Raw genomic sequence first — 461,373 nt, forward strand, 5'->3', positions numbered from 1 at the left:
GCAGTTGGTCCCTGAATTACAGCAAGATGAAGTACGTCCGGAAATGTTAGGGCCATTGTTGCTGGAGCGTTTAACGGATCATCAACAGCGTACACAGTTAATCGAAAAATTCAGCGACATTCATCAACAATTAAAATGTAATGCCAGCGAGCGTGCTGCTGAGGTATTGCTTACCATGATTAAAACAAGGCAGAGTGCTTGATGGAGCCATTTGTATCCCGCTATACAGGTAGTTTACTTGCCGGTGTCGATGAAGTGGGTCGTGGCCCCTTGGCCGGTGATGTGGTAGCGGCGGCCGTTATCCTTGACCCAGAGCGGCCGATTGAAGGTCTGGATGATTCCAAGAAATTAACCGAAAAAAAACGTGAATTACTGTTTCCGATTATTCAGGAACAGGCGCTCAGTTTTTGTGTGGCCAGAGCCAGCGTGGCAGAAATTGACGAACTCAATATTCTGCACGCCAGTATGCTGGCGATGAAGCGTGCGGTAGAAGGTTTAGCGCTACAGCCGGAACATGTGTTAGTTGATGGCAACCGTCTGCCCAAGTGGACTTACGCGGCAGAAGCTGTGGTGAAAGGTGATAGTCGCGTGGCCGCGATAGCTGCTGCTTCTATTCTTGCGAAAGTAGTTCGTGATCGCGAGATGGTGGCGTTTGATGCAGAGTATCCTGAATATGGTTTTGCTGGGCATAAGGGTTATCCCACCAAGGTGCATATGGCGGCGATAGAGCAGCACGGCATTACGCCTATTCATCGTTTATCGTTTGGACCAGTAAAGAAACAGCTTGAGCAACTGGCCCTGTTATGAATGTGTTTTGGTCTTGTTCAGCGTATTAAACATTATTAGTTAAAGTATTTATTCTATGACTGCTTCTTTTGTACATCTTCGTCTACACAGTGAATTTTCGCTGGTGGATGGTTTGGTGCGGATAAAACCCTTGGTTAAGCAAGTCGCAGCTCAGGGGATGCCGGCGGTAGCCTTAACGGATTTCACCAATTTTTATGCGCTGATTAAATTTTATAAAGCGGCCACTGGTGCGGGTATCAAACCTATTTTTGGTAGCGACATCAAGGTGATGGATGACCTGGACGAAACCCATATCAGTAAGCTGTGTTTGTTAGCGCAAAATGATCGCGGTTATCGTAATTTAACTGAGTTGATTTCCAAAGCCTATCAGGATGGGCAGTACTTGGGTGAGCCATATATTAAACGCTCATGGTTGGCTTCTTACGCAGACGGCGTGATTGCATTATCGGGTGGCCGCGACGGCGAAATAGGGCAGGCCCTGTTATCCTCCAAAGCGGATGTCGCCCAGCAGCGACTGAGTGAGATGATGGCCTGGTTCCCGGATCGTTTTTATTTGGAATTACAGCGCACGGGGCGAGCGCATGAAGAAGATTATCTGCACGCGGCTGTTGCTCTAGCGGCGGCAAATGATTGTCCTGTAGTGGCTACCAATGAAGTCTGTTTCTTAAATGCCGATGATTTTGAAGCCCATGAAACACGCGTGTGTGTGCATGATGGCCGCGCATTAGATGACCCGCGCCGCTCGCATCTATACAGCGAACAACAATACTTGCGTTCGCCGGAAGAAATGGCGGAGTTGTTTAGTGATATTCCCGAAGCCTTGGAGAATACGGTTGAAATTGCCAAGCGCTGTAATGTTGAAATCAAATTGGGAACTTATTATTTACCGGAATACCCTATACCTGATGATTTTGAAAACGATCCGTTCTTTCAGCATGAACCACTGGAAGGCTTAAAACAACAAACGGTTAAATCACTGAAAGTGAATTGGGAGGGTAAAGAAGAGACTCCCGAATATGCCAAGGAATTAAGAACGGGTATATTTTTCCGCAAAATTTCTATCGAGGGTTTGCAGGATCGTCTGGATTTCAGTTTTGGTGAAAAAGCTGCTGAGCATCAGCCCGAGTATCGAAAGCGTTTGGATTTTGAACTGGATATTATTCTGGAGATGGGCTTCCCCGGATATTTTCTAATCGTGATGGACTTTATTCAGTGGGCCAAAGATCACGGCATACCGGTAGGTCCCGGGCGGGGTTCGGGTGCCGGTTCACTGGTGGCCTATGCGCAAAAAATTACCGATCTGGATCCATTGGAATACGACCTGTTATTTGAACGCTTTCTGAATCCTGAGCGGGTTTCGATGCCGGATTTTGATGTTGATTTTTGTATGGATAATCGCGACAAAGTGATTGCCTATGTAGCCGATAATTACGGCCGGGAAGCGGTTAGCCAGATTATTACCTTCGGCACCATGGCGGCTAAAGCGGTAGTGCGCGATGTGGCCAGAGCGCAGGGCAAGTCCTACGGACTGGCCGATAAATTGTCAAAAATGATTCCCTTCGAAGTGGGTATGACACTAACCAAGGCCATTGAGGCCGAAGAGCCATTGCGTGATTTTTTGCGCGACGATGAGCAGGCGCAAGAAATTTGGGATATGGCTGTGCAGCTCGAAGGCATTACCCGTAATGTTGGTAAGCATGCGGGGGTGTAGTGATCGCGCCCTCCAAACTCACCGATTTTGCGCCGCTGTATTGCGATGAAAGCGGTAGTGGTTTGGTCACCCAGTTTGATAAAAACGATGTCGAAGAAGCGGGCTTGGTTAAGTTCGATTTTCTCGGCCTGCGCACGCTGACCATCATCGATTGGGCGGTAAAAATGATCAACCGCCCGCGCGCTGATGGCAGTTTGGTCAATCTAGAAATTGAACGCATTCCTTTAGACGATGCGGCGACGTATCAGTTATTAAAGCGCGCAGAAACCACCGCCGTATTCCAGTTGGAGTCGCGCGGCATGAAGGACTTGATCAAGCGATTACAGCCAGACAATCTCGAAGATATGATCGCACTGGTCGCATTATTCCGTCCCGGTCCTTTGGACTCAGGGATGGTGGACGACTTTGTAAATCGTAAGCATGGTCGTGCACAGGTAGCGTACCCTGATGCCCAGTATCAACACGAATGGTTAAAGCCGATATTGGAGCCAACTTACGGCGTTATTGTGTATCAAGAACAGGTTATGCAAATCGCTCAGGAATTGGCGGGCTATAGTCTTGGTGGCGCTGATATGTTGCGTCGGGCAATGGGTAAGAAAAAGCCCGAAGAGATGGCTAAGCAGCGTTCGACGTTTGAAGAAGGCGCGATTTCAAAAGGTGTGGATGGTGAACTGGCGATCAAAATTTTTGATCTGGTAGAAAAGTTCGCCGGTTATGGTTTTAATAAATCGCACTCTGCAGCCTATGCGCTGGTGTCGTATCAAACAGCATGGTTAAAAACGCATTTCCCTGCTGAGTTTATGGCAGCGACCATGAGCTCGGAACTTCAGAATACCGATAAAATTGTTATCTTCATCGAAGAATGTCGAGCGATGAAGTTAGACTATCGCTTGCCCGATGTTAATGAAGGTGAATATATGTTCACTGTTAACAAAGACGGCGCTATTGTTTATGGATTGGGCGCCATTAAAGGTCTGGGTGAAGGTCCGATTGAAAATATTATTGCTGCGCGCAACAGTGGCGGCCCGTTTAACAATCTGTTTGATTTTTGTGAACGCACAGATCCTCGCAAAGTAAATAAGCGTGCTACCGAAGCGCTGATTCGCTCAGGTTCTTTTGATACCCTGGGTGTGGATAGAGCAATTCTTTTAGCAGCGATGCCTGAAGCAGCCAAAGCAGCAGAGCAAAGTGCGGGCAATCGCGATGCCGGGATGATGGATTTATTTGGCGATGTAGTGCCGACCGCGGGTGAGGGCGATGTATATACCGAGTATCGAAACGTCAGGCCGCAAACAGCGAAGGAAAAACTGGGTGGAGAAAAAGAGACCTTAGGTCTTTATGTCACTGGTCACCCAATTGATGAATATGAAAAAGAGTTGCGACAGTTTGTGCGCAATCGCATCGTTGATTTAAAAGCGGATTACAATAGTCAGACCATGGCGGGTTTAGTGGTTGCTTTGCGCACCATGAAAAACAAGCGCGGCGATATGATGGCATTTGTTACCCTGGATGATCGCTCTGCGCGAATTGAAGTCAGTTTGTTTGCTGACGTATTTAACGAGGCCAGAGAAAAAATCAGCAAGGATTCTATTTTAGTAATAGAGGGGCAAGTCACCTTTGATGATTATTCCGGGCAGTTAAAAGTACGTGGCAAGTCAGTCAGAACTTTGCTCGATGCCAGACAGTCCAGCGTGAAGTCACTGGAGTTGAGTTTAAGAACAGCTGACTTTAATGGTAGCAGTGATGCCTTTAGTCAGCAGTTTCGGCAATTGTTGGAGCCCAGTTTGAATGGCAGTTGCCCCATCGTTGTCGATTATCAACGGCCCGGCGCAAAAGGTCGGATAAAGTTGGGGCGGGACTGGCTGGTACAACCCAGTGATGAGTTGATTCAGCGCTTGAAGGATCGTTTTGGTGAGGGTAATGTCCGGCTCAATTTTGGCGACTGAGCAGTGCTGTTGAGTGGCATTTTAATTATTAGCTCCACCGCAAAACAGGCAGTTGCCTGCAGGGCGTTTACAACATGGTAATAGACTCGCCGCACAGAATCGCGTATTGTTGCGCAAATTAAATTTATCCAAGCTGGCTACCAGCAAACTATCGACAGTGGATTATTTTGCCGATTATGAACCCCAATTATCTCGACTTTGAACAACCTATCGCGGAACTGGAAGTTAAAATTGAAGAGCTGCAATTAGTTGGCTCTGACAATGATCTCAATATTAGTGAAGAGATTAACAAGCTGCGTGAAAAAAGCACCAAACTCACCGAAAAAATCTATTCCAACTTAAGCCCGTGGGAAACGGTTAAAGTAGCCCGTCATCCTATGCGCCCCTATACCCTTGATTACATCAACCGGGTGTTTACTGATTTTGAAGAGCTGCATGGCGATCGCGCTTTTGCTGATGATCGCGCTATTGTCGGTGGATTAGCCCGGTTAGATGGCGAAGCGGTGATGGTGATCGGTCAAGAGAAAGGCCGTGGTGTGCAGGAAAAAGTAAAGCGCAATTTTGGTATGCCCAAACCTGAGGGTTACCGTAAAGCCAAGCGCTTGATGGAAATGGCAGAGCGCTTCCAGTTGCCTATTATTACCTTGATTGATACCCCTGGGGCTTATCCGGGCATCGATTCCGAAGAACGTGGTATCAGTGAGGCCATTGCTCAGAATTTAGCAGTAATGTCACGCTTAAAAACACCTATTGTGTGTGTGGTAATCGGTGAGGGGAGTTCAGGCGGTGCATTGGGTATCGGTGTCGGCGACCATTTGGCGATGTTACAGTACTCCACCTATTTTGTGATCTCGCCAGAAGGCTGTGCCAATATTATTTGGAAAACGTCGGAAAAAGCTCCGGATGCCGCTGAGGCGATGGGCTTAACGTCTACCGTTTTGGAAGGTCTGGGTATTGTTGATGCCACCATTCCTGAGCCGCTAGGTGGTGCGCACCGCAATATGGATTTGATGGCAAGCCGCATCAAGAGCCATTTGATTGAAAAACTGGGTGAGTTAAGCCAGCTTTCCGAGCAGGAACTATTGGATAAGCGCTATCAGCGTTTGATGTCCTACGGCAACCAATAAGCCGTGACCTATTAGCGGTGAACTATCATGGCGCTGACCACTGAGACTCTCACCGCTACACTCGTGCCCTATCTCGACGCGCCCCGCTGGCTGGTAGCTTATAGCGGCGGTGTCGATTCCCATGTATTACTCCAGCTTTTAACACATGTGCCCAATCACCCGGTGATTGAAGCGGTGCATATCAATCATCAGCTGCAAGCGGACGCCAATCACTGGGCTGGGCATTGTCAGCAGCAAGCCGACCAGCTCAACATTCCATTACATACTGTAGCTATTGATATCGATTCACAGCCAAAGGGCAGTCTGGAAGAGCAGGCCCGTGACGCTCGCTATCAAGTATTTGAATCATTGCTTCAACCGGGTGATGTATTAATGATGGGTCATCATCTCGATGATCAGGTAGAAACGTTGCTACTGCGGTTATTGCGTGGCAGTGGTGTGCGTGGCGGCTCGGCGATGCCTCAGGGTAGAGTGCTGGGGAATGGGCTTTTATTGCGACCACTATTAACCATCCCAAGGTCGGTTATTGAATCTTACGCTAATGCGCATCAACTGCAGTGGATTGAAGACCCGAGCAATCAGCTGAGTGACTTTGATCGTAACTTTTTACGTTTGCAGCTATTACCCATTATTGCTGAGCGCTGGCCGGAATATCGGCAAACCTTATCCCGTACCGCAGCATTGAATGAAGAGGCGGCATTACTCAATACTGAGTTGGCGCAACTGGATTTAGTAGGTTTGGGTTTAGGCGAGAAGGGTGGGCTCGACTCAGGGGCTGTCGGAGCCGATTCCGTACTGCCTTTAGCCGGGTTGCATGCGCTTAGTGATAGCCGCAAAAAAAACCTGCTGCGCTATTGGTTGCAGGTTGGCGGTTTTGCTTTACCCAGTGCGGCGCAACTGCAGGCGGTCATTACCGATGTGATCAATGCGCAGCCAGATGCCGAGCCAGTCGTAGCGTGGGGGAATGAGGTTCAGGTACGGCGCTTCAATCACTGTCTCTATGCAATGCCGCCGCTGGCTGCGATTGATAAAACACTGGTTGCAGACTGGGATTTAGTGGGGGGCTAGTGCTGAATGGTCAGCAATTGCAGGCTGAGCCGATAGTCGGCAGTGGCCTTGGGGTCGCGCGTTTGCAGCAGAGTGAGTCAGTCAACGTGCGTTTTCGGCAAGGCGGGGAGCGTTGCCAGCCGGTTGGTCGCAGCGGTTCCCAAAGCCTAAAGAAACTGTTTCAGGAGGTTGGTCTGGAACCGTGGTGGCGTGATCGCGTGCCGTTACTTTATAGCGGCGATGAGCTTATTGCTGTTGCAGATTTGTGGATATGTCAGGGCTGGCAGGCGTTGCCTGGCCAGCCCGGGATTAATATCCGTTGGGATAAGTGACGTTATTCACTGACGGTGAAGCTTACCGGCGTCGATATGCTGCTTTTCATGCCGTCACTATCAATGGTCGCGATAGCAAAGTTATAAGTCCCTGCCTCGGTCAAAGTGATGGCGTGGCTGTTGGTGCTGCCGTTATTAATGCTTACAACTTCACCGTCATCTGACGACGAGCCGTCAAGGAAGTAATAATTTCATAACCGCCCAGTTCAGCGATGGTGAGTGGATCACCATTTTCCCGCGTGGTTGGAATTGCCCATGATAATGTTACAGTGACACTAAATGGCTCAGGCGTTGGCTCAGGCGTTGGCTCAGGCGTTGGCTCAGGCGTTGGCTCAGGCGCTGGTTCTGGAGTCGGCTCAGGTGTTGGTTCAGGCGTTGGCTCGGGCGTTGGCTCGGGCGTTGGCTCGGGAGTCGGCTCAGGTGTTGGTTCAGGCGTTGGCACTGGAGTCGGCGTTGGTGTAGGTACCGGAGTCGGCTCAGGCGTAGGCTCTGGAGTCGGAGTCGGAGTCGGCTCAGGCGTTGGTTCTGGAGTCGGAGTCGGTTCTGGTGTTGGCACCGGCGTCGGTGTGGTCTCGACAATGGTAATAACGACTTCGGTTGGCGCCGGTTTTACCAGTGCTTGGGGCGTTACAGTTGGAGCAATTTGTTCAGCTTCTTCGGCAATAACAGTATCCAAATCAGAAATAGGTGTGTCGGTGCCTGGAATCTTCAGCGACGCTGGGCTGGAGCTGAGAATTTGTTGCATCTTCTGTTTATTGACGGATTTCAATTCAGTGATAGGTCGGCCATCGTTTTCCCCATCCAGCGATCCATCCAGCATATCCTCGGCAAAAATAGCCACTAGCATTTCCGGGTCGATCTCGGCGCCGTCAGCGACAGCTTCCTGTTTTACCTTATCGGCCAGTGCTGCGAAAACCTCGATGGTGGTGCGGTAGGCCAGTGATCTTGCTTGATCTGTGTCGGCGGATAAGACCGGTGAGCTGGTAAATAGATCGGTATTCTCATCTAGTAGCCCAAGGCCGAAAGAGCTCTTGGTGCGCTGTGTTGCAGCGGTAATGGCGGTGCTAAAATCATTAATTGAGATGCTGTTTGGCGAAGCGCTGGCACGTAGCGTTTTGATCGCATTATCCACTACCAAGGTGGTGAGTGGCGTAGCAAATACCGCCGTGCCCGCTAATAATTGCTGCGAGCTTATAACCGTGCGTAGGGTGGGTATCACTGGCTGGGAGCCGGTCAGCTCTTCACCCAGTGTGTATTCAAGAATAAACAGCGCATCGGTGATCAGGGCAGTATCAACGTCGAGCATCAGCTGTGCGTCGGTATCGGTGACCCCTTCGGCAACCAATTGGCCTTTAAAATTACTGGCGCTGGTATCAATCTTATAGATAGTAGCAATGGCGTTTGCGAGCGGGCCTTTAACTGCCATGCCTTTAACCGAGGTGTAAACAGTCGGTGATACATCATCGCTGACCTCAACCGGGTCGCTGGGGGTAACGGTTTGATTGGATTGCGAGCTACTGCTGGAAGTTACATTACTGGCCGAGCTTGAGGTCTCTGCCCCCGCTGAATCACTACCGCCTCCACCACCACCGCCGCATGCGGTGATAAGAGTGCTCAGTAGTATCGTTGGTATTAACTGTTTGGAATTCATATTGCCGCCCTGTGTAAACACGCTTTTCTTCCGCTCAGCGATGTCTATTAATGCTGAGTCCAATCTTTTATGAAATACCATCATATGAAGATCAATTCAGTATTCAAGTGCTAAGCATGAATACTACAACAGTTCTTATCAAGTTGTGACTACGGTCACTGAACCGTTGTTAGCTGGTTTTGGTTATAGCGTACGATGATGACGGTTTATAGATATAAAGTGGAATATTAAGTTCCGGTCTTAGGTGTTGTGCGTGCGAGAAAATATTTATTACCGCCGGGGTGAGAAATTCTCTATCTGTCCGTATAATCGTGCGCTTCACAATCGTGCTGGTAACTAGAATAGGAAAATCATGACCGTTCGCACCCGAATAGCTCCTTCACCCACCGGCGATCCTCATGTCGGCACCGCGTATATTGCCTTGTTTAACCTGTGTTTTGCCCGCAAGCACGGTGGCCAGTTTATCCTGCGTATTGAGGATACCGATCAGACGCGTTCCGCCACTGATTCAGAGCAGGCGATCTTTGATTCGCTGCGCTGGATGGGGCTGGAGTGGGATGAAGGCCCTGATGTTGGCGGTGATTTTGGTCCCTATCGGCAAAGTGAGCGCAAGCACATCTATGGTCAGTATGCCGAGCAGCTGATCGAAACGGGCCATGCTTTTCGTTGTTATCGCTCCGCAGAGGAGCTCGATGAACTGCGCGCCGGCTTGAAAGAGCAGGGCATAAACCGCGCGTTGAAGCCTTACGACCTGGAATTGCCAAAGGACGAAGTGGCCAAGCGTGAAGCCGCTAATGCGCCTTATGTAATCCGTATGAACGTGCCGATGGAAGGCAAGGTTGAAATCGATGACATGCTGCGCGGCGTAATGGAGCTGGACTGGAACCTGGTCGATGCGCAGATCCTGTTGAAATCCGATGGTATGCCCACTTATCATCTCGCCAATGTGGTTGATGACCACTTGATGGAAATAACACATGTACTAAGGGGTGAAGAGTGGATTAATTCTGCCCCCAAGCATAAGTTGTTATATGAGTACTTCGGCTGGGAGATGCCAGTACTCTGCCACCTGCCATTGCTGCGTAACCCGGATAAATCCAAATTAAGTAAGCGCAAAAACCCAACCTCGATTTTATATTACCAACGCATGGGGTATTTACCCGAAGCGTTGGTGAATTATCTCGGGCGAATGGGCTGGTCAATGCCCGATGAGCGAGAAAAATTCAGTCTGGCTGAAATGCTGGAGCAGTTTGATATCCAGCGCGTCAGTCTCGGTGGTCCTATCTTTGATGTAGAAAAATTAAGTTGGTTAAACGGTTTGTGGATTCGCGAAGACTTCAACACCGAGCAGCTGGCCGATCGCTTAATTGACTGGGCATTAAATAGACAAAATCTGTTGCAAGTACTCCCGCATGCACAGCAGCGAATGGAAACCTTAAGCGACTTCGCGCCGCTGGCGAGCTTTTTAGCCTCCGGTACTTTACCGCTCAACAGCGATAGCTTCGCCGGCTTAAAACTGGATGAAGAGCAGCTCAAACAAGTATTGCAGTTTACCTTGTGGCGAATGGAAGCATTGCGCCAGTGGGATCGTGATGCCATTTTCGAAGAGCTGAAAACATTGGCCACCAGCATGGATATCAAACTGAAAGATTTCCTCGTGCCACTGTTCATTGCCATCGCGGGTACCACCGCATCGTTCTCGGTAATGGACTCCATGGTGCTGCTAGGCCCGGACATGAGTCGCGCAAGAATTCGCCACGCACTCAATACTGCCTGCGGCGAAATAGGCAAAAAACAGCTTAAAAAGTTGGAAAAAGCCTATTCAGCACTTTAAAGCGTTGACAATAAGAGGGGGGTTATTAATATGCGCCCCTCTTTTGGGGCCTTAGCTCAGCTGGGAGAGCGCAACACTGGCAGTGTTGAGGTCAGCGGTTCGATCCCGCTAGGCTCCACCAAATTTAAAACCTCGTATGTTCTTGAACTGCGAGGTTTTTTTAGTTTTTAAGCCTACTTTTCTTCGCTTCTACCAAGTCCACAATACTACTGACTGTGGGAGAATTGTGGGAGCTCTTATACTGTAAGCGATGTATGGACTCCACCACCCTAGCTAAGTAGGCTGGCGTCGACGAAACCAAGGAGTCCATACAATGAATAAGTCTAATGTGATTGGTATTGATTTAGCAAAGACCGTTATCCAAGCATGCAAAATCGATAAGCATGGTGAGCTAATATCCAATAAAGCGATGAGCCCTAAGAAACTTAAAGAGCTTCTAGTCAAGTCAGTTCCGTGTCTATGGCGAATTACTAATTTAAACAGCTTGTCCGAAGTTGGGAGCTAAAAAAGCCCACGACAAAATGATTGTCGGGTGGTTACTATAAATCATCTAAACGCTATAAGACCCCGTTGGTTGGAGATTATCTAAATTTAGCAAGTGACTTCTCTGCCAGTTACAAGAAAGAGTAGAAGGGGGGCTCTGTATACGTTCCTAGTTGCAAGATCTATAATGATAATGGCCGAAAGTGGTGGTAGGTTTTCTTCTCCACATTATAGGGTCAGGGTAATGAGATAAAAGTCATTACGAAAACATATCAGCGGTTAATTAACCGTTACTGATATATGTGCGAGTAAAAAACACGGAGGTTTGAAAGATCCTCAGTAGATTTTTTATAAGCCAACCGAATAGCCTTGCGGTTAAATCGGAATTTTACACAGCCTGCCTATTAGCGGCTGTTTGAGAAATTCCTCACTGACCCTAAAGGGCCCTGATTATGTGAATATAAGGGGCCGGGCTATCATGCTTTTAAACCTACAGCCAGTTCAAGGAATGAGTAATGAAGAAACTATTTATATGGTTATACAAAGCGATTAAAGACTCTTTTTTTCTCGGTACAATTGGTATTTTAATTTTTGGTGGAGTTTCATATTACGAAGTACTAAGCGGTATCAGGTCGGATATTCAGCAAGCGACAGCGACAGCAAACGAGAATATGTCATTAACGTTGGATGCATTTAAGCTATCTCTTGATAGAATGAATAATGAAATTTCTAGCCTAAAAGATCTATCAGGTATTAAGAGATTAGAACAATCACAAAATAGACTGGAGTTTGCACACAAGATTCTTGATCTAATTCAAGAATCAGGTGCAACGATAGGCACAGATGGATTGTTCGGATCTGAGATTGATAAACCCGTTCATGCAAAAAAATGGGCTGCAAGTGCAAGAGATGAAGCGAGGTTGATGGCATATAAATCTAGAGATAACAATGAAGTTATATGGGCTCTAGCGACCACTATTACTAAGCAAGATTGGCTAATGCAATTTGGTCAGGCTGATCCAGTGCCAATGTATGAGTGGCTCAACAACCAGAGTATATTGGCAAGTAATGGCGTATCAAGTAAGGGAGCAGGAGATGATAATGCCGCGTCTGTGCTTTAACGTTAGCCCCAAAACGCAACCTGCTTAATTAGGGAGGCTAAAAATCATGGGTGGTATGTCTGATTTAATGATAGAGCAAGATAATGAAAGGATTGATAAATGGATTCGTGAGCGGCTTGGTGATGAAAATATAGATGAAGAGTCTGACGAATACAGAGAATTAGCAGACGAATATTATTTTCTTCAAGAACATTTAAGAGAACAATATGAATTTGAAGAAGATCTAAAGTGGTTAAAGGAAAACGATTCATCAGCAATTCACAGGTATTTCTTTGGTGAACTTGAAGAGCTAGAAAGGCTAGTTAAGAAAAACATCTCTATTGATAAGCCTTACCTCATTTACAGGATGACTTATGCTCATGCGGTTACATTATTAGAGGTCTTTCTAAGCGATACTGTAAAGTCTTTAGTAAATGAAAAGTTGACCTATTTTGAAAACGCTAGAAAAATTGATGAGTTGAAGAATGCAAAATATTCATTGGATTTTCTCGCAAAGAACGAATCTAATCCAAGAAATATTGCGATCAAAGAGTTATCCAAAATACTGTACCATAACATTCCAAAAGTTAAGCGCATGCTTGAGATTATTCTTGGCCAAAGAGTCGATATTGACATCTCGAAACTTTCAAAAATCACCAATATCCGCCATGACATAGTACACAGAAATGGAAAAACAACCGAGGGAAACCCAATTTATTTAGATCAATCTGACTTGCTAGAGATGATTGGTGAAATAAAGATCTTTGCCAAAGAGCTTCAGAAAAAAATTATTCAGCAAGATTAGCATGGCGTTAACGCGCTAAGCTTGCTCATTAAAACGGTTTTCAAGGAATTCTAGCAACTCTTTGATAGGCGCATGAAATCCGACAATGTCATCATAGTAATTATCAAGGAATGACTCGTCTAAATATTCATGGGAAGAAGAATTGCGGTTATCTAATAATTCTTGCCATGCTATTTCCCCGCTTAACCAGCCAGCAGAAAAACCTTGTTTCATCGTTTCTCTTGGAGTTTTAGGATGAATGCCTTCAAATTTTAAGGCTCTTTGCAAAGTCTTCCAGACAAGCTCAACAATGGTTTCAAAGCGCTGAATTGTGCCCTCTAATACTAACTCTCTGTCACGAGGTATATTTAGCGCGGCATCAAGTTTATCGAACGCTTTTCGGAAATTTTCTAAACTATCTAATAACTTTCTTTTGTCCGTCATAAATTATTAATCCATCTTCTAATATTCTATTTTGCAATCGGCTAGGGTTGCTTACAAAATTGACAATTGATATTTGGAGTACTGTTCTTACATCGTAGTAAGCTGTCATTCTTAGTCTTATCCAATCTTCTCTATTAAAGCTCTCGGCATCAATCGCGAGATCGATATCCGAGTACTTGTCATAGTCATTGCAGGCTCTTGAGCCAAAAATAATCAGCCTATCGACCTTGGCATGGCAAGATAATTCATGCAGAAACTCAACAACTGACTTAGATAGTGGGCTAATACCCTGTAAATTTAGAGCCATAACTTATTTTATACTGAAAAATTAGGTAGTTAAGTATTATCTTGAGAGGTCGAGTTAGCTTTACTAAAATACATGTTATTCATTGAAAATGAGAATAATATGTTGATTATAGTAGTACTATACAAGAAAACAATATATTCTTATTAAATGAGAATATATTGTTGTTTGGTGTAGTTATATGGAAGGTGGATTATCAATAAAGCAGCAGCGCCTAGCTGCCCTATTGCGGGCAACATCGGGAACAATCCGTGCTGGTGATGCTATGGCTGTGTTTGGCCTTGATAGGTCGCATGCATCCAAACTATTGGCAGGCTGGCATAAGCAGGGTTCCTTGAGGCGAGTAGCACAGGGTTTATACGTGCCGATACAGCCTACGGCTATTGGCCAGGAACAGGTGCTTGAAGATCCTTGGGTGCTTGTGCCAGAACTTTATGAGCCAGCTTATATTGGCGGGTGGAGTGCGCTTGAGCACTGGGAGCTGACTGAGCAGCTTTTCAGGTCTGTCTGTGTCTTTACACCCAAGCGGTGCCCCAAGGGAGAGACAACACATCAGGGTGTAAAGTTTTTTATCAAGCATGTTCCTGTCAAGCAGTTGTTTGGCACAAAAACATTGTGGCGAGAGAGCTGTAAAATTCAAATATCTGATCCGTATAAGACGATACTGGATATTATTGATGACCCTTATGTGGGGGCAGGTTTGCAGCATACGGAAGATTGTCTGCTTGAATTCAAAAAAATATTTTCGAAAGAAAGTGATCTTGATACGCTTCTTGAGTATGCCTCCATCATTAATAATGGGGCGTTGTTTAAAAAGCTTGGATACTTGGCAGAAAAGCATGGTTTAAACAGCGGTTTTGTAGAAAAGTGTCATAAGCGAATTACCAAGGGTTTTGCCCATCTTGATAAACAAGCCAATAAAAAGCGGTTAGTGACAAAATGGAGCCTGTGGGTGCCGGAGGAAAATAAATGATAACCAAGGATGAAATCGTCTCGGTTGCAGATGAAACCGGTCTGACGCCTCATGTTGTTGAAAAAGATTATGTCCTTGGCTGGCTGTTGGCCGCCGTTAATGCCAACGACGTGCTTTCTCAGGCATGGGTTTTTAAGGGCGGCACCTGTTTAAAAAAATGTTATTTTGAAACCTATCGCTTTTCGGAAGATTTGGATTTTACCCTTAAGGACGAAAACCAAATTAACCAAGAGTTTTTATTAGAACAATTTGGCCTCATATCAGAATGGTTGTATGAAGAATCAGGTATTGAAATACCCATTGATCGGTTGGTTTTTGATGTCTATGAAAACCCTCGGGGCGTTTGTCTTGCGAGGGGCGCGTTTACTACAAAAGCCATTTTTCCAAGGGTAAGCACAACCTCCCCAAAATTAAGTTTGATCTGACGGCTGATGAAGTGTTGGTGTTACCACCATCACGGCAACCGGTTATTCATTCTTATTCTGATAGTCCGGAAGAGGGTATTCATATCGAGAGCTATTCGTATCCAGAGGTGTTTGGTGAAAAGGTGAGGGCGCTTGGTGAGCGTGGCAGGCCGAGAGATCTCTATGATGTTATTAATCTTTATCGAAATGATCAACTGCCAGCTTCAGCAGTGATACAAGATGTGCTAGCACAAAAATGCGATTACAAAAACATTCAGCCTCCGGTGCTTGGAGACATGGACGCTTATAGAAATGTTTTAGAGCAAAACTGGGAACCCATGTTGGCGCATCAATTACCTTCACTGCCAGCCCTGGAGGTGTATTGGGATGCTTTGCCAGAATTTTTTGAATGGCTTGCAGGTGAGGCCTCTGTAGATAGACCGCAACTAGCAGCGGTAACTCAAAGCGACATTGTTTACCGTCCGTCCTATGGACAATTGGGATTAAGAGCACTTAACGGACAGTCTTTAGAAATTATCCGTTTTGCGGCGGGCAACCATTTATGTGTTGACCTTGATTACACAGATAATAATGGAAACCGTAGAAGCCGAATTATAGAGCCTTATTCCCTGCGACGAGCAGGGACAGGGAACATCCTTCTCTATGCTCTTCGAGCCGATGGTGGCGGTATAAGGGCTTACAAGATTACACAGATTAATAATGCTTCTGTGACTAACCAAGTTTTTGATCCCAAATACCAAATCGAATTGACCCCTTCCATGGGCGGCGATGCAGTTCCGTCGGCGGAAAGCACTGCTAATAGTCTTGGAATTCCGAGAATGACACGGGGACGTCGCAGACCTATTCACTGATAGAACGAGTAAGCCCAATTCAGGTCCGAAACTGGGAGTCATACGGATTGTCTCAACGAAGTTTTTTGCAGGGAGTTGATCACTGGCTTGTTGGGCTGCTGTATCCTAAATGTGCGGATAATGTGCGGGTTTCCTGGCAATAACTGGCATTTGCTGTCATTTACTGGCGATAAATTACACAGGGTGGCTGAGTAACTACCTGATTTATATGGGTTTAATATTCGGGTTTGATAATAATAGATACTCTGGCAGTGTTGAGGTCAGCGGTTCGATCCCGCTAGGCTCCACCAAATTTAAACCTCGTATGTTCTTGAACTGCGAGGTTTTTTTAGTTTTTAAGCCTACTTTTCTTCACTTCTACCAAGTCCACAATACTACTGACTGTGGGAGAATTGTGGGAGCTCTTATACTGCGTGCCCCTAACCTTCGCCAATGTCAGCAATGGCTTGACCATATCTGCACAAGCTTTGTTGGACGAAGCAATTAAATTGCTGACCTCAGCCTGAGAGTAATACGTGGTCATACTGCCACTTGAGTGTCCTAATAAATCCTTTCTGTCTTCATGCGACACACCGGCGGCGCGTAATCGAGTGGCATAAGTATGCCGTAAATTATGCACGCCTTGGCGTATCATTTTATCTTGGGGCAAGTGACTTGCTGCCCAAGCTTTTCTCCACGCTCTTGATCGCAAGTTTCGCAGTGGCTTGCCTCGGTAGCTGAAAACAAACTCGCCATGTTGGCCGCGAACGTCTTTTAATACCGTTTGTGCTGCATCGTTGGGGACTAAAATTCTATCCTGTTTGTTCTTGGTTAACTGTTTGGGTAAAACAAACAGAGACCTATCATCAAGCTGAATTTCCCATTCCCAGCGCAGCTGGCAAACCTCCTGCTCTCTTGCACCACAGTTCACATCGAACAAACAGGCTTGTCGTAAATAGAGGGGGAGTCGGCTAGCAGATTCAATCACCTTCGTAGAAGCTGATCAAGGTAAATTATTGATCAAGCTATTAACCAAGCAAACAGATGCTATCTTTACCTCTGCTTTGTCGATGAGCAGAATTCCCGAATATATTCGATCAAAGCTATCAATTGTCAGTTTGAATTATGAGGCAATACCCGCCGGTGTGCTCCTTGCTAAACAAGGGACGAACCCCAATTTGTTAATTGCCTTTCACGAAGCCTTAATTAGCGTACCTGACCCAGTGGGTTACGAGGTCAATTACGAGTTGCTTACGGAGAATGATGTTGACGCGATTGAGGCCGTACTTGGTTTGAAAGAGGTAGCTGAATGTACGGAGGATTGAACAAGAATTGATTGGCCGCAATTTTGAGAAAATTATTATTTCTCTCGATATTTGAAGCTCGATTTTATACGAAGCTTAGGTACTAAAATTAAGATTTTTTAAAATTTCGACTGCTTTAAACCTTTAAATTTACAGAATAATAGTCTGTTTTCAATGTGATATTAAGACAATACGATTTGGTTAAATATTTACTTAGAATTACGTATATTGAGCTTAAACAAATATCAACCTAGCAAGCAGAAATAATTTTCTGTTTCAGTTGAGATGATATCTATCAGTCCTGCCTTCCTTTTTTGAAAACGTTCCTCACGCTGTGAAACCTTTTTCGTAGCCGTTTCGACGCCAAATCTTTGATCATACTACCCATGGTTTAATCAAGCGGGGTTGTGGCGTTGAACTTTGTCATCAAATTAATTTTATTCGTCGGATACTGTATTGGTATTTCCCCGTTTTCCTGGACAGATGCTGCTCTATGGCCTGAATCTGTCATCGTCGTAACCTCAAATCAACGGCCAGTTTCCAACATAAACGCCACTTCTATTTATGCAAACGATGCACAACCGGATATACAAATTCTCAACCTGGATGCGGTGACCAAGGTAGAGCAGCGTCTTAGCGATGGTTTGCCCGTAGATCCGCTACAAGCACGAACAATGGTGGATCAACGAATTTCTCAGATTGGCCGCTCACAACTGGATAATGAATTACGTGCTGCGTACTTACCCCTTGGAACGATGATGGCATATGCCCTTGATCGTTAAAGGGCTGGAAGTTTTGACGTTACCGTCATCATTAGAGCCAGATGGACGTTCGTTTGGCGAAAAAATTGTGGGCTCAATAAAGTCTGGTGCAATTCAGGCAGCAGGCGGCGCTGCCAAATCTGCAATTACAAAAGGGCTAGGACTTGTTCTCGGTAGTGCATAACAAGCGCCGGCAGTTCGCCCTTTCGGAGCAGTTCGCATTGAAAATGCAGATGGGCTCCAAGTACTCGGTGGAATGTATGTGCATTCCGATTATATGCGACGGGGAATTGTCTGGATTGCTTTGACGAAATACAGCCAATCGTCATTCTATTCCTTCGGAGCACTTGAAACTGCTCCCTTCTCAATCGGGTCAGACTTTTTCAAAACCCAAAACACGTTACCACCTTTTCTATACGCACTGGCAGGACCAGCGTAACCGGAATTAAAAAAGAGCATGCCATTTGCAGCAACGACGCCGCCAGCATCCATCGCTCCTCCATGTGCCGTCATCCCATTTACGGTTTCCGTTTCTACAGTGGAATCAAATTTCCAAACTACCTCTCCTTTTTCCTTCGAAAAAGCATAGAGAATTCCGTTTAGTCCAGGAGCCAAAATTGCGCCGGGAATACCTGTTATTGCTGCTGAAAAATGGACTTTGCATGCCTCTTTGTCGCTGCAATTCTCGCTGGCAGAAGAACTCCAAATTAGCTCTCCAGTTCTAAGATCGAGTCGATTTAGCCCAGGCTTACTTGTGTGGGAGGATTCATCACCTGAAAGAGGGACGGACGCATCAGAAACTGGCACGTACAGATCTCGAGTGTCTGCCGCCATCCCCCAGTGAACGCCTCCTAACAACCCGCCTTTGCCAAGCTTGCGTTTCCACACTAGTTGACCTTGATTATCCGGATCCAGAGCGTACGCTATTCCGGACTTGGCGCCAGCTAATACCCAGTCTTTCCCGTCAACGTCAGTAACGATAATCGGAGGCGCGCCAAAATCGAAGTCGTGGTTTTCAGCTGAAGGGCAATTAATTCCAAAAATTCCCAGTGGGCACGCTACGTTCCAGGCGTCCTTCGGCCATAATTTCTGCTTCCAGACGAGTCGCCCGGTTTCGATATCAATGGCAAGAATTGCGTTAGATAGATCAGTCATCGGCAGAGAATAATCCTGGCCAGTGCCTACATAGATTAGCCGTCGTTTTGTATCGATAGTGGGAGCGCTCCATATTGCGGCGCCGGCAGGACCATATTGCTTCCCGCCTAATACATTTCTTTTAACGAAGGTCGCTGGTTCTGTGACTGTGTAGGTCCTCCAGTTCTCCTTTCCCGACACAGCATTCAGAGAAACAAGCGACCCTCTAAATGTACAACAACCTCCCCAGGGATTGACTGCAATCCCAACTTCCTTTGAGGAGACTGGTATAAAGACATTCCCGCGTAATAGACAGGTGACCCGGTGATAACGGCCTGTTTGTGCGCTTCAACACGTTTTTCCCACAGCTTACGTCCGTTTATTGCATCGATCGCATAGACTGTGGCGTCGTCGTTCGCGACAAATACCACCGGAATTTCGCCGCCATTTACTTGTGCGACCTTCGCTACAGTCACGGCGGCACGAATTGATGCGGTAGTCTGGAATTTCCAAAAGCCGCAACCGCTATTTGCATCGAGCGCAAATACCGCCCCCTCCTGACTTCCAATGAAGACTGCTTGATCGGTAACCGCCGGAAGGGAACGTGGCTGATCCGCATCTTCAAAACCAAAAGCCCAGGCAACTTTCAAGGTTCGCAGATCGTCTATGGATAATCCAGATTGACCAAAAGTGTAGGTACGCTGCTGAGATAGATCTCTACTCCACCCAGAACTCAGAATGGTCAAATCAGGCTGCAATGTATGACTGCAAGCTTGGTATTGAGTTTCTGCTAGCGCCTCTATTGACGAGAGGGCACTAATAATAAAAAAGATGATTGACGTTATCCGTTGACTGCAACACGTCATTATAGACCTCCGGTAGGATAGAGCTTTGTCGTTAGGATGTTGACCAAGACCCCGAGAATTCTGTAGCCGAGTTCGATACATTTTCCGTCGTCTGAATGCCATTCTCGGAACGATTGTTCGCGCGCTATCGGTTGCTGAACTAACACAAGACCCCGGCTCAATTCATTTACTGTTATCTAATGGCAGTGCAGCTTGGCTATAGTGTATGTCAATACGTCTATCGCAATAAGTCCATCATCGGAATTTCACTGTAGACAGTTGCGGATCAATGAAAGAGGAATCAATGAGTAGGGGGGGCACATCCCCACAATGGGTTCCATCCAGGCATCAGGCGGTGGTGTCTATGGCGAATTACTAATTTAAACCGTGAGGCGGCAGTCGGAAGCTGAAAAAAACCCACGACAAAATGATTGCCAGCCATGGTTTTTCAACTCAGCTGGTCTTATTTCGGAATCTTTCACCGGTGTTTGGCCATTTTGAGACGTATAAACTCGACATGGGTTGTAATAACGCTGGTATTCGCCAAGCTTTCTCTCAAGATCATTCGAGTTCCAGTAAAAAGTTTGGTCCAGAAGCTCTCGCCTAACGCTGCCAATCAGTCGCTCTACAAAAGGGTGTGATATTGGGGTGTAGGGTACGGACTTTACTTCTTCAATATCTAAAATTCGTAAATTGGCCTGCCATCGCTGATATTTGAATAGTGGGTCGTTATCTGAACTGAGGTAAGTGGGAAGGTTGTTTTTGGACATAACTTCGTTGAATAAACGGCATAAGGTCACACCAACTACCGGCCCTGCATGAACACCAAAGCCTATAGTGCGTCGTGTGCATTGATCCATTACAACCAGCACCCAATGCCTTTTCAGTAATATTGATTCGCAGCGAAATAGATCAATACTCCACAAACTGTCCTTGGTGTGGCCGAGCGTTGTCAGCCATGACGGTCCTTGATTCGTTGGATCGGGTTTATAGTGCTTTTCTAAAATTCGTCGAACGATATCTTTATTAATGTCTAATCCAAAAGCTAAATTAATTTGTTGAGCAATTCGAGGGCATCCGTAACGAGGGTTACGCCGTTTCATTTCAATAATAACTTTGATTAATTCTTGTGAAGGACCTTTGGGGTCAGTTTTGTTGTAGATTTTAGGTGAAAAAATAAAGTGGTATTTCTTTTTGATCAGTGCCCGGTGAAATCGTTGTAGGGTAGAAGGCTTGATGATAATTGCCGCTCTTGCTAGCTTTCTGGGATTCAGCCATAGACTTAGCAAGCTCATCAGAATTCGATCGAGGTTGGTGAGAGCGGGTGAGTGTTTGCCTCTGCTGTTTTGAACTTGCAGCTGATGTTTGTGTAACAAGTTTTCAGCGACTAATGCTTTTGATGCACCGGATTTGCTAAGGGTAGTCAGAGCAACAAGCAGATCTAAAAATAAATATAGGAACAACTTGTACTGTTCTTTCGATTTGCCGATGGTTATGAACAGTCGTTCGTCCGTTCAATGAAGCTTCTCGTCTGTGTAGAACGGACATGTATGCTGAAGAACAGACAGCAAATATGACCGGATCGTTAGACAGTTAACACTGTTTAGAAAAAATAAATTAAAATATTAAATTGCGCTACTGGAATGTGAGTTAAATATGGTATGTATAAGATTGGATTGCATGTTTTCGGTTTAGAAAGAATTATGTAAAATAAAGTGGGTGGTTTATAATCATTGGAATTAAATAAAAAAGGGCTGGGGTGATGCAAGGTTTTAGGTTTTTTTTCTATAGTCTCGTTATAAGTATTAGAGGCCTGTGATGAAAGTTTCAATATTTACGATATTTATATTGATTTTAGCTCCTTCAATTTATGCTCAAGATATGGGTGAAGGTATTTGGTTAACAGGAGAAGATGGCAGAAAGGTAAAAACCTATTATAGAAATGGAGAGTGGTTCGGAAAGCTTATTTCTTCAGATAATGCTGGAGCGCCAATAGGAACTGATGTTTTGCGTCATATTATACTTGAGAATGGCGTATGGAAAGGGCAAGTATATGCTGTAAAACGGGATATGTTAATAGACGCTATAATTGAGCCTGCGGATGAAAAAATAGTAATAAACATTTCAGTAGGAATGTTTTCTAAAACATTGGAGTGGTATAAAGAGACTGTTCCAAAATAGAAAGTCTAGTGATGAATCGGCAGTTTCTAGTGTTTAGTTCGATAAAGCCCACAAATAGGTAGGGTGTCGTACTTGGTATATGAAATCGACAAACAGTTGTTGGAACAATACTGCCCTATTTTATACAATGATGAATTGATAGAAATTCTGCACTCTCATTTATAATTGGCTGTATGATTTGCTCTGGGCCGATATCTCGCCAGAACATATCTACTGAAATTTCGTGTAAGCACCTTCAATGAACTTCAAAAAATTATATTCAGGTAAGTTTTGATTAAAAACTACAATTTTGTTTGAGTATATGCAGAGGCTTTATCAAGAAATTTTTCTGACTGCTTTAAGCCTGAGGCCAATTCGGACTGGTTGCTGGCATCGTTAATCGCCGCCCAGTTTTCAAGGACTTTCTCAGGCGTTTGTTTTTCTGCTGGCAGGAAAGTACCTTCAGTTTCAAATAAACGTGTACTAGCATAACCACCCGCACCGGCACATAAAATCATCCGGTTTGGTGCGTTATCATGGCATAGTGTTAACGCACCGGCAGTTACTGCCTCTGGTGTTAATCTCGCTAGCATTTCCGGCGACATCAAATCTTCAGTCATGCGTGTCCCTGCTACTGGTGCCAGTGCGTTGACCCGAATGTCGTATTTCATCCCTTCTAACACCAGGGTGTTCATCAAGCCTAAAACAGCCATTTTTGCTGCGCCGTAATTAGTTTGACCAAAATTACCGTACATGCCGCTAGAAGATGTGGTCATAACGATACGACCATAACCTTGCTCTTTCATGATTTCCCAAACAGCTTTACAGCAGTTAACAGAGCCCATCAAATGTACATCCATGACTAATTGAAAATCTGCGAGCTCCATTTTAGAAAATGATTTATCACGCAGGATGCCGGCATTATTAATTAATATATCAACCCGCCCCCACATTGCTATTGCCTGTTTGACCATGTCTTCAACTTCATCAAACTTGGCAACATTGGCGCCGTGCGCAATAGCCTCACCGCCATTTTCTTTGATTAATGCAACAACTTCTTTGGCTGCTTCCGAACTGCTACCGCTACCATCGCGCGCGCCGCCCAAATCATTAACAACGACTTTGGCGCCACGAGCTGCTAATTCCAGTGCGTGTGAACGACCCAAGCCGTTACCTGCGCCAGTAACAATTGCGACTTTACTTTCGAAATTAATACTCATCCATTCTCTCGGCTCTGTTAAACAGCTACAGTGTTCTCTTTGTATTTCCAATAACTGCTAGCGTATATATCTCGTTTTAATACATTCTTTTCATTCTTGAAATAATCTTTCAGTGTGCGTGTCGTTTCGAACTCTGCAGCAACCCATACATTTAAATTGCCGGGTAGCCATGGACATTTTTTTACAGCATCCAGCGCTAGATTCGCACTTTTATGGTGATCGCTATTAATAATCCAGTGTAATTCAACACCTTTAGGCTTATCGATTCTCTGCTTATCGTTCTCATTTTTTATTTCAACAATGGCATAACCCCTTGCCGTATCTTTCATATTTTCCAGATTTACGCTTAAAGCGGGTAGTGATGTCATGTCGCCGACAAGAAAATACCAATCAGCTATGGGATTAACCATCTTTCGAGTGGCGGGGCCCTTTATTTTAAGTTGGTCGCCTATGTTGGCGCTCAATGCCCACTTGGAAGCCGGACCCTCATCGCCGTGGCAAACAAAATCTACATCTATCTCGCATCGCTCTGGGTACGCTCTTCTCACCGTATAGCTTCTTTTTATCGGTTTATTATCACCGGTCTGCTCGAAAAATAACTTGATGTATGCGCCTTCATCGTTAGCACTAACACCTTTTAGGTCTTTGCCTCCAAATGTAATCCGATTCATGTTAGTGGTTAGTTTTTGGTTCCAAACAACAGTGACATTTTTTGATTTTATAAAAAACATAAGCTTTGCCAATATATTATGTGTCCTTATTTCGCAATGAAATAATTGAACATAGAGTATCGCGAGGATTAGAAAATGCTACCAAGGGAGATATTCATTTTTGGTAAAAGACTTGATGATTTGTACAAGATGATTCAAACCGAGCTCAGATGAAAACCTGCCGGGTATTTCATGTCCCCAAGTGCTCATATTCGGGTAAGTCAAACCTTCCTCCCATGAAGATTCATTGACGACTAAAGCATCCCATCCTAGTTCGAATTCAAACCCGGACGGTGTTGTGACGTAAAAGGACAATTCTTTGTCATTAGGGTGTTGGCCTATATTTCGTGTAAATTTACAATTTAACGCTTTACATCGCTCATAGGCTGATGACAGGTCATCTAGCTTTGCTACTTCAAAATTCAAGTGTTGTATACGTGTCCTGTACATGTCTAGCGGCAGGCCTTTTGTTGCTGCTATGGCGACAGAGTGATGACGTGGGTTCATACGTAAAAAGGTTACTCCTATAACCTCGCGATTGCCTACTGACATGTCGATGTTGTCACTGACCCTGGCGTCGAAGATTTCTTGCCAGAATTCTATATTACGCTCAGGCTCTCTCGACATTATCGACACATGTCCTAAGCCAGCTTCGCCAGTAATAAAACCTCCATTAAGCATGTCCAGAGGGCTTTCTGCTTCTTCTGGTTGGGTAAACAAATCTATCATCAGGCCTTTGGGGCCAATGAACTGGTGAAATGCGGTGACGCCGCGGAGTTCGGCGCGCTCATCGTCAATATACTCAACTGGCACATTCCTGTTTGACAGCCGCTTCAATACAATTTCCAGTATCATATCGTTATCTAGCTGCCAGCCCGTTGCAATTATATCTTCGGCATCATCTTCTTGAATAATTAACCGACGGGCATGATTGTCCAGACGGAATGCCAATTGATCTGTTGATTCAAACGCAAGCTGTAAGCCTATTCCATCTTTGGCGAACTGTTTCCATTCGGGTAACTTACGCGAACCTACGAGGATATAGCCAAGGCGCACTGCACCAAAAATATCCTCTTTGACAGACTCTTGCATCAGAACATCCTATATTAAAGTTTTACGGGGGTTTGATGAACCCGCCTAACAATTAGATAAATACTTTTACTAAGGGTTGATAGGTCCGTTTGATTTCTCAATTGGAAGCTGCCATCAAATCCTATTTAGCTCGATCTTCTCAACGGAATCCTATACGTCGTTATTGAAATTGAATACCTTTATTGCGGATTAAGACTGTTTCCAATTAGATGGAAGTGAGTTGGAGTAAGACGCAAGTGTATATGTATATTTTCGACCTGAACCTACAGAGAAAAGTATTAGGGTGTATAGATAATACACTCGCTTCAACGGTCTATATTCATATTTCAAACCAGTGACCCAGGCGCCTAATCCAATGAGTTGCTCCGTCTATATATCGGAATAATTAGCAGTGCGGAGAGAGTCATAATAACTGAGTATATTGCGGTGGGTGTACTCAGCATAATGTCGTCGAAAACGTTTACAGCAATAAAGAACGCTACTGCGCTATTTTGGATGCCTACCTCAATGACTAGAGTGGTTTCCTGTCGGGGCTTAAATCGAGCCGCTTTTGCTATTAAATATCCACTAAGGCAGGTCAAGATAAGTAATAAAGCGGTTGCTATGCCCGCTTGTTTAAAAGCGTTAACAATTTCGTTCCATTGGGTATACCACATAAAGGCAATTAAACTAAAAAACAATAGGCTCACGACCAGCAAGACCTTTTCTTCAATGCCCATGATAAATGCTGGGAAAAAATGTCGTAATGACATGCCTATGATCAACGGTAGAAAAGTGATGAAAACTAACTGTTGAATTAAAAACGATACTGGTATAGATACGACTTCGGTGTCATCTGCTGACAACAAATATTGTCCAAGAAAAAGTAATAAGGGTATCGTTAGCGCGGCACATAATGAGTGCATGGCTGTTAACGAGATGGAAAGTGCAGTGTCACCGCCTGCAAGCCGAGTAAATAGATTGGATGATGCTCCTCCCGGGGAAACCGCAATTAGCAATAGACCTAGTGAAAGCGGCGCAGAAAGTTGCATTATTTTCGAAATCAATACAGCACAGAAAGGTATTACTAAAAGTTGGCAAAAAAAGGCAATAAACAGGGTCTTTGGTGATCTGATAACACGTATAAAATCGGCTTTGGTCAAACTCATGCCTACACTAAACAGAATCAAGCATAGTGTGATTGCGAGTAATATTTTTGTTATGTCCATTTATCTGGGCCTTCTTTTGAAAAGGTGGTTCATAGCACTAAGGTCTGAGTGCGTTGTTGAGAAAAGAATTATTAGCAAATAAATAACTGACGCCAAATATTGTGGTATCGAGAGAGTCTATCGTCTAACAACTCGGTTTAATTTTTTAATATATGTACCGTGTGTTTCAGGAAGCTGCAGATACTATTTTATATTAGTTATTGTTGGGCAGGAAAGTTGCCGTTAATATTTACTTTGGAGGTTGGCGAAAGTGGTATGGTTTCTTTTAGTGGCGTATAGATGGTGGTGGTGTGAATATCTATTCTGGCCAGCCACTTATTTTTCCTAAATTTACTCTGCATTTTATTCATCAATAGGTCTTCATGTGAAGAGTCAGTTAGGTGACTCTGATTGGAGAGGGTTCTATTCTAATGGTTAAAGTCCGTCGATTTTAACCTGAATACATAATTGATCACCATCTGAAAACAATGTAACTACAAGTAGGTGCTTTTCACCTTTTTCCATATGCCATATATTCGTTTGGATGAGCAGCAATCCGGCGCAGTAATTAAACTAGATTATTTCGGTTGGTGAGTATGTTTGTCAACGGCGCTTTGTTGGTAGGTATGTGAAGTGTGGTGGCTGGCGTTCAGAGAGCGTGTTGTACGCTAAAGGGTAAGGCGTCCAGCTTGGCTACAAACCTCTCAGATTCTATATTTTAACCTTTTGTAATAATACAACTACATCTTTAGGGAGGTCGTAATGACTTTAGATGAGCTTCTGGATAGACTAAATAAATTTTTTAACACTAGTGGTGCTGCGGATATTGATGGTGTATTTCAATTTATTCTCAAAGATTCTGAGGACTTTTGGATAGCAGTTAAAAATGGCGACAAGGAAATCGGCAAGGGTAGCTACGATGCACCTTCTGTTACGGTTACTACAAGCTTGCCTGTTCTTGTTGGTGTTCTTGACGGTTCTGTTAATGGCATGCAGGCTTTTATGACTGGCAAGGTGAAAGCCAAGGGTAACGTTTTGCTAGCTCAGAAGATGAGTAGCATCTTTCTAATCGCTTAACTCTATCGGTGCGTTTAAATCTTTATCATTAGCTAGGTAGCGTGTCCTCTCTAGCTAATGATCTCGTCGCACTGGGCTGTGGAAGTACTTTGCAAGAAACATTGAATAAAAATTTTATAATAGCTTATGCCCATTGGCAGGTACTCCACAAGATACTCATATCAGGTCGTTGACTCGACCGATTATTCTTAAGCTTAATTATGGTGACATTCAAAGCAGTTGTGGTTTGCTCTGGATTTGTTGCGCTGTTTCAATCAGGCTCAGCCTTATATCCCGTGGGTACCAGTCGAGTATTCGTTTAGCTTTGTCGGCAGGCGTTATCCTTTTTTGACCAAGAATCTTTGCAGAGCTTTTTAGGTCACGATTAAAAACCATAAATATATAAGCAAGGGCATTTGGAAGTTCGAATCGTGGTGCCTTGCTGTAACCTTGATCACGCAATAACCGGGCTGCATCTTTAATCCATAGTTCTTGCTCGGATATGATGAAACGGTGTCCATCAGAGCGCTTATTTTTCATAGCCAGGATATGGGCTGCCGCCACATCACGAACATCAACATAGCCAAAGTGAAGGGCAATAGTCGCAGGGGCGGCGCCTGTGATCAATTGCTCAATTAATTGATTTGAGATGCCTATATCATTGCTGAGAGAAGGGCCAATGATCATGCTAGGGTGAATGCATGTTAATGCCATGTTTGAATCTTTTTCCTGCTTGGAAACAAAATCCCAGGCGGCGCGTTCAGCAAGTGTTTTGCTTTTAAAATAGGTCGATAGCCTTGATAGGTGGGGGTCTGTCCAATCATTCTCAGTAAAGATATCGCTACTTTTATTGTTTTCCGTAATAGCCCCACATGATGAAGTCAGTACCGTTTTCTTTACTCCCGCAGCGCTTGCAGTGCGAAGTACACGCAATGTTCCTTCGGTTGCAAGATTTATCCAGTATTCTGGATTGTCCGGCTCTCCGATAAAAAAAGGTGACGCAATATGCAGTACATAGTCACAGTCCGTCATCGCTGCTTGCCAACCCTTGGCGTTGCCAAGGTCGACTTCAACCAAGTTAAGGTTGTCGTGGTTGATTCCTTGTTTGGATAATGCCTGGCGAAGTTCGGGTTCACTTTCGAGTGAGCGTACAGTGCCTCTAACGATATAGCCTTGTTCCAATAGTTGGGCAATACAATGTAGTCCGATGAAGCCGGTGGCTCCAGTTACCAAGACGCGTTCCAATAATTTCTCCTCGTAAGTGGGGTTAGCGATCAATGCAAGTCGGTCGCGGTGTTGGGAGGTAGCTGCCTTCAGATGAATGGGCTCTAAATTACGCTTGATTCATTGTATTGATAAGAGAGCTGGAGCGGATGCTTTGTTTCCATACAAAAACAATGGTGTGCAAACGGAAGGATAGTGATGGCCCCTTGCTTGTTTTTAATCATAATTATTTTGTCTGGCTTGGAGTGTGGCACCACGGGCGGCTAGAAATCTGCTACAGCGCTATTATTGGAAGCTATAATGCGGGGCATAGAGTGTTTGCTGTGTGCGATACGATAGCACCACTAAGCCACCGTTTAGACAATATCTACGCCTGTATATTTACTATAATTGTTGGCAGTCAAGTCTTAGGGATTGGCTGTTATTTGGAGACAATGTAATTGCGAGTAGGTGCTTCTCTCCGTCTGCTATTTAATTTATATTTTTAGATTGGTTGTGGTGTGAGGGTCGTAGCTTATAGTGCCGGCATTTCACTAGACACTCAAACATATTCCCTAATAATCCGGAGTCCAACTATCATGCTACTGCCTGAAGACAATTATGGATGGGGCAGCTGCGTATCCGAATTTATACCGTGTTTCAGTTGTTGCTTTCTTTGCTGTTGTTCTCGTCAAATGTTTATGCCTCGTCGGCAGCCCCTAGTTTTTTAGTGATTGTTGCTGATGATATGGGGTGGTCGGATATTGGGGCATTCGGGAGTGAGATCCGCACTCCTGCTCTCGACGCTCTGGCTACCGGAGGCGTAACAATGACTAATTTTTATGTGGCTCCGACATGCTCGCCTACTCGCGCGATGCTAATGACGGGAGTGGATAGTCATCTTGCCGGTTTAGGCACTATGGACGGAGTGCAGGCCCCAAACCAACTCGGCTCCAGAAATTATGATGCCCAACTTCACCATGATGTGGTGACCATTGCTGAGGGATTAAAAACAGCGGGCTACGCTACACTAATGAGTGGTAAGTGGCATCTGGGAATTGACGAAAGCCAATACCCGAGCAATCGTGGTTTCGACCGTTCCTTCGCTTTATTAGAAGGTGGTGCCAGTCACTTCGGTGATGCTGATCCTCTGTACCGCGGAATAGAGGCCACTTATCTTGAGGACGGGTTAAGGGCTCCATTGCCAGAAGGGTTTTACTCCTCAATTGGCTATACCAATAAAATGTTGGACTATATTCGGGCAGTTGACGAAGATAAACCGATATTGGCTTATGTCGCATACACAGCGCCACACGATCCCTTGCAAGTACCGGATGATTGGTTGGATAAATATAAGGGCGTTTATGCTGAAGGTCCTGCGGTACTCCGGGCTCAAAGAGCTAAGCAGTTATCAGTGCTGGGCTTGGTAGACAGTGAGTTGGATCTCTGGACATCACCACAAATCCCCTCGTTCTTACCGGCCCATATCAAGCCATGGCCTGAACTTAGTAGCGAAGAGCAGGCGCAAGCGAGCAGGCCAATGGAGATTTATGCGGCCATGATCGAGCTGATGGATCAACAAATACAACGATTGATTGATGAGTTAGAGCGTAGCGGCCGTTTAGATAATACTTACGTAATTTTTTTATCGGACAACGGGCCAAATGGTGCTACGCCGTTGTCGTACCCTAATAATACCCGTGAGTGGTTTTTGAATAATTATAACCATGAGCTGGATCAACAAGGTAAGCAAGATACTCATACTTATCTCGGCCGTGAGTGGGCATCAGCAGCCGCAGCCCCGTTTAAGTTGTACAAAGGGGCTGTAGCTGAAGGCGGTATTCGCGCACCGCTGATAGTTATTGGCCCTTCTGTTGTGGCTAACAGCAAGTCAAGTCAGGTCGCACAAGTTACGGATCTACCAGCAACATTTTATGAGCTTGCCAGTATCAACCCCGAGACGGCACCTGCATTTGAGGGAAAGATATTGCCCGAAGGTCGATCCTTGGTTCGCAATTGGCAAGACACCGATCTTGTCGAGTCGCGCTCTTTTGCAACCGAGCTCTTTGGTCAGCGTGCAGTGGTATTTGATAACTGGAAAGCCACCAACTTTCAGCCGCCTTTGGGTCGTGGTAAGTGGGAGTTATATGATCTTTCGAAGGACCCGGTGAAATGAATGATTTGGCCGAGCAGTACCCTGAAAAACTTCAGGAGTTAATAGCGTTCTACCAAAGCTATCAAACGCGTGTAGGCGTGATCTCGCCAGAGCCACCAATTTCAATTTCAATGGGGGATTTGTTTACAACCGAATGTAATTGGTTTTGTCAGATCATAGTTACAATTGTTGACATGCTACTTGAGATTTTCATAGTAATAGGGAATTTTCTAAATTGAACGAGGTGCGTCGGATGAATTTATTTAGTGGATTGTTACCATCAATGATTACCAGAATAGCACTGTCAGGACTGTTAGCAGTGCTGGTTAGTTGTAGTCCGGTTGATGATCCCAGCTTGTACCCGGAGTTTGATCCAGAGACAGCAGTGCCTCCAACACCTAAGCCAATGGTGCCCGAAAATTCAAACCGTAACTTATTTTGGGGGATACCCATATCCATACAAGTTTTTCTACTGATGCCTTTATCATGGGCGTGCGTACGCTGCCTGATGATGCTTATACTTTCGCTAAAGGTGGAGAAATTCAGCATGCGGCTGGCTATGGTATTCGTATTAAAACACCGTTGGATTTTGCCGCTGTAACTGATCATTCGGAATTTCTCGGTGCAATGCGTCGCTTAAAGCCTGACGTCCCCTTGTCGGCTCGCAGTTTACGTACGCGGTTGCTGAATGATAGCCCGCTCCGTAACACTCTTGCACTAGTACGCACTTTCATTGGTTTCAAACCAGGCGATCTTGATGTTCCGAATGCTGATGGTATAGCACATGATGCTTGGCAGGAGATTATTGATGCTGCAGAGCGCCATAATGATCCAGGCCGCTTCACCAGTTTTATCGGTTACGAGTGGAGTGGCACTCCAGATAACCGTAATCTTCATCGTAATGTACTGTATCGCAGTTCGAAGGTCCCCGATATCCCATACAGTTCTGTAGAGTCCAAAGATCCGCGGGATTTATGGACAGCGTTGGAGCAACAGCGCGAGCAAGGAATGCAGAACTTCGCTATTCCGCATAATGGTAATCTCAGTGATGGACGAATGTATGACAGCGTTGCTTTTGATGGTACTCGTTTTGATGCAAGTTATGCTGAACGCCGCATGCGTAATGAGCCTCTTACAGAAATGTTTCAAATAAAAGGGTCCTCTGAAACTAATCCGTTACTGTCACCTGAAGATGAATTTGCTGGCTTTGAAATTTATGATAAGAAATTATTTACACTGGAGCCTGGCAAAGCGAAGGGCAGTTATATTCGTGATGCTTTGCGCTTAGGGATTGAGTTTTCTCACAACGAAGGTTTTAACCCTTACCGCTTTGGTGTGTTGGCTGGCACAGACAGCCATAATGCCAGTAGCCCGGTGGATGAAAATAATTATCACGGTAAGCTTCCGCTTCTTGATGGCAGTGCGGGTATCAGATTAAGTAAAAGCATATTAATACCAGAAGAACGGCGAATGGGGCAACAATGGAGCGCGCAAGGATTGTCTGCTGTATGGGCAGAAAATAATACACGGGCTTCGTTATTTGATGCAATGCTTCGTAAGGAAACCTATGCTACTTCCGGTCCTCGTATATCAGTACGCTTTTTCGGTGGTTGGCAATTTAGCGAGGCGGATATTCAGCAAGAAGACTTTATTGATATCGGCTATCGCAATGGTGTCCCTATGGGAGGTACTTTGCCTGCATCGACTGCAACAGCGCCAAGCTTTGCCGTTGTTGCATTGAAAGATCCAGAAAGTGGAAATCTCGATCGAGTTCAGATTATCAAAGGTTGGGTGGATGGCTCTGGTAAAAGTCATGAGCGGATCTATGATGTCGCACTCTCGGACAGCCGTAAAGTCGACCCGACTACTAACAAAGCGCCAGCCGTTGGTAATACTGTCAACGCTAAAGATGCAACTTACAGTAATTCGATTGGAGCTACACAACTTGCGGTTGTGTGGAAAGACCCGGACTTTGATCCAAAAAGTGAAGCATTCTACTACGCACGGGTAATTGAAATTCCTACGCCGCGATGGTCAACTTTTGATGCCATTAAACTCGGTGTTGATGCGCCAGAGCCTGTTTCGATTCAGGAGCGCGCGGTGACTTCAGCTATCTGGTACGACCCACAAAATGAAGGTGTAGCTACTAAATAAAAGAGTTATCTGATACAGCCGGATTGATAGATGAAAATTAGTACTCATGAAGAAAGAGCAGTTTTTTGCTAGGATAGATATAAATATAAATAGAATGAGATCCTTGCTGCGCAGGAAGGGGAGTTGTTCAGCTCTTGGGAGAGTTAGCCACTACGGTATTTCTCCCATTATGTTTAGCTTCGTAAAGTAATTTATCGGTGATTGATAGCATTTCTTCAAGTGTCATTAAGCCGTTTTCATTGGTGAAAACACCAAAACTTGCGGTAAAACTAAAGTCTATATTGCCGACATGACATACTGATTTTTCAATTTTTAGTCTGAGATTTTCGGCTAATTCTAGCGCGGCCAAGCCGGACATGTTTTGCAGCATCAACACAAATTCCTCACCGCCCAGACGCACGACTAGGTCCTCTTTTCGGCTGCTATTCAAAAGAATTTTGGCAACCATTATCAGCGCTTGATCGCCTGCATCATGTCCATAGAGATCATTTACTACTTTAAACTTATCAATGTCTAGCATAATGAGAGACACGGGATATGAGTGTCTATGTGCGTAGGAAAAAATTTCAGTGGCTCTTTCGGCTAAGTACCGACGATTAAATAGGTTGGTTAATGGGTCTCTGGTCGCTTGAGCGGTTAATGCTGCAACCATATCGCTCATGTAACTACCAAATGTAAATAAAGAAATAGCTGCCATTAAAGCGGGGGATAGTATGATCCAGTCATAGCGATTTGTTTCAGGGTTATCGATAATGATTTCAGTGAGGGCGTATTGTTTATAGGCAATGCCGAATAAAATTGCTATTGCAACTAGTGCAATCAGCTTGTCTGCGATGTTGGTTTTGGGTTTTCGCATGATGGTGCAATATGAAATGTAAGCCATCGTAAGGCACCCGGAAATTGTATAAAGCGTGGTTCTAAATTGTATATCGTGAAGCACATAAAAACTCAGTAGCATATGACAGGCAACTGCAAACACAGCAACCCCATAAATGTTATCGTGATGACTGCGCCAGCCAAAGCCAACGGATATACCCCCTAAAAAAATCCCAACAGACCAGCTGATAAGAATAAATGTCAGTTTCTGCGCTGATGGGGAATCAGCAAAAAATTGCAAGCGCACATAAGTGAGAAGCATGCAAAAAAAGTAAGCTACCAAGCCAACTCGAAAGGCATATCTTGCCGGCTTTTCACCAGGCAGGTCGATGATCATAAAAGATGCGATGGCGAGAATTAGCTGTAAGAGCGTATTAGTCATCACTGATGTTATAAACATCTCGCTCATAGATAATCAGTCGCTTGTGGGCATGATAGGAATGATTTTAGTATAGGTTTTAATTGGGTGAAATCAATACGCCTATTTTTGTACCAGCTAAAAATGACACATTTCTACCGTTAGTGCTATATGTTATATAAACACAATGGCAGGTGCATAAAGCGTCTCTGTTTGAAAAGTAGGGTGACTACCTAAGGGGGGCTAAGTCATTTTTTGATTGAGGTTTTAGCCCATCTATTAAAGCCATGAAACTTGTATCCACAGCCTGCTTAAAGGGATGCTAGAGAGTCTTGGGGTACCCTTGAGGGTTATGAGGCAAATTTTCGTAGTAGACATAACAAAGCAGAAAACTATTGGCTTCACAAATTGCACTAAAGTAGTAGAGTAAAAACGCTGATAAAATCAATTAGGAAAACATCAATGTGATTGCAGGAGCTCTATTCGGTAGCCATCTGGATCAATAATAAAAGCGACGGTCACTGGCCACTCTTCTAAGCGCTGAGGTTCCATTTCTGATTGACAGCCGTAATCTAGCGCTGCTTGGTATGTTGTTTCTATATCATCAATATATAGGTAGAACTTCCACAATGCATTGCCGTGATCTATCGGGCCAGTGATATCTTCACGCTGCGCCAGTTGAATTTTATTGTCAGAGCCCGCTGCCCCTAGCACGATTTCTCTTGCGCCTTCAATCTCGATGCGTTGCAGAACTTGCAAGCCAATAATGCGTGTATAGAAATCTTCTGAGCGTTTAAGGTCTGTGACTGCAACGCAATATTGTCCAAGTCTTGCCGCCATTATTTATTACTCCGTAAGTTTGTGTTTAGGTAGGGCTGAATATGTTGAAATACAAATTTTGTAGATCGATAAATTCTAGTTATTCATTAGTCATTACGAGTGACCTGCATAGTTCGCTGGTTACTTTGTTTTTAAAGTTTAGCCCCCTTTTTATTTAAGAAGGGGGCCGCTTTCATTAAAAGTCGAACGCTATTTCTAAACCGTAGCTGCGCGGGTCTGCCCACTGGTTGACGGTGTATACGCTCAAATTAATTGCCGCATTCCAATACTCTTCATCTGTTAGGTTTTTCCCCCAAGCGGCAACTCGTATGTGGCTATTCCCAACAGCTATTTCAGTGAGTTCTGCGCGAGCGCTGAGTAGTCCGAAGGCGTCAACATTGGTCGTAGGGTCATCAGTAATCGTGACGAAATAGTCATCTGTCCAGGAGTAATCTAGCCGAAGCGCCAGCGTTCCAATACTAAATGGGTCAAAGGTATACTTTGCGGATGCAAAAACTGTTTGCTCTGGTGAATAGGCAAAAAATCGATCATTCGAAATATCGACACCATTACTTTCCTTAAAGTTTTGATATTCGGTATCGAGCCATCCGTAGTTCAGGGATAATTCCAGATGGGTGCTTGGGCGCGCTGTTAGCTCTATTTCAACCCCCTGCATTGAGGCTTCGCCAGCATTAAGCACTACCGTACCTACAACCTCTTCAAGAAATAAGCCTGCCTGAAAATTTTCATAATCATTATAAAAATAAGACATATTTAGTTGCACTCGATTGTCAGCGAGGCGACTTTTTAAGCCTACTTCATAGGTGGTCATTTCTTCTGGATCAAAGCCTCTTCTGAATGAGGCGTTATTAGTGGCTACGCCATCAAAACCACCGCTTTTAAAGCCAGTTGAGATTTTTGCGTAGCCATTGATATTTTCATTAAAGCGCCAACTGGCCACAGCCATAGGCGTTACTTCCTCCCAGGTATCTTTGGCTTCCATAGGAATAAGTTCGCCATTGCTATCAAATACTGGATTACCCAAGCTGTCACGCAAGTAGACACCCGCGTTTGGGTCAGTCAGGTCCGTGTTATAGATGCTGATGTCTTGCCATAGTGCATATACATCCTTGGTCTCCCGGGTCCAACGTAAACCCCCGGTCAAGTCTAGCCGGTTATCAAAGCCACCAGGTGTCCATGTCAATTGCCCAAACGCTGCAATAGATTCGTCTTTTGCACCACGCTTACTGGTGTCAAAATCATTACCACCAAATTGAAAAGTCCAACGCGGATTATCAGTGTCCCATTGGTCTTCGTAGTAGAACAGGCCAACGGTATACTTTAGTTGTTCACTAGTGCCCAATAATTGAAATTCTTGAGTAGTTTGTTCAAACTCATTTTCTAAATTGAAACGGAACAGGTCGAGATGGGTGCCGTCAAAATCTGATTGGCTCAGTGTATAAAGATCGCGATAACCTGTAATCGATTTAAACGTCAGATCACCTATAGCGGTATCTGTAATGTCGTAGGTGAGTATCAATGTATGTCCTTCGATGTCCACATCGCTAGCATTGCTGCTGTTATTGGCAATGCTGTCTGGGCGATCGCTGCTAGTCGCTGCTTGTATAACGGGGTACAGACTGGGAATAATATTGGCAAAACTTTCCGATTCAGTGATGGCTAGCATGGTCGGGTTTTGGTCTGCTTCGAAACGGTCATAAGCATATTCGATACTTAAATTATCCAGAACTTGCAGGCGTAAATCGATTCGGCCGCCCCATTGGTCCTTATTATCAAAGTCGCTATTTGATGGGTCATCATTCTCAAAAAAACCATCACGCTCTCGGTAAAACCTGAGGCACGTAAACTTAATTCTCCAAGCCCCTCACCAACGGCACCTGCTTTAGGAAGGTCCATTGAACCACGAACTTCCAACAAATCTTTATTTCCAATTCCCACACTTAAATTGCCACCGAGTTCACCACTGGGCTTTTTAGGAATTAAGTTGATAGCGCCGCCAATTGTATTTTTGCCGTACAAAGTTCCTTGTGGCCCTCTCAAAATCTCGATGCGTTCAAGGTCAACGCTATCAAAAATAGCGCCAGATGTTTTCCCTATGGGAACACCGTTCAGATATAAACCTACCGCATTGTCTCTACTGAGATTGTTGTTGGCGTTGATAGCCCCGCGAATATTGATAGCTGCATTAACTGAGCCGCCAATCGTCGGTGTGATTTGCAGGTTCGGTGTGAAATCTGAAATACCTTTAATATCGGTCGCTCTTAAGTCATTTAGCGTTGTGTTATCCAAGGCTGTTACTGAAAGGGGCGATTGCTGTAAATTTTCCTCTCGACGTTGGGCGGTAATGATAACTTCTTCCAGAATTGCTGGTGCTGCCTGAGTCAATGGCGTAGCCACGCTGCCAGCGGCGAGTGTACCGATGCTCATAATCGAGGCACTGATGCGTTTTATAGTTATCGTCTGCATTGTAAGTTCCTTTTGTTGTTGAATAACTGAGAGAAATTAGTGTCGGTCGCTCCAGTCCCTGGCTTCTAAGGCACAGTGCCTGTAATACTTAAGTCCGCGCCATAAAATTAAAACGATACAAGGAGTGATAATTGCGGAGGCCAATGCGATTGAATAGCGCAGTGCATTGTCATCGGCGAATAAAAAATCAGTTAGTATTGCGATTAAAGTCGAGCCTAGGCCAAGGCCGAGAATGTTGACTAAAAACAGCATGATGGCAAGCAGCTGGGCACGCATTTCGTTAGGGGTGATTTCCATTAGTGCTGCTGTGCTAACACCTACAGAGACTTGTCCCATAAAAGTTGCGATAGCCATACAGGCTAAAGCAAGCTCTGCGGTTGGCATTAGCGGCCCTGCAATCAGCGGTAAAATCTTACAGCTCGCGGCAATCAACATGATGCGCATATTGGTATCGATATAGCCGCGTCGCATTAGCACGCCACTTAACCAACCCCGCAGAGTACGCCCGCTGTACCGCAAAAACCCATCACTAAGCCAAAGGAGTAACCTGCCTCACTGGCACTCATGTCATAGGTTCTGATTAAAAATGTTGGATACCAAATTGCTGTGCCGATGGCTAACATTCCAAGAAAGCTAACGGAGCTAAGGTGGGCGCCAAAGGCTTGCCAGCGCTGGCGGATAAAATGCCACAACACGCTTAGCTCGACGCTTTGACCTTCTTGACAATGAAGACGATCCTGGCGCGCAGGTTCTCGAAAGCTGAACATTAAGCCTGCTATTAATAACCCAGGTAGCCCAACAATAATAAAAGCCAGTTGCCAAGCTCGAAACTCACCTGCCCATCCTAAATTGACTTGCTCAACACCATCCAGTGCACTGAGAACCAGACCGCCAATAATCAGAGCAAGACCGCCACCAATTGGATACCCAAGATGATAAACGCTATAAGCCATGGCGCGTTTTTCTGGCGCAAAGCTGTCAGCAATCAGTGAAGATGCTGCAGGGCTTAAGGATGCTTCACCCACGCCGACCCCCATTCGTGCGAGGAATAATTGCCAATAAGTGTTTGAGAGGCCGCAAGCAGCGGTCATCATGCACCAAAAACTAATCCCACAGGCAATGATGCTACGGCGATTGCGAACGTCTGCTAAGCGCCCCAGTGGGAGGCCAACAACTGCAAATAACAATGAGAATGCAAAGCCTTGTAATAAACTAATTTCAAAATCGCTTAACTGAAGATCTGCTCGCACAGGCTCCACTAGCAACGTGAGTATTTGTCTATCGATCGCAGAAAATGTATAGGCTATAAAAAGCACTACCACCATATACCAAGCTTTAGATGGATGCGGGTAGCTTTTCACAGTCGGCATGATTTTCCTGAATAATTATTGTTATTGAACCGTAAAAATAACCGATATGCCTGTGGGCGATAAGCACTGTAATGAGCAAGCTATGTTTCCAATTGATTGTTAATTACTAGAAGTATTCAACATGATTTATAAATTAACGTCAGCAGCTGAGGGGCGAGCATCAAGGTGACGAGATTGACCAAGACTTAATACGCATAAGTTTTTCAGTGTCAGAATGGGTAACAATAGAGGGGAAACATAATAAAAATTTTAGAAGGGGTAGTGTGGTTGGAGCTAAACAGAGTCAGATTTGGTTACTGCTAATGCATTCGTAGTAAGTTTTTGGCAGGTATAAAAAAAGGCCATAGAAAAATCTACAGCCTTGCCCAATGAAACGATACCACTTAGATACCAGTTATAGGCCAACAGAGATTATGTAGTACATACCTCCGAGGAAACAGCATTTACAATGTCGATATGCCTATGTCTCAGAGCGACCTACATTTTATAGGTGGCTGAAAGGAAGTAGCGCCGTGGCGCGGTAAATGAGCCATCTACCGAGCCAAATGCATCTACAGCGAAGCCGCCATTGAGCCTTCTCTCGTCGGTTAGGTTGGTGCCACGTAGTGCAACTTGCCATTTTTCATCTTGTGTCGTGAAGATGATTGCTGCATCGACAGTTGTGTATGCATCTTCGTGTAGCAGATCAAAGCCTACCGACTCAGTGTCGTTGCTGTAAAAAACATCATCCTTATAGGCGAGGTCGGTGCGCAAGACAATGTCATGCCCACTTTCCAGGAAAAATTGGTATTGTAAACCTAGGTGGCCAGTAAACTCAGGCGTATTCGCGAAGGGGCGGTCAGTACTATCTTCGACAATAAATTCACCGGGTTTAATGGATCTGCTGCTAGCGTGTCGAACTCATCATATTCTGGATTGATGTAGCCCACTGACCCATTTACGGTAAAACCGTCAATTGGCAGGTATGAAAACTCCAGTTCAACCCCGGATAGGCTTGACTTACCCGCGTTGTCAACCACGAGTGATAGTGCGCTCGAAGCTGATGCAGACGCGCGATTAACGAGGAACTGTTGATCTTCGTAATCGTTATAGAAAATAGCGCCATTGATGCGCAATCGGCCATTGGCTAAGTCTGTTTTATATCCCAATTCATAGCTAGTAAGGTATTCAGGGTCGGCTACTGAAATTTGTGAGCTGGAAGTTGGTCTTCCGTTAAACACCCCGCTTCGAAAACCGCGTGAGGCTCGTACATAAGTCATCACATCTTGTGTGACCTGCCAGTCGAGGCCCACGAGTGGAGAGAAAGCTGTCCAGGATTCGTCACAACTAAACTGACTGCCCACACCCCAAGCTGTAACATCGGTACATACATCTGGATCTGTCGGTCCAAGCGCTAAAATTGGTGCCTGGCTTCCTTTTTTCAGCGATTCCACATCCAGCTCTTTTGCTTCATAGGTGAAGCGACCAGCCACTGTGAGTTTCAGGCTATCAGTCATCTCATATATCGTGTGGACGTAAGCCGCAGCACTTTCTGTTTCTTGCTGGCGGTCATAGAAGAGTTCAAAGTCCACTGACGAGGCTATAGGGGCGAGGGGGGTAACAGTCAGAGCATCGTAAAGTCCAGCTGCAACATTAACGTTGGAGATTTGGCTGCTTTTTTCCTGAAAGTAATACAATCCAGCTGCCCAGTCGAGTCGATCGTTCAGTGCGTAGCCCGAAAAGATGAGCTCCTGACTATACTGCTCTTGGTCAATATGGTTTTTTGTCGACTGGTAATCAACGGTACTTGTGTTGTCACTTTGTCGGTTTGTGTCATTGTTCAAGTGACGATATCCGGTAATGGATTTAATTGAATAGTTGTCATTTTCCCATTCATTAGTCCAGCCCAGTCCTTGGGTTTTCAGATTGTCAAAATCTTCACTGCCGTTGATGTTACTACGATCAATGTCGCTATTGGGTGTACAGCATGGGGCGACATAAGTGTTGAATAAATTAGGAATAGCTTTGGTATCGTCAAACGCTAAAAGAACACGAGGATAAACATTTTGTTCCTGCCAGACGCCATCAATAGCGAGGTGTGAAACAAACTCGTCAGTTGGTGTCCAATATAAGTGTGCTCGTCCTCCCCACATATCTTCATCGCCGGCGTCTCTACCAGGACGCTCTTGCCATCCGTCAGAACTGTTGCGCATAATTGTCAAGCTAGCAGATAATGTGTCTTCAATAATTGGCGTTTCGAAATAACCATTGAACCCCAGATAGTTATCACTACCAACTTTAGTCTCAAGTGAGTAGGAGGTATTACCAGTAGGGACTTTTGTTTTTATATCGATGGCACCACCGATTGTGTTTTTGCCGAATAGTGTGCCTTGGGGGCCGCGTAATACACTGATGTACTCAATATCAGCGAATTGTATATTGGCACCGGTAGTTCGCGCCTGATAAACCCCATCAATATAAATTGCCACGCCCGGATCAGTCGTAATTGAAAAATCAAATTGACCAACACCTCGAACAAAGGCTTGCGCAGTAGAGCTACCACCGTCAGAGCTGGTTGCGAATGACAGGTTCGGTGAAACGCGTTCAAGACTATTGACGTCATTAATGCCGGCGGACTTCATGTCCTCTCCGCTTAGTACTGTCATAGAAATTGGTACGTCCTGTACAGATTCTAGTCTTTTCTGTGCAGTAACGAGAATTTCTTCCAGTGTGTTGGCTTGTTCTTGTGCATAGGATGGTGCTGCAGCAGTTGCGCAAAGCAACCATGATGCATGTGAAATGGCTGAAGCTAGACTTAAACGTTTCATGTTTTCCCCTTATTCTATTATATTGGACAATTGCTTATAGCAGGCAATTTGGTTCGATTTTTTAGCAAAGCCCAAGAGATGAACACTTTAACCGTAATTCTTTCTCTTAGAGAAGAGCGTGAAAGGAATTTGATTGTTCTCAATAGGCTCGCAATCAAATTGTAAATATATGCTCCATTCTTAGTGAAAATACTAAGAGTGTTAACTCTATTGCTAAGGCGCAGGGCGATACACTGCAATAAGTATTGTGCTTGCAATCCTAATATTACAAAATCTGCTAAAAGCTAGGCAGATCGAGTGGATTTGTAATAAGTCTTTGAACAGGTCATGGAAAGGACTATAAGTCATTACGTTGTTGCCGAGTGTAGGTCGACTAACTTTTTCAATGAAAGATATTTTTTGGGTTGGTCGAGATAAAGTATCACACGGTGGCGGTGGCTTTTTTTAGAGTTCACCTCACCGTGCATTCTTAAAGATTGGTAGTCTTTTTAGCCATATCCAAAGCCAAATCCTCGATCATATCCTCCTGACCACCAACCGTGCGGCGACGACCCAACTCCATTAAAATTTCCCGTGAGGACAGACCGTATTTGGCAGCTGCACGCTTGGCAAATAATAGGAAAGAGGAATAGACCCCTGCGTAACCCAGCGTCAGTGCATCACGGTCAACTCGCACCAGTTGATCCATCATCGGCACAATAATATCTTCTGCGATATCCATCACTTTAAATAAGTCGACGCCGGTTTCTACACCCATACGGTCCAACACTGCTGCCAATACTTCCAGCGGTGTGTTACCAGCACCGGCGCCCAAGCCCGCAACCGACCCATCAACACGATTAGCGCCAGCCTCAATGGCCGCTACTGTATTCCATACACCAAGACTTAAATTGTGGTGGCCATGAAAACCCAGTTCGGTTTCCGGCTTTAGCTCTTTACGCGCCAGTGCCACATATTCGGTTACTTGTTGCGGCAACAAGTAGCCCGCAGAGTCGGTGATATACACACAGTTAGCACCATAAGATTCCATCAGCTTCAATTGCTCTAACAATGCTTCTGGGGAAGTCATATGCACCATCATTAAAAAGCCAACGGTATCCAACCCCATTGCCGCCGCCATACCGATATGCTGTTCGGTGACATCTGCCTCAGTACAGTGGCTGGCTATACGAATGGTATCGATGCCACAATCAGCAGCCATTTTTAAATGGTCAACGGTGCCGATGCCCGGCAATAACAAGGCGGAGACTTTGGTGTTTTTAACCACACCACAGACGGCGCGTAAATACTCTTCATCACTGGCTGCGGGAAAACCGTAGTTAACTGAACGCCCACCCAAACCATCACCATGAGTGACCTCAATCATCGGCATGCCAGCATCGTCCATCGCCTTGGCAACCGTGATCATTTCTTCAACGGTTATTTGATGCTGCTTGGGATGCATACCATCGCGCAAACACATATCGTGAAGAGTGACTTTTCTACCTTTTAAATTCATAACATTTTCCTATGTTGCTCTGCTGCCCCGATTAGAAGACAGCAACTCAATATGTGGTTTTAGCGGCTACCCAAACGGGGTGAACTAAGCTGCTGTTGGCACAAAGCGGCCGGCCAAAATTTCTTCTGCATACATTTCTGCCGTGCGTAAACCGGCGGCGGTCATGATGTCCAGGTTACCCGCATACTTCGGCAGGAAATCTCCCAGCCCTTCAACTTCCATATAGATAGACACCCTATTACCGTCAAACACCGGGCCGTTTTTCAAGGTATAGCCAGGCACGTATTTTTGAACTTCTTTAATCATGTCGTGAATCGATTGGGTGATCGCCGCCTGATCTGGCTCTGTCGCCGTTAAGCAATGCACCGTATCGCGCATGATCAACGGGGGCTCAGCAGGATTAATAATGATAATGGCCTTACCCTCACCGGCACCGCCAACTTTTTCAATACCGCTGGCAGTCGTACGGGTAAATTCATCGATATTTTTACGGGTACCTGGACCCGCTGATTTGGAGGAAACCGTCGCCACGATTTCACCATAAGTGACTTCCTGCACCCGACTCACCGCCGCGACTAAAGGAATCGTCGCCTGACCACCACAGGTCACCATATTTACATTCATCGCTTTGGCTGCGACTGCCTGCTCTAAATTCACTGGCGGAATACAAAACGGGCCTATCGCTGCGGGAGTCAGATCAATCATCACCGCCCCTTGCTCGTTTACTTTGCGTGAATTTTCCGCGTGCACATACGCCGATGTAGCATCAAAACAAATTTGTACACCGTCCGCTTTCATGGTCGGTATCATACCGTCAACACCATCGGCAGTAATTTTCAACCCCAGCTCTTTCGCTCTGGCCAAGCCTGGCGAATCAGGGATAACCCCCACCATCCACACCGGCTCAATCACATCTGATCGCATCGCCTTCATCAACAAGTCAGTACCGATATTGCCGGGACCAATGATGGCAGCTTTAATTTTTTTACTCATGGTAGTTCCTTTTCAATCAACGGCGACAAGCACACAATGCCGGTCACTAAAAGCTAAACAAATTTGACGCTGGCGGTGCCAATGCCATGCAACTCTAACTGCATGACGTCACCCGCCACCACTGGCTCTAACGGCACCAAAGAGCCGGATAAAATAACTTCACCGGCCTTAAAGGGAATATCGTATTCACCTAAGGTGTTAGCCAACCAAGCCACCGCAGTTAAGGGATTACCTTGTACCGCACTGCCCAGACCTTCACTTAAAGGCTGACCATTTTTAGTGACCGTGATTTTTAAATTCGGTAGATCATGATCGCGCGGATCAGCGGTTTGCTGACCCAGCACATAAACACCGCAGGAAGCGTTATCGGCGATTGTGTCTTCAATTTTTATTTTCCAGTCATCGATCCGGGAATCAACGATTTCAAAACAAGGGATAATACTTTCGGTAGCGTCGAGAACATCTTGCTCGGTAACGCCGGGACCCACTAAATCTTTTTTCAGGCGAAAACCAATTTCAGCTTCAGCCCGGGGTTGAATTAAATTACCCGCAATGGGGATTTCAGCGCCATCGGGATATTCCATCGCATCAGTCAAAAAACCAAAGTCAGGTTGAAAAACACCGAGCATTTCTTGCACCGCAGCACTGGTCACACCAATTTTTTTACCGACAATTTTTTCGCCATCATCGCTGACCCGGCGGCTGACCATGCGCAATGAGATATGATAAGAATCATCAATCTCGATATCAGGCTCGCGCTCAGTAAACGGCTTTAACGTAGTTTGCGAGCGCAGCGCTTGATAGAGCTCATCGCCCAGCTGATTAATTTTTGCTTTATTCATTTCTTTCCCATTACTGCCTTGTTCAGGCATTGCAAGATGAGGACTAGCGGGGCATCTGTTGTTTTTATGTTGCTAAGGGTAAGTAATGCCGGGCTAGGATTTGTGCAGTGTGTTTCCATAGTGTGTTGGTGCCCACGAGCTTATGATATGAATTTAATTGTTTATCAGGTGCTCAGTGAACCCCTGTGTCGGGTGTTGATAGTGGGGGAGTTGCAACGTTGGTTATTTAACATTTTGAAGTTCACTACCCGCTATAGCTACATAAGATAGGCTTATAGCGGACAGTGATTGCTGATTTTCTATGAATCGCCGGTTAGTCGAATTCAACTTCAGCATATGTTGGGTTAGAACCACTCAAAATTGCATCAGTTTGTTCTTTGTAGTATCCAGTGAAAGGGTGGCTGAATATCCAGAACTTGCGTGCTTTTATTGCCTCAAATACGCAAGCTGCACACTGTTCTGGAGTAATGAAACCAGGCTGATCGGCCATCATGTGATCGCTGGAGTCGATTTCTTCGTTGGTGCTTTCGATGCCCATAATATCATTGGCTATGGAGGTCATTACTGGTCCGGGACAAAGTAACGAAACATCTATAGTTGCTTCCTCACCGGCTAGTTCGTGAGCAAGACATTCGGTAATGCCCCGGACGGCCATTTTGCATGCAGTGTACTGCGCCATGCCTGGTGCAGCGACCAATGAGCCGACAGATCCTGTGTTTACTATGTGACAATGCCTTCCAGAGCTGATCATCTCAGGTACAAAAGCATTAATACCATTAACCACTCCCATCACATTGATTGACAGCATAGTTTCCCATTCAGCATGGGTATGTTCCCATAACTGCCCAATCCGGAGGATGCCGGCATTATTAAATAAAAGGTCCACAGGGCCTAGCTCTGCGCGGCACAATTTTGCAAAGTTCTGCATTGAGGTTGTACTTGAAACGTCAACTTCTTGTGCCAGTACCTTAACCCCTTTCGCGCGGAGTTGATTGGCGAGAGAGGATAGTTTGTCGATGGAGATGTCTGCAAGAGCGACGTTCATTCCTTCTTCAGCGCAGCGCAGAGCTATTGCTCTCCCGATGCCGCTTGCTGCGCCGGTAACAACTGCAAGCTTATCTTTGAAATCGTCCATTATTGTTCTACCTCATTGTTTTAAATCTTTCAGGGATTAAGTGGGTTAGCCAAGTGTGCGTAATAGTGTGACATCGTTTCTGATTGTCAATGCTGGATACTAACAGTACCTCGAACTCGTTTTTTGGTGTACTGCTTTTATGATGAGTCGGTTTGATTCATCTGAAATTGTTCGTTGACTAACAATAAGCTGAACTCTACCTCGTGAAATGTCTCCAGGTAAGACATTGTTCGGAATTTGATTGTTTCCAATGGTATATAAATAGCCGGACATTAAACTTCTTTAATGAACTTTAAGCTATGGCAGGGTGGCTGGATATTGTGTTCCTGCTGTAAACAGTCAAGTCGCGCTCCGCATCTTTTCTTTCGAAACGTCTAGGCATAAATTGTAATGGTTGAAGAAAATCACAATATAGGCTTTTTATGGAACGTTATCTCATAGTATCAACAGATGGTCATGCAGGGTTGCCGATGGAAGGTTACCGGGATTATCTGGACAAAAAATATCACCGGGCATTTGATGAGGCGCTACCTGTTCAGAAGGAAATGACCCGCAAGTTTGAAGAGTCGCTGTTGTTGACTGAGTTCAATGACAAGTGGCGCGAAGAAACTGCTAACGGTTTAGCAGGTGCATGGGATGGAGCTGTGCGAAACCGGGTGATTGATGGCGATGGTGTGGCTGCCGAAGTGCTGTTTCCGGATGGTATTACTGAAATGAATTCACCTCCATTTGGTGCTGGCCTTAGTTTAAAGCCGTGGGGAGTTGACCCGGATTTACAGTGGGCGGGTGCGCGTGCTCACAACCGATGGATGGCAGAATTTTGCAAAGAGGATCCTGTTCGAAGAATTGGGCTGGCTATTGTGCTTATGCTTTACGATGTAGATGTCGCTTTGGCAGAAATAAAGTGGGCGCATAAAAACGGATTTCGCGGCATTCTGATTCCTCCGTTGATGGGTGAGAGAGACGCCTATAATCATCCTAAATATTACCCTATATGGGAATATTGTCAGGAACACGGCATCGTTATTCACACGCATTCTGGTCCATCGCCTGACTATGACATGACCCTTCCCGGCGCGATTGGTGTATTTGTTACCGAGTTTGCTTGGTGGGCAGCCCGTCCCTTGTGGTTTTTGGTCTTTGGTGGTGTGTTCGAGTTATTCCCTAGATTAAAGTTTGTGATTACTGAGGTCAGTGAGTTCTGGATACCGCACGTTTTAGAATTGATGGATGTACGTGCATCAACAAAACATACGACAGGTAAGTTGGGAGACTTTCGCAGTAACCTGACGATGAAGCCGAGTGAATACTTTAATCGAAATTGCTGGGTTGGGGCGTCTGCTTTATTTGATGAGGGTTCAACTGCTGTTCGTAACGAAATCGGTATTAACAATGTTATGTGGGGTACAGATTATCCGCACCCTGAAGGCAGTTGGCCGCATACGCATGAGAAAATGCTGAAATATTTGAAAGGCGTTCCTGAGAGAGAATTAGAACTTATGTTGAGTGGTAACGCTGTTGATTGTTACGGACTTGATTTGAAGCCGCTTAATACAATTGCCGAACGTATTGGTCCCTTAAAATCAGATTTTGTTGCTGACTAAAGACAGTATTATGGAGAAAATAATGACAAAGAGATTTCCAATGCCGATGCCTTTCGGTTGGTTCGCAATTGGGTATAGTGATGAGTTAGCTATTTCTGAGATTAAAAACATTTATTACTTTGACCGCGAAATGGTGTTGTTTCGCACAGAAGCTGGGAAAGTGAGTTTAATTGATCCTGCTTGTCCGCATTTGGGTGCTCATCTGGGGCATGGTGGAACGGTGCAGGGTGAGTCGATTCGCTGCCCTTTTCATCATTGGCAATTCGACACCGAGGGGGTAATTAGTGATATCCCCTATGCGCAGCGTATACCCGCCAAGTGGGAGGGCAAGGCTTGCCTTAAAACGTACTCTGTCTGCGAGAAGAATAATGTCATCTGGGCTTGGTATCATCCTGAGGATGAGGCACCGGATCATGATGTTATTGAGCTAACTGAGGCCACTGACCCTGAGTGGTCTGAGCCGCGTCGTTATATGTGGACAATTAAATCCTGTCCACAGGAAATAGCGGAAAACGGTGTTGATAAGGCGCATTTTAAATTCGTTCATAATATGGAGGCGGTGCCAGAGGGAAAAACCACTTACGACGGACGGGTACGTAAATCATCAGTGAGTGGCGTTAGTCAAATGGTGATTAATGAAGCGGGTGATGAAATGACGGTAGAGCGAAACGTGCAAGTTGTGCAAAACGGTGCGGGGCAAAAATGGACTCGATTCTCTGGTTTGATTGATTATTTGTTGCAGGTGTTAGTTACGCCAGTGAATGACGAGCTTGTTGAAATTCGGTTTTCTTATACGCATCCTAATTGGCCGGAAGATTCAATTAACCACATGATATTTGATGCGGCGGTGGACGCTACAAACGGCCAGACAGGTGTGGAGGGAGATATTCCTATTTGGAATAAAAAATTCCATCATGTTAACCCAATTCTGTGTGATGGTGATGGTCCCGTGATGCAATTTCGAAAATACTTTGCACAATTCTATATTTAGAATAGACCCGAAAGTATTTAAGTTTATTGCATAGAATTAAGGTTTACATGAAAACTATGAAGTAATGACTGCTCAAGCGATGAATAGCTGGGACGTGTTGTCAGAGATTCGATTTTAGCTATGCAAACTCGTTAGTATATATCGTGAAAAAAACGAAGAGGAACACTATTGTGAATATGATTGAATTGGGTAGAAGCGGTGGTATCTACAGTATGGGTTCACCCCGTGCAGAAGAATTAATACAAAAAGCGAAGGAATTACAGCCTGTGTTACGTGAGCGGGCGGCGCAATGTAAGGCGGACAAAAGAGTTCCTGATGAAACTGTTAAAGATTTTCAGAAAGCTGGTTTTTTTAAGATACTGCAGTCTGAAGAGTATGGTGGTTATTCGATGGATCCTCAGGTTTTTTATTCTGTGGTACTCGAGTTAGCTAAGGCGTGTATGTCTTCAGCATGGATTTTTTCAGTCATAGGTGTGCATAACTGGCAACTAAACTTGTTTGATAAGCAGGCTTCTAAGGATGTTTGGGGTAGTGATCCTGCGACATTAATCTCTTCTTCTTACGCCCCTATGGGGGGGGTTACACCTGTTGAAGGAGGTTTCAAGCTGACTGGTCGTTGGAGTTTTTCCAGTGGTTGTGAGCATTGCGATTGGGTCTTCGTTGGCGCAGTAGTACCGACAGAAGAGGAGCCTTGGAATATGTTGAATTATCGCACCTTTCTACTGCCGAAGGAGGATTACGAAATCTTTCAAAACTGGGATGTAGTTGGTCTTGAAGGAACAGGAAGCCATGACATTGTTGTTATGGATAAGTTTGTTCCGGAGCACCGAACGCATAAAATGCTAGAAGATATGAGTGGCGAAAAACATGCATCTAAGCCCCTCTGTATCGATTGCCATTTATGCAGGTATTTTCCAGAGCAGTTTGCACTGCATCTTTAGGTGCGGTCGAAAGTGTGCTTGACGCTTATGTTGAAGTTGCTAAAACACGTGTCGCTGGTCCGGTACCTATGTGTGATGACCCGGGTGCGAAGAAAGTTGCTGCTAGAGCGAAATCTGAAATTGAGCATATGAAACTGATTATGTATAGCAATTTTGATCACATGTTAGATGCTGCTAGTAAAGGAGAAGCTGTGCCAATGGTTGACCGCGCTCGGTATAGATATGATGCGTCCATGGTTGCAGATCAGTGCTTGGAGCTCTCTTCACTTATGCTTAAAGCAGGTGGTTCTGGAGGTATACGACTTGGTAGTGAAATGCTGGATCGTCATCTTGATATTTTTGCTAGCCAGGCTCATATCGCAAATATTTCTGAACCTTTCGCCGTTAATTTAGGTGGTATATTGTTTGGACAGGAACCTTCAGACCCTAGCCTTTAAATAGTTATTGTTGAATACAGCTGCGTGCGAGCAAATCTCTTGCTCGCATTATTTAGAATAAGTCAGAGGATAGGTAGATGGGGTTAAATGGAGTATTACCTGAGGGTAATTATGCAGATTGTGCTAACGGTCACCGTATGCATTATCTTGATGTTGGTGAAGGTCCTGTAGTCGTTTTTCTTCATGGTTCGGGACCTGGTGCCAGTGGCCACAGTAATTTTAAAGGTAACTATCTTTGGCTGGTGGAGCAGGGTTATCGCTGCCTGGTACTTGATCTTGTCGGCTTTGGTTTTTCTGATAAACCAGATGATGTTGATCATCCGCTGTCCTTCTTTGTGGAATGCGTCAAGCAAACGCTGGACGTGATTGGTGTTAAAAACTGTGCGGTAGTGGGGAATTCTTTAGGTGGCGCTATTGCCATAGGTCTTGCTCTGGAATGCCCGAAATTAGTAGAGAAGTTAATTCTGTTAGCGCCTGGTGGCATGAGTCCAACAGAAGAATATATGGAAATGAGCGGCATGCTTAAAATGATCGAGGTATATGGTTCCGGTGAACCTATTACAGCGGAGGTCATGAAGGAGTTATTTTCTTTTGGTTTAATGCACGACCCAAAATATGCCACAGATGAGCTCGTGGCTGAGCGGTTACAGATAATGGAAATCATGAATTTCCACGTAATGATGACCATGCAAATACCTCATTTGGTAGAAAAACTTCCAGAATTAGCTTGCCCGGTTTTAGCATTCTGGGGTACCAATGAAAGAATGATGCCTGATAGTGGAATTTTGGGGCTGGCAAAAAATTGTGAAAATTTAAAAATGATTCTCGTATCGGAATGTGGTCATTGGGTACAGGTGGAGCATGAAGAAATGTTCAATCGTGAATCTCTTGAGTTTTTGTCTTAAATCTCTCAGTGCGACTTAAATTGAGCTCAGGCAAACCGAAGTGATTTGGCTTTGAAGATTAATGCTACTGGATTAACTCCGCCGATACTAAAATATGTTGCGGACTATTCGGGGCCAACAATCTCTTTTAAGTTAGGTAAGGTGTTTATTGCTTGGTTGTAACTGCTGACACTGACATATTATTGGAAACACAAAAAATGAATGACTTTAAAGGTAAAACTGCCGTTGTAACTGGCGGTGCCAGTGGCATTGGTCGCTGCCTCTGTGATGTTTTTGCTCGAGAGGGTATGAATATCGTTGTCGCAGACATAGAAGAGAAAGTTTTGGATGTGGCTGTCTCAGAGCTTATTGCAGCGGGTGTCAATGCTATTGGTGTTGTGACAGATGTAACTGAACCGAAATCGGTTTTGGCATTGGCTGACAAAGCCTTCGAGGTCTATGGCAATGTTCATATTCTTTGCAACAATGCAGGAGTAGGCATTAAAGAAGCTGCTCGCCGAATCTGGACATTGACCCCTAACGACTGGCAATGGGGTTACAGTGTTAATGTTATGGGTGCTGTGAATGGAATTAGTGCGTTCGTTCCCCGTATGTTGGAGAATGGGGAAGAGGGTCATGTTGTCAATACTACGTCAGGCAATGGCGGATGTTATCCTTTTCCAACGACACCTATTTATGCGTCTTCAAAAGCGGCTGTGACTAGTTTAACAGAAGTGTTGCATTACCAGTTTTTGATGGATGCAGCGTCGATACAGGCACACCTGTTATACCCTGGGCCACATCTAGTTAATACTCAGATACTTGCTTCACAGCGTAACCGTCAGGAGGCTTTCAAAGATGACGACGAGGTTGAAGATTATCTGTCCATGGAAGATTTGAAGAAAGCGAGTGTCGGTCAGGATGTCGAATTCAAATTGACTGAGCCAGCTGAGGTTGCAGAAAGCTGTATAGAAGGTATTCGCAATGGTCAATTCTGGATTCGCCCCTATATTGACGAACATCAAGAGAAGATTAAGGCCCGTTGTGAAAGCCTCTTGAACAATACCAATCCAATACTTGCCGGTTAGCGATATTATCCAACCTATCGTTTGATATTAACGTTATCAAACGATAGGTACCAGGTCAGTCCGGTTAAGGTGAATGGTTAAAATATTATTTTGCCAAGCTTGTTATTGGACGCAGTAATTCTGTGATTAACGCTACTTGGTTACTTTAGTTAAGAAAGAGCATTTGTAACTTGCGAGTTCGCTGTAATTAACGCAATTTTTTATTCTAAAAGCACGAGCCATTAATCCGCGTTATAAACGATTAATTCAAAATATTGGGGATAAAAAACAGCGCTGTCCCACTCTGCAATTTTCCTCATAATGGAGTTTATCCATGCTTGAACGCTTGTGTTGCAGCACTATCATTCCTCTACTTTTATCTTCAGTTCTACTCGCTAGCTGTAGTGATAAGCAGCCCGTTTCCGGAAAAAAAATTGTGGAAGACGCACTACAGGTGCAAACCTTGATGTTGCAACCACAACACTGGCGCAGTAGCTTCGACAGTTATGGATATTTAGAATCTACTGAAACTGTTGATATTAGTATTGATTTCTCCGGCACTGTTCGAGAAGTAAATTTCAAGGAAGGAGAAGTCATACGTGCTGGACAGGTACTGATCAGACTGGATCGAAAAAAGCAGGAATTAAAACTCAAGCAGGCTGAAGCCTATCTGGAAAGCGCCAAAGCCGAGCTGAGTAAATCCCAGAGCACTTACCAGCGCCATCGTAACTTGGTGACCACTGGCGCACTTTCACAGGAGCAGTTCAAACAAAGCGAAGCAAACTTTACCCGTGCAGCCGCTGCGCTGAGTGAAGCCGAAGCAGCGCTGGCGCTGGCGCAACAGGATTTACGCGAAACAACCATTATTAGCCCTGTGGATGGGATCGTTGACCAGCGCAATGCGGAGCCAGGGCAAACTGTACTACCAGGCAATTCATTAGCTGTAGTTGAAGTTACCGATACCCTGCGTGCGGTAACCTATGTGAGTCAGCGCGAAGTTAACTTGTTGCGACTGGGTGAAGTAGCTGCCATGACCTGCCCTGGTGTACCAGGTCGAGAATATATAGCTCGCGTGGAGTTGGTCGGTAATAGTGCCGACCCGCAAACAGGTAATTTTGAGGTGAAGCTGACAGTAGGTAACAATGACCGTCAGCTCCGTGCAGGTATGTCAGTGAGGTTACGCCTTAAGGGTATGTTGAGAGAGAACACTATTCTTATTCCAGAGGCGGCATTGGTGGATAGAAATCGGCGCCGGGTAGTTTTCCGAATTGCTAATGGTCGCGCACAGGAAGTAGAACCGATGATTGGTGTAGGTGGGGATGGCCAAATCCCCATTTTTTCTGGACTGAGAGCGGGTGATCAATTGATTCTGGGGCCATTGCCGCTATTGCAACATGGCAGCCTGGTTACATCCAAAAACAGTGAAGATACTAGTGCTGATACTCAGCCGTATAACAACACGGAAATTTCAAGAGAGCTTACTGAAAGTGTGCCTGTCACTGCTGAAGAAAGTGTTGAGAGTAGCGCCAAGTGAAATCTCTTATTGCATTTTTCGCTCGTCGTACGTTGCTGGTCAATATGATTCTAGCCATGATAATAATGGCGGGAATTATGGTGTTACGTTCTCAGGAGTACAGCAGTTACCCGTCAATGGATCTCGGTAACTTCACCATTACCACCATTCAACCCGGCGCTAGTGCCAACGATGTCGAGCTATCTGTCACAGTGCCATTGGAGGAACAAATACTTGAGTTGGACGGGTTAGATGAAATGGTCTCCAGTAGTATGGAGGGCGTCTCTAGTATTTTGGTTAAGGCAAACCCTGATAATAACGTCAGTCAAAATGCCAAATTTGCAGTTGACCTGCAAAAGGCTATTGATCGTGCTGATGCCCACCTACCTAAGAACCTGCCGTTAAAGCCTGATATACATCGTCACAATCCGGATGTTATTCCCGTCATGGAGTTATTGTTACATGGCAATGTATCCGAAGAAACGCTTCGGCATACCGCACGACAATTACACACAGAGCTGATGCAATTACCTGATGTGGCCGGTGTTGATAAAGAGGGTTATAGAAACAAGGAAGTAAAAATCTTACTCGACCCGCAGCGGGTACACCAGTTGGGCATCAGCTACGATGAAATAATTGCTGCGGTTACTGGCCGAAACGTACGAGATTCCGGAGGCTCTCTTAACTCATTCAAAAGTGAGAAAGATATTATTACGGTCGGCGAGTTTCGCGATCCCAAGGAGTTAGCCGAAGTTATCATTCGGGTCAATGGCCCCGCCAATTATTTACGTGTTCGTGATATTGCTGAAGTCGTTATTGATTACGAAGACTGGAGTATTCAATCATTCACAGATGGTACGCCGGGTATTAGTCTGTTGGTAAAAAAAGAAGCCGATGCCGATGGTCTTAAGGTCGCCAGGCAACTGCGTGTCTTTGTTGAAGAAGCCAATCTGCGATTGCCACATGGCGTTACATTATCTACGTTTAATGATACTACACGTTACACGCGCAACATGCTGACTTCGCTGGTGAATAATGCAATCGCAGGCATTATTCTTGTATTTCTTGTGCTCATGTCTTTTTTTCCCTTTCGCTTTACCATTTGGGTTGCGGCGGGAATTCCTACTGCAATTATGCTGGCGTTTATCTTTATGGTGTTTTTTGATATGAGCATCAATCAGACCAGTATTGGTGCTTTAATCCTGATGTTAGGGATATTGGTGGATGATGCTATCGTTGTCGCTGAAAATATTTTCCAACACAAAGAAGCGGGTGAAGACCCTATCAATGCAGCTATTAATGGTACCTATGGAATAGCTGCACCGGTGCTTACTAGCTCTGCAACAACGTTGTTTGCTTTTGCGCCTTTGTTATTTTTATCCGGTATTGAAGGCAAGTTTATGTGGGTTATTCCCGCAATGGTAATGATGGTGTTGGCGGCCTCGATACTGGAATGTAATTTGATGTTGCCCGCGCATATGGCTTCGGCACTAAAATCACAAGATAAAAAAGCCGCCAAGGGTTTTCGTAATTGGTTTAAGCCGGTTGAAAGGTTCTATCGTTGGTGGCTAAGCCATGTTCTCAGTCATCGTTATTTGGCATTTATCGCAACCACTATTGGCGCTGTTCTGATAGGGTGGGTCAGCATTCAATCGATAGACATAAACCTTTATCCCGATGGGGATATCGATAATATTCTAATCAAGACAGAGTTACCTGTAGGTACTTCGTTTGAGCAAACCCGTAACGCTTTGGCATCGATGGATGCAGAAATTAGAGCCCTGGTAGCGGCCGAAGATATCCTCAATATTAAATTTACTGTTGGCCATCATGACAACGGTGACGTAAATAGTGTGACGGAAGGGCGCCAGCCTTCATGGGGTTTAATTAGCATATTTTTAGTGCCTTTAGAGGAGCGCGAAAATGATGCCCTAAGCATTCTTTCCAAGTTGAGAAAGAATTTTTCCAACCGCGAAGATTACAATAGTATTGTGGTCGAACCCTATCGCAATACGCCGCCAACTGGGCGTTCGGTCGAGGTGGATATTATTGGCAATCATGAGCACCGCTATCTAGTGGCCGATGCGCTCACTAATCTGTTGCAAGCACAACCGGGTGTTAGTGAAGTCTGGACTACTTACAGTCCCGGTAAAGACCTGATTGAGCTTGAGCTTAATCACGAGGCAATTGCCGATTATGGTCTCACCGTTTCTAGTATCACCCGCGCAGTGCGCATTGCTTTTGATGGCCTGTTGATTGATGAGCTCCAAACCGTGGATGAACGTATTAAATTCCGCTTGCAATTTCAGCAGCCGGAACAGGGAAAACTGGAAACGCTATATGGCCTGACGATCATCAATAATCGTGGTGAGCCAGTGTTATTACGCAGTGTTGCCGAGCTAGTCAGTCATCCTGGTGAATCGTCTATTCGCCATTTTTTCGGTGATCGTAGTATTACCGTTTATGCGGAAATTGATAAATCTTTTATTTCCGTTGCTAAGATTAATCAAATTGTTACCAGCTATATAGAAGATAATCAATTACGCGCTCGCTACCCACAGCTTCGTATTCTGCAGGGCGGTGAGGTGAAGCGACAAAAAGATGCGCTTGGCAATGTGGGTAATGCGGCGGTGTTAGCAATGGCTGGAATTCTGTTTTTGCTGGTATTGCTGTTTAGCTCTGTTAGCCAGCCGTTGTTGGTGATGCTGGTTATTCCATTGGGTATGGTTGGTGTTTTTCTAGCTTTTGCGGTGCAGGGTTTTGATTTAAGTATGTCGGCTATGGTGGGAATGACCGGTTTGGCAGGGATATTAATAAATGACTCTCTGATTATGATTGATCGTCTAAACAAAAATAGAGGTGAGGGGCCGTTAAGTCAGCGACAAATTGTAGACGCCGCTGGTTCGCGTTTGCGCCCCGTTTTTATTACGACACTAACAACCGTCGCGGGTTTATTTCCTGCTGCCTATGGCATCATGGGCGACAATTCTTTTTTACGGCCGATGATTATGACGATGTTCTGGGGTGTTTTATTTGGTAGTCTAGTTACGTTGTTGTACTTACCTTGCTTGTACGCTATGGATCAGGACTTTCGACGCTGGCTGAAAAAAATACGAAAAACTGTCTGAGTTTTTGATTCAATAGTATATTAAATTTTTTCATTGATTTCTGGTGAGATACACATAATTATTTTGATAAATATATAGCAGAAGCCTTATAGACAGGGCTGGAGAATATGTTAATGGATTTAAAGAACAAAATTATTGTAGTCACGGGTGGTTTGGGTTCGCTAGGGCGAGCTGTATGCAACGCTGCAGTTCAGGCTGGTGCCATCGTTGTCGCCGTTGATGTTGTTGAGGGTGAGGCTGTAGCCGGGGTGGAGAGTTCGCCTGCCTTTGATTTGGGGGATGCTGAAGCTACTAAAACGGGTCTGAGTGCAATCGCGAAAAAATATGGTCGTATTGATGCTTTGGTGAATGTTGCTGGTGGTTTTCGCTGGGAAACAGTTGCTGACGGCTCTATTGAGACTTGGGACTTGCTGTATCAAATGAATGTACGTACCGCTGTTAATGCGAGTCGCGGTGCGTTAGCATTTTTTCCTGCCAGTGGGGGACGTATTGTCAGCATTAGCGCAGCCGGTGCAATGAAAGCAGATCTAGGTATGGGGGCATACGCTGCATCAAAATCTGGTGTGGCCCGGTTTACTGAGGCGCTTGCGGAAGAGTTAAAGCCGCGTAATATTACTGTGAATGCAGTGCTGCCGAGTATTATTGATACGCAGCCTAATCGAAATGATATGCCTGATGCTGATTTTTCAACTTGGGTCACGCCGGCAGCTTTAGCGGATGTAATTCTGTTTCTATTGAGTGATCGCGCAGACGTAATCACTGGTGCTTTGATTCCGGTAACTGGAAGAGTTTAAGAATACCTTAACCGTAAATTTTGAGCAGATATCGAAAAATTTAAGATGGCAATCGTTGGTTAGAAAAATAGCAAAGTAATAGGAATAATAAATTATTTTAACCAAGTCTTTATCTTATCAGCCATAGTGATTGATTTTCTATTTGGCTGAGTAAGTTAAACGTTACTTCTGCGGCGCTTATCCGGATAATTTTCCGTAAAGATATCCGGATAATTGTTTGCAGTAGAGTAGAGTTTTTTTCTAGCTATTGTTCTCACAGAGCGTTTTTCGAAGGTCAGCTTTTAATATTTTTCCCGCACCCGATATGGGTAGGGGTTCTTGCTGAAATGTTATGCTTCGTGGGCACTTAAAAGCGGATATTAATGTGCGGCAATGTTCAATAAGTTCAGCTTCCGCAAGTGTTTTTCCTTTTTCGAGCATCACTATTGCGTGTACCTGCTCACCCCATTTTTCACTAGGTATGCCGATCACGGCACACTGTTCGACAGCAGGATGTTGATAGATGGCATTTTCTACCTCTATCGAATAAATATTTTCTCCTCCAGAGATTATCATGTCTTTTACCCTGTCGAGAATAAATAGAAAACCTTCTGCATCCAAGTAACCGCTGTCGCCAGTATGGAGCCAGCCTGTTTGTATTGTTGCTGCCGTTTGTTCAGATAAATTATAGTAGCCCAACATCACATTTGGCCCGCGCACACATATCTCTCCGACTTCATCTGCTGTAAGTACCTGATTATTTCCATCCATTATGACAAGGTCTATTCCAGGCATGGCGCGCCCAGCGGATTTTAATTTTCCCGAGAGAGGACCATCTAACACATGATATCTGGATGCTAGACCGGTAATGAATGGAGCTGTTTCTGTTTGGCCGTAAGCTTGGAAAAACCGGGTGTGGGCAGCATTTCAAGAGCTTTGCTGATTACAGCTTCAGGCATGGGGGAGGCCCCATAGAGTATGTCGACAAGTGATGATAGATCGTATTTTTTAAAAGCTGGATTATGGACCAGCATATTAATCATTGTGGGTACTAACATTGATTGCTCAATCTTAGCGCTTTCGACCGTTTGCATGAATTTTTCGGGATCAAAGCTGGCAATGAAGTGGTTTGACGCTGCAACCAGGGTTGATGCTAGGCACTGAGAAGTACATGCAATATGAAAAATTGGGGCGGCATGAAGGATGCGCTTGTTTGCCTTCAGGTTTAGAAAAGACGATGACTGCAATGAGTTGGCTACTAAGTTTTGGTGGCTTAACATGACACCCTTTGATCGACCGGTAGTACCGCCGGTGTAGTAAATGGCAGCCAAGTCATCATTGCTGCGACCTGCGTCATCAACAACACCGTATTCGAGTAGCTGTGCATACTCGATATAGCCACTGGGTGCGTGTTCTTGTTCCATGTATATCAGCGTTTGCAAGTCTTTGAGCTGAGGTTGTAACAGTTTAACTCGATCGGCAAAGTTGTTGTCGACCAGTATTATTTTTGCTCCGGAGTCCTCAAGCCAATACGCTATTTCTGGGTCTGCCAGGCGACAGTTAATGGGTGTAATGACGCCGCCGGCCCAGGGAATGGCAAAGAGGTTTTCAAAGTAACGTTCACTATTATTGGCCAGAATAGCAACGCGATCTCCAGGTTTAAGTCCCTGTCTTTGGAGGCCTGCAGCGATACAAGCAATTCGTTTGCGTAGTTCGGTCCAGCTAGTCTCTCTGTCATCCATTGCGCAAGCAATGCCATTGGGATTAATCTGGGCTGCACGGTTTAAAATTTGAGTTAGCGAAAAAATGGTCGGCCTCCTGATAATATACAATTTAAGCGCTTTGCATTAATAATGAATAAGCAGTAGCTGGATTATTGTTAGAGTAATTTGTTTAATTTTTTGATCAGTCTTGCTGCTTCACTGCTTTCAACTTCCGTGGTATGTACTCGAATACCATTAAAGACCATGTCAGTGAAATCTTTAGCTGTTTTGGCAACATCCAGAGTTTCTCCATCGGATAATAAATTCCATAGTGCGTGCTCGATACTACCGTAGACAGTATTAGATACCATGGAGATGGATATCTCAGGATTAATTTCGCCATTGGCTACCCCTTCCTGAATGACTTGCCTCAGTGGGGCAGTATAGTTACGGTTAAGTTGATATATGTCTTTGCTAAAAGCTTTGTCCAGGCCGCGAGATTCCCGGAGGATAACGGCACAAAGCGGGGCGTTATCACTAATTACTTTCAGGTGATGCCAAATAACAAAATGGAGGCGGTTGCGAGTACCTTGGATGCCAGTGATTTCTTCATAAAGACTTTCAGTAATTCCGTTGTAAAAATCTTCCATCACTTTTAAAACTAACTTTCTTTTGCTACCGAAATAATGAAATATTGTACCTTCAACGATATCAACTTTTTCGGCAATCTCAGAGATCTTGGCTTGCTCGTATCCCTGCTGCTCGAAGGTTTCTCTTGCGGCTTTTAAAATAGATGCGATACGAACATTTTTATTCTTCCTTGGTGATTTTTTTCGTTCTAATGCGTCTGACATAATTGTTCCAGTATGTTTTTTTGGGGTGGGCACTCTTGTATTAGGAATAAAATAATCCTTTGTGCAATGTTGAGCACTACACCTCACAGATCTCACCCTGATGGTGAGGCTGAGGCTTTTTCTTTTGTTCTATTGATAGCACGGAAGCAATAACTGCGGCGTCTACGATATCATTTTGTTTGCAGCCTCGCGATAGATCTACCCACGTTTTTCTTAGTCCTTGTAGTACTGGTCCAATCGCGTTGGCGCCCCCCAGATGTTCGGTGATTTTATAACCAATATTGCCTGAGTTTAGGTCGGGAAAAATAAAGACATTGCCTTGTCCCGCTACAGGCGAGTCAGTAGCCTTAATAGCGCCGATATTAGCAACAAAAGCGGTGTCGAATTGTAGTTCGCCATCAATACAAAGTTCAGGTTTTTGGGATTTTACGATAGATAAAGCTTTGCGAACGGTATCAATGCTTTTGTGTTGTGCTGAGCCTGTGGTTGAAAATGAAAGCAGTGCCACTTTGGGGGTTTGCCCTGTTAGAGCAAAGTGGGTTGCCGCACTATCGATAGCTATTTGAGCCAGTTGTTCTGCTGTTGGACAGGGGTTAACTGCGCAATCCCCGTAGGTTAATACACAGTTCGGTAGCTCCATCAAAAATGCGCTGGATAATAACTGTGAGTCTGGAATCAGGCCGATGCCTTGAATGGCGGCTCTTAACACATTGGCGGTAGTAGCGATTGAACCTGCAATACCTGCATCTATATAGCCACAGCGGGTGAGTAGAGCAGAGAGTAGTAGTGGATCTCTCAGGTCTTGTTTAGCTTGCGCAAGGGTGATGTTTCTGCTTTCGCTAAAAGTGGTCGTGGCTAAATCAAACCATTCGGGGGCATCGGTTTGTTCCCAGAAAATTTCACAGTCGGGAATTTTCGGGTTTGAGGTGTTGAGTAGCACGGGTTTGCATAAGCCTTGCTCGACTAATATACCGATTGCCCCTATCACCCTTGGGTCAGATTGCTCGGGAAAAATAATTCTTTGAGGTTGGCCTCGAGCTTTCCTTCGGAGTAAGTCGAGTACACTAGTAGTTGTCATCGCGCTTTAAACCTAAGACTAACTTAACAATTCATCTGGGACTTCCAGGGTCATATGCAGCAGTCCTAAGCCATGTGCTTTACCTTGTGCGTCAGTTAGTAAGGTCTCTGTGCCGCCTCCGCCGAGTGAATTGCTGAGTAAAAAATTCAAGGATTGGAGGTTAGGTAGCTCATAGCGCACGACTTCGCCAAGGCATATCTCGTTAAAAAAATCTTTGACCACTGAGCTGGTTAATGTTTCTTGCAGAAAGTTATAGAGTGCAGGGGAGTTGGCCATGACCCCGATGTTACTGTCGTCGCCTTTGTCACCAGAGCGAGCAATCGCAATATCCATCAATCTTACTTGTGCCATGTTAAATCTCCTTCACCGTAACCTGTGTGCTAACTTTGGTTTTATCAATTAGTGCTGGCCAGTAACCGACAACCTCGGTAGCTCGTGCTCGCCCGCCTGCAAACCCTGTAATTCCTGGGGGGCCTGAAGTTAATAGTGGTGCGATTTCTGCGCCCAGAATATTTAGCTGATCCCGGTTGTCTCCTTTAGCACCCACTCGCATCATGATTTCATGTGGTTGTTCGGCGGCAGGAACCAAGCCTTTGTAAAGCACGTTGGTGCCGAATAATTCCAGGAAGCGGTCTTCTTCTGCGATCACCGCGCCATGCATTGCCATGCGTTCAAACACCATATCTGCCAGAACGTGCGCCTTCTCAATGGCATCGGGACCTGCGATGCAGAGGGTGCTCAAAATTTTATAGCCGCTTGAATAGGACATGGAAACTTTGTAAGTGGGCGTTGGGGCATAGCCTTTTATGCCGGAAATGGAAACTCTGTTGGTGTCTTCCTGGGCGATTTCAATGCTGGTGAAATCAGCAATACAGTCGGGACCGAGGTAGTTTTTTGGATCGCCCAGTTCGTAAAGTAATTGTGATGTGACGGTTTCGACTGAGACCAGTCCACCGGTATTTTCGTGTTTGGTCACTACAAAGCTGCCATCATCGCTAGCTTCGATGATGGGGTAGCCAATACGCGCCATATCGGGAACATCGCGCCAATGGGTGAAGTTGCCGCCGGTGCACTGGGGGCCGCATTCAATGATATGGCCCATGATGGTGCCAGCAGCCATTCTGTCATAGTCTTCCATGGACCAGCCGAACTCATGGATCAGTGGCGCGAGGACAAGCGATGGGTCGCTAGCGCGCCCAGTGATGACAATATCGGCTCCCTGATCTAAGGCGTCTGCGATGGGCTTGGCACCAATGTAAACATTAGCGCTGCTGATGCGGTCGCGAATTTGATCAAGATTATCGCCGGTTTCAAGGTTATTAAATAACTCTCCGGATTTTATGAGCTCGGGGAGTGTGTCGAGGATATCATCGCCTTCAACGATACCAACACGGATGCCCGTAAGCCCGAGATCGGTGATTACTTTTTCAATAGCCTGAAGGCAGGCCTTTGGGTTTACGCCTGCAGCGTTGGCGATTACTTTGATACCCTTTTGCTGGCAAGTGGGCAAAATCCTGGCGAGCATGGTAATAAAATCCAGTGCATATCCTGCTTCCGGGTTGCGCATTTTTTGTTTTTGCATGATGCTCATGGTGATCTCAGCTAGATAGTCAAAAGTCAGATAATCTACTGGACCTTCTTCTACCAAGCGGATTGGCCCAAGCAAGCTGTCTCCCCAAAAGCCTTGTGCATTGGCAACACGCACCATCTTTTTGTTGTTCACTCTTTTCTCCTGTTGTGATGTTTGGCTAGACGTTTTTATGTCCAGTTGGGTGGGCGTTTTTCAAGAAAGGCGCTGAGACCTTCCCGGCCTTCATCGGTATGGCGAATGTCAGCGATGAAGCTCACGGTGTCTTTAATCATTGACTCGGTGATATCGCCAGCAGCCACATCAAAGATAATTTGTTTGGCTTTTTGCATGCCTGTTGGGGCATTTTTAAGGAGTGATTCCACAATCGTGTCGACGGTAACATCGAGATCATCAGCAGAAACAACTTCACTCAGTAAGCCTATCGCCAACGCTTTTTCAGCGCTGATAACTTCTGCAGTAGTAAAAAATCTGCGGGCAGCTCTAGTACCGATAGCCCGGACAACATAAGGCGCAATAGTGGCAGGTGCCATGCCTACTTTGACTTCACTAAGTGCAAAGCGGGCGTTCGGTGTACCGATTGCGATGTCGCAGCAGCTGACAAGACCTACGGCGCCTCCAAAGGTAGCGCCTTGCACTCTGGCAACAGTTGGTTTGGTCAGGAAGTTGAGGGTCTTCATCAGTCGCGCTAACTGTGCGGCGTCAGCCAGGTTTTCTTCGTAGCTGTTGCTGCTCATTCGTTTCATGTAGTTAAGATCGCCGCCGGCAGAGAAGCTTTTCCCGCTACTGGCAAGCACGACGACGCGCACTGCCGGGTCGTCATTGGCCCGATCAAGAGCCTCAATCAGGCGTATTGCTTGATGGTCGTCGAAGGCGTTGTGTACTTCGGGTCGATTCATCGTGAGTCGTAGCACTCCATTGGGTGAGAGTTCGACCGCTAATTGAGTAGGCATGGCTGATCCTTTTGAAGAAATGTCAGTACATTTAAATGTTAAGTGTGAGTGGAGCCTAGCTCTGTCAAATTAGCCAATAGCTTATTATGTTGGACTCAGTTTATATGGGGTAGTTTTTCTGTCAAGCTTGGGAGTGTGGTTTTCGATTTAAGGGGTTGATAAGATTAAAATATAAGTTATTGATTTTATTAAATTAATATATTTTTTACAAAAATATGAGTTATTTTTTATGTAAAAATAATTCATATTTGTTGAGTTTGACTCAAAATAACAATATATTGCGCATTCAGATGCCGTATTTGGTAGCAGAGTGATCGTCGTTGAGGCGCTGTGGTTTGGTTTTGCGGTCTGTGTCCGCAAGGTTCTTGTCAGGTAGTTGGTTAGCATGATGAATGTATGAGTATGGATAAGCTGTTTTCGAAAGTATTGATTGCCAACAGGGGGGAGATTGCCCTCCGGGTGTTGAGCTGTTTGCAGAAAATGAATATCGCCTCTGTGGTGGTTTTCCATGATAGTGACAGGAATTCTCCAGTTGTCCGCCAGGCTGATGAAGCGGTAGAGATTACTGGGGAGTCGCCGTCGGCAGCCTATTTGGATATTGCTCAAATAGTTGATATTTGCCAGAGCTTTGGTGTTGATGCGGTGCATCCTTGTTACGGCTTTCTCGCGGAAAATGCCGAATTTGCTAGAGCGCTAGAGGCTGCGGGAGTCTGTTTTATTGGTCCGTCGCCCGAAGTCATTGAGCTAATGGGAGATAAGATTCGATCTCGTGAGTTTGTTGTCGAGCATGGTTTTCCTGTTGCTCCTTCTGTTGTGATGGATGCTGACGAGCCGGGCTTTCTGGATGCGGTTTCCCATATGGGTCTGCCGCTAGTGGTTAAAGCATCTGCTGGTGGTGGTGGCAAGGGCATGAGTATTGTCAGGTCCCTCGATGAGCTGTCCAGTACATTAAAAGTTGCAGCGTCTGAGGCCGAAAAATATTTTGGCGATAAGCGCGTGTACGTCGAGCGTTATTTTGATAGCGCCAGACATATTGAAGTGCAGATATTGGGCGATGGAAAGCGTGTTATTCACTTGGGGGAGCGCGAGTGTTCTGTGCAGCGCCGCTTTCAAAAAATCATAGAGGAGTCACCTTCACCTGCGTTGGATGAGGCCTACCGTGAAAGTCTTTGTGAAGTGGCTGTCGGCATTGCACAAGCTGCAAATTACAGTAGTGCAGGAACAGTAGAGTTTTTATATACCCCGGAAGGCGAATTTTTCTTTCTGGAAATGAATACTCGTATTCAAGTCGAGCATGCCGTCACTGAAATGGTGACAGGTATTGATTTAGTTGCTGAGCAAATTCGAATCGCTTCAGGTCAGGGGCTTGGTGTTAGTCAAGACAAAATAAGCCTCCATGGGCATTCTATTGAATGCCGTATTTGTGCTGAGGATACTTACGATAACTTTTTGCCTGAGACGGGTAAGGTTCTTTATTTACAAGAGCCAAGTGGCAAGGGTGTACGTTTCGATAGTGGTCTGTATCAAAATCAGTTAGTCACTACAGCCTATGACCCGATGTTAGCCAAGCTCGTTGTGCATGCTTCTTCACGTGAAAAAGCTATTGAGAAGGCCATTAAAGCGCTGCAAGAATTCGTATTGCTTGGTGTAAAAGTTAATACTGATTTTCTAGTGCAGGTACTGTCACATGACGCATTTGTGAGTGGAGAATTCGATACTAATTTTATTACTAAATACGCTGAATACTTAACCGCTAGGGAGGCAACGCCTGATGAGCGTGTTGCGTTGTTATCTGCTGTTGTGCTCGCGGATAGGGCTATAAAAACGATGATGGAGAAAACGCCGGCCCCCTATGGAGCTATTGGATGTTGGAGAAATTAGTATGCAGCCAAAATATATTTTGAATGGCGTCACGCATACAGCTGCACCTGTTCGAGTAGCAGATGAAATTACGCTGAATATTGATAGCCACTTAGTATCTGTCCGTATAGAGAAACTTGGTTTACACCACTATGAATTATTTTTAAATGGTGTTCATTATCCATGCTATGTGGCACAGGATGGCGAGAATATTTTTATTCATATGCATGGCAAGAGTTGGTCACTTGAGTTGGCTAGTGAGTTTTCTTCAGCGGGATCTGGTGAAAATGTTGGTGGAGGTGTAGTGCGTGCACCGATGCCTGGTGTTGTAGTTGATGTTTATGTCGCTAATGGTGATCAGGTTGTTGAAGGTCAAAGTCTCATGTTGATTGAAAGTATGAAGTTGCAGACAGAAGTCAAAGCAGCTATCTCTGGCATTGTTGATCAAGTAAATGTTGAGAGTGGTAATACATTTGAAAAATCCTCTGTTTTAGCATTAATTGCGGTTGCTGAGGGTGAATTAGCATGAGAAAAATTGCATCGAAACTGAATACTCACTCAGATGAGTTTAAGCAGTACAGCACGCACAATAAAAAAATACTGAGCGAGTTTTATGAGCGGCAGGATGCTGCTAGAAATAAGCGCCCTGATAAAGACATTCAGCGCTTGCTGCGGGATAAGAAAATGCTGCCCCGAGAGCGATTAGAGCTGTTGCTTGACCCTGGTACACCTTTTTTGGAATTTTCTTCATTGGCTGCGAACTGTGCTTATGATGGAGAGGCGCCTTCGGCGAGCTGTATTACTGGTTTAGGTATTGTCAGTGGTAGGGAAGTGGTTATCCATGCTGGTGACGCTAGTGTGAAGGGAGGAGCCTGGTATCCCTTAACAGTAAAAAAAATTGTACGGGCTTTAGATATTGCCATTGAAAATAAACTGCCGGTTATCCATTTGTGTGATAGTGCGGGCGGTTTTTTACCACTGCAATCCCAGTTATTTGGTGACAGTAATATGGCTGGGAGAATATTTCGTAATCAGGCCATTTTGTCAAAAATGGGATGCAAACAATTATCGCTAGTTTTTGGCCACTGCACTGCGGGCGGTGCTTATATCCCGGGGTTATCTGATTACTCGGTGATTGTTGAAGGAACAGGTGCAGTTTTTCTAGGTGGTCCGCCACTGGTAAAAGCGGCAACCGGAGAAGATGTCAGTGTTGCTGAACTTGGTGGCGCAGCTATGCATACATCTGTCAGCGGTACTTGTGATTATTATGCCAAGACTGAGCGCGAAGCTATAGCTATTGGTCGTGAAGTTGTATCCCAGTGGGATGCGCCAAAAAAGTGGGCCTGCCAGCGTGATACGCCTGAGGCGCCTTACTACGATCCAGCAGAGCTTTACGGGATTATCCCCGACAACATAAAAAAACAATTTGATATTAAAGAAGTTATTGCCCGGATGGTGGATGGCAGTCGCTTTCATGAATATCAGCCTGATTATGGTGAAACCCTGGTTTGTGGTTTTGCAAATATCTGGGGCTATAAAGTTGGCATCCTTGGTAATAACGGAGTTTTGTTGAACGAGAGCTCTCTTAAAGCCGCGCATTTTATGCAGCTGTGTAATCAAAACCATACGCCTTTAGTTTTTTTGCAAAACATTACGGGCTATATGATTGGCAAAGAATACGAGCAGCGGGCATCACTAAGGATGGTGCCAAGATGATCATGGTACAGGCCTGTTCTGACGTGCCTAAATTTACGGTTATGACTAATGGCTCATTCGGTGCGGGTAACTACGGTATGTGCGGTCGTGCATTTGATGCGCGCTTTACGTTTAGTTGGCCCAATAGTCAGATCTCGGTTATGGGGCCGACCAAGCGGCAAACACACTTGTTACGATCAAGCTCGCGCAGTTAGCTCGGGAGGGCGTGAGCCTTCTGCTGAAGAGATTGAGCACATTCGTAGCCAAATTACTGACGACTTTATTCATCAAAGTAGTGCCTATTATGCAACATCTGAAATTTGGGATGACGGCATCATTGACCCTGTGGCTACTCGTAATGCGTTGGGAATGTCGATAGCCGCATCATTGAATGCGCCGATAGCTGACGGTCGATATGGCGTCTTAAGGCTGTAGTTATAAATTCTAAGATTTAAGGATCATAAGTTATGTCATCAATTAACGCCTTCAGTTTGACCGATGAGCAGCAATCTCTGCTCGATCACGTGGACCGTTTTGCCCGTGAAAAAATTTATCCATTAGCACAAAAGATGGATGACGAAGAATGGTGGCCTGAAGATATTTTTAAAGAAATGGGTGAGCTTGGGTTATTGGGAGTCACTGTCGATCCGCAATACGGTGGTGCCGGTATGGATTTAGTGAGTGCAGGTCTAATAGAGCAGGCATTTTCTCGTTGGAATCATGCGCTTGCATTAAGCTGGGTTGCTCATGATAACTTATGTGCCAATAATATTTACCGTAATGGTTCAGAGTTTATACGTAAAAAATATTTACCCAAGCTATGTTCAGGTGAGCATATTGGTGCGCTTGGCTTAACTGAGCCCGGTGCTGGTTCTGATGCACTCGGATCGATGCGCACAACTGCAAAACGAGAGGGTGATTATTACGTTTTAAATGGCAGCAAAATATTTATTACCAATGGACCTATTGCTGATGTGTTGTTGGTTTACGCTAAAACTGACCTCAATGCTGGTAGTAAAGGAATTTCTGCTTTTGTAGTTGAAAAAGATTTTCCCGGTTTTAGTGTTGCCCAAAAGCTAATTAAGATGGGTTTTAGGGGGAGCCAGACTGCCGAACTTGTATTCGATAATTGTCGCGTGCCAGTAGAAAACATTGTGGGTAAAGAAAACGAAGGCCATAAAGTGGTTATGAGTGGCTTGGATCTTGAGCGTGCAATGATATCTCCCCTTTTGCTTGGGATTTGTGAGCGCGCACTGGATCTATCGGTTGAGTACGCGAATACACGTCAGCAATTTGGTCAGCCTATTGGCAACTTTCAGATGATACAGTCAAAGCTTGCAGAAATGTATGTAGGTCTTGAAACCATGCGAACCTTTACCTATCAGGTGTTAAGTGAGGCGGCGCAGGTGGAAGCCGGTGAGGGTGGGCGTGGCAAAATTCATATGCAAACGGCGGCATCGGTAATGTATGCCGGGAATACTTCAAATCGTATTTTGGATGAAATGGTACAGATTCACGGTGGTTATGGGTATATCTGGGAATCTGAGGTTAACCGATTATTTCGTGCGACGAAGTTACTGGAAATAGGGGCAGGAACTACTGAGGTTCGCAAACTAATTATTTCTCAGGCACTGCTGAAGTAATCGGGGTTTATCATGAATCGCCAGCCTGTTAAAAACCTTAAAGTTGATGGCGCAATATTCCCCGGTACTGATAATTTGCATTTGTATGAAGGCGATTTATCGATAGTGCCAGAGCGAGCTCGGCTGTTGGAGAAAATGGGGTTTGATGGTGTTTTTACGCTCGATACTAACATCGACCCATTTTTTAATTTGTTATTGGCGGCAGAGCATACCGAGCGACTTGAATTAATAACTGGTGTCGCCGTTGCTTTTGCACGTTCGCCGATGACGTTGGCGCAGCAAGCCTGGAATTTACATAAATATTCTCAAGGAAGAGTGATTTTAGGTTTGGGGACGCAAGTCAAAGCTCATATTGAAAAGCGTTTTAATATGCCCTGGCACGGGCCTGCTATGCAGATGCGGGAATATGTGTTGGCATTAAGAGCTATATGGCATTCATGGCAGACCGGAGAGCCTTTAAAGTTCAGGGGGGAATTCTATCAGCATACATTGATGACACCAGTTTTTAGTCCTGGTGCTATTAGCTATCCAGCGCCAAAAATTTATGTAGGGGCACTGGGTCCAAAAATGGTAGAAGTCGCTGCAGAGGTTGGTGACGGTATTTATGGCCACCCTTTTAATACTGTGAAATTCATCCGAGAAATGCAGTTGCCTAGTTTGCGTCGCGGACTGGAGAAAAGTGGTAAAGATTTTTCTGATTTTGATATGCCCGCGATGATCTTAACAGTCACTGGGCGTAATAAAAAAGAAATGTCCATCGCGGAAAATGCAGTCAAGAGACTGTTGGCGTTCTATGGCTCAACACCGGCATATTATCCGGTGCTTGAGGCGCACGGTTGGGGTGAGTTGGGGCCGCGTCTAAACCAGATGTCCAAGCTTGGTCAGTGGTATGAAATGGCTCAGCTATTTAGTGACGAAATGATGCAGGCGTTTTGCGTTATTGGTGCGCCTGAAGATATTCCTGATTTAGTCGCGCAACGCTGTGATGGAATGGTTGATCGTCTCACTCTTTATGCACCATACCCTTCTGCTGATGAGATATGGCCAGAGATAGTTCGAGGCATTCAATCCAGGCCTGGAAAAACGTTGATTTAAGTAGCAGTCAGATATTTTTAATTACTAAAAATAGATAACGAGTAAATTATGGCTGAACAACATAATACCTTTGGTATGAGCAATGATGAAATGGCAAGTCGTAAGACGGTCTATGCCAATGACACGTTTGCGGGCAAGCGGGTATTGATTTCAGGTGGTGGTAGCGGCATAGGTAAAGCGTCTGCCTGGCTTTATGGTCGACTGGGAGCCAATGTGGTTATCTGTGGTCGTACTTTGGAAAAGTTAGAGTCGGCAGCGGCTGCTATGTGTGACGCAGGATTAAATGTTACAAGCTATCCCGTCAATATTCGTGACCCGGAAAATGTTGAGCTGTTATTTGAAACCGTGTGGGAGAAAGAAGGTGCCATCGATATTGTAGTTAATAGCGCAGGCGGCCAGTTTCCGCAGCCGGCTCTCGACTTTTCTCCCAATGGCTGGAAATCAGTTGTAGATACTAATCTTAATGGTACCTGGTTCATGATGCAGGCGGCTGCCAAAAAATGGCGGGATCATAATAGGCCGGGCAATATCATCAATATGGTTGTCGTCATTGATCGGGGTATGTGGGGGATGGCTCATACCTGCGCGGCCAGAGCGGGAGTTATTTATGCGTCTAAATCGGTGGCCGTAGAGTGGGCGCCGCTGAATATTCGTATTAACTGTATAGCGCCTGGGATTATAAATACTGAGGGAATGAAAGTTTACCCAGATGAAGCACGCTCACACTTTACCAGATCTAATGCCATGCGACGGTTTGCTTCTCCGTGGGAAATTGCTGAAGCCTGTGCATTTTTAGGAAGTGATGCCTCTAACTTTATGACCGGCGAGGTAATCACGATGGATGGTGGTGGTCATCTATGGGGCGATTTATGGCCTTTAGGTAAGCCTGAGTATTTCAAAACCGGTGATTAACATTTTTATGGTCGCTGACTGCGGGTAATTACGCGATGTTTACAGAATATATTTTAGAAAATAGAACGGCATTTATCTCCGGTGGCACCAGTGGGATTAACTTGGGTATTGCGAAGGGGCTTGCAAAGCTTGGTGCAAGGGTCTGTGTCATTGGGCGCGATCTGACAAAAGCGCAAAAGGCTGCGACAGAAATTATGGCTGAGTCTGGCGTCGAGGCTATCGGCCTGTCTGCTGATGTTAGAGATTACGAGGCGGTCGAAGGTGCGATGAAAATTGCCTGTAATCGTTTCGGCGAGCTGGATATCGTGATTGCCGGTGCCGCCGGTAATTTTTTTGCACCTGCGGTTAGTATTAGCTCAAAAGGTTTTAAAACCGTTGTCGATATTGATTTGATAGGTACCTATAACGTATTTAAAGCCGCTTTTGATTGCTGTAAAAAACCCGGCTCCTCTTTTATTGCAATTACTGCAGGGCAGGCTGTTAATCCGATGCCTTATCAAGCCCATGTTTGTGCAGCTAAGGCTGGTGTTAATGCCCTGTTAAAAACGCTGGCAATGGAGTGGGGTGCTGCTGGTATTCGGGTGAACGGTATTTCTCCAGGGCCTATTGAGGGAACTGAAGGTGTTGAGCGGTTAGCACCAACCGATGAAGAAAAGAATGCGATTATAAAAAAAATTGCGCTGCGTCGTTTTGGGCAAGCTGAGGATGTTGCGAATGCGGCTATTTTCCTCAGTTCCTCATTGGGCCAATATGTAACAGGGGCTATTTTTGATATTGAGGGTGGATTTCAGCTAGGTGACTCTTCTATGGATTGTCTTTCCCCAACACGTTAACACAAAAAATTGATGGAGCTGTACAGTGGAAAATAAATTTATAGATATTGTTGAGTATGAAGGTGTTAAGGAAATCATACTTAATGATGAACACAGTTTAAATAGTCTGTCTGAAAATTTGTCCCGTGAACTATTGGCTGAAATTAACAGTGCCGAGGCTGATCCAGACGTAAGGGTTCTGGTGATTAGTGGGCGCGGTAAACTGTTTTGCTCAGGCGGTAATCTGAAAGAGTTTTTAGCTGCCGGTGATCAAATAGCGGTTTCTATCGATCGATTGATTGAAGAGGTATATAACCCGTTGGCGAGTTGTATTCGAAATTTATCCAAACCGGTGTTGTCGGCGATCAATGGTTCAGTAATCGGTGCAGGGGTTGGCTTGGCGTTATGTGCCGATGTGGTTTACGCCTCTGAAGAGGCTTCATTTACTTTGCCGTTTGTCCCTCGTATGGGATTAGTACCCGATTTCGGTAGTTCCTGGTTATTACCGCGTTTGTTGGGCGGGAGTAAAGCGGCGGCGATGATTTTGACCGGAGAGTCGATGACGGCGGCTGAAGCAGAAAAAGCCGGAATGATTTGGAAAGTAGTAGCAAAAAATGAACTGTCTTCGGTAGTGAGAGAAGCGGCTATCAAATTATCGAAGTTGCCACCAGAGGCGGTTGCACTTGCCAAACAGGCTCTGAATGCCGCCCAGACAAATAGTTTTGATGAGCAACTAGAGCTTGAGCAAGAGTTACAAGTGGCCTGTTTTCGTGGGCGCGAAGTGCAGGAAGGGATTAGTGCTTTTGCCGAGCGTCGTGAACCCAATTTTAGTGAGCTATAGTGATGGCAGTTTATAAAACACCTCTTCGTGATATGCAGTTTGTAATGAACGACGTCTTGGATTGCAATTTACACTATCAAAATATTGGCGCTGAAGACACGACGCCCGAGATTGTGGAAACGGTATTGGAAGCAGCAGCAAAATTTATTGAAAATGAAGTCGTTCCTTTATATCGCAGTGCGGATGAGCAAGGTTGCCGTTGGGATAATGGCCAAGTTGTTACACCAGATGGTTTTATAACGGCTTACCAGCAGTTTATTGCTAACGGGTGGATGGGACTGTCACAGCCGGTTGAGTATGGCGGGCAGGGTTTACCTTTTTCTTTAAATTATGCAGTGCAAGAAATATTATTGGCAGGGAATCCTGCCTTTAGTACTTACCCGATTGCTTTATGGGGGGCTATCAGTACGGTCTGTGCCCACGCGAGTGAGGAGTTGGTAGAGCGTTATGTTCCTTCAATGGTATCAGGTGCCTGGGGGGGAACCATGTGTTTGACTGAGTCCCATTGTGGTTCTGATCTCGGCTTATTAAAAACCAAAGCTGAACCCGATGGAGATGATAGTTATCGTATTACTGGTACTAAAATATTTATTACCACGGGCGAGCACGATATGGTCGAAAACATTGTGCATATTGTGTTGGCGCGCTTACCAGACGCACCATCTGGAGTGAAAGGAATCTCTCTATTTATGGTGCCTAAGATAAATGTTAATGATGACGGCAGCCTTGGGTCACCAAATAAGGTGGCTTGTGGCAGTATTGAACACAAGATGGGGCTAAATGGCAGCGCCACCTGTGTAATGAATTTTGATGGGGCTAAGGGTTACTTGATCGGTGTGCCTAATCAAGGTCTCAATGCGATGTTCACGTTCATTAATGAATCTCGTATGGCCGTTGCGCAACAGGGGCCAGCCACTATGGAGCGTGCTTATCAGGGTGCATTAGCTTATGCCAAGGAGCGACTACAAATGCGAGCTCCTGTGCGAAAACTCCCTGACCAACCGGCAGATCCTATCCTCGTTCACCCTGATGTTCGCCGTATGTTGCTAACTCAAAAAGCGCTGGCCGAAGGAGGGCGTTTGATGACGTTTCAATGTGCACAATTGTTGGACGTGGTTAAGGATAGTGTCAAACCTGATGACGTGGCATTGGCAGAAAAGCGCCTTGCACTATTAACGCCTATTGCCAAAGGTTTTCTCAGTGAGTTGGGGCAGGAAGCTGCGGCTTTGGGGGTGCAGGTTTTTGGTGGCCACGGTTATATCCGCGAGTGGGGTATGGAGCAAATTATCCGCGATGCTCGCATAGCGACTATCTACGAAGGTACGACTGGTATTCAGGGGTTGGATTTATTAGGTCGAAAAGTCCTAGCTGGCGAGGGCGCGTTACTTAATCTTCAGGTTGAAGAAATGCGAGAATGTTGTCTGCGTTGCGCAGATACTCCGAGACTTCAATATTTCACGAGTATTCTCAATAGTAAAATACAGGATTGGTTGCAATTAACGGCGAAAATTGCAGAAAAAAGCCATGATTCCAACGAAATAAATGCTGCTGGTGTCGATTACTTGATGTTTTCTGGTTATACCTTGATGGCCTATTGTTGGTTGCTTATGGCTGAGGCAGCCCAGCAGGCTATTGATCGAGGTGACGAAAGTGGCTTCTATCATTCGAAGCTAAAAACCGCGCGTTTTTATTATGAACGAATTCTGCCTCGCACTTTATCGCACGCCCAAGCGGCGCTCTCTGGAGCTGAAGGCCTGATGGCATTTGAAGATGAGGATTTTTGCGCTGAATGATGTAGAGCGTATGACATTGCTGATTAAGATGTTTTTATGCAACGTTAGTCTGTTTCTTCATGAGGTGGTGGGAAAATTAAAATTGCAGTTTCAAAAAATAAATTTTCCCTTATGCATATCGAAAATGTGATTGCCGTGAAGTTTTAATGATTTAATTGATAAGGTGGAATTCAGTATGCAAGAAAACAGTTCAGGTAGAGTGCGAATCATTAAACGTGATGAAATAGCGGATATTGTTGGTCACCAAAGTAAAGCATCAGAATGGTTTACGGTAACTCAGCATCAGATTAACCAGTTTGCTGATTGTACTCTTGACCGACAGTTTATTCACGTCGACCCTGAAGAGGCAAAAAATGGGCCTTTCGGCACTACCATTGCGCACGGATTTTTGACCTTGTCGATGTTGACGCATTTTATTTCCTTTTTTTCCATAGTCATTGACGGTGTGCATACCCAGGTTAATTATGGTTTTGATAAAATTCGATTTTTAACCCCGGTCAAAGTTGATAGCCGAGTTCGTGCTCATGCAACCTATACTGCTATTGAGGAAAAAACGCCTGGTCAATTTATTTTACATATGCATGTGACAGTGGAGATTGAAGGTGAAGTTAAGCCAGCCTTGATTGCTGAGTGGATCACTATGCAAATGCTATGATTGCTAATCAAATTTCCCTGGTGGTTAATTTGGATACGATCTTGCCTGTAATATTACTAAACATGGTTGTGTTGATGTTATTTTGTTAGGCCTCGGAGACTTAATAATCAACCCGAACTTAAGCTTGTTGGCGTTGTGTTGTAGTAGTTGCTATGCTTGATCGATCGGGGTTTTATTCTAGCCATAAATTGTTGAGTTAAAAGGAATTTTAAAAAAATGGAGGGATGACTCAGCTGCTATATTTTATAAATTATTAGTATAAAGAAGTAAGGTCGGGGGCGATAATAAGTGAATAAGCTAACAGGGTCATTGGTGGGTCGTTGGGCTGGTATTGATGAGTTTATTCAAACCGTCGAAACCGGTAGCTTTACCTCTGCTGCAGCGAAATTGGGTGTTTCTAAATCTTATGTCAGTAAGCAGGTGAGTCAACTGGAAGAGCGGTTGGATGCACGCTTGCTACAGCGTACAACCCGCCAGTTAACATTGACTGATATCGGAGACCTTTTCTATCGACAGTGCCTGGAGATGTCTGAACAATATGATAGATTGGAATCTGACATTTCTGAACTTCAGCAAAAGCCTAGAGGTACTCTCAAACTATCGCTCAATAGTCGGTTTGGTGTGCACTATATGGCTGGCGCGGTGGCTGCGTTTGCGCAATTACACCCTGAGCTTACTATTGAGGTTCACTCCAATTTCCAGGAGATTGATTTGGTTGCCGGAGGTTATGACCTGACGATACGTTACGGTGAACTTGAAGACTCCTCGTTGTATGCAAAGAAACTGGGCGCTTATGATTTGTCTCTGTATGCTTCCCCAAGTTATTGGAAGGCGAATCCGCCGCCGGAGTCACTCGAAGATCTTGCCGCTCATAACTGTATAGTGATGCCAGAACGTTATTGGTTGCTTGATGTTGATGGAAAGGCTACCAGGATTAAAGTCAGTGGTAATTGGGTTAGTGACAATGGCGCCACATTGTTTGCAGCGGCCTGTGAAGGGATAGGAATTGCTCAGATGCCTAATTTTTATGCCAAGGAAGCAGTGGAGGCGGGTAAGCTAGTTAAACTTCGTCAGCCTTGGAGTGGTTACAGCCAAGCGTCATGGGCCGTTTATCCTCATAATCGTCATCTATCTGCAAAGGTGGCATTTTTTATTGATTTTTTGAAAGAGTATGCGCTTAAAGAATGGATACCGAATTCAGACACTTTTTTGAATCAAAGTCCTTTAATATAAATCGAGTAAATGGGGGCGAGTTGATTACCCCTATCACAGCTCTATAGTAAATATCTCAGCACAAGTTCTACTACTCTCTATATTTAGGTCTAGCGTCAAGATGTTATCGAAAGTTTACATGGCAGCTACAAGCTAGAAAAAACGGCTAGAACACAACTCTCATCCCCATTTTTATACTATTACTGATATCAGTGGGACAAAAAGTATTGGTGAGCTCTTACCAGGCATGTAATAACAATTGGCGCATTCGTGGTGGTATCTAAAGATATACGGCGTGTAGTCTAGAGAGTGTGTCCAAGCAATAAAAACATTTCGAATAAGCAGTAATTATACTGTGATGCTAACCTACGCTGATTACTAACCACCCGTGGACAATCAAATTCCAATCAGCAACTTCTCTTTTGTCAGTGCTAAGTCTAGAGTGTTTTACACACCGGATTGAGACTGCTCTCTCGCTGGATACCGCGCCAGAGTGTAATGCTCATTTGATGGCTGCGGCTGGTCTGATGCCATTTGCAGCTCCAAGCTTAACTCATAGAATCCCAATCATAAACTTAAGGATATCATTCACATGACTGACACTTATAGAGGTCCCTTAACCAGCCCTGGTGAACTTGCACAGTGGCCAATGCTAAAAATTGTTTACCGTACTGATCCCGACAAAATTGCAAAGTTGTTACCTCCCGGGATAGAGGTCAGTGAAACGGCTAATGTTAACCTGACGATATACAACTTGCCGGTCAAAGAGGAGCCAGAGTATGGAATTTTGATAACGGTTGATGCCACTTACGATGGTATTGCTGGCGAATATGCAATGGGTTACGGGATTGATCAGGAAGCTGCTATTTTCATCAGTTTGTTAAAAGATGGTCAACCCAAGTTTCCCTGTGAAACAACGTATTACCGACTGGGTGATAAAGTCACTGCACGTTGCAGCCATCAAGGCTATACGTTTGTAGAGTTTGAAGGGTTGTCTGCAGAGGAGGATCTTTTAGACGACGGTGGATTAGAGCGTCACGAATGGTGGGTGAAAGTTTCTCGTCAGGTTGGTGGTGAGCAAGGCTATGATTTTCCCCCTCATGTCGTGCATGTTCATGGCAAATATGGACCAGGTTATCGATTGGCTGTGAATGGAAAGCTTACCCTGCGAGAGAGTCCATGGGACCCTATTGCTGAGCTACTGCCCATGCGAGAGCAAATTTCCGCTCACCTTTGGTGGCCAGAATATCGTAGCCGTGACGTTACTCTTTCTGGTGCACTGGATCCGGATAAATATTGGCCCTTTATTGATACGATTAGTGGCAGTAAGTGGCCTGGCTACTTGGGCGGCCCCATACCTAAAAAAGATTAGCAATAACGGAAGTGTTATCTCAAAGCTATTTTCCTTAGCTTTAGTCCAGGGCCTATTAATGTATTAATTGATGGGCCCTGCAGCTCGAAAAATTCTGTAAGAAATTGTCTTTGAAATACCGCTGAGCGTCTAAGGATAGAGGGGCTTGACAGGTTTGCGCTACGGATCCCCCTTTGCGTTCTCTTAATAGAGTTTTGAGTTAAAAGTCGATCACATTATTTTTAATTTTGTAGTGCTGCCACAATTTTAGTAGCTCTTTGCGTTTTTCAATATGGATGAGAGATAGGTCAGTCATTTCTGCTGGATCTTTTTCCAGATTAAACAGTTGCCAGGCTCCCGAGCCTAATGGTGGTGATAGAAGGACAATTTTCCACGGCCATGAAGTGTAGGCTTTATTACCAAATATTTCTGTCCCGAACTGATTGGCACCTTTATAGGCTTTAGATGTTTTGCCCGAAAGTAATGGAAGTAACGTTTTTCCCTGCAGTGGTAGAGTGGCTCGCCTGTTTATTTGGTGGATGGGAGAGATGCCAGCAAGATCAAGTAAGGTCGGCATGATATCGCGAATACTGGTAAATTCCGCACTTATATTCCCTGCATTTATCATCTTGCCAGGAAGTTTTACCACCAATGGGGAGAGTGTACCGCCTTCAGTGACAATGCTTTTAAATAGTCTATGTGGTGTCATGCTGGCCTGGGCCCAACCGGCACCCATATCAACATAAGAATTGGTTAGCCCGCTGTTTTCAAGGCTATTATCGAAGCTCGCTAAATAATCACCTGTTTGATTAGGGTATGTGGTATTGGGTGCGCCGTTCGCGCCATTATCAGACATAAAGATAATGATGGTATTGTCATACTGATTACTTTGGCGTAAATAACTAAGTACTCGACCAATTTGCTCATCCATATAGTCAATCATGGCGGCATATATTTCCATTCTTCTTGCATAGGTTTTTTGTTGTTCTGGAGGAAGCGAGTGCCATGCAGGTACAAAGTGCAATCTGGGAAAAGGCTTGATGCCAGGTTCGACCATACCTATTCGCTTTAGACTATTAAGGCGTTCTCGTCTAAGGGCGTCCCAGCCCTCGTTGTAAGTTCCTTTGTATTTGTCGATATACGCCTTAGGTGCGTGCAAAGGATTATGGGGGGCCATGTAAGACAGGTAGGCGAAAAACGGTTTGCCGTCACCTTCGGATTCTTTTAGTTTGCCCAGCATAAAGTCGGTGAAATTGCGAGTAGAATAAAAATCTTTGGGTAGTTTAGGCACTGTGCGCCCATTTTCGGTGTAGCGCATTTTCATCGAAGGTGAGAGCGGCTTTTGGTCGTACCAGTGACTACCTCCATTCGTCAATAGCGAGAAGCTCTGCTCAAAACCTCGAGAGAAGGGGTCAGTTTTTTGGGTTTCACCCAAATGCCATTTTCCTGCGATATAGGTGTGATATCCGTTCTTATGTAGTAACTCTGGAAGAGTGGCGACTTTAAAATTCAGTTGGCCTATATAGCCTGGATGTCCTTTCATGGCAGGAGTAATAAGCTCGCTAAGAGTCCCCATTCCCGCTAGGTGATTATCGACACCCGACATCAATACGGCGCGCGTTAGCGAGCAGGTTGGCTGAGTATGGAAGTTGCTAAGGCGCAGCCCTTCCGAGGCTAGCTGATCAATAGTTGGCGTTGAAATTTCGCCGCCAAAGGCACCCAGATCAGAGAATCCAAGATCGTCGGCGACAATAAGTAGTATGTTCGGCTGGGCTTGAGAAAACACATAAGTACATGCAAGCAGCTGAATTATGAGTGTTGTCAGATACGTATAGAGTCTATTTCTTAAATACATGTTGCCACCCCGTTGTTGCGCTTTTGCCCTTATCCGTAGTTAGCAAATTTTCGCAATTTAGTGCTTGGCAAGTGCGCCCGGATGCAAAGCTCTAGGTGGTTACATTTATTATATTTTTATTGATCATTGCCAATGTGAATTATAAAGGATAAATATACGCGTAGTTAGGTTTGTTTGGGTTAACTGTGTTTCTATGCAGGCCATATTAGTGCATGGTAAGTGCGCTCGGATGCGAATCTCTAGTTGGAAAAGTTCATCATATTTTTATAGGGCTTTACCAAAGCGAACTATGGGAGGGTAAGTGCATATTTAATCAAGCCTGCTTGGGATAACTGTGTTTCCATTTGGGTCATAAATAAGTGTTTTTATCATCTGTTTTTTTCAAAAGGTTAGTTTGTAATTATGCTATAGAAATTATCATTTCGTTAAATGATATATGCCTATCTGGTAACTAAATAATAGTAATAAATACACGAAACATTTTTAAACTAAAAATAGATTTTTTATGTCATTTTGTGTCGAGTATCTTGACAGGAAAAATTCTGTTTGCACTAAATTTAAAACGTTTTTAACCTCTTCTTGAAAATTTACTGAATTATTGAAAATCGTTTATTGACCTCTGGCCGGCTTAGGGAATAAGTTGCTCCCCGTCAGGTCGATATTTGGTCTGAAGTTTTAGGAAGTAGGAAAAAGCTGCACTCGACGTGAGTCGAGGTCGGAAAGCTAAGGGTCTTCGTAAAGTCGGTAACATTAGAAGATAGCCTGGCTGCCCTAAAAATAAATTATAAAATTATAGGTGACCTCTCATGAGAAAAATAAATTTAATTAGCGCGGCAATTATTTCTACATTTGTTGCAAGCGCTGCAAGCGCCGCTACTTACACAATCAGTTCAGATGTGACTAATAGCTCTGTTATGCTTGGCACAACTGACAACATCCCCGGTGTTAATCCAACCAATCTAACTATTTCCGGTGAGCTTGATATCGATGTTTCTGGCGGTACTTATATTATTAACAGTGGTAGTGTTACAGTCGATGGTACGATTGGTTTTTTTGCTGGTGCCCCGATAGAGTTATTATTTAACGGCGTGACGTCTGCCTATAATAACGGCGTTTTGTTCGATGGAAGTGGTGCTGGTGGTATTGCTTTTGAAGTTAATGGTAATGGTGTTAATAATATCGATCTTACCCAAAGTGCAGTTAGTGGCGTAATCGGCGACGCCAACCATCTTGGTTTGGCGCAGTATGGTTTAAACTTGGGTGGCGGTACGGTTAATGGTGATGGCACTATTTCACTTGGATTGTGTGGGGCCCCTGATGCCGTAGGATTTGCTTTGTCTCCTACTTGCCTTGGAGATAGTAATACTGCAGGTGTATTCGGCGACAATACATTAGGTGCTACCGTGCTGGGCTCGTCAGCCAGTATTTATTTAGCCGGTAATATCACCCTAACGGAAGTAGCTGCTGTTCCAGTTCCTGCAGCTGCTTGGCTTTTTGGTTCGGCTTTATTGGGTCTGTCAACTGTAGGTCGTCGTCGCGTTAAGAAGTGATTCATTAGTTGTTAAAAAATAAGCGGGCGTTAGCCCGCTTATTTTTTGTCTGTTTTAAGCTGCTATATGTTTGATAAAAAAAATAATTAGAGGTTTGGTAATGATGTTTTTTCGTAGTCTATTTATTTTGTGGTGTATTTTACAGCTAGCTGCTTGTGGTGGCAGTAGTGACGCGAATACAACGCCAAGCAGCGAAACCGAGTTGCAGGGAATGGCTGTCAAAGGGCCAAGAGTTAACGCAGAGGTACGTGTTTATCAAATTGATTTTGGCGGTGATGAGATAAAAGGACGGCTTATCGGCGAGGGAGTTACCGACAGTGCCGCTAACTTCTCAGGTGTATTTGTCAAGAGTGAAACACTTAATAAAGGCCCGATATTAATCGAGGTTTCGGGCGGGGCTGAGTTGAACGGAAGTGTTCCGGTGATTGATACCCTGTCGGCAATAATCAGCCCATCCGCATTACTTCGAGGTGATAGAGTCTACCCTACACCTTTGACCACAATGGTGGTACATAGGACTTTGCTCGACGCAGCAAAACTAGAGCAAATAGACAGCCAACAGTTTGGCGAACTTAAAAAAGCAGCAGTAAACGCCGTTATTACATCATTAGGCCTTGGTATTCTTGATGATATTGGATCAACAGCGTTGGAGAGAACTTCTCCAGTAAGTCTTGATGGCAGTGGGTCAGATGCAAGCCTGGCGTATCGAACTGTCATCGAAGTGTTTAGCGCGTTGGTAGTGCAACTTAAAGAGTTTGCTCCCAATACAAGTGGAGATAATCTTTTATTGGGTATTGTTAAAGATTTGTCTGATAATAATTTAGATGGTGTAAGTGATGGTGAAGGGGTGCCAGAGCTGCTTGAGTTGACAGTTGAACAGATCCTGAGTGTAGCAACACTCAATACTGAAGCTTTATTGGCGCTCAATATCCCCGGTACCGAAACACCAATTAGTATGCTCGGTGAGTTTTTGCAGACTGAGGTCGCTGAGTTGGGTGGGGTGCCTTCACAAACGGCACTGGCTGTCCCTGAATTTTCTGCTCCTGTATTGGTGCTGGACAGTGATGGTGATGGTTATCCAGATATTGTTGATGCGGACCCTGCCGACCCACAAGTTACGGGTGATGTAGATGGTGATGGGGTTGATAATTTAATAGACCTCTATCCAAATGATGGATCTGAATCTCAAGACTCGGACGGCGATACTGTAGGCGACAATGCGGATGATTGTCCGTTTGATAAGGATGTGCAGAGCCTTGAGAGTGGCGATCTTTGCCCATCAGATAGTCTCCCGGTGCAACTCGGTTGCGGAGATGAAGGTACTATAAGCACTATATTTCTCTGCTCATATGAATACAGTTCGAGCTTGCTAGTGAAAGTGAGTGCTTTTGCTGAGCCAAACTCTAATGCGGTGATTACCTCTTATCAATGGCGGGTGATAGATGTACCTGACGGCTCTTTGATAACAACGGATAGTTTGGTGATTGGGGACAGTGGTTCTAGTGTTTCATTTTTAGCGGGGCTGCCTTTAGATATAGGGGCATATATCCTCGAGTTAACAGTTACCACGGAAGAGGGAGTAGAGGTATTAGAGTATGGTGTCGATATAAATAAGTCCTTACCTACACCCGGAGAGATGATATTTTTTAGCTTGGGATTACTATCGCTTGTTGGTTTTAGAAAAAACAAAAATAAAGCGAACCGGTAGTTTCGGGTGCTGCGCTATTTTCTCTTTAGGTAGAGCCATGGAAGGCCTCCTTGATGGTTGAATTGTAATTGGCCTGTAAGGAATACAGGTAAATTAATCAGAATATGATAATAACAGGAATACTATGAAATATCGTTTCCCTCCTCTTTTTACATTGATGCTGCTTCCGGTAGTTACTCAAATACCGGTTTTATCGGCACAGGAATCGTCATTTGCATTGGAAGAAGTTGTTGTTACCGCGCGTAAACGAGAAGAAAGCCTGCAAGAAACTCCGATTGCGGTTTCAGCTTTCAATTCAGAGATGTTACGGGATGCTCAGATTAACTCTGTTGAAGACCTGACCAGAGAAGTTCCTGGGCTTACCAGACCTGGCGGTCGAAAGTCAGCGGACTTATCAATCAGGGGTGTGGGCACTCGTAAGAATGATGTTCGTGTCGAGCCGGGTGTCGGTGTCTATATTGATTCTATCTATATCCCTCGAAACGATACCCAATTAGTCGATGTTATTAGTATGGAGTCAATTCAAGTTCTGCGTGGCCCGCAAGGCACGTTATTTGGAAAAAACACGGTTGGCGGTGCGGTGTTACTGACCACTCAGAAACCCGATGGTGAGTTTAGTGGTTTTGCTCGCGGTGTGGTGGGTAATTTTGATCGGCAAGATGCACGCTTGGCGGTGGATGGACCATTAATAGAGGACACACTATATGGCGGTGTTATTTTAGATTCGGCTAATTCGGGAGGCTATCGTGAGGATGCTTTTACAGGCAGAGAGTATGGCGATATTGATCGACAATCAATTTTGGCGCAGCTGCGATATGAGTCAGGTGGAAGTATGGTGGCAGACTTACTGATGTTCTGGAATAAGCAGCGAGAGAATGCAGCACCGGTTAATTGCTTTTTGGTGTCAGCCGAGGGAGACCTTGCTTCAAGGACAACAAAAGCCCCCACACTGGGAGACTATGCTGATAACGGAATAACCCAGCAGGATTTTCTCGCCGCGGGGGCGGATGTTAGCGGCTTGGCTGCTGGCGATGCGCCAAGCTTCGCAGATGCTTGTAAGCTCAGCGAAAACTTAAGTGATGATAAAAAAGTACTTCAGGATATCGATGAAAATGTTTGGGAGGTTGATAACTTTCTTACCGGGCTGACAGTCAGTTGGGATTTAGGTGATATAACCGTTAAAAGTATCACCGGCTACCTTTACCAAGACAATATTATTCAGTCTAGTGACTCGGATGCTTCTAACATTTTCTCGATTAGAAATTTCTCTGTTGCTCAAGCAGCGTTTGAAGCAAGTGGTATTGATGCCGATAAGCAGGTGCGTGAGTTTGCTTCGCAAGAATTCCAGTTCCTGGGTTCTGCTTTTAATGGCTCAATGGACTACGTGGTAGGTATGTTCTACTCCAGCGAAGTCTTGGATAATCTGCCTGTTGGGATTGCTCTCGGGCCCAATGGCTGGCTCGGTCAGGAGAATTCTCAAGGGGTAGCGACGCTCGACTCAGCTTTTGCTGGTCTCAACGGGATGTCGATGATCAAGCTTGACAATGATACAGCTGCCGCCTTTGGTCAGGTGGTTTATAACTTTGATGAACAGTGGCAAGTCACCATAGGGATGCGCTATACAGCGGAAACTAAAAAGGCTACTCAAGTAAATTACAACTCAGTATCTGAGTCCAGAGGCACTATCGGTCGGGACGAGTTTAATGCCTTGCCTTTTCCAACGTTGGCATTTTCTGTAGCAGCGCCCTTTACCGAAGCTGAGGAGGACTGGGAGGTATTTTCTCCTGCGTTGACGCTGACGATGTTTACACCGGGTGAGTGGCAGAATGACTACTTCGATGGTGGTATGTTTTATGGCAGTGTGAGTGAGGGGTTTAAGGCAGGCGGCTTTTCGCCTTTTGATAACCAGTTAGTAGCCTTTGAACCAGAGAAGTTAATTACCTATGAGTTGGGGTATAAATTGGCATTCTTGAACAATAGGGTGCGCGTCAATGGTGCGGTTTATCAATCAGACTACGATGATATCCAGCTGTCGATTGTTCGCTCTGTTGGTCCCCTTAATGTTCAGCCATTAACTTCCAATGCCGGTAAAGCGTCTATCGAAGGCGCTGAATTAGAAGTTACCTACCTGCCATTTGAAAGTATGTTGACAGGGGTGTCAGCCGCTTATACTAATGCAAAATACGATGAGTTTATTGATGAGCCCAAAGATCCTGTTACTGGCGAAGGGATTCTCTATGATCGTTCTAATGAAGAGTTTCCGTTCTTACCGCAGAAAACGCTAACAGCGTACATGCAATATGAATGGGCCAGCGAATTTGGCTCTGTAACACCTAGGCTCAGTGGTAGCTATATGGATGGGGTATTTATAGGTGCCAGCGCATTCGATGCATTAGCCCCGTCTTCGTATATACCTGGGTACACACTTTGGACGTTCCGTTTAGCGGTTCGCCCTTTACAGGTAGATGGTTTTGAAATTGCTGCTTTTGTTAATAACTTGACTGATAAGGAATATATCGCATCTGGTACGCCGCAAGGCAATATTGGCTCGGTCACTTATAATTACGGTAAGGAACGTACCTTTGGCTTAGAGGTTTTTTACGAGTGGTAGAGTAATAATGCTTTGAAAAGCTCGCCGGCTACATATTATATGGATATGTGTATAGCTGGCTTTTTTAATTCGATTTGCGATCAAGTAGTAATAGGCGCTCTCTATATTGTTTGGGCGTCTCTTTTTTAATCTCAAAGAATTTTTTGTTGAAGTAAGATAAATTATTAAATCCGCATTGCTGCGCGATATTTGTTAGATCGCCATCAGTTGATAATATCTGTTGGCAGGCTTTTTCTATACGTGACCAATTGAGATATTGGACAAAAGTGTAGCTTGTCTCCCGTTTAAAGTAGCGACTAAAGTATTGAGGAGAAACGCCAATGAGTTCAGACATATCTGATTGTCTAATATCTGTTTGCAAATTTTCGTGAATATAGTTGATAACAGGTAGTAACTTCTTACTGAGTTCAGCTCTTTTTGAATGCAGGGGGTGGCGATAGGTGAGTCGTTTGGCGACTTTAAGCTCTCCCAGTGAACTTAACAGGGTGACTAATAAAGGAAATTGTTCTCTGCAATGACTGGTTTGGAATGCGAGTAGTGTCTGCTCGATAGCGGACCCCGCCTCTATCTCAAATAGGAGGCCTTGCTGAGCATTCTTCATCATTCCTGCCACCATATTGAAGCCGGGTATATTCATTAAGTTGAATCCCTGTCCTAGCGGATTAAAGTGCAAAACAATAGCTTCACTTTGATCTTGATGCTCGCTCCCATATAATTTCCAACCGTGACGTACGTTGGGAGCAATCAAGGTAAGGTCACCGGGTTTGAAGCTTTGTGAACAATCATCGATATAGCGATCACCTTCACCACGAAGAATATAACAAATCTCAAATTCTTTGTGATAATGCCAGCCGCCTGACTGTTTGCAAGAAGAAAGGCTCCCTCTGTCAAAATGAACAGTGGAATTACCTTCAAACTCTATCATTTTTAGTACTGGACTCATTAAATCATTGCCTATTTACACGCTCTGCAGTCTGTATGTCAGCCCGCTTTTATTATAGCTATGGCGCTAGTTGTGCTGGTTCTTACCATAGGACGGCAAACTCCTTCGAATATAGCGAAATCACTTCAAATGATAAGTGTATTTTTATGGAATCATTTGTTCTGAATACAGCACTGTTGTTTATTTGGGTTGCATATCTTTCAACTATCACTGGATATAAATAAACCATCTGGATCAAATAATACTTTTGAGCCTGAGCTAGTATTCATTGTGACAAAAAAATGCAGCTCTCATGAAAGGCTGTTAGTCTTGGTGATCTAACAGTCTTTGAAAGGTGAGATCTCTGCGTTTCAATATGAATGATGTTTAGGCTGTTAATAAAACAGGCTTGAATACCTTTGGTCACAAAATTTTGTCCTATTGTTTATTCAATATTTTGACGTTTTAGACTGTGGGAGAATTGTGGGAAGCTCACCGACTTTCATGGACTTCTGTGTACAAAATGGCTGTTGGGTGTCCAGATATAAACTTATATAAATCAATAAGTTATATATTGTATTGAATGCTGCCAGTGTTGAGGTCAGCGGTTCGATCCCGCTAGGCTCCACCAAATAACGTTGTTAAATCGACGACTTAGAAGCCCGCTTGATTGGGTTTTTTTGTGGGTGATGATTTAAGTCGATATGAAGTCCAAATAATTTCTAACAGCAGGGTTTATAGTGCTTGTGTAACTAATCTGGTCAGCAAATTGAAATGAGTTTTTGGTTTGTCAGGTAAATGGCTTTGTGAGGAGCGCGCGCGGTTTAGATGTGAGGCGCAAGCCTGGCCTGTCAGCTTGGTTCTTAAGTATTAGAATGTATTAGTTTGTTAAATGGAAAAGGGCTTTGACCCCTTTAATAGAAAAGGGCTTTGACCCCTTTAATATGAATGCATTGTAGATACCTTACCTTAATTTATTGGCCATTTCTTCCAGCTCTTCGTTCGTGGCCGCTTCAGGTGTGGAGTATTTATCTGGTTTTCCATCTTTGTTTTCTGGGAATATACAGGTGCCGAGGCCTTTTTCGGCACAGGCTGCTATATCTTTGCCATAATTTACTAGCCCTTTTGCGGTGGTGAGAATTGGGACGCCAGCATAGATAATGTCAGGTCCTTTTTCCAAAGGCCTATTCTCTTCTTCCGGCTCAGTTAATTTGAGTGTATTGAGCGATTTAGAATCTGTTATCTCAGGTGGTGGGCTTGGCAAGTTGACGCAGGCATTAAAACTTTTACCAATACATTGTGAGCGGTGTGACAGTTTGTCTGAATATTTCTCATAAATAGTGCCTTTTGAGATGATCATAATTGATTTCGAAGAAGCGTCATTCTGCAATTTTTCGCTATATGCTTTTGAGCAAAGAAGCAGTATGCAAAGAAAAATATAAATTATTCTCATCGTTAACGCTTAGATATTCTACGGAGTATTAGGCCGCCTAAACCTAATAGCAGTAATAGTGCAGAGCTTGATTCTGGTACTTCAGAGTAAGATATTTCTATGTCATACCATGCCGCCCCACCATACAAGTAATCATCGAACTCAATTTCCATGCGATGCCCATTTAAATCTGTTGGTGCCTCTATCAAGGAAGCCGGGCCTCGACCACTTATTAAGTTTAATGAAATATCCCTTAAACTACTGAGCGCAGGGAATAACCCCGATATGGATGATGATTCGCAGTTGCAGAAATCATTACGACCCTCTTGTGGCCAGATAGGCTGCCAGTTTATGCCATTTACTATGGTTGGGTAATCATTATCCGACCATCTTCCGGGAGCGGCAAATGCGGAGTGATGCCAAAACATTGTGTCATCTTCGATAATTAATTCAGATTTCCCGTCGATAAAAGCGCTGACTTGAATGATTCCAGCATTTGCTGTTGAGGCGCATATTGCGAGTGCTAGTGTTAAAAGAAAGTTTTTCATGTAAGACTCTATGTTCGATTATTAGTGTTAACACTGGGGATAAAAACCAGTCGCTATATGCCCCCAAAATAGTAGGAGCAACAGACTGTCGGTATGTTCAGAATTAGAAGAAATTGCTGGCTGGTATACGTATCCTTAGCAGAACCCATGAATCCCTTCCTGATATTATAATTTTTCTATTAAAACGGATAATACCTTTTAATCAGTCAATTTCAAACGGGATATCTACTTTAATTTTGACTATCTCAGCGACTCGCTGAATTTTCCAGGGCTGGAGCACATAATGTGACATTGATAATCGTCATAACCATCTTAGGCAGAAAATTAATAATCGTCCCTTCGGGTAAAATCCATAATCAAAATTTCACTGCGCATTAACCCTTTACGCATGGCGTGGGTAGCGATAAAGACTTCCATTATAAACATCCATAAGGCGATGATGAGCAGTGTCATGCAGAGTATAAATAGCAGGGCAATAGCGGTAGAAAGATTGGTGCCTGCCAGCTTGCTTAGAAATAATGTGATGATAACGAGGCAGACTAACAGTGCGCTGCAGGCAGCCATGTTAATAGCGATATTGATAAAGTGGCCGCGTTTGCTGAGTTGGTACATCTCTTTATCAATTTGCTCTTTGGATTTAACATCAATGACGCCTTTTAGGCCGCGCTGTAAAATTCGTGATCGGTCAATGATTCGTGCCAACCGGTTGGTCATTACCATTAATAGCCCGGAAATACCTGCCAATAGAAACACCGGTGCAACGGCGAGTTGAATCACCTGCCCTATGGTGGTGGCATCAGATAATATGGTTCCCATAATTGACTCAGTGTGTTGTTGGTATCAGTGCTCAAGCATAGTGAAAATTGGGGGCAGAGTAAAAACCTATCGTTTTGGTTTGACCTAAAAAAAATCAGGTGGAGAAGTTAAACAATAACCAATGGTGTTCATTTTTAGTGCTATAGCATGTCTTAAGCGCAGCTTAGCCGCGGTGTTATTTAAATATCCAGTCGTAAGTTTTTACTGATTTCCTGTTGTAACAACGGGAATGCGCCTGCCTTACCGGCATAGTCGTCCCAGCGTGAAACAACGTCGATGACCTCGTCAATAATACCGTTGGCGTCTTTGCCTATTCTTGCAATGTTATTACTTACGGCTAATAAATCCTCACGCACAAAGTCATTACGTTTGCCATTGATAGTGAGTTGGTGGTCGGCTACCCAAATACTGTCTTTTCTATAGCTGTAGGCGATGTCAAAGGCAGGTGCCAAGCGCCATTCACCGTCGGGGTTGATGATGAAACCGAAGTTTTTGCTGTGGTCATCCTGGTTTCTGGCGATAACGTTGAATACCATTCGGCGATACAGCTCGATAGCATCGGGGCGTGGTAATTTTAATTGGCGCATAAGCTGCAATAATTCTTCATAGCTGTATTGGCCGCCAGCTTTGTAATCGACATGGGCCATGGCGCACAGGGATTGGTAGTGCAGTTTGAGTTTTCCCTGGCGGTCAAAGCGTTTGGTCATGAAGTGGGCTAGGCCATCGCGCTCCAGTAATTCACTGGGCATGATGTTGATGCCTGCCGCTTTTGCCATTTGGTAGTAAGCATATTCCATCCGTCCATAGCCCTGGGGGTCATCAAAGGTCTCCTGGCCTTTGTTTTTGTCGCTCACGCCGTCAAATTTAATCAGGTAGTGTTCGTAGCCGGGCGGGGCTTCTATCTGTCCGGAGAGCACTGAGGTTCTTTCTTTGTTAATGCTGATTACCGCTTTGGCTCTGGCGCCGCCGGCGGAGGTGCCAATTTGGAACAGGGCTTCCAGGTTACTGTCTCTCTCGCTGTTGATATCCAGCGTAAACTGTTCGCGTTCCGACACAATTTTTTGCGCAAACTTCACCATATTATTGAGTTCAATTTCTGTGCTGGCCATTGCTTGCACAGGCATGGCGGGTGCATATTCCAGTGCGCCCATGCCGCGATTGCCGGTGTAGAGCAGCCGCTCGACGGGAGAGAAAGAAGCGGTATCGCGTCCGCGCGAGGCCAGCCAGGCATTAATCACGGCGTTGCCAAAATCGTCGGGCAAGGTGTCGGCCAGGCCTGGGGGTAGGCCCTTGAATGTCGCTCGGGGTAAATTATTGAAGCTGTAAATTTCAGTGCTTAATGGCATATGAATAGGGAATAGTTCAATGCCTTGCTGCAGCCATTTGCTATCGTATTCAAAACTGCCCAGGCCGCTGGCGCGATCGAAACTGAGGGCGCCTACGGTCACTCCCCACACTATGACTTCGGCTATGTCGTGGCTTGCGGTTACCATGCTTGATCATCCTGATCTTTTTCGGCGACAAAATTCTTCATCAATGTTTTGGCTGGGTTGTGTCGTGTGCCTTCCCTGCGTGCCCGCTTTTTTGATACGCGTTGTTTGGGGGGGCGGTGTTGGCTAGCAGTGCTATTGGGCTGAGCTTTGCGGCGGGCAATAGCAGGTTCAGTGCCTCAAGATCGTTAAAGCTTCGCAGGATGGCGATAAGCAGGCTGAATTTCATGTCGCCTTTTTCGGCGCGGCCATAGGTTGGGGTAGAGACGCCCAGGCGTTCAGCCAGCTCCTGCTGTGAGAGCTGTCTGGCGATGCGCTTTTGTTTAATACGCCAGCCCATCTCTTGCATAACGGCGGCATCGGTCATAGCATAGCTTATATCTGTCATGGCTCACCTAATACAAAGTTTTGTTAATATTAATACCTTTTTTTGGGTTATGTATAAAGCTTTTTTTATATTGTAGTATGATTTTATCTAATATTAAAATAATATTGTATTATTTCCTATAAATGCATTTAATACTAACTTTTTGTTATATTAATAGGTTCGGCGTGGTCGGGTTGGTGAGATGGTCTGGGGGGGAGGTTCCGGAGATTTGGGTCGCCGGGTACTAACAGTCGGCTCGCTTAAGTCGGCGATAATATCCCGCCATAATGCCAGATGCTGACCACGGGGCAGTGATTATAAGTGTGCGACATGTGGCTGCAATAAAGTCTTTTTAAATGAATAAATTAAGCCGAATGGAAAAATATTGCTGAACGTCAGCAATCATGCTATCTAACGAAAATTGTGTGCAGGTTACACTGCTCAAGTTTTGCCGGTGGAATTCAGGCGCAACGTCTCCCTCCTTTTTGGAAAATTTTATCAACATGAAGAATGTCATTTTAGAGCTGACTCATATTGTGCAGCAGGTTGCTTTGCTGGATTCGCATCAAGCACAAGTAGAGTTGATTGTGGATTCAATCAGCCAGGTAGTTGGCATTGATGTGTGCAGTTTATACCGCGCCGATGAACATAAAAATATGGTGTTACTGGCCAGCCATGGTTTAACCGTGGATAAAGAAATTGTTATTCCTGCCGGTAAGGGCCTGGTTGGATTAGTGGCGCAGTATCGGCATACGGTGAATGTGGCAGATAGTGCCAGTCACCCGAATTATTACGCCATCACCAATATCAATGAAGAGCAGTTCAAAAGTTTTTGTGGTGTACCGCTGGTGAGTTTTGGTGAAGTCATTGGCGTGCTAGTGGTGCAAGGTAAAAACCAACAGAAACTCAGTGCTGAAAATGAAGGGTTTTTATTTACGCTTGGTTCACAGCTGGCTTTTATAGTTGCCAATATTATTCCTAATAAAAAAGCCGCCACCACTAACGAACGACTTCAGGGGATTAAGGGCGCACCGGGTATTGGTATTGGAATAGTGAGGCTGTGTGGTAATAGCGACCTGTACAATGTCATTGATGCGCCCTGTTTGGATATTGAGCAAACCCTGCAACAGTGGGTGGCGTTGTTGGCAGCTGTTAAACAGGATATTCGCGAGGAGCAACAAGCATTAGGTGATGCCATCTCTAGCAGTGTCGCTGCTATTTTTGACTCCTACTATATGTTGTTATCGGATCAGGCGTTGAGCAGCAAGGTTGAAGCTGAAATAAGAGCGGGCACTGGTTACCGAGTGCGTTGCGCGTGAGCATCCATTATTTTTCTGAAGTATTTAGAGCCATGGATGATCCTTACTTAAAAGCACGGCATGAAGATATTCAACATTTAGGTAATAAAATTTTTAACGCCTGGCGTGGCAATAACGATGCTGCTAAGGCGCTTGCCGGGATAGATGGTCCGGTAGTGTTAGTGGGTGAAATGGTCAGTGTCTCTGATATAGCTGCAATTCCTGTTGAGTACTTAGCCGGTATCGTATGTTTTGCAGGTTCGGGCTTGTCGCATACAGGTGTGTTAGCCAATGCGATGGGGGTGCCGGCGGTAATGGGCGTGGGGGACTTCTGTTCCTTGCAAGGTGGCGAACAGATTATTGTTGATGGCGATGACGGTCGGATTATTATTCAGCCCAGTAAAGCGGTGGTCAGGGAATTTAATAAGCTGATTACCAAGCAGCAAGCATTAAGTGAAAAGCTGTCGGAGTTGCATGACCAGCCCGCCACTACGATGGATGGCCATCGGGTACGCTTATTTACCAATACTGGTTTGTTGGCTGATATAACGCCGGGATTAAAAAATGGCGCGGAGGGTGTCGGGCTTTATCGGACCGAAATTCCGTTTATGATCAGGGATAGTTTTCCCACCGAAGATGAGCAGGTCAATGTGTATCAACAGGTGTTCGCAGCCTATGCGGGCAAGCCTGTGTATATTAGAACGCTAGATATTGGTGGCGATAAACAGCTGCCATACTTTCCCATTACCAATGAGGAAAACCCTGCCTTGGGCTGGCGGGGGATACGTTTTAGTCTCGATAATGTGCAGCTGATAATGACTCAGGTAAGAGCGATGATCAGGTCTGCAGAGGATGCGGGCGACCTGCATATTCTATTGCCGATGATTAGCTCGACAAACGAGTTGGATACCTTTATCAAATTGTTGGATGATGCTTGTGCGCAATTATCAAGCGAGGGTTTTGCTATTCGCCGCCCGAAAGTAGGGGTAATGGTTGAAGTGCCGGCGGCAATTTCACAGTTACCTTTTTGGGCGAAGAAGCTGGATTTTATTTCTATCGGCTCTAACGATTTAAGTCAGTATTTATTAGCGCTGGATAGAAATAACTCGCGGGTGGCAGATCGCTATGATCATTTACACCCCGCAGTGCTACATGAAATTAATCGTATCGTGAAAGTGGCTAGGGCGCATGATTTGGCATTAAGTTTGTGCGGCGAAATGGCGTCTGATACAGCAGCGGTTATTTTGTTAGTAGGGATGGGGGTGCGCACCTTAAGTATGAGTGCGGCAAAATTACCCAGTATCAAGTGGGCGATACGATCATTGTCGGTGGCGAAGGCTGAGGCGGTTTTACAGCAAGCCCTCACGCTTGAAAATGTCAGCGAGATAAGAGCATTGTTGGCAAAAAATATCGCTGAACTGGAATTTTCAGAGCTTGTTCATTGATGGCGTTGAGTCATCAGACATAAGTAATTACTAAAATCAGGCTGTAATTTATATGCTAAGCTGCTCGAGTGTGTATTTCCTACCGATAGGCATTGTATGCTAGATATAAACGCTTTTAATAATACCCCGCTAAAGCTCGTCCCCTATCCATATATGGTAGTGAAACATTCCCTTAGGCAGGAGTCGGTTGCGCAACTATTACAGGATTTCCCTAAGCTGGATCATGCTGGCAGCATTCCGGTTGAAAGCGTGGACTATGGTGTCGGCTTTGAGGCACTGCTAAATGATCTCAACAGTGATGAATTTCGGCAGGCGGTGGCAAAAAAGTTCGATGTGAATTTGGATGAATATCCCATTATGACCACCGTGCGCGGCGTTATGCGGCAAAAAGATGGTCGTATTCATACGGATTCAAAAACCAAAGTCATCACTATACTGATCTACTTTAATGAAGAGTGGGAAGACGATAGTGGTCATTTGCGGATTTTGAAAGATGGTCAGGATATTGAAAACTTTGTTGAAGAAATCCCTCCCAGTCTCGGTACGATGGTGGCCTTTAGGGTTACCGATAATTGCTGGCATGGCCATAAGCCGGTTGTTGGCAAGCGCCTGTCGATACAAATGAATTATTTGGTGGGTGAGACGGCCAAGGGCAAACATCAGTTCTTTCATGGTTTGAGCGCCAGGCTTAAAAAAATGTTTTCTAAATAAAGCGTTAAGTTGTGCGTCATTAAACAATAGCTAAATCGTAAGGAGTTAAAAACAGTATGCCTTGGTCTGAAATATTTTCGGTTGAACCTTTCACTTGGAATGCAATTGGTGCGGCATTGTTTTGCAGCACTATTATCGGCCTTGAGCGTCAATTGCGTGGTAAGCCGGTGGGTATTCGTACCTCTGCATTAATTACATTGGGAACTTATTTGTTTTTGGCGACAACTTTTCAGATGGAAGGCACGATTGTTGACCCTTCACGTGTAGTCGGGCAGGTAATAACAGGGATCGGATTTTTAGGGGCTGGTGTTATGTTGGCTAAAGATGGCGCTGTTGTAGGGGTTACTTCAGCGGCCACGATATGGGTGTTGGCGGCCTTAGGTGTGATTATTTCCAGTGGCTATTTATTGGTTTCTATCAAGCTGTCTATTCTTGTGGTGGTTATTTTATACGGTGTGGATTTGTTGGAGGAGAATACACGGGTAATGAGTCGTGGGGTGCATGCGCATGTGAAGCGATTTACTGACCGAAGAAAAAACACGCCGTCTGAATAAATACGTCATGACAACGATTTGATCTGGGTCCTGGCTCCGGTCGGTACAAAGGTAAAAAGGTGCAAAGTAGGTTGAGCGCCTGCTTTATCAAGACGGCCGCAGGGTAAGCAGAGCATATAATCCAGTGCTTAAACATTCTCGTCATCGCGCAGGCGCATTGCTGTCCAGGATAAATTAGTCTTACCCGCGAAAAGCCTGCCCTCGAAAGATTGAATCGGGGGCGGGTATCCAGTTGCGATTAATGATCAAAATTTCGCGAACTCTTTTATACACGGCAAAAACAGAGTGTTTTACAAGTGACGACTGTGTGCACTCCGTAGCTCTGGATTCCACGCCCCCGCCTAAAGCATACGGGGGCAGGCTCCGCGCGTAGGATGACGACCTGGAAATCAAGTTTCAACTTTGCATTTCATAGAGTTAGCCTTGTATTTATAGGCTCAAGCACTACAAACGACATTTTATCCCGGACAGTAGTGCGATCAAGTCGAGGATGATTTCGGCTTATTTATGGTGTTTCAGATTTATCCAGAGTAGTGTGCGGCATGGCAGTCATTGCTGCGAAATACTATTTTCAGAATGAGTATTTAAAGTGAGAGCGTTATAAACATCTTATATACTTACAAAAACCACGCTAGCCAGCGCCAAAAATACAAAGAATCCAACCACATCCGTCACCGTTGTCAGAATCACTGAGGCAGACACAGCCGGATCAATTTTAACTTTCTTCAGCAAAAAAGGAATAATCGTTCCCGATGTGGCGGCTGCTAAGCTGTTGACTGCTATGGCAATGAGAATAATCAACCCCAGGAGTTTTGAATCAAACCACAGCGAGACAATGACCGCGACCACCGTGCCCAAAATAAGGCCGTTTAAAATAGCGATTTTGGATTCCTTCAGGAGTACCAATTTTATATTGGCATCATTCAAGTGATTTAAAGTCAGGCCGCGCAGGGCAACCGCAAGCGTTTGGCTGCCGGCAATGCCGCCCATGCTGGCGACAATAGGCATTAATATGGCCAGCGCGACGACTTCTTGTAGAGTGGCTTCAAACAGTCCAATAACCCAGGATGCTAAAAAAGCCGTCATTAAATTAATGGTTAACCAAATAGCTCTGGTCTTTGCAGCCTGTGGTACCGGGGTAAATAGATCTTCTTCGCCGCTGGACGCTTCATTGCTATTGGCATTCAGTGTTTCATCTTGTAATTCAGACAGCAGTGACCACACCGAAACAGATCCTAGCAGTTTGTCGTCGCGGAATACCGGGAACCAATCCTTGTTATCAGTAAATGGCAAGCCTAGTGCAGACTCTTTGATATTGTCCAGATGGTCGAAGGAAGAAATAGGGCTGGTAATTTCTTTTACCTTTTTGACATCTTGCTCCATGAAGAATTTTTTAATCGGTGCAGTACCTAAAAACTCCCCCTCTCTATTAATGACATAAACAGCGACGATATCCGGGTTTTGTTGGAGCTTGATTGCTACGCTGGCCACGGAAAAACCGGGGCGAACCGTCAGAAATGATTTATTGATATAGCGGCCTAACTGATCATAGCTATAACTTAAGGCTTGTTGCAGTTCTTCGGCTTCACCGCGATCCAGACTGAGTATAAAGGTGTCAACTAACTCATCGGGCAAGGCGTCGGCCAGTGCAATAACATCTTGCGCTGAGGCCGTTGCTTGCAGCAGTTTGATGGTGTCTTCATCAAAACTTTCAACAATGTGGGTAACGGTATCTTCTTGCAGTTCAATTAATATGGGCCAATAGCGCTCAGCGGGTAGTGCTGCCCAAATAAAGCTACGAACGGAGGCGGGAACGGATTCAATAACTTGCACGACCAGATCATCGGCATAGTCGAGCAAGAATGAATAATCCGGGGCCTGATCGACTTCCAGATCTTTAATCGCATTTAGAACGTTTTTTAAAACATCCCGTTTTTCAGATTCATCGGTAAGATTGATCAGGTCGATATCAGCTTGCATGCGTACATCCAGATGAAATGGCTGTTGTGGGGTGTTGCTTTATAAGGCCAAGCAACCGGTAAGGCGATAACAATGATAGTGGGTAAAAGCGAAGGTGTATGCCAAATTAGTCATCAAAGTTAACCAATTTTTTAATATATAAATCCCGCTGCGGGAAGGGGATTTCAATACCATTTTCTCTAAAGGCGTCATCAATTGCCCACAGGTATTCAGAGCGCAGAGCCGTCGGTTTGATGACGGCGTCATAATCTACCCATACACCAAGCATGAACTCCAGGCTGCTGTCGCCAAAGCCGGTAAACCAGACGCTGGGTTTGAATTTCTCATCGCGAAAGGTGTGGCTAACCGACATGGCCGCATCCAGTACCGATTGCCTGACCAGTTCCTTGTCGCTAGCATAGGCTACGCTAAATGGAATGCGAAAGCGGGCCCGTGATTCTTTCAGGGTCCAGTTGATAACACGATTGGTGACCAGTTCGGCATTGGGCACTAAAATATCGATGTTATTATTGGTGCTGATTAAGGTGGCGCGGAAGTTAATCTCTTTAACAATATCGAAAACGTTGGATTCCAGTTCAATAAAGTCACCGACCTTCAGGGATTTCTCCAGTAGTATCACGATTCCCGACACAAAGTTTTTGACCAATTCCTGTAATCCAAGACCAACACCAATACCCAGTGCGCCAGCAACAATCGCCAGTTTGCTCATATCGATACCGATGAAAGACAGGGCAATGAGAATGCCAAAAAATATCATCAGGTAATGAATAAAGCGGGTAAAGGTATAGATTTGCTGAATATCGATCCATATGGACGCTGTGGGGTCTTGTTTCCATTGGTCAATTAACTCAGCGCCGCCCTGTTGCATGGGGCCGTCTTGTGGCAAGAGATTTGCCCGAATCATATCAATGGCTCCGCTGTTCATTATTTATAAGCACCTATATATGGGGCAATACGTTAGTGCGGTTGTAGCGTTAATTAAAGGGTATGGCAGAAATTTATCAGCGTAATGGCTAAATTGGTTATTCGCCTTCGCTGAAATACAGTCTAAAAGGAAGCGTTTGTTGTTTATTAATATACAGAATCACTCCGGTAGCTTCCCCATCAATATTTTTTTGTACGCTGTAAGGTTTGGCTTGTTTAATGGTTTTCTCATTAGCGTCTTTTATTTTAATGGTATGTAATTGTTGTTCTGTTTGCGGTACGAGCACAATAATTTCAGTCAGCTGATTATCGTTGTCGTAACTGACCTGCTTTACTGTTGCGCCCACTTCGTTACCTACATAGCCCGCCTGGGGTATCAGTAGTCCGGTTTTCTCAATCCTGGTAGCCATACAACCAGACAGGAGTAACGTGGAGATAAGGATTGTCGTGAGGCTAAAGAGGTTATTTATAATGTGGTTATTTGGCACGTTTATAGCGCTCCCCTGATATAAAGCCGCTTGCAGCTAGTTGTCGATGCTAAAGCATACGTTACCACATTGCCCGTTCAAGCTAATAGTGAGCTGTGGGTCTGTTGTTAAGAATAGACCGTGAAAATAAAGGGGGCAGTGATGGTAAAGTTTGTTGACGGTGTTAGACAAGTAGTTCAAAAAGCACCGTCATTGGGGGCGAGGGTGTAGCGCCCGCTTGCAATAGCGAGTTTTAGAGCAGGGATTAGCTGCTATGCCGCTTGTTAAGCAAGATGTGGTCGCTATAATCACCGTGGTTTATCGGCTGGCGGCGCCGAGAGGTCTGGGGCCCCAGGTTATCTAAACGTATTGGGATCAGAAAATTATCCCTATTTCCAAGCGCTCGCCTGATAATAAGCTTGCATCATTGATGAGTTAACCGACATTGCCTGAATGTCAGGCTGATTGAAAAGTAGTAGAGAGTGAGTATAGAAAACGACATTATGGAAATTATGAGCGGCTTTTTAAATGAAAATAAACTGATTGCCTCGCTGACGTTGATCGTCGCGATGTTAGTCGTGCGGACGTTATTAGGGCGTTTACTGGAGAAAAAAGCGGGCGATGATGCTGAACTGGCCAAACATTGGGCCAATACCTTAAATAATACGACGCAGTTACTGATTGTTTTAGGTTTGATGATTGTATGGGTGACAGAGTTACGCTATGCCGCGTTGTCGGTAGCGGCTTTTATTGTGGCCATTGTTATCGCTACTCGCGAATTTATTCAGAACTTTTTGGGGGCATTGTATATTGCCAGTTCACGCCCATTTTCCATTGGTGACTGGGTTAGTATCGATAACCACGTCGGTGAGGTCGTTCGCAGCGATTGGTTGACCACAACCATGCTGGAAATCGATGTTGAAGATAAGTCCTATGCTTATTCGGGTCGCACACTGGTGGTGCCAAATAATCAGTTTGTTACCAAGACTACGCTAAACCTCAATTATATGCGTCGCTATATCTCCCATTCTTTTGCGTTAGTTCGGGACCCTGATGAGATCAATTTATTCGATGCAAAGGATATGATACTGGCAAAAGCTGAAGACTATTGCCGTTCATTTAGCGATGTGGCTGAGCGCTACAACTCCAGAATTGAAACTCGTATGGGTGTGGCCATCCCTGGGCCAAAGGCGAGTGTCCGGATATCCACATCTATCCTGGGTAAAAATGTATTTACGGTTTCGATATTCTGTCCAACCGAAGAAGTGGTGAATATTGAGCAAAAAGTTACCGAAGATTTTATGGCGTACTGGTATGCCGCTAGCAAGAAAGCAAAGTCAAAAAAGCCCGAAGCCCGTATATCGCGACGATTAAATCAGCAAGATGGGTTGTGACTACAGCTTGAGAATATTGACCCGCCTAAAGCGGATATAAAGATCACCACAGCAACTCCAGAGCATCGTATATTATGAGAAGTAAACCATTTGAAATAGGTGGCCATGTCATTCAGCCCGGGGAACAAAAAACCATTGATATTCCGCTGGCGGCGATGGCGACACATAATACGATAGACATGACTGTGCATGTTATCCATGGTAAGCAGGAAGGACCTCGATTATTTATTAGTGCAGCGATTCATGGTGACGAGTTGAACGGCGTAGATATCATTCGACGCATGCTTAAGCAAAAACAGCTCAAGCGAATCAAGGGCACCATTATTGCGATTCCAGTGGTTAACGTGCATGGGTTTATTACCCATTCGCGTTATTTACCTGATGGTCGTGATTTGAATCGTAGTTTTCCTGGTAGCAGTAAAGGTTCCTTGGCAGGTCGTATGGCGAATACTTTTCTCAAAGAAATTGTTCAAAAATGTACCCACGGTATCGATTTGCATACTGCCGCTAGACATCGGGATAACTTACCGCAGATTCGTGCCGATTTAAGCAGCGAAGTAGTGAAAGCCATGGCGTTAAAATTTGAATTGCCGGTTATTATTGATTCTAAAATTCGTGATGGTTCATTGCGGCAGGCAGCAGGTGATGCGGGTATACCAATTATTTTGTACGAGGCGGGGGAAGCGCTACGTTTTAATGAGGTGGCAATCAGGGCGGGTTTGCGCGGTATTATTGGTGTGATGCGCGAGCTCGGTATGTTGCCGAGCCTGAAAAAGAAAGAGGTGAGCAAGCCTTCCATTGTTTCGACAAATACCTCATGGGTGCGCGCGCCTTATAGTGGTATTTTGCGAGCGCTGGTGCCGCTCGGTGGTAAGGCAGAAAAAGGCAGTATATTGGGCGTGATTGCAGATCCGTTGGGCGAGAACGAGTATCAAGTGGTAGCACCGGAAGACGGTATCGTTATTGGGCGCACAAACTTACCACTGGTTTATGAAGGTGATGCGCTATTTCATTTGGCCTATTACCACCAAAAAGTGGATGCGGTTTTAGATCAGGTTGAAAGCTTTCAGGAGAAACTGGAACCAGATTACTCGATGAATGCGCCTCTCGATCCAGAAGGGTTTCCCATTCAGTAATAGAATACCGCCTTGAATGTATGGTTGTGTAGTGTCGGGTTGATAGCGGCTCGGCACGACCATGTCACACTTTTTGCCATAACCAAATACTATCGCTCCTATAGTAATATAATATTTTATCTATTAATCCTGTTTCCCTACAATGTGACTTCAAGCTGATTAATCAGGAGTTTTAGCAATGACAACAATTACTAAAGTACCAAATGTAGTGTTTAAAACACGGGTGAGAGATGAATCGGTAGCCGGTGAAAACCCTTACCGCTGGGAAGACAAAACAGCGCAGGATCTTTTTGCGGGTAAGAAGGTGATTGTGTTTTCACTACCCGGCGCTTTTACCCCGACCTGTTCCTCTAACCACTTGCCACGCTATGAGGAGTTATTTGAGGAGTTTAAAGCGCAGGGCATTGACCAGATTATATGTGTGTCGGTGAATGATGCTTTTGTAATGTTCAAATGGGGTAAAGAGCAGGGTGTTAAGAATATCTTCCTGCTTCCTGACGGCAATGGTGAGTTCACTCGTAAAATGGGTATGTTGGTCGATAAATCCAATATCGGTTTTGGTATGCGTTCATGGCGTTATTCGATGGTGGTGGATGATGGCAACATTGAAAAAATGTTTGTCGAGCAGGGTTTTGAAGACAACTGCGCGACTGATCCTTTCGAAGTGTCTGATGCCGATACGGTCATGGCTTATTTGAAGGGTGAAGAAGCGGCGGGTGTATCGAGCCCACGTAAAGCGTTTGTAGGTTAGCCATAGTCTGTAATACTTCGTTAGGATCAAACTTCAAATCACTAAATTGGTTTGGGTTTGATCCTGCGTTTGTATTATTTATGGCTCACTAAGTTTAAGTTTTTGTGTTGTTTTTTTAAGGTTTTTGGGACATTTCATTTCGCGTTCTGCAAACCATAACAGTAAATAATTTTTATCAAGAAAGTCCATGAGACCGGATTCGTGTGCTTTCTTGATTTCTCGATTAATTTCTGGCATTCGCTCAGCAAGTCTAGAGTTTTCGCTCACAGAAAAATAAAAGCTGGTTATCGGCTCTTCTATATCAAAACTCTTGAAATTTCCTTTGATTAGCAATAGCGGGCTATATTTCCGTGACATCAAATAATCAATTTTACCTAATTTCAAAGCCTCAACCCCTGCTGCTTCGGATGGCACGAGTATGAAAGGTATCTGATTAGCTTTAAGGTAGCGTTGCCCAATGCTGAATTTTGTTACTTTCATACTAGGGGTGATAACGCCAGCTTTAAGTCGCCTTAGGTCTTCAAGGTTGGAAATAGATACTGCATCACTTAAATAAAAGGCTGACATTATGACGCTGGAAATGGCTGATTCACTATAGAGGATGCCATCAAGCTTATTGACGTCGTTGGTTGATCTTGCGTCCAACTCTCCATTTAGCATCATTAAATTGTATTTAACTATGACTTCAGGGCGGTATGCTGATAGTGGGCTGTATTGATAGTCGATAGATAAGTTCTTAAATATTCGGTCAATTAAATGGGGGAGGGAGCCTGTTAGCTGACCGGTGCATCTATCGAACCAGCGATAGGGTGGGCTTTCAATATTCACTCCGCCACTAATGATCACAGTGTCAGTTTCACTAAGGCCTGGCTGAGCGCTGCATAGCGCTATAACAATCCAGATATAGAGGTACTGTTGGCGGAACATTGTCATTGGCGCCCATTATAATTATGGTATTGTGCCTTCACTATGTATTTTACTGACAATATCCAGAGTGACAATGTTTTTATTGTACGCTTAAATAGCGTGTTAGTTGGGCGATGAAATGTTGGTTGATCACAGAGGCAGATGTAAGGGACTGTACTCTTGTTGGTATAACTCCCAGCAGCTTATCCTTAAGTCAAGTCGGTGAGAGGTGGGTTTCTTGCTAGCCATATTATCTTTACCAGAAGCATTTAATTCATTGCTTTGGTTTTAAACTATTCCGGCAACCCCTATTAAATAAATTAAGCTCAGGAATTTCTCTGCACAATACCCATCATCTTATAAGTCAGCAGCGCCGCTGAAAATTCATAAGCATGAAAGCCTCTTATGGGCGCAAACTCCATGACATCAAAGCCAATAATAGTGCATTGCTTTGCTGCGGATTCAAATAGTGCAAGTGTTTGGTACCAGCCCAAACCGCCTGGGACGGGAGTGCCAGTAGCGGGGAAGACGGAAGGGTCCATGCCATCAATATCGAGCGTGAAAAAGACCTTGTCTGGAAAGTCGTCCGGTAAATCCAGCGTTTGTATATTGCGCGGGACTAAAATATCGGCATCAATATGTTTTACGCCGTGCAGCTTGCGCGTTTTCATTTCTTCTTCGCAATAGGCGCGAATACCCAATTGGAAAAGGGGTATGTCTTCATCGACGATGCGCTTCATTACCGAGGCGTGGCTATAGGGGTTGCCTTCGTAGGCTTCGCGTAAATCAGCGTGGGCGTCAATTTGGATTACGCCAAAATCCGTTTCGCCGGCTGCGATCAATCCTTTTATCACCCCGTAGGTCACGGTGTGTTCACCGCCGAGTACAACCGGGTAGGAGCCGGATCGAACAATGTTTTCAGTTGCATCAGAAATGCGTTGAATAACAGTTTCTGCATCACCTTGCGTATCTATAGGCGGTAGTGTGTGAATGCCCATTTGGCTGGGGTTGCTCTTGCCGTCCCAGGTTTCTAATTGCCAGGAAGCACCAAGAATTGCTGCCGGCCCCTCAGCAGTACCGCCACCATAAGAGACTGATTCTTCATAAGGTACCGGTAACACATGAAATTTAGCTGCATTGGCGGCTGGATGCTCAAATTCTGAGCCAAGAAAAACAGGGTAGCCCGGTGCGGCGAGTTGAGTAAAATCTTCCACGATTGTCTCTCTTTATTTCTCTATTTCAGTAGTGTCACCTTAATTACGACAGGCGACTCTTAAAAGCTTCGTAGCCGAATTCTTTCACCATTTTTAAACTATTGGTAGTGGAATTCCAACAGGCAATGCTAGGTAATTTAATGCCATTAAAAGTTGAGGTTTTTACCATGGTGTAATGAGTCATGTCATCAAACATCAACCGTTGGCCGATACTCAGTGGTTGATCGAAACTGTAGTCACCCATGACATCGCCAGATAAACAGGTTTGGCCGCCTAGTCGGTAAGTGTGGTTTTTTTCTTGCGGTGCGCCGCTGCCAAAAATCTCGGCCCGGTAGGGCATTTCTAATGTATCGGGCATATGACAAGTAGCTGAGGTGTCGAGGATGGCGATGTCGATACCGTTATGGGTAATGTCCAGCACTTCACTGACTAGCACGCCGCTATGGAGTGCTGTGGCTTCACCGGGTTCCAGATATACCTTAAGGTGTGGGTAGCGCTGACGGAAGTCTTTGATCAACGAAATCAGTCCATCGACATCGTAGTCGGGTTTGGTGATGTGGTGACCGCCACCAAAGTTGACCCAGGACAGTTGCGGAAAAAATTCGACAAACTGTTGCTCTACTGCTGCCAGTGTTCGTTGTAGCGCGTCAGCACCTTGCTCACAGAGAGTATGAAAATGCAGGCCGGAAATACCCGTTAGAGCCTGTCCGTCAAAGGCTTCACGAATGATGCCTAGGCGCGAGCCCGGTGCGCAAGGGTCATAGATCGCAGTCGTGCCTTCGGAGTGTTGAGGATTAATTCTTAAGCCCACTTTCAGCTGGGGCGAATGTGTTGCTCGGCTTCAACCTGAGGACGAAATTGCTGCCACTGATTAAAACTGTTAAACACCACATGATCAGATAATTGCAGAATTTCAGGCATATCCTGTGGCGTAAACGCGGCGCTAAACGTGTGTATTTCTCCACCGTACTCCTCACGCCCCAATTGAGCTTCATGTAAACCACTGGCACAGGCGCCGCCTAAATAGCGCGAAATTAATGGCGCCAAGCTGAACATGGAAAACGCTTTCAGGGCAATTAAAATAGTGGCGCCGGATTGCTGTTGCACGCGATCTAAAATTTTAAGATTGCGTTCAACGGCGACTTCATCCACGACAAAGCAGGGTGAAGGCACCCGGCTAGGGTCAAACTTGGAAAACGTATCGCTATTCACAGAAAGTTATTACCGCTTTATTGAGTCGTTAGATGGTTTGCTTAGATTAGGTCAAAGCCGGGTTCTTCAATCACCTGCCAAGGGAGGCCGTAGCGATTCATGTCTTCCATAAATGGGTCCGGGTCCAGCTGCTCCATATTCCACACGCCCGCTTGCATCCAGGTGCCTTCCACCATCATTTTGGCGCCAATCATGGCAGGTACGCCGGTGGTATAGGAGATGGCTTGCGATTTGACTTCGCCGTAGCAATCCTGGTGGTCTTTGATGTTGTATACATAAACGGTGCGCTGTTTCCCATCTTTAATGCCGGTGACCACACAGCCAATACAGGTTTTACCTTTGGTGCGCGGACCTAAAGTGGAGGGGTCAGGCAGCAATTGCTTGAGGAATTGGATGGGCACAATTTCAACACCGTTAAATTCCACCGGTTCAATACCGGTCATGCCGACGTTACCCAGTACTTCTAAATGTTTTAGATAACTTTCGCCGAAGCTCATCCAGAACTGCGCTTTTTTCAGGCTGGGATAATGTTTGGTTAAGGACTCCAATTCTTCATGGTACATGCGGTAAATGTTGTAGGTGCCAACGCCATCGGGGCAAGTAAAAGATTGCTTTAATGACATGGCCGGCGTAGTGACAAAGTTGCCATCCTGCCAGTGACGACATTCGGCAGTGACTTCGCGAATATTAATTTCCGGGTTGAAGTTGGTCGCAAAGGGATAGCCGTGGTCGCCACCGTTGACATCAATAATATCCAGTGTATGTATTTCATCAAAATAATGTTTAGCGATATAGGCCGTAAACATATTGGTGGCACCGGGATCAAAACCTGAACCAAGCAAGGCCATTAAACCGGCTTGCTTGAATTTTTCCTGATACGCCCACTGCCAGCTGTATTCAAATTTAGCCGTGTCCAATGGCTCGTAATTGGCTGTATCCAAATAATGTACGCCAGTTTCCAGACAGGCATCCATAATGGTTAAGTCCTGATAGGGTAGGGCGACATTGATAACCATAAACGGTTTTATCTGATTAATTAATGCCACCAGTTCTGGTACGTTATCGGCGTCTACTTGCGCGGTTTCAATGGGCGTTGCAGTTGCGCAGCGATATTTTTGCATTTTTCTTCGGTGCGGCTGGCTAACACGATGCGGGTAAATACTTCCGGTAGCTGCGCGCATTTATGGGTAACAACCTGGCCGACACCACCTGCACCAATGATTAAAATAGTAGACATAGTGTGTTCCTTATATTTCGTCTTTTTCGTAATAAGTGTAGCCTTGTAGACTGGCAGTAAACGCTTTAATAATTTGCTGGCGCTCACGCGCGTTGATCCGTCCTTCCTGTACGGCGCGTTCGGCGGTGTTACGGTAATTCAGCTGCACGTTTTTGGTATCGTATTCCACATAGCTCAGTACATCGGCAATAGTGTCGCCGTGAATTTCTTTAATAAAATCAAAACCACCATTGTTATTAAGCCGGACACTGACCACATTGGTATCGCCAAATAAATTGTGTAGATCGCCTAGCGTTTCCTGATAGGCGCCCACTAAGAATACACCCAGATAATATTCTTCATTATCGTTCAAGCGATGTAGTGGTAGTGTCTCGCGAAAGGGTTTATCCATATCGATAAAGCGGTCTATTTTGCCGTCACAGTCACAAGTGATATCGGCCAGGATGGCTTCGCGGGTGGGTTTCTCATCCAGTCGGTGCACCGGCATAATCGGAAATAATTGATCTATTGCCCAAATATCCGGTAACGATTGAAACAGGCTGAAGTTGCCGTAGTAAATATCGGCCAGTGACGTTTTTAAATTCTGCAATTCAGTGGGTACGTGTTCCATGGTCTCGGTCATTGCGGCCACTGCTTGAAGAATCTCCAGGAATAAGTTTTCAGCAACTGAGCGGGTGCGCAAAGTAATTTGTCCACGACGAAATAATTCGCGAACTTCCTGCCGATAAAAATGTGCATCGTTAAAACATTCCTGAACAGAGGCTTCGGTTAATTCCTTGAGCAGGTTGCGCATATAAATCAAATGCGGATGATCTTCTTCCTCGGTGATAGCGATATGCGAAGGCTCAAAATTATTGACGTCGAGTACGTTGAATAATAATACTGAAGAGTAAGCGACAGTAGCGCGACCTGATTCTGTGACGATAGTGGGATGAGGCACCTGATACTCGTCCAGAGTATTCTTGATGGTATCGACCACATCGCTGCAATATTCTTCTAATGAGTAGTTGCGGCTTTGTTCATCAAGACTGCGCGCGCCGGTGTAGTCCACAGCCAGGCCGCCCCCCAAATCAATATACGATAACGCTGCGCCCTCATTGTTGAGATCGACATAGTAGCGACAGGCTTCGACAATGCCGCGACGAATATCACGGATATTGGGGATTTGTGAACCCAGATGACAGTGCAGTAATTGTAAACAGTCCAACATCTGGTTTGCTTTTAAGCTGTCTACCACATTAATTAACTGTGTTGTGGTAAGCCCAAAAACGCTGCGATCACCACTGGTGGTGTTCCAATGACCAGAAACTTGAGTGGTCATTTTTACGCGTACGCCTATCATGGGTTTTATCCCCATGGCTTGGCTGCGTTCAATAATAATGGGTAATTCAGTGGGGGTTTCAATAACGAAAATACACAAGAAACCTAGTTTGATGGCGTGTAGCCCTAGTTCGATAAATTCGGCATCTTTGTAACCGTTACAAATAATCAAACTGTTGGGTTCTTTTAAGGTTGCCAGCGCGGCAATCATTTCCGGCTTACTGCCTACTTCAAAGCCGTGACCATAGCGCGAGCCAAAGTCGGCTATTTCTTCCACTACCTGTGCTTGTTGATTAACCTTAATAGGATAAACGCCGCGATAAATGTTTTGATAGTCGTGCTGTTTAACTGCCTCGCGAAAAGCGTTATTTAAACGGAATAGCTGGGCATCCAGAATATTCTCAATCCGCACCAGCACTGGCATCTGTAAATCCCGCTCCGCCATACCGTTGATGATGTCTTGTAGCGGTACTTCGGTATTAAGGGTCTTAGCAACCACCTGTCCCTGTTGGTTGAGGCTAAAATAATCGTTACCCCAGCGGTCGATGCCGTATAAATCGGCGCTGTCTTCAATAGTCCAGGTTGGTGATTCCAAGATGAGTTTATCTCCACAAATTTGTCAGTTAAAGGATCTGCTGCTGCCACTCACTGTTGCTAGTTAGTGGGCGGACAATTCTGCAACAGAATGAGCTGTGCTGCCAGAGGAAAATAGCATTGTTTGCAGCTTGTGTTGTATTTAACGGGTAATTTTTACAGTACTACTTCGCGACTGCTTCCGGTCTTTATTCCACGTTACCAACAGTGTTTAATTTCCGCTGCTATCACTATAGTTTGACGCTTTCCAATTTTGTGGAATCGCTGTTGATTGTCTGGTCTCGGTATCAAAACCTACATTAACTACTGAGCCTTTTGCTACTAATCTGCCATTGGCAAAAATTTCATTGCAAACGGTTAGGCTTTTATTACCAACGCGGGAACACCAACTCAGTACTTCGATGTTTTCACCATAGCGACATTCACTAATGATATCGACATTGATATTAGCCACTACGGACGCTTGGCTATGGCCAGTTTGCGCATGGATTTGCTGAAAGAAGTCCAATCGGCCTACTTCCATAAAAGTTACATAGGAACCAGAAGACATATGACCCATTGCATCCGTATCGGAGTAGCGTGCCTGCACTGGCGTGCGTGTGACGGGTAATTGCATGTGTTTACCTTTTTAAAAAAGTGAGAAGAGGTGCGGCGGTTAGTATTTGGATCTAGGTAAATAACCGCTATTACGCCACGACCAGCTAAAGACGGGGCATGTTAACAAACTGTGAGTACAGAATTTGTGAAATTAAAAAAATGTTTCAAGGGCAATGAATCAGGAGTTATAGAGGGCAGGCGATGACTATTTTTGACCTTTTCCAGTGTGTGATATGGCGGCGAACCTGAATGTTCGAGGTGATAGTTCCGGTCTACGAAGAGCGGTATGTTTATGTATATTTTTGTTATTCTAAATGATAATGGTTTGTATTCAGCTTATTATTTGCGTATAGTCCGGCCCAAGATCAACCAGGCGCTATACGTTTACTGCGCCTTGGATAAAATTTAATCACCAAGGGTTTCAAAATGAGCAATAAGTTTGCAGTAAATTTGCTAGCACTGGTTGTAGCTGGTGCCGAAGTAGCGGTTGCTGGTGAGGGCGACTATTCCGAGCGTTTGGAAGAAACAACGATTATTGGTACTAAATCAGATGCGAAAAAAGTGGCTGGTTCTGCGTACGTGATTGATCAATCTGATCTCGAGATATTTGCTTACAGCGATATCAATCGTATTTTGGCACAGGCCCCGGTGTTTATGTTCGTGAAGAGGAGGGGTATGGCCTGCGTCCTAATATTGGTATCAGAGGATCAGGCACCGATCGTAGCGGCAAAGTGACTGTTATGGAAGATGGCGTACTGGTTGCACCTAACCCCTACGCTAATCCGGAAGCGTATTATTTTCCTACTGCTGGCCGCATGGAGGGCGTTGAAATACTAAAGGGCACTAATACCTTGCGCTACGGCCCTGCAACTGTCGGTGGTGCAATCAATATGATTACTACTGCTATTCCTTCAGAACTGGGTGGAACTGTTGTTACCGAGGTGGGTGAAGATGGGGAGAGTCGTATCTTTGCTAATGTCGGTAGTGGTGCTGAGGAGGCATTTGGCTGGTTACTTGAAACGCATCAGCAACGCGGTGAAGGTTTTAAAAATATTGATCGCAGTAATATCGATGCCAGTATTAATAAAGAAGATTATATGGCGAAGTTCCGTATTCAAAATGATGAGAGTTCAGCAAGGCATCAGCGTTTGGATTTGAAGCTGAGTTATGCGACCGAAGAATCAAACATGAGTTATTTAGGTTTGAGTGATGTTGATTTTTCAGCTGATCCTAATCGCCGGTACGGACTGACAGAAGAAGATAAAATGCAAAACCGGCATGTATCTGCCGTGGCAAATTACTTTTTGGCGGTCAATGAAAATATCGATTTACACGGTATGGTTTACTATAACAAGTTCCATCGGGACTGGTTTAAAATCGATAAAATCAACGGCCAGGGGCAGAGTGATATTATTGCTGATGCCAATGCGAATAATATGAATGCTATTGGAATCTTGCATGGCGACATCGATAGTGAAGTTAACATTAAGCACAATAACCGTGATTACATTTCGCAGGGTGTACAGCTGGATCTCGATGTCGATTTTACAGCGATGGGTTGGCAGCATGATTTAAATATCGGTAGTCGGTTTCATCAGGAAGAGATGGACCGGGTGCAGCCTACTGAAACCTGGCAGCAAATCAATGGCAGCCTGGTTTTCGAAAGTGAAACACCTGTGGCATCACTAACGGGTAGTAATAACCGTTTTGAGGAGTCGGATGCGATTGCCTTGTGGGCTGTCGACCAAATCGCAATTTCTGAAAATTTACAGCTGACATTGGCGGTGCGTTTTGAAGAGTGGGAAAAGGATCGCGCGGATATCCAATCTGACGGCAGTAAAAGCAAGCGCAGTGATAAAGGCAGCGAATGGCTACCAGGGGTTGGGGTTACTTATCAGTTAAACGATAGTTGGCAATTGTTAGGCGGTGTCTATAAAGGTATCGCACTTGCTGGCTTTTCCGACAGTGAAGACCCTGATCCAGAGGAAAGTATCAACTATGAGGCGGGTTTTCGTTTTGCTCAGCAAAACGTTAATGCTGAATTGATCGCATTCTACAACGATTATAGTAACTCGGTACAGAACTGCTCGGCTCAGCGGCCTTGTGATAATGGCGCTGACACAGGCAGCTTACAATTAGGTGAAGCTGAAGTTCAAGGGATAGAAGCGGTGCTAGGTTATACGCTGAGTAGTGCTAATTTAACTTGGCCATTGAAAGCTACGTATACCTATACCGATACTGAAATCACCAAAGACGCCGATGGTGCTAGTGGAAAAAGTGGTGGTCAGTTGGCTTATATTCCTGAAAATCAATTGTACCTGGGTGCGGGCGTTGTAGGGGTAAAATGGGATGCGTTTATAAGTGCCCGCTTTACAGATGAAGCTTGTACCGCTGATGCCTGCGATAATCAGGCTGATGATAGTTTGTTAATGACGGACAGTTTATGGGTGCTTGATTTCGCTACCCATTACCAACTGAATGAGCAGGCGCAGGTGTATTTAAAAGTCGATAACCTAATGGATGAGCAGGAAATCATTTCACGAAGTCCTTCCGGTGCTCGTGCGAACAAGCCACGTACTGCGATGATCGGATTAAAAGTGAGTTTCTAAAGCAGAATTAGTGATTAAAAAACCGCGCTTTGATAGTAGCGGTTTTTTTTTGCGACATTATTTTTGTTTTACGCTTAGCCTGAAAGATTTTATGGCATTGGGTTAAGGGTATTACCCAGGGTCGCGTTGCGTCATGTTACTTATCATGGTGATAAGTGAAAGATACAAAAAGTTTCCAATAATTCATTGATTTTTCGCTGAGTTGCTAGTGTTACTGCCGCGGTCAAGTGTTACAGTGGTGCTATTGTTTAGTTTGTAGAATCATCCACGCTTATGGATCTCACCATTAATATTTCATTCGATAATAGTTATATTCAGGTAGCTGATACGCTATTTAGCCGACAACTTCCGACAGCTGTTAGCCAGCCCGATTTAATTCGCATTAATGATGCCTTGGCGAATTTTTTATCGATTGATCCCGCCCAGCTAAATACTCCGGCAGGCATTGAGGTGCTGGCCGGAAATCGTATAGCAGAGGGATCTGAACCCATAGCGACCGTCTATGCCGCTCATCAGTTCGGTCAATGGAATCCTCAGCTGGGTGATGGCAGGGCGATTTTATTGGGCGAGGTTATTGGTGCTAATGGCTTGCGTTACGATGTGCAATTAAAGGGTTCCGGGCCAACACCTTACTCCCGCGGTGGTGATGGTCGCTCGCCTTTAGGTCCAGTGTTGCGTGAATATATTGTGAGCGAAGCGATGTACGCTTTAGGTGTGCCGACTACGCGCAGTTTGGCGGCGGTGAGTAGCGGCGATACAGTCATTCGAGAGCAGGGCTTACCCGGTGCTATATTGACGCGAGTGGCACGCAGTCATATTCGTATTGGTACCTTTCAGTTTTTTGCTGCCCGGGAGGATTGGGATTCTGTAACGCGGTTGGCGGATCATGTGATTGCCAGGCATTACCCTGACGTACTAAGTGCAGAAAATCCTTACCTGGCATTGCTGTCTGCAGTAATTCAGGCACAAGCCGAGCTTATTGCGCGTTGGCAATCTCTAGGTTTTATTCACGGCGTCATGAATACCGATAATATGTTGGTCGGTGGTGAAACCGTCGACTATGGCCCATGTGCCTTTATGGATGAATACCATGCTGGTCGCGTGTATAGCTCGATTGATCACAACGGCCGCTATGCCTACGGTAATCAGCCCGCAATTGCGCATTGGAATCTATCCTGGTTAGCACAATCATTATTGCCACTAATTCATAGCGATGAAGAAACCGCCGTCGCATTGGTGCGCGCTGAACTGGATGCTTTTGCTGACATTTATCAGCAGTATTATGAGTGTATGATGTGCCAGAAAATTGGTTTGCCAGTGGTGAGCGAAAAAGGCAATGAGTTGGTATCGGAGTTATTGGCATTGATGCAAGCACATAAAATGGACTTCACATTAATGTTTGCCGGGCTGGCAGATTATCTCGATAAGAGTGGACCAGCACCTGATTCAGTTGCGAATTTATTTTCTTTACCCGCGGAATTACAAGCGTGGTTGCAAGAGTGGCAGTACTATTTACAACAGCAATCCGGTGTAGGGCTAATTGCAATTCAGCAGCAAATGCGAACAGTGAATCCGGTTTATATTCCCCGAAATCATTTAATTGAAGAAGTCATTCAAGCGGCTAATAGTGGTGATTTGGTACCATTTCACCGGCTAGTTGATCGCTTGGCACACCCATTTGACTATTCTATCGATGATCAAATATATGCCTTGCCGCCACGCCCTGAGCAGGAAGTGGCGCGTACTTTTTGTGGTACCTAATGGCAAGTGTCCAGGGAATGAATAAAGTTAGAGGCTTTTAATGTAACTGTCGCGATTAACGGTTTTTGCTACCTATTCGCGATATAGTTGGTTCAATAAAATAAATAGTCAGTGACCAAATTTACTATTTATTATCTTCACATATTCCGCATAGTGTACGTGTAATTGCGCTACCTGGTTACTACTAATGGGTAGCCATTTAGCCCACAGTAAATCTGTTCCAATATCAAAGGAGCTAAGACTATCTATCACCGCCGTTGCCGAGAGTGGATCGATATTCTCTCTGGCTATCAAGTAGCCCTGTGTGTTGGTTTTTACCCGCTGCAGAATACGTAGTTTACCTTTAATGACTCGCGAGTATCCGTTGTAAATAGGTGCCAGGATTACGCCGGAATCGACCTGGCCTTCAAGCAGTGCATGAAGTACCGCATCGTGATTGGAAAACTCCAAGTAACGGGGTATCGCTGATGGTTGAGAGGCATAGAATTGCTTTGCAAATAACGTCACCAGTGCTAGCGGGTCGGGGACTGCAATAATGGCTTTGGCTGAATCATCAATGGATTCAATGGTTGAGTCAAGGCGGGTTACAAAAAGTGTGTCGCCGTCCCATTCTCCTTGCGCTATCGCCGTGAAGCCATGGTGCAATATCAGATAGCTGGCAATATGAGCGGGGACATGGGCGATGTCAAAATCACCGACAATCGCTGCTTCAATAAATTGTTCAAAATTTCGGGCACTTTTGAAACTTAATTCGATACAGGAAGTGTCGTCCAGGTGCCGGCTAATTTTTTTTGACCATAGATGGGTAAGTGATGCTGAGGTCCAGGGTATCGCGCCAAGTGTAAGTCTAATGACTTGCATGCATTCTGGAGGCTCAGCTTGTTGCTGTGACTGTGCAGATGCTGCATGAAGAAGAATAAATAGTAGTAAGAGCTTGCACCTGACGGTAAGGGGCATGTAATGGCTCCGCGCTGTTGATACTGCTCAGTCTAGCTTAATATGGTATGAGGAGATACTGACAACTATTGTTAATAAGGGCGGGCGCCATGGCAGTAGGGCTTACTGTCTTAAGTAAATGACATTGCCAGCATCAGTCTAGTGCTGGCAGAAATAGCGAAGGCTGGTTGAGTATATTGGAGGTCTTGTGTTTGCAATGCCTGTTGTTTGCGCATTGGGCCAAGGTAATCTGGATTTTCCTCGAATTATAGACAGTTGTGTAGCTAGCGATGTTCAAATTATGGCAATAGAGCAGGCGACGAATACGCCCTTTGAATGTGTGTGACAAGTGTGGCGCATCTTCGAAGATTAGGTTATGACGGGCTTTTTTAGGCTTTTTCTGTTGTTATGTGTTTTCTCTGCCGCCTTCAGGAACCCAGATAAAGGCCAGTGCGCCTAAGGTCCCAGCTATTAAGGATCCTATCAGAATGCCTATCTTGGCTTGAGCTATCAGCTGTGCTTGCCCTGAAAATGCCAGTGCGGCGATAAAAAGAGACATGGTGAAACCAATGCCTGCCAGAAAACTTAAGCCAATAATATGTCTAAAAAGTAGTCCTTCTGGCAAGGTTGAAAAACCACTTTTAATCATAAGATAGGCAAAGCTGGATATGCCAATAGCTTTGCCGGCAACTAATCCCAGGCACACTCCTAAGGTTACTGGCGCGGTAACAAGTTCATTAAGACTATCTGGAATTAGCACTCCTGCGTTCAGAAAAGCAAAAAGTGGTAGGATAGTTAGGCTGACGGGTTTATCGAGTACACTGCCCCAATGTTGTAATGGTGTTGTCGTCCTGTTGGCGATATGGTGCGTCTGTTCGATTAATTCATGTTGGTTTTCTTGCTCGAGAATGGACCGGTTTGGTTCGTCTAATTCTTCAAATTTGCGCAATATCCGGCGCATTTGACGAATAAATAAACCGGTTTCTGCATAAGGTTTTGTTGGTACAGCCAGAGCGGCTAAAATACCAGCCGTGGTCGCATGGATGCCCGATTGAGAAATTAGCCACCACAGCACGAGGCCGCCAGTGATGTAAAAAAGAGGCTTTCTGATACCCAGCAAATTACCCAATAATAAAACTCCCATGACACCAGCAGCCCATAGCAGAGATTCAGTTTGAAGTTGTTCTGTATAAAATAAGCCGATCACCAGGACTGCGCCTATATCATCAATAATGGCTAGCGCCGACATAATGACAGCTGCAGATCGTGGTGCTCGACTCCCTAGCAGCGCCAATATTCCCAATGCGAAAGCGGTGTCGGTTGCTATTGGAATTCCCCAGCCTTGCATTGCCATATCACCATCAATGCTGGCAACTGCAGCATATATTAGCGCTGGAAAAATCATACCACCAGCAGCCATGCCTAATGCCAGCGACGCGTGACGAATATCCCTGAGGTCTCCTGCCAGGCATTCGCGTTTAATCTCTAAGCCGAGTACAAAGAAAAAAAGCACCATAAAACCGTCGTTAACCCAGTGTTGTAGTGAGTGACTGATGCTCCAGTCATCTAGTGATACGGTCAGTGTTAAATGACTGATGGCTTGATAATGTTCTTGATAAGACGAGTTAGAAAAAAATAGGGCGGCAATGGCAGCCAGCACCAACAGAATTCCTGAGGCTGACTGGCTTTGAAAGAAATTTTCGAAAGGCGTGAGGAGCGTTTGAAGTCCTTGCTCCAGTGGTGCGTGATCCCGCTCATGTTCTTTAACATCAACATTTGGCATAGAAGGTGTCCGTAGGTATTAAGGAAAAGGTTGCCATTCGATTGATTACCTATCTTTGGCGAAAAACCTCCAGTTGTCTACCGTAATTTTTGAAGCCTCAATCCGTAAGTTTTCTGCTGATTGTTGATTGCGGCGTATAATGGACTGCCATGCGAAGTCGTGGTCTTTTTTGCGTTCCCGATAGAGTTGGTCTATTTTTTCTTCGAGTGAACGAGCTCTGGACTCTGCGTGAATGAGGCGTGTTGTTGTGTTTGGGAGGTGATTGGTATAGCCGATATTGCTAGTGAGCTTCTCCCGGTTTAATTTTATTGGTATTTGAGTCGGTATTAATTTAAGTGTTCTACAGTGGTTTTTCCGCTGTGGTTGCATAGTGAATACATATTCCTCTTCGAGTTAAACGTTAAAGAAATAGGCGGTATACCAAGAAAGTGATTGATGACTAGCACCCGTTAGATATCGCCTTATATTGTCACTTTTCTAGGATTAGTGGGGTTGTTACTAAAAATTCTACACCCTATTATTTAGGTTGTTCATTTTTTCATAAGTTCCTTATTGCATTTAATTCTGATTGGGAGGGTTAATAATCAATTCAGTAGTAGAAAATATTCTTTAAGTTTATACAGGCTGTATTGGTGAATCCGGCGATAAAATAGAGTGTAAAGTTGATAGTTTTTCGATGGTGTATTTGATTTTTAGAGAGTAATCGGGGCGTGTTTTTGTGATCATGAATTTAAATTGGATGCCTATTGTATCGCTAGTGGTGGTCTTACACAACGGCATACTATAGGGGCAGGGTAAATACAGCACCTGTAAATTTTAATTGCCGGTGAGCGGCAGAGGTAGGTGGTGATGGCCTGACTATTCTATAGCTCCATCGACAGGCAAATAAATAAAAGGCTCTGCCGCCAGCAGAGCCTCATAAATATTTATTTATTGCGCTTTACTCCAATTAGTCCGACTAATGCTGAGCCAAATAACCAGGCCGCAGCAGGTATTGGTACAGCACTCGGCGCAATAGTAAAGCTATAAACATTATTTATTCCTGAGGAAAAATCTTCCCAAACTATTACTGTATTACCAAATTCATCAGTAGAAACGGTGATATCTTCAACCTTTGAACCATTTAAAAATGTAGAGCATGAATCGAGTGCGTTGGTAATTTGGCACTGAATATTTGAGGTGTACAATTTGCTTTCTTCTAAATCAATAGCCCAGTCAGCACTATATTCCATCGCCGCCGGAGAGTTGTCCTCTACCAGAGTAACTTCTCCGGAAATTATAGTTTCCCCGGTCAATACTCCTTCAGCCAGAGTGAATTCAATAGGTGTATCAGTGAAAATATTCGAAAATTTTGCACCAATCAGAGCAAAGCTGTTCCCATCCTGAACGGGGGGCATAACGACTGGAGGCTCGGGTTCAGGTTCGGGTTCAGGATCCGGTTGTGGTAGCTCTGTTCCTGAAAAGCCAAAAGTATGAACATTATTTATTGGATTTAGTTCATCATAGGTCGCTGAAAAACTATCACTGCTATTAAAATTTATATCAACACTTGTGGAAAAGCTGTTTATACCTGCGCCAAAAAGACCGGTGCATCCATTAAGTGCTGCACTGGCAAGTTGCGTGCAGGTACTATTCAATGTTTCTATTTGTCCTGTTGCCAGGTTGATAGTCCAGTCAGATGAATAATCAACACCTGCAGGAAAGCCGATACTGTCAGAGACTAGATTTACTTGACCGCTGTAGCTATTAAAACCATCAAAAACAAGTGCACCTGATGCATAAAAAGGCTCGCCACCACTACCCCCGAAGATATTTGTCAGGCTCCAGGTGTTTAGATAAATGGTGTCATTAGGAGGGGGTTCGCTGCTGGATTCATCGTGCCCGCTGGCTAATGCGTTAGAGGCTAGCGATGAAAAAATTACGAATGTTGTTAAAATTCTTATAAGAGGTAGCATTGCTAAATCCTTTTTAACTATTTTTATTGTTGTTTTGTATTGTCTACATAGTTTATTTATTAGTCAATACAGTTGAGGCGTTATCCTAAAAATTTTCACTGTTTTTTATTGTCTGCCCCACGGGAATTTTTTGTTTACATGTAAGGTAGTTTGGGCGTTTTTCGGCGGGCGTGACATAAGATAAAAGCGGCTGTCTATCATAATTGAAGTGTTGGGTATATCTTTTCGAGAGGCGAGTTAGAACACTTCAAGCTTGTGTTAAAAAATGCAGGATTATTTATAATAACATCGTTTCTGAGTGCGATTATTCTAGTAATAGAATATTTAGATAAATAAAATTTCCCGATAAAAATTAATACAGTAAAAATGGCATCCACTAGCTGATAAAAGCTGATCACTAGTGTATATAAATTTTTTATGCTTAACTTCATTGCAGTCGATTCAGATTGGGTGCCAGTTAGCCTATCCCGTTATAAATATTCTGCAGCCTGCGCTGCGGTAGTCGCTGTGGTAATAACGCCCCTTATATCTTATTTGAGCTTAGTTGATTGTACCCTTAGCTACAGTCGTGGTAGCAGCTAGTAGTGCTAAGTTGGTGCATATAGCTTTTTCTTGTCTAATTGATAATAAAAGGTGTGTATCCCCATATTTTTGACTAACCTTTTACTTAAGAAGCCTAATATAGGGGGATATCAATTGATGCATCATAGAATTCTTCTAAGCAATTACCTTTTACAGGTTTTTCGGCTGTTCATGCTGCTAGTTGGTTTTATTGGTGTTACTACCGCTGCGACCGATGAGTCCTTGGATATATACAGCTTGTCCCTGGAGGAGTTGAAAAAAATTAAAATTGCTGGCTCTGCAGTGCGCAAGCTCAGATTTGATCTCAGTCCCGCTACAGCTAACTCACTACAATTGGATGGGGCCAGTACCTCTGGGTCAATAGAAATACTCGATAGCAATACGATGGAAGCGCGCGGGTTAAAAACAGTCGTAGAAACGCTTGAGAATATGACTGGGGTGCTGTCCGGAGAGTCACCTTCTGAGCCGTATAGTTTCAGTATGCGTGGTTTCACTCGCTACTCGGTAAATGTGCTTTATGATGGTATTTCGATGGGCTTATCTATTCTGAATATGCGTCCCCAAAGTACATCTATGCTTGATCGGGTAGAAATTGTTAAAGGGCCTTCAGTGTTAGCTCATGGTCAAGGCGCAGCCGCTGGTACGGTAAATCTGATAGGTAAACAACCGAGTTTAAGCCAGCAGCACCATATTAATGAAGGGCTGATCTCTTATGGCACGCATGATACCTATTCTGTCAGTGCCGGTTTTACTGGCCCAATAAGTAACCTGGCGGCCTACCGTATTGATATAAATCAGAAAGCTTCCGATGGTTGGGTGGATGATACAGATTCTAAATCAACCAACGCCTACGTTAAGCTACTCTGGCGTCTGAAGCCTGAAGTTGATTTATCGTTTACGCTAAATTACCTTGACGATAATCTGCCAGCTTACTGGGGTACGCCGCTCATTCCAGCAGTAGATGTCAATAACCGTTTGGGCGGGGTGATTAAAACTGACGACAATAAAACATTAGAATCAGCTACTCGTTATAACAACTATAATGTTCATGATCATGTGATTGCCTCTAGTAGTTTATGGACCAGAGCCGACCTTACCTGGCGATTGTCAGATAGTGTTGAAGTAAATGGTACGTTGTATCACTTTAAAGCTGATCGCAACTGGAGGAATGCCGAGAGTTACATATACGATTCAGGTAGCGGGTTGATTGATCGGGATCGATTTCTGATTACACATGATCGTGATATCTGGGGTTTTCGCTCGGGATTGCTATTGCAAAATCAATTGCTGGGTTTGCCAAATCGGTTCTCCGTATTATTGGAGCATACCGATACTGATTTTGATCGAGAAGTTGGCTTTGATCTGGATACATTTTTTGTAGATCAAGTAGATTTTTTAAATCCTCTGCCCGGCACTTTCGGGAATGTCGATATTCGTAATGAATCTTTTGATACCCAAATTAGTGCGTTGGTTTTTGAAAACCGTACAGATCTCACTGAGCGTCTGCATTTGGATTTAGGTGCACGTTTGGAGCGTAATGCGATAGATAAAAAGCGTTATAATTTCTCCGGTACATTATCTGCGCGTCAATCGCTTGAAAAGGTCTTTCATCAACAAAGTTATAGGTTAGGGATGGTCTACGACTTTGCTGATCAGATATCCGGCTACGTACAATTTAGCGCTCAGCATGATCCTGTTGAGGCTGATTTAACCTTCGTATACGAAGCTTCAAACTTCAAACCATCGGATGTTACACAAAGCGAAATTGGTATTAAAGCTACGCTGGATAATGAGCGGGTGGAATTGTCATTAGCATTATTTGATATTGAGAAAGAAGCATTATCACAGCAGAATGGGCAGCAAATTCAAAAGAATATACAAAAATCAACAGGTTCCGAGTTTGCCATCCGGGCCAGTTTAACTGAGCGGATTAAAATTGGCGGCAGCATTGCTCATATCGATGCACGCTACGGATATTACTTTGATGCTGAAACTGGCGTTTTAGCCAGCAACAATACACCGGTTAATGTGCCTGAGACTATGGCCAATCTCTGGCTTAGCGTAGATAAAATTGCCGGTTTGTCATTGGAAGCGGGTGGAGGCATTCATTATGTATCTAGCCGCTATGCCAATTTAACGAATACTGCCACGCTTCAGGGTTACACACTGTTCAATCTTTTCACCGCTTATACTCTTGAAAATTATCGTTTTGCTTTACATGCTCGAAATCTTACTGATGAGATTTATGCTCAATGGAGTGATGTTAACTATTCTGATCAGGTGTTGTTAGGAGCGCCTCGAACTGTTGAATTCAGCGTACAGGCCAGATTTTAATAATGGTTAGAATATTTTTTTGGTTTGTTTCTACTGTTTTTCGATTAAAAATAGTAATCAAGTGTTACACCGTAAGTTCTGGGTGCACCTGGAATTGAGCTTCGAAAACCTTCCAGGCCTACTTGTGCAAGGTCATTTTCAAAAACAATATAGTCTTCATTAGTTATATTCTTGCCCCAGACACTAATCTGCCAGTGCTTGTCCGGGAGAGTCATGCTGGCTCTTAAATTGATTAAGGTGTGATTGTTGCCAGCTGCATTGGCATTGTTAGATGAACTGTAAAATATCTGGTCCTGATAGATTAAATCTGTGCGTAGTACTAGCGCTATGCCATTGCTCATATCGGCGTTATATTCTGCGCCAGCAGTGTAACTATGCTTCGGTGCGCGCTGTAATCGATTCCCGCTAAAGTCAGAGAGTTGGGTGATGTATTCATCATACGTCGCATCTAAGTACGCATAAGTAGCAAATAGTTCTAAACCGCTTACCGGTTGATAGTTAATATCCAGCTCTGCGCCTTTTGAGGTGGCGGTGGCGTTAACGATAAAGAAAGTTAAATCTGGCTGCGAGTCAAAAATTTGGATATCTTCATATTGAGTATGAAATATCACCAGATTCGTACGTAGACTGCGTTGTAACCAATGCAGTTTTACGCCTAGTTCCACTTGCTCTGATAGCTCAGGGTCTAAAGGTGTTTCAGCTTGCGCAGCAGTTGAGGCGAAAGCATTAAAAGCTCCCGATTTAAAACCTTCCGCGTACGATAGATAGACCATGCCCTGATCCCAGCCACTATAATCCAAGCTAAATTTTAATGAAGTGTTTGACCAGTCTTCCTCTGCATCCGCGCCTACTGTGAGTTGCTCGAAGCGTTTTTTTTCATCGGTATAACGCGCGCCTAAGGTGAGATTCCATTGATCTTCCGCCCCCAGAGCTTTGGTCAGCTGAGCAAAGACCGCTTTGCTAGTAGTTTCATTGCTAGCATCTGCCTGCCCGGCTAAGTATTCGCTGCGTTTAATATCATCGGCAAAATAATACAGCCCAATGGTCCAGTCCAGCCCCCACTCCTCCTGGTAGCGGTTCATGCGAAATTCTTGTGATCGCTGTTTAGAATGTTCTTCTGCGCTATTGGTGGCAAATTGTTCAAAAAATTCAGGAAAGCCCAGTGGTACAAACGGTGTGATATCAAAGGGGAGTAGGGGGTCAACAAATGTATAGTCATTATCGCGGTAGGCCGTGATAGATGTGAATTTTGTGTCATCTACTTCGTAATTGAGTTGTAAGCTGCTTCCTTTGGCGTCACGTTCCATTAAGCCATTGGTATAAGTGCTCGTTTTGGCATAATTGTTAAAATGCTCTGGCGTTGGAAAAAAGCTGGCTGGCCCCGGTTTGGCTGCTAAAGCGACACGCCCCGTACCGTTATTGTCATCCTTTGATTGATCCAGATTCCATTGCACGTCAATGTGTTCATTCGGTTTCCAGAGCAACGCGCCCCTGAATGTAGTGACATCAGCATTATTGACGTCGCCACCGATACGACTGTTTTCAATATAACCATCGCGCTGTGATTGTGAACCGGCGATCTTGCCCATGAGTTTGTCGTTTAGTGGGCCATTAAAATAAAAGCCTGCTTGTTGGAGGTTATAGTTACCTGTGGTTGCTGAAAGGCGGCCTTCGAATTCTGAACCGGGTTGGCGTGTCACCATAACGATAGCACCGCCGGCAACATTTTTACCCCATAGTGTCCCTTGTGGTCCTCGTAGCACTTCGATACGTTGCAGGTCGAATAATTGGGTGTCAAAACTACCTGGTCGTGAGATATACACATCGTCGATAAATATAGAAACTGATGGGTCATCTGCAACGTGCGAGTTATTAGTGCCAATGCCGCGAATATAGACGGCAGGGGTGGTTTTATTATATGAAGATAGTGCGAGCCCGGGGGTCATCTGCGCTATATTGGTAACACTGACAATGCTCGCATTCTCCAGCATTTTTTCACCAAACGCTGTTATTGCAATTGGTATATCGTTGATGCTTTCCATGCGTTTTTGTACCGTGACGACTATCTCTTCCAATGCCAGGCTTTCTGCCTGAATACGCGGTGAGTTTATACTTATCAAGGCGCTGATAAAAATAAGTGTTAATAAACTAGGTGTTGCTTGATTTAAAAACAATTGAAGCGTAGATCGCATGCACATTGCTTTCTCCAAAATGCTAATTTTTCATGTCAGAATTTGAGCTGATAAGTTTTAGAAAAACAGTATTTAATTCAGATTGGTTTACCGGTTTTGTTATGTAGTAGTTCATTCCTTTGGATAGTGCTCGTTCCTTAAACTCGTCAAGGGCATGTGCGCTTAAGCCTATAATAGGTATAGCTGGCTTAACTTGGTTTTTTATTTCGTGTTCTCGAATTTTTTCTGTGGCCGTATAGCCATCCATTACGGGCATTTCGCAATCCATTAGGATGGCGTCATACTTATCATCCTTTTTTTCAGCGGATTGTTGATACTTTTCTAATGCTAATTTTCCATTCTCGACTAGATCACAATCTATTCCCATATTACCTAGCAGGCTTTTAATAACCAGCTGGTTTATGGTGTTATCTTCCGCTATAAGAATCTTTATATTTTCAAATTGGGTGGGGCTATTGTCTTCGATGCTGGTATCTTCATCGTCTGAAAGCTCCAGATAAATGGCTTTTGCCATTGATGAAAATAAAATAGGTTTCATCAAGTGCTGTTGAATGCCTAGTTTTTTCATTTCTTTTGTATCAGGAATAATACTGCCGGCGCCAATAGAGATGATTTTTAAATTTTGGTTTTTAGACAGTTTTCGAAATTTCAGACAATATTCTAATCCATCGCCATCAGGTAATACGTTTTCCAGAAATATTAAGTCGTAATAGTGTGTGGATATCTTCTCTAGTGCTAGTGTGTTAGTAGCGGCAATATCTACATTGAAGCCCCAGGTTTGTAAGGTTTTTTGCATGGCTATACTAAATGATTGATGGTCATCAATGAGTAGTATCCCCATATTGTTAAACTGACTTAGTCGGTATTTTTTGTCAGCGGTAGGCGTGTTATTACCCACGGTCAGTGGTAATAGAAAACTGAAGGTAGAGCCTTTACCTAAGACGCTTTCCAGACGAATATTTCCTCCCATGGCTTCAACTAACTGTTTACTAATCGCCAGCCCTAGTCCGGTGCCGCCATATTTTCTTGAAATTGAATTGTCCGCTTGTCCGAAAGGCTGAAAGACCATTTTTTTGGTTTTATCGTCGATTCCCAGTCCGGTATCCTTGATCGAAAAACGAATGTAGTGAGCATCTCCCTGAAACTCTTCTTCTACCTCTAAAGAAATGTTACCTTGCTCGGTAAATTTAAACGCGTTGCTAAGTAGGTTTATCAGTACCTGCTTTATTTTTGATGGGTCGCCAATGAAATTGGCCGGCAGATTGGCAGAAATATTGGCCGAGAAGTCCACCGCTATATTTTTTTGTGATCCGGAAAAAATGGCTATACATTCGTCGATTAGACTTTCCAAATTGATCGATATTGACTCAATGCCGATGTTGCCTGACTCCAATTTTGAAAAGTCCAGGATGTCATTGATAATGGATAACAGCGATTTTCCTGATGTCTTAATGATATCTAGATATTGTTTTTGATTATAATCTAGCGGGGTTTCTTTCATTATTTCAACCATGCCGAGAACCCCATTCATTGGCGTTCTTATTTCGTGGCTCATGGCGGCTAAAAAACTGCTTTTAAACTCCGCTGTATGTTGTGCTAATTCAGCTTCTTTTTGTAATTTTTGGGCATCATTTTTCAGCCTATTCATACGCTGCCCTATGCTGATAAAAAATAAGCATACTGGCATAAGTAGAATGAAGCGGATAGACGATTCGCTTCGTGTTAAGTCGACGAAAAAAAATGCTAGCATTAAACTTTGCATAATCCCAAAATAGATTGCAAATTCCAGGGCGTATTTGTGGTTGTTGCGATATACGCGTAATCCAGAAGCTACGCATAAGATGGTAAGAGCAAGCGCTATCAGGGGGAAGATTGCGTAAATGCTGGATAGATCAAAAAACAGTGGCGAGAAACATATTATTACCCCTAATATAATAAAAGTAGAATGGATTTTTAGCCAGATGGGTTCATAGTTTTTTAAGTTCAAATAACTTACTGTGAAGACTGATAATGTCATTATGCTTAAGCCAGACAATGAGTAAAAGAGAGTGGTGGGGAATGCTCCAAGCCAATAATATGGCCAGATCAGATAGATATACCCGTCGCTGGCAGAAATTAGTAATGACCAGCTTGAGAGGAAAATCCCAAAAATAAGATATTGGATTTCCTTTACATAAAAAGAAAAAATCGCACTATAGAATATGAGGCCTAGTAAGACGCCATAAAATAGTAGTGCATTAATGTCTTGTTTTTTCTCGGCATGAAAATAGACAATAGGCTTAAATAAAACTGGATCTGATTTGATTATGTAGTGAGAGTTAATTCGCAGGTAGAGATCTATTGTGGATGCTGGCTTTATATCTAATGGAAAAGTAATAGAGATAGAGGCAAGCGGCCGTTGGCTGAAATCTTTACTGATACCGCCGATACCAGACTCCAGTACTGCTCCAGTGGTGTTTTCTACTAAAAAATACTCAACGTTTTCATTATGGATATACCCGGAGTCGAGAATCAATTTCACTCGCTCTGAGCTGTCATTATGTAACTGTGCTTTAATCCATATGCTGCCAGAACGGTGTCCAAATATGGGTGATGTCATGGGTTGAAATTGCTGGTTCTGAGCGTCCTGGATAGACCAGGCGGAATACTCGTCATACCCCACTTGGCTATAAGGTAGAAGAATTAATTCCTGAGTGTTTTGGTCAACAATTGCTGTTTGGTTTGCTAATAGCGCCGAAGGTAGGGCTAAAAGAAATAAAAAACAGCTTAGCACTAATCTGAGCTGGAATTTCATCGTTTTCCTTGAGTCGGTTGGCTGATAATCCAAGCGTTATAATATTGCCTAAAGGGGTCTGGTAATAATAGCAGCTATTGGGGTTTCTTCTTGATGCTTCAGTCTCGCAGTGGACAATTAATAATACTTCCTTGGAGCTGGCTTCAAGTCTGAGGGTTCCCGGGAAGTCGCTTATTCGATGCTGAATTGATTCAAATCTTGCATCCTTGAATTGCTCGTTTCCAAGACCGATAATTCCGGATTCCACTACATCGCCAAAAAACTTCCAGTAAACACCTGTACTCTCCCAGACTACAGTGCATGGTATTCTACTTCTCCCTTATGTTATTTTTCCTTTAATGGCTATATCGCAAAATAACGCTTTTGATTAGTGGTTTTAGCCTGTGGTTACAAGCTCAATCTTTTCTAAGCTAGGGGTCGCTAATTTAATCCCTGACATAACGGCTGATGTGTACACTGCTTCATTTACTTTTAAGCGGGTGCTGACGATGTGTTTGCGAATAGTCGAGGTGACCTTGGTGTTTGGTATGCGTTCAAGATAAATCCATAGCGTATATTCGAGTGCATAATCTCCGGCATTGGTTATCGCCCAGTCGAATACTTTGTTATTATTGATTTTGATAGCAGTGTTTTCCAGGCAATTCTCATAAGCTTTTTTGAACATGTTATCAATTTTTGTTTTAAACGCACTGAGGGCTTGCTCTCTTTCTTCTGCAGGTAAGTCTTCAATAGTTGGATAGCCAATATTAAAGGTGATAGATTGACGAACACCCTCAGTGCTGGCTATGCGGCTGAGGTTATCAATTTTACTTTGGATGAATCGGTTGTTTCTAATCAGTGTTCGATGGTTGTTTCTGACATCGTAAAGAATGATATAGATCAGTGAAACTTTGTTGATAATGTACTCATCTTTGTAGCCTTCAATAACGACTACGTCGCCGTCCTCCAGCATTTGGCTGTTTAAAATAATTAACCCGCTGATAATGTCGGGCGCCCAGATGCTGCTGGTAAAGGCGAGAAAAGCGGCGATGATACCGAATATCCCCGTCGTTTCCAGTAGACTGTTGGCGCCCCAGATAATAATAAGTGCGTAGATGGTAGAAAAAACGACAATGGCAAAAAACAGGATGTTGACGATGCGGGTACTGTAAGTATCAAGATAAAGTGTTTTATCGTCGATGGATTTTTCGTGACCGAAGCGCTTTCTTGAAAAGTAGGTAAATATTGAGTAGCTAAATAATGCTGAATATAAACTCAGAAGCGATAACCCAATATTGATAAAGTAGCTTTCGTAATCACTACTGACTCTGAGTACCAGGATGTCCAGAATTTGGGTGCCAAGAATCAGGATACTAATAAATTGAAAGGTTTTATTCTTTGAGTCTATATCCTGTCCGTGTTCGGTTATGTTAAGTACGGGTTTGGCTAAAAAGAATAATGCAAAATTGATAATAAATATGGTGAAGTGGGCGAGCCATTTTGAGGTGCTTAAAGAGGGAAGTAGCCATTCTAGCTCGGTCATGTTGTTTCCTGTTATTGTTAGTAGGTGGCAGGCTGGGCGGTGGCTTGATAGGTGATCAGTAAGGTACAGTGATGTTGAGTGTCTCTTTTACTTGTTCCATCACTACGTAACTAGTCGATTCTTGTACCCCTGGTAATGTTAACAAAGTTTCCCCTAATAATAAGCGGTAGGCGTTCATGTCCGCGACGCGAGCTTTGATCAGATAGTCAAAATTCCCCGACACCAAATAGCACTCCTGTACTTCATTCAGCGCGATAGCGGCTTGTTTAAACTCTTCGAAAATATCCTGTGCGGTTCTGGTTAGGCGGATTTGTACAAACACCACCAAGCCCGCTTCCAGAAACTCTGGATCCAGCAAAGCCGTGTAGCCCTGAATGATGCCTTCTTTTTCCATCTTCTTTACCCTTTCCATGCAAGGCGTGGTAGTAAGCCCAACCCTGCGCGCCAGCTCTGCATAGCTCATGCGGCCGTCTTTTTGTAGCTCACGGAGGATATTGCTGTCGATTTTGGAAAGCGGTTTATTTGGTTTCATTGACGATATACCAGAGTAATTAACCAGATTTTATATAGAAAATAGGCCATGAAGCTAGGCAAGTCTATTTTTAAGGTTATTTGATTGCAGGTATATCCATATTTTGCCGCGGATTAATCACACATTTTGCTGGCAGGTGTGGGCCTGCCAGCGAGAAGGGAGGCATTTATCTGGATGACGGTTGCATGTCCAGTGCGTCATTTAGAGCCAGGGTCAGCTTGCTGATAATCTCATCGATATTTTCGGTGGTGGTTATTAGAGGAGGGCAGAGTGCAATACTGGTGCCGGCGACTGGACGCACGATTAAGCCATGGTGCTGACAGCGTTGCGCAATATAGGCGGGTAGCGCAGTATCGGCCAGAGTGTTGTTGTTTTTATCAGAGACAAACTCCAATGCCGCAATTAAGCCCTTGCCGCGTACTTCACCCACTAGCGGGTGTTGAATAAGTGGCTGTAATTTTTTCTGCATGTAGTTGCCGACTGTTGCAGCGTGTTGAAAAAGATTTTCCCGTTGATATATCTCCAGAGTCTTCAGTGCTACTGCACATCCCACGGGGTGGCCGCTATAAGTATAGCCATGTCCAAAAATGCCCACCTTGGCGCTGGGTGCAATCATCGCTTCATACATATCGCCTTTAATCAGTGCTGCGCTGATCGGGTAATAGGCGGAAGATAATTGTTTGGCGAAGCTCATCATTGCTGGTTTTTTTATTCCCATAGTGGTGCAACCAAAATCATTACCGGTACGTCCGAAACCGGTTATGACTTCATCGGCCCAAAACAAAATATCGTATTTTTCCAGCACTGCTTGTACTTTTTGGTAGTAGCCTGCAGGCGGTACGATGACGCCACTGGCGCCAGTAATGGGCTCGGCAATAAAGGCGGCAATGGTTTCCGGGCCTTCCCGCAAAATAAGTTGTTCCAAATTATTTACAATGCGATCGACGAATGCAGCTTCACTTTCATTGTTTTGTTGGCCGCGGAAGTAGTGCGGGTGGTCGGTGCGTAAAATTCCCAGTGCTTCCAGTGGTGCATCAAAGTGGGTAAGGTTTGCAGCTAAACTGGTTAAGGAGCCGGCGGCTACAGTGACGCCGTGGTAGGCGCGTTCGCGGGTAATGATTTTTCGCTTCTCGGGCTTGCCGATCGCATTAAAATAATAGCGCAGCATTTTAATATGGGTGTCGTTAGCATCCGAGCCAGAATTGCCAAAAAAAACTTTGGCATTATCCATGGGTACCATGGCAGCAAGTTTGTCAGCCAAATCTATACCTGGCTGGTGTGATTTGCCGCCAAACATGTGGGTATAGGACATTTTTTCCAGTTGCCGGGTGGTGGTTTCGATGAGCTCCTTATTGCCATAGCCTAAGGAAGTACACCACAGGCCGGCCATACCTTCGATGTATTGTTTGCCGTTATTATCGTAGACATAAATGCCTTCGCCACGATCGATAATCATTTGTTCTGTTGCGGCTAAATTAGTAGTGGGGTAAATGACTGCGCTCATGTTGTGCTCCGAAATGACAAACTAAATACTGTTTAACAAATTATTGGTTGATGCCGCCCATGCAGAGATATTTTATCTCGACATAATCATCCAGTCCGTATTTGGAACCTTCGCGACCATTGCCCGATTCCTTGACGCCACCAAACGGCGCGACTTCAGTGGAGATAATACCTTCATTGATGCCGACAATACCGTACTCCAGTGCTTCCCCTACGCGCCACACGCGACCAATATCCCGCGAGTAAAAATAAGCGGCTAAACCTACTTCCGTATCATTGGCCATTGCAATGGCTTGTTGCTCGGTGCTGAATTTAAATAGCGGTGCCACCGGGCCAAAAATTTCTTCCCGAAACACCCGCATATCGGTAGATACATTAGTCAGTATAGTAGGCTCGACGTAACTGCCAGCTAAGTTTGAGCGACCACCTGTGACCAGCTTTGCGCCTTTGGCAATGGCGTCATCGATAAAATTACATACTGAGTCAGCGGCTTTCGAATCAATCAGCGGCCCCATAGTAGTTTGGTTATCAGTGCCATCGCCAAGTTTTAATTGGGCAACGGCGGCGGTCAGTTTTTCAGTGAAGGCATCGTAAACACCTTCTTGTATCAACATCCGATTGGCGCACACGCAGGTTTGACCGGCGTTGCGGTATTTGGACGCCATCGCACCGGCTACGGCCGCATCAAGGTCGGCGTCATCAAAAACAATGAAGGGCGCGTTGCCTCCTAGTTCCATTGATGTGCGTTTTACAGTTTGGGCGCATTGCGCCATTAAATGTTTTCCTACCGGGGTCGAGCCGGTGAAGGTAAGTTTTCTAATAACCGGGTTGCTGGTCAGCTCGTCACCAATTGCGCTGGTATTACCGGTGACAATATTGATAACCCCTGCCGGGAATCCTGCGCGCTCTGCCAATACCCCGAGGGCATAGGCGGATAATGGCGTGGCGTTGGCGGGTTTACACACCACGGTGCAACCTGCTGCTAAAGCGGGTCCGATTTTACGGCTGAGCATCGCGCTGGGGAAATTCCACGGGGTGATGCAGGCGACTACACCGATGCCTTGTTTGATCACCACGATGCGTTTGTCACCTTGGGGGGCGGGTATGGTGTCGCCGTATAGCCGTTTCCCTTCTTCCGCAAACCATTCGATAAAGCTGGCGCTATAGGCGATTTCAGCACGTGCTTCGGCTAACGGTTTACCTTGTTCAGCGGTGAGGATTTGGGCCAGGTCTTCCTGGTTTTCCAGCATTAAATTAAATAATTTACGTAACATTGCGGCGCGTTCTTTCGCCGTGAGTGCCAGCCAGGCCGGACGTGCGGCTTCAGCAGCAGCAATGGCGCGCCGGGTTTCCTCGCTACCGCAATAAGCTGCTGTATATACCAGCTCGCCAGTGGCCGGATTGTTAACCTCCAGTGTTTTACCGTCATCAGCGTTGACCCATTGGCCAGCGATATAGGCTTTATCTTGCAGCAAGCTCGGGTCATTCAGGCGTAGCGACATAATTATTTCTCGATTAATTGCAGTGTTGGTATGAATGGCGCTAAGCTTAGCGTCTGTTTTTCTCACTGCAATCGATAAAAATTTACTATTCTGGTGAGATTTTCTCCACAAAGATTGAGGCTTACCGTAGTTGCTATGAAGCTTACCCGTAGAAACCTGCCATTGAATGCCATGCGCGCCTTTGAAGCGGCGGCCCGTCATTGTCATTTACGTAAAGCTGCAGAGGAGCTGGGAGTAACCCATGGTGCGGTGAGTCGTCAGGTCAAACAGTTGGAGCAGCAACTGCGTGTTGAGCTTTTTGACCGCGGCCATAATAGGCTGGCACTGACCTCTGCGGGTCAGCGTTTACTGCTCGGGGTGCAGGAGGGGTTGGATAAAATTGCCGCCAGCGCATTATATTTGGATCCGGAGTCAATGGCCGGTCGATTGACTATTGCTTCAACCCCCTCTATTAGCGCCGGTTGGTTGGTGAGGTTGATGGGGGGCTTTAGTCGGCAGTTTCCAGAAATAGAATTGCATTTATTAAATATTGCCCCGCAACAACGTGAGTTGCCCTCGGAAGTTGATGTGGCGATTTGTTACGGTCGTCCAGAGGCCAAGCAGCGTGAAATCGTAGAATTGTTTAGGGAGCGCTACCTCCCTGTTTGTAGCCCGCAGTTATTGGATGCTGCCAAACCGTTAGATAATCCTGAACAATTAATGGGGTACCCCTTATTGCACGATCGGCACGGTCATTGGTTGCGCTGGTTTGCCGCAGTGGGCCTGGGGCAAGAGCGGGCGCTACAAAATATGTATTTACAGGATGCGTTTCAGGTTATTAGCGCTGTCCGTGAAGGCTATGGTATTGGCTTGATTGATGCTATTGAAATTGAGACGGATTTACAGAAAGGAACCTTGGTCACTTTATTTGAGCAATCGGTATTGGCAGAACAAGCCCATTTTCTAGTGACCGAGCAGGTGCAAAAAATGACCGTGCGGTCGCGCTTATTTGTCGAATACTTGCAAAGTGCATTACCCGAGAAATAGGCCCAGTAAAGTTTAGTGAATAATGAATAAGCAACAGTTATTTAATATCAGGCCGGGTGTGGAGACTGATCTGGATGCGCTTGCGGAAATTTTTCAGCAGTCTATTCAGCAGCTGTGTAGGCACGATTATGATGCTGGCGTGATTGAACTGTGGTCAAATTCGGTACCCGCCAGTGCGCGTTTAAAGGCTATTGTGGCCGGTAGTTTATGGGTGGCTGAAATAGAATCCGTTGAACTGGAGCCTAAGGTTTGCGCGTATATGGTTGCACAGCCAGGCGAATTAGTGGCATTGTTTGTTCATCCGTCAGTGGCAGGTACAGGTATAGGTCAGGCGTTAGGTGAGTTGGCTATCCGGTTGGCGGCGGTGGGTGCTGATAATGGAATAAGTGTAGAGGCGACATTAAACGCTGTGAATTTTTATGAAAAGTTAGGGTTTGTTCGAGTCAGTTGCGGATTTTTTACCGGTGGTAATAATAATGTTGAAATTCCCGTAGTTAATATGCATCTCAAAATAACGCGTGATCATAAAGAGTTAATCGTTTGAAAATAGAAAAAACCCTGATTTATTTAGACCCGGATAGCTCGCTTAACTTGCAGAGTCAGATTCGCCAGAAGCTGGTGGAGGCGATTATGTTGGGCTCCTTTCCTCCGGGCCGTAAATTACCTTCCTCTCGCAAGCTCGCAGATCAACTCGGGGTGGCACGCAATACGGTAGTATTGGTTTATCAACAATTAATAGATGAAGAATATTTAGTAAGCCGTGAGCGTAGCGGTATTTATGTTAACGAAAAAATCATGGAGGGGCGGGTAGGTTTTGAGGGTAAGACAGAAAAAAATAACACACGAAACTCGGAATGGGATAGACGATTTAAAGGCTCCTTAGTTACCGAGAAAGAGTTTGCTGCACCGCCAAACTGGCAGCAGTATCCGTTTCCGTTTATTGATGGTCAGTTCGACAATAGTTTATATCCGGTGAAGGAGTGGCGCGAAGCGAGTCGCTTAGCCTTGGGCGTGCGCGAAATAAACCAGTGGGCGGGCGAAACCGGTGATGCTGATGATCCGATGTTGGTGGAAGAAATTCGCACAAAAATCCTACCGCGCCGAGGTATACAAGCCGGACCGGACGAAATATTAGTTACGGTTGGTACTCAGCATGCATTGTATTTGGTCTGCCAGCTATTGGTTGATGCATCGGTTTCGGTTGCCGTCGAAGAGCCTGGTTATCCTCCCATGAGGCAATTGTTAGCCCAGCGTGGAGCGGCGTTAGTGCATCAGCCGGTAGACAAGGAAGGGATGATAGTGGATGACAATCTTAATCCATGTCAGTTGGTTTGTGTTACACCCAGCCACCAAACGCCCACAGCAGTGACCATGAGCATGGCGAGGCGTGAAGCCTTGATCAAAAAATCCATTGAATATGATCAATTAATTATTGAGGATGACTTTGAATTTGAAAGTAATTATTTAGGCCATCCGCACCCGGCGTTAAAAAGTATCGATACCGAGAATCGTGTGTTGTATATGTCTTGCTTATCCAAGGTGTTGTCACCGGGTTTGCGTTTGGGTTTTTTGGTGGCCGCTCCGGAAGTGATCGCCGAAGCAAGAAAACTTAGCCGTTTAATGGTGCGTCACCCGCCGCTGAATAATCAACGTACTGCCGCTTTTTTTCTTTCACTGGGATATTACGACACCTTCTTACTGCATTTGCACGAGACTTTTGAACAACGTTGGATTGCTCTGCGGCGCGCGGTTAATTATTACATGCTGCCCTATGTTGAAATTACCCCGGCACAAGGGGGGACGGCGTTATGGATAAAAATATCCAAAGACATCAATATGAAATTTTTGGTGCAGGAGGCAGCTAAGCGCGGTGTGCTGATTGAACCCATGGAGCACTATTACGCTGCTAGTAAGGTTTCAGAAAATTGTTTTCGTATGGGTGTCACCAGTATTCCCGCCGATAGAATCCGGGAAGGTGTCGACCAGTTACGCGACCTGATTCATGATTTAACGACCCATGAGATTGAAAGTTTTGATAACGCTGAAGGCAGTCAGTTACTGGGTGATGAGCTACTTGCGACCATGGCTAACTCCATAATGTTGACCCCTGTTGCTTATGGTGAACCCTGCAGTATAGAAATTTATGGGGATGGCAGTTTGGTTGGTAAAGCCGGCTATGCTAATGAAGATTGTGATATCGGAAAGTGGTGGGTAGAAGGTGATCAGTGGTATCGGCAATGGACGCGCTGGGCATGGGGTGATGTGGGTGTCTATCGGGTGATTATGGATGGCGAAATTTTCAAGCTGTTTGATGAAAAGGGGCGGCTGATTGATCAGGGTGTGCTGAAAAAAATGGAGGACGCCCTTTAAGTAATAATCGATTTGCTAATTTTTATATTGGGTTTCTTCCACAGGGTCACTATTTAGTAAAATAATAAACTGGCCTAATCTGTTGTTTCCAACTGGCTCTATGCCACCTGCCTGAATATTCATTACATTGACAACATAATAATGCTGCGCTGTAGATTTGTGCTGTTTAAGTACTTAACACCTGATCGCGGCAGTTAAAGGGGTAAATAATGAGTCATTTTTCAATTGCCGGTCTGCAATTAGAACTGTCAGCGCAGGATAATTTGGCACTGATAAAAAAAGAAATAGAGAAAACAGTTAGAATTTTTCCCTGGGTCGATATGCTGGTGTTAGGGGAACTGAGTAGTTTTGGTCCGGATCCCGCTAACGCCCAGACGATGCCGGGACAAGCAGAGCAGTTTTATTGTGAGTTAGCAAAAAAACATAATATCTGGTTAATTCCTGGTTCAATATTTGAGCAGGACGGTGGCAAAATTTATAACACTGCTCCGGTCATTAATCCTGCAGGCGAAGTCGTTTCTCGTTACCGCAAAATGTTTCCCTTTTATCCCTACGAGAAAGGCGTGGAAGCCGGAGATCAATTCGTTGTCTTCGATGTGCCAGCTGTCGGCCGTTTCGGTCTGTCAATCTGCTACGACCAATGGTTTCCTGAAATTACCAGAACCCTTGCCTGGATGGGGGCGGAAGTCATTATTTGCCCAACCATGACTAACACTATTGATCGCGATCTTGAGTTATCAATCTCCCGCACCAATGCCGCTATTGGCCAATGTTATTTTTTCAATATCAATGTAGCTGGTGGCGTGGGCAATGGTAAATCGATTGTCGTTGGGCCAGATGGCACGGTAATTCATCAGGCTGGCAATGCGACTGAAGTCATACCGATTGAAATTGATATGAGCCATGTTCGCAGAGTTAGGGAACGTGGTGTGATGGGGCTGGGCCAAACCTTAAAAAGTTTTAGAGATAGTCAGGTTAAGTTTCCGCCTTATATTGAAGGGCATAATAAATCGGCGGTACTGACCAAGCTGGGTAAGCTGGTTGTACCAAAATCTCAGGTAATGGACAGCAAAGGAAGTAAGTAGTAAACGTTGGAACCAGTTTGGTTGCTTTACGAAAAAATCAAAACTGGACTCATAGATAACCACAAACTGGTACTACTTGGATCTAATTAGCTTGGCTAGTGTACAGTCTAACAAAAACAAAATTTAATTCAGGGATGGATGATGAAAATCGATTCAATTTTTTAATAAGAAGATGTCAGGGGATATCAATGAATAGAAAAATTAATTTTAAGCAAAAAACTCTTGTAACAGCGGTGGCCACAGCGACACTTTTATCCGGCCAATCTTTGACTGTTTTCGGCCAGGAAAAATCGGCAGTGATGGAAGAGGTCATGGTAACGGCTACTCGACGTTCCCAGTCTGTGCAGGATATACCTTTTAATATTTCGGCGGTTAGTGGTAGTACCATTGAGGCTGCAGGCATTGTTGATTCAACTGAACTCCTTCGCTCAATTCCGGGTGTGACTGTCGCTGATGGTGGTGGCCGCGCTTCAGAAACCAATAACAATATTTCTATACGGGGTTTAAATGTTGACCCTAGTAGTACGGATAGAACTTTTCTTTCTGATCCAACAGTTTCTACCTACGTGGGTAATACGCCTACCTTTGCTAACTTTATCTTGAAAGATATTGAACGTGTTGAAGTACTTCGCGGGCCGCAGTCTACTTTGTATGGTTCAGGTTCATTGGGTGGAACAGTTCGTTATATCATGAATAAGCCAAGTACTGATGCTGTCAGTGGGCGAGTTGGTGGGTCTTACAGTCAGACTGAGGGTTCAGACGGTGATAACAAGAGCATGGACGGCGTTATAAATATCCCATTAAGTGATTCTTTTGCTTTGCGACTTAGTGCTGGTGAAATTGATAATGATGGGTTGGTTGATTATGCCAATGTTTATCAGCTTGATAGTACTGGTGTCCCAAGCTATCAAGGTGGCGATATAGTTAACGGTTTGCCCATCGTGGAAAATGTTAAAGATGCTGATACTGTAGATGTCTCTTATGCTCGAGCCTCATTATTATTTGAGCCTAATGAAAAGCTGAGTATTTTAATGACTTACCAGCAGCAAGAGGGTGAATACGGTGGCCGTAGGCAGGTTACTACGGGGCCTGATGGTTACGGTAATTATTATGATGATGATGAAATTGGTGCAGTGCTATTAGAGCCTGCCAGCAATGATACTAGCTTTGGTAGTTTAGAAATTGAATATGACCTTGGCTTTGCGACCTTGAGTTCAAGCACGTCATACTATGATAACCGACGGGAAAGTCGTAGTGATAACACCGGTTTTACCGCTGCGCAGGGATGGTTACCTTATTATGGTTATGGTGCTAATCCGCGAATAGTACTTGCAGCCGATCGTGAGAACAGTGACCGTGCTTTAATACAAGAACTGCGTTTGGCTTCGAATGGTGAAAAAACGATTGATTGGGTGGCCGGCGTCTATTACAAAGATCAAAACTCTGGAGCTATTCAAGATACGCATGTACTTGGTTATCCTGCATGGGCTAATGCTTCTTACGGATTTAATCCAGCAGATGATAGATCATTTGCATGGACCTATGAACGTGAATTTACTGATACTGCGTTTTTTGGGGAAGCAACCTATAACGTATCTGATACGTTGCATGTAACATTTGGTGGCCGCTACTTTGATAATGAAGACGACGTGACGTCTCAAACAGGGTTGCCCGTGTTCATAGACTTTTTCCCAATTAACCCTGAAGTAAGCGATAAGGTATCAGATGATGGTATTTTATTGAAGGCCAATATTTCCTGGGAAATGGATGATCATTCAATGCTTTACGGCACCATCTCTGAAGGCTATCGACGTGGTGGCACCAATGCTTCACCAACAGCATCGGATAATCTAGGTTACCCGAATGCTGATGAATGGAAGAGCTTTGATAGTGATACCAGCTTGAACTATGAGGTGGGTATAAAAGGGCAGTATGATTCCTTCTCTTACACTTTTGCAGCCTTTTATGTTCAATGGGACGACATACAGTTAAACGTAGCAACACCTTCAGGTGCGTATTATGCCGTAGCGAATGGGGATGAGGCCGTTACCCAAGGTATAGAGACTGAGTTCAATTGGGCGGTATCCGATAATTTTCGTTTATCAGGTGGTTATGCCTATGTTGATGCCGCTTTAACAGCAGACTTTATAACGCGTGGTTTAGAGGGCGGTGCTGATGTGTTGCAAGGTAGTGATGGTAATCAATTGCCGGGTACTGCTGAGCACAATGTAAACTTAACAGCAGCTTATACCGTGCAAATATCCGATGGTATGGATTTGGTGACACGGATTGATGGCTATTATCAGTCTGAAACTGAAAACTCAGTGCTAGATACCGAAGACTGGAATAAAACGTTGGATGGTTTTTCTCTTTGGGGTGGTTCGGTATCGTTGGTAACGGATACCTGGACAGCATCGTTATACGCTAAAAATATCTTCGATGAAGAGGGGACAACCGCTGTTTATAAAGAAGAGTATATGACGTCTAGCCCTGCGGACCAATTTTATGGAACAGGTCAAAAAGACTTCATTGCTAATCCTAGAACCATTGGTTTTTCTGTTGGATATAAGTTCTAAGTAGTTGAGTAAAAAAACCGGGCAATGCCCGGTTTTTTTTTACTTTTTAGTTGTACATCAAAGGGTTATTGAAAAGCTTGAGGTTAGTATAAACTAAGCTGTGGTAGCTGATGGCCCTTTTATTGAAGTATGTCTGGGGTGTACGCTAAATTTTAGACTGCATGATTAGCCAGCGCATTACCGTCAAATGCAAACAGGCTAAACCTATGTTGCTAGATGAGAGTGTCAGCCAGGTCTATGCGTAAGGGATTAAGCAGGGGTTTATGTGAAGTAAATATTTAATGGTAAAGCATGTGAGTTATACAAAAGAGCAATTATTTTCCTTGGCTGTTTCAGCAATTGATGCCGGTGATATGAGATCTGCGATAAATGCTTGCCGTGAAATGAACAGTCAATATCCCGATTTTCATCAGGGTTGGCGAATAGCCTGTGAATTACATCTTCGATTGAATAATCCAAAGTCTGGATTAGCAGCCATCAATCGTTCGTTAAGTTTTCAACCCAATGATGCGGAAGACCTGCTGAAAAAAGCAGAGTGCTTAATGGGGTTGGCTGAAGTTGAAGCTGCCTTGAATATAATCAACCAAGTAGTGAAATACGATTATAAGCAAAGTCATATTTTTAGTCTCGCCGGTTTATTATTTTCCAGACTGGATCAGCATGAGTTGTCTTTAGAACAGTATCGAAGAGCATTAGCCCTGGATCCAGAAAATCCGACTGTACATTACAATATTGGTTCAGAACTGCGGTTTTTAGGGCGTATAGCTGAGTCGGAGGTTAGCCTTAATCAATCGTTAAAAGGGCGGCCATTAGATGCTGAGACGCTAGCTATGCGTTCATCGCTACGTAAACAAACGCCAGATAATAATCACGTGGAAGCTCTTACCACTGTACTTGCCTCGCCAGAACTACATGATGGTGATCAGCCCTATATTTATTATGCTTTAGCGAAAGAAAAAGATGATTTAGGCGACCATGCAGCCTCATTTGACTACTTGAAGCGCGGCGCAGATAAGCGTCGTAGCCAAATGGCCTACCAGCCGGAAACAGATCTGGAAATAATTGCGGCAATACAAGAAACATTTAATAAGCAGCTTTTAATGGCAGATAGTGCCGGCTGCAGCAGTGATGAGCCTATATTTATTATCGGTATGCCTAGAACTGGCACAACTTTGGTAGAGCGAATTCTGGGTAGCCATAGCGAAGTATATGCAGCAGGTGAACTCGATAGTTTTGGTCGTGAGATGATGAGGCTCGCAGTTGATTCTAATGGCGGTGAAAAATTTCAAGTTAGACAGGATTTGATTCAAGCAACGACTCACTTAAATTTCAAACTGTTGGGTGAGCGTTACGTGCAAGCGACACGCCCTTTTACCGGCCATACCTCGCGTTTTATCGATAAGCTCCCTTTTAACTACCTTTATGCAGGGCTTATTCACTTAGCCTTGCCAAATGCCAAAATAATAAACCTAAAACGCAACCCTATGGATACGTGTTATGCGGTTTACAAACAACTGTTCAGAGATGTGTATCCTTTTTCGTATAATTTAGAGGAGTTAGGTAGGTATTACGTGGCTTATCATCAATTAATGGAACATTGGAATAAGGTTATTCCCGGGGTAATTTATACGGTGAATTATGAAGATGTTGTTGCCGACACTGAGGGTGAGGCGAGAAAATTACTGGATTATTGCGGGCTTGAATGGCAGCAGCAGTGCTTGCGTTTTTATGAAAATAAACAAGCTTCTACAACAGCCAGTGCCACTCAGGTACGCCAGCCGATCTATAAGTCGTCAGTGGCTAAATGGCGGCTGTATGAAGAACAACTTAAACCTTTGTCGGATATTATATTAGCTGCGGGCATTGAAATTGGTTGAAGATATTTAAACAATACTGACTCCTGTGCCCCGTTGTAGTGATTATCATGAATTGTGAATTAACTATTACGTTAGCACCGTGCTAAATAGCTGTGGTCATTGTTCCGTTCTGTTTGTTTTGTGATCACATGAGAAAATAAATCCCTTGGTGTTGCTATGATTGAACTCGTTTTGCCCGTGTGGCTTAACTCACCATCAGCTTCTGCTCAATAAAATCATCTGGTCTTATACAAGCAGGGCTACTGGTACTACTTTCGATTGTCCGAGCTGCTAGTCTTGTTCGATAAGAGTCGATTTTTAAGAAAAAGGCTATTGCACCAATGACGCTTGTCTCTCGTTTTTGTTTTTATCCGTTATTATTCTGCACTCTGTTCATTAGTGATGTAAGTGCGGATGAGCTGCGTCGCGAGCTATTAACGCCAGCCTTTTTATTAGAGGCTACTGTCATGGAACAGCCCGTGCAAATGACTGCTTTTTCCTCGTCAGTGACATCTACTGCTAGTGCTGTTACCAATCCGCAGCCAGTACATTGGCGGTTTTCCTTAGCCGATAAAACGCAGGCTAAAATGCGTGTGCTGCGAGATGATTATGGTTTTACCGAGAAAAGTTCACAAAAAGTTTCCCGGTTACCTATAATCGAAATGAACTTTATTCAATCGGGTGCTGATTTAATACCAGTAGAGCGCAAGGCTATCGCAAGTGATCACCCGCATTGGGAATACATCGTGGGTCCTGGTCGAATATGGAATGAACAAGCTGATGGTGAGTTTAGCCGCGCAGCCATCCCCTTTAGTTTGCGCGAGCGCAATGCCAACTGTACCCATAACGGGGTGATGAGTTTTCTTTTCAAGCCAGATGGCACCACGTCCAATATGGCATTTCAAGTCGTTAGTGAAACGTGTTTGTATTTGAAATTTGATTTTTGGGGCTTGGCTAACATTACCCTTGAGCCTACGGTAATTGCTGATGCTGACCAAGTAATTAGTCGTTACCGGCAGGAAGTGGCCAATCGGCTGCCGATTAAAACGATCGACCAATTAGTCCTGGATTATCCGGCATTGGGCGCGGGGGTGATCGCTGCTAGTGGTAAAATAAATCCAGCGGATATGACTTTGTTTGGCCTTGTCATTGATGACACTCACTATGTTGGCGGTTGCCAGACGCGTTACGGCGTTTACCCCTATTGCGACGTTTTGGATTTACCTTCTTACTCATTAGCCAAAAGTGTGTTTGCCGGTTTGGGGCTGATGTATTTAGAAAAGCACTACCCAGGATCGAGTGAGTTACTGATTGCCGATTTTGTGCCGGCGTGTAAAGCTAATGCCGCATGGAAAGGTGTCACGTTTAACAATGCACTGGATATGGCTACGGGTAATTATCAGTCGGCAAAAAGCAGTAAAGATGAAGGCTCTAAAACTATGAGAGCTAAATTTTTTGTCCCTGAAACCCATAGCGAAAAAATTGACTATATCTGCCAGCAAATGCCTCGCAAAGCAGCGCCGGGTACTCGATGGGTTTATCACACGGCGGACACTTATTTGCTCAGTACGGCGATTAGCCAATTTTTAAAAGAAAAAAATGGCGAGCAGGCTGATTTTTTTAATGATGTGTTTCTTGCGCTGTGGCGGCCGCTACAACTTAGCCCTGTTACCGAGATGACGTCGCGCAGTTATGATGCTACGGCTCAGCCTTTTGCGGGTTATGGCTTGACAATGCATCGTGATGATATTGCCAGAATGGCAAGCACGATGAATAACAGAGCGAGCTACCTGAATAAATTATTAGATCAAACAATGTGGGATAGCGCGATGCAGCGTTTGCCTGAGGATAGAGGGCTTGCTGCTCTCGATGGTGACTTTCGATACAGTAATGGATTTTGGGCTTATAACGTACAGTCTGTTACGGCGTGTAAAAAAACATTGTGGCTACCGTTGATGAGTGGGTATGGGGGTATCAGCGTGGTGATGATGCCCAACGATACGGTTTACTATTATTTCAGCGATGGTGGCGCGTTTAGTTGGCTGGATGCGGCTATCGCATCGAATAGCCAGCGATCCTATTGTCATTAACTTTAAACTTTTGTTTGTATTGGTGAGCCTAAATAATGAATAAAATATAACTGAAAATACCGCTAGCACTTTTATATTACCAGTGGCTGCACCCAACGGTGAAGTTGCCAGAGTGATATTATCTTTTCTCGCCACCGCTGGTTTATTTTACGTCAACATCATGCCAGCGTTGATTGATGGCTTAATTGAAGGCCTGGGTTTAAGTAATCAACAGGCCGGTTTTGTAGGTTCAGCGAATGTTTATGGTGCCGCAGTAGGCGCACTACTAGCCGTGTTTGTAGTAAAGAAAGTCCCCTGGAAATTTTGTTCGGTGGTACTGTTATGCGGCCTGATGGTAATGGATGGTTTATCAATCTTTTTAAGTGACGCCTGGGTATTAATTGCCACCCGTTTTTGCCACGGATTTATTGGCGGTATGTTGGTAGGTATTGGCTTTGCGGTGATTTCGCGGACCACCGAAGCGGATCGCACGTTTGGGTATTTGTTGACGGTGCAATTTGGTTTGGGTGGTGTGGGTTTAGTGTATCTGCCTCCGTTGGTGCCCGAGTACGGAACTACCGCGCTATTTCTCTCTTTGATTGCATTTAGTTTAGTGACTTTATTAATGCTGCCGTTTTTATCCAGCTACCCGATTATAGAGCGTACCGCGGCACAAAAAAGTTCTGACGCCGCGATCAATTATCGTTTATTGAGTTTGGCGTTACTGGGTACCTTTTTGTTTCAGGCTGCCAATATGGGGTTTACGCTTATATCATCGGCATGGGCAAAAATGCCGGTTTGGAGATGTCATTTATCAGTAATACCTTGGGTGCGGCAGCCTGGATTGCTATTGCGGGCTCGGTGTTAGTGATTTTAATGTCCACTCGCTATGGCCGGTTATGGCCGGTGAGTATTGCCATTGTGTTAACCATTGCTGGAACCTGGATACTGCACCACAGTGATGTTGCAGCCTATTTTTGGATCGCCAATGTAGGTGTTGGTATTACCTGGGCTTTTGTTATTTCCTATCTGCTAGGTATGTGTTCGGAATTTGATAGTGCCGGGCAGATGGCGGCGTTAGGTGGTTTTGCTTCCAAGATGGGGTTAGCGTCCGGGCCGTTAGTCGGTGCACTACTGGTGGGGGAGGATAACTACGCGGTTTTAATCAATATAGCCTGTGTTGCTTTGCTGATTGGGATGGCTGTCATTGTATTACCTGCGTTCAGCCTGGATAAGCAAAAGTCTGTTTAAAGCTCATGGGTAAGTTGCTATTGTTAGCGGCTACCTGGGTTTATTGTGGTTTTAAAGCGTGCCCACCCCTGGTTTTGCGGCGAAATTCCGCCACTCAATCTCCCTCAGAATAAATCACTTAAATTTTCAGGAAAAACAGATTTAAACGCCGTTTATTGTTTTTTTTAGAGAGAAAATCCTGAGAGTTTATTCTTATACTGCCGTCATGCAAACAACCCCTATGTTGAGGAATAAATCATGTTAGTTGGCGTGCCAAAAGAAATTAAAAACCATGAATACCGTATCGGCTTGACGCCCGCAGGCGTGCGTGAGTTGGTCCAGCATGGTCATCAAGTGATGATTGAGAGTGACGGAGGAACCGCTATCGGTTTGACTAATGAAATGTATCAGGCGGCAGGAGCGGAAATTATCGCTACCGCGCAGGAGATATTTTCCCGTGCCGATATGATTGTTAAGGTCAAAGAGCCACAGCCTCAGGAATGTAAAATGCTACGGGATGGCCAGACGCTGTTCACCTATTTACATCTGGCGCCAGACCCTCAGCAAACCCAGTTATTAGTCGAGTCCGGTGCAACCTGTATCGCCTATGAAACAGTTACCGATAAAAACGGTGGCTTGCCTTTATTAGCACCCATGAGTGAAGTGGCTGGCAGAATGTCGATTCAAGCCGGTGCTCATTGTTTGGAAAAGGCGCAGGGTGGGAGTGGCATTTTGATTGGTGGTGTGCCGGGTGTTGAACCAGCCAATATTACCGTTATCGGTGGCGGTGTGGTCGGTTTAAATGCCGCGCGGGTAGCGATGGGAATGGGCGGTAATGTCACCATTTTGGATCGTTCGCTGTCACGCCTGAAGCAAATTGATGAGTTGTTTGAAGGTCGTATCAAAACCTTATTCTCCACCACTGAAGTGTTAGAGCAGCAATTAAAAGATGCCGACATGGTAGTCGGGGCGGTATTAATTCCGGGAGCTGCTGCGCCGAAACTGGTGACCCGTGAAATGCTGGGTTTGATGAAGCAAGGTTCAGTGCTAGTCGATGTAGCTATAGATCAGGGCGGGTGTTTTGAAACCAGTCGCGCAACAACGCATCAGGATCCTACCTATGTGGTTGACGGTATCACTCACTATTGTGTGGCGAATATGCCTGGTGGTGTAGCCAGAACGTCAACCTTTGCGTTGACCAATGCGACTCTGCCTTATGTATTGGCGTTGGCGGATAAGGGACCAAAACAAGCGCTGTTTGATGATAAACATTTGCTGGAAGGGTTAAATGTTCACCACGGTTTGGTGACTTGTGAAGCGGTAGCATCGGCTTTAGGTTATCAATTTGTGGCAGCTGAAAGTGCCTTGGCAGGCAGTGATTTACAAGTTTCAGCTTGAGATTTATCTGATAACAGGAGCCGCTTTTTGCGGCTCTTTTTCGTTGTGGGTTATTATTTATGGCTGCGAGTTTGGGCGCTTTTTGGGTGCCGAATCAATAGGGGATCAAAAAATCTTACATTAAGAGAAGGGTCAATGACTCCGGCTCTATTGATTGCTCAGAACGGTGAGATCACCGCGAATGGCGGCCAGTGCTTTTACCGCGCTCTCAATTTCATGGGTACCCAGAGAAGCTGCTACATTTTTTGCCCATATGAGTTCACGCTGCTCTATTGTTGTCAGCGCAGCTTCACCGTCTTCGGTAATTGACAATAATCGCGCCCGCTTATGATCAGGGTTTACGCTATAGGCGATCATTCCGCTATCAACCAGAGCATCGGCAAAACGCTGGACGGTTTGCCTTTGAAGGTTCATGCGTCGCGCCACATCCGCTACAGTTAATTCACCATTGGCTTCAGCTACATGCACCAGGCACCACCACCGCGAACTAGTTAGGCCGAGATCCTTGGTCATTCTATCGCCCTTGAGTTGCAACTTAGGCGCAAGCTGTAACACTTCAAGCACTAAATCCAATACTAATTTGCTATGCGCGGAACTGGACACAAGAGTCACCATCTTTTACTAAATTTGTTCGCTATAAATATACTTGTGCGCATACTAGCACAGATGACAGCTTGCACACATATTGTAAGCATGCTGTCATTGATGTAATCTGCTCAACACTACCGGGCGTATTCAAGCCAACTCAAAGACGCTTGCGGTCTACGATCTTAATTGCAAGCAATGCAAGGTACCCAGCAACGAGGATAGAAACGATGAGTGAGTTAAAATTAGGCCTGGCACAGGGCTATTGGAGCAGAGGCCCCCATGAGAATTTTGTTGAGATGGCACAAGCAGCCGAGAACCTCGGTTATGACTCCGTTTGGTCGGCTGAATCCTGGGGCAATGACGCCTTTACGCCGCTGTGCTGGATAGGCGCGCAAACCACAAAAATTAAGCTAGGCACTGCTGTTGTTCAGCTTTCTGCACGTACCCCCACTGCTTGTGCTATGCATGCTTTAAGTCTGGACTTATTATCCGGCGGTCGTTTTATCTTGGGGTTGGGTGTTTCAGGCCCGCAAGTAGTTGAAGGCTGGTACGGCCAACCCTTTCCCAAGCCTTTAGCGCGCACCCGTGAATACATTGATATTGTACGCCAGGTATTGGCTCGCGAAGCTCCTGTTACCAATAACGGCCCGCATTATCCGCTACCCTACCTCGGTGACGACGGTATGGGGTTAGGAAAATCACTGAAACCCATTGTTCACCCTTTACGAAAAGACATTCCTATTTTTATGGGTGCAGAAGGTCCGAAAAATATTGCCCTCGCCACTGAGATTGCCGATGGTTGGTTACCACTGATTTATAATCCCTTTGACGAAAGTGTTTATGCTGATTCGCTAAAAGATGCCAAGCCGGATTTTGAAATTAACCAAATGGTGATGGTCGATGTTAACGATGATGTGAATGTTGGCCTGCTTAAAGTGAAGACCTTTTTAAGTTTTTATATTGGCGGCATGGGGGCTAAAAATACCAACTTTCATAAAGACTTGTTCTGTCGCATGGGCTATGAAGCTGAAGCGAATAAAATTCAACAATTATTTATGGAGGGCAAACGCGACGAAGCCGTGGCTACTATTCCCGATGAATTTGCTGATAACGTATCACTGGTAGGGCCTAAAGATCGCATTAAAGATCGCCTGCAAGCGTGGCGCGATTCTAAAGTCACTACTCTGCTGGTTGCGACCACCGATAAAAAACAACTGCGTGATATCGCTGAGCTAGTGCTATAAATGACTGCAGCATTTAACACGGCAGAGTTGCCGGCGAACACGCCTGTCTTGATTGGTGCGGGGCAAATGGTTGAGCGAGAGGCAAGCCAGCACTCGCACATGCAATTAGCCGCGCAAGCAGCTGTTATCGCCCTCGGTCATGCTACAACTAACTCGGCAATTGATAATGACGCCCTTGCGGCGAATATTGATACGATTGCGGTCACCCGATTATTTTCCGACATGGGCCAGCTATGGCCTGTCAATGGGGGCGTAGCAATAACCCTCCGCAATCGATTGCTCACGTCATTAAAGCCAACCCCAAGCATCGGATTTACTCTCGCGCTGGCGGTAATCAACCGCAATCACTCTTGATTGAGTTTGCTCGTGACATTGCTAACGGCGAACGTGACATGGTGTTAATCGCCGGCGCTGAAGCGTTGAAAAACCAGCGGCACGCCGATAGAAAACAAAAAGAGTTACCGGACTTTTCCCTCAACTGGCATGAGAATTTTAATCAGCCCTTGAAGATCGCGGCATCGGCGAGATGTTTGCCACACCGCAAGAATTAAACAACGGCCTGAATAACATCGCGCTGTATTATGCGTTAATTGAACAGGCCCAGCGCCAGCAAGCTGGCCGTTCTATTGAAGCGCATCAGCAAGCGATGGCAAAACTATTAGCGTCCTTTAGTACCATCGCTTCTAACAACCCTTATGCACAATTTGCTGGCCAGCAAACCGCTGAAGAGATTCAAAGCGCCAGTCCAATCAATCACATCTATACCAAGCGCATGATCGCACAGGATAGCGTCAATCAAGGTGCTGCGATTATTTTGTGTAGTCTGGGTAAAGCTAAAGCGTTAGGTATTCCTGAATCACACTATATTTATTTACATGGCATGGCCGAAGGTATTGAACATCCTCTTAGTCAGCGCCTCAACCCAGCACAATCTTCAATTGCCAATCAGGTCACCGACCGTGCGCTCAGTATGGCGAAGCTGACAATGGATGATATCGATCTGATTGATATTTATAGCTGCTTTCCCTGTGCGATTACTGCTATTGCCGAACATCTTGGCCTGCCCGTTGATGGCAGCCGCGCACTCACTCTCACCGGCGGCTTGCCTTATTTTGGTGGTCCCGGTAATAACTACAGCATGCATGCAGTGGCTGAAGCTGTTCAACAATTACGTCAAGCAGAACATAAAAACACTTACGCAATGGTAACTGCCAATGGCGGTATGTTATCCAAACATGCTGCGCTCATTTATTCGAATCTACCAAGTACTATTGACTGGTCAACGATTAATACTACCGTTTCGCACGCACTACCGCCGGTTGATATTAATGAAAACCCTGGCACCGGAACGATTGTGTCCTATGTCATTTACCCTGATCACAAAGGCCATGTGAAAGCGGTGATTATCGGGCGCACAGATCAACACGAGCACTTTGTTGCTGGCACCGAAGACGGCGCTACCATTACTGCCATGCAAAACGAAGATCCCTCTGGAAAAACAGTAAAGGTCAACCCTGTGCAAGGAAAACTTTTTTTTCATTTACAGATAGCTTCTGTAGACAACGTCCACGAGGAGAATCTTCAATGAGTTGGAATTACAGTGAAGCTGTTGATCGTATCGGCCAAGGGCCGATGGCTAATCGCACCGCATTGATCCATGAGCACGAACGAATCACCTTTGCCGAACTACGCAGCCGCGCGCGCGGCATTGGTGCCTGGTTGCAGGCCCAGGGTTTAAAAAAACATAGCCATGTGGGCCATTACCTCCGCAACTCCAACGCCTACCTTGAAGCGTTTTTGGGTAGCAGTTTAATCGGTTGCGCTCACGTCAATATTAATTACCGTTATCAGAATCAAGAGCTGGAAGATCTGTGTAACTCGCAAGATGTCGAAGTGTTGGTGTATGCCGCTGAGTTTGCACAGCGAGTTGCCGAAATAAAACCGCAACTGAAAAAAACGGTAGCTTTTGTTGAGGTACCCGACAGTCAGCTTACAGCTAGTATCACAACACCCATTAATGACTTTGCGGAGTTACTCAGCACACTCTATACGCACCCCACTGACACATTAATCACCGACACTGACAGCAACAATCACATTATCATCGCCACCGGCGGCACCACCGGTATGCCTAAGGGAACACAGTGGGAACACACCGGCCTGTGGCACAAAATGAAAGTATGGAGTATGGGCGTTATGGCAGCGGCAGGGCTAGCAGAAGCACCGGCATCGCTCGATCACTACCTGGACATTTTACAAACGCTGCCTGCGGCTAAACCGCTATTACCATTATGCCCGCTCATGCATGGCACCGGCTTAATGATGGCCATTACTGCGCTGGCTCAGGCTTCGCCTGTGGCGACTACCGACAACCAAAAATTTGATGCCGACCACTGCCTTAACTTAATTGCTGATCATCAAGTCGGCTCCTTAGTCATTGTAGGTGATGCCTTTGCGCTGCCCTTGCTCGATGCGATAGAAGCGCGCAATGATGGCTGCTTTCAATCGGTTAAAGCGATTGTCTCTTCCGGCGCGATACTTAGTGACAGAAGCCGAGCACGTTTTATCGAACAGAATAATGACTTGATCCTGCTCGATACCCTGGGTTCTAGCGAAACCAGCGGCTTTGCGTTAACCACCGAACAAGCGGGCGTATTTCTACCCATGCCCACCACAAAAATTTTTGACGACGACCTCAACGAAGTCATACCGGGAAGCGATACTATCGGCATCGCTTATGCCGGTGGTTTTATTCCCATTGGCTACTACAACGAGCCGGAAAAAACGGCTGATACTTTTGTCATTATTAATGGTGAGCGCTTCGTTAAAACGGGCGACCGCTGCAAGGTCAGAGCTGATGGTTTATTAGAGCTATTAGGCCGCGATAATAGTGTGATTAATACTGGCGGTGAAAAAGTCTACACTATAGAAGTAGAGCAACTGCTTATTCGTCACAACACCATTACAGACGCACTATTGGTCGGTCTGCCCCATCCCCGCTTCGGTAAAATGGTTGTCGCAGTGGTCGAAGGGCAGAACCTTACTGCCGAAACAATTGATGTACCCGCACTACAAGCCTACCTAAAACAACATCTGGCCGATTACAAAGTTCCCAAAAAAATCTACCCCATCAATTCCATGCAACGCTTTGCAAACGGAAAAGTAGATTACGCGATGATTACAGAATTTGCGGCAGATTGTTTGGCGAAGTCCAAATAATGAGTTTAATAAAGGGGTCAGAGCCCTTTATTCTATTCCACTTTTTTAGGTTTTTTTCAGCAATATGCAGTCAGGTGATTGGCGTATGATTTCCGGCAACCCTTAATACTTCAATTGTGAAAGTTATTGCAAAGGAGATAATAACGGTCTATGCCGCTTGTTTTATCGTTGGCTAGAGGTTGTCGCAAAAAATTCATAGGTATGCGCCATCCTTGTTCCTAAAGTAATTTTCTGCCCCAAAGATGGGCTCTTTTTTTGTTAAATACTTATCCTCAAGTGAGCAATGCTGTGTTAGTTTTTTTGGCACAGATTTTGTGTGTATTTATAGATATTAATGCCTAGATATAGCAGGAGCTTAGATTATGGCTGTTCAAGAAAATGTATTTGTAGTTGTCGATCCCAATAATGATGTGCATGTGGCATTTGATCGCGCAATGCTAACCGCGCCGTTACGTAGTGTGCCACCGAAATTATCGGTGATGGTGACAACTAACCGGGAGACTGTTGATACTAGCGCTAGCAATAGCAATCTGTATCGCAAGGCCAGTTGGTTTAATGACACGATTAGAAAGCCTTTGGACGATTGTGGTTTGGAATACGATATTGAAGTGTCATGGTGCCAGGATTGGCAGGAGTCGATTTTAGTAGCGGCTAAACGAGCGGGCGCAACTGAAATATATTTGCCGATGCATAGCAAGCCCTATTCAAGTCGGTTAACGTTTAGCGATTCAAAGTGGGAGTTATTTAAACGCGCGGAGTGCCCGGTAATTTTGGTGCGCCCTAATACGGCTTTGCAACGTAAAGTTATTTTGGCAGCCGTTAATTTTCAGGCAACAAAACCCAAGCAAATCGAGTTAAACAAAAAGATTTTAGAGCGGAGTCATTGGGTCGCGGAAGGTTATGGGGCAGAGCTTCATATCGTTAATGGTTATCTTGAATCACTGAATTACCCGGACCGGGGAAAGCTGGTGCACGAAACCGGATTACCTTCGGAGCGGATTCATGTGTTGCAGGGTTATACCGATAATGTTGTTGCTGATGTCGCCAGAACTATCAAAGCGGATGTAGTGATTTTAGGTACGTTGGGACAGAATGGTCGCGAGAAAAGTATTCGCGGTAACACCGCTGAAAGAGTTATTTCTGCAATAAAAGGTGATGCGGTTATTATTAATGCATAAAATTGAAGTGCAGTTTTATGGTGTTGACTCAATTTTTTGGTACTGAATTTTTCTCGCAGTTTCGACTATTGAGCTAGGCTTGCATGTTATTTTTGATGATCAATTTTTCATGGCCTTTTTTTCTGATGGCAGTTAAGTTTTTATCGAGAATGTCAGTGGTTTCATAATTGAATCGTTCGGCGCTTAAACCTAAATACAAGTCTTTTTAGATAATTTTTGGCAAGACTTTAGCGGTGATATCAGTATTCCTTTTGTTTCTGCGTAGTAGTGCATTAGTTGTATAGTGATCACTGATAATAAAATAAACTTTGCATGCATCCAATTTGGCGAAGGTTTCTTCAAAGGTTTTTGCTGATATTACGTTAAGATGATCGGTGGCGTATTGAGTAAAAGTTGATGCAAAACTGGATACACCATCGACATTGATGTAAATACCTCTGCGGCTTTTCATGTCTTTCCAGCTATTAATGTCGGTTTGCTTGAGCGGGTAGAATACACCGCTGGTGGGCAGTGAGTCTGTCCTTACCAATTTCAGATACCTTAAAAATAATATTAGAACGTCTACTGTACGGCTTGTCGCTAGTTTAACCCTTCAATTGCGCCTGATTACTTTACGAAATTTACCGGGGGTAGTGCCTTCCCAACGCTGAAATGCATGCTGAAATGCACTCTGGTCATTGAAACCCAGGTAATCGGCAACTTCACTCAGTGTTAACTCAGGTTTTACCACCAGCTCCCGGGCGAGCCCTCTGCGCACATCATCGAGTAGTATCTGGTATTTCAACTGGCGTTCATGCAGGCGACGTTGCAGCGTGCGCGATGTCATATCCAGCGCCTTGGCCGTATCGCCAATTTTTGGCAGGCCAAAGGGTAGTTGGTTGAGGATGACCCCACGGATAGTGTTAATCAGTTTGTCTTCACCACGTAACGCCATCAATCGTTGTCTAGCTAGATCTTCTGTATAAGGGAACAAGTCATCCTGATCGTAGCGCGATTTCAATTCAAGAAACTGTTTCGGTACAAAGATGCGATCGGCACTGCAATCGAAACTGACATCAGCATTCAATACCTTCTCTACATGCGCAGTGCTGCCCGCATACTCATGCTTGAATTCAATACGGATATGATGCGAGGGATAACCGATCTGGGAGCTCGCTAGTGCGAGGATATTTGCAAACATATGCTCAATCACATGGCGACTGGGACGTCGTGGTACGTTGCTCAGCCATGACAGCACCAAATTGTCCCCCTCGGGTTCATCTAGTTCAAACTGTGCAAAGTCCAATTGCAGGCGGGAATAGTTCAGCAACGCTGATAGCGCTATCAAAGGGGTAGGCGCCGACATGGCCAGATGTGATACCAGTCCCCAGGAACGTGGCATTGGGCTGGCACCCATGTTGAGGCCGAAATGTTCATCACCGGTCAGTGCTTGCCCCACGACAAAGAGCCGCTGGTAGTCCTTTAGCGATACCCGGCCATTAAGCACCAGTTGCTGTCTATTATTTCGTTTTAATTCATTGAGTACCGCGCTCTCGTCAATACCCTGGCTGGAAAGGTACTCGAACGCGGCATGCATAAAGCTTGGGGAGACAGTAGGGATAGCCATTGGCGCGTTATAGCATAGATTGGCGCGAATTCACAATATGGCGCGAATTCACAACGTTAGACTAAAGGCTGAAACTATACGATTAGCACGTTATTAACTGCCAAGGAAAACTGTTTATGAACCGTAATCTGGAATTACTGGACCCAGCCATTATGGGTAATGAAGAGACCATGTACAGCTTGTTAAATCATCTGCGTGAACACGACCCTGTTACTTATGTAGAGCATCCTAACTACGAGCCTTTCTGGGCGCTCACCCGTTACGATGACATAAAGTTCATCAGCCAGAACAACAGCCGCTTTCTTAACAACCCTCGTACGGTACTGGTACAAAAACAATTTGAGCAAACGCTTTTAGAGAAGTTTGGTTCTCGCAACGGTCTGGAAACGCTGATCCATATGGATGCCCCCAAGCATAAGAAGCTTCGGGGTGTCACGCGCGAGTGGTTTAAACCAGGCTCTATTGGAAAACTCTCTGGTAATCTAGAGGCCATCGCCAAGCAGTATGTTGACAAAATGGAAGCGATGGGCGGGGAGTGTGACTTTGTAAAAGACATTTCTTTGCTCTACCCGTTACAAACCATCATGTCCATTATCGGTGTACCACCAGAGGAAGAATCCATGATGCTGAGGTTAACCCAGGAGCTGTTTGGAGGTGCCGACCCTAGCCTGGCCCGTGGAGCTGATAGCACTGACGCGCTGGCAGTAATAATGGATTTCTTTACGTATTTTACTGCGCTAGTGGAAGACAGGAAGCAGAACCCGCAGGACGATCTGGCGACAGTGCTAGCGACGGCACTGGTGGACGGCGAGCCAATGGAGCAATTAGACCAGATCAGTTATTTCATTATTACCGCGACAGCAGGACACGATACTACCGCTGCCACGATAGCGGGTGGCATGAAGGCGTTGATAGAAAACCCGGAACAATTACAAAAATTACGTGATAACCCCAAGCTTTGTAATAGCGCGGCTCGTGAAATGATTCGTTATACCGTCCCAGTCCGACACATGATGCGCACCACGACTCAGGATGAACAGTTTCAGGGGCAAACCATTAAGGCTGGCGAGAATATCTGCATGTGGTATCCAGCGGCCAATCGGGATAGTGCCGGCATTAGCAACCCTGATGTATTTGATATTGAGCGAGACAATAAGAACCAGCTGGCCTTTGGTTTCGGCAGCCATATGTGTTTAGGACAGCATCTGGCGATTCTGGAGGTTGAGTTGTTCTTCCGCGAATTATTACCTCGGCTTAAAACCATCGAGATTAACGGCGAACTGGATTGGGTGAAGGCTGTTTTTGTTGGTGGTCTTAAATCGATGCCGGTGCGGTATCAGTTCTAGCCATTTGTTGAAACGCCACTTTTTTTAATACTTGGTTAGAGTGTTAGGAGCACAGCACTGATAAAAATGAATAGCGGTAGGGTGGACAGGGCCGCTAATTAATCAACAAGGTCATTATGATAAAAATAAACGATCCGCTAGCTAATTTAATTTCACCGCTAGATGCCTTTTACCAACGGGTACAGCAATCACCTGACAGTCTTTGCTTTGTGCAGCCTTTAGGCGAGGGGAGAGTCGAGCAATATACCTGGTCTCGTGCCAGTGACGAGGTGCGCAGCATGGCGGCTTACCTACTCTCTCTGGAGCTTCCACCGGGCAGTCATATCGCGTTGTTTTCAAAAAATTGTGCCCAATGGATAATGGCAGATTTGGCAATATGGCTTGCAGGCCATGTCACTATTCCCATTTACCCGACCCTAAGCGCCGAGTCTATTCGCCAAATAATGCAACACAGTGGTAGTCAGCTTGTGTTTATTGGCAAGCTGGATAACTGGGAAGAAATGCAAGATGGTATTGCTGAGAACATCCCACGTGTTTGCTTTTCCTCAAGCCCGGACGCCGTAAAAGCAGAATGCCTGTGCTGGGATAAAGTGCTAACAGAATTTACTCCCTTTGCACAAAGCCCATCACCAGATTTGGATGCACTAGCGACGATTGTCTATACCTCGGGCACTACCGGTATGCCCAAAGGTGTGATGCATTCATTTCGAACCATGGGTACCACCGGCTTGCTAGCGGGTGAGTTATACCAGAGCGGCGGCGCTGATAGATTCTTATCCTATTTACCTCTGGCCCATGCTGCTGAGCGGGCCAGTGTGGAGGTCTGCCAGTTTTATCGGGGATTCGCTATTTATTTTTGCCATTCCCTGGACACCTTTGCTGAAGACCTTCTTCGTGCATCCCCCACATTATTTTTCGCGGTACCGCGTATATGGACCAAGCTGCAGCAGGGCGTCTTCGCCAAATTGTCGCCAAGGGTATTAAATACATTGATGATGGTTCCGGGGGTGTCGGGGCTATTGGGCCGAAAAATATTAGGGAAAATGGGCTTGGGCAATGTGCGTATTGCAATTAGTGGGGCGGCACCATTATCAACCTCATTGCTGGCCTGGTATCGCAAGCTTGGGTTGGAAATCCTCGAAGGCTACGGGATGTCAGAAAACTTTGCCTATTCCCATACCTCTCAGTTGGGTGAGTCAAAAATGGGTTATGTAGGTACTGCCAATCCCTATGTCGATTGCCGTATCGCCGACAGTGGAGAAATCCTGATTCATTCACCTACCAACATGCTTGGCTATTACAAGGATCCAGAGCAAACCCGTGCAACCCTGGATGAAAAGGGTTATTTACACACCGGAGATATAGGAACTATTGATCAGCGCGGTCGGCTGAAAATTACCGGGCGTATCAAAGAGATATTTAAAACCAGTAAGGGAAAGTATGTTACGCCGGCACCGATTGAAAATCGATTATTAAGCAATACCAACGTCGAGCAGGTTTGCGTTACTGGCGCCTCATTGCCGCAACCGATTGCCTTGGTAAATTTATCCGCGGTGGCGATGAAGAAACTCGATAGCAGCGAGGATGGCAAGCAAGAAATCATTAATTCATTCAGCGACTTGCTAAATGAATTAAATGGCATTGTCGATAAACATGAAAATCTGCAGTGCTTGGTTATCGTGCGAGAAATTTGGGGTGTGGAAAATAACTTCACCACACCGACGCTAAAAATTCGTCGTAATACTATCGATGAATATTACGGAAAATTTTACCAATCCTGGGTTGATAGCGGCAACAAAGTCATTGTGGTCTGAGTTAAATGGCGCTTACTTTAGGATTTGGTCATTCCTGCGAAGGCAGGAATCCAGAGGGCTGCGGAGTATGCCTGTGTTATTTAAATGACGAGGGCGGTTTAGTTGTAGATTCATAATAAAACTTCTCAGCAGATTGTGTGCTGAAAAACTGGATTCCTGCCTTCGCAGGAATGACGAATAAGGAAGAAATGATTTAAGTAAGTGCCATTCTGTCCTGAGTTGATAATAAATTTGGGTTAAATAAAAACAGATCAACGAAGATCAACAAAAAATAACCGGCGGAGAGTAAAAGTTAGTGAAACAATTCTTAAAAATATTCTACCGATTAAGCCATTCCATCACGCTTGATCGAAGGTCATTGATCACAGTCTATTGATTACATTTTTGAACAACATGAGCTGCTATGAAAAACAATAATGAAAACGCCCCCGTTATTATTGCAGTAGGGCAAAAAACCTACCGCGATATGGATCTTACACGAAGCCCGGTTGACGCCATGGAGGATGTCGCCAGATTGGCTTTTGCTGAAGTGTCGGGCGATGCATTATTGAAGGATATAGATGCTCTGGCAACCATTCGATTTATTGCAGAGGCCAATGAACATGTCGCGGCTTTAATGCCGCCGAATGCTGGAGAAACCTTGCGTGAGCTTTTAGGTCTCGACAACGCAAACTGCTACCGCGCTAACATCGGTGGCAATACACCGCAGATGTTAGTCAACCATTTCGCAGATAAGTTGGTTGCGGGCGAAGTGCGTACGGTGATGCTCTGTGGCGGGGAATTAATCGCTTCCTTTTTCAAGGCACTATCAGCAGGCAGTGATTTGTCATTTTGGCAAAACGGTGCAGACAAAGATTGCACACAATTAGTTGCGGATAAAGCGGGTACTAGCGCTTTTGAGGATGCCCATGGATTGTTCGAACCGATCAATACCTACCCGCTATTCGAAAGTGCTATCCGCCACCATATGGGCCATTCGATAACACAGCACCAACAGCATTTAGGCGCGTTATGTAGTCGCATGAGTGCAGTAGCGGCAAGTAATGAACACGCTTGGAAAATGCAGAAAAAATCGTCAGCGGAAATCGCCAGTGTTAGTGAGCGTAATCGCTATATTGGGTTTCCGTATACCAAAGCCATGAATGCGGTGTTGGCAGTAGATATGGCGGCGGCAGTGATTATGACTACCGCAGGTAATGCCCGTAAGTTGGGTGTGGAGCCTGGCCAGATGATCTATTTAACGGGTACGGCGGATGCTGATGATCGTTGGCATGTTAGCGAGCGTTTAAACTTTCACAGCTCACCCGCGATAAAAGTTGCCGCTGAGTCAGCCCTGTCTATGGCTGGATTGGGTGTTGATGACATCGACTTGTTTGATCTATACAGCTGTTTTCCCTGCGCGGTTGAAGTGGCTTGTGACGCTATAGGTCTTGCCAGCGACGATCCCAGAGGCGTGACGGTAACGGGAGGCCTACCTTTCTTTGGCGGTCCAGGAAATAATTATTCCCTGCATGCTATTGCCGAGATGGTATCGCGGCTACGTAATGGTGGCGGTAAACACGGCTTAGTCACTGCCAATGGTTATTATCTAACAAAACATGCTGTGGGAATTTATTCGACAGCAGCGCCGCAGCAGAGTTGGTCACCCACTAGCAAACAAAACTTACAGCAACAGCTAGATACTTTGGACTATCCCGCTTTGGAGATGCAAGCCTCGGGGACTGGCACCATTGAGGCGTATACCGTTGCCCATAGTCGTACGGGACCCGAACGAGCAATAGTTATCGGGCGCCTTAATAACCAGCGGCGTTTTATTGCTAACACCACCACGGATGAAGCCACGCTCAATGCTTTGCTTGAACGGGATGCCGTTGGCCTGCAAGGTACGCTGAATAATAATAATGGTCTTGTCAGTTTTGAATTGAATTGAATATAAATAATCAGGCTGAAAAGCCTGTGTTGAATCAGGAGTTTTTCATGTCGAATACCGCGTATATCTACGAAGCTATTCGTACCCCCAGGGGTAAAGGTAAAAAAGATGGGTCACTGCATGAGGTTAAACCAGTGACTTTAGCTGCAGGCTTATTAACTGAATTACAGCAGCGCTTATCGCTGGACACCGCAAAAGTAGACGATGTGGTGATGGGGTGTGTGATGCCGGTGGGTGAGCAGGGCTCAGATGTTGCTAAAACTATTGTGCAGGCGGCGCAGTGGGATGAGAGTGTACCGGGTCTGCAAATTGATCGCTTTTGTGCTTCGGGTTTAGAGGCCGTTAACTTGGCAGCGATGAAAGTGATGTCGGGTCAGGAACACTTGGTAGTTGCCGGTGGTGTCGAAAGTATGTCGCGGGTACCGATGGGCTCCAATGGTGGTGCGGTATTTCTTGACCCTGAATATGCGCTGTCCATGCGATCTGTGCCGCAAGGCGTTGGTGCCGACTTAATTGCTGCCATTGATGGTTATAGTCGCGAAGATGTCGATGCCTTCGCCTTGGCCTCTCAGCAGCGTGCGGCTTATGCCAGAGATAATGGCTATTTTGATCGCTCGGTGGTGCCGGTTAAAGACAGCAATGGTCTTAGTATTTTAACCAAAGATGAGTTTATAAAACCGGCTTCTACGATGGAGATTTTGGGTGGACTTAAGCCATCCTTTGCGCTGCATGGTTCGCTAGGTTTTGATGATATGGCGCTATCGAAATACACCAGTATTGAAAAAATTGAGCATGTCCATACGCCGGGGAATTCTTCAGGCATTGTTGATGGCGCCTCGGCGGTATTAATTGGCAGTGAAAAGATTGGCGTGGATCTGGGCCTTAAACCAAGGGGGCGTGTTGTCGCGACCGCGGTGATTGCGACCGATCCAATTATCATGCTGGCAGGGCCAGGACCTGCCGCTAAACGGGTACTCGAAAAAGCGGGCATGACGGTTGACGATATTGACCTGTTTGAAATCAACGAAGCCTTTGCATCAGTAGCACTGCGTTTTATGAAAGACCTCAACATTTCACATGAGGTCACCAACGTCAATGGCGGCGCCATTGCCATGGGTCATCCATTGGGTGCCACCGGCGCCATGCTAATCGGCGTGGTGTTGGATGAATTGGAACGGCGCAAGTTGAAGCGTGGATTAATAGCGTTATGTGTTGGCGGTGGCCAGGGTATTGCAACCATTATTGAACGAATTTAAGTGGGTGATCAGACAATGAGTACATTTTTATATGAAAAGGACGAGGCGGGTATCGTCACGGTAACCATGGATATGGAAGGTCCGGTAAATACCATGAACGCTGCTTTCAGGACGTTAATGAAAGACACCGTTGATAAGCTGGAGCAAGAGCACGGTTTAACAGGGGTGGTTATAGCCTCCGCAAAAACCACCTTTTTTGCCGGCGGCGATTTGAAGGAAATGTTAGCCACTCAGCCAGATCAGGTGGAGCAATTGTTCGAACAGGTTGAGCTGACAAAATTGCAGCTGCGCCGTCTTGAAAAGCTACAGGTGCCGGTCGTCGCAGCCATTAATGGTGCCGCACTGGGTGGCGGCTATGAGATTTGTTTGGCATGTAACTATCGTATCTTGCTCAATAATCCCAGCGTGATTATTGGTTTGCCAGAAGTAAGCCTGGGCTTATTACCTGGCGGTGGTGGCACCGTTCGCTTGGTTCATCGCCTGGGGTTACAGGCGGCATTGCCTTATTTAACCGAAGGCAAGCGCTTGAGACCTGACAAAGCGCTCGCCAATAATCTGGTGGAACAGCTAGAGGGTGACAAAGAACAGTTGGTTCCTGCGGCAAAACAATGGATCAAAGCTAACCCTGATGCCTGGCAGCAGCCCTGGGATATGAAAGGACATGTGGTACCCGGCGGTGGTATTGCCGATAAAGATGTTCAGCAATTATTACAAGTAGCACCTGCGCTATTGAGAAAAACGACTCGAGGTTTATTGCCATCGCCGGCAGCGATTTTATCCGTCGCTGCCGAGACGATGACGGTAGATTTTGATACTGCTTTACGGGTAGAGACACGACACTTTTTACAGTTGGTGTTAGGGCCTGTCGCTAAAAATATTATCAGTACGTTGTTTTTCCAACTCAACGATATTAATGGCGGCGCCAGTCGGCCTAAAAGCGTAGCACAAAAGAAAGTAAAAAAGCTGGGGATACTCGGTGCTGGCATGATGGGCCAAGGTATAGCGTATTGCGCAGCTTCCGCTGGCATAGAAGTGGTGCTTAAAGATATTTCGATAGAGGCTGCTGAAAAAGGCAAAACTTATTCGCATAAATTGTTGGCAAAGCGAGTAGCAAGAGGTCACATGGATCAGGCTAAAATGGATGGTATTTTAGCCAGAATTAAACCTTCGGAAAATTATCAGGATTTACAGGGTTGCGATCTGATTATTGAAGCGGTGTTTGAAAATATTGAGCTTAAAGCCAAGGTCACTCAGGAGGCCGAACCACTGCTAGCCAATGGCGGCGTGTTTGGTTCTAACACTTCTACATTGCCAATTACAAAGCTGGCCGAGGCGAGTAATAAACCGGAAAATTTCATAGGTATCCATTTCTTCTCACCCGTGGATAAAATGCCGTTAATCGAAATTATCTGTGGCGATAAAACCAGCGATGAAGCGTTGGCGCTGGCTTTTGATTTTGCCCGTCAAATTAACAAGACTGCGATAGTTGTTAACGATGTGCTGGGTTTCTTTACCTCACGAGTGTTCGGTACTTTTATGGACGAAGGCGCGCGGTTATTGCAAGAAGGTGTTAACCCTATTTTGATTGAAAGAATGGGGCAGGCAGTTGGTATGCCGGTGGGACCTTTGGCCGTACACGATGAGGTCAGCCAAAAACTTACCCATAGTGCCGCACAAACCCAGCGTGATATGGGTATGGATTGTTCCATTAGTGATGTCACAGTGCTCGATGTACTGTCTGTGACCTTGATTGAACAGTATGGTCGCGGCGGCAGGGCTCATGGCGGTGGTTATTATGAATACCCTGAAGACGGCGAAAAACACCTCTGGCCTAAGCTGTTTGAGTTATTTCATAAGCCTGAAGTTGAGCTGGCAGAGGATGATATTAAAGATCGTCTGTTGTTCAGGCAGGTGATTGAATCATTAAAATGCTTGCAAGAAGGTGTATTACGTTCAGTCGCGGATGGTAACGTGGGTTCTATTATGGGTATCGGTGCGCCAGTTTGGACAGGTGGGTTTCTGCAGTTTATTAATACTTACGGTGCCCGGAATTTTGTCGATCGCAGTACTGAGCTTGCCGCTAAATATGGTGACCGTTTCATACCGCCTGCCAATGTTGTTGAAGCGGCGAAAAATGGCAGTACATTTAATTAGTCGATGATATAGGTAACTGCTGCACCATGCGGACGGTAGTGCAGAGGTTTTAAATTTGCTCCTTTTTTTGAGCAACCAAGACACATGAACATTATTGAATGTCAGCAATTTTTAAGGAATTCTATTTATGCTAAAACGAAATTTTACCGAAGAGCAGAATATGTTTCGGGATGCCTATCGAAAATTTCTAAGTGCCGAGATTGTTCCTAATATGGAGCGTTGGCGGGAGCAGGGTATCGTAGATCGCGAGGCTTTTTTAAAGGCTGGCGAACAGGGTTTCCTAATGATCTGGCCAGATGAGGCGTTGGGTGGTATGGGCGATAATGATTTTCGTTATGAGCAAATCATCATAGAAGAAAATTCCTACGCCCGCACCAGTGACTGGTTTTGTACTTTACACAGCCGTCTTGTCGGTCCTTATTTTACCCGTTGCGGCAGTCCGGAGTTACAGCAGCGTATTTTGCCAAAGTGTATCACCGGTGAAACTATTCTGGCGGTGGCCATGACCGAGCCAGATGCTGGAAGTGACTTGGCGGGCATGCGAGCTACAGCAAAGCTGGACGGAGATCACTGGGTACTGAATGGCGCTAAAACGTATATTTCAAATGGCATAAACGCCGATGTCATTATTGTTGCGGCAAAAACTGACCCCGACAACAATCCCCATGCGATGGGTTTATTTGTGGTGGAGCGGGGTATGGATGGATTTGAGCGTGGACGCAATCTCAAGAAAATGGGTCTAAAGGCCCAGGACACTGCCGAGTTATTTTTTCACGATGTCAAAATTCCAAAAGAAAATGTGCTTGGTGATCCGCAGCAGGGTTTTATTTACCTTATGCAAGGTTTAGCGGAAGAGCGCTTAATTGGTTCGGTAGGCTATCTCAGTGCGGCACAATTATCATTTGACCTCAGCCTTGAATTTGTTCAGGACCGTAAAGTATTTGGTAAGCCCTTATCAAAGTTTCAAAATACCCAGTTTGAATTAGCGGCGTTACGAACTGAAATTGATGTGGCGCAATGCTATGTTGATCAATGCGTGGCTGCTCATAATGCCGGCGAGTTGACTGATGTTGATGCAGCTAAAGCAAAACTGTTAACCAGTGAGTTGCAAATAAAAGCGGCGAATTTAGGTGTGCAGTTACATGGGGGAGCTGGTTATATGGATGAGTATGCCATTTCCCGTCAATATACCGATGCGCGAATTTCTACCATTTATGCCGGTAGTTCGGAAATAATGAAAATTATTATCAGCCGGGATTTTATGTCACCAAATTATATTCCCTTTAATAGCAAAAACTTTTAATTGAGGTGTGACTATGTCTGATTACAAAGCACCGTTACGGGATCTTCAATTCTCTCTTTATGAAGTTAACGCTTATCGAGATCATCTCAATTCGTTTGCTGCTGGCGAAGCATTTAGTGATGATTTGTATCATGCGATTACGGCCGAGGCCGCAAAGTTCGCAGAAAAAACCTTGGCGCCGCTAAATCAATCGGGCGACCGAGAAGGGGCCAGGCTGGTTTCTCCAGGTACAGTTGAGACCCCCGATGGTTTTAAACAGGCCTACACTGATTTTGTGAATGGCGGCTGGCCATCAATGGAGTTTGCGGAAGAGCGTGGCGGCCAAAACCTGCCAGCATCGCTGGCAACCGTGGTCTATGAAATGTTTCATGGCGCTAACAGCTCATGGTCACTCTATCCGGGTTTAACCGAGGGCGCGACCGTGACGCTACTTACGCATGGGTCGGATGCTCAGCGCGATTTATACCTGTCAAAAATGGTGGCCGGTCATTGGACAGGAACCATGAATTTAACCGAGCCGCACTGCGGGTCTGATCTGGGCTTATTGAAAACCAAAGCCACGCCACAGCCTGATGGCAGTTATCGGATCAGTGGCAGTAAGATTTTTATTACTTCAGGCGAGCACGATTTATCAGAAAATATTATCCACTTGGTGCTGGCTCGCCTTCCTGATGCGCCTGCGGGCGTAAAGGGGATATCCCTATTTATCGTTCCCAAGTTTTTAGTAAACGACGACGGCTCCTTGGGTGATCGCAATAAACTGGTTTGTGGTTCCGTTGAACATAAAATGGGATTGAAAGGCAGTGCCACTTGCGTGATGAATTACGATGATGCGCAAGGATTTTTAATTGGCAAGGAACATTGTGGTCTGGCTTGTATGTTCACCATGATTAATAAATCCCGTCTTGGCGTGTCGATACAGGCGGTCGGTATCGCTGATGGTGCTCTGCAAAGTTCATACAATTATAGTCATGAGCGACTGCAGGGACGGGCACCTGGCGGGACAGCAAACCCGGATAAAATTGCTGATCCAATCATCGTTCATGCGGACATTAGACATAAATTATTAACCCAAAAAGCGTTGCTCGAGGGCGGACGCTTCCTTTGTCATTATAGTGCCATGCTGGTCGATCATGAGTTTCAGGGGGATTCCCAGCAAGCGAAAACAGCCAGTGAGAAACTCGCGATTATGATTCCCATCGTCAAAGCCTGTGTCACCGAGTGGTCGGTGGAGTCGGTGGATCTTGCGCTGCAATCTTTGGGTGGGCACGGCTACATCGCGGAGTGGGATATTGAACAGCGTTATCGTGATGTGAGGCCAAGCCGGATCTATGAGGGTACAACCCATATTCAGGCATTAGATCTGCTCGGTCGAAAAATTTTAGGCGGCAAAGGTCAGGCGCTAGAACAGTGGTTACAAGAAATGGAAAATTATTGTGAGAGTGTTGATGCTGACGCTAGTACCGAGCCGTTACTGTATCAGTTCCGTGCGTTGCTCGCTGATTATCGCAGTCTTCTGAGTAACATTGTTGAGCGCTTAGCTAGCCATCCGGATTATATACCGGGTGTTGCCTCCGACTTTTTAATGATTTCTGGCTATTTGGCGCTCGCTTTTATGTGGGCTAAAGCCGCAGTTGTGTCGCAAAGTAAATTGCAAAAACCTGACGATGATGCAGATTTTTATACTGATAAGTTGAATACGGCTGACTTTTTTTATCAAAAGATTTTACCCCGAGTGAGCTTTCATACAGCGTCTATAAATGCCGGGGTTGAATCACTGCCGGTACCGATATTGGCGCGTTAATTCCCACAGCTAACCGGGTGTTGTGCAGGAAGTTTTTATATTAATAAGATTTTACTGAAGAGAGTTCTGAACCATGTCGCTAGATTTTGATAGTGCCAGACTAGAAGATCCACACTTGACCGAGAGTCATCAGCAGTGGCGTAGCCAGCTTCGGCGTTTTGTTGATAAAGAGATAGTGCCGCACGTGGATGAGTGGGATGAAGCCGGCGGCTTACCGGGTGAGCTATGGACTAAGGCCGCAGACATTGGCTTGCTGCAGCTGGGTTACCCGGAGCAATATGGTGGCACTTCTGAAGGCATTGATATTTACCATCGTAATATTGTTGCTGAAGAATTATCTCGCACCAGTCTTGGTGGTCTGTTAAGTACCTTACTCTCACACGGTATTGGCTTACCCCCTATTGAAGCCTTTGCCTCGGAAGACATTAAAGCGCAGGTGATACCACCGATCCTCGCGGGGAAAAAACGTATAGCGCTAGCGGTCACTGAGCCCTCGGGTGGTTCCGACGTCGCCAATTTACTGACCACTGCCAAGCGTGACGGCGATGATTATATTGTTAACGGCTCCAAGACTTTTATTTCTGGCGGCATGGGTGCTGATTGGTTTACTACCGCAGTGAGAACCGGTGACGAGGGCGTTAAGGGGCTATCAGTACTGTTGATACCGGCGAATTTAGCGGGAGTATCCCGCACGCCGCTGGAAAAAAAGCAGGGCTGGTGGTGTTCCGATACGGCGACTATCTATTTTGATAATGTGCGTGTACCTGCCAATAATTTGGTAGGGGAAGAGGGCCATGGTTTTTGGGTTATTGCCAACAACTTTAATGCGGAACGTATGTCGATGGCGGTCATTATGGAGGCGAGTTCGCGGGTCTGCCTGGAGGATGCGGTCAACTGGGCAAAGGAACGCAAAACGTTTGGTAAACGTCTGGCCGACCATCAAGTTATTCGCCACAAAATTGCCCAAATGAAACAGCGTATTAACGCGACGCAATCTTATATTCAATTTTGTTCGCGGATGATAGTAGAGGGCAAAGCCCTGCCTGGTGATCTTGCCCTATTAAAAGTTCAAGGTAGCGAAACAATGGAGTTTTGCGCGCGTGAGGCCATGCAGATTTTGGGTGGTATTGGTTATATGCGAGGTAATCGGGTAGAGCGGATTTATCGCGAAGTTCGGGTGATGGCGATAGGTGGCGGCTCGGAAGAGATCATGCGCGATTTGGCCGCGCGTCAATATGGCCTGTAATCGTTCCGGCACAATACATAAACATAAACATAAACATAAACATAAGCAGAAACCAGTGAGTATCACATGATATTTAACGAGCAGCACAACTGTAATGAGAACGTTAATTATGAGTAAAAAAGGTTGGCTGAAACTAACGGGTGTTATCGTTATTGCCGCCACACTGGTGACAGCTGTGTTACTGATACTGCCACTTGGTTTTCCAGGCGCTGACGCTTATTTCGAGCAAGTCGGGCAGCGCGAATTACAGACAGATGAAATTGGACAGATGCGCTCGCTACAAGAAACATATCTAACGCTGTCACTTAGTGGTGATGATTTTAAAGGCTGGAGTGTTGAACATCAGGATTTCTGGAAGTACTCGATAGCGTTTGCATTTTATGGCATGCCTTCAGCCATTATTATCAATCCAGAGAAAGCCGATGAATACAGGGCGCTCATGGATATGATGATTTGGGCAATGAAGTCGAAAAAAGTCTGGGGGATTTTACTGATCGTGGTTTTGGTGCTGACCCTATCAGCATGCAAAACATTATGTACAAGGGCCACTTAAACCTGATGTATGGCCTTTACCAAATGTCCACTGGGGATATGCGTTACGCCCGTGAATACACATGGTTGACGGGTCAAATCGCCGAGGAAATGCGCCTGCATCATGAAGGAATTTACGAGGGTGTCACTTGTGAGCCCAATGCCTGGTTTGTGGAGTGCAATACCATCGGTATGTTGAGCTTGCACGTCTATGACAAACTGTACGGCACCACCTATACCGAGAATGAAATTCAGTGGTCCCTCGACTTTATTATGGGTCGCATGCGCGACCAGGATACGGGTTTGTTTTACCGATATTATCAACCCAACCATGACTTTGTCAGAACCGATATTTCTGGTTATGCGAACGCGTGGATTGTTAGTTTTTTAAACCCATTTTTACCGGCAGAAATGACTGAGGTTTACCAAACATTCAAGGAAAAGCTGACCGTCGAATATGGACCTTACGCCTCGGTTTACAACCGCATTGGCGACATCCGAGAGACGGATACAACGGCCCATCTATTTGGATTGATCGCCGCAAAAGAATTTGGCGATGAGAAACTCTTCGGCAAACTGCGCAACGCGATAGACAAAGTAGGTGACCTGACTATCGATTATCAGCGCGGCGGCCTGGTCTACGATAATCCTGACAATACTATGATTAACGGGCTGGTGCTGGCGAGCAAACTGCATCTGGGATGGGATACGGTTTTGGGTTATGACTGGGGGTTTAAAGGTGTGCCTTATACCATTCCCGATACCACAGACATGTCTTGGGTCGACCTGTTGCCGCAACGTGTTTATACCCTTAATGGTGAAAGCAGTTTGCCGTTGCATAGCGACGCGAGACCGTGTCCCAACTGTTACTGGGGAGATTATGTCTCCCAGAGAATGAAATTTAATGCCGAAAAAGCCAGCGCCAATCAGGGGCCAGAGTGCCCCGCAAACGCTTCTTCGAGCTGTGGCCTAAAAAAATTATTAGCGGAGTAAATAGGTTGAATATTATAGTTATGATCTTCTTTGATAAGCTACTTTCTTACTTGTTGATACAGGCTGTCTGGAAGTACTGACTAGCGAACCTGTTCATTGAAAATCGCAAGCCGGGTATGGGTTTTCAAATATCACTTTATACCCGATAAAGATGTCCGAAATAATTAAAATAAATAGGAAACAGATATGCTAATAAAAGATACCGTTGGCAGCTTCGTCTGCTCATTGACTATCACAGGACTATTGATTTCTGCATCATCATCAGCACAAATGCTGGAGGAAATCACTGTCACCGCTCAGAAGCGGGTTGAGGGCCTCGGCGATGTGCCGCTGTCTATTCAAGTCGTTGCTGGAGATACGCTTGACCGGAGCAACATCTTCTCGTTTAAAGACCTGGTAGACCGCCTGCCCAATGTTACTTTCGGCGAATCACCCGGACAAAAGACAATCAGTATTCGAGGTGTGGGAACAGGTACCTTTAATGCCGCCGCCGAACAGTCTGTCGGTATGTATGTCGACGGCATCTACGCTAGCCGCGGCCTGCAGTTTAGCTCTCCCTTTCTTGATATTGAACGTGTCGAAGTGCTCAAAGGCCCGCAGGGGGTACTGCAAGGAAAAAACAGTATCGCCGGTGCGATTGTTGTCTCTACCCGTCGCCCGACGATGGAGAAGGAAGGCTATATTAGCGGCAGCTACGAAGTTGAAAACGACGGCTACAATATCGAGGGAGCCATTTCCGGCCCCCTTACTGACACACTGGCTTTACGGCTAACAGCACAACAAAACTTTGCCGGTGGCTGGATCGACACCAACAGCCGACTGGCAGCCGACGGTACCACCGTATTACGTGGTCAGAATGATCAAAACGAAAATACATTCTCATTACTGCGGTTGAGTAGTTTGTGGTCTCCTTCTGAGAACCTTGAACTTTTCCTAAAGCTGGAAACAGGAAAATCCAAAAATGAGGGCGTTGCTTATGGTGGCTATGCCATTCAACCCGGCGCAGTGGTAGGCGGCGTTACTAACGACCAAACACTGATTATCGACGACTACCTGAGCCGTGACCCCAACTATGGCACCATCACCGATGGCATCTCGAGTACCGGATTCAGAACTGAATATAACGAGGCTATCAATCTTTTTGAGGCTAACAACAAAGGCCTGTACCAGGAAATCGAAAACGACTCCGCCACTTTTCAGTTCGACTGGAACACGGGCGAACTGGGAACACTCACGGGGATAACGGGTTATTCTAGTTACGACGAAGAGAGCTATATTACCAATACAATGGCACCGTTGGACTGGTACCACACCTATGGTGAGAAAGGTAATGGTGGCGAAGAGTTCGAGCAGCTGACACAGGAAATCCGCCTGACATCTTCAGGCGGTGCCACGATTGACTATATCGTTGGCGTTTTTTACATGGACCGGACCATAAAACAAGATGGCGCTGGTACTAATGTTAATCTGAGCAATGGCGGATTCGGGCTTCCCCCTTTTTCTGATCTTAGTGGTATACGCCACTTTAATGAAGACACTGAAGCCTGGTCTGTATTTGGACAGATTACCTGGAATATCAGTGATGCCTTGCGCCTCAACCTTGGCGCAAGATACACCGATGAAACCAAAGAAGTGGATCACACGCTTGCAACACAGTTTCTGGTTGTAGTGCCACCACTCAACCAGCTTGTTCTAGACCAGTTTGCCATAGAGCCTTTCATCACTGAAGATTTGTCTACTGACGAGGTAAGTGATTCCAATACCGATCCTAGTGTCTCTGTGCAGTGGGATATGACAGATGATTTGATGTTATACACGTCCTACACTCAGGCGACCAAGGCGGGGGGCTTCAATTCATCAACATTCTCACCAGAAAACGCCAGCTTCGAGCCGGAACAGGCCACGGCTGTTGAAGTCGGGGTGAAGGGGCTTTTCATTGATGGCCGTCTAGGTGTCAATGCTTCTCTCTTCCATACTGAATATGACGATCTTCAGGTCGCCGCCCTGGACACCAATACCACCTCCTTCTTTTTCAAGAATGCTGCAAAAGCCACCTCGGAAGGTGTCGAAGCCGATTTCCGCTTCGCTGCGACGGAGGGGCTGGAGTTAGGAGGAGCAATGGCCTATCTGGATGTGAGTTACGATGATTTCCCCGGCGCCACTTGTTCAACAGGTACTTCACAAGAAGCGGATTGTGATCCCGTCAGTCTTACGCGCAACGCCAAAGGTGACACTCTGCGTGCTGCTCCGGAATGGACAGGCACCTTGTATGCGGATTATCGCTGGCTGCTTGATAGCGGCATGGAGGTAGCATTGAGAGGTGATGTCATCTACAGCGACGATTACTACATCGACACACCAAACGACCCATACCTGCAGCAGGACTCATTCACCAAGCTGGACCTGCTCGCTAGCATAACCAGTGCGTCCGGTGACTGGACGCTCTCAATCATTGGCAAGAACGTCACCGATAAAACCACTGTCAGTTTTGGTGGCGGTACCCCGCAGCGTGAAGGGGCATACTGGTCGAATGTAGATAGTCCTCGGCTTGTATACGTCAAGGCTGACTATCGTTTTTAAAGAAGTATTAAAAATGGCGGTCGCCAGTTCTTAGTAGGTTGGATGCAAATGCCGTTTTCATTCGACCTACGACTCTTAAGCAATAGCACTTTAAACGGTGTTCGCTTTTTTTCAGGCTCGAAATGGTCTATGGCGAATGACTAATTTAAATAGTTAGGTTTAAGGTCTTAAACCTAGTCAACATAATTGAAAATGTATTAATCACAGCAACATACGAATTTGAAGCCAATATATAGCTACCGAAAAAGCTAAGAAAAATCGTTAGGTTGAAGAATGTCTGTTGCTCAAGGTATAGCTGCAGGCCTTGAAGATTAGTTTACATATAAGCTAAATCGTCGGTATTGACCCAAAGCTGCCGTTTACATAGCTTGGGGTAAATGGCATATTAGCTGACAAAATAAACCACTATAAAAATAATAGCTGTAATGGAGTACTCTCTCATGCTGAATAAATCCCTGACTTTAGCGAGTCTATCTTTTTTATCACTAACTGCAAATGCCGCCTTATATGACCGTGGCAACGGCCTTATTTACGATGACTCGAGAAATGTTACATGGATGCAAGATGCCTCTTATGCTGTAACGCAGCATCAACAATCTGGTGGTCTATTGGGTGATGAAGATGGATACATGACATGGCATGAAGCATCTTCATGGGTAGATAACTTAAATTATGGCAATTATAGCGGCTGGCGTTTAGCGGCTGGCTCAGAATGGGGTGCTTACGAATTTAATAGCTTGCGTCAATCTCTAGGAAACTCTTCAGTTGGTGATTTTGGCAACTGTTCTGGGGGAGGTGATCCGTGCTTTCTAAATAATAGTTTTGTTGACCCTGTTTCAGGTGAAACTATAAGTTTAATAAATTTCCGAGACGGAGGAGAGGATGGTCATTCTGGAACGGGTATGTATTGGCATGGTACCTCATGGTCGCAAAATAGCAGTTATGACGTAGACCATGCATGGGCTTATAGAATGGGCTTCGGAAATGCATGGCATTTCGACAAAGGTATTAGTGCTTTAGCATGGGCGGTTGCAGATGGTGATATTGTTAATCAGAGCCTAGTTTCTTTTGTCCCGATCCCTTCAGCTGTATGGTTATTTGGTTCAGCTCTGTTAGGTTTGGCTGGCCTCAAGCGTAAGAAATAATCTCAAAAATAGATGCAATATCAAGGCACTTTCGGGGGCCTTTTTTGATTCTGCTAATGATTGTTATTGGCACATTTCGCCGCTTACCAGACGCGAAATTAGAGTCTGTTATTCGCCTAAAAGCGAATCAAATAATTATTGAAATTATTTTCGTTGCCTCGATTAGGCATGCTGGTATTATTAATTGTGCCACTGGCACTCTCAATCCTTAACTTGTAAGCAGCAAAGCGAATAAAATAATAATGCCATTCGATTCGTTAAAGTTTCGTTATAACTGGCGTCCGTATCAACAGCGTGTACTGGATGCAATAGACGACCATTTAGATGACAAGCGCTTACATGTAGTAGCTGCCCCTGGTGCGGGTAAGACAACGCTGGGATTAGAGGTATTTAGGCGCCTGAAGAAATCAGCGCTAGTGCTGTCACCAACACGAGTTATTCGCGATCAATGGATTGACCGATTATCGGATTATATCGATTCGGATAACGTTGGCTCCCTTGGCTGGGTCAGTAAAAATATCCATGAGCCAGCAATCCTTACCTCCATTACCTATCAGGCTTTACATTCTCAGTTTAGTGAAGAATTGGCTGCCGCTGAGTATGAGGCTGAAGCCTTGGCGTTGGACGAAGGTGTAACTGAGACAGAGCTAAATGTATTTATCGGTACACTAAAAACAAACAATATAGATGTCATTATATTGGATGAAGCTCACCACCTAAGGACTGAATGGTGGAGAGCGTTAGATAAAGTTTGTACCGCTCTGCCGCATATGATTCTTGTTTCTTTAACAGCTACGCCACCTTACGACGCACAGGGTAATGAGTGGAGTCGTTACGAGCAGTTATGTGGTCCCATCGATGAAGAGATATCAATTCCTGAGCTGGTAAAGGTGGGTACTTTGTGTGCCCATCAAGACTACATTTGGGCAGTTGATGTTAGCTCAACTGAAAAACAAAAAATCAAAGAGTATGACGACCGGGTCGCTACACTTTGCGATACCCTATACGCACACCAAGAATTCGACAATATTGTTATCTCTCATCCATGGGTTAGTACCAATTGTTCTGAAACAGAAGTTATAAAAAATCCGGAGCTGGCTATTGCGCTGCTAACATTTTTTAAACGGAAGCAGCACACTTTGCCAAAAGGGTTACTTGAAACTCTTGATTTGGGTGAGCAGGATATCCCTGAGTTGGGACGGTATTGGTGGCAAGTATTGGTAGAAGCTGTAATTTTTTCTAGCACCTTTCATCATAGTGATGTTCATAAAGGCTACGTTAGTCAGCTTAAAAAGCAATTAAGAGCTTCCGAATTACTGCATAAACGAGAACTGTCGTTAGAGTATTCAAGGCGGCTGAGCCGGTCTCTTTCTCAGAGCGCTTCGAAAATTGAGGGCTGTATTGATCTGCATAAACTTGAGTATCAGCAAAGAGGTGAATCTCTTTGCCAGGTAGTGCTGGTTGATTATATACGTGATGAAGAACTCGTTTCCGGTATTGATACCGGGGAATTAAGCCTAGGCGCCTAGCCTATATTTAAAGGTCTGGTTTTAGCGTCACCAGTTCCGGAAAAAATTGGTTTATTGACTGGCCGGTTGAGCATTATTCATAGCTCACGACTAGATCAGTTACTAGCGTTGGTCGACGGCGATCGTTTTAACATAGAACCCATGGGGAATTCTGAACACTACAAAAAAGTGTGCGGCCCGCTAAATCAACTGACAGTGGCTTTTACGGCTTTGCTAATGTCGGGAGAGATTAAAGCACTCGTCGGTACACGCGCACTTCTAGGTGAAGGTTGGGATGCTCCCGCCATTAACTCCCTGATACTTGCCAGTTCAGTAGGTTCTTTTATGCTCACCAATCAGATGCGCGGTCGAGCTATTCGTATCGATAAAAATAACCGTAATAAAACAAGTTCTATCTGGCATTTGGTGGCAATCGATGGCAAGGCAGGTTATTCGGGGTGGAGTGACTACTATGATTTGAAAAAGCGCTTTAATACTTTCGTGGGGCTTTCTGAGCGTGGCCTCACTATCGAAAGTGGTTTTGAAAGAATAAAGGCATCTGCGTTTAATGCACTTAATAGCCTCAATCCTCAATCACCTGTAGTTGCAAATAACTGGCAGATGAAAAAACGTTTTAAGCAAATTTGCGTGGTGAATGAGAGGTGGCAGCAGGCCTTAACCCTAGATGAATCCGCAAGGGTAATTCCTTCGGTCAAAACTCCATCAGTACCAAGTATACGGGCTTATCATTTAAAACATACCTTGATGTATTTATTGCTGGAGCTTGCAGGTGCAGTTTTTATTGCCATAAACTTGGCTTTGCATACGTATGCGAGTGGAGCGCCTGAGCTGGTGCTTCTACTGCTATTCGCTGTTGGCGGAGCTATGCTTTACAAACTGCCAAAAACGATAGCTGCAGTGCGTATCTTACTTAAACATTTGCCTGTTGATGGCTCCATTAAACAAATCGGTCTCGCCCTTAATGAGGCGCTTTGCCAAGCTGGTTTGATAGAAACTTCTATCAGGCGAATAAAAGTAAACGTCGTTAATAATTTCGATGGCACATTTTACTTAGCGTTGTCCGGTAGTACATTTTACGAATCATCCTTATTTGCCGACTGTTTGGCTGAAATTCTAGCGCCTATAGAAAGCCCTCGTTACTTAGTGGTGCGTGAAGGCACGCTCTATGGTATGAAGCGAGATGATTATCACGCAGTACCAATGAGGTTGGCGGTGAAAAAGGATTTTGCTCATATTTTTTATAAGGCTTGGTGTAAATACGTTGGGCCCACTGAATTAATTTATACCCGTACTGATGAAGGAAGGAGGAGATTAGTCAAGGCTAGAATGCAGGCGTTTTCCTCTACCTTTAGTCGTGAGATACGGCGGCAGGACAGATGGCAATCGAAGTAGTGAGTGGTGGTCGATCGGGATGCATATAAATTTTCTAGTACTTCAAAAATTATATATCCATCCCAATTTTAATCAATGTGGTACCAAATGGAGGTTTGGATAATTAGTGTCTTTCTCACGCTGGATTGTCATAGTTAGCTCTTGATTGGCAAAGTGGCGGGCTTCTCTATAGGCGGTAACACTGGGGCCGCCAATTTGTTGGAATTGGCGAATACCCCAGTTTGGGGCCCAAGCGCGTATACGGATGGCGCTATCAATAGCATCAAACCCATAGTGACCCACAACGGGCACTGTCTTATCAGTAATCATATTGGTGTTTTTTCACAATTCTAACCATTTTATAGGTTGGCTTTGTAAAGTGAATTTGATGATATTTATAGGTTCATAGATAATGCTAAGCATCAATAATAATTAGATTATCTTTTTGAGTTATGGGGACTTACGGTGATTAAAAAAGCTTTAGCCTTAATTGGCCTTATTCTTTCTATTTCCACCAATGCTGCAATTATCGATTTGGGTAGTGTAACTCGTGATACAGGTTCAGGTTTAGATTGGCTTGATCTAACTGAGACAGTAGGTATTTCATATAATTCTGTTACATCGGAATTTGGAGAAGGAGGCTTGTTTGAAGGTTATCGTTACGCAACAGCAGCAGAGTTTGATCAACTGGTAACGAACTTCGGATACGCGCCAGCTAATTCAGATTGCAATCTCGGATATAAATATTGTGATACTGCAATAACGGGTGACAGTTTTCTAGTTGAGCATATGATTAAGACTTTGGGCGATGTTGGAAAGTACTGGTACTCTCTTGGGATTGATCTTAACAATAGAGTTTCAAGTCAAGGCGCAGGTTGGGCTGCTGGTATGCTGGATCAGTACTATCAAGACCCAGCAACTGCAGGTTATATTTCTACAGCAAGAATAAGTGACAAAGAATTAGTATCTAGATATAACTTTCAACCAACCGTAGATTATGATGATTTTGTTGTGACACTTAACTCTCAAGCAACTTTAACCACTAGATATGCTGCTGTTGGCTCATTCTTGGTTAAGGATAATGAGTTTTATATTGCGCCCGTCCCAATTCCTAGTGCCATATGGCTATTCAGCTCAGCTTTGATTGGTTTAGCTGGCATCAAACGCAAAAAGTAATTTTCTATAAAGTGTATCCAAGACTCTATGATGGGGCCTTTTTTATATCTGTTTTAAGGTATTTTGTTGGCACGGAACTGAGGTGAGCAATAGTGAAAGCGTTAGGTGTGATGGCAGCTTTTGAATTAAGAGCTGTCGCTATTTTGAATTTAGTTTACATGTAAGTTAAAAAGAACATTTTCGGCAGTTGTTGACCCTTTACCTCATTGCTCATATCACTCGATCAAGTGATGCTTTAAATTAATTTTTGAATTCTTTCAGAATTGGTTTGACTGACAATAGAGTTAACTGGATACTGTTGCAGGAAAGTATAACCATAAAAATATATCCTCGAGAATAAGGCGCTTTTCCATGACGATTAAATCCATGCTCAGCTTGTTAATTGCTGGACTTTTCACTGTACCTGCTCAAGCAGCAGTGCTTAGTTTCCACAATTTTAATATTTCTGGAAGTTCAATTTATACTGAATATACGGGTTTTGGTACGGGTGTATTGGATGATGTCGGGACGCTTAGTCTTGACTACCATACGACGACCCCTGGTTTCGGTATTGCACATACACTAGCGGTGATTTCAGGTGCATGGGATGGTGATAAATTGGTAGCAACTTCTGGCTCATTAAGTTATGAGTCATGCACTTCGGTAGGCAATTGTATTGGTGATTGGAATTATCTGACCATGCTCAATGTGACGGACCCTATTATTATCAGTGGGGGTATAAATTTTCAATTTCAATTTGATGCTGTCTCAGTATACACATCAAACTTTACTGAGGTAAGTGAGGTGCCCCTACCCGCTGCTTGGTGGTTGTTTGGTTCTGCCTTGATCGGGCTGGCGGGCATTCAGCGTAAGAAATAAAACAATAAACTGAATAATAATTGGGCCTTTTTCATTTGTGTCAATGTCTCAAATTGGCACAACAGCGTCTATTGAAGTGTTTGTATCGTGATAGGCGCAATGTGACCCAAAACAGATATTAAAAGTTGTTAAGGTGTCGAAACTCTTTACGCAGACAGTCTTTATCTACTTTTTTATAGCTGGCATTATTGTTGTGGATAAAAACATAACAAAGTACGGAGTACTCTCTCATGCTAAAAAAATCTATTCTTCTAATTGGCCTGTTATCTTCAGCCTTTACTGTTGACGCTGCACTTATCGACATCGGTGCGCAAATAACCTCTGACGACAACTCTGTCACTGGTTCTGCAATCGGTACATATAACACTGATACAAGTCAGATACTGTTTGCAAGTGAGTCAATCTTCGTAACGCAGGATTACTATGGAGCGATAACAGCAGACGTCGATATTACTGGGACTGACGGTTTAATAAATGTCACAGACTGTGCTGATCTAGGAGGCGCCACCAATGTATGTCTTGAAATATGGATGAATTATTGGCTCGACTATGAAGTCCTTTCCAATTCGGTAAACACTGATGGGTTTGGGGGAATTACAGTATCCAATTATGGCGCTATATTAACCTACAATGTAGCTCCCGTTCCCGTTCCCGCAGCAGCATGGCTATTCAGTTCAGCATTGATTGGTTTGGCTGGTCTGAAACGCAAAAAATAATTTTCCAAATAGTTCATCTTAAGGCTCCTTCATCGGGGCCTTTTTTTATCTGCTCAATACTGTTCTTGGCACATTTGAGACCACAAGCCTCAGCTAAACTTTTTTTACGTCTGTTGTAGAGTCAGTTAGGGACCCTAAAAGAATGTCAAAATAATGAATGATACATTATGTGATAACCAGCTTTACTCCATTCGGTCATTGCCAGTGCAGCTGTGCAGGATCACGTTAAATTTCATCTAACCTAAACATTCTGAACAATTAGGCCGGTTTTTGTCAAAACGAAGTCAGTTCGATTTATAACTACCTTTGTATTTCAAAAATAGTCTTTGTTCTAATTCCTTCGCTACAATTAAACCGCCATCCCCGCCGCAAACGCAGAAGACCATGCCCACTGAAAATTAAATCCGCCTAAGTGTCCACTCACGTCAACCACCTCACCAATAAAAAATAATCCCGGCTGTTGTTTGGCTTCCATGGTTTTGGAACTCAGTGCATCAGTATCAACGCCGCCTAATGTGACTTCTGCCGTGCGGTAGCCTTCAGTGGCTGAAGGTTTTAGCGACCAGTGATTAATTTTTTCAGCAATAGTTTTGAGTTGCTTGTCACTAAATTCTGCCAGTGCAGTAGCGCTGTGTTCGGGCCACCATAGCGCTTGTAACTCAAGCACCAATGATTTGGCTAGATGCTGGTGTAATACATTTTTTAATAAACTTTTCCCTAGCGACTGTTTGGCATTGAGTAACCAATCCGTGGCATTAATACCAGGCAATAAATCAATGTGTATTTCATCGCCGGGATACCAGTAGTTAGAAATTTGTAATACCGAGGGGCCGCTGATGCCGCGGTGGGTAAATAATATATTTTCAGTAAAGGATTGCTGCCGGCATTGAATGGTGACTTCCAGTGCCAAACCGGATAAGCGTTCGCACATTGGCTTGAGTGTGTTATCACTGAACATAAAGGGCACCAAGCCTGCTCTGCGCTCTGTAAGCGGTAGCTCAAATTGCTTCGCAATCTCGTAACCCATGCCGCTGCCGCCGAGCGTGGGTATCGATAAGGCCCCGGTAGCGACCACCAGCGAATGGCAGTGGATGGCGAGTTGCTGATGATCTTGTTCAATTTTGATTTTATAGCGACTGCGTTTATCAGCCTGTTGGTGTTTTTCTGAGTGCCCGGCAATGGCTAGCGATTCAATGCTGGTTAAATGGATATGTGTTTTAATTTCGGCGCCTGCCAGTTGGCATTCATCCAGCAGCATGTTGAGAATATCTTTGGCCGAGTTTATACAGAATAATTGGCTGTGTTTGCGTTCTTCGTACTCAATTTGATAGCGTTCGACCAGTGCAATAAAATCCCACTGGCTATATTGGGTGAGTGCTGATTTACAGAAATGTCGGTTGGCTGAAATAAAATTATCGGCTTCCACAAAGTGGTTGGTAAAGTTGCAGCGACCGCCGCCAGACATCAGGATTTTCTTGCCCACCTTATTGGCTTTTTCCAAAACGATGACCGATAGCCCACGCTGTGCTGCCGTAAGTGCGCAGAATAAACCGGAGGCGCCGCCCCCCAGGATCACGACATCGTATGTTTTTGAGTTGTTAGTCATTACTGAAATTGAATTATATTATGGGGGCTGTTAGATGGTTATATCTACAGCGTTGTCAGGGGCGCCATTGTACGTTACTTTGCGTCTTTATGATCTGTGAATGGTAGAAATCATGATGATGGTTTTTACCCCGATGCTGGTAAACGATAAAGGAAGCTATCAATGAAAGATGAAACTCTCGCCATCCATCATGGTTACGAAACCGATCCAACAACCCATGCCGTTGCAACGCCTATCTATCAAACGGTTGCTTATGAATTTGATAATGCACAGCATGGTGCGGATTTGTTTAATTTAACGGTGCCGGGGAATATTTATAGCCGGATTATGAACCCCACCAATGATGTGTTGGAACAGCGCATGGCAGCGTTGGAGGGAGGGATTGCTGGTCTAGTGGTAAGCTCAGGAAGTGCTGCAATTAATTATGCCATTCTGACCTTGGCCGAAGCAGGGGATAATATTGTCTCCACTCCGCAGCTCTATGGCGGTACTTATACTTTGTTTGCGCATATGTTGCCGAAGCTGGGAATTGAGGTACGGTTTGCGAAGGATGATAGTGCTGCCAGTTTGGCGGCCTTGATTGATGACAAAACCAAAGCTGTCTTTTGTGAAAGCATTGGTAACCCTGCGGGCAATATTGTGGATCTGGCCGCCATTGCCGATGCTGCACATGCGCAGGGTGTGCCGTTGATTGTGGACAATACGGTAGCCACACCGGTGTTGTGTAAACCCATTGCCTATGGCGCGGATATCGTAGTGCACTCACTGACTAAATATATCGGCGGTCATGGTACGACTTTGGGGGGCGTTATTGTTGATTCGGGACAGTTCCCTTGGGCAGAGCACAAACAGCGCTTCGCGGTATTGAATCAGCCAGAGCCTGCTTATCATGGCGTCATTTATACCGAGGCCTTTGAAGCTGCTGCATTTATTGGTCGTGCCCGTACTGTGCCATTGCGCAATACTGGCGCAGCGCTATCACCGATGAATGCCTTTCAGTTAATGCAAGGGCTGGAAACCTTGTCGTTGCGGATGGAGCGGCATACTGAAAACGCGTTAAAAGTTGCGGAATATTTATCGGCGCACGCCAGTGTGGAGTGGGTGAGTTATGCGGGCTTGGAAAGCTCTCCCTACCATGCCCTGGCGAAAAAATATATGCAGGGCAAGCCCGCGTCGATTTTATCTTTTGGCTTAAAAGGTGGGTTTGATAACGGCGTTAAATTTTATGACGGGCTGCAATTATTCAAACGTCTGGTCAATATCGGTGATGCTAAATCGTTAGCCTGTCACCCGGCGTCTACCACTCATCGTCAATTAACCGAAGCGGAACAAAAGCAGGCCGGGGTGTCACCGGAGATGATTCGCTTATCGGTCGGTATTGAGCATATCGATGATATTTTGGCGGATCTTGAACAGGCTATTGCGGGTGCCGTTTAAAAAGATTGCGGGGTTTAGTGGCTCAATGCCAAAGTAGTTTGGGCACTCGCTAAAGGTTTGTTTAATCTCTCGGTAATATTTACCGAGAGTAAATGGCTTTATGCTCGTCATCAATAAAAACGACTTAGTGGAATTTGTTTATGTCGGACTGGGTTCATCATCACGCTACGATCAATCATATCCATATGCACTTTGTGCAAGCCGGGCCTGATGATGGCTTGCCAGTGGTGTTGTGTCATGGCTTTCCACATTTATGGTTTAGTTGGCATCGGCAAATGACTGCGCTGGCGGCAGCAGGGTATAGGGTCATTGCTCCGGACATGCGCGGTATGGGGCAGACTGATGCCCCTGCATCTTATGAAGCCTATGGTGTCGATGACATTACTGCGGATTTAGTCGGGCTGTTGGATCATTTAGCCATTAGCAAAGCGGTGTTTGCTGGTTTGGATTTTGGCGCTTTTGCGATTTACGATTTAGCGTTTCGTCATCCTGAACGGGTGTTGGCGGTGATCGGGCTGGAAAATCCTGCGGCGCCTCATAACCCGGAGGTGTCACCACTCACCGAATATCAGGCGATCGGTGAGCAGCATTTTTTGCATATTGAATACTTCCGCCCCGTTGGCCCAGCGGATAACGATTTAGCGGCTGCACCCAGGGAGTTCTTTCAAAAAGTCTTTTGGACGCTGGGGGCAGAAGGGGATTTCTTTGCCATGTTTCAACACCCTCCAGGCACCACCTATTTACAGGCAATGAAAACCCCGCCGCCGTTACCTTGGGCTTGGTTGAGTGAATGGGAGCTGGAGTATTTTGTTTCCGAGTATTCACGCAGCGGTTTTACCGGCGGTTTAAACTGGTATCGGTCGATGGATTTGAAATGGCAGCAGCGAAAACCCTATGAAGGCGTTGCCAGTGCTATTCCGGCGTATTTTATTGGCAGTGAGCAGGATGTGGATTTGGAGGGTTTTCATGGTGATGATCCGATCAGTTTAATGCGTGCGCAATTCCCAGACTTGCGAAGAGTAGAGATGATTGCCGAGGCGGGCCACATGGTGCAGCTGGAAAAGTCTGAAGAGGTTAATGCACTAATGATAGAGTATTTACGCGATATTGAACGGCGCTAGAAATTTACAGTTGTCAAAGCCGTTCACCATCCCATCGTTAGCAAATCCCTGTATACTCGCGCCTTGAACTTATTTGGTATCATCACTCGTTAGAGTCATTCGGTAAAGTCAGCATCATGTCATCAAAATTCTGGAGTCCTTTAGTTAGTCAGTTGGAACCTTATACGCCCGGTGAGCAACCGCAGGTTAAAGGTTTGATCAAACTAAATACTAACGAAAACCCTTACCCGCCTTCGCCCAAGTTGGCTGCACTGCTCGATCAAGCGGCGATCAATAATTTACGGCTTTATCCCGACCCTAATAATGGTGGCTTAAAAAAAGCGCTTAGCGATTACTTGGGTGTTGCTACGGATCATATTTGTGTGGGCAATGGCTCCGATGAAATTTTGGCGTTTGCGTTTCAGGGTTTATTTAAGCCAGACAGCCCGGTGCTTTTCCCCGATATCACTTATGGTTTTTATACGGTGTATTGCAGTTTATATGGTATTGAGTATCAGCAGCTACCATTAGCAGAAAACTTCGACATTGCGCTTGATGCTTATATCAATCACACGGCGAATGGCGGCGTGATTTTTCCTAATCCAAATGCGCCCACCGGCATTGCTAAAGCGCTGGATGATATTGAGGCCTTGCTTAAGGTCAACACTGAGTCGGTAGTGATTATCGATGAGGCTTATGTCGATTTTGGCGCTGAGTCTGCTGTTAGTCTGGTCGCTAAATATCCTAATTTGTTAGTGGTACAAACGCTGTCCAAATCCCGTTCGCTGGCGGGCAGTCGCATTGGTTTTGCCGTGGGGCAGCCTGATTTAATTGAGGCGCTGGAGCGGATAAAAAATTGTTTTAATCCCTATTCCTTAGACCGTCTGGCTGAGTTAGCGGCAACCGTGGCGATTGAGGATGTCGATTATTTTCAGGCCTGTTGCGCCAAGATCATTGCCACCCGGGAATGGACGGCGGCAGAGCTCACTGAGCTGGGCTTCGACATATTGCCATCAAAAACCAATTTCATTATGGCAAAGCCGAACACGCTGCCGGCCAGAGAGCTATTTACCGCGTTGCGTGAGCAGAATATTGTAGTGCGTTATTTCAGCAAGCCGCGCATTGAAGAGTACTTGCGCATTAGTATTGGTACCGATGCAGAAATGCAGGCACTGGTGGCAGCGGTAAAAAGTATTACAGCTGGCAGGTAATTGTTCATAATTTGCTGCCATAGCTTTACAGAAATTAATGCTATGGTAGAGTTGTCGCCCTTATACCACCACGTACCTGGTACGATTTTAAAATTTCACGCGCGCTTTGGTAGGGCCCGCCACTGATTAGGAAAGTAACATGCCGGTTATTACCCTCCCTGACGGTAGTCAGCGTTCATTTGATCAACCCGTCACTATCTTTGATGTTGCCAATGATATTGGTCCAGGCCTGGCGAAAGCGTCACTGGCCGGAAAAATCAATGGCGAGTTGTTAGATACTTCTTATGTAATCGAGTCTGATGTTGAGTTGGCCATTGTCACTGAGCGTGATGATGAAGGGCTGGAATTAATTCGCCACTCGACCGCGCACTTGATGGCAATGGCAGTACAGGATTTATTTCCCGGTACGCAGGTCACTATCGGGCCGGTGATTGAAGACGGTTACTACTACGATTTCGCGGCAGAAAAGCCTTTTAGTGATGACGATCTAAAAAAGATCGAGCAGCGCATGCTTGAAATTACTAAAGAAGATCATCCCATTGTTAGAGAAGTCGTCAGTCGCGAACAGGCAATCAAAACGTTTGCTGATATGGGTGAAGAGTACAAGGTTCAAATTATTGAAGCCTTGCCCGGCAGCGAAGATATTTCTATTTATAAGCAAGGCCCGTGGATGGATTTATGCCGCGGCCCCCACGTACCCAGCACTGGTAAGTTACAAGCCTTTAAATTAATGAAAGTAGCGGGTGCCTATTGGCGCGGCGATTCCAACAATCAAATGCTACAGCGTATTTACGGTACGGCTTGGGCGAATAAAAAAGCGCTGAAAGCCTATTTACACCGCTTGGAAGAAGCGGAAAAGCGCGACCACCGTAAACTGGGTAAAAAATACGATCTGTTTCATATGCAGGAAGAAGCACCGGGTATGGTGTTTTGGCACCCCAAAGGTTGGAACATATATAAGACTATTGAAGGCTATATGCGTCAGCAGCAAGACCTCAATGGTTATAGTGAAATCAAAACCCCACAGCTGGTTGATTTTAGTTTGTGGGAAAAGTCAGGCCATGCCGCCAAGTTCAGTGCGGGTATGTTTACTCTGCAAGCCGATGAGCGCGATTTTGCAATCAAGCCGATGAACTGTCCTTGTCACGTGCAGGTATTTAATCAGGGGTTGAAGAGCTACCGGGATTTACCGCTGCGGTTGGCTGAGTTTGGCTCTTGTCATCGCAATGAGCCTTCAGGTTCGCTACACGGCATTATGCGGGTGCGGGGCTTTGTGCAGGACGATGCGCATATCTTCGCCACTGAGCAGCAAATTCAACCCGAAGTTGCGCAATTCATTGATCTATTACATGAGGTGTATGCGGACTTTGGCTTTAGTGATGTGATTTATCGTTTATCGACGCGCCCTGATGAACGGGTGGGTAGCGATGAATCCTGGGATAAGGCAGAGAAGGCGCTGGCCGATGCGCTGGATAGCAAAGGTCTGCCCTGGGAAGAGTTACCCGGCGAAGGGGCGTTTTATGGTCCCAAGATCGAATTCTCACTAAAAGATTGTATTGGTCGGGTGTGGCAATTGGGCACCATTCAGGTGGATTTCTCGATGCCAGGTCGCTTGGATGCGCAATATGTTGCCGAGGATGGATCACGGCAGGTACCGGTCATGTTACACCGGGCAATTCTGGGGTCATTTGAGCGTTTTATCGGCATTTTGATTGAGCACTATGAGGGCGCTTTTCCAACTTGGTTGGCACCGACTCAGGCGGTGATTGCCAATATTACGGACAAACAGTCCGAATATGTGCAAAAAGTAGAAGATTCCTTGAAAAATAAAGGATTTAGAGCGATTGCGGACTTGAGAAATGAGAAGATCGGCTTTAAAATCCGCGAGCACACAATTCAGAAGGTTCCTTACCTCTTAGTCATAGGTGATAAGGAAGTAGAAAATCAGACCGTGGCCGTGCGCGCGCGTAGTGGTGAGGATCTGGGCTCCATGTCTTTGGCAGCCTTTGAACAGCTCCTCAGCAACGACGTAGCTCGACGCGGCCGTGTCGTTTCTGAAACTGAATAACAGCGTTAAATTAACTGCGGAGAAATAGCGATTAAAGGTAAAAGCAAACGAGCCACGATCAACGACGAGATCGAAGCGAAAGAAGTTCGTCTAATTGGTGCCGACGGAGAGCAAGTTGGTATCGTACCTATCGAAGAAGCCCGTGCGGCAGCTGTACAAGCTGCGCTGGATTTGGTGCAAATAGCAGATTCCGATCCGATAGTCTGTAAGATCATGGACTACGGTAAACATGTGTTTGAAGCGAAGAAGCAAGTAGCTGCGCAAAAGAAAAAGCAGGTACGGACACAGGTTAAGGAGATAAAGTTTCGTCCTGGGACGGAAGAGGGAGACTATCAGGTAAAACTACGCAACCTGACACGTTTCCTTGAACACGGGGACAAAGCCAAGGTGACCTTGCGTTACCGCGGTCGTGAAATGGCCCACCAGGAAATTGGTATGGAGTTACTCAAGCGCGTCGAAAAAGATCTCGAAGAGCTGGGTTCTGTAGAGCAATTTCCAAAGATGGAAGGTCGTCAATTGACGATGGTCATTGCCCCAAAGAGTAAAAAGAAGTAACAGCGAGCTCACCGTTTTTTAATTGATGTGCTTTTAAATAAGTGTCTGTTAGTTAAAGGGCAAGGGCCTGTTTCTCTTTTGTTTTATCAATATATTTTGAACCCACTGAAGGCTCATGAGAGTTTTGATGGTTCCTAAATGCGGAGTATCTAACGATGCCAAAAGCTAAAGTACACAGCGGGGCAGCAAAGCGTTTCAAAAAAACCGGAAGCGGTTACAAACGCAAAAGCGCCCATAAAAGTCACATCTTGACCAAGATGACCACTAAACGTAAGCGTCAGCTACGTGGAACATCTGCAGTTCACGCTTCAGATAAAGTGTTAATCGATCGTATGTTGCGCGCCAAAGGCTAAGCAGCTCACACTATTTATTAGGTTAAGAATCAGGAGACTATTATGCCTCGCGTAAAACGTGGTGTGACTGCACACCGTCGACACAAAAAGATTTTAAAGCAAGCCAAAGGTTACTACGGAGCTCGTTCAAGAGTATTTCGTGTTGCCAAGCAAGCGGTTATTAAAGCGGGTCAATACGCTTATCGTGACCGTCGCCAGCGCAAGCGTCAGTTCCGCGCCCTTTGGATCACTCGTATCAATGCCCAGTCACGCGCTAACGGTTTGGCTTATAGCCGTTTAATCGCTGGACTGAAGAAAGCAGAAATCGGCCTTGACCGCCGTGTTCTTGCTGACTTGGCAGTGCACGACAAAGCCGCTTTTGCTGCTGTAGTTGAAAAAGCAAAAGCAGCCTTGGCTTAATCGTCGTTGCGGCTAAAATTTTTGGCCACACGCGATAATTTGTAAACAGGGGACAGGATACTAATCCAAACCCGTTTACTCCGAGATAGGGAAAGGGCTGCCGCTCTTTCCCTATTTGCATTTTAGCAGGGCGGATTTTGTAGTTCTTTTTGTAGCCTTTGCTGTTATTACTAATAACCAAGAGAATGATTCGATGGAAAATCTGGACTCCCTGGCCGCTGCGGCTCGTGAAGCCATCGCCAACGCCGAAGATGCCGCCGCACTGGATCAGTTGCGCGTCGACTATCTAGGTAAAAAGGGCAGTATTACTGGCTTGTTGAAAGGTTTGGGCAAGTTGTCGGCGGAAGAGCGCCCTGCAGCCGGTGCTGAAATCAATAAAGTAAAGCAGGCCTTGCAAGAGCAAATAAGCGAGCGCAAAGAAATACTGGATGGCGCTGCGGTTGCTGCCAGATTAGCCGGCGAGACTATCGACATCACTTTGCCCGGTCGCGGTCAAGGTGTAGGTGGGTTGCATCCGGTTACCCGTACTATCGAGCGTATTTCCGAATTTTTTGAAACCATCGGCTTTGATGTCGTGGAAGGCCCCGAAATTGAAGACGACTATCACAATTTTGAAGCGCTAAATATTCCCGCACACCATCCGGCGCGCGCCATGCACGATACTTTTTATATTGATGAAACTACAGTGCTGCGTACGCATACGTCACCGGTACAAGTGCGGGTGATGGAAAATGCCACACCGCCGTTGAAGATAGTCTGTCCAGGTCGTGTTTATCGCTGTGATTCGGATTTAACCCACACGCCAATGTTTCATCAGGTTGAAGGTTTATTGATTAGTGAAAATAGTAGCTTTGCTGATCTTAAAGGCGTTGTTGAAGAATTTCTGCGCGTATTTTTTGAAAAAGATTTAGCGGTTCGTTTTCGTCCCTCTTACTTCCCGTTCACTGAACCTTCGGCTGAAGTCGATATTCAATGCGTGATGTGTTCCGGTGAAGGTTGTCGCGTCTGTAGCCAGACGGGTTGGCTGGAAGTTATGGGTTGTGGCATGGTCCATCCCAAAGTGTTCGAGTATTCAAATATCGATACGGAAAAATATACCGGCTTTGCCTTTGGTATGGGTGTAGAGCGGTTGGCGATGTTGCGTTATGGCGTCAATGATTTGCGTTTGTTTTTTGAAAATGATTTACGCTTTTTAGAGCAGTTTAGATAGCGCCACGATTGACTTGTTAGTTGCTGTCATCTTTGTGGCTGGCAAGTTTGGATAACAATAAGATTCCCCGTTGTCGGGAATATCAAAAGTTTAGTTAGGATTTTAAACAGATGAAAATCAGCGAACAATGGTTACGTGAATGGGTTAACCCCAATGTTTCTACCGAAGAATTAGTAGAAAAAATTACCATGGCGGGTTTGGAGGTCGATGGCACTGAGCCAGTAGCAGGCGCTTTTACCGGTGTCGTGGTGGGTGAAATCCTATCGATAGAACAACATCCTGATGCGGATAAATTGAGAGTTTGTCAGGTGGCCGGTGGTGATGAAGTGGTGCAAGTCGTGTGCGGAGCACCAATGCTCGTGCCGGTTTGAAAATACCCTTCGCGACCGTAGGTGCAGTGTTACCGGCAGAAGACAAAGGCGGCTTTAAAATTAAAAAAGCCAAACTGCGCGGGGTGGAATCCTTCGGCATGTTGTGTTCTGAAAGTGAGCTGCAATTATCTGATGCTAATGAGGGTTTGATGGAGTTGGCGGCAGACGCAACTACCGGTCAGGATATTCGCGATTACTTGAATTTGAATGACACTATTATTGAAGTTGATCTCACGCCCAATCGTGCCGATTGTTTAAGTGTCGCCGGTATTGCCCGTGATACCGGGGTGTTATATCAAGCGGCAGTAACACCCGTCGACATTAAACCGGTAGCTGCGCAAATCGACACTGTTTTCCCCATCGACATTCAAGCGGGTGCGGATTGCCCGCGCTATGTTGGTCGGGTCATCAAAGGTGTTGATGTCAGTCAGCCGACCCCGTTGTGGATGGTGGAAAAACTACGTCGCTCCGGTATTCGCTCTATTGATGCTGTCGTTGATGTCACCAATTTTGTCTTGCTGGAACAAGGCCAGCCCATGCACGCCTTCGATTTGAATCGTGTGCAAGGCGGTATTCGGGTTCGTCACGCCGAGCAGGGTGAAAAAATTACGTTACTGGATGGCCAGGAGCTGAGCTTGAATGCCGGTTCGCTGGTTATTGCTGATCACCAGCAAGCCATCGCCCTTGCGGGCATTATGGGTGGCGACGCCAGTGCGGTTAAAACTGATACGCAGGATATTTTATTAGAAGCGGCCTTTTTTACGCCGCTGAATATTGCCGGTCGTGCTCGCTCTTATGGTTTGCACACTGACTCTTCACATCGCTTTGAGCGCGGTGTGGATTACCAATTACAGGTGGCGGCTATTGAGCGCGCTACGCAGTTATTGCTGGATGTTGTGGGTGGCCAGCCCGGCCCTGTGCAGGAAGTGATCGCTGCGGAAAATGTGCCGGTGGCTACGGAAGTTGTTTTACGCCACGCCCGCATTCAAAAACTGTTGGGATTGACCATCGACAAACCGGCGGTGACCGATATGTTGACGCGCTTAGGTCTTGGGGTGACAGAAACCGACGAGGGCTGGAACGTGGTTGCACCTTCATGGCGTTTTGATATCGCCATTGAAGCCGACCTGCTGGAAGAAATTGCGCGCATCTACGGTTATAACAGACTACCAGTTACGCAAATTCATTCTGATCTTAGCCTGAAGGGCAAGCCCGAAACCAAGTTGGGCTTAAGATCTATCCGTCGTCAATTGATTGCCCTTGGTTATCAAGAGGCGATTACCTATAGTTTCGTAGAGCCCAAAGTGCAGCAATGGGTGTGTCCACAAGATGACACCGTAGCATTGGCTAATCCTATCTCGGCGGATATGTCGGTGATGCGTACCAGCTTGTGGCCGGGCTTGCTCACTGCGCTCAAACACAACCTAAACCGTCAGCAATCCCGGTTGCGGATGTTTGAATCAGGCTTGCGGTTTATCCCCAATGCTGAAGGCCTGCCCACGCAGGACGCGATGCTAGCGGGGGCGATTACCGGCCGGCGGGCACCTGAATCCTGGTCTGAAAAGGGCGAGACGGTCGATTTTTATGACCTGAAAGGGGATTTGGAATCGGTATTTAAGCTGGGTGGTAATAGTACCAATATCGAATTTACCAAGAGTGAACACCCCGCGCTACACCCCGGTCAGACCGCGGTGATTAGTCGCAATGGTGAGAACGTTGGCTATATAGGTGCCATCCACCCCGAACTCCAGAAAAAGCTTGGACTTTCGCAAACTATTTACCTTTTTGAGGTGAAATTGTCGGCCATTACCGATTCTGAGCTGCCAAAGTTCACAGAATTGTCAAAATTCCCTGAGGTGCGCCGTGACCTGGCAATCCTTATCAGCCGTGAAATTGAGGCTGAAACAGTACTGGAAGTGGTTAGAAATACAGCAGGCAATGAACTTAAAAACCTCAGGTTGTTTGACATATATGAGGGTAAAGGCATTGATACTAAAGCAAAAAGTCTAGCTCTAGGTTTGACGTATCAGCATTCTTCGCGCACACTTACTGAGGATGAGGTAAATGTCTCAGTAGATCGCGTAGTGGCCCAGTTGCAACAGCGCTTTAACGCGACCCTACGATGATCGAATAACAGCTGCTTAGCAGCGTATTAAGTGAAGGATGCAGTGAATGACCGCTCTGACCAAATCTGAAATGGCTGAAAAGCTGTATGAAGAACTAGGGCTTAATAAGCGTGAAGCCAAGGAAGTTGTCGAACACTTTTTTGAAGAAATTCGCCATTCATTAGAAGACAACGAGCAGGTGAAATTATCAGGTTTTGGTAATTTTGATCTGCGTGATAAAAGTCAGCGCCCAGGACGTAACCCGAAAACAGGGGAAGAGATCCCCATCTGCGCACGCCGCGTAGTGACCTTTCGTCCCGGCCAGAAGTTAAAAGCACGAGTAGAAGCCTATGTTGGAACCGAGCAATAACGCAGAATTACCGGTAATACCGGGCAAGCGTTATTTTACTATTGGAGAAGTCAGTGACCTATGTGCGGTAAAGCCGCACGTATTGCGTTATTGGGAGCAGGAATTTCCTAATCTGAAGCCGGTTAAGCGCCGGGGTAACCGCCGCTATTATCAGCGTGAAGATGTTATTTTAATTCGTCAAATCCGCAGCCTGCTTTACGATCAGGGCTATACCATTGGTGGTGCGCGTCAGCGTATGTCCGGTGAGGGCGAAGAAGGCGAAATAGATAGCAACGATTACAAGCAAATGATTCGTCAAATGATTACTGAACTGGAAGATGTCTTATTAGTGTTAAAAGCCTGATCGTTCATTGGTTTAGGTTATCGAAAAGGCCGCAATAATTAGCGGCCTTTTTATTGCGTTAAATTCCCCACCAGTGTGTCATCATCGCTTGAGTGACGCTTGCCCCTTTAAGTTAAGTCGAGACCTTAATGAGCCAAGTCAGTGATTTTATCGATAGCTATCTCATGCTGTGTAATCAGGGCAGCATCGATCAGCTGATGAATTTATTTACCGTGGACGCCACGATCGAAGACCCAATAGCCACGCGCTTTAGTGGCGACACGGTTCGATCCTTTTATCAATCGGCCGCAGCAATGGGGGTGAAATTTAGCCGTACCGGTGCAACCCGCATGGCCAGCCACTACATTGCCTTCCCGTTGCGTGTGCAATACCCCTCAGGTGCGTCAATCGACGCGATAGAAATTGTAGCGTTGGGTCAGGGCGGACGAATTCAATCCGTGCATGCGTATTGGGGGCCGACCGACGACAATAAAGTTATCACCATTGAGCGTTATATAGATTCGTTAAATAATCGCGACAGCAACAACTTAAGCGATTTTTTTGACCCGTCAATTGGTATCGAAGACCCCATCGGTTCACCGCCCCGATTTGGTTTTGAAGGAACGAAACAATTTTACGGCCTAGCCGCGACCATTAATTTGCAGGCTGAGCTGGGGGGCGTGATTTGTTGCGCAGGCAATTTTGCCGCCTTTCCGCTCACAGTGCTGATGGACAACCGTGGTCAGCGGATGCGCTTTGAGGGATTGGATTTGTTTGAATATAACGACGCAGGGCGAATTATTTCAGGCAAGGTATTTTGGAGCGGCGAAAATATGACGGTGGTAGGGTAGCCAACAACGCAGTTTGCGGTTAAGGCTTATCCAGGGGAGGGCGGCTGTCACTCATTAGCCGGTCAAGTGTTTGCTGCGCTTGCTTACGATCGTTTAAGTCCTTCACTTCTAGCATTTCACAGTCATCCTTGATCATATCGTCAATACTGACTGGGTAGTGGCGGCAATCTTCAGGGCGGTCTTCATAAATATCACACGTATATTTGAGGCTAGCTGAATCTTGTTGCAACCAGGGGCAGCGGTGTAATTGCTCGCCACTGGCCGGGTCAAACCAAATCTCATCGCCGCGCACATAGGCTGCGATATCAGGCCGAAATAACTCCCAGCTTTCAATATCACTCCGCGATGCCGACAGCGCAGCATTGCCATAGTGGATGCAGCATTTACCGCATTGGTTACAGTCTTTCATAAGTGATGGCTATTAAATAAATCGGTGGCAGCATAGCAACAATCGCAGCGATAAACTGCGTATAATCCCCCGTTCTTTTGCAATAGATCAGCGCAGCTAATGAATAACGTCAGCAAGCCCGCCAACAACTACGCCTGTATCGGCCTCTATAATCCCAAGTCACCGGAAAATGTCGGCTCAGTGATGCGCGCAGCAGGTTGCTACGGGGTCAGCTCGGTATTCTACACCGGCCGCCGCTACGACTTCGCCAAGCCCTTTTATACCGACACCCAAAGAGCCTACGAAAAACTACCCTTGGTCGGCGTCGAAGATTTGGAGGACATCATTCCCTTTGGCTGTGTACCCGTCGCCGTGGAACTAGTCAAAGGTGCCAAACCATTACCAGAATACAAACACCCACCCCGTGCCTTTTACATCTTCGGCCCCGAGGATGGCACCCTCAGTAAAAAAATCACCCGCTTTTGCAGCGACACCATCTATATCCCCACCACCGGTTGCATGAATCTAGCCGCCACCGTCAACGTAGTTCTCTACGATCGCCTGGCCAAAGGTGATGATTTTTCGTACCACCACAAAGAACTAATTCTAAAACCCTAAGTCTATGTTTTAGCACCAGTAAAAGCCGTTATTCGGCTTGTTCCAGCTAGGCTTTTCGGTATAATGGCCGTCCTCTCGAACTGCCCCTATGGACAGGCAAAAGCAGTAAAAACCGAGATTTTCGGGGCGTAGCGCAGTCTGGTAGCGCACTACACTGGGGGTGTAGTGGTCGCAGGTTCAAATCCTGCCGTTCCGACCAATCCATAAAAAAGGTCACCTATAAAAAGGTGGCCTTTTTTGTTCGTTAGCACGCAGCAAAGCTGCGTGCGTACACGGGTTCACAAAATGCGCGCGCATTTTGCTACGAGGCGTTTACGCCGAAGCCCCGAAGGGGTCGGAACAGCATTAAAGCTGTTCTGATTCAATCCTGTCGTCCCGGCCATATAATTGCTAAAGATTAATAGCTTAGAGGCCTGCTTGATCGCGGGCTTTTTTGTGTTTGTAGATTTAAGTCCATATTAAGTCCAAGTGATTTGCCTTTAGCCTGTGCAGCCAATGGCTATCAGGACGCTGATTAGGCGACCCCCCGCCAGCCTTTGACGACCCCATAAACCAGTTAAAAGCAGGGCTTCCTTTCAATAGGCCGTAGTGAACTGGGCAGACCTTGATCACGTTTTACAGGAGTTGAATGTTTTATTTTTTGCTGCGCGTAATTCAGAAAGGGCAAATTATAGGTGGAAAAACCTATTATATAGGTGTATAAACCTACTTTTAAGGTTTTTTGGATTTGCACATGCTAGAAGCCATTCTTGGATCAATCAATGCTGAACGAGTATTGCTCTTTTTAACGGCAAGAGAGCAAGGCTATGCAACGGAAATTGCTCGTACATTTAATACCGACCTTAGTCCCGTACAAAAACAGTTGGAGCGGATGGAGCGAGATGGCTTATTGATAAATCAGAAGGTGGGTAATACACGTGTTTATTCATTTAATCCGCGCTATGCCTTTGTTGAGGAGGTGAAGCAGCTTATGGAAAAGGCCTTAAGTATGTGCCCGGAGGCGACCAGGGAAGAATTGCTATATGACAGGCGTAGGCCGCGTAAAAAAGGTAAGGCTCTATGAGTGTGGTGAAAGGCATTTCAAGGCTAGATCTTGCCGGTTTAATTGCTCAAACCTTGAAAGCAGAAGGGGTTGACGTAGTGTTAACAGGAGGATCGTGCGTTTCGATATACTCCAACGAGCGTTATGTCTCAATGGATCTCGATTTTATTGATGTTAGCCTTAAAACCAACAAGCAAATCGGTTCGGCTTTAAAGGCGATAGGTTTTGAATCTACGCAACACAATAGCCGCTATTTTGCTCATCCTAATACTCACTTAACGGTTGAATTTCCTTCTGCGCCATTAACCATTGGGGATGAGTTTATACCATCCTCACAAGTGGCCAGTTTAGAAACAGCGCAGGGTGCTTTGAGGTTGTTGTCGCCTACTGATTGCGTGAAAGACCGGTTGGCTAACTATTATTATTTTGGTGACAGGCAGTGTCTCGATCAGGCTTTAATGGTAGCGGCTCAGCACCCAATGAATCTCGTGAATTTGAAAGAGTGGCATGAGAACGAAAAGCAGAATGAGCGGTATTTGGAATTTTTGGCCGCAATGAAAAATACCAAAAAATGCGGTGACAACTGATACTCATTCGTATTTTCCCATTAGTTTTTCCACCACTTTATTGTAAACTTCCCCCTACATTTTAACTCACCGGTAAAAAGGATTTTGCCATGCCTCGTAAGCCAAGGATGTATTTGGGTGGAATGCCCTGTCATGTCATACAGCGCGGAAACAACCGTGACGCCTGTTTTTATTCTGAAGTAGATTATCACTTCTAACTTGATCAGCTAGGTGATGCTTGCCGTCGGTTCCGGGTGACTTCAAATTATCTGGGGTGTTGCAGATTTATTCCGGACAGTGGTGCGTACCCGTTAAGTTCTTAAAATCCAGAAGTTATAGAATTGCTGTAATTTAAAACTATTAAATATTAAAAATCTTTTCTGGCAGGTCTTGAAAATAAATTAGATAAACTTATATAGCAGATAAGCACGAGGTGCTAACTGCCGTTAAAGCGGCTTAATAAGTTTATTTTATATCTTTATATTTTGGAGGATGCGTTATGAAAACTATCGATTTTAGCCCTTTATACAGAAGTAGTATTGGCTTTGACCGGGTCGCTTCTTTACTTGATGCGTCATTAAATTCTGATCCTAATACAGTTGCTTATCCACCTTATAATATTGAGGTGCTGGATGAAAATCGTTATGAAATCGCTTTGGCCGTAGCGGGTTTTGATCGTAGCGAATTGGATATTCAGATTGAAAAAGGTGTATTGACGGTGGCCGGTAAAAAAGCGGATGACAAAAAAGATCGTCAATATTTGTATCGGGGTATCGCCAATCGCAGTTTTGAGCGCCGGTTTAATTTGGCAGATCATATTGAAGTGGTGGATGCCAAAATATCTCACGGTCTGCTGACGATTGATTTGGTCAAGGAAATACCAGAGGCCATGAAACCCAAGTCAATTACCATTAATGAGTCAACAGCTATTGAGCACAATGAAGGTTCAGAAGCCGCTTAGTGCGGCTTCTGATAATGGAATGAGATAGGAGGTACGCGATGGACTTACATAAATTAAATCCCTGGAATTGGTTTAAGCATGAGGAAAATCAAAATACTGCTACCGGGCAGATTCCAGTAAAGCGTGAGGCGAACGAATTGGCGATGCCAGCAAGGTCCGATCACGGTTTGCATCCTATGCTGCGTTTGCATCAGGATATAGACCGGATGTTTGATGATGTGTTTCGGGGTTTTGGTTTTCCCTCCTTATCGACTGGGTTTGGTTCAGGTTTTCAGGGGGCGGGTGGTTGGTTGCAGGAGACTGGGTTCAGAGCAAACTTGAATGTCTCCAGCGACAATGACGCTTATCAAATTTCTGTAGAGGCGCCAGGTCTGACTGAAGCCGACTTTTCAGTAGAGGTTAGGGGTGATGTGTTGACTATTCAGGGACAGAAACAAGAGGAGCAGGAAAACAAAGAGCGACAGTTTTATCGAGTAGAAAGAAGTTATGGTAGTTTTCAGCGTACACTTGCTTTGCCAGAGGATGCTTTGGCGGATGATATCCAGGCGAATTTAAAACAGGGTGTGTTGACTATTACCATCCCCCGCAAGGCTCTGCCTGAGGGTAGCTCGAAAAAAATTACAATCAATACCTAAAGGCTATACGTTCAGGTAATAACTTCGCAATTTTATGGTTCCAATAGATGGCGGTGCTGCCGCCATCCCGCCCGGTTAAGGAATCTATTGCATTTTAGTGTATGTGACTTAAGCTCAGCACGTGACGGAGTGAATCCGCTTGTCATGCTCCATACCGTTTTTCGTTATACATTGTCTTTGTGCCAAGGCTAATCATATGGAATTTAAAGATTATTACAAAGTATTGGGAATAAAACCCGATGCGGACGTGAAAGAGATCAAGACGGCCTATCGCAAATTAGCTCGCAAGTATCATCCCGATATGAATCCTGACGAGGGGCAGAGGAACGCTTTAAGGAAGTTGCGGAAGCTTATGAGGTGCTCAAAGACGAAACCCGTCGCGCTGAGTTTGATGAGCTGCGTAAGTACGGTGGCCAGTCGAACAGTGGCTTTCAACCACCTCCGGGTTGGCAGTCGGCTAGTGGCGGCCAGCAAAGTAGTGAGGATTTCTCTGACTTTTTTAATTCAATGTTTGGCGGCCGCCAACACTCTGGGCAAACGCGCTCAAGGCGGGGTCAGGATATTGAAGTCGAGTTTCCGGTTTTTTTGGAAGATACCGTTACGGCCAGCCAGCGCGCGGTTGAATACACTATTCCTACTCATGACAATGGTCAGTTAAAACAGATCAAAAAACATCTCAACGTTAAAATACCGCAAGGGGTTGTGGATGGTGAGAGAATTCGCTTAAAAGGGCAGGGGGTTCCCGGCTTTGGCGGTGGCGAGGCGGGGATTTATATCTGCATATTCGGCTTGTGCCTCATCCCTTATTCGATGTGCAAGGCCGCAATTTGATCCTCACAGTACCTCTTGCCCCTTGGGAGGCGGCGCTTGGGACAACCGTTGTTGTGCCCACATTGACGGGCAAGATAAACCTGACGATTTCAGCCAATACACCCGCAGGTAAGAAGTTAAGGATAAAGGGGAAAGGATTACCGACAAAGTCCGTTGCGGGAGATCTTTATGCCGTTATCAAAATTGTGATGCCAAATATGGTCGATACCGAGGCGCAACAGCTTTGGCGTAAACTGGCCGACAGCAGTCAGTTTGACCCCAGAGCCGAGTGGAGTAATTAGCTATGAGCGCACCAATATTACATATCTCTTTTACTGAGCTTTGCGATTTGGAAAGCATTGAAAGCGACGTCATTATCAGCATGGTAGAACACGGCATTGTTAAACCAATTGAGGGAGAGCACGAGACTGAATGGGTATTTGAATCAACGACTGTACATTGGATAAAAAAAGCTGCGCGGTTGGCAGCGGATTTTGAAATCGACTGGGTCGCTGTGGCACTTATCATTGAACTGATCCAGCAAAGAGAAGCGCTTGAGCGTGAGAATGAACTTTATCGCTTGCAGCTGGAGCGATTCATCGAAGGTTAGAAATTCTTTCCCTTGCTAATGCAGCCGGCAGTTGAATTAAAGGGGTCATTAAAGGGCTCTGACCCCTTTAATGACCCCTTTAATACGTTTCGCATTCCGTTCCACCATTTTGGCCTATACTGCAATAATGCAAAATTCCTCGATTAATCAAGAAGCGGAGTTTACCGCCTTAGAGCATCAACAGCTGCTAAAACTGATGCTGAGAGATAATGCTGGGCGAGCGCGGGGCGGCACTTTTATTTATGCGGTACTCTGGTTAGTGATCGGTGTGGGGAGTGGCTGGTATCAGCAACAAGCCTCACTGTTTTGGGGTAATCTTGTTTTTTTGTTGGCGTTTGGCCTGGTGCGTTTGTGGGTGTTGAGCCGAGTAGAATTCTGGGCTGAATCAAATCGTTCTTGGGCGCGTTTTTGTTATCTGGGCGTTATTTTAGTTAACCCATTGCATATGGGTGTTTTAGCCGCGCTGAGTATTTATAGTGAGGCTTGGTCTTCCATTCAGGTCCCCTTGCTGTTGTTTATTTGCGGTATTGCAGCAGCAGGCACTTCGGTGTTGAGTATTGATCGCTATATACGCTATTTATTTCCCAGTTTTTGTATGCTGCCTGCTGTCGTGGTGCTGTGTCTGGATTTGAATACCGACAATGCCTTGATCGCATTCCTTTGTTTGGGTTTGACGGCGTATCTTATTATCACTTCGGCCATAGTTAACCGCGATTACTGGCGGGCATTAAGAACCAGTAAATTGTTGGAGGCAAAGGCGGCCGAGCTTCACCAGTTATCCGTGACCGATCCTCTAACCCAGCTGTACAATCGGTTGTACTTTGAAAAGCAGTTTGATCTTGAGTGGCGCAGGGCTCATCGCAGCCAGCACAGTCTGGCAATTTTGATCGTTGATCTCGATCATTTTAAGCGGATAAACGATAATTTTGGTCATGGCTTTGGCGATTATTGCCTGCAGCACAGTGCGCAGATGATTAGCCAGCAGATGGTGCGAGCAGGGGATTTTGTTGCCCGTTATGGTGGTGAGGAGTTTATCGTCTTGCTGCCTAATACTGATGTTGATGGCGGTCTGGTGGTGGCTAATAAAATACGCGAGGCGATAAAACTGAGCGAGTTAGTGCAGGGTCAGCACCGCACCATCGTTACCGCCAGCATTGGTATGGCAGTTGTCACGCCTGCTGACGATGTTGAGCGGCATAGTCTAGTTAAACTTGCCGATACTGCACTGTATCGCGCTAAGGAGCTTGGGCGCGATCGCGTGGAGTTGGCGGCGGAATCATGGCTTCAGAAATTAAAGGGGTCAGAGCCCTTTAATAAGAGTGTCACTCCTACTTAAAATTTTGCAGTAAATTGTTTCTTTAATCATCCACCTCCAGTCATTTTTTCCGGATCAAGCAGTCGCGCTAATTCTGCTCGGCTCAGTTCGGTATTTTCATCTGCAACATCAATAATCGGTCGTTTTTCGGCATAGGCTTGTGTGGCAATTTTTGCTGCTTGCGCGTAGCCGATCATCGGGTTGATAATTAAAGGGCTCTGACCCCTTTAATAGGGTTGATAATTAAAGGGCTCTGACCCCTTTAATAAGGCTACACTAGAAGCAAGCTTTTCAATTCAAAAGGTAGATGTATGCGAAATAGTGCGCTCATGCTTCCCCGGCCAGATGTCATACTTTTTGATTGGCACGGCACCTTGGTAGATACGCAGGATGCCATGTTCGAAGCAATGGAAGAAATGCTTCCTTTGTTAGAAGATTTGGATTTGGTAGATCGGTTAATACCTGAAAAGCAGTGTTCATCTAAAGACGACGTTAAGTTAGTTCGTTATATACGTATATTTAGAAATCTTCACCCGAAGATATTAGCTGAAAGAAGGGTTTCGAGAACCGATATTTTTAACGCAATATTTGGTGATGATACCGATGCAAAAAATATAGCACACGCAGCGTATAATGAATGCTATCGTAACCACTTTGGTCATGTTCGTCCATTCCAGCAAGGCGTCGGCGAATATCTCTCAATTATTAATCGATTAGGTATAAGTTTAGGGGTTGCTACCAACCGCAGTAGAGAATTTTTAGATCATGAGCTGCAAACAGTAGATGATGGTGATTGGTGTTCACTGATAGATACTACGGCTTGCGCAAATGATGTAACACATTACAAGCCTCATCCAGAAGTTATTAATGCTGCTCTGGCTAAAATTAACCAATCCGCGAGCACCAAGGTTTGGTATGTGGGCGATAGCTATTTGGACATGGTGACCGCTAAAAACGCAGGTGTAACTTCAGTTTTTTACAACGGTGCTTGCTGGGATAAAGGTTATATCAAACAACTTTTCCGGGAGTCCCCCGATAGCTATCCAGATGCCATTATTAATAGCTTCGATGAGCTCATTGATTTACTTGCAAGAATCCAAGCTGATGTCCCAGGCGCTTTTAATATAAATATCGCGGGAGTTCGGCCGGAAAGATTCGAATCTCCGCAACCTCCAGCTTACCGAATTGAGCCTGACTGGCACCCCTCTGTTGCCAAACTTACGCCACCAAAAACCATATTATTTGATTGGCATGCAACTTTGGTCGATACCTTGGATGCAATGTACCACGCTGTCGATGACATGTTGCCGGAGCTAAGGGAAAAAGGCTTACTTGATCGCATGGTAAATCCGGATCAGAGTAAATCACCCGAAGATGCCAAATTGGTAGAATATGTTCAAAGCTATGCGCAACTTCATCCAAGAGTAAAAGCTGATCGAAAAATTTCCAGAACGGATATCTTCGAAGTCCTGTTTGGCGGCGATCAAGAAGCGAAGCAAATAGCCCACAAAATATTTACTCATCATTATCGCAATCACTATGGCACTGTTCTGCCTTTTGAGCCGCAGGTAAAAAATATGCTCGTCGGTTTAAGAGCATTGGATCTAAAGGTCGGCGTTATAACTAACCGTGATAGAGAATTTTTTGATCATGAGCTATCCGCTGTAGATGGCACCGGCTGGACGGATTTATTCGATATCAGCATTTGCGGAGATGACACGCCACTACGAAAGCCACATCCTGATCAGTTACTTCTCGCCGCCAATATGATGCATGCCAATTCAATCAAAGATATATGGTATGTGGGTGACAGCACAACCGATACCATCGCTGCCAAACGCGCGGGGCAAACCAGTGTTTTTTTTAATGGTGCACAATGGGATCTTCCCTGGCTAGAAAAAATCTTTCCAGGGACAGAATCACACCCCTATAAACCCGACGTTGTAGTAAACGATTTTTCAGAGTTCTGGGCTTTAGTGCTTGCAGTATTGAACAATAATTAGGGATTAAAGGTTTAGAGCCCTTGTATAAATGTTTCCGGCATTCCGGGGACAGCCTGGCTAATCAGAATATTTAGAGCTTGGGTAAAACTTGCTACTATCAATGGGGGTTGTCAACTGCCATAAACACCAAGTTAGGGGGGCAATATCCCTGAGCCTTACGCTGAAAAATGCGCTAGCTATGAGCAACGAAGTACATAGCGCGTTACCCTACTAAGCGACCTGAGCTGCCTTAAGGCTCTGCAAGTCCAATCCTGTCGAACTGACCAGACGCCTTGTTGGGTGCTCCTTTATTCCTTGGTCTTGGTATCTGCTGCTGTTTATCTGCACTAAATCTTCTATAATCCACTGCCAAATTCCTTGAGCTAAACAGTAATCCCCACTCGGAGATTGGATACATTCACCTCATACCTTGAGAACCAGGCACTATGAAATTTCGTTTCCCCATTGTCATTATTGATGAAGACTTTCGCTCAGAAAATATCTCAGGTTCAGGAATCCGTGACTTGGCGGAGGCTATAGGCCAGGAAGGGGTGGAAGTTGTTGGGTTTACCAGTTATGGCGATCTAAGCTCATTTGCCCAGCAGTCCAGCCGTGCATCGTGCTTTATTGTGTCGATTGATGATGAAGAGTTGGATTCGGTTGAGGATGAGGCTGAGTCGCAAGCCTTACTGGCAGTACGAAAATTCATCAGTGAGGTGCGTCGGCGTAATATTGATATTCCGATTTTTCTGTATGGTGAAACCCGTACTTCACGACATATCCCCAACGATATTCTGCGTGAGTTACACGGCTTTATTCATATGTTTGAAGATACCCCTGAGTTTGTTGCTCGCCACATTATTCGCGAGGCGAAAAAGTATCTGGATTCTTTAGCCCCGCCATTCTTCAATGCGCTAATGGATTATGCCAGCGACAGTTCTTATTCCTGGCACTGCCCGGGCCACTCTGGTGGGGTGGCCTTTCTAAAAAGTCCGGTAGGGCAAATGTTCCACCAGTTTTTTGGGGAAAATATGTTACGGGCCGATGTGTGTAATTCGGTGGATGAGCTAGGCCAATTACTGGATCATACTGGACCAGTAGCCGATAGTGAAAATAACGCTGCCCGCATATTTGGTTGTGACCATTTGTTTTTTGTAACCAATGGCACATCTACTTCTAATAAAGTGGTATGGCATTCTACGGTTGCGCCGGGCGATGTGGTGGTGGTTGACCGTAACTGTCATAAATCAATTTTACACTCGATTATTATGACGGGGGCGATTCCGGTTTTCCTGATGCCAACCCGCAATCACTACGGCATTATTGGCCCTATTTCTAAAAGTGAATTTAGCCCTGAGACGATTCAGCGCAAGATTGAAGCGAATCCGTTCGCCAAGAATGCCGTTAATAAAAAACCGCGTATTCTTACCATTACCCAAAGTACCTATGATGGGATTGTCTACAACGTTGAAGAAATCAAAAGTATGCTGGGCTCGACTATAGATACCTTGCATTTTGATGAGGCGTGGTTACCTCATGCAGCTTTTCATCCGTTTTATAAAAATATGCATGCTATCGGTGAAGGGCGTCCTCGCTCAGAGGACCCTGTAGTGTTTGCCACTCAATCAACCCATAAAATGTTGGCGGGCTTGTCGCAGGCTTCGCAAATTTTAGTGCAGGACAGTGCTACGCGAAAACTGGATACGCATCGATTTAATGAGTCGTATTTAATGCATAGCTCTACCAGCCCTCAGTACTCGATTATTGCTTCCTGTGATGTGGCCGCGGCGATGATGGAGCATCCGGGCGGTAATGCCTTGGTTGAAGAGTCTATTCTGGAAGCGTTGGATTTTCGTCGCGCCATGCGCAAAGTCGATGAAGAGTTTGGTGATGATTGGTGGTTCCAGGTGTGGGGCCCGGACGATATTGTTGATGAAGGTATCGGTGATCGGGATGATTGGGTGATTAAAACCGAAGATACCTGGCATGGATTTGGCGAAATTGAAACCGGCTTTAATATGTTGGACCCAATAAAAGCCACTATCATCACGCCCGGATTAAATTTAGCCGGTGAGTTCGATGAAATGGGTATTCCGGCGACTATCGTCAGCAAGTATTTGGCGGAGCACGGAATCATTATTGAAAAAACCGGGCTGTATTCCTTTTTCATTATGTTCACTATTGGTATCACCAAAGGTCGCTGGAATTCTATGGTGACCGAGTTGCAGCAGTTCAAGGATGATTATGATCAAAACTTGCCGATGTGGCGGGTTATGCCTGAGTTTGCGAAAAAATTTCCACGCTATGAAAAAGTTGGGTTGAAGGACTTATGTACGGCTATACATCAGGTTTATCGCGAGTTTGATGTCGCCAGAATAACCACAGAAATGTATTTGTCGGATTTTATTCCCTCATTAACCCCTGCCGATGCCTGGGCAAAAATGGCCCACCGACAAGTAGAGCGTGTGTCCATTGATGATCTCGAAGGACGTATCACCGCCATGCTGGTGACGCCTTATCCGCCAGGTATTCCACTGCTGATTCCCGGAGAGCACTACAATAAAGTTATTGTTAGCTATCTGAAATTTGTGCGCGAATTTAATACCCGTTTCCCTGGTTTTGAAACCGATGTACATGGTTTGGTGCGTGAGAAAATCAACGGCGTCGATGAGTACTTTGTTGACGTGGTAGCTAATTAAGCTACTGATTTTCTATCTATGGTTTTACTATCTATGATTTTATTAGGGAGTGTTTTATGTCGCTAGTCTGGCAACAACTGCCTGAAGGTACAACCGATGGCCCCATTATTGTTGCAGCAAGCTATTTGCAACAGGATGAAGTGCTCGCTCAGCAGGCGGTAAACGACAGTATTGAGAAAGCTGTTGAAATTGTTCCGTTAAATATTAGCGACGAGTCGATGTATATGATATTCGAGTGGAATGCACAGCGTGGTTTGCTCAGTATTGCCTTGACGGATGAAGCCAAATCCAATGATTCCCAACGTACTGTGCGGTGTGAGCTACCTGCTATGGTAGCTATCGATCGGGAAACAATGCGGTTTTGGATTCGTGATTACCTTACTACTTGTGATGGCTTCATGCATTTTTCCTTAATTGCTGTGTTTCATACCGGTGACCGAACAGCAGTCGATTTACTCTAAACGGATCTGCCAGCTCCTATTGAATTGTCACAAAGCTTTCCTTATAAGTTCATATATCTGCAATAATTTACATTTACCTTGTGCTCATGGAAACGAGCAACGCCCCTGTCGGTAGTTCATCAAAAGTCTTTTTTAAGACTTTATGGTTATCAGACATTCATCTTGGTAGTCGTGACTGTCACGCGGCCTATCTTCTTCACTTCTTAAACCACATCGAATGCGAGCGGCTTTATCTGGTCGGCGATATATTCGATATGTTAGCAATGAAACGCAAAGTCTTTTGGCCGCAAGAGCATAGCGATGTGGTTAAGCAACTTTACTGTATGGCGCAACAGCAGCACACCGAGATCGTTTATATCCCCGGCAATCACGACATGCCCATGCGGCATTTTGATCAGGGCCTGCTGCTAAATGTTCAGCTACACCGGCAGTTTATTCACACTACGGTCGATGGTAAGAAATTATTAGTGGTACATGGTGATGAATTTGATCATGCAGTTCTTTACCGTGCGATGAATCGACTCATTGGTGATCCTGCATACGACCTTATGGTGTTTCTCAATCGGTGGTTTCATCGCTTGCGCAGTATTTTTGGGCTGCCCTTTTGGTCGTTGGCCAGCTATCTAAAAACGAATATTTCACAGGCGCGAGCAACCATCGAGGCGTTTGAGCAGGCTGCGGCGATGGAAGCAAGGCAGCGGCATTTGGATGGTGTGGTTTGTGGGCATATTCATCAGGCCAATCTGCGGGAGATTGATGGGATTATGTATTGCAATGACGGCGATTGGACTGAAACCTGCTCGGCGCTGGTTGAGCATAATGATGGCCGCTTAGAACTGATGCATTGGCGTGATATTGAAAACATGATCGATCAGCAACAGTGGTCATTAGGCAAAGCTGCGTAGCTGAATGTTGAAGGAAGAGAGCAATGATTAGCATTGAATCAGTATTGGAACAAAAACTGCCGGGTTTGTCTGAGCGGCAACCTCTATTGGGTAAAACCTTACTCAAATTTATGCGTTACCTGTTTCATGAGCGCGAATTTCAGCAATTTGGAGAAACCTATCCCCACGTTGAAGGTTTCGATTTTGTTGAGCAGGCGCTCGCTTATTTTGATTTTTCTTACCGGGTTAAAGCTAGCGAGCAGGAGCGAATCCCCACTCACGGCAGAGTGGTGATAGTCGCCAACCACCCGATTGGTAGTTTAGATGGTTTGGCATTATTGAAAATGATTGGTGAGATTAGACCGGATGTAAAAGCGGTTGCTAACGAAATTTTATACGCGTTGGACCCTCTGCGCTCATTGTTACTGCCTGTCGATAATATGAATGGCCGCAGTGGCAAAGTGCAGCTGAGGGCGATAAAAGATCATTTGGCCGCAGAAGGGGCAGTCATTATTTTCCCCGCTGGGGAAGTGTCAAGAATGAGCCCGACGGGGATCAAGGATGGGCGTTGGAATAGTGGTTTCCTGCGTTTTGCTAAAAGCCGGCAGGCGCCGATTTTACCGGTATTTGTCGATGGCAGAAATTCTATTTTCTTTTATAGCTTGTCTATATTAGCCAAGCCTATTTCAACCCTGTGGTTGATTAGGGAGATGTTCAAGCACGCTAAAAACCATGTCGATATTAGCGTAGGGCATTTGGTTTACCCTGAACAGTATCAAGGCCTTGGGTTAAAGCCCGACGCAGTCGCCAAGTTATTTAAGAAAAATACCTATCGGCTACCCAAAAAAAATAAACCGCAATTAGGGTTTGTGACCGAGTTTGAGGCCGTTGCGCACCCAGAGAACAGACAATTATTAAAACGGGAAATTGGCCAGTGCGAATTGCTGGGTGCTACTGCTGATGGTAAATCCATATATTTATTTCACTATAAAACCAGTTCAGTGATTATGCGTGAAATTGGCCGCTTGCGAGAGCTGACCTTTCGTGCGGTAAAGGAGGGTACCGGCCGTCGGCGCGATATCGATATTTATGATAGCTACTATGATCACCTGGTGTTGTGGGACGATCAGGAATTGGAAATTGTCGGCGCCTATCGGATGGCACAAAGTCAGCAGTTGCTTGCTAGTCAAGAGAGTAAAAAACTATATACACAAACGCTTTTTAATTTTGAGCCAGGTTTTAATCGCTATTTTGCTAATGGCCTGGAGCTGGGTCGCAGTTTTGTACAGCCGAAGTTCTGGGGTATGCGCAGCCTCGATTATTTATGGTATGGCATAGGAGCCTATCTGAAAAGATACCCGGATATTCGCTATTTGTTTGGACCGGTTAGCATTAGTCATGATTACCCGGATAAAGCCAAAGATCTGTTGATTTGTTTTTACGCCATGCATTTTGGTAGTGATGAGCCATTGGCTAGCGCAAAAAACCCTTACCTGATGAATTCTGAATGCAATAACCTTGAACTGGCCGAGATGTTCTCGGGCGATGATTACGCTACTGAATTTAAAGTGCTCAAAGAAAAACTAACGCAAATGGATTTAGCGGTGCCTACTTTATATAAGCAATACACTGAGCTTTGTGAGCCGGGTGGTGCTACCTTTTCTGCCTTTAATGTAGATCATGATTTTGCTGATTGTGTGGATGGTTTGATTGTGGTGGATCTCACGAAAGTAAAAGCCAATAAACGTAAACGTTACCTGGATCAAAATTGATTATCGATTCTACAGTTGTCTACCAGTTAAGGTGAGCTGCGATTACTATTAATTATCAATCTCTATTACCTGAGCTGCATCAACTAGAACAGTTGATTAATCGCGCCTCACCGGTATTGCGCAGTGAGGTATTAACCACAGTTAGCTATCATGATGTGGAATTGCCGGTGTATGCCTGTTATTTAGGCAGTGAAGCTTTAGACGCGCCAGTCCTGGTGTTTACTGGTGGTGTCCACGGTGTGGAGCGTATTGGTTGTCAGGTTGTGCTGGCGTTTATGGAAACATTGGTACAGCGTCTGCAGTGGGACCATAGCTTGATCAATGGGTTGGATAATCTCAGGTTATTATTTATACCGTTAGTTAATCCGGTAGGGGTGATTCTCCAAACCCGAGCCAATGGCAGCAGTGTCGATTTAATGCGTAATGCACCGGTAGAGGCTGAGCATCGAGTGCCGCTTTTTATAGGGGGTCATCGATTAACGTCGATACTGCCGTGGTACCGTGGTAAAAAAGAAGCGCCGATGGAACCAGAAGCGCAAGCTTTATGTCAGGCATTAACATCCCAGTTACAACATTCCCCTTTTACACTTTCCCTGGATGTTCATTCTGGTTACGGCTTTTTTGATCGGCTGTGGTTTCCTCTGGCTAGCAGTTATCGGCCCATTGAAAATTTGCCAGAAATTTATGCGCTTTATGATTTGCTTGAGAGTACCTATCCGAATCTGGATTATGTGTTTGAGCCACAATCCAGACAGTATTTAGCCCATGGCGATTTATGGGATTACCTCTATTTGAACCATGCCCAAAATGGTCAGGTGTTCTTACCGTTAACATTGGAAATGGGGTCCTGGAATTGGGTGAAAAAAAATCCCAGCCAGTTATTAAGCGCGGTGGGGTTATTTAACCCGGTGAAACCTCATCGTACCCAGCGTGTGTTGCGCCGTCATACCATCCTGTTAGAGTTTTTTATCCGCGCTGCCAGAGCGCATGAGCAGTGGCTACCAAAGATAAGCAAGCCATCGTCACGTGAGCAACTTCGGCAGCAAGCACTGTCGCTTTGGTATTAACAGGGCTCAGGCAATGATCGTGGTGCTACGGTTACTTCATTGTTATTTCAATGTTGCTGTTAGCTGAGGTATGAAAACAGTGTTAGCCAATATTAAAACCTGGGTGTTATTACGCGGATTATCCCGTGAGCAGCAACACTGGGGTGAGTTTCTCAACCTCTGCCGTCATCGGTTTCCTGATAAGCAGTTTATTACGCTCGACCTGCCGGGTTGTGGAATTTATCACCATCAGCAGTCGCCGTTATCCATTACCAAAATACGTCGCCATCTACAGTTCGAATTACAGAAAAATCATCATCAGGAGTTGGCACAGGGTTTTGGGATTATTGGTTTGTCACTGGGTGCAATGGTGGCGCTGGACTGGTTGCAGCATGACCATCAGAGGGTGGCGGCGGTGGTGGTGATGAACACCAGTGCGAATAATTTTCCGCCGTTCTGGCGATTTAAATTTACTGCATTAGGAACTGCGCTCCGTACTCTGTTAGCAAAGTCAGTGGCGCAGCGAGAGGCCAATATTTTACAGCTTGTGAGCCAGCAGCATGGTGTTGATCAGCAAGTATTGATGCAGTGGCAAACTATCCAGCAGCAACGGCCAGTGAGTGTCGTGACATTTTTTCGACAGTTAATAGCGGCAGCACGATTTTCCCTTCCTGATTTTTTTCCAAAAACCAGCGTTTTGGTGTTAGCCAGTAGCAATGACGGTATGGTATCGAGTGAATGCAGCAAAAAAATTGCTGAACGTTACGCCTGGCCATTGGCATTAAATAATCTGGCCGGTCATGATCTCACCCTCGATCAGCCAGTTTGGGTGGTCGATCAACTGCAACAATGGTGGCAGGCTGACGATTGCAGTTGATATCGTGCTACACTTCCCTGATAAATTAATCACCACTCGGGGTTTCATATCATGGCAAGGCGTTCACCGTTTATATTCAGTGTTTTGTTGTTGGCTTACTGTTTGTTGTTGTCAGGATGTGGCATCAATAATATTCCCACCAACGATGAAAAAGTAAAATCCAGCTGGGCCCAGGTTCAGAATCAATATCAACGCCGTGCTGATTTAATTCCCAATTTAGTAGCGACCGTCAAAGGCTACGCTGCCCAGGAAAAAGAAACACTGGTAGCGGTGACTGAGGCCCGCTCGAAAGTGTCATCGATGCAAGTGTCTAAAGATATTTTGAATGACCCTGCCGCATTGGCGAAATTTGAACAGGCGCAGGGCCAGTTGGGTAGTGCTTTAAATCGACTGATGGTAGTGGCAGAGCGTTACCCTGATTTAAAATCCAATCAAAATTTCTTGGCGCTGCAGTCACAACTTGAAGGTACTGAAAACAGAATTAGTGTAGCGCGTCGCGATTATATTGGCGCTGTTGAAATTTATAATACCGAAATTCGTACCTTCCCCGGCAAAATATGGCATTCCCTGATGTATAGCGATATGCCTATTCGCGAAACGTTTGAAGCCACCACCGCCGGTGCTGAAGCTGCGCCTGAGGTGGCGTTTTGATCGTGCGTCAATGTGCTGTCGCGCTATTATTGCTGTGTTGGTTTGCTTCAGCTTACGCTGCGCCTGATTTTCCAAAACTGACTGGTCGGGTGGTTGACCAGGCTAATTATTTGAGCAGTGATGCTGAGGTGCAACTCACTCAGCAGTTACAAGCCCATGAAAATGCCAGCAGCAATCAACTGGTAGTGGTCACGTTGGCTGATTTGCAAGGCTATAGCATAGAAGAGTTCAGTTATCAGTTAGGACGCGAGTGGGGGATTGGCCAGAAAGATAAAAATAATGGTGTGCTGTTAATTGTGGCTAAAGCTGAACGCAAAGTACGGATTGAAGTGGGTTACGGCCTTGAAGGTGAACTAACGGATGCTATTAGCGCTAATATCATCAATAGCATTATTCTGCCGGCATTTAAGCAGCGTCAATTTCAAAGCGGTATTGTAGATGGTACCAGTGCCGTCATTGAGGCATTGGGCGGCCAGTATGTAATGAAAAAATCTAGTTCCCGGAAACAAACTGTTAGCAAAGCGTATTTAGCTTTATTGCTGCTGGCGATATTTATGGGGCCATTTTTTGGGATGATGTCTCCCGGTAGTCGGCTCGGCCGACGCGGCCATGGTTCTGGTTACTATGGTGGTGGCTTGGGCGGTGGCTTTGGTGGTCGTGGCGGTGGTAGTTTTGGCGGCGGTTTTGGTGGCGGAGGCGGTGGCTTCGGCGGCGGCGGCGCCTCGGGGGGATGGTAATGAAATTATTAAAAGAACAAGAATTACAGGCGATCAGTGACGCTATTAATGCGGTAGAGCAACATACCGATGCCGAATTGGTGACGGTATTAGCCCGCCAAGCAGATGACTATCGATATATCCCAACATTATGGGCGGCAGTGTTGGCGTTATTAGCGCCGGGTGTGGTTTGGTTATCCGGTATGTGGCTGGGCACCTTGGAAATTCTGTTAGTGCAGCTGTCGGTGTTTTTTATACTGGCGTTGGTGTTGCGTTTGCCATTTATACTGTTTCGAATTATTCCCGCCTCGGTGCGTTATTGGCGAGCATCAAATTTGGCGCGGCGGCAGTTTTTGGAAAACAACTTGCATCACACCAATCAGGATTGTGGCGTACTGATTTTTGTTTCGGAAGCCGAGCAGTATGTTGAAATTTTGGCGGATCGTGGCATTGATCAGCATGTTAGTGCGGAGCAGTGGCAAGTGATTGTGGATGATTTTATTGCCAGTGTTAAGCAAGGTAATACTCAGCAGGGGTTTATTGAGTGTATTAACGCCTGCGGTAAGTTGTTAGCAGAGCATGCGCCAGCTACTGCTGAGAAAAATGAGCTGCCTAATCATTTAGTGGTGATTTAATTGCATGCGGTATTAGTTCAGCTTGATCTGAGACTAGAATACATTGGTTTGTAAAATGACAGCTGATCGATTAAATGCCTGTATTGCGAAGATCCATTGAACCCACTACCACAAAGGATATTCTTTAGCCGGTCACTTCCACGTAGGTGGGAATCCAGAGCTACAAAGTAAGGGTCATGAATTCCAGTTTAATTTTTTAACAACTCTACGATTCCAGTCTGCATTTTTATAGCTACGTTAGTATATTTAATCGCATAAAGATTCCCGCCTGCGCGATCTGTGGACTCCTCCCCCTTACGGAATGACGTAAAAAGTGAGTTCTCTGCTCGCACGAAACTCCCGAAGTGAGAAATAGTGAAAGTGTTAGTTTTGATGGTTATTTTAATTGATAGCGGTGATTTAGTTTATATGTAAGATAAAGTTTAGGTTTTGTCGGAGTTTGACTCCAAGCGGTCCTTTCGACATAACTCTCCCTGCTATGCTGCATCCGGTTGTTGCAAAAAAAGAGTAATAGCCGCTCATTTAAGCTGCTGAAGCGAATATTGTTGTTTATAGTGCCTCTGCTCGCTAGCTGACTTTGGTGAGACTTGGCTACTTACTTCTTAAGCTTTGCCGTCGCCAGCATTCAATGAGCCTCTCATTGTCTAGATCGCATTCTCTTATATTACTCTTTAAATCTGTACTATAAAAATATCGACATAACTATTGTGTTTGTTATGATATTAGGAAATATAAAGAATAAAAATTTTAAGGAATTCTCTTCAGTGCTTATAAAAAATATTGTAACTGTGTCAACCGTTTTATTTGTGACAGCCTGTGGCGGTGGCGGTGGCGGTGGCGGTAATATTTCACCCTCCAATGAGGTCACCTCTGATCAAACGCCAATATTACCTGACCCCTTGGTGCCCACTGCTCGTTTTGAAGAGAAGGATGTCTACCAGGTTGCTAGCACAACATACAATTCTGTACTGGCCACCCTAAACTTGAACGATTTTTCAACGGGCTTTGTTAGTGGTTTTGCCAAAGGCTTAAGTTCCAGTTCACCGAGCAATTCCAATCAACAGCAATTTGGGCCGATGCGTACAGATTGTGCTCATGGTGGATATAGCTCGTTGTCCTATTTCCTTGTTGATATAAGCGAACTATTCAATGGGCAGCTACAAGATGGTGATAGCTTGGAGTCGTCATGGAACAACTGTCATGATGTTAGCGGTTTTACTTTCAATGGTGGATTTAATTTTGAGGTGAATGAATTCTCTGGTGATTTTTTTAGCGGTCAATATATTCTCGATATTGACTACAGTCTTATTAATTTTTCAGCGTCTTATGATTACAACCAGAGTTTTCAAGTTGATGGAAGCCTAACTTCTTCCGTTAATACCATGAGTTACCCAGCTTATTCCGCGACTTCTTCAGGTAACGATGTCCGTATTCAAAGTGGCCTTGCGAGCATTTTGAAAAATTTTAGTATTACCATCAATAGTAGTGGTACTGGTTCACAATCGATAGCAGGGGAGGGGTTTATTAATAGCTCTGTTGGTGGTGACATAAAGTTCACTATTGTTGATGCTCTTGAACAACGGTCAGGCGAGAATGTTACCGCTGGAACTATTGTTATCGAGGGGGATAATAATAGTTCCATTTTATTGTCTATCAATTCTTCTAGCGTGGAAATCGAAATGGATCTCGATGGTGATAGTATTTACGAAGATAGCATCATCTCCTCAGTATATAATTTTACCGCACCGCTGGATGCCATTACCGTTAATAATGCGTCCTATATCAGCGAAGACGCTTTGGAGTTTGCAGAAGGTATGCACTACATGATCCAAAGTAACGTGAACCAATTTAAGCTATTTGTTAATAATGCAGCCGATGCCTATGCTGGAAATTACGAACTCTACACAGTCAATTGCCAAAATTGGGGTGATACCGAATTTGATTTTAATTTCGCTGACAGTGACAGTGTGTACGCTGGGGAATTGGCTACGGGTGACAAAATTATAGGTTCCTGGAATGACTGTTCCTACCCTGATACTCAGCGTTATTCAGGCTCCATAGATTTTGAAGTAGTAAATCAAACAGGTAATTTCAACACTGCGGACTACGAAATCACCTTTGAAGGCTCTATTTACTTAAGTAGTCCAAACAACAATTCTCTATATGCAACTAATTACCAGTTTACACTAACGGAAATCGCCGCTTCAGACCAGCAGGTTCATTTCACTAGCGATGAAATTAGTTTTGGTGTTTTCGATAGTTTTTCCAACATAAATGTCTACGGTACTAATACTGATGGTATAAAAGGCATTTCAGGTACCGGTAGTTATATTGCATATGATCAAATTGTCAGCGTTAGCATCACTGACACCGTTACCGTTGACGATAATCGTAGGCCGAATGGCGGCACTATTATCGTCACTGACCCCCACGGATCTACCATCACGATTAGTCCCCTTGGTGACAATGATTATCAGCTGGATGTCGATATTGATGGAGACGAATCGATAGATTCAACGTTTATTAAAAACGGTTATTAAGTATATAAAAGACGTTTTGATTTGCAGCATGTTTGGCGTCTGCTTTGGCCCAGAAGCGAATATCAGTGATTGTGTGGCTTGGTCTGTGCCTCAAGTATCGCTTTGTCCTATCAAGCCTGCATATAAAGCTAAATCTAATACACTTTAGCAGCAAAGATAGAGACGCGTTATCTCTCCTTACCCGGCTCGGACTTTAGTCAAATTGACTAAAGTCTGGCTGACGTTTCTCCATAAAAGCGGTCATGGCTTCTTTGGCTTCCGGGCTCTTCATGCATTCGGCAAACTCTTTTCCTTCGGCTTCAATGATCGACATTAGCTGTGCTTTGTCGGTGTTGGTGAGCAAGTCTTTGGTGAGTCGAATGGCGGCAGCGGGTAGCGCGGCAATGATTTGTGCTTGTTCGCGGGCGGTAGCTAAAGCGTCGTCGGTAACCTGATTAATAAGACCGTATTGAAACGCGGTTTCGGCATTGATCGCTGCGCCAGTATAGAGTAGCGCTGCCGCATGGCGCTGGCCGATAAGCCGGGGTAATAAAAAGCTGGAACCAAATTCAGGACATAAAGCCAGTTTAACAAAAGGGAGTTGGAATTTAGCCGTGGTGTCAGCGTAGACCATGTCACAATGCAGCAGCAAGGTCGTACCGATACCGACGGCGTGGCCCTGCACGGCGGCTATAATGGGTTTGGTGCAATTGGGTACGGCGTTCAAAAAACGCACTACACCATTATTCAAGCCATCGCTGGTATGGCTAATAAAATCCATCAGATCATTGCCGGCAGTAAAACTATCGCCCCGTCCTGAAATAATAATCACTCGAACCTTGGGGTTGGTATTGGCTTGTTCAAAGGCTTCGGAAGCTTGTGCATACATATCTACAGTGATGGCATTTTTCTTTTCCGGACGGTTGAACTCTATATGCAAGATGCCGTCATCGGTAAGGGTGCTTATAACTGTGCTCATGGTGGAGTCCTATAGCGTAGTGCGGCTCTATGGGAGCGCAGTGGATTGTCAGACGCGTGTATCAGCCGCTAAGCTTAACGGAAGTTTTACTTCCATTGTAGGCCTGTTTTTATTTCCCCTTTAATTACTGGTTGGGGTTGAGGGCGCGCGGGTATTCACTATCAGGTCGAGTCGCCGTTGTGAGTGGTGGTTTATGCTGCCGAGCAATGCAAGTCAGGCGTGTTAGAATGCCGGCAATTTAAAGTTTTTTTATCATTATCAATGAATACAGTTAGAGGAATTTATGTCAATTAGACCCAGACGTTCAGTTTTATATATGCCAGGTTCCAATCAGCGGGCGTTAGAAAAAGCCAAAAGTCTGGCCGCTGATACTGTGGTATTGGATCTGGAAGATTCAGTCGGGCCAGAGAAAAAAGTGGGGGCCAGGGAGCAAGTAGTCAAAGCTGCAGCGTCAGGTGGTTATGGTAAGCGCGAACTAATTATCCGTGCCAACAGCCTTGATACCTCCTGGGGAGAGGCGGATATCCAGGCGATAGCCGGGTCCAGGGCTGATGGTGTGTGTTTACCGAAAGTAGAAACCGCCGAGCAAGCACAGGCGGCACTTGCCATTATGAGCGCAGCTGGTGCGCCGAATATGCCGTTATGGGTAATGATCGAAACGCCATTGGGTGTGCTAAATATTCAGCAGATTGCTGCGGTCGATCCGCGGGTTGAAGTCATTGTGATGGGGACAACGGATTTAGCCAAAGAATTAAGAGTCCCGCATACGCCAGACCGATTGGGTTTGCAGTTTGCTTTGTCAGCGTGCGTATTAGCAGCCAGAGCCAATGGTAAAGAAATCCTCGATGGGGTCTATCTGGATTTAGACGATGAGGCAGGCTTTGCTAACGCCTGTGAGCAGGGGCGTGATTTGGGCTTTGATGGTAAAACGCTGATTCACCCAAAACAATTAGCCTCGGCGAACAACGTGTTTGGCCCAAGCAAGGCTGATATTGTCCGTGCAGAAAAAATAATTACTGCCTGGCAAGTCGCTGAAGCTGAGGGTAAAGGTGTGGTGGTGGTTGACGGTAAATTAGTCGAGGGTATGCATGTGGATGAAGCCAGGCGGCATTTAGAACTAGCGAAAATAATCGCGGAATTACATCAAGCATAATCAGCCTATCCCTTGGTTAGACAGTAATGTTGCGGTAATCATTAAGTCAATTTAACTGGCAATCACTTTATCCCCGCTTATGATTGGGTTATTCCTGCTATTGAATAACCAAGAGGGTGTGTATGCAAAATCTTACTGGAAAAATTGCGGTAGTGACGGGTGGTGCCAGTGGCATTGGCGCGGCGCTGGTAAGGCAGTTACTGGGTGAGGGTGCCAAAGTTGTCGTTGCCGATGTTGAGCAGGGTGCCTTGGACAAAGCCTTGGCCGAATTTTCTGCGTTAGGAGAGGTGTCGGGTGTCGTTACCGATGTGTCTAGCGCTGACTCAGTAGAAGCGTTAGCAGTCAAAGTGTTTGCTGATCACGGCGCTTGCCATTTGTTATTCAATAATGCCGGTGTGGCAGCCCCTAATGCCAATATCTGGGAAACCACGGTCAACGATTGGAAGTGGGTGTTCGGGGTTAATGTGATGGGGGTTGTGCATGGTATTCAAGCCTTTGTGCCGCGGATGATTGCCTCCGGCGAAGAAGGTCATGTCATTAATACCTCCTCTGGTGATGGCGGAATCTCGCCGCTACCTTATCAGTCGGTGTATGCCTCCAGTAAAGCCTCTGTTTCTATTATTACTGAGTGTTTGGGCGCGCAGTTGGCTAGCGAAAACACTAAATTATCGGCCTCTATTTTTTACCCCTCAGGCGGGCTGTTAGCGACGGGAATATGGACCACCGACCGCAATAGGCCAAAAGAACTGGCGCGGGAAAAAGCCTATGCACCAGTGCCATCGATTGAAGATTTTAAAGCGGCAGCCAATGCTGCAGGGATGGAGTTGGAATTCCAGGACCTGGATGAGCTGGCGCGCTTTACCCTGGAAGGCATTCGCGAAAAGCGTTTTATTATTATGATCGGTGTTGAAGAAGCAGAAGCGACATTGACTGATCGCGCCCAGCGTTATGGACGGGCAGAGCTGCCAATTGACTTGGCGCATATTCCTTCCCTGTAAGATCGGAACGCGCTATCGGGGGATTAACTTCCCCTTCTTGTTACGGCGCCACTGTGGCGAGAGTGCGCAATAAAATAACGGGTATGTTCCTACCAGATTTTTCTTTATAGCGATCTACCGCAGAATTTAGTTTTCGAATTTGCGGCCATATTTCTGCACGTTTTTGTGCGCTCAATTGCTCTGCTGTTACCCTCCGTTTCTCTCTGCCTACTTGAATATTAAACGTGGGATTGGCTTGAAGATTAAACCACCAGGCTGGTGGTTTGATTTGGCCATTATTTGAGGCGATGATGATAATGCCATTATCAGCTAAGGGATAATATTGGACGGGTACTGTACGGATGCAATTGCTTTTGGCGCCGATGGTATGCATTAGCACCATTGGGTGCCAGAGTGTTGCGCCAATTCTGCCATCGGTGGCTTGATAGATACGGCTATGTAACTTCGAGAACCAAAGAAAATTGGCCATTTATTTCTCCTGCTGGATATTCTAACTATAGCTTCGCCAAGAAAACGCCACATCGTCCAAAAAGATGAGGTAGACTTGCCGCCATTGAAAACCTCTTAAATTGAATGTGATGCTGGAGATTAATATGCGAATCGGATTTATGGTTGGTGCGGGTACCGAAAAAGATAATTCATTAGTTAGCGCTATTAATTTTTCCAAGCGTGTAGAGCAATTGGGGTTTGATAACGTATGGATGGCGAATATTTTCGGTTATGACGCGATGACGATGATGGCTGCTGTTGGGCGTGAGACGACAACGCTTGGTGTTGGCACAGCTGTCATACCGACTTATCCACGCCACCCGATGGCGATGGCCCAGCAAGCGATGACAACGGCAGCGATGAGTAACGGTCGTTTTGCTTTGGGTATTGGTCTGTCACACAAGATTGTCATCGAAAATATGCTGGGCATGTCTTATGACAAACCGGCCAAGCATATGCGCGAATATCTGGATGTGTTAATACCGTTATTGAAGGGTGAAAACGTTAGCTATCAGGGCGAGCAATACAATGTTCACTGCCAATTGGATGTAGCCGACAAATTTGAGATCCCGGTTATTGTGGCTGCATTAGGGCCGGTAATGTTAAAGCTTGCCGGACAGATGACAGCAGGGACTTCAACCTGGATGACCGGTGTTGATACTTTGGAAAAACATATTATTCCGACGATTACTGCTGCAACAAACGACGCAGGTAGAGCCGCGCCTCGTGTTGTCGCCGGTTTGCCTATCGTGTTGACCAGTGATGTCGATGCGGCAAAAGCAAAAATAGACAAGGCATTGGCTGTTTACGGCAACCTACCCTCCTATCGTGCAATGCTGGATAAAGAAGGTTCGGAAGGCCCGTCAGGGGTTGCGTTGTTAGGCGATGAAACGGCTTTACGAAAAAAAATCCAACAGCTACGTGATATCGGCGTAACCGATTTTAATGCCGCTGTGATGAATGTGGAAGAGGGCGCATTCGAGCGCACGCTGGCGTTTTTGCAGTCAGAACTGAGCTGATTAATACGCTATGTCGCTAGGCAGAGAAATTTATCATCATCACGATGAGTTCGGCCCGTTAATTGTTTTTGATGATGGTAATAAACGCTATTTGGCGTTTGGCGCAGGCGATGAACAAAGCTGTTCTTTAAAATCCAATCCCTTTTTATTACAGCACGACTACAGCCAGGCGATGTTATTGGTGTTGTTATTCATTCAACCGCGTCGGCTAACGTTGCTAGGTTTAGGCGGTGGTTGTCTGGTGACGACTTTGCATCAGTATTTACCCGATATAAATATTACCGCAGTAGAGCTGCGACCCCATGTAGTGAAAATTGCACAGCGTTTTTTTCAATTGCCTCGCAGTTCGCGCCTGTCGATTGTAGTTGATGACGCCAGTGAATTTTTAGAAACCCATGAGGGTGAAAAAGTCGATGTATTGTTTGGTGATATCTATGATGCCGAGGGTTTGGATTTACAGCAAACCCAGCCTTGGTTTATCGAAGCGTGTTATCAACAACTAGAAGATGATGGTTGGCTGGTATTAAATTGTTGGCGCCATCATCGCGGCGAGCAAGAGATGATGGATACCCTGACCCGATTATTTGCTGATGTAAGAACGTGTTCAACTATTGAAGGTAATTGGGTTGTGCTGGCGGGTAAAAAAGCCAACACAATTAGTGTTGGGCAGTTAAAAAATGATGCCAAAAAATGGTCGAAAGTGTTGGGCTATTCGCTATTGCCGAGCTTGGGCCGTTTACAGCAGTGGCGAGCAGTCCCGGTTGATTAAGCTGGGCGCAATAAGTTAGAGAGTTTGGCGTTGGGTTTTTTGGCTTGGCGACAAATCAGCGCCATTTTGCCAATAGCCTGTACCAGTGCGGCCCGGTGTTGTTGGCAAATTTGTTCGGCAAATTGTTTACGTATCGCTGGATCGTTAATATTGATTTTGATTTTTATCAGCTCATGATCCTCCAGTGCCCGCTCAATTTCTTTATCGATGGTTTCGGTCAACCCTTTTTCGGCAATCATCACCACAGGGTTTAAATTATGACCAATAGCGCGAAGTTCTTTTTTGCGAGAGTTGGAAAGTTCCATAATGCGAATTGCAGCCGTATCTGGTAAAAAGGGCGCGTAGTTTATAGCGCCCAGTCTATTGGTGAAAGCCTTACTCGCTATTTTTATGCTAACCCCGTTTTAGTAATTGTCTATTTTGGAAACCAATCATCGATGGCGAAGAAAGGTAGTACCAGCAAAGGCTGGATGAAAGAGCATTTTAGTGATGAGTACGTATTGCGTGCCCAGCGCGAGGGCTATCGCTCCCGTGCTTGCTATAAGTTGTTGGAATTAAACGAAAAAGACAAATTGATCAGGCCCGGTATGACAGTGGTCGATCTGGGTAGCGCGCCCGGTGGCTGGTCGCAGGTGGCGGCGCAATTGGTGGGTGACAAGGGGCGGGTAGTAGCCTCCGATATCTTGCCAATGGACAACCTGGCCGGAGTGGATTTTGTACAGGGCGATTTCACTGATGAGCAAGTGTTTGATTCTATTATGGAATTATTGGGGGATAAGCCTGTAGACCTTGTAATTTCAGATATGGCCCCCAATATGTCCGGTATGGCAGCCGTTGATCAGCCACAATCTATGTATTTAGTGGAGCTGGCATTGGATATGGCGCGGCAGGTGTTGAAACCTGGCGGCGTTTTTGTTGCCAAAGTATTTCAGGGAGAAGGTTTTGATACCTTATTGCAGGACATGCGTACAAGTTTTAACTCGGTACAATCGCGCAAGCCTGCGGCATCCCGTTCACGTTCACGGGAGATCTATCAGGTGGGCAAGGGCTTCAAAGGCATGTGACAAAAGCCTTAACAGTGGCTTGAGTGCATGGTGGCTACCGCCAATTTGTAGTAAAGTGAGCGTCAATTGACGTCAGCATTTAGAGGGTTCTCTTTTGAACGATATGGGTAAAATTTATTATTGTGGTTGGTTATCGCGGCAGTGCTGCTGACGGTGTTTAATAATTTTAGTGTGCAGCCCAAATCTGCTGAGCTCAACTACTCCCAGTTTATCCAGGAAGTGCAGCAGGACAGGGTCAGCAAAGTCGTGATCGATGGCCTGACAATTTTTGGCACCCGCTTTGATAATTCCACTTTTGAAACGGTTCGTCCTATGCTGGATGACCCGAAACTGATTGATGACCTGATTGAGCACCGTGTAGAGGTCGTCGGCAGTAAGCCGGAGCAGCAGAGCCTGTGGACCCAATTACTGGTCGCCTGTTTCCCCATCCTCATCATTATCGCCGTGTTTATGTTCTTTATGCGCCAGATGCAGGGCGGCGGCGGTGGCCGTGGTGGCCCAATGGCATTTGGTAAGAGTAAAGCGCGGCTGTTAGGCGAAGACCAGATTAAAACGACTTTTGCCGATGTGGCGGGGGTTGATGAAGCCAAGGAAGACGTACAGGAATTAGTTGAGTTTCTGCGTGACCCCGGCAGATTCCAGAAATTGGGTGGTCGTATTCCCCGCGGTGTATTGATGGTTGGTCAGCCTGGTACTGGTAAAACCTTGTTAGCCAAGGCCATTGCCGGTGAAGCTAAAGTCCCGTTCTTCTCTATTTCAGGTTCTGATTTCGTCGAAATGTTCGTAGGTGTCGGTGCTTCCCGTGTGCGCGATATGTTCGAGCAAGCCAAGAAGCAAGCGCCTTGTATTATCTTTATCGATGAGATCGATGCGGTGGGTCGTCACCGTGGTGCTGGTCTGGGTGGTGGACATGATGAGCGCGAGCAAACCTTGAACCAACTATTGGTAGAAATGGATGGTTTTGAAGTCAACGATGGCGTGATCGTGATTGCCGCGACTAACCGTCCTGATGTATTAGATCCCGCATTACTACGTCCTGGCCGCTTTGACCGCCAGGTGGTGGTGGGCCTGCCAGATATCCGTGGTCGCGAACAAATTTTAAAAGTGCATATGCGTAAAGTGCCATTAAATGATGGTGTTGATCCTTCTCTAATTGCGCGTGGTACTCCCGGTTTTTCTGGTGCTGATTTGGCTAATTTGGTCAATGAGGCCGCCTTGTTTGCTGCCCGTGCCAATGTGCGTACCGTGGGCATGGAGCAGTTTGAGTTGGCCAAGGACAAAATCATGATGGGCGCTGAGCGCAAGTCAATGGTGATGTCTGAAAGTGAGAAGCGTAATACCGCTTATCACGAGGCGGGTCACGCGATTGTCGGTCGCTTGGTACCTGAGCATGACCCGGTATATAAAGTCAGCATCATTCCTCGTGGCCGCGCTTTGGGTGTCACTATGTTCCTGCCAGAGGAAGACCGTTACAGTTTGAGTCGCCGTCATATCCTCAGCCAGATTTGCTCCTTGTATGGTGGTCGTATCGCTGAAGAAATGACGTTGGGGCCAGATGGCGTGACTACTGGCGCATCTAACGATATTCAACGCGCGTCGGAAATTGCCCGTAATATGGTGACCAAATGGGGCTTGTCGGAAAAAATGGGACCATTGATGTATGACGAAGCGCAGGAAGAAGTTTTCCTCGGTCGCTCCGCTGGCGCCAATTCGAAAAGCATTTCTGGTGAAACCGCCCAGCATATTGATGAGGAAGTACGTCGTATTTCCGATGAGTGTTATGGCCGAGCTCAGAAAATACTGGAAGAGCATCGTGAGCAGTTAGATATGATGGCCGAAGCGTTAATGACCTATGAAACCATCGATGCTTCCCAGATCGACGATATCATGGCTGGCCGCAAACCCAAGGAACCAGCAGATTGGCACAGTGATAACACTCCGCCCAGTGGGGTGCTGGCGCTACTGGTGCTAGCACTGAAACCCAGCCCAAGGACGATCCTATAGGTGGTCCGGCGGGTGAGCACTAGCCACTGATGGCTGCAACGCCACTGAACTTCCCTGATCAAAACAACAGCCGTTCACTACAATGTGGTGAACGGCTGTTGCATTTCGATGTGCCTCAAATTATGGGGTACTCAATGTTACTCCGATTCATTTTCAGATGGTGGCAGCTTGCATCAAGCTGGCGAGCTAAATATTGATATGGCCCTGTTCCGTTGTGAGCAAATGCTTCAGGAGGGCGCGGCTATTATTGATGTGGGCGGCGAGTCCACTCGCCCTGGTGCAGAGCCTGTAGGGGTGCAGCAGGAACTGGATCGAGTGTTGCCCATCGTTAACGCCATTCATAAACGCTTCGATACCATTATTTCCATTGATACCAGTAGTCCGGAGTTGATGCTTGAAGCTGCCAAAGTCGGTGCTGGTTTGCTCAATGATGTGCGTGCCTTATCACGTCCCGGTGCGATTGAGGCGGCAGCGGCTACCGGTCTGCCGGTATGCTTGATGCATATGCAGGGGCAACCCCAAACCATGCAGCAGCAACCTGATTATGGCAATGTGGTGCGGGAGGTTATTGATTATCTATTGGCACGTGTTGCGAGTTGTGAGCAAGCAGGTATCGAACGCAGTCAATTAATTTTGGACCCGGGGTTTGGCTTCGGTAAATCCGTTGAGCATAATTTAGTGCTATTGAATCGTTTGCCCCAGCTAGTGGCGCAGGGGATGCCAGTATTAGTAGGTTTGTCGCGTAAATCATTGATCGGCAAAGTACTAGGACGAGAGGTTGATCAGCGATTGGCAGGCAGTTTGGCGTTGGCATTACTTGCAGCCCAGCGAGGGGCATCTATTATTCGAGTGCATGATGTTCAACAGACAGTGGATGCCATCAGTTTGTGGGCTGCAGTAGATCGGGAAATGGTTGCTGGCAGTGAATAGAAATAATTAATATCGGCCTCATAAAAAGTGGCTGCATAACAAAAAATAAATTTGAGGAAGACGGTAAATGGCACGTAAATATTTTGGCACTGACGGTATTCGTGGGCGCGTGGGTACTGGGCCTATTACGCCGGAGTTTGTGCTTAAATTAGGCTGGGCTGCAGGTAAGGTCTTTGCACAGTCAGGTCGCAGTAAAATTATTATTGGTAAAGATACGCGGATTTCCGGCTATATGTTTGAATCTGCACTGGAAGCGGGTTTAGTGGCTGCTGGTGTTGATGTAATCATGCTGGGGCCAATGCCTACGCCGGCCATTGCGTATTTAACACGTACCTTTCATGCTCAGGCTGGCATCGTAATTAGTGCTTCCCATAATGCGTATCACGATAACGGCATTAAATTTTTCTCGTCTAATGGCACCAAGCTGGATGATGAAGTCGAACTCGCCATTGAAAAACAAATTGATGAACGTATGACTACAGTCGAGTCTGCCTATTTAGGCAAAGTCGAACGGATGACTGATGCGCCTGGTCGCTATATCGAATTTTGTAAATCCACGGTGCCATCCGGTTTTAGCTTGCGTGGTTTAAAAATTGTTGTGGACTGCGCTCATGGGGCGACATATTACGTAGCGCCAGCGGTATTTGAAGAATTAGGTGCCGAAGTTATTGTTATGGGTGCCGCGCCCAATGGCCTTAACATTAATGAACAAGTTGGTTCTACAAAGCCAAAAGCCTTGCAGAAATTGGTGCTGGAGCAAAAAGCAGACTTGGGTATTGCCTTTGATGGTGATGGTGATCGTTTGGCTTTTGTTGACCGCAATGGTGAGCTGGTGGATGGTGATGAGTTGTTATTTGTGATTGCTCAAGACCAAATGCGTACCGCCGGGTCTTGTTCCGGGGTGGTGGGGACGTTGATGTCTAACCTGGGTTTTGAACTGGCTTTGAAAGATTTGGAAATTCCTTTTGCCAGAGCCAATGTCGGCGATCGTTATGTTAATGAGCTGATGAAATCCCGTGGCTGGAAACTGGGCGGCGAAAACTCCGGGCATATTATTTGTGCCGATGTGACCACAACCGGTGATGGCTTGGTGGCGGCACTTAAGGTGTTGTTTGCCTTGGTCAACGGCTCAGCGCCTCTACATGATCTGAAAACAGGGATGCAGAAATTTCCACAAGTGATGATTAATGTTGCCAACGTGGATAAAGCCAAGTTGGTGGATAATGCGGCTATTAACCAAGCGGTTGCCGCGGCAGAGAAAAAACTGGATGGCCGTGGTCGGGTACTATTACGGCCTTCAGGCACTGAACCGGTAGTCCGGGTGATGGTAGAGGGTGAGGATGGTGTGCTGGTTAAATCGCTGGCCGAAGAGATTGCAGCAGTGGTTGAACAGGCTGCGGCATAGCGCTTTTATGCTTCACGGTTAATTGTGCAACGACTAACCATTAGATCCCGGATAAATCCTTGTGTTTCAGGCAGTTGCTTTGGCTAGCTACCTTGTATGTTGCAAGTAGTTTGGGTAAGATTGCCGCCTTTTTGGCAAGCACCTAATAGTAGTTTTAACGGAATTTAGCATGCGGCGTGGTTTGGTAGTAGGTAACTGGAAAATGCATGGCTCAAAAGCCAGTGTTGCCGAACTGGTTACCGGCTTGAAACGGCTTACTAGCCATGCTGATGCTGATCTTGCAGTCTGTCCGCCTTATGTATTTATTCCCTCGGTAGTCGATGGTTTAGCAGCAACGGACATCACCGTAGGTGCGCAAAACGTTAGTGATCAAGCTGAAGGGGCTTTCACCGGAGAAGTTTCAGCCGGGATGTTAGCGGAGTTCGGTTGTCGCTATGTGATTGTTGGGCATTCCGAGCGTAGAACGTTGTTTGCCGATAGTGACAAGCTAGTGGCTGCTAAATTTGTGGCGGCGCAACAAGTCGGTCTAACGCCCATATTATGTGTTGGTGAAAGCTTGGCACAGCGTGAGGCCGGTGAGACTTTAACATTGGTAGAAGAGCAGTTGCTGGCAGTTATTGATAGCGCCGGTATACAGGCTTTATCGAAAGCCGTTGTGGCCTATGAGCCCATTTGGGCGATAGGTACCGGTAAAACTGCCAGTCCGGAGCAGGCACAGCAAGTTCATGCCCATATCAGGCAGGTGGTAGCTAAGGCAAGTTCGACAGTGGCAGCCGGGTTACAAATTTTATACGGCGGCAGTGTTAAGGCCGATAATGCGGCAGAACTTTTTGCCAACCAGGATATCGATGGTGCTTTAGTAGGCGGGGCATCATTACAAATTGAAGACTTTGCAGCGATTTACAACGCTGCCGGTTAAGCCTGCAAAACAGGCATAAATGTAACGAACAGGTAAAACCTAATGGAACAAATTATTCTTATTATTCACATGCTAATCGCATTGGCTATCATCGGCCTGATTATGATTCAGCAAGGTAAGGGCGCTGATATGGGAGCCTCTTTTGGTGCGGGTTCTTCCCAGACACTGTTTGGCAGTGGTGGCGGTGGTAGTGTGCTGACGCTGGCAACGACCTGGTTGGTAGCGCTATTTTTTGCCACTAGTTTTGGTTTGGCGGTGATTGCAAAAAATAATTCCGCCAATGCTGGAGCCGTTGATTTACCCATCCCGGCAGTAGTGGAAAGCAAGTCTGCCGCAGATGTAGAAATTCCTGCTATCGATGAGCAAGCACTGCAAGAATCGATGGGTACTATGGCCGATGATATTCCCGAAATAGGTGCATCGACAACGACACCCGCTGAGTCGGACATCCCGGAATAGGCTAGACGTTTAACAACCAGATAAGCCGAAGTGGTGGAATTGGTAGACACGCCATCTTGAGGGGGTGGTGAGCTATGCTCGTGCGGGTTCAAGTCCCGCCTTCGGCACCAACAACTAAAGATCAACTAGCAATGGTTGGTCTTTTTTTATGTCTCCAGTAACGTCCAGTTATCGTTATTGCTACAAACTTCCCTACATGTCACAGCATGAAAGTGATACAGAAAGGATTACTAGCCAGTTGCATAAAATAGGCGAACGAATCTTTGAGTATTACGAATATGGTAAGGGCTACGGCAAAAAGAAGGGCATGCACTGGAAACCTTTAACCGGCTTCATGCTCGATATGAGCAGCTAGAGGCGCAGTGGTGCCGTGCAATAGCTGTTCACCTTAAGGGACTTGAGTTATTCGACTAAGCAAAACAATAAGTTAGATTCGAATCAAATGGTTTCTGTGTTCGTGAGTAGATGTCCGTTGTTGGGGTGTAAGCGGTCGGTGTGATATTTAGTTTATATGTAAGATAAATTAGTCGGTATTGACTCAATCTTACTGTTTACATAGAACAGGATAGGTGTCATAAAGGCTCTGGCATTTAATCTTACGTGATTGGCTGGTGTTTCCAATATTATTATAGGTATATTATAAGCTACACTTAATTGTTGTGATTGCTCGTGATTTGAATATTTTAATTTATTAAAGAAATAAAAATAATACTAGAGAGGGTTAGGGTTGTGTTATCAAAAATTCTAATAATAACCATGTTTTTTGTATTCTCCGGAAGAGCTGGCGCTGAAATTTTTTTGCCGGATTCTCTTTGCGATAACCCCTATGACTGTCAAGCGGCAACAACTATATTTAGTTCTGATAATGTCGCCATTTTTTCATCTCCGAGCCAATATATCTGGGCCGGCTATAATTTGGGCGGAGCTTCGAACTATTATGATACTGGGAGCGAGCCATCGTATAGTGAGCCAGAAACAACCTCCTCAATCTCTGGTACCCTTTGGATTAAATCCAAAGCGATATATTACAATGAGCCGATTATAATTGAGGTTTTTGCACCCAATCCATACCCGTGGGATGCTGCTGAATATCTTAATCCAGTTTTCACACTTAACGCAGAAGCGCTACTTACCGGAACGGGGATGGGTTCTAGGCTGTACTCTGATGATATATTAATCCCCCCCGGTTCCGATAATATGACAGTAGCACCTTTCGCACCTTCTTGTGTTGAGTGTGGTGAGATTATGGAACTCAATCTTTTGTATCTGCTCTACAGGGAAGTGTCTCCCGATGTATATGCTTTTGAGCTAAATTCATTAGACAACCGAACAGTCATTTATACACAAGAAGATTATTTTTATACAAGTCAGCATCTTGGTACCGCAACGTATAGTCTTGCGAATGTACCATTGCCAACAGCTACATGGTTGTTTTTTTCTGCATTAATTGGTTTGGTTGGCATCAATCGGAGAAAGTAATCAATGGCAATCAATGGTGGCAGACTCGATTGAAAACCTATTCTGTCTTCTCTTGGCACAACAGCGACCGAATGAGCTAAAAATACTTGTCAGTCGCACTATGATCCTTAACAGCCTGAGGGCTGTTAAGTCCCTGCGGGCTTCGCCTTCGGCTCGGTCCAAACGCTATGCGTGTTTGTGACCCATTGCAGGCCCGAGTAATTACGTGCGCATTCCAGTTGGCAGGAAATTGGATAGGGTCGATCTTATCGCGGCACGATGTGGGGGCGGACCAATAATTTTACGTTGTTTGTAAAATTTTGCTCTGACCCCCGCTAGAAACCGTTGGCACGATGTTGTTTCGAAGTATCTGCCAGAATGGCAAGTTGATAAATCGGAGTGACCTGAAAAAGGTTTATTTAGGGAAATCGTGCCGACGGTTTCTGTCAGGGGTCAGAGCCACTTTTGTAAACAGCACAAAAGTGGGTCCGACCCCGCACTGTGCCATGGCAAGTATTATTTCTATCCGACCTCGTACCAACGTCTCTAATTGGCACAAACTACCTAATAGCCTCAACTAACCTTGGGGCTTTTTCATGTCCGTTATTAGGGTATTTTTATACATAAAATCCTATCGAGGTGAGTCACCAGTGGCGGCAGGTTTAACTCAATTCCAAGCAATTGAAATGCAGTGACTTTTCTCTAATGTAACACCGGCAGGGATATGGTTTTTTATCCCCTTGATATACGCGGCCTGTAGGAGGTTGTTCAAGTCCCGCCTTCCACCAACAACTAAAGATCAACTAGCAATGGTTGGTCTTTTTTTATGTCTGCAAGAATATGAGGTTCGCTACTCCTATATTTGATAACTAGATTTTATTTTCCGGCCGGACATCTGCATAGATCGATTTGGGGAACCAACGTTCAGCCGTCTTAATGAGATAGGGCGTGCCTGTTAACATCAGCGTTTTGTTGTTGATCGCAGCTCCTACCCCGCTATCCCCCATCCAGACGGCGGCGAGATCTGGCAGAGTGCTGCTAATGTATAAGTCCACCTCTCTTCCGGTATCGCTGTCGCATAGATCGACCACGCCACCATTGGCAATCAACCACCATTGTTTTTGACCGGACTGGTCATTGAGAATAATGCTGAATACAGAATCACCATCAGGCAGCTCCGCAACATTCAGCGTGCGATGAAAGTCCCACATAAATGTACCTGCATCCAGATCACTATCACACAGCTGATCCCTGGCCCAACGTAAACCCCATCGCGCAAGGCCATCAATCACGGGAGCCAACTCCCGGCCACATGCGGTTAGATGATATTCAACGCTTCGCTGAGCGGCTGATTTACGAATAACTAACCCGTGCTGCTCCAGATGCTTCAGCCGCTTGCTGAGTATGGTCGGTGATATACGTGGCATGGCGCGCTGGAATTCGTTGTAGCGACAAGCACCGAAGAACAGTTCACGGAGGATCAGCAGCGTCCATTTGTCGCCGACAATATCAGCAGCTTTAACAGCTGGGCATAGGCTACCTGGGGTATTCATTTTTTCTCCTATCTAATCGCGCGGCTCGCAAAATTAATATCTCTACACCGCTACGCAAAGTGTAGTGGTTTGCTACCGATAGCGCAGTATTCTACAACTGCCAACTGGCGGTAATCTGGATTCGTTATTTACCCAACGAGAGATCAGAGTTATGGAAACCCTAAACCGATATATGCAAGACTTAAGTCGAACCAACTTTGTAACAGCGTCCTGCGATGCCAGCATGAATACACGGCAGATGCCTCTGACAGACAGTTATAGAGTAAATCCAAAGCTGGCCCAAATTACCGATTATGCCTGCACCCGCAGCGATAATATAGACGCCAGCTCACCCCTTTATGGGGAAGTCCGCCTGACCCACAATAATCCATACCCGCTCGCGGTAGGTGTGCATACGGCCGTCGGTGGTGAAAGTGATTACCCAACGCCGGGCGATATACTCTGCGGTGCTTTGGCCGCTTGTCTGGATAGTACTATACGGATTATTGCCAATAAACTGAGTGTAGAATTGCTGGATCTGTCGGTCTCAGTGACTGCCGAGATAGACGTCAGAGGTACGCTGCGAGTCGACGATGATGTACCTGTGGGCTTCCAGAATATCGCGATTCATACCGATATTAAAACCGCAGCAGGAGTCGATAAAAACCTCATGGTGCAATTGCTTAAAGCCGCAGAGTATAGCTGTGTCATTGTCCAGACCTTGCGCAATGCACCAGATATCGCGATCACTTCCGACCTCCGATGTGAGGACGCTGCAGCAGCTTAGTTTGCTGCTCTTTCGAAAGTCAGAAAAGGGGACAGCGTCTGCATTGCTGTCCCTCGACATTTGCCACATTTAAAGAAATTAGAGCTTGTTGCTAATGCGTGATCTAGTAAGAGCGTTAGCTACAATGGTGGTTTTAGATTCAATAGCCGCAATTTAATTTACATGTAAGTTAAAAAGTAATTTTCAAATGAAAGTATTGCTTAACGGAATGATACTATTGACAGTCGAATTTACAGCTTCGTCAATTGACCCCTTATATTTAAGGTTATACCCTGAAATAGTCGGGTTCTAGGCTGCGTTGAATAAACGCTTTGCTTGTCGTATCCTGCTATTTGAAAAATAATAATTAAAAAGGACTGGATCATGAAATTTTTTTTCGCACTTATCTTTTTGACCCCTTCTATAACGTTTGCAGAAATTTATCATTTCTCTAATACGCTGCCATCTGGTAACGGTGTGCCTACAATCAGCGGTTATTTAGAGCGAGCTGGTGATGATGTATCTATTTTTCTTTCGGTCGACAATCACATAGTCGAGACTGGCTCATACCCTGTTGACCAAGTAGAACATTCGGACTTTCAAATAACCTATTCCTCAACAGTACAGAGTGAAAACTTTTATTATAGTGATTGGGGATATGATTACAGTTATGAAGAACTGTACGATAAAACCTGGATAAACGGGTATACAGCTGTCGAAAATATTGAGCAACGCGTGTACATTAGCTCGGCTCCTTTGGTCGCTGAGCCTGGCACAGTCACTATTGATATGCCCGAGCTGGTGCTTTATCAGAGCTCATATATTTGTGAATATTATTATGGTGACTCTTCACAAACAGGAACACCTACCGGTGGTTGTCATGACGAAGTGAATATCAATAATGGACTTGATGGATTAACGTTTGATTTGGTACTGGCTTATCACATAGATGGCCCCATCACTGAACAGCAATGGATTGAGACGCATTCAGTGACGTTGTCTGCTATACCTGTTCCTGCGGCAGCTTGGTTTTTTGGTTCAGCTTTAATTGGTCTTGCTGGAATCAAGCGTAAACAGTCACGTTAGTCCCTAGGATTAGGCCCCCGCGTAGATTGTTTATGGCGGGGCCTTGCTTATCTCCTGTACTGTTTCTTAATTGGTATTTTTTATAATTGATCCGTGGATTTGGGTTGCTCTAATGGCGAATTTATAGATTGATTACTGTATGTATATACAGTAATCTGCGCTAATGAAAATAATCCCGATTCCTTTTTTTGGTCACACCATTGCGGCAGGTTTCCCTAGCCCTGCCGATGATTTTATTGAAAGTTATCTGGACCTTAATGAATACCTGATCCGCCATCCCAGTGCGACCTATATGGCAAAAGCGCAGGGTCAGTCGATGGTCGGGCGTGGTATTTATGATGGCGATACGTTGATTGTTGATCGCCATATTGAGGCGCAGCATGGCAGTATTGTTATTGCCGCGTTGGATGGCGAGCTAACCTGCAAGATACTGGATACGCGGCGGCGTTTGTTAGTGCCAGCGCATGGCAATATGGCGCCGATACCTGTGGGTGACGATGCCGAGTTAATCATCGAGGGTGTTGTCACTCATTCCATTCGTCACCATGTTCGCATTGGTTGACTGCAATAGCTGCTATGCCAGCTGTGAACAAATTTTCAGGCCCGACCTTCGTGGTAAGCCGGTTGTTGTATTAAGCAATAACGACGGCTGTATTGTTGCGCGCAGCAAGGAAGCCAAAGCTTTGGGTATCCCGGACCTACAGCCTTTTTTTAAGATTGAAGGCTTGTTGCGCAAGCTTGGGGTGTATGTCTTCAGTAGTAACTACACATTGTACGGTGATATTAGCCAGCGTGTTATGAACACACTTAAAGACTATTCGCCAGAGGTGGAGGTTTACTCTATCGATGAAATGTTTTTGCAGCTGGACGGCATCGCCTGTGATCTTGGTGTTTACGGGCGGGATATTAAACAGCGACTCTGGCGAGATATCAGGATGCCGGTAGGCGTTGGTATTGCGCCAACGAAAACACTGGCCAAACTGGCCAATCATGCCGCCAAAAAAATTGTCAGCACCCATGGGGTTTGCGTGCTCGATACGCCGGTTAAGTGGCAGTGGTTACAGCGGCGACTGCCGGTGAAGCAAGTGTGGGGTATTGGATCACGGTTGAGCGGCAAGTTAAATGCCTTGGAGATATACAGTGTTTATGATTTGGCAACAGCGAACCCCAAGCGCTTACGCGGACAATTCGGGGTGAATGTTGAACGTATTATTGAAGAGCTTAACGGGGTTTCTGCCATTCCGCTTGCAGAGCAGCCACTGGCTAAAAAACAAATCTACTGTACGCGTTCTTTTGGCGACAAACCTACAACTCTGGAGCCGCTCGATAAAGCGGTGAGTGCTTATGCGAGTCGCGCAGCAGAGAAGTTGCGGGCGCAGCAGCATGTCGTTAGTACGTTGCAGGTATTCATTAATAGCTCGCCCTATGAAACTAATCATTACAGTCGGAATATTGTGGTGAAATTGCCGTACGCTACCGATGATAGTCGCCTTATTGTGAAAACTGCACGCGCTGGTTTGAGAGAAATATTTAAGCCCAATGTGCGGTATTTGAAAGCAGGGGTGGGATTAATAGAGTTATCAGATAAGCATTATCAGCAGCAGGATTTATTTATGTTGAGTCACTCGCCCAAGGTTGAAGCGTTAATGTCGGTGATGGATAGCATTAATAAGCGCTATGGTCAGGGCACAAGCTATATCGGTGCGCAAGGTTCGGGGAGTCGCTGGCAGATGCGGCAGAATTTTAAGTCGCCGGCTTACACAACAAAGTGGAGCGAGCTGCCCGCAGTCAGTTGTCACTAATCTATAGGTGATGCTCCCTTTAAGTCAGGTAATTATTTAATGTGTGGGTGTTACAGGATTGGTGTCGTGACTTAATGTCAGATAGACTTAACCGAAAAAAGACGGCTGTGCTCAATGTTGGCATGTCGATTGCTCTAACAATAATGCTAAGTTAACGGAGAAAAGTATTACGTATGAATAAGAGCTGGACATCCTATAAAACCGATTCGTTTTTTGACGAACTTATTACCCCCGCCGGAAAATCCCGCCAAACAGCCAAGCAGCTGATCAAATTACTCCAACATCTTTCCATTGATGAAATGCGTACGCGGCGTGCTGCAGCAGAATTGGCGATTAAGGAAATGGGCGTGTCTTTCACTATTTATAGTGAAGAGGGAAATATCGATAGAGCGTGGCCGTTCGATATCATCCCCGGGTTATTCCGTCGCGTGAATGGGATAAAGTGCGACTGGGGCTGATGCAGCGTAGCCGCGCGCTGAATTGCTTCATCGATGATATTTATAACAAACAAAAAATTATTGCCGACGGCATTATTCCGGCGGACATTGTTCTCGACTCAGGAAACTATAAAGCACAATGTCAGGGCATATCGCCACGATATGGGGTGTGGGCGCATATTTGTGGCTCCGATTTGGTGCGTGATAAAGATGGCAAGTTTTACGTGCTGGAAGATAATCTGCGAGTTCCGTCCGGCGTGTCCTATATGTTGGAAAATCGAGAAATCACCAAACGGGTGCTGCCCGAGTTATTTGAAAACTACAGTATTTTACCGGTCGATGATTATCCCTCGCGTTTGCACAGTACGTTAGCTTCGCTATCCCCGCGCAATCAAAAGCGCCCCTGCATCGTGGTGTTGACGCCAGGTATTTATAACTCCGCCTATTTTGAACACGCGTTTTTAGCGCAAGGTATGGGCGCGGAATTAGTCGAAGGCAGTGATTTGTTCGTTGATGACGACGACTGTGTCTATATGCGAACCGTAGATGGACCCATCAGGGTGGATGTGGTTTATCGTCGCATTGATGATGATTTCCTTGACCCGGAAGTTTTTAACAAGGATTCGGCCTTGGGTGTGCCCGGCATAATGCGGGCATGGAAAGCGGGTAATGTAGCCATTGCTAATGCGCCGGGAGCAGGGGTAGCGGATGATAAAGTCGTTTACGCTTATGTTAACGAGATGATTCGTTATTACTTAAACGAAAAACCATTGATGGCTAGTGTTAAAACCTATTTGTGCATGAATGAAAAAGATCGCGAATATGTGTTGGCTAATCTGGATAAGTTAGTAGTAAAACCCGCCAATGAATCCGGGGCTATGGTTTAATGGTCGGCCCCACGCCAGCCAGCGCTGCTAAACGGGCGGAGTTTGCCAAATTAATTGCAGCTAACCCGCGTAATTATATTGCGCAACCGACCTTGGCGCTGTCGACAGCCCCTACCTATATCGACGATAAGGTAGAACCCCGCCATTTGGATTTACGACCGTTTATTTTGCAGGGCAAAGAGAGCTGGGTAACCCCTGGCGGTTTGACCCGGGTGGCGCTGGTGAAGGGTTCCCTGGTGGTCAATTCCTCGCAAGGGGGTGGCAGTAAAGATACCTGGATTGTGGAGAATAACAAATGACCATGCTTTCGCGAGTGGCCGAGCGGCTTTATTGGATGGCGCGTTATTTAGAACGTGCAGAAGATATGGCCCGATTAACCAATGCCTATACCCATATGGCAATGGATATACCCAAAGGCGCAGAACCTGGGTGGGATGTGTTAGTACGGATCATGGACGCGGAAGCGGCTTATACCGATCACTACCGCGTGTACAACGAACAGAACGTGTTGAAGTTTATCATTGCCGATGAGGACAATGTCGGTGGTATTTACAATGCCATTCGAGCGGTGCGCGAAAATGTCCGCACTACTCGTGATGTATTGCCAGAAGAGGCGTGGGAATATGTCAATGAGCTGTATATCTATGCGCAGGAGCATGCTGATAAATCCATTGGCCGCCGCAATCGCTATAAATTTCTAGAAACGGTAATCACTAGTTGCCAAATGATCAGTGGCATGTTGTCATCCACGCTCAGTCGCGACCATGCCTACCGTTTTATTAAGCTTGGAAGGCTGTTGGAGCGTGCCGATATGACCACCCGGATAATTGATGTGGGTGCAGCGGCGTTATTGGGTGAAGATCGCCACCATACAACCGTAGATCCGTTAATTTGGGCCAGTTTATTAAAGTCCTTATCAGCAATGGGGGCCTACCGTCGTATGATTGGGCCGCAGGTTGAAGCTAATGATGTGGTTGACTTTGTCTTGCGCAACGAAACCTTACCCCGGTCGGTGAAGTTTTGTCTTAATGGCATGCGTGAAGAGTTGATACCGCTCACAAATCATAAGCCGGTAGTAAAGTTATTGGATAGAGCGCGTCGAAAGCAATCCGGATTTGATCCGTATAATTCGACGCGTGAACAGTTACATACTTTTGTGGATGAGTTTCAAGCAAGTTTGTTTAATATTAATAGAACCATTGATAGTACGTGGTTCCAGCAGGATCAGACATGAATATTATTGCTCCCCGAGTAATGGCTACCGTTAAAATCGGTAATACACTATGACCATCCGTGTCGCGATTAATCATCGCACCTCGTATAAATTTGATCGCCCCGTTAACTTATCAGCACATACGGTGAGGTTGAGACCTGCACCGCATTCCCGCACACCTATTCACAGCTATAGCTTAAAAATAAAGCCGCAAGAACATTTTATTAATTGGCAGCAAGATGCATTTGGTAATTATTTGGCGCGCTTGGTGTTTCCGGAAAAATGCACTGAATTCGAAGTGGATGTTGAAGTTATTGCCGATATGGTGACGATTAACCCTTTCGATTTTTTTGTGGAAGAGTACGCCGAGAAATATCCATTTAAATATCCTGCGCAGTTAAAAAAAGAATTACTACCGTATCTGGAAAAGTTAAAAGAAGGGAAAAAGTTCAAGAAGTTTTTAAACGGCTTTGATAAAAAACCGCGCGCGATTAATGACTTTTTAGTCGAGCTTAACCAATATGTAGAAAAAGAAATTGAGTATCTGGTGCGATTGGAACCGGGTATTCAAACACCGGAAGAAACATTAAAACTGGCTAAAGGTTCCTGTCGGGATTCGGCCTGGTTGCTGGTGCAGTTATTACGTCACTTGGGATTGGCGGCGCGTTTTGCCTCCGGATATCTGGTGCAACTTAAGCCTGATGAAAAATCGCTGGATGGCCCTTCGGGGGCGGCCGAGGATTTCACCGACTTGCATGCCTGGTGCGAAGTGTTTTTACCGGGCGCCGGTTGGGTTGGTTTAGATCCCACCTCGGGATTGTTCGCCAGTGAAGGTCATATCCCGTTAGCGTGTACTCCGAGCCCAGTGTCGGCAGCACCTATCGTCGGTGCTACCGATAAGTGCGAAGTTGAATTCGATTTTAGCAATACCGTTACCCGTGTGCTGGAAGATCCGCGAGTCACCAAACCGTACAGTGAAGACCAGTGGCAACATATTTTGGCGCTGGGCAAAGCGGTGGATGTGGAGTTTGAACAAAATGATGTGCGCTTAACCATGGGTGGTGAGCCGACCTTTGTGTCCATCGATGATATGGAGTCGGAGCAGTGGAACACCGATGCGCTCGGGGAAGACAAGCTCAGTCTGGCAAAAACGTTATTGCTGCGGTTGCGTGATCGCTACGCACCTAATGGTTTGCTGCATTACGGTCAGGGCAAATGGTATCCCGGTGAAGAAGTCCCGCGTTGGGCGCTGGGAGTATTCTGGCGGAAAGATGGTGAGCCGCTCTGGAACAACACAGAATTGCTGGCGCGCGTCGATAAAAAGTATGACTACGACGTCAACTACGCCAGCCGTTTTGGTAAGCATTTGTGTGGGTTGTTGGGTATACCCAAAGCCTGCTGTCAGCCAGCTTATGAAGATGCTTTATATTATTTAATGCAGGAGCAAAACCTGCCAAAAAATCTCGATATTTTGGCGCATAAGCTCAGCAGCAATCTTGATCGCCGCCGTTTGGCCAAACTTATTGAACGAGGTATGGATGTACCGACAGGGGTGGTGCTACCACTCAGTCGCAGCACAGGCTGGCCGTTAGAGGAAGAACAAAAAAGCTGGCACAGTAGTTTGTGGCCGATGAGGCGTGAGCGCATTACGCTAATTCCCGGTGATTCACCCATGGGCTTGCGTTTACCGTTGGGGAATTTACCGGAGTTTGCTAATAAAGCAGATCAGTTTACGCCTCAGCGTGATCCCTTCGAGCCACGCAAAGATTTACCGGCGCGTAGCGAACTAGCATTTGCAGACGATAAAACGGCTGATGAAGAGGCCCCGGTTGCGGAGGATCTCGAGGCCGTAGTACGAACCGCTATGTGTGTCGAGGTGCGGGACGGGCGCTTGCATATCTTTATGCCACCACTGGAGTATCTGGAAGATTATGTGGCACTGGTTGCCGCCATTGAAGCCACTGCTGCCAGTTTGAAAGTAGCAGTGATCATTGAGGGTTATGAACCGCCGCGCGATCCGCGTATGCAAAAATTATTGGTCACCCCTGACCCGGGTGTTATCGAAGTGAATGTGCATCCCTCTAACAACTGGGATGAGTTGGTCGCTACCACCACGTCGCTCTATGAAGAGGCGCGCTTATCACGTTTGTCCACCGAGAAATTTATGTTGGATGGTCGTCATACAGGTACTGGAGGCGGGAATCATATTACGCTGGGCGGAACCACTCCTGCGGATAGCCCGATGCTGCGCCGTCCGGATATTTTGCGCAGTTTTATTACTTTTTGGCAGCACCATCCCAGCTTGTCGTATTTGTTTTCCGGCATGTTTGTTGGGCCGACCAGCCAGGCGCCCCGGGTTGATGAGGGCCGCGATGAAATGCTCTATGAGCTGGAAGTGGCGTTCTCGCAAATGTCAGGCACGGAAGAGGTCGCTCAACCCTGGATAGTCGATCGCTTGTTGCGTAATTTGTTAATCGATGTCACGGGTAATACCCATCGCGCAGAGTTTTGTATCGATAAATTGTATTCCCCTTCCGGCAGTGCCGGGCGTTTGGGTATTTTGGAGTTTCGTGGTTTTGAAATGCCACCGCACTCGCGTATGGCGCTGGTGCAGGCGCTGTTGATTCGCAGCTTAGTGGCACGTTTTTGGAAAACGCCATACCACAAACCACTGACGCGCTGGGGCACAGAGTTACACGACCGGTTTATGTTGCCGCATTTTTTGTGGCAAGACATGAAATACGTGGTGAACGATTTGCAGGAGCATGGTTATCCCTTCCAGTTGGAGTGGTTAGCTCCATTTGAAGAGTTTCGTTTCCCGCATTACGGTCGCGTACAGATTGATGATATTGAACTGGAATTGCGCTGGGCAGTTGAGCCCTGGCATGTGTTGGGTGAAGAGACCAGCAGCTTTGGCACGTCGCGGTATGTCGACTCTTCGGTTGAGCGATTGCAGATCAAGGCCACGGGGTTGACCGAAGGGCGTTATGTGCTGGCTTGTAATGGTCGTCGTGTGCCCCTGCGTAGCACCGGCCAGCATGGCGAGTACGTGGGTGGGGTGCGTTATCGTGCCTGGCAACCGCCGTCGGCATTGCACCCGTTGATCGGTGTGCACGTACCGCTGAATTTTGATTTGATTGATACCTGGAATGGTCGCTCCATTGGCGGTTGTAGTTACCACGTCAGCCACCCGGGTGGTCGCAGCTACGATAGCTTCCCGGTTAACTCCTATGAGGCGGAATCCCGACGAATCAATCGCTTTACTACTGTGAACCACACGCAGGGGCCATTTATACCTATGCCTGAGGTGAGCGCGTTACGGCAGTTTTACCCTGATCAGCATGTGCCCAGACCCATGCAGCCACCACCTGAAGAGGCTGCTGGCGAATATCCTTATATATTGGATATGCGTAGTTCCGGGCGGTCATAATGAGAGTGACAGACTAAAATCTGGAGCGTCATGTTTAGTGATCTGCGGCGTAAGCGTATATAATGCGCCGCGATCACGGTGACTATTGGCGGAGCCCAAGCTGTGCTCGTCAACAATCTCATACAGGTAGAATACGTGACCGACCCTCTGCAACAATCCCAGAGTCAACTCCAAAGTCAGGACCCGGCCCAGAGTCAGGTTGAAACGGATGCCGAGCGGGTAAAACCGGCAGGGGCGCTCGACTATAACGCTATTAGTGGCTCGTTAGATGATACTCAGGCCGCTGATGGCAGTGTCAAAACGGAGTGGGGCTATCTGCTCAATAGCCTGAAGGATTTAGGGCCTAGCGTATTAAGTGAGCGAGAGCAGAAAGCGCGCAGAATTTTACGCGATGATGGTGCTACCTATAATATCTATGCCGAAAACGGCAGCCCAGCTCCAGTTGGGAGCTCGATCCAGTGCCTTATATTATTGGCAGTGAAGATTGGGGGAGGATTGAAGCGGGGCTGTTAGAGCGTTCAGAGCTGTTCAATTTGCTGGTACAGGACCTTTATGGGCCGCGCAACTTGCTGAGGAAGGGGCTATCCCGCCAGAAGCATTATTTAGTCACGGTGGTTTCTTGCGCGCTTGCCAGGGTATTGAATTGCCCGGTGAACACCAGCTGATACTGCATGCCGTTGATATGGTACGTCAGCGTGATGGCACTATGTGCGTGTTATCGGATCGTACTCAGGCACCCAGTGGCTCGGGCTATGTATTAGAAAACCGGACAGTTATGTCGCGGGTATTCCCCAGTTTGTATCGCGATAGCCATGTGCATCGATTGGCCAGTTTTTATCAGCGTTTACGGCTTAAGCTGATTTCATTATCACCGTCTGATGATGAGCCTTTAGTTGTAGTGCTTACACCCGGTGGCCAAAACGAAACCTATTTTGAGCATGCCTATCTAGCGAACTATCTCGGTTTTCCATTAGTACAAAGTGGCGATTTGATCGTTCGTAATGGCTTTGTCTGGATGAAAAGCCTCGATGGGTTAAAGCGGGTGGATGTTATTTTACGGCGGGTTGATGATGTTTTTTGTGACCCTGTTGAATTGCGCAGTGACTCCCGTCTAGGTGTGCCAGGTTTATTAGAGGTGGCGCGAAGTGGGCGCATAGTGATTGCCAATCCACTGGGCTCGGGAGTATTGGAAAACCCCATATTGCTGAAATGTTTACCTGAAATTAGCAAGTGTTTATTAGGGCGTGAGTTACGTCTGCCGTCGGTTAAAACCTATTGGTGTGGCGACGAAGAGGATTTGCGTTTTGTCGTGGCTAATATTCGTCAGTTGATTATTAAACCTGCCTATCGTGGCAGTGGCATCAGCAGCGTTTGGGGCGGTGATTTAACAACCGAACAGCTAAATAAATTACTCGCGACTATTCACAGCAATCGTTATCAATATGTGGCGCAGGAGCGTCTGGAAAAATCGTATATTCCGACATTCTCGGCGGGAAAATTAGAGCCTCGTCCCACATTGTTACGCACTTTTTCAGTAGCTACTGATAGCTCCTATATGATTTTGCCGGGTGGCCTTACCCGCGTGGGTGACGATACCACAAGCCGGGTAATTAGCATGCAATCCGGTAGCCCTAGCAAGGATACCTGGGTGACCGCGACGGAGCCGCAGCGCACGGCTGATAATGATCCCGCATTAGACACGCATTCTGCGCTACGTAGTTCCAGTCTGGTGAGTTTACCCAGTCGTGTGGTTGAGAACCTTTATTGGATGGGGCGTTATGCTGAGCGGGCAGAAGCGTCCTTACGTTTGTTACGTACCGTGTTTATGTTGTTGAATGGTGAAGAGCCCATTGGCCCCAATGCGCGGCGTATTTTATTGCAAACAGTGAGTCAGGTAACCGCAACATTGCCCGGCTTTATGAAAGCCAGTGCGGAGTTGCTGGCAGACCCGGAAGATGAATTACTGCAAATAATCAAAGATGGCAATCGGCTCGGTAGTATTAAATCAACATTGAATTCAATGCTCGCCAGCGCCGATGAATCCAAAGAGTTATTGTCCACTGATACTATCCGCGTTATCAATGATATACGTGATGCCTTGGGGGATTTGGATCTTGCGTTAACAGACAGTACCTCGGCGCCGGAAGAAGCACTTGATCCATTGGTAACCGTGTTGGCGGCATTGTCGGGGCTAATGCAAGAGAGCATGATTCGCAGTGTGGGGTGGCGATTTATGGAGCTTGGTAAGCGCATCGAGCGCTCCTTGCAGGCGGTACAAACTATCCGCAGTTTATTGACGCCGATAACCGGTGAAGGTGACCAGTCAACCCCGCTGACCGCACTGTTGATTACTATGGATGTATTGATCACTTATCGTCGTCGTAGTCGTGAGCGTCGCGGCATTGGATTAGGTCTTGAATTAGTGCTGTTGGATGAAAATAATCCGCGCTCAGTTATTTTTCAGCTGCAACGATTACAGCAGCACCTCAGTGTACTCCCCAAAGTAAATACGGTTTCGCAAGAGCTGGAAGAAGAGGAGCGAGCGTTAATGGAGGCGATTACCAGTTTGAAATTATCGCGCTTGCCGGACTTACTCGAAGACAATGGCGCACAGCGCGAAGCATTGAATAATTTATTGGTGCAATTGGATAGATTATTAAAAGATTTCAATGGTTTTATTAGTGATAAGCATTTTGATCATCGCACCGATACCCAGCAACTGGTGACGACATTTTGGGGAGCACGTTAATGCGTTTTCGGATTCGCCATATCACCCACTATAAATATGCACAGCAAGTCAGCCGTTGTTATAACCTGGCGAATGTGGTGCCACGGGATACCGATAGTCAGCGGGCGATTAAAAGTCGTATTACGGTTTCACCACAGGCGGCAACTACCCATAAACGCACGGATTATTTTGGCAATATTGCCTACCATTTTGAAATTCAGCGGCCTCACACTGAGCTCACTATTACTGCCGAAACCGATATTGACATCGACAGCCGTGATAGCGAATTGGATTTGGGGGCATCGTACGGTGAGTCGTTAGCGTATTTACGGGATACTCTCACCCCTGAAACCATTGCAGCGCGTGAATTTTTATTAAATTCTCAAATGATTGAACCCAGTCGTGCGATGGCCGAGTATGCCAAGCCTTCGTTTAACCTTAATCGTTCACTTAAATCCTGTGTCAGTGAATTAACCACTCGCATTTTTAATGATTTTGAGTACGATCCCGGTTTTTCAACTATCGCCACACCGTTGGCGGAGGTGTTAGAGCATAAGCGCGGCGTCTGTCAGGATTTTGCTCACTTACAAATTGGTTGCTTGCGCTCAATGGGCATTCCTGCCAAATATGTCTCGGGTTATATTGAAACCCTGCCCAAGCCCGGTGAAGTTAAGCTGGTAGGAGCTGATGCAACGCACGCCTGGGTGGCGTATTTTTGTCCTAAAGAAGGTTGGGTAGAATTTGATCCAACCAATAATACCGCCGCGGGTAGCCAGCACATAGTGACAGCATTTGGTCGGGATTATGGTGACGTTACGCCAATCAAAGGGGTTATTTTTGGAGGCGGAAAAAGCCCGGTTCTGAGTGTTTCAGTTGATGTGCGGCGTCTATAATAATGTTACCGTTATGCTTAGAGCTAAAATTTCCAATGCCAGTAATAAAGCTTACATAAAAGGATGTCTGTATATGTATAACAAATCTCTAATGGGAATAGCGCTGTTGTTATCCCTGCCAATAAATGCCACCATTTTTGTAACTGACCAACTTTACGATGATGCAGATGTAGTCATTTCATTCGACGAATTTGAGTTGTCTGAAGGGGAAGTTATCACTGATCAATATGTAGATTATGGCGTGACCTTTTCTAACGGTGGCTGTCAACGTCAGAACCAAGTAGTAAATTTCTTGTGCGCAAGTCAGTCTAGCCCACAAGACTTGATTACTGTTAATTTTGATAAGGCTGTTAGTCGGGCTGGCTTTAGGGTGACTTACATGTCCTCGGCTGGTGTTCAAATCACTACTGGTCTGGATGGTGTTGTTCAGGATGTATTTACCGTGAAATGTAGCGGCGATGAAGAGGACTTTTCAAATTGCTTTGGGTCAGTTGATTGGGTTATTGAGGTTGATGGGAATATCGACGCGATCAATTTTTTGACAGCTGATAATGTTGTTGCATTTGACGACTTTCAGATGAGTTATGCAGCTCCAGTGCCGGAAGAAGTTCCGGAGTCAACGACAGTGTTGTTACTGCTAGCGGGTATGTTAGGGCTGGGAGCAACGCGAATGAGGAGGAAGGGACTTTAGCTTAATTGGCAAAAGTGTTCTCCTGCCATCAAAACAAATTTGGATAATCCCGCCAATAGTACTGCAGAGCGGTATCTCCCCAACTTTTATAAATATATTCCCAGTTGAGCGCTTCAATCCGCCAGCCGTGATGAGGATCAAGATTGGTAAAAAATACCGGTGCGCCATAATCACAAAAGCGGGTATCTATAGTTAGTCTGACCTGGTTTTCAGTGAGGTTGGGTTCGGCTTTGTGGACGCAGCAGGAGTGAAAAATCAGCACGTCGCCCTGTTCAAAATCAGATACATGCCAAGTGCTTTCATCGTCGTAAATTTCACATTGAATACCGCCCACCCCCTGTGCCTGAAAAACCGGGCGCACCCCTTTTTTATGGGACTTGGGTAACACTTTTACCCGCCCCAGCTGTTGAGGTACATCATGTAGGGCCAGCCAAATGCCGGCCATCGTGGGGCCGGCGTTGTGTGAGTGCGCGTCCTGATGCGGTGGTGTTTCATAACCAATTTTACCTGGAGTAGAAATGCGCGCCATTTTCATCGGATAAACAAACACCTCTTCACCACACACTTTTTGCATTAAGTCGGTAACGTGTGGCTGATGGAAGAAACTATGAAAAGCTTCTAGAGATTGAATTTTTGGGTAGACTTCGTCCCAGATTGGATCGGTTTCAAAAAAGGGCTGGCCATGCAGTATCGGCTGTTGTTGTTCATCTAAACCAATATAAGGGGCGAGTTGATTTAGCAGTGTCTGCAGCATTTGCTGGCATTCAGCGGTTTCGATCAGGCGTTTAAAATACAAATATCCCCATTGCTGAAATCTGGCGCGTAATACGGATTCTTCCTCGTTGATATCAGAGATAATAAAATCTTGATTGTTACTGTCCGTAGGGGAGTTTTTCTTAGTTGCATTGCAGGCAGTCGGCATTAAGTTGTTCGCTAATCAAAGTCAGTTGATGGCCGCAGATTTTAGCATAGGCTTAGTTTTTTAAAATGAATATCCAGTAAGAATCGATTGGTCGGGGGCAAGCTCGCTGTTTTTAGTTGGAAGTGATGAGCTTATAAGTCTTCAAAGTCTTCGTCGCCAAAGCTGTCATTATCATTACCATGAGCAGCATAGTCAGGGTCTTTACAGCTATTGATTTTGATTATATAGCGGCCAGAGTTCAGGATCATCATGGTTTTTATTTTGGTTCTTTGCAGTGCCGTGGTCTGCTCATTGATTTGTAGCATTTTATTGCTGGCCTGCTGGAGTTCCTCGTCCATGACTTGTATACAGGGGTGTTTAATAAAGCCAATAGGAATTAAATGTTGCTGGTCGGGTTTGGTCATAAATATTTGGCGGGTATCTTTAAAATACATCACATCAACATCGCCATTTTGATCTAAATCTTTGGCGCACATTTGGTAAGCAAAATAGTTGTCGCAGAATAAAGTGTTAGCTGCAGCTTGATCGGGTTGTTTCGAGGTGCCAGCACAGGCGCTTAGTAAAAGGGCGCATAAGCAACAAAAAATTAGCTTGGTGTTTTGCATGTCGGTTGCTGCCTCCTGTAAGTGGGTATATTGCAACTAAATTATAGCGAGGGTAAATGACATTGCTGTGGCAGCATTCAAATAATAGTTAAATTTTTTGAGTAGCTGTTTGCAGATGATAATCATACGTGATTGGGTGTAGAGCGACCACCGTAGAACTACTTATAATTGACATCAATAGATAGGTATTAAGCACAGTACTTAGGCTCATTGAAAGCCCGAACAGCTAGTGAATAGCCGTCGCGGCTTGGCGTTCAATCATCAGGATTTCCTGACTGATATTAAATACCGCATCTGCTGCTTCTTCATCTTCACAGCCTTCGTGCTCAAAGCGCACCCCGAATCTAAAGCCGCTGTCAGTAATCGTGCGATTACAGATCAGGCCGTTGACCTCTGCCAGAGTGGAATCATCCGTACGAATAATCAGCGATAGAATATCGCCGATGGCAAAGTTGTGAGTAGACTCAATGCCAATACCAAAGCGATTAAAATCGACGGTACTGATATAACCCATCTCCCATTCACTGTCTCTATTGCGCAGCGATTTGATCAATACTTTCAAATGATTGGCGGGGTAGCGGGTGTGATGGCGGCGCTCATTGACGGCATTCATTATCATGGTCCGTTTTACTGCTCAGAAGTAGCACTGTACCACAGTTGCTGGGGGCCTAAAATCAATCTGTACAGAATGTTGTTGGGAGGGTAGGGCGCGCTATTATGAGGTGTTCGAGGGTCAAGACTTGACCTAACTTTACATAGCAGCGCTTGAATCGTTATGGCGGTGGTCGTACCATAATCGGCATCATTTATTGGGCTAAATTTCCATAATAAAAATTGGTTTAGCGCAGTAGATAGTCAGGGCTTTTGGTTATCAATATTGCAACTCTATCTACAGCTTTAATTATAATGTCATAACGAGGTATCACCCCATGTCAGAAACCATTGAAAAGTATGTTGCAGAAGACTCTCTAGCCTATCGCCTGTGCTGGGACTCTATTAATCATATCGTAGAGCGCTTCAAAATGAAGGAGGTCACAGGTGAGGATGGTGGTGCTTATCACCCTATTATGTTTGCCCGCGGTGGCAAAGAAGTAGGTGAACAGCGTGTCTGGATGGGGCAGGACGGTGTATTTAAATTGGTTTATGTTGGTCTGGTGGCAAACCCTCCCGGTGTTGATTCACATATGATGTTTGCGTTTACTGATAAAGATAACCCAGCGCCTCACTACACGGTAGATTCGGTTCACTTGGCGCATATGGGGCACTATGCCTATCACTGTGAAGTGATGCCTGGTGTCGATATCGGTGCCAACCTGAATTATGTTAATCATGTGTATGAGCCACTGTCAGAGTATAACAAAGGCTTGTATGGCACCGAGGGCTTTGTTAAGTCTGAGGAGCTTGGCTTACGTCAGTGGGCCTTTATGTCGCCTTGGATGTTGGCTGGTCGTGCACCAGATGCAGAAAGCTTTGATAAGCTGTTTCATTATATTGGTAAGTATCGTGAGCATTGGGCGCAGTTGATTGAAAACGGTATCCCACAAGATTGTTTGGAAGGCGTGGATATGTCCAAAATTGCTGATCGTGACTATCGCAATCGCTGCGCCGCCTTTAACCGTGATGTTGATCCGGTATATAACCAGTTGTTACCGCTAATGGGGCAGGAAGAAGGTGATCGTCAGATTCAGGTCCTGCGTTGTGTAGATGGTATCGAGCAAGATGGTGATTATCAGTTTTAATTAAGTCCGATGTTCGGCTAAAGCCAGAGCTATTTAGCTCTGGCTTTTTTATTGCTGGCTTTTTTGCTGTTGAACTTTACAATTTGTGCTTACTTTAGCTAAAGCGTTGATAGCACACCCATGAGTAGCGAAAACGATAAAAATTCTCCAGTAGCCATAGGCCCCTGGTGGCGAAAATCCTCTGAACTGATTTATGACAATCCCTGGATTTCACTGCGCCATGAAGAAGTAATCACACCCGCTGGCAGTGACGGCATTTATGGCAAAATTCATTTTAAGAATAGGGCGTTGGGCATTATTCCGTTAGATGAGAATTTGCAGACGGTGTTAGTTGGTCAGTACCGTTATGCACTGGATGAATACAGCTGGGAGATTCCGATGGGTGGCGGCTCTTTCGATCAGTCGCCCTTAAGTGCTGCGCAGCGTGAGTTGCAAGAAGAGACAGGCCTTCATGGTGGTGACTGGCAGCAATTATTTAAACTGCATACGTCCAACTCCGTCACCGATGAGGAAGGCTATGTATTTTTAGCCCGCAATCTACAACCGGGTCAGCAAGCGTTGGAAGATACTGAGGGCGACTTGGTGTTAAAACAGCTGCCTTTGAAGGACGCTGTGGCGATGGTCACCCGCGGCGAAATTACCGATCTTATTTCAATTGCCGGTTTATTGGCGGTGGAAAAATTATTAAAGAGTGGTGATTAGTTTTCATGGCTGCCCTTAATCTGAACGACAATGAAGTGCATATCTGGCGTACCGATATCCAATCAGTGCCGCCAGTACTATTGCCTGAATTTTTATCGATCATGTCCTTGGAGGAGCGCGAACGTAATCAGCGTTTCAAATTTGAGCAGGGGCGTTTTGATCACGCGTTAACTCGCGCATTGGTGCGTACGGTTTTATCCCGGTACTGCCAGCGCCAGCCTGAGGAATGGCGTTTTACCCAAGGTGAGCATGGCAAACCGGAGTTAGTGGATGCGCCAGTGGCGCTGGAATTTAACCTCAGTCACAGCTGTCGTTTTATTGTTTGTGCGGTCAGCAAACAGATGAAAATTGGAGTGGATGTTGAGCATACTGAGAGAAAAAATAGTCTGTCCTCGATAGCTGACCGGTTTTTTTCTGAGCAGGAAGTCAAAGATTTATTCGCATTGCCCGCGGCGGAACAAAGTAGCCGTTTTTTTGATTACTGGACGCTAAAAGAAGCTTATATGAAGGCGCGTGGAGAGGGGATTTCTCTGGGGCTGGGGAATTTCGGTTTTAGTTTTAACAATGAGGAGATAGCCATCGCCATGGCACCCATACTGAAGGATAACCCCGCCGATTGGTATTTTGAATTATCCAGCCCCAGTCCTGATCAGCGTATGGCACTGGCGGTTAAAATCGCTGGCTTACCACAGCCTCTGGATATCCAGCGGTTTGACGTTATCCCGCTATTAACAGCAGGTTAACGGTGTTACTCCGGCGAATTTAAATGCCTTTTAAGAACGGTTGTATTGTTTGCAGAACACCCTTAAAACATTTTGGGTTGCCGGCAACGATGTTGCCTGATTCCATATAGCCGTTGCCGCCCCGAAAGTCTGAAACCAAGCCGCCGGATTCGCGAATTAATAATACCCCCGCAGCGATATCCCATTGGTTCAGGCTAATTTCCCAAAACGCATCCAGTCGGCCGGCAGCAACATACGCTAAATCCAGTGAAGCGGCGCCAGCGCGACGAATACCGGCGGTTTGTTTGGCGACGGCGGCCATGCTTTCGGTGTAGGCCGGGATATGATCTTCACTACGGGATTTATAAGGGATACCAGTGCCAATTAATGCGCCGTCGAGAGATTTACGGTTGCTGACACGCATTCTGCGGCCATTAAGCTGGGCACCTTTGCCACGGCTGGCGGTAAATTCTTCCCGCCGTATGGGGTCGAGAATCACAGCATGTTCCAGTTGCCCTTTGTATAGGCAAGCGATTGAAATAGCGAAGTGGGGGATACCGCGAATAAAGTTCGTGGTGCCATCAATCGGATCGATCACCCACTGGTAATCACTGTCGGCATTGCCTTGACGGCCACCTTCTTCGCCCAGAAAGCCATGATCAGGGTGGGCTTTGGAGATATGGTAAATCACTTCCTTTTCTGCAGCCTGATCGACTTCAGTGACAAAGTCGTTAGCACTTTTTTCCTTTACCTCCAGGGTATCCAGCTGATCAGTGGCGCGGGCAACAATTTCGCCAGCCTGGCGCGCAGCACGGAGGGCAATATTTAGCATGGGTTCCATTGGGTAGACCTTATCGATTGAGCTGGATTTAGTGGCGGCGGATTATAGCAGCAACGGGATAAATAGTGCTAACGCTGAGGTTGGCTTTCCCTTGAGTGGATAGTGCTCATTTGAAGTATATCTAGAACCTTGGTAGCGCAAAGGGCTACTAAGGCTCTGTCATTAAAGGGCTGCACACTTGATTTGGCTTGATCCATTGGTCATGAGACACATGACAGCGCCGCTGCCGTTCTGCTGAGCCAAGTCTCAAATCAAGTTTTATGCAGTGTTTCAGGGTGTAACCAGGTGGAATAAATCACCCCGTGAATGCTACCTAATTCGGCTTGCAGGTCATCAATATACTGATGCAGTTTGATGCCTTCCAGTGCGCTTAAATCGACGGTGCGCAGGCGTTTTGAGATGGTTTTTATCACACCTAGGGTTTTGTCGTGGTGATCCAAACGCTGCACACAGGATTCAAGTTCCGCTAAATTAAATGCGGTTGAACGCGGGAATACCTCACTTTTTAGTAAGAAATCCAGTACCGCTTCAGGTTTCACTTTTTGTGAAGTATCGAGCCGGTACATTTGATAAGCACTGAGCGAACGCAGAATACTGATCCATAACACATTGCGATAGGGTTCAATTTCTTCGCGGGCGCCGCTGAGTGATGCCGAGCCTGCATCAACGATACGTGTAGTCATATCTGCTTGTTCAAGATTGCTACCCAGACGGATAAATTGGTAGGCATCGCCATGATTCATTGTGGTGGCTAACAGCCCGGTAATTTGCTGGCAGGACATAATGATATCGTTGAGTACTTTGTGTCGGCTACTGCGGGATAAATACATACCGGAACGTTTCGATACACTTAAATACAGTGCGTTGACGCACTCCCAGGTTTCGCTGGGTAAGACTTCGCGGGTGGTTCGCATATTTTCGCGCGCACTGGCGATTGTGCTAATCACTGAACCTTGATGGCTTCGATCACTGAAAATAAAGGAGATAATATTTTTTTCAGTGGCCTCCTTTTGCGTTGCTTTAAATTCTTCATGGATACCCAGCATATCGACCAGCAAACTCCAGTCTGGTTGAATGTTTTTGGGCAGATCAAGAATCAGTTGATGGCGCACTAGCATTAAGCGGGCAATATTTTCTGTGCGTTCAACGTAGCGGGCAAACCAATAAACACGTTCTGCAGTTTGGGATAACATTTATTTGCCCTCCGTTTCGACGATCCAGGTGTCTTTACTACCACCGCCCTGGGATGAGTTAACCACCAGTGAACCTTTGCGCAATGCCACCCGTGTTAGTCCGCCGGGCGTTACATAGGATGAGTCGCCTTGCAAAATAAAGGGGCGTAAATCCAGATGTCGCGGTTCAATTTTTCCATTGCAGAGGGTGGGGGCTGTGCTTAATTTTAAGGCGGGCTGTGCCATATAGTTCCTGGGATTTTTCTTAATCAGCGCGGCAAATTGCTCGCGTTCTTTTTTGGTTGAAGCGGGACCAACTAGCATGCCATAACCGCCCGATTCGTTAGCGGGTTTAACCACCATAGTTTCGAGGTTGTCCAGCACATGTTCGCGCTCTTTGTCGTTGACACATAAATAGGAAGGCACATTCGGTAAGATCGGCTCTTCGCCCAAATAGTATTTAATAATAGCAGGTACATAGGTGTAGATAATTTTGTCGTCGGCGACACCCGCACCAGGGGCGTTGGCGAGTGCAACATTGCCTTTTGCCCAGGCACGAAATAAACCGGGAGTGCCGACACAGGAATCCGGGTTGAACACTTCAGGGTCGAGAAATTCGTCATTAATACGACGATAAATAACATCAACACGTTCTAGCCCTTTAATTGTTTTCATATAGACGCAATCGTCTTTGCCCACAGTCAAGTTGCTGCCACTGACCAGTTCTGCACCCATACGCTGGGCTAAATAGGCGTGTTCAAAATAGGCTGAGTTATAAATCCCCGGGGTAAGCACTGCAATTTCAGGATTTTCAACTTTATTGGGGCTAAGTGAGGTGAGCATATCGAAAAGTTGTGAGGGATAATCATCAACCGGCAGGATGCTGTGCTTATTAAAGAGTTGTGGCAGTACCCGCTTGGTCACCGCGCGGTTTTCAAGCATATAGGATACGCCCGATGGTACTCGTAGGTTATCCTCCAGGACATAGACGGTGCCATTATCATCACGCACCAGATCCGAGCCGCAAATATTGGCCCAAACCCCGTGTCGCGGTTTGATTCCCATACACGCTTTTAAAAAATCTTTGGAGCCGAGAATAAGTTCTGAGGGAACGATTTTGTCCTTAAAGATTTTTTGCTCATTGTAGACGTCATTGATAAACATATTCAGGGCGGTAACCCGTTGCACCAATCCCTTTTCGACATTTACCCACTCTGACTTTGGAATGATTCGAGGAATAATATCCATTGGCCAGGCGCGATCAATATTTTCGCCTTCGCTGTAAATAGTAAAACTGATCCCCATTTCCTGAATAACGAGATCGGTGGCTTTTTGTCTGGCGACTAGATTCGATTCCGAAATCTTTTTCACATAAGAAAAAATACCTTTACCTGCGGGACGAGGTTTGTTCTTGGCAGCGATTAGCTCATCGTAAAAAATACCCGGGTCATAATTGGACCAATCAAATGATGGCCGTTTGGTTTTGGCGGTTTTATTCGCGGTAGGCTGTTTGGTTTTTGGAGACGCCATGTTTTTTTATCCGTTAGCTGAGTCGAGTGACAGAGTTATTAAAAAATAATTGAGTTGCTCCGGGGCCTTTATTGCCACTAACCGGGGCAGCGGATGCTGGCTCACGCGTACAGCATAATGGAATATAGCCTTCACCAGTTAATTGCGCTGAAGTTGGATCAATGCCAATCCAGCCTGCACCCGGGATAAATACTTCGGTCCAGGCATGTAAATCAGTACTGTCTTGAGAAAAATTATTGTCGGCAGCGGCTAGCTGAATAGAGTAACCGGAGACGAATCGCGCTGCTACACCCAAGTGCCGAAAGCTCTGCACCAATAGCCAGGCTGAATCCCGGCAGGAGCCGCTGCCAATACTCAGGCTGGTTTCACAACTCTGTACGCCTTGCTCCAATCGTTCAACATAGCTGATTCTGTTCAGTAATGCTTGGCTGACGTATAGCAAAAAATCGACAATGCCAATATTACTGGTGCTTAAACTGTTCAGGAACTGCTGCATTTCGGCGCCAGCTGCTTGCACGTTTAAATAAGGTGCCAAGTCCTGAGCCATCTCAGCGGAGTAAACCAGTGGCCACAGGCTGGCATCGTCATCGATAAAGAAGTCAAAAGGGTTAATGGTTTGAATGTTAGCAATGATATCCACTTCGATGGAGAATTCACTAATCAGTTGGGAAAACATTACTCTAAGAATATGGTTGTTGAAGGCATCCTGCTGCCAGTATTGCAGGTGTTCAGCGGGGCTAATATTAAGATGGTAGTGCTGGATTTCAGTTCGGCAATGCGGTGCGGGGCGCAATCGAATAAGTTGCGGAAACAGCAGTACGGGGTCGCTGTATCGGTAATCAGTGCTGTGCTTGAGTGCTACGCGGATGGACATTTATGCTCTCTAGTGGCGCAAGCCCAGATGGGCGTTAGTGTTCATTATAGGCTGAGTAATGACTTTATATTGGATAAATCCGTATTAAAGTTATAAGTTTGCCATTCTTTATGGGTAAATTTCGTTAGTCGTTTAGTTCGTTACCTTTACTAAGTGCTTGTTGTTTTTGCTATTGCGGTCGCTTTTATATTCACTAGCCAAAGCGGGCACGGTTCGACTACTCTATGCTGACTTAAAGCTGCGTGAGTTGCTAGCAAATGCAGCGTATTTCTAGACTCCTGGGGATTTTTGTTGATGAATACTTCTTACCTTAATCAATACCCGGAGATTATTGCGATCTGCGTTGCAGTGTTTGGCTTTGTGGCTGCGGGTGTGGTTGCTGGCTGGTTTGAGACATTATTAAACCTGCTCGACCGCGGGGTGCGTAGTATCTCGCCACTGCGTGCAGATCAACTGGCCACCGCAACACCGCGCGGCGTGATTTCGAAAGTAGTGTACTACGCTACACTGATTTTCTTTTTGCTGTTGGCTATCCGCATTCTCGGTATTTTGGCGCTGAGTGAATGGCTGGATGTGGTGCTAAGTTTTATCCCGCAAATTTTACTGGGCGGCTTTATTATTATTGCCGGTTATTTGTTGGGGCTGTTGGTCTATAGCGTGGTGAGCAATTTATTGCACCCGGGCCAAAGTAAATTACTGCCTCGGTTAGCACAATCCATTGTGGTGATTACCGCGGTGATGACGGGTTTAGAGCAAATGAATATTGATGTTTCATTTGTTACCAACGTCATTGTTATCCTGTTGGCTACCAGTCTTGGTGGTTTGTCACTGGCCTTTGCCATGGGTTCAAAAAATCTGGTCGCTAATCTGGTTGCGCGTCGCGGACTGGCGCATTTATCGGTGGGGGATACTATTGAGGTGGGCGACGCGCGTGGTGTCATTATTGAATTTACCGCCACCGGTGTGGCTTTGGAGTGTGAGGCTGGTGTCACTCACATACCGGCTGCGCGTTTTCTTGAAGCCGATGTCACGGTGATAAAATCATGAGCGGCGATACGCTTCTGGTTAATTTTGCGAATCATCATCCCGCTGATGTGGCTGATCGTATGGATAATTATGCGGCGGCCGATATTGTCGAGCTGCTTGAAGCTTTTCCGCCAGCAGTGGCCTGTCCGGTGTTATCGAGACTGGCGAGTAGGCCATTAGCGTCGGTATTGAAAATTATTAGCCCGCGTCAGCTAGGTGCAATGTTAGCGTTGGGGCATTACTCCGACGTCATTGCATTGGTGTCGCATATGAACGGCAGCTGTCAGCAGCAAGTATTGGCGGCTGCGCCGGAAGATGTACAAGAGCAATTGGGTCGTTTATTTCATACTTCGTTAAAAACCTTGTCGGGTATCGCTAGCCCGGAATTTGTTCGAGTGGAGCTGGATAACAATTGCGGCGCTGTACGCGAGCAATTGTTCAGCAGTGAAATCGATGATGAGCAGCCGATTTTTGTGATCAATGAATTTGGTGAGTATCAGGGGATTGTTTCGCCAATGGTGTTATTACAACAGAAAAATGCTGACCGAAGGATTGCCGAAGTGTTGCAGCGGGTGGAGGCCTTGAGTGGTAATACGCCGTTTGCGGCAGCAGTCGGGGCGCCGCAGTGGACACGTTTTCGGGCGCTGCCAGTAGTCGACGGTCAGTCGCGCTTATTGGGCGCTTTAACACTTGAACAACTGGTCAGGGCAAGTAATGGGTTAACCGAAACTGACTCCGGCTTTGGCGAGTTGGTGGGCGAAGTGGCTGCCAGCTATATTGATATTTGCGCCAACTTAATGGAAATCACCATGGGGAGAAATACCATTGAACCTAAGTGATGCGTTAAAGGCCGATTATTTTGGTCGCTATCCGGCAGAGGCAGCGCGGATAGTCGAACAGTCGAATCCGTCGCAACTCAATATTAGCCAAGTACCCGCGCTGAATCTGGCGCCGTTATTAGAGCGTGTTGATCCTGCTCAGCTACGGGAATTGTTTTTGGTGTTACCTGAAGCCACTCAGCTGGAAGTGATTTCCGCACTGTCAACGGGTACCACCCTGACGTTGTTGCGGCATTTGACGGAAGCGGAGCGGGAGGGTTTGTTTACCGCGCTCCCGGATGGCAGCGAAAGTGAAATTCGCATGTTATTGGCTTTTCCTGAAGGGACCGCTGGCTATTATATGGATAGGTTGTACGGACATTATCGTACATCAATGACGGTGCGCGAGGCGCTTGAGCGGGTGCGCGATTCTAATCGCCGCCGCGCTCGCTCCATCTACATTACTGACGAAGATGGCAAGCTCGCAGGGAGGGTTGATTTACAGGATATGGCCTTATCCAGTGATGACGCCTTGATGTCATCACTGCTTAACCCGGCGGAGGGCTCAGCAAGATTAATCTCCCAGCGCGAAGAGCTGGTTAAAACCTTTGATCAATATCGTACCGATTCAATTCCGGTGGTCGATCAGGACAACAAATTAATTGGTGTGGTGCGCTACGCGGCTCTGTTTCAGGCGGCTGAGGATGCGGCAACGGTTAATATCCAGACCATGGTGGGTGCCAGCGCAGATGAGCGGGCGCTATCTCCGGCGCTATTTGCCGTTAAAAAACGGTTACCGTGGCTGCACATTAATTTGCTGACGGCTTTTTTGGCAGCGTCAGTGGTAGGTTTGTTCGAGGCTACTATCGCGCAATTTACTGCGCTGGCGATATTGCTGCCGGTGGTTGCCGGTCAATCCGGAAACGCTGGCTCGCAGGCGTTGGCAGTAACCATGCGGGGGCTGGCACTGAAAGAGGTCACTGGATTGCAATGGAAAGTTGTGCTGGCTAAAGAGCTTAAAGTTGGCGTTATTGATGGTATCGTGCTGGCATTGACCTGTGGTTTGGGGGTGTTTGTATGGAGCCAGTCCTTTGGTCTGGCGCTGGTCATTGCGATTGCTATGGTCTGTTCAATGGTAGCGGCAGGCCTTGCCGGTGCGTTGGTGCCCATGATTCTGATACGAGTAGGGCAGGACCCTGCTACCGCTTCATCCATTATTTTGACCACGGTAACCGATGTGGCAGGTTTTATTTCCTTTCTTGGTACCGCGACGCTGCTGTCGTCCATACTCTGATTGGCCCAGGGTCGGGAGTGATGTACACATCATCGAATCTATGCCTTTAGCTCAGCGGGTTTGCTCCGGCTATCGAAGACTAAACCTGTAAAACGATTCATTTATTCCGGATAGTAGTGTGAACCAAGTCGGGGGAAGGGTGTAGTTTATTACTGAATATGGCCACTACAGCGGGCAGATTCAAAGGTTTCATTCAACCCCCGTTATTCTGTTAAACTCTCGCGCCATTTCCAACCGACTAGAGAAAGAAGCTGACTGTGAGTATCGAAAATAGCGAACCCAATGCGCCGAGCAATCCTCTGAGCAATGCCCGAATTGTCCTGGTACATACGACACACCCCGGGAATATCGGTGCTGTTGCCAGAGCGATGAAAAATATGGGGCTGCAGCAGCTGTATTTGGTTAAGCCAAAAGCGTTCCCTCATGAGCGCGCCATTTGGCGTTCAGCCAGTGCAGTAGATATTCTGGATAACGCAGTAGTGGTTGAAACACTGGAAGAAGCAGTAGCTGATTGTGGGTTGGTGGTAGGCACCAGTGCGCGCGGTCGTCGCATTCCCTGGCCGCTAGTAAATCCCCGTGTCTGTGCAGAAAAAGTGTATCCGGAGCTAGCCCAGCACCCTGTTGCGCTGGTGTTCGGTCGTGAAGACCGAGGCCTGACTAATGAGGAGCTGCAAGCTTGCCATTTACATGTCAATATTCCAGCCAGTGAAGATTACTCTTCATTGAATTTGGGGATGGCTGTGCAGGTGGTGAGTTATGAATTACGCATGCATCATCTGGCGATGCAGGATCAACTATCCACTGATGAAATGCAGGAATGGGATACCCGTATGGCACGCGTCGATGAAATTGAGCGTATGTTTGTACACTTGGAAGAAACACTGATTGAAATGGACTTTTTAAATCCAGCGGCACCAAAACAATTGATGACCCGTTTGCGACGGCTCTACAACCGTACCCGAATGGACGATTTGGAAGTGCAGATGATGCGCGGAATTTTGACATCCACGCAACAGTGGGTCCGTAAGGCCAGAGATAAATAATTATATTTCTCCGTTTGTTGTGGTCAATAAAGGGTAGCAATGTTGCCACAGACGGATATTTGTTGAAGGTGTAGAGATAGTATTCCGTTTATTTTAGGAGGTCATTTAATCGTATATGTTCGATGCTAGATGGTTAACATTGAAATTCCCTACGCTACTGATGGTATTGCTAACGCTAGGTACTTCTGCGGCATTTGCTAACGACTTGCTACGCTTCTCTATCGGCAATAAAAATTCACCGGCCTTTCCTCCCTACCAATGGTATGACTTTTGCGGGGGTGGTTATCAGGGTTTTAATAAAGAGTTATATCGTCGGCTGGCGGTAGATCTTGGGTATTCGGCGATATTTAGCGAGGCAGATTTTGCTGATAATTCCAGTCAGTTGCAAAAAAATAGTTTGGCACTTGTTGCTACAAAAAAAGCTGATTTTACCTTAACGCATCCTGCTTTTATTACTGCGGGCGATGGATTTATTCTTGGTAAGACGCCGGTGTTACAGATCAGTCAAGTCGTATTGTTACCTGTCGATCGCCCCGACATTAGTGATATCAGTGATCTTAAAACTATGACTGGTGCTAGTATGGTGACGCCAGAAGTAAAAAATCACTTCAGAAATTTTGGCGTTGAATTGACTATGAAAAAATCGAGCTCACTTGAAGAGTCATTAAAGAATCTGGCGTCTAGCGAGGTGGATTATTGGATGACTTCAAAATTTGTTGCTCAGCATTTAATTAATGAGTATGGCTTACAAAATAAAGTGAAATTTTCAGGGCTCGACTTAGGGACTGCTTCCCGATTTTATATGGTGACAAATACTTCAGAAAACAATGCCCGGCTTATGACTAGGGTAGATGATTTAATTGCGTCGTATTATCAGACGGGTTATATAGATTTTCTAAAGTTCAGTGTGATGAAAAAATGGCTTGCTACCAGGTCTTGCGCAGAAAAGTCTGAGTGATTACCTTGGGTCGTTTGTGCTGTTATTGAATTAAGAATAATTATTTTTGTGGAGACATCTCAATCGGGCAGGCGTCGGGTAAATCGCTCAACGATGCAATAAAGTGGGCTTTAACCCGTTCTATATCCATCATCGCCACACCGCTGGAAAACCCAAACCAGACATAAAGTCCATTTAAGTCTTTAAACATATCCGGCAGGTTTTTAGGCGGTAAGATGATGCCATCCAGATAAGCCTGATAGAGTGGGGCGATATCATCGATATGAACTTTGCCAATAAATAACATGGGCAGCAACTCTGGAAGGCCCAGCTGGATGGCGCTGCGAATAAAGTTAACGATCTCAACAAAGCCTCGAACGTAAGATAAATCTTTAGTAAATGGTGCCCCGCCAGTGAGTGGTGCGCCGCGAAAAATACGTTGGGTAATAGAGTAGGCTTCGATTTCTGATTGGCCTTGGGACATCAGTGCTAAATACACTTCTCTAAAATCAGCGCCTGATTCCGCTAAATAAATGGCATTGACACGGTCGCTAATGCGTCGCGCCCGAGAGGGGAAGCTGCTAAACGTGAGGGTTTCAATGAGTACTGCAAGCCCTTCCTGATGAGCTGCAATGCGTGGCGATCCGATACTCAGCCAGCTGGCCCATGGTTGGTTGCGACCGTTGAGCGTTGTGCCTACATGGACCCAGCCTTCATGGACTTCAAGTACGCGCAGTTCGCGTTCAGAGAAAACAGCTTTTGCATTCAGTTTAATTGCATCGCCACCGGCAGCCGCATCAGAAACAATACCGTCAGAAAGTACTACTTTGAAATCACCTGCCGCGAAATAGTTGTTCAACTTGTTAGTGAGGTATTCAACGCTTTGTTGGGCATTGAGGTCTTTCTTGTGTTGGAAGGAGAGGTGTGCTGCCGCTGGGTGCGAGAACACCGCACCTAAATTCTTACCAATTTCCCAAAGGTTGCGGTAGTCACCACTTAGATGGTCGTGGGTCGATCCATAGAGCCGTTTGCTAAAGGTACCAAACTCTTTGCTACCGCGAAATTTCACTAATTCCAGAACTTGCAGGTATTGATCGGTGGTGGCTAATAAAATTTTAGCCAGTGGATCGGTTTTCCCAAGGCGGGTATTAATATCTTGTGAGAGCGTTTTCAGTTCTTGACGCTTGGTATCATAGTCATAGTCTGCCTCCATGGATTGATAATATGCTTGATCAGCCTTGGGTAGCTCCCGAGCTTCGCTGCGAATAATATTTTCACGCCATTCATAAGGCCACTTGATACTATCCAAAATACGAATAGGCCGTTGGATGCTAATTAACTGATCGGAGAGTGTTTTAAGATCGGTGAGATATTTTTTTGTTATTCACTGTAGGTCATTCCACCGTGGCGGTCATTGAGAGCGTAATAAAATTGAGCTGATCGGTAATGACTATAGAGGTAAATGATCGCGGGGCCAATGTTTTACTAAAATTATCAGGGAGTGTCTTGAGGTACAGAGCACTGACACGTTCAGCATATAGCTTGCAATTATTGCGCATCACTAGCAGACACTAGGGATGTCATTCATAATCCCTGACTTCTATCTATTACCCTATTATTTGTCATGCCTGCTACTAGTGTTGCTGTAACATCTCCTGCTCGAAAGCGCCGAAGTGGTCGCATGTTGTGGCTGCGCACCACTTTGCGAAAATCCCAGCAAGAAGCGGTTGCCAGTTCTACCATGACCGCGACCAGCGACCACTTCTTTATTGCCTATGCGGTTTATTTGCAAGCGAGTATGGGGCAGATGGCTTTACTGACGGGGTTGCCCCAATTATTTGGCGCGGCCGCGCAGTTATTTTCAGTATGGTTTGCCAGCCATTTTGTACGTAAGCGTTTCATCAGTATGTTTGCTTTTTTGCAGGCGCTGGTTGTGCTGGCTATGGCTGTGGGGGCGATTGTCTCGCCCAGTCGCCCGGTTTGGGTTTTCATCAGTTTGTGCGTCGCCTACCAAGTTTGCCTGAATCTTATTCAGCCTCATTGGCGAGCCTGGATGGGGAGCGTAGTGCCTGAGCGTAGACGAGGCACTTTTTTGCTTCGCGTACACGCTTAACAATGGTTGCTTCACTGTTTATTTTTTTTATCGGTGGTGGCTTGTTAACCTTATCAACGCAACTTGATAAAACCTGGCTGGGATTTGCCTTATTATTTTTAATTGCTGCCACGGGACGCTTTGCCTCCAGCGTCCTACTTACCCAAATGCACGACCCTGATAACACACCAATAACTGAAAGCCGTGTATTTGCCGATACCTTGCGAAACTTTAAAGCGATTTGGCAAGATAAAACTTTTCGTCATTACAGTTTATTCGTGGCGGGAATGCAGGGCATGGTGGCGATATCTGCGCCATACTTTGCTGTTTATATGTTGCAGGATTTACAATTCAGTTATTTTCAGTTTGTCACTGCCAGTGTAGTCTCCATCGTTGTCCAGTTTCTTTCACTGCGTTTGTGGGGTAGGTTTAGTGATCGGTTTGGTAATCACTTTGTGATGATTAGTACCAGTTGCCTATTGCCTTGTTTACCCTTGTTGTGGATTTTTTCCACCGACTTTATTTATATATTGTTGGTGCAAGCGGTATCTGGTTTTGCCTGGAGTGGGTTTAATTTATGTACCGCGAATTATTTATACGATATACGACCGCATCGCTCTGATTTTGCTACCTATGCAGCTCTGCAGGCTGCGTTGGGTGCGAGCCTGGTTTTTATCGGGGCATTAGTGGGGGGTGTGATTACTAGCTATGCAGAGCCGTTGGTTGCTGCAGCCGCGCTGCAAGATTATCTAGCCAGTGCACTGTTTGTCGTGTTTATTGCTTCTAGCGTGTTACGGGCGTTGATTACCGCCTGGTTTATTCCGCGCTCCGTTGAGCCAAAAATACGTCCGCGGCCGAAAATTTTAGCGGTAGTTTATCGGGTTGCCCGATTTAATGCCATATCGGGTGTGTCGCTGGACTGGTTAACTGTAGTGAAAAGACGTTCGCCTAATGATAGAGAATAGTGTGGGTGAGCGGAAATTGCTAAAGCTAATATTTTAGCCAGTAAGGTAGTACCATTAAAATGAGTGCAATAATAATCAGTAAGCCCAGGCTATTCACCAAGTAGGGCAAAATAAAAAGTCCGATGGCAGAGCAAAAAGGGACTACTGCTTTGTGTTTCTTACTGTAAATAAAATAACCAAAGCCGATGGCGCCTAAAATAACACTCCAAACCAGTTGAAATTCAGTGTTCATGATTGGCACACTCCCGGTATTCGACGTTATATTTTTTCTTTGGGTATGTTTATTTCAATTTTAGTTTGGGTCGGCGTCCTGAAAAAGACCTGAGAACTATCAATTTCATCAAAATATTTAACGGTATATATTGTATTGCTGCGTTCTAATTTCTCAATCAGATCTTTTAAACCGGCGGATTGCAGTGCAATGTGATCCAGGTAGCCCTGTTTATCATTGTAAAAATGTTGTTCGCTTTCATTTAGGTGAATGATAGGCCTGTCATTATAGTATAGCCAATAGCCTGGGCTTGACATAGTGGGCCTGGCGCCCACTGTTAGGCCCAGCACGTTACAGAAAAAATCTTTCTCTTGCTCCAATAATACTTTAGGCGCTTTGATATTGATGTGATGGAGTAGCATGGTCAGTCCAGATACGAGAAGTGCTAGAGGGTTTCTGTTTCAAGCGATTTAGTTTTTGTTACTGTACTAAAAAAACCAGTTATTACCTAGTCAGTGCAAAGCGATACTGACTGTTGTTATATTTTGAATTTACTAATCCTTACAGTTTCTGACTTTTATTTGCCTGTACATAAAAGCACAATGTGGTTTTTATATTTCACGTATTGGGTGTTTGATGAGTATAACTATAAGAAATCATTATAAATCAGCCGTGCTTATGCTGTGCTCTATGATTGTAGGGCTAGCCGCTACCGCTCAGGATTATTCGGAGGCGAGTTTGAAAGCTGAGGATACCATTGCCGGAGAGCAAACCTGGCAGCAATACTGCGCTTTTTGCCATACATTACGGCAAGGTGAGGCCGATATCGCAGGACCTAATTTACACCAGCTTTTTAAACGCAAGGTCGGCGCTAAATCAGGCTTCAATTATTCAGCGGTGCTGAAGAATGATCAGCGTGACTGGACGCCAGAGTTATTTGCCGCCTATGTTCAGAACCCCGCCGCAACATTACCTGGTAATGCGATGCCTGCGGTTGATATACCTGTTGATAAGGTGCGTCCATTGCTGGCCTATGTGATGCGTACGGGAGAGTCAGTAGATTGGGATCAGCCAAGCAACAAGGGGACGGTGGCCGGCGGGCTTGATGGTGAGCTGCGGGATTCAGCGCCTGAGTTCTGGCAGCTCTATATGGATAACACGGTGAAATTCACCGTGCCTTATGAAGACCGTAGCTATAGTTTTGTCGCCTATTTTAATGAAGATGGCACGGTAACGGGTAACAACCGCGGGCTGCAAGGTATTTGGCGGATGCGCGATAAGCGCAGTTTCTGTTTTGCCATTCAACGTATAGCGGTGCACCCTTATGAGTGGATGCACTGCGTACGGCCGAAAGTACTGAAAAATATGCAGTTTGGAAAAGTGGTAGATACTCTTACGCCAGTGAAAGGTTTTGACGACTTTACAGTGGATGTGACATTTATCGAAGATCGTCCCCATCCTTTGGAAGGTGATGCGCACCCTGACTATTGGACTTTTTTGTTCAACAATACCATGCGATACGACGTTAAAATCAACGGTAAAACTGAAGTCATAGACGTATTATTTAATCGGGATAACTCTATTAGTAGCCCGCAAGGCGTCACGGGACAATGGCGCACAGAAGGTGACGGACGCAAGCAGGATAAGATGTGCTATCACCTCGATAATGTGCCAGGTATGGAGGGCCAGTTGAGTGAGTGTTTTGCGCTGGTGCTGATGTTTAATCCTAGAGTCGGTGCGCGCTGGCCTTCACGTTTTGAGCAGGGTAATACTTACTGGGCTGAAGTGACCGAAGGGCGCTAACTTACTTTTTATTTTGTTGCTAAAAATAATGATGTAGTGGGAAATAGAAACATGACAGCCATTGAAACTGAGCGAGCGTTCGCGCCTAAATCTTATGCCTTTGTGATCTATATATTATTGGCGTATGGCTTTACGTGGCTGCTTACTGTGCCGCTGATGTTATCTATAAGGGGCGTCATTAGTATTCAGTTACCGCATAGTTTGGAAATGTTGGCAGCCTTTGGGCCGATGCTGGCGGCATTGGTAGTATGTCGTCACTATGCTGGTGCCGAAGGTGTTTATCAATTATTACGTGGTTTTGGTCGATGGCGGGTTGGCGGTTACTGGTTGATTTTTTCTATTGTTAGCCCTTTTTTTTTGCTGGGATTTGCCGCGATGATTGTTGGCGTTAGCAGTGGTAGCTTTCCAGATTTTGCTAGCACCGGAGTTTTGCAATTATTAACCCTTGCGGGGCTGTATAAAATAGTTGTGGTGACCGGCTTGGTACAAGGTGTGGGTGAAGAGCCCGGCTGGCGAGGATTGGCGCTGCCTTTTTTACGTGGTCGCTATGGCCCTATTGTTGCGTCGTTAATTTTATTTCCTATATGGTTTTTTTGGCACTTGCCAATGTTTCTATCGCGGCCGGAATTCGGAGTGGCACAGTTTTTAGGGTTTGCTCTGGGTATTTTATCCGCGACCATATGGTTGACATTGCTATGGGACAAAACCCAAAGTATTTTGATTGCAGTGTTATGGCATACGTTAATTAATATCGCTCGCAATATTGCCCTGGCTGTTTCGCCAGCCCTGTTTATGACGATAAATGTGACGGTACTACTAGGCGCTATACTGATTGTTATTTACTGGATATTTTATGCTAAAGCTGCCAACTCGGGTGTTAGCTAGTTTGGAGCATCTAAGCACTGGCTTCGGCGTTAGCTATTTCCGGTAGCTCTCGCTTCCATTTTAATTTCTTTTCAATGGCAGCGATGATCATGCCAGCAATATCTTTACCGGTGGCCGTCTCGATTGCTTCCAGCCCCGGCGATGAATTGACCTCCAATAACAAGGGGCCTTCTTTTGAGCGGATAATATCAACGCCGGCGATTTGCAAGCCCAGTGCTTTGCTGGCTTTTACTGCCATCAGTTTTTCTTCCGGGGTTATTTTGACTATCTTTACTGAACCGTCCACATTAGTTTTGGGACGAAACTCTCCCGGTACTGCTTTGCGTTCAATTGAGGCGACTACTTTATTATCAATGACAAAACAGCGCAGATCACGGCCGTTAGTCTCTTTAATAAATTGTTGTACTAGCAAATTGGCATTGAGTGATTTAAATGCGTTGATAACACTTTCCGCTGCCTTTTTGGTTTCTGCTACCACCATACCTTTACCCTGATCGCCATCAAGCAATTTAATAATCAACGGTGCACCGCCGACCATTTCGATCAAGTCATTGGTATCCATGGGGGAATTGGCAAAACCAGTAGTAGGGATGTTGATGCCACTTTTCAACATCAGCTGGAGTGAAAATAACTTATCTCTTGCTTGAGTCACTGCGCTAGAGCTATTGGTGGTGTAAATGCCCATGCTTTCAAATTGGCGAGCGAGTGCCGTGCCGTAATAGGTGAGGCTAGGGCGAATTCTTGTCACTACTGAGTCGAGGTCGTCGAGCAATGCGCCACCCCGGTAGTGAGCTTCGGGCTGATCGGCATCTAATTTCATATAACACTGCTTGATATCAATAAACAACATTTCATGGCCGCGTTCTTCCCCGGCTTCGAGTAGACGTTGATTGCTATAAAGCTCTTCATTGCTGGCCAGCAAACCAATTTTTAGACCGGTTTTTATGGTTTCTGTCTGGCCATAATATTGTTCGATTTGCTGTTTGTTGATGTCGCCCAGAATACAGCGCCGAGCGGGATCGATAATTAACCGTTTTTTCATCGCTTCCCGCCCCAGCAGCATTCTAAAGCCCATCGAGTCACGGTTGGCGAGTGTCAGCTCAACTTCCCAGACGTTATCACCTAGCTTGAGTTGTGAGGAAATGACAAAGCGGGTTTCCGGCACGCCACTGGAGCTTTTAACGGTTCGTTTGTCCAGTATGGGGCGCTCACAACGGATGACGGCTTTGCGGTTGTTTTGTACCGGATGAACTTCAAAACTGACCCAGGGCACTCCATCTCTACGAAATTGATGAATGTTAAAGGCGTGGATGGATGAGGTTTTGGCGCCGGAGTCAATGCGGGCTTTGATAGCGGGTACACCCAATTCCGGGAATGAGCACCACTCGGTGCTTCCAACAATCGTTTTTGCTTTTTTACTATCCATTCTTTGCCTGTTATTAAATTAATTAAGAGCGCTTTTCTAATGGAGAAGAATTCACCGAGCATTACCTGGTTGGATGGTAGAGCGGTGTCCGCAACGCCCCAAAACCCGCAACCTCCGAGATAATCTGGACGCCAACTCTACTAAAATCCCATGCTATTAAACAGCAGCAATCCTGTTTATCTTAATTGGCTGATTAATACTGTGGTAAATATTGATGTTTATCGTCTTGGGGCGTTGGCTGGGCTGGTGAATAGGATTGCTAGGCCTTTACAAATCTGTATAATGCCGCGCACTTCGCAAGGTTATTAATAGCAGTATTCTTCCACTTGCGGTCTAGCTTTCCATTCTTAAGGTAAATCCTACTAAAACAGTAGGTTATATACTTGACTAAATTAGTAGGTTATTGCATAGTGGCGGCCACTCTCATTGTGCCGGAATTTCTATTATGCGTTTAACAACAAAAGGCCGATACGCAGTTACTGCGATGCTCGATTTGGCGATTCATACGGATTCAGGCCCCATCAGTTTGGCGGATATATCCCAGCGGCAGGGCATCTCCCTGTCATATTTAGAGCAGTTGTTCGCTAAGTTGCGGCGTGGTGAGTTGGTAAACAGTGTGCGTGGTCCCGGCGGCGGTTATTTATTGAGCCGCAGTGGCGCAGAAATTTTTGTCGCCCAGATTGTTGATGCCGTTAATGAGACAGTCGATGCCACGGGTTGTGGTGGTGACGGTGATTGCCAGCAAGGTGAAAAATGTCTAACGCATCATTTGTGGTGTGACCTTAGCGATCAAATACATTCCTTTTTGAGCAGTATCAGCCTGGCTAGTTTGGTGGATCGCCATGAGGTGCAAGAAGTATCTGCACGTCAGGATCGTGATAAAGCCGAGTCTGCTATCCCAGTAGCGACTGTTCTTTAATCGTTTATAGCGTTCCAGTATTGAGAGTAAAGATAGTAAAGAGATAGCCATGCAGCAGCCCATATATTTAGATTATGCCGCGACTACGCCTGTCGATCCTCAGGTGGCGGCAGCTATGAGTCGTTGCTTAACGATGGATGGCTTTTTTGCCAACCCCGCGCTCGCATATCTATGGCTGGCAGGCAGAAGAGCAAGTTGAAGCGGCGCGGCGAAATGTCGCTGAGCTAATAGCGTGTGATCCGCGCGAAGTCGTTTGGACGAGCGGGGCGACTGAGTCAAACAACCTGGCGCTGAAAGGGGTAATGGAAGCCGTTGATTTTAATGGTCACGTGATTACCTCAGTAACCGAACATAAAGCAGTGATCGATCCGGTTAATTGGTTGCAGCAGCGCGGCGTAGAGGTGACCTGGTTGCATCCTGACAGTAATGGCGTGATTCGTGTTGAGCAGGTGCGTGAAGCTCTTAGGGAAGATACGCGGCTGGTTAGTTTGATGCATGTGAATAATGAGACAGGGGTGATTAATCCAGTTGCCGAAGTGGGTGAACTGTGTCGCCAACAGCAAGTCTTATTTCATATAGATGCAGCGCAATCGGCAGGCAAGTTGCTACTGGATGCGCAGGCTTTACAGGCAGATTTGATTAGCTTATCGGCACACAAGTTTTATGGCCCGAAAGGGGTGGGAGCACTGTATGTACGGCGTGAAGTGCAACCGCAGCTTAAGCCTCTTATTCACGGTGGTGGTCATGAGCGCGGTATGCGTTCAGGTACCTTGGCGACCCATCAATTAGTAGGGATTGGCGAGGCGGCAAAAATCGCTGCTACTGTGGTTGCTGATGAGGCGATTCACATTGCCAGTTTGCGCGATCAAATGTGGCAGGGTATTGCCGATTTACCCGGCGTGCGGCGTAACGGTGACACCGCTCAGATAGCCCCCGGACATCTAAATGTCTGCTTTAGCGGCGTTGATGGTGAAACATTATTGCTATCGCTGCGGCAATTGGCGGTGTCCAGCGGCTCGGCTTGTACCTCGGCCAGTATGGAGCCGTCTTACGTTTTAAAAGCGATGGGCTTAAGTGATGAAGATGCCCATAGCTCGATACGTTTTTCATTGGGGCGTTTTACTAACGCTACGGATGTGGCGCAGGCCATTGACCATATCCGCACCATTTACACACAGCTACAGCAAACGGCCTAAGTTGTTTACGTAGCAATTTATAGAAAGAGTTAACACCATGACAGAGCAAATTAATCAGGCGTTAAAACGTGAATACGAAGCGGGGTTTATTTCGGCTATAGAGTCGGAAACCTTTGCTCCCGGTTTAACCGAAGATGTGATCCGGCGTATTTCGGCGATGAAAAATGAACCGGAATGGATGTTGGAGTGGCGCTTAAAAGGCTTTGCGATCTGGCAGGAAATGGAAACGCCAGAGTGGGCGCATGTGCATTATCCGGAAATTGATTTTCAAGCGATATCTTATTATTCTGCCCCCAAAAGCATGGCGGATAAACCCAAGTCTTTAGAAGAAGTCGACCCTGAATTATTGGCCACGTATGAAAAGTTAGGCATTCCACTCCTTGAGCAGCAGATGCTGGCAGGGGTGGCGGTTGATGCGGTGTTTGATTCGGTATCGGTGGTGACCACTTTCCGGGAAAAACTGGCGGAATCCGGTGTGATTTTTTGTCCCATCTCTGAAGCCTTGCAGGAATACCCCGAGCTGGTAAAAAAATATCTCGGTTCTGTGGTACCGCAACGTGATAATTATTATGCCGCGTTAAACTGTGCAGTCTTTACTGATGGTTCTTTTGTCTATATTCCTAAAGGCGTGCGTTGCCCAATGGAGTTGTCGACTTACTTCCGCATTAATGAACAAAACACCGGACAATTTGAGCGCACTTTAATTATTGCTGATGAAGGTAGTCACGTTAGTTATCTGGAGGGGTGTACTGCTCCGCAGCGCGATGAAAATCAATTGCACGCGGCAGTAGTGGAACTGATTGCTCTGGATGATGCTGAAATAAAATATTCCACCGTGCAAAACTGGTATCCCGGTGACGAGAACGGCAAGGGTGGTATTTATAATTTTGTGACCAAGCGCGCCGTCTGCCATACCAATGCCAAGGTCTCCTGGACACAAGTCGAAACTGGTTCCGCAGTAACCTGGAAATACCCTAGCTGTGTATTGCGCGGCGATAACAGCGTCGGTGAATTTTATTCCGTCGCGCTGACTCGTGGCATGCAGCAAGCCGACACGGGTACCAAAATGATTCATATGGGTAAGAACACCCGTTCAACGATTATTTCCAAAGGTATTTCAGCGGGTAAGAGTAATAACAGCTATCGCGGTTTGGTCCGCATGGGACCGCGTGCCGATGGCGCGCGTAATTTTACCCAGTGTGATTCGCTGTTAATTGGTGACCAGTGTGGCGCCCATACATTTCCTTATGTCGAATCCAGAAACCCTACCGCCATTGTTGAACATGAAGCCACCACGTCAAAAGTGTCAGATGATCAGATGTTTCTTTGTCAGCAGCGTGGCTTAAATGCAGAAAAAGCCGTGTCGATGATCGTCAATGGTTTTTGTAAGGAAGTCTTTAAAGAATTGCCGATGGAGTTTGCCGTAGAAGCGGGCAAGCTGTTAGAAATTAGTCTGGAAGGATCAGTCGGTTAACTTATAGTCACCGAAATTATCCGACCAAAATCAAGGTATTAAACAATATGTTGTCGATTAAAAATTTACAAGCCAGTGTCGAAGACAAGCAAATTTTGAAAGGTCTTACGCTGGACATCAAGCCCGGTGAAGTGCACGCGATCATGGGGCCAAATGGCGCCGGAAAAAGTACCTTGGGCTATGTGATTTCCGGTCGTGAGGGTTACGAAGTCGATGGCGGTGGTGTCACTTTGAATGGTGTCGATTTGTTAGAGTTGGATGCTGAAGAACGTGCTCGCGCCGGTTTGTTTTTAGCGTTTCAATACCCGGTAGAAATTCCCGGTGTCAGCAATATGGAATTTATGAAAGCCGCGGTGGATGCCCAGCGCCAAGCGCGCGGTGAAGAGTCGTTAAGCTCAAGAGAATTTTTAAAAATAGCCAAAGAGGCTTGCGCCCAAGTCAATTTGCCTTTGGATTTTTTAAAGCGTGGCGTTAACGAAGGATTTTCCGGCGGCGAGAAAAAGCGTAATGAAATCATGCAGATGATTTTATTAAAGCCCAAACTTTGTATTCTTGATGAGTCAGATTCAGGTTTGGATATTGATGCTTTACAAGTCGTTGCTGAAGGCGTTAATAGTCAGCGCTCTGAAGGTAGAAGTTTTATTGTAATTACCCACTATCAGCGCTTGCTGGATTACATCAAGCCTGATTTTGTGCATGTGCTGTCTGACGGCAAAATAGTAAAAAGTGGCGGCGCTGAATTAGCTCATGAACTAGAAGATCAGGGTTATGCCTGGTTGGTTAAAGGGCCGGAATCAGAGCTGGATTCGCAGGAGCAGTCTGCATGAGCCAGTGGTTACTGAATGCAGTAAGCCGTGCCGAAGCGGTAGATGATTGGTTGGCGCCGAAGCGGCAGGCATCACTACAATTGTTGCGAGATACGCAATGGCCAACGCGTAGGACCGAAGCTTGGAAATACACGCCGTTAGTGGCAATTGCTGATTCGACATTTACCAGTGCGGCGAATCACGCGAAAGTCAGCGTCGACCCTGTCGAGAGTTTAAACAGTATCGATTTGATATTTGTTGATGGAGAGCTGGTGACGCCGGTGGCCGACAATTTACCCGCTGGCTTATCGATAACAGCTTTTGCCGAGGTGTCTGCCGAAGATAAATTGTGGGCAACAGAAACGTTTAGCAATGCCAAGCCGCAGCGGCATTTATTTGGTTTGGTCAACGATGCGTTAGCGACCTCGGGTTTATTAATTGATGTAGCGGCAAATGCTGACATAGCGCAACCGCTGCGAGTAGTTGTCAGATTAAGCGAAGGTTGTGAGGCCCATACGCGGATATTGGTGCGTGTCGGAGAGAGCGCCAAAATTGCTGTGGTTGAAGATTTTGATGGCAGTGCGCCAAGCTTTAATACCGGCTTTGCTGAATACGACATCGCTGCAAATGCTGAGCTTGAGCACTACCGTTTCGCCTTGCAGACTGGTGAGGCACTATCTATTGGTGGTAGTCACTTTAACTTGGCGGCCAAGGCAAAGCTCAATAGCACTTTGGTTGGGTTTGGTAGCAAACTTTCAAGACTCGATGTTGATGTCAATTATTGTGGTGAGTTCGCGGAAACGCAGATGAATGCCATTTACTTGCTTGATGGGGAAGAGTTGTTTGATTTGCATAGCACTATTGAACACGCAGTTCCTAATTGTACTACCGAAGAAAATGTTCGCGGTATTGTGGCTGATCATGCTCGTGCCGTGTTTAACGGTCGTATCCATATTCATCGCGATGCGCAAAAAACGCTGGCCGAATTGAATAATCGTAACTTGTTGTTGTCGCGTAATGCCGAAATCAACACCAAGCCTGAGCTGGAAATTTATGCCGATGATGTGCGTTGCGCGCACGGCGCTACGATTGCCGAGATTGATAAAAAGGCCTTGTACTATTTACAGTCGCGGGGCATTAGCAAGGCGCAGGCACAAGTTATGCTGAGCTTTGGTTTTATCAATGAGTTGGTTGATCAAATGCCGAATACCATTTTGGCTGAGTGGTTGCGGCCACAGTTGCGTGAGCGTTTTGCGCAAATGGAAGTGAAATAAAGGTTGGATGATGAGTGTTGATATGAATACCGTGGCAGTTGCAACTTCAGGATTTGATGTTGAAGCTATTCGTGCCCAGTTTCCCATTTTGGCTCGCCAGTTAAATGGTAAGCCTTTGGTGTATTTGGATAACGCTGCAACTACTCAGAAACCCCAGTGTGTGATTGATGCGCTGGTACATTATTACACCACCTGCAATTCCAATGTGCATCGTGGGGCTCATCAGTTGGCCGATGAGGCCACGCGTTTATATGAAGGTGCGCGAGATATTATTGCGGATTTTTTGCATGCCGCTAATCGCTGTGAAGTTATCTGGACGTCGGGCACTACTGAATCGATAAATGTCGTTGCTAACGGTTTGTCCCAGTTGCTGTCTGCAGGTGAGGAAGTGTTGGTGACAGAAATGGAGCACCACGCTAATTTAGTTACGTGGCAGCAAGCGTGTTTAAAGGCCGGAGCGACCTTGAAAATTGCGCCGATTAAAGACAGTGGCGAATTGGATCGCGATGCATTTAGTCAGCTGCTTTCCAGTAATACTAAGTTGGTGGCGTTTCCTCATGTGTCGAATGCTTTAGGTACATTGAATCCGATCGAGGAACTGACTGCAGAAGCGAAAGCTGTGGGTGCCTGGGTTTTGATTGACGGTGCACAGGGTGTTGCTCATGAGTCCGTTGATGTGCAGGCGTTGGACTGTGACTTCTATGTATTTTCAGGGCATAAATTATTTGGTCCCACTGGTGGTGTGTTGTGGGGGCGTGAGGAATTATTGACCGATTGGCCGGTATGGCAAACCGGTGGTGAAATGATTGCCGAGGTGACTTATCAAACTGCTCGCTGGAATGTATACCTTACAAGTTAGAAGCAGGTACCCCAATATTGCCGGCGCGATTGGTATGGGGGAGGCCGTACGCTGGTTTTCGCAACTGGATATTGCTGCAGTGCAGACCCATGAGGCGGCACTCTTGGCGCACGCGACCGAATTAGCTCAGGCAGTTGATGGCTTGAAGTTAGTAGGCACTGCCCCAATAAAGTAGGGGTGTTGAGTTTTGTGATGGCGCAAGGACACCCGGCAGATATAGGCTTTCTATTGGATCGGCAGGGTATTGCGATCCGCACCGGGCATCACTGTGCTGAGCCTTTGATGGTGAGGATGCAAGTACCCGGTACTGCCAGGGCATCTTTTTCGCTCTATAACACATTGGCTGAGGTTGATGCCTTATTTGCCGGTTTAAACAAAGTTAAAACAATGCTGGGCTAAGTCGCGGGCTTGGTGTTACCAGTTGATGGAGTAGATATGACAGTTGCAAGCTTTGATCCGAATGCCCAAACGGTCAGCATGACCGAGGCCGCCTTGCGCCATTTTGAGCGCGCGTTGGCTGGCAAAGAAGGAAAAATTGTTCGTTTAAGCACTAAGGAGAGTGGCTGTACCGGCTATGCCTATGTGTTGGATTTGGTCGATGCTGCCGAGGACGGGGATGTGGTATTACAGCCCAATGATCAAGTCGGCTTGGCGGTTGCCGCCGATGCCATGGCGCTGCTGCACGGTACCGAAATAGATTATGTGAATGAAGGTGTGAATAGCGTTATTAAATTCAATAACCCCAATGTGGTGGCCGAGTGCGGCTGCGGCGAGAGTTTCAGCGTAGCCTAGCTGCAGGAAAACAATATGCAGCAATCGATGGTAGTAACCCAGCGCGACTGTCCCGCGCGGCGCGTCCCTTCCGGTGAGCCGGTAATTATTCCTGTTGGGCAATTTATATCGATCAACCAAAGTCTAGGGGTAACTATACCGTTACCTGGCAGGGCAATATGCTGCGGATTGATGGCACCGATGCTGAGGCCATTGGGCAGCAGCCGGAAGTGCTGGAGTTTGTTGATGATGGCAGCGGCCAAATCAATGAGCAGCAAGTCTGGCAGGCGCTGGATAGCATTTTTGACCCTGAAATTCCGATCAGCCTGGTAGAGCTGGGTCTGATCTATAAAGTGGCGATTGACCAGGCTGCCGGTCAGGTCAATATCACCATGACCTTAACTGCCCCCGGTTGTGGAATGGGGCCGGTATTGGTCAGCGATGTCGAATACCGGACCGGTAAAGTGCCTCATGTCAAAGCGGTAAAGGTAGAGTTGGTGTTTGACCCACCCTGGAGTCGTGAAATGATGAGTGAAGAGGCCCAGTTGGAAGCGGGATTGTTTTTTTAGCGGCCTTTATGGCTCAGAACCCCGCAGCACAATGGCAATACGGCGAGTTTAAACATGGTTGGCAACGATGGTTAGTACTGACGAAATCCTTGAAGATTTATCCTTTTTTGACGATTGGGAAGAGCGCTACAAATACATTATTGATCTGGGTAAGGATTTACCGGCAATGGATGCGTCTCTGCATACCCCGAGCGATTGGTCAAGGGCTGTCAAAGTAACGTCTGGCTAGATGTTCAGGTTGATCAGAGTGTGCTGAATTTTACCGTTGATAGCGACGCAGTTATTGTCAAAGGTCTGTTGGTGCTGGTGATGGCGGCATTTGATGGTAAGACCGCAGCGGAAATTACCGCTTTTGATGTCGATGGCTACTTTCGCCAGCTCGATCTGGAGCAGCATTTAAGCCCTACTCGCGGTAACGGTCTGAAGTCGATAGTGGCGCGTATTCAAGCTATCGCCAAGGCGGCGCAGGCAAGCTGATTGTCTGTGTGGCAGCCAGCCAGAGAATCCTCTAAAAATATCTCCTAAGTGCGTATTATTTATACTATTTTTCCGTAAATGTGCGTATAATTTGCGGCTCTAAAATTTCGTCGATTGGGCAGGAACCTAATCGCCAATTTACCCTCTCAAGCTTCGGTGAGGTATTCGCCGGATTAAGATTAAATGACGGAGTCTCCAATGTCAGTTGAACGTACTTTTTCTATTGTTAAGCCCGATGCAGTTGCCAAGAATGTTATCGGTGAGATTTACAGCCGTTTTGAAAAAAATGGCTTAAGCATCGTTGCAGCAAAAATGCTGCGTTTAAGCCGCGAGCAAGCTGAAGGTTTTTACGGCGAGCATAAGGGTCGTCCGTTTTTCCCCGCTTTGATTGAGTTCATGACCTCTGGCCCGGTAGTAGTGCAGGTATTGGAAGGCGAAAATGCTATTGCCAAAAATCGCGAGCTGATGGGTGCTACCAACCCTAAAGAAGCCGCTGCCGGTACAATCCGTGCTGATTTCGCTGAATCAATTGATGCTAATGCTGTTCACGGTTCTGATTCTCCAGAATCAGCAGCGCGCGAAATTGCTTACTTCTTCGCGACTAGCGATCAGTGTGACCGGGCGTAAGCTCAAGTTGAATGATAGATGACTGACCCTGTTCAGCACGCATCAGTCGATGCAAACACGAAAGCCCCAGCAGATAAAACCAATCTGTTGGGCTTTCGCGTGAACAGATGGAAGCATTTTTTCTGTCTATGGGGGAAAAACCTTTCCGTGCCCAGCAAATACTGAAATGGATCCATCATCAAGGTGTCGATGACTTTGATCAAATGACTAACGTCAGTAAAGTATTGCGGGAGCGGTTAAGTGAGTGTGCTGAAATCCGGCCCCCTGAAATTGTTTCGCAGCACGACTCGAGTGACGGTACCCGCAAATGGGCGATTCGCGTTACTGGTGGCAGTTTAGTAGAAACTGTATTAATTCCTGATGGCGAGCGCGGTACCTTATGTGTGTCGTCACAGGTCGGCTGCAGTCTGGATTGCAGTTTTTGTTCAACCGGCAAGCAAGGGTTTCAGCGTGATTTAACCGCTGCTGAAATCATCGGCCAGGTTTGGTTGGCCATAAAATCCTTTGATGGCTTTCCCTCTACCAATAAGCGTATTGTTACCAATGTGGTAATGATGGGAATGGGTGAGCCGCTATTGAATTTTGACAATGTCGTTGCTGCGATGAATATCATGCTGGATGATTTTGGTTACGGGATTTCAAAGCGTCGTGTGACGCTGAGTACTTCCGGCGTAGTACCTGCACTCGATAGATTGGCTGAAGTTGCAGAAGTGTCTCTCGCTATTTCGCTGCATGCGCCTAACGATACTTTGCGTAATGAACTGGTACCGATCAATAAGCGCTATCCTATCGCAAAATTATTAGCATCCTGTGAAAACTATTGGTCCAAGCAGTCGGATACACATCGCGTTACCACCGTCGAATATACGTTGATTGCCGGTGTTAATGACTGTGTCGAGCAGGCAAAAGAATTAGCCGTATTGCTGAAAGATTTCCCCTGTAAGATCAACCTGATTCCCTTTAACCCGTTTTCATTGTCTGATTATCGCCGTCCCAGTAAAAATGCCGTTGATCGTTTTTGGAAAATACTAAATGCAGCGGGTTTTGTTACCACCATTCGCAGCACCCGCGGTGATGATATTGATGCTGCTTGCGGACAACTGGTGGGTCAGGTGGCTGATCGCACGAAACGTAGCGAACGGCACAGAGCGAACTATACTCAAACTCAGGTATTAAATGTTCGCTAATGAAAGATAACGGGATATGGGTAATGAGGTTTCAACATAATAAAGTGATTAGAGTGCTGGCTAGATTATTACTGCTGTGTTCATTGTTAGGTTTAGCCGCTTGTGTGACCACAGAACGGGGTGGAATAGGCGACAAGCAAGATGATGTGAAAGCGCTGGAGTATTCTGTGCAACTAGCGCGAACCTATATTCGCGAAGGTAATTGGCAGGCAGCCAAGCGGCATTTGAAAAATGCACTGGAAATTGATGATACCTCCTTTGAGGTCTATGAGGCATTGGCCTTGGTGTTTCAAAATACCGGCGAATTCGAGTTGGCTGAAGAAAATTATAAAAAGTCGATTAGGTTAAATGGTGATTTTTCCCGGGTTAGAAATAATTACGCCACATTTTTATATTCTCAAAAACGTTATAAAGAAGCCACTGAGCAACTGGAAATCGTTGTTAGCGATACCTTGTATGAAAGACGTGCGGCTGCCTATGTGAATTTGGGGCGTGCCTATATGCAGTTGAATAAACTGAATAAGGCCGAAGAGTCTTTTAATCGAGCTTATTTAATGCAGCGCCGGAATTACGCCTTGATGTATCAACTGGCTGATGTGTATTACCAGTTAGGCGATTATCCAAAATCACAACAATATTATGACGCCTATCAAGCGCAGGCAAAAAAACAGCCCGCCGAAGCGTTGTGGCTGGGGATTCGCTTAGCCGATAAGTTTGATGATCGAAATAAGCTGTCGAGTTTTGCTTTAGCGTTGAAAAACTTATATCCAACCTCAAAAGAATATTTGCTGTATAAGGAAGCTTTTGGCAATGAATGATGGTGTCGCTTCAATGATTGATGAGCTGTTAGCAGATAGTCCTGGGAATGCACTGCGCAAGTCTCGTGAAGCTCAGTCTATGACTGTTCGTGAAGTGGCTGAACAATTGCGGTTGTTACCGCGTCAGGTAGAAGCGCTTGAATCTGACGATTACGCTAACTTGAACGGTGATATTTTTTGTAAAGGCTATTTAAAGTCTTATGGAAAATTGTTGGGTCTGAATACTGATCTTTTAATCGAAGCGTATTTACAAGTCCGTCCGACGGTTTCTACTAAAACAAACTATGCACCTAAAAATTACGGGCCAGTTCAAATTCAAACGCTGGGTAAAGGCCATTCTCTTCAATATTGGTTTTTGGCTGCCACTCTGCTTGTTATCGCGATTTTGTGGTTGGTATTGGGGGGTGATAGTAGTGCGGAAAAAAATGTAGTGGTTGAGAGTACTGAAGTTATCGTTGATCAGCAGTTAGCAACTGATGCCGAAACTGCGGCCATTATGGCTGGTAGTGCTATTGATCAGGAGTCTGCTGATGACATGATAGCAGCGCCCACCGCGACTGATACTTTAGTCGCGGAGGCAGTGTCGCCAGTATTATCCCAATCAACAACAAACGGGCAGCCAAGGCTGACGTCAGCAGGCGCAGAAAGCGTTGAGTCCGAGGCTAAAAGCTTGCTGAATTTTAGTTTTACCAATGATTGTTGGGTTGAAGTGAAAGATAGCAATGACACAGTTATTTTTGCAAATTTGAAGCGTGCCCGCGACACACTTGAATTGAGCGGTGCAGCCCCCTTTAAAGTATTGCTGGGTTATGCACCCGGGGTTAGCCTTGATTTTAATGGCGACCCGGTGACGATTACAGTGAATGAGGAGAATAATTCAGCACGGTTTACTGTCGGTCAGTTATAAGTTTTTTGTATTTTACAACGTTGTAAAGGCTCGTAAAGCGCCAGAGGTTAGTAGCAGTCATGCAGATGGAATCCCCCATTAAACGAAGAAAAACTCGCCAGATTATGGTGGGTAATGTAGCGGTTGGTGGTGATGCGCCTATTTCGGTACAGAGTATGACCAATACTGATACCTGCGATGTAGCTGCAACGGTGGCACAAATTAAACAGTTAGAAGCTGCGTGTGCAGATATTGTAAGAGTGTCAGTGCCGACCATGGACGCAGCCGAGGCTTTTAAAAAAATTCGCCAGCAAGTGAGTGTGCCGTTAGTTGCTGATATTCATTTCGATTACAAAATTGCCTTAAAAGTTGCAGAATACGGCGTTGATTGTTTGCGGATCAATCCAGGTAATATTGGGCGCGATGATAAAGTGCGCGCAGTTATTGATGCTGCCAGAGACAAAAATATTCCTATTCGTATTGGGGTAAATGCCGGTTCTTTGGAAAAAGAATTGCAACGTAAGTACGGTGAGCCAACCCCGGATGCCTTGGTGGAATCGGCCATGCGCCACATTGATATCCTCGATAGTCTGGATTTTCAAAATTTTAAATTAAGCGTAAAAGCCTCTGATGTGTTTATGGCTGTTGCCGCCTATCGAAAGATTTCGGCACAAATAGACCAGCCCTTGCATTTGGGCATTACCGAAGCCGGTGGCTTACGCGGTGGTACTGTTAAATCTGCAGTAGGTTTAGGTATGCTGCTAATGGATGGCATTGGCGACACTATTCGGGTGTCATTAGCGGCTGATCCGGTTGAAGAAGTTAAAGTGGGTTATGAAATTCTTAAAAGCTTAAAGCTGCGCAGCAAAGGGATTAATTTTATTGCCTGCCCGAGTTGTTCACGGCAAAATTTTGATGTAGTGGCAACGATGAATGCGCTGGAAGGTCGTTTGGAAGATGTCACTACACCGTTGGATGTGGCGGTTATCGGTTGTATTGTTAATGGCCCTGGCGAAGCTAAAGAAGCCGAAATCGGTTTGACTGGCGGTACACCCAAACACTTGATTTATGTCGACGGTGAAAAAGATCATAAAGTTGGCAAAGAAAATTTAATCGATCACCTTGAGGGTTTGATTCGCGATAAAGTTGCAGTCAAACAAAAGGCGGAACAAGATCTGATTGCCAAGCAATCCTAGTCAGCTTGATTTAATACTTTAAAGAAAATGTGTAAGGAATAACCTTGGCTAAAATACAATCCATACGTGGCATGAATGATTTATTGCCAGCCGATTCTGCGCTTTGGCAGTATCTAGAGCGCACGGTCAGTCAAGTCTTGTCCAGCTACAGCTACCAGGAAATCCGTTTTCCAATTCTTGAACAGACGGAATTATTCAAACGTTCGATCGGTGAAGTGACCGACATTGTTGAAAAAGAAATGTACACTTTTAACGATCGTAATGACGAGAGTCTTACCTTGCGTCCTGAAGGTACTGCTAGTTGTGTGCGTGCTTGTTTGCAAAATGGTTTGTTAGATAATCAGCAAGTTCAGCGTTTGTGGTACACGGGGCCGATGTTCCGTTATGAAAAACCCCAAAAAGGTCGGCTACGGCAGTTTCACCAAATTGGAGTAGAAAGCTTTGGCGTGGCAAGTCCCGATGTCGACGCTGAGTTAATTATGATTACGGCGAGACTGTGGCAGCAATTAGGCTTGATGCCCTATGTCACGCTGGAGCTGAACAGTATTGGTACCTTGGAGGCGCGGGCTAATTATCGAACTGCACTGCTTGAGTATCTTAATCAATATGTTGATCAATTGGATGAAGATAGCCAGCGCCGCTTGAGTTCAAATCCGCTGCGTATTCTCGATAGTAAAAATGTGCAGACGCAGCAAATTTTACAACAGGCGCCGGTGCTAACCGATTATCTGGATGAGGAGTCGCGTTCAGATTTTGAACAACTAAAACAGCTGTTAGATGAGGTAGGTATTCAATACCGGCTAAACCCGAAACTGGTGCGCGGTTTGGATTACTATAGTAAAACTGTGTTTGAGTGGGTAACCGATCAGTTAGGCGCGCAGGGCACGGTCTGTGCCGGTGGTCGCTATGACGGCTTGGTTGAGCAGCTGGGGGGTAAGCCATCTCCTGCGGTGGGTTTTGCGATGGGGATCGAACGGTTATGCCTGTTATTGGCCGAAACCGGAAATATACCGTCAACTTTGACCAATCAGCCCGATATTTATTTTGTTGTGGCTGGGGATCAGGCACAATTAGCCGCGGTCAAAATCGCCGAGGCGCTACGGACTGAATTACCGGCATTGAAGCTGATGTTTCACTGTGGTGGTGGTAAGTTTAAGAAACAGTTGAAAAAGGCCAATGACAGTGGTGCGGTTATCGCTCTGGTGCTGGGTGATGATGAGGCTGCGCTGAATCAGATCAATGTTAAGTGGTTGCGCGAAGAGCGTGAACAACAAACTGTAGCCGTTGCTGAATTAGCTACGCAGCTGCAAACAATTTTTAATAGTTAGTGATCGTTTAGTCGGTCAATAAATAAATACATTAATAATGACAGTTAGTGAGCGAGTATAACTATGGCGGATAGCTTTCAATCAGAAGACGAACAGGTCGAACAACTTAAGAAATGGTGGCGTGAAAATGGCCAATCTACGGTTATTACCATTGTGCTAGCTATTGCCGGTGTATTTGGTTGGCAGGCGTATCAGACCCAGCAACAGGCTACAGTTGATGCGGCCTCGGCAATTTATCAGAATTTATTGTCAGCTGCTGCAGGTGAGAATGGCGTGGTGACCAGTTCGCAAAAGGCTACCGCCAATCATCTGGCCGACACGCTGAAAAATGACTTCTCCGGCTCAACCTATGCACAATTTGCTGCCTTGTTTAAAGCCAAGCTGGCGGTAGAAGCCAATGATTTGGCGACTGCTGAGCAAGAGTTAACGTGGGTGTTGGCGCAAAATCCTACTACCGAAATTAATTTACAAGCACAGTTGCGCTTGGCGCGGGTGTTATTTGCACAGGATAAGTTTGATGACTCGCTGGCCTTACTTAATATCGATGCGGGTGCCTATGCGGCCTCCTATGAAGAAGTGAAAGGTGATATTTATTTGGCTAAGGGCGATAACGCTGCAGCAAAATTAGCCTATCAGAAAGCAGTAGAGTTAGCGGCGCAAGCGGCGCAACCTGGCTCCAACCCACTGTTAGAAATTAAGCTACAACAATTAACTAGCGAAGGGGATGCCTAAGCAATGGCGTTATTGATCACTACAGTACAACGTCTGGCAGTTTTACTACTGGCCTGTTTAATGCTGGCTTGTAGTTCCAACGATGGGGAAGAAGAGCAGGGTCCAGCGCCGTTAATCGAATTTGAAGCCGAGCGTGTGTTCAATAAAGTGTGGAGTCAATCACTGGGTGATGGTCAGGGCGGTATTTTTAATCGTCTGACTCCAGCTGTTGAAAACGGTGTAATTTATGTTGCCGCAGCTGATGGTGAGCTGGCTGCGTTTAGTTTGGATAAAGGTAAAGAACTGTGGGATGCAGAAGTAGAAGGCTTTTTGGTGGGCGGTGTTGGTGTCGGGCCTAGCCAATTACTATTAGGCACTACCGCTGGCGAAGTGGTTGCGGTTAGCAAAACCGATGGTGCTGAATTGTGGCGAGTACAAGTGGGTGGTGAAGTCCTGGCGGCACCACAATTCGCTAATGAATTGGTGATTGTACAAACGTTCGATGGTCAGTTGCTGGCATTAAAAGCCGCTGATGGTGAGCGGGTGTGGTCTTATCGTAACACTGTCCCGGTATTAACTTTACGCGGCACGAGTACGCCGTTAGTGTTTCGCGATGCAGTGATTGCCGGCTTTGCAAATGGTCGCGTGATCAGTTTTGAGTTGGCCACGGGTGCAGTGCGCTGGAATACGCGTATAGCAGTACCCAAAGGTGATTCGGAAATACAGCGCATTATTGATGTCGATGGCGCCATGCTGGAAGACAATGGCGTAATTTATGCGGTCAGTTATCAGGGTAAAGTAGCGGCGCTGGAGCCACAATCGGGTCGCCGCGTATGGGCCAATGACGCTTCCAGTTACGCAGGTATGTCACAGGGGTTCGGTAATATATACGTCTCCGGTCAGGATGGTAGTGTCACTGCCTTTGAAAAAAATGGCCAGGGTGCACGTTGGGCACAGACGGTTTTGGCTCGGCGTAAATTGACTGGATCAGCTACCCTGAGTAGTTATGTGGTGGTAGGTGATGTAGAAGGATATATCCATGCCTTGTCACAAGTAGATGGCCACATGGCTGCCCGCACTAAAGTTGATTCCGACGGTTTGCAGATAGACTTGCAACAAGTGGGCGATTTGTTATTGGTGTACGGTAATAGCGGTAAATTAGTTGCCTATAAGCTGGAAGAAAAAGCTAAAGGCTGGTTTTAAATTTTCTTTTTAGGCTGGTGCCAACCGCCAGCCTGTTCTCATTATTTTCTGTTAACGGTTTTCTCGCTATGGTTCCAGTAATTGCACTTGTCGGCCGTCCAAATGTGGGGAAATCCACATTGTTCAATCGGCTGACCAAAAGCCGCGATGCGCTGGTGGCCAACTTGCCGGGTTTAACCCGTGACCGTAAATATGGTGAAGCAACATTAGGCGACCGTCGTTTTATTGTGATTGATACAGGTGGTATCAGTGGCGAGGAAGAAGGTATTGATGCGGCGATGGCACAGCAATCCATGTTGGCGGTAGATGAGGCTGATGTGGTGTTTTTTATGTGCGATGCCCGTGCTGGCGTCACCGCCGGTGATGAAACGCTGGCACATAAGCTGCGGCAATCGAATAAGCCGGTGTTTTATATTGCCAATAAAATCGATGGTGTTGATCCCAATGTCGCTATGGCTGATTTTTACCGTTTAGGTATTAAACAGCTTTACCCGATGACCGCCAGCCATGGCAAAGGCGTGAAACAACTGCTGTCGGATATGTTCGAACATTTTCCGGAAGCCGAAATTGATGAAGAGGCAGACAAGCACCGCGGTACTAAAATTGCGATTATTGGTCGTCCCAATGTAGGCAAGTCCACACTGGTAAATCGCCTGCTCGGTGAGGAGCGGGTGGTGGTTTACGATCATCCGGGTACCACGCGTGACAGTATTTATATTGATTACGAGCGCGAAGGTGAGGCCTATACCTTGATTGATACCGCTGGTGTTAGACGGCGAAAGAACATCAAGGAAGCGGTAGAGAAATTCTCTATAGTTAAAGCCTTGAAGGCTATCGATGATGCCAATGTTGTAGTGTTGGTGATGGATGCGGCAGAAGGTTTAGTTGATCAGGATTTGCACTTATTAGGGCAGGCAATCGATGCCGGTCGGGCACTGGTAATTGCGCTTAATAAGTGGGACGGATTGGATGCCGATCATAAACAATGGGTAAAAAATGAATTAGAACGGCGCTTGCAGTTTATCGACTTTGCCGAAATTCATTTTATTTCAGCGCTACATGGCACTGGTGTCGGCCATCTCTATGAATCAATCGATAGCGCTTATCGCTCATCCATGGAGAAATTACAAACCAATAAACTAACGCACATTCTCGAAGGTGCGGTGTTTGATCATGCGCCACCGTTGATCAATGGTCGTCGAATTAAGCTGCGTTATGCCCATGCCGGTGGTTCAAATCCGCCAATTATCGTTATTCATGGTAACCAAACTGATAAAGTCCCGAGCAGCTATAGACGCTATTTGGAAAAAGTATTCCGCCGCGAACTGAAGTTGATAGGCACGCCAATACGTATTGAGTTCAAAGCCGGTGATAACCCTTATGCGGAAAAAAATGACAAAATTACCGGTCGTAAGCTGGAGCGTAAGGCACGGCTGAAGAACCAAACCGGCAAGAAAAAAGATAAAGTGAAAGCAAGCGTCAAGAAAACGCAGCGAGTTAATAAGAAGCAAGCGCCTAAAAAATAAGCGATTGCTGTCGTGATAGTTATGACTGCCCAGAAACCAGACCTCGACACCAAGCCCCATATTCAACAGTTTGTTGAAGCCTTCTATGGCAAATTATTAAATGATAAGCATTTGGCCCCCATCTTTCTGGATGTTGCTGCCGTCGATCTGAATAAACACCTGCCATTGATTTGCAGCTACTGGGAAAAATTATTACTCGGTGAGCGTGACTATAATCGCCATACCATGAATATCCATCGGGCGCTGAATGCTAAACAAGCACTGACCCAGCAGGATTTTGACCGCTGGTTGCAGTTATTTATCACCACGGTCGACCAGCACTTCAGCGGACCTAAAGCGGAGCAGGCCAAGCGTACTGCCAGCCAGATTGCCGCCAATATGTTTAATGCGGTGTCCGGCTAGCGGTTACAGTAATTACATAATAAAAACGAATGGTTAGGGCATCAATAGTCGCTAAACGGCATGTTGGTGACTCTCATCAAAAGTGACCGGTTTTGTCACAGCACAATGAGATTTTATGTCATTGAGTTTCAGTGGTGGCTGCTCAATACTTATTAACTTCATTAGCATGCCCTTGCTTATGCTTATCCATTACAAATATGTAATAGCAACAATGGCTTAGGCTTGGTAAAAAGGTTGACCGCAGGGCTTGTTAAGAGTGTTACAGTTACGCTCACAAGCACACAGCTGACGGGGTAAATCGTTACCGCCAGCATCACGCGACACACAAACAATAATGACAAATTAAATCAACGTCGCTGTACTCCCGTATCGACGTTATCAAACACACGAAGGAGAAATGCTATGTCAGCAGAGCCAGAGGTGTTAAACCAGGATTTTACTCTGGGCTATACCTACACCCGCTCCACGGGCCCCATTGTCGGCCGCTTTCTGACCGAACTACGCAATCGCAAAGTGGTTGGTATCAAAGGCAGTGACGGTAAAGTGATAGTGCCCCCTGTAGAATATGACCCGGTTACTGCCGAAGCATTGAGCGAGTTTGTCGATGTGGCTGATACCGGCACTGTACAGACCTGGTCCTGGATCAAACATCCACGTCCTTCGCACCTGTTACAAAAACCTTTCGCCTTTGCGCTGATCCTAATGGATGGTGCGGATACGCCTATGCTACATATGGTCGATGCGGGTGATGAAGCTGCTATGTCTACAGGCATGAAAGTTAAAGTACGTTGGGCCGATGAGCCGAAAGGTTTTATTGATGATATCGCCTATTTCGTAGCGGCGGATTCAGCCGATGTAGCGGGACCGTTAGCGGCGATTGAAGATCTTGAAGATATCACCGGTGTTGAATGTCCGATTTATTTGAAGTACAACTTTACTGCCGGGTCTGCAACATCCCGTTTTCTGACCCAGATTAAACAGGGTAAAATCGTTGGCCAGAAATGCCCTTCCTGTCTCAACGTTTATGTACCACCACGCGGCTCCTGTGCGTCCTGTGGTGTCGCCACTACGGAAGAAGTGGAATGCAACGACAAGGCAACCGTCGAGTCATTCACTATTGTTTATATTCCTATTCCTGGTCATCCTGTTAAACCGCCTTATGTTATTGCCAATCTAGTCGCGGATGGCTCCAATATTTCCTTCCTGCATCTGCTCAGTGAATGTGTCAACGAAGACGTACACATGGGCCAGAGAGTGCAAGCTGTGTGGCGGCCACAGGAAGAGTGGACCTACGCAATGGATAATATTTTATATTTCAAACCGCTCGACGAGCCCGATGTACCGCATGATCTAATTGGCAAGGTCAACCCTTCCGATCCGTCGTATCAACAAGGGGAGGGCTAAGCCATGAAAGATGTAGCAATCGTTTCCTTCGCTCAAACAAACTGTATGCGTACTGCTGGCGCGCAGAATGAAGTTGAATTAATTATGCCAGTGGTAAAGCAGGCGTTAGCAGATGCTGGTTTAAAAACTGTGCACGATGTGGATTTTGTTTGTTCCGGTAGCTGTGATTATCAGCAGGGCGCCGCTTTTGCTTTTGTATTAGGCGTTGACGCGCTCGGTGCGGTGCCGCCAATTAAAGAATCTCATGTGGAAATGGATGCGGCCTGGGCGTTGTACGAGAGCTGGCTAAAAATCCAAATGGGTAGCGCCGATAGCGCGTTGATTTATGGCTTTGGTAAATCATCACCGGGTGATTTACCCAATGTATTATCACTGCAACTTGATCCCTATTATCTAACACCGCTGGCGGTGGATTCTGTCAGCATGGCAGCAATGCAAGCGCGGATCATGTTGGATAAAGGTGATATTACTGAGCAGGATATGGCGCAGGTTGTTGCCAATTCCCGCGCTAATGCGAAAAAGAATAATCCGCAAGCGCAGCTAAGTGGTGATGTTAGTGTTGATGAGTTGTTAGCCGAAGAAACTTATCTGTCACCGCTGCGCAAACATGATTGCTGTCCTATCAGTGATGGTGCTTCGGCAATGGTGATTTGTACCGTTGAGAAAGCCAAAGAGTGGGGCAAGCCTTACGCGGTAATCAAAGGCATTGATCATCGTATTGATACGCATCATTTAGGTTTACGTGATTTAACTGAATCAGCCTCCACCCGTATCGCGGGAGAGAAGGCTGGTGTCTCAGCAGGTCCAGTGGAAGTGGCGGAATTGTATGCGCCCTTCAGTCATCAGGAAACTATTCTGAAGAAAGCGCTAGGACTGGATGATTCGGTGGACATTAATCCTTCCGGTGGTGTACTTGCTGGCAATTTAATGATGGCGTCGGGATTGTCGCGTATTGGTGAAGTTGCCAGGCGGATTATTTCCGGGCAATACCAACGAGGTGTAGCGCACGCGACCAGCGGTCCGTGTTTGCAGCAAAATATAGTACTAGTGTTAGAGGGGGCAGAATAATGGCTGAATTAGCTGCTGTTGTTGGTATTGGTCAAACTAAATACCAAACCAAACGTTTGGATGTCTCCATTGCTGGCTTGGTACGTGAAGCTGCGATGAATGCATTAATTGATGCCGATCTCGGTTGGGATGATATTGACGCGGTCATTATTGGTAAGGCGCCGGATATGTTCGAAGGCATCGTCATGCCTGAACTGTATCTCACCGATGCCTTAGGCTGTAATGGTAAGCCCATGTTGCGTGTGCATACTGCCGGTTCGGTCGGTGGTTCTACCGCTATTGTTGCTGCCTCTTATGTTCAGTCCGGCGTTTTTAAACGGATTTTAACCGTCACTTTTGAAAAACAATCGGAATCCAATGCGATGTGGGCGCTATCAAGTCCGCAGCCATTTTCTCCGCATTTGAATGCGGGGGCGGGTGGTTACTTTGCACCGATTATTCGTGAATATATGCGTCGCTCCAATGCGCCTTATGATGCGGGAATAAAAGTTGCGACCAAGGATCGTTTGCACGGTGCAAAAAATCCGTTGGCACATTTGCAGCTACCGAATATCACCATGAAAGAAGTAGAAGACTCACCGATGCTGTGGGATCCGATTCGCTTTTTGGAAGCTTGTCCATCTTCAGATGGCGCTTGTGCTATGGTAATCGCGCATGAAGATTTGGTGTCACAGTCACCGAAAAAACCCGCATGGATTAAAGGGCAGGCGATGCGGTCTGAGCCGACCATGTATGCAGGGCGTGAAGAAGTGAACCCGCAAGCCGGTCGTGATTGTGCGGCAGATGTTTACAAACAAGCGGGCATCACTGACCCACTGAAAGACTTTGACTGTGCTGAAGTGTATGTACCGTTTTCCTGGTATGAAGCCATGTGGCTGGAAAACCTGGGCTTTGCTGAAGAGGGTAAGGGCTGGGAGTTGAGTATGGCTGATGTCACTAATAATAATGCTGGCGGTAGTTGCCCATGGAATGCGTCAGGAGGGGTGTTATCTTCCAATGCTATTGGTGCGTCCGGGATGATACGGTTCGCCGAAGCTGCTCGTCAGGTGCGTAATGATGCTGGTGCTCATCAGGTTGAAGGGGCCAAAACGGCCTTGGGTCACGCCTATGGCGGTGGTGCCCAATTCTTCGCCATGTGGGTAGTAAGCGCAGATAAATAACCTGTGGCATCGTAATGCAGTGGTAACTCTGTACGCTTCCTAAGCTGGGCAGAAAGGCATAGCATACACAGTAGTACCAAAGCCAGTTCCAGTGCCTATCTGAACTGGCTTTTATTCATATATTTCATCAACATTTTTAGAACGATAAGAGCAGGCAAACCATTATGACTATGACATTTAATATTGCTGATCTATTTGAAAAAGTGGCAGAGACGGTTGGTGATCGTGAGGCAATTATCTGTGGCGATAATCGCGCTACTTACGATGCCCTGGAAAAAGGCGCCAATCAAATTGCACATTACTTGCAATCACAAGGTGTTGGTGCTGGCGATCACGTTGGCTTGTATATGTATAACAACGCAGAGTATCTGGAAGCGATGCTGGCCTGTTTTAAAATTCGCGCAGTTCCGATCAATGTAAATTACCGCTACGTAAAAGATGAACTACTTTATATTTTTGAAAATGCGGATATGGTTGCCTGTATTCACAACCGTGAATTTATTCCGCATATTGCTGAAATACGTGCTGCTGCAAAAGATATGCAGACATTTATTTCGGTTGATGATGGCTCCGACGAAGACCTTGTCCAGATTGACGCCATTGATTATCAGGTCGCAAAACAAGTACAAAGTGATAAGCGCGATTTTCCTGATCGCGCCGATGATGATTTATTTATTCTTTACACTGGTGGTACCACGGGTATGCCCAAAGGTGTTATGTGGCCGCATAAAAATGTATTTATGGCAGCTATGGGTGGCGGTGGACATTTCTCCCCTCTGGGGGCCTGTGTAGAGCCTGAAGATATCGCCAGTCGTGTGCTGGAAAATCCTATCGTCGGTATAGCATTGGCGCCATTGATGCACGGCGCGTCCTGGTGGTATGCCTGTATTCAATTGCTTGCTGGCAATAAGTTGGTACTAAATCATCACCGCTCACTGATTGGTGAAGAAGTATGGGATATCTGTGAGCGGGAAAAGTGTAACGCGGTGCAAATCGTAGGTGATGCCATGGCCATCCCGTTACTCGATGCCCTGGAAGCTAATCCCGACCGTTGGGATTTAACGCCGATTTTTAATGTTGGTTCAGGTGGTGCCGTTTTTTCTGAATCAAAACAAGATGCCTTTAAAGCTATTTTCCCCAATGTATTTATTACCAACTCCTTTGGTTCTTCCGAGTCCGGTCAAATGGGTATGGATAACGGCCAGAAAAAAGGCGAAGCCGGTTTGGGTAATGTCACCCGCAGTGAATTTATGGATGTCATTGTGGTGGAAGAGGGGCAACCGCCACGTCATGCTAAACCGGGTGAGATGGGTATCTTCTCTCGCTCCGGTTATATCCCTGTAGGTTATTACAATGCGCCAGAAAAAACGGCAGAGACTTTTCTTGATGTCGATGGAAAAATCTGGTTGCTGACTGGTGATGAATCTATTCTCGAAGAAGATGGCACCATTACGGTTTATGGACGTGGTTCAAACTGTATTAATTCCGGTGGTGAAAAATATTCCCTGAAGAAGTCGAGCAAGCGTTAAAAGCGCATGCTGATATTTTTGATGCGTTAGTGGTAGCCACACCGGACGATCGTTGGGGTAGCAAAGTCACTGCTGTCGTTTCTACTCGAGGTGGTAAACGTCCCAGTTTAGAAGATATCCAGGAAGAGGCACGTAAACATATTGCCGGCTATAAATTGCCACGTGAGCTACATATTGTTGATGAAGTACCTCGTGGCCCTAACGGTAAGCCTGATTATAAAACGGCGTTGGCGAAAGCCTTGAGTATGGAGTTTGTAGCCTAAGTCATGGCGGATATCTTATATGAAAAAAAAGGTCACATTGCCTATGTGACCTTTAATCGACCTGAGAAAAAAAATACCTGGACGCCGAACGCCTTTGTATTGCTGGCCGACGCTTGGCAGGATATTCAGGCCGATGACAATATTCGCTGCGTTATTTTGACCGGGACGGGCACTGAAGCGTTTTCTGCTGGTGGTGATTTAGGTTCATTGATTCCCTTGTTTACTGGCGCTAAAGTTGCAGAAACCGAGGAAGAAAAACGGTTTATGCAGGATTTGGAAACCTATACCAATCATGCGGTGCTCAAAGGTTTAGCCTGTTATAAACCGATTATTGGCGCAGTGAACGGCGTGGCTCTGGGCGGGGGTTTTGAAATCCTGCAGTGTACTGATATTCGTATTGCTGCCAAGGGCGTTAAGATGGGCTTGCCTGAGGTTAAGCGTGCACTGGTGCCGGGAGCGGGTTCTTTGGTGCGGTTGATTCGACAAATACCCCACGCCCACGCAATGGAAATATTGTTAACCGGTGAGATGGTCGAAGCGGAGCAGTTACTGCAATGGGGGTTTCTCAATTACGTAGTTGACCCCGATCAGTTAATGATAAAAGCGGAAGCTATCGCCGCAAAAATTATTGCCAATGGCCCCATTGCTGTGCAGGCATCGAAAGAAGTCGCGCTGCGTTCACTTACCGAAAATTGGGAGCAGGCTTTTGCTATTGAGCGAGAACTTTCTGCCAAGGTAATGAGTTCGGCCGATGCGCAGGAAGGCCCAAAAGCGTTTAAAGAGAAAAGAGTGCCGACATATCAGGGAAAATAATTCTCAATAATACCGATGCGGCATTGATGTACCAGTAAATCAAATAATTTAATAAGGAACTAGCCATGGCTGAAGCCCTAGATATCAGTACTGATAATTGTATTATCGAAAAAGAAGGTAAGACGCTAATTGTGACTTTGAATCGTCCCGAAGCCAAAAACGCGTTTAGCCCGGAAATGCTATTAGGGATGTATAAAGCCTGGCGTCGGTTGGATGAAGATGACGATTTGATGTGCGCTATCCTGACCGCCAATGGCGATACTTTTTGTGCTGGTATGGATTTAAAAGCCGGGGCTGAGGGGCATCGCAGTACTCAGGAATTTATGGAGTTGATGGGCACCGTTCCTAATATTCATTGGCAAGCGCTACTGCGTGACGACCGCCCCAGCAAACCATTGATACTGGCAGTTGAAGGTTATGCGCTGGCCGGAGGCACCGAGTTATTGGCCGGTACCGATTTACGTGTGGCCGCTGAAGATGCCACTTTTGGTGTTACTGAAGTGGCCCGTGGTTTATATCCCATGGCCGGGTCCAGTATTCGCATTCCCCGTCAAATCCCTTACTGTTTAGCGGCAGAAATTGTTTTATTAGGTCGTCATATCACCGCCCAAGAGGCGTTGGAATGGGGGCTTATTAATCGGGTGGTAGCTAAAGGTGGGGCATTGGCTGAAGCGAAAAAAATGGCGGCGCAGTTGTGCGAAACCGGACCTTTAGCCTTGAAGGCCATCACGCGTTCCTTGCGTGAGTTGGGGACTGATGTGCCCGAAGCTGAAGCGATGTTAAAATCCGACGAATTGGCTAACCCGGTGTTTGCTTCTGCTGATGCTAAAGAGGGGATGCGTGCTTTTAAGGAAAAACGTAAAGCGGTATTTAAGGGCGAGTAATCTTGTTTGCGATGTTTTCCCGGCTGATTAAAGCCGGGAGCGACTAGTCGATTGTGAACGTCCTTAACCATAGAGAGCCATTCCGACTCTGCTTCATTAAATTAAAAGATGTTAATGGAGCTAACTCTACCACCAAATGCATTATCATCATTCCATTCTTTACTTTAACAGCAAAGGGGCTGCAGTATAAAAAGCTAACGGTAGGATAAAAATATGTTTCCATACGCATTATTTCAACCTGGTAACCTGCGCCGGACTAACCAGTTATCGGCGATTAGTACGTTAGTTCATAGCTCTACCCTACCATTGTGAACCATCTGATTTCCGACACCGCGTTGTTTATCGCTGGTCAAGGCTACTTCCTGTTATTTATTATTTTAACGATATCGGGGCGAAAAAATACCAGCAACCTAATTTTGGCGCTTTTTATTTTGGTGCAGTCCACCAAAATATTTGATTTTTTCCTCTGTTATCAGTCCTATGCAATGCCTTCCTTAGTCAATGCTTTACATAATTTGTCATTTATTGCCGGGCCAATATTATATTTTTATGTGTCCTCATTATCCACCGGGTCTTTTCGTTGGCGTTTGAGTATGTTGTGGCATGTGGTGCCTTTTATAGCAGCGGTGACCTATACCTTAACCCAGTATGAATATTCTACTTCGATCACTGGCGGGGGGGCGCTTGGACAGAGTTTTATCCAGAGTACAGCCTTAGGCGCAGCATTCATGCCGCTATCAGTTCAGCCTGGTTTTTAGGATATTTGTTTTTGGCGTTGCGGCTTTTACCTAGCTATGAGCTGTTAATTCGCAATCAATATTCATCAATAGAGGCGATTACCTTACAGTGGCTGCATCGGATTATTGTATTCGCCGCGGCTTGTTATAGTGTGTTATTGGCTATTGATTTGTTGATTGTGTTGATTCCCGATATTGGGTTTAAGCCTAGAAGAGTTGTGCAATATATAAATGACATCAGTCTGTTTTATTTGTTTGGTCTGGCAGGGTTTCGTCATGGCTTGTTATTTAATAATCGCCAAATTAATACCGCTATGGCAAGTCCTGTCACCGCGGTGGAGTCTGAGGTGTTTCCCGTTGAAAGCATCAAAGCTACTGCTAAATATGGGAAGTCTTCGTTAACAGCAGAGTTAAATGCCGAAATACTCGCGCTCGTTGATCAATATATGCTTAAACAACAACCATACACCGATAGTGGTATGCAGTTATCGGATTTGGCTGACGCGATTAATTTATCCACCCATGAGATCAGTCAGGCGATCAATACTTCAGGAAGTAATTTTTATGATTATGTGAATGGCTACCGGGCACATAAGGCGAGAGAGTTACTTGAATCGGATCGCTACCATTATCTTGCTACTCAGGATATTGCAGTAGAAGCCGGTTTTGCCAGCAAATCGACTTTCTATAAATATTTCAAAAAACATTATAACTTCACTCCCGCGCAGTATCGTAAAAACTTTAGTCAGGCTACGGAAAATGCCGTGCCGATAACAACGAACAGTTAGTTTCTTAAAAATCAACAGCTTAAGTAAAATGTCACCAACTCGTACAGGTCTACCGAACAGCACTCTCGGTGATTGTACATCCACTATGATCACGACACCGAAAGTAGGTTGGCGTGGAAAATAAAAACAATGAACATTAAAAAGGCAATTGCTACTCTGATAGCTGTGGTGCTACTTGTAGGTGTTAGCTACTACCTGGGTAGCCGCCAAGAAAAGGTAATAGCGCCACTTACTGCGGGTGACCCCTGGGTGGCTTTTAATCAGGAGTTGAGTAAGGCGGCTGCATATATTCATCGCGATGAAACCCCTAAAGATCCGCTGACTATTGCAGAAGGGTATCGCTTTTTAGCGCGTATGCTGCGTTTGTCCTGGGAGCATACTTATGAGTATGCAGACCCTAATAACCCTAAGCTGTTTAAAGTCAATGAAGATTATATGAGCAATGGTATCAACACCACGGATTGCCTGTATTTGACTGCCATTATCGACGGCCACATTGACTACAAGCTTTCTGGCTTGCGTGGCACTGCACCACTGATTGAGATTTCCACCTATGAAGGTTTATATGGCACGGTCAAAAATAGTGTACGGGTTGATTTTATTACCGAGCAGGACTTGCAACTTGAACCAGATGGTAGTTTTAGCCTTATCCTTAGCCAAACGCCGCAAGCTAAAGGTTGGTTAAAAACCAGTGATAAAACCACCGTATTATTTGTACGTCAATACACGCATGACTGGAGTAATACACAAGCGGCCGAGTTGGTAGTTGAGCCATTGCAAACGCTAGCCGCGCGTCCAACCACACTGGTATCGGTTACCGATGGCTATGCCAATGCTGCGCATTTTTTAAATAATTATTTGGATATTTTTACCGGTTTGGCTGACCGGGGTAAGTCGCTCAAAGAAAATAATTTGATTCCGATTCCTACCATGATGCAAGCCAGTTTACCGGGTGGACACCGCTATGCGGCGGGTTCCTTTAATTTGCAAGCCGATGACATCATGCTGCTGAGTTTCAAGCCGGTGACGGCGCCTTATTGGGGGGTGCAACTGGGCAATTATTGGTCCGAGGTATTGGATTACGAAGGCAGCGGTTCGCATCTCAATAATCAAACGGCGGTACTGGACAATGATGGCCGCGTGACAATAGCGATATCGCAAGCACCACGCCCCAGGGAGCCACCAACTGGTTGGACACTCGTGACCATATTACAGGCTCGATTGTTTATCGTCAGTTGCGCAATATGGAGAGCCCGCCAGAATTTACCATCAAACTAATAAAACGACCCTAAATGAATGATTAATAGCAAATAAGTAATAACTCTATTGGAGAATGTAATGAAAAAACATCTACCGTTTCAACCTCGCTTATTGTCAGTCGCCATGCTCTCTATAATCGCTTCCTATAGCCAAGCGCAGAGCGAAACCCTGGCGCTTGAAGAGGTTGTGGTGACTGCACAAAAACGTGCACAATCCTTACAAGAAGTCCCGATCTCAGTTGTTGCCTATGACTCGGAAAAATTGTCGGCTAGGGGGATCGACGACCTAACCGACATTAGCGCCAGCATTCCTAACCTGGTGGTCAACGCCTTTAATAATGACCCCGGTGCCGTACGTTTATTTATGCGGGGTATTGGGCAAAATGATGTACAGCTTACCCAGGATCCTTCGGTCGCTTTGTATCTGGACGGGGTTTATATTGGCTCTTCTTTTGGATCTGGCTTTGAAGGGGTTGATATTGAACGGCTTGAGGTATTACGTGGCCCTCAAGGTACGTTGTATGGTCGCAACGCCACTGGCGGCGCGGTCAATATCATCACCAAGCGCGCTAATGTGGAAGCGTTAGAGTTTCGCCAGGATTTTACCGCTGGTAATTTGGGCGCATTAAAATCACGCACTACGTTGAATATTCCGCTCTCTGATACCGTTGCCGCTAAAGTAAATTATTTGATTTCCCAGCGCGACGGTTATGTTGAAAATAAAGGTCCCGGTGCTGATTTTGGTGAAGAAGATCGCACCAGTGCTGTTGTCGATCTGCGCTGGCAGGCAACGCAGGATTTGACCATTGATTATCGTTTTGAACAGGCCGAGATGGATGATAGCCAAAATTTTGAACAAGTCACGGCAATTAGCCCTGCAGCATTGACTGCATCGACCACGATTACACAGTGGGATGGTGATCGTCTTGATAGCGTTACTGCGTTACGAGAAATTAAAAAGAATGATCTGGAAATTACCGCCCATACTTTGCAAGCAGACTGGTCATTTCAGGATAGTATGACTTTTAAATCTATTACCGCTTACCGCGAATTTGATAACCATACCAATAGCGACCCCTTATCAACCGCCGAAGGTAATGGTTTACCGGTAGACTTTGCTGCCGGTCGCTTTGTATCTTATACAGGCTCACCTAGCATGGGTAACTACCAAACGGATTTTGAACAATTCTCGCAGGAATTCCAGTTGATCGGCAATGCAGAGCAGTTGGAATATGTAGCGGGTTTGTATTACTACCAAGATGAAGGGAATTCCAGCTCTAATACCAGTTTATCGCTGGGTCGTGAGCGCGGACTTGATATTACCGCCACCGAAAACACATCGCTGGCGTTATTCGGCGAGGCCACTTATACGCCTGCGGGAAATGAACGCTGGCATATTACTTTGGGGGCGCGATATTCAGAAGATAATCGCAAGGCTGAGCGTACTAACTTGAATATTACGCCGATAATAGATGATGCCAAATACGATAAAGATTTCACCAACTTTAATCCATCGTTAACCGTAGCTTTTGATCTCAATGATGAAATGAATGTTTACGCCAAAGTCGTGAGTGGTTTTAAATCGGGCGGTACTTCGCAGCGTTCTGCTAATGCCACTTTATTCGCTGACGGTTTTGATGAAGAAGAAATCCTCAGCTATGAAGCTGGTTTTAAAGGTGATTTTTGGCAGCAGCGTGTGCGCTTGAATATGGCTCTTTTCGATATGACTATCGATGGTAATCAAACTAGTGTGCAAACTGGCAGCACTCCCGGAGAGCGAGACTTTATCGGTATTGATGATAATAAGATAAAAGGCGTAGAAGTGGATTTATCGCTATTACTAGCCGAGGGGCTGACGTTGGATTTGGGCTACAGTTATCTTGATACGGAATTGGGCGAGGATGTTGTTGATTCAGGTACTTCGGCGGGGTCTTTTGCTTTGATTGAAACATTTGCTTACGCTCCAGAAAACAGCTTTACTGCCGCACTGGATTACGCCCAGCCATTGACGAATGGTGATTTGTACTGGAGTATTAATTACAGCTATCAGGACGAATTCAGTGGCTCGGTTAACCAGGCGGATAATGTAATCGAGGATGCCTATGGTTTGTGGGGCGCATCCGTTGCCTGGGACAATATCAATCTGGGCTCTATGGATGGTCATCTAAAATTATTGCTTTGGGGCAAAAACCTTGCCGATGAAGAATATACCGCCAGTGGTGGTGGTGCCTGGGCGGCTTTTGGATCTAGTGAAGTGTTTGTTTTTGGCGACCCAAGAACCTATGGTTTAACGGTTAGTTATATTTACTAGTAAAACGGCAAGTCAAACTGGCCGGCACATAGTTTGCCTGCCAGTTTTTTTTACTCTGGGGTATACCAAATAGGGGAGGTCCAGGCTCGCTCCTGAATAGTTTTGTCTAGGGTGGTACTTGCGCACACAGCGGGCTTAGAATCCTCTGGTAGTGAGTTACAGTCATACGTAGTCCAGCGGCAACTGGGATTTTCCACTACTCTGGCGTAATACATGACCGATTGTGATGGGTCAAAATCTTTGTCCGTCCACACTGTGCATAAACTGCTATGGCCGCCTTCACTACGCTGGCAACTGTCAACATCGACACTGGAGGAGGGTAGGTTGTCGCCCACCACGTCGATAACTCGTTGCTGCATATTACCGTCGCTATCGGTCCAGCCTTTAATAATTTGTATTTTTTGTAGTGGTGTTGCACCAGCTTTATTATCCATTAAGGCATTAACCAAAAACGTCGGCTTGGCATTGCTGTCAGGTATGGCGCTAAGATCACCACCCATCGGCACGCCATGTGCGTAGGCTTGTTCAATCATGGTGGTACTATTACAAAGATTGTCATCGTAATTCCAGCCGGCAAAAAAGCGAGGAAGAATACGCGGCCCACTCGTGCCAAAGGTTTCCTTACGTTTTAATGCGGCAAATAACGACTCACGGCTATTTTCTTCTGCCCATACGCCGGCAATACCACCGGGATTAAAGCGAGTAGCATCGGCTTTGGCTACGCCGGGAATACTAATCGGGTCTCGCAAGCGGCCCGTGCCGTTCTATCTAAACCCGTTGATCCTGGGTACTGATCCTCAACCACAGCGCCAGCCGCACCGGTATGGTTATCACCTCCGGCAATAAAACCAAATTTCATCGAGTTGATGCCGAGCACTTGTTGCTCTCTCAAGCCTTCAATTAATCCATAGCGGGCAAAACTCCAGCGCGAAATACACCCGCCTAATTTCATTCCGTCACGGCCGTAACTATCGTTGCAATCTTCCGCTGGCTCAGTGGGCAAGCGTAGTTTTTCAAAATTACACAGCTCATCCGGCCCACCAAATATCCGCGACAAGCCATTGCGGCATTCGGAGTCGCCTTTGACCTGCATAATTTCGACCAGTGGTTCCATGCTGCTGCGTAACTGTGCTAATTGTTGTTGCTCTTGCTTAGGGCGCTTGCTTAAAGAATAGGGATAAAACATACGGCCACTACTCCAGTTACTATTATGAGCAATAGTTAGCACATCACAGTCAGTTGCAGAATCAACGCAGGTTTGGCGTAACCAGCGCCACAGTTCTTCCGGTTTTTTTGCTTCTTTGGCGCTAAGTGGTGTAGGCGGTACCGCTGCATTGGCGAAAATGACATTGCGATGTAGGTTGGTACCTTCTTCCGCCAAACTGTATTCATAACCGACAAAACTTGTGAAGGCGCAGTCTGCTGATTTATCGTAGGCGTCTTCAGCCGCTTGTTGATGCTGTAGCCAGATATTGGTCGCTGAGCGTACACAATCCATACCACCGTCACCACAAATCCTGGCCGAGCGATCTTTAAATAAAGCAAACGATGCCAGCCGCGCCATTGGTTGCATGGCCTCGCCAACCGGTAGTTTGATATCTCCGCGGAATAATTGACACATGACCGTGTCGTAAGCACTGCTACCGGGCCTTAAGCATAAATCGGTTTCGCCCAAGTACTCTGCGTGGTCGGTCACTGCGGCAAAATCCAGTGGCCGATCCAGTGTAATGACCGGTACTTCCATTCCCTCGTCTTCACGCAAGCGCATGGCCAGCTGCTCTCCTTTGGCAAAAGCATAAACATCCGTAGGCTTAACGACATTGCCCCAAGCTGCGGCATCACCTGACAGTGACGTATGGATATGCAACGCGCCAAAATATGCCTGACGAAGGGGTTGTTATCCCGGCAGGGTTGACGGCGACCGTCAACAAAATCCGGAGTTAATGCCGGTGCAGAAATATAACGGTCAAATTGTTCAGGATCCTTATCCGCCAGTGCCACCTGATATTTCAACCACAAGAATAAGGCTATCAGCACAATTAACAGTGCAGCTAAGATGGTCAATAAAATTTTAACGCCACGGTGTAGTGCCATAAGAGTTTCCTAACGCCTGTTGTTATTAAAATAGTGTGTTTTTAACTGTATGTCATTATTCAATAAATTGAGGGTTATTAGTGTACGGTCCGATCGAAAAAAACTTTTTTCGGCAGAAAATATTAATATCCTGCCACGTGTGTATTGATTGAATAAATCCTGATACAAGGTAATATGCATTCATTCAAAAATTAAATGGCTAGGGAATAAGAATAATGGCAGTGAGCGGGCTAAGATCAAATGGTTTCAGATAGAAACTGTGAGAAAGCACAACACTTCAAAACTCGTATACAGTTGATGCTATTTTACGCAGTTAATTGTGCAGGCATCATTGCTAAGATAGCTAGCTCTATCATGCAGTCCCAAAAAGCCAGCGCAAAGTTACCAGGTTGAAATCCATGATAAAAATGTTTACGGCGGATTTTTTATCAACTACCTAATAACATTATCGCTGTTAATTACTGCATGTGAAAATACTGCAATTCAATCGATACTGTTACTAGAGATTATGTTTGGGAGGTATGATGGCTGATAATATTTTTCAGCAATTAATACAACAGCAAGCAATAGAGGCCTTGCTGATACGTTATGCTCACGCGTGTGATCGCCGGGATTGGAGCTTGTTAGAGACAGTCTTTGCTGAGCATATTGAAGTCAACTATGGTGGTGAATTTAAAGTGGCGGGTCGCGACGCTGTCATTAACATGATACAAAGTATGTTAGGTGGATGCGGTCCAACACAGCATTTGCTGGGTAATTTTACTATTGCGGTTAACGGTTTACAGGCAGGCAGCAGTTGTTATGTGCGCGCAGTCCATGAAGGTCTGGCTGAACAGCGGGGTCAATATTATGAAGTATGGGCTGAGTATACCGATACCTTGCAGTGGGTCTATGATCGCTGGCTGATAGTGTATCGCGAAATGAAAGTGCATAACGAAGTTGGTAGCCGGGCGGTATTGGCACCGGCTTAATGCTGGTTAAATCGAGGTGTAGCTAAAGGAGTTAGTGGATGATTAGGTTATTTGGAGTGTTGTCATTAAGGCTATGGTTATTAATGGTAGCAGGGTTTATGGCTGGTTGTGAAAATACAGCAGTTTCAACCAAGGCTATCGATAGCGATAACGGCTATAGCGATATTGCTGGTATTAACTTCGCCGTGGGTAAACCAGCGCCGACTTTCACTATACCGGGCGCGGACGGTAATAAGATTAGCCTGGCAGATTATCGTGGTAAGAAAAATGTCATGCTGCTATTTTATCGTGGTTACTGGTGCCCTTTTTGTATTGGGCATTTAGACGATATACAAAGTTTGTTCCCCAAGTTGGCAGACTTTAATGTACAACTGTTGGCCCTGAGCCCTGATGATGCAGAGAACTCGCAAAATCTGGCGAAGCGTTTTGATCAGCCTTATTTATTTTTGTCTGACCCTGATTTAGCCGTGACAGATCTCTATGGTGTACGGAAAGATGAAGACCTGCCACATCCAGCAGTCGTTTTAATAGACAAGGCCGGTGTGGTGCAATGGTTTTATGTAGGAGAAGACTATAAAAAACGTCCCTCAGCCAAACAGTTAGAAACGGTGATGCAGCGGGTATTTAAATAACATGAGCGATTGGGAATGGGACTATCGGCAACCCTTTCTGTTGGATGTTACCGTAGCGCCGGATGATATTGATGAGCTGGGACATACAAATAACGGTGTTTATACTCGTTGGTGTGAGCAAATTGCCTGGCAGCATTCCGATCAACTGGGTTTAAATGCACAGGACTATCAGCGCTTACAGCGCGCCATGGCCATTCAACAGGCAAACTATCAGTATTTAGCGGCAAGCTTTGCCGGCGAAAATATCGCCATTGCCACCTGGTTAACGGGTTTTGATAAGCGGCTGAAGATGCAGCGGCGCTTTCAAATGGTGAACAGAGCAACAGGAGTGACTATCTTTCGTGGGCAGTGGGATTTTGTATGCATCAGCTTAGCTAGTAATAAGCCTACTCGAATACCAGCGGAATTTATTGCGGTATATACGCCACATATAGTTGACCCCTGAATTGTAGGCGTAATGTCAGGGAGCTTAGAGTCTGCATATCTACAGCTACAACCTCCAAGTTTGGCTAGCAGTCCATGATTTTTAAAGCGTTTTTAAGGTTCAACATAATTTATTCCATTAAACACGGGATTAAACTAAACTGCATTAGAAATCTAACCGGTAAGTGTTGGTCTAAATGTTTTTACGTTGTCTTGGTACAAATAACCTTTCTCAAAAAATGCTACGGGTTATTTTTTCTATCTATTTAGGCGTAACCTGCTTAATCACTGGTATGCAGTTTTTGACTGAATATTTAAAAACACAAAATTCAATATCATATGAATTAAGTCAGCTGGAAGAAACAGTGCGCGCCTCTATTGCGACTAGTTTGTGGCAATACAATGATACTCAGTTGGATACGCTTATTGATGGGCTGGTGAAAATGCCTATTATCGAGGGCGTTGATGTTTTCGATAAATATGCCAAAAGTATGATTTCTAAAAGATCCTATGATCCGTCATCTACTCCGCTATCCATTTTCGAGAAAAAAACAGACCTGTATTGGACGCTTAACGGAGAGGAAGTATTCCTTGGAACTCTGGTACTTTACTCATCATCGGAAGTAGTTTTAGATCGAGTCTTGTTTGGCTTTTCGTTAATTGCGATTACCGCAATCATAAAATTATCACTGTTGTTTTGGTTGTTTATTTGGGCCTTTGATCGTTATATGGCAGGCCCCTTGAAAGAATTGATGTCGCAAGTCAATGATGTTCAATTGAGTCATGATATAAGCAAGCGGATTAATCTACCGAATATTGAAGATAACGAAATTAGTCAGCTTCAGGAGCATATGAATAACATGCTCTCCGCTATGGCGAGTGATCGTGAACGATTATTGGAAACTGAGCACGCTAAAAGAAGCTGGTTGGAGGATGCCGTCGAGAAGCGTACCGAAGCATTGAGAATATCCAATGAGAAGCTCAAAGAGTTAGCGGCAAGGGACTCGCTGACAGGGGTATTAAACCGGGGTGGTTTCTTTGAAACGGCGCAACATCTGCTTGACCTTTGCCAACGGCAGAAATCGCAAGCATCATTCATATTAATGGATTTAGATCACTTTAAATTAATTAACGACACTCATGGTCATTTTGTCGGTGACAACGTTCTTGTCCATTTTACTCAATCCATTCAACGCTTATTAAGGAAGTCCGACCTTGTTGGCAGGGTGGGTGGCGAAGAATTTGCTATCTTTCTCCCCGGAACAGGTATTAAAGACGCTCTCCAGCTTGCCGATAAAATTAGAAAGTCAATTGGCTGCTCAGTAGTAGAGATTGAGGACGTTACTGTTAATTATACGGTGAGCCTCGGTGTTGAATCGGCCGAGTCCAAGGACTATTCAATTGATGAGCTTTTTAAACGCGCCGATTTAAAGCTTTATGGGGCGAAAGAGAAGGGCCGCGATCGTGTTGAATAATATCAAGTCAAAAAGTATAAGCAGAATTGGCGCGGTCTTGCTGTTATTGTTATTGGCAAATAACACTATGGCGGATATTAGTGAGACCAAGACATTAAAGGTTTGCTATGACCAGTGGGCACCCATGACAATGTTTCCAACAGAAGCCTCATCTTCCCGGGGTGTTGTCATCGATATGCTTGAGCAGATATACATCCCAATGGGCTACACACTGAAGTATTATGAAGTGCCCCTGGCACGAGGGCTGGAAATGGTGGCAGAGGGCCTTTGTGACATGTTGCCTGAGTATTTATTTTCAAAAAACGCAGAGCAGGGTTTTGTGTATGCCGCCGAGTCAACGTTTGCATATTCAACAGCTTTTGTTATTAGACGAAATGATCCATGGCGGTATAGTGGTATCCAGTCGATAAAAGGAAAGCGTATCGCAACTGGACGCGGCTGGGATTACAGTTCAGCGAGTGCTGATTACCAGAACTATATTGACGATCCAGATAATTCAGGTTTCGTAGAGGTTGTCGCCGGTAACGATGATGTGGTTGAGCGGATTTTTCGCATGATTAAAGGAGATAGAGTCGACTTATATGCCGATAATAAACTTGTTCTTCAGTATGTTCTAAATCGCTTGAGCTTGAATAATGAGCTTGAAATTGTCCGCCCAGGCCTGGGCAACAAGTTAGTTGAAATGCCAATTTTCTCGAAAAGAATCCCTGCAACAAAAAGACAGGAGTTGATAAAAATCTGGAATGAAGGGCGAGTGTCTTTGCAAGGAGAAAAAGAAAAAATACTGCTGAAAAAATATAACCTCACAATTGAGGAATATTATTAATTCGACTTCCGAAGATGAAATAATTTTTGTGTTGTCTGCATATACTCAAGCGATAAAAGCTTTTGATAAGTACAGGTATGTTATTGTTTTGACATTGCGGCCCGGTTTAGCGGTTTTGATAAGTGGTTGGTGATGCGCGGTGCTTTTGAGTTGTGAGTGGCGCGATATAGGTAACGCTCTTGCGTGGTCAGTTTGACTTCGTGGGTATCAATTTGAGCATTTTAAATCTACTTGATTACCGGCTGAATTTATTGCCGTGAGTACACCACCTGTAATTTAACTATAAAAGGTAATGACCATGACCAGTAAACACGAGATAGAACAACAGGCAAGAGAGACTTATCATCGTTTTGTTGCGGTGCGCGACCAGATTGATTCGGGCAATAAAAGCTGGAGCGAACTGGCAGATTTTTTTACCGCGGATGCGGTTTATATTGACCCGGCCTGGGGAAGACAGGAAAGCAGGGAAGTGATCCGACAATTCTTTAACGATTCGATGGCGGGTTTGACGGGCTATGGTTGGTCATCGCCGGAGCGCTGGATTATGGTCGACGGCCACCGTGTTGTTAGTCAATGGGATCAGGTTTTAGGTAAAAAAACCGATGGCAGTGAGTGGATTGTACCGGGTTTATCTATTCTCTATTACGCGGGTGATGGTTTGTTTTGTTACAGTCATGATTATTTAAACATGACCCATATCGGCGAAACACTAAAATCCATGGCCTGGCAGCCACCGGCTGAATTTAATATGCCTCCAGCAAAACCCGATTGGTCTACCGCTTTGCCTGCGGCCTGGCAGCATTTAAGTAGTGCTTTTAAATAATAGTTAACAGTGCCTGGCTATTATTTTTAATAATCAGTAATAAAAATAAAGCAGAAAAGAATCATGAATACTGAATTTGTTGAAGCCTATTACCAGACCTACAATAGTGAAGATCCAGTAGCATTAAGTCAGTTTTATCACGATGATGTAGAGTTGTCTTCTTCTCAGGGCACTCAGGTTGGTGTTGACTCTATTCTGGATACCTACCGATATCTGATATCGATATTCAATGACCAGATGACACCTGAAAAAATTACTATTAAAGGTGATCAAGTAGAGGTGATGATTAGCGATCGGTTTACCGCCAAAGTAAATGTCGATGATTTTATGGGTATGGCATTAGCTGCAGGTGATAGCTTTACCTTAAAGTTGCGCGGTATTTATACTGTGGTTGATGAGAAATTTAAAACGATTGTTATTGAGCAGGTCGAATAAGTTATAGGGCCTGTTACAGGTATGAAAGTATCGGTGAAACAGTTGTTATCACACTTAATACTGTTTGATGGATTACCTTGGTAGCAGCTTAATTGCTGTCACTCCCACACAGGCGCACTACTGTTCGCGATAATTTATATTAGTCTTACCCGCGAAAAGCCTGCCCTCGAAAGATTGAATCGGGGGGCGGGTATCCAGTTGCGATTAATGATCAAAATTGCTCGAACTCTTTTATACATTGCAAAAAAAGAGTGTTTTACAAATGTCGACTGTATGCACTCCGTAACTCTGGATCCGACGTCTGCGCGTAGGATGACGACCTGGAAATCAAGTTTCAACTTTGCATTTCATAGAGTTAGCCTGGTATTTATAGGCTCAAGCGCTACAAACGACATTTTACCCCGGACAACAGTGCGCACAGGCGGGAACCCAGTTGACGCAACGACTAATTCTGGAGTAACTGCAACGCCAGCTTTCAAGCGACCCCTTTGCCTATAAAACTGAATGAGATTCACGGTGCCTGTTCTACAGGGCCAGGTTTTTGTTGCAGTTCGTATTTTTATATTTCTCATTACTTTCTAGGCCAGAACGGAATTACGCCAGGAACCCTTTTTTTGTAATCCAGATAAGTATCGCCAAAGTGAGCTTCGAGTGATTTTTCTTCGAAGTGTAGCCCAATAAAAATATACAGGGTCAGACTAACGGAGAGCATGAATTGGGTCATGCTCATATAAGCGGTAGACCATATTCCGATCAAAACTCCGGTTTGGATGGGGTGTCGAACGACGCTGTAGAGGAATTTTTCTTTCAAATATATTCCCTCGGTAGTCCTCATGATTAAACTTTGTTTGAGCCCCATTAGGTGGAAGTGGTCTATCTCAAAGGTAGCAGCCACCAGTATCAGCCAGCCAAGGATATGGATGGCCTTCAGTACTAAAATGATAATCGCATTATCTATATTCCATACCGTGCCTGATAAAGGTTGCCAGTAAAGGCAGAAAGCGAACATAAAGAGGCCTGATATCAAAACGTAGGTACTGCGTTCCGCCTCGGCAGGGATAAGTTTGCTTAGTCTTTCCTTAAAAGAGGGGCGCGCGGCGATACTGTGATGCACGCCGAATAAAATGAGAATGAGACCGTTGATAATCACTGCCAGCGCTGTACTACTATCGGCCACACCAGAATTGATGTGTAAAGGCAGAAAGCTCCAGCTACCCATATAAAGCATAAAAGCAGTAAGCCCAGTCAAACCGATCAAGTAAGAGAAAATTCCATAAATCGAGATAAGAGTTTTTTTCATTTTATTGGACTCCAGAGAAACAATTAAAGTTCCTGATCATAAAACAACCATAGTATTACACAAGCGCTTTTTACATATGCTTTTAGCAAGCTCCTGTTACCTTAGATATTCCAATGAGTGAAATTTGACTAATGACCAGAGGCAGAGCTAAATGCTTTGCAGATTATTTTCCACTCCAATAGTAAGTCAGTTTTTCCTATAAATATTATCCTTGGATTGAATCCATTGCCTATGTTTAACTTAGAGTGCTTTAACTATAATTAATAAATCCACCTTTGGTAATTTGTTATTGTTCCTCTAGGTTAACTTTTCTTGTCTATAGTTTTTTCAACACTAGTTTGGCGTTCTGTCGCGGTTTTTTATCGTGGGCCGACGTAGAGCAAATAATTGAGGGTGGGTTATGTTGCAAGTTAGTGGTTTTATCCCCAGGAGTTTAATCGTCGCTGGATTAAGCTGGATGTTTTCAGCTCAGGCGGATGGAATTTATTCTCCCGGTGGTTGGCCAACATTGCACCAGGACGCGGGCAATCGTCGGGCGGTGGATGTCAGGGTGTTAAATCGCAATTATCAACGCTGGCATCGCTTGTCCGGTGCGACGGTGCTGACCGTTCCAACTACCAGTCCTGATGGCCAGACTATTTATGCCACCACAGCGCTGGGAGCGAATAACAGTAATTTGCATGCCTACTCGATTAACGGAGATTTACTGTGGCAGTCCAGCCCCTGGCAAAACGCTAATGACAGTGTTGATCCCTGTGCGTTTTTATCGAGCCCAATTATCGATACCGTCGGCGATATTTATATCAGCGATTGTAATCAGTTATTTGCTTTTAAGCCTGATGGGGTAGTGAAATGGGTGATTGAATTGCCTGCAGTGCAAGCGGAGGATTGGCGAGCAGCAGGTGATCATCCGGTCAATGCATTAACAACCGCAGCCTTTACTGCCGAGGGAGATATTCTCGGCGTGACCAATTTTGGTGATGTGATTATTGTGGACCGGCAAACCGGTGACATTCTGAATCAGCCGTATCGTCTGCCCGGTTTAATTCCACCGTACTCTACTATTCAACCTTTGCCGGACAGTTTATTCGGCAATGGCATGATGGACCCGAACTTTAGGGAGTGGGCCTGGCAATTAATTTTTGGTGGCAATATGCGCTCCGCCAATACGCCGGCTGTTGCCGCGAGTGGCCGTTTGTTTGTGGTGGGAAGTGGCAGCCGCAAGGGCATGGGTGCTTTGTACGGTTTGGATTTGGTTGCAGGCGAACAGAGCTTGACAATTACCGAAGCTTTTATTACTGAAATTGGTCTGGGCAGTGGTTCCAGCCCGGCACTATCACCTGCGGAACATCAGGCTTATGTCAGCGATGAAGAAGGTTGGTTGTATGGCATTAATACTGAAGCCGGAAGCATTGACTGGAAGGTACAAACCAAAGCTACTGCGGGTGCGGCCGGCGTTGGCAGTGATGGCACTGTCTATGCGTTACAAGCCTATGCACCGGCGGTAGTGGCAGTTAGTCCAGCTGGAGCTATCTTATGGCAAAGTGATTTTAGCGTGTTGGCAAAACGGTTGCCTTCATCCTGGTTGTTAGGTGAGCCGGTAGCGGTTGGTAATGGTAATCCAACAATCACGGCCGATGCGATTTTGGTGCCAGTAATTTATGGCTATGAAGTCTCATTGTTTGGTCGCAGATTCGCAGTGCCGGTTGACTCCACCGTGGCAGCAATTGACAAAGCTACAGGTAAAGCGATGGCCGATATAGTAAGTTTACCTGATGACTCATCAGGTATTACTGCGGTGTTGGCAGATGGCACTATCGTGAGTAGTTTAGGTGCGGCAACCACCTCAGCGCTCAGTCCGCTTAAGTTTATCGTTGATAGGTTATTGCCGGGTGAGTTGACTATGCTCAGCGCTGTGGGTGGTGTGCAGGTGGCAATACCGCAATAGTGGTTTTTTTCGTTTCGGCTAAGTACAGTCGTTAGATGCTTTTCCCGCTTACCTGATCAAGCCGCAGGCGGTAAAAATTGCCGGGCGATACGTTGTCCCAATTTATCTAACAAGGCCGCACTGGTGCCACAGCTTAGTTCAATTTGTCGCGCCCACAGGCAGTATCGCCACAGCGGGTAATCACGATCAACACCAATACCACCGTGCAAATGTTGCGCTGCCTGACTGACGCGATGGCAGACATCGCCGGTCCAGATTTTTGCCACTATCACTGCCTCGGTTGCTTTGAGGTCCTGATTGATTAATGACACTGCTTGTTGTGTCACCAGCCGCAAACATTCTACATCGATAAAACAATCTGCAGCGCGGTGGCCGACGGCCTGAAAGGTCGCGATTTGCACACCAAACTGTTGACGTTCCGACGTGTAACTAGCCGTCATACGCAGCATGCGATCACAGACGCCAACCGCCATCATGGCGTAAGCGGCGGTAGTCGCTTCCACCATCCACTGCATCATGGTTTCAGCCTGTTGGCCTTGTGCGATAAGCGTGGCCGGAGCTTGATCGAGTTGCAGTTGATACTGCGGTTCACCGGCGGTAACGTGCTGGCGTTGCAGTGTCGAGGTGTTCGGATTACGCTCTAAAAGAAAAACACCCAAGCCCTGTTCGGTGCGTGCCGACAGTAAAATCCCTTGGGCTTGCTCAGCAAAAGGGACGCAGTGTTTGCTGCCAGTCAGCAACCATTGTCCATTGGCATCGGCTGCGGTGGTAGTCGGGGCCAGACTATTTTCATTACCCGCTTCGATTAAGGCTGATGTCAGCATAGCGGTACCGTTAGCGATCAATGGTAACCAGTGTTGGTTAACGGTTGTATCAGCAAAACGTTGCAGGCTGGCGGCACTGGAAACCAGCACGGGAATGACTGGCACTGGCGCGACAGTGCGACCGACTTCTTCTATCAGTAAACACAGGGTTTCAAATCCAAAGCCCATACCGCCGTAGGCCGTGTCGATAGCAACGCCTAGCAGGCCTGCTTCTGCCAGATCAGACCAAAGTTTGTTATCGAAACGATCGGCTTGCTGATCGATAAGTTTTAATTGCTCGTTGCTGGTCTGGTCACCGAGAATCTGTTGCGCCAGTTTGATGACGTCGAGTTGTTCTTCACTGTAAGAAAAATTCATAACGATTGCTCCTATCGTTTTGCCAATGGCATCCATAAACCAGCGGCGGCGATAATATCCCGCTGCACTTCGTTGCAACCGCCACCAAAGGTCAGGATTGAACCGACGCGATAACGGTGCTCAATTTTGCCCTGCAAAATAGCGCCAGTTGAGTCTTCGCGAATAATGCCAGCTTGTCCCATCACCTCCAGTAATAAGCGATAGGCTTCGACAAAAAATTCAGTACCGTAGACTTTGGCGGCTGATGCCTCCGCCATTCCCAACGTGCCTTCACACATCGCCCAGGCTTGTTTAAGGCAGATCATACGCAGTGCTTCCAGTCGCACTTTGACGATGGCCAGGTTGCGTTGCACCCAGGGTTTGCTGATCAACGGCTCACCATCTTCTGCACTGTGTGGGCTGCCCACTCGGCCACTTCCTGAAATAAATTAAACACTGGGCCATGATTGACCAGTGACAAACGCTCGCGATTAAGTTGTCCGGTAATCAGTTTCCAGCCTTTGTTGATTTCACCCACACGCCACTTGTCGGACAGCCGCAAGTCTTGAAAATAAGTGGCATTGGTGCGTACGCCCAAAGTCCACACCGGGGTGGCGGAAAACCCGGGCGTAGTCGTTGGCACCAAAAACATGGTCAAGCCTTTGTGTTTTTTGCTGGGGTCAGGGTCAGTGCGGGCGGCAAGCCAAACGTAGTCAGAAAAATTCGCCAGGCTAGTCCACATTTTTTGCCCGTTAATAATCCAGTCGTCACCGTCGCGTTCAGCTTTGGTGGTCAGGCTGGCCAGATCGGTACCCGCACCGGGTTCGGAATAACCAATCGCCACGACTTTTTCACCATTGAGAATGCCTTTGACTGCCTCCTCTCGTACTTCAGTTTCAGCATATTCAGCGAGAACCGGGCCAATCGCTTCGGTGGTAAGAAAAGGGTAGGGGAAGCCTGATGCCATTACTTCTTCGGTAAAAATATATTGCTCCATTGCAGTGACTTCACGACCGCCTAATTCTTTTGGCCATGACAAACTAATCCATCCATCCGCTCCCATGCGGGCAAACTGCTTTCTAAATTCTGGGCCGCCGCCTTCAAAATATTCCGGGTTTTTCATTTCGGCGCGCATGGCAGGTGTCATAATACTTTTCATGTATTCACGCACTTCCTGCTGCAAACGATACTGCTCAGGGGTAAAGTCAATGTTCATAGTTGGCCTATAACGGTGATTCTAGCGGTGAGTCGTAAGAGATTAAATTTTTGTATCCTGATCTTGCCAGTATTGATCTCGCAACTGCCGTCGATAAATTTTTCCTGCTTCACTGCGGGGGATGCTGGCAACAAAGTCTACGCTGCGCGGCCATTTTTGTTTGGCTAGATGCGGTTTTACAAATTCAATTAATTCCTCGGCCAGCGCAGCACTGGCTTTAATACCATCAACCAGTTGCACGACGGCTTTTACCTGTTCGCGCAAATCGGGATGCGGCACACCGACGCAGGCAACATCGGCAATGTTGGGGTGGGTCAATAACACATCATCAATTTCCTGCGGGTAGAGATTCACACCGCCGGAAATAATGGTTTCGGCACTGCGGCCGGTAATAAACAAATAGCCATCCTCATCGATATAACCAATATCTCCTGCGGTAAAATAGCCGTCGCGTTGCGCGTTCGTAGTTTTTTCCGGGGCTTTGTAATATTCAAAACTGCTAGCGGCAGGGTTGATAATCCAGATTTGACCTTCGGTACCGGCGGCAACGTTATTGCCTTGCTCATCACAGATTTTAAGTTGTGTTGGGCCAGGCTTACCCACCGTACCGGGTTTGGCTAACCACTCTTGCGGGCTAACAATCGTGCCGGAACCTTCGGTACCGGCAAACATTTCCCAAATAATAGGGCCAAACCAATCAAGCATTTGTTGTTTGGTTTTTACTGAGCAGGGCGCCGCGCCGTGAATGATAAATTTCAGTGTTGAAAGATCGTATTGCTCGCGGCAAGTTGCCGGTAAATCCAGCATCCGCATAAACATGGTGGGCACAAAAAAACTGTGAGTGATACCGTGCTGGCTAATGAGTTGCAGGGTTTTTTCCGGTTCCCATTTATCCATAATGACAACCCCGATCCCCGCAGTCATCGGCGTTGTCATGCAGAGGTTAAAAGGGCCGGAATGATAGAGTGGTCCGGTTACTAACGATTTATCTGTGCCGCTATCAGGATCGAATTGAAAGACTGCTGTGAGTAAAGCCTGTAGCTCCGCCGCTTTGGCCGGGTCGGGTTGTTTGCGCAACACGCCTTTGGGCGACCGGTAGTGCCGGAAGTGTATTGCATAACGCTACCCAGAGAGGCCTGTTCTATATCATCGCTGGGGTATTTTGCCAGTTCAGTTTCATAGTCCTCAAAGCCATTGATCTTGCCACCAAAGCCGAGGCTTACCTTTAATTTTGTGGCTTGTTTGATGGCTTTCTCTGCTGCTTCGCTGGTGCGGACATCGGCAAAAAGGGCGACAGCATCGCAATCATCGACAATGTAGGCAATCTCCTCGGCGGATAAATGCCAGTTAACCGTAGTCAGGCGCGCGCCAATACGGTGGGCAGCGAAACGCACTTCAATAAATTCGGGGCGGTTACCCGATAGAATAGCAATGCCATCTCCGCGTTGATAACCGCGGTCCAGTAACAGGTGAGCAATGCGATTGATGCGATCGTTAAGCTGCTTGAAACTGCGATTGCCATGCTCGGAAATGATGGCGGAGCGGTTGGGATCCAGCGCTGCGACCGCAGCTATTTCCATGCCTTCGGCAGCCCGGCTGCGTGCTGCTTCGACGACTGAGGTTGCGGTGTCTGTCATAGCGGTATCCTTTAGCCTGATGGGCTATGCAATATTATTTATTTTATGTGTTGTTAAAAAGACTGTGTTACAAAGGTTGATACATATAAAGTAATTCAGTTATTACTATCGTCATTCCTGTTCAGGCCACACTACTATCCGGGATAAATATGAAACACCATAAATAAATCGAAGTCATCACCGATCAAGTCGGGAATGACTCAATATAAAATGAGTCTGTATGTTGGCTCTGAGCGTTTCGGTATTGTGGTGAAGACCGAAACGCTAAGTTAGTTTTATTTCCTTGTCAGAATGAGTGACAGAATCTGTTGGGTTGCAGCCCGATAATTCATCAGCGCTGTGTTTACTTTTTGATTTGCTGCGCCATCATCTTATCCATCTTTTCACCAAAGGGCGGTAACGTGCCAGCTAGTTTTGGCAGATTAACAAGGCCTTGCTTAAATACCGTTTTGGCATGGCTAAAGGTTTTGAAACCTTCAAAGCCATGATAATTACCCATGCCGCTTGGACCAACACCGCCAAAAGGTGCATCGTCACAGGCAAAGTGCATGGCGATATCATTAACCGATACGCCACCAGCGATGGTGTTATCCAGGATGTGTTCCTGTTCATCCTGATTTTTTCCAAAGTAGTATAAGGCCAAGGGCTGGGGGCGGTCGTTTATATATTCAATACAGTCATCCAGTTTGCGATAACTTTTCACATTCAGAATCGAGCCGAAAATTTCATCCTGCATGCACAGCATGTCATCGGTAGGCTCAATAATTAAATGCAGTGGAATTTTGTGGTGTGGGTTTTTGCTGCTATCGCGCCAGTCTTCATTGGCGGGGTTTAATTCGACAATACGCGCGCCTTTTTCTTTGGCGTCATCTATATAGCCTTTGATGCGATTAAAGTGACGCTCGTTAATCAGAGCTACATAATCCGGGTTATGCATCAATGTAGGAAATTGAGTGGCAATGGTTTCCTTGCAGGTAGTGATAAACGCTTCAATACGGCTGGCGGGGATAAAAGCATAATCCGGAGAAATACACAGTTGGCCACCATTCATACTTTTGCCGGTAATTAATTTTTCAGCAACTTCGGCAATAGGCATGGAGTCGGAAACAATCACTGGTGATTTGCCACCCAGCTCCAGTGTCACCGGGGTTAAATTTTCAGCCGCGGCTTTCATCACCAATTTACCAATGCTGGTCGCACCGGTAAAAATAATATGGTCCAAGGGTAGGCTACTAAATGCAGCGCCAACTTCGGGGCCGCCATTGGCAAAGGCAATTTCTGTTTCTTCAAAATATTTAGCAAACAGTGTCTTCATGACTTCGGCTGTGGCCGGGGTGAATTCTGACGGTTTTATTATGACGCGATTACCCGCAGCTAAAATATCGGCCAATGGGCTGAAAATCATATTCACCGGCACATTCCAGGGCGTCATGATACCGACAACGCCTTTGGGTTGATATTTTATGACTGTTTTGGCTCCGAATAAATTCATTGGGATAGGAGCTTTGCGTTTTTCCGGTTTCATCCATTTTTTTAGATTTTTACGGGCATTTTTTAAAGTGCTAACCGAGGTAAAAATATCAGTCATTAGGGTGACGTGGCGTGAGCGGCAACCAAAGTCAGTATTAACGGCATCGCAAATGGCAGTTTGATTATCGACTAAGAGCGCAATACAGCGATTGATACGATCAACACGGGTTTCATAGGCTACATAGCCTTCTTTTTTAAACGCTGCTCGTTGACGCGTAACTAAGTCAAGTAGGGGGGCTTTAATTTCGTCGAGTGGTAATCCCGCAGTCATGGTTCTTTCCTCAAAGTTAATTCGATTTACACAGTCGCTGATCTTTTTGTTTATGATTGTTGCTTGCGATCAGCAAGAATCATATCGGCACATTTTTCCGCGATCATTACGCAGGCGGCATTGGTATTACCGGATAAAATGGTAGGCATAATCGATGCGTCTGCAACTCTCAAGCCGGTGACACCGCGCACCCGCAGCTGATTATCAACCACAGCTTTTTTATCTTTGCCCATTTTGCAAGTACCAACCGGGTGATAAACCGATTCTCCTTTTTCCCTGACATAGGCGAGTAATTGTTCATCAGTTTGTAATTGCCGTCCGGGTTGTATTTCCTGATCACGGTACTTATCCATTGTAGGTGCATCAAAAATGGCGCGTGTTTTTCTAATAGCAGCGAGTGTTTTAATCCGGTCGTGCTCAGTATCCAGATAATTCGCTTTAATAGAGGGATGAGCCATGGGGTCGCCACTTTTGATATGCACTTGGCCGCGGCTGGTAGGGCGTAAGTAACATACCGTGGCGGTGGTGCCTGGTACGGTATCAATATTTCCTTTGGCATTGGTTTCACCCGCAGCCGGGCAAAATGAATCTGTGCATCAGCGCGATCTGAGTCATCATCACAGCGAAAGAATGCACCAGCTTGTGCCGCAGGGTGTACTAACAAGCCGCTGCGCTGTAAAAAAAACCTGGCGATATTTTTCATCATATGCAATGGGCGGGTTTCATCAAAAAACGTGACAACATTTTTTAAACCCTGCTGGATATTAACGGTGAGGTGGTCTTGCAGGTTTTCACCGACACCAGGTAAATGATGCACTGTGTCGATACCGTAAGTCGTTAGTAGTTTTTTATCGCCAATACCAGATAGCTCTAACAGCTGTGGTGAGTTGATAGCGCCGCCGCAGAGAATGACTTCACCGCCGGCTGCTAACTGAGCGGTTTTATTGATACCTTTTTGGGAGTAGGCAATGCCGCTCGCCTGCTTATCAGTAAACAGGATTTTTTGTGTTAACGCATGGAGTTGTATATCAAGGTTAGGGCGTTTGTCGCAAAGCTTCAAAAAAGTTCGCGCGGTACTTTGGCGCAAACCGTTTTTGATATTGAGCTGGTAGAAACCCATACCTTCTTGTTGTTCGCCATTAAAATCCTCGGTGTGTGGTATGCCGGACTCAATTCCTGCCTGCACAAATAAATCGGCAAGCTCAAATTTGTTTTCAACTTCTTCAACCCAAAGTGGGCCACCGTAGCCGTGGTAGTGATTTTCGCCGGCCGCATAATGTTCGCCGCGTTTAAAGTAGGGCAGTACATCATCATAGCCCCAGCCTTTATTGCCTGCAGCGGCCCATTCGTCATAGTCTGCTTTTTGACCGCGAATATAGACCATGCCATTGATGGAACTGGAGCCACCCAACACTTTACCGCGAGGCCAGCTAATTTTTCGCTGATTCATCTGTGGCTCAGGGTCGGTTTCATAGCACCAGTTTAGCTTGGGGTCCTTCATTAAAAAGGCAAACCCTAAAGGAATATGAATAAGTGGGTTGCTATCTTTACCACCGGCTTCCAGAAGTAACACGTTACGACTGGCTTCGCGTGATAGGTGATAAGCCAGTGCGCAGCCAGCGGAACCGGCACCGACGATAATGTAATCGTACTGAGGAATGTTTTCGGCGGAACTCATACAGAACAAATCCTGATTCTTTTGTAATCGGGGAATTATACAGGCTTGCTCTCTTTCGTAGGTGTTTTGCGGGTCACGAGGCGATTAAATTTTTTTAACAGAGTCCCCCCTCGGCAGAGCTAGGATACAAGGGGGATGGAGCGCGCGGTGGCTTCAAGCAGTTTGTTTCTGACCAAGTTGTAATAATAGCAAGGCCAGTACGCCACTCACGGATTCAAAAATAATCGCTGCAAAATTATAGCCGTTATCACCACTATCAACCGTCAGGCCATAGGCGCGTGCACCAGCCAGGCCTGCGAATATAAATATCGAGACTAGCAGGCCCTGGGGTACCCGTGCGATCTGTGAGCAGCAAAACAGTAAATACAGTCCCATCGTACACTGTAAGCCGCCATACATCGCACGCACTTCAATCAAGGCAGTGCCATCACCAAGGCCCATGCCAGTGTATTCATTCAAGATCATTGGGTTAAACAGGCAGTACAATCCATAGAGTGTGAATATCACGCCTATTACCAGTAAAAATCCTCTTGCTAGCATCATTGTCTATTCCTCGCCTCAAGTATTATGGTGTTTGTTTTTACCGTTTATCTTAGCTAGCTAATCACTATAAGCAAGGCGTGATTATCAATCCTGCTTTGAATTCGTGCGATTTGTTAGTCGACGTTTAGCTATCTGCTCTATATAGTGCCTGCTCATTTTTCTGATACTGTCGCTGTCATTATGACTAACCGCCGAGCTGAGCTTTTGCTGCTATCCGTTGCCCTAATCGCGGCTGTGGGGTGGATTCTTTCAAAAATGGTATTGTCGGAAATGGAAGCTTATACCTTTATGAGTATTCGCTTTTTACTAGCCGCAGCCACGCTGGCATTGTTTTGTGGCAAAGATATTCGGCAGTTGGATCGCAATCAGATATTTCGTTGTTTGGCCACAGGTACTGCCTTGGGCTCGGGATTGTTATGTTGGTCTTTGGGTTTAAAGCTCACTGATAAGGTGGGTGAGGGCGCGTTTATCGTTAGTCTGGGCGTTGTGGTCGTGCCTCTGGTTGGTAGAATATTTTTTGCCGAAAAAATTTCACTGTTACTCCTGGTCAGTTTGATTCCCGCCGTCGCCGGTTTGTATTTTTTGGCGCTGGATAACATGCAACAAGGTCTGGGTTTTGGGTTTGATAAAGCACAGTATTGTTTTTTGGGATCTATATTAGCTTTCGCTCTGCATTTAAATTTATCCGGTCATTATGTCACTAGTATTGCGCCATTGGCGTTATCAACCTTGCAGTTGGGTATGGCCGGCTTAATGGCAACAGTTGGTGCGCTGTTAGTTGATCCTCCACTGGGTCAACAGCATGGCGGAGAGATTGCTCAGCTGACGTGGGTTTTGTTAATCGCAAGTGCGTTGGTGGCAACCAGCTTACGTTTCTCTTTACAAACACAAGCGCTGCAACATCTAAAGCCCAGTCACGCCAGTATGATTTTATTAGCTGAGCCGGTATTAACAGTGCTGATGAGTATGTGGTGGTTGGATGAAGTGCTGAGCGGAAATCAGATAGTCGGTTGTTTGCTGATTTTTGGTGGGGTGGTTTTCTATCGGTTGGGGCCGGTGTTGAGGCGGCGGTGAGATGATTGTCATCATCGTGGAAAAGGTGTTTTGTCGTTATTTTTGAATGTCTGATGTTTGTCATTCCTGATCAGGTCGCACTACTGTCCGGAATAAATAAGAAACATCGCAGATAAGTTGAAGTCATCCCCGACTCCGATCGGGAATGACAGCATTGTGTGGGAATGAAAAAATAAATGGGAGTAACGATATTGTGCTGAAAATTAAAACCTAACCAAATCAACAAGCATCCTGCTCAATACACTCCTGAGCATTCATTACCTGATTACGTCCTTTACCTTTTGCACGGTAAAGCGCCTTATCCGCTCTTGAAAACAAACTGGACATATTATCCCCGTCCATCAATGTTGCCAAGCCAACACTGACCGTGACAGCGATGGAATTGTCTTCAAAGGTTGTCGTCATTTTTTCAATCGATTGGCGGATACGTTCTGCCACGATTGCAGCACCTTGGTTGGACGTATTGTTCAGCACCAGTACAAACTCTTCGCCACCAAAACGATAGGCGCGGTAGGCGGAATCGGTTTCACGGCTGCATTGTGCCAAATTGCTGGCGACATCTTTTAAAACATAATCACCAGCGGCGTGGCCATAGTCGTCATTGATCAGTTTGAACTTGTCGATATCTACAACGAGTAAAGACAATGGGAGTTTGTGGCGAGTAGCCAAGGCTATTTCACGCTCTAATGTATTTTCCAGTGCCAGACGATTACCGGAACCCGTGAGTGGATCACGCAGAGCGCTTAGTACGGCTTCTTTATACATGAGGGCATTGCGAATAGGGCAGATCAAACAGCTGATGAGCATTTCCAATAATTGTAATTCGGATTCGTTAAAACGTTTGCTGCGACTGAAACCGATTTCCCCAGTGACTCCTGTTTGACGACAAGTTTGTAGTGGCAGTTATGCCGGGCATTTTTACCCAGCTCTATCGCTTCGGAAATCTTATCGTTTTGGTAGTGCAGGCTAGCAATGTTCAGACTGCGATTGGCTTCCTCAAAAAATAGCTGCATCAGCTGAGGTAGCTCTAAAGTAGTTTGCAATAAATTGCTCAATTGCAAGCGCAGTTCGGCGTATTGATTCGCCTTGTTGGCTGGTTTGCGATTTGTGGTGCTGCGTTTTAGCCCGTTTTGATTTGTGTTTTGGGTCGGAAAGGCAACAGTATTTGAATGTTGAACGGTAGTTACCATAGCCAGATAGCCTCAAATCATTGCGTGTTTACACTGCTTATAGGCTGTCGCGCTTAAGTCAGCTTGTTAGTAAATTGTTTCGTTGAAGCAGTTAAAGCGAAATCTGTGCCACAAATATAAAAAATTATCTAACTTGTTGATATTGTTGTATTAAATGCTTTTTTTGGGGCGGATTTTCGGGTGCCAAAGCGGCAATGGCGGCAATCAAAAGCGGCAAGGGGTCAAAATTCTGCCGGTCATTTTCACTATCCCCAGCCTTTTCTGTGGCATGAATTTGGCGGTGTTTACAGGGCAATTTTGGCTAGGCAATTAAATCGCAGCTGCGTATACTACGTTGTCATAAATAACTATAAATAAAATCAATGTGCTAGTGTGAGCAGAGCCTCATCAGTCGATGATGTTGCTCGTTTACTTTCAGTCGATTCCACAGGATCCAATCATGGCGTTACCCGATCTCTCTAAATCTGAATATGAAGTCTTGCGTGTGCTCTGGCGGCAGGGGGATTCCAGTTTTCGGGCGGTGCATGAGCAGCTCGATAATGGCTGGGCTTATACCACCACCAAGACTGTGATGGATCGAATGGTTAAGAAGGGATTGCTGCAGCGGGAAAAGTCCGATGGCGTGTTCACTTATCAGGCTCAAATATCAAGGCCGCAAGGTCTCGCTAAAATGGTCCGTTTTTTTGCCAGTAATGTGTTGGAAGTCGATACCAATTCGGTGGTGGCCATGTTTACCAATAATCAGGAAATGAGTAAGGCGGAAGTCAAAGAGTTGAAAGATTTGGTTAACACGTTGAATGATGAGTAGCTATATTGTTAATTCTTAAACCCTGTAAATACCAATAAGCAGGTTTAGCTGTATGTTTGCACCGGTCACCGACTTAATAAGTTTTATTGCGCTATCTGTGTTGTTACAGCAGTCATTGTATGCGGCTATCTTATTGTTGCCAGCTTTAGCGCTAGCCTGGTTGTTGCGTCGGTCTTCGCCTTATATCCTGATGGCTATTTGGTTGGTGGTGATGGCGCGGATGATTGTACCGCCCGGTTATTATTCCCAGCTTAGTTTGCGCTCGGCCCTGGAAGGCTGGCTCTTTGAGCAGTCCATAATGGACTCCCTGCGTACCATCGATAGTTTTGTGCCTTGGTTTAGTACGCCGTTATTTCAGCAATTCCCTTACCTCACCTGGAATGTATTTGGTTTACTCTGTTGGTTGCTGCCCAGTGTTTGGATGGTGCGGCGTTTATTGAAACGGCGCGCTGATTATTTTAAGTTAGCCAATGCCTCGCTGGTCGATGTTGGTGCTGGTAGTGATCATGTGTTGGCGCTGGTGGCCAAGTGGCGTCATATTTTTACGATTCGGCGTAGAGTCAGGTTGGTGATTTCGGCCCAGGCTCAGGGACCTTTTACGGTAGGCAGCTGGCGTCCGAAAGTCGTGTTGCCTGTTACTCTGGTCGAACAATTATCCGAAGCGGAACTTGAGGCGGTGATTGCACATGAAATGGCGCATGTTAGTCGCTTTGACGATATGTGGCTGAGTACCGAGCAGTGGTTAAGTTGTATCTTTTTTTTCCATCCCGCCATTTGGTTGTGTCGCAGTGCCATGCATCGGTTTAGGGAAATGATTTGTGATCGTTTGGTATTGGCGTCCAAAGAAATTCCACCCAGAATTTATGCGCAAAGTTTATTAGCGGTTATCGAGTTGTGTCAGCAGCAATCATCGCGTCCATCAGTCAGTGGCATGATTGGCACCTATGAAGAATGTCGTCAGCGTATTGAGCGTATGCAACATCACCGACAGGCAAAAGTATTTGTGGATGGTTGGTTGCTGTTTACTATTATTGCTTTTTCGCTTTTGGTTATTCTGCCGATGGCGCCAGTGGATAAATTTTCCGAGGCGGATAAAGTTGCCCCCATTACTGGCGTGCCAGCTGGCTTGCAGGATTACACGGTATCACCTATTACGGGTGGTGTTTTGGGTTCGCGCTTTGGACCCCGCGAGTTTAATAAAACCTTTGATATCATTGGCGGAAGCCATCATTTGCATACGGGTGTCGATATTTATGCTGCTAAAGGCACGCCGATTGTTGCTATGCTTGACGGCGAGGTAATAAAAGCAATGCCTGCTTATAGTGATGAGATGAGTATGTTTCGTGGGGGCTATGTGATGATTCGCCACGGCGGTATTCAAGGCGAAAGTGTTATTTCTTTGTATTCCCGTTGGCTGGCTTACGTGTCAAGGCGGGTGATGTGGTTGCCACTGGCAGCGTATTAGCTGAACTGGGCGAGACAGTTATTAGTTCACCCGGCGATCATTTACATTTCGAAGTGCGTCGTGGTCCGGAATATATCAACCCTGAACAGATAATCGATTTTACTCGTTAATACTGCGGCCCATCATTTAGGTTGCGCATCAAACGCCTGGCCATTCACGTTTTTACTCGCTGCGCCCATTAGATATAAATACAGTGGCATAATTTCAGCGGGCAGCGGATTATTATCTGGCTGCTCGGCCGGGTAGGCGGTGCGGCGCATATTGGTATTGGTGGCGCCAGGGTTAAGTGAGTTGCAGCGGATGTTGCTGGTATTCCCTAATTCATCGGCTAAGGTTTGCATCAAGCCTTCAGTAGCAAATTTTGATACTGCGTAGGCACCCCAATAGGCGCGACCACGGCGACCTACACTGGACGAGGTGAAAATAATAGAGGCATCTGCGGATTTTTCCATTAACGGTAGCAGTGCCTGCGTCAGCATAAATTCAGCATTGATGTTTATCTGCATCACTTCCAACCATTCGTCGCTGTTGGTCTGGGCAATACTTTTACGATCACCGAGGATGCTGGCATTGTGTAGTAGCCCGTCGAGTTGGCCAAACTCAGTCTCTAGCGTATCCGCCAAATCGCGGTAGTCTTTCATTACGGCGCCGCCTAAATGAATCGGGTAAATAGCCGCTTGCGGATAGCCTGCATTTTCTATCTCGTCGTAGACGGCTTCCAGTTTTTCGATAGTTTTACCCACCAAAACGACGGTAGCGCCATGGGCGGCGTAGGTAATCGCGGCAGTGCGGCCAATACCATCACCGGCGCCGGTGACTAAAATAGTTTTATTGACGAGCAGTTGGGCTGGCGCTTGGTAGGTATGGGGTGAAGACATGATGTGTTCTCGAAAATTAATACTTAAAATGGCGATTTAATACCGCCATGATTTCATTGGCGTGATCGACATAAAAGTCGGCCTGCCAACTATCGGCAGGGTCGTGTGCTTCGATGTAGCCATAGTTGACCGCGAGCGTTTTCATTGCGGCATTTTTGCCTGCTTCTATATCTCTGCGGTGGTCACCTAAATACAGTGTGCGGGTAGGCGCACATTGAATTTGTTGGCAGGCTAGTAGCATGGGCTCCGGGTCGGGCTTAGTGCGGCTGACATCATCGGGGCAAACCAGAGATGCACAACGCTCGTTTAATTTCAGTGCTGCTAAAATGGGTTCGGCATAGCGGCGTGGTTTATTGGTGACAATACCCCAGGGGAGTTTTTGTTGTTCCAGATGATCTAACAGTTCTTTCATGCCAGGGAATAAACAAGTATCCACAGCCAGATGTTGTTCATACAGATCAAGTAACTCTTGCCTGCGTGCTTCAAAATGGTGATCACCTTCTTTAAGTTTTAACGCCAGCGTGACTAGGGCGCGAGCGCCATGAGAAACCGTTGCACGAATATCTGCATAAGCGAGGGGTGGTTGATCGTGGCGCTGCCGGAGTTGGTTAACTGCTACCGCAAAATCCGGTGCGGTATCAATCAAAGTGCCGTCGAGATCGAACAGAACTGCTTCCAGTGGAATCATATTAAAGCCGGTCGCTGGGCGTGAACCAGGTAATTCACATCGACATCATTGTCATTCAGTTTGTAGTGTTTTGTCAGTGGGTTGTACGTCATACCCGTCATATGTTGCAGTTGCAGGCCGGTAGCGCGCAACCAGTGTGCTAGTTCGGAAGGCTTAATAAATTTATCGTAATCGTGAGTGCCTTTGGGGAGTAGCTTTAATACATATTCAGCGCCAACAATGCTCAGTAAATACGATTTGGGGTTACGGTTAATAGTGGAGAAATACAGGTGGCCGCCGGGTTTGACAAGCTCGGCACAAGCTTGAATAACGGAGCCTGGATCGGGTACGTGTTCTAGCATTTCCAGACAAGTGACAATGTCGTACTGTCCGGCTTCTTTGCAGGCTAGCTCTTCTGCGGTGCACTGCCGGTAATTGACCGATACACCTGACTCAAGCTGATGTAGCTTAGCCACCGATAGCGGTGCTTCCCCATATCGATACCACTAACGATAGCGCCACGTTGCGCCATGGCCTCGGATAAAATACCGCCGCCGCAGCCTACGTCCAGTAATTTACTACCGGCGACAGGTGAGTGCAGGTCAATAAAATTGGCCCGCAAGGGGTTGATATCATGTAGCGGTTTAAACTCGCTATTTAGATCCCACCAGCGGCTGGCAAGTGCTTCAAATTTGGCTATTTCAGCTTGATCGACATTGGCTGCGGTCACAGTATTTTCCCGTTTATTGGCTTGAGGTCAGTGTTTGGGGCTAGTGATTTTATCACGCCATTGTTGCGCTTTAGCTTTTATTTCCCGGATATCAAGATGTGCCAACTGGCGATCGGCCATCACCTGCTGGCCATTAATCCAGCTATGGGTGACATGCTGCGCGCAGGCGGTATAGACCAATTGTGATACGGGTTGATATATCGGTTGTTGCTCCAGTTGGCTGAAGTCGATGGCGATAATGTCGGCTTGCTTACCTACTTCCAGTGAGCCGAGTTTGTGTTCCAGTGACATTGCCTTGGCGCCATTCAGTGTTGCTGCTTCCAATGCTTGCCAATCACCCAGGGCGGAGGCATCACCAGTGGCGACTTTGGCGAGTAGTGCTGCGGTTTGTAACTCGGCAAACATATCCAGGCTGTTATTGCTGGCAGCGCCATCGGTTCCAAGGGCGACATTAATGCCTTCAGCTTGCAAGGTTTGCACGGGACAAAAGCCGCTGGCCAGTTTCATATTGGATTGCGGGCAGTGGATAACATGGGCGCCGCTTTGTTTGACCAGCTCGATATCGTCGGCATTGAGTGCGGTCATATGGACTAATTGCGTTTTCGGGCTAAGCACCCCCAACGCATTGAGTCGCGCCAGTGGTCGTTGGCCCAGTTGTGCAACTTCATCATCCACTTCTTTTTGCGTCTCATGGACGTGGATATGAATATTGATATCCAGTTCCGCTGCCAGCATCGCTACTTTTTGTAAAGCTTCATCGCTTACGGTGTAGGGGGCGTGGGGGCCAAAGACTACGTTGACCAGATCGCTGTGCTTAAAGTCATCCCTTACTGCCAGACCTTTGCGAATGTAATCGTCCGGGTCCTGTCCCCAAATAGTAGGGAAGTTGAATACCGGGAAGGTGATTTGCGCGCGCATACCGGCATCACTGGCTACTTTGGCGACCACATTGGGAAAGAAATACATATCGCTAAATGTGGTGGTACCCGAGCGTAACATTTCCGCTACCGCCAGTTGGGTGCCGTCGCGAACAAATTCCTCATCCACCCACTGACCTTCAGCAGGCCAGATATGTTGTTCTAACCATTGTTGCAAAGGGGTGTCGTCAGCCATGCCGCGAAATAGGCTCATGGCGGCGTGACCATGGGCATTGATTAGGCCGGGGCAAAGCACATGTTGGGGCAAATCAATACCGTATTGCGCATCAAATCGTTGCAGCGCTTGCTCGGTCGGCAAGATGGCGACAATCTCTCCATTGTGAATAGCAATAGAGTGATTTTTGAGTACGGTTTGTGCTGGTCGAATTGGAATTATCCAGCCGGCGCTGATTAAAGTATCAATGGTTGCTGGCAATGTGTTGCTTGCTGAATCAGTCATAAGGTGGTTTTTTATCGCTGTTTTTTCAGTGCCCGCGAGTATAACGGGATTTTGTCAGAAATGCTTTTAAATAGCCGCTGAAAAAAGCGCGAAAAGGCGCTTTTTATCGGCTTTACAGCTGTCGGTATCACATTGATTTATGGTATGATTTTGCGCTTATAACGGCTGCTTGTTGGCGGTTTTTTGAGCGTTATAAATGGCTACAAAAATCATCTGGGTTGAGATGGCTGGCGGGGCTTTTTGGAACGGATAAAACACCTTGTTTTGCCGTGGTAGATTGGGCGCTTAAGCCGATAATATAAGTAATACAAAGCTAAAATAATCAGGAATTGCATTTCATATGGCTGAATCAAGCAACATCGCAAGTAACGAAATCCTGCCGGTAAATATCGAAGACGAACTGAAAAAATCCTACCTTGATTACTCCATGAGTGTCATCGTCGGGCGTGCTTTGCCAGATGTTCGGGATGGATTAAAGCCAGTTCACCGTCGAGTGTTATTTGCCATGAGCGAATTAAACAACGACTGGAACAAAGGCTATAAAAAATCTGCCCGTGTGGTGGGTGATGTTATCGGTAAATACCATCCGCACGGTGATTCGGCGGTATATGAAACTATCGTACGGATGGCGCAGCCATTTTCACTGCGTTATATGCTGGTTGATGGTCAGGGTAACTTCGGTTCCATCGATGGCGACTCTGCCGCGGCGATGCGTTACACCGAAATCCGGATGCGTAAAATTGCCCACGAAATTCTTGCGGATTTGGATAAAGAAACTGTCGACTGGGTGCCTAACTATGACGGTACCGAGCAAATTCCAGCCGTTATGCCGACTAAAGTCCCCAACCTGTTAATCAATGGTTCCTCGGGTATAGCGGTGGGGATGGCGACCAATATTCCGCCGCACAATTTGAATGAAGTGGTAACCGCCTGTTTGGCTTTGATTGATAACCCCGATACCACTATCGAAGAGTTAATGTCTTATATTCCTGGTCCTGATTTCCCTACAGCGGCAATCATTAATGGTCGTGCTGGGATTCTGCAGGCTTATCGCACTGGTAAAGGTCGTATTTATATCCGCGCCCGTGCCGAAGTCATCAGCAATGAAAAAACCAATAAAGACACTATTATCATTCACGAGTTACCGTATCAGGTAAACAAAGCGCGCTTGATTGAAAAAATCGCTGATTTGGTAAAAGAGAAAAAGATCGAAGGTATTTCAGAACTGCGTGACGAGTCTGATAAAGACGGTATGCGCGTCGTGATTGAAATGAAACGCGGTGAAATGGGTGATGTCTGCCTGAATAACCTTTACGCGCAAACCCAGTTAGAAAATGTATTCGGTATTAATATTGTGGCGCTGGTTGACGGCCAACCAAAATTATTAAATCTGAAACAATTATTAGAATATTTCATCCTGCACCGTCGCGAAGTGGTCACGCGACGTACCGTGTACTTGTTAAGAAAAGCCCGCGAACGCGGTCATATTCTGGAAGGTCTTGCAGTTGCGATTTCCAATATCGATGAAATGATCGAGCTGATCAAAGCCTCTGACACTACAGCTGAGGCGAAAGATAAATTATCTGCCAGAGCATGGGCCCCTGGCGAAGTCATGGGTATGCTGGAGCGCATTGGCGACAGCGATTTGAAAACCGCCGCTTCCCGTCCTGAAGATTTACCCGCAGGTTTTGGTTTTATCGATGGCCAATACTTTTTATCGCCAGCACAAGTGCAAGCTATTCTCGATATGCGCTTGCAAAAACTGACTGGCCTTGAACATGAAAAACTGCTGAAAGAGTATCAGGAAAAGTTAGACGAAATTGCTGAGTATTTAGCTATTTTGGGTGATTCATTAAAGTTGATGGCCATCATTCGCGAAGAGCTGGCTGCTATCGTGGCCGAGTATGGCGATGAGCGTCGTACTGAAATTATTGAATCGCTGCGTGATTTAACTGAAGAAGATTTGATCACTGAAGAAGACCGTGTGGTAACCATTTCTCATGGCGGTTACGCCAAAACCCAGGCCTTGAGTGATTATCAGGCGCAGCGTCGCGGTGGTATGGGACGATCTGCGACCGCAGTAAAAGACGAAGATTATGTTGAACATCTGGTCATTGCCAGCACCCACGATACCATTTTGTGTTTCTCCAATGTGGGTAAAGTGTATTGGTTAAAAGTATTCCATATTCCTTTAGCGGGTCGTAATGCGCGTGGTCGTCCAATGGTTAATTTATTACCTCTGGATGAAGGCGAGCGCATCACGTCTATTATGCCAGTCAATGAATACACCGAAGGTCACTATATCTTTATGGCGACTGCCAACGGCACCGTGAAGAAAACCGCATTAACGGATTTTGCGCGCCAGCGCAGTGTTGGTTTGCGGGCATTGGAGCTGGAAGAGGGCGATGTGCTGATTGGTACAGAAGTGACTACCGGTGATTGTGACGTTATGTTGTTTAGTACTGCGGGTAAAGCGGTGCGCTTTAATGAGAACGATGTGCGTGCAATGGGTCGTACCGCAAAAGGTGTTCGCGGTATTCGCATGGACGAAGGCCATAAAATGATTTCTTTGCTGGTGCCTAAAGAGGGTGGCCGGATGTTGTCCGTATCGGAAAATGGCTATGGCAAACGCACCGAGTTCACGGAGTTTGCAACCAAGGGACGTGGTAATAAAGGCATGATCTTTATGCAGGCTTCCGATCGCAATGGTGCCATTGTCGGTGCGGTACAAGTGTTCGATGGCGATGAGCTTATGATGATCTCTGATCAGGGCACTATGGTGCGTACCCGCACTGATGAAATTTCGGTCTTAGGTCGTAACACTCAAGGTGTTCGTGTGATTCGCTTGAAAGAAGGTGAGCATGTGGTGGGCGTTGAGCGTATCGAAGAGCCCGATGAAGTGGTCGCGATCGATGCAGCCCCCGCAAGCGTGGTTGATGATGCGGCTGCGATGATTGAAGCAAGTGTCGATGATGCAGGTGATGAGTCGCCTGCAGATACAGAAGAGTAATAGATTAATCGTCCGGCGTTAATATTTTAACGCCGGGCTCGTTTTTATTGTTGAGGTTTTATTAGATGTCCCGTAAATATAATTTTTGTGCTGGTCCTGCGTCATTACCTGAAGCGGTGTTACAGCAAGCCGCTGCCGAACTGGTTGATTTTCAGGGTGCCGGTTTGTCGGTGATGGAAATGAGCCACCGCTCAGCAGAAGTCGTCGCTATTGCCAATAAAGCGGAAGCGGATTTTCGTGAGCTGCTGAATATTTCTGATGATTACGCGGTATTGTTTTTACAGGGCGGCGCCAGCACCCAGTTTGCTTCCGTACCATTAAATTTGCTGGGCGATAAAAGCTCTGCTGATTATGTGAATACCGGTCAGTGGTCGAAAAAAGCGATTAAAGAAGGCAAGCGTTTTGCTGATGTTAATGTTGTTGCCAGCTCCGAGGATACTAATTTCACCACTATCCCCGCTGTTGATAGCTGGCAGTTAGATAAAAATGCCGCCTACCTGCATTACACGCCAAATGAAACCATCGGTGGGGTTGAGTTTTTGTGGACACCGCAAGTCGATGTGCCCTTAGTAGCGGATATGTCGTCAACAATTTTATCTCGTCCGGTTGATGTTAATCAGTTTGGGTTGATCTACGCCGGTGCACAAAAAAATATCGGCCCAGCCGGTTTGACCATGGTTATTGTACGCAAGGATTTATTGGGTAAAGCCAGCGCACATTGTCCAACCATGCTCGATTATCAGGTCGCTGCGGAAAATGATTCCATGTATAACACGCCGCCAACCTACTCAATGTATTTGGCCGGATTGGTGTTTCAGTGGTTAAAGGATCAAGGCGGCTTAACAGCGATTGAAGCGTTGAACCGTCGTAAAGCCGAAAAGCTTTATGGCTTTATTGATGCCAGCGCGTTTTATGCAAACCCGGTTGAGGTGGCCAGTCGTTCGTGGATGAATATCCCTTTCACTTTGGCTAACACCGACTTGGAAAAACAGTTTTTAGCTGAGTCAGAAGCTGCTGGTTTACTTAATCTAAAAGGGCACCGCAGTGTCGGTGGTATGCGTGCCAGTATTTATAACGCGGTACCGGAAGAGGCTGTCGATGCGTTGATTGCGTTTATGAAAGACTTTGAAGCTCGGGCATAATTTTATTAATTTCAATAGCTATTAATTTAAACCCAGACAGGGCGGCTGAACGGTAATGTCAGACAACAAGGATCTAGAACAACTGCGCCAGGAAATCGATTCAATCGATACGCAGATACATCAGTTAATCAATCAGCGAGCAGGCTGTGCCGAGCGGGTGGCGCAAACTAAACTGAAAGAGTTTGCTGATAACGGTAACGCCGATGTATCAAAGGTGTTGTTCTATCGCCCCGAGCGTGAAGCACAAGTATTGCAAAAAGTGATTGATCGCAATCAAGGGCCGTTGGATGGCAAGACGGTAGCGCGTATTTTTCGTGAAATCATGTCGGCTTGTCTGGCCTTGGAAAAGCCCATGGAAGTGGCTTATTTTGGCCCTGAAGGGACATTCACCCAAGCGGCAACGATAAAGCATTTTGGGCAGGCAGTGGTGAGCTTACCGCAGCCCAGTATTGCTAATGTTTTTGATCAAGTAGAATCAGGTCAGTGTCACTATGGTGTCGTGCCAGTTGAAAACTCCACCGAAGGTATGGTGAGTCACACGCTGGATAACTTCATGGATTCACCACTGAAAATTTGTGGTGAAGTAGAATTGCGCATCCAGTTACATTTATTAGCTAACGCCACTGCAAGCTCCGATACGATCACGTCTATTTGTGCCCATCAGCAGGCACTGGCGCAGGCGCGTAACTGGCTGGAAAATAACTGGCCGGGTATTGAACTGGTGGCGGTTGCCAGCAATGCAGAAGCCGCTCGCATGGCCAGAGATGATTCATCTATTGCTGCGGTAGCAGGTGATATTGCTGCCGAGCAATATGGTTTGATGAAATTAGCCAGCAGCATTGAAGACTACGCTAATAATACCACCCGTTTTTTAATTATTGGTCAGCAGGATACGCCTCCCAGTGGCAGTGATAAAACCTCCTTGATTGTTGAGGTCAGCAATAAACCTGGCGCATTATTAAAACTGTTAGAGCCGTTTCATACTGCTGGAGTGAGTTTGACCCGTATCGATACGCGGCCTTCGCGTAGAGATACATGGGCTTATGTGTTTTTTATTGAGTTCGAAGGTCATCAGCACGATGAAAAAGTCAGTAGCATCTTGTCTGATTTATCTGACCATTCCAGAATGTTGAAAATCCTTGGGTCCTATCCCAAAGCCGTTTTATAAGTAGCCTGTCTTTTGTATAGGGGGCTGGCAGAGTACGTGCCAGCGTAATTAAACCGTTATTGATTAGTTGTTAAATCGATATGAGTTTAAAAATAAAATTTATTTTTATCGGTGTCGCCGTGTTGCTGGTTATTAATGCCACTGCGGTGGGCTATTTTTATTTCTATCTACCGATGGTGATTGCATCAGCGCAAGACACCGAAAGTGTGCTTGCTGAAACAGACGTATCAGCCAGTGCTGACGTTATGGATACCGAAGATTATATCGATGTGGCTGCTGATGGTTTTAGTGATGATTACTATATGGTGCATTTTAACTACGGCGATGCTGTCGATTTATGTATGAACGAAGCGCGTTCACGCAATAGTAATTTGATTCAGTTAGTGGTGAATGAACACTCCACGCGTTTTAATACTAATGCCAAGATGTATTTGGTAACGTTAGAAAGCTATGTCGGTACCCCGATGCTTTATGATGAAAAAAAGCATACCTGTGATGTGGATCCAAAAGTGCAGGGCGTAACATTCTATAAAGAAATTATTCGCCGCAAAGCGGTGAGGCCTGTGCCTTAGTTTTTTTGTAGGAGCAGGATTAAAAGCCCAAAGCCCAAAGCCCAAAGCATCATAGATAGACTTATGTCACCCCCGACTTGATTTAATATTTTGAGTCATCCCCGATCAGGTCGGGAATGACGAATTGGTTTAACCAATCGTTTTCCCCTGATCCGCCATATACACTGACCCGTGAATGGCTTTGGCATCATCTGATGCGATGAAGGCTATCACTGCAGCAATATCTTCTGCTTCTGACATGCCGCGTACGCCGGCGGTGCGCATAATCAAATCGAAGTCTGCATTTTCAGGCATGCCGACTTTGGCAATCTGCGGCGTGTTGGTGCCGCCAGGGCAAACGGCATTGATGCGAATGTTTTGGTTTATAAATTCCAGTGCCAGTGCTTTAGTAAGGCCGATGATACCGTGCTTGGCGCTACAGTAGGTGGCGGAATACGCTTGCCCTTGTACGCTGGCGAGTGAACCGATGTTGACGATATTACCGCCGGTTTCTAACAGTTGCGGTATGGCGGCCTGACTGAGATAAAAAGCACTGCCGAGGTTGACCGCTAAATCCTGCAGCCACAATTCATCTGTCACTTCATGCAGGGCGCGAAATACATGTCCGCCTGCGCAGTTGATCAGTACATCCAAACGTCCATAGTGCTCGATGCACTGTGCAACGACATCGCGACAATTGTGCGCCACGCTAATATCTGCTGGTTGCATAGAAGCCACGCCATCAGATTGCTCGATGGCCTGTTGGGTGATGGCGAGGTCATCGATGTTGCGTCCCACGCCAAAAATTTTAGCGCCTTCGCTGGCGAGCCGTTTGGCGGTGGCGGCACCGATACCGGAAGAGGCGCCAGTAATTAAAATAACTTTATTATCAAAACGTTGCATGACTGTACTCTCGGAAAGTTGGAGGTAATGGGTTTTATTCGGCGAGGCCCGCTTTGTTCCAGCGGCTAATCAATTGCTGGCTTTCGGTAATCGCAGAGTCACGAACGATGGCGGCCATTTCCATGGCGTCGCCCTCGACGCTGATATCACGCCAGGTTTTGGTGAGTAAGCTACCGTTGGACAGAGCTTCAAATTGCCAGTCTTCAATCATGCTGAAAAAACTCGCGGTTTTAATTTCCTGAGCGGATAGCGGGACTTGGCTAAAGGGGGCGGTGGTCACTTTAATTGATAATAAGATGCTACCTAAGTCATCTTCATCGACTGCAATTAATTCCAGCAGCGATACAACGGCAGTGTTGTAGCAGTAAATCGCCTGGCCGGGAGTAAAGGTACCGCAGCCAACGCCGCCGGGGAAATAATCCAGAATACGTTGTGGCGTCATTGCAAACGCAGCGCCTTGCTGGCAACTGATTTGTAATGCTAGCTGTTCCTGATGGGCGATCATGTGGCTGCTCGGTCATTGTTATTGTTAAGCCGCTTTATAAGGGATTACTTTCTTGCGGGCAATAAAAAAGGCGACTTAAACAGTCGCCTTTCTTAATGGTAATGTCAGTCGCCGTATTAGCGCTCCAGATGTTGTAATTTGTCTGGCTTGTTAGCCCAGTCTTCAGCATCTTCAGGGGGGGCTTTCATCTCAGTGATGTTTGGCCATACTTCAGCCAGCTCGGCATTCAGTTCCATAAACACTTGCTGATCTTCCGGTAGCTCATCTTCAGAGTAGATTGCATCGACAGGACATTCCGGTTCACACAGAGCGCAATCGATACACTCGTCAGGGTGGATTACCAGAAAGTTTGGGCCTTCATAAAAACAGTCAACAGGGCATACTTCTACACAATCGGTGTGCTTACACTTAATGCACTGTTCCCCAACTACAAATGTCATTTCGGTCTTGCCTCTTTCAATATATGTTCAGCGTTCTAAGGAAGCTTGGGTCGTGATTTGTTAACGGCGCGTAGTCTAGCACTAGAATTTTAAAATGTAGACTGATTTTTGGCTAAACAATTGTTAATTGAGCATTTTTTTCAGTTTATAGACTAATTCAAGCGCCTGTTTAGGGCTCAGATCATCCGGTTCAATCGTCCCCAGTTCATCAATAGCAGGGTGACTTGCCGCGCTGAACAGATCAGATTGCAGTGGGGATTCTACTGCAGTTCCCGGTTTGGATGCTGAGTCAAAAGTTCTAGTTGAAGTTATAGGTGCCGGTTCCGCGGTTAGAGCCGGCTTATCACCATTTTCCAGGCTGGCCAGTTTGGCTTTTGCCGCTTGAATCACAACTTCTGGAATTCCCGCCAGTTTGGCGACCTGCAAGCCATAACTCTTGCTGGCCGGGCTTCCTGAATGCTGTGCAGGAACACAATATGGTCATTGTGCTCGGTAGCATCCAGGTGAATATTGTGGGCTAGTGGGTAATCAGTCGGCAGCGCGGTCAGCTCAAAATAGTGGGTAGCGAACAGGGTGAAGGCTTTGACCTGACTGGCCAAATGCACGGCACTGGCCCAAGCCAGTGATAGACCATCAAAGGTACTGGTGCCACGGCCGATTTCATCCATTAACACCAGCGAGTGTTCGGTCGCATTGTGCAGAATATTCGCTGTTTCGGTCATCTCAACCATAAAGGTCGACCGGCCACCGGCCAAATCATCCGAGGAACCAATGCGGGTGAAAATTTGATCAGCCAAGCTTAAGGTGGCGGCAGTAGCAGGTACAAAACTGCCAATATGCGCGAGTAACACAATCACCGCAGTTTGCCGCATATAGGTCGACTTACCCCCCATGTTCGGGCCAGTGACAATCAACATACGGCGCTCATTATCAAAGTGGACATCGTTGGGAATAAACGGCTCGTCCAACACTTGCTCGACGACCAGGTGCCGCCCTTGTTCGATATTGATACAAGCTTGCTCACTAAAGGTCGGTTGGCTCAGGCTCAAGTGATCGGCGCGTTCGGCGAGGTTGGCGAGTACATCCAGTTCGGCCAACGCGGCGGCAGTGGTTTGCAAGGCGGCGAGTTGCTCATTGAGTTGTTCGATCAACTCCTCATACAGTGCTTTTTCCAACGTTAAGGCACGGCTTTTGGCGCTGAGAGCTTTGTCTTCAAACACTTTTAATTCGGGAGTGATAAAACGCTCGGCATTTTTCAGCGTTTGGCGGCGAATATATTCCACTGGTGCTTTTTCTGATTGCGCGCGGCTGATTTCAATATAGTAACCATGTACCCGGTTGTAGCCGACTTTTAAGGTGCTGAGACCGGTGCGCTGTTTTTCCTGCACCTCTAAGTCCACCAAAAACTGACCGGCATTGCTGCTGAGGTTACGCAGCTCGTCCAGTTCTTCGTTATAGCCTGCGGCAATCACACCGCCATCGCGAATCACTACCGGTGGGTTTTCGATTATCGCGCGGTCAAGTAAAGCCGTTAGCTCAGGATAGTTACCGGCATTGGTGGCGAGCTGGTTAATTAAGGGGGCATTAATCGCTGCACATTGGCGTTGTAATTCAGGCAGCACATTGAGCGATTGGCAGAGCCGCGATAAATCCCTGGGTCGCGCCGAGCGCAATGCAACGCGCGCTAAAATGCGCTCCATATCGCCCACCGGTTTCAAGCAGTCGCGAAAGGTATCAAACTGGTAATCCTTGAGCAGCGCACTAATCGCCGCTTGCCGCTGCTGGAGGGTTTCGCGATTGGTTAGCGGCCGGTTTAACCAGCGCCGTAATAGGCGGCCACCCATCGCGGTTTTGGTTTTATCCATCACCCACAACAGCGTGTGCTGATCACCACCGCTCATATTGGTATCAATTTCCAAATTGCGGCGCGTGGCCGCATCCAGAATCACGCTGTCCTCGCGGCGCTCATGAATCAGGCTGCGAATATGCGGCAGGGCAGTGCGCTGGGTTTCTTTGGCGTATTGCAGCAGACAACCAGCGGCGGCAATGGCCAGTGGTAAATCGGCACAGCCAAAACCGCTGAGGTCGCGGGTATTAAATTGTTGGGTTAACAGGCGCTCGGCAGTTTCCAGCTCGAACTCCCACGGTGGGCGACGGCGCACGCCGTTGCGTGCGAGAATATCATCATGGGCGAGATCCTCGTGGATCAACACCTCCGCCGGGTCCAGTCGCTGTAATTCACTCAGCACCGCGTCGATAGAATCCACTTCCAGTACTTGAAAGCGACCGCTACCAATATCCAATGTCGATAAACCATAGCGGCCATTGCCGGGGTTGATCGCCAATAACAAATTATCCCGACGTGCCTCTAATAATGCCTCGTCACTGATCGTGCCGGGAGTGACCACTCGCATCACTTTGCGCTCAACCGGGCCTTTGCTGGTCGCTGGGTCGCCTATTTGTTCACAAATCGCAATCGACTCACCACAGCGCACCAGCTTGGCTAAATAACCATCCGCTGAATGATAGGGGATACCCGCCATCGGAATGGGTTGGCCATTGGATTTACCGCGAGCGGTGAGGGTGATGTCCATTAGTTCGGACGCGCGTTTGGCGTCGTCGAAAAACAATTCGTAAAAATCACCCATGCGATAAAACACGATTTCATTGGGGTGCTGAGCCTTGATTTTTAAGTACTGCTGCATCATGGGCGTATGATTTTCACTGTCTATAACTTTTTGATTCATATGGTATTTTTATCCGACACACACTGGTGTTTGGCGGTTATTTGTTTCTGGAGTGGGAGGCTGTTGCAATTAAATCAGTAATTTAAAGGTCTTAAGTCATCTTATCGTTGATAAAAGTGTAACATTTAGTGTAACTTTTTTTTAAAGGTTATTTATCAACATGTAAATGTTATATCTAAGGGGTAATCCGGGGGAGAGGTAATGGGTAACTCCCAATGATAACTTAGCCGATATTTCTCTCTTCGTAGAGGTCGATCAATTTACTCAAGTCTTCCAATAAATTTGCAATGGAGAGAATCGTGTCTTCGCTATAGGCGGCGTTGTATTCTTCAAGAATAGAAGACTGATTATTATAGAGTAGGGTTATCTCTTCTAATTCCTGCTCACCAAAATCGTCGAAAAAATTCTCATAGAGATAGATAACATCATGCAGGTCTCGGGCAGCAGTTCTGCCATTCATAGCCCCTAATTTCTGCTGAATTAGCTTGCTGATCTTATAAGTCAGGATGCCATCGATTTCGATTATATCGTCGTCATTAGGTGTTCCTCGCAGTGAGGTTTCGATTTTGAGGTTTACATCCCCTGCATAAATAACACGGTAGCGTTTTACCGTGTCGGTATCTTTCTTGATGGTGATATCAGGGTTTCGTAGATGGGCCTTGGATTTTCCCAGCTGGGTAAATACTTCTTTGATCGGGGATTCCAGTTTCAGGGATTTCGCGCAGTCAAAGTCGAGGTCTTCGCTAAAACGATCCAATCCATAGCAGAGCCTTAGCGCAGTGCCGCCTTTGAGTACCATGGGTAGTTCCTTTTTACGGAGCCCGTGGCAAATCGCGGTCATGACTTCCAGGTGCTCTTCCCGTTGCTCTTTAGATAAGCTCATTATCATTCACCCATGTGATAAGTAATTTCTTCTGCTTGTCGTTTGCTAGTGACAGCAATTCATCTACAGCTTCTTTGATGGCGTTGCTGGGTATATCCAGCATCAATTGATCGAGCATAAAAAAGCTGGGGTATTGGTTCTTTTTAAGAATACTTGTGAAAAGGATATCCTTGATAGCGCGTAATGGGGTGGCGCAGAGGTTTGTACCCATAGTGATATCGTGCTTGCTGAGAAAGTCGCTGCAGTCAAACAATTCTTTATCGGTAAGCCCTGGAGCGCTTTCGTAATTCTTCCCAGCGATTTGAAACTTATTATTGTTGAGCATCCCCATCTGATGCCAGTCGGCTTGTTTGCCCTGATAAGGAATGTTGAGTGCACTTAGTCCAGTAATATAAGGCTGAATTATGGTTTTGATTAAGTCCTGTGTCTCGTCTTGAAACCAACGTGGCCATAGCGCAGTAGCATTGGCAAGTTGTGTACTAGGATAGCGGCTGAGTAGCCGTTGAATACGTTTTTCCTGCAAAGGCGTAAGCGCTTTATTTTCTTTATAGAGGAACTCAAGTGCCTTAAGCGTTTTGAGTAGTGAGCCTTCTACGGCAAAAAGCTTCTTGCCATCGACTTTGCGGAAGTAAAGTATGTGATTTCCCAGATTGATAGGACTGATGCGCTTATCAGATTCATAGATGATCGACTCCGGCAGGTCAGTTGCCAATCCCATCTCATAAGCAGCCAAAGCTCCAGATGGACTGATCTGAACATCGTGCTGCTCCCTGATTGAGCGGAGGACTTCTTCTTCTCTAGGTGGCAGGTCGCCAAAGAATTTACTCTTGTAGGGTTTGTAAAAGAGCCCATTGCGTAATTTATTGAGTCCCTGCTGTTTGTACAGGCGAGAAGCCGCCTTATCGACCTGCTGGCTGTCAGGAGATAATTTATGAAGCGTGCGGCTGGCGATCACACCACCTGCTGGCAGCTGGTCAAACTGTTCTTTTACTTGCTTCGCAAGGCTCATGACGATACCTACATTAAATTGAGATAAAATATCATGCGATTTTATCGCAATTAAAGGAGTCTAGCACAGATCTAGTCGCGAGAGGTTTAATAATAACTATCTGATGTAAAGGGTGCTGGAGGGATGTGATTAAACTCGACGCCATAAAAAAGCCGATGGGCGTTAACCATCGGCTTTAGCGTAGGTATTTGGTTTAGCGGTTAAAAGCGGTGTACCACTTTAACGGCATCCGTGACTTTGGATGCATCAATATAGCCCACCAGGTTCGGGTTGTTAGATACCGACTCCACCATTGCTTCGTCAGATGCCGCCTGTAACGGTGCAGTAGCTTTGCCCGTAAACACTAATCGTCCCCAGTAGGATTTCATTTGTGCATCCGACTTGCCGACAAAATCACTATTGAAGGTTGATCGTGTTGCGCTGCCTTCAGGCAGCTCGACAGGCGTTGCTGCGTTGCCGTTGCTGAAGGCTTTCACTTTACCAAGAAAAATGCGTTTTAATAACGTTGGGTCATCAGCGCCGGCATTACTCGGGTGAACGATAATAGCGATCTCTGCATAGCTACTGGCTGGTGCAGCCAAGCCGACTATTAACAGCAGTGACGCAAGCAGTGTATTCAATTTAATGTTGTTCATAGCGCGTCCCTTAAAATATAAAGTCAATAGCAACTTGGATGGCATCGGTATTATCGTCATCGTTTCCAAACCGTGGCGTAGCAGCACCAGCCGTTTTGGTGTCGTCGCTATACATGTGGTATTCCATCTTCAAGCTGGCGGAGGGGTGAAAATCATAACGGGCGCCGACAATGATGGTGTTTACATCGACAACGCTACCGCCTGCATCTAGCAGCGCTAAATTAGAACCTTGATCTTTAAACTCCTGGACGGAGTAGGTGAGGTGTGGTGTCCACATTCCCATCGTGTAAGCGGCAGAGACGAACCAGGCCGCGTCAAGATCATTAGCCAGTTTTGCATCCGGGATAGGGCCTGTGCCAAGTGAGCCGGCTGGCAAGCCTGCTAGTTCCTCTGCCGTTTCATAAGAGAGATTAGGAGCGGTTGTCTCATACCAGGTGTATTCGGCAACAATAAACAGGTTGTCGCTGGGGCGTAACTTAACGGCAGCACCGAAGTATTCTGCGTTGAAAGGGGATAGCTCTAGACCACCGCCTACATCGCCCTGGATATCAAACTCTTCATATTTAAAACCAGCAAGCCTAAAGGTGGCCCAATCGTCCAGAGTGGCTTCTACTGAGCCGCCCCATACTCTATAGCTTAGAGGGTTGTCGCTGCCATAAGCGTTTTCGTCATCAGTGAGCCGGCCAAACAATACATTAGAGCTAACCTCCCAATCACCATAGAAATCCTGATACATCAGGTTAACCCCGTCATACTTATTGGCAGGGACTGAGTAAACATCAGCCGGTGGACGAATCCAGTGGTAGGTGTAGCCAACATCGATTGAATCGGTGTAGCTATAAATCGGGATCAATTTACGGCCAGCTTGCACCTTTAAGGTTGGCGTCAGGTCGTAGCTCAAGTATGCCCATTCAATCTTGGCATCCCAGCTATCGGCGCCAGCGGCTTTAATTTGTACGGTGGCATTTAAGCCGTCACCGAGGTTGGAACTCGCTTGCAAAGCAATGATCGATAAAGCATCAAAGGTTAATTTGTCGTCAAGGTTGCCGTTTTGGTCGCTACTAACGCCTGCGATGGCATTCGTTCGGTAAACCGAATCACTGTCCAGGGTTTGACCGACACCAATTGTGCCGAAGCCGCTCCAATTTATATCCGCGGCATGGGCTGACGTTGTTAAACAGCATGCAGCTATTAACGATCCCACTTTTTTTGAAAGATTATTCATGCAATACCCCTAATCATGTTGGTAAATAATAGGTATGGCTTCGGCATCAAGTTCTGATACCTGGACATACGCACTATAGTTAACGACGACTACTTAAACTTTAAATTGACGACCTACATCGCCCAGTTGCTTTGAGAAATTTTCTAATGAATGAGTGAGTTCATCCGCCTGCTGAATGGCTTTAATCGATATATCAGAGGCAGACTGCATGGCTGTGACATTATCTTTGATCGCCAGTGAGGTATTACTCTGCTCCTCAGTGGCTACTGCGATTTGATGGTTCATATCGTTGATAGACGCAACCTTGGTAGTGATTTGTTCCAGCGTGCTGCCGGTTTTTTCCGCTTGTGACACACTGTCTTCCGCGCGTGTTTTACTTGTCTGCATGGCTTCCACCGCCATTTGGGCGGCGTCCTGCAGTTGCTCAATAACTTTTTGAATTTCCTGGGTCGATTGCTGGGTGCGTGATGCCAGCGTGCGGACCTCATCGGCCACCACTGCAAAGCCGCGACCTTGCTCACCGGCGCGGGCGGCCTCAATGGCCGCATTCAGTGCCAGCAAATTGGTTTGTTCGGCAATACCGCGGATCACATCCAGAATTTGCGCCACGTTGTCAGTGTCTGATTCCAGCTTGATAATAATTTCAGATGCAGAAGTAATTTCTAATGCCAGCTCACCGATGGTGCTGACGGTTTTGTTAACAATTAACTGGCCTTCTTTGGATTCTGTATCGGCATCGGTTGCCGCTGTTGCCGCATCGGATGCATGGGTTGCTACCTGACTAACGGTCACAATTAGTTCATCAATCGATTGTGTGACGGTTTCGGCAATGCGGTATTGTTCACTGGATGCCGATGACGATTCTGAAACCATCGAGCTTAATTGTTGCGCCACAGTCGATAAAGGCTCAATCACTGAAATAACTTCGCCCATCGTTTTGTGTAGCTTGTCCACAAAATGATTGAACCAGTAAACAAGATCACCCATCTCGTCTTCAGTTTTTTGCTCTATACGCAAAGTGAGGTTGCCTTCGCCCTGTGCAATATCTTTCAATGAATCGGTAATGGCCGTGAGATTATTGGTAATCATATAGACAATGCTAAAGGAGATCGTCAGGAGCAGAACAATAACCAGTGCGCCAATGAGAAAGCCCATTTTGATAGCATTGTCAGTAGCCGCTAGAGAGTCCGCTAAAACCTGCTCAAACATTTTAAGGCTATCGCTATGAAAATTTTTGAAATTCGTTTTTGCAGTAGTTTGTAAGGTGTTTTTACTTTCAACCAGACTGTTGATAGCACTGAAATCTACAGTGCCGTCGATCATTGATAAGGTTAATTTATATGCATTATCAAAATAGTTATTTAGCGACGAGGCCATGGTGTCGATTTGTTTTTTGCGGCCAGGCTCTAACTTTGATAATTCATCAAGCGAAGCAAGAATGGCGTTGCGGGTGTTTTGGGCGCTAGTGGCCATTTCCATCTCGCCATTAGAAATAGCAATATTGAGCAGCTCATCAATTCTTTCCAGTAACACAATATTCGACGCGGCTTTTTCCAATACCGGAAAATAAACACTGCCTATAGATGCCATGCGCGCTTCATTGGCTTTGGTTACGTTGTAGTTAATGCCCAGATAAAGAATAAACCCGAGAATAGCTACAGCTGGGATAATAAAAATTTTGTACTTGATAGATAGGTTTTTTATCCACTTCATTTAATAGTATCCCTTATCAATAAATAAGCGTTTCATTATTAATGAGCGCAGGATGTTTAAGTTGCTAACTGCGACAATTTATAAAACAAAGTTTTATGATTGGCTGTTTTATGCAATAGTAAATATATCGACCATATAACCGATAAGTGTAGTAACAATTTTAAAAAACGACTATAGGCATATCCACATACTGCTTATGTTAAAAAGCAAGTATATACACCTGTGCTTATAGTAATAAGTACTTATAAAAGCATCGCGGGAGTGGTCAGTGTTGTTGTGTTCTGGATAGTAATCTCTTTAGTATCAGTCATATAAGTGTCCAGGATTGATACCTTGCAGGCACAGTCGTAGCCACCTTTTTTTCGCAAATGCAATAGATTTACATTCAGCGTTAATATTTGGATTGATGCTATTCATACAAAGAAAATTGAATTCAGATAGATAAACCCTGATTAATTTTATCCAGAATTTTTTATTTTTGAATTAAAACGGCTTTTTTTAAACTTAAAAATCCGTGGCGCGGGACATGTAGTCTTGTGAAAGTAGTAGCTAATTGGTCTTTAACACTATTGAAGCAAGGAGGCTATCAGTTACAAGCTGTTAGGGCGCTAGCCTAAGGCGACGAAATGGGTAACAGGGGTATTTGGGGTCGTACACTTGTCAGATTCAATCATAGTAAATAGAGTACTGTATCAATAGAGTAATAATGTTAAGTCATGTATTAATGGAACCACAGGCACCTATGATCCACCTTATTTACAGCAGTCATTCACATAACGCACTCAGTGCCATTGATGTTGAAAACATATTAAAGAGCAGTCATCGCAATAATCGACAACTGAACATAACGGGGATTTTATTGTACCAACAAGACTTGTTTTTACAGGTTTTGGAAGGCCCCGACGATGCCGTACGTGAGCGCTTCGAGATAATCAAACAGGATCCACGGCATGACAAAGTTGAAGTGCTGCAGGAATACACCATTAGCCAGCGAGACTTCCCTGATTGGGCGATGGGTTTTAAACAAATTGGCAGCCATGTAAGCCCGGCTCTTCTCAGTGAGGCCAGAGTCTTCACGTCGTTAGCTGATTTAATACCCGAGGTCAGAAATGAAATGACGCGGGATTATCTGTCCTCTTTTCAGCGCTTGTTATTTTCTTAATCAGCAGACGGTATTTTTCACTGGGGGTTAAATCGCTGTGAGCAATAGATCGGCATAGATACCATCGGCGGCGACCAGGCTCTGGTGAGTACCGCGCTCTTTGATGATACCGTTAGTTAATACCAGTATCTGGTCGGAGTGCTGGATAGTACTGAGACGGTGGGCAATCGCGATAACCGATTTTTCCATAAATACATGATCGATGGCGCGCTTGATTAACTGCTCAGTCACCGAGTCCACCGCGCTGGTGGCTTCGTCCAGCATCACCACTTCGCTGCCGCCGGCTATCGCTCTGGCAAAGGCAATCAGTTGCGACTGGCCAACCGACAAATTGCCACCATTATCACGGCACTGGAATTGATAAGCGCCAGGTAATTGCTCAATAAACTCATTGGCGTAAACATAGTTGGCAGCCGCCACAATGTCTGCGTCAGTAATACCGGCTCTGCCCAGACCAATGTTAAAGGCAATACTGTCATTAAATAAAAATACTTCCTGCTGCATTAAGGAAAAAAACTTTCTGACCGTGGCCTTGGGGATAGTGGTTAATTCAATCCCGTTGAGGGTGATTGAGCCCTGATAGTTGTCATAGGTTTTGGTTAACAAGCGCAGGATGGTAGATTTGCCAGAACCGGTGGTGCCGACCAATGCAATTTTTTCGCCCTTGTTCAAGGTAAAGGAAATACCTTTCAATACTTGCGGGCCATCGTCGTTATAGCGGAACCAAACATCATCAAATACTAACGATTCGAATGTGTTGAGTCGGGCATCGATGGCAGGTTCAGTCGTTGTTACTTGTTCTTCCAGTGGTTGGGCGAAGACTTCTTCAATATGCTGCATCGCTGCCAGCGCTCGTTGAATGGATGCCAGTTGCGAAGTGAAATCACGAATCGGCACAAAAATTTTATCCAGCGAATTGATAAAACCAATTAATACCCCGACGGTAATCGTTGCCGTCAATACTTCTCCCGCACCGTACCAAATGATCAAGCCCAGACTCACGGTTGTCACCCCTTCAATCAGCGAGTACAGCGCAGAGTCGAAGAAGTTAGAGCGCCCCTGCGCTTTTTCGAAGGTGGAGGTGAAGTGCTGATACTGTTTATGCACGGCGGTTTCTGCGGCATACAGTTGCACGGTTTTGATGCCGTTAAGGCATTCCTGCAAATAGCCGGTACCCTGTGACAACACCTGTCTGGATTTAACAAAGGCATCGCGCATCAGTCGTCGCAGCTTTTCGGTGATGTAATAAATCAACGGGCCGACTAATAACAAAACCAGCGTTAGCCGCCAACTGATGGTAGCCAAAAATATCAGCAGTGCCAGCGTGGTGAGCAAATCCCTTACCATGCTGAGAAAGCCCTGGGCAAAGGTTTCGTTGATGGCTTCCAGGTCACTGGTCAGTCGCGTTAAAGTGACACCCAGCGGGGTTTTATCAAAGTAGCGGCGGGGGAAATACAATACCCGGCTGAACATCACTTTGCGTAAATCCAAAATGGCTTTTTGTGAGGCTTTTTGCAGGGAATAATTATAAATCGCATCACTAATATAATTGGCCACTAATACGCCTAGCAGTAGCGCTATCCAAAGCCACAGGCCGTCAAACTTTGCCGGTACCAATTGCTCATCAATGATGCGCATAATCAGCCAGGGGTAGAGCACACTGAATAACACCGAGAAGGGAATAAACGCTATGCCCAGGGTGACATCGAAACGGTAGGGGCTTAAAAAACTGACAAAGCGTTTGATCAGGAGCCAGTCAAAACCGGCCGCGGCCTGCTCTTGCGGTGGCGTATTGGTAGTGTTTTTTTGCGCGGTGGCTTCAGTCGTAGGTGCTGACATTAGTCTTTACCTTCGTCTGATAGTTGCGGGCCTTTATTGATATCCGGTTGCGGCTTTTGACTTGCATCCTGCTGCAAATCCCAAGTCTCACGATAATAATCCGATGTGGTGAGCAATTGCTGGTGTGACCCTTGGGCCACTATTTCGCCAGCTTCCAGCACCAGTATATGGTCGACCTTTTCCAGCACGCTGGCACGGTGCGACACAATGACAGTGCACTGGCTACGCAAGTTATTAAAAATCTGGTCCAGTAGAAACCGTTCCGTTTTATTATCCACCGCCGATAACACATTATCGAGAATCATTAATTTGCTCGGGGTATACATGGCGCGTGCCAGACTGAGGCGCTGCTTTTGGCCGCCAGATAATAGAATGCCTTTTTCTCCCACCAGCGTATTTTCCCGCTGTGGAAATTGATCGACCTCGTTGCGCATATCGCTTTGCATTAACGCTGTGTCTAAACTGAGTGCTTCGGTATTGTTTTCACTGTCAGCTGCGTCACTGTCAATGTCATCGGTGCCAAATCGAATATTATTGGCCACCGTATCTGAAAATAAAAACGGTTGCTGGGTGATAGTACGCACCGCGCTGCGCAAATCACTTTTGGATATGGCCGTAACGTCGCGGCCATCGATAAATACCTGCCCGGGGTCAACATCAAGGTAGCGATTAAGGCAATTCACCAGCGTGCTTTTACCCGCGCCCACTTTGCCAAGAATACCCAGCGTTTGGCCGGGGATAATTGTGAAGCTAATATTTTTTAAGGTGTACTGCTCATCTTGAGGGTAACGGTAGCTAAGGTTTTTAACTTCAATGCCCTGAGTAAACAGCGTGTCACGATCATCGGAACTCAAGTGCTGTTGTTCGCGCGCGGCCACAGGCTGGTCGAGAATAGTACGTAAACTCTCCAAACTCACCATGCCGGTTTGATACGCTGAAAAAATCATCCCCATCGAAATAAACGGCATCGCTAATAACGTGGCGTAGGCTAACAGCGCAGTGAGCTCGCCAATCGTCAGCCCTTGATCAATCAAGTAGCTCCCACCAACAGCTAAAATCAACACCTTCATGATCCGGTCGGTATAGCCAATGATCGGCAGCACCAGCGTGCGAATCCGTGCCAGCGTTAACGAGCGTGCCAGAATGGCCTGGTTGTGAACATCAAACTCAGCAATCGCCCAGGGTTGTACCTGATACGATTTAATTTCTTCAATGCCGGATAAAATACCCACGGTATGACTGGACAGGGTTTGTAACTCGCCCATGCGCTTTTTCACCATCTGCCGCATATACGCAATGGCGCGGTGAGCAATAAAAAAAGTGACGATCACCGGCACAATACAGTAGAGGGTCAAGGACGGTGAAATCCCCCACATCTTCACCGGCGTCAACGACAGCGCAAAGAAAATATTAAAAATCTGCAGCATCACAATGCCTGCCAGCGCCCGCACCCCATTGATATCGTTATTAACAATAGAAATCAATTTGCCAGTTTCGTGGCCGTCATAAAAATCCTTCTGCTGCTTGGTAAGCTTTGCAAAGGCATCATCCTTGAGCTCGCGCTCAATGGCTCTGCCAGGATTAAAGAATAAAACCCGCGACACCGTGCGCGTGACAATCATCATCAGCGCAAAACCAATCACCAGCGCAATGTTATACACCAGTTGCTGTTGGTTCTTTGCCAGTTCCCCGCTGAGCAAGTCAATACTCAGTCCAATATGCACCGGGATATTCACCGCCAGCCAATTGGTTACAAAAATCAGCACAATACCAAAGCCATAGGATTTTTTGTGATGCAGCAGGTACTGTAAAAGAAAGCGCGGGTTGCTGATGGCGGCTGAAGAGTTCAATGCTGGGTCGCTATTCATGGGTGAAGGGGGTTGAGGGGGCGTATTGTACATTGATTTGGGGGAGGGTGTGGACGGTGGTGGTGGGCTTGTTCGTTAACCAATTGCCCAGTAGTTCGTAACTGGTACTCCCGATCAGGTTGCACTGCTACTCATAATAAATCTGCAACCCCATAGACAGTAAGCAGTCACCCACGACCCTCCAAAGGCAGCAGTCATCCCCGACCCTCCAAAGACAGCAGTCATCCTCGACCCCGATCGGGGATCCAGGCCCCTAGACATTCAGCAGTCATCCTCGACCCCGATCGAGGATCCAGAGCTACAGCGTGCGAAAGAGCAAATTTCCTCCGGATTTATTTATAACTCCTTACTACAACAATTCGTAGCATTGGAGTACAGCAATTCCGGGGGATATTTTACTGATTGCGTCCTCATGTTGATGGCTCACTATTCTGGCTGTAATGATCTGATCTATAGGATTAATTACTTACGAAGCACTATTGTGTAAATACTCATAGTGTGTTGATATAAGATTATAACAATAAGTTTCCTAACAACTTGGCTAGGCGGATGGATATCCGGTGGTTATTAAAAGGATTTTAAAACTATTTTGGTTATGGATTGACCGGTAGGAAGCTCGCATAAACATGAGGGGATGGTTTTGGTTGCGGGTTTTGAATCATTAGGTTTCCAACAATGGCTGCAAAGTATTGGTAAGGCTGAAAAGACCGCCAAGAATTATGCGAGCGCGATAGAAGGCAGTATCAGCCATTGGGCTATTGACGCTGGCTTGGTTAACACAAAACTCAATCTCATCACAGAGCCTAGTCAGTTACATCCACTGCTTGATCCCATTCAGCAACTACCCACCTTTCAAGAAAAAAACACCAAAGGCAAGGGCATGTACAGCGCGGCTTTGCGTCAGTACGCTGAATATTTAAACGACATTACCGGTCAGGTATTGCGTGATGACATTGAACAAATCCTCAGTAACAACACCATTACCGCCACCGATAAATCAGCACTGGTCAATACCCGCATCGGTCAGGGCAAATTTCGCAGTCAATTAATTGAACAGTGGCAGGGATGCGCGGTTACTGGTTATCGGGATGTGCGTTTTTTGGTCGCTTCGCATATTAAGCCTTGGTCAAAGTCAGAAGACCAAGAGGGATTGGATATGTTCAATGGCTTATTGTTATTACCTAATTTGGATAAGGTGTTCGACCTTGGCTATATAACGTTTGAAGAGTCAGGCACAATCCGCATCTCACAACAATTAGAAGATTATCGTACATTAGGAATAGAGCAGGGGATGTCAGTCAGCGTACATACAAAGCATCAGTCTTATTTAGCCTTCCATAGGGAGTGCCAATTTAGGCCTTGATAATTATGACGCCACCACCCACCGACAAACTTGAAATCCAAACCCGTGAAGAGATTGATGAAAAGCTCATCGCTGCAGGTTGGTCAGTTCAAGACAAAAAACGCATTAACCTACACGAATCAATAGGCGTTGCTGTCCGCGAATTCGACACTGACACCGGCCCCGCCGACTACATGCTGTTCATCGCAGGACGTGCCTGCGGCATTATCGAAGCTAAACGCGAAGGTGCCAGCCTCGGCCACGTTGCCGAACAATCTGCTCGTTATGCCACCTCCAAAACCAAACATATCCAGCGCTGGGCAGCCGAAGATCAACCCTTGCCGTTCTTATATGAGGCTACCAACCACGTTATTCGCTTTCGCGACGAACGCGACCCAGTCACGCGTTCGCGCAATATTTTCCATTTTCACCGGCCAGAAACCTTAAAAGACTGGTTAGAACAAAACGACACCTTTCGTGCTCGCTTACAACAGCTACCCGCACTGAACACCACGGGACTGCGTGATTGCCAAATCGAAGCCGTTAACGGTATCGAAGCCTCCCTCAAACAAGGCAAGCAACGCGCCTTGCTACAAATGGCCACCGGCGCCGGTAAAACCTTTACCGCCTGCACCGAAGTCTATCGCCTAGCTAAATTCGCCAAAGCTAAGCGCGTCTTGTTTCTGGTCGATAGAGGCAACTTAGGTCGGCAAGCACACAAAGAATTCCAGCAATACACCACCCCTGATGATGGCCGCAAATTCACCGAGCTCTACAACGCCCACATCCTCGGCCCCGGTGGCATTGGCGATGAAATCAAAGTCACCATCTCAACCATCCAGCGCATGTACTCACAACTGTGCGGCAAAGAAATGGATGAAGAGATAGAAGAGCATTCCACTTTTGAGATGGGCGCCAGCAGCACTGTCGCGCAGGAAGTGGTCTACAACCCCCATATCCCCATCGAGACATTCGATGTCATCATCATCGATGAATGCCACCGCTCTATCTACAACCTGTGGAGCCAAGTGCTCGATTACTTTGACGCTTTCTTAATCGGCCTTACCGCCACACCCACCAAAAAAACCATCGGCTACTTTCACCAAAACGTGGTGTCGGAATACACCCACGAAGATGCCGTCATCGACCGCGTTAACGTCGGTTACGACATCTACCGCATCAAAACCGAAAAGTCCGAACAGGGCGGTTTAATGGAGGCCGGCACCAATATCGAAGTGCGCGACCGCCTCACCAAACAAAAACGCTGGGAGCTACTCGACGAAGACGAGCAATACCAAAGAACCCAGCTCGACCGCAGCGTTATCGCCCCCAACCAAATACGCACCGTCATTCAAACCTTTAAAGACCGCTGCCTGCCCGAATGCTTCCCCGGCCGCAGCTGGGTACCCAAAACCCTGTTCTTCGCCAAAGACGATGACCACGCCGACCGCATCGTTGATGCCATCCGTGAGGCCTTCGGTGAAGGCAACGACTTCTGTAAAAAAGTTACTTACCGAGTCGGCAAAAAAGGCGCAGAAGAAACCATCCAGGAATTTCGCACCAGCCCACGCCTGCGCATCGCCGTCACCGTCGATATGATAGCCACCGGCACCGACATCAAACCGCTGGAATGCTTAGTGTTTATGCGCGATGTCCGCAGCCAAGCTTATTACGAACAAATGAAAGGCCGTGGCACCCGCGTCATCGGTGACGACGTACTGCTTAAAGTCACACCCGATGCCCCCACCAAAACCCGCTTTGTGCTGGTCGATGCCGTCGGCGTTACCGAAACTGACAAAACCGAAACCAAAAGCCTTGAGAGCAAACCCTCAGTTACTACCGAAAAGCTCATGCAACAAATCGCCATGGGGGATAGAAGCCCCGAAAGCCTGCAAACCCTAGGCAACCGATTAATCCGTTTAGATATGAAGCTCAGCGACGGCCAGCGCAAACAAATCAATAAATTGTTAGAAAAGATAATGGGGCATCCTCTCCCTGAGGGAGAGGACCGAGGAGAGGGAATAAAGGTAACAGAAGAGGCGAACTTAACCCTCGTCGCCGCTAAATTAGTACACGCAGGCAATACCGATTTTCTCGCAGAAAAACTCAAAGCCCAATACGGCAGCGATGAAGTCAGCGACGAACAACGCAAAGCCGTTTACGAACATTGGCCGACGCCGCCATCAAACCCTTCCATAACCCAGATTTGCGCGAACTGCTAGAAACCCTGCGCCGCGACACCGATCAACTGATCGACGACAGCGCCGATGAATTACTAGAAGCCGGTTACGATGCCGAAAAAGCCCAAGGCATCATCACCCGCTATGAAAGTTTTATTAAAGAACACAAAGACGAACTCGACGCCATCCAGCTGATCTACGCCAAACCCTACACCCAGCGCCACCTAAGCTATCAGCAAATCGAAGACCTAGCCGACGAAATCAAACAGCCCCCCTACAATATCGCCCCACTAGAAGTGTGGAAGGCCTACGAGCAACTGGAAAAAGCCAAAGTCAAAGGCGTACCCGCCAAAGAACTGCTCACCAATATTGTCAGCTTGATTCGTTTCTCCACCGGCTTAAGTGAAGTGCTTGAGCCATTCCCGGAATTGGTGAATCAGCGTTTTGAGGCTTGGTTAGAGCAACAATCCCAAGCCCGTCATTCCCGCGAAGGCGGGAATCCATTTACAGTAGAACAACAACAGTGGCTGCAACGCATCAAAGATCAAATCGCCAATAACGCCGAATTTGAAATGGATGATTTTGAAATGATACCTGCCTGTAAAGAAGAGGGGGCTTGTTAAAGGCGCAAAGTTTATTTGGGAAAGAATTACCTGTGATAGTGCAGGAACTTAATGGGTATTTGATTGCATGAGTGAAGTTGAAGCTGACCCAATTCTGAAAATATTGGAGACCCGGCGCTTTGTTTGGGAACAGCATGAGCTTGAACGTTGGGAGAGGCGGGGATCGCTTCCTAAGACGGAAGCTTGGAAAAATAAGTACAAAGAGCCATTAGGGATCGAAGACGATAATCTCGATGATCTACCCAAAAATTGGTTTTGGGCTTCAGTCTCTCAAGTCGGATTTGTGATTAGCGGTCAAACACCCAAGGGGATTGCCGATATCGCCGGAGAAAGCGGAACCCCGTGGTTCAAAGTCGGGGATATGAATACGGACGGGAACGAGCTATTCATTCATAAAGCAAGCACCTATCTTACTGTCGATCAGCTGAATTCATTGAAACTGCATGTTCAGCCAGAGGGTACAGTGATATTCCCTAAAAGAGGCGGGGCAATAGCTACTAACAAGAAAAGAATCCTTTTTCAGCCTAGTGGTTATGACTTAAATACGATGGGGGTTTACCCCGTTGGGGTTGAGCAGAAGTATTTTTGGTATTGGTTTCAAACAGTTGATCTGGGTGTTATTGCTGACGGGGCGATAGTGCCACAAATAAATCATGGGGATATTGAGCCGTTATTAATACCTATCGCCCCACCCGAACAACAAAAACGCATCGTCGCCAAAATCGAAGAACTCTTCTCCCATATCGACGCCGGCATAGCCGCCCTCAACAAAGCCAAACAACTTCTCAAACAATACCGCCAATCCGTCCTCAAAGCCGCCGTCACAGGCGAACTCACCAAACAATGGCGTGAAGATAATAATATTTCATTAGAGGGTTGGCAGCAATCTTCTATTGGTGAAATAGCAGTGGTTCAAACAGGGAAAACACCAAGGCGTTCGAATCCAGAATTCTGGGATAACGGAGATATACCGTGGTTGACTAGCTCGGCTACAAACAACGCATACACTCATCATGCAGAGCAGTTTGTTACACAAGCAGCAGTTGATGGTGGCTTAAAGCTGTTTGGTTCGGGGACTTTGCTGTTGGCAATGTATGGAGAGGGTAAAACCCGGGGGCAGGTAACTGAGATAACCTTTCAAGCAACATGTAATCAAGCTTGTGCTGCCATTATTGTTGATGAAGAGAAGGCAAGTAAGGCTTATGTACGTCTTCGACTACTAGAAAATTATGAAGAAACAAGAAAGGCTGCTTCAGGCGGAAATCAGCCAAACCTAAATTTATCAAAGGTTCGCAATATTACCTTGCCTTTGCCTGCATTGGCCGAACAGTCGGTAATAGTCTCAGAAGTCGAAAATAAGTTTGATGCTATTGATCGGTTAGCAAATGATATAGGGGCTCAGCTACTTAAAGCAGAAAAAATAAACAGTCGATTTTAGCTTCGGCTTTTTCAGGGAGTTTAGGGTGAAGATAGAAGATGGAAAAGATTTTGGTGTGCATTCTGATCTAATAGAAAAATTACTTTCTCGTGGATTAACTGAGTTTACATTAGCTCAACAACAGGCTTTGAAAGGGGGCTTGGTGTCAGGAGAGAGTCTGTTTATCTCTGCGCCAACCTCAGGCGGGAAAACTACAATTGCAGAAATAGCCGCCGTCCAAACTGCGCTCAAAGGTGGTAAGTCAGTTTATCTTCTCTCCCATAAGGCTTTGGCGGAAGAAAAATATAAGTTATTCAGCGAAGTTTACGGTGATAAAGACGATAAATGGTTTGATGTGGCAATATCAACTGGTGACCGTATTGAAGGTGGTTGGAATAACGGAATACTTGTCGCAACATACGAGAAGTTTCTTTCAATGGTCTCTACTTCAGATGACCTTGTTATTGATGGTGTATTAGTTATAGCTGATGAAATACAGCTTTTAAATGACGAGTCTAGAGGGGCAGATGTAGAAACGTTATGTACTAAGATTAAATTAAGTGATCCTGCGCAGCTTATTTGCTTAAGTGCGACAGTGAATAATTCTAATGAGTTGGCAAGCTGGATTGGAGCTACAGAGATTCGTGTTATTGAAAGAGATGTGCCTTTGTCTCAGCAAATATGGTATCAGGGCTCTGGGTTTGAGTGTGATTTCGGAGAAGAGGAAATCAAGGAGATGAGAGGGGGCTCCCATCCACCACTATAGATGCTTGCCACCACTTACTCAAAGAAGAGTTTGGCCCTGTTTTGGTCTTTACCATGACCCGCAACAGGGCGGTTCAATTGGCTGAGGAATTTTCTGCCCAATTGCAAAAAGATCCTCAAGGGTTCCAGTTTTCTTCTCAGCTTGATTTCTTTTCAGAACCAGTAACTTTATCAAGATCTTTGGGGGGAGTGTCTGAAAAAAGAGTGGCTTTCCATACAGCAGACCTATCGCTCGATGAAAGAGAGTTGGTTGAAAAAGGGTTGTTGGATGGTTCTTTCGATATTGTATTTGCCACGCCTACACTAGCAGCTGGAGTCAACTTCCCTTTTCAGACAGTGCTATTTGACTCATTCGAAAGGCCCTGGGTGCCTAATAATCGCTGGCTGCCTAAGGATGAATTCCAAAATATGTCTGGTCGTGCCGGTAGGCTTGGAATGCATTCTAAGGGTTATTCTGTTTTGCTTCCATCAAATCGTGCTCAACAAATTCAAGCAAATAATTTAATTGGGAATGAAAAGGTAGATGTTTCATCAAAGTTGATTGAAAAAAGTTTAAGAAAGTTAGTTTTGAATATATTTTCAAGCAGGGTTGCAAACACTAGAAAGAGTATTGCTGACTTTTTTGAGAATACTTTTTGGTGGTATGAGCAGTCTGAAAAAAATCCAGAAAAGCTAAGGGTTTTACCTGGAAAAATTGATGAGTCAATTCAATGGCTTCTTGATCAAGGTTTTATTCAGTTCGAACAAGACTATTATTTTGCGACAGACCTTGGCGTAGCCACAGCCAGGGTTGGCTTATTGCCGCCTACGGTAAGAGAGGTCGTGGATGTTGTTAGCAATAATATCCAGGTCTTTAGTGGTGGCGTCGAAAATTGGGTTATTGGTTTGATTCACGCTATTTGTGCCTCTAGTGATTTTGCTGAGGGCGGGCAGCGATTTTTACCGTTTGCAAGAGGCAATAGACCTGAGGCAAAGGCCACCAGATTCCTAAGAGGCAATAATTTGTTTTTGAATATTAATGCGTCAAATATGCCTGATAAAGTTCAGAATGCTGCCTATGCCATTAGCCTTTGGATAGAGGGTGTTCCTGAGAGACAGTTGAGTCATGAGCTGCCAGCAATAACATATGGTTATATGCAGAGATTAAGCGATGATGTGGCTTGGGTTCTATCGGGACTACAAACAGTCCTCTCCTTACCTAGTTTAAATATCCCTGAGAAATTCTTAACAGAGCTTTCTTTGGTTGTTGAGAGGATAAAGTTCGGTGTTCCTGTAGACCTTGTTGATTTGGTAAAAATAGCTAGGTCTGAGCGTGTGCCTGGGTTTGGGAGGCACAGGGCTATGGTTCTTAAGGCTGAGGGTTTACATGATCCAAATTCTCTCCATTCTATTGATGTTAATAAACTCAATTCGGTGCTTGAAAATCCGGATAGAGTGGCTGCCTTGCTTAACGCTATCGCAAACTATCTAGATAAGCCATTAAAGCGTTGGGAAAGAGAGCATTCCCAGAGAGCAGAGGTTGTTGGGATCGATAAACAGTTAATTACTGATTCTTATGAACTTATCGGTGATGATTACGAAACCCCGATAGAGACTTTGCTTAATTTAGTACAAGGCTGGGTTGTTGAAAAAATAGATGACTTGAAGCGCCAAGGTGTGCCGGATTTCCAGATATGTTGTGATGGACGTACAACCCTTGTTGAATGTAAGACAAAGTTGAAAGAGGGGCTCTTGTTTCTAAAGATGACGCATTTGCTGTTTTGATTAAGGGCGCAGATATAAATTGTGATAGTTATTTGACTCTAGGCAAGCCTGACTTCGATGCGTTTTCTAAGAATAAGGCGGCTGGTACAACGAATGTATCTTTAGTAAGTCATGTTGTATTTATTGAGTCAATTGTCAAATACTTAGAAGGTAAGATTAACGCGAGCCAGCTATTTGACTGGTTGGTTACACCAGGGCCTAAAACTTTAGATAACCTTGAGTTGGTTGTTAATCTATTAGTGGAAAAATAATGTCAGCATCAGAAATAGTCAACAAAGTCGGGAGCAACGCCCACGTATTGCGCGATGACGGCGTAGGCTACGGCGATTACGTCGAGCAGTTTTTTCGTCAAACTTTGAGTAGTGAATAATGGCAAGGTATTCAGACCCTACATTACGCGGGATGCTTCTTGAGGAAGCAATACTCTATATTCTGTCAAAGACAGGATACACGCCAATCTTTGAGAAAAATGGGGACTCTTCCCTTAATGATGGCTCGTCAGGATTAGAAATATATGGCAGGGGTGCCAAACATCAAATTGATGCTGTCGCTGATTTTCAGTATACGCCGCCATTCTGTAACCAGCAGAGATTGTTGATAGAGGCAAAATTTAAAGACTCTAAGACAGGCATTGAAATTGTTCGTAACGCGGCCGGTGTTCATAAGGATGTTTCGGAGTATTGGGTAGTCGATAACATCAGTGGGCGGAGGGTGGCTAGCAAAAGGTTTCATTACCTTTATGCTATTTTTTCAAAAGAAGACTTTTCAAAGCCCGCCCAGGATTATGCTTACGCGCAGGATATATTCCTACTGCCTCTCAAGAATAATACGCTTTTTCGCCCCATTATCTCAGCAATTGATGCAGTTAGTTTTGACGAATTAGACAATAAGCCAAAGCTATCAGTTGTGCGGAAGTTAGTGAGAGATCAGCTTTTCGGTGATTACAGACAAGCTGATTTTGTGGATGAGGATGATGATCTATTTGAGTATAGGGGCACTTGTTAGAGTTCATTGGTGTTTGTAGGCAGCGAGGAAGTGGTTTTCTTACAATGTTTAACGGGAGTTTTCCCGTTTTTCTATCTGCTAGTCGCTCTATGGAAGATTTTGTATTCCGGGACGAGAATTATGTGCGAATTCGTGTTGGTGAAGCTGGGTGGTCAATAGAGTCAGAGGCTGGTGAAGAGCTATTCACTTTTGATTTACCCGAGGAAATATTTAATAAATATCAGCGAAGTGGTGGTTTAACCCGAAGACAGTTACTGAATATAAAAGATACTCATATGAGTAGTTTTCATGTTTTTGTCTCTCAAGGTGACGATTTGAAGTTGGTTAGTTTTAAACTTGATAGGAACTGGTTTCGTCAAGTTAGTCGGAATTTAGGTAATTAGTAATTATGAGCGCATCAGAAATAGTCAACAAAGTCTGGAACTACGCCCACGTACTACGCGATGACGGCGTAGGTTACGGCGATTACGTCGAGCAAATCACCTTTTTAATCTTTTTAAAAATGGCCGATGAGCGCGAAGAGTCCGGCCAGCAAGTCGCCGTTCCTGCAAAATACAGCTGGTCAAAACTGGTCAAACTCGACGGTGATGCACTGGAAATTCAATACCGCCATACCCTCGAAGAGCTGGGCAAAGCAGGCGGTATGTTAGGCACCATCTTCCGCAAGGCGCAAAACAAAATACAAGACCCGGCCAAGCTCGAACGCCTGATCAAAATGATCGAAAAAGAAGCCTGGTCAACCCTGCCGGTGGATGTCAAAGGTGAAATCTACGAAGGCCTGTTAGAGCGCAACGCCCAGGATGTAAAAGGCGGTGCCGGTCAATACTTTACCCCACGCCCCTTAATCCAGGCCATGGTCGATGTCATGCAGCCCGATGTCATGGACACCGTCGCCGACCCGGCTACCGGCACCGGCGGATTCTTACTCGCGGCCTATGACTATATGGCCCCCAAAGCCACCTCCAAAAAAGAACAAAAGCATTTACGCGAAAAAGCCCTGCGCGGTAACGACATCGTCGATAGCGTCACCCGCCTATGCGCCATGAACCTCTACCTCCACGGTATCGGCAGCGCCGACGGCGAATGTCCCGTGATCAGCCAGGATGCTCTAGCCAAAGAAGTCAGCGACAACGACCGCGTCGATATCGTGCTAGCCAATCCACCCTTCGGCAAAAAAAGCTCCATCACAGTCATCAGCGAAAAAACCGGCAAAGCCGAATCTGAAAAACTCACCTACGAACGCGAAGACTTCTGGGCCACCACCTCCAACAAACAACTTAACTTCGTCCAGCATATCTACAACATGCTAAAAATCGACGGCAAAGCCGCCGTCGTAGTCCCTGATAACGTCCTCTTCGAAGGCGGCGCCGGCGAAACCATCCGCAAAAACCTACTAGAGCGCACCAACCTCCACACCATCCTGCGCCTCCCCACCGGCATCTTCTACGCCCAAGGCGTAAAGGCAAACGTCATCTTCTTCGACAACAAACCCGCCGCCAAAACCCCCTGGACCAAAAAACTCTGGATCTACGACTTCCGCACCAACGTCCACATGACCCTAAAAACCAATCGCCTCAAAAAAAGCGACTTTGAAGAATTTATCAAACTCTACAAGCCCAATGACATTAAAAAACGCAAAGCGACTTGGGATGAGAAAAAGGGCGAAGGCCGCTGGCGCAGTTACAGCTATGATGAAATTGTAGCCAGAGATAAAACCAATTTAGATATTTTTTGGTTGAAGGATGATGCGCTGGAAGATACCGAGAATTTGCCTGCGCCTGAGGTGTTGGCTGCTGAGATTGTTGAGCAGTTAGAGGCAGCGTTGGAGGAGTTTAGGTCTGTTGAGGAAGTACTCATACGTGAGTAGCCAAGGTAGGTTAGTTGAATTACAGGAGGCAAATGATGCAATTGCGTTTTTATGGATAACGACAATTTCTGAGAAACATGTCCAAGATAAGACTCAGTATAAAGAGTCTTTTTCAGCATTAGTTGGTTTGCTGACAGCAATTAATGGTATGGCAGATGTCATCACCGATCTTAAAGAAGAGCACCAAAGATATTCAAGTGTAGTTTTGTATCGATCATTAATAGAGCATTTCCTTAAGTCGACATACATAACTGTAAAGGCTGGCTCGGAAAGATCTGACCAAGTAGGTTTTGATTATAATTGGTACTGTCGGTACACAGAGGCATTACAATACGGGAAAGGTATTAAAGAAAGCCTAGAGCTAACGCATAAGGTCAAAAGCAAGATGAATATTAAACGTATAGCTAGGGAGTATTTTGATTATATGGAGGGTGTTTCAGAAAGAAAAATTGATAAGCTTACCTCTTCCTTTAGTTACAAGAACATTATTAGGTACATAAGTAGTCATAAATCCGGGATTGTCGGTAAAGATAGTCCGCTTTTTTCAGATATGATAAAGATATATCCCTCTCTTTCTTCATATGTACATGGAGGTGTTAGCGCGGTATCAGATATGAATTTTAAAAGCTTCGATGATAAAAATTATCTTCACGATATTCCTGAATCCTCGCTGTTGCTTTGTATGTTCTCAAAGGCAAGTATGCTTTCTTTACTTGGTTTGGAATCAAAAAATATAAGCGAGGTTGGAAAAAAAGCTAGTGAGATATTTCTTTCTGTTGCCGAAGATTGATAACTAAAAGTTTAATATGATTGGTGTGAAAAATAAATGTTACCAGGCGAGACCGTTCATGTGAAAAAACCACATTCTTCGAAATTGTCAGAAGGTCTTCTTAGGCAGCGTAGAAATCTATTGTTGATATCTATACCCTAATCATTATCCATTGGTTAACAAACCGGTAAAAAAATGGAAGAGTGAAATTAGATGGCGATCTCAAAGAGGCTCAAGTTCAGGTTCTAAGTATATTGAACTTGCAAAGAAAATGCGTTCTATTGTTAGAGATCATAAGCCAACGATTCAAATTAAAGGGGTCGTAACGATTATTTATTGATCAATCGCCCACCCATTCTTCCCAAGTTTTAGGGTCAGGTCTTGATTTATGTATCGGAAAAAAACCAATTAAAGGGGTCGTAACGATTATTTATTGATCAATCGCCCACCCATTCTTCCCAAGTTTTAGGGTCAGGTCTTGATTTATGTATCGGAAAAAAACTGGCGAAAACTGGGGTCAGACTCGAATTAACCTTGGATATTCTTACCTGCCTTCACTTAAAAGGTCTCGGACTATCCATAGATTATTTCGGCACAGGTTTTTCCTCGCTGTCACTGCTACACAAAGTTCCATTCACTGAACTAAAAATTGGTAAATCTTTTATTCAAAAAACTGGGGTCAGACTCGAATTAACCTCGGATATGCTTACCAGCCTTCGCTAAAAGTTATCGGACTATCCATAGATGATTTCGCACAGGTTTTTCCTCGCTGTCACTGCTACAAAGTTCCATTCACTGAACTAAAAATTGGTAAATCTTTTATTCAGGATATATGTGAATTCGAGTCTGACCCCAGTTGTTGTTATTCAGGATATATGTGAATTCGAGTCTGACCCCAGTTGTTGTTAAGGGTATTGCAGGTTGATCGCTGTTTCTAGCGAGCTGCCGGTTAGCTTAATTTTGGCACCCTCATATTTTGGAAAGCCACTAGGTTGATAATTATTAGAAAAACCACTGCCTTCTTTCGGTTGTGGGAACGGTAAAAATTTCATATCCATTTTGCCATTGTCATTGGCATCATGCAGCGCTTGAATCGCATAGTCGCTATCAGGTGCCAGACCTTCAAAAGTCACGGTTAAATTGGCGCCTTGTTCCAGTTTAAACTTGGTATTACGTAATGCCTTTTTAGTTTTTAACCAGGTTTTTTCTTCCTTAAATAAGGTAACAATCATAGTGCCACCGTCTTTGATGTTTACGCCATTTAACGTAACGGTGATTTTGGCCTCACCAAGCACTGCCCCAGGGGCAGAAACCTCTCCACTAACAATGCTGGAATCGGCTGAGTCATGGCCGCCCGCTTGTGCCAGTAGAACAAAAGAGTATAGGCCTAAGGCCAATATCGCTGAAGCTATCTTCATTACCATTCCTCGATATCAATTAAGTGTGTTGCCTGGATGACTCGCATCGTACTCAAGTACATGTAGTTTGTCTTGAGCATTAATGTAAAAAAAAGAAAAGAGCAGAGAGTGGTATGGCGGCTGCATTGAGGCCGGTTTGGAATCAAAGTGGCAAGCACAAAAGCACAAAAGCACAAAAGCACAAAAGCACAAAAGCACAAAAGCACAAAAGCACAAAAGCACAAAAGCACAAAAGCACAAAAGCACAAAAGCACAAAAGCACAAAAGCACAAAAGCACAAAAGCACGAAGTGCGTTGAACGCCTGCTTTATGAAAGGCGGCCCGAAGGGGATAAGCATATCGGGGCGTGGCGCTAAGAGGATGCTTTGGCACTGGCTTAAGCGAACAAGGCTGACGGTCTTTATGGTTACCGAACTGAGCGGGTGAGTTGCTTCGCAAGGCTGAGTTAGCTGTTAAGGTGTGAGTTGTTGTTTGATACGTTGCAAACAGCCCGTCGGCCCTATAAGCTAGCAGGCATGAATACCTTTATTCAAAACTGCCTTAAGCCAATCGTTTTTGCCACGGTCATATTGTTGTTGTTTTCCTGCGCCTCAACGGAGCTGAAAACAGAAGCTCCGGCTGTTGACAGTGTCACTGCTATCCCCCCAAAAAATATCACCATTGCGTTATTAGGGGCAACTGGGATGGTAGGCGGTTTTGTTTTGCAAGAAGCGCTGGCGCAGGGCTATTCGGTCAAGGCTTTAGCCCGAACGCCAGCAAAGTTGGCGGCCTTTAACGATCAGATAACCATTGTTCAAGGCGATGCCCTTGACCCCGTTGCGCTTGAGCAATGGCTCAATGGTAGTGATGTAATTATTAGCGCACTAGGCCCGGTCAAGGCCGACGGCAGTGCTGCTGATGGAGTCAGCACGACGGTAACGGGCCATATCATTGGGTTAATGCCAAGGCATAATATCAAGCGCTATATCGTGGTTTCCGGGGCGGCGGTGGATGTGCCGGGTGATGATCGCAACTTGAAAGGCAGGGTGATACAAACATTGGCCACTATTACGTTGAAATCTACCGTAGAAGATAAACAAGCCGAGTACCAGTTGCTTGCTGCTAGCGATATCGAGTGGACGCTAGTGCGCTGCCCGCTGATCACGGCCAAGTCATTTGAGCATCAAGCTCTTGCAACACTCGATACCCCGCATCATTTATTGTGCGTGCCGGTGAGTTGGCTGAATTTTTGATAGGACAAATTTCTTCACAGGCGTTTATTGCTAAAAGCCCCTTCGTTGGCAGTGTCAATTGACGCGGCGGTGGCAATTGTTGTGAGTGTAGAAAATTAAAGGGGTCGTAAGGATTATTTATTGATCAATCGCCCACCCATTCTTCCCAAGTTTTAGGGTCAGGTCTTGATTTATGTATCGCACACGATGCATGCTTTTGACCTTCGGGTCCCTTTGTAGTCGCCTGAGTTTTGTCAGAAATAACGGCGCTTACAGCGAGGACTGTTTGATTCAAATACGCTAAGGCGTATTTTCACCCTACGGGCGACCTAAAGGTCGTCCAAATTACTGACGTAATTTGTGAGTGAAAAATGATTGAGTAGAGCCTGCCCCGCGAACGAAGAGAGTGCTTTGGGTATCAAAAATGGCGAGTTGATTCGCTTTGCTGAGCCTGCCCCGTGAAACGTTTTGGGTACACCCTGCGGGTCGCCTTGAATAAAACAGGCGTTCAACGCACTTCATGCTTTTGTCCCGATCATGGTCGGGAATGACGGCGGAGAGTGCTGCGAATAAAAGGTTCAGAGTCTTTGAAAAAATAGACGCAAACTATGTCACCATGGATGATTTACCATTGTATTATTAGGCCTGATCATGGGTTACCCCTTGATTGACGGAGTAGGGTGGTTTAGGCAAGTAAAGAAAATGAACTCGCCGTAGGGCGACCCCAGCTCCCACCCCTAACAAGCCAAACCTGGAAAATTAAGTGACAATGCCCGATGGAAATCGTCACTCTTTTTTAAAACGGGGGGCGACAGAGTTAAATATTCAACCCATATTTTATATTGAAAGTTAATCAACTGTTCCCCCCAACCCACGAATATAAAAAAACGACCCCACCATCCCCATAATGCAAGACGGCAATATAGTCGCAACAATATTCGGTGTCCCGGCCACAAAATGCGTTGCGTACAAAATCACCACCACTATCCCATTAGGAATGGCCATGCCTGTTAATAGCTGGTGCTTTTTGCCATTGCGCTGTGTCACTACCCACAGTATTAGCGACAAAAAAAACAGGGTGCTGATAAAACTTAATGCGCCCTGGGTGATAAACGCTTGCAAACTTTGGCCAGTGCCCTGATTGGCATAAAACGCCCAGCTGCCGTAGCCGGTGGCGGCTATTAGTGAATAGACAATATTTTTGCGATTCATTTTGTTGGCCTATGCCGCTGCTTGCAGGGTTTGTTTTTCTTCCAGTGATACCACCATCATCACCACGTCGTGGCGTTCGGGGGAGATGTTTTCTTCAAAGAATTTTCTTACATGCTCGGTTTTGCACTTAAAGTTGTAAGAGGAATACACCTTGCCGTGATGTTGAAAAAGATTACCGAGAATAAAATTTTCGCGGTCGAGGGAGGCTTCGGCATCCATCACGGTTATCGCGCGTTCAGCGACGGCTACGATGTGAGCGGGAATGGTCAGTGCTTGGCCGCTGGCGTCGATTTGCGGGTATACGGTTGAGTTGAGGTTGTAATGCTGCGCCAGCGCCCCGGTCATTTTATTAACCCCTTCATACACTGCTGGGTTGGGCGTGGCGGCGACAATATAACCCCCAATAAATTTGGGAATATCTTCCGGGCCCAGTAGTTGTTGCAGTGCATTACCGGTGAGTTTTTGGCCCTGATACTCGGGCAGTGTGTAAGAGAGCTGGCCCATAAATACTGGCTTGCCATTGATCTCTAAATGTTTGGCGGTGGCGAAGCCAATTACATTGCGCTGTTCATCTTCGACACAAACGATCTTGGCGTATATGCCGAGGTCGGCAATGGCATGCCACACGTGGGTCCAGTTGGTGATGCTCTCCTGTTCGTTCACACCGAAAGAGGAGGCCTTGGCGCAGACATGGATAAATTGATCCATTAGCCGTGCTTTTTCAGCGGCCGGTAAAGCGCTGGGGTTATCGATAATACGTGTATTGAAATTCATGATGCGTGGTACCTATTTGATTGAACTAGAAGTTCGTGGTTAATTTTCATTGATCAAAAATCAGGCGAGCTAAACCGCAGGCCGAAAAAACCCCTCAGCCAGAGGTGAACATCTGCCGATTTATTGTCTATTTGTTTAAGTGTTCAATTAGTAGCAATAACTATTTGATTTTGTTCACTAAATTGTATTTTCCCTTGAAATAACAAGCGCTGTAGTTCAAGGGCACCCAAAAACACCGGCGATTTTCTGCCGAGCGTAATAAGGGCGGTGTTGCAGTTGATATATTGATAAGGTTAAAAATCTGTTCAATTAATAATCTATCAGTATAAAAAACACGCGGATTATCCCATGGGCGAGAGAATTTTCACTTGTTTATATTGTAAATAGTTGTCAGAAATTATTTTTATTACCAAATGATATATGAAGCACCGATTCATATCAGCTCCCGCGGCCAGTGACAGCGAAGAGGAGAATGTTTGAGGGTGTTTAATCAATAAACAAAAAGAGGCTTACAGAGGTGAATGATTGCGCAGGGCGCGTTCAATTTTTGACAGTTCTATCGGTTTTGCCAGGTGATCGTCCATACCCGACTGGTAGGCCTTGCTGATGTACTCCTCAACCGCGTGGGCGGTGAGGGCAATTATCGGGGTTCGGCTTTGATGTTTTTGTGCTTCGATTTTGCGAATGGCCACCGTGGCCTCGTAACCATCCATGACCGGCATTTCACAATCCATGAAAATCAAATCGAAATTGTCCTGGCTCTCAATAAAATCCAAAAGGGCCTCTTTGCCATTATTAGCAAAGCGCGGTTGCTGCCCTAGCTTTTCCAACATGGCTTTTAGCACCTGCTGGTTAACGATATTGTCTTCTACCACTAGCAGTTTCATTGCCGGGATTTTTTCCTGGCCAGTCGTTGCCGCATCGCTCAGGTCGTTGGCGACACTACCCTCGTGGGCGGCTCGCAGGGGCAGTGATATCCAAAAAGTAGAGCCTTGGCCCGAGGTACTTTCCACGCCAACAACCCCCCCCATTAATTCGGCCAGCTGCTTGCAAATAGCCAGCCCCAAACCAGTACCGCCATACTTGCGAGTGGTGGAGCTGTCTTCTTGGGTGTAGCTTTCAAATAGGTTGGGCTGTGCTTCTGCGGGAATACCAATGCCGGTATCGGTGACGGTAATACGGTAAAACCGCGGCTGGTGATGATCGACACCAATGGTGACAGTAATGGCGCCGCGATCGGTAAACTTAATGGCATTGCCTAGCAGGTTAAATAACACCTGCCGGACCCGGTTGGGGTCGCCCATAATCAGTGGCGGCATGTTTTGCTCAACATGCCCATTGAGTACAACCCCTTTTTCTCCAGCTTGTAAGCGGTAGAGTGACAGCACATCACTCATCAGTATGTTCACATCATAGCTAATATCCTCAATACTCATTTTGCCCGCTTCAATTTTTGAGTAATCGAGAATATCGTTGATAACCGTTAATAGCGCTTTGCCTGAGGTGCGTATGGTTTCGTTGTAGCTGCGCTGTTGGTCATTGAGTGGGGTTTCACTCAATAATTCGGACATGCCGAGCACACCATTCATGGGGGTTCTTATTTCGTGGCTCATTTTTGCCAGGAAATCACTTTTTGCCCGGCTCTGTGCAATCGCTCGGCCTTCTTCCTCACGTATTTTGTTGATGCGGCTGGCAAGCGCTATGGATAATAGCGATAGCTCAATTAACTGGCCTATGGCTTGTACATTATAAATAATAATTTTTGTTGAAATAACCGATAAAATTTCCAGGTGGGTGATGGCCCAACCTATTAGATAGAAACACCAGGACACGAAAAAGTTGCGTGCATCAATACTCCCCTGTCGCCACAGCGATAAGCTGATAAACCACAAAAATAAACACAGCACAATTGACATAAGTAAAGTGATTACCAGCATTACTGCCTGCAGCGGGTTACCAAAAGCCAATAGCTGTGTAAAGAACGAGGCCGCAAAAAACCAAGCCAGGACGACAATAAAACGGTCGGCTTTAGGGCTTTGATTTTTGATGTGCAGAAAACTACGGGCAAACAAAATAATGAAAAGATAGGATAAGGTATTCAAGCCGGAAGATAGGGGGGCGTTGAATTCTGGGCTGTTAGGCCACCAGTGCAAAAAAGCAAAGCCACGGCTGACATAGGCTAAGAGCAGCGAGGTAAGACAGTAGATAACATAAAATAAATAACTGCGGTCTTTAGTGAAGATATAAATTAATAGGTTGTAAATCAGCATCAAGCTGATAGCGCCAAAGAAAAACCAAAAAAACGACTCATCTACATCGGTATGCTGATAAAAGCTGTCGCGATCCCACAGCGTAATATAAGAGACTAGTAATTGTTGCATGCTGCGTTGATTTTGCAGCACCACTATGCGTTGGGAGTTAGCCTCTAGCGTTATGGGTACTAAAATATTACGGCTGCGAATTGGTTTTTTACTGACCGGGTGGTCCATGCCCAGCTGGTAGTTGTTTTCTACCCGGCCACGGTTAATAACAAAAACATCAACGTGCTGAATATAGGGGATGGGTATTTCTAGAATGAGCTCTTTGGTGCTAGTGCCAGGGTTGTCCAGTTCGACTATAAACCAAGCATTTTGGTAGCCCGAATTGTAATTACCTTCTTCAATTAATGAGCGGGTAAATTTTTTATCGTTAATGAGGGCCAGCACATCGTCAATCGAGGCGCCGTTTTTGACTGCGCTAAATTGCTGGAGGTTATCACCAATAAAATGATTGCCAGTGACCTCGCGCACATCGATAGGTTTTAAACTGTCGGCTAAACTTGCCGGTGCAGCTAAAAAGCACAGCAGCAGTGCTAACACGGTGAAATAACGGCGAATATTCAAGTCCATTAATCATTCTCTAAGCGCCACTAAACAACGCGAATACATTTATTGCGCTAAAGAGCGTATTGTTATTACAGTCATAACTCTCGTACTACATTACGCGATATTGGCAAGCTCATCACAATAAGCGCTTTTTATGGGCCAATTCACTATCCCTACCCCTCAAACAGTATGGAAACCACATCCCTAAGCGTCAAGTTGGAATCACAGCCTGTGGGGCAATAAGCTTGAACCAGTCGGAAAGATCCGGGGTCAGGTCTTTGATTTATGATTCGGAATCAAAGGAGCAGAGTAATTGATTTTGATTTTTTGGGCCCCTTATGTAGTCGCCTGATTGTTACCAGAACTAACGGCGAGCCGTAGCGAAGCGGAGACAACGCCCGCACGGGCGGCCCGAAGGGTGAGAGTTTTATCCGAATATTACACAGAGGACTATTTGACTCAAATAAGCTAGGGCTTATTTTGCCCTGCGGGCGACCTGAAGGTTGTCCAAATTGCAGCGCAATTTGTGAGTGAACAAAGATTGAGTAGAGCCTGCTCCGCAAACGGCTGATACCAGAAAATTTCTAACTCCCAAGTATTTTCATCGGCAAGCTCAATATAGGATTCTCTGAATCCGCAAAATTCATAATCACCGCGACATGCCCGGCAACGACCAAAACATACCACACCGCCGAGAATGTTTGACCGTAGCGATCCAGCGGAATTAAATGGGAAAAATGCCGTTGCTGCCATTCAAAGATAACTTCGAGTGCGCCAACAAACAAAAAGAATACCAGTAGCGCCAGGCCAAAGGTATATGCCAAGCCAAGCCCCAGGGCTATGCCCGCCATACAGACGGATAAACCTACCCAGGAGCGCATGGAAAAGCTGATGCTCTTGAGTACGTGGCCACCATCTAAAGGCAAAATAGGCAGTAAATTAAACAGGTTTAATAAGGCGCTAAGTACTGCGGCCCCGGCAAATAGTTCTAAGTCAGTTAGCCAATAAATCAGCAAACAAGCCAGCGACATAAATAGGCCAAAACAAGGCCCCATAATAGAGATAACCACATCTTGCCAGCGGGTATTGATCTTATCGTCGGATACTGCCAGGCCGCCAACAAAGGGAATTAAGTAAATGCCTTTGGTTTTAATCCCAAAATATTGCATAGCTCTGACATGACCATATTCATGAATGACCAGGCAGGCCACTATGACCAAGGCAAATTCAACGGTGAACAGCCAGGCATAACCGGCTACGGATGCCCCGGCTAACACGGCTTTTATCACCTTGGCACTTTTAAAGAGCTTAAAGACCAGCGCCGCCAAACCCATAAAACTGCGTGTTGATTTTTCTTTGACTAGATGTGCCGAGGGGACTAATGGGAACTCACCCGTTGCTTGCTGATGCTGATTTATCCATAACTGATAACTAACCGTCTGATCTTTGGCTTGCAGATTTAAACTGACTTCTTCGCTGTTGTTTGCTTGCTGTAATTGAAATCTATGTACGATTTCACTGACGGTGATGCCTGTTAAATCGACCTGACTCACTAGCTTATCGTCCCAGTACAAACACTGTGTGCCCTCACCATCGTTTTCAAGTTTTAAGGTTTTGCCAAATAGTTCGAGGTTTAACAACAGGTTTTCTCGCAAAGTCATATTTAAGCCGCTTAGTTTACCCGAGTTCAGGCTTGCAATTAAAGGGGTCAAAGCCCTTTAATCGGAGGGCTGCCCTATACGTTTCACGGGTCAGGCTTAGCGCAGCGAATAAAGAAGAAGTAGCTCGCCGCTGGGTTATCCCGTCACCCACACATTTCGCCACAATCTTTCACAATTCATATCAAAACCCGCCACAGCATTACCACTTTTTCGTTGTTCAATAAGTCCCGTCAAGCAAGAAAGGTTTATTTAACAACTGAAAGAGGAATCATTATGAAAATGTCTACATTCTTACCTGTATTAAGTTTATGTGCTGCGGTTTCAACAGCGGCGGTGGCTGATGCTGACAACACTAGCAGCGAGGCTAAACGATTGGGCGTGGTGACGGGCAGTATTGTGGTGGGTGTTGCTAGTTTGGGGCCATTAGGTGCGGTGCCGGGAATATTGGCTGGGGCTTGGTTGGACCAGGAAATTATGGCGGCGGACCGGGTGGAGGTAATGGAGTCTGAGTTGTTGCAGGCCAATACTCGTATTCGCAGCATGGGTGAGCAGTTAGCAGCGGCACAACTGTCAACGCAGGAGTATGCACGCATTGCGCTGGAGCAATTACAGCTGGAGTTGTTGTTCAAAACCAATAACAGCGCATTGACTGAGCATGGTGTGCAGCGCTTAACTTTTTTGGCGAATTTTTTGTCAGAAAATCCGGAAATTCAGATTCGTTTGGATGGCTATGCGGATCCCCGGGGTGACGCAGTACATAACCTGGCTTTGTCTGAGCAGCGAGCGGCTTCGGTGTTGGAGCATTTAGTGACCCATGGAGTGGCGCGCAACCGGATTGAAACTTATTCCCATGGGGCTGCGCAATCGGTGTCAGTGGCTGGCGATTACGATAGTTATGCGCTGGATCGCGTGGTGAAGATTCAACTTTCCCAGCAAAATAAAGCGGCTTTCGCCGGCATTATGATTGCTGATTAAAATTTAAAAGGAGGTGATGAGTGCCCGGTTAAGCCGGGCTTTTTTATGCGGGTAGTTTTTAGCTGGCGGGATATTAATGTATCGGTAGTAGCATGGTAAACACCACGCCACTGTGGTCATCACGATTAGTGGCGTTAATTGTGCCGCCATGGAAGTTAACAATCAGGCTAACAATATATAAACCCAGACCTAGGTGAGTGCTTTGGCTATCGTTGGTTTCACGCAGTGATACCATATTGTCAAATAACTGGTTTTTCATTGTCTCGGGTAATAGCGGTCCATCATTACTAACCGCTAATTGCAGCGTATTTTTACTCTGACTGGTGCGGATAGAAATATCCCCGTTGGGCGGGCAATAGCTGGTGGCATTTTCAATAAGTTTGTCGAGCATTTGTACTATTAAATCAGGAACAATATCCATGTTCAGTGATGCAGTGTTATCGGAGTTTTCAAAACTAATATGATGGTGTGGGTATAAGTCGCTATAGGCGGCGCTTAGGTCGGTTAATAATAAAATAATATCGGTAGGTTCGGGTTCTGAGTGTTTAATGCTTTCTTCTACGCGATTAGCTTCACTCATTGCGGTTAGGATTGTGCCTAAACGTTGGGCACCTTCTTTGGCGCGTTGCTGATAGGTGCGGCTGGGGGTATTCAATGGTTGTGATTCAAGATTGTCCAATGAGGAATGAATAATCGCCAAAGGTGTGCGCAGTTCGTGGGATAGTTTTCTAGAAAGCGTTTGCAGGTAGTCAGTGTACTCGCCCAGGCGTTTCATCAGTTCACTATAGTTGCGGGTTAATACACCAATTTCATCATTGGCATTGCTATGGGGATATTGGCTTGATAGTTTTCCTCTGTCATCCAGCGCATTTTGAGTGGCTTTACTTAATTGGCGGATTCGCCAAGAGAGCCAGCTGGCATAGGCGAGTAGTGATAAGGTGGCGCTCCCCATAATAATAATGCTGAATGAAAACAATCGGCTAAAGGCTTGGTCAGTTAAGGTGGCGGTTTGTTCGCTGCTTTGTTCGGCAATTAAGATAGCCGCAATTGCGCCGTTGATAAAAATGGGCTCGGCATTGGTCAAAAAATGTTGGTTGGTTCGCAACGGATCGTTATACCACATGGTGCTGCTTTGCCCGGTTAGTGCTTTTTTAAACTCTTGGCGCGCAGAATAATTAACGTGGTCCTGATACGTCGTTTGTTGCTGATGACGTTCGGCCAATAATTTGCGATATAATTTTTGTAATAGCCAGTGGCTGTTTGATTGTGAACGGGTTTCAAGGGTGCCCGTGGAAGCAATCAGCCAGCCCTGTGGATTCACTAACCTGAGCCGTTGCCCGGGTAAGGTATAAGTATTTACTACGGCCTTGATGGCGTTGGATTGGTAAATCAATGGGGGTACTGGTGCATTGTCGCGATAGGGCCCTAGCCGAGTGCTGCCGTTAGCAGAGTCGTCAATACTGTAAAAACTTAAACGCCCATTGACTAATGCCAGTGGCATTGAAATTTCTAATTGGTAGCTATTGGGCTCATCAATCAAAGCGGCTTTAATAGATGATTCACGATAGGTGTTAGGGAAGGGATTAAAATAACGGGCGGTGATATCACCAGGGGCTTGTGCGGCGAAAATATATTCTTTGTTATTGCCGGTGACTAATATAAGGCGATCACCATTAGAGGCGAGTGAGCGCGTAGGGTTATTAAAAATCATTTCGCTATTGTTAATTTCAAAAAATAACATCAGTTGGTTTTGGTAAACCATGCAGCGGTAGCGAATGAGCGTATCATTGCTGTCAGGCCATAGTGTCCAAGGTATATCAGGCCAGTTATCGGCATAGCCATCTGCTTCAATGAGATATTCGTTGGGATGGCAATAAAAATCCGGGGCTAAGGACGAGAGAGTGTTATTGATCGCTGGGTTGTCTTCGGTAGTACCTTCAATGCGCTCAAATTTGTTAGCGGCTTCGAGACTTAAACTGCCGGGGTTTTGCGCCAGTGCTTTGGCAATGACTTGCGTTGACGCTTGTAGTGTTCGCTCCTGTCCTGACCTCAGCGAGGCATCGATGTCTTGCAAGTACTGGCAACCTGACCAAGGGATGCTAAGCAATAATAGACTTACAACAAATAGCTGTTTGTTTAAGGTCATCATTGCACTTGCCAGCGATAGCCTAAGCCGTAAGCGGTGTTGATGGCGCAAAACTGATCATCAATACTTTGAAATTTTTTGCGGATGCGTTTGATGTGCGAGGTAATAGTGTTGTCATCCAGCACCACTTTTGCAGCTTCCATTAATTGCTCGCGGCTTTTTACTTGGCCCGGGTGGCGTGCCAGTGTATGAATAATCCAAAATTCGGTGACGGTGATATCCAGCGCTTGTTGCTGCCATTGGATGCGCATCTGTTCAATATTGATGCTTAGATCTCCGGTATTAATCACTTCTTCTGCCAAGGTGGGGTTGCCAAGGGCATCTACGCGGCGAAACAGAGCTACTATTCTGGCCAACATATGGTGCAGGCCAATGTCTTTGGTTAGGTAATCATCAGCACCTAAGCGCAGCCCCGAAATTTTATCAAATTCATTTTCTCGGGCGGTTAAAAATACAATGGGCAAGGTTTTTGAGCGGCTGCGAAGGTCCCGGCATAATTCAAAGCCGCCTTCAATTTCGTCTTCTAAGCCCACGTCAATCACCGCTAAGTCGGGCAGTTTGTGTGCAAAGCCGGCCATGGCAGCGGCGCGGTTGGGATAGATGCTGACCGAATAGCCCTGTTGTTCAAAGGCGTCACGATAATTTTGCGCGATATGTATTTCGTCTTCCACGATGGCAATGTGTTTAGGCATCGATAATCCTTGCTCGGTAGTGTGGTGGTCGCTTGGTTGAATTGTAACGCAGAAAACACGTTTTAAAACCAATGCCACAATTTGCCATAATTGATCATCGCAATTGCATTATTGGCCTATAAAAAAGCCAAACCAAAGCGGTTTACTACTCCCTGCTAATGCCAGCTAGGGAGAAAACCAATGTTTAAATTAAAACGACGTACTCATCCGGTTTTTATAGAGGATGACGATTGGACAACAAAATCGCGTAAACCTTTGCGGTTGCGGTTCATTTTATTGTTATTAGTTGTGCTGTTCGGCGGCTGGGCTTGGCATAGTAGCCAAGCAGATGCCTTGGATGAGTTTGGCGGAGGGCAATTATTGAGCGCGTCACCAGCCGCTGGTGAGGCACAGGCGTTGGTTAATATTGCCAATAAAACGGCGATCAAAGTCAGTGGTATGGTTGCCCATGTTGCTGTTGAGCAGCGGTTTATTAATAAGCAGGATGACTGGTTGGAGGCGGTTTATGTGTTTCCTCTACCCGATAAAGCCGCCGTACATCGTATGCGGATCAAGATTGGCGACCGAGTTATTAGTGGTCATATTAAAGAAAAATCCGAGGCCAAGGCTATTTACCAACAGGCCAAGGCAGAAGGAAAAAAGGCCGCTCTCGTCAAACAGTATCGCCCCAATCTATTTAAAACCACGGTGGCTAATATTCCTCCCGGTGAAACCATTGTGGTTGAGCTGGATTATATTGAGCCGGTAGATTATCAGCACGGGGAATTTCAGCTGCGGTTCCCACTAGCTATTACGCCGCGTTATTTACCGGTGGTGCATCAGGCTGACGATCATCAGCAGATGGAAACACTGATGATGGATTATTTGGGCTGGTCGTTACCGCAAGTGGACAGCTTTGCGCTTAAGCACACGGCAACGGAGCTGACGGTAGAGTTAGATATGGGGTTGGCTTTACAGCGTATCAATAGTGCTTATCACAGCATTCAGATTACGCCGCAAAAGAATAATCTTTATCAAATAAAACTTGATCAAAATAGCGCGCTACTGCAACAGGATTTTGTGCTGCGCTGGCAGACCCAAGTAGGGCAAGCCCCTGAAGCTGCAATTTTTAAGGAGCGGGTGGATGGCAAGGATTTTGTACAACTTATGTTACTTCCGCCGCCGCTCTCTGCAAGCGATGAATATCTGCCACGCGAAGTGATTTACGTGATTGATACCTCTGGCTCCATGCAGGGGCCCTCTATTATTCAGGCTAGGAATAGCTTGTTATTAGCGATAGATAAACTGAATGCGCAAGATCGTTTCAATATTTTTTCTTTTAATAATAAAACGTCACATTTATTTACTGGTGCGGTGGCGGCTAATCAGGAGAATTTGTTAAGAGCTAAGCATTATGTCAATAACTTAAAAGCTGACGGTGGCACGGAAATGATGCCAGCTTTGCGGCAGTCTTTAGCGGAGAGTTTTGGCGATGAGCGAGTGAGACAAATTATTTTTATCACCGACGGTGCGGTCAGTAATGAGGCTGAGCTGTTTAAAGTCATTCATCAGCGCTTAGGTGATAGCCGTTTGTTTACGGTTGGCATTGGTGCTGCACCCAATTCATTTTTTATGCGCAAGGCCGCTCAATTTGGTCGCGGCACTTTTACCCATATTGGCAATGTTAATGAAGTGCAGGTGAGCATGACGCAGCTGTTAAATAAACTCAATGCGCCGGTGATGAGTGATATTCAAGTCAGCTGGCCCAAGGATAGTGGTGCAGACCAATACCCACAAAAAATACCTGACCTCTATGCTGGTGAGCCCTTACAGCTAAGTGCGGCTTTGCAGCAGCTACCCCGTGAAATTACAGTGAGTGGCAAGCAGGCCGGTAAACACTGGGAAAAAACACTGACATTAGCCGCACAGGCCAACCATCAAGGTATTTCCACGCTGTGGGCGAGAGAAAAAATTCAGCATTTATTAGATAAAAAAATCACGGGATGGCCAGAGCAAGAGGTGCGGCAATCAGTGCTTGATATTGCCTTAAGCCACCAATTGATGTCCCCCTACACTAGCTTTGTTGCTGTTGAAGCAGACCTGCAGGAGCCTCTGAATACGCCTGAAATGAAAACTATTGCTATCCCCAAAACATCTACCCGCGCCATGTTGAGCTTGCTTTGGGGCTTGGGTTTATTCGGGTTTTTTCTAGTGATAAAAATATGTTTGAGCAGAGACGAAGATTATGAGTAGCTACGGCCGCCGTTGCCAACATAAAAACTGGCGATTTTATTTGTTGGCCTGCTTATTTTTTTCGGCAACATTCGCTATTGCTGATGGCTTGCTGATTGTTATGAAGGCGCAGTTAGCGCAACAATTAATAGGTTATGCCTGGGAGCAAAGCCTGCGCACTGGCTTAAATGTTAAGCCGTGGCCGTGGGCCGATACCTGGCCGGTTGCAAAATTGCAATCTGAACAACTAGCTAATGACCTTTATATATTAAAAGGGGCTCAGGGTAATGCGCTGGCTTTTGGCCCCGGTTGGCTTGATGAGAGTGTGCAGCCCAATCAACCCGGCACAAAAATTGTTGCTGCCCATCGCGATACTCATTTTAGATTTTTACATCGGCTAAAAAATAATGATGTGTTAACACTAATAAACAAACAGGGATTAAGTGCGCGTTACCTTGTGGAAAGTACTGAAGTTATGGACAGCGTTAACGAACAGTTAGTGGTTGATAAGCAGCTTGAGCAATTATTGTTGATAACCTGTTATCCCTTTGATGCTATCGAAGCGGGAGGACCCCAGCGCTATATTGTGAGGGCGATGCCCGAAAAGTTAAATAATGATGAGGAACGATGATGGCTGCCACAATCACCCTGTATAAATCGATATCGCCGTTGCTGCTTGCGCATTTAATCAACGTGGATTGGCGTTATTTTGTCCCTGAGTCTGTCGATCAAAAATTATTTGTCCCGAAGTTACACCGTCCCTTTGCAGAAATGTTGGCCAGGCAGCTTGAGGTGGCAAATTATGGAGCAGGTTATGTAGTGCAGTTTAAAGTACAGCGGCAGTTTTTACGGCGTTATAATGTAACTTCTGTAGCTTATAAAGAGTATGAGGAATATTGCATACCGATTGAAGACTTAGCCGAGATGAATCGTTTTATTGTAGGTAGGGCTAGGTTGGTTTCACGGTTTTCAAGTAATTTGCCGCGTAATCAAAAAAATGGTCAAGAGACAGTCATCAATAAGTCCAGCATGCATACAGCTACGCTCAGGGAAGCAGAGCTGCATTGATGTAATTAAAGGGGTCAGAGCCCTTTTTCTTCCTGATAACACCATCAATCCATGGAGCTTCCTATGAAAATATTACGCCAGTTATTGTTTTTACTGTGTACGCTTCTCATCATACCTGTGTCGGCAATTTAGTGGCGCCTGTCCTCGGTGACGGATCAGCGTATATCTTCAACCACTACAGTCCCTCGGCGGCGGCTTTGTCCGGTGGCACCAGCACTTGGTTTATGTGTGCTTTCAACCTGACTATCACCTACCTTCGAGGCCTGAACAGCTGGCAGGATCAGCGTAGGTTTTGGCACAGGCGTTTTTGGTTTTACAAGTTTTTCTGGAGTCTTGGCGGTATTTTTCACCACATGAACAATATCCGTATCATCAAATCTTGCCGCAGAAACATAACAGCTTGCGCTAATCATTACGACAACCACACTGGCTTTAAAGATTTTCATTTTCATTTTGATATCCATTTTAATGTTGAACATCTTGTTTCGATAGTTCTGTGTCGTAAGCCTATCTAAAATGGTTCAAAAATAAAAACGGGGCCGGACCTTACATCGTGCATTCCCTCATCTAAACTGTTTTAAATAATGGGGCGGAGTCCTTTTCGGCAATAAAGATGCCGGTGGGATTATTTTTTTAACATATACCGAAGCATTACTACGTCCCGGAAAATGTTCACCAGCTCAATAAAGTGGGGCAGGCTATGTTAGAAATCAGTACGCGCACTAAGGAGTTAGCAAACGGCCCCTGCTTGATAGCGGTGAACGTCTTGCGTATAGCAAGGGTTATTTGTTGAGAGGAGCGTAGGGTTTCTGAAAAATCATCACATGTTGTTGCGGTAAATAGTTATCTGTTTTTATCCACGTTAAACCTACTGCCTGCATTTCTTTTTTTGCCTGTTTTTCGGTCATCTTATGCAGCCGTTTTATCGGTACGTTTCGGTCTTCACCTCGATATTCGACTAGCGCGACCCGGCCCCCCGGTTTTAATCCGGTGACGACACCTTGCATGACTTCTTTTGGATAAGAAAATTCATGGTAGGCATCAACCATTAAAACGATATCAGTTGAGTCGTGAGGAATATTGGGTTGGGTTTCTGTAGCGATTATGGTTTCTATATTACTGATGTTTTGGGTTGCTTTGCGCTGTTCAATAATGTCGAGCATTTCACCTTGGATGTCTACAGCCAATACTTTTCCCTGGGGTACTTGGGTTGCCATCGGGAAGCTGAAATAACCAGTGCCTGCGCCCAAGTCGACCACGACATCGGTTGGTTTTAAGCCCATGTTGCTTAATAATAAATCCGTTCGTTCTTCTTGTTCGCGGCTTGGTCGTTCTAACCAACCTGCGCCTAAGTGGCCCATGACATGGGAGATCTCACGACCCATATAATATTTGCCAATACCATCAGAACTGATACGACCTTGTTGATAGGCTTGTTCATTTTGTTGGTTGCCTGCTTCAGCTCCAATAGGAATAAGCAGGCAGGCAAGGGTGAGAAGGCCATTGATAATCATGGATAAACCTCGATAGATGCGATGCTGACTATACGTTTGTCGATTATTATCGGATGTTGTTTTAAATGACTACTGTTGACTCAAAGGGGTCAATTAAAGGGCTCTGACCCCTTTTACATGTTAGATACTATTTTTGATAATTAATTTGAACCGTTCATTGCCAGCCTTCGACAGAGTTAGTACATAAACACTTTAAAAGGGCTAAATCATGAAAAATTCAGCATCATTACTTGTAAAAACTTGTTTATTATCAGCAACGTTGGCTTTTACTGTTACAGCACACAGCGCTGCTTTTATGAAGCTGGGCGACATTAAGGGCGAATCCAGAGCCACTGCCGAGCAGCCAGCGAGTGAGCAAAAGATTCAAACTACTCGCGGCGGTCAGGCGATGTTATTGCCTGCTGTACAGAGTGCTCGTGAAGCGGCCAGAAGAGGGAAGAACACCCCTAAGCCTAGCAGTGATCATAGTGCCGGAGATGAGCATGAGATTACATACGATATTGCTGCCGGCGTTTGATTACTAGTTTGTTGGTTAATTCACTATTTGTTTGTTTAGATGAAAGGTGCCGGGGCCAGTTATAAAAAGGTTCCGGGGCCTGTTCTAATAGTTAACACCCGAATCAAAGGGGTTGACCCTTTTTACAAATACCCCGCTTGTCTCACCAACGACTGATAAGCAAATAACAATTGGCAACTATTGCCACCACTTTTTATTCTTATCAGTGGGTTGCGGGTAAGAGTACTGGGGCGCTAGATCAGGTAGCCCGGGTGTACCGTCGACAAATTAGACATTCGGGTTTTGAAATTTCTGCCCCTAAGTGACTATGTTATGTGGGCTGAGGGCAGCTAGCGGTAATTTTCACGCTGCAGTCAAGCAAAGTGTGTCGGATTAATATACAGGTTTTCTATTAATCGCATTAAATTTCTCTCTAAGCCTTTGTTGTAAATCGATATTTTTTTATTGGCACGCCAAATGCTTATTGGGATGTATTACATTAAATCTATCGGATAAAAGAAGTAATAGGATTATGAAAATGAAAGCATTAGTGCCAGCGATGGGCCTTACCGTTGCAGCGATTCTAGCCTCCCCAGTTCATGCTGGTATCATCTCCAGCGTAGCGTACGGCGCGGCTAATGCTGCCCAGGCGGAACAGGATTTTTTCAACCTCAGCACGGCTTATATTACTGAAACTTTCGACGGCAGCCTGACTGCTTCTGGCAGTATCGGTTCTAATTACGGTTCGAACGATCAAAGTCGTTGGCTTGATGCCGCTGATTCTTTTCAGACCAGCGTTGGGACGTTTTCGATGACCGCTCCAGAGGTGGGTGCTGGCGGGATGATGTACAATCTTCCAAGTTGATGCTGGAAGACAGCAGTACCGGTGAGTTTGGTCGTCAGACTAGCTACGGCTCGCGCTGGCTTGATAGTAATGATGCCGACAGCGTGACTTGGGCGATTGGCGGCACTCTCGCTGCTAATGCCTTTGGTTTCTATCTTTCAGACGCTAACGATCAGGGCGCCTCTCTGAGGTTGATCTTTGATGACGGTAGTACCTATATTGAGCAATTGAATAGCGATCTGGCCAATGGCAATTTGCTCTATGCCTCTTTCATATCTGACCAGTTGATTACGGGTGCAACACTGATCTTCGATAATGGCACTTACGAAAACGATGGTTGGGGTATTGATAACGTAACAATCGCGCAAGTACCTGAGCCAGGTACCATAGCCTTATTGGGGCTTGGTTTAGCGGGCTTGTTTATCCAGCGTCGTCGCCAGGCTTGATGTATAAAAAGTAAGTCATACTTACTTAAAAAAGGGGCAACACTGATGTGTTGCCCCTTTTTTATTGCCGCTTTGTTATTCATGTTACTGCTGATGGTTTTTTAGCATCGCTTTTGCTGCTTGGTATTTTCGGTTAAGGTCTGAGGGCTGTTTCGTTCCTTATACCTGTGAGTCGATGTAAATATGCTACCGCGGTCAGTTCTATTTTTGATATTCATGTTCAGTGTTTCTTCAGCTGACAGCAGTACCAGTCAGTTTTGCTTTTCAATGGCAAAAACCTATAACGAGCAGTTATATTGTGAAATCCAAGCTAGTGGCATAGGATCCAGCTTGCCCAGCTTTAATCAATTCCAAAACAATACGGCCTTAACACAATCGTTATTACTGAAGCCCTACGCGAGAAAATTAGGGCTAACAATAAAAATTCCGACTAAAAAAACTACGCCCCCCGTAATTGCTCGTTCGCACAGTGCTGCGGATAACCATGATGGTCTTAGCGACTGCAGTTTCCACAAAGCAGTAATTAGCTGCAACAAAAAGCAATATCACTTTTTAGGTAATCAGCGCAATGAATCCTTAGGCGCTGGTGTACTTGACGCTGATAACAGGATGCAATTGCCTGCTTTTGATAAGGGTGATGTGGATAGTTACTTAGTTAAAGCATATGAGCATTATTTGAATAAGATGATTGAGATTGGATTGGCCGGTGCTACTTTACACTATGGGAATTTCGAATATATTTTTTATGATTTGCGCGCCCAGGATATAGATTTTACCCAGCGGTTTGAAACGATGTATCGGTATTTGAAGAAGGATAAACGCAATATCAATGTCATGAAATCGGTGGCACCTTCTGACCTGACGGCTAAAGAGTGTTTTTTACTGAATAAATTTTTGGTGTGTAGTCGCGGTCGTTACAATTATATTTATAGGGCTTGATCGCACGAGTGTCCGGGATAAATGCTTGGTTTAAAATAGCAGTACGAAACGAGTAGAACCCGGATAGAGACTGAGTTTTTATTAGTCATTGCCGGCTTGATCGGAAATCCAGAGCTACGGAGTGATGAGTGGGGCGTTTTTAATTAAGCGCAGAAAAAATTAAGGGTTTTGCACCTTGTAGTTCTGGATGATTCGCTAACTCACCCTAAAGGGCCGCACCTTCGTGCGTTCAACGCACTGCGTGCTTTTGTCCCGATCGGAGTCGGGGATGACTTTGAAGGGGGGAGTCGGGGATGACTGCGGAGGTGAGAGTCGGGGACGACGAGTTAAATTGTCCGGTGTGTATTGTGCATGGCATGATGCGGTGGTATCGGTCGATTGCTTGCTATAGCCAATACACTTGGCAATATAAAATTTTTTCTTAGTCACCAAGGATCCAGCCACCACCATCGTCTTAATAATAACAAAGCAGCAATAACTATGAACATGGCAATCCATGACAGCCGATAACGACGACTTCATTAGACGTGCTCAGCGCGGTGACCGCGAGGCCTTCGCTCGGGTGGTCGAGGAGTACTATGGGCTAATGTTCGGGGTGGCGAGTAAGTTTTGTGGTAACCGCAGTGATGCCGAGGATGTTACGCAGCTGGCCTGTATCAAGCTGGGTCGGTCGATAGGCCAGTTTCGCTTTGAGTCGGCGTTTTCTAGCTGGCTTTATCGGCTGGTGATTAACTGTGCCAAGGATTTTGTCAAAACCCAAAAGCCGTTAACGCTAGAGGATCCTCCGGAATTGTCGGTTAGCAGCGAGGCGGAGCCCGCCGTATTACTGCGTCAGGTATTAACGCTGGTCGACAGTATGGGGGAGGGGTTTCGGGCGGCGGTGACGCTGGTGATGGGGGAAGGGCTTACCCATGCGGAGGCGGCAGTCATTCTGGAGGTAAAGGAATCTACGGTGTCATGGCGCTTACATGAAGTGCGCAAACGATTACAGGCCAATTCTCAGCTGGAGGGTGGCGTATGAACGATGATGATTTAAAAGATTTATTCAAGCAAACCGACGCTACGCCTGACCCTGCGGCAAAGGCCAAGGCGCTGGCGGCGGCTATGCAGGCCTTTGATGAGGCGGGTGTTGATCACGATGCGGATCAGACTCAGGCTGAGAAAGCTCATGTTGATAAAGAAAAGTCGGCCACCGCCCAAGGATCTGCCGAGGTGCATCGTCTTACTCCCAACACAAGCACTGTTGGGAGCAAAACTATGAATACTACACATGTCGAAAACACATCATCTCGTTGGGTTTATGCTGGCTTGTCTAGCGCTGCGCTGCTGGTCTTGGCGGTTTCACTGGCTTATCAGATGCCAGATCCAGATAACTTTATGCTGGATGATGCCGTAAAGGACCTAGCCAGGAGTGAGCCGGCATTATCGCCAATCGCTAAAACCCAGCCGCAGTCATTTGCTATTGAGGAAGTTGTAGTTACGGCAGCCAAGCGTGAGCGTGTAGCGGCCGAGTTTGCCTCTGCTGCGCGCGTGGCCCCGCAAGCCTCTGTTGAGCGACTAAGCAATGGGTTTGTGCTGCCTACAGCTGATGTGTTGCCCCTAAAGGTTATCAGGATGTGGGCCGTGATCAGTTTGAAACGATTGACGCTAACCCGGTGAAGCGCGTTAGTGAGGAGCCGGTATCCACTTTTTCTATTGATGTGGATACCAGTTCTTACAGTTTTGTGCGTCGACAATTGAATCAGGGCGTGCTGCCACAAAAGGCGGCGGTACGGCGGAGGAGATGATTAATTATTTCTCTTATGACTATCCCTTGCCCGGCAGTGATGACCAGCCATTCAGTACGTCGTTGACGGTGATTGATTCGCCCTGGAAAGCGGGCAATAAGTTGATTCATATTGGTATTCAGGGTTATGAGTTAACTGGCCCGCAGCCACGGTCTAATCTGGTGTTTTTGTTGGATGTGTCGGGCTCGATGAACAGCGCGGACAAATTACCGTTGGTGAAACAATCGATGGGGTTATTGCTCAGCCAATTGCAGCCTGAAGATACGGTTAGCATTGTGGTGTATGCGGGGGCGGCGGGGACTGTTTTAGAACCCACGGCGGTAAAAGACAAACAGAAAATACTGGCGGCGATGAATCAACTCAGTGCCGGTGGCTCAACGGCCGGTGCTGAAGGCATCCAGCTGGCTTATCAATTAGCCGAAAGCCAGTTTGTGGAAGATGGGGTTAACCGGATTATTCTGGCGACGGATGGTGACTTTAATGTGGGTATTAATAATCGTGAGGAGCTAAAAGGGTTTGTAGAGCGTAAACGTGAATCAGGTATTTATTTATCTGTGCTCGGTTTTGGTCAGGGGAACTATCATGACGATATCATGCAGGCGCTGGCACAAAACGGCAATGGTGTTGCTGCTTATATTGATACCTTAAGCGAAGCACAAAAGGTATTAGTGCATGAAGCCACGTCTACGTTATTTCCGATTGCTAAAGATGTGAAAATTCAGCTGGAGTTTAATCCGGCTACTGTTGCTGAGTATCGCCTGATTGGTTATGAAACGCGGGCACTGGCTGAACAAGACTTTAATAATGATGCGGTAGATGCCGGTGATATTGGCGCTGGTCATTCGGTAACGGCCATTTATGAAATCACTCCAGTAGGGAGTGACAGTGGTGTTTATTCGCCATCACGCTATCAAGCGGCTGATAAATCTGAGGCGAATGGTGAGGAATATGGGTTCTTGAAACTGCGTTATAAGCTACCCAGCCAGGATAAGTCGCAATTAATCAGCCAGCCGATTGCAAGGAATGCGAAAAGCACTCAAGCCTTAACCCGCGAAGCACAATTTGCCACTTCGGTAGCGGCTTTGCGCAATTACTGAAGGGTGATAAACATATTGGCCAGTGGACTTATCAAGATGCGCTGACGATGGCGCAAGACAATAAAGGCAAGGATCTTTATGGCTATCGTACCGAGTTGGTACAGTTAATTCGTAAAGCGGAAATGGCTGAGGCGATGTGATTGTTTTAAAAACCGTCATCAAAAAGTGGGAATTAAAGGGGCTGGCTCGTTTGAATAATCGTCTACCCCATAATCAATTATCCACGTTATATTTAATAAAGGGCTCTGACCCCTTATAATAAAGGGGTCAGAGCCCTTAAATTAACCCTTAAAATATTGTATTGAAGGCTAGTATATTATCGGTGTTCCTTGATACGCCCCGGCAACTTTGAAACAACCCAAGTAACAGGAGTCTTCCATGGATTTTCACCGCACCCCGGACCACTGTTTTGAAAACCTGCCTGACTATGCTTTTGAGCCACATTATCTGATGGTTGATGATACCGAAGGCGGTGAACTGCGCCTGCACTATCTTGATGAGGGGCCTGCTAGCGCTGCCCCGTTGTTATTAATGCATGGCGAACCCTCCTGGTGTTATCTCTATCGCAAAATGATCCCCATTCTTGTTGCCGCCGGACACCGGGTAATTGCCCCGGACCTGATCGGTTTTGGTCGTTCCGATAAGCCTGCGTCACGCAGCGACTATAGCTACCAGCGCCATGTCGATTGGATACAGTCATTACTCGATCAGTTGGGCCTCAACCACATCACTCTGGTCTGTCAAGATTGGGGTGGTTTGATTGGCCTGCGTTTAGTGGCTGAAAACGTTGAGCTCTTTGACCGAGTGGTGGCGGCCAATACCATGTTACCCACTGGCGATCACGATCCCGGGAAGCTTTTTCAAACTGGAAAAAATTCTCCCAAGACGTGCCAGAATTTCCAGCGGGAGGCATTATTAAAGGCGGAACAGTGACTGAGCTTTCTCAAGCTGTTATCGATGCCTACGATGCTCCCTATCCGGATGAAACTTATAAAGAGGGCGCTCGCCAATTTCCCTTGTTAGTACCCGTTACATCCGACGATCCCGCAGCAGAAAAAAACCGTGCCGCTTGGGAAACTCTGAAACAATGGCATAAACCTTTTTTAACTGCATTTAGTGATTCTGACCCCATCACAGCCGGAGGTGCCAAGCTGATGCAGGCATTGATACCCGGTACCAATGGCCAGGCGCATACCATTATTGTTAATGGCGGTCATTTTTTGCAAGAGGATCAGGGAGAGAAATTGGCGGAAGTGGTAGTGGCGTTTGTTGGGGAATAAGTATCAATTGAGGCATTTTAAAATATATAATTTGATTAATTAAAGGGGTCAGAGCCCTTTACTCACTTGAAAGTTTATCCGTTTCGAATTAAAAGGGCTCTGACCCCTTTAATTTATAGGCCACATGGTTATCTCATGATTATAAAATTGGCGGTTATTATGCTCACAGTATTTATTGCTTTGATAGTTGGCTTTAATGTGTGGGGGGCAGCAACTCAGGGGTCTTTAGATCCCGCAGTCAACGCTGAAAGAGATGCTGGCGCCAATCGCGTAGTTATGGTGTTTGGTGCTTCAGGTTCTGCCGGTGGCGGCTTATTAAAAGCGGCTATTGAGGATGCTGAAGTCGAAAAAGTGTATGTCGTTACCCGCCGGTCAACAGATTATATTGCTACTGCCGAAGCCAGCGATAAAGTCCAGGTGATCATGCATCAAGACTTTACTGATTATTCCCAACTCGGTAGTGAACTCGGTGAAGTTAGCACGGTGCTCTGGGCGCTGGGCACGTCTTCCCTACAAGTCGATGAAGCCACTTATACGTTGATTCATGTGGATTTCCCCGCTGCTTTTGTGAAGGCTTGGTTATCCGCGCGCAGAGCGGCAGGCAACATTTATTCCCCGATGGCGTATCATTTTATTGCTGGCATGGGCACTGAAGACAGCAACGCGCCCTGGGCGCATGACAAGCGCAAAACCGAACGGGATGTGGCAGCAATGGCCGAGGGTACAGGCTTGCGCACATTTAGTTACCGCTCGGCTTATATACGACCAGTCAATGAAACAACGCATGTTGGCCATCATATTACTGAAGCTTTGCTACGCCCCGGCAAGTTGGTTACCAGCTCAAAAGAGCTAGGGCAGGCTATGTTAGAAATCAGTGCACGCACTAAGGAGTTGCCCAACGGTACGCTGCTTGATAACGGTGATAGTCTGGCGTATAGCGATGCTTATCTGTTTAAAGGCGAGTAGGTAATACCGAGCAATAAAGGGCTCTGACCCCTTTAAATACTAAATTCAAGCATTATTACGCTATGAAAAAAACATTGTTTTTTGTTATTTTGTTCGCTGTCGGTGCGGCTATTTATTTTCTGCAACTTCCCTCCGCTGTTGAACCTGTCGTCGATACCGTGGCTACTCAACATGGCTTGCCGTGGCAGATAGAGTTAAGGGATGGGAGCAGTCGCGTGTTTGGTATCACGCTGGGGGTTAGTACGTTGGCGGATGCGACTACGGTTATCAATCGTGATTTTGAGTTGGCTATTCTAGCCAAGCATAAGCAGGTGGGTGCGTTGGAGATTTTTTATCGCGACTTTATGGCTGGTCAGCTGCAAGGAAAGTTAATACTGGTGGTTGATGTTGACGATGCGTTGCTGACGTCATTGATAGACGGGGCTGCCAGTGGTGAGATGCTGGATAACGGCACGAAAAAATTTCAGCTTGCTGAGCAGCAATTAGCAAGCGTTCAGCAATTGCTTATTCGGAGTATTACTTTTGCGCCAACCGCCAGGCTTGATCGGGAGATGATTGAACAGCGTTTTGGGGTTGCGCCTTTTACGGAGGCTGCTAATGAGAGCGTGAACCACTATCTTTACCCTGAGCTTGGGCTGGATATTCTTATTGATGATAATGGTAAGGACTTATTAGAATATGTGGCGCCTAAAAAGTTTGGTCTGCCATAGGTTTAATGTTTGATTATATTGCTATTGTCAGGAATAAATCAGAAACACCCCAGATAAGTTGAAGTGATCCCCGATCAAGTCGGGAATGACGAGAGTGAGTAGCCCTGAATTATTCGCTGCGCTGAGTTTACCCCGAAAAGCGTTTGGGTACTCCCTGTGACCGCCTTGAAAAGAGCGGGTGTTTAGCCCATTAAATCGTGGGTAAATTTATATTTTTTAAAGGCTATATCTTGTTAACCCCTATCTCTGTTATCGTGGTGGATAACTGCAATCGATCTAGTTTACCTGTCTTGTTGTATGTACTCAGAACCCTCTGCTGTCGTTCTAAAAACTTCTATTTCTGTTTTTCAAAATTTATCAAAAGGTGTGTTTATGCAAAATTTAACTGCAGTGGGCAACAATATTGTTAACGAGATAGCGTCTCGTTATAGGCTCAGCCAAGGTGCTGTCATTCATATGCTGGTTGCTGTTAACAACGGTGGTTGTTCAATGGCGCAGTTTAACTGCCCGGAACTGGGTGGCTCGGGGCAGTGGATGCGTGGTGGTATGACGATGGTGGGGGATATGTTTAATAATGGGTTGAAAGCCACTGTTGATAATCTGTGTAATGAATTGGCGAATGCGCTGGCCAATAACCAGATGTTTCCTGTGATACCCGCTGGCACGCCCGGTAGTTCGCAGTGGTGGCCGGGAAATTTAGGTAGTCCATCCAGTAGTGGCTCGCAAAATAATATTCGCTATGCGGTGTTTCCGAATCGTTTAGCTATTGAGTTGAATGGCCAGGTGTCGGTGTACGATACGCTGAATAATAATATTGGAGGTGTTAGTCAGCAGCAGGGCGGTAATACCTCACTGACGTTTAGTAGCCAGTTTGGCACGATTGCGGTGAGTAGCCTGCCATTAATTTCTGGCCCCGGTCTTGCGCCGGCACCACAAACTAATTTTGCCGAGCCAGCTCCTAGCCCTGCACCTGAGCCCCAGCGGCAAGCCCCTGCAAATACTTCGTCAGTGAATAACCAGAGCCCGGCTAATTCGCAGGAAATTATCAGTTTAATTGAAAAGTTAGCGCAGTTGCGTGACGCTAATGCATTAACTGAAGATGAGTTTAATACTAAGAAAAGTGAACTGCTGTCGCGTCTTTAGGTTTTGCCGTATTAATAACTAACAGGGGAAAACAGCACCTGCATAATTGCTAATTTTTAAGGCTGCACTTAATTCTGAGTCTCAAACACCAAAAGCAGTGCACAAAAAAGCCGGTTGCGGATTACAACCGGCTTAATCAAATACCGTTAACGTTTTTACGGCGGAAAAAATTGTAACTGCTCTTTAAATTTATTTTTGCCTTTTATTACTTTTCTGTAGAGGTGATAAAGCCGACAGAGGTTGGCGATTATTATTACCAGGTGACACTCATACCAGTGCAATTCAAGCCGCTGCCAATGCCCAATAAGGCGACATGGTCACCAGCGCTCAGCCTGCCAGCTTCTTCTGCCATTTTCAGAGTAATGGGTAGTGCCGCTGGTCCAATATTCCCCATGGTTTCAACATTGAGAAAAATTTTCTCACGTGACAGCCCCAAAGTTTTGCCGAGTAACTTGATATGCGGAATACTCACTTGGTGCGGTATATAAATATCAATGGATTCATCACTCCAGTTAGCCAGCGTTTGTTTGCATAGCTCCCATGCGTCGGTGGCTAGTTCAACGCCAGCGACTAATAGTTCATGGGGTTGGGTGATCATGCTGTCTCTTTGGCCAAGGCACAAACGATTGTACTGAGTGGCGGCAAGGCTTACTGAGCCATTAATAATATGCCCGGAATTTGAATTATCTTTGTGGGTCAGGAGCATGGCAACTGCCCCGGAGCCTAGTGTCAGCGTGGCAAAATTATCCCTGAAACCTTCCATGGTTAGATTGGGGTCCTGCAATAATTCGATGGTGGGTTCTACTGGGTCGCGTGCGCTTTCGCCGTTAACCACCAGTCCATACTTTATCTGTCCGGCTTCCAGCATCATCATGATATTGTTGATGCCGTCAACAAATCCCAGGCAGGCGTTGCCTATGTCAAAATTTCTACAGTGCGGTGATAGCCCGAGATTGCCATGCACCAGGCAGGCGATGGACGGTTCAATGTAATCCTTGCTCACTGAGGTATTAATGATGCAGCCAATGTCTGCAGGATCAATACCGGATTCTTCAATGACTTTGCGTGCCGCTTGTGTGGCCACATCGCTTGGCGCTGTACCCGGGTCCCAGAAGCGCCTTTCCGATATACCGGTGAGTCGTTCAAGGTTGCCCAACGGGATACCAAATTTTTCTAAATTGGCAGCGATCTGCTCTTCAAGACTTAAGGAGGTAATAATGTGAGGCGGTAATTCATAGGCTATGGCTTCTATGACGACATTGCTTGGCATTGTAGGGCGCTCTTGTTATCGATCAGAATGGTATTGGTACGTTATTGCTTTAGTTTGTTGTGACTGACGTTGTCAGTGAACCCATGTCGTTCATATAATTTTCTATAGGGTTGGGTGTGTTGCCTAACGTGGCTGGCATTGTGGGTATTATGCTGCGCGAACACAAGTGCTCATGCCCGCGGCAATGTTGCGCGCCCAAGGATGCCCACCACTCGCCTGACCAGCCACTTGGGCGTGGCGCGCGAGAATATACTCGTTAGGTGGTTTCTGACCCCGGGGATTACGATGGCATCGCCTTTCAAGCAGGCCCGAAACGCCTGGCGGGCCACCGCATTGGGATCGCCCACTACCCAATTGGGTATGCTGCGTAAGTTTCTATTTTTTTGCTTGGCCCCTGACATCATCCCGGTCGCAGTTAAGCCCGGGCAGAGCACAGTGACGGTGACGCCACTGCCTCTGACTTCTTCCATAAGGGCTTCAGACAGCGAAAGCACATACGCTTTACTGGCAGCATAGACAGCAACACTAGGAAGTGGTTGGCAGGCGCCAAGTGAAGCAACATTAAGTATTTTGCCTGCGCCGCGTGCCACCATAGGGGGGAGTAAATACGACAGCATGGCGGTGTGTGCGGCCACATTGAGTTGGAGTATACGCTGGTGATCATCGGCAGACATGTTCACAAAGGCGCCATGCTCCAGCGTGCCGGCACAATTCACCAGTATGTCGATCTGTTTACCTTCGGCGATCAAACCCTCGCAAAGAAATTTCACGCTGCCCGGAGCGGCTAGATCGCAGGGGCGTACAGTCACTTCAATGGTGTATTCGTGAGACAGTTGAGCGGCGAGCGCCTCGAGTTTATCGGCGCTACGGGCAACCAGTATCACATCGTAGTTATGCTGAGCAGAGACTAAAGCCAATCCCTTGCCGATGCCCGACCAGGCGCCTGTAATTAAAACGGTTTCGCGTGTCTTTTTCATGAGGGTACTTGTTGTCAGTAAACTGCTTTAAATACTATAAGGTAGTTGCTTATAGAGTGAAGTGGTAATTTTTATTAGTGGTAAAACTGCTGCTGACTCTGTTGCTTATGCATTTCTATCGTTAGCCCCAAGTATTGTTATCCATGAAAACCGAATTCGAAAATCTTAATGTAACAACGCCCGTGCCTAAGAAGCCGTTACCACAATCAATGAAAAAGGGGGCTGTCATTTAGTGCGCTGAAGTGTTAATCGCGAATAAAGAACATTGAAAAACCCAAGGGGTATTTTTGGAGGAAAGGGGTTAGAAAAAATAACTAAGAGCTGGTTAAGCTGTAGGGTAAATAGCAGGATATTGTTGAGTCGGTGAGCAGTGGGGACAGATTAAACTTATCATTTTAGTGAGTAGGTAGTGAGTTTGTTCATGAGGCATCTGGGCAGTATTAGTGGCTTGGTTTAGAGTAGTGCCTACATTCAGGCACCGGTATCCTGTTGCTGCGCCTTCTCTGTCGCTAGATTATTTAGAAGCGCACTTATTTCTTCAATTTTAATAGGCTTGGTCAATACTCTGGACATGCCAATGTTCAGGCAGCGTGCTTTGGTTTCTATCATCGCATGGGCTGTTAGTGCGCAAATATTGGCCGCTGGGTAATTGTGTTCGACTGCTAGCGTCAGTATTTTTTCGGTGGCTTCAAAGCCGTCGACGACGGGCATTTCACAATCCATAAAAATAATGTCGTATTGCCCTTGTTGCTCGAGGTAACAGTCGATAGCTTCTTGTCCGTTATTAGCAAAATCAGCATGAATATCAAGGGTTTTTAATATGCCATCAATCACTTTTTTGTTGACTACATTATCTTCTGCCACTAATACCTTCAGGTGAGAGGCACGGGGAGTGGCATTGATTGTTTGTTGTATACGTTTGCTGTTGCTGCGTGGAGAGAATAAGTGAGTCAGGGTATTCAGTAACAATTCAACGCCGGCAGGTTGAGTCATATGTGCTGCTTGAGGCCATTGGCCATCACTGATTAAAATATAATTGTCGGTAAAGCTGTCGACTATCACTATAGGTGTTTTTAATTTAATGGCTTTGTTAAGCCATTGTTCAATCCTGGGTCCCATGCTGTTGCTGACCAAAAGTGCATCGTACTGTAAAAAGTCTATGTCATCGGGCTGTGAGTCAAAGGGTAGGTAGGTATGCGTTATATGCCAATCGGTAAAATGATCTGTCATATAGGTCAAATATTTGGGTGATGAAAAAAGCAGCCCTAGTTTTTTGCCATCGAGCTGTTTAATTTTTTCCAGTTGTTGTTGGTGGCGTTTTTGATCAATTATAAATTCGGCCGAGAATGAAAATTCTGAACCGCTACCCAAAGTGCTTTTTGCCTGTATGGTTCCGTTCATTAATTCTACCAGGTTTTTGCAGATGGCCAAGCCAAGGCCGGTGCCACCAAAGCGGCGGGTAGTGGATTGATCTGCCTGGGTGTAGGGGGTAAATAAGGTTTGGAGTTTGTCTTTATGGATGCCAATGCCGGTATCAGTGATGACAAAATTAAGGGTGATATGATTATCGTTCTGTGCTAATTGGTTTACGTGTAAATCGACATGTCCTCGCTCAGTAAATTTATAGGCATTACTCATCAGATTGTTAAGAATTTGTTGTAGCCGTGACGAGTCACCGATTAAATGATAGGGAATACTGCTGTCGACGTGCATACCCATTTCTATCGGTTTATCTTTGTAAGTGTGAGAAAAAGTTGTTGATGTGTAGACCAGTAACTGATCAAGGCTGAAAGGAATATGTTCCAGCTCTAGCTTGCCAGCTTCGACTTTGGAAATATCCAAAATATCATTGATGATGTTGAGTAAGGTCTTTCCGGAATTTAACAGGATATCGACATAGTTAGATTGGTTGGAGTCCAGCTTGGTTTGATGTAATAGTTGTGCCATCCCCAATACACCATTAATAGGTGTGCGGATTTCGTGGCTCATATTGGCTAAAAATTCACTTTTCGCGCTATTCCTCGCTTCTGCCAATAGCGCTTTATTACTGAGTTCTTCTTCCCGTTCAGTAGAGTTTCGAAGTTTGTTATTGAGCGCCATGGTAACGAAAAATGCCAATGCAAATGTACCGATATAGGCAAAAGTTCGTGAATATAAATTAAATGAAAAAATGATGTTTTGTGAAGCCAGAATCGTATAGATAACGGTTAATGAATAGGAAAGTATGGCTAACACATAAAAGCCGGAGCTTGGTTGCCCTTGCCGGTAGGCTTTGATGCCAACGGTTAGTAGAGTAAGTATTATCAAGCTGGCAAGGATGGAAAAAGGCTTGTTGATATAATTAGGGCCTGCCGCGAAGTTTAAAAATATCACACCCAGTAAAGACAAAATTAGTAATGACACCATGTGGTTAAGCCATGGCATGCTGCGTTTAAGATCAAAGAAGTACCGGCAAAATAACAGGCTTGTTATATTGAGCAGGGCAGTAATAGCCACGTGGAAATTTAAAGAAATATAGGTGGCGTCGCCGGTAAGCTGCTGAATGTAGCCATCATAAAACATGACATTTGCTACTGTGCTAAGCAAAAAGCAACTAAAAATAATTGATTGTTTCCGGTCAAGGAAATAGTGTGCTGTCACCAATATGTAGATCAGCATGCCTAAAATAGAGCCGATAATAGAGGTGGAAATAACCGTTTGTATGATGGCTGATTTAAAAAATTCACCAGAGGGCTGCAGGGTCGGGTTGACTAACACGTCTCGAAAACCTTTGATACGAAAGTAGACGGGGATCAGGTTTTGTTGAGAGGAAAAAATAGTAAAGGCCGTTAATCTAAATTTTAGATCGCGTATGTCATAGGGTCTTGCTAAACCTGCTTGGGAAGCAATCCATTGATTGTCACGTAAATAGTAGAGATCAATTTCTTCATACAGCACTTCAGAAAAGTTTATGACAGCCTGTGCCTGGGTAACCTTGTTGTCGATTTCCAGTCTATACCACACATCTTTACCTAATGCGGGTAGCGAAACACGTGTAATCGGGGTGAATTGATCGGCGTTGGCTGCGACTTGTTCAATGCTGAGTGTTTGCTTAGGTACCCATACGCTTAGGTGGGGTTGTAGCAGAAAAGCATCTTTATTATTGAAGGGGGCGGGTTGTTGGGCGCAGACATTAAAGGGCAGCGAGATCAATAGACATAAAGCCAATAATAAAAACTGTATTTGCATCATAAAAGTGCCGGTATTACCTATGGGCTTTATTGGTTCAGTGAGCATCCCTTCAAATAGGCTAAAAGCTGCGATAGTAAAACAGCGACTGTTGAATATATAGCATTAAATCAGCGGTAGTGTTTAAAAAATGTACCTTAGGGGGCAAAAAATGCACGGTATTAAAGCGTAGGTCTGTTAATTGGATGGGGCATTATGGTGGAAAAAGTCATGATTGTATTTTTTCGTCAGTGGGGGCAGGGCACTTAAGTTTATTTATATTGTGTTTCTTTGGGTTTCAATCGCTATGAACTGCTGTTAATTATGTGAGTAGGCTATTCGACGACACGCTTTACTATTTCAAGCTGACTTCATATTTCCATTTATTGTAAAGTTGGCATTACCACTGACGGGGCTCACTGTAAAACCCCTGAAGCAAATTGGTATTGACTCGCCATGACTTGCTCGGTTTATTCTCTAGCTACAAAAATACCAGACGTATTCACCGCACGGTACTGTAAAATGCAGTTTAAATTGTTGCTCCGGTTCCAGGTTATTAATCACCTGAATGTGCTGGCTTCTATGCGACTGAGCTCTTTGTTGAGCAGCATAGTAGTAGTCTATAAATTTGTTAAGACGGTGGGTGATTTAACTCAGCTGCTGGGTTATTATCCTGTTGAAGCCGATGTTGGCGTCCTGTGCTTAACATTCTTCAGCGACGCCATGGCGTATTAATAATCAATAATAAGGCCCAACGATGAAAGGTAATGAGGTTTCCGTCAACGTATTTGAACCTGCGTCTATTCACTTTGCTAACACCGGACAGCGGCTTTTTATTCGCTACTTAATGGCAGTGCTGATCGATCTGGTGGTTTTGAATTTATTTGCTGAGTTCTCCAGTAAAGTGACAATTACTGCATTTTCGGTTTCGCTGTTGGCGGCTATTTTATTGCAGGCATTGTTGAAGGCTACTATGGCTTTGGAGCACTATGTAGCCGGTTTTTTTAAAGCTCGACCTGGCGGCGTGATGACTTTTTTGCGCTTTTTTAGTGCCTGGTTAATTTTGTTTGGTTCTAAATTCGTCATTCTCGAAGCGATTACGTTCGTGTTTGGCGATGATGTTAGTTTTAGCGGCGCCTTTAATGGCGTTGTGGTTTTGATTCTGGTTATTGTAGCAATGCTGGCGGCTGAAGAATTAATCGTGCGGATTTATCGCCGGCTGGCATGATGCATGATTAAATATTGATCTCATCCTGTTTAAATTGGGTGACTTTCTTAAATAGGAAATAGAGTTATGCTGACAGAAGATTCTGCACTGCGCCGATTGATTACCCACGACTTGGTTGAAGCTTTAATACGCGTCGGCTTGATTGCTGTGTTGCTCATTTTATGTGTGCGTGCTTTTGCGCCCTTTGCCAATCTAGTGGCGTGGTCGTTGATACTTGCTATTGCGCTGGCGCCCATTCATCGAAAGTTAATGTCGCAGCTGGGCGGCGGTGAAGGCCGTGCGGCCACGGTGATGGTGATTATGGGGCTGCTGTTGTTAGGGGGCCAACGCTGGTGTTGGGTTTGTCTTTGACGGATCATTTGGGCGATCTGCAAAATCTGTTGAGTGGCAATATAAAAATCAGGCCACCTAAGCCTGAAGTGGCTGAATGGCCGGTTATCGGTCAGCAAGTTTTCCAGCAGTGGAGTGAGGTGTCGGCGAATACGGCGGAGTATCTAAAAAATCATCGTGAATCGGTGATTGCTGCTTCAAAAACGATTTTAGGATTGGCAGGGACGGCAACCGTCGATGTATTAATATTTGTTGCGGCTTTTATTATTACTGGCGTGATGTTGGCTTACACCCAAGAAGCCGATGTTACCTTTGAGCGTATTTTTATCCGCTTCACCACGGCAGAGAAGGGGCCAAGGTTAAGAAAATTATCCATTGCCACTATTCGTTCCGTGGCCGTTGGGGTGATTGGTGTGGCTTTCATACAGGCGTTGATTTTAGGGGTTGGCTTGTTGTTGGCAGATATTCCTGCCGCAGGCTTGTTGGCACTACTCATATTTTTTATCGGTATATTACAACTCCCTGCGTTGATCGTGACTATACCTGCGGTGATGTATCTATGGTCAATGGATTTCTCGACTACCCATAATACGATCTTTACGGTGTGGTTGATCGTCGGTGGCTTCTCCGATCAAATACTGAAACCACTGTTGCTAGGGCGCGGTGTGGATGCACCAATGGTGATCATCCTGATAGGTGCATTGGGCGGGATGATTTCTGGTGGTTTGATTGGTCTGTTCGTTGGCGGTGTGACGCTGGCGCTGGGTTATAAAATTTTCATGGAGTGGGTCAATGAACCGGATGGTGTGGCTGGGCTGATCGACGACGTCAACGTTGAAACAGGGTCCGAGAACTCTTGATAGGCGAAAAGGCAACGACTGTGTGGCGGATTTGTCGACAGGGATTTTTATTGCCAGTAGTGGCACTTTTTTTTAGCGGTTGCGCCACGCTGGGGCCAGACTACCAGGAACCGGAAGTAGATTGGTTGCAGCAATGGCAGCCGGATTTATACGGCCAGCGTACTGCCGCCGATACACCTTCGATGGCGTTGAACTTTTGGTGGCGGCAATTCAATGACCCGGCACTTAATGCCCTGATTGCCGCAGCCCAGCAGGAAAGCCCCGGCGCCAAGCTCGCGGGTTTGCGGGTATTGGAAAGCCGTGCAGTATTGGGTATTGCCGACAGCACGCGCTACCCGCAATTACAGCAACTCGGCGCAGATGCCAGTTAAAGTGATCAAAGTGATAGCACCATCAACAGGGATAAAAGTTTTACCCGTTACTCTGCGGATCTCACTATTGGTTGGGAGTTGGATTTTTGGGGGCGATTTCGACGTGGTATCGAGTCAGCGGACGCCGCATTTTTTGCGTCGCTGGCCAATCAACAGGATGTGCAGGTGTTACTCAGCGCGCAGATGGCTGACCTCTATTTTAATTACTGCACCACGCTACAACGCATTGCTATCGCCAATCGTAATGCCGAAATTCAGCGTCGCAGCTTGGAAATTACGCAAAAAATATTTCGTGCTGGTCAAGGCTCCGAGCTTGATTTACAGCAGGCAAAAACCCAGTACCTGGCGACGCTATCCACGATTCCCGGTTTGGAAGCAAACCTGATCGCGCTGCGTAATGGCATTGCTGTTTTGTTAGGGCGGATGCCTGGTGACATTATGGAATTGCAGGGCATCAGTGGCAACTTGCCGATGACTGAAAATATTGCCGTGAGTGAAGTCCCCGCCAAGTTGTTATTGCGTCGTCCCGATGTGCGTGTCGCTGCCTGGCAGGTGGCGGCGCAATCTGCACAGATTGGTGTTGCTGAAGCGGATTTCTATCCGGCGATTTCGCTGTTCGGTAGTCTGGGTTGGACGCAATCCTCGTTAGGGGATGAAGGCGATACGGTGAGCTTGATTGCGGGGCCGTCATTGACATGGAATATTTTTGATTACGGTCGCATTCGCAATAATGTGCGTTTACAGGATGCACGCTTGCAGCAGGCTATTGAAGCCTTTCAAATTAAAGTGTCACAGGCGGCAGGCGAAATTGATACCGCTGCAGTGGTGGTGGTCAAGACCACTGAACAGAACCGTTTTTTGCACGACTCAGTGGTCTCAGCTGAGCGCAGTTTGGTACTGGCGACGACTCGCTATCAGGAAGGCTATTCTGATTTTCAACGGGTGCTGGATGCCCAGCGGGTATTGTTTTCGCAGCAGGAGCGGGAACTGCTTAATCGCGGCGCTCACCTCAGTGCGGTGGTAGATTTGTATCGGGCGCTAGGCGGTGGCTGGCAGGCTGCCACTGCGGTGCCGGAACTGGTGCCACAATCGACCCGGGATACTATGCAGGAACGCACAAACTGGGGCGGTATATTCGACGAAACTTTGCCGATAATGCCTGCCCCGATGCTTGAAAATAATAAGACTGAACCGTAAGAGAGGTAAAAGTGACAGACCCACAAAACGCATCCGGGAGCATTAATGCCGACACCGCTGATGGCGGCGAGCAGGCGGTTAAGAAAGGTGGCCTGATCGTACTCGGGGTCATTGTGTTGAGCTTATTGTGTTACTTGACCGCCGACCGTTACACGCCAATGACCAGTCAGGCGAGGGTTGAGGGTTATGTCATCGGCGTGGCCCCGGAGGTCAGCGGCCGAATCACGGAAGTCTGGGTTAGTAATAATCAGGAAGTCAATGCAGGGGATAAGTTGTTTCAAATGGATGCCTCGCAATATGAGATTGCGCTGAATAAAGCAAACTCCGATCTTGAAAATGCTCGTCGTCAGGTGGGCGCTGGTGGTGCTACCGTTGACGCAGCACGCGCTAATTTACTGGCGGCGCAGGCTAATGAGCGCAAGGCGCGGCAGGATGCTGAGCGTTTGCAGCGGTTGTACACCGAGGACTCTGGCACTATTTCTGTACGGCGGCTGGAAATCGCTCAGGCGACACTGGAACAATCCAGTGCGGCTGTGACTGCTGCCAATGCTGATATTCAACGGACTATCCAACAAATGGGCGGCGATGAGATCGACAGCAATACCATTTTGAAAACAGCGCTAACGGCGGTCAGCAAAGCCGAGCTGGATCTCTCTAACACGTTGGTTAAATCGCCTTCACGGGGTGTGGTCACCGACTTGCAGGCGGATGTCGGGCAGTATGCCCGTGCCGGGTCATCGGTGCTGACCTTGATACCGATTCACGATGTATGGATTAGTGCCGCGCTTACCGAGAATAATCTCGGTCATCTAACGGTTAGCACGCCGGTGGAGTTGTTGTTTGATTCTATGCCGGGTGAAGTCTTTGACGGCCAGATCCGCAGTATTGGCTTGGGTGTAAGTGCGGGCTACGAAGCGGCGCCAGGCGCGTTGCCGAGTATTAAAAATGATCGCGACTGGTTACGTCAGGCGCAGCGTTTTCCAGTGATTGTGTCCTTTGATACCGAGCAGGATGAACGGCTGGCAGCGCAGTTACGCATCGGCGGACAGGTTACTGTGATTGCCTACAGTGAAGAGAGTGGTTTGTTACGCTGGCTGGGTAAGCTGTATATTCGCTTTTGTAGTTTGATGTCTTATGCCTACTGATGCAGCTGTCAGTTTGGCAGCAGGTCGGGTTGGGGTCGTCGGGCCGGTGTTGCCTTTAGCGGCAAGGCGTTGCTTTCGATTCGCTGCCGTTGTTGCGCTGTCCGTCGTTATTGCTTACGGCCTGGCATTACCTTTGCCCTTTTTTGCCCTTTATTTGCCGTACTACTGGGCGTGTCGCCCACGCCACCGCCGGCATTGAAAGGATTGGTCGGGCTGATGCTGGGTGTATTGTTAACGCTTGGTACCGGTTTGATTTTGACGCCATTGCTACAGCACTATGCTTTTAGCATGGTGCTGGTGATGGCGGTCGGTTTGTACGGTGCCACACTACTCGGGGTGGCGCAGGGCAAGGCGTTGATTGGTCTGTTGCTGACTATCGGCCTGACTTTGATTCCGGCAGCAGGTTTAGTCAGCTATGGGTTGGCGGTGGATTTGATCCTCGCTTTGATTACCGGCATTGTCATTGCGGTTATTTGCCAGTGGCTGGTGTACCCGTTCTTCCCGGAGTCATCGCCGCTAGCAGCGGAGGCCGCAGAGGCTGCGGTAATATCCGACCCGCAGCAATCACGCTGGATCGCACTGCGCACTGTGCTGATTGTATTGCCACCGGTGATGGCGGCATTCACTAATCCTGCGCTCTATTTGGCAACCATCGTTAAAACGACGCTGCTGGCGCAACAGGGTTCACGACTCAGCGCCAAGGCGGCGGGTTACGAGCTCATCGGCTCCACTTTTTTGGCAGGTTGTTTTGCTATTTTGTTGTGGTTTGGTCTGAAGTTATGGCCCTCGTTATGGATGTTTTTTCTGTGGATGTTGTTGTTGGGGGTTTATATCGCCGCCAAGTTGTATGGGGTAGTTGCCAGCAAATATGAGCCCTCCTATTGGCAGAATGTTATTGTTACCGTAGTGATTTTGCTGGGGCCTGCCGTGGAGGACAGTGCCAACGGCAAAGATGTCTATCAGGCTTTTGCGGTGCGTTTTATGTTATTTATCGCGGTAACGCTTTATGCCTGGCTGGCGATTTGGGTGCTGGAGTATTGTCGGAGCCGGCTCCATGCACGGCGACTATCACGGGCAGGTGAGGGGTAAACCATTATGTTATTGAATTTGTTGATTGGTTTGTCGACGATGTCGGTATGCTTATTACTGCAATCGATTTTGTTGGTCCATGCCATTCGCTATTATTCTCATCACCAACAACAAATTAGTTCTCCTTCTTCCTGGTCGACCCTGATGGTGCTGAGCACCGTGATGTTGCTATTGGTTATTGGTAATGTATTACAGCTGGTGATTTGGGCCGTGGTTTTTGTGTTGTTGGGAGAGTTTTCGAACCTGGCTGATGCTGTTTATCATTCCGCTGTAAATTTCGCTACTCTGGGTTACGGCGATATCGTCATGTCAGAAAAACACCGCTTACTCGGTCCCATTGAGGCGATAAACGGTGTCATTATGATTGGTGTATCCACGGCCTCATTGATGTCTACTTTCCAGGACATACTCAAACATATCGTACAGACAAAACAGGATGTGGGTGCTTAGGGAATCCCCGTAAATATTAATGTGCCTGCGCATACAGCCTTTCAGCGTCAGGTATCAACCGGGTGTAGCAAATTCAGCTGCATTGTTTTTCCTATCCAGGTGGGCGCCGCACTACATAGATAGCGATAGATAGTACAGGTACAGCGCCATGAATTTAATCATGAAAACCGAATTCGAAAACCTGCAAAATAATAACGCACATGCTTATGAAACCGATACTAATTCCGATAAGCAAGTGGTTAAAATTTATTGCGGTGATGTGTTGATTGCGAAAAAAATTAAATTAAAAAAATCCATTCGGTATTTTGGGGTAAAGAATTACCAACAATATTTAACGCCATAAAATCGCATGGTGTAATCAGAGGCTAGAGGCTAGAGGCTAGATACTAGATGTGGGATGCTGGTGGTGTGAGGGTCAGTTCTAACATTTAACATCCAGATGCTAGAGATTAGAACTGACTCTGTTTTTATTAGTTAACTTTTGCCTTGCCGACGACGATGGGTAGGTCCAAGTAAGTTTTAATACCTGGGCCGGCTGCACAGACGACAGGGATGCTGTTGACACAGTGCATGGCGGTGGCAACCATGCCGGGGTTGCGTTTTTGTACTTCCGCCCAATCCATATCCCGAGTGGGGTGGATGCCATGGGTGGTGATGTAAACCGGCGGGTCGGCATCAACGGTCATGGCAAAGCACTCGCCGCGATCGGCGATGACTTTGGCGTCAAACCAGTCGGTTTCAATATTATCGGTGCCCATATACCAATTGGTTTCTGCTTTGATCACCGGCTCGCCATTGACCAGCCCTTGCCAGCGAAAGCGTTGGGCGGCGATTAAGCCCGGTTCAATAATTCCCATCGGTGTATCAATAGGGGCGGTTGCCAGTGCAACCTCGTGAGTCGCCAGCAGTGGGCCATCGAGCGTAAAGCCCATGGCATCGGCGATCATGGTGACTGATTGGCCAAAACCGGCACCTAAAAACTGCAACATAAAACTGTCCTTGGCCTGCTCCGGGGTTTTGCCGAATAACATAATCTCATGCAACACATCCGGTGCGCCGTAGGTCCGGCAATCTGAATATTCTTCACAGCTCACGTAGGTGACATCGCGGGAAAACCCCGACATGATCAGCGGCCATTTTTCAGTGACGCCGCCAGGGTGGATGCCGGTGCCGTGTAAAGTGGTATTGCCTTGTTTGCAGGCAGCTTCAATAGCGGTGGTGTTCAGGTGTTTGGGATAAAACCAACCCAGCGGTGTGACGACATTAATACCTGCTTGCAGGAAGCGCACGATTTCTTCTTCGATGGGCATTAAGGGACTGTAGAGGATGCAGTCGGGTTGCAGGGCTATCAGCGTATCAATATCGTTAGTGGCCTTGATACCGGTAATCAGATCAGGGCGCTGTGCTAGCTCTCCTGCATCTTTACCGACTTTTTCTTTGCTGTGCACCCACACGCCGACCAGTTCCAAATCGGGATGGGAGACAATCCCTTCAATGGCTGCGCGTCCTAAATTGCCGGTGGCCCATTGCACTACACGATACGTCATAATCAGTTGCCTGGCTGAGGAATGAGTTTTGATTATAGGGAGGTGGTAACAGATAAAAAGTGAACATTTCGCAAGAAAAGTGCGTGTGGCAGTCTGTTGTGTTCGTCACGGAGTTACGCGGTTACAATGACGGTTACCAAATTGAGTGATAACGAGATAACGATGAAAGTATGCGGTGTTGAAATAACGACGAATGAAGTGTTTATTTGTTTGTTGAGTCATGATCATGGGGTGTTTACGGTGCCTGACTGTCGCCAGCGCAGTATCACCTCAACCAAAAACCCTGATACGGCAGCTATACGTGGGTTTTATGCGGGCTTTAACAAGTTGATGGAGGATTATAGTGTGGATGAGGTGGTGATTATTGAGCGACCACTGAAAGGTAAATTGGCTGGTAGTACGCTGGGATTCAAATTAGAAACCGCTATTCAATTGATTGAGATGCCAGTATCCATTATCACCCCGTCGACGATTAAAGAGCAGCTGAAGCGCAACAGAATTAACATCCCCTTTGAAGGCTTGGGTTTAAAGAAATTTCAGCAGCAGGCGTTTAATGCGGCTTATGCCTACCAGAGTCAGTTGCTTTTTCAGAACAAATAATGTTTTTGTCCTTTGGTAGATTACTATGAATAGAAAAAAGAAAATCAATCAGGTGTTAACTAAAAAAATGAAAGCCGCTAAGAAAAAGCGGCAGCCTAAAAATGCCGAGCGTTATATATCCAAAGCGGAAAGGGCGAAGTTGGAAGACAATAACTAACAGGACGGTTACCGTGGGCTATCCGGGGTTTAAGTTATGAGTAAAAAATCAGGCAGTAATTACGACAAGGTTCGTGCCGAGCAAATTGAATACAACGCCAAGCGTGCCAAAGGCTATCGCGAACAGGCGTTAAAGCTTTACCCCTGGATTTGCGGACGCTGTGCGCGTGAGTTTACTCGCGCCGGTTTGTCGGAGTTGACGGTGCATCATGTTGATCATAATCACGATAACAACCCAACAGATGGCAGTAACTGGGAGTTGCTGTGTCTTTACTGTCATGATGAGGAACACACCAAGTTTGAGAATTTAGTCCGCTATGGCAGTAGCAAGGATTCTGCACCCGCTGCGGCAACTTATAATCCTTTTGCGGATCTTAAAGATAAAATGAAAGAGGGGTGATTAAAGGGGTCAGAGCCCTTTTACCCTAGCCTCCAGCGTTAGAAAAATATACTCTTTACCCTCTGTAAAGTTTCAAGGATGAAACGATGCCAAGAAAGCCAAGATATTTTCTGCCGAACGTTCCTGTTCATGTTGTCCAGCGTGGGCATTCCAGGTCTCCAGTATTTTTTGAAGCACAAGACTACGCTACCTATTCTTATTGGGTTAAAGAGGCTGCTCTTCGCTATGAAATAGATGTACACGCTTTTGTGCTGATGACAAACCATGTCCATTTACTTATGACGCCTAAGCTTTCAGGCTCGGTGAGTAAATTTATGCAGTATGTAGGTAGGCGTTATGTTCCTTATTTTAATCATAAATACGGTAAGTCGGGCTCGATATGGGAGGGGCGCTTTAAAGCCAGCTTGGTTCAGGATGATCGATATTTGTTAACGGTTATGCGATATATTGAGCTTAACCCTGTACGTGCATTAATGGTTGAGCTCCCATCGCAGTACAGGTGGTCAAGCTATGTTCATAATATTGCTGTGCGTGAAATAAGCTTCGTAAAGTATCATTCTGTTTATATGAATCTTGGTGCTAATCAAGATGAACGTGTAACGGCATATAAGGATTTATTCAAGTCGCATATAGATAAGGAGGTTATGTTGAACATTGGTCGAGCTTGGCAAACGGGTACTCCCTTAGTGAATGATGACTTTAAGCGTACGGTTGAAGAGCAGCTTGGTAAGAAGGTAGGGCATGATAGAAGAGGGAGGCCTGGTAAAAGGGCTCTGACCCCTTAATTAAAATAATTTGAACCCTTTTACAGATTCTGTCGACTTAGGTATGAAATCATTAATCACAGGATCAATTCCATGAAAACGTTAAATTTATTAGTCTCTGCCATGTTATTAACTACTTTTACGATGGGTACTTTGGCGGCATCTCCAAACGGCCCTAAGCCCAAGTGTAAAATGGGTGAAATCCCCGTATTGAAAAGTGGCTCCTGGGTATGCGCTGAACCTGGTATTCAAGCACAGACCAACGCTCAAGAAGGCCGGGCTTCAACTGCCAAAGTTAGCCGAGCGACGCCGCCTCCAGCACGGGCTATGCCTGATCTATCTATCGCTAATATGTTGAAGCTGCAATCGCCGGCTGCCAATATTGATGCCTTTAAGGTATATGTTAAAAATACCGGCTCAATGAAAAGCGCTCCGTGCAAAATGTCTTTGAGTAGCACAAACGGCGGTGGTGAATTGTCTGTTGAATCTATCCCTGCCAATAGCGGCAAGTGGGTTGAAGTGAGCTTTGCTGCTTTTAAAGATGGATCACGCATTAAATTGGTTGTGGATTCACAGAAAAAAGTGACTGAAAGCGACGAAAAAAATAATACTTATGCCTTTAACTGGTAACACCCTGATGTAACGATTAAACCTGCGGCCGCTTTCTGCGACTGCAGGTTTAATGTTAATAGGCTAAAGCGTATAGGCATGCCCCTTGCTTTATCAGCTACCTTTTTGATTCATCCTTCCCGCAGGTATAACTCAGTAATAGCTTCATTATGTCGAGAGTAAAAGGGCTCTGACCCCTTAATCAGTTCATTGATTCATCCACTCCACATCCCTTTGCGTATAACTCAATAGTAGCCACATTTTGGCTAGCAATAGTGGGAGTTCGCGATGCCAGTTTTATTTACTAAGCAATTGCTTCGATTATTAATGGTTAGCGCGTTGCTGTTGACGGGAGCGCCGCTTATGAGTCTGGAACAACCTGGTTATACGGTGTTATATCAACAGGATGGGATTGAATTTCGTGAGTATGAATCGTATCTGGTGACGGCTACTTTTATCGAGAATGAAGAGGATTACAAAGCCGCAGCGAATGAAGGTTTTAAGCGGCTGTTTCGTTATATCACTGGTGATAATGCCAATCAGACCGATATTGCGATGACTGCTCCGGTACAACAAAGCCGTGGTGGTGAATCTATGTCGATGACGATGCCCGTGCAAAATATCCGCAGTGGCAATGGTTATAGCGTTTCTTTTGTTTTGCCTACGAAATACACTCTGGAAACTGCACCGGTACCCTTGGACCCCCGAGTTCAAACAGTTGAAATACCGGGTAAGACAGTGGCGGTAATTAGCTATTCCGGGCGCTGGACTGACAAAAACTTTCAACGTTATCAGCGTGAGCTATTAGCTGGCTTGCAAGCACAAAATATTGATACTCAAGGTGAGGTGGTCAGTGCTTTTTACAATTCGCCTTTCACTTTACCAATGTTTCGTCGCAATGAGGTCATGGTTACCGTTGCCGACTTGCCGGAAATAGTGCAAGCAGAGAAGGCCTCAATTTTGAGCGTTTATTAAAGATTGTGTTTAACGTTCTTACAGCTAAGGAAGGTGTTTTATTTACGTTGAGTTAATCCGCTCCTTGTTTTTTATTGACTTAATCTGCCGGGCTAACAGTGTTGCGAGTATCAGACCAGTGATAGCAATTGCGCTCATCAAGAAAAAATAATGACCAAAGCCGACTGCGCCAGGATTGGTGTCGAGCACGCGGCCAGTGATTGCGGCGAAGAAAATATCAGGGGTAAAACCAAGCAATGAAATCAAACCCACTGCGCTGCCAGTCATCTGCCGTTGCAGTTGGGCTTCTTCAATCAAACTAAAATAAATACCGCGCAGGGCGTAAACCGCAATGCAGCTCAGTAACACATTGCCGATAAGCAGTTGCAAGGGGATATTAGTCAGAGGCTGCATACCCAATATAAAAATACCAGAGCCGCTACTGCAAACAATAACATCACTAGCCGACTGCTGTGCCAGCGGTCTGCCCATAGACCGGCGGCGATTGCGGCTACCGGGCGGGTGTAACTTGCCAGTGTGGTAAGGCGTGCTGCTTCTACTTCGTTCATGCCGAGTACAGCAACCGCATAGACGCCATAATTATCCAGCGCTTTGTAACCGCAATAAGCGCAGACTACGACACCTGCTTGCAGCCAGACGCTGGGTTCGCTGACAATATGTCGCCAGTTGTGAGTGACTGATACGGTGTTTTTTTCAGCGCTGCCAGTTGATTCCGGCAGGGCGAACCACACCAGCGCTGCAGTGATTAAACTGGCTGCGGTGTAAAAGGCGATGACACCCTGCAAGGCGGCAACTGAACTATTACTGCTTGCAAGTTGTTGACTGAGTATCAGTACTGCGACAGTGGCAAACACGCTGGCGACAAGTCCGCGGCCACCATCAAGCATGCCGAAGGCGATACCCTGAGTATCGTTGCCGCCCCAGTCGCGGGTAGCTTTGATCAGCGCCGCCCAGAATAACAAAATGCTGGTGAGGCCCCAGAAACCGAACAACCAATACAGCGCGTTGCGTGTCGGCAGGGTGTAGAGATAGAGTCCGCCCAGTGCGGTAGCGAGTAATGACACTGTCATTAAGCCGCGTGCCGAATAGCGGTCGGCAATGGCGCCACCGGGGAAATAAGCAAGTAAAGCCACTACACCGTACAAGGCAAAAATGTCACCCAGCTGGGTATTAGTTAGGCCAAATACTTCCAGCATGGTGGGACGAAAAAAACGGGGGATATGAAAGGGCAGGCTAAAAATAATTTCACCGGCGATAATTAAAATCGCCAGCGTGGCAAAACGTTGAAAAGTGTTGCCGTTAAGGGCAGTCATTTTGACGAGGGTTTAGTCCGGGTTAACGCTGAGGTAATGCACACTGAACAGCGCGTCATCGTCAAGCCAGCTGCGCTTGATAGTAAAACCGGCGGCTTCGCTGAGCGCGGTAAAACTCTCTAGAGTATATTTGTATGAGTTTTCGGTATGCAAAGTTTCACCTTTATCAAAAGCGATAGCATTGCCATTGACATTAACGGTTTGCGCATGATCGCTTACCAGATGCATCTCGATGCGCTGTAAGGTCTGATTATAAAAAGCCCGATGAGAAAATTGCTGATCAGAAAAGTTACTGTTGATCAGTTTGTTCATGGAATTAAGAATATTCAAATTGAATTCTGCAGTAACACCTTGGGCGTCGTTGTAGGCGGCGTTAAGCAGGTGTTCTTCTTTGTGCAGGTCAACGCCTATTAGTACGCCGCCATCGTTGCCAATCCACTGCCTCAGCCCCGCCAGAAATTTCTCTGCCGCCGCCGGGTCCATATTGCCAATGGTTGAGCCGGGATAAAAAATAACGCGCTGGCCTTCGGGCAGGGTGGTGCGTGTTTGCCAACTATCGGCAAAGTCTGCGCAGATTGCCTGAATTTTCAGCCAGGGAAATTCGCGTCCCAGTTTTACCGCTGAGCGGTATAGAAACTCCGCAGAGATATCCAGAGGCACATAGGCGGAAGGTCTAAGTGTATCGAGTAATAGCCGGATTTTTTCACTGCTGCCGCTGCCTGGTTCAATCAACACACAGCCTTGCCCGCAATGCGCAGCAATATCATTGGCGTTGTCGCTGAGAATCTGGCGCTCAGTGCGGGTGGGATAATATTCCGGTAGTTGCGTAATCTGCTCAAATAATTGTGAGCCGTGAGCATCGTAAAAATATTTGGGATCCACGCGTTTTTGATTGAGTTGCAGGCCTGCGATCACTTCGGCAACGCTATCGGTGGTGGCGGGTTGCTGATCCTCAAAATACACATTGGTGGTTGCTGTGGCAGTGGCTGGCATTGTTCACTCCTGAGTGTGGTCGGTTGGGATAAGGTCTTTGGCAAGTCGCAGCCCGCTGCATTGCCAGCGGTCCTGTGGATAAAAAAAGTTGCGATAACTGGGGCGAGAGTGGCCACTTTGAGTTAGCGCAGAACTGCCCCGCAATACCCACTGGTTACACATAAATTTACCGTTGTATTCACCAATGGCGCCCTGGCTCGGCTGAAAACCTGGATAGGGGCGGTAAGCGGATCCGGTCCACTGCCAGCAGTCGCCATACAGTTGCAGTAGTGGTACGTCACCGCTGGCTATGCTGGCTTGCAGTTTGTTGGGGTTGAAATCGGGTGGCACAAAATCCTGCTGATTAGCGGCATACTCCCATTCTATTTCGGTGGGTAATCTGGCGCCTACCCAGCTGGCGTAAGCATCGGCTTCGTAGCCACTGAGGTGACTAACAGGTTGTTCGGGGTGGCGTGGCCGTAATCCATTCAGGGTGAATTGCAGGGCGCCCCCTTCGGCATCCTGCCAGTAGAGTGGTCGTTGCCACTGCTGTTGCTGTACCGTGGCCCAGCCATCCGCCAGCCAATATTCTGGTCGCTGGTAGCCGCCGTCGTCGATGAACCTTTGAAATTCGGCGTTAGTCACTAGCCGGTTGGCCAGTGCGAAGGGCGCCACAAAAGCCTGGTGCAGTGGGCTTTCATTATCAAAGGCAAACCCTGCGCCGCTATCAGTAGGCGTATCAACCCGATGGTTATTAAGCCGCCGCTAAATTCGCGCCATTGAAATTTCGCTGGTTGTGCGCTTTGATTGGTTTCTGCGGCATGGCTATAGGTCGGGTACAGCGGGTTGGCGGACAGCGAATACAATAAGTCGGTATAAAGTAGTTCCTGATGTTGTTGTTCGTGCTCGATACCCAGCCGGGTGCGTCGCTGGATAGCGTTACTTTCGGGATGAGTGTTATCGGTTAATAAACGCATCATTGCTTGATCAACATGGGACCGATAGCCCATTACTTCGTCCACCGTGGGGCGCGATAGCAAACCGCGCTGCGGCCGCGGGAATTGTTCGCCAATACCGTTGTAATAAGAATTGAATAACACGGCAAATTGGCGATTGGGTGAACGGTAACCGTCAACATAGGGTTGCAATAGAAAGGTTTCGTAAAACCAGCTGGTATGAGCCAGATGCCACTTGGGTGGGCTGACAAAGTCTGCGGCTTGCAATCCGTAATCTTCAATCACCAGTGGTTCGCAAATGGATAGAGATTGCCGCCGGCTCTGCTGGTAATGCTCTGCGAGACTAAGGTTTGTCATTGACAGTATTCCTGCGTCAGTCTTGATTATTGTGTTCAATACAGCGACCGCCAATATCGATAGCCGTCGCTGAAATTCGTGAGAGTAATTGGCCTCCTGCTGGTGAGCATTGCTCAGCCTCAAGGCGTTCAAAGCGAGGTGAGAAGTATGCTGCCAGCACGCGCATTGCCGATCCCGTGGCGATATCTTCATCGACACCGTATTGCGGCGCGAAATAGCGTAGCTGTATCTCGGCTGCGCGCTGTTTTGCGTGCTGAACGGAGGTGCAAATCAGTGCTCGTTGGCTAGCGGCAGTTAGCTTATGGCCGGGAGCTGTCAGTGTTTTTAAAGGGACGTTTGCAGGCCACTCAACAACCAGGTATCCCTGATCATCACCGATGACGGCGGCAGCTAGTGGGGCTGGTTGATTCGGGAAGACAGTGCTTACCCAGTCGGGTACCGGGTAGCTATTGACGGCAAGGCGGTTGAAACGCAGCCAGGTTTGCTCCGCTTCAGACCAGCTTTGGACCTCACTGTCATTCATTAGGAGCGTCAGTTGTGAGCTATTTAGCTGGCGTTGCCAGTAATAGGCCGCCGCTAGCAAGCCGTGGCCACAACAGTGGATCAGTTGACCGCAAGCGGTAAAGCAGCGCACGGCGATGGCAGTATTGGTTTGATGCACGACCGGCCAGCTTTGGCATTGGCTTAAAGCATCAATCGGGGCGGGAGGGTGTGGCGGTTGATGTTGATCGACTAGCAGCAGGCAGGGGTTGCCGTGCAGATGTTGATTGACTCCGCTACCGGTAAAAGCAGTAATCAGCAGGTGATTACTGCTGGAATGAATGTCCCGTTGGTTTCGTCCCTGGATGGCTACTTTCCTCATCATTGTTAAATCACTATTCACTGTTATTAGCTTAGCTTAGTGTCAATGAATAATCATATCGGCTTATCCTATGATTACGTGCCATAGGCTGAAAGGGATGACTGTCGGGCGGTTTTGATCATTATCAGCGTTTGTTGCGTAGTATCCTTAGCCAGCATTGGTTGGTCAGTATAACGACAATCCAAAGGAGAACAGTATGAAAGCATTGTGGCATGGGGCTGTTATTGCCGAATCCGAAGACACGGTTGTAGTAGATGGCAATCACTATTTCCCCATTAATAGCTTGCGGAAGGAACTCATCACAGCGAGTTCTCACACCAGCGCATGTCCCTGGAAAGGCACTGCCCATTATTACAGTCTGGTGGTCGATGGCGAAACTAATCAGGATGCGGCTTGGTATTACCCAACGCCGAAACCGGCAGCATCCGAAATTCAGGATCGAGTGGCATTTTGGCGGGGGTTGAAGTGGTGGCCTAGGCTGGTATGAGCTGCAGGGATCAATTGGATCCCTTTGTTTTTTTGTACAGCATATTAAACTTGAAATACTGGCGTCATCAGCGTGTTACACCAACCTTACTGCGATCAAGTGAAGTGGGTCGGTTGATTTAAATCGCCATAGCGTTTAATAAACTGTTAGCATTAATTTTGACTCGCTTGGCTAATATGGTCTCGAGCACTTCTTTATTCTCGCCTGGAAATACTATGTACCACCATCGTCTCGTCATCTCCTACAAGGGCAGCAGCTATTATGGCTGGCAAGACTTGGGTGCGAGCGAACAAAAGCCGACGGTGCAGGCCAGTATCCACGAGGTACTGAAAAAAATCTGTAAATACCAGCACTGTACTATTGCTGCTGCCAGTCGCACGGATGCGGGGGTTCATGCGCAGGGGCAGGTGGTGAAGGTTTCTATCGCATTAGATATTGATTCAGAAAAGCTGTTGCTGGGGATGAATTCGCTATTGCCTGCTGATATTCGTATTCTGCATTGCGAACCTTGCGCGGCTGAGTTTAATGCCAATAAGGATAGCAAGAGCAAAGAGTATCATTATTATTTTTGTGCCGACCCCATTTATAACCCTGTGCTCAATGACATCATTGCGCATGCCCCGCTGATAGTAAGGCATCAACTGCCGAGCCGCTTGATATAGAACTCATGCAGCGCGCCTGCAAGCTCTTTATCGGTGAGCATGATTTTTATAGCTTTGCTAAACGGGATGCCAATATAAGCTCTACCGTTCGCCGGGTGTTTAGCTGTGAAATAGTGCAATCATCCCCTTCTGTTTTCGGCGAAGACATTTATTATCTGAAAATTTTAGGGGATGGGTTTTTAAAACAAATGGTTCGTTATATTGCCGGTGCATTATTTTCACTAGGGAGAAAGCAGCTTAGCTTAAGTGATATCACTGACGCCTTACAGAGCCGGCAAGAGCAAAAAATCAGTGCCAGTGCCAAGTCGCGAGGACTGCATTTGATTAATATTTCGTATTAGCAATAAAGTGGATAGCGATTATTTACCACTAACATAATAACGAACAAGGTATAGCAGGATGACAAAACACACCACAGAAATGACGGTATTGGTGACGCCGGATATGAGTAACTTCGGTGGCAAAATGCACGGTGGCGAATTACTTAAATTGTTAGATCAAGTGGCTTACACCTGCGCCATGCGCTATTGCGGAAATTATGTGGTGACGCTCTCGGTGGATAATGTCGTGTTCAAACAAGCGGTAGCGATTGGCGAGTTGCTCTCGTTTCGCGCGTCAGTGAATTACACCGGGCGAACGTCTATGGAAATTGGTATTCAGGTAGTGGCTGAAAATCTGGAACTCGGTACTGTGCGCCATACTAACTCTTGTTACTTTACGATGGTGGCGGTGAATAAAGAGGGCAAGTCTGTTGCCGTAACGCCGTTCGTGCCTACCACCGATGATGAAAAGCGGCGCTGGGGGGAGGCTGAGTCCAGGCGTGAATTAAAAAAGGGGAAGTGAGTAATCTAGATTTATGAAGTCTAAATACGTTCGTCATTCCCGAGCAGAGCCTGCCCTCGAACGATTGAATCGGGGACGACTTCCGTTTTTTTAGTGCTCAGATTTATTCCGGATCGAATTGTGCGTACGCACATCAAACCTTGCACTCATACCCATAATAACTGGCAATGGCCAAGCCGCTGGCGACACTGGTGAAGGTGTCGTGTTGTACGACTTTATTGGGGAATATATTGTCCAATAATTCGACCACTGCGGCGATACGCGATGAGCCACCGGTGCGTACCACGAAATCAATGGTATTAGGGTCGACTTGAGTATTTTCAAACAAGTTGTCAATACAGGTTTGTAACGCCGCCATGACTTCGGCGATGATGCTATTCAGTTGCGTGCGAGAAAGCGGCACGCTCATATTGAGTTCAGGAATATCCAGTACGGTGGTTTCGGCATCGGAGAGTGCAATTTTTGCAGCTTTGATATTTTGAAAAATGCTGTAGCTATAGTTGTGTTGGATGACTTCCTGTAAACGCTGCAGTTTTTCTTTTTCGGCGCCGTCTTGTGAGAGGTATTCAGCAATTTTTCCCGTGTATTGGTTTTGATTTAACGTGTGGGTTATCGTCCAGTTCAACAGTGCGGTTTCATACAGGTCAAAGGGGAAGGGGGTTGTGACTAATGCACCGTCAACGGTTCGCGACCATTCAACGCCTTTACCTAATGCCGGGAAGATTAATTTTTCAAATAAAAGTTGATCAATATAGTCACCACCTAACGCAACACCTTCGGTGCCCAACACCTCAAATTGGTTTTTTTGATAGTGCACCAAACATAAATCCAATGTGCCGCCACCAAAGTCGACGGTTAACACAGTGCTGCCATCATTGATGTTTTGTTTTTGCACGAAGCTTAAACAGGCTGCCACTGGCTCCGGGTAGAACGTAACCTTACCGAGTTGGGCGTAGCTGCAACCTTCCTGGATACGATCAGTAGCCAGCATATTTTTACCCGCATCGCTGCCTTCAAATTCTACCGGGCGGCCCAGATAAATGCCTTTAGCTACATTGCCTACATTTTGTGTGATAGCTTTGCGAAAGGACAATAAAATCGGGGTGATCAATGCGACTAGCCGATAAGGCCGATCAAAAACCATGAGTCGTAAAATAGTGTCTTTACCTAGCAGACGTTTAATGCCCAGAAATAAACGTCCGGGTAAACCGTAATCTTCTGCCGCGCCGTAGATTAATTGATTGGCACCGCCTTCACCTTCGCCGCCCTCGCTAAAAACGCCACTGGGGTCAGCTTCAACTTCAGCAATCACTTTAGCGGTAATCTCTACCCGGCGGTCGGCGTTTTCATCGACATAGGACTGGATGGCGGCAGAGCCGGTTAATGCCTGGAAGTCGCGGTCCAGATGAATAGCGGTGGGCACTGTCTGGGCGTTGGCTTCGATGGCTATCATCCGTACTTCGGTGCCATCAAAGACCGCTATTGCGGAGTTGGATGTGCCGAAATCGATGCCTATACCTTTCATAGTGACCCACTTGAATAATTGAATTATATGTCGTTATCTAAGGCTCGAGCTGTGCGTGGCGTGCGAGGTTTTTGTGCCTTGGATTTTGAAAGTTGGCGATTAGGCCATAGCTGTAATTCATAGTCCAATATTTTTGCACATTGTGAGTGGAGGGGGGCTTGGTTCAAGTATATTCATGACCGTAGTGGTAAGTGGCTGGGTGCAATGGCTTATCCCATCTTCCCCATAATCAATAAATTTCGCGGACTTACCACGCTCTCACAAAATTGATAAACCCCCACCTCATAGCCATGCTCTTGCAAATACAGGGCACGGTCTAATACTAACCATAACTCCAAGGGGCGGTTAAATAGTCGGCGCAATAAATCCAGGCGGATGATTTGCTGATGTTTTTCTTTGCCTCGTTGCAAATAATCGTCGTAGTCAATCGCGCTGGGAAGTTCGATATCCCGGGCGGTTGCGGCCCACTGGCAAAAGCGGGGAAAATCCTGACGCAACAGTTTACTATTACTGGAGGGGACGTTGAGGTATTCATCAACACCGCGTAATTCACGCTGCAGTAAATCAAAGCCTAGACGCCAATAGCGTTCCTGTTCGCGCAATGCCCGTTCGCCGCGCCTTGCGGTTACAGGGTCTTGTACGGCCAGGTGCAATGCTTGCCGGTTTAGTATCAGAGTGGTTTTTTGCGCGGCTTTGGACAGCGGTTGATAAACCTCGGCAGTAATTTTGTGGTAGCAGCAGGGTGACAGGGCGACACCTTTGGCGTGGCTGACAGTGGCGTGTTTAAGCAATTGTACATGTAATTCGCCGCAGGCATGGAGGCCGATATGGATGTTGGCACTATCGTCGCAGGGGGGGGCGGCGGTTGCATAACGTCGTGATGATGGTAGTGAATATCAAGCTGCTGTTTGCTTGCCAGCTCTCTACCATCTCTGACTAATGTTTTATCCCATTCGAGGCAGTGTACAGGCTGATGCTGGCTGCGCTGCACCATGCGACTTAAATGACCTTTGCCAGCACACCAATCGACAAGTGGCGAATCAGCACGGGGCAGCGCGCTGGCAAAGGCGGTAATCTGTTCCCATTTGCGGCCGCTGATACCGATGCTGTCGAAGCGGGTTGTGGTCAGTGGTGTCGCTGTAGTGATGGGCAGCGGCTCGAAAGCGAATAGTTGCTCGCACAGTGTTGCTTCCAGCTCGTGAAACCAGCCTATGCGGCGTTGCTGATTATTATGCAGCTCAAGGGCTTTGTCGGTGCTTAAGGCTAATAGCGCTTCTTTTAAATGAGGGTGGCTGTGAAACCAGGGTAAATCATCATTGATAAAGGGTTGAGGCCCCCACAGATTTTGGCTAGCCGCCAGCACTGCGTCGAGTTGCCTGAACGCGGCGTTAAGCTCTGTGTTGATTGGCTGGTGAGGCATAAAGGAATATTGATTAAGGCTGGACGGGGGAGTTTAGCAATTTGGTGGCTTGGCTGCAGCTTAATTAGCCCTTCGTCGTTTCCGAAGGATTTTTATCGGGGAAATAACGCGAAGTGCTGAATGCATTCGTCATTCCTGCAGTAGTAACGGCGCCTGAATAAACAAGTCCTTCTGACTGCTACGCAAAAGCGAGTAAACTAGCCGCAGCCGATAACCCTATAAATGACCATCAGGATCTCACCATGATTAATACGTTGGATGATATTAAACACAAAGCGCGGGTTTACGCTGCCGAGCGCGATTGGGAGCAATTTCATACGCCGAAAAATTTAGCGATGGCGTTAAGTGTTGAAGCCTCTGAGTTGGTGGAGCATTTTCAGTGGTTGAGTCAAGAGCAATCTGCCTCGCTGCCAGAGCACACACTCGCCGCAGTGGCGGATGAAATAGCCGATGTGCAAGTGTATCTAGTGATGCTGGCGGATAAGTTAGGTGTCGATATATTGCCCGCTGTTGCCGGTAAAATGCTTAAGAATGAAATGAAATACCCTGCCGAAAAAGTCCGTGGTAGTGCCAGGAAATATACTGAATATGAGTGAATCCCTGGACCGCAATTTTGATGATCTGGCGGAGCGTTTTGCGCGCCGGGTTTATGGAGGCTTAAAGGGAGATATTCGGCTGGCGGTATTGTGGAGAGATTTACAGCCGGTGATTGCTGAATTGTCAACAGCGCGTCAACGACCGCTGCGTATTCTTGATGTGGGTGGAGGTTTAGGTCAGCTGGCAATTCGCCTGGCAGAGCAGGGACATAAAGTCACATTCAATGATTTATCACCGGTTATGCTTGCGGCTGCAAGAGCGCGCGCCAGTGAATTATCCGTTGAGCAAAACATGGAATGGATTAGTGCGCCCTATCAAGTGCTGCCGCAGCAGCTACAAAATAATAATCAGACAGTGGAGTTTGATCTGGTTTTATCTCACGCTTTGCTAGAGTGGTTAGAGAAGCCGGAACGTTTTATTCCCACTATCAAACCAATGTTAGCTAGTGATGGATATTTGTCACTGTGTTTTTATAACCCTGCCGCCAAAATTTATCGCAATCTTATTCGCGGAAATTTTAATTGGCTGCAACAAGATTCGTACATCTCTGATCAGGGTAGTTTGACACCGAATAACCCTAGCACTATTGAGCAGGTCAGGCAGTGGCTGGCTGATGCCAATTTATCTATTACATCCGAAAGCGGTTTGCGGGTGTTTCATGACTACGTGGTGGATAAGCGCGGTGGGCATCAATCAGCTGAGCAGGTGTTGGCGATGGAATTGGCTTATTCGGAACAGCAACCGTTTAAATGGTTGGGGCGCTATTTGCATGTATTGGCAAGGAAGTAATTCAGGGTTGATTTATATCATAGAAATTTTATATTAAAGGCTTACCTTGAAGTTATAGGCTTTATTGAATTACCAACGTTTCACGGAGGTTATTGTCATGTTAGAGAAATTGAAAGAATCAATTGATAAATCACAGCAGCAGTTAGCGCATGTTGTCGGTAAACTAGAGGATCAGTTTGAAGATGTCAGCGAGGATGTTGAAAAATTGTGGCAACAAACCCAACCTAAACTTCATGATTTAAAATCATCACTGGCTGATGCTGCGAAATCACTGCATACCCAAACCGACGAGGCGCGCTTGCAGGCGCATTTGGCAACCATGGATGCTGCGGATCAATGGAGTTACCTAAGTGAAACCGTTAGCGAGTTGGCCCGCCACGCGCAGAGCAAAGGCCAGCACGAGTTGCAGCATGCCAATTTGCAAGCTCATCTTGCTAAAATGGACGCGCGGGATTTTGTTAACCAGCAGGGAAAAACCATTCGGCAGGATTATCAGCAAGCCCGTGATAAATTGGAACAGGCCAGTCACAAGGCTGCTGATAGTATGGAGCGCAGTTTTGCCAATATTGGTCAGGGCTGGGTTGGGCCGTATGTGTAATGTATGGTCAGAAATATACTAACTGGATGCTAGATGCTAGATGCTAGATGCTAGATGCTAGATGCTAGATGCTAGATGCTAGATGCTAGAGGCTAGAAGCTAGAGGCGATAATGATTGTGCTATGAAAGGTAGTGGATGCTGTATGGGTAATGCTGGCGTTGCTGGATGAGTTCCAATAACCGAAACAACACACTGTTCCAAAATATTTTTTTTGTGACGCAGGAGTGCGCACTTAATCAAAATTTAAGTGCGCACTCTGCTACCGCAGTGCTATTGAGGTTTTAGTAAGTTCAGGCCCTTTTGCGACCTGCACCTACCAGGCCTAACAGCGCAGAACCAAATAACCAGGCTGCAGCTGGTACCGGTACTTCATTGACTTGGCTTAGGTTCAATGTGTAATCATAAGTGCTGCCAATCGAGAAGCCGGCTTCACCGCCTACTGCGATAGTGTAGACACCGTTTTGAGTCAGTAAGATATCTAACAGTGATGCACTGTTCCCAGCTGTAGGGAAAAATGTATTAGTAGTTGCTAGCAACGTATTGTTAGCGAAATTACCGGCGTGATCAAAGCCACTGTAAAGCAATTCCAATTCAGTGACTTCACCGAGGTACAGGCTGATACCGGCATCCAACAAGTAGCCATTGCTGTTTATGGGATCGACGGTAATATTCAGTGTTTGTCCGGCAATACCATCGAGTGTCCAAAAGTTTACTTCATCACCATTGTAAGGGTTGTCCTGTACCCAGGCAGTGTTGCTAGTGGTTTGGCCCATAAAAATGCCACCACCCGTGATATTAGCAATGGCCAAAGTAGCATTGGCAGCGGGGGCCAACAAAATAGTGGTTAGTACAGACATAACTATTTTCATAATAATTCTCCAAAAAAATAAACTAGCGATAGTTGCGGGTAATACTCACAGTGGTATCGCTAGTGGATTGATTACAATCAGGAATGTTTAAATCATTGCCGGTTTTTAAAGTGCGCCTTTATTCCAGGGGCCGGTAATAGCAAAGGTAATGCCGGGTGTCTGGATGTTGACGAACAACCATTCGTTATGGAAATCAGCGCCAGCCCACTCCTGTCCGACGTAGTTGCCAGGGTTAACGTTGTCAATAATGTTACCGCTGGCATTGAGTTCGAAGTCGGCATGAGCAATATCACCGGCGCTCAGGTTGATAACATTTTCGGCAAAAATAAATGAACCGCCAGTAGGTGTCAGGCCGCGTAAGCGACAGGGCGAACCGCCGTCTTCACACATAAGAATGCCACCGCGTGGGCTGACTGCGATGTTGTCAGGATTGTCGGCAGTGGTATTGCCGATATCGCTGGAGCCAGTTGATTCAAAAATCATCGTTAGAGTTTCACGACGAGGGTCATACACATAAACCTGACCTTGACGGGCAGCACCACCATCAGTCGATACGAAGAAAATTTTGCCGCTGTCATACCAACAGCCTTCACCACGTGAAAAAGAAGCGCGACCTGGTGCGGAATTAAATACGCGGCCATCCAGTGCCTCAGGATCATCAGCAAGTACCCACTCTACATCCCAGCTGGTGCCGTTAGCGAAGCTTGGGTAGCTGGAACCATCGCCGAAAACAAAGTCATCGATACCGACTACTTTTAAGGCATAGAGAGAACCGCCAGCTGAGGGATTGTTGGGCTGATTTGGACGGAACTGGTAAAACGCAGAAGGTCTGGCATCTTCGGTTTCGTAGATATAATCGCTTACCGGATCTACCGCACAAGCTTCGTGAGAAAAGCGGCCCATTGCTTTAATTGGTTGCGCTGTAGCCGCACCAAATCCAGGTATATCGAATACCCAGCCGTGATTGTAGCCATTGTTAGTCGCTGTAGTTTCTTCACAAGTTAACCATGAACCCCAGGGCGTTTTACCGCCAGCACAATTCCGAATAGTGCCGGTTAAGCTGGCATAAGATGCGATCCACTGCCCGCTTAAGGCGTCGAAAATCAAGTTAGAAGTTCCGCCGGCAACAGCAGGATTATATTCGGCAGGACAGTTCATGCGGATGCTGCTATTGGTTAGCTCATGGTTGCGTACTAAAGCAATACGGCTACCTTTTGATGCCACTACCCCCATTCCGTCATGGCCGCCGGGTGTTAAGTTGCCATCAACCATAGGCTGTCCGCGCCAGCCAAACGTTTTGTAAGAAAATCCTTCAGGTAGTGCAATTAATGGCAAGCCGGTAGTGTCATCATTAACCGGAGCGATTGGACCGTAGTCATCAGTGTAAGCAACTTGCGCTGAGGCTTTGCTCGCCATGGCAGTTAATGAGATTGCTGCGGCACCACTAACGCCACCTTTAACGAAATCACGACGGGAAACGACGGGTTCTGTTGCTCCATCGGTAGATAGCAATTCCTCTATAGAAGTGTTGTTCATTTTTTTTCTCCAATGTTTAAAGTTATTAAGCTATTAACGGTCAATTCTTTTGTGCCGTGCACAAATACACTTTATTCATTGAATAAGAATTTTTGATAACAGTCAGTTGACAATAAAATGAAGTTTTTATGTGGAAGTAATGAACAGAAAATGGCCGTTGCTGCGGTAAATGTTTTTTACGTTACTAGTTTGTGCTACTCATGGTTTTACTGAGATTTTCGGTTGCTTTTTTTCCATTATTCTAATCAGTAAAATGGCGACTTCATAAAGTATTAGTACCGGCATGCCTAATGCAATTTGTGATATCAAGTCTGGAGGAGTAATGAGTGCGGCAACGGCAAAGGTAATGACGATGGCATAGCGGCGTTTTTCGGTAAGAAATTGTGCGTCTATTAACCCAGTCTTGGCTAGCAATATCAACGCAACAGGTAGTTCAAAGCTCAGGCCGAATGCAAGGATTAATTGAATAACTAAACTAAGGTATTCACTGACCCTTGGTTCCAGTTCTACAGCCATTGCTGAGTCGCCGGCCAGAGTTTCGAAACCTAGAAAAAACTGCCAGGCTAGTGGGAAGACGACAAAGTAAGCCAGTGAGGCACCTAGTACAAATAGTATGGGTGTCAGCCAAAAGAAAATTTGAAGCGACTTTTGTTCATGGTTGTATAGCCCTGGAGCGAGAAATTTCCATATTTGGTTGAGGAAAAAGGGCGCGGTAAAAAAGAATGCAGTAAAAAATGACAACTTTAAGTAAGTGAAAAAAGCTTCGTGCAAGCCAGTGAAAATCATTCTTCTATGTTGGTTTTCACCAAAAACCTCAAGTAAAGGGCGCAATAGAAAGGCGTATATATCCTGAGCAAATAAATAGGCTGCACCAAAAACGATGGCAAAAAATACAAAGCATAGTAGCAGGCGTTTGCGTAATTCAACTAGATGGGTGAGTAGTGGGGCAGTATTGTTTACAGGGTTGTTATGTTTCATGTCGTTATCGTTATTATTGGAGGTGAGCTCGCTATCTATGTTCATGACTTGAATCTATTGTTGGCAGAGCATCATCAACTGGCTTAGGCGATCGAAGATGGCTGTGCTTCAGCGGGTTGATTTAATTGATCCTGTTTAATTTTATCAACGGCAGCATTAAACTCCTGTTCAATTCTTTCTACCGCTTCTCGATCTCTAAGAGGTTCATCTATCTTAAGGCTTGTTTTAATATGCTCGGGGAGTAATTCAAAATAATCGGGCTGACCATTATTCGGTCGAGGATTGTCGGTTTGGTCTATTTCTACTTCCAGCTTTCGTACTGAGAGCATAACGTCCTGATAGATGCGGCGCATTTTTCCACGCAGGGTTCCCATGCCGCGGGCGAGCGCGGGTAGGTCTTTGGGGCCGATAACAATAAGCGATAGCGCACAAGAAATAATATTTCTGCCCAGCCAAGATCCAGCATTATTAGCGCTCGGCTTTAGTGATACTGCTTTCATCCAGTTTTGGCTCGTCACTGGAGGTGGCTTCTTCATCTATTTCCCGCATGCCGGTTTTAAAGTTTTTTATCCCTAAAGCCAAGTCTGACATCAACTGCGGCACTTTTCCTCGGCCAAATAACAATACAAATAGAACGACTACTATTAGCACCTGCCAAAAACTGAGACTCATCGCATTATCCCCTGACCGTATGAACGGAATATTTATTTAATCATCGAGCTTGATTGTCATGTTGTCGCTAGACAAGAATAAACTTAACCTACTGCTATGACAGAAATGTGAAGGTTTTGAGTTTTTGATAGGTTTTGGGTATCTGGAAATGTAGGCCTGTGTGATTGCTGTTCGCTAATGAGGTTTGGTGGGTATTCATACATAGCGGCGTTCAACCTGAGCTGCTCTTTTTGTTCAGGAGTGGCAGTTTTCTTAATTAAGTTGTTGGAGTTAGCTGCTTTTTTAATCAGCCTCATTCTATGCAGCTGCCGGTCTTAAGGGACTTTGTCATAGTGGCTTGTTTTCTGTATGAAGGGGCGCTTCCTCATTAGGGCCTAGCTGCGCAGGAAGATCTAATTCTTTAACCTGTGGTTTGTTACAGGTATGATGATCTGACTAAAAAATAAATTTCTCAGGATTAACCAACAGCCCCTATGCAGGAGCAGTGTTATTAACGCATAGGACTGTTTCACATCATCGTGACTACTATCAGGAAGACCCCTAATGGATCAATCAATTAGCTTATTAACCAGCCCTTTATTGTGGATTGCACTCATCGTGCTATACACGCTAAAGAAAGGTATTCATTTTGTCCTCAAAACAGGGGTTATGTTATTTACACGCTAGGCAAGTATGATAAGACCTTATCCGCCGGATTGAATTTTATTGTCCCATTTGTACAAGCGGTAGCCGCAGACCGAAATTTAAAAGAACAATCTCTTGATATCTCCTCGCAAACCGCTATTACAAGGGACAATATTTCTTTGTCCATTGATGGCATTCTTTTTATGAAAGTGACTGATGCTGGTGCAGCAACTAACAATGTGACTGATTACAAAACAGCGGTGACGCAATTAGCGATGACGACAATGCGTAATGCCATCGGCTCAATGGAGTTGGATGATTGTTTCCAAAGCCGTGATTTGATTAACGCTAAAATCTTAACGGCAATGACTGAAGCGACAGCGCCCTGGGGTGTGATGGTCACCCGCTATGAGATTAAGGATATTGATCCACCGCAGAGTATCCGGGAGGATATGGAAAAACAAATGACTGCGGAGCGTGAAAAGCGCTCGGTTATTTTGACTGCGGAGGGGGTCAAGATTTCGGCAATCACTAAAGCTGAAGGTCTTAAACAGGCTAGAGTATTGGATGCAGAAGGCGCTAAGGCTGAACAAGTGTTAGCGGCTGAGGCGCGTAAAGAATCTCAAATCCTCGATGCGACGGGTAAAGCAGAGGCCATTCGGTTAGTTGCAGAGGCAGATGCTAATGCCCTTGCCACGATTGGTAAGTATGCGATTACTGAAGAAGGTAAATCAGCAGTGACGCTTACCTTGGCACAGGATGCGATTAAAGCTCATCAGGCCATTGCCAGTGAAAGTACGGTGGTGCTGACGGATGGTAAAACTGCTGACAATATTGCTAACACTGTCGCTCAGGCAATTGCAGTATCAAGCAGCCTAAAGCTTCCGGGTAATGGCGCAGGGGTGTAATTAAGATGGATATCGTGCAACATTTTTCCAATCATCATGATCAGTTATATTACCTGATCGCCGGCCTCAGTTTTGTTGTTGAGTTGACAGTGATCGGCTTGGGTGGCCCGCTTTTATTTTTTGCGATAGCCACGTTAGTTACTGGGTATTGGTGAGTGCTGGTGTTATTAGTGGTTGGGAAGCTGAGTTATTTACCTGCGGTGTTTTGACTGGTTTAGCTGCCTTGTTGCTATGGCGGCCGCTAAAGCAGTTTCAAAACTCAGGCGGTGGTCCTGACACCAGCAGCGATATGATCGGGCAACAGGTGCCGGTGAGTACCGCGGTTACCCATGCGGTGGGTGGTACTATTCGGCATTCGGGAATTAATTGGAATGCCCGGTTGTCTAATGGTGCCGCTGTTGAGAGTATTGCGGTTGGCGAGATTTGTGTGATTGTTGGTGTTGAAGGTAATGTGATGTTGGTTGAGCCCTTTGGTAAGTAGTCCGTGTAACATGGAGTAATAATTTTCTCTATTGAGAGGAAGTATGAAAAGAACGATTTTAAAACGAAGGTGGGAATTTAAAACCTCTGAACAGGTTAATTATTCAAGAATTAACGGTTATCTTTCGTGCATGGAGGTTTTAAATAATGGGCCTGGCCATTTATGTTTGTATGAGTTGTCTCCAGTTGCCCTGAACGGCAATCGACGCGAGTCTTTGATTGCACACCTGAATAAGATCACTCATTTGGATATCAGCGACAATATGTGTAGCTGGGATTGGGAGGTGAGATTAGTTAAAGCTGATAACCCGGTGGAAAAATTATCGGCTGTTATCGATCAGTTCTTTTTTGGACAACAGCATTCGCCGACCTTGGTTGATAGCAAATACAAAACCCATTTTTTAGATGTATTAATGGAAGAGATGAACTATGTGCCGATTAAGTTTTATGAAGCTATTAGTTCAACGGATGAAACCTGGCATGAAATCTGGTGGAATGATTATTTGATTGATGCCGGTGGGGAATTATTCCACCTGCATTTTGGTGCCACTAATTAAGACTTAGCGTAGTAGGAAATTATGGAAGTTAAATCAATAGAGTTACAGCTTAAAGATAAACTGATTAGTTTATCTGCGGCAACTACCAGAGCGGATTTGATAGCAATGTTGGGTGAGCCAGATGAAGTTGAAGGGGCTAGCGATACTGCCAAAAACGGTACGGTGTTGGTGTATGTTGATGCCGAGTTTCATTTTTTAGGTGATGCGGCCACGGATAAGCTGGCACTGATTTATCAGGAAATGGAAATTGGTGGTGAGCGCTATCCAGAGTACTCAATCAAATTAAAATAAATACTAGCGACGCTGACGATTACCTTGAGGCGCTAATTAATAAGGATTACCTGTGGCGCTAAAACCTACGATTTATAAAGCTAATATAGCTCTGTCGGATATGGACAGGGAGTTATATGACACGCTATCCCTAACGATTGCTCAGCATCCTTCCGAAACGCTGGAGCGGATGATGGTGCGGGTGTTGGCGTTTTGTTTAAATGCGCGAGCAGGATTGCAGTTCACCAAGGGTTTGAGTACGCCTGATGAACCCGATATTGTGGCGCGGGAGCTGGATGATCAATTTGCCTTGTGGATTGATGTCGGTGAGCCGTTGCCGGAAAGAATAAAAAAAGCCACGCGCATTGCGAAAATAGTCAAAGTCTACAGTTTTAATTCTAAATCGTCGGTCTGGTGGCAGCAAAATCAGCAGAAGTTTCGTGATTTAAATGTAGCAGTTTTTCAATTGCCTTGGGAAGAGGTGCAGGCGCTGGCAGGATTGGTACAGCGGACGATGGATTTCTCGCTGACAGTCACTGAGGGTACCGTGTATGTCTCTGGTGATGTTCTTGGTTGCGAGTTGCAGCTGGTTCAACTGCAATAAAGTTTGGTTGTAGCCATTTTATTAGTTGTTATAGCACAGGCTTTTATTTGAGATAGCGTTACATTTATCATAGTAAATCTGGCGTCTTATTTGCGAGATGCCATGTGTTTATCATCAAAAGTTTAGCTGTATTCAATAAATTTTGTGTAGCAATAAAGTAAAATCGTTGCTATTGACACTGAAGGAATATCAGATAGTTGCTTTGTTTTGGTAATACTTCGGGTTGTCGATTGGTCTGTCGAGAGTTTTTACATAATCTGTTTGACTTGAAGTCGAGCTAAGAAGCATACTCTATTATGAAGCTGGGTTGGATGAATTTATAATAGACCGGCATAATTATAATAATGTAAAGGAGTGCATCCTTATGCTAATGAAATCTCTAGCTCTAGCTCTAGCTGGTATATCACTCTCAACTCAAGCAGCTATTGTCGATCTAGGTAATATTACTCGCGATACGGCTTCAGGTCTGGATTGGCTGGATCTTACGGCCACAGCTGGTTTGTCTTATACGGATGTGCTTTTACAAATGGACGTTGGTGGTGATTATGAAGGTTGGCGGTACGCTTCTGCAGCGGAGTTTGATCAACTTGTCGTTAGTTTTGGATACGCTCGCATAAATACTGAATGTACTTATGCTGTGCAGCACTGTGATGAGACTCTATCAGGTGAAAACAATTTAATTGAAGACATGATAAATACTTTAGGCGATACACAAAATTTTGCCTATGATCAACAGGAGAACGCGGAAGATATATCATCAACAGGCTCTGGATTTTCACTAGGACTTTTAAGTGATAACTTTTTTTACCCTCAACTAAGTAATGCGCGCACCTTGGCTTTGATACATGATGGAGAAACCATTGATCGTGCTAGCAGCCTTCCTTTTGCCGATCTGGATGATGCTGTTGTCACCGCTTACACTTTTGCATTGACGGCATCTAGTGATGATCGGTTTGGTAGTTTTCTTGTTAGACCGTCTGAAGTGCCTATTCCCGCAGCTGCCTGGTTATTTAGTTCCGCCTTGATTGGCTTAGCTGGAGTGAAGCGCATTAGATAATTATCTAATACACTGCGTTTGATATTCTTTAAATGGCATAATTTTTTACACGCTGTGCGTACATTAAATATAAGAACATAAATGGGAGCATTAGTATGCTGAAGTCCCCACTAGCCTTGATTGGCTTGTTATTTTTATCAATAATCTCGAACGCTGCCATTATTCCGGTCAGTATTACCACAACAGGCAGCTTTAGCAGCGACATGCCTAACTTTGTTGGCGAAACATCTTCGGGTACCGGGTCAGGGTATTATGATAGTGTTAGCGGTTTGCTCGAGTATGACTTCCAGGCCACATCTACCTCGGATGTAGAGCTTTATCAATTTACTCTTTTCGGAAGCAGTTCTATTGATACGTTCGCCGGTACTGGCAGCTTTATTACTACAGACTGTACGGTACAGCTGGACCTATATGGTTTTGGTGTCTGCGAATATAACCCTATTGGAGTTTCCAGCCCCATATACCCCATCAGCTCATCCGCGATTGATGAGCAGGGCAACGGCGTGATGTTAACGAGTGTCACCCGATATACATTCCTGGATGGCTCCCCGATACCTGCACCTTATAGTATGGATATCAACTTTACTTACAATGTAGTCAGCATACCGGTGCCCGCAGCTGCATGGTTATTCTCTTCGGCATTAATTGGTTTAGTTGGCACTAAGCGTAAAAACTAACAGCCGCCGATGCGGCTAGTGATGTTTATCTATCGGTTTATCTTCAAGATACTCATCACATAACGCGACCAATTTTGCCATTTCATAAGGCTTACCTACAAAGCCCTGCATACCGGCTTGCAGACACTGCTGCTTGCGTTCCAGCCTTCAGTAAAATTAGTTTACATATAAACTAAAATCGCTGATATTTAGCCATCAAAGGCATTTATAAATTTCTTTATAGATAATTTAAATCCAGTTGATGTTGTTTTTTTCTTTTTTGTATCACTAATATGGAATTGTGTTATGTAGCTAAATTATTTTGGTGACAACACGATTAGATATTTAGCTTAACAGCCCTGCGCTTTACAGCATTTGAAATCTATGAGATTCTACTGAACATCTAATAAAAATAATGTTCACATGGAGTACGTGGTCATGGATACTTTTTCTTCACTGCGAAGGGTTACCTTAGCACTTGCCATTTTGATATCTTCTTCAACAGTTTTAGCCGAACTTCCGGAACGCTGGGAGATTAGTCGCTTAGGCTATTACGATAGTGCCCATACTAGTACTACTGGCAGACAATACACTTCTTATACGGCAATGATTGACAGTGGTCAGGTAGTGGGCAATAGCTATCGTTACAGTGGTACCAGTATTACCGGATATACAACTTGGATACATGATTCAGGCATCAATACTCGTATAGGGTTGTATGGCACCGGGTATGTACGTGACGATGGAAGCCAATTTAGTTACATTAAGTACCTTGCTACAGACGGCACCGCATCTGGAACCAGCAACCGGTACAGTGGTATGGAAAGTCTGGGGACCAGTGCCTGGTACTACAACGGCAGTACTACTGTTCAAGCCGGCTTCACTGACGCGGTTCATACCCGCAGCAGTGACGGCTATCAAAACAGTACCTTTATTCCCTATGGCGCTAATACCACAGCTGCAGGGCATAGCACCCGTTACAGCGCGAGTTCAGTCGAATCCGGCCAGACTGGCTGGCGAGTCATTAACGACGTTACCTATCGTATCGGTTTATATGATGCGGCATATACAACAAGCAGTGGATATCAATCTACAACGATTAATGGATCCAATGCTGCGGGGCAGTTGGTTGGTACGAGTGAAATGAGCGGGACTTACAGCACTATGCGTGGTCGCTCCGCCTGGATTGCCAATGGCGCAGTTACCACGCGTATTGGTCTAATCGATGCCGAGCACACTGATTTTTATGGCGTTCAGAACGCCAGCTTCCGAGGTATGAGTGATAGCGGCTTTGTTATCGGCTACAGCGATCGTATAGATGGCGGGCAGTCAGGTTGGGTATATAACGGCTCAAGTACGCGTCGAGTTGGACTGACTGGCAGTGACTTTGTTAGCTACTCAGGTAGCATGGAAACAACCATTTCTCGCCTTAGTGAATCAGGTTATGTGGCGGGATCCAGCTATCAGCACGGCACTAATTGGGGTAACGCCGCCTGGGTCTATAACGGCGTTAATACTCAGAAAATTGGTCTCTATAATGGCGTTCACCGTAGTAGTGTAGGCACACAGTATGTTAATGCCAGTGAACTGAATGAGCGCGGTGATGTAATCGGAACATCCAGTCGTTATGCCGGTAATAGTAATAACGGTGTCTCTGCCTGGATATATACGGGCGGCTTTACACGGCAGCTGGGCTTTACTGGTACGGGTTATCAGCGCAATGATGGCTATCAATACCACTACTTGGACGCACTGAACGACAACGGTCAGGTAGTTGGTGCCAGTTCGCGCTACAGTGGTGCTGATAATATCGGTTTAAGTGCCTGGTTCTATGACAACGGCATCACTACGCGGCTCGGGCTTAGCGGCGCGGCATACACATCCGACAGTGGTAACCAAATGTCCCGGGTCAAAGACCTGAATGAACAAGGGCAGGCGGTTGGCTTCAGTAATTTTTATGAGGGCGAATCCTTTCATGGTCGTTCCAGCTGGCTGTACGACCACGACAGCGGAGAGCAACGCGATATTGGCTTGAGCGGTGAAGACTACACTCGCAATGATGGTTACCATGAAACTTATGCCGACCAACTAAATGAGAATGGACAAGTCGTGGGTACTACACGCCGCTTTGTTGGAGACAGTGTCAATAGCGGTGAGGTTTCCTGGTTATACGATTTCGAGCTGGATGAAACGTTTGAGTTTAACCTCTCAGAAAGTGATACCGGTACTGCCGATAGTGACGTAATGTATTTTGACGAGAGTGGGCTGGTGCTTGGTCGTTATGCCCTTTATGACGGCGCTACATATATGGGCGCTCGGGCCTTTTACTTTACAATTGAAGATGGTCTATGGGATCTCGGGGAGTTGCTGGGTCTTAGCGGTGTTGATATCGCCGATCATGGCTGGGAAAGTCTGGCGAGTGCGATCCATTCTGGAGATCTTGGTCATATTCTCGGTTATATTGATGGATATAGTTACGCCGGAGGCCAGTCAATGTACTTGATGACGCCCGCAGAAGTTCCGGTTCCAGCTACCGCATGGCTGTTGGGTTCAGCACTTGTTGGTTTGGTGGGCGTCAAACGCAAAAGTAATGGCTAAAATTAATATCAAAGCTCTTTGTTCGGCAATAGGGGTAATTTTTTCTTCGGTTTATGGCTACGCTTCTTCTTCAGTTGAAGAATAGCGATGCAATTACCGGTTGGCATCACGGCACATTACTACATTCTTGAAATTTTAATGTTAGTAATATCAGAAGTCTGGTATGAATGTGCTTGCAAGCTTTACGATTTAGTCTGATCAGGCTATCTAGTGCTGTCAGGTCAAGTTGGCTACATTTCACATTAGCTATTTTGGTTTGCCAGCTATAATTGAATCATTTGATAGAGAGCTATACGGGTGAATGATTGGGCGAAAAAGTATTTATATTTAGCTTTCCGTTTTATCTTCAAGATACTCATCACATAACGCGATCAATTTTGCCATTTCATAAGGCTTACCTACAAAGCCCTGCATACCGGCTTGCAGACACTGCTGCTTGCGTTCCAGCTGTACGTCAGCAGTGAGGGCGATAATAGGCAGCTTGCATCCCTGAGCGCGTAAGGCGCGGGTGGTATCCAGTCCATTCATAATAGGCATTTGTACATCCATCAGGATCATGGCAAAGGTGCTAATGCCGTTGTTCTCTATTGATGAAGTGTATGCTTCGATCGCTTCTTTACCATTGTTGACAACAATAGATGTTAAACCGAGCAGAGTGAGTTTTTTACGAATGATCTGTTGATTGATGACGTTATCTTCTGCCACCAGCACGGTTCGTAGATAGTTTCTATTCAGGTCCGTTAAGGGCGCTGATTCTGGCTTGGAGTCAGGGATGGATTGCGTTACCGCAAGTGCTAGCTCGAAGGTAGAGCCAAGGTCTGGCTGGCTATTAATACGGATGGTGCCGTTCATTAAATCTGCCAGCGCTTTACTGATAGATAATCCTAAGCCAGTGCCGCCAAAACTGCGAGTGATGGAGGAGTCCGCTTGGGTAAACATATCAAATATAGTGTGTTGTTGTTCGGCAGTCATACCAATGCCGGTGTCTGATACTGTTAGCAGCCACTGTAATTGATTGTTTTCTGCGGGTTGTAGCGAACTTTTTATCTCGACTTGACCACCAGTATTGGTAAATTTTATAGCGTTAGAAACCAGATTGGTTAAAATCTGCTGGATGCGAGTAGGGTCACCGACGACTCTGGTATCTTCAGTTGGAATGTCGAGCGTAAAGCGGATGGACTTATTATTGGCGCCGACTTTAAATAATTGATAAACACTAGTGACTAGTTCTTTAGGACTAAAATCAACCGTTTCAAGCGCGAGTTTACCGGCGTCAATTTTCGAAAAATCCAGTACGTCATTAATAATTCGCAGCAAACTTTTAGCGGAGTCTATCACCAGTGTTGCCAGTTCCCGTTGCTCGCTATCCAGCTGGGTAGTCATCAATAATTCCTGAGCACCGAGAATGCCGTGAATCGGTGTGCGAATTTCATGACTCATCACAGCGAGGAATTCGGATTTGGCTTGTGCTGCCAGGTCGGATTGTTCTTTTTGCCGCTGCAGGTTTTCTTGTATAGCTTTATAAAAACTGATGTCGCGAACAATAGCCTGAATTACCTTTTCACCTTTCCATACTGTCGGGCTGAGTAATACATCGGTATAAAAGGGTTCGCCGGTTGTGCGTTGATGTACCCACTCAAATCGCTTATGCCCCTTATCCAGAGCTTCCTGTATATTTTTTTTGGCCAACTCCATAGAGTTAGTGCCGCAGGGTTGTTTGTCGGGGAGAGGTCGCCGGGATGTTTGGTGCAGAATTGCTCCATCGTTGGACAGGCAAATATTTTTAGTGTGGCAGGGTTGCAATAAACGAATTTATTTTCGCCAAGCAGCATCATTGCATCGCCACTCAGTTCAAACAATCGCTTAAAGTTTTTATCCTCAAAGATGGCCACGTTTTCCACTCCCTTTGTGCTAGCACGAATAGTAACGCTTAGTGGAAATGGTCGACAAGCGTTGTTTTGATTTAAGCTGTTAGGATGAACGGGTGCTGGTAAAAGGGTAATGGATTAGCAGTGAATCTCACAATTGGGTTTGGCGGTATTTTATACGGAGTTTAAAGCGGCGAAGTGCGTTGGATTCGGTAGGAATCAGGTGGGAAAAGCCCGGCTTGATGGCTATCAATTGCCGGGCAGCTGTATTTAAAATCATCGTTGGCGAATATCAAACTTTAGAGACTTCCTCTGCTTGAAACCCCTTCGCGCCCTGACTAAGCGCAAATTCAACTAGATCACCTTCGTTCAGTGTTTTATAGCCATCACCTTGAATTGAACGAAAATGTACAAAGACATCATCCCCTTCTTCTTGAGTAATAAAACCAAACCCCTTGGCATTATTGAACCACTTTACCGTTCCCGTGACGCGCTCTGACATCTTAATTGAACCTCTTTAATGCTGGTTTATTATTGATTATTTTGTTGAGATAAGTTGCCGGTGCTATTGCCACTCTACGGCGGCATATAGCATCGGCAGAGGAGTATCGTTCGTTACCGAATGATAGTTCCCGGGGGAGAACAGTCAGCTTAAGCGCTGTACTGCGGGCACAAACCCAGCTATTGACAATTACTTGTCGGGGCGTGAGTTTGATGCTTTTCTTGCGGCGATTAGGTTGGAATTTGCACGCAACAAAATCGTTCGGTTCGCGATGAACTGATCGGGAGGTTGCTGCCATTACTGGATTGCAAAAAATTTTTGCCAACCATAGCCTGTTGTTATTATTGCTATTGATGGTTACCACTACTTACTACATCGAGCGATTAAAATTATTGTTGCGTCGATACTAACGCTAGATAGTCGTCGATGTCTACATTTCCACTAAAAAAAATATTGAGGAAGCGAGCAGTGTGTGAGCTACTCGCTGTTAATCAGTTTTAGTGGTTGCTAATGGTAGTTACATAGATTGAATTTGCTTGAGCTGCTCAGTGAGTTTATCCAGTGACTGTTGCTGCTTGGCTTGTTTCTCACGCTCTTTTTCAACCACGTCGGCAGGGGCTTTATCCATAAATTTGGGTTGTTGAGTTTACCGTCGATGCGGGCGAGATCTTTTTGCAGTTTTTCAATTTCTTTACCGAGGCGAGCGGTTTCTGCTTCAGTGTCAATAAGGCCTGCCATCGGTACCAGCATTTCCATATTGCCTACCAGTGAGGTAGCGGCCATCGGTGCATCACTGCCAGCCTCTAACCAGGTCACGCTTTCCAGCTTGGCTAGCGTGGTAAGGAATTGTTGATTGTCGTCCAAGCGCCGTTGGTCTTCGCTGTCGCCATTTTTTATCAACAGTGGAATGCTTTTAGCCGGTGAAATATTCATTTCTCCGCGTATATTACGTACGCCAACGATGACACCTTTTACCCATTCAATATCGGTATCGGCTTGCGGGTCGATGTAATCCGGGTTGATCTCTGGGTAGGGCTGCAACATGATGGTCGGCCCTTGCTTGCCTGCTAGCGGTGCTACTCGCTGCCAAATTTCTTCGGTAATAAACGGCATGAAGGGGTGCAGCAAGCGCAGGGTGGTTTCGAGTACCCGGATTAAGGTGCGACGGGTGCCTTTTTTCAATGCGGCTGGCGAGTTGTCATCCCACAGGACCGGTTTGGAAAGCTCCAGATACCAGTCGCAGTACTCGTTCCAGATAAATTCATACAGCGCCTGTGCGGCGAGATCAAAGCGGTATTGCTCCAACGCCTTGGCGACTTCCTGCTCGGTATGCTGCAAGCGGGAAATAATCCAGCGGTCAGCCAGGCTTAATTGATGATCGGTGCTGCCGTCCTGACCACACTCATGCTCTTCGGTATTCATCAGCACGTAGCGTGCAGCATTCCAGATTTTGTTACAAAAGTTGCGATAGCCATCGATGCGGCCCATGTCGAACTTTATGTCGCGGCCAGTGGATGCCAGCGAGTAGTAAGTAAAGCGCAATGCATCAGTCCCGTACGCTTCAATGCCGTCAGGGAATTGCTTGCGGGTAGATTTTTCAATCTTTTTCGCCATTTGTGGCTGCATCATACCGCTGGTGCGTTTGCTGACCAGTTCTTCCAGCTGGATACCATCAATCAAATCGATCGGGTCGAGTACATTGCCCTTGGATTTGGACATTTTCTGGCCTTCGGCGTCACGCACCAGACCGTGTACATAGACTTGCTTAAATGGCACTTCGCGTTTGAAATGTAAGGTCATCATAATCATTCTGGCAACCCAGAAGAAAATGATATCGAAGCCGGTAACCAAAACGCTGGTGGGGTGGAAGGCTTTCAGTTCTTCGGTTTCTTCCGGCCAGCCTAGGGTAGAAAAAGTCCATAAGGCGGAGGAAAACCAGGTATCGAGTACGTCGTTGTCCTGCTGTAAAGCGATGTCACCCAGGTTGTGTTTGGCGCGCACTTCGGCTTCATCGCGGCCGACATACACATTGCCCTGATCGTCATACCAGGCGGGGATGCGGTGACCCCACCACAGTTGCCGGGAGATACACCAATCCTGAATGTCACGCATCCAGGAAAAGTAAATGTTTTCGTATTGCTTGGGGACAAATTCGATGTCGCCATTTTCTACGGCTGCAATGGCGGGCTTAGCGAGTGTTTTAGCATCGACATACCATTGATCGGTGAGATAAGGCTCAACCACGACGCCAGAGCGGTCGCCAATCGGTAACTGCAAGGTGTGGTCGTCGATTTTGTCTAACAAGCCCAGTGCGTCGAGATCGGCGACGACTTGCTTGCGGCAAACGTAACGGTCCATGCCTTGATAGGCGGCGGGCACGTTTTGGTTCATGGCGGCGTTATCGTCGAGGATGTTGATCATCGCCAGATCGTGACGCTTGCCCATGTCATAATCATTGAAGTCGTGAGCGGGAGTGATTTTTACACAGCCGGTACCAAACTCGCGGTCGACATAGTCGTCGCCAATGATGGGGATTTCGCGGTCAGTTAGCGGCAGTTTGATCATTTTGCCGATCAAATGTTGGTAGCGCTCATCTTCAGGGTGAACAGCCACTGCGCTATCACCGAGCATGGTTTCAGGGCGAGTGGTGGCAACGATGAGTGAACCAGAACCATCACTTAGTGGGTAGCGGAAATGCCAGAGGTGGCCGGCTTTTTCTTCGTTAACGACTTCCAGGTCAGAGATGGCTGTATGTAATACCGGGTCCCAATTGACCAGACGGGTACCACGGTAAATCAGTTTTTTCATACAGGCGTACGAATACTTCCTGTACCGCATGGGATAAACCTTCGTCCATGGTGAAGCGTTCGCGGGACCAGTCTGTTGATGCGCCCATACGACGCAGTTGACGAGTAATAGTGCCGCCGCTTTGTTCTTTCCATTCCCAGACTTTTTCGATGAACTTGTCGCGACCCAGTTCATGACGATTAATGCCCTGCGCTTCCAGTTGCCGTTCGACCACCATTTGGGTGGCGATACCGGCGTGGTCGGTGCCCACTTGCCAGAGCGTGTTATCGCCTTTCATGCGGTGGTAGCGGATTAACACATCCATAATGGTTTCCTGGAAACCATGGCCCATATGCAGGCTGCCGGTGACATTGGGCGGCGGGATCATAATGCTATAAGGATTGCCTTCGCCGCTGGGGGCAAAATACCCGTTGGCTTCCCATTGTTGATACCACTTAGTTTCAATGTCAGAGGGTTGGAATGTTTTATCCATTGTTGCTGGCTACTTCTTGTTGAGTGATGTGTGGATGCGGCAGTGCTATGCAGGAGGCTGTCGCAAAGGGGCGTCAGTATACAGTAGTTAGGCGCGGGCAGGAAAACCCTGCGCCGCATTTATCTTCTTTTGATCGGATGGTAATGCGTGTTTATTTATCGAGGTGCCTGGCTGCCAGTTGTTGGATGATCTCAACGGAACACTGTGATAAGCGCTGGCGTAATTGATCCTCGATAGTGGGTATCAACTCATCGACAATCTCCTGAATCAGCAGCTCTACATCCATAGAGTTAGTGATGGCGGGGCGCTGGCTGGCGATGCCACTTTCTCCGGGGTCGGGGTTTTTACTTCGTTAATTTCCGCTGTCAGTACTTCAGGTTTAATGCGTTCAGTTGCTGTTCGTTCAGGTACGGTGTTTTCAGTGAGTGGCTCGGGCTGTGGTATTTCAAGCTCGGCGGAATCCAGTTCCGAAAGCGCGGAGAGTTCCGGGAACAGGTCTTCCTGCTCTTCTTGATATGCTTCGCTCTCGGGAGTCAGTGCAGCGACAGTAGCTCCGGCAACCAGTGTCTGTAGAACCGGGGCAGTGATAGGTCCGGTGCTTGATCGGTAACATCATCGTTGACCTCTTCACTATCAGCAACAGTGTCGGTGGCAATATCTTCATCGAAATCACCGATATCAGCGCTGGTGGCCAGTTCGTCATCATTATCGAAGATGGAATTTAAATCTAACAGGCGATCGCTCGGTTTATCATCTGCTGCTACAGGCTGTGCCGCGGGTTGCCCATCAACGACATCATCTAACGTTGGAATATCAAGCGGTAAATCGCTGGCTTTGGGATCATCATCCAACAGTCCTTTGATGGATTGCAATTCATCCAGAAGTGCTTCTTTAGGGGATTTTCTGGATGGAAAGACTGGGTCGTTGCTGCTCATAATGGTGGCTCTTTATGGGTCTCGGTATTCTTTTGTTATTGGTTTAATGGGTTGGTCTTAAATCATGGGATTCCAGTTGGTAACCCCGGTTTCGGTAAAAGCGGAAGCTGTTGCGTGTGGCCTCCGTTATGGCTGGTGTTTGTACGACAATTTCTGCTACGCGATCAAATCGACTAAAAAATTCCGGCACGTCATTGGATAAGTTGATCAGTAAATCGTTGTGCTGGGCGGCGGATTGGTCGGCGTCGCCAAAGCCAATCTGTATCGATTGTGGTGTGGGAGATTCGCTGTTGGCTTGTTTCAGCCCGTGCGGTATAAAACTACTGCTACGCCAGCTCCACAGCAGCTGATCTAAAGCGTTAGCCTGTGCATTGTCATCGGTGTGTACATAAATTTGATGACCTAGCTTAAAGGCTTTCTCCACCAACCGACAGGCGAACAAATGGCGCTGTTCGATGTCGTCGGCGGAGAGGATATAAAAATCAACCTTGGTCATAGTGTTAGGCTAGCGTGTATTTGCACATTTGTCTCATGATAGTAATTTACTAAAACCTACCGGCTTTTGTTGATCAGGTATTGCGTCAGTAAACCTACCGGACGTCCAGTGGCACCTTTATCGCCCCCGATACCCACGCTGTGCCAGCAATGTCCAAATGTGCCCAGCGCATTTTTTTGGTGAAACGCGAGAGGAAACAGGCGGCTGTGATACTGCCGCCTTCCGGCCCACCAATGTTGGCGATATCAGCAAAGTTACTGTTAAGTTGTGGTTGGTAGTCATCCCACAAGGGCATATGCCAGGCGCGATCACCCGCTTGAATACCGGCGCTTAATAGTTCTTCGGCAAAATCATCCTCGTTGCTGTAGAGGCCGCTGGCATGCTTGCCTAATGCCACTACGCAGGCACCGGTGAGGGTGGCAATATCGATGATGGATTGCGGTTTAAAGCGTTCGGCATAGGTTAGGGCGTCACATAACACCAGGCGTCCCTCGGCATCGGTGTTTAGCACTTCAATGGTTTGCCCGGACATACTGGTGACTACGTCACCGGGCTTGGTGGCTGAGCCATTAAGTAAATTTTCAGCAGCGGCAATGACCGCCACTACGTTAATTTTTAAGCCTAATTCGGCGACTGAATTCATGGTACCGACGACGGATGCGGCGCCACACATGTCATATTTCATTTCATCCATTTTGGCGCCGGTTTTTGATACTGATACCGCCGCTGTCAAAGGTAATGCCCTTGCCCACGAGTACATGGGGACGCTGGGTTTTGGCTGCGCCCTTGTATTCCATGATGATAAGTTTGGCGGGTTGGTCAGTACCGGCGGTGACTGAAAGCAATGAGCCCATGCCCAGCTCGCGCATTTTCTTTTCTTCAATCACTGAAACGCTCAGTTTGGGATATTTACGGCCAAGCCCTTTGGCTTGCTTGGCTAAATAGGTCGGCGTACAAATATTGGCCGGTAGGTTACCCAGTTCCTTGGCGGTGTTCATTCCTTGAGCAATAGCTTTGGCTTGAGCAATGGCGTTACGAATGTCGGCATTGGGGCCGCATTATAAGTGATTCGTTTCAAGCTGGCAGCGGGTTTGGCTTTGCTTAGTGTTTTGCTGTAGCGATAACTATTGCTACCGGCGGTCAGTGCGAATTGTGCAGCCATCCAGGCGGTATCCTGATCAGCAACGGTAAGCTCTTCAAGTAACACGCTGGCGTTGGTAATGTGGCTGCGTTCCAGTGTGCTTAAACAAGCTGTGACCAGTTTTTTAAAATCGGTTGCCGATAGTGCTTTGCCATTACCGCAACCCAGTAACAGTAACCGCTCGGCTTTGATGCCGGTAACAGCAGGTAATAGTAATGTGGTACCAAGTTCACCCTTGCCGTCACCACGGCTGACCATCCGTTGGATGATACCGCCTGCCGCTTTATCGATTTGTTTGGCCGTTTTGGATAATTGGCTGCCAGCGCTTTTGCTTTTAGCTGTGGTGCTAGCGCTAAAGATGGGTACCACCAGACAAGGGCTGCTAATTGATTCTGGCGCGGCAAGGGCTTTGGCGACAACATCCATAAGGTGTTCCTTTTGATTATTTAAGTCAGGATAAAATTAACGACATCAGCAACGGTTTGATAGATAATAACCTTATTCAAGCCGCGTGTGTTGCGTGTTCGGGTAACGCTAGTGTAATAGGTCACGATGGTGCTTGAAAGCGTAAACAACTAAAAAAATGATGACTTTTACTTCTACCTTCATTCCGGGAAATATTCAGCAGTGATTTTGTTCCGTTATCTAACCAAGGAAATTCTGGTCAGCATGTTTGCGGTCAGTGTGACCTTGTTAGTGATTGTAATGAGTGGTCGCTTTGTAAAATATTTGGCGCAGGCTGCAGCTGGTGAGCTCGCCCCTGATGTTGTGCTTACTATTATGATGTATCGGGTACCCAGCTTTTTGGAGTTGGTGCTGCCGCTGGGTTTATTTATCGGTATTCTATTGGCCTATGGCCGGCTCTATGTCGAAAGTGAAATGACGGTGATGTCGGCCTGTGGCATGTCAACCAAGCGGCTGGCGTTGTTTACCCTTGCCCCCTCAATTCTGGTTGCCGCGGTAGTGGGTTATATGAGCCTTTATGCCAGCCCAATCGGTATGGGTAAGGCGCAGGATATTTTTAAAGATGCAGATAACGCTAGTGGTTTGGAATTGTTGGTAGCAGGTCGGTTCCGGATTGACGAAAAAGAGGGGCGGGTCAGTTATATCGAACAGCTGAATAATCGTGAAAATACTATGCGCGAAGTATTTTCCGCCTCGCAGACGGGTGACAAGAACGGTGAGCAATTATCGATTGTATTCGCTGAGAAAGCCGCTATTGAGATAGATGAAGCAACTCTGGGGCGTTATCTGGTGCTGGAAAATGGCTATCAGTATATTGGTGCGCCGGGACAACTGAATTTTCGGGTGACACATTTTGAAAAGTTTGGTCAGTTGGTCAAAGAGCCGGAGCGTCAACGCAGCAGTTATAAGCGCACCGACGCACGCACCACTGAGCAATTATTAACGTCGGACAAGCTGGAAGATAAGGCGACCTTGCAGTGGCGTATTTCGCTGATTATTTTAGTGCCTATCATTGCATTGATTGCACAAGCGCTTAGCAAAACCAATCACCGTAAAGGTCGCTACGTAAAAATGCTGCCGGCCTTTTTGATTTATATTTTTTATTTAGTCGGGCTTAATGCCGCTCGTGACGCGATTGAAAAACAACAATTACCGCTTGAGCTAGGTATGTGGTGGGTACACGGGGTGTTTCTGCTGATAGCGTTGCTGCTACTGTTTGGTCAGGATGCTTATCGACGCCTACGTAACTTAAATTCTCCGCCGGTGAGAACTGCATGATGGGTTGGCAAGGTGATGCGTAAGTTAAGCCGTTATTTATCGACTGTTATTTTTTCCAGTATCACGCTGGTATTGTTGTTGTTATTGGGCCTGGATTTAATTGCTGCATTGATTGATGAAACCGATAAGCTGGATGACCGATACACTTTTTTAAATGCCCTGCAGTTTGTGTTGCTCTCGGTACCTGGCAATGTCTTTGATTTTTTACCTTTTGCCGCGTTGGTGGGTTGTCTGGCCGGTTTGGGGGCATTGGCGAATAATAGCGAGCTAGTGGTTATTCGTAGCGCCGGTGTTTCTACCGCGAGGGTTGTGTGGATGGTAATGCGGCCTGCACTGGTGCTCATGTTAATAGGGATGGCGGTAAGTGAATACATTGCGCCCAGAACCGAAAGTATTGCACAAAGCCAGCGGGCTATCGCTTTGCGTGATGCGGGAAGTGTCGTCAGTGAAGATGGCTTGTGGCATCGCGAAGCCAATCAATTTATGCATTTTAATGTGGTGCAGCCTAATGGCGTGTTATACGGCGTAACCATTTTTCAATTTAATCAACAGCGACAATTACAGACAGCACTCTATGCTGAACGCGCTATATATCAGTCGGGGCAGTGGTTGCTGGAGGATTTGGTTGAAACGCGTTTCACTGCCGGGCAGTTAAGCAAAGTAACCGATAGGTCGAGGTCTTGGCAGACTAAACTGTCGCCTGAGCTGTTGAATATATTGGTGCTTGATCCCATTGATTTATCGATTGAAGGTTTGTATCAGTACGCGGGGTATTTGGACGGGCAGGGCTTAAATAGCGGTAGTTATCGGTTGGCCTTCTGGAAAAAAGTATTGCAACCCTTATCGACAGTGTCATTAGTATTAATTGCAATTTCTTTTATTTTTGGTCCATTGCGGGAAGTTACGATGGGCTATCGTATTTTTATCGGTGTGTTGATAGGCATTATCTTTCGCACCGCGCAGGATATGCTGGCGCCAGCTAGTCTGGTGTACGGGTTTCAGCCCATCTATGCATCGTTGGTACCGATTTTAGTTTGCTCGGTGGTCGGTTGCTGGTTTTTGCGTAAGGCCAATTAAGGTTTCTAGCCGCTATTTTTTGGTTTTTTTGGGTAGCACTACCATCCGTGATTTTGACCAGCGATCGTGCCAGCTATAGCCATTTTTGTCGATCCATATCCACCAATACCCGGCCCCTAAGCACATTAAAGAAATACCGGCGCAGCCTAAGCGCAACAGGCACTGCCGCCAGCTGATCCGGTTACCTTCAAGGTCTTCTATTTGTAAGCGCCAGGCCTGCATGCCCAGAGTTTGACCGTTTTTATGCCAGAACCAGCAAAAAAAACTGCAATAAATGACCAGTATATAAATTTGAAAGGGCCAACCATCAACCAGCGTCGGTAATTCATGCACTACATCTTCGTTGTTGATGGTTTGCTGTGGGTTGCTTGGGAGAAACACTGTTGGAATGGTCGCGGCGAATAACACGGCAAATACCAAAAGGGCATCGTAAATCATGGCGATCAGGCGGCGGATCACGCCGGCGGTAGGTAAAGCTGCAGCAGTTGTAGACATAAAGTGGCGTATTATTTGTGTGATTAGAAGGCGGCTACTGAAAGTGGCGCCATTCTAGCAGATCAACGCGGGGGAGCAATCAACAGGGTAGTAGGGTGCTTGTAAGAGCGGCGATTTAGAATTCGTATTTGATACCGAGCTTCACCTTGTCACCGGATACGCGCAGTCGATAATCAATTTGCGATAGGGTATCGATAACCATTGTATCTTCGTCGTCACCGCTTAGCGTGGACGCTTTACCGTACTTGGACTTGTACCAGGCTTTTAATCCTCTGCGTAGGATTTTACCTGCAGCATTACCGCCTTCCGAGGACCGGTAGTCTGCTTTATATTGCTCCATCCATAAATAATTAAAGGCCAAATCATTTTCACTGTCGGTATTGGTGACTACCAGATCGCTATGCAGGTGAGCTGGCAATACCCGGTTTAGCAAGCGTTGTTGTGGGCTGGTAATTGCAGCACTGCTATTGATGTTGTTGATGTATTGATAGTGGAGGTTACTGCCAGAGTCAGCCAGCGTGTTGCTGCTCAGTAGGCAGGCAAGCGCAGTGCCTAAAAAAAGAAGAGCCAATGATATCCGCTGGTGATCAGTATCACGTCGAACGGTATTTTGGGTGTTCTGCTGAGTTGTTGCGAGTGTATATTGTCGATACATCTTAACCCCCTCGAGCTCACTGCTTGACTACCAAGGTAGAGATTTACCGGCTGCTTGAATAGTTAAAATTCACACTTTCTAACAGGTTGTGACTGAGTTGGTTGTTTTAGCCGGCATTTTTTGGGTTTTTATACCTATATAGTCTATAAACCAGAAAATATAGGCAGTAAGGTTTGCTCCCGATAAGCTAGCCAGTATTAGCATTAAGTATTATTAATGCTCTGGAAAACTGACGTTTATAACAGTTAATGATAATGTTCGCCTCTGTTGGCGCAGTCATCTGTTGGTCAACGACGGTAAATAACATAACAAACGGGGTTTGCATGCGCATTCTTTTAATCGAAGACGATAGTAGTGTTGCGGATTACATTATCAAGGGCTTGAAACAAAGCGGGTATACCGTTGATCATTCCGGTGATGGTAAGCAAGGGCTGTTTTTAGCCAGTAGTGAAAATTACGATGTCATGGTGATAGATCGGATGCTGCCCAATGTGGATGGTCTGACGATTATTCAAACGCTTAGAGCTTCTGATAACAAAACGCCGGTTTTGATCCTCAGTGCGTTAGGTGAAGTGGATGACCGCGTGAAAGGCTTAAAGGCTGGCGGGGATGATTATCTGGTTAAACCTTTCGCCTTCGCTGAATTGTTAGCCCGGATTGAAGCGATTCTTCGTCGGCAGCAATCCAGTACTACCCAAACCAAGTTGAAGGTTGCTGATCTGGAAATGGATTTGCTTGCTCATAAAGTGGTGCGCAATGGCGAGGGCTTTAATCTGCAGCCCAGAGAATACAAATTGCTTGAATACTTAATGAAGCATGCTGGGCAAGTAGTGACGCGTACCATGTTGCTGGAAAATGTCTGGGAATATCACTTTGATCCACAAACCAACGTTATCGATGTGCATATCAGTCGCCTGCGACAAAAAATTGATAAAGGTTTTGATAAGCAGTTGCTTTCCACCGTGCGTGGTGCCGGCTATATGTTGCATGATCCTGACGCCGCTTAAGGCGTCAGTTACTTTCTATGATTATTAACAAAGTTCTCGCCAGTTACACATTTCGATTTATGTCGATTTATGTGGCTTGCCTTAGTGTTGCCAGCCTGGTTGTTCTAACCCTGGTGTACGCTACTATCTCCTATGATTATTTTGCTGAACTTTCAGATTCAATCACCAACGAATTAAAAGAGTTGCGTGCTGTTTACGAGCAGGGTGGAGCTGCCGAAGTAGATACTTTGGTGGATGAAAAAATTCGTAAAGAGTATCGCAGTCGGTTTTTTTATTTGGTGGTGGATAAGGATTATAAAAAAATTGCTGGCAATCTCGATGAATGGCCTGAATTTAAACAATACGGTGAAGGTTGGCTCAGTTTTCAGCTGGACATATTAGCTTGGGATGGGGAGGCCATTGATGTTGGTTTTGTCGCCCGCACTGAACAACTAGATAACGGTTCACAGGTATTAGTCGCCCGTCATTACGATGACATTATCTATTATGCGAATTTGGTTGGCGGTGCATTGGTTCGCAGCATGGTGGTAACGATTGTATTGGGCGCAATTGGTGGTGCGATTTTGGCGGGCATCAATGTTAAACAACTGGATACCGTGAATAAAACACTGCAACGAATTATGTCCGGTGATTTATCTGAGCGTATCGGAACGAATAATCAGCGCGGTGAAATGCGGGAGCTTATTTTTAGTATCAATAGAATGCTGGACCGCATTCAAACCTTGATGGCCGGTGTGCGGCAGGTTTCCGATAATATTGCACACGATTTGCGTACGCCGCTGACACGCTTGCGTAATCATCTGACGCAATTACACGGTCAAATTGATCATGAGAATGAAGAGACCGTGCAGCATTTAATTGAAGAAGCCGATAGTTTGCTGTCGACATTTAATGCGCTATTGCGGATTGCACGCGTAGAGTCCGGTTCTCGCCGCGAAGGATTTGCGATGCTGGATTTAAAAGTGATTATGCTCGATGTGGTGGAGTTATATGAACCTTTAGCGTTGGATAAAGCCATTACCATGACAGAGTCATTAGCGGATGGTATGCAGTTGCATGGTGACCGTGATTTATTATTCCAGGCTTGCGCAAACCTTATTGATAATGCGATTAAATACACGCCAGAGCAGGGTAATATTCATATTCAATTGGAACATATCGAAGATCAGGATTCTTTGGGTTGTGCGCTAATTTCAGTTGCCGATAGTGGCGCGGGAATTCCTGGTAAAGATAAAGCAAAAGTATTTCGTCGCTTTTTCCGGGTTGAGACCAGTCGTAGCGAGCAACCGGGTAACGGCTTGGGTTTAAGTTTAGTGTCTGCGGTTGTGAAGTTGCACGACGGGGATATTAGTCTGTTCGATAATGATCCCGGTTTGCGAGTTGAAATGACGTTGCCTTTATCGCGGGCTTGATTGTTTATTTAAACGTTCAATTTTTAAGGGCAGTACTAAGCGAGTAGCGTTAAGCTAGATAATCCAGTGTTTATGCGCATTCCTGACGCGATCGGGGACAAAAGCACGAAGTGCGTTGAGCGCCTGTTATATTTAAGGCAGCCCTGTAAGGTATACCCAAAACGCTTCACGGGGCAGGCTCAGCGGAGCAAATCATTCAGCATCTGGGCTGCGAATCATTTAGTCATTGGCAATACTTAAATGCGTTGTATCAGGTGCCGGTGGCGGTTCCGGTTTGGTCTGGCCTTCCAGTATATCCGCGCCAGGTTCTGCCATGCTGATGGCGCTGGTATCGGGATTAAGTGGCGGTAAGTCTGAAGGTATCTGTTCCAGCTCACTACCTGCAGGAGCCAGGGTGATGTCATCAATATCTAGTGGTAACGGCGGCGGTGAATCCGGTTTTTCAACCAGTAAATCTTCGCCTACAGTGGCGACGGAGATGTGGCTGGTATCAGGCGGGGGTGGCGGGGGTGCGGTAGGAATCGCTTCCGGCTCCATGAAAGCTGATACCATTTTTATTGCACTGGTATCGACATTATTTTCTACTGGTTGTGACTTTTCGCTTTGCTTTAATACATCACTGCCGACCGCTGCCAGCGACCAATCCTCTTCGGCTTGAGGCTGGGTGGTTGACTCGGTCTGGGCCTGAACAGGTGCTGCTGGAGTCGCTGATGCAGTGTTAGCTGCGGCCGCGGCTTGCTGGGTTTTAACGGCGACTAATAATCCAGCTTGGTGCAGCGCAGCCTTATATTTTAATGCGCCCGCTTTATCGACGCCGCGTTTTAATGCTTGCGGCTTGCCAGTAAATAATTTGGCCATTTTTTCTGGTGTACTTTTAAACAGTTTGGCGACATTGATCTTGGCTGTTTCAACATCAGTGCCTTCAACGAGTTGGCCGGTAAAGTAAATGTCGTAAAGGGGGTGGTCCATTGCAAGCCTGCTTATCAGCGTGTTTTTAATAGTATAGAAGATATTTAATAGCTTATGGTATAGCGCCTGGAATTCAACTTGAACGGGCGAAATGCTAGTATTCACCGGGTTAGCGATAGCCTAACTATGATCCAGCTCACAAAAAACTGCAGAAAGAACCCAACGTTGTATGAATGCTGAAACTGTCCCCACACGCTTTGCCAATTCACTGCTTAATCTAGTGCTAGAGCGCGGCTATGATTATTCCGGCATGCTGACTGTCGCAGGGATTGATTTCGACCCCCGTAAACCCCGACAGAGTGACTATCGGCAGGAAATTACGGCAATGCAGTACAGTAAGCTGTATCAGCAGGTCTTAAGTCTGTTGCAGGACGAAACCTTCGGTTTGAGCTTTGGTCAGGGGGTGACGCCAGGCGCATTCAGGATGATGTGCTACTGCATTTTGGGTTGCGAGAACTTAGGGGTGGCCATTAAACGGACCTGTGAGTTTTATCGCACCTTTTTTGATGCTGATGCGCAGATTACCATGAGTCTTGATCAGGAGTTAGTGATTGTAGGGTATCGCGGTTCGCCGGCTAAAAATGGTATTGCTACGGATGCAATGCCGGAGGTGGAAGCAACGGATGCTTATAGCCTTTCGGTGTGGCACCGTTTTTTTTGTTGGCTTACCGGCCGCTCAATGAAGCTGAGTACCGTACATTTTCGAGGTGCGGCACCGGCCACAGAAGAAAAAATAGAAAAATACCAGCAATTATTTAATTGCCCCATTCATTATGGGCAGCAGCGTGATGAAATTATCTTTGCTGCATCCTATCTGACAAGTCCGTTGGTGCACACTGAGCAATCATTAAAAGATTTTCTGCGTACTGCGCCTTATCAATTAATGGTAATCAATCCGGATGCCAGCACCAGTAGTCTGGTGACGCGGGTAAGGGCATTGATTGGTCATGATTTTAGCCAGGGTTTTCCCAGTTTTGAAAAAATTACAGACTCGCTAAATATGTCAGCACCCACATTGCGGCGCAAGTTAAAAAAGGAAGGCACCACTTTTCAGCAATTAAAAGATGAGTGTCGACGTGACGCTTCCCTGGCCTATTTATCCAATCCGGATTTATCGATCAATGCGGTGGCTGCATTGATGGGGTTTACTGACCCCAGTGCTTTTCATCGCTCATTTAAAAAATGGACCGCGATGACGCCTGGTGAATTCAGGCAGCAAGAACACAGTGAATCAACGCGGGATTAACTAAGCTCCATGAGTTCATCAGGTATTGGCAGCGCTTGTTTTAACGGAATCAATACTATTCCAGCACTGCTGTCACGCGGTGAAAATATGCCACTGGCCATTGACCGTAAATGTTATTGTGTTTCAGTGGCTTGCGGTTAAATTAGATACCCTGAAATGAGCCTGTGTGGATGATGCCTTAGCTTCACATGCGCAGCTTTAAAAAGACGCATAAATATCAGTCAAGTCGCGAAGTCGTCGCGCCAGTAACCTAGGTAGGAAAAACATGGCAACAACAGCATATATTTACGATGCGATTCGTACGCCCCGTGGCAAGGGTAAAGTCGGTGGCGGTTTGTATGAAGTTAAACCGATTGATCTGGTCGCGGGTTTAATGGAAGCGATGAAAGAGCGCAACGATTTGGATACCTCCAGAGTAGAGGATTTAATTATTGCGACGGGTGAGCCGGTAAATGAGCAGGGACAAAATATTGCCAAGACTGCAGTGACGTACTCCAGTTGGGATAACATTACTACTGGTACCCAAATTCATCGCTACTGTGCCGGTGGTTTGGATGCGGTTAATATGGCTGCTGCGAAAGTGCTTGCCGGTTTTGAATCGATGGTGGCCGCTGGTGGCGTTGAGTCAATGTCCCGGCTTGGAATTGGCGCTTCCGGTGCAGCGCAAGGCGATGCCTGGGTTGCTATGAAAACCTATGGTATTTCCCAGGGCTTGGGTGCTGATATGGTCGCGACGATGGATGGTTTCAGCCGTGAAGATGTAGACCGTTATGCGGTTATGTCGCAGCAGCGTGCTGCCCATGCCGAGCAAAATGGTTATTTCAAATCACAGGTTCCGGTGGTTGATATCAATGGTGTCACTATTTTGGATAGAAACGAATTAATTCGTCCCACCTCAATGGATAATCTCACCAAGTTAAATCCTTCCTTCAAAATGTTTAATGATTTTGGTCATGGCGATATCGCCCGTTTGCGCTATCCCGAATTGCAGGAAATTATCAATGTACATACGCCGGGTAATTCTTCCGGTGTGGTTGATGGCGCTGGCTTGGTGCTGGTAGGTAATGAGCAGGCTGGTAAAGATACCGGGTTGGCCCCGAGAGCGCGCATTGTCGCTTGTGCTTTAACCGGCACTGAGCCAACGATAATGTTAGATGGTCCGGTGCCTGCAACGCTGAAAGTGTTGAAGCAGGCTGGAATGACCGCGGATGATATTGATTTATTTGAGCTCAACGAAGCGTTTGCATCAGTCGTGTTGCGCTTTCAGCAGCGCATGGGAGTCGCCGATGACCGTATCAATGTCAATGGTGGTGCGATTGCGATGGGTCATCCTATTGGTGCTACCGGTGCGATGATTTTAGGGACGTTATTGGATGAGCTGGAGCGTCGCGATTTACAGCGTGGCTTGATCACACTCTGTGCCGGCGGTGGTATCGGTATCGCCACCATTATTGAGCGTGTGTAAGCACTAATTGAATTAATCACGGAACAAGTTGGCAACGCTAATGGCGTTAAAGATTTTTCCGACAACCAGTAAAGCGAGTAAGACAATGGGATATATCCGTTTAGAAAAAGACAGTGACGGCATTGTAGAACTAATTTTTGATCAGCCTGGAAAATCAGTGAATACCATGGGCGTTGAATACGATGAAGCTATGCAAAAAGCCATCGTAGAATTGCAGGCAATGGTGGCTGCAGGTGGTGTCATTGGGGTTTATGTACGCAGTGGTAAAAAGGATCAATTTTTTGCCGGTGGCGACATCACTGAAATGTTAGCCATGGATTTAAATTGTTCGGTTGAGGAAAAGACCGACATGTACAACGGTATTATGAAAACCAAAGCACCGTTGCGCTTATTGGAAACTTTGGGGGTGCCCGTTGCGGTCGGTATTAATGGCCCGGCATTGGGTGGTGGTTATGAAATTGCTTTGGCTTGTCACTATCGAGTGGCGGTTAAAGGTGTTCAGGTCGGCTTGCCTGAGGGCATGATTGGTTTAATGCCGGGTGCAGGTGGTGTTGTCCGTTTAACGCGGTTGTTAGGCATGCAGGAAGCGATTGGTTTAATTAGTCAAGGCCGTCGTTTGAAGGCTGAAAAAGCTTTGGAAAAAGGCATGTTGGATGAACTGGTTGACTCCGAAGAAGCCTTGGCGGCAGCAGCAAAAGCCTGGATTAAAGCTAATCCGGAAGCAAAGCAGCCATGGGATACTGATGGCTACCAGCTGCCAGGTGGCGCCCATGATGATCCGGCTAATCAGGGCTTAACCTACTTTGGCCCGGTTAATGTGGTGGCGCAGACAAAAGGTTTAATGCCTGCTCAAGAAGCTATTTTTGCCTGTGTGATTGATAGCGTTAAGGTTGATTTTGATACGGCACAAAAAATTGAAGGACGGTATTTTTTAAGTCTGCTATTGGACCAAACCTCGCGCAATATGATGACGGCTTTTTTTGTGCAGATGGAAGCGTTGAATAAAGGTGCTAGCCGCCCGGATGGCTTTGCAAAATCAACGGTTAAAAAATTGGGAATACTGGGTGCTGGTCAAATGGGCGCAGGTATCGCGGTAATGGCCGCGCAGAAAGGTATTGAGGTGGTGCTCAAAGATATCAGCCAGGAAAATGCTGACAAAGGTATCGCTTATGTAAAAGCCAGCTACGCAAAGAATAAACGGGTGAGTGATGAGCAGGCGGAGCAATACTTGGCGCGAATTAAGGCGACTGCAGATTACGCTGATATTGCAGGCTGCGACATTGTTATAGAAGCGGTGTTTGAGGATCGGGGGTTAAGGCTGCAGTGACGAAAGAGTGTGAAGCACTGTTGGCGGAAAGCGCAGTATTTGCCTCTAATACCTCGGCACTTCCGATTACTGAATTGGCTGAGGCTAGTGGCAATAAAGCCAACTTTATTGGTATGCACTTTTTCTCGCCGGCAGAGAGAATGCCGTTAGTAGAGATCATCAAAGGTAGAGAAACTTCTGATGAAACCTTGGCTAAGGCCTTTGATTTAGCGCAACAATTAGGCAAAACGCCCATTGTCGTCAATGATGCACCAGGTTTTTTTACTACCCGGACTATTGCATCGACGATAACCCAGGGGGCGGAGATGGTTTGTGAGGGTGTTAACCCGGTATTAATCGAATCAGCTGCCCGTGATAACGGTTCTCCGGTTGGGCCCTTGGCGGCAATCGATGAGATTAGTCAGGAAACGGCCTATAAAAATGGTCAGCAAGCCAAGGCTGATGCCGAGTCACAAGGTAAGGTCTTTGCTGAAACGGCGGCTGGCACACTGGTTGGTCGTATGGTTAATGAGTTTGGCCGCAAAGGAAAAGTACACGGCGGGGTTACTATGAATATCCCGAAGGCGGTAAAAAGTTCATCTGGCCCGGTTTGAAGGAGCTCTTCGCAGCTGATGGCTATGTCAATATGTCTTATCAAGACATTAAAGATCGCTTGTTGTTCTGCCAGTGTTTGGAAGCGGTTCGTGCGATGCAGGAAGGCGTTATCGATAGTGTCGGCGATGCAAATATCGGTTCAATAATGGGTATTGGCTTTCCCGCGCAGACCGGTGGTGTGTTTCAGGCGATTAACGCTTATGGGCTTAGCGCTTTTGTTGCGCGTAGCAAAGAGTTAGCGGCCAAGTATGGAGAGGTATTCGAGCCGCCGCAGCTATTGATTGATCGGGCAGCCAGTGGCGAGTTATTTGTGTAATTATTTGCTGGTAGTTTAATCAATAAAGGCGATATTTTCGGATGTCGCCTTTTTTTTATCGCTCTATTCCCGGTAGAGGTTTTATCCTGAAAATTCTGGTCTACACTAGTACTCATATACCACTAAACCCTGCGAACATGGAATGAGCGTTAACCAGTCCACTTCCTATAAAAATTTACCCAGTGCCGTCACTCTTTTCCGCTTGTCGGAACCGATAGATATTCGTCTGCCTGCTGATCAGCAGGTGCAGATTATTATGTCCCAAGCTCAGCTAGCAGAGTTCTATATCGTAGATGGTGCGATGAGTAGCGGTGACCCAGAACGCATGCGTGGTCTAAGTATGCAGCAAATTGCCAGTTATGCTGAGCTTGGCGATGTGGATTTACATAATGAGCGTCTGCGAAAACGGTTACATGATTTTGTGATAGCGGATTACATTCTTGAAGATTTATCGACTGAATGGGTTGTGGCAGGCGAGCGACTCCATTTCAAGAGTTCTTATCATGGTTTTGTTGAATCCGGGTTGTTGCGAGCTGTCTTATTAATACACCGAGACCAAAGTGTTAGCCGTATGCAGGAGCAGTTAGTGTCGAATATTGCCCAAACCTTGGCCGCAGAGTCTGGTGAATCTTTTTTTATTCATCTTGCAAAAAAACTGGCAGAAACTTTGGGTTTGGATTACTCCGCGGTTGCAGAGTCTACTCCGGAACAGGGTGATGGCATGGTTAATATGCTTGCCTTTTATGGCGGCGCTGTTAAGTATGAGCACATCGAAAATACTTTTTGCTTGAAAGATACACCAGGCTACGAGGTATTGGGCGGGATTGCTAAAGTATATCGTTCAGGTGTGGCGGATATGTTTCCTAAGGATGAGTTTTTAAGTCGCTTAGGCATCGAAAGTTATATCGCGGTACCCATTATCGGCGAGAAATATCAACAGTTAGGTTTGATTTCATTAATGCACAGCAGTGAAATCCCAAATATTGATTTAGCCCGTTCAGTATTAAATATTTTTGCCATTCGTGCCTCTGCAGAAATAGGCCGGCGTAGAATTGAGGAAGAAAAAAATAAAACCGAGCAGCAGCGGCAAATGTTTATCGAAAATAATTCTAGCGGCATGTTTGTAGTTGATGTGGTACCACCAATGCCGGTGACGCTATCGGTTCCTAAGCAGGTGCAGTGGTTGGCAGAGTATAGCAAGATAGTGGATTGTAATATTGCCTTTACTGATTTACTCGGAAAAAATGGCAAGGCTGAATTGGTGGGGGGCGGTATATTAGGTGATATTCAATATGATTACGCCACTCAGGCTAGAGACTTTATTGCCGAAAATTATCTGTTTCGTGATCATGTAGTTCACTTGTCTACTGAGCAGGCAAGTGATCTTTGGGTATCGACAAATTTATCCAGTGTCGTAGTTGATAATCAGTTAACTCGAATTTTTGGTGTAATGACGGATGTAAGTGACCGCGTTCGCCATACACGTGACATGGAATACCGCGCCAATCATGATGGCTTAACCGGATTACCCAATAGAAGCTATTTTGTTGAGCAATTGGAAAAGGTAATAGCAGTATCTTCTACTAATAATCAGCATGCATTATTTTTATTGGATCTTGACGGTTTCAAGGAAGTGAATGATACCCTGGGTCATGAAACTGGCGATTATTTGTTAAAGCAAATAGGCCCGCGATTAGAACCTGTTTTGGTTGGTCATAATACTACGCTGGCCCGTCTGGGCGGCGACGAATTTGCGGTTTTAATTGAGGACTATGAATCGGTTGACGCAATAACTGCGTTGGCTTCAGCATTAATGCAGGAAATTAAATCACCGTTCACTATTAACGAGTTAGAGCTAGTAGTGGGTGGAAGTGTAGGGATAGCGCTATACCCAACCAACAGTGACTCTGTATCCTCATTGATGCGTTGTGCGGATGTGGCAATGTATCAAGCAAAGCAGCAATCAAGAGACCACTGCTTATATAACAGTGCCAGTGATCATTATTCGGTGCGCCGGCTGTCATTGATGATGGATATTCGTCAGGCTATTAGTAATGACGAGCTGCGTTTATTTTATCAGCCAGTGATTGATTTGCAGACCAATGAAGTAGTGGGCTTCGAAGCGCTGGTACGTTGGATGCACCCACAGCTAGGTCTCTTGCCCCCTGTCGAGTTTATACCGCTAATTGAATTGACTGATATGATTATGCCGGTAACCTGGTGGGTGGTTGAAACGGCTATCCAGCAATTAGCTGAATGGCAAAAAATGGGATGGCAATATTCTATTGCGGTGAATGTTTCTACCCGTAATTTAATTGATGTTGGCTTTGTCAGTTTTATTGATAATTGCCTGCAGCGCTATCAGGTAGATGGCTCAAAGTTGGAAATAGAAATTACCGAAAGCACCTTGATGGCGGACCCGGATAAAGCGCGTCAAGTGTTGCAATCCATTGCCGCCTTGGGCGCACCTATATCCATTGATGATTATGGAACTGGTTATTCATCCTTGGCGTATTTAAGAAGCTTGCCAATCAATACCTTAAAAATTGACCGTACTTTTATCAGTCAGATGATGGCACATAATGAAGATCAAATTATTGTCAATTCAACGGTGCAGCTGGCTCATAATTTGGGTTTGAATGTGACTGCTGAAGGCATTGAAGATTTGCAAATCATTGATACTTTAAAGCAATTGGGTTGCGATAAAGGACAGGGCTATTTTTATTGTAAGCCGGTACCTGTTGATGAGCTGGAAGTATGGCTGTCGTTATATAATCGTCAGAGCGTGTTAAGCAAGGCGCAATAAGCGTTGCTATTAAGAATCTAGCACTATTCTGAAATTTAAATTAGCTATTGGATTTTTTATGAGTGTCCAGTCTGACATTGAATCAAAACTGTCTTCCTCGCTGTCACCTTTGTTTTTAGATGTGCTCAATGAAAGTCATATGCACAGCGTCCCTCCAAATTCAGAAACTCATTTCAAAGTCGTTGTAGTGTCCGCGGAATTTGATAGCAAGCGCAGCGTTGCCCGTCACCAAATGATTTATAAGGTGTTGGCCGATGAACTGGCTGGCCCGGTGCATGCGTTAGCGCTGCATACTTATACAGCCGATGAGTGGCAGCAGCGTAATAATTTGGCGCCTGATTCACCTGACTGTTTAGGTGGCAGTAAAGCTGACTAGTACGGCTTAAATTACCATTCTTTTATCATTGCTCTGGCGGATTGTTTTTTAATGCTCATCCGTTACTCTTGCTTGGTTAATTTTTTGATTGATGTTATCTGCGATGTGATAACCGTTGCTGCGAGGTGGGTATGAGTTTGCAAGAAAATCGGGTGGTCGTGGTGACTGGCGCAAGTCGTGGTGCTGGCAAAGGCATTGCCCTGGCGCTCGGTGGCTTAGGTGCCACCGTTTATGTAACCGGGCGCACAATCAACGAAGGTGATGCTGATTTACCCGGCACTGTGGCTGCCACTGCGGATGAGATTAGTCGCCGCGGTGGTAACGGTATCGCTGTGGTTTGTGATCATGGCGATGATCGGCAAGTACAGGCACTCTTCGCCCGGGTTGAACGTGAGCAGGGCCGGTTGGATATTCTGGTTAATAATGCTTTGCTGGTGCCAGAGGGTTTGGTTGATCACGGTCCGTTCTGGCAAAAGCCGTTAGCGCTGCAAGATATTTTAAATGTGGGTATGCGATCCAGTTATGTTGCCAGTTATTACGCTGCGCCGTTGCTGGTCAAGAACGGTGAGGGTTTAGTGGTTAATACATCATCGTTTGGGGGACGTTGCTATATGCATGGTCCGGCTTATGGCGCTGGTAAAGCAGCGGTGGATAAAATGGCCCATGATATGGCGGTTGATTTTAAACCCTATAATGTGGCGGTCATCTCTTTATGGATGGGCTTGCTTAAAACCGAGCGGACCCAGCGCGTGTTTGATGCTGAACCTGAACTTTATGCCGATATGGAAGCCGGTGCCGAGTCTCCGGAGTTTTCTGGGTTGGTCATTGATGCATTGGCTAAAGACCCTCAGCGCATGCAGCGCAGCGGTAAGATTTGGGTGGGTGCTGAGTTAGGTAGTGAGTATGGTGTGGTGGATATCAATGGTAAGCAGCCGCCATCGCACCGGTCGATGTTAGGTGACCCAACCAGTTATAACCCGGCTGTTATTGAATAAACCGATTTTGGTGAGGGGTTTATTCAGCAGTAATGGTTGCATATCACTTATATGGGGGATGCTGGCATTCGCTTTGGGTTATATTCTTGCTGCTATGAGAGTAAGTGTTCCCTTAGTCACGTGGAGTTGAGTATGTCAGATCAATACAGTTTAGCGTCTTCCAGAGCAAAAGATCTTATCGCCAAAGCCGAAGCCTTGCAGCCAGTTTTGGCCGAGCGAGCCGCTCGTTGTGCACAAATTCGTCGCATTCCCGATGAAACTATTCAGGATTTTCAGGATGCAGGCTTTTTTAAAATTCTGCAGCCAGAGCAGTGGGGCGGCTACGCTATGGACCCGCAGGTATTTTATGCGGTGCAGTTAAAAATTTCTGAAGCCTGTATGTCGAGTGGTTGGGTGCTAGGTGTAGTGGCAGTCCACAATTGGCAGCTTGCTTTGTTCGATAATCAAGCGGCACAGGATGTATGGTCGGAAGATCCGACAACATTAATTTCTTCTTCCTATGCGCCTGTTGGCAAAGTAGAAAAAGTCGACGGCGGCTACAAGTTGAGTGGCCAATGGGGTTTTTCCAGTGGTTCAGAACATTGTGAATGGGTGTTCCTGGGAGCAGTGGTGCCGGAAGAAGGCGCTCCTTTCGATATGTCCAATTATCGAACGTTTATGGTGCCGAAAGCGGACTACGAAATTATTGATACCTGGCATGTAGTTGGTTTGCAGGGAACAGGTAGCCAGGATATTAAAGTGGTTGATGCTTTCGTGCCTGAATATCGTACTCATAAATTGTTTGATGGTTTTAACTGTGAAAATCCGGGGAATGCGGTGAATAAAGCACCGGTCTTTCGCTTACCCTTTGGTCAGGTGTTTGTACGCGCCGTTTGCACAGGCTCATTAGGTGCACTTGAAGGTGAGTTGGGGGCATTTATTGAAGTCGCTAAAACTCGCCAGGTTGGCCCTGCCAAAATGAAAGATGATCCATTTGCCCGCAAAATTGCCGCGGAAGTGCGTTCGGCCATTGATGAAATGAAAAGCACCATGTATCGCAATTTTGATGAGATGATGGCGGTGGCTGCGCAAGGCAGTAAAATAGATTTAGAGGATCGCGCGCGGTATCGTTATGATTCGGCGTTAGTCGCTGACCGCTGTGTAGAATTGTCTGGCAAAATGCTAAAAGCCAGTGGTTCAAAAGGTATTTTTCTGGGTAATCAGGTATTGGCCAAGCACTTGGATATTCTTGCCAGTCAGGCGCATGTGGCGAATAACACCAATATTTATAGTAACAATTTGGGTGGCATGATATTTGGTGACGCCAACATCGATTTAAATATGTAGGCACCACTTTTTCAGGCCGCTCTGGTTGGCCTCTTTCGCCTATTTAAAGGTTGATTTTATACGTTAGAATCAACCTTTTTTGATTGTCTGAGTCGCAGAAGGTCGCTGTCTGTAGTTTGAAAATTAACGGCAGCTTGGCCCATAGTTTTAATTAGGAGAGTAGCATGGCATTAATATCCGGGATGCCCGAAGGTCAGTACGCCGATTTACCCAACGGGCAGCGCATGCACTATCAAGATCTGGGGCCACGTGATGGTGTGGTTGCTGTGTTTTTGCATGGCAGCGGCAGTGGTGCCAGCGGTCATAGTAATTTCAAAGCGAATTACCCGGTATTGGTGGAGCAAGGTTATCGGGTGATCGTGCCGGACTTATTGGGTTATGGTTATTCAGCTAAACCTACCGATGTGGATTATCACCTTGATTTATTTGTTGAGTGTATCAAGCAAACACTGGATGTCATCGGTGTAGAAAATTTCACTTTGATCGGCAATTCACTTGGTGGCGCTATCGCGCTACGTTTCGCCCTGGATTATCCCGCACAGACTGAAAAATTAGTGCTGATGGCCCCCGGAGGCATTGAAGAACAGGCAAATTATTTTACCATGCCGGGCATGCAAATGATGAAAGAGGTGTTCACTTCAGCCGACCCGGTAACGCCGGCAAAGATGCGCAGCTTTTTTGAAACCGCTTTTTTAGTTGACCCCGGTTGTTTGGACGAGCAGACAGTGCAAGAGCGCTGGGAGTCCATGCAAACGCAAAACCCTCATGTTGTCAAAACCATGGTGGTGCCAAATATGGAGCATGAATTAAAAAACTTGCAGTGTCCGGTGCTAGTGTTTTGGGGGATGAATGAAAATATGATGCCCGAGACCGGAATTATGAAATTGGCTAAGAATTGCAGTAACAGTCGGGTGATTTTAGTATCAGAGTGTGGCCACTGGGTAATGATGGAGCATGCAGCAATGTTTAATCGCATGACCTTGGACTTTTTGGCGAATGGCTAACGCTATGTCCGAAAAATAGAATGAGAAATACTAGCAATGATGAATAAAGCAAAAATTAATCAGCTGGGCGATGAGCTCTATCAAGCGCTGCGCTCGCAAACTACGTTAAAGCCGTTTACTGAGCGCGAGCCTGATATCGAGATTGATGATTCTTATCATATCTCATTGCGCATGGTCAGCCGCCGGGTCAGCGATGATGGCGAAAAAATTGTCGGTAAAAAAATTGGTGTGACCAGTGCTGCGGTGCAAGAAATGCTCGGTGTTTTTCAACCTGACTTTGGTTTTTTGACTGATGCGATGGAATATCCCGATGGCGCTGAAATACCCATTGCGGGTAATTTAATCCAGCCCCGGGCTGAAGCTGAAATTGGTTTTCGCCTGAAAAAAGATTTAGTGGGTCCCGGCGTTACCGAGCAAGATGTTCTCGACGCTACCGAAAGCATTATCCCCTGCTTTGAAATTGTTGATTCCCGGATCGATGACTGGAAAATAAAAATTGAAGACACTATCGCCGATAACGCTTCCTGCGGTGTTTATGTGCTGGGTCAGCAGACCGCTGATCCGCGTGATCATGATCTACCGAATTTAAAAATCACGGTCACTAAAAATGGTCAGCCTTTAAGTGAAGGTCTGGGCAGTGCGGTACAAGGTAATCCCTTAACTGCGGTGGCTTGGTTGGCTAATACCTTAGGTGAGTACGATATTCCCTTTAAGGCCGGTGAAGTTATTTTATCCGGCTCGTTGGTGCCGTTAGAGCCAGTGGTGGCGGGTGACGTCATGCAGTTAGAGTTGCATGGCATTGGCACCGCCAGCGTCAAATTTGTTTAGCTTTTAGTGACCGGCATTGTGTGCTTGTCGCCGTTGATTGAAAAGGAACTACCATGAGTAAAAAAATTAAAGCTGCCATCATTGGTCCCGGCAATATCGGTACTGACTTGTTGATGAAGGCGATGCGATCAGATGTGATTGAGCCGGTGTGGATGGTGGGGGTTATCCCTGATTCGCCAGGCTTGGCCAGAGCGAAAGAGCTGGGTTGAAAATTACTGCCGATGGTGTTGACGGTATGATACCGACGATGAAAGCGGACGGTGTACAAATTTGTTTTGATGCTACATCGGCGTATGTGCACGCGGAAAATTCACGCAAAGTAAACGAGCAAGGGGCGGTGATGATTGATCTGACTCCCGCAGCGATAGGCCCGTTTTGTATTCCGCCAGTGAATTTAGAGCAGGCAGTCGCAGCCAAAGCGATGAATGTAAATATGGTGACCTGTGGTGGTCAGGCGACGATTCCTTTAGTCGCGGCGGTGAGTCGGGTGCAGGAAGTCACTTATGGTGAAATCGTGGCGACGGTTTCTTCCAAATCAGCGGGTCCAGGTACCCGTAAAAATATCGATGAATTTACCCGTACGACTGCCAGCGGCATTGAAAAAGTTGGCGGTGCCGGTGAGGGTAAGGCCATTATCATTATTAATCCTGCTGAGCCCCCGTTGATCATGCGCGATACGGTGCATTGCTTAACGGCGACAGAGCCAGATCAGGCGGCGATCACCCAATCGATTCACGACATGATTAAAGAAGTTCAAAAATACGTGCCTGGCTATACCTTGAAAAACGGCCCGGTGTTTGACGGTAATAGGGTGTCTATCTATATGGAAGTTGAAGGGTTGGGAGATTTCCTGCCGAAGTATGCGGGTAACCTGGACATCATGACTGCCGCCGGTTTACGTACGGCAGAAATGTATGCAGAAGAAATTTTGGCCGGCCGCTTTGTGCCAACAGCAGCTTAGTTCACCCCGTTTGGGTAGCCGCTAAAACCACATATTGAGTTGCTGTCTTCTAATCGGGGCAGCAGAGCAACATAGGAAAATGTTATGAATTTAAAAGGTAGAAAAGTCACTCTTCACGATATGTGTTTGCGCGATGGTATGCATCCCAAGCAGCATCAAATAACCGTTGAAGAAATGATCACGGTTGCCAAGGCGATGGACGATGCTGGCATGCCGATGATTGAGGTCACTCATGGTGATGGTTTGGGTGGGCGTTCAGTTAACTACGGTTTTCCCGCAGCCAGTGATGAAGAATATTTACGCGCCGTCTGTGGTGTGGTTAAAAACACCAAAGTCTCCGCCTTGTTATTGCCGGGCATCGGCACCGTTGACCATTTAAAAATGGCTGCTGATTGTGGCATCGATACCATTCGTATTGCCAGCCACTGTACTGAGGCAGATGTCACCGAACAGCATATCGGTATGGCGGCGGCAATGGGGTTGGATACCGTTGGCTTTTTAATGATGGTGCATATGACTTCCCCAGAAGCATTGTTAGAGCAATTGAAGCTGATGGAATCTTATGGTGCTAACTGTGTGTATATCACCGACTCTGCGGGCTACTTGTTGCCGCAACAAGTAACCGAATATGTGGCACTGGCGCGTAAAGAGCTAAAGCCGGAAACCGAACTGGGTTTTCATGGCCACCACAATTTAAGTCTTGGTGTATGGAATACAGTAGCGGCCATTGAGGCTGGCGCTAATCGTGTTGATGGGTCGGTTGCGGGCTTGGGCGCCGGTGCTGGTAACACACCGCTGGAAGTATTGGCAGCAGTGTTGGACCGTATGGGTGTAGAAACCGGCGTCGACTTATTTAAAGTGATGGATATTGCTGAAGATATTATTGTACCGATGATGGATCAACTGGTGCGAGTTGACCGTGATGCGCTAACGCTGGGCTACGCAGGGGTCTATTCCTCTTTCCTGTTATTTGCCAAACGTGCAGCTGCCAAATACGGTCTGTCCTCACGGGAAATTTTAATGGAGTTGGGGCGTCGCCGCACGGTTGGTGGCCAGGAGGATATGATCGAGGATTTGGCTTTGGATATGGCCAGAGCCGCAGGCAAAATTAAGTAGTCTTCTTCTTTACCTGCTGAAAAAAAGCCGCAACAAGTTGCGGCTTTTTTAGTCGGGTATTAGAAGTACGAATAATTACATTGGGGGGTCGACGCGATCTTTAGTTGAGCTATTGACCCGATACCATCCCGCGATGGAGTAGCGGTCTTGCTTTGCCGGAAGTACTTCGTGAGGAAATTCTTCACTGAGAAACAGCACCAGAGTTGCCATCGTCGGGGCGACTGTAATGGTCTCATTGCCTGCATAAATGAGCAGTTCCCCACCGTCTCCTTGTTGCCAGTCAGGGTTCAAATAAACTACTAGCGAGAGTACCCGGTTAGATTGCCCTACAAAAGCATCGACATGGCGTTGGTAAAAATGCCCTGGTGCGTAGTGCGCAAAGTGGCTTTCAAAGGAAAACAATCCCAGAAACAGCTGCCGATTTAAATATTCTTTTAGTTGCTCGGCCCAGTCCAGCCAGCGCTGGCTGACACTGTGTTTACCCGTAATCCAGCAAATATCGTCATTGCGAACAGTATTATCCTGAGTATGAAAGTGATCGCGGCCGATACCCGCCAGTTGAAAGGCAGTGGCATCCAGCTGATGTAAGTAGTTTAAAAGGTCTTGTGCTAAATCCAGAGGAAGTGAGAGTGAGTTTATGCTGTAACCCTGCTGCTGCAGGTCGAAAGCGACTTGAGCAAAAAAGGTCTCGTTATCTGCGATTAAATGAGCGGTGTTATCAGTGGCGGTGGCGTGCATTCAGGGTTTGCTGTACATTGGCAAAAGGTCGCGCATTGTACACGGTTCTGGCAAAAAGCCAGCACCAATTTTAATCCTGGCAATAGTTTATCTGCTTAATTCCGAGGTGTTACTTTGCCGAATGAATATTGGCGGTGATAAATATTTACCTGAACCCGCCGTTGGTATTCGAATTATAATCAGGAGTAGTATTATGAAAATAATGATAGGTTTAACTGCATTATTAGCTGCGGTTGCTATGCCGGTATTGGCCATTGATTTTGATAAGTTGGCCGAGTCTGTTGATAAAGAAAAAGCTGTACAGTCGGTTGATACCGAGCAGTTAAAGGGCGCGGTTAAAGAGGGAGAGGTCGACTATAAAAAGGCCTACGATGCTGTCGATAAGAAACAGGCGGCTGAAGCGGTGGATGTGGACAAAGTTAAGGCTGCATTGATGAAGTAGCTGAGCTGGCTGTTAATCTTGTGGATAATTATGCGCTGTTAAATCAGCGTGATCGTTCCGGATACTTTTTTAGCCTAAGTCCAATAAATCGTACTGTTTAAGGAAATAAATTTCGGGATCATCCGTCCGGCAGAGTTTCTGCGATAATAGCCACGACTGCCATTTTTGCGGTTGCAGTTTATTTCAGAATCAGTATTTGATAGAGGGTAATCTATGAAGCGGCAAATGAAGGTGGCTATCGGCTCGCTGCTGGTGATTCTCGTAATCATCTTTGGCGTATTGCGGTTGGTACAAAGTTTGATCGATACAGGTGTGGCCAACTATTCACCGCCGCCAGTGACCATTTCAGCAGAGTCCGTGAAAACTGAAAATTGGGACATTTACATAAAGTCGGTTGGTTCTATTACTGCTGTAAACGGTGTCGATATTACCTCTGAAGTTGGCGGTCTGATACAGGAAATTTACTTTGCCTCAGGTATCGATGTCACTGAAGATCAGGTGTTGGTGCAATTGGATGACACCGTCGAGAAGGCGAACTTACGTAGCTATGCTGCGCAACTAAAATTAGCCAAAATAAACTTTGATCGAGATAAGCGTTTATTATCAAGCAACGCCATTTCCAAAACCGATTTTGATACGGTTGAGGCAAAAATGATTGATGCCGAAGCGCAAGTTGATCGGACCAAAGCCTTAATTCAACAGAAAAAAATCCGCGCGCCGTTTTCTGGCCGTTTAGGTATTCGTCAATTAAATGTTGGTGATTTCGTTAAGACTGGCGATCCGTTAGTAACCTTGCAGTCATTGGATTATTTACATGTCGATTTCTATGTGCCCGAGCAGTATTTTCCCAAGCTGGTTTTAGGTCAACGGGTGCATTTTACCGTGCAGGCATTTCCTGATCGGATTTTCGATGCAAAAGTATCCGCAATCAATGCCAAAGTGGATCAAAATACGCGTAATATTCAGGTTCGGGCGACGTTTAATAATGATGCACAAGAACTGTTACCAGGTATGTTTACCAATATTCAGGTGGTATTAGAACAGCAAAAATCGTTGGTTACTGTGCCGCAAACAGCTATTAGTTATAGCTTGTACGGTGATTCTGTTTTTGTTGTGGTGGAGGAGTCCAGTGCGACAGGTGATGTAATCAAACGGGTTGACCGGCGTTACATCAAAATATTAGAGAGGCGTGATCAACGTGTGGCTATTGTTGATGGGCTGGAAGCTGGCGAGTTAGTGGTATCCAGTGGTGACCTGAAATTAAATAACGGGTCTAAAGTGAATATTGATAATTCAGTTGAGCTATAGCTATGGATGAATCAATGCGCTTTACCGATATATTTATCCGGCGGCCGGTGCTAGCGATAGTACTGAGTTTGTTTCTATTACTAATCGGGTTAAAAGCCTTTACTTCGTTACAGTTACGTCAGTATCCCGAAATTGTATATCCCACGATTAATATTACTACGGCTTATCCTGGTGCCAGCGCCAGTTTGATTAAGGGCTTTATCACCACTCCAATCCTCAATGCCATTACCAGTGTAGAAGGCATTGATTATGTTACTGCCCAAAGCAATGAAAGTGTTTCTTCGGTCACTGTGTATCTAAATCAGGATTATCCTGTCGATACTGCGCTGCTGGACCTGACCACTAAAATCAATAAGATCAGAAGTGAGTTGCCAACGGAGTCAGAAGCTCCGCTTGTTGAAAAAATGGAGGGCTTAGGCTCGGATACGCTGCAGTATATCGCTTTTTCAAGCGCTACCATGAGCGAGGAACAAATCACTGATTACTTGAGTAAAGTGGTGTTGCCACAACTTAGCACTGTCGAAGGGATGGGGCGGCTGATATTCGTGGTAAGCGCTCTTTTGCGATGCGGGTGTGGTTGGATGCAGAGAAAATGGCTGCCCATAAAATTACTGCCAATGATATTAATACTGCGTTACGTGAAGCTAATTTCCAGAGCGCTGCCGGTAAAACGTATGACGAATTAGTAGTTTTTAATGTTACGGCTAAAACCGGCTTGTCTACGCCCACCCAGTTTGAAAATATTATTATCAAAAGTGAGCATACTTCATTGGTGCGCTTAAGCGATGTTGCCACAGTGGCGATGGGGCTGAAAATTATAATGAGGCGATTCGTTTTGAAGGTTTGCGGACGGTTTTTGTCAGGACCCGCGCTGCGGCTGCGGCCAACCCCTTGGTGGTTGCTGAACAAGTACGCCAACTGGTTCCACTGTTGCAACAGCAACTGCCGCCACCTATTACCATGAACCTGGTCTTTGATAACACAGTCGCGATCGATGAGTCGATCAATGAGGTGGTTGTTACATTGATAGAAGCCAGCTTGATTGTGGTAGTGATCATTTTTATCTTTCTGGGTTCAATGCGTTCGGTGATTATTCCTGTGGTGACAATCCCGTTATCATTGGTCGGCGTACTGACAGTGATGTTGTTATTGGGATTTTCAGTAAACCTGTTAACGTTGTTGGCGATGGTGCTGGCGATAGGTTTAGTGGTTGATGATGCGATTGTGGTCGTGGAAAATATCCAGCGCCATATCGAGGCGGGCGTGAGGCCGTTTGAAGCAGCATTGGAGGGAGCCAGAGAAATTGCGTTTCCGGTTATCGCGATGACAATTACTTTGGCTGCCGTGTACGGGCCGATTGGGTTTTTAGGTGGTTTGACCGGCGCCTTGTTTACTGAATTTGCATTTACTCTGGCTGGCGCGGTGATCGTTTCCGGCGTTATCGCGTTAACCTTATCGCCGATGATGTGCTCTCAATTATTGACTATGGAAACCTCTGAGCAAGGCTTGGTAAAAAAGTTGGATGATTTTTTTGAGCGATTAAAGCTTCGTTATCAGGAAACCCTGCACAGTGCACTTAGCTATCGATCGGTAGCGTTAGTGATCTCAGTGGGAATATTGGGCAGTATTGGTTTTTTATACCAGTCTATTCCTCAAGAGTTGGCGCCGATTGAAGATGATGGCGTTGTTTATATATCGGGTGCGGCGCCGCTTTCGGCAAATTTACAGTATGTGGAGAAGTTTGCCGAGAAAGTGGAAACCTTATCACTGGCTATTCCCGAACGTGATCGTAGTTTTATCTGGATGCAACAAAACAGTTTATTCTCATTGGTCTTATTAAAGCCATGGGGTGAACGGGAGCGCTCTAGTAAAGAGATAAGTGAAGAGTTACGCCAAACGCTGGGAGCTTCAGTGGCAGGCATGAACTTATATACGTTTAATTTTCCTTCTTTGCCTGGTGCACCAGCAGGTTTGCCCATGCAGTTTGTGTTAACGTCCACTGTGTCGGAAGAATTAATTTTTCAAGTAGCAAATAATATTAAGCAGGAGATGCAGCGTTCAGGAAAATTTGTTTTCGTTAATCAGGAATTAAAGTTCAATAAGCCGGAGCTGGTGCTGGATATCGATAGAGATCGGGCGGGTGAGCTGGGTATTTCAATGAAAGATATCGGCACTGCATTGTCTACACTACTTGGTGAAGGTAACGTCGGACGGTTTAGTATTGAGGATCGTAGTTATAAGGTGATACCCCAGGCGCAACAAAGTCTGCGTGTTAGTCCGGAAAGTCTTCAGAATTACTATGTGCGTACTGTGACCGGTGAAATGGTGCCGCTCACTACCATAGTTAGCCAGCGGGTAATTGCCAGTCCGAATAAACTAACCCAGTTTCAGCAGTTAAATTCGACAACGATCGGAGCCATGTTGGCGCCCGGGGTGACCATGGGGGATGCTATTGAGGCAGTGGAGTTAATTGCTGCTGCAAACTTGCCTGAAGGTTTCTCTCACGACTACATGGGTCAGTCACGTCAATTTATGAAAGAGGGTAATGCATTATTGGTGACGTTCCTGTTTTCATTTTTATTAATTTACCTGGTGCTGGCTGCCCAATTCGAAAGTTTTCGTGATCCGTTGATTGTATTGGTGAGTGTACCTATGTCGATTTTTGGTGCTTTGGTGCCAATGACATTATTAAGTTCATTGAACGGGATAATGCCCGGCACTTTTGACTACGCCTCATTAAATATCTATACCCAGATTGGTTTGGTGACGTTGATCGGCTTAATCAGTAAACATGGTATTTTAATCGTCGATTTTGCTAATAAGTTGCAGATGCAAGGCCTGGATCCGGCAGAGGCGGTAGAGCGTGCAGCAGTAATGCGCTTGCGTCCAATACTGATGACTACTGCGGCGATGGTATTCGGCGTGCTGCCGTTGCTGTTGGCCTCTGGCGCGGGTGCAGAAAGCCGTAAAAGTATTGGTTTGGTGATCACGGCCGGGATGTCTATTGGCACTTTATTTACCTTGTACATAGTGCCGTGTTTATACACTTATATCGCTCGCTCCCGTGGTGCTGAGCCGCATTTTGTCGGGGTTGTTGAGGAGACAGGTTTGGTAACTGTTGATGGGCGCCAGGCTGATTGGGTGGGTAGGGACTAGCTAAACGTTTTACAGTTCGAGCAGCAGGCGAAAACCAATATCGTCAGATTGGGTATCGGCTTTGATTGTTTTAATACTGTCGCTACTAATCTCTTTATCGGGATCTTTATGTGAGCCGCCTGCGACGAGTGCTGTTTCGCAGCTGTTATCGACATTGGTACTGCTGCATTCATCTAGCCATTCGGCCACATTACCTGCGGTATCAAATAAGCCATAGGGATTAGCAGGGTAGGTACCTACTGGCGCAGTGGACGAGCTAAAAAATTTACTGAACTCGCTATTACAGCCTTTGCGGCAGTTAGCCTTGTCTTTGCTGCGTTCTTGTCCCCACCAATAGGCGCTATCGCTACCGGCTTTACTGGCGTGTTGCCACTCCGCCTGGTTGGGTAATCGATATTTCTCACCGGTTTGTTCGCTCAACCATTTTGCATAAGCTTTAGCCTGAGTAAAGTTTACTGAGACTACAGGTCTATTCTCCCGTCCCCAACCCGCATCATCCGGTAGTGTCTGCTCGGTGTGCTGAGCATATTGATCGTACTGGGCAAAGGTTATTTCGTGCTGGCTAAGCGCTATCGCTAAATCGTTCGTGCGAGTCTGTACCACCATCGCCGGGCCGTCACCGCCGCTGGCGAGCTTGTCTTGTATGACTGTGCCTGCGGCTAACAAGCGCCGGGTGGGTTGTAAATTTACTTCGCGCTGAACATTTTTGTCGGCAATTTTTATCCAAAATGTCTCCGGAAAATAATGCTTGGCGCTCACTTTGATGTGGTAGTTGCCAGGGTTAAGTAAAATACCGTCGCGGTAGCGTGGTTTGATATTAAGAATTCGAACAATGGCATCGTCGGGTTGAGTGTCCACCGTTAATGCAAATTCCGGCATGGGTTCAGGTTCGGTAGTTACTTCGGCGATGATGTCTGTTTCCGTGGATGGTTCAGTATCGCTGTCAGCGTCTTCTGATATTTTTGTATCCATTGTTGTCGACTCAGCGGCATCAATCGGCGCTGCTTCGTTAACAGCGGCGATGGCTGCTGGGGGGATGGGCTGTTGATGTGGGGCGGGCCAGAAATAGAATGCGCCGGCACTGATCGCTATGACTATTAAGCAAGGGATGACAATGCGAGACCAGCGAAAGCCGACCGCAGCTTGTTCGATCGTATCCTGAATAAGCGGTAGATCTGCGTAATGCTCGGGCAATTCTTCACTATCGTCATTAAGTATAAAAGAGTCTAGATCCTGCTGCTGCTTTTCACTGAGCTGAACCGTTTGGCTGGTGAATTTGTTCTTACTCAGTAGCAATCGTTGTACCGATACGGTTACAGCGGTGGTCAGTGTATTGAAAAGGGCCCCGATAAGACCAAGCATTTGCAGCGTAGTAGAGCCCGATTGAGTCAGCTGCTTGGTGCCTTGGGTCAGTGACTTTTCCAGCTCATCCAGAGCAGTGATAACCTCGGCACCGGTCTGGAAGCGATTGGCTGCTTTTTTATCCATCATTTTTTCAATGATGTTCTGGAAAGATTTATGCTCGGCTGGCAGCTTTGGTATAGCCGAGGTCATGTGTTTTACCGCAATAGCTACCGGATCATCACCGCTAAAGGGTACTTGCCCAGTAAGCATCTCATAAAATACTACCCCTAAACTGTAGATATCTGCGCGGCCATCAATCTCTTTGCCTTGGGCTTGCTCAGGGCTCATATAGTTGGGCGTGCCCAGCACCGAGCCAAAGTTGGTCATCTTGACGCTGCCTTTGAGTGCCTTGGCGATACCAAAGTCACACAGTACTGCTGAATCATCCTCGCGAAACAGGATGTTGTCGGGTTTTACATCGCGATGAACATAGCCGCGCTCGTGGGCATAGTTGAGGGCGGAGGCCATTTCGCGGATGATGCGGATAGCTTGTTCAACACTGACGCCTTGATCCAGACGATCCTGCAACGGCATGCCGGGCAAGAAATCCATCGCAATATAGTTATAGTGTTTGTGGTTACCAACGTCATAAATTGACACGATATTGGGGTGGGAGAGTTTACCGACAATTTTGGCTTCACGATAAAAGCGGGTGCTGAAACTGGGGTCGCTGTTGAGGTTGGGCGACATGACCTTGATGGCTACTTCGCGGTCGACACTTTGTTGTATCGCCAGATAAACCGTCGACATGCCGCCTTGGCGAATTTTTCGCAAAATGCGATAACCCGGTATAGCCATTAGCTAAGCCTCCAGCCACTGATGTTCAGGGCGGGGCAGGGCACCACTAAAAACTATCGATTAGGTTATTTGTCATCAATGAATTGTATAAATGTTAAAAAACCGTCTATTTTTATCAGCAACAAAGTGATTCAGTTAGCCTTTCCGCTTGTTGCTAAAGAATGCTAGCTATCAGCTTAGTACAAATCACAGTAATATTTTTATCTGAGCCAGTAGAATTTTGTGGGCTGGTTGGCATTTTGGTAGATAAGCTGCCAGCGGGGCCGTGGTGCAGGGTATATTGCGCTACTGTCCTCTTTGGATACCAGTGATAGACTCCTTAAGAGAGGACGGATGTACAAATTACAGAGTAAAGATCAACCAGAGCGCAGTATCTGGCTAGTCGGTGAAAAATTGACCTTGGGCAGCGATAAAAGCAATGACCTGGTGATTAATAGTCTCGGGGTCGATGCTTTTCATGCTGAGATCAAAATAGAGCCTAATTGTTTACTATTAACTAGCCAGCCCGGTACTTGCTATGTCAATGGCTTGCCTGTGGATGGCGTTTATGAACTGGCAGCCAATGATGAGATTCGAGTCGGCAAAGAGCGCCTGTTGATCATCGACCCAAAGCAACAGCCGGCCCCTGTGAAGCCCCGCGCGGCCGATAAACCCAAAGCAGATTGGGTGTTAGTCCCCGACCATGCCAAGTTAAAACAACGGGATTTTTCCATTGATAAGCCCGTGACTGTCGGTCGTTCAAAAGACTGTGAATTTGCTATCCCCTACAAATTACTGTCCCGCGAGCATGCCAAACTCAGCGTTGAGAACGGGCAGCTACTACTGATCGATTTGGGCTCGGCGAATGGCTGTTACGTCAATGGTGAACGTGTCGATCAAGCTAAATTAAAGCATGGCGATAAGGTGGCATTTGCCAAATTGGCTTTCACTGTAGAAGGCCCGGTGCCTGATGAGCCAAAAAAGGCCAATAGCGCTGAGCAAATGAATAAAACCATTATCAGACCTGCGGTTAATCTGGGTGGGATTGTCGAGCGCAGCTCGGTAGAGAGTGCTGATAATTTCGATTCATCTGTCGACATGGACGAGTCTGATTTTGACCACACTACCGTGATACTGTCCCCTGAAAAGAGTAAACAGCGCTGGTTATTTGTAGCGGGGGCGTGGCCATCGTGTTGGTGCTAACCGCGTGGTGGCTACTGCAACAAGCGTAAGTCAGACCGGCTAACTCTTACCATTTAGTTACCTCTGTAATTATCCTATTGTCCTTCTGTCAGTTGGCGATACTATGTTGCTATCGTTCTATTAATTAGTTATCACGTATAACTGATCGCAAAGGATCACATTGTGCACCACCAGCTTGATGACTGTATTTTTTGCCAAATAGCGCAGGGCAATGCGCCCGCGTCTAAAATACATGAAGACGAATTAACCCTAACGATGTTGGATATTTTTCCGGCGACTCCGGGGCATGTGCTCATTATTAGCAAAGCGCATTTTGATGATATTTTTACTGCTAGCCCTCAGGTATTGGCACAGATAGCGATAAATTCCTCGAAGATTGCCAAGGCCTTGCAAGCGGTGACCCAGGCTGATGGTTTGGGCATTTATCAGCTAAATAAAGCGGCGGCTGGGCAGACGGTTTTTCATTACCATATGCATCTTATTCCACAATTTACCAATCAAAATATTGGTATTCATTCCAAGCAGGCTGCTGACCCTCAGCAGTTGGAAGCTATGGCGCAGCAATTACGGCAGGCGCTAAATGAGTGATTTTTAGCGTTACATGGCAATTATCGACCATCAATATAATGAATAAAAAAGGTTCACTATGAAATATCAACAGCGGGATATGACAGGCCAGTGTTGTTTACTGACCGGCGCCACCAGCGGTATAGGCAAAGCAACAGCGATGGGGCTGGTGAAGCAGGGAGCTAGCCTTACTATTATTTGCCGTAACCGAGAGAAGGGAGAAGCGTTGGTCACAGAGCTGTCCGCACAGGCTTGCGAGCCAGTAACGTTAATCGTTGCCGATTTATCTTCGCAGGCGGATATTCGCCGAGCTGCAGCACAATATCTTGATTCGGGTAAACCCTTACATCTGCTCATTAATAATGCGGGTGTAGTGAATACCACTCGCAAAGAAACAGTTGATGGTATTGAAGATACTTTTGCGGTGAACCATTTGGCCTATTTTTTATTAACTAATTTACTGTTGCCAATAATTGAAGAGAGTGCGCCTGCTCGCATTATTAACGTCGCCTCCGGTGCCTATACGTTTGTTAAAAATATGGGGCTGGATGATCTCAACGCAAAGGGCTCTTATAAAACGTTTAAAGTTTACGGTCGTTCAAAACTCGGTAATATTCTATTTACTCGAGAGCTATCCAAGCGTATGCGATCAAAGAATATAACTGTTAACTGTTTGCATCCGGGCGCGGTTAGTACCAGCTTGGGTACTCAAAACGGGATTATGGGCAAGCTGTTGCCTTTTTTATTAAAACCGTTTTTTCGCACACCAGAGCAGGGTGCAGAAACCAGCTTGTATTTAGCGCTGGCAGACCAGCTAGGTAATACCAGTGGTCGCTATTACAGTAATTGCAAAGAAGTGAAGCTTAAGTCTTGGGCGCAGGATGATGCAGAAGCTGCCGAGCTATGGCAGATAAGCGCGCAGATGACCGGTTTAAAATAAGATTTTTAAAACAATTTTTAGCACTAAAAGGTACAGATTATGGTAATGCCCACGGATATCAAAGTAATAGACTTGATGTTAAATGTCCCCGGCGATGATAACTCACAATGGTACGAGTTTATGAAGCCATTGTTGATGGATGAACAGAGTCGGCAGATGTTTAAAATGCCGGCGCAGTATATGTTTAAGGATATCCCGGATACGGGTAAAAAAGCAGATTACATTGCCTATACCGTTGAACAAATGGATAAACATAATATTCAGCTGGCGATGCTGGGCATTGATGATCACAATGAAGTAGCTAAAGAAGCCTTGAAACGGTTTCCCGATCGGTTTGTCTGTTCTTATGAAGCTAACCCTAATAAGGGTATGGATGAAGTGCGTAAAATTCAGCGCCTGCATGCTGAATTTGATATTAAAGCAGTGTCCGGATTTCCCTCAGGCTTATGCCCGCAGGTGCCCATCAACGATAAAAAATGGTATCCCATTTATAGTAAGTGTGTGGAACTGGATTTACCTTTTTGTGTCTGTGTCGGCGTGCCAGGACCAAGGTTACCGTTAGCGCCGCAGAAAGTTGAGTTATTGGATGAAGTTTGTTGGTTTTTCCCTGAACTAAAAGTTGTGATGCGCCACGGTGCGGAACCTTGGGAGAATCTGGCGTGGAAACTCATGTTGAAATACCCTAACCTGTATTACTCTACCACTGCCTTTGCGCCTAAGTATTACCCTGAAGAAATTGTACACTTCGCTAATACCCGTGGCGCCGATCAGGTGCTTTATGCGGGATATTTTCCAATGGGCTTGTCTTTGGATCGAATCTTTAAAGAATTAAAAGATGTGCCCTTTAAGGATGATGTGTGGCCCAAGTTTTTACGGGAGAATGCGATTAAAGTATTCAAGTTGGAAGCAGCAGTTAAGGAATCTTCTTGATGGACTATATCAGCATTGCAGAGGCCATCCCTTTACCTGGCTTGCGACTGGTGTTAACTGCCGGGGCTCCCAACCCCTGGGGAGAGTCAGCTAAAGCGATTTTACAATTAAAAAATATTGATTTTACTGCGGTTGCCCAAGAGGCCGCGGGTGAAAATGCTGACTTGCAGCAATGGACCGGCCAAACCTCAGCGCCAGTGGCGGTGTTTAATGATGAAACTGCGCGCACCCAGTCAGTCGATATTATATTTCTCGCAGAGCGAATTAATCCTGAGCCGGCATTAATTCCTGCCGAGCCTGTCGTGCGCAGTCAAATGTTCGGTTTGATCAGAGAAATAATTGGCGAGCAGGGATTCGCCTGGAATCGACGGCTGCTCATGTTACACCCGATGATGCAGCATCCCGAAGGTAAGCAATTTGTTAGCCGTTTGGCTGAAAAGTATGGTTATAGTGCCGCCAATGCTGAACAAGCCGCTCAAAAGTGTGTGGATATTCTTGCGCTATTATCGGAGCAGTTACTGAGCCAGCAACGGCAAGGTAGCCGGTATTTTCTGGGTGATAGCTTAACT

General features: G+C 46.0%; 413 protein-coding genes, 3 tRNA genes, 26 pseudogenes and 1 riboswitch (2 of these 443 running past the window's edge). Of the genes and pseudogenes, 294 read left to right on the top strand and 148 right to left on the bottom strand.

Going from position 1 to position 461,373, the window contains the following annotated elements:
• The 7 genes and pseudogenes from lpxB to UNITIG_RS22995 all read left to right on the top strand — a co-directional run.
• Positions 1-202, top strand: the 3' portion of a protein-coding gene (gene lpxB / locus UNITIG_RS00545; RefSeq protein ID WP_101756617.1) for a lipid-A-disaccharide synthase. It extends 968 nt beyond the left edge of the window; only the last 202 of its 1,170 coding nucleotides appear in the window; its start codon lies beyond the left edge, outside the window; its stop codon occupies positions 200-202.
• Positions 202-807 (top strand): ribonuclease HII, encoded by a 606-nt coding sequence (gene rnhB, locus UNITIG_RS00550; RefSeq protein WP_101756618.1) that lies wholly within the window; start codon positions 202-204, stop codon positions 805-807. Before lpxB ends, rnhB begins: the two co-directional genes overlap by 1 nt.
• Positions 808-862: 55 nt before the next feature.
• Positions 863-4,464, top strand: a pseudogene (dnaE, locus tag UNITIG_RS00555) (DNA polymerase III subunit alpha).
• Between the two features lie 176 nt (positions 4,465-4,640).
• A complete protein-coding gene (locus tag UNITIG_RS00560; RefSeq protein WP_101756619.1) occupies positions 4,641-5,591 on the top strand; it encodes an acetyl-CoA carboxylase carboxyltransferase subunit alpha in 951 nt (316 codons plus the stop codon).
• A 27-nt stretch (positions 5,592-5,618) separates the two neighbouring features.
• Entirely contained in the window at positions 5,619-6,659 is a 1,041-nt protein-coding gene (gene tilS / locus UNITIG_RS00565; protein ID WP_101756620.1) for a tRNA lysidine(34) synthetase TilS, read from the top strand.
• Entirely contained in the window at positions 6,659-6,970 is a 312-nt protein-coding gene (tilS, locus tag UNITIG_RS00570) for a tRNA lysidine(34) synthetase TilS (RefSeq protein WP_235015188.1), read from the top strand. Before tilS (UNITIG_RS00565) ends, tilS (UNITIG_RS00570) begins: the two co-directional genes overlap by 1 nt.
• Positions 6,967-7,134 carry a hypothetical protein gene (locus UNITIG_RS22995; protein WP_159930999.1) on the top strand — a complete coding sequence of 56 codons (168 nt, stop codon included), beginning with the start codon at positions 6,967-6,969 and terminating at the stop codon, positions 7,132-7,134. The genes tilS (UNITIG_RS00570) and UNITIG_RS22995 overlap by 4 nt, the downstream gene beginning before the upstream one ends.
• On the opposite strand, the gene UNITIG_RS23225 is transcribed toward UNITIG_RS22995, so the two are convergent.
• Positions 7,113-8,621, bottom strand: coding sequence for a hypothetical protein (locus UNITIG_RS23225; protein WP_200821127.1), 1,509 nt, complete (start codon positions 8,619-8,621; stop codon positions 7,113-7,115). The two genes, UNITIG_RS22995 and UNITIG_RS23225, sit on opposite strands and share 22 nt — an antisense overlap.
• Before the next feature lie 352 nt (positions 8,622-8,973).
• On the opposite strand from UNITIG_RS23225, the gene gltX reads away from it, so the two are divergent.
• The 4 genes from gltX (at position 8,974) to UNITIG_RS00600 (ending at position 12,843) form a co-directional block, all read left to right on the top strand.
• A complete protein-coding gene (gene gltX / locus UNITIG_RS00580) occupies positions 8,974-10,455 on the top strand; it encodes a glutamate--tRNA ligase (protein ID WP_101756622.1) in 1,482 nt (493 codons plus the stop codon).
• A 45-nt stretch (positions 10,456-10,500) separates the two neighbouring features.
• Positions 10,501-10,576 (top strand) — tRNA-Ala (locus UNITIG_RS00585).
• Between the two features lie 877 nt (positions 10,577-11,453).
• Positions 11,454-12,059, top strand: a complete 606-nt coding sequence (locus UNITIG_RS00595; protein ID WP_101756624.1) for a hypothetical protein — start codon at positions 11,454-11,456, stop codon at positions 12,057-12,059.
• A gap of 46 nt (positions 12,060-12,105) precedes the next feature.
• Positions 12,106-12,843 carry a HEPN domain-containing protein gene (locus UNITIG_RS00600; RefSeq protein ID WP_101756625.1) on the top strand — a complete coding sequence of 246 codons (738 nt, stop codon included), beginning with the start codon at positions 12,106-12,108 and terminating at the stop codon, positions 12,841-12,843.
• A 15-nt stretch (positions 12,844-12,858) separates the two neighbouring features.
• Here the strand turns inward: UNITIG_RS00600 and UNITIG_RS00605 are convergent, their stop codons facing one another.
• The gene (locus tag UNITIG_RS00605; RefSeq protein WP_101756626.1) at positions 12,859-13,266 is read right to left on the bottom strand and encodes an HI0074 family nucleotidyltransferase substrate-binding subunit; all 408 of its coding nucleotides are present in this window, start codon (positions 13,264-13,266) and stop codon (positions 12,859-12,861) included.
• The gene (locus tag UNITIG_RS25375; protein ID WP_101756627.1) at positions 13,238-13,573 is read right to left on the bottom strand and encodes a nucleotidyltransferase family protein; all 336 of its coding nucleotides are present in this window, start codon (positions 13,571-13,573) and stop codon (positions 13,238-13,240) included. The genes UNITIG_RS00605 and UNITIG_RS25375 overlap by 29 nt, the downstream gene beginning before the upstream one ends.
• Before the next feature lie 178 nt (positions 13,574-13,751).
• On the opposite strand from UNITIG_RS25375, the gene UNITIG_RS00615 reads away from it, so the two are divergent.
• The 3 genes from UNITIG_RS00615 to UNITIG_RS00625 are packed head-to-tail and all read left to right on the top strand — an operon-like array spanning position 13,752 to position 15,819.
• Positions 13,752-14,543, top strand: a complete 792-nt coding sequence (locus tag UNITIG_RS00615) for a type IV toxin-antitoxin system AbiEi family antitoxin domain-containing protein (protein WP_101756628.1) — start codon at positions 13,752-13,754, stop codon at positions 14,541-14,543.
• Positions 14,540-14,968, top strand: a complete 429-nt coding sequence (locus UNITIG_RS24815; RefSeq protein ID WP_101756629.1) for a nucleotidyl transferase AbiEii/AbiGii toxin family protein — start codon at positions 14,540-14,542, stop codon at positions 14,966-14,968. The genes UNITIG_RS00615 and UNITIG_RS24815 overlap by 4 nt, the downstream gene beginning before the upstream one ends.
• The gene (locus UNITIG_RS00625) at positions 14,887-15,819 is read left to right on the top strand and encodes a nucleotidyl transferase AbiEii/AbiGii toxin family protein (RefSeq protein WP_101757139.1); all 933 of its coding nucleotides are present in this window, start codon (positions 14,887-14,889) and stop codon (positions 15,817-15,819) included. The genes UNITIG_RS24815 and UNITIG_RS00625 overlap by 82 nt, the downstream gene beginning before the upstream one ends.
• A 328-nt stretch (positions 15,820-16,147) precedes the next feature.
• Here the strand turns inward: UNITIG_RS00625 and UNITIG_RS00630 are convergent, their stop codons facing one another.
• Entirely contained in the window at positions 16,148-16,786 is a 639-nt protein-coding gene (locus tag UNITIG_RS00630; protein WP_101756630.1) for a site-specific integrase, read from the bottom strand.
• 28 nt (positions 16,787-16,814) lie between these two features.
• Between UNITIG_RS00630 and UNITIG_RS00635 the strand changes: the two genes are divergently transcribed.
• On the top strand, positions 16,815-17,123 hold the full coding sequence (locus UNITIG_RS00635; RefSeq protein ID WP_101756631.1) for a hypothetical protein: 309 nt from the start codon (positions 16,815-16,817) through the stop codon (positions 17,121-17,123).
• A 386-nt stretch (positions 17,124-17,509) separates the two neighbouring features.
• Positions 17,510-17,884: a DUF1525 domain-containing protein gene (locus UNITIG_RS00640; protein WP_101756632.1), complete on the top strand. Its 375-nt coding sequence runs from the start codon at positions 17,510-17,512 to the stop codon at positions 17,882-17,884.
• Between the two features lie 309 nt (positions 17,885-18,193).
• Here UNITIG_RS00640 and UNITIG_RS00650 read toward each other — a convergent pair whose 3' ends face one another.
• The 3 genes from UNITIG_RS00650 to UNITIG_RS00660 form a co-directional block, all read right to left on the bottom strand.
• The gene (locus UNITIG_RS00650; protein ID WP_145999040.1) at positions 18,194-19,018 is read right to left on the bottom strand and encodes a PQQ-binding-like beta-propeller repeat protein; all 825 of its coding nucleotides are present in this window, start codon (positions 19,016-19,018) and stop codon (positions 18,194-18,196) included.
• Between the two features lie 185 nt (positions 19,019-19,203).
• Complete coding sequence (locus UNITIG_RS00655) at positions 19,204-19,743, bottom strand: PQQ-binding-like beta-propeller repeat protein (RefSeq protein ID WP_159931001.1); 540 nt, start codon at positions 19,741-19,743, stop codon at positions 19,204-19,206.
• A gap of 479 nt (positions 19,744-20,222) precedes the next feature.
• Positions 20,223-21,137, bottom strand: a complete 915-nt coding sequence (locus UNITIG_RS00660; RefSeq protein ID WP_200821128.1) for an integrase core domain-containing protein — start codon at positions 21,135-21,137, stop codon at positions 20,223-20,225.
• Positions 21,138-21,660: 523 nt separating this feature from the next.
• Between UNITIG_RS00660 and UNITIG_RS00665 the strand changes: the two genes are divergently transcribed.
• On the top strand, positions 21,661-22,023 hold the full coding sequence (locus tag UNITIG_RS00665; RefSeq protein WP_101756637.1) for a hypothetical protein: 363 nt from the start codon (positions 21,661-21,663) through the stop codon (positions 22,021-22,023).
• A gap of 281 nt (positions 22,024-22,304) precedes the next feature.
• On the opposite strand, the gene UNITIG_RS00670 is transcribed toward UNITIG_RS00665, so the two are convergent.
• The 5 genes from UNITIG_RS00670 to UNITIG_RS23000 form a co-directional block, all read right to left on the bottom strand.
• Positions 22,305-23,222: an SDR family NAD(P)-dependent oxidoreductase gene (locus UNITIG_RS00670; RefSeq protein WP_101756638.1), complete on the bottom strand. Its 918-nt coding sequence runs from the start codon at positions 23,220-23,222 to the stop codon at positions 22,305-22,307.
• A 17-nt stretch (positions 23,223-23,239) separates the two neighbouring features.
• Positions 23,240-23,953, bottom strand: coding sequence for a siderophore-interacting protein (locus UNITIG_RS00675; RefSeq protein ID WP_101756639.1), 714 nt, complete (start codon positions 23,951-23,953; stop codon positions 23,240-23,242).
• 78 nt (positions 23,954-24,031) lie between these two features.
• Positions 24,032-25,024, bottom strand: coding sequence for a VOC family protein (locus UNITIG_RS00680; RefSeq protein WP_101756640.1), 993 nt, complete (start codon positions 25,022-25,024; stop codon positions 24,032-24,034).
• A 347-nt stretch (positions 25,025-25,371) separates the two neighbouring features.
• Complete coding sequence (locus UNITIG_RS00685; RefSeq protein ID WP_101756641.1) at positions 25,372-26,232, bottom strand: bile acid:sodium symporter family protein; 861 nt, start codon at positions 26,230-26,232, stop codon at positions 25,372-25,374.
• A gap of 197 nt (positions 26,233-26,429) precedes the next feature.
• Positions 26,430-26,582 (bottom strand): hypothetical protein, encoded by a 153-nt coding sequence (locus tag UNITIG_RS23000; RefSeq protein WP_159931005.1) that lies wholly within the window; start codon positions 26,580-26,582, stop codon positions 26,430-26,432.
• A gap of 391 nt (positions 26,583-26,973) precedes the next feature.
• Between UNITIG_RS23000 and UNITIG_RS00690 the strand changes: the two genes are divergently transcribed.
• Positions 26,974-27,288, top strand: a complete 315-nt coding sequence (locus tag UNITIG_RS00690; protein ID WP_101756642.1) for an SCP2 sterol-binding domain-containing protein — start codon at positions 26,974-26,976, stop codon at positions 27,286-27,288.
• A gap of 210 nt (positions 27,289-27,498) precedes the next feature.
• Here UNITIG_RS00690 and UNITIG_RS00695 read toward each other — a convergent pair whose 3' ends face one another.
• Entirely contained in the window at positions 27,499-28,512 is a 1,014-nt protein-coding gene (locus UNITIG_RS00695) for an aldehyde reductase (protein WP_159931007.1), read from the bottom strand.
• Positions 28,513-29,095: 583 nt separating this feature from the next.
• Between UNITIG_RS00695 and UNITIG_RS00700 the strand changes: the two genes are divergently transcribed.
• Both UNITIG_RS00700 and UNITIG_RS00710 read left to right on the top strand, forming a co-directional pair.
• Positions 29,096-30,646 (top strand): arylsulfatase, encoded by a 1,551-nt coding sequence (locus tag UNITIG_RS00700; protein ID WP_101756644.1) that lies wholly within the window; start codon positions 29,096-29,098, stop codon positions 30,644-30,646.
• A 417-nt stretch (positions 30,647-31,063) separates the two neighbouring features.
• Positions 31,064-32,779, top strand: coding sequence for a DUF3604 domain-containing protein (locus UNITIG_RS00710; RefSeq protein WP_235015189.1), 1,716 nt, complete (start codon positions 31,064-31,066; stop codon positions 32,777-32,779).
• 127 nt (positions 32,780-32,906) lie between these two features.
• Here the strand turns inward: UNITIG_RS00710 and UNITIG_RS00715 are convergent, their stop codons facing one another.
• The 12 genes from UNITIG_RS00715 to UNITIG_RS00770 form a co-directional block, all read right to left on the bottom strand.
• On the bottom strand, positions 32,907-34,064 hold the full coding sequence (locus UNITIG_RS00715; RefSeq protein WP_101756646.1) for a GGDEF domain-containing protein: 1,158 nt from the start codon (positions 34,062-34,064) through the stop codon (positions 32,907-32,909).
• 408 nt (positions 34,065-34,472) lie between these two features.
• Positions 34,473-34,853, bottom strand: coding sequence for a VOC family protein (locus tag UNITIG_RS00720; RefSeq protein ID WP_101756647.1), 381 nt, complete (start codon positions 34,851-34,853; stop codon positions 34,473-34,475).
• A 175-nt stretch (positions 34,854-35,028) separates the two neighbouring features.
• Positions 35,029-36,600 (bottom strand): TonB-dependent receptor, encoded by a 1,572-nt coding sequence (locus tag UNITIG_RS00725; RefSeq protein WP_369809134.1) that lies wholly within the window; start codon positions 36,598-36,600, stop codon positions 35,029-35,031.
• Positions 36,567-37,238: a TonB-dependent receptor gene (locus UNITIG_RS00730; protein WP_159931009.1), complete on the bottom strand. Its 672-nt coding sequence runs from the start codon at positions 37,236-37,238 to the stop codon at positions 36,567-36,569. Before UNITIG_RS00730 ends, UNITIG_RS00725 begins: the two co-directional genes overlap by 34 nt.
• 117 nt (positions 37,239-37,355) lie before the next feature.
• Positions 37,356-37,790 carry a hypothetical protein gene (locus tag UNITIG_RS00735; protein WP_101756650.1) on the bottom strand — a complete coding sequence of 145 codons (435 nt, stop codon included), beginning with the start codon at positions 37,788-37,790 and terminating at the stop codon, positions 37,356-37,358.
• Between the two features lie 11 nt (positions 37,791-37,801).
• Positions 37,802-38,689: an MFS transporter gene (locus UNITIG_RS00740; protein WP_101756651.1), complete on the bottom strand. Its 888-nt coding sequence runs from the start codon at positions 38,687-38,689 to the stop codon at positions 37,802-37,804.
• Between the two features lie 477 nt (positions 38,690-39,166).
• Positions 39,167-39,565 carry a TonB-dependent receptor gene (locus UNITIG_RS00745; protein ID WP_101756652.1) on the bottom strand — a complete coding sequence of 133 codons (399 nt, stop codon included), beginning with the start codon at positions 39,563-39,565 and terminating at the stop codon, positions 39,167-39,169.
• Entirely contained in the window at positions 39,487-41,496 is a 2,010-nt protein-coding gene (locus UNITIG_RS00750) for a TonB-dependent receptor (RefSeq protein WP_101756653.1), read from the bottom strand. Before UNITIG_RS00750 ends, UNITIG_RS00745 begins: the two co-directional genes overlap by 79 nt.
• A gap of 469 nt (positions 41,497-41,965) precedes the next feature.
• Complete coding sequence (gene dmpG / locus UNITIG_RS00755; protein WP_101756654.1) at positions 41,966-42,994, bottom strand: 4-hydroxy-2-oxovalerate aldolase; 1,029 nt, start codon at positions 42,992-42,994, stop codon at positions 41,966-41,968.
• Positions 42,995-43,078: 84 nt separating this feature from the next.
• Positions 43,079-43,987, bottom strand: a complete 909-nt coding sequence (locus UNITIG_RS00760) for an acetaldehyde dehydrogenase (acetylating) (RefSeq protein WP_101756655.1) — start codon at positions 43,985-43,987, stop codon at positions 43,079-43,081.
• 53 nt (positions 43,988-44,040) lie between these two features.
• Complete coding sequence (locus UNITIG_RS00765; RefSeq protein ID WP_101756964.1) at positions 44,041-44,829, bottom strand: fumarylacetoacetate hydrolase family protein; 789 nt, start codon at positions 44,827-44,829, stop codon at positions 44,041-44,043.
• Between the two features lie 313 nt (positions 44,830-45,142).
• A complete protein-coding gene (locus tag UNITIG_RS00770) occupies positions 45,143-45,964 on the bottom strand; it encodes an SDR family NAD(P)-dependent oxidoreductase (protein ID WP_101756656.1) in 822 nt (273 codons plus the stop codon).
• 422 nt (positions 45,965-46,386) lie between these two features.
• On the opposite strand from UNITIG_RS00770, the gene UNITIG_RS00775 reads away from it, so the two are divergent.
• The 9 genes from UNITIG_RS00775 to UNITIG_RS00815 all read left to right on the top strand — a co-directional run bounded on the left by UNITIG_RS00775 (position 46,387) and on the right by UNITIG_RS00815 (position 57,323).
• On the top strand, positions 46,387-47,568 hold the full coding sequence (locus tag UNITIG_RS00775) for an amidohydrolase family protein (RefSeq protein WP_101756657.1): 1,182 nt from the start codon (positions 46,387-46,389) through the stop codon (positions 47,566-47,568).
• A gap of 22 nt (positions 47,569-47,590) precedes the next feature.
• Positions 47,591-48,559: a Rieske 2Fe-2S domain-containing protein gene (locus tag UNITIG_RS00780; RefSeq protein WP_101756658.1), complete on the top strand. Its 969-nt coding sequence runs from the start codon at positions 47,591-47,593 to the stop codon at positions 48,557-48,559.
• A 176-nt stretch (positions 48,560-48,735) separates the two neighbouring features.
• Positions 48,736-49,500 (top strand): acyl-CoA dehydrogenase family protein, encoded by a 765-nt coding sequence (locus UNITIG_RS00785; RefSeq protein ID WP_235015245.1) that lies wholly within the window; start codon positions 48,736-48,738, stop codon positions 49,498-49,500.
• 14 nt (positions 49,501-49,514) lie between these two features.
• Entirely contained in the window at positions 49,515-49,937 is a 423-nt protein-coding gene (locus UNITIG_RS00790; RefSeq protein ID WP_159931011.1) for a hypothetical protein, read from the top strand.
• A 77-nt stretch (positions 49,938-50,014) separates the two neighbouring features.
• Positions 50,015-50,842 carry an alpha/beta fold hydrolase gene (locus UNITIG_RS00795; RefSeq protein WP_101756661.1) on the top strand — a complete coding sequence of 276 codons (828 nt, stop codon included), beginning with the start codon at positions 50,015-50,017 and terminating at the stop codon, positions 50,840-50,842.
• Between the two features lie 152 nt (positions 50,843-50,994).
• Entirely contained in the window at positions 50,995-51,909 is a 915-nt protein-coding gene (locus UNITIG_RS00800) for an SDR family NAD(P)-dependent oxidoreductase (RefSeq protein WP_200821129.1), read from the top strand.
• Between the two features lie 313 nt (positions 51,910-52,222).
• Entirely contained in the window at positions 52,223-53,422 is a 1,200-nt protein-coding gene (locus UNITIG_RS00805; protein WP_101756662.1) for an efflux RND transporter periplasmic adaptor subunit, read from the top strand.
• Positions 53,419-56,529, top strand: coding sequence for an efflux RND transporter permease subunit (locus UNITIG_RS00810; RefSeq protein WP_145999041.1), 3,111 nt, complete (start codon positions 53,419-53,421; stop codon positions 56,527-56,529). Before UNITIG_RS00805 ends, UNITIG_RS00810 begins: the two co-directional genes overlap by 4 nt.
• A gap of 113 nt (positions 56,530-56,642) precedes the next feature.
• On the top strand, positions 56,643-57,323 hold the full coding sequence (locus UNITIG_RS00815) for an SDR family NAD(P)-dependent oxidoreductase (RefSeq protein WP_200821130.1): 681 nt from the start codon (positions 56,643-56,645) through the stop codon (positions 57,321-57,323).
• Positions 57,324-57,563: 240 nt separating this feature from the next.
• Here the strand turns inward: UNITIG_RS00815 and UNITIG_RS24820 are convergent, their stop codons facing one another.
• From UNITIG_RS24820 to UNITIG_RS00845, 7 genes and pseudogenes are all read right to left on the bottom strand, one after another.
• Positions 57,564-58,073 carry a hypothetical protein gene (locus UNITIG_RS24820; RefSeq protein WP_369809135.1) on the bottom strand — a complete coding sequence of 170 codons (510 nt, stop codon included), beginning with the start codon at positions 58,071-58,073 and terminating at the stop codon, positions 57,564-57,566.
• Positions 58,050-59,044 (bottom strand): annotated as a pseudogene (locus tag UNITIG_RS23235) (AMP-binding protein); the annotation flags it as partial. The pseudogene UNITIG_RS23235 and the gene UNITIG_RS24820, both read right to left, overlap by 24 nt.
• A gap of 137 nt (positions 59,045-59,181) precedes the next feature.
• A complete protein-coding gene (locus UNITIG_RS00825; RefSeq protein WP_101756665.1) occupies positions 59,182-59,859 on the bottom strand; it encodes a TetR/AcrR family transcriptional regulator in 678 nt (225 codons plus the stop codon).
• A 76-nt stretch (positions 59,860-59,935) separates the two neighbouring features.
• A complete protein-coding gene (locus UNITIG_RS00830; protein ID WP_101756666.1) occupies positions 59,936-60,937 on the bottom strand; it encodes a phosphate acyltransferase in 1,002 nt (333 codons plus the stop codon).
• A gap of 18 nt (positions 60,938-60,955) precedes the next feature.
• Entirely contained in the window at positions 60,956-61,288 is a 333-nt protein-coding gene (locus tag UNITIG_RS00835) for a hypothetical protein (protein ID WP_101756667.1), read from the bottom strand.
• Between the two features lies 1 nt (position 61,289).
• A complete protein-coding gene (locus UNITIG_RS00840; protein ID WP_101756668.1) occupies positions 61,290-62,660 on the bottom strand; it encodes an acyclic terpene utilization AtuA family protein in 1,371 nt (456 codons plus the stop codon).
• A 35-nt stretch (positions 62,661-62,695) separates the two neighbouring features.
• Positions 62,696-63,478 (bottom strand): enoyl-CoA hydratase/isomerase family protein, encoded by a 783-nt coding sequence (locus UNITIG_RS00845; RefSeq protein ID WP_101756669.1) that lies wholly within the window; start codon positions 63,476-63,478, stop codon positions 62,696-62,698.
• Between the two features lie 396 nt (positions 63,479-63,874).
• Here UNITIG_RS00845 and UNITIG_RS00850 point away from each other — a divergent pair, with 396 nt between their 5' ends.
• From UNITIG_RS00850 to UNITIG_RS00905, 12 genes and pseudogenes are all read left to right on the top strand, one after another.
• Entirely contained in the window at positions 63,875-65,359 is a 1,485-nt protein-coding gene (locus tag UNITIG_RS00850) for an acetyl/propionyl/methylcrotonyl-CoA carboxylase subunit alpha (RefSeq protein WP_101756670.1), read from the top strand.
• 1 nt (position 65,360) lies between these two features.
• Complete coding sequence (locus tag UNITIG_RS00855; RefSeq protein ID WP_159931013.1) at positions 65,361-65,867, top strand: acetyl-CoA carboxylase biotin carboxyl carrier protein subunit; 507 nt, start codon at positions 65,361-65,363, stop codon at positions 65,865-65,867.
• Positions 65,868-66,022: 155 nt separating this feature from the next.
• Positions 66,023-67,248, top strand: a pseudogene (locus UNITIG_RS00860) (acyl-CoA carboxylase subunit beta).
• A 252-nt stretch (positions 67,249-67,500) separates the two neighbouring features.
• Entirely contained in the window at positions 67,501-68,676 is a 1,176-nt protein-coding gene (locus tag UNITIG_RS00865) for an acyl-CoA dehydrogenase family protein (protein WP_101756672.1), read from the top strand.
• A 12-nt stretch (positions 68,677-68,688) separates the two neighbouring features.
• On the top strand, positions 68,689-69,771 hold the full coding sequence (locus tag UNITIG_RS00870) for a TIGR03617 family F420-dependent LLM class oxidoreductase (RefSeq protein ID WP_101756673.1): 1,083 nt from the start codon (positions 68,689-68,691) through the stop codon (positions 69,769-69,771).
• A 48-nt stretch (positions 69,772-69,819) separates the two neighbouring features.
• The gene (locus UNITIG_RS00875) at positions 69,820-70,683 is read left to right on the top strand and encodes an SDR family oxidoreductase (protein WP_101756674.1); all 864 of its coding nucleotides are present in this window, start codon (positions 69,820-69,822) and stop codon (positions 70,681-70,683) included.
• A gap of 35 nt (positions 70,684-70,718) precedes the next feature.
• Positions 70,719-71,516, top strand: coding sequence for an SDR family oxidoreductase (locus tag UNITIG_RS00880; RefSeq protein ID WP_101756675.1), 798 nt, complete (start codon positions 70,719-70,721; stop codon positions 71,514-71,516).
• Between the two features lie 25 nt (positions 71,517-71,541).
• Positions 71,542-72,336: an enoyl-CoA hydratase/isomerase family protein gene (locus UNITIG_RS00885; protein ID WP_101756676.1), complete on the top strand. Its 795-nt coding sequence runs from the start codon at positions 71,542-71,544 to the stop codon at positions 72,334-72,336.
• A gap of 2 nt (positions 72,337-72,338) precedes the next feature.
• Positions 72,339-74,129, top strand: coding sequence for an acyl-CoA dehydrogenase C-terminal domain-containing protein (locus UNITIG_RS00890; protein ID WP_101756677.1), 1,791 nt, complete (start codon positions 72,339-72,341; stop codon positions 74,127-74,129).
• A gap of 175 nt (positions 74,130-74,304) precedes the next feature.
• The gene (locus UNITIG_RS00895; RefSeq protein WP_200821133.1) at positions 74,305-74,784 is read left to right on the top strand and encodes a MaoC family dehydratase; all 480 of its coding nucleotides are present in this window, start codon (positions 74,305-74,307) and stop codon (positions 74,782-74,784) included.
• A gap of 288 nt (positions 74,785-75,072) precedes the next feature.
• Entirely contained in the window at positions 75,073-76,017 is a 945-nt protein-coding gene (locus UNITIG_RS00900) for a LysR family transcriptional regulator (RefSeq protein WP_101756678.1), read from the top strand.
• Positions 76,018-76,588: 571 nt separating this feature from the next.
• Positions 76,589-77,368 carry an acetoacetate decarboxylase family protein gene (locus UNITIG_RS00905; protein ID WP_101756679.1) on the top strand — a complete coding sequence of 260 codons (780 nt, stop codon included), beginning with the start codon at positions 76,589-76,591 and terminating at the stop codon, positions 77,366-77,368.
• Positions 77,369-77,567: 199 nt separating this feature from the next.
• Here the strand turns inward: UNITIG_RS00905 and UNITIG_RS00910 are convergent, their stop codons facing one another.
• Positions 77,568-79,202, bottom strand: coding sequence for an arylsulfatase (locus tag UNITIG_RS00910; protein ID WP_101756680.1), 1,635 nt, complete (start codon positions 79,200-79,202; stop codon positions 77,568-77,570).
• Positions 79,203-79,884: 682 nt separating this feature from the next.
• Positions 79,885-79,976, top strand: a riboswitch (cyclic di-GMP riboswitch).
• 32 nt (positions 79,977-80,008) lie between these two features.
• Between UNITIG_RS00910 and UNITIG_RS00915 the strand changes: the two genes are divergently transcribed.
• The 3 genes from UNITIG_RS00915 (at position 80,009) to UNITIG_RS00925 (ending at position 85,071) form a co-directional block, all read left to right on the top strand.
• Positions 80,009-80,752: a VPLPA-CTERM sorting domain-containing protein gene (locus UNITIG_RS00915; protein WP_101756681.1), complete on the top strand. Its 744-nt coding sequence runs from the start codon at positions 80,009-80,011 to the stop codon at positions 80,750-80,752.
• Between the two features lie 100 nt (positions 80,753-80,852).
• Complete coding sequence (locus UNITIG_RS00920; protein WP_101756682.1) at positions 80,853-82,460, top strand: hypothetical protein; 1,608 nt, start codon at positions 80,853-80,855, stop codon at positions 82,458-82,460.
• 124 nt (positions 82,461-82,584) lie between these two features.
• Positions 82,585-85,071 carry a TonB-dependent receptor gene (locus UNITIG_RS00925; RefSeq protein ID WP_101756683.1) on the top strand — a complete coding sequence of 829 codons (2,487 nt, stop codon included), beginning with the start codon at positions 82,585-82,587 and terminating at the stop codon, positions 85,069-85,071.
• Between the two features lie 64 nt (positions 85,072-85,135).
• Here UNITIG_RS00925 and UNITIG_RS00930 read toward each other — a convergent pair whose 3' ends face one another.
• From UNITIG_RS00930 to UNITIG_RS00955, 6 genes are all read right to left on the bottom strand, one after another.
• Positions 85,136-86,014 (bottom strand): AraC family transcriptional regulator, encoded by an 879-nt coding sequence (locus tag UNITIG_RS00930; RefSeq protein WP_101756684.1) that lies wholly within the window; start codon positions 86,012-86,014, stop codon positions 85,136-85,138.
• A 943-nt stretch (positions 86,015-86,957) separates the two neighbouring features.
• Positions 86,958-87,446: a hypothetical protein gene (locus tag UNITIG_RS00935; protein WP_145999042.1), complete on the bottom strand. Its 489-nt coding sequence runs from the start codon at positions 87,444-87,446 to the stop codon at positions 86,958-86,960.
• Between the two features lie 2 nt (positions 87,447-87,448).
• Positions 87,449-87,973, bottom strand: a complete 525-nt coding sequence (locus UNITIG_RS00940; RefSeq protein WP_101756686.1) for a PEP-CTERM sorting domain-containing protein — start codon at positions 87,971-87,973, stop codon at positions 87,449-87,451.
• Between the two features lie 324 nt (positions 87,974-88,297).
• Entirely contained in the window at positions 88,298-88,789 is a 492-nt protein-coding gene (locus tag UNITIG_RS00945) for a DUF2721 domain-containing protein (protein WP_101756687.1), read from the bottom strand.
• A 179-nt stretch (positions 88,790-88,968) separates the two neighbouring features.
• Positions 88,969-90,282 carry a type II toxin-antitoxin system HipA family toxin gene (locus tag UNITIG_RS00950; protein ID WP_101756688.1) on the bottom strand — a complete coding sequence of 438 codons (1,314 nt, stop codon included), beginning with the start codon at positions 90,280-90,282 and terminating at the stop codon, positions 88,969-88,971.
• 40 nt (positions 90,283-90,322) lie between these two features.
• Positions 90,323-90,667, bottom strand: a complete 345-nt coding sequence (locus UNITIG_RS00955; RefSeq protein WP_101756689.1) for a helix-turn-helix transcriptional regulator — start codon at positions 90,665-90,667, stop codon at positions 90,323-90,325.
• Positions 90,668-91,149: 482 nt separating this feature from the next.
• Here UNITIG_RS00955 and UNITIG_RS00960 point away from each other — a divergent pair, with 482 nt between their 5' ends.
• The 4 genes from UNITIG_RS00960 (at position 91,150) to UNITIG_RS00975 (ending at position 94,654) form a co-directional block, all read left to right on the top strand.
• Positions 91,150-91,965 (top strand): GAF domain-containing protein, encoded by an 816-nt coding sequence (locus UNITIG_RS00960; RefSeq protein ID WP_159931015.1) that lies wholly within the window; start codon positions 91,150-91,152, stop codon positions 91,963-91,965.
• Positions 91,962-93,389, top strand: a complete 1,428-nt coding sequence (gene ptsP, locus UNITIG_RS00965; protein ID WP_145999043.1) for a phosphoenolpyruvate--protein phosphotransferase — start codon at positions 91,962-91,964, stop codon at positions 93,387-93,389. The genes UNITIG_RS00960 and ptsP overlap by 4 nt, the downstream gene beginning before the upstream one ends.
• A 96-nt stretch (positions 93,390-93,485) precedes the next feature.
• Entirely contained in the window at positions 93,486-94,100 is a 615-nt protein-coding gene (locus UNITIG_RS00970) for a 2OG-Fe(II) oxygenase (RefSeq protein ID WP_101756692.1), read from the top strand.
• 56 nt (positions 94,101-94,156) lie between these two features.
• On the top strand, positions 94,157-94,654 hold the full coding sequence (locus UNITIG_RS00975; RefSeq protein WP_101756693.1) for an MgtC/SapB family protein: 498 nt from the start codon (positions 94,157-94,159) through the stop codon (positions 94,652-94,654).
• A 609-nt stretch (positions 94,655-95,263) separates the two neighbouring features.
• Here UNITIG_RS00975 and UNITIG_RS00980 read toward each other — a convergent pair.
• The 3 genes from UNITIG_RS00980 to UNITIG_RS00990 form a co-directional block, all read right to left on the bottom strand.
• Positions 95,264-96,634, bottom strand: a complete 1,371-nt coding sequence (locus tag UNITIG_RS00980; protein ID WP_101756694.1) for a magnesium transporter — start codon at positions 96,632-96,634, stop codon at positions 95,264-95,266.
• A 106-nt stretch (positions 96,635-96,740) separates the two neighbouring features.
• The gene (locus UNITIG_RS00985; protein WP_101756695.1) at positions 96,741-97,559 is read right to left on the bottom strand and encodes a mechanosensitive ion channel family protein; all 819 of its coding nucleotides are present in this window, start codon (positions 97,557-97,559) and stop codon (positions 96,741-96,743) included.
• A 97-nt stretch (positions 97,560-97,656) separates the two neighbouring features.
• The gene (locus tag UNITIG_RS00990; RefSeq protein ID WP_101756696.1) at positions 97,657-97,968 is read right to left on the bottom strand and encodes a hypothetical protein; all 312 of its coding nucleotides are present in this window, start codon (positions 97,966-97,968) and stop codon (positions 97,657-97,659) included.
• Positions 97,969-98,507: 539 nt separating this feature from the next.
• Between UNITIG_RS00990 and UNITIG_RS00995 the strand changes: the two genes are divergently transcribed.
• The 3 genes from UNITIG_RS00995 (at position 98,508) to UNITIG_RS01005 (ending at position 101,306) form a co-directional block, all read left to right on the top strand.
• On the top strand, positions 98,508-99,419 hold the full coding sequence (locus UNITIG_RS00995; RefSeq protein WP_101756697.1) for a mechanosensitive ion channel domain-containing protein: 912 nt from the start codon (positions 98,508-98,510) through the stop codon (positions 99,417-99,419).
• Between the two features lie 74 nt (positions 99,420-99,493).
• Complete coding sequence (locus UNITIG_RS01000) at positions 99,494-100,555, top strand: succinylglutamate desuccinylase/aspartoacylase family protein (RefSeq protein WP_101756698.1); 1,062 nt, start codon at positions 99,494-99,496, stop codon at positions 100,553-100,555.
• Positions 100,556-100,733: 178 nt separating this feature from the next.
• On the top strand, positions 100,734-101,306 hold the full coding sequence (locus tag UNITIG_RS01005) for a peroxiredoxin (protein ID WP_101756699.1): 573 nt from the start codon (positions 100,734-100,736) through the stop codon (positions 101,304-101,306).
• 78 nt (positions 101,307-101,384) lie between these two features.
• Here UNITIG_RS01005 and UNITIG_RS01010 read toward each other — a convergent pair whose 3' ends face one another.
• The 6 genes and pseudogenes from UNITIG_RS01010 to UNITIG_RS01035 form a co-directional block, all read right to left on the bottom strand.
• The gene (locus tag UNITIG_RS01010) at positions 101,385-102,134 is read right to left on the bottom strand and encodes a hypothetical protein (protein WP_145999044.1); all 750 of its coding nucleotides are present in this window, start codon (positions 102,132-102,134) and stop codon (positions 101,385-101,387) included.
• Between the two features lie 404 nt (positions 102,135-102,538).
• Positions 102,539-103,426, bottom strand: coding sequence for an agmatinase (speB, locus tag UNITIG_RS01015; RefSeq protein WP_101756701.1), 888 nt, complete (start codon positions 103,424-103,426; stop codon positions 102,539-102,541).
• Positions 103,427-103,469: 43 nt separating this feature from the next.
• Positions 103,470-104,638 (bottom strand): annotated as a pseudogene (nspC, locus tag UNITIG_RS01020) (carboxynorspermidine decarboxylase).
• A gap of 41 nt (positions 104,639-104,679) precedes the next feature.
• Positions 104,680-105,875: pseudogene (locus UNITIG_RS01025) on the bottom strand (saccharopine dehydrogenase family protein).
• 10 nt (positions 105,876-105,885) lie between these two features.
• Entirely contained in the window at positions 105,886-107,790 is a 1,905-nt protein-coding gene (gene speA, locus UNITIG_RS01030; protein ID WP_235015190.1) for a biosynthetic arginine decarboxylase, read from the bottom strand.
• A 210-nt stretch (positions 107,791-108,000) separates the two neighbouring features.
• Positions 108,001-108,405: a thioesterase family protein gene (locus UNITIG_RS01035; protein ID WP_101756703.1), complete on the bottom strand. Its 405-nt coding sequence runs from the start codon at positions 108,403-108,405 to the stop codon at positions 108,001-108,003.
• A 407-nt stretch (positions 108,406-108,812) separates the two neighbouring features.
• Here UNITIG_RS01035 and UNITIG_RS01040 point away from each other — a divergent pair, with 407 nt between their 5' ends.
• From UNITIG_RS01040 to UNITIG_RS01050, 3 genes are all read left to right on the top strand, one after another.
• Positions 108,813-109,121: a hypothetical protein gene (locus UNITIG_RS01040; RefSeq protein ID WP_101756704.1), complete on the top strand. Its 309-nt coding sequence runs from the start codon at positions 108,813-108,815 to the stop codon at positions 109,119-109,121.
• On the top strand, positions 109,085-110,995 hold the full coding sequence (locus UNITIG_RS01045) for a TonB-dependent receptor domain-containing protein (protein WP_235015247.1): 1,911 nt from the start codon (positions 109,085-109,087) through the stop codon (positions 110,993-110,995). The genes UNITIG_RS01040 and UNITIG_RS01045 overlap by 37 nt, the downstream gene beginning before the upstream one ends.
• A 273-nt stretch (positions 110,996-111,268) precedes the next feature.
• Positions 111,269-112,756: a YdiU family protein gene (locus UNITIG_RS01050; protein WP_101756706.1), complete on the top strand. Its 1,488-nt coding sequence runs from the start codon at positions 111,269-111,271 to the stop codon at positions 112,754-112,756.
• Positions 112,757-112,864: 108 nt separating this feature from the next.
• Here UNITIG_RS01050 and UNITIG_RS01055 read toward each other — a convergent pair whose 3' ends face one another.
• From UNITIG_RS01055 to UNITIG_RS01070, 3 genes are all read right to left on the bottom strand, one after another.
• Entirely contained in the window at positions 112,865-113,713 is an 849-nt protein-coding gene (locus tag UNITIG_RS01055) for a phosphate/phosphite/phosphonate ABC transporter substrate-binding protein (protein ID WP_101756707.1), read from the bottom strand.
• Between the two features lie 385 nt (positions 113,714-114,098).
• Positions 114,099-115,475 (bottom strand): Na+/H+ antiporter NhaA, encoded by a 1,377-nt coding sequence (nhaA, locus tag UNITIG_RS01060; protein ID WP_101756708.1) that lies wholly within the window; start codon positions 115,473-115,475, stop codon positions 114,099-114,101.
• A 926-nt stretch (positions 115,476-116,401) separates the two neighbouring features.
• A complete protein-coding gene (locus UNITIG_RS01070) occupies positions 116,402-117,430 on the bottom strand; it encodes a VPLPA-CTERM sorting domain-containing protein (RefSeq protein WP_101756710.1) in 1,029 nt (342 codons plus the stop codon).
• 753 nt (positions 117,431-118,183) lie between these two features.
• Here UNITIG_RS01070 and UNITIG_RS01075 point away from each other — a divergent pair.
• Positions 118,184-120,346 (top strand): TonB-dependent siderophore receptor, encoded by a 2,163-nt coding sequence (locus UNITIG_RS01075; protein WP_159931017.1) that lies wholly within the window; start codon positions 118,184-118,186, stop codon positions 120,344-120,346.
• A gap of 44 nt (positions 120,347-120,390) precedes the next feature.
• Here the strand turns inward: UNITIG_RS01075 and UNITIG_RS01080 are convergent, their stop codons facing one another.
• The 6 genes from UNITIG_RS01080 to UNITIG_RS01105 all read right to left on the bottom strand — a co-directional run bounded on the left by UNITIG_RS01080 (position 120,391) and on the right by UNITIG_RS01105 (position 130,391).
• The gene (locus UNITIG_RS01080; RefSeq protein WP_159931019.1) at positions 120,391-122,538 is read right to left on the bottom strand and encodes a TonB-dependent receptor; all 2,148 of its coding nucleotides are present in this window, start codon (positions 122,536-122,538) and stop codon (positions 120,391-120,393) included.
• 22 nt (positions 122,539-122,560) lie between these two features.
• Positions 122,561-125,332, bottom strand: a complete 2,772-nt coding sequence (locus UNITIG_RS01085) for a hybrid sensor histidine kinase/response regulator (protein WP_101756713.1) — start codon at positions 125,330-125,332, stop codon at positions 122,561-122,563.
• Positions 125,333-125,708: 376 nt separating this feature from the next.
• On the bottom strand, positions 125,709-126,854 hold the full coding sequence (locus UNITIG_RS01090; protein ID WP_101756714.1) for a mechanosensitive ion channel domain-containing protein: 1,146 nt from the start codon (positions 126,852-126,854) through the stop codon (positions 125,709-125,711).
• A gap of 55 nt (positions 126,855-126,909) precedes the next feature.
• Positions 126,910-127,386 (bottom strand): Lrp/AsnC ligand binding domain-containing protein, encoded by a 477-nt coding sequence (locus UNITIG_RS01095; RefSeq protein WP_101756715.1) that lies wholly within the window; start codon positions 127,384-127,386, stop codon positions 126,910-126,912.
• A 166-nt stretch (positions 127,387-127,552) separates the two neighbouring features.
• Complete coding sequence (locus UNITIG_RS01100) at positions 127,553-128,890, bottom strand: aminotransferase (protein WP_101756716.1); 1,338 nt, start codon at positions 128,888-128,890, stop codon at positions 127,553-127,555.
• A 40-nt stretch (positions 128,891-128,930) separates the two neighbouring features.
• Positions 128,931-130,391: an NAD-dependent succinate-semialdehyde dehydrogenase gene (locus UNITIG_RS01105; protein ID WP_101757142.1), complete on the bottom strand. Its 1,461-nt coding sequence runs from the start codon at positions 130,389-130,391 to the stop codon at positions 128,931-128,933.
• Positions 130,392-130,526: 135 nt separating this feature from the next.
• Here UNITIG_RS01105 and UNITIG_RS01110 point away from each other — a divergent pair, with 135 nt between their 5' ends.
• The 10 genes from UNITIG_RS01110 to ald all read left to right on the top strand — a co-directional run bounded on the left by UNITIG_RS01110 (position 130,527) and on the right by ald (position 144,001).
• Positions 130,527-131,417: a LysR substrate-binding domain-containing protein gene (locus UNITIG_RS01110; protein ID WP_101756717.1), complete on the top strand. Its 891-nt coding sequence runs from the start codon at positions 130,527-130,529 to the stop codon at positions 131,415-131,417.
• A gap of 22 nt (positions 131,418-131,439) precedes the next feature.
• Positions 131,440-131,961, top strand: a complete 522-nt coding sequence (locus tag UNITIG_RS01115) for a GNAT family N-acetyltransferase (protein WP_101756718.1) — start codon at positions 131,440-131,442, stop codon at positions 131,959-131,961.
• Entirely contained in the window at positions 131,958-133,787 is a 1,830-nt protein-coding gene (locus UNITIG_RS01120; protein WP_235015191.1) for a PLP-dependent aminotransferase family protein, read from the top strand. Before UNITIG_RS01115 ends, UNITIG_RS01120 begins: the two co-directional genes overlap by 4 nt.
• A gap of 209 nt (positions 133,788-133,996) precedes the next feature.
• Positions 133,997-134,872, top strand: coding sequence for a carbon-nitrogen hydrolase family protein (locus UNITIG_RS01125; protein ID WP_101756719.1), 876 nt, complete (start codon positions 133,997-133,999; stop codon positions 134,870-134,872).
• 188 nt (positions 134,873-135,060) lie between these two features.
• A complete protein-coding gene (locus tag UNITIG_RS01130) occupies positions 135,061-137,448 on the top strand; it encodes a TonB-dependent receptor (RefSeq protein ID WP_101756720.1) in 2,388 nt (795 codons plus the stop codon).
• 293 nt (positions 137,449-137,741) lie between these two features.
• Positions 137,742-139,325, top strand: a complete 1,584-nt coding sequence (locus UNITIG_RS01135; RefSeq protein WP_159931021.1) for a sulfotransferase — start codon at positions 137,742-137,744, stop codon at positions 139,323-139,325.
• Between the two features lie 320 nt (positions 139,326-139,645).
• Positions 139,646-141,394 (top strand): hypothetical protein, encoded by a 1,749-nt coding sequence (locus tag UNITIG_RS01140; protein ID WP_101756722.1) that lies wholly within the window; start codon positions 139,646-139,648, stop codon positions 141,392-141,394.
• Between the two features lie 82 nt (positions 141,395-141,476).
• Complete coding sequence (locus UNITIG_RS23840; protein WP_235015192.1) at positions 141,477-142,241, top strand: MFS transporter; 765 nt, start codon at positions 141,477-141,479, stop codon at positions 142,239-142,241.
• Positions 142,178-142,624, top strand: coding sequence for a hypothetical protein (locus UNITIG_RS23845; protein WP_235015193.1), 447 nt, complete (start codon positions 142,178-142,180; stop codon positions 142,622-142,624). Before UNITIG_RS23840 ends, UNITIG_RS23845 begins: the two co-directional genes overlap by 64 nt.
• Positions 142,625-142,861: 237 nt before the next feature.
• Positions 142,862-144,001 carry an alanine dehydrogenase gene (gene ald / locus UNITIG_RS01150; RefSeq protein ID WP_101756723.1) on the top strand — a complete coding sequence of 380 codons (1,140 nt, stop codon included), beginning with the start codon at positions 142,862-142,864 and terminating at the stop codon, positions 143,999-144,001.
• A 147-nt stretch (positions 144,002-144,148) separates the two neighbouring features.
• On the opposite strand, the gene UNITIG_RS01155 is transcribed toward ald, so the two are convergent.
• Positions 144,149-144,604, bottom strand: a complete 456-nt coding sequence (locus tag UNITIG_RS01155) for a MarR family winged helix-turn-helix transcriptional regulator (RefSeq protein ID WP_159931023.1) — start codon at positions 144,602-144,604, stop codon at positions 144,149-144,151.
• A gap of 212 nt (positions 144,605-144,816) precedes the next feature.
• On the opposite strand from UNITIG_RS01155, the gene UNITIG_RS01160 reads away from it, so the two are divergent.
• From UNITIG_RS01160 to UNITIG_RS01185, 6 genes are all read left to right on the top strand, one after another.
• Positions 144,817-145,833 (top strand): LLM class F420-dependent oxidoreductase, encoded by a 1,017-nt coding sequence (locus tag UNITIG_RS01160; protein WP_101756725.1) that lies wholly within the window; start codon positions 144,817-144,819, stop codon positions 145,831-145,833.
• Positions 145,834-146,187 carry a hypothetical protein gene (locus UNITIG_RS01165; protein WP_101756726.1) on the top strand — a complete coding sequence of 118 codons (354 nt, stop codon included), beginning with the start codon at positions 145,834-145,836 and terminating at the stop codon, positions 146,185-146,187.
• Positions 146,184-146,384 carry a hypothetical protein gene (locus UNITIG_RS01170; protein WP_101756727.1) on the top strand — a complete coding sequence of 67 codons (201 nt, stop codon included), beginning with the start codon at positions 146,184-146,186 and terminating at the stop codon, positions 146,382-146,384. The genes UNITIG_RS01165 and UNITIG_RS01170 overlap by 4 nt, the downstream gene beginning before the upstream one ends.
• Positions 146,360-147,421, top strand: a complete 1,062-nt coding sequence (locus UNITIG_RS01175; protein ID WP_101756728.1) for a hypothetical protein — start codon at positions 146,360-146,362, stop codon at positions 147,419-147,421. Before UNITIG_RS01170 ends, UNITIG_RS01175 begins: the two co-directional genes overlap by 25 nt.
• On the top strand, positions 147,418-149,052 hold the full coding sequence (locus UNITIG_RS01180) for an AMP-binding protein (protein ID WP_101756729.1): 1,635 nt from the start codon (positions 147,418-147,420) through the stop codon (positions 149,050-149,052). The genes UNITIG_RS01175 and UNITIG_RS01180 overlap by 4 nt, the downstream gene beginning before the upstream one ends.
• A gap of 362 nt (positions 149,053-149,414) precedes the next feature.
• Entirely contained in the window at positions 149,415-150,230 is an 816-nt protein-coding gene (locus UNITIG_RS01185) for a universal stress protein (protein WP_101756730.1), read from the top strand.
• Positions 150,231-150,435: 205 nt separating this feature from the next.
• Here UNITIG_RS01185 and UNITIG_RS01190 read toward each other — a convergent pair whose 3' ends face one another.
• Positions 150,436-150,759 (bottom strand): hypothetical protein, encoded by a 324-nt coding sequence (locus UNITIG_RS01190; protein WP_145999046.1) that lies wholly within the window; start codon positions 150,757-150,759, stop codon positions 150,436-150,438.
• Between the two features lie 63 nt (positions 150,760-150,822).
• Positions 150,823-151,836 carry an AraC family transcriptional regulator gene (locus tag UNITIG_RS01195; RefSeq protein WP_101756732.1) on the bottom strand — a complete coding sequence of 338 codons (1,014 nt, stop codon included), beginning with the start codon at positions 151,834-151,836 and terminating at the stop codon, positions 150,823-150,825.
• Between the two features lie 116 nt (positions 151,837-151,952).
• Between UNITIG_RS01195 and UNITIG_RS01200 the strand changes: the two genes are divergently transcribed.
• The 14 genes from UNITIG_RS01200 (at position 151,953) to UNITIG_RS23245 (ending at position 172,859) form a co-directional block, all read left to right on the top strand.
• Complete coding sequence (locus UNITIG_RS01200; protein ID WP_235015194.1) at positions 151,953-153,182, top strand: cytochrome P450; 1,230 nt, start codon at positions 151,953-151,955, stop codon at positions 153,180-153,182.
• Between the two features lie 116 nt (positions 153,183-153,298).
• The gene (locus UNITIG_RS01205) at positions 153,299-154,996 is read left to right on the top strand and encodes an AMP-binding protein (RefSeq protein ID WP_235015195.1); all 1,698 of its coding nucleotides are present in this window, start codon (positions 153,299-153,301) and stop codon (positions 154,994-154,996) included.
• 403 nt (positions 154,997-155,399) lie between these two features.
• Positions 155,400-156,926 carry an acetyl-CoA acetyltransferase gene (locus UNITIG_RS01210; protein WP_101756733.1) on the top strand — a complete coding sequence of 509 codons (1,527 nt, stop codon included), beginning with the start codon at positions 155,400-155,402 and terminating at the stop codon, positions 156,924-156,926.
• 47 nt (positions 156,927-156,973) lie between these two features.
• Positions 156,974-158,182: an acetyl-CoA C-acetyltransferase gene (locus tag UNITIG_RS01215; protein WP_101756734.1), complete on the top strand. Its 1,209-nt coding sequence runs from the start codon at positions 156,974-156,976 to the stop codon at positions 158,180-158,182.
• A gap of 15 nt (positions 158,183-158,197) precedes the next feature.
• Positions 158,198-160,336, top strand: a complete 2,139-nt coding sequence (locus tag UNITIG_RS01220; RefSeq protein WP_101757146.1) for a 3-hydroxyacyl-CoA dehydrogenase NAD-binding domain-containing protein — start codon at positions 158,198-158,200, stop codon at positions 160,334-160,336.
• Positions 160,337-160,463: 127 nt separating this feature from the next.
• Entirely contained in the window at positions 160,464-161,639 is a 1,176-nt protein-coding gene (locus UNITIG_RS01225) for an acyl-CoA dehydrogenase family protein (protein ID WP_101756735.1), read from the top strand.
• A gap of 13 nt (positions 161,640-161,652) precedes the next feature.
• Positions 161,653-163,443 carry an acyl-CoA dehydrogenase C-terminal domain-containing protein gene (locus UNITIG_RS01230; protein WP_101756736.1) on the top strand — a complete coding sequence of 597 codons (1,791 nt, stop codon included), beginning with the start codon at positions 161,653-161,655 and terminating at the stop codon, positions 163,441-163,443.
• A gap of 73 nt (positions 163,444-163,516) precedes the next feature.
• Positions 163,517-164,689: an acyl-CoA dehydrogenase family protein gene (locus UNITIG_RS01235; RefSeq protein ID WP_101756737.1), complete on the top strand. Its 1,173-nt coding sequence runs from the start codon at positions 163,517-163,519 to the stop codon at positions 164,687-164,689.
• A gap of 109 nt (positions 164,690-164,798) precedes the next feature.
• A complete protein-coding gene (locus UNITIG_RS01240) occupies positions 164,799-165,242 on the top strand; it encodes a hypothetical protein (RefSeq protein ID WP_101756738.1) in 444 nt (147 codons plus the stop codon).
• Positions 165,143-166,213 carry a hypothetical protein gene (locus UNITIG_RS01245; RefSeq protein WP_145999047.1) on the top strand — a complete coding sequence of 357 codons (1,071 nt, stop codon included), beginning with the start codon at positions 165,143-165,145 and terminating at the stop codon, positions 166,211-166,213. Before UNITIG_RS01240 ends, UNITIG_RS01245 begins: the two co-directional genes overlap by 100 nt.
• Before the next feature lie 186 nt (positions 166,214-166,399).
• Positions 166,400-168,793, top strand: coding sequence for a TonB-dependent receptor (locus UNITIG_RS01250; RefSeq protein ID WP_101756740.1), 2,394 nt, complete (start codon positions 166,400-166,402; stop codon positions 168,791-168,793).
• A gap of 440 nt (positions 168,794-169,233) precedes the next feature.
• Positions 169,234-169,938 (top strand): VPLPA-CTERM sorting domain-containing protein, encoded by a 705-nt coding sequence (locus tag UNITIG_RS01255; protein ID WP_159931025.1) that lies wholly within the window; start codon positions 169,234-169,236, stop codon positions 169,936-169,938.
• Positions 169,939-170,180: 242 nt separating this feature from the next.
• Positions 170,181-171,467, top strand: a complete 1,287-nt coding sequence (locus tag UNITIG_RS23240; protein ID WP_200821134.1) for a DEAD/DEAH box helicase — start codon at positions 170,181-170,183, stop codon at positions 171,465-171,467.
• Positions 171,468-171,608: 141 nt separating this feature from the next.
• On the top strand, positions 171,609-172,859 hold the full coding sequence (locus tag UNITIG_RS23245; RefSeq protein ID WP_200821135.1) for a hypothetical protein: 1,251 nt from the start codon (positions 171,609-171,611) through the stop codon (positions 172,857-172,859).
• Between the two features lie 72 nt (positions 172,860-172,931).
• Here the strand turns inward: UNITIG_RS23245 and UNITIG_RS01265 are convergent, their stop codons facing one another.
• Entirely contained in the window at positions 172,932-173,168 is a 237-nt protein-coding gene (locus UNITIG_RS01265; protein WP_101756742.1) for a hypothetical protein, read from the bottom strand.
• 135 nt (positions 173,169-173,303) lie between these two features.
• Between UNITIG_RS01265 and UNITIG_RS01270 the strand changes: the two genes are divergently transcribed.
• The 3 genes from UNITIG_RS01270 to UNITIG_RS01280 all read left to right on the top strand — a co-directional run bounded on the left by UNITIG_RS01270 (position 173,304) and on the right by UNITIG_RS01280 (position 175,588).
• Positions 173,304-174,014: a hypothetical protein gene (locus UNITIG_RS01270; protein WP_101756743.1), complete on the top strand. Its 711-nt coding sequence runs from the start codon at positions 173,304-173,306 to the stop codon at positions 174,012-174,014.
• Positions 174,015-174,365: 351 nt separating this feature from the next.
• Positions 174,366-174,872 carry a VPLPA-CTERM sorting domain-containing protein gene (locus tag UNITIG_RS01275; protein ID WP_101756744.1) on the top strand — a complete coding sequence of 169 codons (507 nt, stop codon included), beginning with the start codon at positions 174,366-174,368 and terminating at the stop codon, positions 174,870-174,872.
• Positions 174,873-175,102: 230 nt separating this feature from the next.
• Entirely contained in the window at positions 175,103-175,588 is a 486-nt protein-coding gene (locus UNITIG_RS01280) for a hypothetical protein (protein ID WP_101756745.1), read from the top strand.
• Positions 175,589-175,937: 349 nt separating this feature from the next.
• Here the strand turns inward: UNITIG_RS01280 and UNITIG_RS01285 are convergent, their stop codons facing one another.
• On the bottom strand, positions 175,938-177,194 hold the full coding sequence (locus tag UNITIG_RS01285) for an NAD(P)/FAD-dependent oxidoreductase (protein WP_101756746.1): 1,257 nt from the start codon (positions 177,192-177,194) through the stop codon (positions 175,938-175,940).
• Positions 177,195-177,356: 162 nt separating this feature from the next.
• On the opposite strand from UNITIG_RS01285, the gene UNITIG_RS01290 reads away from it, so the two are divergent.
• The 12 genes and pseudogenes from UNITIG_RS01290 to UNITIG_RS01345 all read left to right on the top strand — a co-directional run bounded on the left by UNITIG_RS01290 (position 177,357) and on the right by UNITIG_RS01345 (position 189,546).
• Positions 177,357-178,631, top strand: coding sequence for an O-acetylhomoserine aminocarboxypropyltransferase/cysteine synthase family protein (locus tag UNITIG_RS01290; protein ID WP_101756747.1), 1,275 nt, complete (start codon positions 177,357-177,359; stop codon positions 178,629-178,631).
• 140 nt (positions 178,632-178,771) lie between these two features.
• A complete protein-coding gene (locus UNITIG_RS01295) occupies positions 178,772-179,752 on the top strand; it encodes an alpha/beta fold hydrolase (protein ID WP_101756748.1) in 981 nt (326 codons plus the stop codon).
• 116 nt (positions 179,753-179,868) lie between these two features.
• Positions 179,869-180,942, top strand: coding sequence for a histidinol-phosphate transaminase (gene hisC / locus UNITIG_RS01300; RefSeq protein ID WP_101756749.1), 1,074 nt, complete (start codon positions 179,869-179,871; stop codon positions 180,940-180,942).
• Positions 180,943-181,081: 139 nt separating this feature from the next.
• Positions 181,082-183,010: a threonine--tRNA ligase gene (gene thrS / locus UNITIG_RS01305; RefSeq protein WP_101756750.1), complete on the top strand. Its 1,929-nt coding sequence runs from the start codon at positions 181,082-181,084 to the stop codon at positions 183,008-183,010.
• A gap of 24 nt (positions 183,011-183,034) precedes the next feature.
• Positions 183,035-183,565 carry a translation initiation factor IF-3 gene (gene infC / locus UNITIG_RS01310; RefSeq protein WP_101756751.1) on the top strand — a complete coding sequence of 177 codons (531 nt, stop codon included), beginning with the start codon at positions 183,035-183,037 and terminating at the stop codon, positions 183,563-183,565.
• Between the two features lie 155 nt (positions 183,566-183,720).
• Positions 183,721-183,918 carry a 50S ribosomal protein L35 gene (rpmI, locus tag UNITIG_RS01315; RefSeq protein WP_101756752.1) on the top strand — a complete coding sequence of 66 codons (198 nt, stop codon included), beginning with the start codon at positions 183,721-183,723 and terminating at the stop codon, positions 183,916-183,918.
• A gap of 42 nt (positions 183,919-183,960) precedes the next feature.
• Positions 183,961-184,317: a 50S ribosomal protein L20 gene (rplT, locus tag UNITIG_RS01320; RefSeq protein ID WP_101756753.1), complete on the top strand. Its 357-nt coding sequence runs from the start codon at positions 183,961-183,963 to the stop codon at positions 184,315-184,317.
• A gap of 193 nt (positions 184,318-184,510) precedes the next feature.
• Positions 184,511-185,527 (top strand): phenylalanine--tRNA ligase subunit alpha, encoded by a 1,017-nt coding sequence (gene pheS, locus UNITIG_RS01325; protein ID WP_101757147.1) that lies wholly within the window; start codon positions 184,511-184,513, stop codon positions 185,525-185,527.
• Between the two features lie 110 nt (positions 185,528-185,637).
• Positions 185,638-188,024, top strand: a pseudogene (pheT, locus tag UNITIG_RS01330) (phenylalanine--tRNA ligase subunit beta).
• A gap of 46 nt (positions 188,025-188,070) precedes the next feature.
• Positions 188,071-188,373, top strand: a complete 303-nt coding sequence (gene ihfA, locus UNITIG_RS01335) for an integration host factor subunit alpha (RefSeq protein ID WP_101756754.1) — start codon at positions 188,071-188,073, stop codon at positions 188,371-188,373.
• Positions 188,354-188,716, top strand: coding sequence for a MerR family transcriptional regulator (locus UNITIG_RS01340; protein ID WP_101756755.1), 363 nt, complete (start codon positions 188,354-188,356; stop codon positions 188,714-188,716). The genes ihfA and UNITIG_RS01340 overlap by 20 nt, the downstream gene beginning before the upstream one ends.
• A 128-nt stretch (positions 188,717-188,844) precedes the next feature.
• A complete protein-coding gene (locus UNITIG_RS01345; protein ID WP_101756756.1) occupies positions 188,845-189,546 on the top strand; it encodes a nuclear transport factor 2 family protein in 702 nt (233 codons plus the stop codon).
• A 19-nt stretch (positions 189,547-189,565) separates the two neighbouring features.
• Here UNITIG_RS01345 and UNITIG_RS01350 read toward each other — a convergent pair whose 3' ends face one another.
• Positions 189,566-189,955 carry a YkgJ family cysteine cluster protein gene (locus tag UNITIG_RS01350; RefSeq protein WP_101756757.1) on the bottom strand — a complete coding sequence of 130 codons (390 nt, stop codon included), beginning with the start codon at positions 189,953-189,955 and terminating at the stop codon, positions 189,566-189,568.
• 99 nt (positions 189,956-190,054) lie between these two features.
• Between UNITIG_RS01350 and UNITIG_RS01355 the strand changes: the two genes are divergently transcribed.
• The 9 genes and pseudogenes from UNITIG_RS01355 to UNITIG_RS01400 all read left to right on the top strand — a co-directional run bounded on the left by UNITIG_RS01355 (position 190,055) and on the right by UNITIG_RS01400 (position 196,512).
• Positions 190,055-190,552: an RNA methyltransferase gene (locus tag UNITIG_RS01355; RefSeq protein WP_101756758.1), complete on the top strand. Its 498-nt coding sequence runs from the start codon at positions 190,055-190,057 to the stop codon at positions 190,550-190,552.
• A 122-nt stretch (positions 190,553-190,674) separates the two neighbouring features.
• A tRNA-Pro gene (locus UNITIG_RS01360) sits at positions 190,675-190,751 on the top strand.
• Between the two features lie 534 nt (positions 190,752-191,285).
• Entirely contained in the window at positions 191,286-191,615 is a 330-nt protein-coding gene (locus tag UNITIG_RS01365) for a winged helix-turn-helix domain-containing protein (protein ID WP_101756759.1), read from the top strand.
• Entirely contained in the window at positions 191,612-192,181 is a 570-nt protein-coding gene (locus tag UNITIG_RS01370) for a hypothetical protein (protein WP_101756760.1), read from the top strand. The genes UNITIG_RS01365 and UNITIG_RS01370 overlap by 4 nt, the downstream gene beginning before the upstream one ends.
• A gap of 478 nt (positions 192,182-192,659) precedes the next feature.
• A complete protein-coding gene (locus UNITIG_RS01380; protein ID WP_101756761.1) occupies positions 192,660-193,121 on the top strand; it encodes an Hsp20 family protein in 462 nt (153 codons plus the stop codon).
• Between the two features lie 38 nt (positions 193,122-193,159).
• Positions 193,160-193,756 carry an Hsp20/alpha crystallin family protein gene (locus UNITIG_RS01385; RefSeq protein WP_101756762.1) on the top strand — a complete coding sequence of 199 codons (597 nt, stop codon included), beginning with the start codon at positions 193,160-193,162 and terminating at the stop codon, positions 193,754-193,756.
• 196 nt (positions 193,757-193,952) lie between these two features.
• A pseudogene (locus UNITIG_RS25380) lies at positions 193,953-194,868 on the top strand (DnaJ C-terminal domain-containing protein).
• 2 nt (positions 194,869-194,870) lie between these two features.
• On the top strand, positions 194,871-195,176 hold the full coding sequence (locus tag UNITIG_RS01395; RefSeq protein WP_101756763.1) for a chaperone modulator CbpM: 306 nt from the start codon (positions 194,871-194,873) through the stop codon (positions 195,174-195,176).
• Positions 195,177-195,303: 127 nt separating this feature from the next.
• Entirely contained in the window at positions 195,304-196,512 is a 1,209-nt protein-coding gene (locus tag UNITIG_RS01400; RefSeq protein ID WP_159931027.1) for a GGDEF domain-containing protein, read from the top strand.
• A gap of 26 nt (positions 196,513-196,538) precedes the next feature.
• On the opposite strand, the gene UNITIG_RS01405 is transcribed toward UNITIG_RS01400, so the two are convergent.
• Positions 196,539-196,688: a hypothetical protein gene (locus UNITIG_RS01405; protein ID WP_101756765.1), complete on the bottom strand. Its 150-nt coding sequence runs from the start codon at positions 196,686-196,688 to the stop codon at positions 196,539-196,541.
• Positions 196,689-196,802: 114 nt separating this feature from the next.
• Between UNITIG_RS01405 and UNITIG_RS01410 the strand changes: the two genes are divergently transcribed.
• The 11 genes from UNITIG_RS01410 (at position 196,803) to UNITIG_RS01460 (ending at position 210,754) form a co-directional block, all read left to right on the top strand.
• Complete coding sequence (locus tag UNITIG_RS01410) at positions 196,803-198,494, top strand: HAD family hydrolase (protein WP_101756766.1); 1,692 nt, start codon at positions 196,803-196,805, stop codon at positions 198,492-198,494.
• A gap of 425 nt (positions 198,495-198,919) precedes the next feature.
• On the top strand, positions 198,920-201,172 hold the full coding sequence (locus UNITIG_RS01415) for an arginine/lysine/ornithine decarboxylase (protein WP_101756767.1): 2,253 nt from the start codon (positions 198,920-198,922) through the stop codon (positions 201,170-201,172).
• Positions 201,173-201,228: 56 nt separating this feature from the next.
• A complete protein-coding gene (locus UNITIG_RS01420; RefSeq protein ID WP_101756768.1) occupies positions 201,229-201,633 on the top strand; it encodes a hypothetical protein in 405 nt (134 codons plus the stop codon).
• 86 nt (positions 201,634-201,719) lie between these two features.
• The gene (locus UNITIG_RS01425; RefSeq protein WP_101756769.1) at positions 201,720-202,538 is read left to right on the top strand and encodes a UDP-2,3-diacylglucosamine diphosphatase; all 819 of its coding nucleotides are present in this window, start codon (positions 201,720-201,722) and stop codon (positions 202,536-202,538) included.
• Positions 202,539-202,561: 23 nt separating this feature from the next.
• Positions 202,562-204,289, top strand: a complete 1,728-nt coding sequence (locus UNITIG_RS01430) for a lysophospholipid acyltransferase family protein (RefSeq protein ID WP_101756770.1) — start codon at positions 202,562-202,564, stop codon at positions 204,287-204,289.
• Between the two features lie 92 nt (positions 204,290-204,381).
• Entirely contained in the window at positions 204,382-205,356 is a 975-nt protein-coding gene (locus tag UNITIG_RS01435; RefSeq protein ID WP_200821136.1) for a M14 family zinc carboxypeptidase, read from the top strand.
• A 70-nt stretch (positions 205,357-205,426) separates the two neighbouring features.
• Entirely contained in the window at positions 205,427-206,212 is a 786-nt protein-coding gene (locus tag UNITIG_RS01440; RefSeq protein WP_101756772.1) for an alpha/beta fold hydrolase, read from the top strand.
• Positions 206,213-206,263: 51 nt separating this feature from the next.
• Positions 206,264-206,863 (top strand): LemA family protein, encoded by a 600-nt coding sequence (locus UNITIG_RS01445; protein WP_101756773.1) that lies wholly within the window; start codon positions 206,264-206,266, stop codon positions 206,861-206,863.
• A gap of 2 nt (positions 206,864-206,865) precedes the next feature.
• Positions 206,866-207,600, top strand: coding sequence for a YgcG family protein (locus UNITIG_RS01450; RefSeq protein ID WP_200821165.1), 735 nt, complete (start codon positions 206,866-206,868; stop codon positions 207,598-207,600).
• Positions 207,600-208,214, top strand: coding sequence for a TPM domain-containing protein (locus UNITIG_RS01455; protein WP_101757148.1), 615 nt, complete (start codon positions 207,600-207,602; stop codon positions 208,212-208,214). The genes UNITIG_RS01450 and UNITIG_RS01455 overlap by 1 nt, the downstream gene beginning before the upstream one ends.
• Before the next feature lie 788 nt (positions 208,215-209,002).
• A complete protein-coding gene (locus UNITIG_RS01460) occupies positions 209,003-210,754 on the top strand; it encodes a hypothetical protein (RefSeq protein WP_159931029.1) in 1,752 nt (583 codons plus the stop codon).
• Between the two features lie 193 nt (positions 210,755-210,947).
• Here UNITIG_RS01460 and UNITIG_RS01465 read toward each other — a convergent pair whose 3' ends face one another.
• Complete coding sequence (locus tag UNITIG_RS01465) at positions 210,948-211,712, bottom strand: enoyl-CoA hydratase (protein WP_101756776.1); 765 nt, start codon at positions 211,710-211,712, stop codon at positions 210,948-210,950.
• Positions 211,713-211,995: 283 nt separating this feature from the next.
• Here UNITIG_RS01465 and UNITIG_RS01470 point away from each other — a divergent pair, with 283 nt between their 5' ends.
• Together UNITIG_RS01470 and UNITIG_RS01475 are read left to right on the top strand one after the other, a co-directional pair.
• Positions 211,996-212,865, top strand: coding sequence for a CoA ester lyase (locus tag UNITIG_RS01470; RefSeq protein ID WP_101756777.1), 870 nt, complete (start codon positions 211,996-211,998; stop codon positions 212,863-212,865).
• Between the two features lie 122 nt (positions 212,866-212,987).
• Positions 212,988-213,863 carry an SDR family NAD(P)-dependent oxidoreductase gene (locus UNITIG_RS01475; protein WP_101756778.1) on the top strand — a complete coding sequence of 292 codons (876 nt, stop codon included), beginning with the start codon at positions 212,988-212,990 and terminating at the stop codon, positions 213,861-213,863.
• A 40-nt stretch (positions 213,864-213,903) separates the two neighbouring features.
• Here the strand turns inward: UNITIG_RS01475 and UNITIG_RS01480 are convergent, their stop codons facing one another.
• Positions 213,904-214,332 (bottom strand): nitroreductase family deazaflavin-dependent oxidoreductase, encoded by a 429-nt coding sequence (locus UNITIG_RS01480; RefSeq protein WP_101756779.1) that lies wholly within the window; start codon positions 214,330-214,332, stop codon positions 213,904-213,906.
• Between the two features lie 124 nt (positions 214,333-214,456).
• Here UNITIG_RS01480 and UNITIG_RS01485 point away from each other — a divergent pair, with 124 nt between their 5' ends.
• Positions 214,457-215,371, top strand: a complete 915-nt coding sequence (locus tag UNITIG_RS01485; protein WP_159931031.1) for an LLM class F420-dependent oxidoreductase — start codon at positions 214,457-214,459, stop codon at positions 215,369-215,371.
• 10 nt (positions 215,372-215,381) lie between these two features.
• Positions 215,382-216,140: a spermidine synthase gene (locus UNITIG_RS01490; protein WP_101756781.1), complete on the top strand. Its 759-nt coding sequence runs from the start codon at positions 215,382-215,384 to the stop codon at positions 216,138-216,140.
• Here UNITIG_RS01490 and UNITIG_RS01495 read toward each other — a convergent pair.
• Positions 216,137-216,445, bottom strand: a complete 309-nt coding sequence (locus UNITIG_RS01495; protein WP_101756782.1) for a YhbY family RNA-binding protein — start codon at positions 216,443-216,445, stop codon at positions 216,137-216,139. The two genes, UNITIG_RS01490 and UNITIG_RS01495, sit on opposite strands and share 4 nt — an antisense overlap.
• A 132-nt stretch (positions 216,446-216,577) precedes the next feature.
• Here UNITIG_RS01495 and rlmE point away from each other — a divergent pair, with 132 nt between their 5' ends.
• The 9 genes and pseudogenes from rlmE to UNITIG_RS01535 all read left to right on the top strand — a co-directional run bounded on the left by rlmE (position 216,578) and on the right by UNITIG_RS01535 (position 224,400).
• The gene (gene rlmE, locus UNITIG_RS01500) at positions 216,578-217,204 is read left to right on the top strand and encodes a 23S rRNA (uridine(2552)-2'-O)-methyltransferase RlmE (RefSeq protein WP_101756783.1); all 627 of its coding nucleotides are present in this window, start codon (positions 216,578-216,580) and stop codon (positions 217,202-217,204) included.
• Positions 217,205-217,307: 103 nt separating this feature from the next.
• A pseudogene (gene ftsH, locus UNITIG_RS01505) lies at positions 217,308-219,231 on the top strand (ATP-dependent zinc metalloprotease FtsH).
• A 145-nt stretch (positions 219,232-219,376) separates the two neighbouring features.
• Complete coding sequence (gene folP, locus UNITIG_RS01510) at positions 219,377-220,138, top strand: dihydropteroate synthase (protein ID WP_369809123.1); 762 nt, start codon at positions 219,377-219,379, stop codon at positions 220,136-220,138.
• Positions 220,139-220,205: 67 nt separating this feature from the next.
• Positions 220,206-221,543 carry a phosphoglucosamine mutase gene (gene glmM / locus UNITIG_RS01515; protein WP_101756785.1) on the top strand — a complete coding sequence of 446 codons (1,338 nt, stop codon included), beginning with the start codon at positions 220,206-220,208 and terminating at the stop codon, positions 221,541-221,543.
• Positions 221,544-221,712: 169 nt separating this feature from the next.
• A complete protein-coding gene (gene tpiA / locus UNITIG_RS01520) occupies positions 221,713-222,462 on the top strand; it encodes a triose-phosphate isomerase (protein ID WP_101756786.1) in 750 nt (249 codons plus the stop codon).
• 42 nt (positions 222,463-222,504) lie between these two features.
• Positions 222,505-222,921, top strand: a complete 417-nt coding sequence (gene secG / locus UNITIG_RS01525; RefSeq protein WP_101756787.1) for a preprotein translocase subunit SecG — start codon at positions 222,505-222,507, stop codon at positions 222,919-222,921.
• Between the two features lie 24 nt (positions 222,922-222,945).
• Positions 222,946-223,031 (top strand) — tRNA-Leu (locus UNITIG_RS01530).
• A gap of 38 nt (positions 223,032-223,069) precedes the next feature.
• Positions 223,070-223,276 (top strand): hypothetical protein, encoded by a 207-nt coding sequence (locus tag UNITIG_RS22755; RefSeq protein WP_145999048.1) that lies wholly within the window; start codon positions 223,070-223,072, stop codon positions 223,274-223,276.
• 374 nt (positions 223,277-223,650) lie between these two features.
• Positions 223,651-224,400 (top strand): hypothetical protein, encoded by a 750-nt coding sequence (locus UNITIG_RS01535; RefSeq protein WP_145999049.1) that lies wholly within the window; start codon positions 223,651-223,653, stop codon positions 224,398-224,400.
• 848 nt (positions 224,401-225,248) lie between these two features.
• Here the strand turns inward: UNITIG_RS01535 and UNITIG_RS01540 are convergent.
• Positions 225,249-225,932, bottom strand: a complete 684-nt coding sequence (locus UNITIG_RS01540; protein WP_101756789.1) for a helix-turn-helix domain-containing protein — start codon at positions 225,930-225,932, stop codon at positions 225,249-225,251.
• Between the two features lie 151 nt (positions 225,933-226,083).
• On the opposite strand from UNITIG_RS01540, the gene UNITIG_RS01545 reads away from it, so the two are divergent.
• From UNITIG_RS01545 to UNITIG_RS01590, 12 genes and pseudogenes are all read left to right on the top strand, one after another.
• On the top strand, positions 226,084-226,698 hold the full coding sequence (locus UNITIG_RS01545) for an OsmC family protein (protein WP_101756790.1): 615 nt from the start codon (positions 226,084-226,086) through the stop codon (positions 226,696-226,698).
• A 363-nt stretch (positions 226,699-227,061) separates the two neighbouring features.
• A complete protein-coding gene (locus UNITIG_RS01550) occupies positions 227,062-227,763 on the top strand; it encodes a VPLPA-CTERM sorting domain-containing protein (protein WP_101756791.1) in 702 nt (233 codons plus the stop codon).
• Positions 227,764-227,926: 163 nt separating this feature from the next.
• A complete protein-coding gene (gene umuD / locus UNITIG_RS01555; RefSeq protein WP_101756792.1) occupies positions 227,927-228,325 on the top strand; it encodes a translesion error-prone DNA polymerase V autoproteolytic subunit in 399 nt (132 codons plus the stop codon).
• Positions 228,285-229,565, top strand: coding sequence for a Y-family DNA polymerase (locus UNITIG_RS01560; RefSeq protein ID WP_235015197.1), 1,281 nt, complete (start codon positions 228,285-228,287; stop codon positions 229,563-229,565). Before umuD ends, UNITIG_RS01560 begins: the two co-directional genes overlap by 41 nt.
• 173 nt (positions 229,566-229,738) lie before the next feature.
• Positions 229,739-231,188 (top strand): annotated as a pseudogene (locus tag UNITIG_RS01565) (circularly permuted type 2 ATP-grasp protein).
• Positions 231,185-232,123: an alpha-E domain-containing protein gene (locus tag UNITIG_RS01570; RefSeq protein ID WP_101756794.1), complete on the top strand. Its 939-nt coding sequence runs from the start codon at positions 231,185-231,187 to the stop codon at positions 232,121-232,123. The pseudogene UNITIG_RS01565 and the gene UNITIG_RS01570 overlap by 4 nt, the downstream one beginning before the upstream one ends.
• Positions 232,124-232,172: 49 nt before the next feature.
• The gene (locus UNITIG_RS01575; protein WP_101756795.1) at positions 232,173-235,532 is read left to right on the top strand and encodes a DUF2126 domain-containing protein; all 3,360 of its coding nucleotides are present in this window, start codon (positions 232,173-232,175) and stop codon (positions 235,530-235,532) included.
• Positions 235,533-235,667: 135 nt separating this feature from the next.
• Positions 235,668-236,045, top strand: a complete 378-nt coding sequence (locus UNITIG_RS23855) for a hypothetical protein (protein WP_235015198.1) — start codon at positions 235,668-235,670, stop codon at positions 236,043-236,045.
• A pseudogene (locus tag UNITIG_RS23860) lies at positions 235,991-237,057 on the top strand (circularly permuted type 2 ATP-grasp protein); the annotation flags it as partial. The gene UNITIG_RS23855 and the pseudogene UNITIG_RS23860, both read left to right, overlap by 55 nt.
• A 243-nt stretch (positions 237,058-237,300) precedes the next feature.
• The gene (locus UNITIG_RS23865; protein WP_235015248.1) at positions 237,301-238,281 is read left to right on the top strand and encodes an alpha-E domain-containing protein; all 981 of its coding nucleotides are present in this window, start codon (positions 237,301-237,303) and stop codon (positions 238,279-238,281) included.
• The gene (locus UNITIG_RS01585) at positions 238,281-239,153 is read left to right on the top strand and encodes a transglutaminase family protein (RefSeq protein WP_101756796.1); all 873 of its coding nucleotides are present in this window, start codon (positions 238,281-238,283) and stop codon (positions 239,151-239,153) included. Before UNITIG_RS23865 ends, UNITIG_RS01585 begins: the two co-directional genes overlap by 1 nt.
• A 73-nt stretch (positions 239,154-239,226) precedes the next feature.
• The gene (locus UNITIG_RS01590) at positions 239,227-239,844 is read left to right on the top strand and encodes a PEP-CTERM sorting domain-containing protein (protein ID WP_159931033.1); all 618 of its coding nucleotides are present in this window, start codon (positions 239,227-239,229) and stop codon (positions 239,842-239,844) included.
• A gap of 28 nt (positions 239,845-239,872) precedes the next feature.
• Here the strand turns inward: UNITIG_RS01590 and UNITIG_RS01595 are convergent, their stop codons facing one another.
• From UNITIG_RS01595 to UNITIG_RS01605, 3 genes are all read right to left on the bottom strand, one after another.
• Positions 239,873-240,766 (bottom strand): phytanoyl-CoA dioxygenase family protein, encoded by an 894-nt coding sequence (locus UNITIG_RS01595; RefSeq protein ID WP_101756798.1) that lies wholly within the window; start codon positions 240,764-240,766, stop codon positions 239,873-239,875.
• 131 nt (positions 240,767-240,897) lie between these two features.
• Positions 240,898-241,371 (bottom strand): hypothetical protein, encoded by a 474-nt coding sequence (locus UNITIG_RS01600; RefSeq protein WP_101756799.1) that lies wholly within the window; start codon positions 241,369-241,371, stop codon positions 240,898-240,900.
• A 226-nt stretch (positions 241,372-241,597) separates the two neighbouring features.
• Entirely contained in the window at positions 241,598-241,984 is a 387-nt protein-coding gene (locus UNITIG_RS01605; protein WP_159931035.1) for a PilZ domain-containing protein, read from the bottom strand.
• A gap of 316 nt (positions 241,985-242,300) precedes the next feature.
• Between UNITIG_RS01605 and UNITIG_RS01610 the strand changes: the two genes are divergently transcribed.
• The 3 genes from UNITIG_RS01610 to UNITIG_RS01620 all read left to right on the top strand — a co-directional run bounded on the left by UNITIG_RS01610 (position 242,301) and on the right by UNITIG_RS01620 (position 244,555).
• Positions 242,301-243,110: a hypothetical protein gene (locus UNITIG_RS01610; protein ID WP_101756801.1), complete on the top strand. Its 810-nt coding sequence runs from the start codon at positions 242,301-242,303 to the stop codon at positions 243,108-243,110.
• Between the two features lie 120 nt (positions 243,111-243,230).
• Positions 243,231-243,812 carry an NUDIX hydrolase gene (locus UNITIG_RS01615; protein WP_101756802.1) on the top strand — a complete coding sequence of 194 codons (582 nt, stop codon included), beginning with the start codon at positions 243,231-243,233 and terminating at the stop codon, positions 243,810-243,812.
• Positions 243,813-243,817: 5 nt separating this feature from the next.
• Positions 243,818-244,555, top strand: a complete 738-nt coding sequence (locus UNITIG_RS01620) for a 4'-phosphopantetheinyl transferase superfamily protein (protein ID WP_101756803.1) — start codon at positions 243,818-243,820, stop codon at positions 244,553-244,555.
• A 19-nt stretch (positions 244,556-244,574) separates the two neighbouring features.
• Here UNITIG_RS01620 and UNITIG_RS01625 read toward each other — a convergent pair whose 3' ends face one another.
• From UNITIG_RS01625 to UNITIG_RS01640, 4 genes are all read right to left on the bottom strand, one after another.
• On the bottom strand, positions 244,575-245,375 hold the full coding sequence (locus tag UNITIG_RS01625; protein WP_101756804.1) for an inositol monophosphatase family protein: 801 nt from the start codon (positions 245,373-245,375) through the stop codon (positions 244,575-244,577).
• Between the two features lie 251 nt (positions 245,376-245,626).
• A complete protein-coding gene (locus tag UNITIG_RS01630) occupies positions 245,627-246,568 on the bottom strand; it encodes an alpha-E domain-containing protein (RefSeq protein ID WP_101756805.1) in 942 nt (313 codons plus the stop codon).
• Positions 246,569-248,077 (bottom strand): circularly permuted type 2 ATP-grasp protein, encoded by a 1,509-nt coding sequence (locus UNITIG_RS01635; RefSeq protein WP_101756806.1) that lies wholly within the window; start codon positions 248,075-248,077, stop codon positions 246,569-246,571.
• Positions 248,078-248,090: 13 nt separating this feature from the next.
• Entirely contained in the window at positions 248,091-248,951 is an 861-nt protein-coding gene (locus UNITIG_RS01640; RefSeq protein ID WP_101756807.1) for a transglutaminase family protein, read from the bottom strand.
• A 294-nt stretch (positions 248,952-249,245) separates the two neighbouring features.
• On the opposite strand from UNITIG_RS01640, the gene UNITIG_RS01645 reads away from it, so the two are divergent.
• The 5 genes from UNITIG_RS01645 to UNITIG_RS01665 all read left to right on the top strand — a co-directional run bounded on the left by UNITIG_RS01645 (position 249,246) and on the right by UNITIG_RS01665 (position 254,090).
• On the top strand, positions 249,246-249,998 hold the full coding sequence (locus tag UNITIG_RS01645; protein ID WP_101756808.1) for a mechanosensitive ion channel: 753 nt from the start codon (positions 249,246-249,248) through the stop codon (positions 249,996-249,998).
• Positions 249,995-250,816, top strand: coding sequence for a hypothetical protein (locus tag UNITIG_RS01650; RefSeq protein ID WP_101756809.1), 822 nt, complete (start codon positions 249,995-249,997; stop codon positions 250,814-250,816). The genes UNITIG_RS01645 and UNITIG_RS01650 overlap by 4 nt, the downstream gene beginning before the upstream one ends.
• On the top strand, positions 250,803-252,089 hold the full coding sequence (locus tag UNITIG_RS01655; RefSeq protein WP_101756810.1) for a magnesium transporter: 1,287 nt from the start codon (positions 250,803-250,805) through the stop codon (positions 252,087-252,089). The genes UNITIG_RS01650 and UNITIG_RS01655 overlap by 14 nt, the downstream gene beginning before the upstream one ends.
• A gap of 257 nt (positions 252,090-252,346) precedes the next feature.
• Positions 252,347-253,132 (top strand): tRNA (cytosine(32)/uridine(32)-2'-O)-methyltransferase TrmJ, encoded by a 786-nt coding sequence (gene trmJ / locus UNITIG_RS01660; protein WP_235015199.1) that lies wholly within the window; start codon positions 252,347-252,349, stop codon positions 253,130-253,132.
• 115 nt (positions 253,133-253,247) lie between these two features.
• Entirely contained in the window at positions 253,248-254,090 is an 843-nt protein-coding gene (locus UNITIG_RS01665) for an ABC transporter substrate-binding protein (RefSeq protein WP_101756811.1), read from the top strand.
• A 40-nt stretch (positions 254,091-254,130) separates the two neighbouring features.
• Here UNITIG_RS01665 and UNITIG_RS01670 read toward each other — a convergent pair whose 3' ends face one another.
• On the bottom strand, positions 254,131-255,453 hold the full coding sequence (locus UNITIG_RS01670) for a flavohemoglobin expression-modulating QEGLA motif protein (protein WP_101756812.1): 1,323 nt from the start codon (positions 255,451-255,453) through the stop codon (positions 254,131-254,133).
• A 297-nt stretch (positions 255,454-255,750) separates the two neighbouring features.
• On the opposite strand from UNITIG_RS01670, the gene UNITIG_RS23255 reads away from it, so the two are divergent.
• Both UNITIG_RS23255 and UNITIG_RS01675 read left to right on the top strand, forming a co-directional pair.
• The gene (locus UNITIG_RS23255; protein WP_200821138.1) at positions 255,751-256,182 is read left to right on the top strand and encodes a hypothetical protein; all 432 of its coding nucleotides are present in this window, start codon (positions 255,751-255,753) and stop codon (positions 256,180-256,182) included.
• A gap of 2 nt (positions 256,183-256,184) precedes the next feature.
• The gene (locus tag UNITIG_RS01675) at positions 256,185-257,126 is read left to right on the top strand and encodes an MFS transporter (RefSeq protein WP_200821139.1); all 942 of its coding nucleotides are present in this window, start codon (positions 256,185-256,187) and stop codon (positions 257,124-257,126) included.
• A gap of 25 nt (positions 257,127-257,151) precedes the next feature.
• Here the strand turns inward: UNITIG_RS01675 and UNITIG_RS01680 are convergent, their stop codons facing one another.
• Positions 257,152-257,358 (bottom strand): hypothetical protein, encoded by a 207-nt coding sequence (locus UNITIG_RS01680; protein WP_101756813.1) that lies wholly within the window; start codon positions 257,356-257,358, stop codon positions 257,152-257,154.
• 26 nt (positions 257,359-257,384) lie between these two features.
• Positions 257,385-257,654, bottom strand: a complete 270-nt coding sequence (locus UNITIG_RS01685) for a hypothetical protein (protein WP_145999051.1) — start codon at positions 257,652-257,654, stop codon at positions 257,385-257,387.
• A gap of 373 nt (positions 257,655-258,027) precedes the next feature.
• On the opposite strand from UNITIG_RS01685, the gene UNITIG_RS01690 reads away from it, so the two are divergent.
• Positions 258,028-259,140: a cytochrome c family protein gene (locus UNITIG_RS01690; protein ID WP_145999052.1), complete on the top strand. Its 1,113-nt coding sequence runs from the start codon at positions 258,028-258,030 to the stop codon at positions 259,138-259,140.
• A 51-nt stretch (positions 259,141-259,191) separates the two neighbouring features.
• Complete coding sequence (locus UNITIG_RS01695; protein ID WP_101756816.1) at positions 259,192-260,025, top strand: CPBP family intramembrane glutamic endopeptidase; 834 nt, start codon at positions 259,192-259,194, stop codon at positions 260,023-260,025.
• Between the two features lie 10 nt (positions 260,026-260,035).
• Here UNITIG_RS01695 and rimK read toward each other — a convergent pair whose 3' ends face one another.
• Both rimK and UNITIG_RS23870 read right to left on the bottom strand, forming a co-directional pair.
• Entirely contained in the window at positions 260,036-260,971 is a 936-nt protein-coding gene (gene rimK, locus UNITIG_RS01700) for a 30S ribosomal protein S6--L-glutamate ligase (protein WP_235015249.1), read from the bottom strand.
• Between the two features lie 66 nt (positions 260,972-261,037).
• Positions 261,038-261,451: pseudogene (locus UNITIG_RS23870) on the bottom strand (ATP-dependent zinc protease); the annotation flags it as partial.
• 445 nt (positions 261,452-261,896) lie between these two features.
• Between UNITIG_RS23870 and iscR the strand changes: the two are divergent.
• From iscR to UNITIG_RS01845, 31 genes and pseudogenes are all read left to right on the top strand, one after another.
• Entirely contained in the window at positions 261,897-262,370 is a 474-nt protein-coding gene (iscR, locus tag UNITIG_RS01705; protein ID WP_101756818.1) for a Fe-S cluster assembly transcriptional regulator IscR, read from the top strand.
• 49 nt (positions 262,371-262,419) lie between these two features.
• Positions 262,420-262,569: a hypothetical protein gene (locus UNITIG_RS25385; protein WP_369809125.1), complete on the top strand. Its 150-nt coding sequence runs from the start codon at positions 262,420-262,422 to the stop codon at positions 262,567-262,569.
• The gene (locus tag UNITIG_RS01710; RefSeq protein WP_369809127.1) at positions 262,517-263,566 is read left to right on the top strand and encodes an aminotransferase class V-fold PLP-dependent enzyme; all 1,050 of its coding nucleotides are present in this window, start codon (positions 262,517-262,519) and stop codon (positions 263,564-263,566) included. Before UNITIG_RS25385 ends, UNITIG_RS01710 begins: the two co-directional genes overlap by 53 nt.
• A gap of 37 nt (positions 263,567-263,603) precedes the next feature.
• Positions 263,604-265,040 carry a Fe-S cluster assembly protein SufB gene (sufB, locus tag UNITIG_RS01715; RefSeq protein WP_101756819.1) on the top strand — a complete coding sequence of 479 codons (1,437 nt, stop codon included), beginning with the start codon at positions 263,604-263,606 and terminating at the stop codon, positions 265,038-265,040.
• A gap of 47 nt (positions 265,041-265,087) precedes the next feature.
• A complete protein-coding gene (gene sufC / locus UNITIG_RS01720) occupies positions 265,088-265,867 on the top strand; it encodes a Fe-S cluster assembly ATPase SufC (protein WP_101756820.1) in 780 nt (259 codons plus the stop codon).
• Positions 265,864-267,120: a Fe-S cluster assembly protein SufD gene (gene sufD / locus UNITIG_RS01725; protein WP_101756821.1), complete on the top strand. Its 1,257-nt coding sequence runs from the start codon at positions 265,864-265,866 to the stop codon at positions 267,118-267,120. Before sufC ends, sufD begins: the two co-directional genes overlap by 4 nt.
• A 22-nt stretch (positions 267,121-267,142) precedes the next feature.
• A pseudogene (locus UNITIG_RS01730) lies at positions 267,143-268,378 on the top strand (aminotransferase class V-fold PLP-dependent enzyme).
• A 36-nt stretch (positions 268,379-268,414) separates the two neighbouring features.
• On the top strand, positions 268,415-268,771 hold the full coding sequence (locus tag UNITIG_RS01735; RefSeq protein WP_101756822.1) for an iron-sulfur cluster assembly accessory protein: 357 nt from the start codon (positions 268,415-268,417) through the stop codon (positions 268,769-268,771).
• A 15-nt stretch (positions 268,772-268,786) separates the two neighbouring features.
• Positions 268,787-269,319: pseudogene (gene sufT / locus UNITIG_RS01740) on the top strand (putative Fe-S cluster assembly protein SufT).
• Between the two features lie 67 nt (positions 269,320-269,386).
• A pseudogene (locus tag UNITIG_RS01745) lies at positions 269,387-269,796 on the top strand (SufE family protein).
• 198 nt (positions 269,797-269,994) lie between these two features.
• Positions 269,995-270,423 carry a nucleoside-diphosphate kinase gene (gene ndk, locus UNITIG_RS01750; RefSeq protein ID WP_101756823.1) on the top strand — a complete coding sequence of 143 codons (429 nt, stop codon included), beginning with the start codon at positions 269,995-269,997 and terminating at the stop codon, positions 270,421-270,423.
• A 107-nt stretch (positions 270,424-270,530) separates the two neighbouring features.
• Positions 270,531-271,610 carry a 23S rRNA (adenine(2503)-C(2))-methyltransferase RlmN gene (gene rlmN / locus UNITIG_RS01755; RefSeq protein WP_101756824.1) on the top strand — a complete coding sequence of 360 codons (1,080 nt, stop codon included), beginning with the start codon at positions 270,531-270,533 and terminating at the stop codon, positions 271,608-271,610.
• Between the two features lie 23 nt (positions 271,611-271,633).
• The gene (gene pilW / locus UNITIG_RS01760; protein ID WP_101757150.1) at positions 271,634-272,428 is read left to right on the top strand and encodes a type IV pilus biogenesis/stability protein PilW; all 795 of its coding nucleotides are present in this window, start codon (positions 271,634-271,636) and stop codon (positions 272,426-272,428) included.
• Complete coding sequence (locus UNITIG_RS01765) at positions 272,421-273,335, top strand: RodZ domain-containing protein (protein WP_101756825.1); 915 nt, start codon at positions 272,421-272,423, stop codon at positions 273,333-273,335. Before pilW ends, UNITIG_RS01765 begins: the two co-directional genes overlap by 8 nt.
• A 59-nt stretch (positions 273,336-273,394) precedes the next feature.
• Positions 273,395-274,510 carry a flavodoxin-dependent (E)-4-hydroxy-3-methylbut-2-enyl-diphosphate synthase gene (gene ispG, locus UNITIG_RS01770; RefSeq protein WP_101756826.1) on the top strand — a complete coding sequence of 372 codons (1,116 nt, stop codon included), beginning with the start codon at positions 273,395-273,397 and terminating at the stop codon, positions 274,508-274,510.
• A 44-nt stretch (positions 274,511-274,554) separates the two neighbouring features.
• Positions 274,555-275,838 (top strand): histidine--tRNA ligase, encoded by a 1,284-nt coding sequence (gene hisS / locus UNITIG_RS01775; protein ID WP_101756827.1) that lies wholly within the window; start codon positions 274,555-274,557, stop codon positions 275,836-275,838.
• A 63-nt stretch (positions 275,839-275,901) separates the two neighbouring features.
• Positions 275,902-276,570, top strand: a complete 669-nt coding sequence (locus UNITIG_RS01780) for a tetratricopeptide repeat protein (RefSeq protein ID WP_101756828.1) — start codon at positions 275,902-275,904, stop codon at positions 276,568-276,570.
• A 3-nt stretch (positions 276,571-276,573) separates the two neighbouring features.
• Positions 276,574-277,752, top strand: a complete 1,179-nt coding sequence (gene bamB / locus UNITIG_RS01785) for an outer membrane protein assembly factor BamB (RefSeq protein ID WP_101756829.1) — start codon at positions 276,574-276,576, stop codon at positions 277,750-277,752.
• Positions 277,753-277,820: 68 nt separating this feature from the next.
• Positions 277,821-279,278 carry a ribosome biogenesis GTPase Der gene (gene der / locus UNITIG_RS01790; RefSeq protein ID WP_101757151.1) on the top strand — a complete coding sequence of 486 codons (1,458 nt, stop codon included), beginning with the start codon at positions 277,821-277,823 and terminating at the stop codon, positions 279,276-279,278.
• Between the two features lie 21 nt (positions 279,279-279,299).
• The gene (locus UNITIG_RS01795; RefSeq protein ID WP_101756830.1) at positions 279,300-279,680 is read left to right on the top strand and encodes a group III truncated hemoglobin; all 381 of its coding nucleotides are present in this window, start codon (positions 279,300-279,302) and stop codon (positions 279,678-279,680) included.
• 402 nt (positions 279,681-280,082) lie between these two features.
• A complete protein-coding gene (locus UNITIG_RS23875) occupies positions 280,083-281,084 on the top strand; it encodes a Zn-ribbon domain-containing OB-fold protein (protein WP_101756831.1) in 1,002 nt (333 codons plus the stop codon).
• Between the two features lie 3 nt (positions 281,085-281,087).
• Entirely contained in the window at positions 281,088-282,152 is a 1,065-nt protein-coding gene (locus UNITIG_RS01805; protein ID WP_101756832.1) for a thiolase domain-containing protein, read from the top strand.
• Positions 282,152-283,312, top strand: a complete 1,161-nt coding sequence (locus UNITIG_RS01810) for a thiolase domain-containing protein (protein ID WP_101756833.1) — start codon at positions 282,152-282,154, stop codon at positions 283,310-283,312. The genes UNITIG_RS01805 and UNITIG_RS01810 overlap by 1 nt, the downstream gene beginning before the upstream one ends.
• Before the next feature lie 164 nt (positions 283,313-283,476).
• Complete coding sequence (locus tag UNITIG_RS01815; protein WP_235015201.1) at positions 283,477-284,841, top strand: AMP-binding protein; 1,365 nt, start codon at positions 283,477-283,479, stop codon at positions 284,839-284,841.
• A 29-nt stretch (positions 284,842-284,870) separates the two neighbouring features.
• Complete coding sequence (locus UNITIG_RS23880; RefSeq protein ID WP_235015202.1) at positions 284,871-285,104, top strand: hypothetical protein; 234 nt, start codon at positions 284,871-284,873, stop codon at positions 285,102-285,104.
• A gap of 3 nt (positions 285,105-285,107) precedes the next feature.
• The gene (locus UNITIG_RS01820) at positions 285,108-285,917 is read left to right on the top strand and encodes an enoyl-CoA hydratase/isomerase family protein (protein WP_101756834.1); all 810 of its coding nucleotides are present in this window, start codon (positions 285,108-285,110) and stop codon (positions 285,915-285,917) included.
• A gap of 65 nt (positions 285,918-285,982) precedes the next feature.
• Entirely contained in the window at positions 285,983-286,801 is an 819-nt protein-coding gene (locus UNITIG_RS01825; protein ID WP_101756835.1) for a crotonase/enoyl-CoA hydratase family protein, read from the top strand.
• 308 nt (positions 286,802-287,109) lie between these two features.
• Positions 287,110-287,559, top strand: a complete 450-nt coding sequence (locus tag UNITIG_RS01830) for a hypothetical protein (RefSeq protein WP_101756836.1) — start codon at positions 287,110-287,112, stop codon at positions 287,557-287,559.
• Between the two features lie 11 nt (positions 287,560-287,570).
• Positions 287,571-288,326, top strand: coding sequence for an AraC family transcriptional regulator (locus UNITIG_RS01835; RefSeq protein ID WP_101756837.1), 756 nt, complete (start codon positions 287,571-287,573; stop codon positions 288,324-288,326).
• Between the two features lie 129 nt (positions 288,327-288,455).
• Positions 288,456-289,604 (top strand): DUF1214 domain-containing protein, encoded by a 1,149-nt coding sequence (locus UNITIG_RS01840; protein ID WP_101756838.1) that lies wholly within the window; start codon positions 288,456-288,458, stop codon positions 289,602-289,604.
• Between the two features lie 60 nt (positions 289,605-289,664).
• Positions 289,665-291,896, top strand: a complete 2,232-nt coding sequence (locus UNITIG_RS01845; RefSeq protein ID WP_101756839.1) for a TonB-dependent receptor — start codon at positions 289,665-289,667, stop codon at positions 291,894-291,896.
• Positions 291,897-291,946: 50 nt separating this feature from the next.
• On the opposite strand, the gene UNITIG_RS24840 is transcribed toward UNITIG_RS01845, so the two are convergent.
• A complete protein-coding gene (locus UNITIG_RS24840) occupies positions 291,947-292,645 on the bottom strand; it encodes a DUF3604 domain-containing protein (protein ID WP_101756840.1) in 699 nt (232 codons plus the stop codon).
• Positions 292,615-293,778 (bottom strand): annotated as a pseudogene (locus tag UNITIG_RS24845) (DUF3604 domain-containing protein); the annotation flags it as partial. The pseudogene UNITIG_RS24845 and the gene UNITIG_RS24840, both read right to left, overlap by 31 nt.
• A gap of 736 nt (positions 293,779-294,514) precedes the next feature.
• Here UNITIG_RS24845 and UNITIG_RS01860 point away from each other — a divergent pair.
• The 7 genes from UNITIG_RS01860 to UNITIG_RS01890 all read left to right on the top strand — a co-directional run bounded on the left by UNITIG_RS01860 (position 294,515) and on the right by UNITIG_RS01890 (position 299,575).
• Complete coding sequence (locus UNITIG_RS01860; protein WP_159931037.1) at positions 294,515-294,961, top strand: nuclear transport factor 2 family protein; 447 nt, start codon at positions 294,515-294,517, stop codon at positions 294,959-294,961.
• A 38-nt stretch (positions 294,962-294,999) separates the two neighbouring features.
• Positions 295,000-295,593 carry a peroxiredoxin gene (locus tag UNITIG_RS01865; RefSeq protein ID WP_101756843.1) on the top strand — a complete coding sequence of 198 codons (594 nt, stop codon included), beginning with the start codon at positions 295,000-295,002 and terminating at the stop codon, positions 295,591-295,593.
• A 1-nt stretch (position 295,594) separates the two neighbouring features.
• Positions 295,595-296,038: a thioesterase family protein gene (locus tag UNITIG_RS01870; protein WP_101756844.1), complete on the top strand. Its 444-nt coding sequence runs from the start codon at positions 295,595-295,597 to the stop codon at positions 296,036-296,038.
• Between the two features lie 175 nt (positions 296,039-296,213).
• Positions 296,214-297,491, top strand: coding sequence for a GGDEF domain-containing protein (locus UNITIG_RS01875; RefSeq protein ID WP_235015203.1), 1,278 nt, complete (start codon positions 296,214-296,216; stop codon positions 297,489-297,491).
• Complete coding sequence (locus UNITIG_RS01880) at positions 297,481-298,317, top strand: ABC transporter substrate-binding protein (RefSeq protein ID WP_235015204.1); 837 nt, start codon at positions 297,481-297,483, stop codon at positions 298,315-298,317. Before UNITIG_RS01875 ends, UNITIG_RS01880 begins: the two co-directional genes overlap by 11 nt.
• 298 nt (positions 298,318-298,615) lie before the next feature.
• The gene (locus UNITIG_RS01885) at positions 298,616-299,140 is read left to right on the top strand and encodes a nuclear transport factor 2 family protein (protein WP_159931039.1); all 525 of its coding nucleotides are present in this window, start codon (positions 298,616-298,618) and stop codon (positions 299,138-299,140) included.
• A 63-nt stretch (positions 299,141-299,203) separates the two neighbouring features.
• Positions 299,204-299,575, top strand: coding sequence for a nuclear transport factor 2 family protein (locus UNITIG_RS01890; RefSeq protein WP_101756848.1), 372 nt, complete (start codon positions 299,204-299,206; stop codon positions 299,573-299,575).
• Between the two features lie 571 nt (positions 299,576-300,146).
• On the opposite strand, the gene UNITIG_RS01895 is transcribed toward UNITIG_RS01890, so the two are convergent.
• Complete coding sequence (locus tag UNITIG_RS01895) at positions 300,147-300,875, bottom strand: isoprenylcysteine carboxylmethyltransferase family protein (RefSeq protein WP_101756849.1); 729 nt, start codon at positions 300,873-300,875, stop codon at positions 300,147-300,149.
• Positions 300,876-301,275: 400 nt separating this feature from the next.
• Here UNITIG_RS01895 and UNITIG_RS01900 point away from each other — a divergent pair, with 400 nt between their 5' ends.
• Positions 301,276-302,823 carry a PQQ-binding-like beta-propeller repeat protein gene (locus tag UNITIG_RS01900; RefSeq protein ID WP_101756850.1) on the top strand — a complete coding sequence of 516 codons (1,548 nt, stop codon included), beginning with the start codon at positions 301,276-301,278 and terminating at the stop codon, positions 302,821-302,823.
• Between the two features lie 56 nt (positions 302,824-302,879).
• Here the strand turns inward: UNITIG_RS01900 and UNITIG_RS01905 are convergent, their stop codons facing one another.
• The 9 genes and pseudogenes from UNITIG_RS01905 to UNITIG_RS01935 form a co-directional block, all read right to left on the bottom strand.
• Positions 302,880-304,004, bottom strand: coding sequence for an acyl-CoA dehydrogenase family protein (locus UNITIG_RS01905; RefSeq protein WP_159931041.1), 1,125 nt, complete (start codon positions 304,002-304,004; stop codon positions 302,880-302,882).
• Between the two features lie 11 nt (positions 304,005-304,015).
• On the bottom strand, positions 304,016-304,411 hold the full coding sequence (locus UNITIG_RS23890) for an acyl-CoA dehydrogenase family protein (RefSeq protein WP_235015205.1): 396 nt from the start codon (positions 304,409-304,411) through the stop codon (positions 304,016-304,018).
• Positions 304,372-305,199: an acyl-CoA dehydrogenase family protein gene (locus tag UNITIG_RS01910; RefSeq protein ID WP_235015206.1), complete on the bottom strand. Its 828-nt coding sequence runs from the start codon at positions 305,197-305,199 to the stop codon at positions 304,372-304,374. The genes UNITIG_RS23890 and UNITIG_RS01910 overlap by 40 nt, the downstream gene beginning before the upstream one ends.
• A gap of 42 nt (positions 305,200-305,241) precedes the next feature.
• The gene (locus tag UNITIG_RS25390; protein WP_369809136.1) at positions 305,242-305,553 is read right to left on the bottom strand and encodes a hypothetical protein; all 312 of its coding nucleotides are present in this window, start codon (positions 305,551-305,553) and stop codon (positions 305,242-305,244) included.
• Between the two features lie 210 nt (positions 305,554-305,763).
• Positions 305,764-306,836, bottom strand: a pseudogene (locus UNITIG_RS25395) (AMP-binding protein); the annotation flags it as partial.
• Between the two features lie 343 nt (positions 306,837-307,179).
• A complete protein-coding gene (locus UNITIG_RS01925; RefSeq protein WP_101756854.1) occupies positions 307,180-308,637 on the bottom strand; it encodes a coniferyl aldehyde dehydrogenase in 1,458 nt (485 codons plus the stop codon).
• Positions 308,638-308,687: 50 nt separating this feature from the next.
• Positions 308,688-309,095, bottom strand: coding sequence for a GMC oxidoreductase (locus UNITIG_RS23270; protein WP_200821140.1), 408 nt, complete (start codon positions 309,093-309,095; stop codon positions 308,688-308,690).
• A 374-nt stretch (positions 309,096-309,469) separates the two neighbouring features.
• Positions 309,470-310,315: pseudogene (locus UNITIG_RS23895) on the bottom strand (GMC family oxidoreductase); the annotation flags it as partial.
• Positions 310,316-310,468: 153 nt separating this feature from the next.
• Positions 310,469-310,858 carry a DUF4345 family protein gene (locus UNITIG_RS01935; protein ID WP_101756855.1) on the bottom strand — a complete coding sequence of 130 codons (390 nt, stop codon included), beginning with the start codon at positions 310,856-310,858 and terminating at the stop codon, positions 310,469-310,471.
• A gap of 180 nt (positions 310,859-311,038) precedes the next feature.
• Between UNITIG_RS01935 and UNITIG_RS01940 the strand changes: the two genes are divergently transcribed.
• Positions 311,039-311,932: a DMT family transporter gene (locus UNITIG_RS01940; protein WP_101756856.1), complete on the top strand. Its 894-nt coding sequence runs from the start codon at positions 311,039-311,041 to the stop codon at positions 311,930-311,932.
• A gap of 219 nt (positions 311,933-312,151) precedes the next feature.
• Here UNITIG_RS01940 and UNITIG_RS01945 read toward each other — a convergent pair whose 3' ends face one another.
• The gene (locus UNITIG_RS01945) at positions 312,152-312,697 is read right to left on the bottom strand and encodes a GGDEF domain-containing protein (RefSeq protein WP_159931043.1); all 546 of its coding nucleotides are present in this window, start codon (positions 312,695-312,697) and stop codon (positions 312,152-312,154) included.
• Positions 312,698-312,720: 23 nt separating this feature from the next.
• The gene (locus tag UNITIG_RS01950) at positions 312,721-313,122 is read right to left on the bottom strand and encodes a hypothetical protein (protein WP_101756858.1); all 402 of its coding nucleotides are present in this window, start codon (positions 313,120-313,122) and stop codon (positions 312,721-312,723) included.
• A gap of 439 nt (positions 313,123-313,561) precedes the next feature.
• On the opposite strand from UNITIG_RS01950, the gene UNITIG_RS01955 reads away from it, so the two are divergent.
• Genes UNITIG_RS01955 through UNITIG_RS01965 form a run of 3 tightly spaced genes read left to right on the top strand, consistent with a single transcriptional unit; the run spans position 313,562 to position 315,505 of the window.
• Positions 313,562-313,930, top strand: coding sequence for a BlaI/MecI/CopY family transcriptional regulator (locus UNITIG_RS01955; protein ID WP_159931045.1), 369 nt, complete (start codon positions 313,562-313,564; stop codon positions 313,928-313,930).
• A gap of 52 nt (positions 313,931-313,982) precedes the next feature.
• Complete coding sequence (locus UNITIG_RS01960; RefSeq protein WP_101756860.1) at positions 313,983-315,395, top strand: M56 family metallopeptidase; 1,413 nt, start codon at positions 313,983-313,985, stop codon at positions 315,393-315,395.
• The gene (locus UNITIG_RS01965; RefSeq protein ID WP_159931047.1) at positions 315,371-315,505 is read left to right on the top strand and encodes a hypothetical protein; all 135 of its coding nucleotides are present in this window, start codon (positions 315,371-315,373) and stop codon (positions 315,503-315,505) included. Before UNITIG_RS01960 ends, UNITIG_RS01965 begins: the two co-directional genes overlap by 25 nt.
• 12 nt (positions 315,506-315,517) lie before the next feature.
• Here UNITIG_RS01965 and UNITIG_RS01970 read toward each other — a convergent pair whose 3' ends face one another.
• The 4 genes and pseudogenes from UNITIG_RS01970 to UNITIG_RS01985 form a co-directional block, all read right to left on the bottom strand.
• Entirely contained in the window at positions 315,518-316,273 is a 756-nt protein-coding gene (locus UNITIG_RS01970; RefSeq protein ID WP_101756862.1) for a YciK family oxidoreductase, read from the bottom strand.
• 16 nt (positions 316,274-316,289) lie between these two features.
• Positions 316,290-316,961, bottom strand: a complete 672-nt coding sequence (locus tag UNITIG_RS01975) for an HAD-IA family hydrolase (protein WP_101756863.1) — start codon at positions 316,959-316,961, stop codon at positions 316,290-316,292.
• A pseudogene (gene ubiG / locus UNITIG_RS01980) lies at positions 316,958-317,670 on the bottom strand (bifunctional 2-polyprenyl-6-hydroxyphenol methylase/3-demethylubiquinol 3-O-methyltransferase UbiG). The gene UNITIG_RS01975 and the pseudogene ubiG overlap by 4 nt, the downstream one beginning before the upstream one ends.
• Before the next feature lie 27 nt (positions 317,671-317,697).
• Positions 317,698-319,047, bottom strand: a complete 1,350-nt coding sequence (locus UNITIG_RS01985; RefSeq protein ID WP_101756864.1) for a TRZ/ATZ family hydrolase — start codon at positions 319,045-319,047, stop codon at positions 317,698-317,700.
• 340 nt (positions 319,048-319,387) lie between these two features.
• On the opposite strand from UNITIG_RS01985, the gene gyrA reads away from it, so the two are divergent.
• The 4 genes from gyrA (at position 319,388) to UNITIG_RS02005 (ending at position 324,939) form a co-directional block, all read left to right on the top strand.
• The gene (gene gyrA, locus UNITIG_RS01990; RefSeq protein WP_101756865.1) at positions 319,388-322,057 is read left to right on the top strand and encodes a DNA gyrase subunit A; all 2,670 of its coding nucleotides are present in this window, start codon (positions 319,388-319,390) and stop codon (positions 322,055-322,057) included.
• 65 nt (positions 322,058-322,122) lie between these two features.
• On the top strand, positions 322,123-323,199 hold the full coding sequence (gene serC / locus UNITIG_RS01995) for a 3-phosphoserine/phosphohydroxythreonine transaminase (RefSeq protein ID WP_101756866.1): 1,077 nt from the start codon (positions 322,123-322,125) through the stop codon (positions 323,197-323,199).
• Positions 323,200-323,254: 55 nt separating this feature from the next.
• Positions 323,255-324,367, top strand: coding sequence for a prephenate dehydratase (pheA, locus tag UNITIG_RS02000; protein ID WP_101756867.1), 1,113 nt, complete (start codon positions 323,255-323,257; stop codon positions 324,365-324,367).
• 80 nt (positions 324,368-324,447) lie between these two features.
• On the top strand, positions 324,448-324,939 hold the full coding sequence (locus UNITIG_RS02005) for a hypothetical protein (RefSeq protein WP_101756868.1): 492 nt from the start codon (positions 324,448-324,450) through the stop codon (positions 324,937-324,939).
• Positions 324,940-325,068: 129 nt separating this feature from the next.
• On the opposite strand, the gene UNITIG_RS02010 is transcribed toward UNITIG_RS02005, so the two are convergent.
• From UNITIG_RS02010 to UNITIG_RS02050, 9 genes and pseudogenes are all read right to left on the bottom strand, one after another.
• Entirely contained in the window at positions 325,069-325,821 is a 753-nt protein-coding gene (locus UNITIG_RS02010; RefSeq protein WP_101756869.1) for an SDR family NAD(P)-dependent oxidoreductase, read from the bottom strand.
• Between the two features lie 34 nt (positions 325,822-325,855).
• A complete protein-coding gene (locus tag UNITIG_RS02015; RefSeq protein WP_101756870.1) occupies positions 325,856-326,326 on the bottom strand; it encodes a hypothetical protein in 471 nt (156 codons plus the stop codon).
• Between the two features lie 116 nt (positions 326,327-326,442).
• The gene (gene fdxA / locus UNITIG_RS02020) at positions 326,443-326,766 is read right to left on the bottom strand and encodes a ferredoxin FdxA (RefSeq protein ID WP_101756871.1); all 324 of its coding nucleotides are present in this window, start codon (positions 326,764-326,766) and stop codon (positions 326,443-326,445) included.
• Between the two features lie 123 nt (positions 326,767-326,889).
• A pseudogene (gene mutS / locus UNITIG_RS02025) lies at positions 326,890-329,513 on the bottom strand (DNA mismatch repair protein MutS).
• Between the two features lie 223 nt (positions 329,514-329,736).
• On the bottom strand, positions 329,737-330,396 hold the full coding sequence (locus UNITIG_RS02030) for a nucleotidyl transferase AbiEii/AbiGii toxin family protein (RefSeq protein WP_159931049.1): 660 nt from the start codon (positions 330,394-330,396) through the stop codon (positions 329,737-329,739).
• On the bottom strand, positions 330,383-331,405 hold the full coding sequence (locus tag UNITIG_RS02035) for a DUF6088 family protein (RefSeq protein WP_101756873.1): 1,023 nt from the start codon (positions 331,403-331,405) through the stop codon (positions 330,383-330,385). Before UNITIG_RS02035 ends, UNITIG_RS02030 begins: the two co-directional genes overlap by 14 nt.
• A gap of 200 nt (positions 331,406-331,605) precedes the next feature.
• The gene (locus UNITIG_RS02040) at positions 331,606-332,040 is read right to left on the bottom strand and encodes a phosphate ABC transporter substrate-binding protein (RefSeq protein ID WP_101756874.1); all 435 of its coding nucleotides are present in this window, start codon (positions 332,038-332,040) and stop codon (positions 331,606-331,608) included.
• 10 nt (positions 332,041-332,050) lie between these two features.
• The gene (locus UNITIG_RS02045) at positions 332,051-333,265 is read right to left on the bottom strand and encodes a porin (protein WP_101756875.1); all 1,215 of its coding nucleotides are present in this window, start codon (positions 333,263-333,265) and stop codon (positions 332,051-332,053) included.
• Positions 333,266-333,358: 93 nt separating this feature from the next.
• Positions 333,359-334,978: a methyl-accepting chemotaxis protein gene (locus UNITIG_RS02050; protein WP_101756876.1), complete on the bottom strand. Its 1,620-nt coding sequence runs from the start codon at positions 334,976-334,978 to the stop codon at positions 333,359-333,361.
• A 706-nt stretch (positions 334,979-335,684) separates the two neighbouring features.
• Here UNITIG_RS02050 and UNITIG_RS02055 point away from each other — a divergent pair.
• Positions 335,685-336,140: a BLUF domain-containing protein gene (locus tag UNITIG_RS02055; RefSeq protein WP_101756877.1), complete on the top strand. Its 456-nt coding sequence runs from the start codon at positions 335,685-335,687 to the stop codon at positions 336,138-336,140.
• Positions 336,141-336,167: 27 nt separating this feature from the next.
• On the opposite strand, the gene UNITIG_RS02060 is transcribed toward UNITIG_RS02055, so the two are convergent.
• The gene (locus tag UNITIG_RS02060; RefSeq protein ID WP_101756878.1) at positions 336,168-337,979 is read right to left on the bottom strand and encodes an ABC transporter ATP-binding protein; all 1,812 of its coding nucleotides are present in this window, start codon (positions 337,977-337,979) and stop codon (positions 336,168-336,170) included.
• Positions 337,979-339,847, bottom strand: coding sequence for an ABC transporter ATP-binding protein (locus UNITIG_RS02065; RefSeq protein ID WP_235015207.1), 1,869 nt, complete (start codon positions 339,845-339,847; stop codon positions 337,979-337,981). The genes UNITIG_RS02060 and UNITIG_RS02065 overlap by 1 nt, the downstream gene beginning before the upstream one ends.
• A 640-nt stretch (positions 339,848-340,487) precedes the next feature.
• Here UNITIG_RS02065 and UNITIG_RS02070 point away from each other — a divergent pair.
• The 11 genes from UNITIG_RS02070 to UNITIG_RS24850 all read left to right on the top strand — a co-directional run bounded on the left by UNITIG_RS02070 (position 340,488) and on the right by UNITIG_RS24850 (position 352,302).
• Positions 340,488-341,210, top strand: coding sequence for an HNH endonuclease (locus UNITIG_RS02070; RefSeq protein ID WP_159931051.1), 723 nt, complete (start codon positions 340,488-340,490; stop codon positions 341,208-341,210).
• A gap of 5 nt (positions 341,211-341,215) precedes the next feature.
• Complete coding sequence (locus tag UNITIG_RS02075) at positions 341,216-343,411, top strand: DEAD/DEAH box helicase family protein (protein ID WP_200821141.1); 2,196 nt, start codon at positions 341,216-341,218, stop codon at positions 343,409-343,411.
• The gene (locus tag UNITIG_RS23275) at positions 343,357-343,992 is read left to right on the top strand and encodes a type I restriction-modification enzyme R subunit C-terminal domain-containing protein (protein ID WP_200821142.1); all 636 of its coding nucleotides are present in this window, start codon (positions 343,357-343,359) and stop codon (positions 343,990-343,992) included. The genes UNITIG_RS02075 and UNITIG_RS23275 overlap by 55 nt, the downstream gene beginning before the upstream one ends.
• 67 nt (positions 343,993-344,059) lie before the next feature.
• Entirely contained in the window at positions 344,060-345,430 is a 1,371-nt protein-coding gene (locus UNITIG_RS02080; RefSeq protein WP_101756881.1) for a restriction endonuclease subunit S, read from the top strand.
• Between the two features lie 25 nt (positions 345,431-345,455).
• Positions 345,456-346,175 (top strand): DEAD/DEAH box helicase, encoded by a 720-nt coding sequence (locus UNITIG_RS02085; RefSeq protein ID WP_101756882.1) that lies wholly within the window; start codon positions 345,456-345,458, stop codon positions 346,173-346,175.
• Between the two features lie 77 nt (positions 346,176-346,252).
• Entirely contained in the window at positions 346,253-347,938 is a 1,686-nt protein-coding gene (locus UNITIG_RS02090; RefSeq protein WP_159931053.1) for an HTH domain-containing protein, read from the top strand.
• Between the two features lie 369 nt (positions 347,939-348,307).
• Positions 348,308-348,943 carry a hypothetical protein gene (locus tag UNITIG_RS02100; protein WP_101756885.1) on the top strand — a complete coding sequence of 212 codons (636 nt, stop codon included), beginning with the start codon at positions 348,308-348,310 and terminating at the stop codon, positions 348,941-348,943.
• 44 nt (positions 348,944-348,987) lie between these two features.
• On the top strand, positions 348,988-349,326 hold the full coding sequence (locus tag UNITIG_RS02105; protein ID WP_145999054.1) for a hypothetical protein: 339 nt from the start codon (positions 348,988-348,990) through the stop codon (positions 349,324-349,326).
• 5 nt (positions 349,327-349,331) lie between these two features.
• A complete protein-coding gene (locus UNITIG_RS02110) occupies positions 349,332-350,810 on the top strand; it encodes a class I SAM-dependent DNA methyltransferase (RefSeq protein ID WP_101756887.1) in 1,479 nt (492 codons plus the stop codon).
• Positions 350,803-351,600 carry a DUF5677 domain-containing protein gene (locus UNITIG_RS02115; RefSeq protein WP_101756888.1) on the top strand — a complete coding sequence of 266 codons (798 nt, stop codon included), beginning with the start codon at positions 350,803-350,805 and terminating at the stop codon, positions 351,598-351,600. Before UNITIG_RS02110 ends, UNITIG_RS02115 begins: the two co-directional genes overlap by 8 nt.
• Positions 351,601-352,113: 513 nt before the next feature.
• Positions 352,114-352,302, top strand: coding sequence for an EAL domain-containing protein (locus tag UNITIG_RS24850; protein WP_304528925.1), 189 nt, complete (start codon positions 352,114-352,116; stop codon positions 352,300-352,302).
• Between the two features lie 182 nt (positions 352,303-352,484).
• Here UNITIG_RS24850 and UNITIG_RS02125 read toward each other — a convergent pair whose 3' ends face one another.
• A complete protein-coding gene (locus UNITIG_RS02125; RefSeq protein WP_159931055.1) occupies positions 352,485-352,997 on the bottom strand; it encodes a DUF2141 domain-containing protein in 513 nt (170 codons plus the stop codon).
• Between the two features lie 113 nt (positions 352,998-353,110).
• Here UNITIG_RS02125 and UNITIG_RS23005 point away from each other — a divergent pair, with 113 nt between their 5' ends.
• Together UNITIG_RS23005 and UNITIG_RS02135 are read left to right on the top strand one after the other, a co-directional pair.
• Positions 353,111-353,353: a hypothetical protein gene (locus UNITIG_RS23005; RefSeq protein ID WP_159931056.1), complete on the top strand. Its 243-nt coding sequence runs from the start codon at positions 353,111-353,113 to the stop codon at positions 353,351-353,353.
• A 159-nt stretch (positions 353,354-353,512) separates the two neighbouring features.
• Positions 353,513-354,229, top strand: a complete 717-nt coding sequence (locus tag UNITIG_RS02135; protein ID WP_145999056.1) for an NAD(P)-dependent oxidoreductase — start codon at positions 353,513-353,515, stop codon at positions 354,227-354,229.
• A gap of 828 nt (positions 354,230-355,057) precedes the next feature.
• Here the strand turns inward: UNITIG_RS02135 and UNITIG_RS02140 are convergent.
• The 4 genes from UNITIG_RS02140 to UNITIG_RS02155 all read right to left on the bottom strand — a co-directional run bounded on the left by UNITIG_RS02140 (position 355,058) and on the right by UNITIG_RS02155 (position 360,719).
• Complete coding sequence (locus UNITIG_RS02140) at positions 355,058-355,420, bottom strand: hypothetical protein (protein WP_101756893.1); 363 nt, start codon at positions 355,418-355,420, stop codon at positions 355,058-355,060.
• A gap of 9 nt (positions 355,421-355,429) precedes the next feature.
• Positions 355,430-356,194, bottom strand: coding sequence for a hypothetical protein (locus tag UNITIG_RS02145; protein WP_101756894.1), 765 nt, complete (start codon positions 356,192-356,194; stop codon positions 355,430-355,432).
• A gap of 509 nt (positions 356,195-356,703) precedes the next feature.
• Positions 356,704-359,082, bottom strand: coding sequence for a hybrid sensor histidine kinase/response regulator (locus UNITIG_RS02150; protein ID WP_101756895.1), 2,379 nt, complete (start codon positions 359,080-359,082; stop codon positions 356,704-356,706).
• A gap of 560 nt (positions 359,083-359,642) precedes the next feature.
• A complete protein-coding gene (locus UNITIG_RS02155; RefSeq protein WP_235015208.1) occupies positions 359,643-360,719 on the bottom strand; it encodes a site-2 protease family protein in 1,077 nt (358 codons plus the stop codon).
• A 273-nt stretch (positions 360,720-360,992) separates the two neighbouring features.
• Here UNITIG_RS02155 and UNITIG_RS02160 point away from each other — a divergent pair, with 273 nt between their 5' ends.
• Complete coding sequence (locus UNITIG_RS02160) at positions 360,993-361,694, top strand: OmpA family protein (RefSeq protein WP_101756896.1); 702 nt, start codon at positions 360,993-360,995, stop codon at positions 361,692-361,694.
• 73 nt (positions 361,695-361,767) lie between these two features.
• On the opposite strand, the gene UNITIG_RS02165 is transcribed toward UNITIG_RS02160, so the two are convergent.
• Positions 361,768-363,843: an ATP-binding protein gene (locus tag UNITIG_RS02165; protein ID WP_101756897.1), complete on the bottom strand. Its 2,076-nt coding sequence runs from the start codon at positions 363,841-363,843 to the stop codon at positions 361,768-361,770.
• Positions 363,840-364,532 carry a proteobacterial dedicated sortase system response regulator gene (gene pdsR, locus UNITIG_RS02170; protein ID WP_101756898.1) on the bottom strand — a complete coding sequence of 231 codons (693 nt, stop codon included), beginning with the start codon at positions 364,530-364,532 and terminating at the stop codon, positions 363,840-363,842. The genes UNITIG_RS02165 and pdsR overlap by 4 nt, the downstream gene beginning before the upstream one ends.
• A gap of 180 nt (positions 364,533-364,712) precedes the next feature.
• Between pdsR and UNITIG_RS02175 the strand changes: the two genes are divergently transcribed.
• Genes UNITIG_RS02175 through UNITIG_RS02185 form a run of 3 tightly spaced genes read left to right on the top strand, consistent with a single transcriptional unit; the run spans position 364,713 to position 367,811 of the window.
• The gene (locus UNITIG_RS02175; protein WP_101756899.1) at positions 364,713-366,764 is read left to right on the top strand and encodes a marine proteobacterial sortase target protein; all 2,052 of its coding nucleotides are present in this window, start codon (positions 364,713-364,715) and stop codon (positions 366,762-366,764) included.
• On the top strand, positions 366,757-367,374 hold the full coding sequence (locus UNITIG_RS02180; RefSeq protein ID WP_101756900.1) for a class GN sortase: 618 nt from the start codon (positions 366,757-366,759) through the stop codon (positions 367,372-367,374). The genes UNITIG_RS02175 and UNITIG_RS02180 overlap by 8 nt, the downstream gene beginning before the upstream one ends.
• Positions 367,374-367,811: a hypothetical protein gene (locus UNITIG_RS02185; protein ID WP_101756901.1), complete on the top strand. Its 438-nt coding sequence runs from the start codon at positions 367,374-367,376 to the stop codon at positions 367,809-367,811. Before UNITIG_RS02180 ends, UNITIG_RS02185 begins: the two co-directional genes overlap by 1 nt.
• Before the next feature lie 155 nt (positions 367,812-367,966).
• Here UNITIG_RS02185 and UNITIG_RS02190 read toward each other — a convergent pair whose 3' ends face one another.
• Both UNITIG_RS02190 and UNITIG_RS02195 read right to left on the bottom strand, forming a co-directional pair.
• Entirely contained in the window at positions 367,967-368,263 is a 297-nt protein-coding gene (locus UNITIG_RS02190; protein WP_145999057.1) for a hypothetical protein, read from the bottom strand.
• Between the two features lie 330 nt (positions 368,264-368,593).
• Positions 368,594-369,325, bottom strand: a complete 732-nt coding sequence (locus tag UNITIG_RS02195) for a class I SAM-dependent methyltransferase (protein WP_101756903.1) — start codon at positions 369,323-369,325, stop codon at positions 368,594-368,596.
• Positions 369,326-369,533: 208 nt separating this feature from the next.
• Between UNITIG_RS02195 and UNITIG_RS02200 the strand changes: the two genes are divergently transcribed.
• The 12 genes and pseudogenes from UNITIG_RS02200 (at position 369,534) to UNITIG_RS02250 (ending at position 379,033) form a co-directional block, all read left to right on the top strand.
• Complete coding sequence (locus tag UNITIG_RS02200) at positions 369,534-369,842, top strand: hypothetical protein (protein WP_101756904.1); 309 nt, start codon at positions 369,534-369,536, stop codon at positions 369,840-369,842.
• A 511-nt stretch (positions 369,843-370,353) separates the two neighbouring features.
• Positions 370,354-370,686: a hypothetical protein gene (locus UNITIG_RS02205; protein WP_145999058.1), complete on the top strand. Its 333-nt coding sequence runs from the start codon at positions 370,354-370,356 to the stop codon at positions 370,684-370,686.
• Positions 370,686-371,111 (top strand): PEP-CTERM sorting domain-containing protein, encoded by a 426-nt coding sequence (locus tag UNITIG_RS02210; RefSeq protein ID WP_101756906.1) that lies wholly within the window; start codon positions 370,686-370,688, stop codon positions 371,109-371,111. Before UNITIG_RS02205 ends, UNITIG_RS02210 begins: the two co-directional genes overlap by 1 nt.
• A 267-nt stretch (positions 371,112-371,378) precedes the next feature.
• The gene (locus UNITIG_RS02215) at positions 371,379-372,050 is read left to right on the top strand and encodes a hypothetical protein (RefSeq protein ID WP_101756907.1); all 672 of its coding nucleotides are present in this window, start codon (positions 371,379-371,381) and stop codon (positions 372,048-372,050) included.
• A 496-nt stretch (positions 372,051-372,546) separates the two neighbouring features.
• Entirely contained in the window at positions 372,547-373,071 is a 525-nt protein-coding gene (locus UNITIG_RS02220) for an RNA polymerase sigma factor (protein WP_101756908.1), read from the top strand.
• Entirely contained in the window at positions 373,068-373,709 is a 642-nt protein-coding gene (locus tag UNITIG_RS02225; RefSeq protein ID WP_101756909.1) for a hypothetical protein, read from the top strand. Before UNITIG_RS02220 ends, UNITIG_RS02225 begins: the two co-directional genes overlap by 4 nt.
• Positions 373,706-375,074, top strand: a pseudogene (locus tag UNITIG_RS02230) (von Willebrand factor type A domain-containing protein). The gene UNITIG_RS02225 and the pseudogene UNITIG_RS02230 overlap by 4 nt, the downstream one beginning before the upstream one ends.
• 238 nt (positions 375,075-375,312) lie before the next feature.
• Positions 375,313-375,867: a haloalkane dehalogenase gene (locus UNITIG_RS23905; RefSeq protein WP_235015209.1), complete on the top strand. Its 555-nt coding sequence runs from the start codon at positions 375,313-375,315 to the stop codon at positions 375,865-375,867.
• Positions 375,864-376,214: a hypothetical protein gene (locus UNITIG_RS23910; RefSeq protein WP_235015210.1), complete on the top strand. Its 351-nt coding sequence runs from the start codon at positions 375,864-375,866 to the stop codon at positions 376,212-376,214. The genes UNITIG_RS23905 and UNITIG_RS23910 overlap by 4 nt, the downstream gene beginning before the upstream one ends.
• Before the next feature lie 135 nt (positions 376,215-376,349).
• Positions 376,350-377,180 (top strand): hypothetical protein, encoded by an 831-nt coding sequence (locus UNITIG_RS02240; protein ID WP_101756910.1) that lies wholly within the window; start codon positions 376,350-376,352, stop codon positions 377,178-377,180.
• Between the two features lie 62 nt (positions 377,181-377,242).
• Complete coding sequence (locus UNITIG_RS02245) at positions 377,243-377,890, top strand: hypothetical protein (RefSeq protein WP_101756911.1); 648 nt, start codon at positions 377,243-377,245, stop codon at positions 377,888-377,890.
• Between the two features lie 372 nt (positions 377,891-378,262).
• Positions 378,263-379,033 carry an SHOCT domain-containing protein gene (locus tag UNITIG_RS02250; protein ID WP_101757153.1) on the top strand — a complete coding sequence of 257 codons (771 nt, stop codon included), beginning with the start codon at positions 378,263-378,265 and terminating at the stop codon, positions 379,031-379,033.
• Between the two features lie 253 nt (positions 379,034-379,286).
• Here the strand turns inward: UNITIG_RS02250 and UNITIG_RS02255 are convergent, their stop codons facing one another.
• From UNITIG_RS02255 to UNITIG_RS02265, 3 genes are all read right to left on the bottom strand, one after another.
• Complete coding sequence (locus UNITIG_RS02255; RefSeq protein ID WP_101756912.1) at positions 379,287-380,303, bottom strand: 3-oxoacyl-ACP synthase III; 1,017 nt, start codon at positions 380,301-380,303, stop codon at positions 379,287-379,289.
• A gap of 170 nt (positions 380,304-380,473) precedes the next feature.
• Complete coding sequence (locus UNITIG_RS02260; protein WP_101756913.1) at positions 380,474-381,280, bottom strand: SDR family oxidoreductase; 807 nt, start codon at positions 381,278-381,280, stop codon at positions 380,474-380,476.
• 471 nt (positions 381,281-381,751) lie between these two features.
• Entirely contained in the window at positions 381,752-384,511 is a 2,760-nt protein-coding gene (locus UNITIG_RS02265) for a hybrid sensor histidine kinase/response regulator (protein ID WP_159931057.1), read from the bottom strand.
• Between the two features lie 498 nt (positions 384,512-385,009).
• Between UNITIG_RS02265 and UNITIG_RS02270 the strand changes: the two genes are divergently transcribed.
• The 11 genes from UNITIG_RS02270 to UNITIG_RS02310 all read left to right on the top strand — a co-directional run bounded on the left by UNITIG_RS02270 (position 385,010) and on the right by UNITIG_RS02310 (position 391,500).
• Positions 385,010-385,222: a hypothetical protein gene (locus tag UNITIG_RS02270; protein ID WP_101756915.1), complete on the top strand. Its 213-nt coding sequence runs from the start codon at positions 385,010-385,012 to the stop codon at positions 385,220-385,222.
• 22 nt (positions 385,223-385,244) lie between these two features.
• On the top strand, positions 385,245-385,715 hold the full coding sequence (locus UNITIG_RS02275; protein ID WP_235015211.1) for a hypothetical protein: 471 nt from the start codon (positions 385,245-385,247) through the stop codon (positions 385,713-385,715).
• A 66-nt stretch (positions 385,716-385,781) separates the two neighbouring features.
• Complete coding sequence (locus UNITIG_RS02280) at positions 385,782-386,066, top strand: hypothetical protein (protein WP_101756916.1); 285 nt, start codon at positions 385,782-385,784, stop codon at positions 386,064-386,066.
• Positions 386,063-386,905 carry an AI-2E family transporter gene (locus UNITIG_RS02285; protein WP_159931058.1) on the top strand — a complete coding sequence of 281 codons (843 nt, stop codon included), beginning with the start codon at positions 386,063-386,065 and terminating at the stop codon, positions 386,903-386,905. Before UNITIG_RS02280 ends, UNITIG_RS02285 begins: the two co-directional genes overlap by 4 nt.
• A complete protein-coding gene (locus UNITIG_RS23280; protein WP_200821143.1) occupies positions 386,902-387,276 on the top strand; it encodes a hypothetical protein in 375 nt (124 codons plus the stop codon). Before UNITIG_RS02285 ends, UNITIG_RS23280 begins: the two co-directional genes overlap by 4 nt.
• 21 nt (positions 387,277-387,297) lie before the next feature.
• Positions 387,298-388,473 carry a TolC family protein gene (locus UNITIG_RS02290; protein ID WP_200821168.1) on the top strand — a complete coding sequence of 392 codons (1,176 nt, stop codon included), beginning with the start codon at positions 387,298-387,300 and terminating at the stop codon, positions 388,471-388,473.
• An 11-nt stretch (positions 388,474-388,484) separates the two neighbouring features.
• Positions 388,485-389,618 (top strand): HlyD family secretion protein, encoded by a 1,134-nt coding sequence (locus UNITIG_RS02295; protein ID WP_235015213.1) that lies wholly within the window; start codon positions 388,485-388,487, stop codon positions 389,616-389,618.
• On the top strand, positions 389,608-389,817 hold the full coding sequence (locus UNITIG_RS23915) for a hypothetical protein (protein ID WP_235015253.1): 210 nt from the start codon (positions 389,608-389,610) through the stop codon (positions 389,815-389,817). Before UNITIG_RS02295 ends, UNITIG_RS23915 begins: the two co-directional genes overlap by 11 nt.
• Positions 389,790-390,707, top strand: a complete 918-nt coding sequence (locus tag UNITIG_RS02300) for a DUF2955 domain-containing protein (protein ID WP_235015214.1) — start codon at positions 389,790-389,792, stop codon at positions 390,705-390,707. The genes UNITIG_RS23915 and UNITIG_RS02300 overlap by 28 nt, the downstream gene beginning before the upstream one ends.
• A 6-nt stretch (positions 390,708-390,713) precedes the next feature.
• The gene (locus UNITIG_RS02305; RefSeq protein ID WP_101756918.1) at positions 390,714-391,157 is read left to right on the top strand and encodes an ion channel; all 444 of its coding nucleotides are present in this window, start codon (positions 390,714-390,716) and stop codon (positions 391,155-391,157) included.
• Positions 391,158-391,305: 148 nt separating this feature from the next.
• Positions 391,306-391,500 (top strand): hypothetical protein, encoded by a 195-nt coding sequence (locus tag UNITIG_RS02310; protein ID WP_235015215.1) that lies wholly within the window; start codon positions 391,306-391,308, stop codon positions 391,498-391,500.
• A 127-nt stretch (positions 391,501-391,627) separates the two neighbouring features.
• Here UNITIG_RS02310 and UNITIG_RS02315 read toward each other — a convergent pair whose 3' ends face one another.
• The gene (locus tag UNITIG_RS02315; RefSeq protein WP_101756919.1) at positions 391,628-392,704 is read right to left on the bottom strand and encodes a dihydrodipicolinate reductase; all 1,077 of its coding nucleotides are present in this window, start codon (positions 392,702-392,704) and stop codon (positions 391,628-391,630) included.
• 126 nt (positions 392,705-392,830) lie between these two features.
• Here UNITIG_RS02315 and UNITIG_RS02320 point away from each other — a divergent pair, with 126 nt between their 5' ends.
• From UNITIG_RS02320 to UNITIG_RS02345, 6 genes are all read left to right on the top strand, one after another.
• On the top strand, positions 392,831-393,304 hold the full coding sequence (locus tag UNITIG_RS02320) for a DUF3010 family protein (RefSeq protein WP_235015216.1): 474 nt from the start codon (positions 392,831-392,833) through the stop codon (positions 393,302-393,304).
• A gap of 25 nt (positions 393,305-393,329) precedes the next feature.
• Positions 393,330-393,461, top strand: coding sequence for a DUF2986 domain-containing protein (locus UNITIG_RS02325; RefSeq protein WP_101756920.1), 132 nt, complete (start codon positions 393,330-393,332; stop codon positions 393,459-393,461).
• Positions 393,462-393,497: 36 nt separating this feature from the next.
• Positions 393,498-393,860, top strand: coding sequence for a YajD family HNH nuclease (locus tag UNITIG_RS02330; protein WP_101756921.1), 363 nt, complete (start codon positions 393,498-393,500; stop codon positions 393,858-393,860).
• Between the two features lie 86 nt (positions 393,861-393,946).
• Complete coding sequence (locus tag UNITIG_RS02335) at positions 393,947-394,645, top strand: transposase (RefSeq protein WP_101756922.1); 699 nt, start codon at positions 393,947-393,949, stop codon at positions 394,643-394,645.
• A 72-nt stretch (positions 394,646-394,717) separates the two neighbouring features.
• Positions 394,718-395,254, top strand: coding sequence for a CARDB domain-containing protein (locus tag UNITIG_RS02340; RefSeq protein ID WP_101756923.1), 537 nt, complete (start codon positions 394,718-394,720; stop codon positions 395,252-395,254).
• A gap of 267 nt (positions 395,255-395,521) precedes the next feature.
• Positions 395,522-396,208, top strand: a complete 687-nt coding sequence (locus tag UNITIG_RS02345) for a heme-binding protein (protein WP_101756924.1) — start codon at positions 395,522-395,524, stop codon at positions 396,206-396,208.
• Between the two features lie 42 nt (positions 396,209-396,250).
• Here the strand turns inward: UNITIG_RS02345 and UNITIG_RS23285 are convergent, their stop codons facing one another.
• From UNITIG_RS23285 to UNITIG_RS02365, 6 genes are read right to left on the bottom strand one after another with little or no spacing between them, the layout of a single operon-like run.
• Positions 396,251-396,607 carry a hypothetical protein gene (locus UNITIG_RS23285; RefSeq protein WP_200821145.1) on the bottom strand — a complete coding sequence of 119 codons (357 nt, stop codon included), beginning with the start codon at positions 396,605-396,607 and terminating at the stop codon, positions 396,251-396,253.
• Complete coding sequence (locus tag UNITIG_RS02350) at positions 396,589-397,521, bottom strand: nitrate/nitrite transporter (RefSeq protein WP_200821146.1); 933 nt, start codon at positions 397,519-397,521, stop codon at positions 396,589-396,591. The genes UNITIG_RS23285 and UNITIG_RS02350 overlap by 19 nt, the downstream gene beginning before the upstream one ends.
• Positions 397,522-397,533: 12 nt before the next feature.
• Positions 397,534-398,514, bottom strand: a complete 981-nt coding sequence (gene egtD, locus UNITIG_RS02355) for an L-histidine N(alpha)-methyltransferase (protein ID WP_101756925.1) — start codon at positions 398,512-398,514, stop codon at positions 397,534-397,536.
• 3 nt (positions 398,515-398,517) lie between these two features.
• Positions 398,518-399,168: an SUMF1/EgtB/PvdO family nonheme iron enzyme gene (locus UNITIG_RS23920; RefSeq protein ID WP_235015217.1), complete on the bottom strand. Its 651-nt coding sequence runs from the start codon at positions 399,166-399,168 to the stop codon at positions 398,518-398,520.
• Positions 399,138-399,806, bottom strand: coding sequence for a DinB family protein (locus UNITIG_RS23925; protein WP_235015218.1), 669 nt, complete (start codon positions 399,804-399,806; stop codon positions 399,138-399,140). Before UNITIG_RS23925 ends, UNITIG_RS23920 begins: the two co-directional genes overlap by 31 nt.
• Before the next feature lie 16 nt (positions 399,807-399,822).
• Positions 399,823-400,671, bottom strand: coding sequence for a PhzF family phenazine biosynthesis protein (locus UNITIG_RS02365; RefSeq protein WP_145999059.1), 849 nt, complete (start codon positions 400,669-400,671; stop codon positions 399,823-399,825).
• Positions 400,672-400,864: 193 nt separating this feature from the next.
• Here UNITIG_RS02365 and UNITIG_RS02370 point away from each other — a divergent pair, with 193 nt between their 5' ends.
• From UNITIG_RS02370 to UNITIG_RS02380, 4 genes are all read left to right on the top strand, one after another.
• Positions 400,865-401,155: a DUF427 domain-containing protein gene (locus UNITIG_RS02370; protein ID WP_101756927.1), complete on the top strand. Its 291-nt coding sequence runs from the start codon at positions 400,865-400,867 to the stop codon at positions 401,153-401,155.
• Positions 401,156-401,370: 215 nt separating this feature from the next.
• The gene (locus tag UNITIG_RS23290) at positions 401,371-401,817 is read left to right on the top strand and encodes a hypothetical protein (protein WP_200821147.1); all 447 of its coding nucleotides are present in this window, start codon (positions 401,371-401,373) and stop codon (positions 401,815-401,817) included.
• A 5-nt stretch (positions 401,818-401,822) separates the two neighbouring features.
• Positions 401,823-402,158, top strand: coding sequence for a hypothetical protein (locus UNITIG_RS23295; RefSeq protein WP_200821148.1), 336 nt, complete (start codon positions 401,823-401,825; stop codon positions 402,156-402,158).
• 58 nt (positions 402,159-402,216) lie between these two features.
• On the top strand, positions 402,217-402,660 hold the full coding sequence (locus UNITIG_RS02380) for an acyl-CoA thioesterase (protein ID WP_101756928.1): 444 nt from the start codon (positions 402,217-402,219) through the stop codon (positions 402,658-402,660).
• A 133-nt stretch (positions 402,661-402,793) separates the two neighbouring features.
• On the opposite strand, the gene UNITIG_RS02385 is transcribed toward UNITIG_RS02380, so the two are convergent.
• Together UNITIG_RS02385 and UNITIG_RS02390 are read right to left on the bottom strand one after the other, a co-directional pair.
• Positions 402,794-404,185: an Hsp70 family protein gene (locus tag UNITIG_RS02385; protein WP_101756929.1), complete on the bottom strand. Its 1,392-nt coding sequence runs from the start codon at positions 404,183-404,185 to the stop codon at positions 402,794-402,796.
• Between the two features lie 209 nt (positions 404,186-404,394).
• Positions 404,395-404,838 (bottom strand): hypothetical protein, encoded by a 444-nt coding sequence (locus tag UNITIG_RS02390; RefSeq protein ID WP_235015219.1) that lies wholly within the window; start codon positions 404,836-404,838, stop codon positions 404,395-404,397.
• Between the two features lie 1,009 nt (positions 404,839-405,847).
• Here UNITIG_RS02390 and UNITIG_RS02395 point away from each other — a divergent pair.
• From UNITIG_RS02395 to UNITIG_RS02405, 3 genes are all read left to right on the top strand, one after another.
• On the top strand, positions 405,848-406,201 hold the full coding sequence (locus UNITIG_RS02395) for a nucleotide pyrophosphohydrolase (RefSeq protein WP_101756931.1): 354 nt from the start codon (positions 405,848-405,850) through the stop codon (positions 406,199-406,201).
• The gene (locus tag UNITIG_RS02400; protein ID WP_101756932.1) at positions 406,194-406,991 is read left to right on the top strand and encodes a methyltransferase domain-containing protein; all 798 of its coding nucleotides are present in this window, start codon (positions 406,194-406,196) and stop codon (positions 406,989-406,991) included. Before UNITIG_RS02395 ends, UNITIG_RS02400 begins: the two co-directional genes overlap by 8 nt.
• 97 nt (positions 406,992-407,088) lie before the next feature.
• Positions 407,089-407,589 carry a hypothetical protein gene (locus tag UNITIG_RS02405; RefSeq protein ID WP_101756933.1) on the top strand — a complete coding sequence of 167 codons (501 nt, stop codon included), beginning with the start codon at positions 407,089-407,091 and terminating at the stop codon, positions 407,587-407,589.
• Between the two features lie 291 nt (positions 407,590-407,880).
• On the opposite strand, the gene UNITIG_RS02410 is transcribed toward UNITIG_RS02405, so the two are convergent.
• From UNITIG_RS02410 to tatA, 5 genes are all read right to left on the bottom strand, one after another.
• A complete protein-coding gene (locus tag UNITIG_RS02410) occupies positions 407,881-408,459 on the bottom strand; it encodes a VPLPA-CTERM sorting domain-containing protein (RefSeq protein ID WP_101756934.1) in 579 nt (192 codons plus the stop codon).
• A gap of 105 nt (positions 408,460-408,564) precedes the next feature.
• Positions 408,565-409,995 (bottom strand): PhoX family phosphatase, encoded by a 1,431-nt coding sequence (locus UNITIG_RS02415; RefSeq protein ID WP_101756935.1) that lies wholly within the window; start codon positions 409,993-409,995, stop codon positions 408,565-408,567.
• A gap of 198 nt (positions 409,996-410,193) precedes the next feature.
• Positions 410,194-411,018: a twin-arginine translocase subunit TatC gene (tatC, locus tag UNITIG_RS02420; protein ID WP_200821149.1), complete on the bottom strand. Its 825-nt coding sequence runs from the start codon at positions 411,016-411,018 to the stop codon at positions 410,194-410,196.
• A 38-nt stretch (positions 411,019-411,056) separates the two neighbouring features.
• On the bottom strand, positions 411,057-411,473 hold the full coding sequence (locus tag UNITIG_RS02425; RefSeq protein WP_101756936.1) for a hypothetical protein: 417 nt from the start codon (positions 411,471-411,473) through the stop codon (positions 411,057-411,059).
• Entirely contained in the window at positions 411,442-411,645 is a 204-nt protein-coding gene (gene tatA / locus UNITIG_RS02430; RefSeq protein ID WP_101756937.1) for a twin-arginine translocase TatA/TatE family subunit, read from the bottom strand. Before tatA ends, UNITIG_RS02425 begins: the two co-directional genes overlap by 32 nt.
• A gap of 581 nt (positions 411,646-412,226) precedes the next feature.
• On the opposite strand from tatA, the gene UNITIG_RS02440 reads away from it, so the two are divergent.
• The 9 genes from UNITIG_RS02440 to UNITIG_RS02475 all read left to right on the top strand — a co-directional run bounded on the left by UNITIG_RS02440 (position 412,227) and on the right by UNITIG_RS02475 (position 419,399).
• Complete coding sequence (locus tag UNITIG_RS02440) at positions 412,227-413,177, top strand: stomatin-like protein (RefSeq protein WP_235015221.1); 951 nt, start codon at positions 412,227-412,229, stop codon at positions 413,175-413,177.
• A 5-nt stretch (positions 413,178-413,182) separates the two neighbouring features.
• Positions 413,183-413,332, top strand: coding sequence for a hypothetical protein (locus tag UNITIG_RS23935; protein ID WP_235015222.1), 150 nt, complete (start codon positions 413,183-413,185; stop codon positions 413,330-413,332).
• Positions 413,329-413,658 (top strand): NfeD family protein, encoded by a 330-nt coding sequence (locus tag UNITIG_RS02445; RefSeq protein WP_235015223.1) that lies wholly within the window; start codon positions 413,329-413,331, stop codon positions 413,656-413,658. The genes UNITIG_RS23935 and UNITIG_RS02445 overlap by 4 nt, the downstream gene beginning before the upstream one ends.
• 43 nt (positions 413,659-413,701) lie before the next feature.
• Entirely contained in the window at positions 413,702-414,214 is a 513-nt protein-coding gene (locus UNITIG_RS02450) for a hypothetical protein (RefSeq protein ID WP_145999060.1), read from the top strand.
• A gap of 21 nt (positions 414,215-414,235) precedes the next feature.
• Positions 414,236-414,505 (top strand): hypothetical protein, encoded by a 270-nt coding sequence (locus tag UNITIG_RS02455; protein WP_101756940.1) that lies wholly within the window; start codon positions 414,236-414,238, stop codon positions 414,503-414,505.
• A gap of 52 nt (positions 414,506-414,557) precedes the next feature.
• On the top strand, positions 414,558-415,088 hold the full coding sequence (locus tag UNITIG_RS02460; protein ID WP_101756941.1) for a YaeQ family protein: 531 nt from the start codon (positions 414,558-414,560) through the stop codon (positions 415,086-415,088).
• Between the two features lie 364 nt (positions 415,089-415,452).
• A complete protein-coding gene (locus UNITIG_RS02465) occupies positions 415,453-416,145 on the top strand; it encodes a VPLPA-CTERM sorting domain-containing protein (RefSeq protein ID WP_101756942.1) in 693 nt (230 codons plus the stop codon).
• A gap of 95 nt (positions 416,146-416,240) precedes the next feature.
• Complete coding sequence (locus tag UNITIG_RS02470; protein WP_145999061.1) at positions 416,241-416,822, top strand: hypothetical protein; 582 nt, start codon at positions 416,241-416,243, stop codon at positions 416,820-416,822.
• 417 nt (positions 416,823-417,239) lie between these two features.
• Positions 417,240-419,399 carry a VPLPA-CTERM sorting domain-containing protein gene (locus tag UNITIG_RS02475; RefSeq protein ID WP_101756944.1) on the top strand — a complete coding sequence of 720 codons (2,160 nt, stop codon included), beginning with the start codon at positions 417,240-417,242 and terminating at the stop codon, positions 419,397-419,399.
• 327 nt (positions 419,400-419,726) lie between these two features.
• Here the strand turns inward: UNITIG_RS02475 and UNITIG_RS02480 are convergent, their stop codons facing one another.
• From UNITIG_RS02480 to UNITIG_RS02490, 4 genes and pseudogenes are all read right to left on the bottom strand, one after another.
• A complete protein-coding gene (locus UNITIG_RS02480) occupies positions 419,727-421,094 on the bottom strand; it encodes an ATP-binding protein (protein ID WP_101756945.1) in 1,368 nt (455 codons plus the stop codon).
• A gap of 83 nt (positions 421,095-421,177) precedes the next feature.
• Positions 421,178-421,300 (bottom strand): annotated as a pseudogene (locus tag UNITIG_RS25400) (hypothetical protein); the annotation flags it as partial.
• A gap of 259 nt (positions 421,301-421,559) precedes the next feature.
• Positions 421,560-421,769, bottom strand: a complete 210-nt coding sequence (locus tag UNITIG_RS02485; protein ID WP_101756946.1) for a cold-shock protein — start codon at positions 421,767-421,769, stop codon at positions 421,560-421,562.
• A 517-nt stretch (positions 421,770-422,286) separates the two neighbouring features.
• Positions 422,287-425,049 (bottom strand): annotated as a pseudogene (locus tag UNITIG_RS02490) (valine--tRNA ligase).
• 223 nt (positions 425,050-425,272) lie between these two features.
• Here UNITIG_RS02490 and UNITIG_RS22765 point away from each other — a divergent pair.
• Positions 425,273-425,563 (top strand): hypothetical protein, encoded by a 291-nt coding sequence (locus tag UNITIG_RS22765; RefSeq protein ID WP_145999062.1) that lies wholly within the window; start codon positions 425,273-425,275, stop codon positions 425,561-425,563.
• A 19-nt stretch (positions 425,564-425,582) separates the two neighbouring features.
• On the opposite strand, the gene UNITIG_RS02495 is transcribed toward UNITIG_RS22765, so the two are convergent.
• The 3 genes and pseudogenes from UNITIG_RS02495 to UNITIG_RS22770 form a co-directional block, all read right to left on the bottom strand.
• Positions 425,583-425,984: a hypothetical protein gene (locus UNITIG_RS02495; protein WP_101756947.1), complete on the bottom strand. Its 402-nt coding sequence runs from the start codon at positions 425,982-425,984 to the stop codon at positions 425,583-425,585.
• 43 nt (positions 425,985-426,027) lie between these two features.
• A complete protein-coding gene (locus tag UNITIG_RS02500; protein ID WP_101756948.1) occupies positions 426,028-426,480 on the bottom strand; it encodes a DNA polymerase III subunit chi in 453 nt (150 codons plus the stop codon).
• 56 nt (positions 426,481-426,536) lie between these two features.
• A pseudogene (locus UNITIG_RS22770) lies at positions 426,537-428,047 on the bottom strand (leucyl aminopeptidase).
• A 201-nt stretch (positions 428,048-428,248) separates the two neighbouring features.
• Here UNITIG_RS22770 and lptF point away from each other — a divergent pair.
• On the top strand, positions 428,249-429,364 hold the full coding sequence (gene lptF / locus UNITIG_RS02515) for an LPS export ABC transporter permease LptF (RefSeq protein WP_101756950.1): 1,116 nt from the start codon (positions 428,249-428,251) through the stop codon (positions 429,362-429,364).
• A gap of 15 nt (positions 429,365-429,379) precedes the next feature.
• Positions 429,380-430,441, top strand: coding sequence for an LPS export ABC transporter permease LptG (lptG, locus tag UNITIG_RS02520; protein ID WP_101756951.1), 1,062 nt, complete (start codon positions 429,380-429,382; stop codon positions 430,439-430,441).
• Positions 430,442-430,453: 12 nt separating this feature from the next.
• On the opposite strand, the gene UNITIG_RS02525 is transcribed toward lptG, so the two are convergent.
• The 3 genes from UNITIG_RS02525 to UNITIG_RS23010 form a co-directional block, all read right to left on the bottom strand.
• Entirely contained in the window at positions 430,454-430,936 is a 483-nt protein-coding gene (locus UNITIG_RS02525) for an RDD family protein (RefSeq protein ID WP_101756952.1), read from the bottom strand.
• Between the two features lie 115 nt (positions 430,937-431,051).
• On the bottom strand, positions 431,052-431,591 hold the full coding sequence (locus UNITIG_RS02530) for a hypothetical protein (protein ID WP_101756953.1): 540 nt from the start codon (positions 431,589-431,591) through the stop codon (positions 431,052-431,054).
• Positions 431,592-431,778: 187 nt separating this feature from the next.
• Positions 431,779-431,916 carry a hypothetical protein gene (locus UNITIG_RS23010; RefSeq protein WP_159931059.1) on the bottom strand — a complete coding sequence of 46 codons (138 nt, stop codon included), beginning with the start codon at positions 431,914-431,916 and terminating at the stop codon, positions 431,779-431,781.
• On the opposite strand from UNITIG_RS23010, the gene UNITIG_RS02535 reads away from it, so the two are divergent.
• Together UNITIG_RS02535 and UNITIG_RS02540 are read left to right on the top strand one after the other, a co-directional pair.
• On the top strand, positions 431,915-432,598 hold the full coding sequence (locus tag UNITIG_RS02535; protein WP_101756954.1) for a response regulator transcription factor: 684 nt from the start codon (positions 431,915-431,917) through the stop codon (positions 432,596-432,598). The two genes, UNITIG_RS23010 and UNITIG_RS02535, sit on opposite strands and share 2 nt — an antisense overlap.
• Before the next feature lie 17 nt (positions 432,599-432,615).
• Entirely contained in the window at positions 432,616-434,010 is a 1,395-nt protein-coding gene (locus UNITIG_RS02540) for a HAMP domain-containing sensor histidine kinase (protein WP_101756955.1), read from the top strand.
• A gap of 219 nt (positions 434,011-434,229) precedes the next feature.
• On the opposite strand, the gene UNITIG_RS02545 is transcribed toward UNITIG_RS02540, so the two are convergent.
• A complete protein-coding gene (locus UNITIG_RS02545; RefSeq protein WP_101756956.1) occupies positions 434,230-434,979 on the bottom strand; it encodes a hypothetical protein in 750 nt (249 codons plus the stop codon).
• A gap of 169 nt (positions 434,980-435,148) precedes the next feature.
• On the opposite strand from UNITIG_RS02545, the gene UNITIG_RS02550 reads away from it, so the two are divergent.
• The 13 genes and pseudogenes from UNITIG_RS02550 to dmpG (UNITIG_RS02600) all read left to right on the top strand — a co-directional run bounded on the left by UNITIG_RS02550 (position 435,149) and on the right by dmpG (UNITIG_RS02600) (position 449,339).
• Positions 435,149-436,225, top strand: coding sequence for an AraC family transcriptional regulator (locus UNITIG_RS02550; protein ID WP_101756957.1), 1,077 nt, complete (start codon positions 435,149-435,151; stop codon positions 436,223-436,225).
• A 265-nt stretch (positions 436,226-436,490) separates the two neighbouring features.
• Complete coding sequence (locus UNITIG_RS02555) at positions 436,491-437,690, top strand: acetyl-CoA C-acetyltransferase (RefSeq protein WP_101756958.1); 1,200 nt, start codon at positions 436,491-436,493, stop codon at positions 437,688-437,690.
• A 166-nt stretch (positions 437,691-437,856) separates the two neighbouring features.
• Positions 437,857-439,205: pseudogene (locus UNITIG_RS23300) on the top strand (3-hydroxyacyl-CoA dehydrogenase NAD-binding domain-containing protein); the annotation flags it as partial.
• A gap of 117 nt (positions 439,206-439,322) precedes the next feature.
• Entirely contained in the window at positions 439,323-439,610 is a 288-nt protein-coding gene (locus UNITIG_RS23940; protein WP_235015250.1) for a hypothetical protein, read from the top strand.
• A 32-nt stretch (positions 439,611-439,642) separates the two neighbouring features.
• On the top strand, positions 439,643-439,927 hold the full coding sequence (locus UNITIG_RS23310; RefSeq protein ID WP_200821152.1) for a hypothetical protein: 285 nt from the start codon (positions 439,643-439,645) through the stop codon (positions 439,925-439,927).
• Between the two features lie 142 nt (positions 439,928-440,069).
• Positions 440,070-442,733: an EAL domain-containing protein gene (locus tag UNITIG_RS02565; protein WP_101756959.1), complete on the top strand. Its 2,664-nt coding sequence runs from the start codon at positions 440,070-440,072 to the stop codon at positions 442,731-442,733.
• Between the two features lie 58 nt (positions 442,734-442,791).
• On the top strand, positions 442,792-443,109 hold the full coding sequence (locus UNITIG_RS02570; protein WP_101756960.1) for a BolA family transcriptional regulator: 318 nt from the start codon (positions 442,792-442,794) through the stop codon (positions 443,107-443,109).
• A 131-nt stretch (positions 443,110-443,240) separates the two neighbouring features.
• Positions 443,241-444,104 (top strand): SDR family NAD(P)-dependent oxidoreductase, encoded by an 864-nt coding sequence (locus UNITIG_RS02575; RefSeq protein ID WP_101756961.1) that lies wholly within the window; start codon positions 443,241-443,243, stop codon positions 444,102-444,104.
• A gap of 132 nt (positions 444,105-444,236) precedes the next feature.
• A complete protein-coding gene (locus tag UNITIG_RS02580) occupies positions 444,237-445,430 on the top strand; it encodes an acyl-CoA dehydrogenase family protein (RefSeq protein WP_101756962.1) in 1,194 nt (397 codons plus the stop codon).
• 164 nt (positions 445,431-445,594) lie between these two features.
• Positions 445,595-446,434, top strand: a complete 840-nt coding sequence (locus UNITIG_RS02585; RefSeq protein ID WP_101756963.1) for an alpha/beta fold hydrolase — start codon at positions 445,595-445,597, stop codon at positions 446,432-446,434.
• A gap of 39 nt (positions 446,435-446,473) precedes the next feature.
• On the top strand, positions 446,474-447,262 hold the full coding sequence (locus UNITIG_RS02590; protein ID WP_101756964.1) for a fumarylacetoacetate hydrolase family protein: 789 nt from the start codon (positions 446,474-446,476) through the stop codon (positions 447,260-447,262).
• 53 nt (positions 447,263-447,315) lie between these two features.
• Positions 447,316-448,223, top strand: a pseudogene (locus tag UNITIG_RS02595) (acetaldehyde dehydrogenase (acetylating)).
• Positions 448,224-448,307: 84 nt separating this feature from the next.
• On the top strand, positions 448,308-449,339 hold the full coding sequence (gene dmpG / locus UNITIG_RS02600) for a 4-hydroxy-2-oxovalerate aldolase (protein WP_101756965.1): 1,032 nt from the start codon (positions 448,308-448,310) through the stop codon (positions 449,337-449,339).
• A gap of 75 nt (positions 449,340-449,414) precedes the next feature.
• Here dmpG (UNITIG_RS02600) and UNITIG_RS02605 read toward each other — a convergent pair whose 3' ends face one another.
• On the bottom strand, positions 449,415-450,077 hold the full coding sequence (locus UNITIG_RS02605; protein ID WP_101756966.1) for a 2OG-Fe(II) oxygenase: 663 nt from the start codon (positions 450,075-450,077) through the stop codon (positions 449,415-449,417).
• 193 nt (positions 450,078-450,270) lie between these two features.
• On the opposite strand from UNITIG_RS02605, the gene UNITIG_RS02610 reads away from it, so the two are divergent.
• The 4 genes and pseudogenes from UNITIG_RS02610 (at position 450,271) to UNITIG_RS02620 (ending at position 454,983) form a co-directional block, all read left to right on the top strand.
• On the top strand, positions 450,271-450,519 hold the full coding sequence (locus UNITIG_RS02610) for a hypothetical protein (protein WP_101757159.1): 249 nt from the start codon (positions 450,271-450,273) through the stop codon (positions 450,517-450,519).
• A gap of 213 nt (positions 450,520-450,732) precedes the next feature.
• A complete protein-coding gene (locus tag UNITIG_RS02615) occupies positions 450,733-451,827 on the top strand; it encodes an efflux RND transporter periplasmic adaptor subunit (RefSeq protein WP_101756967.1) in 1,095 nt (364 codons plus the stop codon).
• Between the two features lie 2 nt (positions 451,828-451,829).
• Entirely contained in the window at positions 451,830-452,513 is a 684-nt protein-coding gene (locus tag UNITIG_RS24855; protein WP_255399414.1) for an efflux RND transporter permease subunit, read from the top strand.
• A pseudogene (locus tag UNITIG_RS02620) lies at positions 452,420-454,983 on the top strand (efflux RND transporter permease subunit). Before UNITIG_RS24855 ends, UNITIG_RS02620 begins: the two are co-directional and overlap by 94 nt.
• 9 nt (positions 454,984-454,992) lie before the next feature.
• Here the strand turns inward: UNITIG_RS02620 and UNITIG_RS02625 are convergent.
• Positions 454,993-457,185 (bottom strand): bifunctional serine/threonine-protein kinase/formylglycine-generating enzyme family protein, encoded by a 2,193-nt coding sequence (locus UNITIG_RS02625; protein WP_101756968.1) that lies wholly within the window; start codon positions 457,183-457,185, stop codon positions 454,993-454,995.
• Positions 457,186-457,518: 333 nt separating this feature from the next.
• Here UNITIG_RS02625 and UNITIG_RS02630 point away from each other — a divergent pair, with 333 nt between their 5' ends.
• From UNITIG_RS02630 to UNITIG_RS02650, 5 genes are all read left to right on the top strand, one after another.
• Entirely contained in the window at positions 457,519-458,367 is an 849-nt protein-coding gene (locus tag UNITIG_RS02630) for an FHA domain-containing protein (protein ID WP_101756969.1), read from the top strand.
• 162 nt (positions 458,368-458,529) lie between these two features.
• Entirely contained in the window at positions 458,530-458,955 is a 426-nt protein-coding gene (locus UNITIG_RS02635; protein WP_235015224.1) for an HIT family protein, read from the top strand.
• A gap of 58 nt (positions 458,956-459,013) precedes the next feature.
• Positions 459,014-459,874, top strand: coding sequence for an SDR family oxidoreductase (locus UNITIG_RS02640; protein WP_235015225.1), 861 nt, complete (start codon positions 459,014-459,016; stop codon positions 459,872-459,874).
• Positions 459,875-459,913: 39 nt separating this feature from the next.
• Entirely contained in the window at positions 459,914-460,804 is an 891-nt protein-coding gene (locus UNITIG_RS02645) for an amidohydrolase family protein (protein ID WP_101756971.1), read from the top strand.
• Positions 460,804-461,373, top strand: the 5' portion of a protein-coding gene (locus UNITIG_RS02650) for a hypothetical protein (protein ID WP_101756972.1). The gene runs 195 nt beyond the window's last position; 570 of the gene's 765 nt are visible here — the first part of the coding sequence; the start codon lies at positions 460,804-460,806; its stop codon lies beyond the right edge, outside the window. The genes UNITIG_RS02645 and UNITIG_RS02650 overlap by 1 nt, the downstream gene beginning before the upstream one ends.

The sequence above is a fragment of the Oceanicoccus sp. KOV_DT_Chl genome (assembly GCF_900120175.1).
In the GTDB taxonomy this organism is placed as follows: domain Bacteria; phylum Pseudomonadota; class Gammaproteobacteria; order Pseudomonadales; family Dasaniaceae; genus Oceanicoccus.

Excerpts from the sequence above, each read along its gene's own strand:
- rnhB (WP_101756618.1), top strand. The coding sequence starts at position 202 with ATGGAGCCATTTGTATCCCGCTATACAGGTAGTTTACTTGCCGGTGTC.
- UNITIG_RS00560 (WP_101756619.1), top strand. The coding sequence starts at position 4,641 with ATGAACCCCAATTATCTCGACTTTGAACAACCTATCGCGGAACTGGAA.
- tilS (WP_101756620.1), top strand. The coding sequence starts at position 5,619 with ATGGCGCTGACCACTGAGACTCTCACCGCTACACTCGTGCCCTATCTC.
- UNITIG_RS23225 (WP_200821127.1), bottom strand. The coding sequence starts at position 8,621 with ATGAATTCCAAACAGTTAATACCAACGATACTACTGAGCACTCTTATC.
- gltX (WP_101756622.1), top strand. The coding sequence starts at position 8,974 with ATGACCGTTCGCACCCGAATAGCTCCTTCACCCACCGGCGATCCTCAT.
- UNITIG_RS00595 (WP_101756624.1), top strand. The coding sequence starts at position 11,454 with ATGAAGAAACTATTTATATGGTTATACAAAGCGATTAAAGACTCTTTT.
- UNITIG_RS00600 (WP_101756625.1), top strand. The coding sequence starts at position 12,106 with ATGGGTGGTATGTCTGATTTAATGATAGAGCAAGATAATGAAAGGATT.
- UNITIG_RS00605 (WP_101756626.1), bottom strand. The coding sequence starts at position 13,266 with ATGACGGACAAAAGAAAGTTATTAGATAGTTTAGAAAATTTCCGAAAA.
- UNITIG_RS25375 (WP_101756627.1), bottom strand. The coding sequence starts at position 13,573 with ATGGCTCTAAATTTACAGGGTATTAGCCCACTATCTAAGTCAGTTGTT.
- UNITIG_RS00615 (WP_101756628.1), top strand. The coding sequence starts at position 13,752 with ATGGAAGGTGGATTATCAATAAAGCAGCAGCGCCTAGCTGCCCTATTG.
- UNITIG_RS24815 (WP_101756629.1), top strand. The coding sequence starts at position 14,540 with ATGATAACCAAGGATGAAATCGTCTCGGTTGCAGATGAAACCGGTCTG.
- UNITIG_RS00650 (WP_145999040.1), bottom strand. The coding sequence starts at position 19,018 with ATGACTGATCTATCTAACGCAATTCTTGCCATTGATATCGAAACCGGG.
- UNITIG_RS00660 (WP_200821128.1), bottom strand. The coding sequence starts at position 21,137 with ATGAGCTTGCTAAGTCTATGGCTGAATCCCAGAAAGCTAGCAAGAGCG.
- UNITIG_RS00665 (WP_101756637.1), top strand. The coding sequence starts at position 21,661 with ATGAAAGTTTCAATATTTACGATATTTATATTGATTTTAGCTCCTTCA.
- UNITIG_RS00670 (WP_101756638.1), bottom strand. The coding sequence starts at position 23,222 with ATGAGTATTAATTTCGAAAGTAAAGTCGCAATTGTTACTGGCGCAGGT.
- UNITIG_RS00675 (WP_101756639.1), bottom strand. The coding sequence starts at position 23,953 with ATGTTTTTTATAAAATCAAAAAATGTCACTGTTGTTTGGAACCAAAAA.
- UNITIG_RS00680 (WP_101756640.1), bottom strand. The coding sequence starts at position 25,024 with ATGCAAGAGTCTGTCAAAGAGGATATTTTTGGTGCAGTGCGCCTTGGC.
- UNITIG_RS00685 (WP_101756641.1), bottom strand. The coding sequence starts at position 26,232 with ATGGACATAACAAAAATATTACTCGCAATCACACTATGCTTGATTCTG.
- UNITIG_RS23000 (WP_159931005.1), bottom strand. The coding sequence starts at position 26,582 with ATGAATAAAATGCAGAGTAAATTTAGGAAAAATAAGTGGCTGGCCAGA.
- UNITIG_RS00690 (WP_101756642.1), top strand. The coding sequence starts at position 26,974 with ATGACTTTAGATGAGCTTCTGGATAGACTAAATAAATTTTTTAACACT.
- UNITIG_RS00700 (WP_101756644.1), top strand. The coding sequence starts at position 29,096 with ATGGGGCAGCTGCGTATCCGAATTTATACCGTGTTTCAGTTGTTGCTT.
- UNITIG_RS00715 (WP_101756646.1), bottom strand. The coding sequence starts at position 34,064 with ATGAGCGAGATGTTTATAACATCAGTGATGACTAATACGCTCTTACAG.
- UNITIG_RS00720 (WP_101756647.1), bottom strand. The coding sequence starts at position 34,853 with ATGGCGGCAAGACTTGGACAATATTGCGTTGCAGTCACAGACCTTAAA.
- UNITIG_RS00735 (WP_101756650.1), bottom strand. The coding sequence starts at position 37,790 with ATGCGACGCGGCTATATCGATACCAATATGCGCATCATGTTGATTGCC.
- UNITIG_RS00740 (WP_101756651.1), bottom strand. The coding sequence starts at position 38,689 with ATGCCGACTGTGAAAAGCTACCCGCATCCATCTAAAGCTTGGTATATG.
- UNITIG_RS00750 (WP_101756653.1), bottom strand. The coding sequence starts at position 41,496 with ATGAAACGTTTAAGTCTAGCTTCAGCCATTTCACATGCATCATGGTTG.
- dmpG (WP_101756654.1), bottom strand. The coding sequence starts at position 42,994 with ATGAATTTAAAAGGTAGAAAAGTCACTCTTCACGATATGTGTTTGCGC.
- UNITIG_RS00760 (WP_101756655.1), bottom strand. The coding sequence starts at position 43,987 with ATGAGTAAAAAAATTAAAGCTGCCATCATTGGTCCCGGCAATATCGGT.
- UNITIG_RS00765 (WP_101756964.1), bottom strand. The coding sequence starts at position 44,829 with ATGAATAAAGCAAAAATTAATCAGCTGGGCGATGAGCTCTATCAAGCG.
- UNITIG_RS00770 (WP_101756656.1), bottom strand. The coding sequence starts at position 45,964 with ATGGACGATTTCAAAGATAAGCTTGCAGTTGTTACCGGCGCAGCAAGC.
- UNITIG_RS00775 (WP_101756657.1), top strand. The coding sequence starts at position 46,387 with ATGGAACGTTATCTCATAGTATCAACAGATGGTCATGCAGGGTTGCCG.
- UNITIG_RS00780 (WP_101756658.1), top strand. The coding sequence starts at position 47,591 with ATGACAAAGAGATTTCCAATGCCGATGCCTTTCGGTTGGTTCGCAATT.
- UNITIG_RS00785 (WP_235015245.1), top strand. The coding sequence starts at position 48,736 with ATGATTGAATTGGGTAGAAGCGGTGGTATCTACAGTATGGGTTCACCC.
- UNITIG_RS00795 (WP_101756661.1), top strand. The coding sequence starts at position 50,015 with ATGGGGTTAAATGGAGTATTACCTGAGGGTAATTATGCAGATTGTGCT.
- UNITIG_RS00805 (WP_101756662.1), top strand. The coding sequence starts at position 52,223 with ATGCTTGAACGCTTGTGTTGCAGCACTATCATTCCTCTACTTTTATCT.
- UNITIG_RS00815 (WP_200821130.1), top strand. The coding sequence starts at position 56,643 with ATGGATTTAAAGAACAAAATTATTGTAGTCACGGGTGGTTTGGGTTCG.
- UNITIG_RS24820 (WP_369809135.1), bottom strand. The coding sequence starts at position 58,073 with ATGGATGGAAATAATCAGGTACTTACAGCAGATGAAGTCGGAGAGATA.
- UNITIG_RS00825 (WP_101756665.1), bottom strand. The coding sequence starts at position 59,859 with ATGTCAGACGCATTAGAACGAAAAAAATCACCAAGGAAGAATAAAAAT.
- UNITIG_RS00830 (WP_101756666.1), bottom strand. The coding sequence starts at position 60,937 with ATGACAACTACTAGTGTACTCGACTTACTCCGAAGGAAAGCTCGAGGC.
- UNITIG_RS00835 (WP_101756667.1), bottom strand. The coding sequence starts at position 61,288 with ATGGCACAAGTAAGATTGATGGATATTGCGATTGCTCGCTCTGGTGAC.
- UNITIG_RS00845 (WP_101756669.1), bottom strand. The coding sequence starts at position 63,478 with ATGCCTACTCAATTAGCGGTCGAACTCTCACCCAATGGAGTGCTACGA.
- UNITIG_RS00850 (WP_101756670.1), top strand. The coding sequence starts at position 63,875 with ATGAGTATGGATAAGCTGTTTTCGAAAGTATTGATTGCCAACAGGGGG.
- UNITIG_RS00855 (WP_159931013.1), top strand. The coding sequence starts at position 65,361 with ATGCAGCCAAAATATATTTTGAATGGCGTCACGCATACAGCTGCACCT.
- UNITIG_RS00865 (WP_101756672.1), top strand. The coding sequence starts at position 67,501 with ATGTCATCAATTAACGCCTTCAGTTTGACCGATGAGCAGCAATCTCTG.
- UNITIG_RS00870 (WP_101756673.1), top strand. The coding sequence starts at position 68,689 with ATGAATCGCCAGCCTGTTAAAAACCTTAAAGTTGATGGCGCAATATTC.
- UNITIG_RS00875 (WP_101756674.1), top strand. The coding sequence starts at position 69,820 with ATGGCTGAACAACATAATACCTTTGGTATGAGCAATGATGAAATGGCA.
- UNITIG_RS00880 (WP_101756675.1), top strand. The coding sequence starts at position 70,719 with ATGTTTACAGAATATATTTTAGAAAATAGAACGGCATTTATCTCCGGT.
- UNITIG_RS00890 (WP_101756677.1), top strand. The coding sequence starts at position 72,339 with ATGGCAGTTTATAAAACACCTCTTCGTGATATGCAGTTTGTAATGAAC.
- UNITIG_RS00895 (WP_200821133.1), top strand. The coding sequence starts at position 74,305 with ATGCAAGAAAACAGTTCAGGTAGAGTGCGAATCATTAAACGTGATGAA.
- UNITIG_RS00905 (WP_101756679.1), top strand. The coding sequence starts at position 76,589 with ATGACTGACACTTATAGAGGTCCCTTAACCAGCCCTGGTGAACTTGCA.
- UNITIG_RS00910 (WP_101756680.1), bottom strand. The coding sequence starts at position 79,202 with ATGTATTTAAGAAATAGACTCTATACGTATCTGACAACACTCATAATT.
- UNITIG_RS00915 (WP_101756681.1), top strand. The coding sequence starts at position 80,009 with ATGAGAAAAATAAATTTAATTAGCGCGGCAATTATTTCTACATTTGTT.
- UNITIG_RS00920 (WP_101756682.1), top strand. The coding sequence starts at position 80,853 with ATGATGTTTTTTCGTAGTCTATTTATTTTGTGGTGTATTTTACAGCTA.
- UNITIG_RS00925 (WP_101756683.1), top strand. The coding sequence starts at position 82,585 with ATGAAATATCGTTTCCCTCCTCTTTTTACATTGATGCTGCTTCCGGTA.
- UNITIG_RS00930 (WP_101756684.1), bottom strand. The coding sequence starts at position 86,014 with ATGAGTCCAGTACTAAAAATGATAGAGTTTGAAGGTAATTCCACTGTT.
- UNITIG_RS00935 (WP_145999042.1), bottom strand. The coding sequence starts at position 87,446 with ATGAGAATAATTTATATTTTTCTTTGCATACTGCTTCTTTGCTCAAAA.
- UNITIG_RS00940 (WP_101756686.1), bottom strand. The coding sequence starts at position 87,973 with ATGAAAAACTTTCTTTTAACACTAGCACTCGCAATATGCGCCTCAACA.
- UNITIG_RS00945 (WP_101756687.1), bottom strand. The coding sequence starts at position 88,789 with ATGGGAACCATATTATCTGATGCCACCACCATAGGGCAGGTGATTCAA.
- UNITIG_RS00950 (WP_101756688.1), bottom strand. The coding sequence starts at position 90,282 with ATGGTAACCGCAAGCCACGACATAGCCGAAGTCATAGTGTGGGGAGTG.
- UNITIG_RS00955 (WP_101756689.1), bottom strand. The coding sequence starts at position 90,667 with ATGACAGATATAAGCTATGCTATGACCGATGCCGCCGTTATGCAAGAG.
- UNITIG_RS00960 (WP_159931015.1), top strand. The coding sequence starts at position 91,150 with ATGAAGAATGTCATTTTAGAGCTGACTCATATTGTGCAGCAGGTTGCT.
- UNITIG_RS00970 (WP_101756692.1), top strand. The coding sequence starts at position 93,486 with ATGCTAGATATAAACGCTTTTAATAATACCCCGCTAAAGCTCGTCCCC.
- UNITIG_RS00975 (WP_101756693.1), top strand. The coding sequence starts at position 94,157 with ATGCCTTGGTCTGAAATATTTTCGGTTGAACCTTTCACTTGGAATGCA.
- UNITIG_RS00980 (WP_101756694.1), bottom strand. The coding sequence starts at position 96,634 with ATGCAAGCTGATATCGACCTGATCAATCTTACCGATGAATCTGAAAAA.
- UNITIG_RS00985 (WP_101756695.1), bottom strand. The coding sequence starts at position 97,559 with ATGAACAGCGGAGCCATTGATATGATTCGGGCAAATCTCTTGCCACAA.
- UNITIG_RS00990 (WP_101756696.1), bottom strand. The coding sequence starts at position 97,968 with ATGGCTACCAGGATTGAGAAAACCGGACTACTGATACCCCAGGCGGGC.
- UNITIG_RS01000 (WP_101756698.1), top strand. The coding sequence starts at position 99,494 with ATGAGAAGTAAACCATTTGAAATAGGTGGCCATGTCATTCAGCCCGGG.
- UNITIG_RS01005 (WP_101756699.1), top strand. The coding sequence starts at position 100,734 with ATGACAACAATTACTAAAGTACCAAATGTAGTGTTTAAAACACGGGTG.
- UNITIG_RS01035 (WP_101756703.1), bottom strand. The coding sequence starts at position 108,405 with ATGCAATTACCCGTCACACGCACGCCAGTGCAGGCACGCTACTCCGAT.
- UNITIG_RS01040 (WP_101756704.1), top strand. The coding sequence starts at position 108,813 with ATGAGCAATAAGTTTGCAGTAAATTTGCTAGCACTGGTTGTAGCTGGT.
- UNITIG_RS01050 (WP_101756706.1), top strand. The coding sequence starts at position 111,269 with ATGGATCTCACCATTAATATTTCATTCGATAATAGTTATATTCAGGTA.
- UNITIG_RS01055 (WP_101756707.1), bottom strand. The coding sequence starts at position 113,713 with ATGCCCCTTACCGTCAGGTGCAAGCTCTTACTACTATTTATTCTTCTT.
- nhaA (WP_101756708.1), bottom strand. The coding sequence starts at position 115,475 with ATGCCAAATGTTGATGTTAAAGAACATGAGCGGGATCACGCACCACTG.
- UNITIG_RS01070 (WP_101756710.1), bottom strand. The coding sequence starts at position 117,430 with ATGCTACCTCTTATAAGAATTTTAACAACATTCGTAATTTTTTCATCG.
- UNITIG_RS01075 (WP_159931017.1), top strand. The coding sequence starts at position 118,184 with ATGCTGCTAGTTGGTTTTATTGGTGTTACTACCGCTGCGACCGATGAG.
- UNITIG_RS01080 (WP_159931019.1), bottom strand. The coding sequence starts at position 122,538 with ATGCGATCTACGCTTCAATTGTTTTTAAATCAAGCAACACCTAGTTTA.
- UNITIG_RS01085 (WP_101756713.1), bottom strand. The coding sequence starts at position 125,332 with ATGAAATTCCAGCTCAGATTAGTGCTAAGCTGTTTTTTATTTCTTTTA.
- UNITIG_RS01090 (WP_101756714.1), bottom strand. The coding sequence starts at position 126,854 with ATGACCGAGCTAGAATGGCTACTTCCCTCTTTAAGCACCTCAAAATGG.
- UNITIG_RS01095 (WP_101756715.1), bottom strand. The coding sequence starts at position 127,386 with ATGAAACCAAATAAACCGCTTTCCAAAATCGACAGCAATATCCTCCGT.
- UNITIG_RS01100 (WP_101756716.1), bottom strand. The coding sequence starts at position 128,890 with ATGAGCGCAGTCATTTACCCCACTACTAATTTAGCCGCAACAGAACAA.
- UNITIG_RS01105 (WP_101757142.1), bottom strand. The coding sequence starts at position 130,391 with ATGTCGCTACGCCTGAATGACCCGAGCTTGCTGCAAGATAAAGCCTAT.
- UNITIG_RS01110 (WP_101756717.1), top strand. The coding sequence starts at position 130,527 with ATGAAGCTTACCCGTAGAAACCTGCCATTGAATGCCATGCGCGCCTTT.
- UNITIG_RS01115 (WP_101756718.1), top strand. The coding sequence starts at position 131,440 with ATGAATAAGCAACAGTTATTTAATATCAGGCCGGGTGTGGAGACTGAT.
- UNITIG_RS01125 (WP_101756719.1), top strand. The coding sequence starts at position 133,997 with ATGAGTCATTTTTCAATTGCCGGTCTGCAATTAGAACTGTCAGCGCAG.
- UNITIG_RS01130 (WP_101756720.1), top strand. The coding sequence starts at position 135,061 with ATGAATAGAAAAATTAATTTTAAGCAAAAAACTCTTGTAACAGCGGTG.
- UNITIG_RS01140 (WP_101756722.1), top strand. The coding sequence starts at position 139,646 with ATGACGCTTGTCTCTCGTTTTTGTTTTTATCCGTTATTATTCTGCACT.
- UNITIG_RS23845 (WP_235015193.1), top strand. The coding sequence starts at position 142,178 with ATGTCATTTATCAGTAATACCTTGGGTGCGGCAGCCTGGATTGCTATT.
- ald (WP_101756723.1), top strand. The coding sequence starts at position 142,862 with ATGTTAGTTGGCGTGCCAAAAGAAATTAAAAACCATGAATACCGTATC.
- UNITIG_RS01160 (WP_101756725.1), top strand. The coding sequence starts at position 144,817 with ATGAGTGAGTTAAAATTAGGCCTGGCACAGGGCTATTGGAGCAGAGGC.
- UNITIG_RS01165 (WP_101756726.1), top strand. The coding sequence starts at position 145,834 with ATGACTGCAGCATTTAACACGGCAGAGTTGCCGGCGAACACGCCTGTC.
- UNITIG_RS01175 (WP_101756728.1), top strand. The coding sequence starts at position 146,360 with ATGTTTGCCACACCGCAAGAATTAAACAACGGCCTGAATAACATCGCG.
- UNITIG_RS01180 (WP_101756729.1), top strand. The coding sequence starts at position 147,418 with ATGAGTTGGAATTACAGTGAAGCTGTTGATCGTATCGGCCAAGGGCCG.
- UNITIG_RS01185 (WP_101756730.1), top strand. The coding sequence starts at position 149,415 with ATGGCTGTTCAAGAAAATGTATTTGTAGTTGTCGATCCCAATAATGAT.
- UNITIG_RS01195 (WP_101756732.1), bottom strand. The coding sequence starts at position 151,836 with ATGGCTATCCCTACTGTCTCCCCAAGCTTTATGCATGCCGCGTTCGAG.
- UNITIG_RS01200 (WP_235015194.1), top strand. The coding sequence starts at position 151,953 with ATGAACCGTAATCTGGAATTACTGGACCCAGCCATTATGGGTAATGAA.
- UNITIG_RS01205 (WP_235015195.1), top strand. The coding sequence starts at position 153,299 with ATGATAAAAATAAACGATCCGCTAGCTAATTTAATTTCACCGCTAGAT.
- UNITIG_RS01210 (WP_101756733.1), top strand. The coding sequence starts at position 155,400 with ATGAAAAACAATAATGAAAACGCCCCCGTTATTATTGCAGTAGGGCAA.
- UNITIG_RS01215 (WP_101756734.1), top strand. The coding sequence starts at position 156,974 with ATGTCGAATACCGCGTATATCTACGAAGCTATTCGTACCCCCAGGGGT.
- UNITIG_RS01220 (WP_101757146.1), top strand. The coding sequence starts at position 158,198 with ATGAGTACATTTTTATATGAAAAGGACGAGGCGGGTATCGTCACGGTA.
- UNITIG_RS01225 (WP_101756735.1), top strand. The coding sequence starts at position 160,464 with ATGCTAAAACGAAATTTTACCGAAGAGCAGAATATGTTTCGGGATGCC.
- UNITIG_RS01230 (WP_101756736.1), top strand. The coding sequence starts at position 161,653 with ATGTCTGATTACAAAGCACCGTTACGGGATCTTCAATTCTCTCTTTAT.
- UNITIG_RS01235 (WP_101756737.1), top strand. The coding sequence starts at position 163,517 with ATGTCGCTAGATTTTGATAGTGCCAGACTAGAAGATCCACACTTGACC.
- UNITIG_RS01240 (WP_101756738.1), top strand. The coding sequence starts at position 164,799 with ATGAGTAAAAAAGGTTGGCTGAAACTAACGGGTGTTATCGTTATTGCC.
- UNITIG_RS01250 (WP_101756740.1), top strand. The coding sequence starts at position 166,400 with ATGCTAATAAAAGATACCGTTGGCAGCTTCGTCTGCTCATTGACTATC.
- UNITIG_RS01255 (WP_159931025.1), top strand. The coding sequence starts at position 169,234 with ATGCTGAATAAATCCCTGACTTTAGCGAGTCTATCTTTTTTATCACTA.
- UNITIG_RS23240 (WP_200821134.1), top strand. The coding sequence starts at position 170,181 with ATGCCATTCGATTCGTTAAAGTTTCGTTATAACTGGCGTCCGTATCAA.
- UNITIG_RS23245 (WP_200821135.1), top strand. The coding sequence starts at position 171,609 with ATGGGGAATTCTGAACACTACAAAAAAGTGTGCGGCCCGCTAAATCAA.
- UNITIG_RS01265 (WP_101756742.1), bottom strand. The coding sequence starts at position 173,168 with ATGATTACTGATAAGACAGTGCCCGTTGTGGGTCACTATGGGTTTGAT.
- UNITIG_RS01275 (WP_101756744.1), top strand. The coding sequence starts at position 174,366 with ATGACGATTAAATCCATGCTCAGCTTGTTAATTGCTGGACTTTTCACT.
- UNITIG_RS01280 (WP_101756745.1), top strand. The coding sequence starts at position 175,103 with ATGCTAAAAAAATCTATTCTTCTAATTGGCCTGTTATCTTCAGCCTTT.
- UNITIG_RS01285 (WP_101756746.1), bottom strand. The coding sequence starts at position 177,194 with ATGACTAACAACTCAAAAACATACGATGTCGTGATCCTGGGGGGCGGC.
- UNITIG_RS01290 (WP_101756747.1), top strand. The coding sequence starts at position 177,357 with ATGAAAGATGAAACTCTCGCCATCCATCATGGTTACGAAACCGATCCA.
- UNITIG_RS01295 (WP_101756748.1), top strand. The coding sequence starts at position 178,772 with ATGTCGGACTGGGTTCATCATCACGCTACGATCAATCATATCCATATG.
- hisC (WP_101756749.1), top strand. The coding sequence starts at position 179,869 with ATGTCATCAAAATTCTGGAGTCCTTTAGTTAGTCAGTTGGAACCTTAT.
- thrS (WP_101756750.1), top strand. The coding sequence starts at position 181,082 with ATGCCGGTTATTACCCTCCCTGACGGTAGTCAGCGTTCATTTGATCAA.
- rpmI (WP_101756752.1), top strand. The coding sequence starts at position 183,721 with ATGCCAAAAGCTAAAGTACACAGCGGGGCAGCAAAGCGTTTCAAAAAA.
- rplT (WP_101756753.1), top strand. The coding sequence starts at position 183,961 with ATGCCTCGCGTAAAACGTGGTGTGACTGCACACCGTCGACACAAAAAG.
- pheS (WP_101757147.1), top strand. The coding sequence starts at position 184,511 with ATGGAAAATCTGGACTCCCTGGCCGCTGCGGCTCGTGAAGCCATCGCC.
- ihfA (WP_101756754.1), top strand. The coding sequence starts at position 188,071 with ATGACCGCTCTGACCAAATCTGAAATGGCTGAAAAGCTGTATGAAGAA.
- UNITIG_RS01340 (WP_101756755.1), top strand. The coding sequence starts at position 188,354 with ATGTTGGAACCGAGCAATAACGCAGAATTACCGGTAATACCGGGCAAG.
- UNITIG_RS01345 (WP_101756756.1), top strand. The coding sequence starts at position 188,845 with ATGAGCCAAGTCAGTGATTTTATCGATAGCTATCTCATGCTGTGTAAT.
- UNITIG_RS01350 (WP_101756757.1), bottom strand. The coding sequence starts at position 189,955 with ATGAAAGACTGTAACCAATGCGGTAAATGCTGCATCCACTATGGCAAT.
- UNITIG_RS01355 (WP_101756758.1), top strand. The coding sequence starts at position 190,055 with ATGAATAACGTCAGCAAGCCCGCCAACAACTACGCCTGTATCGGCCTC.
- UNITIG_RS01365 (WP_101756759.1), top strand. The coding sequence starts at position 191,286 with ATGCTAGAAGCCATTCTTGGATCAATCAATGCTGAACGAGTATTGCTC.
- UNITIG_RS01370 (WP_101756760.1), top strand. The coding sequence starts at position 191,612 with ATGAGTGTGGTGAAAGGCATTTCAAGGCTAGATCTTGCCGGTTTAATT.
- UNITIG_RS01380 (WP_101756761.1), top strand. The coding sequence starts at position 192,660 with ATGAAAACTATCGATTTTAGCCCTTTATACAGAAGTAGTATTGGCTTT.
- UNITIG_RS01385 (WP_101756762.1), top strand. The coding sequence starts at position 193,160 with ATGGACTTACATAAATTAAATCCCTGGAATTGGTTTAAGCATGAGGAA.
- UNITIG_RS01395 (WP_101756763.1), top strand. The coding sequence starts at position 194,871 with ATGAGCGCACCAATATTACATATCTCTTTTACTGAGCTTTGCGATTTG.
- UNITIG_RS01400 (WP_159931027.1), top strand. The coding sequence starts at position 195,304 with ATGCAAAATTCCTCGATTAATCAAGAAGCGGAGTTTACCGCCTTAGAG.
- UNITIG_RS01405 (WP_101756765.1), bottom strand. The coding sequence starts at position 196,688 with ATGATCGGCTACGCGCAAGCAGCAAAAATTGCCACACAAGCCTATGCC.
- UNITIG_RS01410 (WP_101756766.1), top strand. The coding sequence starts at position 196,803 with ATGCGAAATAGTGCGCTCATGCTTCCCCGGCCAGATGTCATACTTTTT.
- UNITIG_RS01415 (WP_101756767.1), top strand. The coding sequence starts at position 198,920 with ATGAAATTTCGTTTCCCCATTGTCATTATTGATGAAGACTTTCGCTCA.
- UNITIG_RS01420 (WP_101756768.1), top strand. The coding sequence starts at position 201,229 with ATGTCGCTAGTCTGGCAACAACTGCCTGAAGGTACAACCGATGGCCCC.
- UNITIG_RS01425 (WP_101756769.1), top strand. The coding sequence starts at position 201,720 with ATGGAAACGAGCAACGCCCCTGTCGGTAGTTCATCAAAAGTCTTTTTT.
- UNITIG_RS01430 (WP_101756770.1), top strand. The coding sequence starts at position 202,562 with ATGATTAGCATTGAATCAGTATTGGAACAAAAACTGCCGGGTTTGTCT.
- UNITIG_RS01440 (WP_101756772.1), top strand. The coding sequence starts at position 205,427 with ATGAAAACAGTGTTAGCCAATATTAAAACCTGGGTGTTATTACGCGGA.
- UNITIG_RS01445 (WP_101756773.1), top strand. The coding sequence starts at position 206,264 with ATGGCAAGGCGTTCACCGTTTATATTCAGTGTTTTGTTGTTGGCTTAC.
- UNITIG_RS01455 (WP_101757148.1), top strand. The coding sequence starts at position 207,600 with ATGAAATTATTAAAAGAACAAGAATTACAGGCGATCAGTGACGCTATT.
- UNITIG_RS01465 (WP_101756776.1), bottom strand. The coding sequence starts at position 211,712 with ATGAGCACAGTTATAAGCACCCTTACCGATGACGGCATCTTGCATATA.
- UNITIG_RS01470 (WP_101756777.1), top strand. The coding sequence starts at position 211,996 with ATGTCAATTAGACCCAGACGTTCAGTTTTATATATGCCAGGTTCCAAT.
- UNITIG_RS01475 (WP_101756778.1), top strand. The coding sequence starts at position 212,988 with ATGCAAAATCTTACTGGAAAAATTGCGGTAGTGACGGGTGGTGCCAGT.
- UNITIG_RS01480 (WP_101756779.1), bottom strand. The coding sequence starts at position 214,332 with ATGGCCAATTTTCTTTGGTTCTCGAAGTTACATAGCCGTATCTATCAA.
- UNITIG_RS01485 (WP_159931031.1), top strand. The coding sequence starts at position 214,457 with ATGCGAATCGGATTTATGGTTGGTGCGGGTACCGAAAAAGATAATTCA.
- UNITIG_RS01490 (WP_101756781.1), top strand. The coding sequence starts at position 215,382 with ATGTCGCTAGGCAGAGAAATTTATCATCATCACGATGAGTTCGGCCCG.
- UNITIG_RS01495 (WP_101756782.1), bottom strand. The coding sequence starts at position 216,445 with ATGGAACTTTCCAACTCTCGCAAAAAAGAACTTCGCGCTATTGGTCAT.
- rlmE (WP_101756783.1), top strand. The coding sequence starts at position 216,578 with ATGGCGAAGAAAGGTAGTACCAGCAAAGGCTGGATGAAAGAGCATTTT.
- glmM (WP_101756785.1), top strand. The coding sequence starts at position 220,206 with ATGGCACGTAAATATTTTGGCACTGACGGTATTCGTGGGCGCGTGGGT.
- tpiA (WP_101756786.1), top strand. The coding sequence starts at position 221,713 with ATGCGGCGTGGTTTGGTAGTAGGTAACTGGAAAATGCATGGCTCAAAA.
- secG (WP_101756787.1), top strand. The coding sequence starts at position 222,505 with ATGGAACAAATTATTCTTATTATTCACATGCTAATCGCATTGGCTATC.
- UNITIG_RS22755 (WP_145999048.1), top strand. The coding sequence starts at position 223,070 with ATGTCTCCAGTAACGTCCAGTTATCGTTATTGCTACAAACTTCCCTAC.
- UNITIG_RS01540 (WP_101756789.1), bottom strand. The coding sequence starts at position 225,932 with ATGAATACCCCAGGTAGCCTATGCCCAGCTGTTAAAGCTGCTGATATT.
- UNITIG_RS01545 (WP_101756790.1), top strand. The coding sequence starts at position 226,084 with ATGGAAACCCTAAACCGATATATGCAAGACTTAAGTCGAACCAACTTT.
- UNITIG_RS01550 (WP_101756791.1), top strand. The coding sequence starts at position 227,062 with ATGAAATTTTTTTTCGCACTTATCTTTTTGACCCCTTCTATAACGTTT.
- umuD (WP_101756792.1), top strand. The coding sequence starts at position 227,927 with ATGAAAATAATCCCGATTCCTTTTTTTGGTCACACCATTGCGGCAGGT.
- UNITIG_RS01570 (WP_101756794.1), top strand. The coding sequence starts at position 231,185 with ATGACCATGCTTTCGCGAGTGGCCGAGCGGCTTTATTGGATGGCGCGT.
- UNITIG_RS01575 (WP_101756795.1), top strand. The coding sequence starts at position 232,173 with ATGACCATCCGTGTCGCGATTAATCATCGCACCTCGTATAAATTTGAT.
- UNITIG_RS23865 (WP_235015248.1), top strand. The coding sequence starts at position 237,301 with ATGGGGCGTTATGCTGAGCGGGCAGAAGCGTCCTTACGTTTGTTACGT.
- UNITIG_RS01585 (WP_101756796.1), top strand. The coding sequence starts at position 238,281 with ATGCGTTTTCGGATTCGCCATATCACCCACTATAAATATGCACAGCAA.
- UNITIG_RS01590 (WP_159931033.1), top strand. The coding sequence starts at position 239,227 with ATGTATAACAAATCTCTAATGGGAATAGCGCTGTTGTTATCCCTGCCA.
- UNITIG_RS01595 (WP_101756798.1), bottom strand. The coding sequence starts at position 240,766 with ATGCCGACTGCCTGCAATGCAACTAAGAAAAACTCCCCTACGGACAGT.
- UNITIG_RS01600 (WP_101756799.1), bottom strand. The coding sequence starts at position 241,371 with ATGCAAAACACCAAGCTAATTTTTTGTTGCTTATGCGCCCTTTTACTA.
- UNITIG_RS01605 (WP_159931035.1), bottom strand. The coding sequence starts at position 241,984 with ATGAATGCCGTCAATGAGCGCCGCCATCACACCCGCTACCCCGCCAAT.
- UNITIG_RS01610 (WP_101756801.1), top strand. The coding sequence starts at position 242,301 with ATGTCAGAAACCATTGAAAAGTATGTTGCAGAAGACTCTCTAGCCTAT.
- UNITIG_RS01615 (WP_101756802.1), top strand. The coding sequence starts at position 243,231 with ATGAGTAGCGAAAACGATAAAAATTCTCCAGTAGCCATAGGCCCCTGG.
- UNITIG_RS01620 (WP_101756803.1), top strand. The coding sequence starts at position 243,818 with ATGGCTGCCCTTAATCTGAACGACAATGAAGTGCATATCTGGCGTACC.
- UNITIG_RS01625 (WP_101756804.1), bottom strand. The coding sequence starts at position 245,375 with ATGGAACCCATGCTAAATATTGCCCTCCGTGCTGCGCGCCAGGCTGGC.
- UNITIG_RS01630 (WP_101756805.1), bottom strand. The coding sequence starts at position 246,568 with ATGTTATCCCAAACTGCAGAACGTGTTTATTGGTTTGCCCGCTACGTT.
- UNITIG_RS01635 (WP_101756806.1), bottom strand. The coding sequence starts at position 248,077 with ATGGCGTCTCCAAAAACCAAACAGCCTACCGCGAATAAAACCGCCAAA.
- UNITIG_RS01640 (WP_101756807.1), bottom strand. The coding sequence starts at position 248,951 with ATGTCCATCCGCGTAGCACTCAAGCACAGCACTGATTACCGATACAGC.
- UNITIG_RS01645 (WP_101756808.1), top strand. The coding sequence starts at position 249,246 with ATGAATACTTCTTACCTTAATCAATACCCGGAGATTATTGCGATCTGC.
- UNITIG_RS01650 (WP_101756809.1), top strand. The coding sequence starts at position 249,995 with ATGAGCGGCGATACGCTTCTGGTTAATTTTGCGAATCATCATCCCGCT.
- UNITIG_RS01665 (WP_101756811.1), top strand. The coding sequence starts at position 253,248 with ATGTTCGATGCTAGATGGTTAACATTGAAATTCCCTACGCTACTGATG.
- UNITIG_RS23255 (WP_200821138.1), top strand. The coding sequence starts at position 255,751 with ATGTTGTGGCTGCGCACCACTTTGCGAAAATCCCAGCAAGAAGCGGTT.
- UNITIG_RS01675 (WP_200821139.1), top strand. The coding sequence starts at position 256,185 with ATGGTTGCTTCACTGTTTATTTTTTTTATCGGTGGTGGCTTGTTAACC.
- UNITIG_RS01680 (WP_101756813.1), bottom strand. The coding sequence starts at position 257,358 with ATGAACACTGAATTTCAACTGGTTTGGAGTGTTATTTTAGGCGCCATC.
- UNITIG_RS01685 (WP_145999051.1), bottom strand. The coding sequence starts at position 257,654 with ATGTCAAGCCCAGGCTATTGGCTATACTATAATGACAGGCCTATCATT.
- UNITIG_RS01690 (WP_145999052.1), top strand. The coding sequence starts at position 258,028 with ATGATTGTAGGGCTAGCCGCTACCGCTCAGGATTATTCGGAGGCGAGT.
- UNITIG_RS01695 (WP_101756816.1), top strand. The coding sequence starts at position 259,192 with ATGACAGCCATTGAAACTGAGCGAGCGTTCGCGCCTAAATCTTATGCC.
- iscR (WP_101756818.1), top strand. The coding sequence starts at position 261,897 with ATGCGTTTAACAACAAAAGGCCGATACGCAGTTACTGCGATGCTCGAT.
- UNITIG_RS25385 (WP_369809125.1), top strand. The coding sequence starts at position 262,420 with ATGCAGCAGCCCATATATTTAGATTATGCCGCGACTACGCCTGTCGAT.
- sufB (WP_101756819.1), top strand. The coding sequence starts at position 263,604 with ATGACAGAGCAAATTAATCAGGCGTTAAAACGTGAATACGAAGCGGGG.
- sufC (WP_101756820.1), top strand. The coding sequence starts at position 265,088 with ATGTTGTCGATTAAAAATTTACAAGCCAGTGTCGAAGACAAGCAAATT.
- sufD (WP_101756821.1), top strand. The coding sequence starts at position 265,864 with ATGAGCCAGTGGTTACTGAATGCAGTAAGCCGTGCCGAAGCGGTAGAT.
- UNITIG_RS01735 (WP_101756822.1), top strand. The coding sequence starts at position 268,415 with ATGACAGTTGCAAGCTTTGATCCGAATGCCCAAACGGTCAGCATGACC.
- ndk (WP_101756823.1), top strand. The coding sequence starts at position 269,995 with ATGTCAGTTGAACGTACTTTTTCTATTGTTAAGCCCGATGCAGTTGCC.
- rlmN (WP_101756824.1), top strand. The coding sequence starts at position 270,531 with ATGGAAGCATTTTTTCTGTCTATGGGGGAAAAACCTTTCCGTGCCCAG.
- pilW (WP_101757150.1), top strand. The coding sequence starts at position 271,634 with ATGAGGTTTCAACATAATAAAGTGATTAGAGTGCTGGCTAGATTATTA.
- UNITIG_RS01765 (WP_101756825.1), top strand. The coding sequence starts at position 272,421 with ATGAATGATGGTGTCGCTTCAATGATTGATGAGCTGTTAGCAGATAGT.
- ispG (WP_101756826.1), top strand. The coding sequence starts at position 273,395 with ATGCAGATGGAATCCCCCATTAAACGAAGAAAAACTCGCCAGATTATG.
- UNITIG_RS01780 (WP_101756828.1), top strand. The coding sequence starts at position 275,902 with ATGGCGGATAGCTTTCAATCAGAAGACGAACAGGTCGAACAACTTAAG.
- bamB (WP_101756829.1), top strand. The coding sequence starts at position 276,574 with ATGGCGTTATTGATCACTACAGTACAACGTCTGGCAGTTTTACTACTG.
- der (WP_101757151.1), top strand. The coding sequence starts at position 277,821 with ATGGTTCCAGTAATTGCACTTGTCGGCCGTCCAAATGTGGGGAAATCC.
- UNITIG_RS01795 (WP_101756830.1), top strand. The coding sequence starts at position 279,300 with ATGACTGCCCAGAAACCAGACCTCGACACCAAGCCCCATATTCAACAG.
- UNITIG_RS23875 (WP_101756831.1), top strand. The coding sequence starts at position 280,083 with ATGTCAGCAGAGCCAGAGGTGTTAAACCAGGATTTTACTCTGGGCTAT.
- UNITIG_RS01805 (WP_101756832.1), top strand. The coding sequence starts at position 281,088 with ATGAAAGATGTAGCAATCGTTTCCTTCGCTCAAACAAACTGTATGCGT.
- UNITIG_RS01810 (WP_101756833.1), top strand. The coding sequence starts at position 282,152 with ATGGCTGAATTAGCTGCTGTTGTTGGTATTGGTCAAACTAAATACCAA.
- UNITIG_RS01815 (WP_235015201.1), top strand. The coding sequence starts at position 283,477 with ATGACTATGACATTTAATATTGCTGATCTATTTGAAAAAGTGGCAGAG.
- UNITIG_RS01820 (WP_101756834.1), top strand. The coding sequence starts at position 285,108 with ATGGCGGATATCTTATATGAAAAAAAAGGTCACATTGCCTATGTGACC.
- UNITIG_RS01825 (WP_101756835.1), top strand. The coding sequence starts at position 285,983 with ATGGCTGAAGCCCTAGATATCAGTACTGATAATTGTATTATCGAAAAA.
- UNITIG_RS01840 (WP_101756838.1), top strand. The coding sequence starts at position 288,456 with ATGAACATTAAAAAGGCAATTGCTACTCTGATAGCTGTGGTGCTACTT.
- UNITIG_RS01845 (WP_101756839.1), top strand. The coding sequence starts at position 289,665 with ATGAAAAAACATCTACCGTTTCAACCTCGCTTATTGTCAGTCGCCATG.
- UNITIG_RS01860 (WP_159931037.1), top strand. The coding sequence starts at position 294,515 with ATGGCTGATAATATTTTTCAGCAATTAATACAACAGCAAGCAATAGAG.
- UNITIG_RS01865 (WP_101756843.1), top strand. The coding sequence starts at position 295,000 with ATGATTAGGTTATTTGGAGTGTTGTCATTAAGGCTATGGTTATTAATG.
- UNITIG_RS01870 (WP_101756844.1), top strand. The coding sequence starts at position 295,595 with ATGAGCGATTGGGAATGGGACTATCGGCAACCCTTTCTGTTGGATGTT.
- UNITIG_RS01875 (WP_235015203.1), top strand. The coding sequence starts at position 296,214 with ATGTTTTTACGTTGTCTTGGTACAAATAACCTTTCTCAAAAAATGCTA.
- UNITIG_RS01885 (WP_159931039.1), top strand. The coding sequence starts at position 298,616 with ATGACCAGTAAACACGAGATAGAACAACAGGCAAGAGAGACTTATCAT.
- UNITIG_RS01890 (WP_101756848.1), top strand. The coding sequence starts at position 299,204 with ATGAATACTGAATTTGTTGAAGCCTATTACCAGACCTACAATAGTGAA.
- UNITIG_RS01895 (WP_101756849.1), bottom strand. The coding sequence starts at position 300,875 with ATGAAAAAAACTCTTATCTCGATTTATGGAATTTTCTCTTACTTGATC.
- UNITIG_RS01900 (WP_101756850.1), top strand. The coding sequence starts at position 301,276 with ATGTTGCAAGTTAGTGGTTTTATCCCCAGGAGTTTAATCGTCGCTGGA.
- UNITIG_RS01905 (WP_159931041.1), bottom strand. The coding sequence starts at position 304,004 with ATGAATTTTTCTTACAGTGAAGAACAACTCGACGTCATCAAACTGGCG.
- UNITIG_RS01910 (WP_235015206.1), bottom strand. The coding sequence starts at position 305,199 with ATGAACATTGACTTTACCCCTGAGCAGTATCGTTTGCAGCAGGAAGTG.
- UNITIG_RS01925 (WP_101756854.1), bottom strand. The coding sequence starts at position 308,637 with ATGACTGCGGGATTACCACTCGACGAAATTAAAGCCCCCCTACTTGAC.
- UNITIG_RS23270 (WP_200821140.1), bottom strand. The coding sequence starts at position 309,095 with ATGGCTCATCCCTCTATTAAAGCGAATTATCTGGATACTGAGCACGAC.
- UNITIG_RS01935 (WP_101756855.1), bottom strand. The coding sequence starts at position 310,858 with ATGATGCTAGCAAGAGGATTTTTACTGGTAATAGGCGTGATATTCACA.
- UNITIG_RS01940 (WP_101756856.1), top strand. The coding sequence starts at position 311,039 with ATGACTAACCGCCGAGCTGAGCTTTTGCTGCTATCCGTTGCCCTAATC.
- UNITIG_RS01945 (WP_159931043.1), bottom strand. The coding sequence starts at position 312,697 with ATGTATAAAGAAGCCGTACTAAGCGCTCTGCGTGATCCACTCACGGGT.
- UNITIG_RS01950 (WP_101756858.1), bottom strand. The coding sequence starts at position 313,122 with ATGGTAACTACCGTTCAACATTCAAATACTGTTGCCTTTCCGACCCAA.
- UNITIG_RS01955 (WP_159931045.1), top strand. The coding sequence starts at position 313,562 with ATGGCGTTACCCGATCTCTCTAAATCTGAATATGAAGTCTTGCGTGTG.
- UNITIG_RS01960 (WP_101756860.1), top strand. The coding sequence starts at position 313,983 with ATGTTTGCACCGGTCACCGACTTAATAAGTTTTATTGCGCTATCTGTG.
- UNITIG_RS01970 (WP_101756862.1), bottom strand. The coding sequence starts at position 316,273 with ATGTCTTCACCCCATACCTACCAAGCGCCAGCCCAACTGCTCGTCAAT.
- UNITIG_RS01975 (WP_101756863.1), bottom strand. The coding sequence starts at position 316,961 with ATGATTCCACTGGAAGCAGTTCTGTTCGATCTCGACGGCACTTTGATT.
- UNITIG_RS01985 (WP_101756864.1), bottom strand. The coding sequence starts at position 319,047 with ATGACTGATTCAGCAAGCAACACATTGCCAGCAACCATTGATACTTTA.
- gyrA (WP_101756865.1), top strand. The coding sequence starts at position 319,388 with ATGGCTGAATCAAGCAACATCGCAAGTAACGAAATCCTGCCGGTAAAT.
- serC (WP_101756866.1), top strand. The coding sequence starts at position 322,123 with ATGTCCCGTAAATATAATTTTTGTGCTGGTCCTGCGTCATTACCTGAA.
- pheA (WP_101756867.1), top strand. The coding sequence starts at position 323,255 with ATGTCAGACAACAAGGATCTAGAACAACTGCGCCAGGAAATCGATTCA.
- UNITIG_RS02005 (WP_101756868.1), top strand. The coding sequence starts at position 324,448 with ATGAGTTTAAAAATAAAATTTATTTTTATCGGTGTCGCCGTGTTGCTG.
- UNITIG_RS02010 (WP_101756869.1), bottom strand. The coding sequence starts at position 325,821 with ATGCAACGTTTTGATAATAAAGTTATTTTAATTACTGGCGCCTCTTCC.
- UNITIG_RS02015 (WP_101756870.1), bottom strand. The coding sequence starts at position 326,326 with ATGATCGCCCATCAGGAACAGCTAGCATTACAAATCAGTTGCCAGCAA.
- fdxA (WP_101756871.1), bottom strand. The coding sequence starts at position 326,766 with ATGACATTTGTAGTTGGGGAACAGTGCATTAAGTGTAAGCACACCGAT.
- UNITIG_RS02030 (WP_159931049.1), bottom strand. The coding sequence starts at position 330,396 with ATGAGCTTATCTAAAGAGCAACGGGAAGAGCACCTGGAAGTCATGACC.
- UNITIG_RS02035 (WP_101756873.1), bottom strand. The coding sequence starts at position 331,405 with ATGAGCCTTGCGAAGCAAGTAAAAGAACAGTTTGACCAGCTGCCAGCA.
- UNITIG_RS02040 (WP_101756874.1), bottom strand. The coding sequence starts at position 332,040 with ATGAACAACATTAAATTGAATACACTGCTTGCGTCACTGCTGTTAATA.
- UNITIG_RS02045 (WP_101756875.1), bottom strand. The coding sequence starts at position 333,265 with ATGAATAATCTTTCAAAAAAAGTGGGATCGTTAATAGCTGCATGCTGT.
- UNITIG_RS02050 (WP_101756876.1), bottom strand. The coding sequence starts at position 334,978 with ATGAAGTGGATAAAAAACCTATCTATCAAGTACAAAATTTTTATTATC.
- UNITIG_RS02055 (WP_101756877.1), top strand. The coding sequence starts at position 335,685 with ATGTTAAGTCATGTATTAATGGAACCACAGGCACCTATGATCCACCTT.
- UNITIG_RS02060 (WP_101756878.1), bottom strand. The coding sequence starts at position 337,979 with ATGTCAGCACCTACGACTGAAGCCACCGCGCAAAAAAACACTACCAAT.
- UNITIG_RS02065 (WP_235015207.1), bottom strand. The coding sequence starts at position 339,847 with ATGAATAGCGACCCAGCATTGAACTCTTCAGCCGCCATCAGCAACCCG.
- UNITIG_RS02075 (WP_200821141.1), top strand. The coding sequence starts at position 341,216 with ATGACGCCACCACCCACCGACAAACTTGAAATCCAAACCCGTGAAGAG.
- UNITIG_RS02080 (WP_101756881.1), top strand. The coding sequence starts at position 344,060 with ATGAGTGAAGTTGAAGCTGACCCAATTCTGAAAATATTGGAGACCCGG.
- UNITIG_RS02100 (WP_101756885.1), top strand. The coding sequence starts at position 348,308 with ATGGCAAGGTATTCAGACCCTACATTACGCGGGATGCTTCTTGAGGAA.
- UNITIG_RS02105 (WP_145999054.1), top strand. The coding sequence starts at position 348,988 with ATGTTTAACGGGAGTTTTCCCGTTTTTCTATCTGCTAGTCGCTCTATG.
- UNITIG_RS02110 (WP_101756887.1), top strand. The coding sequence starts at position 349,332 with ATGAGCGCATCAGAAATAGTCAACAAAGTCTGGAACTACGCCCACGTA.
- UNITIG_RS02125 (WP_159931055.1), bottom strand. The coding sequence starts at position 352,997 with ATGAAGATAGCTTCAGCGATATTGGCCTTAGGCCTATACTCTTTTGTT.
- UNITIG_RS23005 (WP_159931056.1), top strand. The coding sequence starts at position 353,111 with ATGGCGGCTGCATTGAGGCCGGTTTGGAATCAAAGTGGCAAGCACAAA.
- UNITIG_RS02135 (WP_145999056.1), top strand. The coding sequence starts at position 353,513 with ATGAATACCTTTATTCAAAACTGCCTTAAGCCAATCGTTTTTGCCACG.
- UNITIG_RS02140 (WP_101756893.1), bottom strand. The coding sequence starts at position 355,420 with ATGAATCGCAAAAATATTGTCTATTCACTAATAGCCGCCACCGGCTAC.
- UNITIG_RS02145 (WP_101756894.1), bottom strand. The coding sequence starts at position 356,194 with ATGAATTTCAATACACGTATTATCGATAACCCCAGCGCTTTACCGGCC.
- UNITIG_RS02150 (WP_101756895.1), bottom strand. The coding sequence starts at position 359,082 with ATGGACTTGAATATTCGCCGTTATTTCACCGTGTTAGCACTGCTGCTG.
- UNITIG_RS02155 (WP_235015208.1), bottom strand. The coding sequence starts at position 360,719 with ATGACTTTGCGAGAAAACCTGTTGTTAAACCTCGAACTATTTGGCAAA.
- UNITIG_RS02160 (WP_101756896.1), top strand. The coding sequence starts at position 360,993 with ATGAAAATGTCTACATTCTTACCTGTATTAAGTTTATGTGCTGCGGTT.
- UNITIG_RS02165 (WP_101756897.1), bottom strand. The coding sequence starts at position 363,843 with ATGATGACCTTAAACAAACAGCTATTTGTTGTAAGTCTATTATTGCTT.
- pdsR (WP_101756898.1), bottom strand. The coding sequence starts at position 364,532 with ATGCCTAAACACATTGCCATCGTGGAAGACGAAATACATATCGCGCAA.
- UNITIG_RS02175 (WP_101756899.1), top strand. The coding sequence starts at position 364,713 with ATGTTTAAATTAAAACGACGTACTCATCCGGTTTTTATAGAGGATGAC.
- UNITIG_RS02180 (WP_101756900.1), top strand. The coding sequence starts at position 366,757 with ATGAGTAGCTACGGCCGCCGTTGCCAACATAAAAACTGGCGATTTTAT.
- UNITIG_RS02185 (WP_101756901.1), top strand. The coding sequence starts at position 367,374 with ATGGCTGCCACAATCACCCTGTATAAATCGATATCGCCGTTGCTGCTT.
- UNITIG_RS02190 (WP_145999057.1), bottom strand. The coding sequence starts at position 368,263 with ATGAAAATGAAAATCTTTAAAGCCAGTGTGGTTGTCGTAATGATTAGC.
- UNITIG_RS02195 (WP_101756903.1), bottom strand. The coding sequence starts at position 369,325 with ATGATTATCAATGGCCTTCTCACCCTTGCCTGCCTGCTTATTCCTATT.
- UNITIG_RS02200 (WP_101756904.1), top strand. The coding sequence starts at position 369,534 with ATGAAAAATTCAGCATCATTACTTGTAAAAACTTGTTTATTATCAGCA.
- UNITIG_RS02205 (WP_145999058.1), top strand. The coding sequence starts at position 370,354 with ATGAAAATGAAAGCATTAGTGCCAGCGATGGGCCTTACCGTTGCAGCG.
- UNITIG_RS02210 (WP_101756906.1), top strand. The coding sequence starts at position 370,686 with ATGCTGGAAGACAGCAGTACCGGTGAGTTTGGTCGTCAGACTAGCTAC.
- UNITIG_RS02215 (WP_101756907.1), top strand. The coding sequence starts at position 371,379 with ATGGCAAAAACCTATAACGAGCAGTTATATTGTGAAATCCAAGCTAGT.
- UNITIG_RS02220 (WP_101756908.1), top strand. The coding sequence starts at position 372,547 with ATGACAGCCGATAACGACGACTTCATTAGACGTGCTCAGCGCGGTGAC.
- UNITIG_RS02225 (WP_101756909.1), top strand. The coding sequence starts at position 373,068 with ATGAACGATGATGATTTAAAAGATTTATTCAAGCAAACCGACGCTACG.
- UNITIG_RS23905 (WP_235015209.1), top strand. The coding sequence starts at position 375,313 with ATGGATTTTCACCGCACCCCGGACCACTGTTTTGAAAACCTGCCTGAC.
- UNITIG_RS02240 (WP_101756910.1), top strand. The coding sequence starts at position 376,350 with ATGATTATAAAATTGGCGGTTATTATGCTCACAGTATTTATTGCTTTG.
- UNITIG_RS02245 (WP_101756911.1), top strand. The coding sequence starts at position 377,243 with ATGAAAAAAACATTGTTTTTTGTTATTTTGTTCGCTGTCGGTGCGGCT.
- UNITIG_RS02250 (WP_101757153.1), top strand. The coding sequence starts at position 378,263 with ATGCAAAATTTAACTGCAGTGGGCAACAATATTGTTAACGAGATAGCG.
- UNITIG_RS02255 (WP_101756912.1), bottom strand. The coding sequence starts at position 380,303 with ATGCCAAGCAATGTCGTCATAGAAGCCATAGCCTATGAATTACCGCCT.
- UNITIG_RS02260 (WP_101756913.1), bottom strand. The coding sequence starts at position 381,280 with ATGAAAAAGACACGCGAAACCGTTTTAATTACAGGCGCCTGGTCGGGC.
- UNITIG_RS02265 (WP_159931057.1), bottom strand. The coding sequence starts at position 384,511 with ATGATGCAAATACAGTTTTTATTATTGGCTTTATGTCTATTGATCTCG.
- UNITIG_RS02270 (WP_101756915.1), top strand. The coding sequence starts at position 385,010 with ATGCAGTTTAAATTGTTGCTCCGGTTCCAGGTTATTAATCACCTGAAT.
- UNITIG_RS02275 (WP_235015211.1), top strand. The coding sequence starts at position 385,245 with ATGAAAGGTAATGAGGTTTCCGTCAACGTATTTGAACCTGCGTCTATT.
- UNITIG_RS02280 (WP_101756916.1), top strand. The coding sequence starts at position 385,782 with ATGCTGACAGAAGATTCTGCACTGCGCCGATTGATTACCCACGACTTG.
- UNITIG_RS23915 (WP_235015253.1), top strand. The coding sequence starts at position 389,608 with ATGCCTACTGATGCAGCTGTCAGTTTGGCAGCAGGTCGGGTTGGGGTC.
- UNITIG_RS02305 (WP_101756918.1), top strand. The coding sequence starts at position 390,714 with ATGTTATTGAATTTGTTGATTGGTTTGTCGACGATGTCGGTATGCTTA.
- UNITIG_RS02310 (WP_235015215.1), top strand. The coding sequence starts at position 391,306 with ATGAATTTAATCATGAAAACCGAATTCGAAAACCTGCAAAATAATAAC.
- UNITIG_RS02315 (WP_101756919.1), bottom strand. The coding sequence starts at position 392,704 with ATGACGTATCGTGTAGTGCAATGGGCCACCGGCAATTTAGGACGCGCA.
- UNITIG_RS02320 (WP_235015216.1), top strand. The coding sequence starts at position 392,831 with ATGACGGTTACCAAATTGAGTGATAACGAGATAACGATGAAAGTATGC.
- UNITIG_RS02325 (WP_101756920.1), top strand. The coding sequence starts at position 393,330 with ATGAATAGAAAAAAGAAAATCAATCAGGTGTTAACTAAAAAAATGAAA.
- UNITIG_RS02330 (WP_101756921.1), top strand. The coding sequence starts at position 393,498 with ATGAGTAAAAAATCAGGCAGTAATTACGACAAGGTTCGTGCCGAGCAA.
- UNITIG_RS02335 (WP_101756922.1), top strand. The coding sequence starts at position 393,947 with ATGCCAAGAAAGCCAAGATATTTTCTGCCGAACGTTCCTGTTCATGTT.
- UNITIG_RS02340 (WP_101756923.1), top strand. The coding sequence starts at position 394,718 with ATGAAAACGTTAAATTTATTAGTCTCTGCCATGTTATTAACTACTTTT.
- UNITIG_RS02345 (WP_101756924.1), top strand. The coding sequence starts at position 395,522 with ATGCCAGTTTTATTTACTAAGCAATTGCTTCGATTATTAATGGTTAGC.
- UNITIG_RS02350 (WP_200821146.1), bottom strand. The coding sequence starts at position 397,521 with ATGACTGCCCTTAACGGCAACACTTTTCAACGTTTTGCCACGCTGGCG.
- egtD (WP_101756925.1), bottom strand. The coding sequence starts at position 398,514 with ATGCCAGCCACTGCCACAGCAACCACCAATGTGTATTTTGAGGATCAG.
- UNITIG_RS23925 (WP_235015218.1), bottom strand. The coding sequence starts at position 399,806 with ATGACAAACCTTAGTCTCGCAGAGCATTACCAGCAGAGCCGGCGGCAA.
- UNITIG_RS02365 (WP_145999059.1), bottom strand. The coding sequence starts at position 400,671 with ATGATGAGGAAAGTAGCCATCCAGGGACGAAACCAACGGGACATTCAT.
- UNITIG_RS02370 (WP_101756927.1), top strand. The coding sequence starts at position 400,865 with ATGAAAGCATTGTGGCATGGGGCTGTTATTGCCGAATCCGAAGACACG.
- UNITIG_RS23290 (WP_200821147.1), top strand. The coding sequence starts at position 401,371 with ATGTACCACCATCGTCTCGTCATCTCCTACAAGGGCAGCAGCTATTAT.
- UNITIG_RS23295 (WP_200821148.1), top strand. The coding sequence starts at position 401,823 with ATGCAGCGCGCCTGCAAGCTCTTTATCGGTGAGCATGATTTTTATAGC.
- UNITIG_RS02380 (WP_101756928.1), top strand. The coding sequence starts at position 402,217 with ATGACAAAACACACCACAGAAATGACGGTATTGGTGACGCCGGATATG.
- UNITIG_RS02385 (WP_101756929.1), bottom strand. The coding sequence starts at position 404,185 with ATGAAAGGTATAGGCATCGATTTCGGCACATCCAACTCCGCAATAGCG.
- UNITIG_RS02395 (WP_101756931.1), top strand. The coding sequence starts at position 405,848 with ATGATTAATACGTTGGATGATATTAAACACAAAGCGCGGGTTTACGCT.
- UNITIG_RS02400 (WP_101756932.1), top strand. The coding sequence starts at position 406,194 with ATGAGTGAATCCCTGGACCGCAATTTTGATGATCTGGCGGAGCGTTTT.
- UNITIG_RS02405 (WP_101756933.1), top strand. The coding sequence starts at position 407,089 with ATGTTAGAGAAATTGAAAGAATCAATTGATAAATCACAGCAGCAGTTA.
- UNITIG_RS02410 (WP_101756934.1), bottom strand. The coding sequence starts at position 408,459 with ATGAAAATAGTTATGTCTGTACTAACCACTATTTTGTTGGCCCCCGCT.
- UNITIG_RS02415 (WP_101756935.1), bottom strand. The coding sequence starts at position 409,995 with ATGAACAACACTTCTATAGAGGAATTGCTATCTACCGATGGAGCAACA.
- tatC (WP_200821149.1), bottom strand. The coding sequence starts at position 411,018 with ATGAACATAGATAGCGAGCTCACCTCCAATAATAACGATAACGACATG.
- UNITIG_RS02425 (WP_101756936.1), bottom strand. The coding sequence starts at position 411,473 with ATGAAAGCAGTATCACTAAAGCCGAGCGCTAATAATGCTGGATCTTGG.
- tatA (WP_101756937.1), bottom strand. The coding sequence starts at position 411,645 with ATGAGTCTCAGTTTTTGGCAGGTGCTAATAGTAGTCGTTCTATTTGTA.
- UNITIG_RS23935 (WP_235015222.1), top strand. The coding sequence starts at position 413,183 with ATGGATATCGTGCAACATTTTTCCAATCATCATGATCAGTTATATTAC.
- UNITIG_RS02450 (WP_145999060.1), top strand. The coding sequence starts at position 413,702 with ATGAAAAGAACGATTTTAAAACGAAGGTGGGAATTTAAAACCTCTGAA.
- UNITIG_RS02455 (WP_101756940.1), top strand. The coding sequence starts at position 414,236 with ATGGAAGTTAAATCAATAGAGTTACAGCTTAAAGATAAACTGATTAGT.
- UNITIG_RS02465 (WP_101756942.1), top strand. The coding sequence starts at position 415,453 with ATGCTAATGAAATCTCTAGCTCTAGCTCTAGCTGGTATATCACTCTCA.
- UNITIG_RS02470 (WP_145999061.1), top strand. The coding sequence starts at position 416,241 with ATGCTGAAGTCCCCACTAGCCTTGATTGGCTTGTTATTTTTATCAATA.
- UNITIG_RS02475 (WP_101756944.1), top strand. The coding sequence starts at position 417,240 with ATGGATACTTTTTCTTCACTGCGAAGGGTTACCTTAGCACTTGCCATT.
- UNITIG_RS02480 (WP_101756945.1), bottom strand. The coding sequence starts at position 421,094 with ATGGAGTTGGCCAAAAAAAATATACAGGAAGCTCTGGATAAGGGGCAT.
- UNITIG_RS02485 (WP_101756946.1), bottom strand. The coding sequence starts at position 421,769 with ATGTCAGAGCGCGTCACGGGAACGGTAAAGTGGTTCAATAATGCCAAG.
- UNITIG_RS02495 (WP_101756947.1), bottom strand. The coding sequence starts at position 425,984 with ATGAGCAGCAACGACCCAGTCTTTCCATCCAGAAAATCCCCTAAAGAA.
- UNITIG_RS02500 (WP_101756948.1), bottom strand. The coding sequence starts at position 426,480 with ATGACCAAGGTTGATTTTTATATCCTCTCCGCCGACGACATCGAACAG.
- lptG (WP_101756951.1), top strand. The coding sequence starts at position 429,380 with ATGCGTAAGTTAAGCCGTTATTTATCGACTGTTATTTTTTCCAGTATC.
- UNITIG_RS02525 (WP_101756952.1), bottom strand. The coding sequence starts at position 430,936 with ATGTCTACAACTGCTGCAGCTTTACCTACCGCCGGCGTGATCCGCCGC.
- UNITIG_RS02530 (WP_101756953.1), bottom strand. The coding sequence starts at position 431,591 with ATGTATCGACAATATACACTCGCAACAACTCAGCAGAACACCCAAAAT.
- UNITIG_RS02535 (WP_101756954.1), top strand. The coding sequence starts at position 431,915 with ATGCGCATTCTTTTAATCGAAGACGATAGTAGTGTTGCGGATTACATT.
- UNITIG_RS23010 (WP_159931059.1), bottom strand. The coding sequence starts at position 431,916 with ATGCAAACCCCGTTTGTTATGTTATTTACCGTCGTTGACCAACAGATG.
- UNITIG_RS02540 (WP_101756955.1), top strand. The coding sequence starts at position 432,616 with ATGATTATTAACAAAGTTCTCGCCAGTTACACATTTCGATTTATGTCG.
- UNITIG_RS02545 (WP_101756956.1), bottom strand. The coding sequence starts at position 434,979 with ATGGACCACCCCCTTTACGACATTTACTTTACCGGCCAACTCGTTGAA.
- UNITIG_RS02550 (WP_101756957.1), top strand. The coding sequence starts at position 435,149 with ATGAATGCTGAAACTGTCCCCACACGCTTTGCCAATTCACTGCTTAAT.
- UNITIG_RS02555 (WP_101756958.1), top strand. The coding sequence starts at position 436,491 with ATGGCAACAACAGCATATATTTACGATGCGATTCGTACGCCCCGTGGC.
- UNITIG_RS23940 (WP_235015250.1), top strand. The coding sequence starts at position 439,323 with ATGGTTTGTGAGGGTGTTAACCCGGTATTAATCGAATCAGCTGCCCGT.
- UNITIG_RS23310 (WP_200821152.1), top strand. The coding sequence starts at position 439,643 with ATGTCTTATCAAGACATTAAAGATCGCTTGTTGTTCTGCCAGTGTTTG.
- UNITIG_RS02565 (WP_101756959.1), top strand. The coding sequence starts at position 440,070 with ATGAGCGTTAACCAGTCCACTTCCTATAAAAATTTACCCAGTGCCGTC.
- UNITIG_RS02570 (WP_101756960.1), top strand. The coding sequence starts at position 442,792 with ATGAGTGTCCAGTCTGACATTGAATCAAAACTGTCTTCCTCGCTGTCA.
- UNITIG_RS02575 (WP_101756961.1), top strand. The coding sequence starts at position 443,241 with ATGAGTTTGCAAGAAAATCGGGTGGTCGTGGTGACTGGCGCAAGTCGT.
- UNITIG_RS02580 (WP_101756962.1), top strand. The coding sequence starts at position 444,237 with ATGTCAGATCAATACAGTTTAGCGTCTTCCAGAGCAAAAGATCTTATC.
- UNITIG_RS02585 (WP_101756963.1), top strand. The coding sequence starts at position 445,595 with ATGGCATTAATATCCGGGATGCCCGAAGGTCAGTACGCCGATTTACCC.
- UNITIG_RS02590 (WP_101756964.1), top strand. The coding sequence starts at position 446,474 with ATGAATAAAGCAAAAATTAATCAGCTGGGCGATGAGCTCTATCAAGCG.
- dmpG (WP_101756965.1), top strand. The coding sequence starts at position 448,308 with ATGAATTTAAAAGGTAGAAAAGTCACTCTTCACGATATGTGTTTGCGC.
- UNITIG_RS02605 (WP_101756966.1), bottom strand. The coding sequence starts at position 450,077 with ATGCACGCCACCGCCACTGATAACACCGCTCATTTAATCGCAGATAAC.
- UNITIG_RS02610 (WP_101757159.1), top strand. The coding sequence starts at position 450,271 with ATGAAAATAATGATAGGTTTAACTGCATTATTAGCTGCGGTTGCTATG.
- UNITIG_RS02615 (WP_101756967.1), top strand. The coding sequence starts at position 450,733 with ATGAAGCGGCAAATGAAGGTGGCTATCGGCTCGCTGCTGGTGATTCTC.
- UNITIG_RS24855 (WP_255399414.1), top strand. The coding sequence starts at position 451,830 with ATGGATGAATCAATGCGCTTTACCGATATATTTATCCGGCGGCCGGTG.
- UNITIG_RS02625 (WP_101756968.1), bottom strand. The coding sequence starts at position 457,185 with ATGGCTATACCGGGTTATCGCATTTTGCGAAAAATTCGCCAAGGCGGC.
- UNITIG_RS02630 (WP_101756969.1), top strand. The coding sequence starts at position 457,519 with ATGTACAAATTACAGAGTAAAGATCAACCAGAGCGCAGTATCTGGCTA.
- UNITIG_RS02640 (WP_235015225.1), top strand. The coding sequence starts at position 459,014 with ATGAAATATCAACAGCGGGATATGACAGGCCAGTGTTGTTTACTGACC.
- UNITIG_RS02645 (WP_101756971.1), top strand. The coding sequence starts at position 459,914 with ATGGTAATGCCCACGGATATCAAAGTAATAGACTTGATGTTAAATGTC.